Below are 450,896 nucleotides of genomic sequence, written 5' to 3'. Positions count from 1 at the left end.
GCTCGCGGCTCGAAGCTAGGGGCAACCACACCACAACCCAAGGCCTGAACGAGGGCTTTCATCTCAGGAGAAGGGCCAATCGCAATCGCCAGACGGGCCTGCATGAATTCGAAGAATTTATTGGGCAGTGCGTGGCGGTAATTGAAATTTGATGGTGGCAAGAGGAATAGGCCGATGTCATATCCGTTGCTGCGCAGAGCGATCTCAGGCATGGCAACAGGAGGAACAAAGCGAATTCGGTCCTGCCCCTCGGCCTGGCGCCGCAACCACGCCATGTAAGCAGGGTCATGCTCCATCAGCATCAGATCAAGGTGGAAACGCCCATCCAGATGCTTCACCAAGTCGATCATGCCTTCGATTTTGCGCGACGCAATGGCCGCACCATGATGGATCATGTGGATTCGGTCTTCGCGCACGGGCTGCACGGGCAGGTCGACAGGCTCGGGGCAATTGGGCATAACCGAAACCGGCACGCCATACGTCTTGCTGTATTCCTGCGCTATCCCCGAGCATACCGTGCTCATGCGTGCCAGCCTTGGCAGGTCACGTCGGCATATCGCATCGAAAAAAGGACCCAGCAAGAGGCGCCAGGCGATCCGATCCTCGAACTCGCGTGGTGCATATTCGTGCGCATCCAGCCAGACAGGTGCGCCAGCTGCCAGGCGCAGCGCCGCAGGCAAGCTCATGGCATCGTTGGCCAGCACAAGGTCGAAATGGGTTTCGTGCAGATGGCGCGCAGCCTTCATTAACGCGCGAATCTGTGCATGGCGCCAGTAGTAGCGGTCATGCAAGCGCGCTGCAAGCAAGAATGCATTGGACAACGTGGAGACCGCCCCACCATGTTCCTGTGCAATGGGCGTAAACGCATGCACGCCTACCGGCTTCATTCCAAAGCCCAGCGCATGCAACTCGTGGTCCTGCCCCAGGGCCCGGATCTGGCGCATGACGCGCGGATCCGATTCGAGACTGGACAGGGACAGCAACAGTACTCGCGCCACTGCTCATCCTCCGAACTGGTGGGCATGCCAGCGCGCGAAATTGATCCATCTCCAGACTTGCCAGCTGAAAGGCCTGCTGCCTGCCACTACCTGATCGAAAGCCTTGAGTACCTCGTCCTGCCGAAAGAATGGCAAATCCAGGGGAGCCCGCAACCAGTCACGCACCTGGGGAGCCATCTGCATCAGCCAGTCTCTCTCGGGTGTGGCAAAGCCGATCTTGTCCCTGCGATTGAGCACCTCGTCCGGGACAAGCCCCCGCATGGCACGCCTTAGGAGGTGCTTGGTCTCTCCAGTGGCAGATACCAGATACTCCTCGGGCAAGGTCAACAGAAAATCCGAAAGAGATGTCGTTAGAAATGGAACCCGGCTTTCCACGGAAAACCGCATGGAATTGCGGTCGCCATGACGTAGCAGCGCAGGAAGGCCCACTCCGTGCAACGAGCGCGCCAACTCGGCACACATGCGCCTGCCCGGGGCCGTCACGGCTGACATGGGCCGTGGAAACTGCAGCGACACACCGGCTTCGTGAAGGACATTTCCATCAAGCCAGGCTGGCACAGGCCCGGCGCCGTTGAGCCGCCTCAGCAACTGGTAGGCCCCGTCTCCCACTAGCTCGGCCACCGCAGCCTTCAGCCCGTCCATGGGGTTGCGTCCCGGCCATTTGCCCCAGGCCCTGAGGAAGTCCAGGGCCTGCGCCCATTGCCCCTCGTCGATGAGGCTGCGCAGGCGTGGACCTGGATAACCCACATAGCCGCCGCACAACTCGTCTGCGCCCTGGCCATCCAGGGTGACAATCGTGCCATGCTCTCGCGCCAGACGGAACACGCGATACTGCGCATAAATACTGGTGCTGCCAACAGGCTCTCCTTGCGCGGCAATCATGTCATCCAGGTCGGTCAGCAACTCCTCAGGAGCAATCGACACTTTGTGGGCCACGGCACCTACTTGGGCATTCACCATATCAACCCAGCGCTCCTCGCATACCGCGCTGCCCTTCGCGATGAAACTGAAGGTATGGATGGGAACATCAGGCTCGAGATGGCGCATGCAGCCGACAATCGCCGAAGAGTCCAGACCTCCGGACAGGGCCGCCCCTCCTGGTACATCGCTGCGCAGATGCAGACGCACGCTGTCCAGTAAAAGGCGCCTGAACTCCTGCGCTGCATCATCCAAGGACAAACGCTGAACCGGCGCAATAGTCGGGCTCCACCATGCACGCTGCGAGAACTGCCCACCGGCGACGTCATAGAGGAAACAGCACCCCGCAGGCAGCCCATGGACATCACGCAAGAAAGTTCGGCTACCTGTGTCATAGCTGCCATGGGCCAAGTAATCGTAAGCAGTCTGCCAGTCCAGATCCGGTTTGCGTGCGCTGAGTGCCTGAAGCGCAGGCACCTCGGATGCGAAACAGAAATCCCGACCGCTCATGCAGTAGTAAAGCGGCTTGATCCCAAACGCATCACGGGCGCCATGCAATTGCCCTGTCAGCCGATCGAAGACAATGAAAGCAAACATGCCGGTCAGCCGCGGCAATGCCGCCTCTCCCCACTCGCACCAAGCCTGTAGCAGAACCTCTGTATCAGAGTGGGATCTGAACATCCGCCCGAGAGCTTCCAGCTCCCTTCTCAGTTCCCGATAGTTGTAAATTTCACCATTGAACACCAATGCAAACCGACCGTCAGTAGTCCACATGGGCTGATGGCCTGCAGCGCTCAAGTCAATGACGGAAAGCCGCCGCTGCGCCAACGCAACCACCCGATTCCTGAAGAGCAGGATATCGCGCCCTTCATCATCAGGACCTCGCTGGACGAGAAGCGCCAGACTGGAATGCAGCTGCCGGCTCGCGGCAACGACATCGGAGCCCTCCCACACACCACCGGCAATACCACACATATATCAGGATTCCCCTGAGTCAGGACAGGCCAGTAGCTGGCAAGGTCGGTTCGTTATGAAGCGCAAGACACTCCGCAAGAGGACCGGTATGGACAATGCGTCCCTCTGACATCACAACGCCCGTCGAACAGAAAGCACGCAGGATCTCCTCGTTGTGAGATGCCAGAACAAGAATCTCTACCTGGCTCATCAGCTTATTCAGTCGAAGATTCGCGCGCTCAATGAATTGGGAATCACCGACACCGATCATTTCATCCATCAGCAGGATATCCGGGACAATGGCCGTGGATATCGCGAACGCCAAACGCAAAAGCATGCCTGTGGAGTAGGAGCGTACTGGAAGATGCAGGTAGTCACCTAGCTGAGTGAAAGCCTCCACATCGGCAAACAGCCCTTTGGCCTGCGCCTTCGTCAAGCCCATCACGATTCCTCGGGTTATCACGAAATCATAGCCACTGGCTTCCGGGTCGACTCCCAGCATCAGGTCTGTAAGCGCCGATATATTTCCGCTGGATCGAATCTCCCCTTGTTCGGGCTCATAGACCCCGGACATTGCTCGCAGCATCGTGGTCTTGCCAGCACCATTGCGACCGATCAGCGCGACCCTGTCACCCGTTTTGAGGTGCAGTGAGATGTCACGCAAAGCGTGGACAGTCACCCCTCCACCACCCTTGGCCTCAATGCGCTGCTGTACAGAGCGTTCAAAACGGAACAAGGAATTGATCAGGCCGCGCGACTGTGAGGAAAAAACCGGGAAATCCACACAAACGCCGGACATTTCGAGATAAGCCATGGTGCATCAAATCCAATAGACAATCCTGCGTCGCCCAATCACATAGAGCAGCACGCAAAGGCCAGAGAGCACCACCAGGGTCGCCAGCACCAGAAGCCAGGCAGCGGTCGATGGCACCGCTCCAAGCATCGGCGCCCTTATTACCTCCAGCAACGCAGCCAAGGGGTTCAACAATGCTGCAAGTTGGGCGCGCTCTGTCAGCTGCTCAGGACGCCACATTACTGGAGTGACAAAAAAGGCGATCTGCATGCCACTTGTCACAATCATGGGAACATCACGAAACCGTGCCGCGATAAGCCCCAATATCGCGACAAGCAGCACAGAGCAGCACAACACCAGCACTAGGCCCAATAGCAACCACCCAAACTTTATACGACCCAACCCCGAAGTGAATCCAATCACCAGCAGCACAATGGGTACGTTATGCGCAAGCATGATCACATTGCGCCAGACCACCCTAAGAACGAAAGTAAATTTTGGAAATGGTGCCTGCTTCAAATAAGGGCTGGCCTGCATATAAACTTGACAACCTTCATTGATCATCAACGACATGCAGGTAAAAACAACATGCCCTACGCATAGATATGGAAGATACTCATCCACTCCAGATTTGAAGAGCTGAGCGCCTATCAAACCAAATATCAGAATAAATATTCCTGTATTCAGCGTTATCCAGACTGGGCCAAGAATGGAGCGACGATACTGCCGAGCAATATCCTCCCATCCCAAATGGACCCAGAATCGCCAAAGATGCAAAGATGCCCAAACATCGGCGGAAAAGTTTCGCAATTGCTTCATTGAAGAATACTCAAAAAATCCACCAACCCACCTTTATTCTCATAAATAGCCATTTATGCAATGCAAATACGATATTATTTTACTGCATCCAGCGCCAATTGATTCAAAGCCCAGACAGCGGATTGAATCTCCCAAGGCGCGCTGGAACGAGCATAACGGCGAGCCACATCAGGGGAAATCAGGGCGATAGGGCCTGATTTAGAGAACACCTCGTTCATTGATGGCAGCAGCCAGCCTGTACTCGTCAATTCATGAAAATGTTTAACTAGGCGCCTATCCACGCTACCTGGCCTCGCCCGTGCCAACTCGAGGATGGCACGTGCATCCATGGTCCTGTAGCTCACATGGGCCAAAGCCTTACCATTTCCGGCCCAAGATGGAGCATTTACTGAAATGGCATCCTCCCGCTTCCAGCCCTCATCGCAGATTCCGCCACAATAACGCCATGTCCGAGGATACTGAGGGCCATCCAATCGCTCCAGCTGGCGGACAACCTCCAGCATCTTGCCTAATTGCTTCTTGGTGCCTTCATCGGCCCCCAAGGCTAGAACACCTTCGGCGTAAGCAGAAACATAGTTATATGGAACATTCATTCCATCTGCCCAAAACGGAATACCTTTGCGCAAACGCAGGTAAGGAAGTTTTTGCCTACCCAACTCGATTTTCATGGGATCCTCCAACGTACCGTCGAAAGCCGCCAATCTCCTTTTCAAGCTGCTCATGCAGGACTGCTTGAGCTGAAACCCTGAGGTCTCTTTCGCCCTGACGAGAATCGATGCAATTCTGGACAAATGGAGAACGCTTTCAAGCGGCTCTCGGTCCAGTGAATAACGCTTGACAAGGTAACCAGGGTAGGAGTTTTCACAGAGATCCGCAATCAACTGCACTTCCTGCAAAACCCGCTCACGCAGCCCCGCAGGAGGCGCATCAAACAGCGCCTTGGCCGCCCCCCCAACCACGGACATCATCCCATTGAGGTAATAGACCTGTGCCCAAGCGATACGTCCCTCCAGATTATTGCTACCAAAACTCATGCCACCAGAAAAAGGCATGCGTGCCAGATCATAAAGAAACAGTTTGCGATACTGCTCCTTTGCGGTCGCCATATGATAGGTCGCTTGTCCATCTTTCCAATACAATCCCCAAGGAATGCCCTCATCCGGAATCGATGAAATATCTGCACCATCGATTTTTAATTTCGATAGTTTATAACTTGAATAATTTGCATCCAATGGCCCCGACTGCCTGTCATCATGCCGTTGACGCAACAATGCCGCCGCTTGCTCCCCACTGAATATCAGTTCGACAAACTCATAATTGGCCAGACCTTCGAGTTTCCATTTTTTCAGATCATGTGCAGAGGTCCACGAATAGCACTGATTCTCCCCGCATAACTTGGCAGGAAGGCCCTTGAAATCCGCATAAAGCAGGGAGTCAACGCCGCCTATCTGCAGATTGGCGTGCATCCGCTCGGGCTCCGGCATTCCCGATGGCCGACGGTCCAATCGCCAGACATCGATTCCATTCGTCACGACCCCTTGACTACGACCAGAGGGTAAATTATCTACAACGTCATAACTGGCTATAAGCAACTCGCCAGATCGCCCCTCACCGATCTGCATGGGATGGATGCGCCTCCGCCAATCCAGTTTCAAATCAACTGGAATCCAGCCTATGCCTTGAGCACCTTTCTGGAACACATCGATATATCCGCCAGGAAACTCGCGCACCACGCGCCAGGAATTTCCCCGAAAAAGCACCACGCCACGGATTTCTGCATCAGTGATGATCGAAGGAATGCCCACTGCCTCCACTGGCACAGGTGCTGACTGCTGAGAATAGGCCCCGGAAATCCAGCCTAAGCTCATTGCAGCCCCTGCTAGAGGCACAATGACTCTTCGGGCCAACGTCATCAAGATTAAAAAATTCTTACTCATGGATTTCAGCATCTTCTCATTGGTTCAGCGGGCCTAATCTGCCAGCTGCTGCAACCGGGCATCCTTCAGCTCCAACCGAGATATTCCATAACGCTCTATACCGATACGTATACGGTGCATGTCTTTTGGAATCTTCATGCGCCGCTTGAATCTCAGTTCCTCGACGCGGGGTGAGAGCACAAAATCCCCAGCCAAGCTCGGCCCTGACCATTCATCCGAATCCTTGCCGCGCAACCAGACCCATATTCGGAAGAATCCCTCGCCTTCTGTATCGAAATCGAGCAGATACTCCTTCTCAGGATAAACCTCGATAGGCACAGCCTTTGTACCGGCAATTGCCGCGTAACGCCCTACCTGGCCCACTTCCAGCATGTGGCTGTAACTCTTGGCCAACAGCCGATTTTCGGAGAATGCATAATCAGGAAGCTGGGCAACCCTGTAGAATCGGCTACCCAATGAAAATGCCGGCCCACCAACACCTATGCGTGGATATTCCACCCACGACCATGCCTTCAGATCCAGCGGCTCACCCCTGGCATGAGGCGTATCTTTGGATGGAAGCTTCAACGCATACAATTGGTTAAACTGAGAATCCTTCACCAATGTAGTCAGATCCGGGTCCGCCAGCAAGCCCATCAATCCAGAGTTTGTCAAAGGAGGAATCAAATAATTTTGGACATGCACCAGATTCACCCCCATAGCCAGAAGCTGAGCCCTCAGTTCATGCGACTCCTTTTGTCCATAAATTGGAACCATCGAGGGATCCAGATAGCTGAGCATTCTTTGTTTTGAGTAAAACATGTCTGCCGGCCTCATCGCCAGAACGCGTTTTTCCGGCGAGGAATACTCATGCAGACTCTGTGCTATCTGGATACTGTGCCAATTATCCAAAGGATTTTCTCGAAATGACACTTCCAGGGGCTTCAGTGGATCCGGTCTGGTTATCTCCAGCAACTGCAGCCATTGAGCCAAATTACCGTAAAGCAAAAAGGCAGCGGCGTGACCAAGGAATAGCGTGGTCATGACTGCAACCGGACCCCATTTTACCGTCCTGCTTTGGAGCGCATATCCCTCTTTTCCATCACCGAGAAGCCTCGCCACTCCGCACGCTGCCAGCAATGCCATGGGTGGTGCAACAACCAGCAAATACCTGTCGTTCTTGATCATGAGATCCATACTCAAGAATATGGATGACAGGACCCCTGCATAATAAATTACCAAGATCGCCAGAGATACAAGAATGGAGCCATCTGCTCCATTCAATGAATGCAATCTCCCCGCATCCCCCCACCAACGCCGCAAGCGGCCTGCGAACAGCAGATAGAGCAACGCCACCGCTCCCATCCAGAAAATAAAGCCATAGTTGTGAACTGCGACTAATCCCTTGAACACACCATACTGCAGCCTGCTGCTCCAGTCATATATAGAGCGCGTGTATTTGAAAAATCCGTCCCAATCCAGGCTTGGCAGGGAAAATACCAGAGGATTATCTGAAATCGGAGTGCCATAGATGGCAAAATTTCGCCAATAAGGATAGCCAGCCAACAAAAGTGCCACCAGCAAGGAGAAGAATGCAAGGCGCAGGGAGGATCGCCAATTCAGCATACCACCTGTCAGCACCAAGGCAGCCATTAGTATGGGAAGATACAGAATAGCCTGTGAGTGAGTCCACAGGGCAAGGCCGACAAACACCCCCATATAGATTCCGGCGAAACGGTGCGCCCTGTCCAAACCCACAAGCCCGATCATGAGCAGGGCCATACCTGCAACGGGAAGTGAATCAATGGCTGCAGTTTCCGCCCCCGTGGCCAGCAAAGGCATACTCACCAAGAGAACTCCAGCCATCAACCCTGCGCGAAGACTCTGAAGGCGTCCCATGCCAATGACGGCCACCACGGCAGCCAGCAAGAACCAGGGCGCCACAAGCTTCATCCAGCCAGACACAGCGGCACTTTCTTGCAGTGCATAGGCTGCATAAATCAGCGAGGGATACAGCGGAGGATGCGTCCAGGGAGCAAAAAAACCTGACGAAGATGCACTTTGATCCAGCAGAGGGTAAACGGCAAGGCTGCGAGCTTCATAGATCGCCCTGCCAACCAAGCCATACTCCAGAGCATCATTTTCCGTCAAGGGCAACCGCCAAACCAGATACAGCAAGTCCGTCACGCATGCTGCGAGCACCAACACCAGCAGCCAGAACCACACACCTCTAGGTGCTGGAGCCATTTTGACCGCTGGCAGTAGAGACCTTTTCACGAAGATCAAGCCAAAGGCGAGGACCAACAAACCAGCCGCAGCAGCCTTCACATGATTTTGAGGCTCCGCTCCGGGAAAAATCACCAGAGCAATCATTACTGACAGTCCGAGCAGAAATGGCGCCAACAAGATGGCAAGCGGCAGTGCAAGGCAGCGCAAATGCCAATCGCTGCGCCAAGGCACCAGACGCGCAGCTGCATAGCCGGCGGCTGTTGAAAGTAGCATCAAGCAGGCAAATATCGTCAAAGACATGATCCGGTTTTTCTAAATGTCAATGGCTTTTATGGACATGCAAAGGATAGTCGCCAACCTATCTTGATCAGCATTGCTGCACAACGCGCGGTTCAGTACAACTTGCGGACATTGTCAATCGTACGCATGGCGATATCAAAATCCACTCCAATCAGACTGCAATACTCCCTTATGGATTCTATTCTCGGCTGATTCTCCACCTCCACCAACCTCAGCGCCTCCTCACGAGAGATGACACCTTCACGAATCTGATTGCTTCTGAAGGTTTCATATTCGCTAAATCCCGCAATAGTTTGATAAATATAATTATAGAATGGTGCCGTGCCATCCCCGATGCGCCATGTGGTCGGCGTATCCTTGGCAAGCTCCCATTCATATTCCTCGATCAATACCTTGTTGATTTCCTCTTCATCCCATGAAACATGATCGAATAGATATAAAAAATCCTGCTTCACAAAATAGTAGGAAAGAAATGCAGTAAATGTATCGCCCAGGGAGCCATTGATATAACCAGGATTCAACAGATAATTCTTCAGATAGTAAGCCACCATCTTCGCTTTGGATAACGAAGAAATGCTGTGCAGCTTTATTCCCGAGGATGCCGGGGCCACGCCACAAAATCCCGTCTTGAAATCCGTTCGCTCGTAATGGTTCGTCGAAAATACCATCAATCGCAGATCCGTTTCCTTCATCAGCCGATTGGCATGCCACATGAATTGCTTGTCACCGGCCATGAAGAGCGGCACCATTCCCAAATCGGGACGCCGAAACCATGCCTCCACATTGCGCTGGACATTCTTGCGCTTGGCTTTGATGTCTGCGGAAACCCAGATGTGCTCAACGCCCAGCTTGCCGCATAGCCTTGCCTGATTTCGTCGAGCCAGGTCGGTCACCATTCCCCAGTCATAGGTGTATGCAACCGGGCTCATTCCATAACGTGTCTTCAACAGATGCAGGCCATAGCTGCTGTCACGTCCTCCGCTGAAGCCGACCAGGCAATCGGGCTCGCCGTTCTTGCTGCGGTACTGGTCCAGCAGCCGCAGCAGGGAATCTTCACCAACCAGTGACTGGCGCTGATAGTTGCGGCAGTAGTTACATACGCCATCGGCATCGAACTTGATGAACGGCATGGTCTCGGGCAGGATGCAGCATGTACAGCGCCGCATACTGCGCCAGCGCTGCTGCACCAGATCCGTACTGGTGATGATGGTGCGGCGGCCGGAGTCTGTCGGCACGGCATCCTGCATAGCGACGGCGGGGGCTGCATCGCTTCCCACTGCAAAATGGGTCCCCGGCTGCGCCGTGGTCAGGTCAATCAGCAAGGCGGTATTGGCCTTGAGTTGCATCACTGTGCAGGCCTTCCAACTACCCCCCATCTGTTCTATGACTTTGCGAGCAATAGCCGCTTCGGAACAATAGAAAGCCACTTTACGCGATACGTCTGCAACAAGGAACAGCGATCCCGTGTTGGTGGCCAGCAACATGCTCTGCCGGGCAGAAAACAGTACGGCAAGCGAAGCTTCGCCATAGATGCGGCCGAATACCGAAGAGGCGGCACTTGCCACGGAGATGCCCGAAGCAATGGCTTGGTCCAGCATGGCGGCCACGACTTCCGTGTCCACGTCCGACTCCTTCACCAAGGCCGGCTGCTCTGCCCAAAGCTGCGGCTCGTTGACGATGATGCCGTTGTGAACGCAAACGACTCCGCCCTTGACGACGGGTTGGTTATTGGCATCGATGCCTTGCAGCCCGTTCGTCACAAGCCTGGCATGTCCGATCACCGCAAGAGCGCCAGCTACCGGCGAGGCCAATTGCGCAAGTGCGTCGTCCCGGAAGCGCTTGTACTCCTCATGGGCCAGTAACTCCGATGCCGGCAATGCCTTGCGGATAACCTGAATGTTGGAGCCGGAGCAAAAGGCGGCGCCCGCAGCCTCCTTGCCCCGTGATTCCGATGTCAGGAACAAACGGGTCAGCAATCGGTCGAACTCTTCGCGGCCGATGTCGCTACCTGCACCAGCCACCACTCCAAAAATGCCACACATGTCTAAGCCCTAAAAGTATTGGCCAGCAGATTCCAGCCTTGGATCCGCTTGGCGAGATAGATCAGCATCGCCGTTCCGGCCACATAGCTCGCGGCCGTCCCTGCGGCGGCACCTGCCATCCCGAGTGAAGGCAGCAGCGCCGCTGCCACCAGCACATTGGCAGTCACGGTTGTCATCTGCTGGCCTGTCTGGTAGCCAGGATGACCCGACACCATCATGAGATTGTCGAAGGGCACCAGGAAAGATACCCCGACAAGTGCACACAGCAACACCACAAGCGCCGAAAAACCCTCCATGAGTCCCTTGGACGGCATGACGAAGGTCGCAAACAGGTAGTAGCCGAGCAGCAGCCCGGCAGCCAGCACCAGCGCCGTCGGCAGCACGTAGGTTGCAGATTGTCGTCTCAGCTTGACCATTGCGCCGTGGTCTCCGTCACGCAGGGCTGCAACCAGCATGGGATTGAAGTTGATACGGACCATGGCAAGCACCTGGTAGAGGCCATCCACCAGCATCACCGCAAAGCTATAGATCCCGGTTTCCCGTTCAGAGAGGAAAAAGCCGATCATGAGCACGTCCACACGAGAGTTGATCTCCGTGAACATGCCTGCCACCAAGCCCTTGGAACCGAACCGGTAGTGCGTGTGCGCCCAGGTACGAGTGAATCCCAAGGTTCCCGCGAGTCTGTACCGGGCAATGAAGGCCATCGCGGCAAGCGCCGTCCCTGCTTCCGCCACCACAAAGCACAGGGTCAGCGTCTCGGCAGGCATAGACGTGGACGCAATGCCGGCGACCAGCAGCATGACCAGGAAGTAGCGCAAGGCCTGCAGCACGGAGAACGCCCTCATGGCCCGCAGCCCATTGAGGTAGGCCAACAGTACCTTGTTGAGAGGGAAAACCGACAGTCCCAGCGCCGCATTGCCGATGGCCCGGGCAGTCACTTCACTTTGGAAGATCCGCAAGAACAACGGCTCAGCAAACATGACCCCGACGGCGGCCAACAGCCCCATGCCCACGGCGCAAACACCTGCCGTACACAGCATCCGACCGCGTTCGGACGCATCGTTCTGGTGGTAGGCCGTGTGCCTTAGCACCGAGTAGTGCAGGCCCCACACCGCAAACTGCGAGGCGAGAATGTACACGGCATAGGCAATGTTGAAGACGCCCAATGTGGTCACATCGCGCTGTGCAGTCACAACGATGTTGATAACGATGCCACTGATGGCCAGCACCACGAAACTGCCCAAGCTATAGGCAATGTCCTGCGACAGTTTCTGGTGACGCAGGCTGTGCAGCAACTGCGCGCTCAGGGCACGGATCATGCCAGCGTGGAGCGCTTGTTGGCGGTGTCGCGGTGTTTCAGCGGAGGATTCAAGTGCTTGTTTTCGTCATAGTCGAACCACATGGCGAAGAACAGTGAGTTGAAGCCCAGGGAGAAGGAGAACAACCAGCTAAGGAACGTGATTTCTGGCACATGGCCCAGATCCACCCACAGCCACACCAAGCGCAAAAACAGCAGCGCACTGAGCCCCACTCCAAAGAAGCCGAAGGCATAGAAGAACACCAGCGGATGGAAGTTGCGGATGATGTACTTTTCCTTGAGCCGCCAGAAGAACAGGCGCACGAGCAAAGAACCGATGGTGAAGACCACCTTGCGCACCTGGATGCCCGATTTCTCGCCAACGTTGTATACCGGCTCTATCGGCACGTCCACCACGCGCATGCCTGCTACGTTCAGCTTGACCAGCAAGTCATTTGGCTGCCCGTAGCGCTTGTACATTCGATCCCAGTTAATGGCTCGCAACGCCGTCAGATTGATGGCGGTGTAGCCCGTCTGCGAGTCCGCCACATGCCAGTAGCCCGATGCGATCTTGGTGAACAGCGACAGGGCGGAATTGCCGAAAAAGCGGATTTTCGGGATCTTGCGGAACGCCTCTCCCGTGACCAGCCGATTGCCCTTGGTGTAGTCGGCCTCGTCATCCACCACGGGATCGAGGATGGCGGGCAGATCGTCTGGATCCATCTGTCCATCACCGGCCATGACGACAGCTATGTCGTAACTCTGGTCGCGCGCCCATTTGTAGCCCGTGGCAATGGCTCCACCAACACCCTGATTCACTTCATGCTCCAGCAAGGTGACCTTGCCGGCGGCATATCCAGGATGGGCTCTGATGACTTCAGACGTGCGGTCCTTGCTGCAATCATTCGTAATGACAATCATGTCCACAAAGTCGGGCATGGTCTCTATCACGCGGGCAATCTGCGTTTCTTCGTTGTATGCAGGCACAACGACGGTGATTTTTTTATCTCTGTACATTTTTTCTCGGACTAGAGTCAGATGGACGCCATGGCTGCGACGACGCGGCCCAGATCCTGGTCGCTGAGGTCTGCGCTCATGGGAAGGCTCATGACCCGGTCTGCGGCCCAGTGGCTGTGAGGCGTATCCATCGCCGACTGATCATCGCGGTATGCCGGCTGCCTGTTCAGCGCCAATGGATAGTGGACTGCCGTCGGTATCCCCATTTCTTGGAGTTTTTGCTGAACCACGGCTCTGTCCTCCACGAGCACGGTGAACTGGGCCCAGACGCAATCCCGGCCCTCGCGCACGGAAATCAGTCCGGCGGCACATCCTGCGTCCCTCAGCTTTTGGCGATAGGCCCTTCCCAGCTCCAGGCGGCGCTGGATCTCCCACTCGAAGCGCTGCAGTTTGCCCAGGATGACTGCGCATTGGATCGTATCCATGCGCCCTCCCACGCCGATGCGCGTATGGTGATAGCGCCGCTCCTGTCCATGCACCCTTATTTCACGCAACGCCTTTGCCAATCCATCATCGTTGGTGAACAGGGCACCACCATCGCCATAGCAACCCAAAGGCTTGCTGGGGAAGAAGCTGGTGCACCCGATGGTGGAAAGATTGCAGCTTTTGCGCTCCTTGTAGCTGGCGCCGAAGCTTTGGGCCGCATCCTCTATGACGCTCAAGCCATGCATCTGCGCGATGGCGTTGATCGCATCCATATCGGCAACCTGCCCATACAGCGATACCGGCATGATGGCCTTTGTGCGCGGAGTAATCTTGGCCTTGATCTGAGCGGCATCCATCAGGCAGGTGTCCGGCTCGATATCCACATAGACAGGCTTGGCTCCGGCGAGCACGATCATCTCCGCAGTCGCCGCGAACGTGAACGGCGTGGTGATCACTTCATCGCCGGGCCCGATGTCCAGCGCCAGCAGCGCCATCAGAAGAGCTTCGGTCCCGGAAGCACAGCTGATGCAGTGCCGGGCCCCGGTGTAGGCAGCAAGTTGCGCCTCCATCTCGCCCACTTCCGGCCCCAGGATGTATTGGCCATGCTCCAGCACTCGCTGGATGCGGGCATCGATATCTTTCCGAAGTATCCGGTACTGGGCCTTGAGATCAATGAATTCCATGCGCTCGACGGCGGATTGCGGAAGATTGGCAGTCACGTTTCAGTTCCTTGTTTCTCCAGAGTGCACACGCCGCCGGACAGCGTGTACTTGTCGCCAGTGTGCGGGCAAACAGCTTCCCCCTCGCCAGCCATCGGCAGGTCCAGTCGCTCCCCGAAACGGCTCATCCATCCGATCTGACGAGCAGGCACGCCGACGGCTAGCGCGAAATCGGGCATGTCCCGCTGGACCACGGCGCCAGCGCCTATGAAGGCATAGCGCCCCACGGTCACGCCGCAGACGACAGTGCAGTTAGCGCCAAGGGTCGCACCACGCCTTATCAAGGTGCGCCGGTACTGGTCTTTGCGCGCCACCGCCGAGCGGGGGTTGTAGACGTTGGTGAAAACCATGCTGGGGCCGCAGAACACGTCATCCTCCAGCGTCACTGCGTCATACACACTGACATTGTTCTGTATCTTGACGTTGTCCCCCACCTGAACATCGTTGCCCACATAGACACCCTGCCCCAGAGAGCAGCCGGCACCGATTCTTGCCCCGGAACTGACATGCACCCAATGCCAGATGCGCGTGTCCGTCCCTATGCTGGCGCCCTCATCCACAATGGCGCTGGGGTGTACCGTATAGCTCATGACCGAATGGATGCAACAAAGGGATGGGCTCGGTCGGGGTCGCCTCGTACCGCCGCTGCACCGCGAATGACATCCACGGTTTCAATGCAGTGCCGCGCATCCGCAAGTCCATAGCCTCGGCCCTCAAGGATCTCACGGTAGCTCGTGGTATGCAGGTCGGTGAAGCCTTCCGAGAATTCGAGTTGCTCACCGCTGATGTCGATATTCCGGTATGTAGGCTTCTTGCCCTTGACCTCTTCTGGCAGATCGTTGGCATCGATGGAAAGAAACCAGCGGACTCGCGCGCGCTCATATTCCAGATACCCGGCTGCCTTAGTTTCTTCGTTGAGATGGACGCGGTTGTCCTGCAGCTTGCCGAAGATGAAATGCAGCATGTCAAAGAAATGCACACCGATGTTAGTGGCCACGCCGAAGGATTTGCGTGGATCGCCCTTCCAACTCTCCAGATACCATTTTCCGCGCGAGGTGATGTAGGTCAGCTCGACATCGAACTTGGTGTCCTTGGGTGCTGCGGCCACCTTATCGCGCAGCCGCAGGATGGCATCGTGATGGCGCAGTTGGAGGATGTTGTAGACACGCTGGCCCGTTTCACCCTCGATGCGGGCCAGCTCGTCCAGCACAGCGGGTGTGGGAACCAGTGGCTTTTCGCAGATGACGTCGCATCCCAGGCGCAGGCCTGCGGCAATGTGAGCGTGATGAAGGTGGTTGGGAGAGCACACCGAAACATAGTGCAGCGCCGAAGCCGGATCGCGCTTGAGGCGCTGGGCGTGCTCCATGAAGCGCTCGAACTCGGTGAAGAAATCACTCTGCGGCGAAATGCTGTCGATGATGCCGACCGAATCGTTGATGTCATAGGCCACCGACAGGTTGTGACCCGTTTCCTTGATGGCACGCATGTGCCGGGGTGCGATGTATCCGGCAGCCCCGATGAGAGCAAAGTTTTTCATGAGCAAGAGTCAGCGTTGAAAGCCCGGCTTACAGGCGGAATACGGTGAAGCCGGCATCGGCAGCCTGCTGCCGGCAAAAAAGACTTTTCACATCGGCGAGCACAGGCCTATCGCCACGGCAGAACTTGCGCAATTGCTGCGGCAAGGCTTGGCGGAACTCATTGTGGCCGACGGCCACCACCAAGGTATCGACAGGATTGTCTGCATCGATGCGGCCCAGAGGCAGGCCGTATTCATGCATAACCTCCTCGGCACTGGCCCATGGGTCGGCAATGACCACGTTGGCGCCCCAAGCCTCGAACTCGCGGATCATGTCCACGACCTTGCTGTTGCGGATGTCGGGGCAGTTTTCCTTGAAGGTGATGCCCAGCACGCCGATGCGGCACCGCGGAACATCCATACCGTTCTTGAGCATCAGGCGGATGGTGTTGCGCGCCACATAGCGCCCCATGTTGTCGTTGATGCGGCGTCCGGCCAGGATGACCTGGGGGTGGTATCCCACTTCCTCCGCCTTGTGGGTAAGGTAGTAAGGATCCACTCCTATGCAATGGCCTCCGACCAGCCCCGGTCGGAAAGGCAGGAAATTCCACTTGCTGCCAGCGGCCTCCAGGACGTCCAACGTATCGATTCCGATGCGCTCGAAGATCACCGACAGTTCGTTGACCAGTGCGATGTTGAGATCACGCTGCGTGTTCTCTATGACCTTGGCCGCCTCTGCTACTTTCAGGCTGCTGGCCTTGTGGGTGCCTGCAACGATGATGGAGGCATACAGGGCATCCACCGCATCGGCGGCTTCGGAAGTGCTGCCGCTAGTGATCTTCTTGATCTTGGTCAGCGTGTTGACCTTGTCGCCTGGGTTGATGCGTTCAGGACTGTATCCGCAGAAGAAGTCACGATTGAATACCCTGCCACTGAAGCGCTCGAGGACCGGCACGCAGATTTCCTCGGTAGCCCCCGGGTAGACAGTGGATTCGTAGATCACAAGGGCACCCGGCGGCATGGCACGCCCCACGGTCTCACTGGCCTTGACCAGTGGCGTCATGTCAGGCCGGTTGGCTTTGTCCACGGGCGTTGGTACGGTCACGATGAAAACTTGGCAATCCGCCAGGTCTCGCGGGTCTGAGCTGAACTTCAGCCGCCGGGCAGCCTTCAGTTCGTCAGGACTGACCTCCAGGGTGGCGTCCTGGCCGCCTCGCAGCTCAGCGACACGCGCCACATTGATGTCAAAACCAAGGACATCGCGGCACCTGCCGAACTCGACGGCCAGCGGCAAACCCACATAGCCTAGCCCCACAACAGCAATCTTTGCTTTGTCTATTTGCATGTTTCAAGCGAAGAAAAAATCGGTTTATCCGTTATCAATATCGGCGCCATTGGCCGTGGCCCGCCGGCCGTAGTTGTCCTCAAGGCGCACGATGTCGTCTTCACCAAGATAGTCTCCAGACTGGATTTCAATGATCTCCAGCGGGCACTCGCCCCGATTGGCAAGCCTGTGAACTCTTCCAACCGGGATATAGGTCGACTGATTCGGACCCAGCAAGTAGATGTCCTCGCCATTGGTAACCTCGGCTGTCCCCTGCACCACGACCCAATGCTCGGCACGGCACCTGTGGAGCTGCAGGCTCAAGCTCGCGCCTGGCTTCACCACGATGCGCTTGACCTGAAAGCGTTCGCCGGCATCGAGGCAGTCATACCAGCCCCAGGGTCTGTAGACCTTTCTGTGCGTCTGCACCAGCTCATGACCCGAATCCCGGAGTTTCGCCACGATCTGCTTCACATCCTGCGCACGCCGCTTGTCTGCGACCAGGACGGCGTCGGGCGTCTCAACAACAACGATCTGCTCCAACCCCACCCCGGCCACCAGCCTACTGCTGGAGACAAACAAGGAATCAGCACAATCATGGGCCAGTACATCCCCCATCAGGGCATTACCCTGAGCATCGCGCTCCTGTAGATCCCACAGTGCGTCCCAGGCGCCAAGATCCGACCAGCCCGCACTCAGCGGCATGACACAGCCGTCCACGCCCAGCGCAGGACAACCCGGAAGATGCTCCATCACGGCGTAGTCGATGGAATCACTTGGACAGGCCTCGAAACTGTCTACGCCCGGACGAATGAAGTCCAGATCGTGCCGAGCCTCCTTCATGGAGGCCTGGCAGGCGGCAAGAATGTCTGCGCGACATTGTCCGAGGACATGCAACCACACGCTGGCGCGCATCATGAACAGCCCGCTGTTCCAGAAATAGTCGTCGCCAGCGAGGTATTGAAGAGCCTGTGGCCTGTCAGGCTTTTCCACAAAACTGGCAATGCGAAATGCGCCTGCCTCGCCCCGCCAGGGCTCACCCCTTCGGATGTAGCCGTACCCGGTCTCAGGGCGATCAGGCGCAACCCCGAACGTCACCATGGCCCCCTGCTCGGCAATCTGGAAGGCCTGCTCAACGGCGAAGGCAAACGCCTGCACATCAGCCATCACATGGTCGGCAGGCATGGCAAGCAGCACGGGATCTTCGCCGGAAGAAACGGCCTGCAAAGCCGCCAGCGTCAGGGCGGGCGCCGTATTGCGCCCCGAAGGCTCCAGCAGGATGCAGGCATCCTTTATGCCGACTTCCAGCAGTTGGCTGGCCGCAAGAAAGCGATGCTCCTCATTGCAGACCAGCATTGGCGACCTGACTTCCGGAAGCATGCGCCGGCTTGGCGACATCTGCAAGCGTAGAACGGTTTCCTGCAGCATCGAGCGCTTGCCGGGCAAAGCCAGGAACTGTTTTGGGTAGGTCTCGCGAGACAGAGGCCACAGCCGTGTACCAGAGCCACCACAAAGGATCACTGGCAAAATCGCCGCAGGTTCCTTACCTTGATGCATCGTGTCCTGCCCAAGCTTCATCAGACGCGGTGCCAGCACTTCGCTGATGCTCGGCATCGGTTTCCAGCATTGCCAGTCGTTGGGTCAGCCGGCGCACGTCCCGTTCAATGCGGGTGTTGACCATGTCGGCATGCAAGGCCTTGATGAGCAGGACGATGCTGGCCAGCAGCAGCAGCATGGCCGGCGGATAGCTGATGCCCAGCAGCCGAGCAGCCCTGTCGATCAAACCCGGCCAGACCCCCAAAACCACTGCAGCCACGGCAACGACCACCCAGAACAGGCCGTGCATGAGGTAGAGATGGTCGCGCCGGATCAGGTACAGGATCAGCGCGGCCAACCCCACCCCCATAAACGCCGTTGTAGCTTGCAGAGATGCCATTGTTTCCAATAAAAACTATTGCACCGAACTGCTCACTACACGCTCGGCCTCATGAGTGGTTGCGGTGTGGGTAAAAATTCAAGCGAATAATTGCGTACACATAAAAACTCATGATTGTAGTTTGGCAACGGGTAACCATATGAAAGCTCGCTGAAACAGCTTTCCGCCCGAACCGCCACCGATGAGGCAGGTACTCCAGGACAACACTACACTCGGCTTTTAACGTCTTGCGCTCCGTGGCGTTTGCCCATGCCCTCCACCACCCAGCTCCTGGTCATAGACCCCCAGAACGATTTCTGCGACCTGCCTGACGACTGGTACCCCGATCGGCAACGCCCCAGCCTTCCCGTGGCGGGCGCCCATGCCGACATGCAGCGGCTTGCCGGTTGGATACGGCGCGAGGGGGCGAGAATTGACGCCATCACGGTGACGCTGGACTCGCACCAGCGCTATGACATTGCCCACCCCGCCTTCTGGCAGCAGGGCGATGGCAGCGAGGTAGTGCCGTTCACCCCTATCACGGCGGCGCAGGTGCGGGCGGGGGTGTTCCGGCCACGCAACGCCGAGGCGCTGCAGCGCAGCCTGGAATATCTGGATGCACTCGAAGCCAGCAGCCGCTACATGCTGATGGTCTGGCCCGTGCACTGCGAGGTGGGCAGTTGGGGCCACGGTATCCATGCCGATGTGCTGGCGGCCTGCGGCGACTGGCAGCAGCAGCGCCAGCGCGCCGTGTACAACGTTTTCAAGGGGCTCAATCCCTGGACCGAGCACTACAGCGCGCTGCTGGCCGAGGTGCCGGACCCTGCCGATCCGGCGACCTTGCTGAATACGGCCTTGCTGGAGCGGCTGGCCCAGGCAGACATGCTGGTGGTCGCGGGCGAGGCGAGCAGTCACTGCGTGCGCTCCACGGTCGAGCATCTGGTCGAGCACCTTCCCCATCCTGAGCGCATCGTGCTGATGCACGACGCCATGAGCCCGGTGCCGGGCTTCGAGTCCGCGCACCATGATTTTCTAGCAGCCATGCAGGCCCGCGGATTGCGGCTGGCCTCCAGCCAAGAACTCCACCTGTAGGGGCGGACCGCCTTCACGCGCGCAGCCCCCTTTCCTGTTTCCCCAGCATCGCACCATGGCTCCCATCATCACCAGCCTGCTCGACACCGATCTCTACAAATTCACGATGTGGCAGGCCATGCTGCACCGCAATCCCCAGACCGAGGCCGAGTACGAATTCGTCTGCCGCACGAAGACCGCTTTCCCGCTGGCCGAGCTGCTGCCCGAGGTGGAGCGCGAGCTGGACGCCCTGTGCGCGCTGCGCTTCACGCCCGAAGACCTGGCCTACCTGGGCGGGCTGCGCTTCATGAAGAGCGACTTCATCGACTTTCTGCGCATCTTCCAGTTCCAGCGCGCCTTCATCCGTGCCTGGGCCGATGGCGACACCCTGCACATCGAGGCCAAGGGCCCCCAGGTCCATGTGATGGGCTTCGAGATCTATGTGCTGGCCATCGTCAACGAGCTGTATTTCCGGCGCTTCGACGCCGAGGCGGCGCTGGCCGAAGGCCGCAGGCGCCTGGCCGGCAAGATAGAGCGTCTGCGCCACCTGGCCTGCGAGGCCAGGCTGCGCAATCCCTTCGAGCTGTTCGACTTCGGCGTGCGCCGGCGCTTCTCGGGCGCCTGGCAGCGCGAGGTGGTCCAGGCCTTTGCCACGCAGACGGCGCAGTGGTTCAAGGGCACGTCCAACGTGCTGCTGGCGCGCGACTTCGGCATCGTGCCCATCGGCACCATGGCCCATGAGTACCTGCAGAGCTACCAGGCCCAGGGCGTGCGCCTGCGCGACTTCCAGATCGCCGCGCTGGAGGACTGGGTGCAGGAGTACCGGGGCGACCTGGGCGTGGCCCTGACCGACACCGTGGGCATGGATGCCTTCCTGGCCGATTTCGACATGTACTTCGCCAAGCTCTTTGACGGGCTGCGGCACGACTCGGGCGACCCATATGCCTGGGGCGAGAAGGCCATCGCCCACTACCAGAAGCTGCGCATAGACCCGCAGGCCAAGCGCCTGGTGTTCTCCGACGGGCTGGACCTGGACACGGCCCTGGCCCTGTACCAGCGCTTTGCCGACCGCATACAGCTGGGCTTCGGCATCGGCACGCGGCTGACCAACGACATGGGGCTGGAGACCATCAACATCGTGATGAAGCTCACCCACGCCAACGGCCAGCCCGTGGCCAAGATCTCGGACTCGCCGGGCAAGACGCTGTGCAACGACGAAACCTATCTGGCCTATCTGCGCCAGGTCTTCGGCCTGGCCCAGCCTGTCGCCGTCTGACACCGCCCGACACCGCCAAAGCTCCATTCATGCTGCGCATCACCATTGCCCAACTCAACCCCACCGTCGGCGACATCGCCGGCAACGTGGCCCGCATGGCCGAGGCCGCTGCCCGCGCCGCGCACGCGCAGGCCGACCTGCTGGTCTTTCCCGAGCTGTCGCTGTGCGGCTACTACCCAGGCGACCTGCTGGACGAGCCCGCCTTTCGCGAGCGCCTGGAGCAAGGCTTGCAGCAACTGCTGCAGGCCACGCGCCAGTGGCCTCAATTGCACTGGGTCATCGGCGCGCCCACGCGCGCCAGCGGGCCGGGCAAGCCGCTGCACAACAGCCTGCTGGTGCTCAAGGACGGCGCCGTTCGCCTGCGCTACGACAAGCAGCTGCTGCCCACCTACAACATCTTCGACGAGCGCCGCCACTTCGAGCCCGGCCCCGACGCGGCCAAGGTGCTGCGCATAGGACAGGCCCAGGTGGGCTTTCTGGTGTGCGAGGACGGCTGGAACGACGCCGGAGCCGACTACGCCACCAACCCCTTCGCGCGCATGGCCGACGCCGCGCCCGACCTGGTGGTCAGCATCAACGCCAGCCCCAGCCACCTGGGCAAGCGCGAGCAGCGCCACGAGATCTTCGGCCAGGCGGCCACGCGCCACGGCCTGCCCATCCTCTACGTGAACCAGATCGGCGGCCAGGACCAGATCGTGTTCGACGGCGCCTCCTTCGCGGTGGAGCCCGGGCGCGGCGTGGTCTTCGAAGCCGAGCGCTTCGTGGAGGACCTGCGCACGCTGCAGTTCGGCGACGGACGCTTCCTCGACGCGGCCGGCCAGCCCTGCATGAGCGTGACGGCCGCAGGCCTGCCCACCATGGAGTTCTACCGCCGCCAGATCGTGCTGGGCCTGCGCGACTATGCGCGCCGCTGCGGCTTCACGCGCGCCGTCGTCGGCAGCTCGGGCGGCATAGACAGCGCGCTGACCCTGGCCCTGGCCGCTGAGGCCCTGGGCGCGGACAACGTGGTGGCCGTCACCATGCCCTCGCGCTTTTCGTCGAGCGGCTCGGTCGATGACTCGGTGATCCTGTGCCGCAACCTGGGCATCACGCTGCACGAGCACCCGATACGCGAACTGGTCGACGGCTATGCGCGCCAGTTCGAGGCCAGCTTCGGCCAGCCGCTGCGAGGCCTGCCGCTGGAGAACCTGCAGGCACGCATCCGCGGCACCACGCTGATGGAGTACTCCAACGCCTTCGGCCACCTGCTGCTGACCACGGGCAACAAGTCCGAGATCTCGGTGGGCTACTGCACGCTGTATGGCGACACCAACGGCGGCCTGGGCCTGCTGGGCGATCTGTACAAGACCGAGGTCTTCGAGCTGTCTCGCCACATCAACCACAGTGCGGGCCGCGAGCTGATTCCCCAGGCCATCATCGACAAGCCGCCCTCGGCCGAGCTGGCACCCGACCAGAAGGACGAGGACAGCCTGCCGCCCTATGCGGTGCTGGACGAAATCCTCAAATACGCCATCGAGGGCCGGCACCTGTCCACCGCCGAGTACGGCACGGCTGAGCGTTTTGTGACCCAGCTGCTGGGCCAACCCGGCGGGGCCGAGCTGGTTGACCGCGTCAAGCGCATGATCTTCCGCAGCGAGTACAAGCGCCGCCAGGCCCCGCCCATACTGCGCGTGCGCCCGCGCGCCTTCGGCACCGGCCGCCAGATGCCCATTGCCGCCCACTACGAATGAAGCCAGAGTGAAGCCACCGAGCCTGTTTATGCAAGAGACTGCCGCCATGGACGCCCCCCCCGAAACCCCGGCCACCAGCGAGCGCGTGCACACCGCCGTGCTGATCGGGCGCTTCCAGCCGCTGCACAACGGCCACATGGCCCTGCTGCGCGCGGCGCTGGAGCGTGCCGAGCAGATCGTCGTCGTGCTGGGCAGCGCCTGGCAGGCGCCCAATCCCAAGAACCCCTTCAGCTGGCAGGAGCGCGCGCAGATGCTGCGCGAGGCGCTGCCGCCGGCCGACGCGGCCCGCCTGCACTGCGTGCCCGTGCGCGACTACTACAACGAGCCGCTGTGGGTACAGGCCGTGCAGCAGGCCGTGCAGTCCTGCGTGCCCGAAGGCGCCAGCGTGGCCCTGGTCGGCCATTTCAAGGACGCGACCAGCGGCTACCTGGCGCGCTTTCCGCGCTGGCAGCTGATCAGCCTGCCGCGCCTGGGCCAGTTCGACGCCACGCCGCTGCGCGACATCTACTTCGGCGAATCCGGCGTGGACTTCGAGGCCCTGGCCGCCCAGGTGCCGCCCGCCACCCTGCAGTTCCTGCGCCAATGGGCCACCACGCCCGTCCATGCGCAGATGTGCGAGGAATGGCGCATGCTGGCCCGGTACCGCCAGGCCTGGGCTGCGGCGCCCTACCCGCCCGTCTTCGTGACCGTGGACGCACTGCTGCGCTGCCGCGTGCCGCACGAAGGCGCGCAACAGGACCACATCCTGCTGATACGCCGCGCCCATGCCCCGGGCCTGGGCCTGTGGGCGCTGCCGGGCGGCTTCCTGGAGCCGCGCGACACGCTGTGGCAGTCCTGCCTGCGCGAGCTGCGCGAGGAGACCTGCTCCACGCTCAGCGAGGCCGACCTGCAGGCGGCCCTGCAGTCCGTGCAGGTCTTCGACCATCCCGACCGCAGCCTGCGCGGACGCACCATCACCCATGTGCACTATCTGGACCTGGGCGTGCTGCCCTCGCTGCCGCCCGTGCAGGGCGGCGACGATGCGGCACTGGCGCGCTGGGTGGCCGTCTGCGACCTGCCCGCCATGGAAAGCGCGTTCTTCGAGGACCATTTCCAGATCCTGCGCCAGTTCCTGCCCCTTCCGGTGCAACAGCCCCTGGCGGACACGGCCGTGAAAATCGGCTAAAACCGGAGATTGCGGCGCCATCTTGCGTCGCAATACCGTTTTTCCGGGCTCCCCGTGTCCCCCCGCGTTTGAATGACTACCACCCTACAGATCCGACCCGCCACCCCCGATGACGCCGAGCTCATCGTCCGCTTCGTGCGCGAACTCGCCGTCTATGAAAAAGCCGAGCATGAAGTCCTGGCCACGCCAGAGCATGTGAAGCGCACCCTGTTTGCCGACAACCCCGCCGTCTTTGGCCTGATCTGCCTGCATGGCGACCAGCCCGTGGGCTTTGCGGTCTACTTCTTCAACTACTCGACCTGGCAGGGCCGCCACGGCCTGTACCTCGAAGACCTCTACGTCACGCCCGAGGCGCGCGGCCTGGGCGCGGGCACGGCGCTGCTGCGCCGCCTGGCGCAGATCGCCGTCGAGAAGGACTGCGGCCGCTTCGAGTGGAGCGTGCTCGACTGGAACCTGCCCTCCATCGAGTTCTACGACCGCCTGGGCGCCCTGCCCCAGACCGAGTGGATCCGCTACCGCGTGACGGGCGACACCCTGCTGGAGATGGCGCGCGAGCCGGCTTGAGGCCGGCCCCCTTCGTCTGCCTACTCGGGCTCCACGCCCTGGCGCACGGCCTGCTCGACCACCTCGCGCGTCAGCGTGGGCACGAAGGTCTCGATGAAGGCATAGGCATAGCCGCGCAGCCAGGCGCCCTTGCGCAGGCCCAGCCGCGTGGTGTTGACCTCGAACAGGTGGCCGGCGTCCAGCGTGCGCAGGCCCTGGTCGCGCTCGGCATCCAGCGCCACCGAGGCGACGATGCCCACGCCCATGTCCAGCTCCACATAGGTCTTGATCACGTCGGCGTCCATGGCCGTGAGCACCACGTCGGGCTCCAGGCCCTCGCGCGCAAAGGCCTCGTCGATGTGGGCGCGGCCCGTATAGCCCTGCTCGTAGGTGATGATGGGAAAGCGCGACAGCGCCTCCAGCGTCAGCGCCTGCTGCGACTGCAGCAGCGGGTGGCCGGGCGGCACGACCACGCCGTGCGTCCAGCGGTAGCAGGGCAGCGCCACCAGGCCTTCATAGCCGGCCAGCGCCTCGGTGGCCACGCCGATGTCGGCCTCGCCGCTGCGCAGCATCTGCGCCACCTGCTCGGGCGAGCCCTGGTGCAGGTGCAGGCGCACCTGCGGATAGCGCTGGCGGAAGTCGCGCACCACATGGGGCAGCGCATAACGGGCCTGCGAGTGGGTGGCGGCAATCGACAGCCGCCCCTGCTCGCTGGCGCTGAAGTCGGCGCCCACGCGGCGCAGGTTGTCGGCCTCCAGCATCAGGCGCTCGACGATGGGCAGCAGCGCCTCGCCGGGCGGCGTCAGCCCGGTCAGCCGCTTGCCTGCGCGGATGAAGATCTCCACGCCCAGCTCTTCCTCCAGCTCGCGGATCTGACGGCTCACGCCAGGCTGGGAGGTGTGCAGCGTGTGGGCCACCTCGGTCAGGCTGTAGCCGCGGCGCACGGTTTCGCGCACATAGCGCAGTTGCTGGAAGTTCATGGGCAAGGCTCCGCCCGGGGCCGGTGCGGCCCGGGCCTGTGGAAGGCAAAAGCAGAAAGGGAAGAGAGAGGGGGACGGCGAGAGGCTTTCAGGCCGAACAGGCCACGGCCGGCTCATCCGGAGCATCGGCCGCTGCCTCGCGGGGCAGCTCCAGCAGCTCGATCAGATTGCCTGCGGGGTCGCGCGCATAGCAGCGCCGGCCCTCGCTCACGGGCGCCACCTCCAGCGCCAGGCAGCCGTGTACCAGCAACTGCTGGCGCAGCGCATCCACGTCGCTGACCGTCAGCGCCAGGTGCACCAGGTTGCCCGCCGCGCGCTCGGTGCCGCCGGACTGCCCCTTGTAGGGCACCAGATCAATGCGCTGCCCGCCGGCCAGAAAGCTCAGGCCCGGACGCCCGGCAACGGTCAGGGCAGACAGGCCCAGCACTTCGCCATAAAAGCGCTCCATGGCCGCCTGGGCGCGCGCCGGAAAGGACAGCTGGACATGGTGGACGCCACAGACGATGGCCACGCCAGGCTTCATGGCAGTGCGGCCGGCAAGAGGGGAAGGCCAGGCGGGGCGTGTGGTGTGGGTCATCGAAGCATCTCGGAAAAGAATCAGCAGCCCGAATGCTGCTGCAGGCCATTGTCGAGACAAGTCGAAAAAACCAAAAATAATAAAAATTCAGTCTGTTATTTCCAAATCATCTCAAGAGATCGAACGCCGGTGGTCGGCACGGCGCGCCAGCCATTCGCCGCCGAACTGCAGCACCGACACCAGGGCCACCAGGATGACGATGACCTCGAACATCACACGCGTCTCATAGCGCTCGTAGCCGTAGCGGATGGCCAGATCGCCCAGGCCGCCCGCCCCCACGGCGCCCGCCATGGCCGAGGCATTGACCATGGCGATCACGCTCACGGTCATGCCGCCGATCAGGCCCGGCAGCGCCTCGGGCAGCAGCACCTGGCGCACGATCTGCGGGCGGCGCAGGCCCATGGCGCGCGCCGCCTCCACCAGGCCGCCGTCCACTTCGCCCAGGCTCACCTGGGCGATGCGCGCAAAGAACGGAATCAGGTTGGCCGACAGCGGCACCACCGCCGCCCAGGTGCCCAGCGTGGTGCCCACGATGGCGCGCGTCACCGGCAGCAGGGCCACCAGCAGGATGATGAAGGGAATGGCCCGGCCGATGTTCACCGCCGCCGACAGCCCCCGGTACAGCCGCGGCCTGGCATAGAGCCCGCCCGGCGCCGTGGTGTGCAGCACGATGGCCAGCGCCAGCCCGGCAACGATGGCGATCAGCGAGGACGCGCCCGCCATCAGCAGGGTTTCCAGAAAGGCCTGCAGGTATTTATCGAGCGGGGGCAGGGACATGGCCAAGCAGTTGCAGTGAATCGGCGCCCAGCGCCTGTTGAAGGGAAGACAGCGCGTCCGGCGAGAGCGGGGAGAGCGACGAGGGCAGATCCTGCACCGGCACGCCCACCAGCAGGCGGCCCTGCGAACGCCCGCGCATGCAGTCCAGGCCACCCTGCAACAAACGGGCACGCGGGCCCAGCACCTGGAGCTGCGCCAGCGGCAGGCCCTGCTGGCTGCCGCCGTCGGCCCATCCGATGGCCAGCACGGCGACGGCCTCCGGGCCATCGGCCGCCGCCACCAGTTCCAGGTCCGCCGCCAAGGCCTGCCGCAGCGGCCGCAGCAGCGCACGCGCAGCCTCCGAGCGCGGTGCCGCAAACAGCTTCCAGACCTCGCCGATCTCCTGCAGCCGGCCCTGGTCCAGCACCAGCACGCGGTCGCAGACCTCGCGGATCACGGCCATGTCGTGCGTGATGAGCACGATGGTCAGCCGCAGCTTGCGGTTGATCTCGCGCAGCAGCTCCAGGATGGACTGCGTGGTCTCGGGGTCCAGGGCCGAGGTGGCCTCGTCGCACAGCAGGATTTCGGGCTCGTGCACCAGCGCGCGCGCAATGCCCACGCGCTGCTTTTGCCCGCCCGAGAGCTGGGCCGGGTAGGCGCCGCTCTTGTCCGCCAGCCCCACCAGGGCCAGCAGCTCGTCCACCCGCGCGCGCACGAGCGCGGGCCGCCAGCCTGCGGCCTGCAGCGGCAGGGCCACGTTCTCGTACACCGTGCGCGAGGACAGGAGGTTGAAGTGCTGAAAGATCATGCCGATGCGCCGGCGCAGCGCCACCAGCGCGTCCTCGTCCAGCGTGGCGACATCGGTGCCGTCCACCAGCACGCGGCCACTGCTGGGCCGCTCCAGCGCATTGATGGTGCGCAGCAGCGTGGATTTGCCGGCGCCGCTGCGGCCGATGATGCCGAACACCTCGGCACGCGACACCTCGAAGCTCAGCGCCTGCAGTGCGTGCACGGGCTCGCCCGCGCTCCTTCCCGCGCCCCTGCCCGTTCCCGGGTAGTGCTTGCGCACGCCCTCGAAGACGATGTGCGGCCGCTGCAGCGCATCGATTGCATGGGGCTCGCCGGCCGCCGCCTGTTCCATCTTCATTGCCTTACACGCCTCAGAAGGCCGGCAGCACCGATCCCTGGTACCTGCTCACGATGAACTGGCGCACGGGCTCGGACTGGTAGGCGCGCAGCAGGGCCGCGACCCAGGGTGCAGCGCGGTCGCGCTCGTGCACGGCAATGATGTTCACGTAGGGATTGCGCTCGCGCCTTTCGACGGCAATGCCATCGCGCGTGGCGATCAGCCCGGCCTGGTAGGCAAAGCTGTTGACGATGGCCGAGGCATCGAGATCGTCCAGCGAGCGCGCCAGCACCACCGAGGCCGCCTCCACCAGCTGCACCTTCTTCTGGTAGCTGGCAATGTCAGCCAGGCCCGCCGTGCCCTTGAAGGGGTCGAAGCCCTCGCGCAGCTTCAGGATGCCCTGGTCCTGCAGCACCACCAGCGCGCGCGTCTGGTTGCTGGGATCGTTGGGAATGCCCAGGCGCGCGCCTGCGGGCAGGTCGGCCAGGCGTTTGTGCTTTTTCGAATAGAAGGCGATGGGCGAGATGTAGGTGTCGCCGGCCGCCACCAGCCGGTAGCCGCGCTGCTGGTTCTGGTCGCGCAGGAACGGCACGTGCTGGAAGGAGTTGGCCTCGATGTCGCCGTTGTTCAGCGCCTCGTTGGGGCTGGCCGCGCCGCTGATGACCACGGGCTTGACCTGCAGCCCCTGCTCGCGTGCCACGCGGGTCACCACCTCCCAGATTTCCTCGTCCACGCCGCCGCGCACGCCCACGCGCAGCGGGCCGGCCTGCGCGGCCCGGATGGCGCCTGACATCGCCGCCACCGAGGCCCCCGCCGCCAGTCCCCGCAGAAATACTCGCTTGTCCATCGCACAGTCCTTTCAAGAATCAATAGGCACCAGGGTGCAGCTCACGGCCGGCCGCGCGGGCCTGGGCCTGCAGGCGGGCGAAATGCTCGGGATAGAAGCGCTGGGCCACATCCAGGTGGGAGCGCACGCGGCCCTTGAGCGCGTTCTCGCCCACATGGCTGAACAGCGGGTTGTCCGGGTCGCTCTGCGGCCCCGTGGCCAGCACGGCCAGCTCGGGCGGCAGGGTCAGCAGCGGGACTTGGCCCAGGTCCAGGCGCGGCGCCAGGAAGTAGGCGATGGAGTAGCGCTGCACGCCCGCGCGCGGCACCAGCACGCGATGCACGTTGGCGCGCAGATAGCCGTTGGTGGCCAGCTCCAGCATCTCGCCGATGTTGATGACGAAGGCCCCGTCGCGCGGCGGCACATCGACCCAGCCGGCCGGCGTCTCCACCTGCAGCCCGCCCACCTCGTCCTGCAGCAGCAGGGTCAGCAGGCCGCCGTCCTTGTGCGCGCCCACGCCCTGGCCTGCTGCGCCCAGCTCGCTGCCCGGGTAGTGGATGATCTTGATGCGGTGCGCAGGCAGGCCGCTGACCAGGGCGTCCAGCGCGCCCTCGGGCAGCTGCAGCGCGGCCACGAAGTGGCGCAGCAGCTCCAGCGCCACGCCATGCGCTGCCGCCTGCCAGGCCAGCACCTCCTCGCGGAACCCGGGCAGGGCCTGCGGCCACTGGTTGGGGCCTTGCAGCCCCTTCCAGTCCGGCACGCCGGGGCCTGCGGGAATCTCGGGCGACTCCTCGCCCAGGTCGATCTGCTCGCGCTGGTCGGGCCGCTGGCGCGTGATCTCCATGCCCACGGCCGTATAGCCCCGGAAGTGCCGCGTGTTGGCAATGGCCAGCGCCTGCTTGTCCGCCAGCGGCAGCGCAAAGAATTCGCGCGCGCGCCGCTGTATGCCCTGCCATGCGTCCCGGCCTATGCCGTGCCCTTCCAGGTAGAAGAAGCCGGTGTCGCGCGCCGTGCGCGCCAGCTGGCGCAGCGCCTGGGCCTGCGTGGCCGGGTCGCGCAGGGCCTGCAGATCGATGACGGGCAGGGCCGAGGTTGCCGCTGTGGCGGCGGGCGCTTCGAGGGTGGAGGCTGTCAAGGTGCTCATGCTGTGCTGCCAGGGAAGTGGGAAGGAAGGGGCGCTCAGGCCGCCAGGCGCTGATCGCGGTCTTGCTCGTGGTCTTGTTCGCGGTCTTGTCCGCGTTCGGCAGCCAACACCGCATGGCCCTGCGCCTGCTCCAGCGCCTGTTCCAGATCGGCCAGCAGGTCCTGCGGGTGCTCTATGCCGATGGACAGGCGCACCAGCCCGGGCGCAATGCCCACGCGCGCCAGTTCCTCGTCGCTGAGCAGGCTGTGCGTGGTCTCGGCAGGAATGGCGGCCAGCGACTTGCTGTCGCCGATGTTGACCAGGCGCAGGAACAGGCGCAGCGCGTCATAGAAGGCGCGCGCCGCCGGGCGGCCGCCGCGCAGCTCGAAGCCCAGCAGCGCCGGCACATGCCCGCCGCGCAGCTGGCGCAGGGCCAGCGCGTGGTCGGCGTGGCCGCTCTGGCTGGCGTGGTGTATGCGCTCCACCAGCGGATGGCGCTGCAGGAAATCGATCACGGCCAGCGTGTTGCGGCTGGCGCGCTCCTGGCGCAGGCCCAGTGTCTCCAGGCCCTGCAGCAGCAGGAAGGCGCTGTGCGGCGCCAGCGCCGCGCCGCAGTTGCGCAGCAGCACGGCACGGGCCCGCGCGATGAAGGCGCGGTCGGGAAATTTCTCGGTGAAGACAAAGCCCTGGTAGGCCGGCTCGGGCGCGCTGAACTGCGGGTAGCGCCCCGCGTGCGCCACCCAGTCGAAGCGGCCGCTGTCCACAATCAGCCCGCCCAGCACATTGCCGTGTCCGCCGATGGCCTTGGTGGCCGAATGCACGACGATGTCGGCGCCCCAGTCGAAGGGCCGCAGCAGCAGCGGCGAAGCCACGGTGTTGTCCACCACCAGCGCCACGCCCGCCGCATGGCTGATATCGGCCAGCTGGCGCAGGTCGGCCATGCCGCCCGATGGATTGCCCACGGACTCCACGAACACGGCCTTGGTGCGCGGCCCTATCGCCCGGCGCAACGCCTGGAAATCATCCTTGGCCACGGCCGTGCTCTGCACGCCGCGCGAGGCCAGCACATGGGCGATGAAGTTGTGCGTGCCGCCATACAGCTGCGAGGCCACGACCACATGGTCGCCCGCACTGGCCAGCGTGGCCAGCGCCACATCGATGGCGGCCATGCCCGAGGCCAGGGCCAGCGCGGCCACGCCGCCTTCGAGTGCCGCAATGCGCTGCTCCAGCACCGCCAGCGTGGGGTTGGCCGTGCGCGAGTACACATCGCCCTCCTCCACCAGGCCGAACAGGTTGGCGCCGTGCTGGGCGCTGTCGAACACGAAGGAGGTGCTCTGGTAGATGGGCACGGCCGCGCTACGCTGCTGCTCGCGCCCCCGGTAGCCGGCGTGCAGGGCCTGGGTGTCCTGCTGCCACAGCGCATCGCTGGCTGCGTCGTGCGGGGCGGACTCGGTGCCGGTCGCTGAGGTCATGCATGGACTCCGTATGAGTGGTCGATGCAGCCCATTATTCGAAGCCCGCGCCCTGCGCACTACGAAGAAAAACGCGTTCGCTTATTCGGTTTGCGCATGTCGCCGGGCCGCGCCCTTCCTAGTTGCCACGCACATATGGATGCGCGTTTTGCGTCGTTGGAAACACGGCACCCAGCGGACAGCATCGGCAGTCCCGAAACTGCTTTGGAGGGAGTTCCATGACCCGCAAGACCCAGACCGAGATCAACAGGACCCAGGACAGCCGCTGCGCCCATGGCGCCGATTGCGGTGCTTTCGGGGCGCTCGATGCTCCCGAGGCGACCGAGCCCTCGCTCTCGCGCCGCACCCTGATCCGCGCCGGCGCCGCAGCCGGCGCGCTGGGATCGGCCGCCTGGTTCAGCGGCCGCGCCGGGGCGCAGCCGCGCCAGAAGATCACCTTTGCCTGGAGCCAGGCCAGCTTCTGCCATTCGCCCATTCCCGTGGCGCTGGAGCGCGGCTTTTTCGAGCGCAACGGCCTGGATGTGGAACTGCTGAACTGGGGCGGCTCGGCCGACCAGTTGCTGGAGGCGCTGGCCACGGGCAAGGCCGATGCGGGCGCGGGCCTGATCCACCGCTGGATCAAGCCGCTGGAGGCGGGGCTGGACGTCAAGCTCATCGGCAGCGTGCACGGCGGCTGCCTGCGCCTGGTGGGCCTGAAGTCGGCCGGCGTCACGCTGGACCCCAGCACGCTCAAGGGCAAGACCATCGGCGTGGCCGACCTCAACAGCCCGGCCAAGCAGTTCTATTCCATCCACCTGGCCAAGCGCGGCCTGGATGTGGACAAGGACATCGAATGGCGCGTCTACCCGGCCGACCTGCTGGATGTGGCCGCCAAGAAGGGCGAGATCCAGGCCATTGCCGACGGCGACCCCAATCTCTACCTGATCGAAAAGCGCAACCCCGGCACCTTCCTCGAACTGGGCAACAGCGCCAAGAACGAGTACGCCGAAAGCATTTGCTGCGTGATCGGCGCAGGCGCAAAGTTCGCCCGGGCCAACAAGCCCGCAGCGGCCAGCGTGGTGCGCGCGCTGACCCAGGCCTCGGACTACATCGCCGAGAACCCCAATGAAACGGCGAAGATCTTTGCCAAGTACTCGCCCAAGGTGCCTGTCGAGGACCTGCAGCGCCTGCTGGCCGAGCTGACCTTCAAGCACCATCCGCACGGCAAGCCGCTGCGCGACGAGGTCCAGGCCTTTGCGGCCGACTTCCGCACGGCCGGCGTGCTCAAGAAGCAGACCGACCCTGGCCGCTTTGCCAGCCACATCACGCTGGACGTCCTCGCATGAGCACCGCAAGACCACGCTGGCGCCTGGGCGCCACGGATGCCGCACCCGGCCTGGAACGGGAACAGGCGCAGGGCACGCGCAAGCCCGGCCCCTGGCGCACCGGCCTGCTGGCCGCCGCCGCCTGGGCCGGCCTGGGCATGCTGACCCTGCTGTGGCCCAACAAGGAGATCGGCTTCAGCGAATGGGCATTCACGCAGGAATTCGGCATTGCCGCCCTGGCCGTGGCCCTTTTGCTACTGGCATCGGCCGTGCTGCCTGTGCGACCCGTACGGGCAGCACGGCGCATCGACCGCTGGCTGCGCCCGGCCGGTGCCTGGCTGGTGGCCGCGCCGCTGCTGCTGGCGCTGTGGGAGACGCTGACGGCCAAGCTCGGCGCGCTGCCGCCGCCGTTCTTCGCGCCACCGCAAAGCCTGATCGACGTGGTCCATGAGGACTGGCAGCGTCTGGGCCTGTCCACGCTGTATTCGCTGCGGCTGCTGCTCAACGGCATCGTGTTCGGCGCGGTGATCGGCTTTCTCACGGGCGTGTGGATAGGCTGGTCGCGCATCGCAGGCTACTGGGTGCATCCGCTGCTGCGCTTCCTGGGGCCGGTGCCGGCCTCGGCCCTGCTGCCGCTGGCCTTTTTCTTCGCGCCGTCGAGCTACTCGGCAGCCGTGTTCCTGGTGGCGCTGGCCACGTTCTTTCCGGTGGCCGTGCTGACCTGGTCGGGCGTGGCATCGGTCAGCAAGAGCTACTACGACGTGGCGCGCACGCTGGGCGCATCGCCCTGGTTCCTGGTGCTGCGCGTGGCCATCCCGGCCGCCCTGCCCCAGGTCTTCGTGGGCCTGTTCATGGGGCTGGGCGCCTCGTTCTCGGTGCTGATCACGGCCGAGATGATGGGCGTCAAGGCCGGCCTGGGCTGGTATCTGCAGTGGGCCCAGGGCTGGGCAGCCTACGCCAACATGTACACGGCGCTGCTGGTCATGGCCGTGCTGTGCTCGGGCCTGATCACGCTGCTGTTCACCGTGCGCGACCGCACGCTGTCGTGGCAGAAGGGAACCGTCAAATGGTGATTGCCGCAGAACACGCCGCCAACGCCGCAGCCACGCCCGCCATCGCCGGGGCGGCCCTAGCCGGGGCGGCCCTAGCCGGCGCGGCCATCGATGTGCAGGCCGTCAGCCACTGGTTCGGCCAGGGGCAGGGCGCGCTGCAGGTGCTCGACGAGGTCAGCCTGCAGGTGCGGCCCGGCGAGTTCGTCGCCCTGCTGGGCCCCAGCGGCTGCGGCAAGTCCACGCTGCTGCGCCTGGTGGCCGGGCTGGACGCGCCCACGGCCGGCGCCGTGGCGCAGGACGGCACGGCCATCACCGAGCCCGATCCCTCACGCATCGTCGTCTTCCAGGACCCCACGCTGTTTCCCTGGCGCACGGTGCGCGGCAACGTGGCCCTGGGCCTGCAGGCACGCGGCCTGCTGGACAGCCAGTCCCACCGCATCGACGAGGCCCTGCGCCTGGTGGGACTGGAGGATTTCGCGGACAGCCATCCCCACCAGCTGTCGGGCGGCATGGCCCAGCGCGCGGCCCTGGCGCGCGCCCTGGTCAACGACCCGCGCCTGCTGATCCTGGACGAGCCGCTGGGCAAGCTCGACTCGCTGACACGGCTGGCCATGCAAAGCGAGATCCTCAAGATCTGGCAGCGCGCAGGCTTTTCCGTGCTGCTGGTCACCCACGATGTGGAAGAGGCCCTCTTCCTGGCCCACCGCGTGCTGGTCTTCAGCCAGCGGCCCGCCCGCATCGTGGCCGAGATCGATGTGGACCTGCCCTACCCGCGCCAGCGCGGCCACGCCCGCCTGTCCGAGCTGCGCCACGAGGCCCTGCGCCACCTGGGCCTGGACCAGACCTGGTAGCGCCCGCCTCCGATGCAACGCAGCGACTCCCCCGACTGGCTCAACCCCTTGATCGGCGCCATGCAGCAGGCCCAGGTCGGCCTGCTGCAGCTGCTGCACGGCCTGGGCCTGGCCGGCACGGTGGATGGGCAGCCCGCCTGGCCCTGGGCCCTGCGCCTGTCCGGCGAAAACCTGGTGATCGACCTGGGCCAGGCCCGGGGCCTGCTGTGGTCGCTGGCGGCCGTGGTCACCGCCATCGTTTTGCTGGTGCTGGCCCTGGCGCTGGTCCTGGTGCTGCGCCGCATCCGCCTGCCGGCCCTGGTGCTGACCGCGCTGGCCGCGCTCGCCCTGCTGCTGGCCCCCTGGCCGCGTGCCGACCTGATCCTGGTGCCCGCGCATGCCACCAGCTTCCATGCCTCGCCCACGGGCTTCAGCGTGGAGAGCATTGCGCGCGGCAGCGCGGTCTATGCCCAGCACTGCACGGCCTGCCACGGTGCCGATGGCCGGGGCCACGGCCCGCTGGCCGCCAGCCAGCCGGTCTGGCCCCCCAACTTCACCAGCCCGCTGCTGTGGCGCCGCGCAGATGGGGAATTGCTCTGGGCCATCCTTCATGACCGCCGCCCCGTGGAGTCTGGCGACGGCGCACGGGCACACGGCCAGGCCGACCGGCTGTCCAGCGACGACGCCTGGGCCCTGATCGACTTCATGAAGGCTCGCGCCGCAGGCCAGATGCTGCAGATCGCCGGCAGCTGGCCCTATCCCGTGGGACTTCCCGACATGGCCGTGCAGTGCGCAGGCCAGCCCGCACGCCGCCTGAGCACCTGGCAAAGCCGCCAGCAGCGGCTGAGGGTGGTGGCAGGCAGCGGCCCGGTGCAGGAAGACCCGCGCCTGGTCAGCCTGCAGCTGTCACCCGATGGCGGCAACCGCGCCGCCAGCGCCCTGGACTGCACCGTCAACGACCCGCGCGCCTGGCAGGCCATGGCCCTGCTCAGCGGCTCGGAGCAGCTGCAGGGCATGCAATGGCTGGGCGACCGCAGCGGCTGGCTGCGCGCGCTATCGCGTCCGGGCGCCCAGGGCTGGTCGGAGGACGACCTGGTCTGCCGCACGGACACGGTGGCCGAGGCCACCTCCGGCGCTGGCGCAGTGGCCGATGGCCTGAGCGCGCTGATTGCACGCATGGACGCCGAGCCCGTGCGGTTCATCAAGGGTGGGTTTGTGCATTGAGTTGTGCATTGATCAGGGCCATCCCGGCCTGGCATGCAGTTATCGTCACCGCGCTGGCGGCCACTGGCGCGCGGTGTGCACCAGAGCCAGCACCCAGACCGTCGTGCCATTGATCTCATAGACAAGGCGGTAGCTTCCATGGGGAATCAGCTCGCGCGTGCCGGCAATCCTGCCCGTTTTGCCCATCTTGGGATACGCGGCCAACCGGGCCGCTGCGTCGCTGAAAAGCAGGTCCATGCGCAAGGCTGCGCGAGGATTGTCAGCTGCGATGTAGTCCCAGATATCGGCGCGATCCTGCTGCGCCTGCGGCGTCCAGATGACTTTCACGCACGGTCTGCCGCAACCTGACGGCGCCGGGCAGCGAACTCGGCCTCGACTTCCTCATTCGAGCGGCCAAGTCCAGCGCGCATGGAGGCACGTCCCTCCTCGACCTTGCGCTGAAGATAGCCGTCATATTCGCGGGCCTTGCGGCGCTGCTCAATGTAGCCGCGCATCAACTCCCGCATGACCTGAGATGCGGGCCGGTCCTCGCCTGCGGCTTCGGCCATGAAGTCTTCGCGCAGCTCGGCTTCCAGTTTCATGGTGAAAACGGCTTCCTTGGGCATGATCCACTCCTGTGAAGATACCAACAAAGTATATACAACGTCAGTACCAAACACTCCAGAAACTCAACCGCTCCGCCCCATTCGCAACTTGCACTTGCCAATGCATCAATCAAATCAGGACTAGTTGCAAGCAAGGCCTCTTTCTATATTCGCGCCTCGACGGCGCCCGGCTTCCATGGGCCGCAGTTGCGCACGACACTACTGCGGGGACCCCACCCCTGCCTGACTGACCCACAACAAGGAGAGACTGCGATGACCGATCTCACCATCAACGGCAAGACCGTTTCCATGGACCTGGACCCCGAGACGCCCATTCTGTGGGCCCTGCGCGACACGCTGGAGATGACCGGCACCAAGTTCGGCTGCGGCGCGGCGCTGTGCGGCGCCTGCACGGTGCACATGAATGGCCAGGCCATACGTTCCTGCGTGACGCCGATCTCGGCGGCCGCGGGCCAGAAGATCACCACCATCGAGGCCATGACCTCGGGCTCCGACCGCGTGGGCACCGCCGTGCGCGATGCCTGGGTGCGCCACGACGTGGCCCAGTGCGGCTACTGCCAGAGCGGGCAGATCATGAGCGCCACGGCCTTCCTCAAGTCGCTGCCCAAGGGCAAGAAGCCCAGCGGCGAGGAGATAGACGCGGCCATGGCCGGCAACATCTGCCGCTGTGGAACCTATGCACGCATCCGCGCGGCCGTGGCCGATGCCGCGCGCACCCTGGGCTGAACGGAGAACGCCGCATGCTGACCACCTTCAAACCCGCCGAACTGCCGCGCGCCCTGCAGCACATCCTGGACCGTGACGAGGCCGCTGCTGCCATCGCCGACGCGCCAGCCCTTGCACAGATCCCCCGCCGCAGCTTCCTCAAGATCGCCGGTGCCGGTTCGCTGGCCCTGGGCGTGTTTCCCGCCATGGCGCAGGCGCCGGGCAAGGGCGAGGCCGCCGGCCTCAAGCCCACCGAGCAGCCCGCCTCCTTCGTGGAGATCTCGCCCAATGGCGAAGTCACCGTGGCCATCAACCGCCTGGAGTTCGGCCAGGGCGTGCACACCGCCCTGCCCCTGGTGCTGGCCGAGGAGCTGGACGCCGACTGGAGCAAGGTCCGCGCCCGCCTGGGCGGCAACGATGCGGCCTATGCCGATCCGCGCTACGGCATCCAGATGACGGGCGGCTCCACCGCCCTCAAGCACAGCTACACCCAGTACCGCGAGCTGGGCGCCCGTGCGCGCGCCATGCTGGTGGCCGCCGCCGCCGCGCAGTGGAAGGTGGACGCCGCCACGCTGCGCACGCGCGAGGGCTTCGTGCTCGGTCCCAATGGCAAGAAGCTGTCGTATGGCGAGCTGGCCCAGGCCGCCATGGCCCAGCCCGTGCCGGCCACCGTCGTGCTGAAGAATCCCAAGGACTTCCGCCTGATCGGCAAGCCCACGGGCCGCATCGACGCCCGGGCCAAGAGCAGCGGCCAGCAGAGCTTCGGCATCGACATGCACCTGCCGGGCCAGCTGACGGCGGTGATTGCACATCCGCCCGTGTTCAAGGCACAGCTGGCCTCGCTGGACGACGCTGCGGCGCGTGCCGTGCCCGGCGTCAAGGCCGTGCTGCGCGTGCCCGTGGACGGCGGCGGCGAAGGCGTGGCCGTGATCGCCACCGGCTACTGGCCTGCGCGCAAGGGCCGCGAAGCGCTGAAGGCGCAATGGAACACCGACGCCGTGGAGAAGGTGGACAGCGAACGCCAGCTGGCCCAGTACCGCGAACTGGCCGCGCAGCCCGGCGCGCGCCACTTCGACGCCGATATCTCGGCGCTGGACAAGGCGCCGCGCCATATCGAGGCCGAGTTCAGCTTCCCCTACCTGGCCCATGCGCCCATGGAGCCGCTCAACTGCACGGTGCAGATGGGCGAGACCGGCGAGGCGGGTGCCGACCTCTACCTGGGCACGCAGTTCGCGGGCGTGGACGGCATGGCCGCCGCGCGCGTGCTGGGCCTCAAGCCCGAGCAGGTGCGCGTGCACGTGCAGATGGCCGGCGGCGGCTTTGGCCGCCGGGGCGTGGGCACCAGCGACTATGTGGTCGAGGCCTGCCAGGTGGCGCTGGCCGCGCGCCGCGCCGGCCTGAGCGCCCCCGTGCGCATGGTCTGGAGCCGCGAGGACGACATCAAGGGCGGCTACTACCGCCCCATGCACCTGCACCGCGCCAGGATCGGCTTCGACGAACGCGGCAAGGTGCTGGCCTGGGACCATGCCATCGTGGGCCAGTCCATCACGGCGGGCACCATGTTCGAGGGCGGCATGATCAAGAACGGCATCGACGCCACGGCCGTGGAGGGCATGCGCGAGCCCTATCCGCTGCCCATGCGCCTGACCGTGCACCACCCCAAGGTCAACGTGCCCGTGCTGTGGTGGCGCAGCGTGGGATCGACCCACACGGCCTTCGTCATGGAAACGCTGATCGACGAGATCGCGCGCAGCAGCCGCCAGGACCCCGTCGCATACCGCATGCAGATGTTCGGCGACAAGCACCCGCGCCATCGCCTGGCCCTGCAGCTGGCCGTGGACAAGAGCGGCTACGGCAAGCGCCAGCTGCGCGCGGGCCGTGCCTGGGGCGTGGCCGTGCACGAGTCCTTCGACACGGTGGTGGCCTATGTGGTGGAGGCCTCGGTCAAGGACGGCCGCCCGGTGCTGCACAAGGCCACGGCCGGCGTGCACTGCAACCTGGCCGTGAACCCGCGCACCATCGAGGCGCAGGTGCAGGGCGCAGCGCTGATGGGCCTGTCCATGTGCCTGCCCGGCGCGGCGATCACGCTCAAGGACGGTGTGGTGGAGCAGAGCAACTTCGGCGACTTCGCCGTGCCGCGCATCACCGACATGCCCGAGATCGCCGTCCACGTCGTGCCCAGCGCCGAGCCGCCGACGGGCATGGGCGAGCCCGGCCTGCCGCCGCTGGCCCCGGCCTTCGCCAACGCCGTGGCGCAGCTCACGGGCAAGCCCGTGCGCAAGCTGCCGTTCGACCTGGCGTGATCGATCTGGCGTGATCGATCTGGCCTGAACGGCCGGACCTGATCCCGGTCAGCCGCCGGAAAGGGCGGCGGCACCTGCGGCCGCCGCCCTTTCCAGTTCTTCCATGGTCAGCAGATAGTCCGGGCAGTCCTGCAGCCGCTGCACGGCCAGGTCGATGAAGGCACGCACGCGCCGGGGCAGCGCGTCGCGGCTGCCGTAGTAGACATGCAGGCCGATGTGCTCGCTGACATGCTCCAGCAGCACGGGCACCAGGCGCCCCGCGCGGATGTGCGCGGCCGCGCAGATGTTGGACAGCTGGCCCAGCACCTGGCCGGCCAGCACGGCATGCAGCTCCAGCTCGGCATCGTTGGTGGACAGGGCCGGCTGCAGGTAGCGGTGCGTGAGTTCGCCATCGACCGGCAGGTACCAGGGCATCACCGTGTCCGTGGCCGCATGGCGGAACATGCTGCAGCGGTGCGCGGCCAGCTCGTCCAGCGACCGGGGCACGCCATGGCGCTGCAGGTACTGCGGCGCCGCGCAGACGATGAGCTGCACGGGAAACAGCCGCCGCCCGATCACGCTTTCATCGGGCGAGGCGCCGATGCGAAACCCCGCATCGACCCGGTCCAGCACCCAGTTGCCTATGCCGTCGTCCAGCCGCACATCGGGGACGATGCCCGGGTGCAGGCGGCAGAACTCATCGAGCAGCGGCATCAGCACGGGCGCAAAGCAGGACTTGGGGCCCACGATGCGCAACGGCCCCGCAATGCCCTCGCGGCTGTCGCGTGCCAGGTTCAGTGCGCGGTCCAGCGCGGCCAGCGCCGGCTGGGTGTCCTGCAGGAAACGCTGGCCCTCCTCGGTCAGCGCCAGGCTGCGCGTGGTCCGGTGCAGCAGGCGCACGCCCAGGTGCTGCTCCAGATGGGCCACCGCCTGGCTGGCGGCCTGGGGGCTCACGCCCTGGGACAGCGCCGCCTGGCGCAGGCTGCCCAGCTCGACCGCCTTGGCAAAGGTGGCGATGGCGCGCAGTTCATTGATGGGCATGGTGCGGAAATCCGGTATTCGTGGGCTGACAGTGCCGCAGTATCCCGCCTTTGCGCATGCCCTGCCCGCGGCTTGCGGGGCAAGCTAGCGCCCCTGGCGCGCCAGCCACACGCCGGCTGCCGTCAAGGCCATGCCCGCCAGCGCCAGGCCGCCCAGCGTCTCGCCGAACATGGCCCAGGCGATCAGGGCCGTGGCCGGCGGCGTCAGGTAGAACAGGCTGGCCACGTGCACGGCGCCGCCGCGGCGTATCAGCAGGTTGAGCAGGCTGACCGCGCCCACGGACAGCACCAGCACCAGCCAGCCCAGCGCGAACAGGAATTCGCCGCTCCAGCGCACCTGCATGGTTTCGGTGGCCAGGGCCAGCGCCCCCGTCGCCACCAGGCAGGGCAGGTACTGGATGACCGAGCCCGTGCGCAGATCAAACGATGGACAGAACCGCTTCTGGTACAGCGTGCCGGCCGTGATGCCGGCCAGCGCCACCACGGCCGGCACCAGCATGGCCAGCAGGGCATGGACCGGCACCGAGGCGATCTTGCCCGCCACCACCAGGGCCACGCCCGTGAAGCCCAGCGCCAGCCCGGCCCACTGCCGGGGCCGCACGGACTCGCCCAGCAAGGTGCCGGCCACCAGCGCCGTGATCAGCGGCTGCAGCCCCACCACCAGGGCCGTCACGCCCGAAGGCAGGCCGTGGGCGATGGCCGTGAACACGCCGGCCAGGTACACGCCATGCACGAACAGCCCTGACACGCCAATGTGCAGCCACTGGCGTGCCGACCGTGGCCAGGGCGCGCGCAGCACCAGGGCCACCGCCGCCATCAGCACCAGGACGATGGCATAGCGCAGCGTCAGAAAGGTCAGCGGCTCCACATAGGGCAGGCCGAACTTGGCGCCGATGAAGCCCGTGCTCCACAGCAGCACGAACAGCCAGGGAAGCAAGGCGGCCGCCAAGGCGGGCGGCGAGGGTCTTTGGGTCATGGAGCGGATGCGCAAGACGATAGGGGCGGCGCCAGTGTGTCATGCCCCGTGCGCCAGGGGCTGCGCGTGGCAAACCACCGCACCAGGCAGTCGCGCAGCGCCGTCATGGCCGCGCTGCTGAACGCCGCCGAGGGCCGCACGAAGTAGATGCCCGAGGCGCCATCCAGGCGCCATTGCGGCAGCACCCGCACCAGCCGGCCTGCGGCCATGTGCTCGCTCATCAGCCAGTCGCCGCCGGCCAGAATGCCCACCCCCATGACGGCCGCCGTGAGCAGGGCCTCGCTGTCATTGCTGACCATGGGGCCGCGCACCAGCACTGTGTGCCGGGCCTGGCCTTGCGGTACATCGCCCGATGCGCCACCGTGCACCAGCTCCCATTGCGGAAACGATTGCAGCCCCGTGAAGCCCAGGCAGCGGTGCGCCGCCAGGTCCTCGGGGTGCACCGGCGTGCCGTGGGCCTGCAGATAGGCGGGCGCGGCGCCCAGGATGCGCTGGTGCCCGCCCAGCCGCAGCGCCACCAGCCGGCTGTCCGCCAGCCGGCCTAAGCGCACCGCCGCGTCGAAGCGCTCGCCCACGATGTCCACGAAGCGGTCCGCATACTCCACCTCCAGCACGATCTGCGGATGGGCCAGCGCAAACTCGGCCAGCAGCGGGCTGAGCCAGCGCCGTCCCATGGCGGCCGGCAGCGACAGCCGCAGCCTGCCCCGGGCCTGCGAGGCGCCCTGGGCGGCCTCCTTCTGGGCATCGGCGATCAGGCCGGCCGCCTGGCGCACCTTGTCCACCAGGCGCAGGCCCTCGTCGGTCAGGTGCAGATGGCGTGTGCTGCGCTCCACCAGCCGCACGCCCAGCCGGGTCTCCAGCGCGTTCAGGCGTTTGGACAGCACGGACGGATGGCGCAGCAAGGCCCGCCCCGCCGCAGCGAAGGAGCCTTGTTCATGCAGCGCCACCAGGGCCGCCAGTTCATCGGCGTGCTGGCTGTCCAGAAGGTTCATGGGGTCAGGATGATCGCACCTTGGGAGCGTCCCTGCTCCAGATCGCCATGCGCCTGCGCCACCTCCGCCAGCGCATACCGGCGCCAGACGCCGGGCACGATGATGCCGGCCGCCACGGCGGCCAGCACGTCCCGTGCGCGCTCCTGGTACTCGGCCGCCGTGGCAGTGTGCGCGGCCAGCGAGGGGCGCGTGAGGAACAGCGAGCCCTTGGCATTGAGCGTGGCCACCGAGATGGGATCGGGCAGGCCGGAGGTCGCGCCGAAGGACACCAGCAGGCCGCGCGGGCGCAGGCAGTCCAGCGAGGCGCCCAGCGTCGTGCGGCCGATGGGGTCGTAGACCACGTCGGCCTTCAGGCCCCCGGTGGCCTGCAGCACCTGAGCCGGCAGCGTGGCCGCATCGAACACGAAGACCTCGTCGCAGCCGGCCGCCCGCGCGCGCTCCACGCTGGCTGCCTTGGACACCACGCCGATCACCAGGGCGCCCAGGTGCCTGGCCCAGGCGCACATCAACTGGCCCAGCGCACCGGCGGCGCCATAGATCACGATGCGGCTGCCGGGGCCCACGGCATGGGTGGTCTTGAGCAGGTACTGCGCCGTGATGCCCTTGAACAGCACGGCCGCCGCCGCGTCGTCAGGCAGCGCATCGGGCAGCTTCACCAGGCGCTCGGCCGGATACAGGCGGGCGCTGGCATAGGCGCCCAGCGGCCCCGTGGCGTAGCCCACGCGCTCGCCCACGGCCACATTCGTCACGCCCTCGCCCACGGCGGCCACCCGCCCCGCGCCCTCCAGCCCCAGGCCCGAGGGAAAGGCGATGGCGACAGCGCCCTTGCGCTGGCTCACGTCCAGCGGGTTCACGCCGATGGCCGTCTGCTCCAGCCAGACCTGGCCGGGGCCGGGCGCCTGCACCTCGACCGGCTCCAGGCGCATGGCGTCGGGGGTGCCTGCGGCGTCCATGCGGACCTTGATCAATGGATTCATCTCGCTGCTCCGTGAAATGGGTGCAGCGTAGAAGAAGCGATTGAGGGCAGCAATAGGCCGGCGTGCAGTTCACTGCTGCATGGGGTGCAGCAATGACCACGAACCAGCGCGCACGCCGCCCACGCCGCCCGTCAGAAGTCGTGCCGGAGGCCCAGCTCGAAGGCCGTGGAAGCGCGCCCGCCAAAGTAATTGGCCGCGGCCGGATTGCCGCTGACTGCCGCACCCCCGGCAATGGCGAAGGCCGCCCCATTGCGGTTGGACATGCGGGCCGCATGCGCGTACAGCGCCGTGCGCCGCGACAGCGAGTGCACATAGCCCAGCGCCCACAGGTCGGCATCGCTGGCGCTTTGCGCCGCCGTCGCGCCCTTCTGGTCGGCCTTGACGTAGCTGAGCTTGACCACGCCGCTGCCCACGGGAACGCTCATGCCCACCAGGGTGTTGACCGTGCGGTCCACGCCAGGGACCCAGCGGCGCTGGGCCAGGCTGGCCTTGAGCCAGCCGAAGTCGTAGGAGACACCGTAGCTCTGGTCCTTGAAATGGATGCCGCTCAGGGTGTTGCGCGTGGTGAACTGCGCGCCCGCCACGTTCCAGCCCGCGCCCGCCCAGCCCAACCGAAAGCCGTTGCCGCGCGTCTGGCCTGCCGCCGTGGCGCCCTTCTCGCCCAGGGTGGCGATCAGGCTGCCGGACACGCCCTGCAGCCCGCCCAGGCCGGCCGGCAGGAAATACTCCACCGCATTGCTCACGCGCAGCGTGGGATTGGCAGCCTGCGACTCCGGCGCCGTGCCGAAGGCCTGGCCCAGCGCGCGGGAAGCCGTGAACGAGCGAAAGCCATTGGCGCTGCCGATGCCCAGCGTGGCAAACGGATCGAAGCCGCTCCACACCAGGTGCGTGGGCACCCAGTCACGCCCCAGCCGCAGCTCACCCCATTGGCGCGAGGCCAGGCTGACCGTGGAGCGCCGGTCCCAGAACGGGCCGCTGGCACCCATGGCGCCGGTGTCGGCCAGCAGGCTGCCGTCCAGGTAGAAGCCCGCGCTCAGGCCGTCGCCCAGGTCCTCCTGCCCCCGCAATACCAGCTTGCTGGTGGAGTTGGCGCCGCTGGCCTGCGAGGTGACCGTTCCCAGGCCCTGGTTGCGCACCTGCCTGACGCTCACATCGACGGTGCCCGAGATCGATACCGAGGACTGCGCGCCCGCATGCGCGGCGGCCAGCCCCAGCGAGGCGGCCAGGGCCTGGCGTATGAATACCTGCATGTTGTCTCCTTGTGGTTTTTTGCTTTGCTTTGCTTTGCTTTGCTTTGCTTTGCTTTGCTTTTGCTCTTTCTCGGGCGTGTGCCGGTGTCTGCCCGGCTACTCGGGCTTGAAGCCCGCGCCCTTGAGCAGCGCGGCGCTCTGCGCCACATCGGCGGCGATGAAGCGCTTGAACTGCTCGGTGCTCTCCGAAACCGTGTCGATGCCCAGGCTCGCGAAGGCGCCGGACCTGGCCAACTCGGCCACCGCCGCGTTGGAGGCCTGGTTCAGCCGCTGCACCCGGTCGGCCGGCGTGTCCTTGGGCGCCCACAGTCCGTACCAGGAGGTGTAGGCAAACCGCGGCAGGCCGCCTTCCTGCATGGTGGGCACCTCGGGCGCCAGCGGGCTGCGCTTGCCGGAGGTGATGGCAATCGGCCGCACCTTGCCGGCCTTGGCCAGCGGCAGCACGGAGACCATGGAGTCGAGCAGCAGGTCCACATGGCCGCCGCCCACATCCACCAGCGCGGGCTGCGTGCCCTTGTAGGGCACGTACTCAAGGCGCATGCGGCCCTGCTGGGCCAGCAGCAGCGTGGCCAGGTGGCTGGGTGCGCCCACGGCGGGAATGGCCGCCGTCCACGTGCTCTTGGCGCCTGCGGCCAGCACCTCGCCCAGCTTGCTGTGGGGCAGCTGCGGCGAGATCACCAGCATCAGCGGCGCCTCGCCCACGCGCGCCACGGGGACAAAGTCGGTCTGCGGGTCATAGGGCGGATGGGCCAATACCTGCTTGGCCAGCACATGCGTGGCGGCCGAGAACAGCAGGGTGTAGCCATCGGGGGCAGCCGCCAGCACCGCACGGCCGCCCACCACGCCGCTGCCGCCCACGCGGTTCTCGACGATGACCGTCGTGCCCAGCTGCTTGCGCAACTGCTCGGCAAACAGGCGCGCCGCGCTGTCCACGCCGCCGCCCGCCACGAACGGGACGATGACCTTGACCATCTTGCCCGGCTCGGGAAAGGCGGCGGGCGCACTGGACGAGGCCATGCTGGCGATGGGCAAGGCAGCCAGCGCACCCAGTAAGGCGCCCAGCACCGGCCCCTTCAGCCGTGTCAGAGTTTTCATGCTTTGTCTCCTGTTTCTTTTGAAAATGGGCCGGCCGTTGCGTGGCTCAGCCCGGGTCCTGATTCGGCGCGCGCCGCCTGTGCCTGCGCACCAGCACGCTCAGCGTGTCGTCCAGGGCCTGGGCATCCAGCCCCCGCGTGATGAAGACGATGCGCGTGCGCCGGTCGGCACCCGGCCAGCGGGGCAGCGTCTGCGGCGGGGCGAACAGGTGCTGCACGCCATGGATGACCAGGGGCTGGTCCGGGTGCTCCTGCAGGTGCACGATGCCTTTGACGCGCAGCAGGTCATCGCCGCGCATGGCCGTGACCCAGTCCATCCATTCGCCGAACGCCTGCGCGGGCAGGGGCTCGTCGCGCTGCAGCACAAAGGACGAGATGCCGTCGCGGTGCGTGCCTGCCGGCGCTGTCACCGGAGCTGTCACCGGAGCCATGGCCCGGTAGCCGGGTGCCTGGAGCATGCCTACAGCGGCGTCCTCCTGCCCCGTCGCGCCTTCCGACATCAGCCGCTGCAGCAGCGCCACATGGTGGGCGGGGTCCATGCCTGGCGGCGCCTCGCCGTTGATGGCCTGCACCTGGGCCAGCAGTTGCGCAGCGGGCTGTGCGCCGCCCAGCAAATCTGTCTTGGTCAGCAGCACCAGGTCAGCCACGGCCAGTTGCCGCACGGCTTCGGGATAGCCTGCCAGCGTGGCGCTGCCCAGCACGGCATCGACCGTGCAGGCCACGCCGGCCAGCGCATAGCGCGCCCGCACGGCGGGCTCGCCCAGGAAGGAGCGCAGTATCGGCCCCGGGTCCGCCAGGCCGCTGGTTTCGATCAGCACGCGGCGCGGCGCGCCCTGTTCGCGCAGGGCCAGGCGCTCCAGCGCCTCCACCAGATCGCCGCGCACGCTGCAGCACAGGCAGCCATTGGCCAGCAGCACCGTGTCCTCGCAGGCCAGGCTGGTCAGGTCCTGGTCGATGCCGACCGCACCGAACTCGTTGACGATGACGGCCGTCCCGTGCAGGTCCGGCAGCGCCAGCAGCCGGTTGAGCAGCGTGGTCTTGCCGCTGCCCAGGAAGCCCGTGAGCACGGTGACCGGAATGCGCTGCCCCGCCGCTTCGGGCAGGGCCAGCAGGCTGGAGAAATGCCCGCTCATGACGCCACCCCGCCATGCACCTCTGCGAACGAGCGCAGCGTGCGCTCCAGCCGCGCCAGCGCCCACTGCGCCACGGCCTGCGGCACCTCGTCCGAGCCCAGCGCATCGAGCAGGCCGCGCAGCGGCTGCGCGCCCTGCCCGGGTGCGGGCCGGGCACGGAACCAGGCCGCCACCTCGGGCTGCTCGCAGCGCTCGCCCCCGTCCTGCAGGTAGTCCACGATGTCCAGCTCGAAGTCCTCCAGCCGCAGGCTGATGCCGCCCGCCCCGCAGGCGCAGGCACCGCCCAGGGCGACATGGCGCAGCGCCAGGGCGCACCACAGGTCCCAGAGCCGGCCGGCCTGCAGGGCGTGGTCGGAGGCCATGGCCGTGCTCACTGCCCGTCCCAGGCCACGGCGGCAGCCGCTGCACCGGATGCACCGGGCACTCTGGGCGCACTGCGCAGCGCCTGCGTGCCCTCGTGGTCCACCTGTCCCTGGCCATCCAGCGCCACGCGGTAGACCTCGCGGGCCACCTGGGCGCTCACATAGCCTTCGCGCACGTCCTCGGCCACCTTGTCCAGTTCGCGCGCCAGCGGGTCGCCAAAGCCCCCACCGCCGCCCGACAGCATGCGGTAGGCATCGCCGCGTTCCAGGCGCACGTTGAAGATCTTGGCGTTGGCATGGTCGGTCTTCCACTCGCCCTTGTGGCGCACGGCCAGGCCGTTGCCCATGGCGTCGCCGCCGCCCTCCAGGCCCCAGGGCTTGCAGTGCACGCGGTCGATGCGCGTGGTGACGGTGAAGGGCGACAGCGCCTGCACCACCATCTCCGCGCCCAGGCCGCCCCGGTACTGGCCCGCGCCGGCCGAGTCCTGGCGGATCTCGTACTTCTCCACCAGCACCGGGTACTTGGCCTCGAGCTGCTCGGTGGGGCTGTTGTGGGTGTCGCCGTCATTGATGCAGACGGTGACGGACACGCCGTCCTCACGGCTCTTGGCGCCCCAGCCGCCGCCCAGCGGGCCGATGCCGACGATGAACAGCCGCCCGTCCTCGGGCGAGATGCCATGGATGTTGGGAAACACCAGGTCCGCATGGTGGCCCGCGATGGAGCGGTCGGGAATCGCCGGCGCCAGCGCCTTGAAGATGGTGTCGATCACCGTCATGGGGAAGGTCATCCACACGCGCATGGGATACGGCCTCTCGGCGCTGATCACCGTGCCCATGGGCATGATCACCTTGAGCGGCCGAAAGCTCCCGTCGTTGACCGGGTAGTCGGTCGGCGTGGTGAGGCATTTGTAGGCCACCTGCGCGCAGGCGATGCCCGTGGTGAAGCCGGAGTTGTAGAAGCCGCGCACCTGCTTGGAGACATCCGACAGGTCCACCGTCATCTCGTCGCCCTGCACCGTGACCTTGACGCGGATGGGAATGCGCTTGCCGATGTCCAGCCCGTCGTCGTCCATGAAGGACTCGGCCTCGTACACGCCATCGGGAATCGACAGCGTGTTCTTGCGCGCCACGGCCTCGCTGGAATCCATGATCTGCGCGATGGCGCCGTTGACCGCATCCACGCCATAGCGCTGCAGCAGTTCCACATAGCGGCGCTCGCCCGTGGTGATGGCCGTGATCTGCGCGCGCAGATCGCCCAGGGCCCGCTCGGCCAGGCGCACGTTCATCGCGATGATGTCGATCAGGTCCTGGTTGACCTCGCCCTGGCGCTGGTACTTCATGATGGGGATCTGTATCCCCTCGCTGAAGATGTCCGTGGTGACGTTGCCCAGCGTGCCGCCCACGTCCAGCCAGTGGGCCATGCAGCAGGTGAAGCCTTCGAGCCGGCCCTCATGGAACACCGGCATGGTGAACGTGAAGTGGTTCAGGTGGCTGCCGGTGGTGTAGGCATCGTTGGTGACCAGGATGTCGCCCGGCAGGATGTTCTCGTAGCCGAACTGGCGGATCTTGGCCTTGACCGTCTCCGACATGCCGCGGATGAACATGGGCAGGCCCAGGCCGATGGACACCGTATCGCCCTCGCGCGTGAACAGGCCGACCGTGAAGTCCAGCGCCTCGTAGATGATGAGGTTGTAGGCCGTGCGCGTCAGGTTGGTCTTCATCTCCTCCGTGACGGCGTACAGGCCGTTGCGGATGATCTCGACGGTGACCGGATCGACGGGCCTGGAGTCAGTGGGGTGGTTCATGTGCGGTCGCTCCCGATGTCGATTTGCAGATTGCCCAGTTCGTCCACGCGCAGCCGGTCGCCGGGCTGCACGACGGTGGTGGATGCGTGTTCCTCGATCAGCGCGGGCCCCGCGATCTCGTTGCCCGCCAGCAGGCGCTCGCGCAGATGCACCGGCGTGTCCACCCAGCCGCTGGAGCGGAAATAGACGGGCTTGACCGTTCGCACGGAGGCACGGCTGGGCTCGGCACTGCCGCGCTCCACGCTGTGCCGGGGCGGTTTCTTCATCGTGCCCAGCACGGTGACGCGCAGGCTCACGAGGTCGGCCGGCTCCTGCGGGGCCGAGGTACCGTAGCGCACCTTGTGCAGCTCGTCGAACTGGCGCTTGATGGCCGAGCGGTCCCTGCCCTCGAAGAAGGCCATGGGCAGGTCCACGGTCACCGCATGCTCCTGGCCCACGTAGCGCATGTCGGCGGCGCGCTCGATCACGATGCCGTCCGGCGCGATGCCGGACTGCGCCAGCGCGGCGCGGCCCTCGTCCTCCATGCTCTGGTAGGCGGCCTCGATCTCCTCGAAGGAGACCTCGCCCAGCTTGCGGAACACCGAGCGCACGTAGTCGTAGCGCAGGTCGGAGAACAGCATTCCGTAGGCCGAGAAATAGCCGGGCGCATAGGGGATCAGCACCTTGCGGATGCCGATCTCGCGCGCAATGGCCGAGGCGTGCAGCGGCCCCGCGCCGCCGTAGACGACCATGGTGAAGCTGCCCGCATCCAGGCCGCGCTCGGTGGTCACGGCCTTGACGGCATGCGACATCTGCGTCACGGCGATGCGCAGGATGCCGTCGGCCGCCTCGGTGGGCTCCAGGCCCAGCGGGGTCGCCACGCGCTCGGCCATCTGGCGCTGGCAGGCGTCCATGTCCAGCTGCAGCTCGCCGCCCAGGAAATGCTCCGCGTCCAGCCGGCCCAGCACCAGGTTGGCGTCGGTCACCGTGGGCTCCAGCCCGCCACGGCCATAGGCCACGGGGCCGGGGATGGAGCCGGCGCTCTGCGGGCCCACGCGCAGCGCGTTGCCCGTCTCCACGCGGGCGATGGAGCCGCCGCCCGTGCCCACTTCGTGGATGTCCATCATCGGGATCTGTATCGGCAGGGCCTGCTCGTAGCCGCCGATCAGCGCCGAGCCCGTGGTGAGCGGCCGGCCCTCGCTGATCACGCCGGCCTTGGCCGTGGTGCCGCCCATGTCGAAGGCGATGGCGTCGCCCATGCCCAATTGCGCACAGATGGCCTGGGCGCCGATCACGCCGGCCGCCGGACCCGATTCGAGCATGCGCACGCAGCCCACCTTGGCATGCTCGACCGGGAACAGGCCGCCCGTGGACTGCACGATGTAGAAATCGCCCTCGAAGCCCTTGCCGCCCAGGTGGTTCTCCAGCTGGCCCAGGTACTGCGACACGCGCGGCCCCACATAGGCATTGGCCACGGCGGTGGACACGCGCTCGAACTCGCGGTACTCCTGCGACAGCTCGTGCGAGGCGCAGACAAAGGCGCCCGGCATCTCTTCCTGCAGGATCTGCTTGACGCGCTGCTCGTGCGCCGGATTGCGGTAGGAATGCAACAGCAGCACGGCCACGGCCTCCACGCCCTGCCCTGCCAGCTCGCGGGCCAGCTCGCGCACGGCCGCCTCGTCCAGCGGCTTGTGCAGGCTGCCATCGGCGCGCAGGCGCTCGGACACCTCATGGCGCAGCGAGCGCCGCACCAGCGGCTGGTGCTTGTTGAAGAACAGGTTGTAGGCATCGGGCCGGTTCACGCGGCCGATCTCGTAGATGTCGCGAAAGCCCTCGGTGATCAGCAGCGCGGTGTGGGCGCCGTTGCGCTCCAGCAGCGTGTTGATGGCAATGGTGGAGCCATGCAGGAACAGATGGCCGTCGCGCCAGTCGATGCCCGCGCTGTCTATCGTGGCCTGGATGCCGTTGACCAGCTCGCCATGCGTGGACAGGGCCTTGCCGAACAGCAGCTGGCCGCTGGCCTCGTCGAACGCCGCCATGTCGGTGAAGGTGCCGCCGATATCGACGGCAATGCGCAGCCGGGGCCGCTGCGAAATCGCTTGTTGGTTATCCATGAAATTCTCCGGAGTCAGACGGCAGCGGTATCCGTGCCGATGCGGTTGCGCAGCACGCCTAGCCCAGTGATCTCGACCTCGACCACATCGCCATGCTTCATGTACAGAGGCGGCTCGCGGCGGTCGCCCACGCCGCCCGGCGTGCCCGTGGCGATCACGTCGCCTGGCGACAGCGGCGTGAAGCGCGACACATAGGCCACGATGGTGGGGATGTCGAAGATCAGGTCGCCCAGGCTGGCCTGCTGCATCACGCTGCCGTTCAGGCGCGTCTGCAGCGCCAGGCTGCGCACGTCGGCCACCTCGTCGCGCGTGACCAGCCAGGGGCCGAAGGGCGCCGTGCCGGGAAAGTTCTTGCCGGGCGTGAACTGGTGCGTATGGCGCTGCCAGTCGCGCACGCTCACATCGTTGAAGCAGGCATAGCCGGCGATGTGGTCGAAGGCATCTTCCTTTGCAATGTGGCGCCCGCCCCGGCCGATGACGAAGGCCAGCTCGCCCTCCCAGTCGAAACGCTCCGAGAAGGCCGGGCGCAGCAGCTCGTCGCCATCGGCGGCCAGACTGTCGTTGAAGCGCAGGAACAGCGACGGGTGCTCGCTGTCGGCGCGCCGCGTCTCGGCCACATGGGTCTTGTAGTTCAGGCCCACGCAGATGAGCTTGCCGGGGTTGGGGATGACGGGCAGCGCCTGGGTCTGCGCCGCATCGACGGGCACGGCGCCGGCCTGCAGGGCCTGCTCCAGCTCGCCCAGCGCCTGTGCGCGCAGCACGGACAGCAGGTCGGGATGGCGGGCGAGAAAGTCGGCGGGCGGCAGCAGGAAGCGCTCGGCCAGAACCTGCCCGTAGCGGGGCTGTCCGGCATGGATGAAGCTGGCGAGTTTCAACGGATTTTCCTTAGGTTCGGTGTCTGGAAAACCTGCCACGGCAAGGCCGCTGGCAAGGCATGACTGCACTGTAGAAATCCGTTTGATATCTGGATAGATAGAATTTCAGGCTTTCAGAATTGCCTCATCAGGCATACCTCAACCGGGTAACCACCATGCACCTGCCCAGCGTCAAGCTCTTCCTCGAGGTCTCCGAAGCCGGCAGCATCAGCAAGGTCGCGGCACGGCGGCACACCGTGCAGTCGCACATCAGCCGGCAGATCAGCGAATTCGAAGCGTCTCTGGGCGGCCCCTTGCTGCGGCGCACGGGCAGGGGCGTCACGCTGACGCCGCTGGGGGCGCGGGCCGCGCTGCGGCTGCGCAGCTGGCTGCAGGAAACCGAGCAATTGCAGGAAACGCTGCGTGCGGACGCAGGCCAGCTATGGGGCGAGGTGCGGCTGGGCATCGTGCCCTCGGCCGCGCACCCGCTGATGACGCATGTGTTCGACTGGCTGCAGCGCGAGCACCCCGGCATACGCCTGAACATCACCGAGGCCCAGGGCACGGAGCTCGACGCGCTGCTGGACAGCGGCGCAGTGGACCTGGCCATCCTCTTTCGCTTCGCGCGCCCGGCCGGCGGCGACGAGCGGCTGCTGAGCACCGCGCACAGCTATCTGGTGTCGCGCCCTGGCGACCCCTTGACCCTGGCGCCCACCACGGAGTTCGCCGCGCTCGACGGCCTGCAGCTGGTGCTGCCGCGCCGCCCCAGCCATTGGCGCGACGCGCTCGATGAGGCCGCGCACAGCCACGGCTTTCGGCTCGCGGCGGCGGCCGAGGCCGACTCGCTGACCGTGCAAAAGGAACTCGTGGCCCACGCGCCCGGCCTCTACTCGGTGATCGGCCCGTATTCCATCGATGCCGAGCTGCGCCAGGGCCGGCTGCAGGCCAGCCGCCTGGTCAACCCCGGCCTGGTGCGCCATGTGACGCTGGCCCTGCCCCGGCACGGCAAGCTCACCCAGGCCTGCCGCGTGGTGGGCGATGCCATCGAGGCATTGACGCAGGCCTGGGGGCAGCAGCTGTCGCCGGGGCCGCTGAGCACCTCGGGACTGCTCGGGGAGCCTGCACGGCCGAAGGGCAGGCCCCGCTCTCAATAGCCCCGTGCCGCGTCCACCGCCTGCGGCAGCTCGCCGCTGGCGCGCCAGCGGCGGATATTGCCCGCCACGATGGCCGATGCCGTCGCGCGGTCCGTGGGCGCCGAGATGTGGGGCAGCACGGTCACGGCGGGGTGCGCCCACTGCCAGGACGATTCTGGCAGGGGCTCCTGCTCGAACACGTCCAGCACGGCATGGGCCAGGCGGCCGCCGTCCAGGGCGGCGCGCAGCGCGGCATCGTCCACGATGGGGCCGCGCGCAAAGTTGATCAGCGAGGCATGGGCGGGCAGCGCGGCCAGCGCCTGCGCGCCGACGATGCCGCGCGTCTGCGGCGTGAGCGGCAGCAGGCATACGAGGATGTCGGTCTGCGCCAGCACGGCGGGCAGCTCGGCATCACCCGCATGGCATTGCACGCCTTCCATCTGCCTGGGCGTGCGGCTCCAGCCGCGCACCTGGAAGCCTGCCGCCAGCAGCCGCCGCGCGCTGGCTTCGCCCAGTGCGCCCAGGCCCAGCAGCGATACCGTCCTGTCCTGCGCGCGCACGCCGTCATGCGCCAGCCATTGGCGCGCGGCCTGCTGGCGGGCATAGAGCGGCATGTCGCGGTGCAGGTACAGGGTCCAGGCCAGCACGGCCTCGGCCATGGTGTCGGCCAGTTGCGGGTCCACCAGGCGGACGATGCGCAGGTCGGTATCGCCCAGGTCGGCCACCAGGCGCTCCACGCCGGCCCAGACGCTGTGCACCCATTGCAGGCGCGGCAGCGTGCGCAGGTCGGCAGGCTGGGGGTTGGCGACGATGGCGACCTCGCAGGCCGCGCGCTGGTCGGCATCCAGCGCATCGAGCGCCACCACGCGCTCCTCTGGCAGGGCGGCCTGCAGGGCCTGCAGCCAGGCCTGGGCTGCCGGGTAGCCGGGTGCGCAGACGAAAGGAAGCGGGGGAAGCGAGGCGCTCATTTGGCGAAGACCTTGTCCAGATCGGCGAAGCCCTTGACCTCGATGGGATTGCCGCTGGGGTCGCGGAAGAACATGGTGGCCTGCTCGCCGGGCTCGCCCTCGAAGCGGATGCCGGGTTGCAGCACGAAATCCACCACGCCGCCCGACAGCCGCGCGGCCAGGGCCTTCCAGTCGTCCATGGCCATCACCAGGCCCAGGTGGGGCATGGGCACCATGTGGTCGCCCACGCGGCCGGTGTTCGTGACCGGGAAGGGCTCTCCCAGGTGCAGCGAGATCTGGTGACCGAAGAAGTCGAAGTCCACCCAGGTCTCGGTGCTGCGGCCTTCCTGGCAGCCGAGCAGCGTGCCGTAGAAGGCGCGCGCTTCGTCCAGATCGCGGACATGGTAGGCAAGGTGGAAGCTGGTGCGCATGGCTGATCCTTTGGTTGTGCTTGTGGTGCAGGCAGGTTCGCAGGCCGTGGCCTGCCGTGGGTGGCGCGAGCCTAGCAGAGGCTTTTCAAAAGTGATAGCGTTGATTTCTTTGCAATCCCCAAGGAAATCTTTTGGAGACCCGCTATCTCAAGAGCCTGATCGCCGTGGTGGACAGCGGCTCCATCGCCGATGCGGCGCGCGCCGAGCACCTGACCGCCGCCGCCGTGGGCCAGCGCGTGCAGGCGCTGGAGCGCGAGCTGGGCTTTGCCCTGCTCTCGCGCAGCGGCCATGCGGCCCGCCCCACCCAGGCCTGCGTGGCCCTGCTGCCGCGCGCGCGGCGCCTGGTGCGCGAGGCCGCGCTGCTGGGCAGCGATGCCAGCGCCGATGGCCTGGCCGGCACGCTGCGCATCGGCGCCATCTCGACCGCGCTCACGGGCATGCTGCCGGCCGCGCTGCGCAAGCTCACGCAGGCGGCGCCACAGTGCCGGCCCGTCATCGTGCCGGGCACCTCGCGCGCGCTGTTCCAGATGCTGCAGGCCGGCGAGCTCGATGCCGCCGTCATCGTGGCGCCCCCTTTTGAACTGCCCAAGGCGCTGCGCAGCGTGCAGCTGCGCCGCGAGCCGCTGGTGCTGCTGGCACCGCCCCAGGCACGCGGCCGGCCTGCCGCGCTGCTGCGCAGCCTGCCCTACATACGCTACGACCCCGATGCCTGGGGTGGCCGCCATGCTGCAGACTGGCTGGCCGACCAGGGGCTGGAGCCTGCGGTGCTGTGCGACCTGGACGCCCTGGAGGCCATTGCCATGCTGGCCGCCGACGGCATGGGCGTGGGCCTGGTGCCGCACTGGACGGGCCTGGAGCGCTTCATGGGCGACTGCCGCATGCTGCCCATTGCGGGCGCCGCCTATGAGCGCGCCATCTGGCTGGTGACCAGCGCCGATCCCGACCTGCCGCGCATGGCCGAGCTGCTGGAGGGTGCACTCGCTTAGGTTGCGGCCTTCGTTCTCAATCCGCCTGCACGTATCCCGTGACGCGGATCATCTCGCGGTACTTGGCGATCTCGCGCGCATAGGCGGCCGCCGCATCGTCCAGGCCCATGGGCTTGGCAACGTCACGGCCGTCGGCCTCCAGTTTGGCGATGACCTGCGGGTCCAGCAGGGCCTGGCCGATGGCCTGGTTCAGGCGCTGCTTGACGTCCTGCGGCGTGCCGCGCTTGACGAAGTAGCCCGCCAGGCTGGCGTACTCGAAATCGCGCAGCGCCGGCACTTCGGTGATGCTGGGCACGGCCGACAGCACGGCAGGCCGGTTGCGCGACAGCACGGCCAGCGCCCGGAAGCGGCCGGTGCGGATCATCTCCAGCATGGACGCCTGGAACGGCATGATGCTGAAGTCGATCTGGCCGCCGGCCAGGTCCTGGATCACGGGCGCCGTGCCCGCATAGGGCGCGTGGGTGAACGGCACCTTCACCACCTTGCCCATGTACTCGGTGATCAGGTGGTAGAGCGAGCCCACGCCCACGGAGCCGTAGGTCAGCGAATTGCTTTCGTTGCGCGAGCGCGCCAGCGCCAGGAACTCTTGCATGTTCCGGGCCGGCAGGCCCGAGCGCACCAGCAGAACCAGGTGGGTGACGGTGATGTACTGCAGGTTCTCGAACGCATCGGGCTGGTAGCGCACGGCCTTGTTGGTGAGCGGCGGCAGGATGAGTTCGTTCTGCGTGCCCTGGAAGAACATGCTGCCGTCGGCCCTGGCGCCCAGCACTTTGGATGCGGCAATCGTGCCCGTGGCTCCGCCCAGGTTTTCCACGATCACCTTGGCCGCCAGTCCCTCGCCTATGGGCTTGCTCAGGATGCGGGCGCTGACGTCGCTGGGCCCGCCTGCCGGGTAGGGCACCATCAGGCTGACCGGGCCGGGCGCCGAGGCCGCGGCGGGCTGCAGCAGCAGGGGCGCCAGCGGCAGGCCGGCGGCGATTTTCAGGAGCGAGCGGCGTGTGGGCAAGGCAAGTGGATTCATGAAAGTGCACCAGGCAGTGGCTTGAGGGGGAAGGCGGGAATCAGGCGCGCCCTACCACCGGGCGTGGGGCAGGCGCGCAATGGTGTGGAGCACCGCCAGGCCGCGCGGGACGATGGTGTCCACCTCGCAGTACTCGTCGGTGGTGTGGAACTTGCCGCCCACGGGGCCGGTGCCGCACAGCGTGATGGCGCCCAGGCTGGAGGTCACGCCCGAGTCCGCGCAGCCGCCGCTGAACTCGCCCTCGGCCTTGTGGCCCAGCGCGCCCAGCTCGGCCTGGTACAGCTCGAACAATTGCTGCGACTGCGGCGTGGGAACGAAGGGGCGGAACTCGCCGGTGATGTTCAGCGTGGAGCGCGTGCCCTGGATGAAGGACTTGTCGCAGATGCAGCGGATGCGGCCCACCAGGGACTCGCGCTGGTCCAGGTCGAAGATGCGCAGGTCGATGGCCGCCTTGGCCGACGGCGCCGACGTGTTCACCGACAGCCCGCCCGACACCAGGCCCACGTTGACCGTGACGCCCTTGTCCAGGTCGGTGAGCGCGTCCAGCGCCACCACCTTGTGCGCCAGCTCCGAGATGGCGCTGATGCCCTCGGCGAAGTTGGCGCCCGAGTGCGCCGCCTTGCCCTCGATCTCCACGCCGAAGAACACGCCGCCCTTGCGGCCCGTGACCACGTTGCCCGAAGGCCGGCCCGGCTCCGCATTGAAGACAAAGCCCGCCTTGCGCGCAAAGGGCTCGATGACGGACTTGCTCAGGGGCGAGCCGATTTCCTCGTCGCAGGTGAACAGGCCCGTGACCTCGGGCGCAGGCTCCGCGCTGTGGGCCAGCGCAGCCAGCAGGAAGGCGTTCATGACGATGCCCGACTTCATGTCGGCCACGCCCGGGCCGTAGGCCCTGCCGCCTTCGATGCGGAACGGCCTGCGCGCGGCCTCGCCTTCAGGGAAGACCGTGTCGCAGTGCCCCATCAGCAGCACGGGCCTGCCCACGGTGCTGCCCGCGTTCACGGTGACCGAGATCGCGGCCTCCACGCCATCGACGAAATGCGGGCTGACCTGCAGCCCCTGGCCCAGGAAGAAGGCCTCCAGGCGCCGGAACACGCGCGCCACGCCGGGCTTGTCGAAGCTGCCCGAGTCGATGTTGACGATGTCCGCCAGCAGCGAAAGCATGTTCTCCCGCTGGCCCTTGATCCACTCCGACGCGCCGACCGCCCGGTCCGCACTGACAATGGCTTGCTGTGGCATCCGCTGCCTCCGTATTTTTCAATACTTGGTATTGTTATTTAATACTTCAGATTCACAATCAGGTAAAACGATGATCGAAAACGCGTTGTATGTGGGTTCCGTGGGCAAGGCATTCCGCGTGCTGGACTGCTTCAAGGGCGCGGCGGGCGACCTGAGCCTCACGGAAATCATGGAGCGCAGCGGCCTGGACAAGAGCGCCGCCCAGCGCTACGCCTACACCCTCAGCGCCGAGGGCTACCTGCAGCAAAACAGCCAGACCCGCCGCTACCGGCTGGGCCCGGGCGTGCTGGACCTGACCTTCCACTTCCTGCGCACGCATGCGCTGGCCGAGGCGCTCAACCCCCTGCTGCTGCAGCTGTCCAAGGACACGGAGCAGAAGATCAGCCTGTCGCTGCGCGACGGCGACTGGCTGGTGCATGTGCTGCGCCATCAGACCAGTACCGAGCACTACCACGCCTCGCTCGTGGGCCGGCGCGTGCCCCTGCAATGCACGGCAGGCGGGCGCGCCGTGATGGCACGGCTGGACGAGGCGCAGGTGGAGCAGCTGCTGGCCCCCGGCCGCCTGGTGGCCAGCACGCCCCGGACGCTGACCACCGCCAAGGCCGTCCAGGCGGAACTGAAGAAGGTGCGCGAGCGCGGCTACGCCATGGTGGTCGATGAATTCATCATGGGCGAGGTCGCGCTGGCCGCCGCCGTGGTCGATGCCGACGGCGTGCCGCTGGGCGCCCTGCACCTGAGCGGATCGTCAAGCCAGTGGAGCGGAGCCGACTACGCGAAGAAGTTCTCGCCCCTGCTGCTCAACGCCATCGCCCAGTACGAGCGGCGCAACGCGTAGCGCCTGCCGTCCAGCGCGGATCCCGCTATACTGCGCCCCTTCTTTCTTGAACGAGCTGCTGCAGGAAAGACGTTTTCCGGGCCTTTGCCGCCCGGGTGTCTTTCATCGTCCGTACACCCAACGGATGCGGCGAGCGCCAACCAGGCCTCGCGGATCTGCAGCCATGAGCACTCCTCAACGACTCCAGCGTGCCTTTGCACGCACGGGCATCTCTCTCGACTATCGCGACGGCATCTACCACGTGCGCGATGGCCAGGCCGAGGCCCACATTCTTCTTCCCGACAGCCTTCCCCTGGAGGACAAGGCCGTGCGCCAGTTGCTGGCCTTTTCGGCCGTGCGCCGGCATGACGGCCAGGGCAGCCACGGCGCCGTCTGCCGCGCCTGCGCCACGCCCGACTTCCATCCGGGCACGGTGGCGCCCGTGGGCAGCGTGGTGGCCACGCCATCGGACTTCGTCATTCCGGCCGCCATCGGCACGGACATCAACTGCAGCGTGCGCCTGCTGACCATGGGCGCCCGGCTGGACCAGCTGGCGCCGCACAAGGGCCGGCTGGTGGAACTGCTGACCGCCAGCCTACTGGGCAGCGGGCGCGACGTGCCAGTGACCACGGCCGCCTTCCGCGCGCTGTTCGACCACGGGCCGGCCGCCTTTGTGGACCGGCTGAACGGCCAGGGCCTGTGGGACCATGTCGACAGGGATCGCCTGCACCGCGAGCTGGCCGCCTGCATCGGCCTGGACAGCTTCGCTGGCAGCGCCCGCCACTCGCCCCATGCCTATCTGCAGGAGCGCCATGCCGTGTTCCGCGACCCGTGCCTGGGCACGGTGGGATCGGGCAACCATTTCGTGGAACTGCAAGTGGTCGACGAGGTGCTGGACCGCCACGCGGCCTACCGCGCCGGCCTGCGCGCGGGCGACGTGGTGGTGATGATCCACAGCGGCTCGCGCGACCTGGGCTTTTACGTGGGCCAGGCCTGGATGGACCGCGCCCGGGCCGAGTGGCCGCAAGGCGTGAAACACCCGGCCAGCGGCCTGTACGGCCTGTCGGGTCCGCTGGCCGGCGAGTACCTGCAGGCCATGGGCGTGGCGGCGCGCTATGCCTGGGCCAACCGCGTGGTGCTGGCCGAGCTGGTGCGCAAGGACCTGGAGCAGATCGTGGGCGCAGCGGATTCGCGCCTGGTGGTCGATGTGCCGCACAACGTGGTCCTGCAGCAAGGCGGCATGAACATCCACCGCAAGGGCGCCACGCCGGCCAACGAGGGCGACTTCGCGCTCATCCCGGGGTCCATGGGCGATGCATCCTACCTGGTCACGGGCCTGGGCGCGGCCGACTGGCTCTGGTCCTGCAGCCATGGCGCGGGGCGGCGCATGCGCCGCCAGGCCGTGCGCGCACTGCGGCCCGAAGCCCGTGCAGGCCATGCGGGCGAACAGGGCTGGCAATGCGTGACGCTGCGCGAGGAGCGCCGCATCGAGGAAGCGCCCGAAGCCTACAAGCCCATCGGCCCGGTCATCGAGTCGCAGGAGGCCGCCGGCCTGATCCACGCCGCCGTGAAGCTCAGGCCCTGGATCACCTTCAAGGCCTGAGCACCGGCAGGCGCCTCACTGCAGCCGCAAGCCGTCCGCCGCACGGTCCTGGGCCAGCTTGCGGTACAGCGTCTGGCGGCTGATGCCCAGCATGCGCGCGGCCTGGGTGACATTGCCCCGGCAGTTCTCCAGCGCCTGCCGCACGGCCGAGCGCGAGAGTTCATCCAGGCTCTGCGGCGCAGCGTCGAGCCGGGGGCCGCTGCGGGCGGTCTGCACCAGCTCGGCCTGGAAGTCGTCGGGCAGGTGCTGCCACTGCAGGCAGTCCTCATGGGGATCGAGCATGGCGCAGGCCGTTCTCAGCACGCTGGCGCACTGGCGCAGATTGCCGGGCCAGCCATGGCCGGCCAGCTGCGCCAGCAGGGCCGGCGCCATGCGCAGCGGGCGCGCGGGTTCGATGTCGGCCAGCATGCGCGCGGCCAGCGCCTCGAAGTCGCCGCGCTCGCGCAGCGGAGGCAGCTCCACGGCCAGGCCGTTGATGCGGTAGTACAGGTCGGCACGAAAGCGCCCCTGGTCCGCATCCTCGCGCAGCCTGCGGTTGGAGGCGCTGACCAGCGCGAAATCGACCGCAACGGGCGTGCCACCGCCCAGCGGCACCACCTGCCGCTCCTGCAGCACGCGCAGCAGCCGGGTCTGCAGCGACAGCGGCATGTCGCCGATCTCGTCCAGGAACAGCGTGCCGCCGTGCGCCTGGCGCAGCAGGCCCGCCTGTCCTTCGCGCCGCCCGCCCGTGAAGGCGCCCTGGCGGTAGCCGAACAGCTCGGCCTCGATCAGCGACTCGGGCATGGCCGCGCAGTTGATGGCCACGAAGGGGCCGTCGCGGCGCGGCCCGCTGTCGTGGGCCGCGCGCGCAAACCATTCCTTGCCCACGCCGGACTCGCCCTGGATGAGCAGCGCAATCGGCTTGCCCAGCACGCGCCGGGCCTTGTCGGCCGCCGCACGCCAGCGCGCATCGCCCGTGTCCAGCCGCGCCAGCGCATCGCGGGGGGCCTGCCGTGTTTCCCCCGCTTGCCGCGCTCCCAGCGCCTCCTGCACTGTCTGCGCCGCCGCCCCCGCCATGATGGTGCGCCGGTCCGGCACCAGCTGGCCGAACAGCGCCGTGCCGTCATGGCGCCGCAGCGGCTGGGCCGCATCGGGCTGGCGGTGCTGGCGTGACAGCAGCTCCTGCAGGCTGGCGTCCAGCACCTGGTCCAGCGCCACGCTGCCCAGCTGCGCGTGCGACAGGCGCAGCAAGGCCAGAGCGGCGCGGTTGGCACCCACCACCCAGCCGTCGCCCGAGATCAGCGCAATGCCTTCGCCCACCGTGCCAATGCCTTCGGGCCGCGCGTGCAGGTGCAGGCGGATGTGGCGCTGGCCGTCGCAGGCCATGAGGCGGTTTTCGATCATGCGGGCCGCCGTGCCGACCAGGCCCAGCGTGTGCGGGCTGCCCCGGCCATATTCGCTGGAGATGTCCAGGATGCCCAGCAGCTGGCCCGTGCCCGACAGGATGGGCGCGGCCGCGCAGGTGAGAAAGCCGTTGCGCTCCAGGAAATGCTCGCCGCCCTGGATTTCGATGGAGTCCATCTCGGCCAGTGCCGTGCCGATGGCATTGGTGCCGCGCTGCGCCTCATGCCAGGACGCGCCGCTGGCCAGGGCCACGCGCTCGGCCTTGCCCAGAAAGAAAGGGTCGCCGCAGGTATCCACCAGGGTGCCGCAGGGGCCGGCCAGCACCACCACGCTCTGGCTGCCGCGCACCTGCTCGGACAGGTATTCCATGACGGGCCGTGAATGCGCCAGCAGCGCATGGTGGCGGCTGCGCAGCACGCCCAGCGCGTGCTGCTCCAGGTTGTCGGCGGCGCCCAGGCGCCCGGTGGGACGCAGTCCCTGCTCGATGCAGCGCTGCCACGAGCGCGCCAGGCGCTCGTCCACCAGGCCGCTGGGGCAGCGGCCCGACTCCATCAGGCTGTGACGGGCCTGGCGCAAGGCCACAAGGGAGGCTCTCGATTGCATGCTGTCTCCTGCTCGGGCGTCATTGCGCCGCGTTGCGGGCCAGTATGCGGGGCCGGCGGGCACCGGGCAAGCCAAGTGGCGGGTCAGGCGCCCGACTGTTCCATTTCTGGACAGTTGTCCTGTTGCGCAACGTCACGGCACAGGGCGAACGCGCACGGGAATACCCGCAGCAGCCACGTCCCGCGTGCCTTTGCGGGCACCTGCCCTGCGGCCTGCTGGCTGGCACGGCTTTTGAATCATGTCTGCCGTCCGGCCATGGCCGGATATCCCGATCCACACCCGATCACAACAGACCCATAAGCATCCTCAGGAGACAAGCAGCATGACCGTCTACGCAGCACCCGGCGCCACTGGCGCCAAGATCGCCTACAAGGCCCGCTACGACAACTTCATCGGCGGCAGGTTCGTACCTCCGGTCAAGGAGCAGTACTTCGACGTGGTCACCCCCATCAGCGGCAAGGTCTACACCCGCGCCGCGCGCTCCACGGCCGAGGACATCGAACTGGCGCTGGACGCCGCCCATGCCGCCAGCGACGCCTGGGGCCGCACCAGCGCGGCCGAGCGTGCGAACGTCCTGCTGAAGATCGCCGACCGCATCGAGGCCAACCTGGAGCTGCTCGCCTATGCCGAGACCGTGGACAACGGCAAGGCCATCCGCGAGACGCTGAATGCCGACATCCCGCTCACCGTGGACCATTTCCGCTATTTCGCGGGCTGCGTGCGCGCCCAGGAAGGCGCGCTCAGCCATATCGACGAGACCACGGTGGCCTATCACATCCAGGAGCCGCTGGGCGTGGTGGGCCAGATCATTCCCTGGAACTTCCCCATCCTCATGGCGGCCTGGAAGCTGGCGCCCGCGCTGGGCGCAGGCAACTGCGTGGTGCTCAAGCCGGCCGAGTCCACGCCCATCAGCATCCTGATCCTGGCCGAGCTCATTGCCGACCTGCTGCCGCCCGGCGTGCTCAACATCGTCAATGGCTTCGGCCGAGAGGCCGGCATGCCGCTGGCCACCAGCAAGCGCATCGCCAAGATCGCCTTCACGGGCTCCACCTCCACGGGCCGCGTGATCGCCCAGGCCGCCGCCAACAACCTGATCCCGGCCACGCTGGAGCTGGGCGGCAAGTCGCCCAACATCTTCTTCGCCGATGTGATGGACAAGGACGATGCCTTCCTCGACAAGGCCGTCGAAGGGCTGGTGCTGTTCGCCTTCAACCAGGGCGAGGTCTGCACCTGCCCCAGCCGCGCGCTGATCCACGAAAGCATCTACGACCGCTTCATGGAGCGCGTGCTCCAGCGCGTGGCCGCCATCCGGCATGCCAACCCGCTGGACACCGACAGCATGATGGGCGCGCAGGCGTCCAAGGAGCAGCTCACCAAGATCCTGTCGTACCTGGACCTGGGCAAGCAGGAGGGCGCCGAGGTGCTGGCCGGCGGCGGCCAGGCCCATCTGGGCGGCGACCTGGAAGGCGGCTACTACGTGCAGCCCACGCTGTTCAAGGGCCACAACAAGATGCGCATCTTCCAGGAGGAAATCTTCGGCCCCGTGCTGGCCGTGACCACCTTCAAGGACGAGGCCGAGGCCCTGGCCATTGCCAACGACACGCTCTACGGCCTGGGCGCGGGCGTGTGGAGCCGCAACGGCAACGTGGCCTACCGCATGGGCCGCGCCATCAAGGCCGGGCGCGTGTGGACCAATTGCTACCACGCCTACCCGGCGCACGCGGCCTTTGGCGGCTACAAGGAATCGGGCATCGGCCGCGAAACCCACAAGATGATGCTGGACCACTACCAGCAGACCAAGAACCTGCTGGTCAGCTACAGCGAGAACAAGCTGGGCTTCTTCTGAAGTTCTTCCCAGGTGAATGCGGCCGGCGGCGCACAGCGCGGCCGGCCGCCCAGGAAAGGACCAACCCATGGTTGACAAAGTGATTGCCACCGACGCCGCGCTGGCGCTGATCGCCGACCTGCAGGCCCAGCACGGGCCGGTGTTCTTCCACCAGTCCGGCGGCTGCTGCGACAACAGCGCCGCCAACTGCTACCTGCCCGGCGAGCTGACGATAGGCGCCCAGGACGTGCTGCTGGGCCAGGTGGGCGGCGCGCCCTTCTACATCGGCAAGTCGCAGTACGAATACTGGAAGCACACCCAGCTCATCCTCGACGTGATCGACGGCCAGGGCGGCACCTTCTCGCTGGAGGGCAGCACGGGCAAGGCCTTCCACACACGCTCCAGGCTGTTCACGGACGAGGAATACGCCGAGATCCTGGCCAGCGAGGGCAACGGCCCCTGACAGGGGCCGCGCGGCGGACTACTTTCCGGTCAGCCGCTTGACCGCGGCCTCGGTCTGGCGCACATGCTCGTCCGGGTCCGAGCCCATGTGCACGAAGCGGACCTTGCCGTCCTGGCCGATCACGTAGGAGATGCGGTCGGCGCGCTGGGGGTTGGCGGCGGCCGAGGCGTCGTAGGCGCGGATGGTCTGCGCCTGCGGGTCCGATGCCACGGCGAACTGGTCGCGGCAGGCCTCGGTGGAAAAGCGCTTGAGCGTATCGATGTCGTCATGCGACATGCCCACCACCGTGGCGCCCATGGCCGCGAAACGCGGCGTGGCCTCGGCAAAGGCGTGGGCTTCCATGGTGCAGCCCTGCGTGAAGGCCTTGGGGAAGAAATACAGCACCACCGGCCCCTTCCTGAGCGTGGCGGCCATGTCGAAATCGAAGGCCTTGCCCGCCACCGCGGCCGGCGTCGTGAAGCGCGGCGCGCTGTCGCCCACCTTGAGCGCTGCCTGGGCCAGCGGCGACAGCAGCAGCGCCGCCAGCACGGGTGCGGCGGCGCGCGCGCAGCGGCGGCCCCAAGAGGTGCGATGGTGGGTGGAATCGCCGCAGCGGATATCGGACATGCATGGCCTCCTGAGCCTGGAACGGGATGCGCCATTGTGGCCAATCGGCCCGGGCCGCTGGCGCATTTGCCGTGGATCAGCGCGGGGATTCGCCGGGCCTGATCCTGAACCAGATCGAGTACATGGCGGGCAGGAAGACCAGCGTCAGCACCGTGCCGGCCAGCGTGCCGCCGATCAGCGTATAGGCCAACGTTCCCCAGAACACCGATTGGGTCAGCGGGATGAAGGCCAGGATCGCCGCCAGCGCGGTCAGGATCACGGGCCGGGCGCGCTGGACGGTGGCCTCCACCACCGCCTGGAACGGCGCAAGTCCCTCCTGCTCGTTGTGCTGGATCTGCCCGATCAGGATCAGCGTGTTGCGCATCAGGATGCCCGACAGCGCGATCAGCCCCACCAGTGCATTGATGCCGAAGGGCTGCTGAAAGACGATCAGCGTCGGCACCACGCCGATCAATCCCAGGGGGCTGGTCAGGAACACCATGACCATGGCCGATATCGACCGCACCTGCAAGATGATGATGATCAGCGTGATGGCGATCATGACCGGGAACAGGGGCAGCATGGCCGTCATGGCCTTGCCGGATTCCTCGATGGAGCCGGCCTCGTCGATGCGGTAGCCCGCAGGCAACGCCTTCCTGATGGGCTCCAGCTGCCGGGTGATGGCCGCAGAGACATCGGGCGGCTGCAGGCTGTCATCGATATCACCGCGGACCGTGATGGTGGGCATGCGGTCGCGGCGGCGCATGACGGGCTCCTCCATCTGCACGGTGACCTCGCCCAGCTGCGACAGCGGTATGCGCTGGCCAGTGGCGTTGGTGAGCGTGAAGTCGCCGACCCTGGCCACATCGTGGCGGGTGCCGCCCGCAGAACGCGCCATCACCTGCACGGTGCGGATGTCCTCGCGCACGGTGGTCACGGGCACGCCGCTGAGCAGGAACTGCAGCTGCTGCGCGACCGCCGCGGAGGTCAGGCCCATGGCCTGCAGCCGGTCCTGGTCCAGGGTGAAGCGCATGACAGGGGTGCGCACGCCCCAGTCGGAGTTCACGGTCCGCATCATCGGGCTGTCGTGCAGCACCTGGTGCACCTGGCCGGCAATGTCGCGCAGCCGCTGCGGGTCGGGGCCGGAGACGCGATACGCCACGGGGAACGGGGAGTACGGCCCGAACACGATCTGCGATGCGCGCACCTGCGCCTGCGGGGCCAGTCCCTGGGCGATGGCCTCGCGCAACCTGAGCTTGAGTGCGTCGCGCTGCGCCTGGTTGGCGGTGCGCACGACGATCTTGGCGAACGACGGGTCGGGCAGCTCAGGGGAGATGGCCAGAAAAAAGCGCGGTGCGCCCTGGCCGATATAGGCGGTCACGATCTCCGATTCGGGCTGCTGCAGCAGCCAGGCTTCCACCGTGCGGGTGGTCTCGCTCGTCTGGCCGATGGAGGTGCCGTAGGGCATCTGCACCTCGACCATCACCTCGGGCCGGTCGGAGATGGGAAAGAACTGCTTCTTCACGATGGACATGCCCAGCACGGAAGCCACCATGAGCCCGCCCACGACTGCGGCCACCATGCCCTTGCGGGCGATCACCTTGCCCAGCACGCGCCGTAGGCGCTCGTAGCGGGGCGTGCCATACATCGCCGCATGTCCGCCTTCGACCTTTTTGAGAGGGGGCAGCATCTTCACGCCCAGATAGGGCGTGAACACCACGGCCACCACCCAGGACACGATGAGCGCGATGCCGACGATCCAGAACATGTTGCTGGTGTACTCGCCCGCCGTGGAGCGTGCGAATCCGTTGGGCATGAAGCCCACCGCCGTCACCAGCGTTCCGGACAGCATGGGCGCCGCGGTATGGCTCCAGGCGTAGGCGGACGCGGCCACGCGGTCGTAGCCCTCCTCCATCTTCACCACCATCATCTCGATGGCGATGATGGCGTCGTCCACCAGCAGGCCCAGCGCAAGGATCAGCGAGCCGAGCGTGATGCGGTCGAAATTCTTTCCCGTGGCGGCCATGATGATGAACACGGCCGCCAGCGTCAGCGGCACGGCCGCAGCCACCACCACGCCAACGCGCCAGCCCATGCTGGCGAAGCACACCACCAGCACGACCAGCAGCGCGGCCAGGAACTTGAGCATGAACTCATCGACGGAGGCGCTGATGTTCACGGCCTGGTCCGTCACCTTGGTCAGGCCCATGCCCAGCGGCATGTCTGCGTTGATGGCGCCCACCTCCCGGTCCAGCGCCTTGCCCAGGTCCAGCCCGTTCCAGCCGTCGCGCATGACGACGCCCAGCAGCAAGGCAGGCTCCGCACCGTTGCGGATGATGAAGGTCGAGGGGTCTTCGTAGCCGCGCTGGACGGTGGCGATGTCGGACAGCTTGACCGTGCGGCCCTGGGCCACGATGGGCGTGTCGCGGATCTTCTGCAGCGCGTCGAACGCACCGTCGAGGCGGATGAACACCTGGGGTCCCTGGGTCTCCACCGACCCGGCAGGCGTGAGTGCGTTCTGGTTGTTCAATGCCGCGAAGACGTCCTGCGGGCTGATGCCCAGCGTGGCCAGGCGCTCGTGCGAGAACTCCACGTAGATCCGCTCGGATTGCTCGCCGACGATGTTGACCTTCTTGACGCCCGGCACATGCAAAAGACGCTGGCGCAAGGCTTCGGCATCGCGCACCAGCGCCCGGGGCTCCTCGCCGCGCGCCTTGAGGGCGTAGATCGCAAAGGTCACGTCGGCGTACTCGTCGTTCACCATCGGGCCGATCACGCCCGCCGGCAGGTTGCGGGCCTCGTCACCGAGCTTCTTGCGGGCCTGGTAGAACTCCTCCTGCACCTCGCCGGGGGGCGTGGAGTCGAGCAGGGTCAGCGTGGTGAAGGCCAGCCCCGGCCTGACGAAGGTTTCGGTGCGGTCATACCAGCGCAGCTCCTGCAGGCGCTTTTCCAGCTTCTCTGCCACCTGGTCCTGCATTTCCTGCGGGGTGGCGCCAGGCCAGGCCGTGATGATGGTCATGACCTTGACGGTGAAGGCCGGATCTTCCGCCCGGCCCAGCTTCAGGAAGGCAAAGACACCCGTCAGCGAAATCAGCAGGATCAGGAACAGCGTGATGGAACGCTCACGGACGGCAAGCGCCGACAGGTTGAAACGGCCTTCACTCACGGGACACTCCCGTGGACACGGAGGACGCCGTGGACGTTGTTGCCGTTGTTGCCGTTGAAGGCGCCGGCGCCTCGCTGTCCAGCCGCACCTGCGCCCCCTCGCTCAGCAAATGCGCGCCGAGCGCGACGATCCGCTCCCCCAGGCCCAGCGCACCCACCACCTGGGCATTGCCGTCCTGTACCTGAACCACGGTGACGGGCTGGCGCCTGACCTGATCGCCCTGCACCACCCAGACAGCGGCGCCCTTGCCCTCATCGAGGATGGCGCCGATGGGGACCTGCAGGGTTGACTTGCCGGCCGTCGATGTCGATGTCGATGTCGATGTCGATGTCGATGTCCCGCCAATCCTGAGCGTGACCGTGCTGCCCAGCGGGGCGCTGGCCGCCGCGCCGGCGTCCAGCACATAGCGGGCCTCAAAGGTGCGAGTGGCCCGGTCGGCCACATCGGACAGCTGGCGCAGTTTGGCGGGGATGACCACCTCCTCCCTGCCGAACAGGCGGGCCTGGGCCGCCGAGCCCAGCGCGGGCCGCAGTGTTTCGGGCAACTGGACGACCGCTTCGCGCCTGCCGGCATGGGCGAGGCGCACGACCACCTGGCCGGCACTGACGACCTGGCCAGGCTCGGCAAGTGTTTCCATCACGATGCCATCGGCATCGGCCAGCAGTTCGGCGTAGCGGCTGGCGTTCAGCGCTGCGGCGGCCTGCGCTTCGGCCGCCCTGAGCTGGGCGCGGGCGGCATCCGCGGCCGCCTTGATCTGTTCATGGGCCAAGGCCGAAACGGCACCCGTTCCCTGCAGGTCACGGTAGCGCTGCTCCTCGTCGCTGGTCTGCTGCGCACGTGCCCTGGCGGCTGCGACGACCTCCTGCTGGGCTTGGGTGGCCAGCTTCAGGTCCACCGGGTCGAGGCGCAGCAATGCCTGGCCGCGCCTGACCGTCTGGCCTGTATCCACCAGGCGCTCCAGCACCTTGCCGGCCACGCGAAATCCAAGATCGCCCTGCACCCTGGCCGCGATGGTGCCGGTGAAGACACGCTCGGAAGCATTGCCTGGCGCTACCAGGGTGGTGCGAACGAGGGGTGGCTGGGTGCGCGGATCCGGCGGCGGGCTTTTGCCGCAGGCTGCGAGTGCAAGTGACAGTGCGCCGACAGCGGCGATGGACAGATGGCGGTGCCGAAGCATGAGGGGGTCCCGATCAATGAGCAGGACCCGATTCTGTGATTAGTGACCATTTATGTCAATGGTCACAACTGCAGGATTTAGGGCGACAGGCTTCTCAGCACCAATCCGGCCAGTTGTGCGGGCGCCTCGTCCGCATGGTCGAGGCTGTGCTGCAGCATCACCGGGTTCAGATAGGGGAGCATGACCAGAAAGATGGCGCGCCCGGTTTCATCCAGCGGCGTCTTGCGCTCGAAATCGCCCCGCTGGCGCCCGGCGTCGAGCACCTGCAGCAGCAGCTGATGCATGCGTTCCTCATAGGCCTGCGCTGCCTGCCAGCGCTCGGCCGACGCCGAAATGGCGATCTCGTACAGCTTGCGGTCCTCGGAGAAAAGCCGCAGCGTGGCAGCGACGATCGCCTTGAACAGGCGCCGCAGCTGCTCGGGAGGCGCATCCGTGCTGGCGACGGCCTGGCGGATCTCCGCCTCCATCTCCATCAGGCAGTTGGAACAGATCATCTCGCCGATGACCTGCTTGGACTCGAAGAACTTGTAGATGTAGGCCTTGGAAAAGCCGATGGCCTTGGCAAGGTCGGACACCGTGGTTTTCTCGTAGCCGTAGCGGCTGAAATGCTCTTTTGCCGCAGTCACGATCTGTTGCCGGACATCGTGTTCGACCGGGCCGCGCGCAGAGGTCGGATAGACGTTGGTGGTGCTCATGCGGCCTAGCTTACTCCATCAAAAAAATACTATGCAAGTGACCATTTTGGAATATAGTCACAACGTCGCCCCGCTTCTGACTGTTGAACATGCCGCGTCTTGCCGCCCCCGTTTTTCTGATGCTCGCCAGCCTTTGTGCAGGGTGTGCGGTAGGCCCTGACTACCAGCCGCCCGCCACGGCCCTGCCCCAGGCCTACATGGGGGGCCGCGTTCTGGGTGAGGGCAAGCCTCCCTCGCCGGACTCCTCCACGGACCTTACAGCCTGGTGGGCAGCCTTTGGCGATGCGCAAATGGCGCGCCTCGTCACGGCGGCACTGCAGCAGAACCTGGATGTTGCCCAGGCCGCTGGCCGCGTGCTTCAGGCACGCGCCGGGCTGGACGCGGCGGCAGCTGCGTTGCGGCCGTCGGCCCAGGTCTCGGCGCAAACGGCCAGGAGCTATCAGTCGGTCGAGACTCCGCTGGGCCGGGTGCTCGACTCCATGCCGGGGTTCGATCGCTACGGCAGCGCCCAGGAGGCCAACCTCGGGGCCAGCTGGGAGCTTGATCTCTTCGGTGGCCTGCGCAAGGCCAGGCAGGCTTCCCTGGCCGAGTACCAGGCATCGGAAGCCGGCGCCACTGCCGTGCGGCTCGCGGTGGCCGCCCAGACTGCGGACATCTATATCCAGATTCGCGGCCTGCAGGCGCGGCTGGCAGTGGCACGCTCGCAGGTGCGGACCCAGCAGCAACTGCGCTCCATCGTCGAACTGCGGTGGAACAAGGGCCTGGCACCCGAGCTTCAACTGCGCCAGGTCGAGGGGGCACTTGCGCGGGCGCAAGCCACCGTCCCGCCGCTGGAAAATGCGCTCGAAGCCGCCCTCAACGCCATGGACGTGATGCTGGCCACGGCACCCGGCACGCACCGGGCCGAACTGGCCGATCCCCGCCCGGTCCCCGTGCTGCCAACCCTTTCCCTGGCGGAGGCGCCCGGCGATCTGCTGCGGCGACGCCCGGACCTCATCGCGGCGGAGCGGCGCCTGGCAGCGTCGAACGCACGCATCGGCGTGGCGATCGCCGAGTACTACCCGAAGCTGTCGATCAGCGGCCTGATCGGCAGCGCCACCTCCATCTCCGCGGGCAATCTCTTCAGCGCCGGCGCATCGCAGGCCAGCGTTGTGGGCGGCCTGCGCTGGCGGCTGTTCGACTTCGGTCGCATCAACGCCCAGATCCACCAGGCGCAGGCACAGGAGGCGGAAAGCCTTGCCGCCTACCGGCAGTCGGTACTGCGCGCCACGGAAGAAGTGGAGAACGCCCTGGTCTCGCTGGACAGGCGGCAGGAGCTGATGGCCGTGCTCGCCAGGGGCGCGGATGCGCTCACGCGCGCCCGGCAGGCCGCAGGCGCCGCCTACGACAAGGGCGTGGTCAGCCTGATCGAGGTGCTGCAGGCGGATGAAAGCCTGCTGGGCGTGCTGGATGCACAGGCGCAGGCCCGGATGGAGTCGGCGCGCTCGACGGTCGCGATCTTCAAGGCGCTGGGCGGCGGCTGGACGCCGGAGCCCCTGCCTTCCAGGGCGTTGGCGGCCGCCAGCCACGGTCTTCCCGCCAGCGTCGCCCCCTGAACCTGCCACTTCCCGAAAGGAGCCCCCTTTCCACGCACAGCAAAGCAACCGAACACCCCTGCGGGACATGCGGCCCAGGCGACCTGCCCAAGCAGGCGGCCCAAGCCATGGCCCGGCTCCACCCACCCCCATCCGTCAAACCATGTCAAACACAACCCCCTCCCCCACCGTTGCTGCAGCCGCACGCATCCTGAAGCCGGCGCTTGCGGCCATCGCCTTCTCGACCTGCTTCGCAGCCCATTCGCAGCCGCAAGACGCCTCGGCAGCCACATCGGACGCAGCGCTTTCCCGCGCCGAAGTCATCGCCGATCTCGCACTCTGGCGCCGCGCCGGATTGGACCGCCATGCGGAGATATCGATCTCCTACGGAGTCGAAACGCAGGAATATCGGGCCGCATACCAGGAGTACCTGCGCCTTCGCAACAGCGAGGCGTTTCAGGCGGAGGTCCGCAAGACGTTGAGTCGGTAAGGCGGAGCCTGCCCCGCGCCAGGCGCCATCGCGGCAGCGGCTGGCGGCCCCGCTACCTCGTGGCGTGAACCGGGGATTCGCCTACAGGCCCAGGTCGGACAGACCGGGGTGGTCATCGGGGCGACGGCCCAGCGGCCAGTGGAACTTGCGCTCCGACTCCTGGATGGGCATGTCGTTGATGCATGCGAAGCGCCGGCGCATGAGACCGTCTGCCTCAAATTCCCAGTTCTCGTTGCCGTACGACCGGAACCAGTTCCCGGCATCGTCGTGCCACTCATAGGCGTAGCGGACTGCGATCCGGTTTTCCGCGTACAGCCAAAGCTCCTTGATCAGCCGGTAGTCCAGCTCCTTCTTCCACTTCCTCTCAAGAAGGGCCTGGGCCTCGGCGCGGCTGTTGGCGAACTCCGCCCGGTTGCGCCATTTCGTGTCGAGGGTATAGGCCATCGCGACCTTGGCCGCATCGCGTGTGTTCCATCCATCCTCGGCCAGACGGACCTTTTGGACGGCGCTTGCGAGAGAGAACGGGGGCAGGGGTGGGCGAGTTTCCATGATGTGACCTTTGAAAAGATGTAGAACGATCTGTCTACATGCACCACTCTAACGGAGGTGGAACGATCTGTCTACAATGTCTTCATGAAAACTTCCCAGCCATCTCTCGAGTCACTACCACCCCGCGAGCGCATCCTGGTGGCAGCCCATGGCCTTTTCTACGCAGAGGGCATCCGGGCCACGGGCGTGGACAGGATCATCGAGCGGTCGTCGGTCAGCAAAGTCACCTTCTACCGCCAGTACGCCAGCAAGGACGACCTGATCCGTGCGTACCTCGACTACCGCCATGAACGGTGGATTTCCTGGTTCCAGGCCAGCCTGGCGCAGCAGGCCGCCGGGGGCTCGTCAGCGTTGGATGCCCTGTCCACCACCCTCAGGAGCTGGTTCGGCCAGCCCGACTTTCGGGGCTGCGCCTTTCTCAATGCCGCTGCCGAACTGGGCTCGTCCGACCCTGAGATCCTGGCGACGGTCCGGCGGCACAAGCAGGAAATGTCGTCCGTGCTGGATCGCCTGTTCGATGGCCATCCCGTGTCCGTGGGCGCTGCGCTCACCCTGGTGGCGGACGGCGCCATCGTCCATGCGCAGATGGGTCAGCCGATCGATGAAGTCATGGCGAACTTCAAGGCAGCGGCCGAAGGGATCGTGAGCCGCCCCGGGTTGTGAGCAGGCTCAGGAGCGGGGCGCCGCTGAGGCTTCGGCGCGCCACAGCGGCAGGTCGTTGCTGCCTCGCCACCTTTGGCCACGCAGGGGCCGGATCTGGCAAGTCAGTGCTTTGCCACACGCTGTCCTGCCGCGTCGATGACGGCTTCGCCGTCCTCCTTGGAGAATGCCCCTTGCTGGGGACGCGGCAGTATGTCCAGCACCACCTCGGATGGCCGGCACAGGCGCGTGCCCAGTGGCGTCACCACAATGGGGCGATTGATGAGGATAGGGTGCCGGAGCATGGCGTCGATCAGCTGGGCATCGGTCCATTCCGGGTCGCCCAGGCCCATCTCGTCATACGGCGTACCTTTTTGCCGCAGAACCTCCCGCACAGGCAGGGCCAGGTCCGCCAGCAGCCGCTCCAGCGTGGCCCGGTCGGGCGGTGTCTTGAGGTATTCGATGACGGCGGGCTCCTCGCCGCTGTTGCGGATCAGGGCCAGCACGTTGCGCGATGTGCCGCAGGCGGGGTTGTGATAGATCGTGATGGTGCTCATGGCAGGTGGGTTCTGTGAGGGAATTCAGGCAGCCACGCTCAGGCGCAGCGCAAGGGCGGCAAGCGTGATGAGCAGCACGGGGGCCGTCAAAACCGTACCGACCCTGAAGTAGTAGCCCCATCCGATGGTCATGCCTTTGCTGGCCAGCACATGCAGCCACAGCAGCGTGGCCAGGCTACCGATGGGCGTAATCTTCGGGCCCAGGTCGCAGCCGATCACGTTGGCGTAGACCATGGCATCCCTGACCACGCCGGTGGCACTGGAGGCATCGATCGACAGCGCACCCACCAGCACGGTGGGCATGTTGTTCATCACAGACGACAGCAGGGCCGAGAGCACTCCCGTGCCGATGGCTGCGCCCCAGACGCCGCCTTGGGCAAAGCGGTCCAGAACGGATGCGATAGAGGTGATCAGCCCGGCATTGCGCAATCCGTAGACCACCAGATACATGCCCAGCGAGAACACGACGATCTGCCACGGCGCGCCATGCAGTACCTTGCGGGTGCTGATGACGCAGCCGCGTGCCGCCACGGCCAGCAGCAGGGCGGCACCTGCGGCCGCGACCGCGCTGACTGGCACGCCCAGCGGCTCCAGCCCGAAGAAGCCGACCAACAGCAGGACCAGGACCACCCAGCCCGCGCGAAAGGTCGCCGGATCGCGGATCGCATCGGCCGGGCGCCTGAGCTGGGCCAGGTCATAGGTTGCGGGAATGCCGCGCCGAAAGAACAGCATCAGCATGGCGAGGCTGGCCAGCACCGAGGCGAGATTGACCGGCACCATTACCGAGGCGTATTCGTTGAAGCCGATGTTGAAAAAGTCGGCCGAGACGATGTTGACCAGGTTGGAGACGATCAGCGGCAGGCTGGCCGTGTCGGCGATGAAGCCTGCCGCCATGACGAATGCCAGCGTGGCGGAGGGCGAAAAGCCCAGCGCCACGAGCATGGCCATCACGATGGGCGTGAGAATCAGGGCGGCGCCGTCATTGGCGAACAAGGCGGACACAGCCGCACCCAGCAGCACGATGAACGCGAACAGCTTGCTGCCCCGGCCGCCGCCCCAGCGTGCGAAGTGCAGCGCGGCCCATTCGAAGAAGCCGGCCTCGTCAAGCAGCAGGCTGATGATGATGACGGCCACAAAGGTGGCGGTCGCATTCCACACGATGCCCCAGACCACTGGAATGTCGGAAAGATGCACCACGCCGGCCAGCAGGGCAACGACCGCGCCCAGCGAGGCGCTCCAGCCAATGCCCAGGCCGCGCGGCTGCCAGATAACCAGCACAAGGGTGGAGATGAAGATCAGGACTGCCATGAGCATGGTGCTGGGAGATTCGGGTTTCAGAAGGCGCGCATTCGTGGACGAAGGGGGCGTCAGTGGGAGGCCAGTTCGCGGGCGGTGCCCTGTAGCCTTGCCTTTTCCAGCTTGTCGTCGGGCAGATTGACCAGCAGCTCCAGACGACGGCGCATCATGTGCAGAGTCTGTCGGAATGCTTCCAGCTTGACCTCTTCAGATGCGTCTCCCTGCGAGGGATCGGCGTATCCCCAGTGGGCGGTGGCGGGGTGGCCGGGCCAGATCGGGCAGACCTCGCCAGCTGCGTTGTCGCAGACGGTGATGATCAGGTCCATCTGCGGCGCCTGCGGGGCCGCGAACTCATCCCAGCTCTTGCTGCGCAGCCCCTGCACAGATACGCCGGCACGTTGCAGCACCTGCAAGCTCAAGGGATTGGGCTGCTGATTCGCGCGGGGGCTGCTGCCGGCCGAATACGCTTTGAAGCGCCCATTGCCCATGTCGTTGAGCAAAGCTTCGGCCAGGATGCTGCGCGCCGAGTTGTGAGTGCACAGGAACAGGACATTCAGGGGGGTGATGGAATCAGACATGGTGGCTTAGCAGCAGGACTTGGAGGAAGAGGAAGCTGCGGTGCCTGGGGCGCAGCAGGCAGATGCGGCCGCCTGGCGCGGGGCCGTCGGCGCGCAGCACGCGCCGCTGGCTCCGACAACTGCATCAGGGGCCTCGTGAAACACGGGAATGTTCTCCAGCGAATGAAAGTGCTCCCAGGCAATCCCCTGGGGATCGGTGATCCAGTGCTTGTCGCTGCGTGCATAGCAGCAGGTGGTGGCGCCTTCGTCGAGCATCGCCAGGTCGGCGGCCCTGGCGCGTGCCTTGAGCGCATCCAGCTCCTCGGCCTCATCCACTTGGAAGCCCAGGTGGTCCAGGCCGGCTTTCTCGCCTCGCGTCGAAATGGCGAAGTTCACCCGGGGCTCATCCAGCATCCACTTCGCGTAGTCGCTTTCCACGCGGGCGGGCTCGGCACCAAACAGCTGGGAATAGAACGCGATGTTCTTGGCCAGATCGTCGACGTGCATATGGACATGGAAGCGTTTCATCGTGGACTCCGTTCAGCAGTTGCAGGGCAAGGCATCCACCGTGGCGCATGCGGCGCCCTGGCAGCAGTTTTCGGTGAGGTAGGCGAGCAGGTCGTTCATCGCCGCAAAGGACGCCCGGTACAGCACATTGCGGCCCAGGCGCTCCTGGCTGACCAGCTCGGCATGGGACAGCTCCTTGAGGTGGAACGACAGCGCGTTGGGTGCGATACCCAACTGTTCGGCCAAGGCGCTGGGCGTAAGCCCCGCAGGGCCGGCGACTACCAGGGCGCGGAAAACGCGCAGGCGCGCTTCATGGGCCAGGGCCGAAAGCGATCGGATGACTTGGGTTTCTTGCATGCATCAATAATACAACTATTGTTGAATTGTTGTTGAAAAAAGTGAAGGCGGCCGTGCGGCGCCATTGCGCAAGCTCCGCGCCGAATGCGGGACGCCACTGAACACGCCGCGCGTCACGCAGATAACTCGTTGATTTCTCGCGTCCTCGCAAGCCATGCACCATCGATCCTTAGAGAGATGCGCCACTGAACTTTCGTCTGTACGGAAAACGCGCCACTGCACTTTAGTTTTTTGGCCAGCAAGGCTGAGGAGCGAGCTATCGGCCGAGGCGCAAGGGCTCAGGGCCGATGTGCGGCGGCGTCGCGGGTTGCCATGGGCTCTTGTGTGGCAGCTACCCGTTGCCGTCGTTTGTCGCAGGCCTGTCGGTGTCGGCTTTGCCTCGGCAGCTGCCGCCCCCCGCCGCCGGGCGAACTCACGCTGCATGGCGCCAAGCAGTCCTTAGCCCCTGCGACAAGCGCTGGCCCAAATGGTGGGGCTACTCGAAGGCTAGGGCATTCTCCGGGCGCTCGCCCCGTGCCAGTGATCGTCTCACCCCCACTCAAACTTGCAGTCCCGAAACACGGATGGACGGCCAGGCTCGCCATGACACCCTGACAGCTCTACCCTCGCAAACATCGCCATCAACGGCGGACAGCACATCCACTGATGCTGACGACGTTCACACGGGGCGCAGCTGAAAACATTTCAGAACTTCATAGACACCGCCACGCGCATATTCCGCGCCTCCCCGTAGTACGACGAGGTCGAAACCCCTTGGTACTTGCGGTCGAAGACGTTGTAGAGGTTGGCCGAGACCGTGAGCTTCGGATTGATGGCGTATTGCACCATCAGGTCGGCCACAGCATAGCTTTTCTGCTCGACACGGCTGACGTTGGGCAGGCCCAGGAAGGAGAGGTCGCTCCAGGTGCCGCTTTGCCAGCGCACGCCGCCGCCCACGGTCAGGCCGTGGCCTATGTGAGGCAGGCGGTAGGTGGTGAACAGCTTGAGGGTGTTGCGCGGGATTTCGGGGTTCAGGCGGTTGCGCTCGGCGTCGCGCGCGATGTTGCGGGCAAAGCCGACGGAGGCGTTCCAGTGGCGGCGGATTTCGCCGGTCATCTCCACCTCGAAGCCACGCGTTTCGGCGCCCTTGACGGCACGGTAGGCCTGCTCGCCATTGGGCGCGTAGCTGCCCGTGATGGCCTGGGCCACGTTGTCCTGCAGCAGGCGGTAGACGGCGGCGCCCACCTGCAGGCGCTTGTCCAGCAGCTCGCCCTTGAGGCCCAGCTCGTAGCTGCGGCCCAGGAGGGGATCGAGCTTTTTGCCGTGGATGTCCAGGCTGCTCTGCGCCTGGAAAATATCGGTATAGCTGGCATAGGCCGACCAATCGCGGCCCACGTCCAGCACCAGGCCGGCGAAGGGCGTGAGCTTGCCGTTTTCGGCCATGGCGCTGCCGCTGGTCTCGCCGCTGGCGAAATCGGTGTAGCTGTCGCGACGCTTCCAGTTCGTGATGCGTGCGCCCGCGATGACGGACAGCCGGTCCGTGGGGCGCAGCTGCAGCGATCCGTAAGCACTGCTGCTGCGTTCCACGGCCGCGCTGCGGCCTAGTACCGGGTTGTCGGGCTGCACCGGCGTGCGGCCATCCCAGGTGAAGAGGTTGTCTATGGTGTTGTCCCAGCCAGGGAAGGCCCAGCGGCCATGCGAGCCGCTGTCGTTGCGCGTGCGCGCCACACTGGCGCCGAAGGCGGCCTGGTGCTGGCGTCCCAGCAGCTGGAAGGGACCGGAAGCCGTGAGGTCCAGCGTGTCCTGCCGAGGCCGCCCCGTCCACCAGGCGGCCCACAGGCCGGCACCTGCGCCGGTGGTGCGGTCCACAGGCTGTTCATTGGTCCAGCCCGGAATCTCGTCATAGCTGCTGCGGTCGAGCGTGTAGATGGCCTTCAGGCGCCAGTCGCTGGCCATGCGGTGCTCGAGCGAGGCGAAGACGCTGCGGTAGTCCCGCCGTGCCGAGGCCCAGCGCGCGCCCGAGGACGCGGAGCGGCTCCAATCGATGCGCGTGCCATCCGTGTAGAAGAAAGGCCGGCCCCCACGGCCTACGCCAGAAGCGTCGTAGTCCTGCGCGGAAAAGCCCACGGTGGCCAGCGTGGACGGCGACAGGTCAGCCTCCACCACGCCGTACAGCGAGCGGCTGCGGTCCTGCTCGTAGTCGACCTTGGAATGGCGGTTCTGCGATACGGCCACGATGCGCCCGCGCACCGATCCGGAGGCGTTGAGCGGCGATGACAGATCCACCTCGGCACGTGCGAAATCCCAGGAGCCTGCCGTGAGCCTGGCGCTGCCCTGGAACTCGGCCGTGGGCAGCTTGCGCACCAGGTTGATGGTGGCGCCGGGCGTGCCCGCGCCGCTCATCAGCCCCGAGGCGCCGCGCACGACTTCGACGCGGTCGAACATGGCCATGTCGCTGGTCTGGAAGATGGCCGGGTAGTCGCTGAACAGGCGGTTGACGCCATCGACCTGGAAGTTCTTGATCTGAAAGCCCCGCGCGAAGAACTGGTTGGTGTCGCCGCCCGTGGGACCATACTGCGCATAGCTCAGGCCCGTGGTCTGGCGGGCGATGTCTTCCTGCAGCACGATGCCCTGGTCGTCCATGCGCTGGCGCGTGATCACGCTGACCGACTGCGGCGTCTCGCGCAGCGACAGGGACAGGCCCGTGGCGGCCCGCGATTCGCTGGCGGCGTAGGACTGCGTGCCCTCGGTGACGGCGCTGCGCTCGGCCTGGGCGGTGACGCGCACCTCGGCCAGCGTGGCCGCGCCGGTGGGCGTTCCCACGGCCAGGGACGGTCGCACCACAAAGCCGCCGCCCTCGCGCGGCAGGGCCTGCAGGCCCGTGCCGGCCAGCAGCGCGGACAGGGCCTGGTCCACGGTTCGATCACCCTGCACGCCGGGGCTGGTCCTGTCTGCGGTCTGGGCGGTGGAGAAGGACAGCAGGATGCCCGCCTGGGCACCAAAGCGATTGAGCGTGGCGGTCAGCGGCCCGGCAGGAATGTCGTAGCGCTGCACTGCCTGGGCGTGGGGCTGTGCCTGTGCGTGGGCCTGCGCCGGGGCAAGCACCGCCACCAGCGGCAGTGCCAGAACGGCGGGGCGCAAGGCCTGCCGCAGTTGAAATGCCAGTCGTGTGGCGCGAAAAGTCGGGTGATGGCCCATGGTGTGCGTGTCCCTCGGTCCTGGATGGTTGGCAATGGAATGCGGGCGCAGAAAAAAGCGCTTCATCTCCATTGCCCCGCGAGACGCGAAAAGCGATCAGCCAGGATCGACAAGAGCCAGGAAATCAGGCCGGCTCGACCACCACCCAGTAGCGCGTGGCCGTGCGCAGGCGCACCGGCAGGGTGGCCAGCAGCATGGCCAGCACCTGGTCGGTGTCGGCCAGCGGATAGGTACCGCTGACGGGCAGCTGCGCCACGGCGCCATCGCAGCCCAGGTGGCCGGGCCGGTAGCGCGACAGCTGGTCCAGGAACTCGGCCAGCGGCATGTCCTGGGCCACCAGCATGCCGCGCGTCCAGGCTGCCAGGGCCGGATCGGCGGGCCCGGCCGGCGTGGCGGCCTGGGTGTCGAACTGCGCCTGCAGGCCTGTTTGCAGCAGATGGAGGTGGCCGGGCCGTTCGCGGGGCGCGATCTCCGTGGCGCCTTCAAAGACCGCAACCCGGCTGGGCCCCTGGCCGCGCTGGCGCACGACGAAGCGCGTGCCCAGGGCACGTATGCGGCCATGGCGGGTTTCGACGAGCAAGGGCGGCGCACTATCCTTCAGGCCCTGAGCCGTGGCCACCTCGATGTCGCCGCCGCGCAGGCGCACCAGGCGCTGCTGCGGGCTGAAATCCAGGTCGACCGCGCTGTCGGCATTCATCTGCAGCTGGGTGCCGTCCGGCAGGCGCAGGCTGCACCGCTGGGCCGTGCCCGTGCGCAGGTCCGCCCCCAGGCCGGCCAGCCAGTCGCCCGAGGATGCCGGACCTCTCCATGCCACGGCACCCGCACCCGCGCCCGTGAACAGCAGCACGGCCAGGCTGCGCACCGCCAAGCGCCGCCCGCGCCCGCGTGCCGTGCGCGCGGCCTGGGCCAGGGCCACGCTGGCCGGCGTACCGGACAGCGGCTGCAGGCGTGCGCCCATGGCCTCTATGCGCAGCCAGGCGCGCTCATGGTCGGGATGGGATTCGCGCCAGTGCTGCAGGCGCTGCAGCAGCATCTCGCGCGTGCCGGCGCTGTGATCATCGGACTGCAGCTCCACCAGCCATTCGGCGGCCTGCTCGCGCACCGCAAGAGGAATGGGCAGGCTCATGCGCCGTCGTCGTCCAGAAAGCAGACTTGCACCACGGCCCGCGCGATATGGCGGCGCACGGTGGGCACGGAAAGGCCCAGTTCAGCCGCGATGTCGGCCTGCCTCATGCCGTCGATCTGCGACAGCAAAAAGGCCTGGCGCACGGGCAGTGGGAGCAGGGCCAGCAGGCGGTCCACCTCGACCAGGGTCTGCAGCACGATGGCGCGGTGCTCGGGGGACTGGGCCACGGCCTCGGGCATGAGGGCCAGGGCGTCCAGATAGGCCTGCTCCACGCAGCGCTTGCGGTAGAGGTTGGCGGCCAGACCCTGTGCAATGGTCATCAGCAGGGCACGCGGTTCGCGAATGGCCTGGATCTCGGCGCCGCTGCGGCCCAGCAGGCGCACATAGGTGTCCTGGGTCAGATCGGCCGCATCAAAGGCATTGCCCAGGCGCTTGCGCAGCCAGCCCAGCAGCCAGCCGTGGTGGTCGGAGTAGAGAGTGGCGACATCGGGAGCAAGGGCGCGGTCGGCGGCGGGCATGGGAAAGCGGCACGAGTGAAGCAGGAGGAAAGGCACCGGGGCAATATGCACTGGCAAACAAGAATGCTTCTTATTTTCATTGTATCCAAATCCTACATCGTCATTGCACCAACCTGCGCACCAACGCCTGAGTGCGGACGCTCGGCGCGAGCACCATCGTGGGCTGATGCCACCTTCGTTGAAACCAGTCGGAGCGACGGCATGGAGTCGACAGGAATCAGCGGTGCAGCGCGAAATGGGGCCTTCGAGGCGAAGCACGGCGCACCGAAGAATCGACTGGCCACTTCCAAACGGTGAAGCGGTCGTCCAACAATGGAAGCCTTCAACGGCCGGTGTTGGTCGTCCCTGTCACTCTCGCTTTGCACAGTGAAGGGCGTAGATCAGCCTGAGGCCATCGTTAGAAAGTCTGCAGTTGCCATCTGCTCCGCAGCGATTGCTGCTGCTCACGGCCACCTCGTGACCTATCAGTTGCAGCCACATGGTGGTCATCCAAGCTTCAGGGCTGGCGGCATCGCCAGATGCTTCGCTCCTCATCCGCACCCGACCTGGTGAAGCTCCCCTTTAGGACTGGCCCGTCATCGTGCCACGAAGGCGGAGCTTTTCTCCCTCTGACCACAGAGGTCACCAGACGAGGCCTCGGTCTCGTTCGCGCCTGATCAAGGGCAGTCAGTCTGCACGGCTGGCTGATCTTGGGTGCGCTCAGCACCACGGCCAGGGCGCCTTCGATGCGCCGTCAGGTCACAGCCCGCAAGGCTGCATGGTGATTCAGCGACAGCCTTTCGCCGGAAGTTCTGTGTGCTCCTGCAGGCCGCGCTTCGCCGCTGGCCAGCGCGGGCGCGCCCCGAAAAAACTAAAGATCAGTAGCGTTCCGCACTCCGCGCCGGATGTGCCGTCTTGCGGCACATCCGGCCCTACCCCTTGAAACCTGGCCGAATTGCCTTATTATTAGCACTCGTTGGGTATGAGTGCTAACAATCCTCTGTCCCACATTGCTTCGAATGCCGGCCCGCCGGGCCGGCAAGTCTTTGTTTCAACTTTGTTGATGATTTAGGAGTTGGTATGAACCTGCGTCCCCTGCACGATCGCGTGATCGTCAAGCGCCTCGAAAACGAAACCAAGACGGCTTCGGGCATCGTGATCCCCGACAACGCCGCCGAGAAGCCCGACCAGGGCGAAGTGCTGGCAGTGGGTCCCGGCAAGAAGAACGACAAGGGTGAAGTGATCGCCCTGAACGTGAAGGTCGGCGACCGCGTTCTGTTCGGCAAGTACAGCGGCCAGACCGTCAAGGTCCATGGCGACGAACTGCTGGTGATGAAGGAAGACGACCTGTTCGCGGTCGTCGAAAAGTAATCCACGCGCTTCGAAACCGCACTTTCCAACTGAATCCGGAGAATTGAAATGGCAGCAAAAGACGTAGTTTTCGGCGGCGAAGCACGCGCCCGCATGGTTGAAGGCGTGAACATCCTGGCCAACGCGGTCAAGGTCACGCTGGGCCCCAAGGGCCGCAACGTGGTGCTGGAGCGCTCCTTCGGCGCCCCCACCGTGACCAAGGACGGCGTGTCGGTCGCCAAGGAAGTGGAACTCAAGGACAAGCTGCAGAACATGGGCGCCCAGCTCGTGAAGGAAGTGGCCTCCAAGACCAACGACATCGCCGGTGACGGCACGACCACCGCCACCGTGCTGGCACAGGCCATCGTCCGCGAAGGCATCAAGTACGTGGCCGCCGGCCTGAACCCCATGGACCTCAAGCGCGGCATCGACAAGGCTGTCGCCGCCCTGGTGGAAGAGCTGAAGAAGCAATCCAAGGCCACCACCACCTCCAAGGAAATCGCCCAGGTCGGCTCGATCTCCGCCAACTCCGACGAATCCGTGGGCAGCATCATTGCCGAAGCCATGGACAAGGTCGGCAAGGAAGGCGTGATCACCGTTGAAGAAGGCAAGTCGCTGGCCAACGAACTCGACGTCGTCGAGGGCATGCAGTTCGACCGCGGCTACCTGTCGCCCTACTTCATCAACAACCCCGAAAAGCAGGTTGCCCTGCTGGACAACCCCTTCGTGCTGCTGTTCGACAAGAAGATCAGCAACATCCGCGACCTGCTGCCCACGCTGGAAGCCGTGGCAAAGGCCGGCCGTCCCCTGCTGATCATTGCAGAAGACGTCGAAGGCGAAGCCCTGGCAACGCTGGTGGTCAACACCATCCGCGGCATCCTGAAGGTTGTGGCTGTCAAGGCTCCTGGCTTCGGCGACCGCCGCAAGGCCATGCTGGAAGACATCGCCATCCTGACGGGCGGCAAGGTCATCGCTGAAGAAGTGGGCCTGGCGCTGGACAAGGTGACCCTGGAAGACCTGGGCCAGGCAGTGCGCATCGAAATCGGCAAGGAAAACACCACCATCATCGACGGTGCTGGCCAAGCTGCTGAAATCGAAGCCCGCGTCAAGCAGATCCGCATCCAGATCGAAGAAGCCACCAGCGACTACGACCGCGAAAAGCTGCAAGAGCGCGTGGCCAAGCTGGCCGGCGGCGTGGCCGTGATCAAGGTCGGCGCTGCCACCGAAGTCGAGATGAAGGAAAAGAAGGCCCGCGTTGAAGACGCCCTGCACGCTACCCGCGCTGCTGTGGAAGAAGGCATCGTGGCCGGCGGCGGCGTGGCTCTGCTGCGTGCCAAGCAAGCCGTGGGCGAACTGAAGACCGGCGACGCCGAGCAGGACGCCGGCATCAAGCTGATCATGAAGGCCATCGAAGCGCCCCTGCGCGAAATCGTGGCCAACGCCGGTGGCGAGCCCTCGGTGGTGGTCAACGCCGTGCTGAACGGCTCGGGCAACTACGGCTTCAACGCCGCCAACGACACCTACGGCGACATGCTGGAAATGGGTATCCTGGACCCGACCAAGGTGACGCGTACGGCCCTGCAGAACGCCGCTTCCGTGGCATCGCTGCTGCTGACGACCGAAGCCATGATCGCCGAGTCCCCCAAGGCTGAAGGCGCCCCCGCCATGCCCGACATGGGCGGCATGGGTGGCATGGGCGGCATGGGCATGTAATTGCCCGCCGCAACCGGGCAGGCCTTGCGCCATGCCCGGTTTGCCCCGCAAGAAAAAGGCCGCCCTCGGGCGGCCTTTTTCATTGCATGAACGCTGTTGCCGATGTCCTCAGGACACGGCCTGGCCCCAGGCCCGGCCCAGGCGCGCCACGGCCTCGGTGATCTGGGGCACGGTGGGCGCCGCATACGACAGGCGCATGCACAGGCCGGCCTGCTGCGCCGCCTCGGCCGGGAAGAAGGCCTTGCCTGGCACATAGAGCACGCCCTGCTCCACAGCGGCCGTGAACAGCGCCCGGGCCAGGGCCTCGGGCTCGCCCGCATGCCGTTGTGGCGGCAGCAGCTGCGCCCAGACGAACATGCCGCCCGCAGGCCGCACGAAGCGGATCTGCTCGCCCAGGGCCGACTGCATGCCCGAGCACAGCGCATCCATGCGCGCCGCGTACTCGGCGCAGGCCTGGGCCAGCTGGGGTGCATAGCGGCCCGAGCGCAGATAGTGCGCGGCGATCATCTGCGCCAGCGGCGAGGTGCACAGGTCGGCCGTCTGCTTGGCGATGGTGCAGCGGCGCAGCAATTGGGCGTCGGCCAGCATCCAGCCGATGCGCAGCGCCGGTGCCACGGTCTTGGACAGGCTGGACAGGTAGACCACGGGGTTGGACTGGGCGCCGCACTGCGCCAGGCCTGTTTCGTAGATCGACGGCTCGCGCTGGCCGGTAAAGCGCAGCTCGCCATAGGGATCGTCCTCGACGATGGCAAAGCCGTGCTGGCGCGCCAGCGCCACCAGGGCCTCGCGCCGCGCCGCGGGCAGCAGCGTGCCGCCCGGGTTGGAGAAGTTGGGCACGGTGTAGAGCAGCTTGGGGCGGCGCGCATGGGGCCACTGCGCCAGCAGGCTGGCCAGGGCACCGGTGTCCAGGCCGTGTTCATCCGTGGGCACGGCCACGACCTGTGCCTGGGCCAGCTTGAGCGTCTGCAGCGTGGCCGGGTAGGCGGGCACCTCGACCAGCACCGGATCGCCAGGCTCCACCAGCACCTTGACCAGCAGGTCGAAGGCCTGTTGCGAGCCCGTGGTCACGATCATGTCGGCCGGCGTGCAGGCAATGCCGCGCGTGGCGCACAGTGCGGCCAGGGCTTCGCGCAGCGGCAGCTGGCCTTCGCTGGCGCCGTACTGCAGGCTGGCGGCAGCGTCCTGCTGCAAAGCGGCCATCGCGGCCTGTTGCAGGCCTTCGGCATCGAACAGGCTGGGCGAGGGATAGCCGCCCGCCAGCGAGAGCATGCCGGGGCGGCTCAGATAGGGAAACAGCTCGCGTATGGGCGAGCCTTCGGGATGTGCGAACAGCGGGTTGAACAGATGGGCGGTGGGCGACTGAATGCCCAGGTCTGCAGTGCTCATGAAGGCCTCTTGCGGCTTTGCAAAAAACAAAGGGGCGCGTGCACAGGCCTGGCGCCTGCGCATGCGCCCCGGGAAAGGGGATACAGGGTGGATGCCGGCCAAAGCCGGCCTCCAGGCAGCCGGTCAGGCCACAGCCTGGGCGGCCTGGGTGCGCAGCGCGCTGCGCAGCTGGTCGATGGAGCGCTGCTGCGCCTGCTCGTACAGCGCGATCTCGTCATGCACGCGGGCACCCAGGTCGGCCTCGAAGGCCTGCTGGGCCGCATGGGCCGCGTACTGCTTTTGCTCTTCGCCGCCCAGGTTGGACTGGAAGATGCCGGCCGCGCTCACGGGCAGGAAGTCCTCGTAGACGATGGGCTCGGCCTGGGCCAGGCCGCGGGCGATCAGGGCGTCCAGGTCCGAGGCGGCGGCCGCGGCGGCCTCGCCTGCGGCCAGGGCGGCGCCCTCATCGCTCAGCGTGAAGCGGTAGAAGGCCAGGTCCTGGCGGCGCAGTTGCTCATGGGTGTCGGGGAAAGCCTCGAAGACCTGGGCCAGGCGGCTGCCGTAGTCGGGTGCGGCACTGCCCGCGCTGCCCATGTCGCGCACCTGGGCCAGCAGCTGGTCGTAGAGCGCGCGGCCCTTGCGCGTGAGCGCAACGCCGCGCTGCTCGATCTCGCCGAAGCGCGCCGTGTGCGAGCCTGCGCCCGTGGCATCGCCGGCGAAACGCACGGTCTCCTTGAGCGCCTTGAAGCTGGTCTGGCGCAGCAGGATGGGGCAGGCGCGGCGCGGCGGGCCTTCGACCACGTCCTTGGCATCCATGCCGCGTGCGGGCATGGCGGCCTGGGCCGCGTCGATGTCCAGGGTGCGCGGCGTCAGGTGGTTGATGTGCGGGCCCTTGAAGCAGACCACGTCGGCGATCAGGCGGTGGGCCTTGTGCAGCGCGTCGTAGGTGGCGCCGTCCACGGTGGATTCGCTGTGCCAGCGGAAGGTCTCCAGCGCCTCGCCGACGAATTCATCGGCCTCGGCATCGGTGAGGCCGCCGTTGGCCTCGGACTGGGCGATCAGCGCCAGCGCGCGCTCGGTGAAGATGTTGCGGCGCGCCAGGATGGCGGCAGCCTGGGCGCGCAGCGCCTCGTCGGCGATCAGGTCCAGGCGCAGCAGCGAGGTGAAGACGCGGAAAGGGTTGGCCAGCAGCGCGGCATCGCTGACGGGACGGAAGGCCGTGGAGTGCACAGGCACGCCGGCCACCGACAGGTCGTAGTAGCCCACGGGCTCCATGCCCATGATGGCGAACAGGCGGCGCAGCATGGACAGCTCGGCGGCCGTGCCCACGCGGATGGCGCCGTGGCGCTCCACGCCCAGGCGGGCCAGCTCGCCACTGCGCTGCATCCGGGCCAGCAGCTCAGGCTCGGCCTGCAGCGTGCGCTGGTTGATGTCGGCCACGAGTTCGATCAGCGTGCCGTACTGGGGCACTTCATCGCGGTACATCTCGGACATGGCGCTGGAAAAGCGCGCGCGGATCTCGTCGGAAGGCACGAAGGCGTTGGCGGACGTAGAGGACATGGTGCTCGTGGGGACTGATGGTGGGGCCGCAGATCAGCCTGCGGCATGGTGAATTCCTGGCACGCATGCTAGGTCTGCGCCTTGAGCCTGGTCAAACGATAATCGGGCCCATAGGTCATTCCCAAACAGAATGCCCCTCCCACGATTGCCCCACCGCTCCCTGCCATGCTGCTGTCCCGCCGTTTCCTGCCCCCCATGTCCCTGCTGTGCGCCTTCGAGGCAGCGGCCCGGCACCAGAGCTTCACGGCAGCTGCGGCCGAGCTGCACCTGACGCAAAGCGCCGTCAGCCGCCAGATCCGAGCGCTGGAGGAGCGGCTGGAGGCAGAACTCTTTGTGCGCGAGCGCCAGACCGTGCGGCTCAGTCCGGCCGGCCAGGCCTATGCCCAGGAGATACGCGGCGCGCTGATGCGCATCTCCACCGCCACACTGGGCTTTCGGGCCAACCCGCGCGGCGGCAGCCTGAACCTGGCCATCCTGCCCACCTTCGGCACGCGCTGGCTGGCGCCGCGCCTGCCGCAGTTCTTCAGCGCCCACCCGGGCATCACCATCAACCTGACGACGCGGCTGTCCCAATTCGACTTCCAGCTCGAAGCCGTGGACGCCGCCATCCATTTCGGCCTGCCGCACTGGCCGGGCGCCGAGCTGGCCTTTCTGATGAGCGAGACCGTGGTGCCTGCCTGCAGCCCCGCCCTGCTGGCCCAGCATGGCTTTGCCCAGCCCCAGGACCTGCTGCAGGCGCCGCTGCTGCACCTGGCCTCGCGCCCCGATGCCTGGCAGCGCTGGCTGTCCGTGCACCATGCGCCCATGGCCGAGGGCCAGGGCATGCTGTTCGACCAGTTCGCCACCGCCGCCCAGGCCGCCATCGCCGGCGTGGGCGTGGCCTTGCTGCCACGCTTTCTGATCGAGCGCGAACTCGCACAGGGCGATCTGGTGCGTGCCCTGCCCCATCTGCCCGAGATGGAAAGCGCCGAGCGCTACTACCTGGCCTGGCCCACGAGCCGCGGCAACTACCCGCCGCTGCAAAGCCTGCGCGAGTGGCTGCAGCAGGCGGCCCAGGATTTCATGCGGGACGGCCCGCAGCCCTGACGCCCGCAGCGCCTGCCACCAGCGCCTGCAGCGCGGCCACCGGAAGCTGCCCGGCCAGGCCGATGGCCACGATGGCGGGCACCTGCTGCTGTTGCGCGGGCGCTGATGCGGCGCGCAGCCGCCCGCTGCGCCCGGCAAATTGAAGCTCGCTCCACTGGCCCGCCCCGGTCTGCACCACGCCCTTGAGCCGCAGCACGCCAGCCGGCATGGCCTGCAGCCACGCCTGCAGGGCCGTCTCGCACAGCCCTCCGGGCGGCTGGCAGGACCAGGTCTCGAACTGCCGGCCATGCATGGGGCGCGCAGTGCCAGTACCCCATGAGACCTCCCGCGCACCACGCAGGAGGGCTGCGCCGCTGAGCAACTCCACGGGCACCCGGGCTTCGCGCACATCGCAGCGTTGCGCGGCTGGCGCGTGGCTGGCTATCCAGCCGTGCACGCGCTCCAGGGTCCGGGTATCGGCCAGATCGGTCTTGTTGACGATGACCAGGTCGGCCCGGGCCACCTGGCGCTGCAGCGTGTCGGCCAGCAGCGGATCGGCGGCCTGCGAGAGCAAGGTGCCGGCATCCAGCACCACGATGACTCCATCGAGCGCCAGACCCGGATCGGCCAGGCCCAATTGGGCGATGCGCCAGGGGTCGGAGACGCCGCTGGCCTCGACCACCACGGCGTCGAAGCGCTCGCGCTGCTGCAGCACGCCGATCAGGGCCATGGACAGGTCATCGCCGATCTGGCAGCACACGCAGCCATTGGTCAGCGCGATGGTGTCGCCGCTGTGGTCCTTGATCAGGCCTGCATCGATGTTGAGCGCGCCGAAGTCGTTGACCAGCACGGCCAGCCGCTGGCCATCCGCATGGCGCAGCCAGTGGTTGAGCAGCGTGGTCTTGCCGGCGCCCAGGAAGCCGCCGATGACCGTGAACGGCAACCGCTGTCCCATGTCATGCCGCCTTGAAGACGCGCCCCGACAGCACCGTGCCCCAGACCCTGAGGTCCTTGAGCACCATGGGGTCCAGGGACAGCGGATCGTCCTCCAGCACGCAGAAGTCGGCGCGCTTGCCGCATTCGATGCTGCCGATCTCGTGGTCCAGCTTCAGTGTCCAGGCCGCGCCCAGCGTGACGGCATGCAGGGCCTGGGCCACGGTCAGGCGCTCGGCCGCGCCCAGCACGCGGCCCTTGGGCGTGATCCGGTGGACCGCGCACCAGGCGGTGAACAGCGGCCCCAGCGGCGTGACGGGCGCATCCGAATGGATGGCCAGCGGCACGCCGGCGGCCAGCGCGCTGGCGCAGGCATCGAGCCGCATGGCGCGGTCCGGCCCCATGGTCATCTCGTAGTGCTGGTCGCCCCAGTACCAGAGGTGGTTGGCGAACAGGTTGGCGCACAGGCCCAGCGCCGCCATGCGGCGAAACAGCGGCGCATCGATCATCTGGCCATGCTGCAGCGTGTGACGGTGGTCGGGCCGGGGCGCGCGGGCCAGCACGCGGCCTATGGCGTCGATGGCGGCCTCGCTGGCCTCGTCGCCATTGGTGTGCGTATGGATGAGCAGGCCTGCGCGGTGGTAGGTCTCGAAATCGGCCTCGTACTGCGCGGGCGCGGTGACCCAGATGCCGTTGGGCGCGCCGTTGTAGTGACCGGGCCAGCGCAGGCGTGCCGAAAAGCCCTGGATGGAGCCGTCCAGCATCATCTTGACCAGGCCGTAGCGCAGCCTGTCGGTGTTGCGCGCCATGAGCGTGCGCACATGCCCGGCACCGGCCTCGGCGCCATGGGTGCCGTGAAACGCCTGGAAGGCGGGCAGGATGCGGATGGGCACCTGGTCGTCGCCCAGCGCGGCCTCCAGCACGCGGCAGTCCTGCTCACCCAGTTTGTTGACCAGGTCGGTGGCCGTGGTCACGCCCTGGCGGCAGGCCAGGCGGGCGAAGGAGCGCACGCCGGCCTCGGTCATGGGCGCCAGCAGCCCGGCGTTGCCGATCTTGCGCAGCACCAGGAACATGGCGGCCGGCTCCTGCAGCTCGCCCGTGGGCTCGCCGGCCAGGGAGTGGCCGGGCGCAAAGCGCACCACGCCCTCGACCTCGTTGTCGCGCGTGATCTCGGCCAGGCGCAGCATGGCGCTGTTGACGTTCATCAAATGGCCGTTGGCGTGCGAGATCACGACGGGACGGCCTCCTGCGGCGGCCCGGTCCAGGTGCTCCACCGTCATGCGCTCGCCGCCGAAGTAGATGGGATCGAACCCCCAGGCGATCAGCGGCTGGCCGGGCGGCAGGCCCTGCGCATCCATGCGCGCCGCCACCTCGGCCAGGCGGTCCACCACGGCATCCATGGAGCGCAGGCCGGGCCAGGTCTTGCCATCGGGGTCTCGCCGGTCGAACCAGCCCGTGTATGTCCAGTCCCACATGCTGCCCTCCTTGAGGTGACAGTGGCCCTCCACCAGCCCGGGCAGCAGCACCTGGTCGGCAAAGCGCTCGTCGATGCGGCACTCGCCCCAGGCCGTGCAGCGCGCCAGGTCCCCGACCGCGAGGATGCGCCCGTCGCGCACGGCCACGTGCGTGGCCTCGGGCTGCATGGGGTTCATGGTGATGATCTTGCGGGCGGCGTAGACGGTGATGCTCATGGTGGCGGGTGCTCCGGGTTCAAAGGGCCAGCGGCGCGCGCGGCACGCCATAGATGTGGTCCACGCGGATGCATCGCACCCAATGGCCGGGGGCGGCTTCGCGCAGCGGTGGCGTCTCGGCCGAGCACGCAGGCACGGCCACGGGGCATCGCCCGGCGAAGCGGCAGCCCGCGGGCGGGTTGATGGGACTGGGCGGATCGCCGGCCAGCCGTATGCGCCGCGCCGCGCGCTCGCGCCCGCCGCGCACCGTGGGCACGGCCGACATCAGGGCCACGCTGTAGGGATGCAGCGGCCGCGCAAAGAAGGCCTGGCGCGGTGCGCGCTCCACGATCTGGCCCAGGTACATGACGGCGATGTCGTCGCAGATGTGCTCGACCACGGCCATGTCGTGCGAGATGAACAGGTAGCTCAGGCCCAGCTCGCGCTGCAGCCGCGCCAGCAGGTTGAGGATCTGGGCGCGGATGGCGATGTCCAGCGCCGACACGGGTTCGTCGCAGACCACGAGTTCGGGCCGCGTGGCCAGGGCGCGCGCGATGTTGATGCGCTGGCGCTGGCCGCCCGAGAACTGGTGCGGGAACAGCTGGCGCTGTTCGGGCCGCAGGCCGACCTGGGTGAACAGCTCGGCCACGCGCGCCTCGCGCTCGGCCGGCGTGCCCACGTCCATCAGGTCCAGCGGAGCGCGCACCGCATCGCCCGCGCGCTGTCGCGGATTCAGCGAGGAAAACGGGTCCTGGAACACGATCTGCATGCGCCGCCTCGCCTGGCGCAGGGCCTCGCCCGACAGGCCACCCAGGTCGGTATCGCCCAGCTGCATGCGGCCTGCCGTCACGGGCGCCAGGCGCATCACGGCCAGCGCCGTGGTGGTCTTGCCCGAGCCCGACTCGCCCACCACGGCCAGCGTGCTGCCGCGCCGCAGGCTGAAGGACACGCCGTCCACGGCCTTGACCACCTCGGGCCTGCCGAACAGGCCCTTGCCCGGGCGCGGAAAGTGGACCTGGAGATCGTCCACCTGCAAGAGGGTATCGTCCATGCGTGCGTTCATGCCAGGGCCTCCGTGTGGGCGCGGATGCGGGAAGCGGGAGCGTGCAGCCAGCAGGCCACGCCGTGGGATGGATCATCCAGCGCGACCAGCGGCGGCGCCTCGCTGGCGCAGCGCGGCTGGGCCTCGCGGCAGCGCGCACGAAAGGCGCAGCCGCTGCCCGACTCCCAGATCGAGGGCACGACGCCGGGGATCTCGGGCAGCTCGGTGCGCCAGCCTGCCTGGCTGCTGCCCAGCTCGGGCAGGCAGGCGATCAGGCCGCGCGTGTACGGATGGGCGGGCGCCGACAGCACCTGCTCGCAGCGGCCCTGCTCGATCACGCGGCCCGCATACATGACCATGACGCGGTCGGCCATCTCGGCCACGGCCCCCATGTCATGCGTGATCAGCACGATGGCCGTGCCCTTGTCGCGCTGCAGCTCGCGCAGCAGGTCGAAGATCTGGGCCTGCACAGTCACGTCCAGCGCCGTGGTGGGCTCGTCGGCGATCAGGATGTCGGGCCGGCAGGCCAGGGCCATGGCGATCATCACGCGCTGGCGCATGCCGCCCGACAACTGGTGCGGGTACTCGTGCACGCGCCGCTCGGGTGCGGGGATGCCGACCTGCCGGAGCATTTCCACGGCGCGTTGGCGCGCGGCGCCCGCGTCCAGGCCGGCGTGCAGGCGCAGCGGCTCGGCGATCTGCTCGCCCACGGTGAGCACCGGGTTCAGCGAAGTCATCGGCTCCTGGAAGATCATGGAGATGCGGTTGCCGCGCACCTGGCGCATATGGGCCTCGCCGGCGGCCACCAGGTCCTCGCCCTGGAAGCGCACCTGCCCGCCCGTGATGCGGCCCGGAGGCGAGGGAATGAGGCGCAGCAGCGCCAGCGCCGTCATGCTCTTGCCGCAGCCGGATTCGCCGACCACGCACAGGGTCTCGCCCGCGCGCAGATCGAAATCCACGCCGTTGAGCACCGTGGCCTGGCCGCGCCGGCCCTGGAAGGCCACGCGCAGGCCGCTGACTTGCAACAGGGGGGTATCGGTGTCCATCAGCGCTCCCTCAGCTTGGGGTTGAGTGCATCGTTGAGGCCGTCGCCGATCAGGCTGACGGCCAGCACGGTGACGAAGATGGCAGCACCAGGAAAGGCCACGGCCCACCAGCACGACAGCAGGTATTGGCGGGCCGACCCGATCATCAGGCCCCAGCTCATCTGGTTGGGGTCCCCCAGGCCCAGGAAGGACAGGCCTGCCTCGAACAGGATGGCGGCGCCCACGGCCAGCGTGGCCGACACCACCAGCGGCGGCAGCGCGTTGGGCAGGATCACCTTCCAGATGATGCGGCCGTGGCGCGCGCCGATGGCGCTCTCCGCGCGCACGAATTCGAGCTGGCGGATGCGCATGAACTCGGCCCGCGTCAACCGCGCCGTGGCCGGCCAGCTCACGCTGCCGATGGCCAGCGTGACCGTCACCAGCGAGGGCGAGAACAGCGTGACCACCACCATGGCGAACAGCAGCGCAGGCAGCACCTGGAAGAACTCGGTCACGCGCATCAGCAGCGCATCGACGCGGCCGCCGTAGTAGCCGGCCATCGCCCCCAGCGTCACGCCGATGCACACCGACAGCAAAGCCGCGAAGGCGCCCACCATCAGCGTGGCGCGGCCGCCGTGGATGATGCCCGTGAGCACGTCGCGCCCCAGCTGGTCGCTGCCCAGCCAGGCCTCCTCGCTGAACGGCGGGCTCAGCGGCATGGTGCGGATCTCGAACGGGTCCGCAGGCCAGATCCAGGGGCCGGCGATGGCCACCAGCAGCACGATGAGCAGCATGGCCATGCCGGCAATGGCCGAGGGGTTGCGCAGGAACATGCGCAGCGCCTCACGGGCCGGGTGCTCGGCATGGGCTGCGGCCTGCGGCGCGGCGACGGTCGGCACGGACACGGAAGGTGGTGTGATGGCATTCATGGTCTCAGGCCGCCTTGATGCGGGGATCGATCAGCCGGTAGCACAGGTCGGTGACGAGGTTCATCACGACCACGACGATGGAGGAGAACAGCAGCACACCCAGGATGGTCGGGTAGTCGCGCCGCAGCACCGAGTCGAAGGCCAGCCGGCCCAGGCCCGGCCAGTTGAAGACCGTCTCCACGATGATGGCGCCGGCCATGACGTTGCCGAACTGCAGGCCCAGCATGGTCACCACGGGCAGCAGCGCGTTGCGCAGCGCATGGCGGTAGAGCACCACATGCTCGGCCAGCCCCTTGGCGCGCGCCGTGCGGATGTAGTCGGCGCCCAGCACGTCCAGCATGGACGAGCGCGACAGCCGGCTGTACTGCGCCAGGTAGACCAGGGCCAGTGTCAGCGCGGGCAGCACCAGGTGCCGTGCCACATCCAGCAGGTCGGCAAGGCCTGCGCCGCCTGCGGCATCGGCAGAGCGCATGCCCGACACCGGCAGCACGGGCCACCAGGAGGCAAACGCTAGCACCAGCAGCATGCCGGTCCAGAACACGGGCGCCGCAAAGCCCACCAGGGACAGCACGGTGATGCACTGCGACAGCAGGCCGTTGGGCCGGCGCGAGGACAGCACGCCCAGCAGCGTGCCCACCACGAAGGCCGTGAGCACGGCGGCCAGCACCAGCAGCAAGGTGGCGGGCACGCGCTCGGCAATCATCTGCGCCACCGGCAGGTTGAAGAAGTAGGAGTAGCCCAGATCACCACTGGCCACGCGCGCCAGGTAGATGCCCAGCTGCACGGGCAGCGGCCGGTCCAGCCCGTAGCGTGTGCGCAGCTCGGCCATGAGCTCGGGCTCCATGCCGCCGCTGGCGCCGGCAATGGTCTCCACGGGATCGCCGGGCGCCGCATGCACCAGCATGAAGTTCAGCACCACCACGGCCAGCACCAGCGCCAGGCCCTGCAGCAGCCGCTTGAGGAGTGTGCGGAGAAATGCCATGGCCGGGTCCTCCTGGATTACTTCAAGAAAATCTCGTCATAGGGCGAGGCCGGCCCCCAGACCGTGGTCGGCAGGTTGCCCACGTTCTTGCGCGCAGCCGTGTGGTAGGGCGAGTTGTTGATGAAGATCACGGGCAGCTCGTCGGTCACGGTCTTCTGGAAGGCCGCATAGAGCTTCTTGCGCTCGGCCGTGTCCAGCGTGCCGCTGGCCGTGTTCAGCAGCTCGTCCACCTTGGGATTGCGGTAGGACTGGGTGTTGGTCCAGACCACGGGCTTGATGTTGGTGGACAGGTAGCTGCGGTGCACGCCGATGACCGGGTCGCCCCAGTTGAAGACGATGTCCATGGACAGGTCGAAGTCATGCGTGGCCAGCCGCCGGGACCAGGCCGGGAAATCGGCCGAGGCCCGTACATCGACGGCGATGCCCACCTTCTTGAGCTGGGCGCGCACGTACTCGGCCACGTTCTTTTGCTGCTCGTCCGTGCCCGGCAGGTAGTCGATGGTGATCTTGAAGCGCTCGCCATTGGCCCCGGGCTTGAGGCCGGCCTCGTCCAGCAGGGCCGCCGACTTCTTGAGGTCCAGCGGATAGCGCACCAGGTCGGCCGAGGCAAAGGGGCTGGCTGCCACGATGGGGCCGTCGGCCACGCTGGCGAAGCCGCCCATCAGCGCCTTGGTGATGAAGTTCTTGTCGATGGCATGCGCAATGGCCTTGCGCACGCGCACGTCGTCCAGCGGCTTCCTGTCGGTGTTGATGGCCAGCCAGTTGATCGAGCCTATGCCCTCGAAGCCCTTGCCGGTCAGCGTGATCTGGGGATTGGTGGACAGGCGCTTCAGGTCGATGGAGGCCTGCAGGTAGGGCACCATCTGCACGTCGCCGCGCTCCAGGCTCAGCAGCAGGCTGGAGGAGTCGGGCACGATGTTGAAGACCAGCTTGTCCAGGTAGGGCCGGCCGGGCAGGAAGAACTTGTCGAAGCGCTCCATCACGATGCGCTGGCCCGCGCGGAACTCGGTCAGCTTGAACGGCCCCGAGCCCACCACGTCGGCGCTGTTGCGCGCATGGGTCTTGAGGTCGGCACCGTCGCCATAGATGTGCCTGGGCAGTATGGGCGCCAGCGCCGGGCTCATGGCCAGCAGGATGGCCGGATGCGGCGCGTTCATGCGGATGATGGCCGTGTAGGGGTCGGGCGTGTCGACCTTCTCCACGGGCCCCAGCATGGTCTGGAACGGGTGGTTGGCCTTGATGGCCATGATGGAGAAGGCCACGTCGGCCGAGGTGATGGGCTTGCCGTCGTGGAACACGGCATTCCTGCGCAGGTTCAGGGTCAGCGACTTGCCGTCCTCGGCCAGCTTCCAGGACTCGGCCAGGTAGGGCTGGGGCTTCCACTGGTCATCGAAGCGCAGCGGGCTGGCGAACAGCTGGGTGGAAGGCATGGCCGTGGCAATGCCCGATTGCACGGCGCCGTTCAGGTGCCGTGGCACCTGGGTGCTGCCCACGATCAGGGTGCCGCCGCGCTGCGGCTCCTGGGCCTGGGCCTGCAGCGGCGTGGCCGCCAGGCCCGCCAGCGCGCCGGCCAGGGCCAGGGCCGCCAGGGCGCGGCGTCGGAAAGTGATGGTGTGCATGGACTGTCTCCCTCGTTGGATCGCCAGGCCGCGCGGCTCGCTGCCTTCAATCCAGAATACGCAACAAGGGCGCGGGCCGCGGGGGCCACAGCCGTCCAAACGTAGGAGCCAGAGGCCCGGTGTTTACCCGCGTCGGCCGGCCCAAACCTTTACTTGCCCGCACCCGCACCGCAACATGGCGCCGACCGCGCGCCCTCTGCCCGGCCGCGCCAAGAACGCCCCCCGATTGCCTCCGTTGCGCCATGAGCACCCCTTCCGCCACAGACCCACGCCACCAGTGGGCCCGCCTGTTCGCGCTGCCCGAGCAGCCCGGCCTTCCCCTGAAGGACCGCCTGCGCCTGGCCCTGGTCCAGCCCATCCTCGAAGGCCGCCTGCCGCCCGGCGCGGCCATGCCGCCCTCGCGCGAGCTGTCGCGCCTGCTGGAGGTGTCGCGCAATACCGTGACCACGGTCTACGAGCAGCTCGTGGATGAAGGCTTTCTGGAAGCCCGCCCGCGCAGCGGCGTGTTCGTGGCCCGGGATTCGCGCCTGGCTGGTGTGGACGGCGCCGTGGCCCTGCCTGCGGCAAGTCCCGGGGAGCCCGCACCGGACTGGTCTGCACGCGTGCTGCGCTCGCTGACGGACAGGCACACGCTATCCAAGCCGCTGCAGTGGCGCGAGTACCCCTACCCCTTCGTCTACGGCATGCACGATCCCGCGCTGTTTCCCACCGAAGGCTTCCGGGAATGCTGCACGCGCAGCCTGGCGCGCGCCCAGCTGCCGCAGTGGACGCCGGACTTCGAGACCGACGATGTGCCCGACCTGATCGAGCAGATCCGCCTGCGCCTGCTGCCCCGGCGCGGCGTGTTCGCGCTCAAGGAAGAGATCCTGGTCACCGTGGGCGCGCAGCAGGCCTTCTACCTGCTGGCCGACGCGCTGCTGGACCCCTCGCAACGCCTGGGCTTCGAGGAGCCCGGCCACCCGCATGCGCGCAACACCTTTTCGCTGCGCCGCCCGCATTGGGTGCCCGTGGCCGTGGATGGGGAAGGTGTGGTGGTCGATGGCCTGCCGCCGCTGGACTATCTGTTCGTCACGCCCTCGCACCAGAGTCCCACCACCGTGACGCTGAGCCTGCAGCGGCGCGAGCAGCTGCTGCGCCGCGCCGAGCAGGGCGATTTCGTGATCATCGAGGACGACTACGAGGCCGAGAACCTCTACCAGGGCACGCCCATGCCCGCGCTCAAGAGCCTGGACAAGAGCGGGCGCGTGATCTATGTGGGTTCGCTGTCCAAGAGCCTGTCGCCCGCGCTGCGGCTGGGCTACATCGTTGCGCCGCGCGCGCTGATCGACGAGTTGCGCGTGCTGCGCCATGCCATGGTGCGCCACCCCAGCGCCTTTCTGCAGCACGCCTATGCGCTGTTCCTGTCGCTGGGCCACCATGAGGCCCATGCGCGCCGCGTGAACCAGGCCATGCTGGAACGCGTGGCTCAGGTGGACCGCTCGCTGCGCGCGCACCTGCCGGATTTCATCTTCCGCCAGCCCCAGGGCGGCGCGTCGCTGTGGGTGCAGGCACCGGCCTGGCTGGACGCCGATGCGCTGGCCGCCGTGGCGCGCCGCCACGGCGTGCTGATCGAGGCAGGCAGCGCGTTCTTTGCGACGCCGCGCCAGCCCTGCCCCTTTTTCCGGCTGCGCCTGTCCTCCATTGCCACCGATCAGATCGATGCAGGCATTGCGGCACTGGCACAGGCGGTGGCCGAACTGGCCCGGTCGCGATGACCGGGTCCGGGCCCGTGGTCACTGCTGCGCGTAGGACTCCAGCGGCTTGTCGTTGGGCTTTTGCAGCAGCTGCTTGAGCATGTCGCTCATGGGCAGGTTCAACGGGGCATTCTTGGGCGGAATGGGCTGCACGAACCACTTGTCGTAGATCTTCGCCACTTCGCCCGAGGCCATCATGCCCACCAGCACGTCGTCCACGGCCTTCTTGAAGGCGGGATCGTCGCGGCGAAACAGGATGGCGATGGGTTCGGAGCCCAGCACCTCGCCCACGATCTTGAAGCCTGCAGGGTTCTTGGAGTTGGCGATGACGCCGGCCAGCAGGTTGTCGTCCAGCACGAAGGCATCGGCACGGCCCGATTCGAGCATCAGAAAGCTCTCGAAATGGTCCTTGCCCAGCGAGGTGGGCAGGTTCACGCCATTGTCGCGCCCGTACTTGCGCAGCAGCTGCACGGCAGTCGTGCCGGCCGAGGCCGCCACGGGCTTGCCGTCGAGCTGCTTGAAGGAGGTGATGCCCGAGTCGGCGCGCACGGCCATGCGCACCTGGCTCACGTAGGTGGTCACGGCAAAGGCCACCTGCTTTTGGCGCGCGAGGTTGTTGGTGGTCGGGCCGCAGCCGATGTCCACGGTGCCGTTCTGCACCAGGGGCATGGTGTTCTGCGAGGTCAGGGCCATGTACTCGATCTTGGCCTTGGGCACGATCTGGGCCAGCACCTTCTCGCACAGCTCGACGTGGTAGCCCACGTACTTCTGCGTGGTCCCGAAGGCATAGGCCATGGGCGCCGAGCTTTCGCGCACGCCCATCACCACCTTGCCTGTGCTCTGGATCTTGTCCAGCGTGCCGGCCGCTTCCTGTGCATGGGCAGCGCCAGTTGCCGCCACCACACATGCCATCGCCACATGGGCCAGTACGAATCGCATCGAGGGTCTCCTTGGATAGTTGTTGCAGGTCCGAAGGCGCGCTGCGCCTCCACCCTGCCGAGCCGCCGTCACTGGCTGCATGCAAGCAGGGCCGCCGTCAAGGCGATTGCATCAACTATCGAGCAATCAGGCGCCTGTGCATAACGATGAAATGGAAGAAGGTCATGCTCCACCCACATGACCCGGCACCCTGCTGGTGCGCTGCGGGGGCCACAGGCCCGCAGCGCCCGGTCAGCCGGCCGACCCTGCCGCAAGCCGGTGCATGAGGCCCTGCGTCGAGGCATCGACGCCCTGCCAGTCGCCGCTGTCCTGGCGCGCATGCAGCTGGCGCGCCAGGTGCTTGCCCAGCTCCACGCCCCATTGGTCGAAGCTGTTGATGCCCCAGACCGCACCGGCCGAGAAGACACGGTGCTCGTACAGTGCGATCAGGGCACCCAGCGATGCCGGATCGAGCTGCTGCAGCAGCAGGAAGCTGCTGGGCCGGTTGCCCGCGCAATGGCGCTCCGCACCCTCGCCGTGGCGCCCCTCCATCAGGGCCTGGGCCTGGGCAATGGCGTTGACGACCAGGCTCTGGTGGTGGGCGCCCAGGTATTTGCCGCCGTCGCGCAGTGCGATGAATTCCACGGGAATCACGTCCTGGCCCTGGTGCAGCATCTGGAAGAAGGCATGCTGGCCATTGGTGCCGGGCTCGCCCCAGATCACGGGCGCCGTGCGCACGGGCAGTGTCTGCCCGTCGCGCGTCACGCCCTTGCCGTTGCTCTCCATCTCCAGCTGCTGCAGATAGGCGGTCAGCCGCCGCAGGCCATGGCTGTAGGGGGCAATGCAGCGGCTGGAGAAGCCGCAGAAATCGCGATACCAGACGTCCAGCAGGCCCAGGCGCAGCGGCAGGTTGCCCTCCACGCCGGAGGAAAAGAAATGCGCGTCCATGGCATGGGCGCCGTCCAGCAGCGCACGGAACTGCGCCGCCCCGATGGCGATGGCCACCGGCAGGCCGATGGCCGACCACAGCGAAAAACGCCCGCCCACCCAGTCCCAGAATCCCAGCGTGCGGCGGATGCCGAAGTCGGCTGCGGCCTGCACATTGGTGGTGAGCGCCACGAAGTGCCGGTCGATGGAGCACGCGGCCTGCGCATCCTCGCTGCCGCCCTGCTCCAGAAACCACCGGCGCGCCGAGTGCGCGTTGAGCATGGTCTCGGCCGTGGTGAAGGATTTGGAGGCGATCAGGAACAGCGTGCTGTGCGGGCGCACGCGGCGCAGCACATGGCCGAGCTCATGGCCATCGACGTTGGAGACGAAATGGAAATTCTTGCCCGCATCGACCCAGTCCTCCAGCGCATTGACCACCACTTCGGGGCCCAGGTGCGAGCCGCCGATGCCGATGTTCACGATGTCGGTGATGCCCTCGTCGCCACGCACCTGCTCGGCCAGGGCCAGCATGGCGTCCAGCGTCTCGTGCACCTGGGCCAGCGCCTCGTGCATGGCCGGCTGCCACTGCTGCACGGTGGCGCAGTGGCGCAGCTGGCCGCCGTCGCGCGGCATGCGCAGCAGCCAGTGCATGACGGCGCGGCCCTCGGTGCAGTTGACGGGCTCGCCGGCCAGCATGGCGTTGCGCTGGGCCAGCACGCCGGCCTGCTGCGCCAGCTCGCGCAGCAGCGTCTCGGTGGCTTCGGTCCAGAGGTTCTTGGACAGGTCGGCGAAGACATGCGGGGCCTGCTGGCTCAGCGCGTCCAGCCGGCCCGCGTCCGCGGCAAAGGCCTGGCGCAGATCCAGGGACTGGATGTCTTCGTTGAAATGGCGTTCAAGTGCCGACCAGGCCGGCAAGGTGTTGCACAAAACGGGCAAGATCTTCATCCAATCAGTCTGCGGCCTGCTGCATCAATGCTTCGAGCTTGCGGGTGTCGGCAGCGAAGGCGCGTATGCCTTCGGCCAGCTTCTCGGTGGCCATGGCGTCCTCGTTGAGGGCCAGGCGGAAACCGGCTTCGTCGTAGTGCACGGGATCGAGGGCCAGGGTCCGCGCGGCCTCGGGGTCCAGGGCGCGCGCCAGGGGCGCATCGCTGGCGCCCAGCTGGGCCAGCAGTTCGGGGGCGATGGTCAGCAGGTCGCAGCCCGCCAGCGCCACGATCTGGCCCGTGTTGCGAAAGCTCGCGCCCATGACCTCGGTGGCGATGCCGAAGTGCTTGTAGTGCTCGTAGATGGCGCGCACGGAGCGCACGCCGGGATCGTTGGCGCCGGCCATGGCGGCCTCGTCCCACTGGGCGCCGGCCTGCTTCTTGTACCAGTCGTAGATGCGGCCCACGAAGGGCGAGATCAGCTGCACCTTGGCCTGGCCGCAGGCCACGGCCTGGGAGAACGAGAACAGCAGGGTGAGGTTGGTGTGGATGCCGCGCAGCTCCAGCTGGCGCGCCGCCTCGATGCCTTCCCAGGTGGAGGCGATCTTGATGAGCACGCGGTCGATGTGCACGCCTTCGGCCTGGTACAGCTCGATCAGGCGCTCGGCACGTGCCACGGTGGCCGAGGTATTGAAGGACAGGCGCGCATCGACTTCGGTGGAGACGCGGCCCGGAATGGTGTTCAGGATCTCGCAGCCGAAGCGCACCAGCATGCGGTCCATGACCTCGTCGAGGCGGCGGCCCTTGTACTGGGCCACGGTGGCGCGCATCAGCGGCGCGTACTCGGGCTTTTGCACCGCCTTGAGGATGAGCGAGGGATTGGTGGTCGCATCCCGCGGCTGGAACTGGGCCAGTTGGTGGAAGTCGCCGGTATCGGCCACCACGGTCGTGTACTGTCGAAGCGCATCAAGCTGGTTCATGGAACATCCTTTGGGCGGGAGCCTGGCGAGGGGCGGCATCGCACCAGGGCGGTGCGGTTGTACCGGCAAATCCTCCGAGTGTATGCGCGCGCATGGATTGCATCGGCGTCAGGAAAGTAAGCGAAGGCTGCCGCTCATGCAAAATGCGCGCTGGACCTGCCTTGCGGCAACCGCTTCCCTTTACCCATAGAACAACGCCCACCGCCTAATGCTGGACCGCATCACCGCCTCGCTGCCCTCGCTTGCTCCCGCCGAACAACGCGTGGCCCGCCTGGTGCTGGCCGATCCACGGGCCTTCGCACGGCAGCCGGTGCGCGAACTGGCCGAGCGTGCCCATGTCAGCAAGCCGACGGTGGTGCGCTTTTGCCGCAGCATGGGCTACGACGGCCTGGCCGATTTCAAGCTCAAGCTGGCCGGCAGCGTCAGCGAGGGCGTGCCCTTCATCCACCGCAGCGTGGACACCGACGACAAGACCAGCGACGTGATGGTCAAGGTGGTGGACAACGCCGTGGCCGCCTTCCTGCAATACCGCAATGCCGCCAGCACCACGGCCATAGAGCAGGCGGCGCAGGCCATCGCCTCGACCTGGCAGACAGGCCGGCGCATCGAGTTCTACGGCGCGGGCAACTCGGGCATCGTGGCGCAGGACGCGCAGCACAAGTTCTTTCGCCTGGGCGTGACCAGCCTGGCCACCAGCGACGGCCACATGCAGGTGATGAGCGCCACCCTGCTGGGACCCGGCGACTGCGCGGTGATCATTTCCAACTCGGGCCGCACGCGCGACCTGATGGACGCCGCCGACATCGCGCGCAAGAACGGCGCCACCACGATTGCCATCACCGCCAGCGGCTCGCCCCTGGCCTCGGCCTGCCACATCCATCTGGCCGCCGACCATCCCGAGGGCTACGACCGCTACAGCCCCATGGTGTCGCGCCTGCTGCACCTGCTGGTCATCGACGTGCTGGCCACCTGCGTGGCGCTGCGCATCGGCCCGGCCCTGCAGCCTGCGCTGGAGCAGATGAAGAACAACCTGCGGGCCAAGCGCTACACGTAGCACCGGCCCCCAGGCCCACCCGCCTCGTTCAGCCCTGCCAGCGCCTGAGCACCAGCGAGGCGTTGACGCCACCAAAGCCGAAACCGTTGACCAGGGCATGCTCCATGGCCCAGGGCCTTGCCGCGCCGGCGATCAGGTCCAGCCCCTGGGCCAGGGGATCGGGCTCCACGAGATTGCGCGTGGCCGGCGCCATCTGGTCGCGCAGCGCCAGCACCGTGAAGATGGCAGCCACCGCGCCCGCCGCGCCCAGCAGATGGCCCGTGGCCGACTTGGTGGAGCTGATCGCCACGCCGCTGCCCTCGCCAAACAGGGAGCGCATGGCTGCCAGCTCGCCCCGGTCGCCCACGGGCGTGGAGGTGGCGTGGGCATTGAGGTACTGCAGCTGATCCGGCGACAGCCCGGCCATGGCCAGCGCCTGCGCCATGCTGCGGCGCGCGCCGTCGCCATCTTCCGGGCCCGAGGTGATGTGATAGGCATCGGCACTGGTGCCGTAGCCCACCACTTCGGCCAGCGGCACGGCGCCGCGCGCCAGGGCGTGGTCCAGCCCCTCCAGCACCAGGGCGCCCGCGCCCTCGCCCATGACAAAGCCGTCGCGGCCCGCGTCGAAGGGGCGCGAGGCCTCTTCGGGGCGGTCGTTGTATCCCGTGGAAAGGGCCTTGGCCGCCGCGAACGCACCCAGGCTCACGCGGTCGATGGCTGCCTCGGCGCCGCCGCACAGCGCCACGTCGGCCTCGCCCGAACGGATCATGCGCAGGCCGTCGCCCAGGGCCTGCACGCTGGCTGCGCAGGCGGTGACGGGGGCTCCCAGCGGTCCCTTGAGCCCATGGCGTATCGACACATGCCCGGCCGCGAGATTGACCAGGAAAGACGGTACGGTGAAGGGCGACAGGCGCGACACCCCCCGGCTGTCCGTGGTGCGCACGGCCTGGGCAATGGCGCCAAAGCCGCCGATGCCCGAGCCAATGATGCAGGCCGTGCGCGTGCGCTCGTCCTCGCTGGCAGGTTGCCAGCCGGCCTGGGCCAGCGCCTGGTCCGAAGCGTCCAGCGCCAGCGGGATGAAGCGGTCCATCTTGCGCTGGTCCTTGGGCGAGACCACGGCATCGATGTCCCAGCCGCCTTCCGGGTCGCGGGCCAGGTCGGGCACCTGGCCTGCCACCTGGCCCGGCACATCGGGCGCCAGATCATCGGGCAGCCGGCTCAGGCCCGATGCGCCGGACAGCAGCCGGCGCCAGGCCAATTCAGTGCCCCGACCCAGCGGCGAGACCATGCCCATGCCCGTGATGACCACGCGGCGTGCGAGAGGACCCGTGCTCATGAACGCTCCCTGATGGACCATGCAGAGACTGCAGCGCGCACGGGGCACAGGCTGCTCGGGATTGAAGAGGCGTTCATCGGTTCTTCCCTGTAGAGTGCACAGCCCCTGCCGCAGATGGTGAGCATTGCCTGCAGGCACGGACTTATGATGATGGCCGTCATCATAAACGCATTTTGATGACAACCATAATCATTGGACAGTGCACATGAAAGTCACGAAAGCCCAGGCCGCGCAGAACCGGCAGGACATCCTCGAAGCCGCTGCGCGGCTGTACCGCGAGCACGGGCTGGACGGCGTCGGCGTGGCCGAGGTGACTCGCGGCGCGGGACTCACCCACGGCGGGCTCTATCGCCACTTCGAATCCAAGGACGCGCTGGTGCGCGAAGCCTGCGCACGCGCCTTCGACTGGTCCATCGCGCCGCTGGACGGCCTGCAGGGTGAACAGGCCGGCAGCCTTGCCGCGCGCGTGCAGTCCTATCTGTCGCCGCAGCACCGCGACAGCCCCGGCGAGGGCTGCCCCGCTGCGGCGCTGGCCGTGGACGTGGCTCGGGCAGGCGGTGATCTTTCAGCGGTGTTCGCCGAAGGGGTGGAACGCAACATCGGCAGGTTTGCGCGCGTGATCGGCACACTTGGCGACGATCAGGCACCCGATGCCGCACAGCGCGCCCAGGCCATGGCCATGCTCAGCAGCATGGTGGGCGCCCTGGTCCTGGCACGTGCCACGGTCGCCGCCAATCCAGCCTTGTCCGACGAGATCCTGGAAACGGTAAAGGCCCACCTTCTTGCGATCGAGGGACAGCCCCGCTGACCGGCTCCGCCTGCGCTATACGTCCTGCGAAGGCAGCGGCATGGCCTGCTCGATCAGGCTGGCGTGCAGGGCAGCGCCCAGCGGCAGCACCTCGTCGTTGAAGTCATACCGGCTGCTGTGCAGCGGCACCCCGGGCTGGGCGCCCGTGGATTGCCCCAGGCGCAGGTAGGCGCCGGGTTTGTGCTGCAGCATGAAGGAAAAATCCTCCGCACCCATGCTGGGCTCCAGCTGCCGGTCCAGGTTCTCCACGCCCACCAGCGCCTGGGCCACGTCGGCCGCAAAGGCGGCCTCCGTGGGGGAGTTGATGGTGGCGGGATAGATGCGCTCGTAGTTGACCTTGGCCGTCGCACCCAGCCCCAGCGCCACCGCGCTGCACAACTCCTGCAGGCGCTGCTCGACACGGTCCTGCACGGCGGGATCGAAGGTCCGCACGGTTCCCACCAGCGTTGCCGTGCCCGGCATCACGCTGAAGGCGCCCAGGTCCCCGGCCTGTACGGCGCACAGGCTGATGACGGCACTGTCGATGGCGCGCACATTGCGCGAGACGATGCTCTGCACCGCCGTGGTGATGTGCGCGGCCGCCAGCACCACGTCCACCGTCTGGTAGGGATGGGCGCCGTGGCCGCCGCGCCCCGTGATCTCGATGGTGATGCGGTCGGCCGCCGCCATCATCGCGCCCATGTTGATACCGACGGTGCCGGCGCGCATGGCGGGCCAGTTGTGCATGGCGTACACGGACTGCATGGGAAAGCGGTCGAAAAGCCCGTCATTGATCATGGCCCGCGCGCCGCCCCGTCCTTCCTCGGCAGGCTGAAAGACCAGCACGGCCGAGCCGTCGAAACGCCGTGTCGCGGCCAGGTAGCGGGCGGCGCCCACCAGCATGGTCGTATGGCCGTCATGCCCGCAGCCGTGCATCAGCCCCTGCTTGCCGGACTTCCAGGGAAATTCGTTGTGCTCGACCATGGGCAGTGCGTCCATGTCGGCACGCAGGCCCACCATGGCGCCCGAACTGTGGCCCTGCCCGCGGATCACGGCCACCAGGCCCGTGGTGCCCAGGCCCTCATGGATCTCGTCCACACCGCACTGGCGCAAGGCCTCCTTGACGCGCGCCGCCGTGAAGCGCTCCTCGAATCCCAGCTCCGGATGCGCATGCAGCTCGCGGCGCAGCGCCGTCAGCTCCGGGTGGTACTGGGCGATCTGGGCAAAGGCCCGACCGCCTGCCTTGTATCGAGTGGCTTCCATAGCCTTGGTTCTTTCGCTTCGTTGGCCTGCGCATTACCTTAACGCAGGAAATCGCGCCCGCCCACCGTCAGCCCATCGACAGGAAACAAAAAGGCCTCCCGAAGGAGGCCATTCGTTGCGCAGACGCCGCGTGTTCAGAAGCGATGGCGCAGGCCGACGGTGAAGCCCGTGCGCTTGGTGGCGCCATTGGCGTCCAGCATCACGCCCGAGCCGCCACTGGTCTTGGTGTGGTCCAGGGCCACATAGGCATCCGTACGCTTGGAGAAGGCGTAGTCGAGCACCGCCACCAGGAAGTCTGCCTTGCCATTGAAATTGCCCGTGCCCGAGCCCGACTGCTTGGCATGGTAGTAATGCGCGCCCACATTGATCTGGGGCGTGATCTGGTAGCCGAAGCCCATCTTGTACATCTGGCGCTTGTTGGCGTCGCCGGCCACGAAGCCGCCGTTGGACGAACCCGTCCAGAAGGAGTTGAGGATGGCCTGGTCGAATCCACCGCCTGCGGTTGCCGCCGGGAATGCGTCCTTGCGCTTGTTCAGGCCGTAGCCCAGGTTGACGTACCAGGGACCCACGCGGTAGGAGCCGCCCAGGGTATAGGCATCGACCTTGGTGCCGGCCGGCAGCGTCGTGCCCAGGTAGCCGGCGCCTGCGGAAATGCCGCTTTGCGAGTAGCGCAGATAGCCGCCGGCCGTCTTGATGGCGCCACCGGGCACCACGCCAGTGCCGACCTTGTCGAAGGTGTTGTTCTCGTCGAACGAATACTGCAATGCGCCGCGCACGGGGCCGAACTCGGCCAGGTACTTGACCATGTTGCTGGCGCGCGCGCCCATGGACATGCCGATTTCAGGCTTGTAGGCCTCCATGTACGGCGAATACGGGAAGGAGGCATAGGTGGACGTCACCAGATCGAACAGCATGTTGTACTGGCGACCCAGGGTGATCTGGCCGAAGCTCTTGCTGCGCAGGCCCACCCAGGATTGCTGGAAGTAGCTGGCCGCAGCCTGCTCGCCGGTGTCGGTGAGGAAACGGGCTTCCAGGTTGGCAATGGCTGCCAGACCGCCGCCCAGGTCCTCGGTGATGTTGATGCCCCAGCGGCTTTGCGACATGCCGCCGCCGATCATCTGGGTCTTGCCGCTCTTGGTCGGGCCTTCATTGGTGGTGTGGCGCACGCCGGCATCGACGATGCCGTACAGCTGTACGCTGCTTTGCTGGGCGAATGCTGCCAAGGGTGCCGTTGCTGCCAACACCGCCAGTGCCACGCTCTTTTTCACGAATGAAGAATTCATTGTGTTGTCTCTCTCTTGTTAACGATTGGTTGGTGGAAATTTCATTCTAGAAACGCTTTTCCCGCCTCGTCACCGTTGGCACAAGCACAACACAGGTCTTTCCCTAGCACAAAACAAAAGAGCCAGTCCGAAGACTGGCTCTTTTTTGCTTCAAATGGCAACTGGCTTACGCCAGCCGTTCATTAGAAAGCGTGGCGGATACCGACTTGCACGCCAGTCTGGCTTTCGCCAGCTTGCACGCCACCAGCGTACACGCCCTTGGCTTGCAGGCCCAGGGTCGAAGCATCCTTGTTCTTCAGGAATGCCAGGTTGCCGTACAGAGAGGTGCGCTTGGACAGGTTGTGCACGTAGCCCAGAGTGATCTGGTGAGCCTTGGAGTCGATGGCCTTCTGGTCGTACAGAGCGTACTGCAGCTTGACTTCGCCCACGCCGCCCACGGGAGCCGAAGCGCCCAGCATGTAGGAGTTGGTCTTGATGTCGCCGCCGATGTCGCGCTTGAACTTGGTCTGTTGCAGCAGGCCGCTCAGCTTGGCAACGCCGAAGTTGTACGAAGCACCCAGGGTGATTTCGTCACGGTCGGTAGCCAGGCCGCCAACGGCAGTCTTTTGCTGGGCAACGCCCAGGCTGGCGCTCAGGGGGCCGTTGTCGTATGCAACGTAACCGCCGATGTAACGGCCGACGCTGTCAGCAGTACCGATGGTTTGCTTTTCGTCGAAAGCGTAGCCAAAGCCGGCGTTGAAACCGCCGAAGTTGGGGGTGTAGTACGAGATCAGGTTGTTAGCGCGGATGCCGTTGTCGTCGGCGCCTTGGCCAGCAGCCCAGTTACGGAAGCCCATGAACTGGCCGATACCGGTGGCGCTGAACAGGTCGTAGGAGGTCAGCTTTTGGAAGGTCGGAACTTGGTCACGGCCCAGGCGCACTTCACCGAAGTTGCCCGACAGGCTCACGGTGGAACGACGCTTGAAGTTGAAGCCGCTGGCGTTGCCATCGTCACCGAAGATTTCGCCTTCCAGCCAGAAGCCAGCCTTCAGACCACCACCCAGGTCTTCCGTGCCGCGCAGGCCCAGACGGCTCGTGGAAGCGCCGCTGGTGCCCAGACCATAACGGCTGTCGCCAGCTGCGTCCTTGTTCACGTAGGCAACGTTGGTGTCCACGATACCGAACAGGGTCACGGAGGATTGAGCCATTGCGGCGCCGGAAGCAGCCAGCACTGCCAGGGCAATCAGAGATTTTTTCATTACGAGTTACTCCAAGGTTTAGAAGGGCGCCGGTCGTGAGGAAGAGAGGCTTGGCCTGAGGCTCCACCGGTTTCCCGCGCCAACCTCCTGGTGGGGAAGTTAGGGCCTATTGCACCAGACCGCCGCTGCCCATGCAAAGAAATTCACCCACAAACGGGCTTGAACCCCCGTTTTTCGTTGCACTGCCGCAACAAACCTGCAGACCAACACAATCAGGCCCAACCCGAACATCGCGCCGGCCTTGTTGCGCTTGCACAAAGAGAGGGCATGTCGTCCTGGTGTACCGTTCAGACCCTGAATTTGCCAAGATTTTCCGCTCTAGGGACCGCCCATGGACAAGATACTGACTGCCGCCGATGCGGCGCTTCGCACCCTGTTTGCACAGCCTTCCGCGGCCGAGCGCTCGCCCGCCACCGGCATCGCGGAAGGTGAGCTGACCGAGGCACAGCGCCGCCTGTCGGGCGCCTTGATGCGCGTCAATCATGTCGGAGAGGTCTGCGCCCAGGCGCTGTACAACGCCCAGGCCATGGTGACGCGCGACATGGTGCTGCGCAAGCATCTGCTGGAGGCGGCCCGCGAGGAAACCGATCACCTGGCATGGACCCGCGACCGGCTCAACGCCCTGGGCGACCGACCCAGCCTGCTGAACCCGCTGTGGTTCGCCGGGGCATTCGCCATCGGCGTGGTGGCCGCCAAGATCAGTGACGCCGCCAGCCTGGGCTTCGTGGTGGAGACCGAGGAGCAGGTTTCCGCCCACCTGGAATCCCATCTGGGCCGTCTGCCCGAGGAGGACCGCCCTTCGCTGGCCGTGGTGGCCCGCATGAAGGACGATGAGGAGCGCCATGCCGCCGCTGCGCGCGAAGCCGGCGCGCTGGAGCTGCCGCCGCCCGCCCGCGCCCTGATGCGCCTGGCCGCCAAGGTCATGACGACGACCGCTCACCGCATCTGAGATCCGAAGCTTCTGAAACGACGGGAGCTGCATCCAGCCAAAAAAGAAGCGGGCCCGGCCCGCTTTCTTCATTCTTGGCGAGTCCCTGCCGAGGCACGGACCCAAGCCCCCAGACGCATCAGGCCTCGACGATGTCGAACCCCGTGGTGATCTCGGCCGTCTTGCCCAGCATGATGGTGGCCGAGCAGTATTTGTCGTGGCTCATGGCAATGGCCCGCTCCACCGCGCCCGCTGGCAGGCCGGTGCCGCTGACGGTGAACTGCATGTGGATCTTGGTGAACACCTTGGGGTCGGTGTCCGCGCGCTCCGAAGTGAGCTTGACGCTGCAGCCTTTGACCGCGTGCCTGCCGCGCTTGAGGATCAGCACCACGTCGTAGGCCGTGCAGCCGCCTGCGCCTGCCAGCAGCATTTCCATGGGGCGGGGTGCCTGGTTCTGGCCTCCATTGGCAGGATTGGCCGCATCCGGCGCCCCGTCCATATTGACCACATGGCCGCTGCCCGTTTCCGCCACGAAGCCCATGCCCGAGCGCATGCCGGTCGTGCCGCCTGTCCAACTCACTGTGCATTCCATTGTTGCGTCCTCAAAAAACTGTTGCTATTTTGCATCAACTACACAAAAACCCTGATTTTGTTGCAACGCAGCACCTGCCGTGCATACAATGCACCCAAGCGTTATCTGAAGGGTTAACCCGGACACCCCTCCAGATGGACTGCAGATTGTGAACCAACTTCACCCTGCATCGCACCAGTTGTCTCCTCCACCTCCTCTATTGGTGGATTCAGCCCCCGGCTTTACAGCCTGGGGCTTTTTTTTGCCTTTGTCGTCCCTGGCCCAGCCTGGACGCTGCACTGCAGCATGAGTCACAAGCGCCTATGATGGCCGCCTGACACCGACGGGCCGCCTCCCGGCCTGCTGCTCTCCAGCCTTTCGCCGACGATGAACCACCCCCTGACCCCTGCCGACTACCTGACCAAGATCCTTACCGCGCGCGTGTACGACGTGGCCGTGGAGTCGGACCTGGAGCCCGCCAAGGCGCTGAGCCGCCGCCTGCACAACAAGGTGCTGCTCAAGCGCGAGGACCAGCAGCCGGTGTTCAGTTTCAAGCTGCGAGGCGCCTACAACAAGATGGCACACCTGTCCGCCGAGCAGCTGGAAAAGGGCGTGATCTGCGCCTCGGCCGGCAACCATGCGCAAGGCGTGGCGCTGGGCGCACGCAAGCTCGGTTGCCGCGCCGTGATCGTGATGCCCACCACCACGCCGCAGGTCAAGATCGATGCGGTACAGGCGCTGGGCGGCGAGGTGGAACTGGCCGGGGAAAGCTATTCCGACGCCTACAAGCACGCCGTCAGGCTGCAAAAGGAAAAGGGCCTGACCTTTGTGCACCCCTTCGACGATCCCTATGTGATCGCCGGCCAGGGCACGATTGCCATGGAAATGCTGAGCCAGCTGCAAAAGCTGGGCAGCCCGCGCCTGGATGCCGTATTTGTCGCCATCGGCGGCGGCGGCCTGATCTCGGGCGTGGCCAACTACATCAAGGCCGTGCGCCCCGACGTGAAGGTGATCGGCGTGCACACCAAGGATTCGGACGCCATGCTGCAGTCCGTGCGCGCCGGCCACCGCGTGGAGCTGGCCGACGTGGGCCTGTTCGCCGACGGCACGGCCGTCAAGCTGGTGGGCGAGGAGACCTTCCGCATCGCCCAGGGCCTGGTGGACGACTACGTGGTGGTCGATACCGATGCCGTCTGCGCCGCGATCAAGGACATCTTCGTGGACACGCGCTCCATCGTCGAGCCCTCCGGCGCCCTGGCCGTGGCGGCGATCAAGCAGTACGTCGCGAAGAACAAGACCAGGGGCGAGACCTATGCCGCCATCCTGTGCGGCGCCAACATGAACTTCGACCGGCTGCGCTTCGTGGCCGAGCGTGCCGAGGTGGGCGAGGAGCGCGAGGCGCTTTTTGCCGTGACCATCCCCGAGGAACGCGGCAGCTTCAAGCGCTTTTGCGAAGTCGTGGGCAAGCTGCCTGGCGGCCCGCGCAACGTGACCGAGTTCAACTACCGCATCAGCCACGAGAACAAGGCCCATGTCTTCGTGGGCCTGACCACGGCAGCGCGCGGCGAGTCCGAGAAGATCGCCAGGAACTTCGAGAAGCAGGGCTTCGAGGCGCTGGACCTGACCTTCGACGACATGGCCAAGGAGCATCTGCGCCACATGGTCGGCGGTCATTCGCCGCTGGCCCAGGAGGAGCGCCTGCTGCGCTTCGTCTTCCCCGAGCGCCCCGGCGCACTGTTCAAGTTCCTCAGCCTGATGGCGCCGACCTGGAACATCTCGCTGTTCCATTACCGCAACCAGGGCGCGGACTACGGCCGCATCCTGGTCGGCATGCAGGTGCCCGCCAAGGATGGCCGTAAATTCGACGCCTTCCTGAGCAATCTGGGCTACCCCTGGGTCGAGGAAACCGGTAACCCTGCCTACCAGCTCTTCCTGAAGTAGGCCCCGCCTCGGCTGTCCAGACATGCAGCCCATACGCCATTTCCTGCTGGCCCTGCAGTTCTTCAGCCGCATTCCGGTCACCGGGCGGCTTGCGGCCTGGGCCGGCTGGAGTCCGGCAATGCAGCACGCCAGCGTGGCCCATCTGCCGGGCGTGGGCTGGCTGGTCGGCGCCTGGGGCGCGGCGTGGCTGCTGGCAGCAGGCTGGCTGCTGGCACCCAGCCCCTGGATGCCGCTGGTTGCCGCCGTTCTCTCCACCGTGGCCACGCTGTGGCTGACCGGGGGACTGCATGAAGACGGATTGGCCGATGTGGCCGACGGCCTGGGCGGCTTTGTCCCGCCCGAGCGCGCGCTGGAAATCATGAAGGATTCGCGCCTGGGAGCCTACGGCGCCATGGCGCTGGTGATGGCGCTGCTGGCCAGGGTCTCCCTGGTCGCGCTGCTGGTCGACATCCACGTGCAATGGGCGGCCTTGCTGCTGTGCAGCATCCATGTGCTGTCGCGCATGGCGCCGCTGGCCCTCATGCAATGCCTTCCCTATGTGGGCCAGGCCCCCCACTCCAAGGCCTTGCACGCCGCGGGTCGGCCATTGGCTGCCAGGGGCCTGGTCGCGGCAATCCTCTGGTGCCTGCCCGCCCTGGCGCTGACAGGCTGGCTGGCGGGCCTGCCGCTCGTCATCGGCCTGGTCCTGCCCGGCGCCCTGGTCACGGCCGCCATGGTGCGCTGGCTGCGCCGTCGCCTGGGCGGCATGACGGGCGATTGCCTGGGCGCCGCCCAGCAGGTCTGTGAACTGGTCATGCTGCTGGGCGCCGCCGCTGTGCTGATGCGCATGCAATGAACGCTCTCCCAACGCCGCGCCTTTGGCTGGTACGCCATGCCCGCCCCCTGGTGGAGCCCGGCATCTGCTATGGCCGGCTCGACATGGAGGCCGACGCCCAGGCCACGGCCGATGCGGCGCAGGCCCTGCATATCGCGCTGCCTGCGGATTGCCGGATGCTGCATTCGCCGCTGCGCCGATGCAGCCAATTGGCCCGGGCTCTGCAGGCCCTACGGCCCGGCCTGGCATCGCAGGCGGATGGCCGGCTGCTGGAGATGGATTTCGGCCACTGGGAAGGCCAGCCCTGGGAGGCGCTGGACCGCAGCGCCATCGATGCCTGGGCGGCAGACCTGGCACGGCACGCGCCGGGCCGGGGAGAGTCCCTGGCCGCCATGCTGCGCAGGGTGGACGAGGCCTTGCAGCAGGTAAGGATGTACTCGAAGGACGACGATGCCGGGCGCGACATCGTCTGGATCACCCATGCCGGCGTGGCGCGCTGCGTGCAATGGCTGATGCGTGAAGGCAACGCCCTGCCTCAGGCGGCCCAGTGGACGCTGCCGGCGCCTGACTTTGGCGGCTGGCTGGTATTGGAACTGCAGCCGCCGCACTGACCGGACTCAGCGCTTGTCGGGCAGGGACAGCTGCAGCGTGATGGAGGCGGGGCCATCGACGCTGGGGCCCAGGCGCGCCTCGCGGCCCGAAACCGACTGCAGCACCACGCCCTCTTCCACGGCACGCCCCACGCGAAACGGCTTGGCCGGCTGGTTGCCCACGGCGATGACCGCCGCGCCGCCGCCGCTGTCGCGACCGGCCAGCACACCCACCAGCGCATAGCGCGAGACCACAGGCGCCGCAACGGGCACAGCAACACCCTGAGCAGCGGCCACGCCCCCCAGGGCCTGCGCCAGCGCGGGCGCATCGACCTGCAGTGCCTCGGGGGGAGCCGGTGGCACGGGCGCCCCCGCGCCGCCATTGCCCAGGCGCATGGCCCAGAAAGCCACGATGCCAGCCGCCAGCAGCCAGAGCACGAATGTGGCCGCCTTGACGTGCCAGGTCCGGGCCTGGCCCCGGTTCAATGAAAGTGTCACCATCGCGCGATTATGATGGAGCGATATGTCCAATTTGCTGCACCGTTCCATGACCAGCCTTCCCCGCCGTCCGCTGCCTGCCCTGCGCACCGCCGTCCAGCGCGGCTTCACGCTGATCGAGCTGATGGTGGTCCTGGTCATCATCGGCGTGCTGGCGGCCCTGATCGTGCCCAACGTGCTGGACCGCGCCGACGATGCCCGCGTCACGGCTGCACGCACCGACATCACCAACATCTCCCAGGCGCTCAAGCTCTACCGCCTCGACAACCAGCGCTATCCCACGGCCGAGCAGGGCCTGCAGGCGCTGATCATCCGTCCCACGAGCGGACCGCTGCCCAACAACTGGAAGCCCTATCTGGAAAAGCTGCCCAACGATCCCTGGGGCCGTCCGTACCAGTACCTGAATCCGGGCATCAAGGGCCCCATCGACATCATGTCCTTCGGTGCCGACGGCCAGGCCGGCGGAGAGGGCAAGGATGCCGACATCGGCAGCTGGCAGTAAGTCGATGGCCCGGGCGATGGCCCGCAAGCGCCGCGCTGCACCGCACCACAGGCCCGCACTCCCGGCGGGCCTGCCTGCTCTCATGCCCCGCCAGACGGTTGCGCCCACCCTGACCATTCCTTCGCGCGGCTTCACCCTGCTGGAACTGCTGGTGGTCATCAGCATCATGGCGATTGCCGCTGCCGGCGCAAGCCTGTCTCTGCGCGACAGTGGGCAGGCCCAGCTGGAACGCGAAGCCGAGCGCCTGGCCGCACTGCTGGAATCGGCCCGCGCACAGGCACGAGCCAACGGCGTGCCCGTGCGCTGGCGGCCCATGCCGCAAGGCTTTCGCTTCGAGGGCCTGCCGGCCAGCGCGCAATTGCCTTCGCAATGGCTGCAGCCCGGGGTGCAGGCACAGCCGGCGACGCCGCTGATCCTCGGCCCCGAGCCACTGATTCCTCCCCAGTCCGTCACGCTGACGCTGCGCGACTCCAACAGCCCGCCGCTGCGCGTGGCCACGGATGGACTGCGGCCCTTTGCCGTGCAATCCCTGCCATGACAGGCATCCACGGACCACGCCGCAGGCACGGCGCGCCAAGGCGCCTGCCGCACGGCTTCACGCTGATCGAGGTGCTGGTGGCCCTGGGCATCGTGGGCATTGCCCTGATGGCAGGCCTGCAGGCCACATCGGCCCTGACTCGCAATGCCGAGCGCCAGTCCGAGGTGCTGCTGGCCCAGCTGTGCGCGCAAAACGAACTGGTGCGCCTGCGCCTGTCGCGCCAGATGCCGCCCGTGGGCGACAACAGCTTCACTTGCGAGCAGGGCAGCCGGCAGCTGCAGGTCCAGCTCAGCGTGCGCCCCACGCCCAACCCCAGCTTCCGCCGCGTGGATGCCCTGGTCGTCACGGCCGAGCATCCGGTGCTGCGGGTATCGACCATCGTGGGCCGCTTCTAGATGCGTTTGCGCCCTTTCTCCCGCGCGCAAGGCTTCACCCTGGTGGAGCTGATGGTGGCCATCGCCGTCATGGCCCTGCTGGCCCTGGTGAGCTGGCGCGGACTGGACAGCATGGTGCGCTCGCAGGAGACCATTCGCGCGCGCAACGAGCAGCAGATCGTGCTGCAGACCGTGATCGCCCAGTGGAATGCCGACCTCGAAGCACTGATGCCGCTGGAGCACGCCCAGGTCATCGACTGGGATGGCCAGGTGCTGCGCATGACCCGCAAGAGCAGTGCCGCCGTGGACGATGGCGCCGTGGTCGTGGCCTGGGCCCGCCGCCAGACAGCCGGACGCGACCAGTGGCTGCGCTGGCAGTCGCCACCGCTGCGCACGCGCGCCCAGTGGCGCGAGGCCTGGAACCAGGGGGCGCAATGGGGACGCAATCCTTCGGACGACCAGCGCCGCCGCGAAACCGTGCTGCTGCCCCTGGACCAGTGGCGCCTGTACTACTACCGTGACAACGCCTGGAGCAACCCGCAGTCCAGCGGCTCGGACAACGGCACGGGCACGCCCAATCCACCATCCGGCGGCACCAACAGCAGCGCACAGCTGCCCACGATTCCTGACGGCATACGCGTCGAACTGACCCTGCCGCCCGACAGCGCCGTCCCCGGCCGCGTCACCATGGACTGGGTCAACCCCCTGCGATCCAACAGCCGATCATGATGCGCGCACCCCGCACCCTGCCCGTCCGCCGCCGCCCTCGCGGCGTGGCCCTGCTGGCCGCCATGCTCACGGTCACGCTGGTCGCCACCTTTGCCGCCACCGCGCTGTGGCAGCAGTGGCGCAGCGTGGAGGTCGAGACCGCCGAGCGCAACCGCATGCAGGCCGCCTGGATTTTGCTGGGTGCGCTGGACTGGTCGCGCGTGGTGCTGGCCGAGGATGCGCGCACCAGCCTGCAGGTGGACCACCTGGCCGAACCCTGGGCCGTGCCGCTGCAGGAGGCGCGCCTGTCCACCTTCCTGGCGGCGCAGAACAACGTCAGCCAGGTCGATGACGGCATGGCCGACATGCAGGACGCCTTTCTCTCGGGCCAGATCATCGACCTGCAGTCGCGCCTGAACCTGCGCAACCTGCTGGGCGCACCCGACAAGCCCGAAACCCTGCGCCCGCTGGCCCGCCTGCTGGAACGCCTGAACCTGCCCCCTGCCTATGCCGCCCAGATCGTCCAGGCCCTGCGCGCAGCGGCCACCGCCGGCGAGGGCGCGCAGTTCCTGATGCCGCGCACGCTGAGCCAGCTCGGCTGGCTGGGATTGCCGCCCGAGGTCGTCTCGCGCCTGGAGCCCTACATCACCCTGCTGCCCGAGAACACGCCCGTCAACCTCAACACCGCCAGCGCCGAAGTCATCTGGGCCAGCGTGGAGGACCTGACCTGGTCCCAGGCCAGCCAGCTGGTGCAGCTGCGCGCATCGCGCCCGCTGCGCAGCCTGGCCGATGCCTCCAACGCGCTGGGCCTGCCGCAGAAATTCGAGGGACAGAACCTGTCGGTCGCCACCAGCTTCTTCGAGGCGCGTGGCCGCATGCGCCTGGGCGAGATCGTGGCCAGCGAACGCTCCATGTTGCGGCGCAACAACATGACAGTCACTACCATCTGGCGCGAGAGGGGGGACTGGGGATTGCCCGAAGCTCCCGCGCCGTGACAGATGCCTGTCACACTCGGCCCCTACAATGCCCGCTTCCGTCCATGAGCACCTTGATTCTTCATCTGCCTGCGGGCCCCGCTGGCGAATACGCCTACGCACTCAGCAGCGACGGCCTGCGCGCCGACCGGCATGGCCACGCCGCAGCAGGCCTGCTGCCCGATCCTGGCCGCACCGGCCAGACGGTTGCCGTGGTGCCGCACCAGGCCTTGTCCTGGCATCTGGTCAGCCTCCCCCATGGCGTGCCTACGGGGAGCCGGCGTGGACATGTGCGCCTGCGTGCCGTGCTCGACGGGCTGCTGGAAGAGCGCCTGCTCGACGACCCCTCCCAACTGCATCTGGCGCTGCAGCCTCAGGCACGCGCGGGCGAGCCCTGCTGGGTTGCCGCCTGCGACAAGGCCTGGCTCCATGCCCATCTGCAGGTCCTGGAGTCCGCAGGCCGGCCCGTGGGCCGCATCGTGCCCGAATGCCCGCCCCAGTCCACGCCCCAGCTGTGGGCCGTGGGCACGCCTGAATCGGCCTGGCTGCTGGCCACCGGCCTGAGCACGGCCCCGCAAGGCATGGACTCGCTGGCCTGCCTGCCGCTGCGCACCGACAGTGCCGACCCCGCCATGCTGGCCGCCCTGCTGCAGGCCCTGCCCCCCGACACCCCGATCCAGGCGGACCCGGCGCTGGCCCGCGCCGCCGAGGCCCTGCAGCGCCCCGTCAGCCTGCTGACGGACGCCCAGCGCGGCCTGGCGGCCCGCGCACAAAACTGGGACCTGGCGCAGTTCGACCTCGACCTGGGCGGCGGCAGCCGCACCCGCCGACGCATGCTCGACGGCTGGCAGAGCTTTCTGCGCGCGCCGCAATGGAAGGCCGCGCGCTGGGGTGCCGCGCTCGCACTGCTGGCCCAGGTGGTGGGCCTCAATGCCTGGGCCTGGACCGAAAACCGCGCCATCGCGGCCAAGCAGGTCCAGGTGCGCTCCACGCTGGCCACCAGCTTTCCGCGCGTACCCGTCATCGTCGATGCGCCCGTTCAAATGCAGCGCGAAGTCGCCACGCTGCGCCAGAGCGCCGGCGCGCTGACGCAGGGCGACCTGGAACCCCTGCTGGCCGCCGCATCCAGGGCCCTGCCTGCCGGCCAGTTGCCGCAGGCCATGGACTACCAGGACCGTCAGCTGCGCCTCAAGGGCGTCTCGCTGGAGGCCGAGGCACTGGAGCAGGCACAACAACATCTGGCCGCAAGCGGCCTGCGACTGCAGCGCGACGGCGCCGACCTGCTGCTTGCCCAGGAGGCCCGGCCATGAACATGCGCGCATCCCGCCAAAGCCTGGCCCCACTGCGCGCGCGCTGGAATGCCCTGGCGCCGCGTGAACAGAACATGACGCTGCTGGCCGGTGGTGTGGTGGCACTGGCCCTGCTGTGGTGGCTGGCCCTGGCCCCCGCCCTGCACAGCCTGCGCACCGCGCCCGAACGCCATGCCCAGGCAGACCGCCAGTTGCGCCAGATGCAGCTGCTGCAGGCCGAGGCCGAGCAGCTGCGCGGCAACGCACGCCCCGTGGTCGGCGATGCCAAGGCGCTGCTGCAAAGCTCGCTGTCCGCCGAACTGGGCGCCTCCGCCCAATTGAACTGGATGGGCGACCGCGCACAGATCACGCTCAAGGCCGCGCCCGCCGCCGCGCTGGCGCGCTGGCTGGCCCAGGTCCGCAGCAACACGCACGCCGTTCCCGCCGAGATGAAGCTGGCCCGCAGTGCATCTGCAAGCGCCGCAGGCGCTGCCGATGCCGTGCGCTGGGATGGCAGCCTGGTGCTGGACCTGCCTGTCGATCCGTCGCGGGCACCTTGAGCATGCACCGCCAGCCCCGCTCCCAGCCTGTCCTGCGCTCACCGCGCGGGTGGGCGCTGGCAGGCGCCCTGTGCGGCCTGGTGGCCACCACCGTCGTCTGGGCACCCGCCGCCTGGCTGGCACGCGGCGTGGATTCCGCCACACAGGGCCAGGTACTGCTGCTGCAACCGCGCGGCACGCTGTGGAACGGCTCGGCCTCCCTGGCCTTCACCGGAGGCGCCGGCAGCCGCGACCGCACGGCCCTGCCCACGCGGCTGGAATGGACGCTGCGCCCGCGCCTGGACGGCGCCCGCATTCAGCTGCGCAGCGAATGCTGCACACCCACGCCCGTGGTGCTGGACCTGCTGCCGCGCTGGCAGGGCCTGAGCGCCGTGGTGCACGACAGCGACACGCGCTGGCCTGCCTCGCTGCTGTCCGGCCTGGGCACGCCCTGGAACACGGTGGACCTGCAAGGCCAGCTGCGGCTGGCCACGCAGGCCCTGCAACTGCAATTGCTGTGGCAATCGGGGCGCTGGCGCAGCGACGGCAGCACGCGGCTGGAGGCGCTGGCCGTATCCTCGCGGCTGTCCCCTCTGCGCCCGCTGGGCAGCTACCGGCTCGACATCCTCGGGGGCGACAGTCCGCAGCTGCAGCTCAGTACCCTGACCGGCGACCTGCGCCTGAGCGGCCAGGGCCAATGGGTAGGCCAGCGGCTGCACTTCCAGGGCGAGGCCTCGGCCAGCCCCGAGCGCGAAACCGCGCTGTCCAACTTGCTCAACATTCTGGGACGGCGCCAGGGGCCCCGGTCCATCATTTCCTTTGGTTGATCCATGACTCAGCAGCACACGACCCCGTTCTGGCGCAACACCCTGCACACGCTGGCCGTCAGCGCCATGCTGGCCTGCACCGCTGGCACTGCCCAGGCCCAGCAGACCAATGCACCGGCAGGCGCCACGCCCAGCCTGCGTCCGGGCGAGCCTGTGACGCTGAATTTCTCGGGTGCAGACATCGAGGCCGTCTCGCGTGCCATCGGCGCCATCACCAACCGCAACGTGGTGGTCGACCCCCGCGTCAAGGGCCAGATCACGCTGCTGACCGACAAGCCCGTGCCGCCCGCCACCGCCTACCAGCAGTTCCTGGCCGCGTTGCGCCTGCAGGGCTTCACCATCGTCGAATCGGCCGGCCTGTACAAGGTCATCCCCGAGGCCGACGCCAAGCTGCAGGCCAGCGAAGTGGCCGTGGGCGCGAGCCGCAGCAGCGCGGGCAGCCAGATCGTCACCCAGATCTTCAAGCTCAACTACGAGAACGCGGCCAACCTGGTGCCCGTGCTGCGCCCCCTGATCAGCCCCAACAACACCATCAACGTCAACCCGGGCAACAACTCGCTGGTCATCACCGACTACGCAGACAACCTGCAGCGCATCTCGCGCATCGTGGCGACCATGGACGTATCCAACGCCACCGATGTCGAAATCATCCCGCTGCGCCATGCCGTGGCCACCGACATGGTGGCCCTGGTCTCGCGCCTGATCGAAGGCGGCACGGCCAGCCCCGGCGGCCTCACGGTGACCGCAGGCGGCGCCAATATTCCGGGCCAGAGCGACAACGCCTTCAAGACCTCGCTGATGGCCGAGCCGCGCAGCAACTCCATCGTGCTGCGCGCGGCCAACCCGGCACGCCTGGCCCAGGTGCGCTCGCTGATCGCGCGGCTGGACCAGCCCGCCATGAACGGCGGCGGCGACCAGGGCAACATCCACGTGGTCTATCTCAAGAACGCCGACGCCGTGGCGCTGGCCGCCACCTTGCGCGCCGCCATCGGCGCCCAGGCCACGGCCGCCGGCACGGCCAGCGGCCAGCCCGGTGCGGGCGGCACCCTGCCGCAGGGCGGCGGCATGTCCTCCATCCCCACCTCGCAGCCCGTGGTCTCGCGCGACTCCAGCGGCACGGCATCCATGGGCATGGGCTCGTCCTCGGGCCTGGGCAGCGGCGGCGGGGGCGGGGGCGGCGCGCTGGGCGTGGCCCAGCAGCCCTCCACAGGCGGCATGATCCAGGCCGATCCTTCGACCAACTCGCTGATCATCACGGCACCGCCGCCCGTCTACCGCCAACTGCGCGCCGTGATCGACAAGCTCGACGGCCGCCGCGCCCAGGTGCTGATCGAAAGCCTGATCGTCGAAATCAAGGACAACCGGCTGGCCCAGTTCGGCATCCAGTGGCAGGCCATGCTCAGCAACAACGGCCGCGTGATCGGCACCCTGGGCACGAACTCCAATGTGGCGGGCGCCAACATCCTGAACCTGCTCGGCCTGGTCAAGGATGGAGGCCTCGACGGCAGCGCCATCACGGGAGACACGTTGTCCAGCCTGAGAGGCACCAACCTCGGCTTCACGCAGCGCGTCAACGGCAAGGACACGCTGGGCTTTCTGGCCAACTTCCTGCAAAACAGCGGTGACGCCAACATCCTGTCCACGCCCAACCTGATGACGCTGGACAACGAGGAGGCGCGCATCATCGTGGGCCAGAACGTGCCCATGGTCACGGGCTCGTACGCCAGCAACTCCACGGGCGGCACGGTCAACCCCTTCACCACCGTGGAGCGCAAGGACGTGGGCCTGATGCTGCGCGTGCGCCCGCAGATCAACGAGAACGGCACGGTGAAGCTGGCCGTGTTCCAGGAAGTCTCCTCGGTGGACGAGTCCACGCGCAAGGACACCAACGGCCTGACCACCAACAAGCGCTCCATCGAGTCCAACGTGCTGGTCGAGGACGGCAACATCGTCGTGCTCGGCGGCCTGATCGACGACAACTACTCCCAGGCCGAGGACCGGGTGCCTCTGCTGGGCGACATTCCCGTCGTGGGCAACCTGTTCCGCAACACCAACCGCAAGCGCAACAAGACCAACCTGATGGTCTTCCTGCGCCCCGTGGTGATGCGCGATGCGACTGCCACCAACCAGGTCTCTTCCGAGCGCTACGAAGCCATCCGCGCGCAGCAACAGAGCCTGCAGCCCGAGCCCAGCGCCCTGCTGCGCTCGGTCAATGCCGCGCCCGTGCTGCCCACGCTGACGCCGCAGCCGGACCCCGGCTCGTTCACCAACCCGGCCGCCATCGTCAACGTGCCGGGCGCCAGGCCCGAGCTGATCGACTTCACCCAGCCGCAGCCCGCCGCTCCCGCCGTGCCGGCAGCCCCCGGCGCGCTCTGAGGCAGGAAGGCCCCATGCGCTATCCCCTGCCCTATGCGTTTGCGCGCACCAGCCAGCTGCTGATCGAGGACGACGGCCACGAGCCCCTGCTCTGGCACGGCCCCTCGCCCGACTGGCAGGCCCTGTCCGAAGTCCAGCGCAGGCATGCGGTGCAGCGCTGGCAGATGCTGGACGCGGGCACGCTGGCCCACCGCATCAGCGCCGCCTACTCGCAGGGCGAGTCCAGCGCGGCCCTGGTGGTCAGCGAGGTCGAGTCCGACGCCGACCTCTCGCGCATGATGCAGGAGCTGCCTGCGGTCGAGGACCTGCTGGAGACGGCCGACGACGCGCCCATCATCCGCATGCTCAACGCCCTGCTCACGCAGGCCGCGCGCGACGGCGCCAGCGACATCCACATCGAGCCCTACGAGCGCCATTCCAGCGTGCGCTTTCGCGTGGACGGCGACCTGCGCGAAGTCGTGCAGCCCAACCGCGCACTGCATGCAGCGCTGATCTCGCGACTGAAGATCATGGCCGACCTGGACATCGCCGAAAAGCGCCTGCCCCAGGACGGCCGCATCAGCCTGCGCCTGGGCACGCGCGCCATCGACGTGCGCGTCTCCACCCTGCCCAGCGCCCACGGCGAGCGCGCCGTGCTGCGCCTGCTGGACAAGAGCGAGAGCAAGCTCAGCCTGGAGGCCGTGGGCATGCAGGGCGAGACGCTGAGGCGATTCACCCACCTGACGGCCCAGCCGCACGGCATCGTGCTGGTCACCGGCCCCACGGGCTCGGGCAAGACCACCACGCTGTATGCGGCACTGTCGCGCATGGACGCCAGCCACAGCAACATCATGACGGTGGAGGACCCCATCGAGTACGAGCTGGCCGGCGTGGGGCAGACCCAGGTCAACGCCAAGATCGACCTGACCTTCGCCAAGGCCCTGCGCGCCATCCTGCGCCAGGACCCGGATGTGATCATGATCGGCGAAATCCGCGACTTCGAGACCGCGCAGATCGCCATCCAGGCCTCGCTGACCGGCCACCTGGTGCTGGCCACGCTGCACACCAACGATGCCTCCAGCGCCGTCACGCGCCTGATCGACATGGGGGTGGAACCCTTCCTGCTGTCGTCCTCCCTGCTGGGTGTGCTGGCCCAGCGCCTGGTGCGCAAGATCGACACCACCGAGCCCAGCGGCTACCGGGGGCGCACCGGCATCTTCGAGATGCTGGTGGTGGACGACACCATCCGCGCGCAGATCCACCGCCAGGCCAGCGAGGCCGAGATCCGCGACACCGCGCTGGCCGCGGGCATGCGCCTGATGCGCGACGACGGCGAGCGCCTGGTGCGCGAGGGCATCACCACGCCCGAGGAAGTGCTGCGCGTCACGCGCGACTAGGCGCAGGCGGCCACGCCCGACCCTGCGCAGCACGGGGCATCCCTGTTTGCCACAATGGTCGGCATGTTGGAATCCCTACGCGCCTGGAGCGCTCCCTATGGCGGCGACCTGTTCCTGTGGGTCGCCACGCTGAGCCTGATCAGCTACATCGCCCTGTGGTGGTTCAAGTCACGGCTGTCCACCAGCCAGCTGCGCCGCGTCATCCGCCTGTCGGCGCTGGTGGCGCTGCCGCTGTCCTGGCTGGCCATCCAGCAGGGCGAGAACCATCTGGCGGCAGCCATCCTCCCCCTGGTCTGGTGCGTGGTGCTGGGCATCACCTGCGCGCGGGAAATGTCCAGAAGAAACTGAGTGCGCGAACGCGCACCAGGAATGCCCTGGCGCGGCAAGGCCCGCGCCGCCCCCACCCACCGTGAACTGGAAGTTGGAACCTGCCATGACATCATTCAATGAAGTCCGTCTGTCCATGCTCGACCTCGTGGCCGTGCGCGAAGGCGGCACCGTCGCCGAGGCCCTGGACATCGCGCTGGCCACGGCCCGCAAGGCCGAGGCACTGGGATTCGAGCGCTACTGGCTGGCCGAGCACCACAACATGCCCGGCATCGCCAGCTCGGCCACGGCCGTGCTGATCGGCCACATTGCAGGCGGCACCTCGAAGATCCGCGTGGGCTCGGGCGGCATCATGCTGCCCAACCATGCCCCGCTGGTGGTGGCCGAAGCCTTCGGCACGCTGGCCGAGCTGTACCCGGGCCGCATCGACCTGGGCCTGGGCCGTGCGCCCGGCACCGATGGCGCCACCATGCGCGCCCTGCGCCGTGACCGCGTCGAGACCGAGGAAGACTTCCCGCGCGACGTGATGGAGCTGCAACGCCTGCTGGCCCCGGCCACGCCGGATCAAAAGCTGGTGGCCACGCCGGGCGCGGGCACCAACGTGCCGATCTGGCTGCTGGGCTCCAGCCTGTTCTCGGCCCAGCTGGCCGCCCACCTGGGCCTGCCCTACGCCTTTGCCTCGCACTTCGCGCCGCGCATGCTCTACCAGGCCGTGCAGCTGTACCGCAGCCTGTTCAAGCCGTCGGCCCAACTGGCCAAGCCCTACGTGATCGTCGGCGCCCCCGTGATCGCCGCGCCCACCGATGACGAGGCCGAGTACCTGGCCAGCAGCACCTACCAGCGCGTGCTGGGCATCATCACGGGCCGGCGCGGACTGCTGCCGCGCCCCATCGAGAACTACGCGGCCCAGCTCGGCGAGCAGGAGCGCCGCGCCATCGGCGACTTCCTGGCCGTGGCCTCCATCGGCGGCCCGGACAAGGTGCGCACGCGCCTGCAGAAGCTGCAGGCCGACACCGAGGCCGACGAGCTGATCCTGGTCAGCGACGTGTATGACCGCGACCTGCGCCTGCGCTCGCTGGAGATCACGGCCGGCGTCATGGGCCGCTGAAGGCATGAGCCGCTCCGCCCGGCTGCTGCAGCTGATCGACCTGCTGCGCCGCGCGCGCCTGCCCCAGGCCGGTCCGGTGCTGGCCCGGCAGCTGGACGTGAGCCTGCGCACCCTGTACCGCGACATCGCCACCCTGCGCGAACAGGGTGCCGCGATTGCGGGCGACCCGGGCGTGGGCTACGAGATGCGGCCCGGCTTTCTGCTGCCGCCGCTGATGTTCACGCCCGATGAGCTGGAAGCCCTGCTGCTGGGCGCGCGCTGGGCCAGCCGCCAGGCCGACCCCGAGCTCGCCCAGGCCGCCACCGCCGCGCTGGACCGCATACGCAGCGCGCTGCCGCTGGAGCTGCGCATCGAGGTGGACACCAGCGGCCTGCTGGTGCCGCCCATCTGCCACGAATCCGTGACCGAGCCCTGGCAGACCGCGCTGCGCCTGGCGATACGGCGCCAGCACCGGGTGCTGCTGCACTACACGGATGAGAAGGGCCAGCCGACCGAGCGCCGGATCTGGCCTTTTGCCATGGCTTTCTTCGATCAGCGGCGCATTCTTGCGGCCTGGTGCGAACTGCGCCAGGACTTCCGCCATTTCCGCGCCGACCGCGTGCGCTCCGTCACCGATCTGCAGGAACGGTATCCCGACCACCGCAGCGGCCTGATCGAACGCTGGTCGCGGCAACTGGGCTACACGGTCCGCTGACACCACTGCTGACAAAAACTGTCAGCATGGCCTCCTACAGTCGCTCCCATGGCCTTCTCGCCATGCATTCAAACCACTGGGAGCCTTCATGAACGACTCGATCAAGCCTCTGCGCTTTTACTTCCACCCCCGCTCGCGCGCCGTCATCGCGCGCTGGATGCTGGAGGAATGCGGCGCCCGCTATGAGCCCGTGCGGCTGGAATTCGGCAGCACCATGAAGGCTGCCGACTACCTGGCCATCAACCCCATGGGCAAGGTCCCCGCCCTGGTGCACGGCGAGACCGTGATCACCGAACAGGCCGCCATCCTTGCCTATCTGGCCGACATCTTTCCCGAACGAAGGCTCGCGCCGGCCGTGGACAGCCCGCTGCGCGGCGTCTACCACCGCTGGATGTTCTTCCTGGCCGGCCCCGTCGACGCCTTGATGACGGCCAAGAGCCAGGGCCACCTGGAGCAGCAGACGGCCGACCAGGCCATGTCCGCCGGCTATGGCCGCTATGACGACGTGGTGCAGACGCTGCGCCAAGCCGTGGCCGGCAGGCGCTACCTGTGCGGCGACCAGTTCACCGCCGCCGACGTGCTCATGGCCAGCTACCTGCGCTGGGGGACGATGATGAAGCTGCTGCCCGCGCTGCCCGAATTCAGCGACTACGGCCAGCCGCTGATGGAACGCCCGGCCTCGCTGCGCTCCATCCAGCTCAACGAAGCGGACCTCGCGGCCCAGCCGGCATAAGGACCGGGCAGGAGCTGCCGCCGACCGCGGCGGCGGCCTCGCCATCCAGCCGTCACCGGCAGCGGCTACCATCGGGGGTTGGATCGCCGCCTGGCGTTTCCTGAACGCCATCCTTCCCCAGCCCCTCCTGACTCCCGCCGCGCATGCCTGCCTTTTCCTTCGAAGCCCTGGATGCCCAAGGTCAGACCCGCAAGGGCACGATCGAAGCCGACAACGCGCGCGCTGCGCGCAGCCAGCTGCGCGCCCAGGCCCTGGTGCCCATGGCCGTGGAGATCGTGGCCTCGGGTTCCGCGTCCGGCCCGCAGGGTGGCGCCTCGCGCTGGCTGACCCGCCCCGTCCTTGGCTCCACAGGGCTCACCGTGTGGACGCGCCAGATGGCGGGTCTGGTCGGATCAGGCCTGCCCATAGAGCGCGCCCTGGCCGCGCTGTCCGAAGAAGCCGACGACCCGCGCCAGCACCACCTCGTGGCCGCGCTGCGCGCCGAGGTCAACGCAGGCTCCACCTTTGCCCGGGCACTGGCCCAGCATCCGCGCGAGTTCTCCGACATCTACTGCGCCGTGATCGGCGCCGGCGAGGCCAGCGGCAGCCTGGGCCCGGTGCTGGAGCGGCTGGCCGACGACCTGGAATCGCACCAGGCACTGCAGTCCAAGCTCATTGGCGCAGCCCTGTATCCGGCCATCGTGACCCTGGTGGCCATCGTCATCGTGCTGTTCCTGGTCAGCTACGTGGTGCCGCAGGTGGCCAGCGTGTTCGCGGGCACCAAGCGCGCCCTGCCCTGGCTCACCGTGGCCATGCTGGCGCTCAGCGACTTTGTGCGCAGCTATGGCTGGGCCGCGCTGGTCGCCCTGGTGCTGGGCGCCGTGGGATTCCGGCTGTCCATGAAGAACCCCGTGCTGCGCGAGCGCTTCGACGCCTGGTGGCTGCGCCTGCCGCTGATCGGCCGGCTGGCGCGCAACTACAACGCGGCACGCTTTGCCGGCACGCTGGCCATGCTGGCGGGCGCGGGCGTGCCCATTCTCAAGGCCTTGCAGGCCGCCGCCGAAACGCTGGGCAACCGCGCACTGCGCGCCGATGCCATGGACGCGCTGGCCCTGGTGCGCGAGGGCGCGCCGCTGGCCTCGGCCCTGGCGCAGAAAAAGCGCTTCCCGGGCCTGATCTCCATGTTTGCCCGCCTGGGCGAGCAGACCGGCCAGCTGCCCGTGATGCTGCAGCGCGCGGCCAACCAGCTGTCCACCGAGGTGCAGCGCCGCGCCATGCACCTGGCCACCATCCTGGAGCCGCTGCTGATCGTGGCCATGGGCATGGTCGTGGCCCTGATCGTGCTGGCCGTGCTCATGCCCATCATCCAGCTCAACCAGTTCGTCAAATAGCGACAAGCGCCAAGCCATGCCCGTGACCCTGCAAGACAAGCTGGTCGTTGCCATCTCATCGCGCGCACTGTTCGACTTCGAGGAAGAGAACCGGCTGTTCGATGCGGGCGACGAGCAGGCCTACATGCGCCGCCAGCTGGACCTGGTGCACCAGCCGGCACGCCCGGGCATCGCCTTCCCGCTGGTGCGCAAGCTGCTGGCCTTCAATACGCCCGAAGTGCAGCGCGTGGAGGTGATGATGCTCTCGCGCAACGACCCGGCCAGCGGCATGCGCGTGTTCGCCTCGGCCAAGGCGGCCGACATGCACATAGAGCGCGGCGTGTTCACGCGCGGGCGCGATCCGTTTTCCTACCTGCGGCCGCTGGGCGCCCACCTGTTCCTCTCGGCCAACGAGGTCGATGTGCGCAAGGCCCTGTCCATCGGCTTTCCCGCGGCGCGCGTGATGGTCGACTCCACGCCCGCAGGCGACCGCTACCCGCAGGAAGTGCGCATTGCCTTCGACGGCGATGCCGTGCTGTTCTCCGACGAGGCCGAGCGCATCTACCAGCAAGGCGGGCTGCCGGCCTTTCTGCGCCATGAGGTCTCCCATGCCGCCACGCCCCTGGGAGAAGGGCCGTTCAAACCCCTGCTGCAAGCCCTTCACCGGCTTCAGCAGCAGGCGGACTCGTCCCAGACCATGCGCATTCGCACGGCCCTGGTGACGGCGCGCAGTGCGCCGGCGCACGAGCGCGCCATCCGCACATTGCTCGATTGGGGAATCACCGTGGACGAGGCCATGTTCCTCGGCGGCCTGGAAAAAGGCCCCTTCCTGCGCGAGTTCGAGCCGGATTTCTTCTTCGACGACCAATCGGGCCATGTCAGCTCGGCGGCCCGCCATGTGCCCGCAGGCCATGTGAACAGCGGCATCTCCAATCCGGACGCCGATCCGCTGAAGTAAACAATTGCAAAGGGCGGGCCGGCCGTGCTTGCAAATGCCGGTTCCGTGCCCAAATAAAGCCAATGCATTTTCCCCTCATGAACCGCTCCGCCCTGCTGCGCCGGCCGCCTGTGCTGCAGGCCGCCGCTGCCGTCCTGCTGACCAGCGCCTTCATGCTGCCCGCCGCGCGCGCGCAGGCGGCCGAGACGGCCGACAAGGCGTCCACCGGACAGGCCTCGGCCAGCCCGGCGCCATTGACCAAGGGGGAAATCAAGGCCCAGCGCGAATTCAAGATGCTGGACTTCAACAAGGACGGCAAGCTCAGCCGCACCGAAGTGGCGCTGTTCCCGCGCCTGGCGGCGGCCTTCGACGAGGCCGACACCGACAAGGACGGCTACGTCTCCTATGCGGAGGTGCAGGCCTTTGCCGTCAAGTACCGCGCCGAGCGCGACAAGGCAAAGGCCAAGGCGCAGGCCGAAGAGGCAAAGGCCGCAGAGCATGCCGCAGCCGTGTCCGCTGCCAGGGACACGAAGGAAGGCGAAGGCTCAAAGGACTGAGCCTGCGCATTCAGCCACTGACACTCAAAGTCCGCCGGTACGCTTGACCTTGGGTTCCGAATAGGTCAACGGCTCCTCGCGCACCTGCAGCTTGTTGCGGGCCACGTCATCGGCCTTGCTGACCTCCTGGGCCTGCTCCACGGCCATGGCGCTGGCGCGCCACATGGACTGGATGAACTCGATGAGCTGCTTGGAAATCGGCTCCTTGGGCGGCTCCTCGACCTCTTCCTTCTGCTTGATCTCCTCGGCCAGCGTCCAGTCGCGGTTTTCCTGGTCCACCACGGACGGTTTTTCAGGATCGCGAATCACACGGCCTTCGCCGATGCGGTCCGTGGATTCGACAGGATTGGCAGCGTTCACGGGACGCACGGGCACCGCGCCCGACGCGCCGGTGGAGTACAGATCGGCGCTTTGCGGGCGCCACGGTATGGGCGATCGGTCAACAGGTGGAATTGGCATGGCTCGACCCTCTTGCTGGATGTGTGCTGTGGGCGGGAATTTCCCGCCGTCGCCTCATCATCGACAGAACCTGAAAGAACTGAAGCGCTTTTTTTGAAAGACGCCCAGGCCTGCCTCAAACCAAGGGTAAACCCCGAAACCACCCTGACCAGGCGCTAGAGGAAACGCTCCAGCATCTTGCGCGAGGCACGGTCCAGCGCCGTGCTGTCCGGCACGCTGAACTGCACGCCGTCCTGGCTGGTGATCATCAGGTGCGTACGGCCCGACAGGCGGCGGATATCCTCCTCGGCCTTGAGCACGAGCTGCGCGGGACCGCGGTCGGTCTCCAGATCCCAGGTGCTGGGCGTGGAATAGCTGGACACCTTGCGGATGCGCTGGATGACGGGCACGAACTCGCGCACGGCCAGATCCTGCTCGATCAGCGTGCGGGCCTGCGCGGGCACGTGGTCCATGTGGTCCACCCACAGCGCCTCCTTGCCATCGGCACAGACCAGGGACAGGCCTTGCAGCGGCGCGGCAATGGGAAAGGCGCGTACGGGCACCACGGATTCGTGGCGCGTGCCGTCGGCCAGGATCAGCACCAGGCGGCCATGGGCGTTGCGCTCCACGCGTACGCGGCTCAGATCGGCGCCGGCGGCGCAATGTTGGGCAGTGGACATGGCTTATTCCTCGATGGTGGTTGCGACCAGGGTCAGGCCTGCGGCCTGGGCATCCTCTTCGGCGCGCCGCGCCTGGGCCTGGTACAGGCGCCAGTAGGCGCCCTGCTTTTCCATCAGTTCGTCGTGCGGCCCCACTTCCACGATTTCGCCCCGGTCCATGACCACGAGGCGGTCTGCCTTGCGCAGCGTGGACAGACGGTGGGCGATGGCAATCGTCGTGCGGCCCTGCACCAGATTGTCCAGCGCCTTCTGGATTTCCTTCTCGGTCTCGGTGTCCACGGCAGAAGTGGCCTCGTCCAGGATCAGGATGCGCGGGTCGATCAGCAGCGCGCGCGCGATGGAGATGCGCTGGCGCTCGCCGCCGGACAGGCCCTGGCCGCGCTCGCCCACCAGGGAGTCATAGCCATGCGGCAGGCGCAGGATGAATTCATGGGCATGGGCCGCACGCGCGGCCGCCACGATTTCCTCGCGCGTGGCGTCGGGCTTGCCGTAGGCGATGTTCTCGGCAATGGTGCCGAAGAACAGGAAGGGCTCCTGCAGCACCAGGCCGATGTTGCTGCGGAAGTCCGACACCTTGAGCCGGCGGATATCCACGCCGTCGAGCTGGATGGAGCCTTCGCTCACGTCGTAGAAGCGGCTGATCAGGTTGACCAGGGTGCTCTTGCCCGAGCCGCTGTGGCCGACCAGGCCAATCATTTCACCCGGGCGAATCTGCAGATCCAGGTTCTTGATGACGGCGCGGCTGCCGTAGCGGAAGGTCAGGTTGTCCAGCGTGATGGCACCCTGCACGCGCGGCAGCTTGACCGGGTTGACCGGGTCGGGCACGTTGCTCACGTGGTCCAGGATGTCGAAGATGCGCTTGGCGCCGGCTGCCGCCTTCTGTGTGACCGAGACGATGCGGCTCATCGAATCCAGGCGGCTGTAGAAGCGGCCGATGTAGGCGATGAAGGCCGTCAGAATACCGACCGTGATCTGGCCGCCCGCCACCAGCCAGATGCCGAAGCCCCAGACCACCAGCAGGCCGATCTCGGTCAGCAGCGTCACCGTGGGCGTGAACAGCGACCAGGTCTTGTTGACCTTGTCGTTGGCCTGCAGGTTGACCAGATTGGCCTGGGCGAAGCGGTCGGCCTCGCGCTTTTCCTGGGCGAAGGCCTTGACCACACGGATGCCGGGAATGGTGTCGGCCAGCACATTGGTCACCTCGGACCAGACGCGGTCGATCTTCTCGAAGCCCGTGCGCAGGCGGTCACGCACCAGGTGGATCATCCAGGCGATGAAGGGCAGCGGCACCAGGGTGACCAGGGCCAGCCATGGATTGATGGAGAACAGGATGACCGAGGTCATCACGATCATCAGCACATCGGTCGCAAAATCCAGCGCGTTCAAGGATAGAAACAAATTGATGCGATCTGTTTCCGCCCCGATGCGCGCCATCAGGTCGCCCGTGCGTTTGCTGCCGTAGTAGTCCAGCGACAGCGTCAGCAGGTGGTTGTAGGTGGTCGTGCGCAGGTCCGAGCCAATGCGCTCGGAGACCTTGGCCAGCACGAAGGTGCGCGCCCAGCCCAGGCCCCAGGCCACCAGCGCCGCCGCAAGCAGGCCGCTCAGGTAGAAGACCACCAGGCTGCTGTCGATCTGCTGCCCGTTCTGGAACGGGATCAGGATCTTGTCCACGATGGGAATCGTCAGGTAGGGCGCCACCAGGGTGGCGCCCGTGGAGGCCAGGGTCAGCAAAAAGCCCAGCAGCAGCTGGTGCCGGTAGGGATGGGCAAAGCGCCACAGGCGCAGCAGCACCCAGGTGGAGGTCTGCGGACCCTGCTGGCGTGCGCAGGCCGGGCATTCGTCGGCCTCGGGCGGCAGCTCGGTCTGGCAGGCCGGGCAGCGGGGCACATCGTCCTCGGGCCCGTCGAAGTCCTCGCCACGCGCCATGCGCTCACGCTGGTGATCGAACTGTTGCAGCAGGCGCAATACGCCCGCCTGGTGGCGCAAGGTGAAGCGCCACAGCGCCAGCCGAGCCGCAGGACCATGCAATTCGAGATTGCCCACGCCGCCGTGGTCCAGCGTGCGCAAATTCTGATCGACTGAGAGTATCCACTCACTCCATCGCTGATCCTCAGGATCACAGGCGATGAGGCGCTGGTTGGTCAGGACAACCCAGCCTTCGCCGAAGCGCATATCCAGGGTCAGGTCAACCGTGGCGAGGGCCAGCACGTTTTCATTGGAAGCGAGCCTGGCTCGCAGCTCAGCCCCGCGGGGGCTGGCAAGGAAGGCCGAAACGTCCACAGAATGGTGTTCTTGCATGTTGAGTTGTTTTTCCCGCCCCTGGCGGCTCCTGGTGTCATGCGGGCAACCGCAGCTCCCCGGTGGATATCCCGCGCGTTGCACGGCATACCCTGCTCAACGCGCCAACCCTGGTTTAGGCTGACAACACTGCGCATGGGTTTTCTGGGCGCACAATCCTCTCCCATTCTCCGGCGATCCGAATCCGGGTCGTCGTTCACGCTTACCCGTTGACCGACATGGCGAAATTCAAAGACATCCAACTCTTGCGCACCACCTACCTGCGTGGACCCAGCGTCTGGACCTACCGTCCCGTGCTGGAGGTCTGGCTGGATCTGGGCGAGCTGGAGGACTATCCCTCGAACAAGCTTCCCGGTTTCAACGAGCGCCTGACGGCCTGGCTGCCCGACCTGGTCGAGCACCACTGCGGCGTGGGCGAGCGCGGCGGCTTCATCCAGCGCCTGGAAGGCGGCACCTGGTGCGGCCACGTGCTGGAGCACATCATCATCGAGCTGCTGAACCTGGCGGGCATGCCTGCCGAGTTCGGCCAGACCCGCGAGATCTCGCAGCGCGGCGTCTACCGCATGGTCTTCCGCTGCCCCGAGGAAACCGTGGCGCGCACGGCCCTGGCCCATGGTCACAGGCTGATCATGGCCGCCATCAATGACGAGCCCTTCGACCTGAAGGCCGCCATCAAGGCCATCAAGACCGAGATCAACGACCGCTACCTGGGCCCGAGCACGGGCTGCATCGTCGATGCGGCCGGCGAGCGCCGCATCCCCCACATCCGCCTCAATGACGGCAACCTCGTGCAACTGGGCTATGGCGCCGCGCAGCGCCGCATCTGGACCGCCGAGAGCGACCAGACCAGCGCCATCGCCGAGGGCATTGCCCAGGACAAGGACTTCACCAAGCGCCTGCTGGCCGCCTGCGGCGTGCCCGTGCCCGAAGGCCAGATCGTCCACAGCCCCGAGGAAGCCTGGGAAGTGGCGCAGGACATCGGCTTTCCCGTCACCGTCAAGCCCTCGGACGGCAACCACGCACGCGGCGTGACGCTGGACCTGCGCGACGAGGCCGACATCAAGGCCGCCTTCGCGCTGGCCCAGCCCGAAGGCTCGGACGTCATCGTCGAACGCTTCATCGACGGCACCGAGCACCGCATCCTGGTGGTGGGCGGCAAGGTGGTTGCCGCCTGCCGTGGCGAGACCGTGAGCGTGGCCGGCAATGGCAAGTCCACGGTTCGCGAACTGGTCGCCGTGGTCAACCAGGACCCGCGCCGCGGCCCCGAGCAGGAATATCCGCTGGACTGGATCAACCTCGAAGCCCCGGCCGTGAAGCTGGAACTCAAGCGCCAGAACGTCACGCCCGACACCATTCCTGCCCAGGGCACCAGCGTGCTGCTGCAGCGCAACGGCAACATGGCCATCGACTGCACCGACGAAGTCCATCCCGAAGTGGCCTACATGGCCACGCTGGCCGCCAAGATCGTGGGCCTGGACATCGCGGGCATGGACATGATCCTGCAGGACGTCTCGCGCCCCATGAAGGAGCAGGGCGGCGCCATCCTCGAAGTCAACGCCGGCCCCGGCCTGCTGATGCATCTGAAGCCCACCAGCGGCGCGCCGCGCCCCGTGGGCATGGCCATCGCCGACCACCTGTTCCCGCGCACCGAAGAGGGCACGGGCGCCGGCCGCATCCCCCTGGTCGGCATTGCCGGCACGCGCAACAACGGTTTCACGGCCCGCCTGGTGGGCTGGCTGCTGCAGCTGTCGGGCAAGCTCACGGGCGTGGCCAGCAGCGAGGGCATGTTCCTGTCCAACCGCCAGACCCAGAAGACCAACACCGCCAACTGGGCCGGCGCCCACCGCCTGCTGACCAACCGCCTGGCCCAGGCCGCCGTCATCCAGACCACGGCCCGCTCCATCCTGGAGGAAGGCCTGGCCTACGACCGCTGCCTAGTCGGCGTGGTCACCGACATGGACGGCTTCGAGCAGTTGCCCGACCATGACGTGCACGAGCAGTCACAGATGACGCGCGTGATGCGCACCCAGATCGACGTGGTGCTGGACGAAGGCGCGGGCGTCCTCAATGCCGACATCGAGCAGGTGGCCGACCTGGCCCGCCTGTGCGACGGCGAGGTGCTGTTCTATTCGATGCAGGCCGACAGCCCCGTGGTCGCGGCCCACCGTTGCGAGAGCGAAGGCCGTGCCGTCTTCGTGCGCGGCAACCAGGTGATCCTGGCCACGGGCGCCGCCGAGCGCGTGCTGGGCACGCTGGACGCGCTGAGCCTGCCCGGCGGCCTGCGCCCGGACACGCCGGCCCTGCTCGCTGCCATTGCCGCGGCGTGGTCCATGGACATTGCCCCCGACCTCATCGTCGCCGGCATCAAGACCTTCGACTACACGCCGGCCGCCGCTGCGGTTTCCACCGCCGCCGCCTGAGCCCGACCACACGATGACATGCAGGCAGGCCCGGCGACGCGGGCCTGCCCTCCGAAAGAAGACACTATGCAGATCACCCGCATCCGAGCCCTGCGCGGCCCCAATCTCTGGACCCGCAGCACCGCCATCGAAGCCATCGTGCAATGCGAGCCCGGCGACTGTGACTACTCGGCCCTGGCAGGGTTCGAGGACCGGCTGCGCGCACGCTTTCCCAAGATCGGCACGCTGCAGCCGCACGGTGCCGACCAGCGCCTGTCGCTGGCCCATGTGCTGGAAGTGGCGGCCCTGTCGCTGCAGGCCCAGGCCGGCTGCCCCGTGACCTTCAGCCGCACGCACGAGACCGTGGAAGCCGGCACCTACCAGGTGGTGGTGGAGTACACCGAGGAATCCGTGGGCCGCCTGGCCATGGAACAGGCCGGTGCGCTGCTGCAGTCGGCACTGGCCGACACGCCCTTCGACGCCGACAAGGTGGTGGCCGAGCTGCGTGAACTCGACGAGGACGAGCGCATCGGCCCCTCCACAGGCTCCATCGTCGATGCGGCCGTGGCGCGCGGCATTCCCATCCGCCGCCTGACCTCGGGCTCGCTGGTGCAACTGGGCTGGGGCTCCAAGGCGCGCCGCATCCAGGCCGCCGAGCTGGACCAGACCAGCGCCGTGGCCGAGTCCATCGCCCAGGACAAGGACCTGACCAAGCGCCTGCTGCACGCCGCCGGCGTGCCCGTGCCTCTGGGCCGCCCCGTCAAGGACGTGGAAGAAGCCTGGCTCGTGGCCCAGGAAGTGGGACTGCCCGTGGTGGTCAAGCCCCAGGACGGCAACCAGGGCAAGGGCGTGGTGGTCAACATCACCACGCACGAGCAGCTCAAGGCCGCCTTTGCCACCGCCTCGGAATTCGGCGACGACATCATGGTCGAACGCTTCCTGCCGGGCCACGACTTCCGCCTGCTGGTGGTCGGCGGCCAGTTGGTGGCCGCTGCGCGCCGCGAGCCGCCCCAGGTGCTGGGCGACGGCCAGCACACCATCCGCGAACTGGTCGAGCTGGTCAACCAGGACCCGCGCCGCGGCTCGGGCCACGGCACGGCGCTGACCAAGATCCGCCTGGACGACATCGCCATCGCGCGCATCGCCACAGAAGGGCTCACGCCCGAATCCGTGCCGGCCCAGGGCCAGCGCGTGGTGCTGCGCAACAACGCCAACCTGTCCACGGGCGGCAGCGCCACCGATGTGACGGACGACGTGCACCCCGACATCGCCGCGCGCGCCGTCGAGGCCGCCCAGACCATCGGCCTGCACATCTGCGGCGTGGACGTGGTCTGCGAGACCATGCTGCGCCCGCTGGAGGAGCAAAACGGCGGCATCGTCGAAGTCAACGCCGCACCGGGCCTGCGCATGCACCTAGCGCCGTCCTTCGGCAAGCCCCGCAACGTGGGCGTGCCCATGGTCGATGAGCTGTTCGCACCCGGCCAGGATGGCCGCATCCCGCTGGTGGCCGTCACCGGCACCAATGGCAAGACCACGACCACGCGCCTGATCGCCCACCTGTTCACCTCGCATGGCTGGCGCACGGCCATGACCAATACCGACGGCGTCTACGTCAACGGCCGCCAGATCGACAGCGGCGACTGCTCGGGCCCGCGCAGCGCGCGCAACGCCCTGGCCCACCCCGAGACCGATGCGGCCGTGCTCGAATGCGCGCGCGGCGGCATCCTGCGCGAAGGCCTGGGCTTCGACCGCTGCCAGGTGGCCGTGGTCACCAACGTGGGCGCGGGCGACCACCTGGGCCTGAACTACATCACCACGGTGGAAGACGTGGCCGTGCTCAAGCGCGTCATCGTGCAGAACGTGGCCGCCGACGGCTATGCCGTGCTCAACGCCGCCGACCCGCTGGTGGCGGCCATGGCCTCCACCTCGCCGGGCAAGGTCATCTATTTCGCGGCCGACCGCCACCACCCCGTGATGGCCACGCACCGTGCCCAGGGCAACCGCGTGGTCTACGTGGACGGCGACAGCATCGTTGCGGCCGAAAGTTCGTGGCGCGAGACCATCGCCCTGCGCGAGATCCCCATCACGCGCAACGGCACCATCACCTTCCAGGTGGAGAACGTCATGGCCGCCATCGCCGCCGCCTGGGGCGTGGGCCTGCCGTGGCAGACCATCCGCCGCGGGCTGGCCGGCTTCGTCAACGACAGCGACAACGCCCCCGGACGCTTCAACGTCATGGACTACCGTGGCGCCACGCTGATCGCCGACTACGGCCACAACCCCGACGCCATCCGCGCCCTGGTGCAGGCCGTGGATGCCATGCCGGCCCAGCGCCGCAGCGTGGTCATCAGCGGCGCGGGCGACCGCCGCGACCAGGACATCACCGAGCAGACACAGATCCTGGGCAAGGCCTTCGACGACGTCATCCTCTACCAGGATGCCTGCCAGCGCGGCCGCGCCGACGGTGAAGTCCTGGCCCTGCTGCAGCAAGGCCTGCAAGGCGCACCGCGCACCGACTACGTGACCCAGATCCAGGGTGAGTTCAACGCCATCGACCACGCGCTGGCGCGGCTGACGCCCGGCGACCTGTGCCTGGTGCTGGTGGACCAGGTCGAGGAAGCCCTCGAACACCTGCGCCGCCATGTGGCGGGTGAGGCCTGACATGAACGGCCGCGCCTTGCTCACGGCCGCTCTGGCCACGCTGCTGCTGGGCGCCTGCGGTGCGCGCGCCGAGCAGGTGGGCGCGGTGGACACGGTGTTCAAGTTCATAGGCCCGGACCACAAGATCGTGGTGGATGCCTATGACGATCCCAAGGTGGCGGGCGTGACCTGCTATGTCTCGCGCGCCAAGACCGGCGGCATCAAGGGCGGGCTGGGCCTGGCCGAGGACCGCGCCGAGGCCTCGATCAGCTGCGTGCAGACCGGACCCATCCAGATCCCTGCGCCGCTCAAGCAGCAGGACGAGGTGTTCACCGAACGCATCTCGCTGCTGTTCAAGCGCCTGCGCGTGGTGCGCATGGTCGATGCGCAGCGCAACACCCTGGTCTACATGACCTACTCGGACCGCGTGATCGAAGGCTCGCCGCAGAACAGCGTCACCGCCGTGCCCGTGCCGCGCAACACGCCGATACCGCTGCAAAAGTAGCCTGGGCTCATTCCTGCGCCTGGGACCTGCAGGCCTGCACGAAGGCCGCCAGCGCAGGCGAGCGGCGCTTGCCTGCCCGCTGCACCAGCGAGAAATCGCGCCACATGCGCGGCAGCGTGGTCGGCAGCACGGCCAGTTCTCCTGACACGACCAGGGCCTGCACCAGCACGCGGGACAGGCAGCTGATGCCCAGCCCTTGCGCCACGCAGCGCGCTATGGCCTCGGAGCTGCCCAGCGTGGCGGCGGCCGGCAGCTGGTGCAGATGCGGCAGCAAGGCATGCTCCACCATCTCGCGCGTGCCCGAGCCCGGCTCGCGCAGCAGCCAGCGCGCACCGCGCAGCGCCGCCACGCCCAGCGGGCGCTGGCCGGCAGCCTGCACCAGCGGGTCCTGTGCTGCGGCCACGATGACGAGTTCGTCGCGCATCCAGGGCTCGACCTCCAGCCCGGGCCAGTGGCTGGTGCCCTCGATCAGGCCCAGGTCCACGTCCAGCGATTCCACGGCCTGGCCCACCTCGCGCGTGTTGGCGATCTGCAGGTCCACGCTCAGGTGCGGATGGCTGCGCGCCAGGTGCGCGAGCACGGCTGGCAGCGCATAGGTGCCTATGGTGGTGCTGGCTGCCACGCGCAGACGCACGGGCAGGCTGGCGGCCCGCACCGAAAACGCCTGCTCTATGCCCCTGGCCTGCTCCAGCAGCGCCAGCGCCTCGGGCAGCAGGGCGCGCCCCGCGTCGTTGAGCGCCAGCCGCCGGCCCACGCGCTCGAACAGCTGGGCGCCCATGGCCTGCTCCAGCTGCTGCAGCGCGGCGCTGGTGGCCGACTGCGACAGGGCCACGGCATCGGCCGCCGCCACGGTGGAGCCGGCCTGGGCAACGGCGCAGAAGATTTCGAGCTGTCGCAGGGTGAGGTGCAGCATGGCGTGCAGTCTGGACGAGGCATCAACCTGTTTCCCCGGTTGATGCTACAAAAACTATTCGTTATACGAATATAGCCAAGAAATCTAAAGTGCCTCCCATGCACCGCGCTCCTGACGCGGCGCGCAGGCACCATGAACACCACTGCCCTCCCACGCTCCTCCCTCCCTGGCTGGCTTCGCCATTTGACCGAGCTTGCGCCCGGCCTGCTGCTGGCAGGCGCCATTGCCGCAGCCGCCACCTGGGGCGCACGCCAGCCCCTGCTGGCCGGCTCGGGCCTGAGTGCACTGACGCTGGCCATCTGCATCGGCCTGGTCATCGGCAACACCGTCTATCCGCGCCTGGCGCCCAGCTGCCATGCCGGCGTGGGCCTGGCCAAGCAGCGCCTGCTGCGCGCGGGCATCGTGCTCTACGGCCTGCGGCTGACCTTCCAGGACATAGGCCATGTGGGCATGGCCGGCGTGGTGGTCGATGCCCTGGTGCTGGGCAGCACCTTCTTGCTGGCGCAGTGGCTGGGCCGCCGCGTCTTCGGGCTGGATGCGCGCACCACGGTGCTGATCGGCGCGGGCAGCTCCATCTGCGGCGCCGCTGCCGTGCTGGCCACCGAACCCGTGATCAAGGGACGTGCCGAAGACGTGGCCGTGGCCGTGGCCACCGTGGTGGTCTTCGGCACCGTGGGCACCTTTCTCTACCCCGCGCTGTTCCACTGGAACGCCGCCCACGGCTGGCTGGACATGTCGCCCGCGCAGTACGGGCTGTACGTGGGCTCCACCGTGCACGAGGTGGCCCAGGTCGTGGCCGCCGGCGAAGCCATTGCGCCCGAAGCCGCCGACGTGGCCGTGATCTCCAAGATGGTGCGCGTGATGATGCTCGCCCCCTTCCTGCTGCTGCTGTCCATGGCGGTGGCGCGCGGCAACCGCAGCAGCCAGGTGAGCGACGGCCAGCCGCGCCGCATCACCATTCCCTGGTTCGCGCTGGGCTTCGTCGCCATGGCCGGCGTGAACTCGCTGGGCGTGCTGCCCGCTGCCGTGGTACAGGTGGGCGTGCAGCTGGACAACGCGCTGCTGGCCGTGGCCATGGCGGCCCTGGGCCTGACCACCCATGTCCGCGCCGTGCGTGCCGCAGGCACGAAGCCCCTGCTGCTGGCCGCCTTGCTGTTCGCATGGCTTCTGGTGGCGGGCCTGCTCTTCAACCGCTGGGTGCCCGGCCTGCTCTGAAGCTGCCAGCATCCATCGACCGGCCCTGCGAGGCATCGTCTCGCAGGGCCTTTTTCATGGACGGCCTGCCTTCCAGAACAAGGGAATACCCTTAAATCAAATGCAGGTTCAATTAATTTGCAATGCAAATTAATTGAACTACAAAGATAATCGAGGTATGTCCTTTGCCTCTGCCCCTCCCCGCGCCCGTCTCGGCTTTCTCATGGTCACCCTGGTACGCCAGTGGCGCCGCCAGGTCGAGGAACAACTGCTGGCCGACGGCCTGACCGACGCCACCTGGGCGCCGCTGATCCACCTGCGCGCCTGGGGCGATGGCGTCACGCAAAAGGAACTGGCCGAGCGCGTGGGGCTGGATGGCTCCAGCCTGGTGCGCCTGCTCGATATTCTGGAAGGCCATGGATGGGTGGAGCGCCGCGCCGACCCCGGTGACCGGCGCAGCAAGCGCATCTTCCTGACCGATGAAGGCAACGGCGCCGTGGACCGCGTGCGCGCCACCATGCTGCAGGCCGAGCTGGCCATGCTGCAGGACCTGGACGATGCCGAGGTCGAGGCCATGCTGGCCGGCATGGCCAAGATCCAGGCGCGCATGGGCGCGCTGCGCACGGAAGGCGCGCCATGAGCGCCCTCCACGATGCCTATGGCCGCCTGCTGCAGGCCTCGGCCCGCTGGGGTTTCGACCCCGTGCGCCTGCGCCAGCACCTGCGCACGGCCTTCGCCGCCTGCCTGGCCTTGCTGGCCGCCTGGCAGCTGGGGCTGGAGCATCCGCAGTGGGCCGCCATGGCCACCTGGGCCGCATCCCAGCCGCTGCGCGGGCAACTACTCGAAAAAAGCTTTTTCCGGGTCGCAGGCACCGTGGCCGGCACGGCCGTGGGCGTGGGCCTGGTGCTGCTGGCCCAGGGCAATCTGCTGTGGCTGGTGCTGGGCCTGGCCGTCTGGCTGGGCCTGTGTGCGGGCGTGGGCAATCTGCAGCGCAGCTTCGTGGCCTACGGCACCATGCTGGCCGGCTATTCGGCAGCCATGGTGGCGCTGCTGGACTTCGCCCATCCCGAGCAGGTCTTCGCCCTGGGCTGGGACCGGCTGTTCACCGCGCTGACCGGCGTGTTCGCAGCCTTGCTCGTGGGCTGGCTGTTCACGCCCAAGGGCAGCGGCATTCCCGGCAATGCCGAGGTACGCCAGCTGTTTGCCCGGCTGTTGCGCGATCTGGCCGACAGCCTGCAGGCGCGCGGCCGTTCGTCCCTGGGCTCGCAGGAGATCGCCGCCCGCCTGCTGGCCATGGCGGTGATCGAGGAAGGGCTGGACCCGCACGCCGCCGGTTCGCAGCGCTCGCGCGAGGCCGTGCACGCGCTGCGCCGGCTCATGAATGCCCAGATCTCGGCCCTGCTGTGGCTGCGCGATGCACCATCACAGGAGCCGCCTGCGGCCTTTGGCGAGGCGCAGGCCCTGGCCGCCGCGCAGGCACTGCGTGAAGCCGCCCTGGCGCTGGAGACGCGCGTGCAGTTGCACGAGGCCGCGGCGGCCCTGGTGCGCGCACGCGAGGCCGCCGTGGCCTGGCCCGGCGCAGCCGACATGCTGGCCCCGATGGGCTTTGCACTGCAGGCCCACCTGGCCGCCACCCATGACGTGGCCCTGCCGCCCGGCCACCGCGCCCGCCAATGGCCGGTGGTGCTGCACAGCGACTGGCTGGGCGCGCGCCGCGCCATGCTGCGTGCCAGCGCGGCCATCGCCATCGTGGGCCTGCTGTGGGTGGTGACGGGCTGGAGCGGCGGTGCCTACATGCTGCTGGGCATGTCCATCATGCTGACCGTGTTCTCGGGCTTCGAGAACCCGTCGGCCACCATGCGCCATGTGACCCTGGGCCAGGCCATGGGCGTGCTGGTGGCCCTGGCCTGCCAGTGTCTGGTCTGGCCGTTCGCCGGCAGCCAGGCGGGCCTGGTGTGGCTGATGCTGCCCTTTGTCTACGTGGGCGCGCTGCTGTTCTCGCACCAGCGCACCGCGCTCTCGGGCTATGACTGCAACATGGTGCTGCTGCTCCTGCTGCAGCCCCACTACCCGCAGACGGCCAGCTTCGGCCATGCGCTGGCCCTGGGGCTGGCCGTGGTGTCCGGGCCGCTGGCCGGCTGGGCGGCCTACCGCTTCATCCTGCCGGTCACGCTGCAGGGCCGGCTGCAAAGCCTGCGCTCCATGATGGTCCACGAGCTGCAGGACATGGCCGCCACGCCGGGCCATGCGCGCGATGGCCGCATCTGGCGCGCCCGCCTGTACCACCGGCTGCTACGCCTGGTGCGCATGTCGGAGCAGGCCGGAGGGCAGCTGGGTGCGCAGGCAGCGGAGTGCGGCCTGGCCGCCCTGCATGTGGGCCGCGCCATCCAGGCGCTGCATCAGCTGTCCGGGGAAGCGGCCCTGGGCGACGGCACCGCCCGCGCCGTGCGCGCCGCGCTGCTGCGCCTGCAGCGGCTGCAACAGGCGCCCGGCCAGTGCCCGCCGCTTTTGCGCGCGCTGGCGCAGCGCGTGGCCGAACGCCACCCCGACCAGGCCCGCCAGCTGCGCCATGCCGCGCACGAGATCGCGCAGCACGAAGCCTTCTTCCGCAACGCCGGCTGAAGCACGGACCCATGCCAGAATGAACGGCTAAGGCCAGCCCAGGCCGGCAGCGCCCCACGCTCCCTGTCCCCCTGTTGCGAGGAAAGCATCCATGACGTGGAGCGACACCACCATCACCTCACAGCGCCTGGCGCTGCGCCCCTTCACTGCCGCCGATGCCGATGAGGCCTTTGCCTGCATCACGCCCACGTTGACGCGCTACCTGTCGTTCGAGCCGCCATCGGCGCCTGCCGATTTCGAGGCGGTCTGGCGCGGATGGCTGCGGGAGATCGCAGCCGGCACGGACTTCAACTTCACGCTGCGCGAGCGCGCGTCAGGCCGATTCACCGGCCTGCTGGGCCTGCACCGCGCGCGCGATGCCGAGCCCGAACTCGGCATCTGGATACGCGAGGACGCGCATGGCCAGGGCCATGGCCGCGAGGCCGTTGCCGCCCTGGCCGCCTGGGCCGCGGAAACCTTCGCCCCGAAGTCCTTCAGCTACCCGGTGGCCGAGGCCAACACGGCCAGCCGGCGCATCGCCGAAGGATTGGGCGGGGTCGTCGTGGAGCAGCAGCAGCGGCCCAAGTACGCGGCCGTCATCTACCGCATTCCCGCGCGCAAGCCGCACCCATGAAAAACGGCCCCCTCAGGGGCCGTTCATCTTTCAGCCGGCCATGATCACACGGCGGCAATGGACACGGCCTTGGAGACCAGGTAGGCCTCCAGCGCCTCGGGGCCGCCTTCGGAGCCGTAGCCCGAGTCCTTGATGCCGCCGAACGGCATCTCGGCCGAGGCCACGGCCGGCTGGTTGATCCACAGCATGCCGGCCTCGACCTGCTGCGCCAGCTGGTGAGCGGTCTTGATGGAGCGCGTGAACGCATAGGCGGCCAGGCCATAGGACAGGCGGTTGGCCTCGGCGATGGCATCGCCCAGATCGTCGAAGCCGCGGATGGCAGCCACGGGGCCGAAAGGCTCCTGGTTGAAGATCTCGGCGCTCAGCGGCACATCGCCCAGCACCGTGGGTGCAAAGTAGTTGCCCTTGTCGCCCAGGGAGCCGCCGCCCGTGAGCAGCTTGGCGCCCTGCTTTTGCGCGTCCTCGATGAAATGGGCCAGTGCGGTGACGCGGCGCGGATTGGCCAGCGGGCCCATCTGCGTGCCCTGCACCAGGCCATCGCCGACCTTGAGGCCTTCGGCATGCGCTACCATGGCGCGTGTGAATTCCTCGCGCACGCTGTTGTGCACCAGAAAGCGCGTGGGCGAGATGCAGACCTGGCCTGCATTGCGGAACTTGGCCGCCCCCGCCGCCTTGACGGCCAGCGCCACGTCGGCATCCTCGGCCACGATGACCGGCGCGTGGCCGCCCAGCTCCATGGTCGAGCGCTTCATGTGCTGGCCGGCCAGCGCCGCCAGCTGCTTGCCCACGGGCGTGGAACCCGTGAACGTGACCTTGCGGATCACGGGATGGGCGATCAGGTAGGAGGAAATCTGGGCCGGATCGCCGAACACCAGGCCCACCACCCCGGCCGGCACGCCGGCATCGACAAAGCACTTGAACAGGGCGGCAGGCGCAGCCGGCGTTTCCTCGGGCGCCTTGCACAGGAAGGAGCAGCCCGTGGCCAGCGCCGCGCCGATCTTGCGCACGATCTGGTTGACGGGGAAGTTCCAGGGCGTGAAGGCGGCCACGGGGCCCACGGGCTCCTTGATCACCAGCTGCTGCACCTCGGGGCGGCGCGAGGGCACGATGCGGCCGTACACGCGCAGCGCCTCGTCGGCGAACCATTCGATGATGCCCACGCCGGCCAGGATTTCGCCCTTGGCCTCGGCCACGGGCTTGCCCTGCTCCTGCGTCAGGAGCGCGGCGATCTCGTCGGCGCGCTCCTTGAGCAGGGCGGCGGCACGGCGCATGGCGGCTCCGCGCTCATGGGCGGAGACCTTGCGCCAGGTCTCGAAGCCGCGCTGAGCGGCGGCCAGCGCACGGTCCAGGTCGGCCACGTCGGCATGGGCCACATGGCCGATGACCTCGCCGCTGGCCGGGTTGCGCACGGGAATCTTCCTGCCGCCGGCGGCGTCCTGCCATTGGCCGTCGATCAGGAGTTGGGTGTCGGAGTAGGAGTGGCTCATGCTGGATCAGATCCTTGGTAGATGACAGGGGGCAGATGTGTGGGGCAGGCACGGCGCTCGCAGTGTCCGCTCCCGGCTGCCGCTGCAGCGCAGCGACCATTCTAGGAAGCGCCGGACGGCCCTGCCGTCACCGGGCTGTCACGCACACAACACCTAAAATGCCCGGGTTTCGCAATATCCACCAATCCGTTGAGAGGGAGCTCATGACCGATCTTTTCGACACCACTGCGCGCAGGGGCTTGCGCAGCGTCGCGCTGGCGCTCGCCCTGGCCGGCAGCCTGGGGCTGGCCTGGGGGCAGGAATCTGCCTACCCCGCCATGAGCGTGGACCACCATGTCCAGCCTCTGAACTCCCCTCGGGAATTTCTGGCATCTCGCAGCTTGGCCGCCCCTTCCGAGGTCACACCACTGCGCGTGGAACTGGGCGCATGGAAGGAGTACCACGCCGCATCGGCCCCGCAGGACGGCGCCATGCAGGTGGGCGCGCAGCGACTGAGCACACAGACGGCCACGACCGACGCGCTGGCCTCGCAGTTGCAATGGCACTCCACGGCCTCGGGCGGCCTGGTGGCCGCTGTCAGCCTGCGTTCGGAAGGCGCCTACGGCATCCGCATGGGCGTCGAGATGCAGCAACTGCCAGGCAGTGCGCTGCTGCGCGTCTATGCGCGTGACCATCGTGCGGGCGCCTACGAGATCGCCGGCCAGCGCGTGCTGCAGGGTCTGCAGGCCAATCTGGAGGCGGGAGACAAAACCACCGATGGTCGCACCTGGTGGACGCCGGACACCGGCGGTGACGAGGTGACGCTGGAGATCGAACTGCCACCCGGCATTCCCGCCGACGCGCTGCGCATCGCCATCCCGCGCGTGATGCATATCCACGAGAACCTTTCGCTTCCGCTGGAAAGCGAAATGCAGTTCTCGGCCCAGCTCAACGAGTCCCTGTCCTGCAATCTGGACTCCACCTGCTACGACAACTACAGCACACAACGCAATGCCGTAGCACGCATGCTCTATGTGAAGAACGGTGCGGGCTATTTGTGCACGGGTACGCTGCTCAATGACAAGGCCGCTTCCGGCACGCCTTACTTCATTACGGCCAACCATTGCATCAGCAGCCAGACAGTGGCTTCCACCCTGGAAACCTCCTGGTTCTATCGCACGCCCTCCTGCAACAGTCGCACGTTGTCATCCGCAAACAGGGTGCTGCGAAACGGTGCCACCTTGCTCTATGCGACGGCGGACTACGATTCCACACTGCTGCGCCTCAACGATGCGCCCCCAGCCGGTGCGGTGTTTGCAGGCTGGACCAGCCAGACAGTGGCTGGTGGCACCAGCATGGTGGGCATCCACCATCCCCGAGGCGATCTGCAGAAAATCAGTTTCGGCACAGTCTCCAGATCAGTCTCATGCGAGCCTTCCAGCGAAGGGATGATGAAATGCGCCAATGTCAGCGGTGGCTTCAACCTGGTGAACTGGGATCAAGGGCTGACGCAAGGAGGCAGCAGCGGCTCGGGCATGTTCGTGGAAGGACGTTTGGCCGGGGTCCTCTATGGCGGCGACGACCAGACTTGCCCTGCCTCTGGCGGCATGTCCATCTATGGACGCTTCGATCTGCTGTTTCCCAATGTTCAGAAATGGCTTGCAGCAGACCCGATTACCGGCACCTCCCAGACACGTACCCCCGTCTATCGCTTCTTCAATCGGGTCACCGGTGCGCATTTCTATACAGCCAATGCACAAGAGCGCGATCAGGTGATTGCAACCTATCCGGCCTTCCAGTATGAAAACGTGGCCTTCTATGCATCCACCCAAATGCAACAAGGGCTGGATCCCGTATTCCGCTTCTTCAATAGAAATACAAGCGCGCATTTCTTCACCATCGACGCCTTCGAGCGCAACCAGGTGAAGATCTACTATCCCGGCTTCATCGATGAAGGCATCGCCTGGTATGCCGCCACAACTGCAGTCAATGGAACAGTTCCCATATTCCGCTTCTTCAACGAGCAGACTGGTGCGCACTTCTACACCATCAACATTGCAGAGCGGGATCAGGTGATCACCAAGTATCCCTTCTTCAAATATGAGGGTGTGGGCTACTACGTCTGGAAAACCCAGTAAGCACGCGCACTGCACCTGCTGCAGTGCCTCCCCAAGAAGAAGGCCCCGCACTGCGGGGCCTTCTTCTTGGAGCAACAGCCCTCACCCCACCAGCACCAGCCCCGGGGGCAGGCTATCCCCAAAGCTGCGCTTCGCATCCTGGGCGTCCATCTGCTGGACCTGTTCCACCAGGTCGATCCAGCGCTGCGGTGCACCGGCGCCGCGCAACCGCTCCAGCACCAGGGCGCGCTGGGCATCGGACAGGTCCAGCGCACGGTCGCCCGTCATGCGGGCCATCTGCACGGCAGCGAACATGGCGGTCTCATTGCGGCGCCAGTCCTGGGCCAGGGTGGCGTCCAGGAACTCCTGCGCAGCCTCGGGCGGCATGACGCGGTGGGCGTTGGCCGCCAGCGGCATGCGCGCGGCCAGCCGGCCTATGGCCCACCAGGTCTGCACGGATTCACCAGGGTGCTTCAGCCGCTGCAGCATCCACTGGCCCATTTCCTGGCGGTACTGCCAGGGCACGGCCTCCATGGCGGCGAACAGGCGCAGCATGTCGTCGTAGCTGCCATGGGCGGACTTGCCCTGGCTGCGCTGCGTGGACTGCTGCACGGCCTTTTGCATGTGGCCGGCAACCTCTTCCAGCAGCTCCATCTGCCGGGCCTCGTCCAGGCCCGCGGCCACGCGGCGCCAGAAGACCCACCATTCGGTGCGGTTGGCCGCCTCGCCGCCATGGCCCAGGCCCTGGCCATGCAGTTGCCAGACCTGCTGCATGCGCCAGCCGTCCAGCTCGGCGCCCACGCCGGGGCGCAGGCACCAGCCTGCCAGGTTCAGCCAGACGCGCTCGTGCTCGGCCGTGCGGCGGCGGCGCCTGGCGCGGGCCAGCAAGGCGTCGAACAGTGCGCGCAGCAGCGGCAGGTCCCAGTCCTCGCGCGGGCCCAGCCGTCGCTCCAGCGACTGGCGCAGCTGGCGGACCTCCTTGGCCGTCACCTCCTGGGCCTGGCTGCCGAAGATGCGCTCGATCAGGGCCACGGCGTCCGCCAGCCGGCCCTGCCGGGCAGAACGATCGCCGGTGTCCTGCGCATCTGCGGCCAGCGCACCACGCACGCTGAACGGCAGCAGCCACTGGCGCTGCGCATCGTCGGCGGCCACGCAGCGCACCTCCAGCGTGCCGACCTCGGTCATGCAGGCCTGCAGTTGCACTTCGACCTGGGCCTTGTCCCGGCCTTCGGGCGCGGGCAGCACGGTGGACAGTGCGGGCAGCTCGACCCAGCCCTCGCCGTCGAGCGCCGCGATACGGCCGGCCTGCGCAGGCGCCGCCGCCAGGCTGTTGGCCACCAGCGAAAAGCGCACGGCCTGGCCCAGGCGCAACGCAAAGCGCCGGCCGGAGAGCACGATGCGCACGCCCTCCTCCGTGCCGCGCGGCAGCAGGCAGATGCCCTGTGGTGCGGCACCCGCCTTCTCGGGCAGGACCAGCCAGTAGCTGCGCGGCGAGCCACCGCCGATGCGCGGTACCGGGGCGGGCACAGTCCGGGCATCTTCCGATTCCGGCAGATCCTCAGACGGACGGCTCTGGACATGCATGGCCAGGCCATGCGCCGCTGCGCCGCGTGCAACGGCCCAGTCGGGATGCGGGTTGTGCAGCAGGCGCAGCGGCTGGCCGCGCCAGGCCTGCAGCTGCGCCACCAGCCGCTGGGCCAGCGCATGGGCGTGGAAGACGCCGCCATTGAGCAGGACCGCATCGGGCAACTCCCCAGCCGCGTGCTGCGCGAGAAACTGCGCCAGGTGCCGTGTGATCGCCGCATCGGCAGGATAGGGCAGCCCCAGGCCGCGCAAAGCGCCCTGGCGCCGGGTGGGCAGATCCTGCAGGCCGGCCAGCGGCATGAAGCCTTCGACCACGGCCTCGCGCGCCTCGTCGCGGCGCAGCGTGGCCGTGCGCGTCTGCGCCAGCAGCTTCGATCCGCCGCCCAGCAGGGTCACGGCCACGGACTCGGGCGCATCGTCGGCCAGCAACTGTTCCTTGGCCATGCGGCAGCGCTGCACCAGTTGGGCGAAGCGTGCGGCGGGCAGACGCTCGCCGGGCGGGGCGAACTGCGGCTCCAGCCGATGGGCCAGCGCCAGGTCCATGTTGTCGCCGCCCAGCATCAGGTGCTCGCCCACGGCCGTGCGTGTCAGCACGGGCAGGCCTCCAGCTTCAGCGGGCTGCACGCGGATCAGGGTCAGGTCGGTGGTGCCGCCGCCCACATCCACCACCAGCACCAGGCGGCAGTGCGCCAGCTCGGCCGCCAGGCGTTCGCCCTGCAGCACCAGCCAGTCGTGGAAGGCGGCCTTGGGTTCTTCCAGCAATTGCACCGCAGGCAGACCGGCCAGCCGCGCGGCCTCCAGCGTCAGTGCGCGCGCGCCTTCGTCGAATGAGGCCGGCACGGTCAGCACGACCAGCTGGTCCCTCAGCGGCGCGCCGGGGTGCGTGCGGTCCCAGGCCTGCCGGACATGGTCCAGGTAACTGGCCGAGGCCTGCAGCGGCGACAGCCGGGCCACCTCTTCGGGCGCGCCCCAGGGCAGGATGGCCGCCGTGCGGTCCACGCCCGCGTGCGACAGCCAGCTCTTGGCACTGGCCACCAGGCGCGACGGCACGGCCGCGCCCAGATCACGCGCCCAGCGGCCGTTGACGGCGGGCGCTTGCGCATCGGCGCCCAGTGCCGCCCAGGGCTGCTGCCAGGCATCGCCCAGTTCGCCGGGCGCCGCCTGGTAGCGCGCAGAAGGCAGCAGCACCTGGGCAGCGACCTCGCCAGCCGAGACACGCTGCGCCACGGGCAGCAAGGCGATGTCGGCCGCCGTGCCGCCCACGGGCACATGCGCCACCACGGTGTGGCTGGTGCCCAGGTCGATGCCCACGATGTGGGCGGCGTCGGGAGCGAAGGGGGTGGCGGAGGCGGGGGCGGCAGTATCAGGCATATCGGCAGTCATACAGGGCACGGTGCGCGGCCCGGACCGGGCCTGCCGCCGGGGCGGGCTACGCTACATCGGCCCGCACGTCGAACTCCACCTTCCAGCGTTCGTCACCACCCACGGGCACGGCGTTGAGTTCCAGCGTGCCGATGTCGGTCACGCGCGCATGCAGGGTGACGGGCACGATCTCGCCGGGCGCACGGCCTTCGGCGGGCAGATGGGCCTCGATTTCCTGCAGCTCGACCAGTTCCTCGGGTCCCCAGAAGTCCAGCACGGTGCCGACCTGGTCGGCGCGGCGCACGGAGGAACCGAAGAAGCGCAGGCGCACGGGCTCGCCCACGACCAGGCCGAATTCCTGGGTGTCCAGCGCCACCTCGGTGCCCTCTTCCATGCCGAAGGGCGCCAGGCACAGGGCCGAGATGGGCGGCTCCATGCCGGGGATGGCGGGCATGTTGCTTTCCACGCCCACGTAATAGCTCTGCGCCGTGCCGCCACGGATGCGCACGCCACGGCCCGCAGCCGCCACATGGCCGAAGTAGGCGGCGCCGCGCGCCACGGCCAGGTCGAGGTTGGCGCCGTCCAGCAGGCGCGCGGGTTGCGCGCCTTCGCCGGCCAGCCAGCCGTTGACGACTTCCAGGATGCGCTGCTCGATCTGCGGCGCCTTGAGCACGCCGCCGTTGAACAGGATGGCCGAGGGATGCAGGAAGGACGCGCCCTCGGGCTGCGTGCCCTGGAGGCCTTCGATCTGCTCGGTGGCGCCGGCCTGGCGTGAGAGGAAGGCCGCCAGGTGGCGCGTGACGGCCGCGTCCTGCGCATACGGCAGGCCCAGCTGGGTCAGCGCGGCGCGCGCGCGGGTCTGGGGCTTGTCGGAGACGGCTGCTCGCGGGAAGAAGCCTTCCACCAGCATCTGCAGCACCTCGTCACGCGTGACCTCGGTGCGGATGCTGCCGCCGATGAGCTTGCTGCCCCGGCTGGGCACGACCACGGGCACGGACTGCAGCGAGGCGTCGGCCAGCAGTTGCTCCTTGGCCTGGCGGCAGCCATGGGCCAGGGCGCGGGTCTGCCAGGCGTCGAGCTGCTTGCCCTCCTGGGCCAGCTTGCGGGCCACGCCGTAGGCCAGGGCCAGGTCCATGTTGTCGCCGCCCAGCAGGATGTGCTCGCCCACGGCCACGCGCTGCAGCTCCAGGCCGCCGTCCTTTTCCAGCACGGCGATCAGCGACAGGTCGGTGGTGCCGCCGCCCACGTCCACGACGAGGATGATCTCGCCGCTTTGTACCTGCTTGCGCCACTGGCCGCCGCTGGCCTGGATCCAGCTGTACAGCGCAGCCTGGGGTTCCTCCAGCAGCGTGAGCCTCTGGAAGCCCGCGGCGCGGCAGGCCTCGGCCGTCAGCTCGCGCGCGGCCGGGTCGAACGATGCGGGAATGGTCACCGTCACATCCTGGGCATCGAACGGCGCCTCGGGATGGGCCTGTTCCCAGGCCCAGCGCAGGTGCGACAGGTAGCGGATGGAGGCGGTCAGCGGCGAGACGCGGTGCACCTCTTCGGGCGCATCGGCCGGCAGCAGGGGCGAGCGGCGGTCCACGCCCGGATGGCACAGCCAGCTCTTGGCGCTGGAGACCAGCCGTATCGGCGTGGCCGCGCCGCGCGATCGCGCGAACTCGCCCACCACGAAGTCCTGGCTGGCGCCCCAGGGCAGGGCCATGTCGGCCGCAGTCAGCTCGCTTTCATGCGGCAGGTAGAGGAAGGATGGCAGCAGCGGGCGTGCCTCCACGCTGGAGGGGCCGGTGAGCTGGGGAATGTCCAGCACGCCCTGCTCCACCTTCTCGCCATCGCTGGCCTGGCGGTCCACATAGGAGAGCGCGCAATGCGTGGTGCCCAGGTCGATGCCGATGCTGTAGCGCGCCTGGGAGGATTGAAGGGACTGGTCCATGCTCACAGCTCCACCTCGGCCTGGGCCACGATGGCGGCAGCCTTGTGATCGGTGAGCTGGGGCAGGCGGACATCGTCCACGCGCCAGCCACGGTGGCCCAGCGTGCCCGTGAAGGGTGCCTGGCCGACCACGTTGCCCGTCAGGCGCACGGCGGCGGCATCAAAGCCTGCGGCCAGCGTGACGCGGCTGCCTTCGGCCTCCGTCCGCACGGGGGCGATGCTGAAATGCTCGCGCAGCACCTTGCGGCAGCCTTCGTGCACCACGCGGGCGGCGGCGCCGATCTCGGCGTCGGCGTAGCCGGCCACGTCTTCCTGCACGAAGTCCACGAAGCGCGCCTCGCGCTGCAGCAGGCCCAGCAGCTGCAGGGCGGCGGTGCCAGCGGGTGCGGCCGGCTCCGCGACGGTCTTTTCGACGATCTTCTCGACCGGCACCTCGACACGCTTTTCAACCACTTTCTCGATCACCTTCTCGACAGGCACCTCGACGCGGACCTCGACGATCCGGTCCACGGGCACCTCCACGCGCACCTCCTTGGGTGCGGGCGGCGGCACGTCGGCGGCCAGCGGCTCCCCGTCGCGCAGGCGGGACACATCGGCGGCCAGGGGGCCGTTGCCGAGGATGGCGAAGAAACTGCCGATCGCGATGGCGATGCGGCTCAGGAACGAGGGGGGAGTCTTGGAATTCATGGGCTTCTCTTGGCGAGAGGACCCTGCCGGGCCGATCGCCGCGCAGCAGGGCAACCGGGCGCCGATGGTCCTCCACCGGGCGCCCGCAGGGTCCGTGATGTTACCCAAAGCAACGAAGCCCCGTCCTGTACACGGCCCCATGCCCCCGTGCGCAAATGGCCTGGCGGCATAATCGCGGCTGCTCATCCCCCTGTCCATGGCCCATACACGCCTTTTCCGCCACGCCCCGACCCGCTGCACCGCCTTGCGCGCGCAGCGGCCGCAGCGCGTGCACGGCGTGCCCACGGCCTTCATCAGCCTGTGCGGCTTCACGGCCCTGCTTTCCGCCGCCGTGCGGAAAGCCTGAGGTCCACCCCCCAGCTTCCCGCACGGCCCCCGCAGCGAATCCGCATGCAAACGCATGCCAGGAGCTGCCGGCCCACGCCCGCATCGCCCTGGCCTGCACGCCTTTCAGGCTGCGCCGCCGCATGGCACAGCCGCTGTGACCCAGGAGCTGACGATGGACATGGAACTCTCCCAAAACTTTCTGCGCGCCAAAAGCCCTTGCGCGGCGGGCTTTCGCTGGTTCGTGCGCAACCGCCATGACGGCAACGACTACCAGCGCGTGCTCGACGCCCTGGTGGGCGATGGCCGCGTCGAGGACGCGCGCTGGCTCATGAACCAGTTCGGCCCCACCGATGCCGTGCTGGAGGTCGATCACCTGGAGGCCGATGCCTTGGTGTTCTCGGGCAGCGTCGTCGTGCATGGCGAGCTGCGCGTGCCCGGCCTGCTGGCCGTGGGCCGCACGCTGCAGGCCGGCGCCGGCATCCACGCCGGACGCATCGAGGCCGGCCAGGACCTGCACAGCGGCGGCGCCATCTTCTGCAGCGGCCCGCTGCAGGCCGGCGGCCTGGTCAAGGCCGCCTGGAGCGTGGACGTGCACGAGGAACTGCGCGCCGAGGACGTGCGCGCCGGCTGGGAGCTGCGCTGCGGCGCCGACCTGCGCCTGGGCGGAGGGGCACAGGCCGGCCAGGACATCGAGGTGCAGGGCGCCATCCGCTGCGGCAAGGGCCTGCGCGCGGGCGGCAGCATCCGCGCCAGCGGCCTGATCGAGCTGGGCCACGGCCTGTACGCTGGCGCCGACGTGGAAGGCGGCAGCCACATCGAGGTGGACTGGGGCATGCGTGCGCTGGGCGACATCCGCGCGGCCTGCAGCATCCGCGCGGGCGAGACCCTGCATGCCGAAGGCGAGATCGCGGCCGGCCCGGGCTACGGCATCTATGCGGGCATGAACGTGCAGCAGGATGCCTGGCCGTCCTGTGCCTGGGTGCATGCGGCGCAGCGGCCGCCCGCCCTCCTCAGCGGCTGGTGGGAAGAGGCCGCGGCACCGGCCTGATGCCCGCAGGGACACGCCGGCCTGCGCCCCCGCAGCGCAGCGCCGCGATGCAAAATACCCGCTTCGCCGCCGACCGGGCGGCTCCAAGGAATCCCACATCGTGTTCACCGGCATCATCCAGGCCGTGGCAAGCATTGCCGCGCTGCGCGACCAGAACGGCCTGCGCACCTTCACCCTCGACTTTCCCGAAGGCTTCTGCCAGGACCTGGCCATCGGCGCCAGCGTCTCCACCGACGGCGTGTGCCTGACGGTGACGGAGATCCTCTCGCCCACGCGCGCCACGTTCGATGTGATGCTGCAAAGCCTGAACATCACCACGCTGGGCGGCTATGCCGAGGGCGGGCGCGTCAATGTGGAACGCGCGGCAAAGGATGGCGCCGAGATCGGCGGTCATCCGCTGTCGGGCCACGTGGACTTCACCTCGCCCGTGCTGGAAGTAGCCTCCAGCGACACCAACCACCGCATCCGCTTCGGCATTCCCGAGGGCTTTCGCCACTACGTGTTCGCCAAGGGCTACATCGCCATCAACGGCGCCAGCCTCACGGTGTCCGAGGTGGACCGCCAGGCCGGCTGGTTCGAGGTCTGGCTGATCCCCGATACGCGCCGCATGACCGTGTTCGAGTCCAAGGGCGTGGGCGACCTGCTCAATGTGGAGATCGACCGCAGCACCCAGGTCGTGGTGGACACGGTGCGCGAGACCGTGCAGCAAAGCCTGGGCCGCCTGCAGCCCGTGCTAGAAGCCCTGCTCAAGGAAAAAGGCCTGAGCCTGGACGACTTCATAGACGTCCCCAAGCTGCCCGGCTGACTGCCTTCGTCGTTCAACGCCCCGCCGCCAGCGGCGGATTGAAGCGCCGCAGGCGCAGCGCGTTGCTGAGCACGAAGACGCTGGACAGCGCCATGGCACCGGCCGCGAACACGGGCGACAGCAGCGTGCCGTTGACGGGGTACAGCAGGCCAGCGGCCACGGGGATCAGGGCCACGTTGTAGGCAAAGGCCCAGAACAGGTTCTGGCGGATGTTGGCCATGGTGGCCTTGGACAGCGCAATCGCATTGGGCACGCCGCCCAGGTCGCCCGACATCAGCACCACGTCGGCCGCCTCGATGGCGATGTCCGTGCCCGTGCCGATGGCCAGGCCCACATCGGCCTCGGCCAGGGCCGGCGCGTCGTTGATGCCGTCGCCCACATAGGCCAGCGTGCCATGCTCGGCCTTCAGGCGCTTGACGGCATCGACCTTGCCGCCGGGCAGCACCTCGGCCACCACCTCGTCGATGCCCAGCTGCCGCGCAATGGCCTCGGCCGTGCGGCGGTTGTCGCCTGTGATCATGGCCACCTTCAGGCCCAAGGCGTGCAGGGCGGCAATGGCGGCCGGCGTGCTGTCCTTGATGGGATCGGCCACGGCGATCATGGCGGCCAGGCGACCGTCCACCGCGGCATACAGCGGCGTCTTGCCTTCGTCGCCCAGGCGCGCGGCCTCGTCTGCCAGCGTGTCCACCTGCAGGCCCAGCTCGCGCATGAAGCGGTCGGCACCGATCTCCACGCGCACGCCGTCCACCTGGGCGCGCACGCCAAAGCCTGTCACCGATTCAAAGCGATCAACAGCACCCAGCGGCAGATCCTCGGCCTTGGCAGCATCCACGATGGCGCGCGCAATCGGGTGCTCGGAGCGGTCTTCCACGGCCGCCACCAGCGCCAGCACGCGGCTGCGCTCGCCCTCGAAGCCGGGGGCCAGCACCAGGTCGGTCAGCTCCGGGCGGCCGCGCGTCAGCGTGCCCGTCTTGTCCACGGCCACCACGCGGGCGTCCTTGAGGGTCTGCAGCGCCTCGCCCTTGCGCAGCAGCACGCCCATCTGCGCAGCCCGGCCCGTGCCCACCATGATGGAGGTCGGCGTGGCCAGGCCCATGGCGCAGGGGCAGGCGATGATGAGCACGGCCACGGCATTGACCAGCGCAAAGCTCAGTGCGGGCGACGGCCCCCAGGCCAGCCAGGCGCCGAAGGTCAGCAGGGCCACGGCCATCACGGCCGGCACGAACCACATGGTGACCTGGTCCACCAGCGCCTGTATGGGCAGCTTGGAGCCCTGGGCCTGCTCGACCATGCGGATGATCTGCGCCAGCAGCGTATCCGCGCCCACCTTGGTGGCGCGAAAGGCCAGCGCGCCGTTCTGGTTCACCGTGCCGCCGACCAGTTCGGCACCCGGGGTTTTCTCGACCGGCACGGGCTCGCCGCTGATCATGGATTCATCGACGAAGCTGCTGCCCTCGATGACCTCGCCATCGACGGGAATGCGCTCTCCGGGCCGCACCTCGATGGTGTCGCCCGCACGCACGGCGGCGATGTCCACCTCCTGCACGGCGCCGTCCTTGCGCACGCGCGCCGTCTTGGCCTGCAGTCGCACCAGGCGGCGGATGGCCTCCGAGGTATTGCCCTTGGCGCGCGCCTCCATGAAGCGGCCCAGCAGGATCAGCGCCACGATCACGGCCGCCGCCTCGTAATACACATTCACCGTGCCGGCCGGCAGCCACTGCGGCACGAAGGTGGCCACCAGCGAATAGGCAAAGGCCGCCGAGGTGCCCACGGCCACCAGCGAATTCATGTCGGGCGCGCCGCGCAGCAGCGCGGGAATGCCTTTCTGGAAAAAGCGCAGGCCCGGCCCGAACAGCACGATGGCCGACAGCAGGCACTGCAGATACCAGCTGTTCTGCGTGCCGATGGCCTGCCCCACCCAATGGTGGAAGGCCGGCACCATGTGGCCGCCCATCTCCAGCACGAACACCGGCAGCGCGAACACTGCGGCCACGATCAGCGAGCGCTTGAGCGAGGCCCGCTCGCGCGCCTGGCGCTGCTCCGTGCCGTCTTCGGCCGGCGACTGCGCTGCCCCGCCTTCACTGGCCGGGTTCGCGCTGGCGCCCAGCGGACGCGCTTCGTACCCGGCCTTGTGCACAGCTGCCACAAGGGCCGCCACATCTGCACTGCCAGCCAGCGTCACCACTGCACGCTCGGTGGCCAGGTTCACGCTGGCCGATTGCACGCCCTCCACCTTTTTCAGCGCCCGCTCCACGCGGCCCACGCAGGAGGCGCAGGTCATGCCCTCCACTTCCAGTTCCACGCTGGACTGGGGCACTTCGTAGCCGGCCTTCTCGATGGCTGCAATGGCGGCGGGCAGATCGGCCGCGCCCTCGAAGCGGATGCTGGCCTTTTCGGTGGCCAGGTTGACCACGGCTTCCTGCACGCCCGGCAGCTTCTTGAGCGCGCGCTCCACACGCCCCACGCAGGAGGCGCAGGTCATGCCCTGAACGGGCAGGTCTATGGCCATGCCGGCCTTGGTCGATGCATTCATTGCCTGACTCCTTTGTTCTCGCATGCAGGCACTTTAGAGATTGCCACCATGTCAAGGTCAAGCCCCCTGCAGGGCGCTTTCATCGCCATGTCATCTGCCTTGCCCAGCATCGGCGGCCGTGACAAACCGATACAGAGAGAACCCGTTCATGTCCTTGACCTCCCATCGCCCCGCCCTGCGCCCGCTGGCCGTGGCCCTGGCTGCCTCCGCCCTGATCGCCGGTTGCGGCGGCTCCGGCAACGACACGCCCGCAGGCCAGCCGCTGGAGCTGCGCATTCTGCACATCAACGACCACCACTCCACGCTGGAGTCCAAGAGCAAGACCCTGCAGCTGGACGCCGGCACGGGCAAGGCCGAAGCCGTGGCCGTGGACGCCGCAGGCTTTGCGCGCGTGACCCAGGCCATCGAGGAGCTGGCCACGCAGTCGCCCAACGTGCTCAAGCTGCATGCCGGCGACGCGCTCACCGGCACGCTGTACTTCAACCGCGCAGGCGCCGACGGCGAGGCCGATGCCGCCCTCATGAACACCGTCTGCTTTGACGCCTTCACGCTGGGCAACCACGAGTTCGACAAGGGCGACAGCGGCCTCAAGTCCTTCCTGGACCGCCTGCGCGCCGGCACCTGCAAGACGCCCGTGCTCAGCGCCAACGTGCGCTTTGGCGCCAACTCGGCCCTGAACGCGGCCAAGGCGCCCGGCTATGTGAACCCCTCCACCGTGGTGGAGCGCGGCGGCCAGAAGATCGGCATCGTCGGCCTGACCATTGCGGGCAAAACCAAGGCATCGTCCAGCCCCGATACCGACACCACCTTCGAGGACGAGGCCACCGCAGCCCAGCGCGAAATCGACGCGCTGCGCGCCAAGGGCATCAACAAGATCATCGTCATGAGCCACGTGGGCTATGAGTACGACCGCCAGATCGTGCCCAAGCTCAGCGGCGTGGACGTGGTCGTGGGCGGCGACTCGCACACCCTGCTCGGCCCCGACGTGCTCAACACCACCGGCGTGGGCACACCGGGCGGCGCCTACCCCACACGCCTGACCGACAGGGACGGCAGCCCCGTCTGCGTGGTCCAGGCCTGGGAGTACGCCCAGGTCGTCGGCGACCTCAAGGTCCAGTTCGACGCCGACGGCCGCGTCACCCAGTGCACGGGCACGCCCCATGTGCTGATCGGCGACAGCTTCACCATCGCCGGCAAGGCCGCCACCGATGCGCAAAAGACCGCCCTCAAGGCCAGCGCCGCCGCCACCGGCGTGCTGCGCGTGACCACGCCCTCGGCTAAGGCCACGGCCGCGCTGCAGCCCTTCAAGGACAAGGTCGCCCAGTTCAACCTCAAGCAGGTCGCCACCGTGCCCCGGGAACTGTGCTCGCGCCGCGTGCCCGGCGGCGTCGGCACCATGAACTACAGCCAGTCCAGCGCCGCCTGCAATGCCGAAGGCAGCGTGAGCGTGCGCGGCGGCGACATCCAGCAGCTCGTGGCCCAGGCCTACCTGGAAGAAGCCAACCGCCACTACGGCGGCGCCGACATCACCCTGCAAAGCGGCGGCGGCGTGCGCATCCCGCTGCTGGGCCAGGTCACGGCCGCCCAGGTCATCCAGGTCCTGCCCTTCGGCAACAAGCTGTTCCGCCTGGACATCACCGGCACGGAAGTCAAGGGCATGCTCGAGGACGGCCTGCAGGCCGTGTACGGCCCCAGCGGCACGACCGGCCCCTACCCCTACACGGGCGGCCTGCGCTTTGACGTGAATGCGGCAGCGGCGGCCGGCCAGCGCGTGTCGGGCATCGAGGTGTATGACAACGCGAGCAAGACGTGGAAGCCGCTGGATACGGCGCGCACGTACAAGCTGTTCGTGCTGAGCTTCAATGCCACGGGTGGCGATGGCTACAAGACGCTGGCGGCCGTGCCTGATGCGCGCCGTCTGGACATTGGCGTGCTCGATTCCGATGTGTTCTTCAACTACATCGAGAGGCAGCCTGTGGATGCGGTGTCTGGTCTGCCGCTGCTGTCGCGGCTGGCGACGGATCTGTACAGTACGCGTAGTTTTCAGGGTGGGCGCTGAGTCTTCCTGATGGGTCCAGGGATCTGTTTTGTTCCCTGCCGGGGGGTTGTTTTTCGAGGCCGGGTCTCGGCCCGGCGGCCGACCTACCTTCTTTTGCTTCGCCAAAAGAAGGTAGGCCAAGAAAAGTCGACGGTACGACTCACACTCATAGGTGACACATCAGTACAAGGACATGGGTAACAGATCCAAGCTTGGCAGCTGGAGCCAACAGCAGCCAAGGAGCGATCACCATGCCCTGGAAGGAGTGCGCACCCATGGACGAGAAACTGCTCTTCATAGCCGACCATCTGCGCAGTGGCGTGCCGCTGAGCGAGCTGTGCAGGCGCTACGGCATCAGCCGCAAGACGGCCTACAAGTGGGTTGAGCGATACCGCCAACTGGGCATGGATGGATTGCAAGAGCGCAGTCGCAGGCCCCACGGGAACAATCAGGCGATCAGCTATGCACAGCGCCGGGCCATCATTGAGCTGCGCACGCAGCAAAGGTCACAGATGGGGCCCAAGAAGCTGCACGCTTTGCTCCTGCAGCGTTGGGGCCCACAGGAGACACCCAGCAAAACCACCATCTACAACGTGCTGAAGGCTGAGGGGCTTGTTTGCAGCAGGCGTGTACGCAGACGCTCGGTGCCTACGGCCCAGCCCTTGCGAACGAGCAAGCAGCCCAATGGGGTGTGGAGTGCAGACTACAAAGGCCAGTTCAAGACAGCCGATGGTCACTGGTGCTATCCATTGACCATCATGGACCACGCCAGCCGCTATTTGCTGGCCGTGCATGTCTACGACAGCCCCAACTACGAGGATGCCAAACGCAGCTTTGAACAGGTGTTTCGGCAATACGGACTGCCCGAGCGCATACGCAGTGACAACGGTCCGCCGTTCGCGACTACTGGCGTGGCGGGCCTGTCACGCCTGGCGATATGGTGGATAAGGCTGGGCATCAGCCCGGAGCGCATCGAGAGGGGCAAGCCACAGCAAAACGGTCGCCACGAGCGGATGCACCGCACGCTCAAGCATGCCCTGGGCAAAGAGCCTGCGGCGGACAAAGCGGCATTGCAGATGCAGCTCGATGCCTTTGTGGAGCACTACAACCAGCAGCGCCCGCATGAGGCCTTGCAGCAAAGCATGCCGGCCCAGCATTACAGCGACTCGACCAGGCCATACCCCTCAAAGCTACCGGAGCTGGAGTATCCGAAGCATTGGGAAAGGGTTCGGGTCAGCCACAACGGCTTGATTTACTGGCGAGCGCTGCGGATCTACATAGGCTACCTGCTGGCGGGGCAGTGGATCGGGATGCAGGAGGTGGCCGCTGGGCAGTGGGATGTGTATCTGGGGCCGGTGCGACTGGGCTGCTTCAACGAAGAGGATGTGCGAGGACCCCAGAACGACTATGTGAGCTTGAAGTGTTACCCATGTCTGTGAGCTGAGTTGTTACCCATGTCCTTGACACGTACAACCCGAATGTCCGCGACCCTTCGCTTCGCTGCGGGGCAACCTGCGTCGTGGCGGTTGCGGGGTTCGCTGCGGAACTCGCTGCGTTCACTGCGTGAACTCCGCTCAGACAACCGCAGCGAGTCAGATCACGAAGCAGTCCTGTCCTTCGGCAGGACTGCAACCCCGCAACCACCACGCCGCAGGCGCGGACATACGGGGAGTTTGCCCGGGCCGTCGCTTCGCTCGGCCTCTATGAGAAAACAGCCGAGCGCAGCGGTGGCGCGTCGGCTGTTTGCATTTCTGGCCTTTGGCATTTTGCTGTTGGCTGTTCCCCAGCCTCCCCCCTTCTGCCCACGCCTGCGTTGGGCGGGATGCGGGGTGGCAGCCCTGCCGAAGGACAGGGCTGCTTCGTTGTCTAGCTCGCCGTGATGTTTGAGTGAAGCGCGCAGCGCGCAACGAGTTTCACGGCGCACCCCGCATCCCGCCCAACGCAGGTCGCCCCGTAGCGAAGCGAAGGGGTCGTGGGCAGTTTGGGGCGCGCTTCTTTGCCTACTTTCTTATCGCGCGATAAGAAAGTAGGTCGGCCGCCGGGCCGAAACCCGGCTCCTGCCGCCAGAGGCACAACACAATCAAAAACAGGTCAACCAGAAATCAGCCAATCCGAGCAATCACAGCCCCCAGCACCTGCGCCTTCCCCGCCTCAGCCACCAAAGCCACCACCCCACTGCGATGCGCAGTCACCTGCATCTCCATCTTCATGGCCTCCATGACGGCAATCACATCGCCTTCCTGGACGGTGTCGCCATCGGCCACCTTCCACGCATGCAGATTCCCTGCAATGGGTGAGGTGACGGCAGCGGGGTCCACGGCAGATTCGGCAGCCGGCGCGGCAGCCACACCGCCGCCAGCCGATGCCAGCCCCTGCAGCAGCACCGCAGGCAGGCCCAGCGACACCCGTCGCCCGTCGATCTCGACCGCGCAGCGCACCAGGCTGGCGTCGGGCAGCGGCTCGGCGCGCACGGCGGCGGCCAGGGGTTCGGCGAAGTCGGATTCGATCCAGCGCGTGTGGACCTTGAAGCCGTCGTTGCCCACGAAGTCGGCATGGCCGATGACGGCGCGGTGGAAGGGCAGGACGGAGGACAGGCCTTCGATGCGGAACTCGGCCAGCGCGCGGCGGGCACGGGCCAGGGCCTGTTCGCGCGTGGCGCCGCTGACGATGAGCTTGGCCATCAGCGAGTCGAAGCTGCCGGGCACGACCGAGCCGGTCTGCACGCCCGTGTCCAGGCGCACGCCGGGGCCCGAGGGCGGGTCGAACCGCACCACGGGGCCGGGCGTGGGCAGGAAGCCCCGGCCCACGTCTTCGGCGTTGATGCGGAATTCGATGGAGTGGCCCAGCGGCGCCGGGGTTTCGGTGATGGACAGGGGCAGGCCGTCGGCCACGCGCAGCTGCTCGATCACCAGGTCCACGCCCGTGGTCTGCTCGGTCACGGGGTGCTCGACCTGCAGGCGCGTGTTGACTTCGAGGAAGGAGATGGCGCCGCTCTGGCTCAGCAGGAATTCCACCGTGCCCGCGCTGACGTAGCCGGCCGCCGCGCAGATGTCGCGTGCGGAGCTGTGGATGCGGGCGCGCTGATCGTCGCTGAGGAAGGGCGCCGGGGCCTCTTCCACCAGCTTCTGGTTGCGCCGCTGCAGCGAGCAGTCGCGCGTGCCCAGCACGACCACGTTGCCGTGGGTGTCGGCCAGCACCTGGGCCTCGATATGGCGTGGGCGGTCCAGGAATTGCTCGACGAAGCATTCGCCGCGGCCGAAGGCGGTGACGGCCTCGCGCACGGCCGAGTGAAAGAGTTCCTCCACCTCGTCCATGCGCCACGCGATCTTCATGCCGCGCCCGCCGCCGCCGAAGGCGGCCTTGATGATGATGGGCAGGCCGTGCTGCTGGGCAAAGGCCAGCACTTCGCCGGCATCCTTGACGGGGTCGGGCGTGCCGGCCACCAGGGGAGCGCCGACCTGCAGGGCGATCTTGCGCGCCTCGACCTTGTCGCCGAGCTTGGCGATGGTCTCGGGCGTGGGGCCGATCCAGCGCAGGCCCGCATCCAGCACGGCGCGCGCAAAGGCTTCGCTTTCGGACAGGAAGCCGTAGCCGGGGTGCACGGCGTCGGCGCCGCTCTTGTGCGCGATGGCGATGAGCTTGGCGATGTTCAGGTAGGTGTCGGCCGGGCGCTCGCCGTCCAGGCCATAGGCCTCGTCGGCCATGCGCACGTGCAGGGCGTCGATGTCGGCATCGGCGTAGACGGCCACGGATTTCACGCCGTAGTCGGCGCAGGCGCGGGCGATGCGGACGGCGATCTCGCCACGGTTGGCAATCAGGACTTTTTTCATCGCAATACCTTCAATTGTTCTGCAGGCGCTGGGCGCCTTGCACGCCGGGGGAATATTCCTCGAAGGCGCGAATGGGGTTGAAGCGGATCCAGGCGCCCACGGGAATCTGGCCGGCCAGATCGAGGTGGTGCGGCGCCACGCAGCCGATGACGGGGTAGCCGCCCGTCAGCGGATGGTCGGCCAGGAACAGCACGGGCTGGCCGCTGGGGGGCACCTGGATGGCGCCCAGCGGCGTGCCTTCGCTGGGCAGTTCACCGGCCACGGCGCGTGCCAGGGGCTGCTCGCCCGCCACGCGCAGGCCCACGCGGTTGGACTGCGGCGTGACCTGCCAGCGCTGCGCGGCCAGCAGGGCCACGGCCTCGGGCGTGAACCAGTCGGTGCGCGGGCCCAGCTCCACGTCCAGCACCACGTCCTGCCCGGTGGTGGGCAGGGATTCGGGCGGCAGCTCGGGTGCGGCCACGGCCTTGCGGTCCGCAGGCCGAACGGGCAGGACCTGGCCCACGGCCAGGGCGGCAGGGCCGACATTCGCCAGGGTGTCGGTGCAGGCGCTGCCCAGCACGGGCGTGACGGCAAAGCCGCCGCGCACGGCCACATAGCAGCGCGCGCCGGCCACGGGCTGGCCCACGGTCAACTGGTCGCCATCGGCCAGGGCCACGGCCTGGTAGCGCGGCACGCTCCAGCGCTGGCCGGACCCCGTGGTCACGGTCAGGGGCGCATCGGCGCCCGTGATGGCGACCACGGTCTCGCCCTGGCTTTGCAGCGACAGGCCACCGCCCACGGTCTCCAGCACGGCCAGGTCGCTGGCATTGCCGACCAAGCGGTTGGCGGCCTTGAAGGCTGCCTGGTCCATGGCGCCCGAGGCCGAGACGCCCTGCCCGGCCTGGCCCAGGCGGCCCCGGTCCTGGAACAGCGTCATCAAGCCCGTCGCCTTCACGCGCAGCGCGTTGCCTTCATGCGGCGCGGCCTGCGCCACGGCGGGCGCAGGCGCCTCATCCACCTGGGCCATGCCGGCCGCATCGACAAAGCGCACGCGGTAGCCGGGCTGCAGCAGCGCGGGCAGCTCGCGCGCGAGGTCCCACATGCGGGCCGAGGTGCGGCCTATCAGTTGCCAGCCGCCCGGGCTGGCCTGGGGATAGACGGCACTGAACGTGCCGCCCAGCGCCACCGAGCCGGCCGGCACGCGCGTGCGCGGCGTGGTGCGGCGCGGCACGTTGAAGATCGGATCGCCCCCGCTGAGGTAGGCAAAGCCGGGCGCAAAGCCCGTGAAGGCCACGGCGTATTCACTGCCCGTGTGGCGGCGCACGACTTCCTCGGGCGTGATGCCCAGCAGCTGCGCCACATCGGCCAGGTCCTCGCCGTCGTAGTGCACGGGGATTTCGACCAGCACATCGCTGCGCTCGGCGCGCTGGCTCAGGTCACGCGCGGCGATGCGGTTCACCAGCTCGGCCACGCCCACCTGGGCGGGGGTGAACTGCACAAGCACGGTGCGCGCGGCCGGCACCAGCTCCTGCACGCCGGCGATGGGCTCGCGCTGCAGCGAGCCCAGCAGGGCCAGGGTTTCATCCAGGTCGGCCAGCTCCACCAGCAGGGCCTGGCGGTTGACAGGTAGAAAGCGCATGGCCACTCCTCAACCCGCGAAGGAGGAAATGCGCACGCCCTCCTGCTCGAAACGCTCGCGCAGATGGCGTGCAATGGCCACGGCTCCCGGGCTGTCGCCATGCACGCAGATGGAGTCGGCGGCAATGCGCACGGGGCTGCCGTCCACGGCTTCGACCACCCCTTCGCGCACCAGCATGAGCATGCGCGCGGCGATCTGGTCCACGTCGTGCAGCACGGCGCCCGGATCGCGGCGCGAGACCAGGGTGCCCTCGGGCGTGTAGCCCCGGTCGGCAAAGGCCTCGGCCACCACGGTCAGGCCTGCGTCGCGCGCCCAGTCGATCAGGGGCGAGCCGGCCAGCGCCACCAACACCAGGCTGGGGTCGATGGCGCGCATGGCCGTGATCACGTCGGTGGCCTGGCGCCTGTCGTGGGCGATGGTGTTGTAGAGCGCGCCGTGCGGCTTGACGTAGCGCACCTCGGTGCCGGCCACGCGGGCCAGGCCCTGCAGCGCGCCGATCTGGTAGATGACGCCGGCCACCAGGTCGGCGCTGGCCACGTCCATGTTGCGCCGGCCGAAGCCGACCAGGTCGGGATAGGACACATGGGCGCCGACGATGGCGCCGCGCGCGCGGGCGGCCTTGAGCGTCTCCAGGATGCCTGCCGGGTCGCCGGCATGGAATCCGCAGGCCACGTTGGCGCTGCTGACGATATCGAGCATGGCGGCATCGTCGCCCATGCGCCATCCGCCCAGGCTCTCGCCAAGATCACTGTTCAGGTCAATTTTCATCGTTCTCTCCTCACCGGACTCGGTGCACGGGGTTCAGTGCAGCTGGCCGGCGTTTTCCTTCAGATCCTGGGACACGGTCAGGGCCGTGCGGATGGTCTCGCGCACGGCAGCCACCTGGTCGGCCAGCGACATGCTGGGCATGCCCGGCTTGCGCGCTGCCTGCTCAGGCAGGGCCGGCACATGGATGAAGCCGCCCCGCGCACCCGGCGCAGCCTTGCCCTGGGCCAGCCAGTGCATGAGCGCGAAAAACACGTGGTTGCAGACAAAGGTGCCCGCCGTGTTGGACACGGAAGACGGAATACCCCGCGCACGCAGGTTGTGCACCACGGCCTTGATGGGCAGCGTGGAAAAGTACGCGGCGGGCGCGCCCGGGATCACCACCTGGTCCACGGGCTGGCGCGCCGCATGGTCGGGAATGCGGGCGTCGTCGATATTGATGGCCACGCGCTCGGGCGTGAACTCGCTGCGGCCGCCGGCCAGGCCCAGGCTGATGACCAGCACCGGCTGCAGCTGCGCAAGCGCCTCCTGCAGCTGGCGCAGCGATTCGCCGAACACGCAGCGCAGCTGCAGGCCGTGGACGGTGGCGCCCTCCACGATCTCGCCATGCAGGGCACGCGCCACTTCCCACGAGGGATTGACAGGGTCCTGCTCGAACGGCTCGAAGCCGGTCACCAGGATGCGCGGGGAAGTGGAATCGGTCATGGCAACAGTCCGTCCTTTAACGGAACATCAGGAAATACATGAGGAAGACGTTGGCCGTCAGCAGGGCCAGGGCCGTGGGCACCTGGGCGCGGATCACGGCATTCTTGTCGATCTCCAGCAGCGCGGCGGGCACCAGGTTGAAGTTGGCCGCCATGGGCGTCAGCAGGGTGCCGCAGTAGCCCGAGAGCATGCCGATGGCCGCCATCACGGCCGGGTCGCCATGGTAGACGCCCACCAGAATGGGCACGCCCACGCCGCCCGTCATCACCGGGAAGGCCGCGAAGCCATTGCCCATCACCACCGTGAACAGCGCCATGCCGAGCACGTAGACGGCCACGGCCACGAAGCGGATGTCCATGTTGATATAGGTGGTGGTCACATAGGCCACGGCCTTGCCCACGCCGGCGTCCGAGAACACCAGGCCCAGCATGCCCAGCATCTGGGGCAGCACCAGGGCCCAGCCCAGCGCATCGGTCAGGCGGCGCGATTCGCGCATGCCCTGGGCCGGCGTCTCGCGGGTCAGCCAGCAGGCCAGGCCCAGCGCCAGCACGCAGCCCACGCCCAGGCTCACCAGCGTGGTGGCCTTGGGGTCCAGCAGGGGCGTTCCGCCGAAGACCAGGTGAGAGGCGCTCAGCGTGCCCACCATGGTGATCAGCGGAATCGCCAGGGCCGGCACGAACAGCTTGTTGCCCAGGCGCTTGGCGCTGGCCAGGTATTCGGCATCGCTGCGCGGCGCGTGGCGGCCGCTGCCCACGCCACCGAAGCCGGCGATCAGCGCCATGGCCACGGCGATCACGCCCACCACCATGGGGGGCAGCTCATGGCCCACCAGGAACACGGCCGCATACAGCGCCCAGAACAGGCCGCTGGACCAGCGCTTGGGATTGCTGGCATCGCGCAGCGTCATCACGGCCGTGACGGCCAGGACGAAGCCGACCAGGTAGTACAGGTGTTGGATGGTCAGCGTCATTTCAGGCTCCCTTGGCTTGGGTGGCGTTGGCATTGGCCGCGTCGGCTGCGACGCCCGCCTTGTACTGGGCCAGCTCGCGCTCGAGCATGCGGTCCAGGCGACCCAGGCGCCAGGCGTGGATCACGAAGGCGCAGATGGCCGTGGGAATGCCCCACAGCGCGACGTGGATGGGCTCGACCTCGATGCCGGCTTCCTTCAAGAAGGTGGTCATCAGCACGATGGCGCCGAAGGCCACGAAGATGTCCTCGCCGAAGAACAGGCCCACGTTGTCCGTGGCGGCCGAGTAGGCGCGCAGCTTGTCACGCACCTTGGCGGGCAGGATGCCGAAGCGCGACTGGGTCGCGCCTTCGGCCATGGGCGCCAGCAGCGGGCGCACCATCTGCGGATGCCCGCCCAGGCTGGTCAGGCCCACGGCGGCCGTCAGCTGGCGCGCCGCCAGGTAGACGATGAGCAGGCGGCCAGCGGTGGCCGACTTGATGGAGCTGATCCAGTTCTGCGCATGCTGGCGCAGGCCATGGCGCTCCAGCAGGCCGATCACGGCCAGCGGCAGCAGGATGATCAGCGGCAGGTTGCGCGTCTTGATGAAGCCCGTGCCGATGGTGGCCAGCACCTTGTCGACGGGAAAGCCCGCCGCCAGTGCCGTGCCGATGGCCGTGACGATCACGACCAGCATGGGATTGAAGCGCAGCACGAAGCCCGCAACGATGATGGCCACCCCGATAAGCGGCCAGAGATTGACGTCAGTCAGCATGTTGATTCCCCCTTCACACCCCCGGTGCGCGACGGCCGTCGAGCCACCCCGCATGCCCAACCCGGTGGCAAGGAGTGCGCTGCCGACCTGGTTTTGTTCAACAAAACTAGTAATTTGTCTTACATAAACGAATTGTGATTAAGACAATCAACGCATACTGATAGTACAAACCCGCATACACCTGCCTACGCAATGTGCACTGACAGGGTTCTTGCCAAAGTCAAGCAAACTATCGATGATTGAATACCGATAGAAGACATGAATGCAACAATGCCCCTGCGCCGGTATCGCCTGCGGCAAGGCCGCCTCCTACAATGGGCCGCGCTCCCAGCGCGGGGCGCATGCGCGGCAGGCGTCGTGAATGGCCCTTCCTGCTCCCAACCCACCTTGCCCGAGCCCTGAATCCATGCGACGCCGTCAGATTGTTTCCCTGGTTCCCCGCGCTGCGGCCATCGCAGCGGTCCCGGCCCTGGCACCGGCCTTCGTGCGCAATGCCTTTGCCGACGAGGCCGGCCTGTCCGCCAAGGCCATCACCATCGGCTCCACGGTGTCCCTGAGCGGCCCGCTGGCCGCATACGGCACCGACATCAAGCTGGGCACGGAAGCGGCCATGGCGCAGATCAATGCCCGCGGCGGAATTCACGGCCGCACGCTGCAGCTGCAGATCGTGGACGATGGCTATGTGCCCCAGCGCTCGGCCGACAACGTGCGGCAGATGCTGTCCAAGGGCACGGCCTTCGCCCTGCTGTCGTGCAACGGCACGCCCAACAATGCGGCCATCATTCCGCTGATCGAAGAGGCTGGCGTTCCCTACGTGGCGCCGATCACGGGCGCCTCGTCGCTGCGCAAGGGCGCGCGCAACGTCTTCCATGTCCGGGCCAGCTACACCAATGAGGTCCACCGACTGATACAGCGGCTTGCAGGCATGGGCCTCAAGGGCATCGGCATCGTCTACCTGGACAACGCCTACGGCCGGGAAATACTGGAAGACGCCACACGCGCACTGGAAGCCGGGAAGATGGCCCCCTCCGTACAGGCGGCCATTGCCACCGATGGCAAGAACCTGGCCGAAGTGTTGAACAAAGTGCATGCGGCCCGTCCGTCCGCCGTGTTGCTGGCCACGGCCGGCACGGTGTCGGTCGCGCTGGTGCGCGGCCTGCGCAAAAGCGTGCCCGGCGTGCTGCTCACGGGCCTGAGCGTGACCTTGCCCAACGACAGCCTCAAGCCGCTGGGCGACGATGCCCGGGGCCTTGCCATGACCATGGTCGTCCCCGCGCCCCATCAGGCCCGGCTGCAACTGGTGCGCGACTACCAATCGGCCCTGCGCGCCCACGGCCAGCAGGAGTTCTCCATGGGCTCGCTGGAAGCCTATGTGAATGCACGCGTGCTGGCCGAGGGCCTGGAACGCGCCGGCCGCGACCCCACCCAGGCCAGGCTGCGCTCAGCGCTGGCCGGCATGCGCAACTGGGACATGGGCGGCTTTGTGATCGACTACAGCGGCCAGCCGCCGCATGTGGGCTCCAGCTTCATCGACCTGGGCGTACTGGGCAACGCGGGGCGCTTCATCGGTTGATGCCGGTGGCGGCTTGCGGGCCGGGCCGCGATGGTCTCTTTCTCTCGCCGCACCAAGGAGTTCTCGCCATGCCTGCCGAACGCCACCGCCTTGTGCCCTGCGCTTCCCACCGCGGTGTGCCACGCCGCCTGCTCATCCTGGCCGCCGCTGCCCTGCCCGGCCTTGCGCCAGCGCAGAAATGGCCGGCGCAGCCCGTGCGCATCATCGTTCCCTACACGGCCGGTGGCGGCTCGGACAACATCGCCCGCGCGCTGGGCACGGAACTGTCGCGTGAACTGGGCCAGCCCGTGGTCGTGGACAACAGGCCCGGGGCCTCGGCCATGCTGGGCGCAGAAATGGTGGCGCGGGCCGCGCCTGACGGCTACACGCTGCTGATGGCCGACATGCCGCACACCATCACGCCCAGCCTGTACAAGACGCCCTACGACGCGCTCAAGGACTTCACGCCCGTGGCCCTGATCGGATCATCGCCGCTGGTGCTGGCCGTCAACCCGAATTTCAAGGCGCAGAGCGTGAAGCAATTCGTGGCCCTGGCCAAAGCGCAGCCGGGCCGGCTCAACCTTGCATCGGGCGGCACGGGCACGGCCACGCATCTGGCGGGTGAGCTGTTCAAGCAGCAGACCGGCACCTTCATCACCCACATCCCCTACAAGGGCTCGGGGCAGGCCATTGCCGATGTGGTTGCCGGGCATACCGAGAGCATGTTCGCCTCGGCACCCACCGTGATCCCGCATATCCGAAGCGGTGCGCTGCGCGCCCTGGCCACCACCAGCGCCCAACGCTCGCCGGCCCTCCCCCAGGTTCCCACGCTGGGCGAAAGCGGCGTGCGCGGCCTGACCGTGCTGCACTGGTTCGGCCTGCTGGGGCCTGCCGGTTTGCCCTCCGGCATCCAGACCACGCTGCACGATGCCGTGGCCCGCGCCATGGCCACGCCCACGCTGCAGGCCAAGCTGCAGTCCCTGGGGCTGGAGCTGACGCCCCGCACTGCGGCAGAGTTCGGCGCCCAGATGGAGACCGACGCGGCGCGTTGGGCGCGCGTCGTCAAGGAACGCAACATCAAGGCCGACTGATGTCCAGCCTGCACCCTCTTCCCGACGCCATCGACCTGCGCAGCGATACCGTCACGCGCCCCACGCCGCAGATGCTCGAAGCCATGGCCCGCGCCCCGCTGGGCGATGACGGCCTGGACGGCGACCCGACCGTGCGCGCGCTCGAGGAGACCGCAGCCCAGCGCTTCGGCAAGGCTGCGGGCCTGTTCGTGGTCAGCGGCACCATGGGCAATCTGGTGGCCGTGCTCGCCCATGGCCGCATGCCCGGCGAGGTGCTGGCCGAGGCCGGCAGCCATCTGCTGAACGCCGAGCGCGCCGCCGCGGGCCTGACCGGCATGCACTACCACAGCCTGGCCGGCGACGGCGGCCTGATCGCCCTGCCCGCGCTGGAGGCGGCGCTGGACACCGCCATCTCCGCACGCTGCCCCAGCGCAGTGGTGGCCGTGGAGAACACGCACAATGCGCGGGGCGGCACCGTCGCCGGGCCCCAGGCGCTGGCCGCCGTGCATGCGCTGGCCTGCCGCCATGGCGTGCCCGTGCACACCGATGGCGCGCGCCTGTTCAATGCCGCCGTGGCCCTGGGCCTGTCCTGCCGCGAGATGGCTGCGCACACGGACTCGGTCACCGTCTGCCTGTCCAAGGGGCTGTCCGCGCCCGTGGGCTCGGTGCTCATGGGGCCGGCCGACTTCATCGCGCGGGCGCGCACCATACGGCGCATGCTCGGCGGCACCCTGCGCCAGGCCGGCGTGATTGCGGCGGCAGGGCTGGTGGCGCTGGAGCACATGGTCGAGCGCCTGGCCGACGACCATGCGCGCGCCTGCCGCCTGCACCAGGGCCTGCGCGCCATCGACCCGGCTTGGTGCGCGGCCGAACTGCCGCAGACCAACATCGTCCAGGTTCGCGTTGACACCAGCGCGGCCGAAGCGCGCCTGTGGCAAGCACGCCTGGCCCAGGCCGGCGTGCTGGTGCGCACGGGCAGCGCCGGCCTGCTGCGCCTGGTCACGCACCGCCATATCGACGATGCCGCCGTGGACAGCACGCTGCAGGCCTTCGCCCGGCTGCAACACCCCACCTGAGCACTGCACGAAACCGGCGACCGGCCCGGCGCTGGCTACACTGCGCTCTGGCCCTTGCATCCCGACCACCATGACCCGCAGCACCGACATCCTCAACCTGACCGACCGCGTGACCGAGCAGCTGCGCAGCAAGCTCATCGATGGTGCCTGGGAGCCCGGGCAGAAGCTGTCGGAAGCCTCACTCAGCGAAAGCCTGCAGATCTCGCGCAACACGCTGCGCGAGGCCTTCCGGCTGCTGACCAAGGAGGGGCTGCTGGTGCACGAGCCCAACAAGGGCGTGTCGGTGGCGGCGCCCAGCATCGCCTCCATCATCGACATCTACCGCGTGCGCCGCATGGTGGAGTGCCAGGCCCTGGCCCAGGCCTATCCCATGCACCCGGCGCGCAGCCTGATGCGCGAAGCCGTGGAAGCGGCCCAGCGCCACCGCGAGGCCCAGGACTGGTCCGGCGTGGGCACGGCCAACATGAGTTTCCACAAGGCCGTGGTGCAGCTGGCCGACAGCGAGCGCCTGGACACCATGTTCGAGCACCTGCTGGCCGAGCTGCGGCTGGCCTTCGGCCTGCTGCGCGACCCGCACTTCCTGCATGCGCCCTATGTGGACATGAATGCGCGCATCCTGCAGCAGTTCGAGGACGGCAAGCCGGCCGAGGCCGCTGCCGCGCTCAATGACTACCTGGTGCATTCGGAGCGGCTGATCCTGGCCGCCTATGCCCGCCGCCTGGCTGAAAAAGGCATCAAGGTGTGAGACAAAGACACCCCCTGAGCGGCTGACGCCGCTTCCCCCTCTCTACTCGCTTCGCGAGGGAGGGGGACGACACCCTCGGGGCGGGGCGGCCCTTCCTCGGTGTCCCTGGCTTTTCGGGCGCGCCGGTTTCATGGGCTATGGGTAACGCACAGCGCCAGGAATCACTGGCTCGTGCTCAACGCGAGGCCTTGCGCCGCGCGTCCAGGCTCCAGCGCGCCACGGGCGCCAGCATCAGTTGCACGAATCCCCCGGCGATCGCCAGGTTCTTCAGGAACTGCACCAGCTGGCCCTTGTCGCCGAACTGGTTGTGGAACATCAGCGCCGACATGACGCTGAACACGGCCATCACGGCCGCGGCCTCGCGGGTGCGCCAGCCCAGCAGCAGGGCCGTGGCCACGCCCAGCTCCACCACCAGCGCCATGGCATACGACAGCATGGGCAGCGGCAGGCCCGCCTTGGCGATATAGGCCATGGTGCCCTCCGGCCCCATCAGCTTGCCGATGCCGCTGTAGATGAACAGCAGGCTCAGCAGCACCCGGGCCAGCAGCGGTGCGAAGTCGGCCCAGGGCGATGCTGCGGCGTGGGCAGCGCGATGCGTGGCGGCGCGCGTCATCGCATCAGCCCGGGACACGGCCGGAACCCTGGCCTTCGGCCGCCTTCACCGAGCCACCCAGGCGCTGCACTTCGGCCAGGTACTCGGGGCCGCTGCGCATGCGCTGGTACTGGGCCAGGCGCTGCTGGTAGTCGGCATCCCAGTGGTTCACATCGGACTCTCGGTAGACGTTGAGGCCGGCGCGGTTCCACAGGGCCAGGTCGGCCTGAACCTCGGCGCGCGACAGCGCAGGGCCGGAGCTGGCGGGCTCGGCGCCGAACCAGGTTTCTGCAGATACCGTGGCAGCCGGTGCGGCCGAGGCCATGCCCGGCCACAACGCGGAGGAAAGTGCGGCAGAAAGGGCGGTGATGGCGAAGAGGGTCTTTGCGTGCTTCATGGCGAATCCTTTGTCAAATCCTGCAGCGCGTGATTGCGTTCTGCATGGCTGCAGTCTCGTCTTCGCCCGCCTGCACGTCAGTGCCTAAACGCACAGCTTTGCGCAAACTCTCCGGCTCCCGCGCTCACTGTCCACGCTCATCGTCCACGCCCACCATCCACCTTCAGGGCCACTGCAGGCCGGGCCGCGCCACATGCAGGGCCGGCAGGGGCTCGGAGCGCCCGCGCACCTGCACCTGCCGGACTTCGCCCAGGCCATCGGCCACGCCCGCGCGGCGCGCCACCTCCAGCGACAGCACCAGCCGGGCCTGGGCGCTCTTGGTGTACTCCTGCAGGCGGCTGGCCGTGTTGACCACCTCGCCCACGGCCGTGAAGGTGGTGGTGTGCTCGAAGCCCACGCGCCCCACGGCAGCGCGCCCCGCGTGCAGCCCCATGCCGAAATCCACCGGCTGGCCGAACTGCGCCTCGAAGCTCGCGCTCCACTCCTGCATGCGCCGGTCTATCAGGGCACTGGCCTGCACGGCCTGGCGGCAGGCCGTATCCAGGTCGGTGTCCAGGCCGAAGATGGCCATCACGCTGTCGCCGATGAACTGGTTGGCCATGCCGCCGCTGTCGTGCACGGCCTGGCCCACGCGCTCGAAATACTGGTCCAGCACCCAGGACAGGTCCACGGGCCATTGCCGCTCGGCCAGGCCCGACCAGCGGCGCAGGTCCACGAACAGGATGGCCACCTCGCGCACTTCGCGGACCTCGCGCTGCTCATCGCCCCGCCCGGCCTGGGCGGCTGCCGGCGAGCGAAACAGCGGCGCCACCTGCACATCGCCCGTGGGCCGCAGCTGGCAGGCCAGCCGCACGTCCTGCGGCGCACCCACGCGCTCCAGCGTGAGGCGCTCATCGCGCCCCGGCGCAGGCAGGTGGGCCGCCGGGCCGGACACGCGCACGCGGCAGGTGGAGCAGCGCGCCCTGCCGCCGCACAGCGACAAATGGGCAATGCCATGCTCGCGGCTGGCTTCGAGCACGCTCATGCCCTGGGGCACCTGCACCGTGCGGCCCGGATAGTGCAGCAGCACCTGGCGGGCGCCGCGCAGGCGCATGCGCCGCCACAGCCAGGGGCCGGCCAGCAAGGCAGCCAGGCCGGCCAGCCAGCCCTGGCGCAGCCCCGATGTCAGATCGCGCAGCAGCTGCGCCGCCTGCGGCGAAGGCCCGGCCGGCGCGGGCACACCGGCCGCCGCGATCTCGCGCGCCATGGAGACGATGCCCAGCGCCGCCAGCACGGGCAGCAGCACGGCGGCCGTGAGCAGCAGCGGCTGCCAGCGCCGCCACCAGCCGCGCGCCCGCAGGGCCATGTGCAGGCCCATGCAGCCATGGGTCCAGGCGGCCGCCATCAGCAGCAGCTGGATGGCCATGCTGGACGGATTCCAGGAAGAACGCACGATGCGCGCATACGAGGGGTCCACGCCCCAGGCCTCCTGCGCCAGCCGCGTGGCCGGCACATGCAGGGCCAGCAGCAGCGGCAGGCCCAGGCCCAGCAGCAGCCGCACGGCCTCCAGCGCCGGCATGCGCAGGCTGCGCCGCCGCGCGAGCGCCTGCAGCGCCAGCCCCATGTGCACAGCCAGCGCGCCGTAGAGCAGCAGGCTGCCGGGCAGGGATCGCCACACGCCGTGGATCAGCTCGCGCACGGCCTCGGCCGTGGCCAGCGAGACCAGGCCCAGGGCATGGTTGGACAGGTGCAGCGCCGCATAGGTCCACAGCACCAGGCCGGTGGACCAGTGGAGACTGCGCAGGGACGGCAGGGACGGAGGAAGGACACGGGCCATGGAAACGGATGATGCGCCCGACGGCAGGACAAGACAGGAACAATGGCGGCTTGAAGGAACTTGGGACAGCGCAGCCCGATCCAGAATCTTTGTACATTCCGCCCGCTATTGGTTCCATGGCCCACCCTACCCAGCCTTCCAGCTTCGCCCTGCGCGGCATCACCCTGTTCGAGGGCCTGGGCACCGCCAGCCTGGACCGCATCGCCGCCGACTGCGAATGGCGCCCGCTGCAGGCCCGCCAGCCCGTGTTCAGCCGCTGCTCCACGGGCAGCGACGTGTTCTTCCTGGTCAGCGGGCGCGTGCGCATCATCACCTATTCGCCGGGCGGGCGCGAGGTCAGCTTCCGCGACTACGGGCCCGGCGAGCACTTCGGCGACCTGGCGGCCATTGACGGCCAGGCCCGCTCCACCGATGTGGTCACCCTGGAATCCTCGCTGCTGGCCAGCCTCTCGCGCCAGGACTTCCTGGCCCTGCTGGCGCGCGAGCCCGCTGTTGCCCTGCGCATGATGGAAGGCCTGGCCGGCCTGGTGCGGCGGCTGACCGACCGCGTCATGGAGCTGAGCACCCTGGGCGTGCCCACGCGCCTGCACAGGGAGCTGCTGCGCCTGGCCCGGGAGGCGGGCGTCTCGCCCGAGCACACGGCCCTCATCAGCCCCGTGCCTTCGCACTCGGTGCTGGCCAGCAAGATCAGCACCAACCGCGAGCAGGTCACGCGCGAGCTGGGAGCCCTCACCCGGCGCGGCCTGCTGCGCAAGGAGGGGCGCCAGGCGCTGCTGGTGACCGACGTGAACGCACTGCAGGCGCTGATAGCGCAGGAAAGCTAGGCGGGCTCCATTCGCCAGCCCTGCGGCGACCACACCAGGCGGTCGGTCAGCCCGATGGCCTGCAGAAAATCCTCGTCATGCGAGACCACAACCAGCGTGCCGGCGTAGCCGCGCAGCATGGCCTCCAGCGCCTGCAGGGAAGGCAGGTCCAGGTGGTTGCAGGGCTCGTCCAGCAGGAGCAGGGGCGCGGGCGGCTCGGCATGCAGCGCACAGGCCAGGGCGGCCTTGAGCTGCTCGCCGCCGCTGAGCCGGCCCGCGGGCTGCTCCACCTGCCGGGCCGCCAGTCCGAGCCAGGCCAGGCGCGTGCGCAGCACATCCACGGGGGTGCCGGGGCAGGCGTCCTGCAACTGCTCCATCACCGTGCGCCCGGGCTGCAACAGGGACAGGCGCTGGTCCAGGTAGGCACAGGCCTGCATGCGGCGCACCTCGCCTGCCTGGGGCGCAAGGCGGCCTGACAGCACATCGAGCAGGCGCGTCTTGCCGCAGCCGTTGGGACCGGTCACGGCCAGACGCTGGCCGCCGTACAGAGACAGGTTCAGGCGCGGCCCCGTGGACAACGAAAACGGCAGCAGCACATCGTCCAGCAGCGCCACCACGTCGCAGGGAGCACCGGCCGGTGGCTGCGTCTGCATGCGGATGGCCGCCTGATGGTCGATCTGGCGCGCCGCCTCGCGCACGCGCTGGTCCAGCGCCTCGCGCGTGTCTGCATGCTGGCGGCGCAGGCGGCCGGCCGACGCCTGGCTGCGCTCCTTTTGCCGGTCCAGCAGAATGCGCGCCTGGTTGGCCTCCTGGCCCTGGCGGCGGCCGCGCGCCTCGCGGCGCTGCTGGCGCTCCTGCTGCTCGCGCAGCTGCTGCGTTTCGCGGCGGCGCTCCAGCTTGCGCTGCTCCAGCAGTTGCACCGCAGAGGCCATCTCGCGCGCCTTGGCTTCGGCATAGAAGGCGTAGCCGCCGCCGTAGCTGCGAAGCCCCTGCGGCGACAGCTCCACGATGCGTTCCATGCCCTGCAGCAGACTGCGGTCATGGCTGACCACGACCAGGCCACCGGGCCAGCGCTGCAGTTGCGCGGCCAGGGCCTGGCGGCTTTCATGGTCCAGGTGGTTGCTGGGCTCGTCCAGCACCAGGTGGTCGGCGCCCGACAGCAGCGCGCCCGCCAGGGCCACGCGCATGGCCTCGCCGCCGCTGAGGGCGTGGCCCGGCGTATCGGCACGCAGATGGCCCAGGCCCGCCAGCTCCAGCTGGGCCTGCAGGCGCTGGCGCAGGTCCCAGCGGTCGGCCAGCAGCTCGAAGTCGCGGGGCTCGCAACTGCCGGCCTCGATGCGCGCCAGCGCCTCCAGCGCGGGCTGCAGCCCGGCCAGCGCCGCCACCGAAGGCTGGCCGTGCCAGTCCGTGCGCTGGGCCAGGTACAGCACCTGCCCCGAGCGCAGGCAGCGGCCCTGCGAGGGCGCATCCAGCCCGGCCAGGATGCGCGCCAGCCGCGACTTGCCCACGCCGTTGCGCCCCACCAGGCCGGTGCGGCGGTGGTCCAGGGTTTCGGAAAGATCGGAGAAAAGGGGGCTGCCATCGGGCAGCACGCAGGAAACGCCGTCGAGCGTGATCGTGGTATTCGTCATATCGCGGTTCATGGATGCCAACGCAGTTCCTTGCCGCTTTGCATGCATTGCGCGTGCGGTGGGCAGGGTCGGGAAAAGCGGGCCGCTGGGACAGCGGCAGCATCAATGGCGCATGGGACGAATACCTCCTGCACTGGTGAACGAAGCCGCCATTATAGAAATCATGGGACGGACGTGCTGGCCGTGCCGGAGGGGGCGCCATCGGCGCCGTCGGCGCCAAGGGGGCCGGCATGCGCACCGGCGTTTGCACGCGGCGGCTCGGGTCCGGTGGGCCCGGCCTGCCGCGCGGGGGCTGCAGGCGCCGATGGCGCGCAAGGGTTCGAAGACTGTGCCGGCGGGCGGCCCTGAAAGCACAGGGCGTTGAGCGCGATCCAGAGGGGCATGTGTTTATGTTCCGGGGTCCGCAGCGGGCGGCGGCCGGCGCGCGCTGCCGCGCGGCCCGGCGATGCGCCGCTGCCATTCAAGGACGAAGACGAAGAAGACGGGCACGAAGAACACGGCCAGCACCGTGCCGCTGACCATGCCGCCGAACACGCCCGTGCCGATGGCGTGCTGGGTCTCGGCGCTGGCGCCCGATGCCAGCATCAGCGGCACCACGCCCAGCGCAAAGGCCAGCGAGGTCATGAGGATGGGCCGCAGCCGAAGGCGCGCGGCCTTGATGGCGGCCTCGCGCAGGTCCTGGCCTTCCTCGCGCAGCTGCTTGGCGAATTCCACGATCAGGATGGCGTTCTTGGCCGACAGGCCGATGATGGTGATCAGGCCCACCTTGAAGAACACGTCGTTGGGCATGCCGCGCAGCAGCACGGCGGCCACCGCGCCCAGCAGGCCCAGGGGCACGACCAGCATCACCGACAGCGGGATGGACCAGCTCTCGTACAGCGCGGCCAGCACCAGGAAGACCACCAGCATGGACAGGGCCATGAGCAGGGGCGCCTGCGCGGCCGACTGGCGCTCCTGCAGCGACTGGCCGGTCCAGGCCACGGCAAAGCCGGGCGGCAGTTGGGCCACCAGCCGCTCCATCTCGGCCATGGCCGCGCCGCTGGATGTGCCGGGCGCAGGCGTGCCCGAGATGCGCGACGCCAGGAAGCCCTGGTAGCGCACCAGCTGCAGCGGCGTCTCGGACCACACGGGCGTGGCGAACTCGGCCAGCGGCACCATGCCGCCCGCAGCGTTGCGCACGTTCAGCCGGAGCACATCATCGATCTGCATGCGCGCGGGCGCGTCGGCCTGCACGATGACCTGCTGCATGCGTCCCGCGTTGGGGAAGTCGTTGACGTACAGCGAGCCCATGGCCGTGGACAGCGTCTCGCTGATGGCGGCAAAGCCCACGCCCAGGGCCTGGGCCTTCTGGCGGTCGATCTCCAGCCGCACGCTGGTGCCCGAAGGCAGGCTGTCCTGGTAGGCCGAGCCCAGCACGCTGCTGCTGCCGGCCAGCGCCAGCAACTGGTCGGTGGCCGACTTGAGCGCGGCATGGCCCTGGCCCGTGCGGTCCTGCAGGTACATGGTGAAGCCCGAGGAAGTGCCCAGCTCGTCGATGGCCGGGGGCTGCAGCACCATGATGGCGCCCTCGGGCGCGTGTTCCATGGCCTTTTGCGCGAGCGAGACTTCCTCGCCGGCCGTGGCGCCGTTGCGCTGGTCCCAGTCCTTGAGCGTGGTGAAGGCCATGGCCGCGTTCGGGCCCGAGCCCGCGAAGCTGAAGCCCAGCACCGAGATGCTGGAGGCGATGCCGGGGCGCTGCGCCACATGCTCCTCATAGCGCTTGACCACGTCCAGCGTGCGCTCGGCCGTGGCATCGGCCGGCAGCTGGATGGAGGTCATGAAGTAGCCCTGGTCTTCCTCGGGCAGGAAGGCCGAGGGCAGCTGGCGCAGCGCAAACACCAGGATGGCCACGATGGCCGCGAACAGCAGCATCATGCGGCCCGTGCGCCGGACCAGGCCCGTGACATGGGCCTCGTAGCGGTTCGTCAGCCGCTCGAAGCCGCGGTTGAACCAGCCGAAGAAGCCTTTCTTCTCATGGTGGCCTGCCGCCACCGGCTTGAGCAAGGTGGCGCACAGCGCCGGTGTCAGGCTCAGGGCCAGGAAGGCCGAGAACAGGATGGACACGGCCATGGACAGCGTGAACTGCTGGTAGATCACGCCCACCGAGCCGCTGGCGAACGCCATGGGAATGAACACCGCCGTCAGCACCAGGGTGATGCCGATGATGGCGCCCGTGATCTCCTTCATGGCCTTGAGCGTGGCATCGCGCGGCGACAGGCCTTCCTCGGCCATGAGGCGCTCCACGTTCTCCACCACGACGATGGCGTCGTCCACGATGATGCCGATGGCCAGCACCATGCCGAACATGGTCAGCACGTTGATGGAAAAGCCCGCCACCAGCATCACGGCGAAGGTGCCCAGCAGCGCCACGGGCGCCACGATGGCCGGGATCAGCGTGTAGCGCAGGTTCTGCAGGAACAGGTACATCACCAGGAAGACCAGCACCATGGCCTCGACCAGGGTCTGCACCACCTTCTCGATGGAGATCTTGACGAAGGGCGCGGTGTTGAACGAGATGGTGTGCTGCATGCCCTGCGGCAGGATGGAGGCCAGCTCGGCCATGCGCTTTTGCACGGCAGCGGCCGTGCGCACGGCATTGGCACCGGGCGACAGCTGCACGGCGGCACTGGTGGCGGGCTTGCCGTCCTCGCGGTTGGAGAAGGCATAGGACTGCGCGCCCAGCTCCACGCGCGCCACGTCGCCCAGCACCAGGCGGGAGCCGTCGGCATGGGCGCGCAGCACGATGGCCGCGAACTGCGCGGGCGAGGTCAGCTGGCCCTGCACCGTCAGCGGCGTGGTCACGCGCTGGCCCGGCGCGGTCGGCGCATCGCCCACGCGGCCCGGGGCGATCTGCATGTTCTGCTGCTGTATGGCCTGGGTGAGGTCGCCCATGGACAGCCCGTAGGAAATCAGCTTGGCCGGATCGACCCAGACGCGCATGGCCTGCTCGGTACCGAACAGCTGCACGCGGCCCACGCCCTCGATGCGGCGCAGCTCCTCCACGATGTTGCGCGCCATGTAGTCATTGAGTGCCAGCTCGTCGAACTCGCCGCCCGGCGAGATCAGGCCCACCAGCAGCAGAAAGCTCGACGTGGCCGACTCCACCTGCAGCCCGTTCTGGCGCACGGCCTGCGGCAGGCGCGGCTCCACGGCCTTGATGCGGTTTTGCACATCCACCTGGGCCAGCTCCGGGTTGGTGCCGGGCTTGAAGGTGGCCTTGATCTCGGCCGAGCCCGAGGTGTCCACCGAGGACTCGAAGTACAGCAGGTGGCGGACGCTGGACAGCTCGCGCTCGATCAGCGAGACCACGGAATCATTGAGCGTCTTGGGCGTGGCGCCCGGATAGGTGGCATACAGGCTCACCGTGGGCGGCGCCACCGTGGGATAGCGCGATATCGGCAATTGCGGGATGGCGAGCACGCCCAGCAGCACGATGAACAGCGCGATGACCCAGGCAAAGACGGGCCGGTGAATGAAGAACTGTGGCATGGACGCGAGGTCTGGTTTTCAATGCGCGCCAGGGCGCGCTGCGGAAAAAATACGGCGCCTGGCGCCGAATCATCTGAGGGGCCATCCGGATGCAAATCCAGATTGCCAGGAGGCATGGGGATGAAGGAAACTCCTGCCGGTGCGGCTTCGGCCTGCGGCGTGTTGCCGCAAGGGCCATTCACTCAGGGAGCCGCTGCAAAAGCTGACCGCTCCACCCGCTCATACGGCACTGCCGCTGTGACTTCATATTCATCGCTTTGTTTCGCATGCCGGCCAATGGCGGCGGCACAGGGAAACAGCTTGCGTTCTTTCGATGGCATTTCGGCCCGGGAAATGTGGAAGAACGATGGAGATGAACACAGCCGCCGCCGCGACCCAAAATGGCTTCTATCATTGCCCAGCCCTTGCCTTTCCAGCCATCGACATCGCTCATCCTCGTTGCCGAGGACGAGCCCGAGATCGCAGACATCCTGTGCGCCTACCTGGCCCGCAGCGACCTGCGCACCGTCCATGCCGCCGATGGCCAGCAGGCCCTTGAACTGCACCACCACTTGAAACCCGATCTCGTTCTTCTCGACGTGCAGATGCCACGCCTCGACGGCTGGCAGGTGCTGTCCGAAATCCGCCGGCGCGGCGACACGCCCGTCATCATGCTCACCGCCCTCAACCAGGACGTGGACAAGCTCATCGGCCTGCGGATTGGCGCGGACGACTACGTGGGCAAGCCCTTCAATGCGGCCGAGGTCGTGGCGCGCGTGCAGGCCGTGCTGCGCCGCTGCGGCCAGGGCCGGCTCCGCGATACCAAGCTGCTGCAGGCCGGCCCCTTTCGCGTGGACCTGGACAGCCGCGAGGTCAGCGTGCAGGTGCAGGGCGCCACGCATGTGCCCGAACTCACCGTGACCGAATTCAACCTGCTGGCCAGCCTGGTGCGTTCGCCCCGGCGCGTGTTCAGCCGCGCCGAGCTGCTGCTCAGTTGCCTGCCCGAAGGCCACACGCTGGAACGCACCGTGGACAGCCACATCAGCAAGCTGCGCAAGAAGCTCGAAGGCCTGGGCCTGCAGGGCATGCCCGACAGCGTGCGCAGCGTGGGCTACCGGCTGGGGATGGACCCATGAGCGCAGTGCCGGGCCTGCGCCGGCAGGTGGTGCTGACCATGTCGGCCGTCACGCTGGCCGTGGTCGTGCTGTGCGTGCTGGGTTCGTACGCCTTCTATGCACTGCTGCTGACCTTTCACCCGGCCAGCGTCTCCGACGGCTGGATGCCCTCCAGCGTGGAGCTGGCCTGGGTGCTGCTGACCCTGGTCATCGCCCTGCTGATCGCCATCTTCGTGGCCACGCGGCTGTCGCGGCGCATCCTGCCCTCGCTGGACTCGGTGGCCATCAGCCTGCGCCAGCTGGCCCAGGGCGACCTCTCGGCGCGCGCGCACACCGACGACAGCGCGCTGCACGAGGCCGCCCAGCTGGTGCACGACTTCAACAGCCTGGCCCAGCGCCTGGAAGGCATGGCGCAGGAGCGCGCCTTCTGGAGCGCGGCCATCGCCCATGAGCTGCGCACGCCCGTGACCATCCTCAGCGGACGGCTGCAAGGCCTGTCCGATGGCGTCTTCCTGCCCAGCAAGGACATGCTGGCCAGCCTGATGACCCAGGTCGAGGGGCTGACCCGCCTGATCGACGACCTGCGCCTGCTGGGCCTGCAGGACAACGGCCACCTGCATCTGGAGCTGCGCCAGACCTGCCTGGCCGGCGAGGTGCGATCGGTGACCCTGGCCGTGGGGCCGGCGCTGGAGCAGGCGGGCCTGCAACTGGCGCTGGAGCTGGACGAGCAGCCCGTGGTCTGCGACCCCGTGCGCATACGCCAGGCCCTGCTGGCCCTGCTGGAGAACGCCATGCTGTATGCGCAGCCCGGCCCCCTGCTGGTGGCGGCCCGGGTGCGCCAGGGCCTGTGCACCGTGCGCGTGGAAGACAGCGGCCCCGGCGTGGCGGCCGACCTTGCGCCGCGCATCTTCGACGCCTTCCAGCGCGGCGAAGGCGCCCGCAGCCGCAAAAACGCCGGCGTGGGGGCCAGCAAGGGCAGCGGACTGGGCCTGGCCGTGGTCCAGGCCATTGCCCAGGCCCATGGCGGGCGGGCGCAATGCCTGCCGGGCGAGCGCGGCGGCGCGCTGTTCGAGCTGAGCTGGCCGGCCTGACCTCGTCAGAGCCGCAGATCAGCCTGCGAAATCATCGGCCCGCACATGGCGTGCGTCCCAGGCGGCGGCCAGCGCAGCCGCCCGGCCCAGGCGCACGCGGCCCGATTCGAAGTCCACGATGCCTGCCTCCTGCGCCGCCGCAGGCCGCGCGGGCCGCTCGCGCGTGCGGCCGTCGGTGAGCAGCCACAGCCAGCCCTGGCAGGAGGCCTCTGCGCCGCAATGGCGCTGCAGCAACTGGCCCGCCTGCTCCACGGCCGCCTGCAGCGGCGTGCCGCCGCCCCCGCCGATGGGCGCGATCCAGTCGTCATTCCAGGCCGCAGCCTTGCGCGGCGGCAGGCGCAATTCCACGCGCGTGCCCGCAAAGCAGATCAGCGCCACCTGCTCGCGGCGGCGGTAGGCCTCTTCCATCAGCGACAGCAGCACGCCCTTGGCCCGCGCCAGCGCGCCGCTGGCGGCCATGGAGGCCGAGCAATCGAGCACAAAGCAATGCAGCCGCGTGGCCTGGGGCGGCTCGCGGCGGCGCTGCAGATGTTCGGGCGCCAGCGCCTGGGCGCCGCGCGCGGCCAGCGTGCGCGGCCAGTCCCAGCTGCCGGTGGGCGGCCCGCCTTGCGCCTGGGCCAGCCGGGGCTGGCTGGCCGCCTGCTGGCCCGCCCTCGCATCCCTTGCCTGTGGCGCGGGGCCGCGAGGGCTCAGGCTTTTTTTGTGGCGGGCGCTCCCGCCTTTGCGGCCTCGCGGGCCAGCAATGAGGGCACTGCGACACGCAGCAGGCCCACGGGCTCGGGCGGCATGGCGCCCCAGTCGGCCTCGGAGGGCGGGCTGTCGCCTGCGCCGTTGGCCGTGGATTCCGCAGGCGGCCGGCTTTGTGCCGGCGACTGCGAAGGCGGATTCGATGGCGCTTGCTGTGGGGATGGCTGCTGTGGCTGCTGCTGCGGCGCCCCCGGCTTGCGGCGGTGCACCAGTACCAGCTCGGCCACGGCCTGCACATGGTCGGGCGTGACCTCGGCATCGCCCAGCCAGGCGGCCCAGGCGCGTGCGGCACGCAGCAGCACCAGGTCGGCCCGCAGGCCATCCACCTGGGCGGCAATGCACAGCGCGCCTGCGGCCTGCAGCACCGCGTCGGACCAGGGCAGCGCGCCGGCCGGCTGCAGGCGCTCGCGTGCCGTGCGCAGCTGCGCGGCCAGCGCGGCCTGGGCGTCTGCATGGCGGGCGCGGAAGGCTGCGGGGTCGGCATCGAACACCAGGCGTGCACGCACGATGGCCTGGCGCTGGGCCGCATCCTGCACATTGGCCAGGCGCACGCACAGGCCCAGGCGGTCCAGCAGCTGCGGGCGCAGCTGGCCTTCCTCGGGGTTCATGGTGCCCACCAGCACGAAGCGCGCCGCATGGCGGTGGGAGATGCCGTCGCGCTCGACCACGTTGACGCCGCTGGCGGCCGCATCCAGCAGCACATCGACCAGGGCATCGGGCAGCAGGTTGATCTCGTCCACATAGAGCACACCGCCATGGGCGCGTGCCAGCAGGCCGGGCGCGAATTTGAGCGCATGGCCGGCCATGGCCTGGCCCAGGTCCAGCGAGCCGGCCAGATGCTCCAGCGAGGAGCCCAGCGGCAGCGTGACGAAGGGCGCGGCATCGATGAGCTCGGCCAGCGCGCGCGCGGCCGTGGACTTGGCCGTGCCGCGCGGCCCCTCGATCAGCACGCCGCCCAGTTGCGGGTCGATGGCGGCCAGCAGCAGCGCCTGGCACAGCAGGGGCTGGCCGGCAATGGCGGCAAAGGGAAACAGCGGCGGCAGCGCGGGCGGGGCGCCGCTGCCCAGGTCAGGAGATGCGGTCATGCGCGCAATCCTTCGAGATGGTTTTCATGTTCCAGCAGCAGGTCTTCCAGCTGCTGGCGATAGTCGCCGGGCTGCTCCCACAGGCCGCGCTGCATGGCTTCGAGCAGGCGCTCCAGCATGTCGCGCAGGGCCTGCGGATTGTGCTGCACGAGAAAGTCGCGCGTGGCCGCGTCCAGCACATAGGCGTCGGCCACCAGGGCGTACTGGTGGTCGCCCACCTGCTGCGTGGTGGCGTCGAAGCCGAAGAGATAGTCCACCGTGGCCGCCATCTCGAAGGCGCCCTTGTAGCCATGGCGCTTGGCGCCGTCCATCCACTTGGGATTGGTGACGCGCGAGCGCACCACGCGCGCAATCTCCTCCTTGAGCGAGCGCACGCGCGGCTGGGCCGGGTTGGCATGGTCGCCGTGGTAGAGCGCGGGCTGGCGGCCCGAGAGGTGGCGCACGGCAGAGGCCATGCCGCCCTGGAACTGGAAGTAGTCGCCCGAGTCGAGGATGTCGTGCTCGCGGCTGTCCTGGTTGTGGGCCACCACGTCGAGCTCGCCCAGGCGGCGGCGCAGCGCGTCGCCTGCGGGCACGCCCTCGGCGTCCTGGCCGTAGGCATGCTGGCTCCAGCCCAGGTAGGCCTGGGCCAGGTCGGCATCGCCCTGCCAATCACCGCTCTGGAACAGCCCGCCCAGTCCCGAGCCGTAGTGGCCGGGCGGCGCGCCGAACACGCGCCAGCCGGCCTGCAGGCGGGCCTGCACGGCGTCCATGCCCTGCGCCTGCAGCTGCTCGGCCTCGGCCAGGATGCGCGCGCGTATGGGGTTGTCCTCGGCGTCTTCGTCCAGCGCGGCCACGGCCTGCACGGCCGCGTCGAACATCTGCACGGCGCCCGGGAAGGCATCGCGGAAAAAGCCCGAGATGCGCAGCGTCACATCCACGCGCGGCCGGCCCATGCCCACGCGCGGCACCACCTCGAAGTCCACCACGCGCTGGCTGCCGGGCGCCCATTTGGGGCGCACGCCGATCAGCGCAAAGGCCTGGGCGATGTCGTCGCCGCCCGTGCGCATGGTGGCCGTGCCCCAGACCGACAGGCCCAGGGTGCGCGGGTACTCGCCATGCTCCTGCAGATAGCGCTCCAGCAGCCTGAGCGTGGCCTGCTGGCCCAACTCCCAGGCCGCCTGCGTGGGAATGGCGCGCGTGTCCAGCGTGTAGAAATTGCGCCCCGTGGGCAGCACGTCGGGCCGCCCGCGCGAGGGCGATCCGCTGGGCCCGGGCGGCACGAAGCGGCCCTGCAGGCCGCGCAGCAGCTGGCGCAGTTCCTCGCCGCCGCAGGCATCCAGCGCGGGCGCCAGCACGGCATGCACCTGTTGCAGCGCGGCGCGCGTCTGCGGCCAGTCACCGGCCGGGGCCTCACCTTCCAGCAACTGCTGGGCCAGCAGCTCCAGGCGCTCGCGCGTGTCGCCTTCATGGCGCCAGGGCTCGTCGCTCACGGCCTGCAGGGCGGCGGGGCGCGCGCCGGTCCAGGGGCGTGCAGGCTCCATGCGCAGCGGGTCGAACCCGGGGCTGTCCAGCAGGTCGGCGGCCAGCGCCTGGATCAGGCCCTGGCCTTCGTCCGACGGGAAGCGCGCCAGCGCCAGCAGCGTGTCGCGGCGCTGGCGCCCTTGCGGCGATGCGCCGAAGACATGCAGGCCGTCGCGGATCTGGGTTTCCTTGAGCTCGCACAGGTAGGCGTCTATGCGTTCGAGCACGGCATCGTCGTCCTGCGCGGCACCGGGCGCCAGGTCCAGCTCCTGGTCCAGGTGCTGGCGGCGCACGATGTCCAGGATCTGGCGGCGCAGCAGCGCGCCGCGCCGCGCATCGACCAGCAGCGCGTCGTAGTACTCGTCCACCAGGCGCTCCAGGTCCTGCAGCGGGCCGTGGTTCTCGGCGCGCGTCAGCGGCGGCATCAGGTGGTCGATGATCACGGCCTGGCTGCGGCGCTTGGCCTGGGCGCCTTCGCCGGGATCGTTGACGATGAAGGGGTACAGGTGCGGCAGCGGGCCCAGGACGGCATCGGGCCAGCACGCGCCCGACAGCGCCAGGCTCTTGCCCGGCAGCCATTCGAGGTTGCCATGCTTGCCCACGTGGACCATGGCGTCCACGGCAAAGCGGTCGCGCAGCCAGAAGTAGAAGGCCAGGTAGCTGTGGGGCGGCACCAGCTCGGCATCGTGGTAGCTCGCATAGTCCTGCGCGCCCATGCCTTTACCGACCAATGCACGCGCCGGCTGTATGCCGACAAAGACATGGCCCAGGCGCAGGCCCGCGATCATGAAGCGGCCCTGGCGCAGCAGCGGGTCGGCCTCGGGCGCGCCCCAGCGCGCCGTGATGGCGTCGGCCATGCCGTCCGGCAGCGCGGCCAGGCGCGCCAGGTACTCGTCCAGCGCATAGCTTTGCCAGGCCGGTCGCAGCGGCCACTGGGCCGGGTCGTTGGCAATGCCCTGCTGCAGGGTGTGCATCAGCGCCTCGCCATCGGCGGGCAGCTGCACGGGGTCGCCCAGCTCGTGCCCTTCGGCCGCCAGGTGCTGCAGGATGGCGATCACCGAGGCCGGCGTATCCAGCCCCACGCCGCTGCCGATGCGGCCTTCGCTGCCCGGATAGTTGGCCAGCACCAGGGCCAGGCGCTTGTCGCGCGCGGGCAGGCTGCGCAGGCGGCACCAGCGCCAGGCCAGGTCGGCCACGAAGTCCACGCGGTCGGGCTCGGGCTGGTAGGCCACCACGTCGGCCTGGGTGAAGGCGCAGCGGTGGGACAGGCCCTTGAAGCTGATGGCGCGCGTGATGATGCGGCCATCCATCTCCGGCAGCACCACCTGCATGGCGATGTCGCGCGGGCGCAGGCCCTGGCTGTCGGCCCACCAGTCCTCGCGGTTGCCGCCGCTGGCAATGACTTGCAGCACGGGCGCATCGCCGGCCAGGGCCGTGCCCGATTCCAGCGCCGAGAACGCCGTGGTGTTGAGCACCAGCTGCACGGCATGGTCTTCGCAGAGCTGGCGCAGCGTGGCCAGGCACAGCGGGTCCTTGAGCGAGTCCAGCGCCACGGGCAGCGGGTTCATGCCGCGCTGCTGCAGCGACAGGGCCATGACGTCGAAGGCCGCCGTATTGCCCGCCAGCAGGTGGGAGCGGTAGAACACCAGGGCCACGGTGGGCGCGCCCGGCGTCCAGGCGCGCTGCAGGTCGTCGATGCCGGCCACGTCATGGGCATGGACCTGGGCATGGCTCCTGGCAGCGAACAGCGCCGGGGGAACGTGGACAGCCGCCTGCGGCAGGGTGCGCGGCGGCAGCGGCGCATCGCCCCGGTCCAGCCCGTGGTAGACGGTGGCCTTGAGGAATTCGCGCGCATTGGCCGCGCCGCCCGAGCGCAGGTACTGCCACAGCTGGCGGCAGGCGGCGGCCGGCAGCGTGCTGCGCGCCAGCAGGTGCGGGTCTTCCTGCAGGTCACCCGAGAACATGGCCAGGCGCTGCCCCTTGCGGCGCGCCAGCGAGCCGATCTGCTCGATGCCGTAGGGCCAGGCCGATTCCGAGCCCAGGTGGTCCACGATGACCACGCGCGCATGGCGCAGCACCTCGTCCACATACAGGTCCAGCGAGGCCGGCTGGCGCAGGTACAGCAGATTGGCCAGCCGCACCGAGGGAAAGTCCGCCGACGCCCCGGCCAGCGCGGCCACGGCCGAGGACAGCAGGGCCAGCGTGGTGTCGGCCGAGCTCAGGATGACGATGTCGGCCGGCGTCTGGTCGAGGCGGGTGACGATGCTCTCATCCTCGACGAAGCCGCCGGGGCGCGTGGACAGCAGGTGCATGGAACAGGTTTCAGTACGGAATCGGAAGGTCAGGCGGCCACATTCTCCAGGCCCTTGCGCAGCGCTGCTTCGTCAAGGTCTTGCCCGATGAACACCAGGCGCGTGCCGCGTGCCTCGCCCTCGCGCCAGGCGCGGTCGAAATGGTGGTCGAAGCGGCGGCCCACGCCCTGCAGCAGCCAGCGCATGGGCTTGCCCGGGATCTCGGCAAAGCCCTTGACGCGCAGGATGCTGTGCTGCTCCACCAGCGTCTCCAGCGCGGCCAGCAGGCGGTCGCGGTCCACGGCGGGCAGGTCGATCACGTAGGAGTCGAAGTCGTCATGGTCATGGTCTTCGTCGTGGTCGTGGTGGCTCACGCGCTGGTCGATGGTGGTCTCGGCCGCCTTGGCCAGGCCCAGCACCACGTCCAGCGGCAGGCGGCCCTGGGACGATTGCACGATCTTGACCTCGGGCGGCAGCTCCTCGCGCACCAGGGCGGTCACGCGGGCCAGGGCATCGGCATCGGCCAGGTCGGTCTTGTTGAGCACCACCAGGTCGGCCGCGCCCAGCTGGTCCTCGAAGAGTTCGTGCAGCGGCGATTCGTGGTCCAGGTTGGGGTCGGCGCGGCGCAGCTCGTCCACGGCCTGGGGATTGGCGGCGAACTGGCCGCTGGCGGCCGCTGGCGTGTCCACCACGGTGACCACCGCGTCCACGGTGAACACGTTGGCGATCTCGGGCCACTGGAAGGCCTGGACCAGGGGCTTGGGCAGGGCCAGGCCCGAGGTCTCGATGATCACGGCGTCGATCTGGTCGCGGCGCTCGGCCAGCGCGCGCATCACGGGGAAGAACTCTTCCTGCACCGTGCAGCACATGCAGCCGTTGGCCAGCTCGTACAGCGCGCCTTCGCGCTCGTTGCCCTCGTCGTCGCAGCCGATGCCGCAGCCCTTGAGGATCTCGCCGTCGATGCCCAGCTCGCCGAACTCGTTGACGATGACGGCAATGCGCCGGCCGCCCGCGTTGTCCAGGATGTGGCGCAGCAGCGTGGTCTTGCCGCTGCCCAGAAAGCCGGTGACGATGGTGGCGGGAATCTTGGCGGTTTGCATGGAAGGTTCTCCAGAAAAAAGAGGAAGTCAGACGGTGGCGAAAGGCACGGCGCTGCGCAATGAAGGAAGAACCTCCTGCGCAAACAGTTCCATGCCGGCGAGGGCCTGGGCATCGCTCCACAGGCCGTTGGCGTTGAAGACGCAGCGCAGCTGGCCCATGCCCGTGCGCTCGCGCAAGGCGGCGATCTGCGCATGGCACTGCTCGGGCGTGCCATGGATGAATTGCTCGGCCAGCACGCGCGTCACATCGATGGGCAGCACCTGGTCGGCCGGCACGCCGCGCTTGCCCGCAAAGTACACGCGCCGCTGGTACAGCTGCGGCCACAGCGTGGCCAGCTGGGCCTGCACGGCGGCCTCGTCGGCACCGATGCAGACATAGCGCGCCAGCGATGAACGCGCACGCAGCGCGGCGGCATCGCGCCCGCGCTCCCGGGCAGCGGCCTCCAGGCGCTCCAGCTGCATGCCTTCGGGCGGCTCCAGGCTCAGCAGCAGGGGCAGATTCTGATCGACGGCAAAGCCCAGGGTCTCAGCCGTGGAGCCGGCCACATACAAGGGAGGATGCGGACGCTGCACGGTCGAAGGCAGGGCGGGCCGATCCTCGAAGCGCCACGGCCCCTGCCCCGCTGCGACGGGCTTGCCGGACAGCGCCTCCACCAGGATGCGGCAGGACTGCTCGAAGCGTTCGCGCGTGCTGTCCGCATCGATCTGCAGGGCGCGCAGCGCGGCCGGCTCCGTGCCCCGGCCCACACCCACGTCGATGCGGCCGGCGCTTTGCAGGTCCAGCTGGGCAATCTCCTCGGCCAGCATCAGCGGATGGTGCAGCGGCAGCACCAGCACCGAGGTGCCCACGCGCAGCCGCTCGGTGCGCGCCAGCACGGCGGCGGCCAGCAGCAGGGGCGAGGGATAGGGCCAGGCGGTATCGGGCACGCGGAATTCGCTGAACCACACGCCCTGGAAACCCAGGCGCTCGGCGCGCTCGAACAGCGCCAGGAATTCCCGGTGGTCGCCGCGCGTGGCGTCGCGCGTCCAGCCGGCCAGATCGATGCGCATGGGGTCAGTTCTCCTGTTTCAGCCGCGCGCGCAGCAAGGTTTGCGGGGGTGCGTCGATGCGCTCGAAATCCACGCCGAACACGGCATCCAGCCCCGGCGCATGCAGCAGCTCGGCAGGGGCCCCATCGAGCGCAATGCGCCCCTGGTCCAGCACGATGACGCGCCCGAAGTGCGCCAGCGCCAGGTCCAGGTCATGCATGACCACCAGCACCAGCCGCTCGCGCCCGCGCTGCGCCAGCGCCTGCACCAGGGCCAGGCGGTGGCGCACGTCCAGCGCGGCGCCGGGCTCGTCGGCCAGCAGCACGGGCGGGTCGGTGGCCAGCACGGTGGCCAGCAGGGCACGCGCCTGCTCGCCGCCCGACAGCGTGGACCAGCGCCTGCACGCGAAATCCTGCAGCCCGGCGCCGGCAACGGCCGCCTCGACACCACCCCGGCCCGCCAGCCGCATGTGCATGAGCTCGGCCAGCGTCAGGTCCCAGTGCGGCGCAAAGCGCTGCGGCATGTAGCCCACGCGGCGTGCGCGCTCGGCCACGGGCAGGGTTGCGATGTCTTGCCCGTCCAGCAGCACGCTGCCGGATGCAGGCGCCTGCAGCCCCGCCAGCAGGGACAGCAGGCTGGACTTGCCCGCGCCATTGGGCCCCACCAGGGCCACGGCGCCGCGCGGGGGCAGCTGCACAGAGACCGCATCGAGCACGCTGCGGCCACGATGGCGCAGCGTGAGGGACCGGGCCTGCAGGCGTGGCACGGCGTCGTCCATGGCTTGATCGTTCATGCGGACCTCAGCCTGCGCGCGAGCAGCACGATGAAGAAGGGCCCGCCGGCCACGGCCGTGACCAGGCCCAGCGGGATTTCGGCCGGCGGCAGCACGCTGCGCGCAATCGCATCGGCCAGCGTGACGATGATGGCGCCCGTGAGCGCCGACGCCGGCAGGGCCGCGCGGTGCAGCGGTCCCGCCATCCAGCGCGCGATGTGCGGCGCAGCCAGGCCCACGAAGGCCACCAGCCCGCCATAGGCCACGGCCACGGCCACCACCAGCGAGCCGGCCAGCACGGCCAGCGGCGTGAAGCGCGCCACATCCAGGCCGAAGCCCTGGGCCGCATCCTGCCCCAGGCCCAGCAGGTCCAGCCCGCGCGCCAGCGCCATGGCCCCGGCCAGGCAGGCCAGGGAGGCGCCGGCCAGCAGGCCCAGCCCGCTCCAGGACGGCGTCTGTATGCCGCCCAGCACCCAGCTGAGCACCACCTGCAGGCTCACCGTCTCATCGGACAGCGCCAGCATCAGGAACGAGCGCAGCGCGCCCAGCACGGCCGCCAGCGCCACGCCGGCCAGCAGCATGCCGGCCGCATCGGTGGCACCGGCCACGCGCGAGACGGCCAGCACCAGCACGGTCGAACCCCAGGCGCCCGCAAAGGCCAGCACGGGCAGCGTCCAGGCCTGGGGCAGGCCGAACAATAGATGCATGGGAACCAGCAGGGCGACAGTCGCCCCCAGTGCCGCGCCGCCCGAGGCGCCCAGCAGATAGGGCTCGGCCAGCGGATTGCGGAACACGCCCTGGAAGATGGCGCCCGACAGCCCCAGCAGCGCGCCCACCAGGGCGGCTGCCAGCACGCGCGGCACGCGCCACTGCAGCAGCAGCCGGCTGCGCAGGCTGTCTTCGCCGCCCAGCGCGGCCAGCAGGTCGGCCGGGCTGGCCCACTGGTGGCCCGCGCAGGCGGCGATCAGCAGGCTGGCCAGCAGCAGCAGGACCGCACTGGCCCAGGGGCGCCACGCAGGTGGATGTGAAAGGGAATTCATGCGGCCTCCCCGGCCCAGGCCGCAGGGTGCAGCCAGCGCGAGAGTTTTTCCACGCCGCCGAAGGTGCGCGGCCCGGGAATCAGGAACTCGGCACGCGCCACCGTGGTGGCCCGGCCGCCGCGTACGGCACGCAGGTCGCGCCAGCCGCGCTGGCCGATCAGGTCCTGCATGGCCTCCTGCGTGCCCGCGAACAGCAGCACATCGGGGTCGGCGGCCAGCACGGCCTCGGGCGAGACCTGGGGCACCGTGCCCAGGCCGTCCAGCGCGAACGAAGCGCCCGCGCGCACCATGGCCTCGCCGGTATAGGTGCCCGGCCGGGCCGCCAGCAGCATGCCGTTGCCCAGCCGGCCCGTGACCATGAGGGCACGCGGCCGGGGCTGGCCGGCCACCTGCCGGTCCACGCGCAGCAGCCGCGCCTCCTGCGCCAGGGCCAGCGCCTGGCCGCGCGCCTGCACGCCCGTGGCGCGGGCCACCAGGCGCAGGTTGTCCATCACCTCGGCCAGCGAGCGGCTGAGCAGCACCATCACCGGCACGCCGATGCGCTCCATGGGATCGACCAGCTGGTGCGCCGCCTGGCGCGCGGGCGTGACGATGACCAGGTCCGGCTGGCGCGCCACCACGGCGTCCACCGAGAACCCCAGCCGCCCGCCCACCTTGGGAATGCGCTCCACGCCCGGTGGAAAGCGCGTGAAATCCTCCACGCCCACCACGCGGTCCAGCAGGCCCAGCGCGGCCACCAGTTCGGTGTTGGAGGCAAAGATGGAGACGATGCGCTGCGGCGGCGCGGCAATCTCCACGCGCCGGCCCAGCGCATCCTGCAGCAACACCGGACCGCCTGAAGCGACGGTGTCGGCCCAGGCCGCGGGCAGGCCGCAGCCCAGGGCCGCCGCCGCGCCCTGGCGCAACAACTGGCGGCGCGTGGTGCTGGATTGCCTCATGCCGTGGTCCTCAAAACTCTGCCTGCAGGCCGACCATGAGTTCGCGCCCGGCCATCGACGTTCCGCAGCCGCCGTTCTGGTACGCCGGGTTGGCGATGCAGGGCGCGCGGTCCAGCGCGATGAAGATGGGATGGCGGTTCAGGTCGAACAGGTTGTTCACGGCCGCGAACAGCTTGACGCCCGGCGACACGCGGTAGTCGGCACGCAGGTTCCAGATGGTGAAGGCGCCCTTGCGGTGGATGAAGGTGCTGCGGGGCTCGCCCTGCGGGATGAGCAGCGCCTCTTCCGTGTCGTACCACATGGGACCGCGCAGCAGCGTGGACAGCTGCAGGCTCCAGTCGCCCTGCAGGCGCCCGCTGCCGCGCCCGTAGCGCACGCCGGCCGAGGCCTCGTAGCGGTACATGCGCTGCACCTTGTCGGTATTGGCCGAGGCTGGCGATCCCTTGTCCCGCATGCTGAAGTGGTAGTAGCCGCCAGCCCAGGCCTTGAGCTGGTGGCCCGTCAGGTTCAGCGCCCGCGCCAGGTCCATGTCGGCCTGCATTTCCAGGCCGCGCGCCACGATGTCGGCCGCGTTGTTGGCGTAGTCCGAGGTATTGGTCGCGGCCCCGCGCGAGACGGTGATGATGCGGTCGCTGATGGTGTTCTGGAACAGGGCCGCATCCACGCGCCAGCCGGGCTGCTGCAGCGCGGCGCCGACCTCGATCTGGCGGCTGGTCTCGGGCTTGAGGTTGGGGTTGCCGAAGGTGCGGCCACCGCCGACGGCCGTGAAGTCCGAGGCCAGCTCCGTGGCCGTGGGCGCGCGAAAGCCCGTGGAGGCCGCAGCGCGCAGCGTGAGCCGGTCCGTGGCCTTCCAGGTGGCGCCGGCCGACCAGGTGTGGTTGTCGTAGTCGCGCGTGCTGGCCTGGGCCAGGGCCAGGTTGGGCGTATCGTCGAAGCGCGTCGTGCCCCAGGTCTTGCGCAGGCCGGCACGCAGGGTCAAGCGGTCGTCGAACAGGGTCTGCGCGTCCTCGAAGTACAGCGCGTGCACCTGCTCGGTCTGGTTGTTGTCGTAGGGCGCGACCTGGCCCGCCGGGCCGCCCGGCATGGCCACGCGCAGGCGGTCGGAGCGCAGCTTGCTGCGCTCCCAGTCGAAGCCCATCAGCAGGTCATTGGTCTGGCTCACACGCAGGCGCGGCTGAAAGCGCAGGCCCGTGGCGTCCAGCTGGCGGTGGTTGTAGTCGCGCGCCGTGCCGGGCACGGCGCTGTTGCCCGAGCGGATCACGGGCGATGCCCAGTTGAATTCATCGGTATCGACCAGGCTGTAGAGGTGGGTCGTCCAGCTCAGGCGCTGGCCGGGCAGTGCGCCTTCGTAGGTCAGGTCCAGCGAGCGGTTGCTGCGGTTGTCGCGGCTGTAGATGTTGGCGCCCGATCCGCGAAAGCCCGCGTTGTAGATGCCGTCCGTGCGCAGCTGCAGCTCCACGCGGTGCAGCTCGTGCAGCTGCCAGCCCAGGGCGCCACTGGCGCCGCGCCGCTTCCAGCCCGTGTTCTCCATGCGCGTGCCGCCATCGCCCGACTCGTAGTCGCCGCGCCCGCCTGCGCTCACGCCGAAGTACCAGTCGAAGCGGTCATTGGCGCCGGCCGTCTGCGCATCGGTGCGCCACAGGTCCCACGAGCCGGCCTGGACCTGGGCGCGCGTGCCGGGCGCCGTCGCTCCCGTCTTCATGATGATGTTGACCACCCCGCCCATGGCCTGGCTGCCGTAGATCACCGAGGACGGGCCGCGCACGATCTCGATGCGCTCCACATCCGAGGGGCTGAGCTTGGACAGGTTGGCCGTGCCCGCGCGCCGGCCGTTGACCAGCACCAGCACTTGGCTGCGGAAGTCGCGCCCCTGGCCGTCGGTGGAGGCGCCGCGCAGGTTCATCGAGGTCTGGGCCGCCGTCCATTCGCTGAGAAAGCCCACGGCGTTCTCGGCCAGCAGGTCGGTGACCGAGCGCGCGCTGGAGCGCTCTATGGCCTCGCGGTCGATGGTCTGCGTGGTGCCCGCGATGCGGCTGCGCGCCTCGGGCCGCGCCGTGGCGGTCACGAAGACGGCGTCCAGCGCATCGTCGGCGGATGCACCGGCTTTGCCGGCCGCCGGTTCCTGTGCGGCGCCGGCCGCCGCGGCGCAGCAGGCCAGCACGGCCGCAGCGGTGGCCGGGCGCAGGAAGGGAGGAAGGGGAAAGGGGCCGGAACAATCGGCGGCCAAAGAAGCGAAGCGCATGCGTTGAATCCAACTGCCCCAGTCACCCGTGGGGCCTATCGTCTGAACCACGCCGCACGGCGCGCACGCCGGAGCCGGCCACGCCAGCGCAGGCTGGGGCCGGACCGGACAGGCGCACTCCCGCGGCGTCCGAAAGCAATGCAGAAGGCCGGTATCCGGGCTTGCGGAACGCTGCGGCGCGCAGGGTGGGCGCGCTGCAGCAGGCATCCCCGCCTTCCCATGTCCGTCCAGACACAGTGGCTTGCGGCGCGCAACCGGTGGGTGGCGCGCCAGCGTGGGGAGTTGTATTCCGCTGACCGTTGCGGGGGCAGCGCAGGCATTGCGAGCGGCCACCTCGATGGCATCGCGCACCTGCTTCCCGTTGAACCCCTGGCCGGCAAGCGGCATGGGGCACCTTCAGCAACAGCGCACCGCCACGGCCCAGGGGCTGCGGCGGTGCGCCAGCGGCGGATTATCGCTGATGCTGTCTAGAGCCAGAAGCCCGGCACCCGGGCCAGCGCCCGCAGCGCGCGGCGGCTGCTGCGCGCGCTGGTGGCCAGGCGGGCCTGCAGGTAGCCGGCGGCAAACCAGGCGCGCGGATCCGTGCCGGCCTCGTCACGAAAAAGCGCGGCCGCCACGGCCATGTCGTTGTGCAGGCCCAGCGCGTCCTGGGCGGGCACCAGCGCCTCGGCAAAGCGCCGGCCCTTTTTGCCGGGCCACATTCCGGGCGCGAATTCCCGCGCGAAGTCCGCCAGGTAGCGCAGGCGCTTGAGCCGCTTGCGCACGCGGTGCTGCTGCGCCAGCGGCAGGCGGTCGAAGTGCCGGCCGTCGCGCAGCACCTGGCGGTGCAGGCGCGCCAGCCGCCGTGCCAGGTACTTGCGCGTGCCTGCGGCGGACAGGCTGACCAGGCCGGGCTGCCGCTTGCCTGCAGGCGCCTGCGCCAGCGCATGGATCTCGGCCAGCGTTTGCAGGAACTGCGGCTCGCGCACCGCAGCGGCCGCGTCCGCGTCGGCCTGCCCGGCATCCGGCACGGTCCATTCGCACAAGGGCGCATCGGCGTCCTGCAGCAGCGGCCGCACCACGTCGGCCAGGGTGCCGGCATCGCGCAGCGTGCCCAGGCGCGCAAAGGCCAGGGCCAGCGGGGCATCCCATTCGGCGCGCATGCCGGGCGCCAGCCCTGCGCATTCGCGCAGCAGGGTGCGCAGGCGCCGCAGGGCCACGCGCAGCTGGTGGATGCGTTCGGCCTCGCCGCTGCCGGCGTCCACGGCATCCACGGCATCCACGGCATCCACGGCATCCATATGCGACTGCACCTGGGCCAGTGCGGCAGCCAGCGTCGCACGCACAAAGCCGGCCGCATCGGGCCGGTCGGGGAACTGCCTGGCAGGGGTGGTCATGGTCAGGAGAGGATGTGCGGGCGTTGCTGCGATTGTGGGCACCGCCCGGCCCCCGGGTCAATCGGCGCCATCCCCGCTCAGGCTGTGCAGCGCGGGCCGGGCAATGCGCACATAGTCGGCCGAGTCCAGCACGATGGAGCGGTCCAGCCGGCCCGCATTGAAGGCGATCTCGGCAAAGCGCTCCACCAGTGCCGGGTCCACCACCAGGCGCACCTGCGGGTTGAAGGAGAACGGCGGCACCGATCCCATCACGCAGCCGGTGGCGGCCTGGGCCTCCTCGGGCGAGGCCAGCGTGGCCTTGCGCACGCCCACGGCCTGGGCCAGGCGCTTGAAGTCCAGCTTGCGGTCGCCGGGCAGCACGGCCAGGAACAGCTGGGGATCGCCCGCACCGGCCGCATCGCGGCTCTTGCAGAGCATGGCCTTGGCGCCCTGGCCGGGTGCCGTGCCCCGGATTTCGGCGACGAGGTCGGAGCGGCCCTCGGCAGGGTGCTCGATCACGCGAAAGCGCGCGTCCTGGGATTGCAGCAGGTGAACAAGGGTGTCGAACATGGCAGGGAGCACAAGAAACGGACAAGAAGGCAGGTCGCCTGGGTTTTGACATTTTGTCCAATTCAAAACAAAATGTCCAATATGACACAACGCACTCCCGAGCAGCGCCAACTGCTGGAACAGGTGGCCAAGATCGCCGAAGGCCTGGGCCAGACCCTTGCCCCGTTCTGCGAGGTGGTGGTGCATGACCTGCTCGACCCGTCCCATGCGGTGCTGGCCATCCACAACAATCTCTCGGGCCGCGAGGTCGGCCAGGGCGCGACCGAGCTGGGCCTGGCCCGCATCCAGGACCCCGGCTACGAGCAGGTCATCGCCAACTACCCCAACCAGTTCGCCGATGGCCGCCAGGCCAAGAGCACGTCCATCGGCATCCGCGACTCCGAGGGCCGCTACATCGCCGCCCTGTGCATGAATGTGGACCTGACGATGTTCCAGGGCTTCCAGAGCATGCTCAACCGCTTTGCCGCCGTCAGCGGCGACACGCCGGCCCGCGAAATGCTGGCGCCCATGGGCGCCGGGGCCGGTGCCGACACGGTGCGCGCCCGCATCGACCAGTTCGCGGCGCGCCTGGCGACCACGCCGCGCGCCCTCAAGCCCGAGGAGCGGCGCGCCCTGGTCCGTGAACTCAAGGGCGACGGCCTGCTGGACCTTCGCCGCTCCATGGAGACCATTGCCGCCCACCTGGGCGTGTCGCGCGCCACGGTCTACAGCTACGCCAAGTAGGTCCCGGCACCCCGCCGGTCTGCAACCCCTTCTCTCCCGTACCGATGACAAGCCTTCCCACCTACGACGACGTGGCCGCAGCGGCCCAACGCATCCAGGGCCATGCCCACCGCACGCCCGTGCTCACCTCGCGCACGCTGGACGAGGCGCTGGGCGCCCGTGTCTTCCTCAAGTGCGAGAACCTGCAGCGCATGGGCGCCTTCAAGTTCCGGGGCGCCTTCAACGCCCTGTCTCGCTTCAGCGCCGCGCAGCGCAAGGCCGGCGTGGTGGCGTTTTCCTCGGGCAACCACGCCCAGGCCATTGCACTGGCTGCCAGGCTGCTGGAGATTCCCGCCACCATCGTCATGCCGCATGACGCGCCCGCCGCCAAGGTGGCGGCCACCAAGGGCTATGGCGGCCAGGTGGTGGTCTACGACCGCTATACCGAAGACCGCGAGCAGATCGGCCGCGACCTGGCCGAGCGCCACGGCCTGACCCTGATCCCGCCCTACGACCATGCCGACGTGCTGGCCGGCCAGGGCACGGCCGCCAAGGAACTGTTGGAGGAAACCGGCCCGCTGGACGCCCTCTTCGTGCCGCTGGGCGGCGGCGGCCTGCTGTCGGGCACCGCCCTGTCCACGCGTGCGCTCAGCCCCGGCTGCGCCCTCTACGGCGTGGAGCCCGAGGCCGGCAACGACGGCCAGCAGTCGCTGCGCGCAGGCCGCATCGTCCACATAGACACCCCAAAGACCATTGCCGACGGCGCCCAGACCCAGCACCTGGGCGGCATCACCTTCCCCATCATCCAGCGCGACGTGACCGACATCCTCACCGCCAGCGATGCCGAGCTGGTCGATGCCATGGGCTTCCTGGCCACGCGCATGAAGCTCGTGGTCGAGCCCACCGGGTGCCTGGGCCTGGCCGCCGCGCGCCAGAAAGGCGAGGAGCTGCGCGGCCGGCGCGTGGGCATCATCCTGAGCGGCGGCAACGTGGACATGCAGCGCTTTTGCAGCCTGCTGGGCGCCTGATCCTGATCCTGGCCCTGATCGAAGGCCGCCCTCACCCGCGCGGGCTGAAAGTGCGCGGAAACACCACGGGCGCGCTGCGGTCGGCCAGGCGGTAGCCCATGGCGGGGCGGCGTGACGTGCCCTCCACCTGGCCGGCCTCCACCAGAAAGCCGGCCGCCATCATGCGCGTGCGAAAACCGCTCTTGTCCACAGGGCGGCCCAGCACCACTTCGTAGGCCTGCTGCAGCTGCGGCAGCGTGAAGGGCTCGGGCAGCAGAAAGGCCGGCAGCGAGGTGTATTCCACCTTGCCCCGCAACCGCTCCACCGCTGCGCGCAGGATCTCGCCGTGGTCGAAGGCCAGCGCAGGCGCGCGCAGCAGTTCATCGACGGCAAACCACGACACATCGGCCGCATTCGCTCCCTTGGCCAGGATCAGGTCATGGCCCGGGATCAGCGCGAAATACACATGCGTGGCCGACCAGCCACGCGGGTCGCGCGCCGCGCCGCCCCAGCTTCCCAGCTGCTCCAGGTAGGGGCTGTCCACACCCGTCTTGTCCAGCAGCTTGCGCCGCGCGCAGGCCAGCAGGTCCGCGTCCTGGCGCACATCCACAAAGCCGCCGGGCAGCGCCCACAGCCCCGGGAACGGCTCGCTGCCCGCCGTGGGGCGCTGCACCAGCAGCACTTGCAGGGCATCGTCTGCCACCGTGAAGATGACCACGTCCACCGTGGTGAAAGGGCGCGGGAAGTCCAGCACGCCCTGCGGGGATGGGGAATTTTTTTCAGCCATGGGATGGATTGTGCTTGACGTGCCGGATTTTAAGTTGCACTATGCAACCCATACAAGTTGTACAAAGCAACTTAAAGGAGAAGCACCATGTTCGGCATCCGTTTCATCAAGTCCCAACCCACGGTCCACCTCATGCAGTTCCGCGCCGGCAAGGTGGTGCGCGAGGGTGCGGGCCAGTCCTTCTTCTACTACGCGCCCACCACCACCCTGGTCGCCGTGCCCGTGGGCAGCCAGGACTGCCACTTCATGCTGGAGCTGGTGACGGCCGACTTCCAGAGCGTCACCGTGCAGGGCCAGGTCACCTACCGCATCAGCACACCGCGCCAGACCGCCACGCTGATGGACTTCTCCCTGGCGCGCGACGGCCAGAAATACATGTCCGAAGACCCGCAGCGCCTGGGCGACCGCGTGACCATGCAGGCCGAGGTCATCATCCAGCAGGCCGTGCAGGCGCTGGAGCTCAAGCAGGCGCTGCGCTCCTCGGCACTCATTGCGCGCACGGCCCAGCAGGAGCTGGCCGCCCAGCCCGAGATCGAGGCGCTGGGGCTGGAGATCCTGGGCGTCTCGGTCATGGCCGTCAAACCCACGCCCGACATCGCCCGCGCCCTGGAGGCCGAGGCGCGCGAGTCCAACCTCAAGGCTGCGGACGACGCCGTCTATGCCCGCCGCATGGCTGCCGTGGAAAACGAGCGCGCCATCCGCCAGAACGAGCTCGATACCGACGTGGCCGTGGAAAAGAAAAAGCGCCAGATCCGCGAGGCCCAGCTGGAAGCCAAGGCCGCCCAGATGCGCAAGGAAAACGAGCTGCGCGCCGAACAGATGTCTGCCGACGTGGCGCTGGAGACCAGCCGCCGCGACTTCGTCGAAGGCCAGGCCGCCAACAGCCGCACCCTGGCCGAGGCCGAGGCCTACCGCGTGGGCGCCGTCATGCAGGCCCTGGAAAAGGCCGATCCGCGCATCGTGCAATCGCTGGCCGCCGTGGGCATGCAGCCGGGCCAGCTCATCGCCCAGGCCTTTGGCGGCATTGCCGAGAAGGCCGAGCGCATCGGCCAGCTCAACGTCTCGCCCGAGCTGCTGCAGTCGCTCATGGGCGCCGGTGCAGGCCATGCAGCTGCCGTGGCCGATCCCGAACCCGCAAGGAGCCGCCGTGAACGCCAATGAACGCAAGACCGTGCTGGTGGTGCGGCGCACGCGGCTCGATGAGCTGGTGGCCAGGTACCACACGCTGTCCCAGGCGCGCTTCTACATCGAGCACCTGGGTGCCGACTTCGGCGACTACCTGCGCGAAAGCGCCGCCTACGCCGCCGCCCTGCAGGCCGTGGTGCAGGCCCTGGAGGCACGCGGCCGCTACCAGATCGTGGACCGCGCCCTGGTGCCCAACTTCGTCTTCGGCGCCGACGACATCGTCGTGGCACTGGGCCAGGACGGCATGGTGGCCAACACCATGAAATACCTGGACGGCCAGCCGCTCATCGGCGTCAACCCCGAGCCCGCACGCTGGGACGGCCTGCTGCTGCCCTTCGCCCCCGCCGACCTGGCCGCCCTGCTGGGCGACGTGGCTGCCAACCGCCGCCCCACGCGCGCCGTCACCCTGGCCGAAGCGCGCCTGAGCGACGGCCAGGTGCTGCGCGCCGCCAACGACCTGTTCATCGGCCCGCGCAGCCATACCTCAGCCCTGTACGACATCGCGCTGGGCGACCGGCGCGAATCCCAGTCGTCCTCCGGCCTCATCGTCGCCACGGGGCTGGGCTCCTCGGCCTGGATCAAGAGCATCGTCACGGGATCGATGGGCATTGCCCGCGCCGTGCGCGGCGCGTCCACCGACTTCGACTACCAGCCCTTCGCCTGGGATGCGCCACGCCTGGACTTCGCCGTGCGCGAGCCCTTTCCCAGCCGCTCCTCCACGGCCGAGCTGGTCTACGGCCAGGTCACCGCCGGCCAGCCGCTGACCCTGCGCTCGCGCATGCCCGACCATGGCGTCATCTTCTCGGACGGCATGGAGGCCGACTACCTGCAGTTCACGGCGGGCATGCAGGCCACCATCGGCCTGTCGGACCGGCAGGGCTGTCTGGTGGTGTGAAGGACCGGCCCTGCAGCGTGGCGCAGCGCCCTCAGAACACCTACAACAACAACAACAACAACGACAGCGACAACGACAACGACAACGAACAGACCATGAATCTCGCAACAGCACCCTACCTGCAGCAATCTGCCACCTGGCCTTCCGAGGGAGAGCACATCCTCGCCCACTACGACGACTCCACCGTGGTGGTCTACCAGGCCTATCGCCCGGCCATCGGCCTTCACGCGCTGGAGCATGGCCGGTTCGGCGGCCCGGACTTCAGCTTCGCGCGCATGAGCTGGATCAAGCCCAATTTCCTCTGGATGATGTATCGCTGCGGCTGGGCGACCAAGGCCGGCCAGGAAGTCATCCTCGGCCTGCGCATACGCCGGACTTTCTTCGAGAGCCTGCTGGATGCCGCCGTACCTTCCACCTTCAACCCCCGGCTCTACGCTGGCCTGCCCGAGTGGCAGCAAGCGGTGGCCACCTCCGAGGTGCGCCAGCAATGGGATCCGGACCATGCCCCCAGCGGCGCCAAGCTGCCGTTGCGTGCCATCCAGCTGGGCTTGCGTGGCAAGCTGCTACGCAGTTTCGCCACGGAGGAACTGCTGGAGGTCATTGACATGACATCCTTCGTCACCGAGCAGCGGGCCCATGCCCAGGATGGAAATCCGATGCTCATGACTCCCGTGGAGCGCGTCTACGTGCGGCTCGACAGGAAGAATTGCGCACCTGAGAACTCCGTATGACCACCACAGACCACATCGCCTCCCTGCAAGACCTCCAGCACGCCATGGCCCAGGGTCTCACCCCGCGCTTCCTGCCGTTCTGGGGCCACCAGCCTGCGGCCGATGGCTCCATCGGCAAGACCTGCATGAGCCAGTGGTTCGAGGCGGGCTTCGAGGTCGATGGCCAGCACTACCCCACGGCCGAGCATTTCATGATGGCGGGCAAGGCGCGGCTGTTTGGCGACGAGGCGGCGCACGCGGCCATCGTGCGCTGCCGCACGCCGGGCGAGGCCAAGAAGCTGGGGCGTGGCATCCAGGGCTTTGATGAAGCGGCCTGGGTGGCCGCGCGCATGGGCATCGTGGTGCGCGCCAACCAGGCCAAGTTCTCCCAGAACCCGGCCCTGGCCGGCTATCTGCTGAGCACGGGCGACCGCGTGCTGGTGGAAGCCAGCCCCGTGGACGCCATCTGGGGCATCGGCCTGGCTGCCGACGATGTGCGCGTCACCGACCCCGCGCGCTGGCAGGGCCTGAACCTGCTGGGCTTTGCCCTCATGCAGGTGCGGGCGCGGCTGCGCAGCACCGCTCCCTGACCGACCATGATCAAGAGCACAGGCATGGCCATGGACACGCTGGACCGATACCGTGGCGCCCTGCTGGGCCTGGCCTGCGGCGACGCCGTGGGAACGACGCTGGAATTCCAGCCGCGCGGCAGCTTTGCGCCGCTGACCGACATGGTGGGCGGCGGCCCCTTCTCGCTGCCCGCAGGCAAGTGGACCGACGACACCTCCATGGCCCTGTGCCTGGCCGAAAGCCTGCTCCAGCGCGGCGGCTGCGACCCGCAGGACCAGATGGCGCGCTATGCCAACTGGTACGAATGGGGCTACTGGAGTTCCACCGGCAACTGCTTTGACATCGGCATGGCCACCAGGGCGGCCATCCAGCGCTTCCTGGCCTCCGGCGATCCGCTGGCCGGGTCGCCCGACCCGGACCAGGCCGGCAACGGCTCCCTGATGCGGCTGGCGCCCGTGCCCATGTTCTTCGGCCCCGACGAGGACCTGGTGCAGCGCATGGCTGAACTCAGCTCACGCACTACCCACGCGGCACCTGAATGCCTGCAGGCCTGCCGCCTGTTCGCCGTGGCGCTGTGCCGGGCACTGCAGGGACTGCCCCGGCAGCAGGTTCTGGACCTGGGCGGCGTTCTGCAAGACGGCGCCAACCCGCGCCTGCGGGAGATTGCCCGTGGCGACTATCGCGACAAGCCGGCCGCACAGATTCGCGGCAGCGGCTACGTGGTGGACAGCCTGGAGGCGGCCCTGTGGTGCTTTGCGAGGCATGACAGCTTTGAAGGCGCAGTGCTGCAGGCCGCCAACCTGGGCGATGACGCCGACACCACGGCAGCCATCACGGGCCAGTTGGCCGGAGCCTTCCACGGCGCCAGCGGCATTGCGGGCCGCTGGCTGGAACGCCTGCACCTGGCCCCTGAGATCACAGCCCTGGCCGATGCGCTCTGGCAAGCCGCCAGAGGTGCCAGGGACGCTTCTCCGACCGCACCTCTCAGCACCTGAGCGGCCTGGCGCGCTCACGACAGTCGCCGGGGCCGCGAGCGGACTGAACCAGGCTTGTCTGCGCGACCTCCCACGCGCCCGAGCTCCGTGACACTCGGGCCTTGCTCTTTACGAATGGCGTGCATGGGTGGCTTTTGACTGAGCCACGCTCCATTTTCAGAACAATCTGATTGCATCAACTCATATCTTCGGCGTAGAGTGTGAAATACCTAAGAGGCCACACATCGAATGATTCGATGCTTTCATTTCCACCCCTCCTTAGTCACTCAAAAGTTCGATAAAACTATTGCGTGATATTTTCGAGAATCATACTTCAGCAATGGAGCGAATCAGTATCATGCATTTTTCTTTCATTCCCTCATTTCCTTCGCAAGTACGCCGCCTTGCATTGATCGCCCTTCCATTTCTCATCGCCTTTTCAGCGGCAACGATGAACACCAATGCCTTTGCCGGTGGCGTATTCTCCCCCACCAGCTCCAGCATTTCACTGCCCGAGGAAATAACAGTACCCGGAAATTACGCCAACGGATCGACGCTATGGAAGTCTACGGTAACCGTATTTAATCTGCGAGCAGTGCTGAACACGGCATTCGAGTACGATGTTGAAAAAGCCGTTGTAGCTGCCAATGTCCAATCCGGAAGCAAGACGCCCGGATACAATAATGTCTACAGCACCAATATTCCCGGCATTGGAATCCGCTGGTGGGCCACATGGCGCGGCCCCGGCGCTCCCAGTGGCAGAACCATGCCCATTACCACCGAATCAGAAAATAATTCGGGCGCGCTGGGTTATTTCTGGAATACTTCATCCCGCCAGGATGTCTGGATCGAGCTGGTGAAAACCGGCAACGTTTCCGCTGGCACGCTAACGGGCTCCGGGATGAACGTCGAGATGCGATTCCAGTGCCCCGGCTGCACCGCAGGATACGTCAACCTGTCCGGCCGCACCAGGGTGGTGGTCGGTCCCTCCTGCTCGGTGGCCGCCTCGGCCATCTCCGTACCCATGGGCGCTGTGCCCATCCTGCGATTCACGGGCCTCCAATCCACCTCCATCCCCCAGCACTTCGACATCACGCTGGAATGCAAGGGCGGCGCGCCCGCAAGCGTTCTGCACCCCCACGTCACGCTCACCGATGCCAACGACACCAGCAATCGGAGCACCGTCCTGACCTTGAGCCAGGCCACGTCAGGCGGCAAACCGGTTGCCACCGGAATAGGCATACAGATACTGAAGGATGGCACCGCACTCGCATACGGCCCCGACTCCAACGTGCCTGGCAACACCAACCAATGGAGTGCGGGAACCATCGTTCAGGGCGTTGCCCAGTTCAAGATCCCGCTGACTGCCAAATACGTGCAGACCGCTGCGGCAGTCACGACGGGGCAGGCCAACGGCAGGGCCACCTTCACGCTGAACTACCAGTGAGCAGCGTCGCCGCCCTCAGGGCTTCTTGTCCAGCTGCATTTCCCAGGACTTGAGCTGCTTGGCGCGGGCGCGGGCGAAGTCGCTCCAGCAGTTGGTGCGCGCATCGTCCTTGGCAAAGCTGGCCGAGTTGAATTCAGAGAGGAACTCGCAGGCACTGCGCGCGTACTGCACCCAGTTCCTCTGCGCCACTTCCAGCTCTTCCGACGCCTGGGGCATGCGCGCCTTGAGCTTGAGCGACAGCGAGACGTAGGCGGCATTGACCAGGGCCACGTTCTGCTCCTGCAGGCAGGCGCGCACCTCGGACATGTTGGTGGAGCTTTCCTCGCAATTGCCAGAACTCGTGGGGTTGGCGGCCCGGGCCACGGGGCTGGCACACAACAGGGCAGCGCAGGCGAGAGGGGCGAGTAGGGACGCTAGGGCTTGGTGCATGGAAGAGGGCTCGCTGGGAGGTGCCGGTGGGCGCAGCACCCCGGCCGTCGCGATTACACCATCGACCCGCCCTGCCTCGGGCCCACATTTCCCTGGTGATCACCCTGATGCAGCGACGCAAAGTGCATAAACATGCTCCCAAAGCTTTGTTGCCGTGGGTCAAGGGCGGCCAGAAGATGCAGGCGTACGCATCTTTCGTTGGCCCTGTTATTCCCCGCTCCCCCGCTCCCGCCATGCACACAAGCCCCACCCTGCGCCGCCAGCCCCGCGCCACCCTTTCCGCATCCCTGACCTTCATCGCCGCCGCGCTGGCCCTGGCCTGCACCCAGGCCCGGGCCGATGCCACGCTGGACAAGATCAAGCAGCGCGGCAAGGTCACCATTGGCGTGCTGGTCAATGGCGGGCCCTTCGGCTCCATCGACCCGTCCACCCAGCAGCTGGTGGGCTGGAACCCCGAGCTGGCACGCGCCCTGGCCAAGGGCCTGGGCGTGGAGGCCGAGCTGGTCCAGGTGCAGACCGCCACGCGCGTGCAGTTTCTGCAGGCCGGCAAGGTGGATCTGCTGATCGCCTCCATGGAGCTGAACCCCGACCGTGCCGAGACCCTGGGCTACGCGCCCACGCCCTTCTACCGCGTGGGCGGCACTGCCGCCGTGCGCAAGGGCAGCGGCATCGCCAAGTGGGAAGACCTGCGCGGCAAGCCCGTGTGCGTGTCCCAGGGCAGCAGCTTTGCCAAGCCGCTGGCCAGCGAGTACGGCGCCCAGGTGCATGGCTACAAGAGCTCGTCGGACTCGCTGCTGGCGCTCAAGGGCGGCAACTGCGTGGCCGCCGTGCATGACAGCACGCTGATCTACCCGCTGCTGCGCAGCAACCCCGAATGGGCGCAGTACTCGGCCCCCATCGCCAGCGAGGTGCTGCCCGCGCCTTCCGTGGTCTGGACCCGCAAGGGCGAGGCCGACACCATCGCCGCCGTGGACAAGGTGGTGCAGGACTGGCACCGCACGGGCTGGCTGATCGCCGCCGAAAAGCGCGTGGGCATCGAGCCGGCCAACCCGCTGCTGCCCGAGCTGCAGGCCAAGTTCAAGTCCGCCAGCTGACTGCCGGCCGCCACGGCGGTCCACCCCTGCTTTTTTTCCGACCACCCAGGCCCAGGCCCCGCAAGACGGGGCCGGGCCTTCCGTTCCCTGATGGATTCACGCATGCCCCGCCTTCTTCCTCCCCTTGCCGCCGCCCTGGCCCTGCTGCTGGGCGCCGGTGCCGCCCACGCCGATGCCACGCTGGACAAGATCAAGCAACGCGGCAAGCTGTCCGTGGGCATCGACGGCGCCAGCCCGCCGTTCGGCGTGCTGGATCCCGCCACCGGCAAGACCGGCGGCTACCAGACCGAGCTGGCCGCCGACATCGCGCGCCGCCTGGGCGTGCCGCTGGAGACGGTTCCCGTGACGGCCTCCACGCGCGTGCAGTTCCTGCAAAGCGGCAAGGTGGACCTGTTGATCGCCAACATCCAGTGGACGCAGGAGCGCAGCGAGATCCTCTCGTTCGCGCCCACGCCCTATGACCTGATCGGCGGCGGCGCCCTGGTGGCCAAGGCCAGCGGCATCAAGCGCTGGGAAGACCTGCGCGGCAAGGTGGCCTGCGTGTCGCAGGGCAGCAACTTCGCCAAGCCCCTGGCCGAGAGCTATGGCGCCGTGGTCAAGGGCCTGCGCGGCATTCCCGAGTCGCTGCTGGCGCTCAAGGGCGGCACCTGCGCGGCTTCGGTCCATATCCAGCCCGCCCTTTATGAAAAGCTCACCGGCCCGAATGCAGCCGAGTGGAAGGACTTCGAGCTGGGCACGCAGGACCAGTTGATTCCCTCGCCCACCGTGGTGTGGACGCGCCGCGGCGAGGCCGACACCCAGGCCTTCGTGGACAAGGCCATACAGGACTGGCACCGCACGGGCTTTCTGCTCAAGGTGGCCCGCGCCAGCGGCGTGCCCGACACCTGGATCGCCGAGCGCCACGAGCGCGCGCTGAAGGGCCAGTTCGACCGCGCGCCCTACGACTTCGCGGTGTATGCGGCAGCGCAGGCACAAGTGCAGGCGACGCAGGCAACCCAGGCCGCCGCCAAGGGAGCCAAGCCATGAAGCCGAGTCGCACCACACTGGCGGCCCTGCTCGCCCTCACGGCCCTGGCAGCCCATGCCGACGCCACGCTGGACCGCATCAAGCAGCGCGGCAAGATCGTGGTGGGGGTGATGCTTTCGGGGCCGCCGTTCGGCACCATAGACCCCGTCACGCAAAGGCACGTGGGCTACAACGTGCAGCTGTCCGAAGGCGTGGCCAAGGGCCTGGGCGTGGGGGTGGAGACCGTGCAGGTCCAGCCGTCCAACCGCGTGCAGTTCCTGCAGCAGGGCAAGGTGGACATCCTGATCGCCAACATGCAGTGGACGCAGGAGCGCAGCGAGATCCTGTCCTTCGTGCCCACGCCGTTCGAGGAAGTCGGCGGCGCCGCCATCGCCAAGAAGGGCAGCGGCGTGCGCCAGTGGGACGATCTGCGCGGCAAGCCCGTGTGCGTGTCGCAGGGCAGCAATTTCACCAAGCCGCTGGCCGATCAATACGGCGCCCAGATCAAGGCCTTCCGGGGCCAGCCCGAGTCGCTGCTGGCCCTCAAGGGCGGCAACTGCGCGGCCGCCGTGCATGTCAGCCCCACGCTGCGCGAACTCGTGGCCAGCAATGCGGACTGGAAGGACTACGAGATCGTCTCGCCCGCCGACATCATTCCCTCGCCCTCGGTGATCTGGCTGCGCAAGGGCGAGTCCGACACGCAGGCGGCCATCGACCGCATCGTGCAGGACTGGCACCGCACGGGCTGGCTGATCGAGGTGGAGCAGCGCAACGGCATGACGCCCACGCCGCTGCTGCACCAGCTGCACGACAAGTTCAGGAAGGCGCCCGCATGAGCACCCACACCAGCACCAACACCGGCCCCGCCGACCTCATCACCGCGCTGCGCCACGCCCTGGGCGATGCCCATGTGCTCACGGGTGCCGATGCGGCCGGCTACCTGACCGACCAGCATGGCCGCCTCACGGGCCAGGCCCTGGCCGTGGCACGGCCTGCCGACACGGCCCAGGTGGCGCAGCTGGTGCGCCTGTGCCGCGCCCACCGAACGCCCATCGTGGCCCAGGGCGGCAACACCGGGCTGATGGGCGGCGCCACGCCCGACGCCTCGGGCCACGCCGTGCTGCTGTCGCTGGCGCGCCTGAACCGCGTGCGCGCCATCGACACCGACAACGACACCCTGACCGTGGAAGCCGGCGCCGTGCTGGCCCATGTGCAGCAGGCAGCGCGCGATGCGGGCCGGCTGTTTCCCCTCAGCCTGGGCTCCGAGGGCAGCTGCACCATTGGCGGCAACCTGTCCACCAACGCGGGCGGCACCCAGGTGCTGCGCTACGGCAACGCGCGCGAGCTGGTGCTGGGCCTGGAAGTGGTGACGGCCGAGGGCGACATCTGGGACGGCCTGCGCGGGCTGCGCAAGGACAACACCGGCTATGCGCTGCGCGACCTGTACGTGGGCAGCGAAGGCACGCTGGGCATCATCACGGCGGCCACGCTGCGCCTGCATCCACTGCCCCGCGCCCAGCACACGGCCCTGCTGGCCTTTGGCTGCATACGCGATGCGGTGGCCTTCCTCAGCCAGGCGCGGGCGGGCTTCGGCGCCAGCCTGACGGCGTTCGAGCTGATGTCGGACACGGCCCTGGGCCTGATAGACCGCCATGTGCCCGAGCAGCCGATACCGCTGGCGCTCAAGGCACCCTGGTTTGCTCTGATCGAGCTGTCCGACAGCGAGGGCGAGGACCATGCCCGCCAGCGCTTCGAGTGCGTGGTGGGCCAGGCCTTCGAGGACGGCCTGGTCACCGATGCCGCCATTGCCGAGAGCCTGCAGCAAAGCCAGGCCCTGTGGCGGCTGCGCGACCAGGCCCTGGGCGAGGCCCAGCGGCGCGACGGCCGCAACATCAAGCACGACGTGTCGGTGCCCATCTCGCGCATCCCCGACTTTCTTGCGGCCACGGCCGCGCTGCTGCAGGCGCGCTTTGGCGCCGTGCGGCCCGTGGCCTTCGGGCACCTGGGCGACGGCAACCTGCACTACAACGTCTCGCACGCGCCGGACAGCACGCCCGCGCATCTGTTTGCCCAGGAAGACGCCATCCACGAGGTGGTGCACGACAGCGTGCACGCCCACGGCGGCTCCATCAGCGCCGAGCACGGCGTGGGCCAGTCCAAGCGCGACCTGCTGCCCCGCTACAAGAGCGCCGTGGAGCTGCAGCTCATGCGGCGTCTCAAGCAGGCCTTCGACCCGCTGGGCCTGCTCAATCCCGGCAAGGTGCTGCAAGCCCTGCCGGACGATTTGCCGCACGACTTGCCGCAGGTCTCTCCATTGCCAGCCGCCGCATTCCAGGAAGGCACCACGCCATGACCACGCCCTTTCCCCTTTCGCAGCGCGTGCAGCGCGTCAGGCTCTCGCCCAATGCCGCGGCCAGCGCGCGGGCCACGGCCCTGGCCCGCCAGGGCCGCGACATCATTGCGCTGACCACGGGCGAGCCCGATTTCGACACGCCCGAGCCCATCAAGCAGGCCGCCATCGCGGCCCTGGCCCGTGGCGAAACCAAGTACACGCCCACGCCCGGCACGGCCGCGCTGCGCCAGGCCATCAGCGCCAAGTACCGGCGCGAGAACGGTCTGGACTTCGACGCCGGGCAGATCATCGTCAGCAACGGCGGCAAGCAGGTGATCTACAACGCGCTGGCGGCCACGCTGGACGCGGGCGACGAGGTCATCGTGCACGCGCCGTACTGGCCTTCGTTTCCCGACATCGTGCGCGTGAACGACGGCACGCCGGTCATCGTGGACTGCGGCATTGAGCAGGGCTTCAAGCTCACGCCGGCCGCGCTGCAGGCCGCCATCACGCAGCGCACGCGCTGGCTGGTGCTGAACACGCCGGGCAACCCCTCGGGCGCCGTCTACAGCCGCGAGGAACTGGCCGCCCTGGCCCAGGTGCTGCGCCTTCATCCGCAGGTGCTGGTGCTGCTCGACGAGCTGTACGAGCACATCTGGTTCACGCCCCAGGCCCCCGCGCACTGGCTGGCCGTGGCCCCAGACCTGCGCGAGCGCACGCTGCTGGTCAACGGCGTCTCCAAGACCTATGCCATGACCGGCTGGCGCATTGGCTGGGGCGCAGGCCCGGCCGCGCTGGTGCAGGCCATGGTGGTGATCCAGTCGCAGGCCTCGTCAGGCCCCAATTCCGTGGCCCAGGCCGCAGCCGCGGCGGCGCTGCAGTCGCCCGACCAGAGCTTTGTGCAGCAGGCCCGCAACGCCTATGCGCGGCGCGCGCAACGGGTCACCCAGGCGCTGGCCCAGGTGCCGGGCCTGGCCCTGCTGCCGCCGGGCGGATCGTTCTTTGCCTTTGTGCACTGCGGCGCGCTGATAGGCCACCTGCGCCCGGACGGCCAGCCCATCGCCAGCGACACCGACCTGACCGAATGGCTGCTGGAGTCCGAAGGCGTGGCTGCCGTGGATGGCGGGGCCTACGGCCTGTCGCCCTACTTCCGCATCTCCACGGCCGCCAGCGACGAGGTGCTGGCCGAGGCCACGGCCCGCATCGCACGCGCCGTGGCCGCGCTGAAAGACCCCGCTGCGCAAGCGCAAGCGCATGCACAGCCGGCCGCACTGGAGGCCGTGCCATGAACGACAGCCTGCTTGCCCAGGGCGTGCAAGCGCTCAAGGGCCTGGGCCTGAACTACGCCTTCGTGCTGGACGTGGCCGAGCGCCAGGCCTTTGTGCGCGGCATGTTCGTGACCGTGCAGCTGGCCCTGCTGACCATTGCCGGCAGCCTGGCGGCCGGCGTGTCGCTGGCGGCGGCCCTGACCTCGGGCCGCGCCTGGCTGGCACGGCCTGCGCGCGCCTTTGTGGAGGTCACGCGCAACACGCCCACGCTGGTGCAGCTGTACTGCGCCTTCCTGGTGCTCAACATGCTGATCACCCAGCAGCTGCGCGACTGGGGCGCGGGCAACAACCCGCTCACGCCCTTTGTCTGGGTGGTGATCGTGGTCTCGCTGCACAAGGGCGTGTTCCATGCCGAGGCGCTGCGCGCCGGCATCGAGGCCGTGCCCGCCACCACGCTGGAGGCGGCGCGCTCGCTGGGCTTTTCGCAGCGCCAGCTGCTGGTGCGCGTGCAGCTGCCGCTGGCCGTGCGCTTTGCCCTGCCCTCGCTGACCAACAACCTGGTGGACCTGGTGAAGATGACGGCCGTGGCCTCGGCCATTGCCGTGGGCGACGTGACCTACGAGTCCATCATGATCTGGTCGCAGCGCGACAACGTGCTGGAGCTGCTGCTGCTCATCCTGCTGTGGTTCGGCCTGCTGACCTGGCTGGTCAGCCTGGCGGGCCGCTGGCTGGAACAACACCTGAGGATGCCCGGCTATGGCCAATGAAGCCACCCTGAACACCGGCGCCGCGCCCCGCCTGCTGCCCGCCGCCCTGCTGCGCGCGGCGCGCAGCCCCTGGCTGATCGCGGGCGCCGCACTGCTGGTTCTGTGCGCCTGCTGGGCCGCCACGGACAGCGCCCCGCCTGCCTTCGTGCACCTGTGGAAATGGCTGCCTGCGCTGCTGCGCGGCCTCCTGGTCAACATCGAGATCAGCGTGCTGGCCGTGGCCATCGGCACCGTGGCCGGCCTGGTGCTGGGCGCCCTGTCGCTGTCGCCCACGCCAGCCGTGCGCACGGGCGTGCGCTGGTATGTGCAGCTGTTTCGCAATGCGCCCATCCTGGTGCTCATCTACTTCACCACCTATGTGTTCCCGTTCGAGCTGAAGCTGGTGGGCTGGACCTTTCCGTTCCCCGACTGGGTCAAGGTGGTGCTGGGCCTGGCCCTGCCCACCAGCGCCAACGTGGCCGAGATCTTCCGGGGCGCCATCCAGTCCATCCCCAGCGCGCAGTGGGAGGCGGCCCAGTCGCTGGCCTTTCGCCGCAGCGAGATCTTCCGCCTCATCGTGCTGCCGCAGTGCGTGCGCCGCATGCTGCCGCCGTGGATGAACCTCTACGCCAGCATCACCATGAGCACCTCGCTGGCCTCGCTGGTGGGCGTGCACGACGTGGTGGACACCGCCCAGATCGCCAGCAACACCGTGGCACGCACGGACTTCACCATCCTTGTGTACTTCACGCTGCTCGCGCTTTTCTTTGCCTATTGCTATCCCATCGCCCGGGCAACCCGGGCATTGGAGCGACGCCATGAACGCCACTGACTCCTTTCTCTCCCAACTCGCCACGGCCGATGCCCCCGCAGGCACGGCGCCCGCACTGGTCCACCTGCAGGATGTGCACCTGTCCTTTGGCGACAACCAGGTGCTCCAAGGCATCGACGTGCAGGTGCGGCGCGGCGAGGCGGTGACCATCATCGGGCCCTCGGGCTCGGGCAAGTCCACCATCCTGCGCTGCATCACCGGCCTGCTGAGGCCCCAGCGCGGCGCCATCTCGGTGGCGGGCACGCGCGTGGACCAGCTGCGCACCGAGGCCGAGCTGATCGCCCTGCGCAAGCGCGTGGGCTTCGTCTTCCAGCAGTACAACCTGTTCCCCCATCTGTCGGTGCTGGAGAACCTGGTCATCGCCCCCACGCGCGTGGTCGGCCGCGACCGCGCCACGGCCGAGCGCGAGGCCCGCGCCCTGCTGCAGAAGGTGCGCCTGGACCACAAGGAATCCGCCTACCCCGGCGAGCTGTCCGGCGGCCAGCAGCAGCGCGTGGCCATTGCGCGCGCCCTGGCCATGCGGCCCGAGCTGATCCTGTTCGACGAAGTGACCTCGGCCCTGGACCCCGAGACCGTGGGCGAGGTGCTGACCGTGATCCGCGACCTGGTCAGGGACGGCATGACCTGCGTGCTGGTCACGCACGAAATGCGCTTTGCCGAAGAGGTCAGCGACCAGGTCTATTTCACCGAGGCCGGCCGCATCGTCGAGCACGGCCCGGCCGCCCAGATCTTCGGCAGCCCGCGCAGCGAGCGCACGCGCGAATTCCTGCAGCGCGCCCTGGGCGATGGTGCACGGTCCAGGCCTGCGCCAGCCGCCCCGGCCACAACGCCGCTGCCCTTCAACAGCCTGCGCTTTGCCCTTTGACCCCCCACCTCCAGGAGCACATCCCCATGACCGCAGAAACAACGACTGAAACCCCGGCCGGCACAGGCGCAGATACAGGCACCCATACAGAAGCCGCCGCCCTGCGCCGCCAGGCCGTGGACGCCGCCCTGGCCGACGTGCGCCAGCTGCTGCAGGCCGGCGCGCCCGACCGCAGCACCCTGTCGGCCATCACCGCACGCCTGGAGCAGCTGGCCGCGCACAAGGCCTTGTTCAGCCGCGCGGACTTCCCCCCGCCCGCTCAGACCGAGGGCGTGGGCGCCTCCACGCGCTACCGCCTCAACCCGGCCGATGGCGATGCGGGCCTGGCCCTGTACCTGAACTCCATCAACCCCGGCAAGACCACGGCCCCGCACAACCACACGACCTGGGCCGTGATCGTTGCCGTCGAAGGCCAGGAGCTCAACCGCCTCTACGAGCGCACGGACGACCGCAGCGACCCCGCACGCGCCAGCATCCACCTGGAGCGCGAATTCACCGTGCAGCCCGGCGCCTCCATCGCCTTCCTGCCCGATGACATCCACAGCATTGCCGTCGTGGGCGAGCAGCCCACGCTGCACTTCCATCTCTACGGCCAACCGCTGGAAACCCTGAGCGGCCGCGTGGCCATCGACCCCGACACCGGCGAAGTCAAGAACTACAACGCCGCCTACTTCCGTCCCAGCGAGGCCGTGGCATGAGCATCCCCCAAGACAAGCAACGGCCCCTGGGCCCGTCGACCCGCCTGCTGCACGCAGGCACGCCGCCGCTGCAGGGCGGCTCCGGCCCCGTCAACGTGCCCGTGGTGCGCACCAGCACCGTGCGCTTTGCCGACAGCGCCGCCTACGCCGACCTGCACCACCGCCGCGAGGCCGGCGAGCGCGTGGCCTCCTACGGCCGCCACGGCCTGGACACGCACCGCGCGCTGGAAGACGCCGTGGTCGCGCTGGAGGGCGGGCACCGCGCCTTTCTCACGCCCTCGGGCCTGTCCGCCATCACCCTGGTGCTCATCGCCCTGCTATCGCCCGGCGACCATGCCCTGGTGGCCGACAGCGTCTACTCGCCCGTGCGCCGCGTGGACGCCACCTTGCTGCAGCGCCTGGGCATCACGCTGGAGTACTTCTCGCCCTCGCGCGACGATCTGGCCGGCAAGATCCGCCCCAACACCCGCCTGGTCTACCTGGAATCGCCCAGCTCCCTGCTCTACGAGGTGCTGGACCTGCCCGCCCTGGCCGCCGTGGCGCGCCAGCACGGCATTGCCGTGGCCACCGACAACACCTGGAGCGGCGGCTGGTTCTACCAGCCCCTGGAGCACGGCGCCAACCTCTCCATCCAGGCCGCGACCAAGTACATCGCCGGCCACTCCGACGTGATGCAGGGCATCGTCATCACCGACGGCCCCGCGCTGTCCAAAAAGATATCCACCGCCTACGAGGCCCTGGGCCTGACCATAGGCGCCGACGACGCCTACCTGGCACTGCGCGGCCTGCGCACCCTGCCCGTGCGCCTGGCCCAGCACCAGCGCCACGCCACCGAAATCGCCCAGTGGCTGGAGCAGCAGCCCCAGGTCGGCCGCGTCTTCTACCCGGCCCTGCCCTCCGATCCCGGCCATGCGCTGTGGAAGCGGGACTTCAGCGGGGCCAGCGGGCTGGTGTCATTCGCGTTTGCCGAAGGGGTGGACGCCGGTGCCGGCGCCGTGTTCGTTGACTCGTTGCGGCAGTTTGCGCAGGGGGCTTCCTGGGGCGGGTATGAGAGCCTGGCGCTGGTGGCGCAGCCTGAGAGGCTGCGGGAGCACAGTGTGTGGGCGGGGACTGCGCCTGTGGTGCGGCTGCATGTGGGGCTGGAGGATCCTTTGGATCTGATTGCGGATCTGGAGAGGGGGTTTGGGGGAGTGGTTGAGCGGTTCAGGCTGGCTGCCTGAGCTTCCTTTTTGACTCTGTCGCGCCTCTGGCGACAGAGGCCGGGTCTCGGCCCGGCAGCCGACTGCCCTTTCTTGATTCGCCAAGAAAGGTCAGATCAAAGAAGGCGACCCGGATGTCCGCGACCCCTTCGCTTCGCTGCGGGGCAACCTGCGTCGTGGCGGTTGCGGGGTTCGCCGTGAAACTCTCTTCGCGCTGCGCGCTACGTTCAAACATCACGGCGAGTCAGATGACGAAGCAGTCCTGTCCTTCGGCAGGACTGCAACCCCGCAACCACCACGCCGCAGGCGCTGACATACGGGGAGTTTGCCCGGGCCTTCGCTTCGCTCGGCCCCTGGTTTGAAGCCGAACGCAGTGATGGCGCCGGCTGTTGGCTGTTGGCTGTTGGCTGTTGGCTGTTGGCTGTTCCACAGCCTCCCCCCCTTCTGCCCACGCCTGCGTTGGGCGGGATGCGGGGTGGCAAGCCTGCCGAAGGACAGGCTTGCTTCGTTGTCTAGCTCGCCGTGATGTTTGAGTGAAGCGCGCAGCGCGCAACGAGTTTCACGGCGCACCCCGCATCCCGCCCAACGCAGGTCGCCCGCAGCGAAGCGAAGGGTCGTGGGCAGTTTGGGGCGCGCTTCTTTGCCCCGCTTTCTTGTCGCGCGACAAGAAAGCGGGTCGGCCGCCGGGCCGAAACCCGGCCTCGAAAAACAACCACCCGGCAGGGGCAAAAAGCAGACCAACAGCCAGACTCAAACAGCAGCCAGCAGCCGAATCCCAGCAGAACCATCCCGCTCCAACTGCTCAACCAACCCCAACTCCCAATCTAGATAAGCCCGAAACCCCGCATCCCTCAACCCCAGATCCCGATGCGCATAAGGGCTGTACCACTGGTCATCATCCCCCGTCAGCACATCCGCATCCCCCTGCCCCAGCGGCAGCCCGGCAGCAGCCCAGGCAGAAGTGCCGCCAACGACGGAACGCACATCGCGCCCGGTGCGCGCCGCCAGTTCGGCCGCCACGCTGCGCGCCAGCACGCCGTCCGGCGAGGTGAGCACCACGACCTGGGCCGGCGGCAGGGCCTGCACGAAGGAGGGCAGACGATCAGGCACGGCAAAGCGCGCACCGGCGATGTGCTGCTTCTCGAAGGCGGGCCGGCTGTCCACGTCGAAGACGATGGCACGGCCTTCGCCCAGCAGCTCCTGCGCCTGCTGCACGGACAGCTGGGGCGCAGGCGCGTGGGAGGCGAGCACGCGCACGGGTTCGGCGCCGACCTCCAGGGTGGCCAGCGTGGGCGGAACGTAGGTGAAGACTTCCCAGCCCAGCTGGGCCAGCCAGGCGCCGGTGGTGAGGGCGCGCACGCCGTCCCAGTCGGCCAGCACGATGCGTGCGCCGCGCGTGGCCGCGTATTCGTCGGTGGCCTGCACGAGTTGGCCGCCCGGCGCCCAGCGCCAGCCGGGCAGGTGGCCGGCCTGGTATTCCTCGCGGGTGCGCACGTCGAAGCGGTAGAGCGTGCGTTCGGTGGCTTCGGACTCGAAGCGGGCCAGTTCGGCCGCATCAATGGATTGCACGCCCGCGCGCTGTGCCACGCTGGCTGCGCGTTCGCGTGCCGTGGCCAGGGCGACGGCGCCGGGCTCGGGCAGCGGGGTGCGGCGGCCATGGGCCAGCCTGCGGCCGGTGAGCAGCCAGTCCATGGTGCCGTTGCGCAGCGAGACGACCGGGTTGGGGATGCCGGCGTCGATCAGGGTCTGCGCGCCCACGATGGAGCGCGTGCGGCCCGCGCAGTTGACGACGACCAGGGTTTGCGGGTCCGGGGCGATTTCGCCGATGCGGTAGACCAGTTCGGCCCCCGGCACGCTCAGGGCAAAGGGCAGGCTGAAGGCCGCGAATTCCTCGGGGGTGCGGCTGTCGACGACGACGATGTTGTCGCCGCGCTGCACGCGCGCGCCCAGCTCGTCCGAGGTGATCCAGGGCGTGTGCTTTTCATGCTCGATGACTTCGCCGAAGGCCTTGCTGGGCACGTTGGTGCCGCTGAAGATTTCCAGCCCCTCGGCCGCCCAGCCTTCGGTGCCGCCTTCCAGCACGGAGACATTGGGCCAGCCCAGGCGCACGAGCTTGGCGGCGGCTTCATGGGCCAGCGTGCCGTCGCCATCCACCAGCACGATGCGCGTGCCGCGGCGCGGCACCAGGCGGTCGATGAGCTGCTCCAGCCGCCAGGCCGGGGCCGGCGCCGCGAACAGGATGTGGCGGTGCGCGAAGACACCGGCCTCGCGCACGTCGAGCACGGCGATTTCCTCGCCGTCGGCCAGGGCCTGCCGGAGCGCGGCGGGCGTGACCAGCGCATGGCGAATGGACTTGGGCGGGCCGAAGGTGCGGAAGCTGCCGCCCTCCAGGCTCTCGAAGACCACGCGCTCGGGCATGCGCTCCAGGCCGCGCCCGTAGAAGTGCAGGTGCAGGCCGGGCTCCTCGCCGATCAGCTCGATGGTGTGCACGTCGGTGGGCGTGAGCACCACCGAGGTTCCGCTGCCCACATCGACGCTGCGCCCCACCGCCAGGGTGTCGCGCAGCGGGTCGTCGGTCTTGCCGCGTGTGAAGAACACGTTGCGCTCCACGCCTTCGACGCCCGCGATGATGGCCCAGGTGGTGTGGTCATGCGGCGGCTGAGACTTGCCCGGCAGGCCGGTGGACAGGTACAGCGCATAGCGCCCGCCCAGGTCTTCGCTGAGGCGGTAGACCTGGGCCGGGTTGCTGGCCGAGACGGGGAAGTGCGCATGCGGGAACAGTTCGCGCTGCAGGCCCAGCGCCTCCAGCTCGCGGGCCACGGCCTGCAGTTGCTCGGGCGTGGCCCGCTCGGGATCGGGGAGCAGGCGCCGGGCCGTGGCGATGAAGCCGGTGATGGCGGCTGCGCGGCGGCTGGCCACGTCGCTGCCGCTGAAGTCGATGGAGAGATGGGTCTGTGTCATGGGAGTGCCTGGGAGGACGTTCGCGGGAGGACACGAAGTTAGGCCTCTCCCGCCCCGGCGCCAACGACGCATTGCAGATATGGATATGAGCTTTGGGCACTGCGCGCGCATGCGTGGGGCATGCGTGGCGCAAGCGTGACGCACGTTGTGCGGCAGCCGCATATGCATAGCAGCAATGCTTAGTTCACGCCGCGCCAGGAGCCTCCCAGACTGCGGGCATCGACTCTCTGCACTCCGGCACTCCCATGATCCGCACCCCGTCTGCGCTGCGCGCACTGCTGCTTCCCCTGTTCTCCGCCCTGGCCCTGTACGCGCCTGCGGCCCTGGCCTCGGCCGACAGCTTTCCGAACAAGCCGGTGCGCATCATCGTGCCCGTGGCGCCCGGGGGCAGCGCCGACAAGCTCACGCGCACGCTGGCCGACAAGCTGGCCGCGCTGTGGGGCCAGTCGGTGGTGGTGGAGAACGTGGCCGGGGCCAGCGGCACCATCGGCGCGGCCAAGGTGGCCAAGGCCGCGCCCGACGGCTACACCCTGCTGCAGCAGGGCGAGGGCCTCACGCTCAACGGCCTGCTGTTTGCCCAGTTGCCCTACGACACGCAAAAGGCCTTCACGCCCATCATCAAGGCCGTGGTCAATCCGCAGGTGCTGGTGGTCAACCCCGGCACGGGCCTGAACACGCTGGGCGACTACCTGGCCCGCGCCAAGGCCAAGCCGCAGAGCATCAGCCTGGGCCTGCCCGGCAATGGCGGCATTGCCCATGTGGCGCATGAAATCCTCACGCAGGAGACGGGCGCCAAGGTCAACTACATCCCCTACCCGGGCGGTGGCCCGGCCGCGCTGGACGTGCTGGGCGGCCACACCGACGCCACGCTGATCACGCTGGCCGCCGTGACCGAGTACGTGCGCGCCGGCAAGCTGCGCGCCCTGGCCGTGACCACGCCCTACCGCTCCGACGCCCTGCCCCAGGTACCCACCATGGCCGAGGCCGGCGTGCCCGGCTTCTCGGTGGAGAGCTGGCAGGGCTACTTCGCGCCGGCCGGCACGCCTGCGCCCATCGTCGCCAAGATCAACCGCGACCTGCAGACCGTGCTGCAGGCCCCCGATGTGCGCGCCCAGCTGGAGCACATGGGCTTCAAGGTGGCGGGCGGCTCCCCTGCCGACCTGGGCCAGAGCCTGCAAAGCGAGCGCCCGCGCTACGCCCGCGCGATCCAGTCGGCGGGGCTGTCGCTGCGCTGAGATGCAGGCAGGTCCTCAGAGGGGAGAGGGCCGATTGTCCAGGCGCCACTTCTCCCCCTCGGGCGTGCCCGGCACGGGCGGGCGCAGGCCCTGGATGCTCCAGAGGCTGAAGGGCGTCTCGTCCACATGCATCTCCCAGCGCAGGCCCCGGTCGGCAATGAAGGGGGACAGCTGCCGCCGCACGCCTTCGAGGAACCGTGTCTTGGTCTCCTCGTCGCGGATCTGCCGCGCGATATGGTCCACGGAGATGCGCACGAAATCATCCGCAGGCTCGCCGCCGATGAAGAACGAAGTGCGCGCCACGGCCTCGAACACCACGCCCACGTAAAAGCGCGGCAGGTCGCCGTAGACGGCCGTGATGCGCTGGGCGATGGCCTGTTTGTCTTCATCGCTGAAGGCGTTTTCGGGGTGGTAGATCTTCCACAGGGGCATGGCTTTCTCCGGGGCAAAAAGAGGAGTACGGGAATCCGGGGTGGCGACGCAGCGCGGCCGTCAGGCCGGCTGGCCTGCATCCGCAGCCTGGTAGCGCGCCGCCGGCACGCCGCTGAGCGTCAACGCCTTGACGAGATCGGCGCGCGATTGGTCAAAGTCCAGCCAGGCGGTCGTGCTGCCCAGCGTGGGAAAGCAGATGGCCTCGCCCTGGTCCAGCGCCGCCAGGGCCGTGTCCACCAGGGTCTCGGGCGACATGAACAGGTGCTCGGGAAAAGGAGAAGGCTTGCCCCCGAAGAACTCCGAGCGCACCAGGCTTGGCATCACGGCCTGCACCATGACGCCGCTGGAAGCGAGCTCGGCCTGCAGCGAGCGCGTGAAGTTCAGCACATAGGCCTTGGAGGCGCTGTAGCTGGAGGCGCCCGGCAAGGGCATCAGGGCCAGGATGGAGCCGATGTTGATCAGCGTGCCCCGGCCGCGCGTGGCGAACAGCCGCGCTGCCGCCAGCGACAGCCGCGTCAGCGCATGGATGTTGACCATGACCATGCGATCGACCTCGCCCGCATCCACCTGGGCGGCCGGGCCCAGGGCTCCCAGGCCGGCGCAGTTCACCAGCATGCGGATGTCACGCTCACCCGACAGCAGCGCCGCCACGCGCCGCAGGCCGGCGGCGTCGGCCAGGTCGGCGGCCACCACCTCGACCTCGCGGCCATGCGCGCTGCGCAGGCGCTGCGCCAGCGCCTGCAGCCGGTCCTCGCGGCGTGCGACCAGGATCAGGTCATGGCCGCGTGCGGCCAGGCGATCGGCATAGACGGCGCCGATGCCGGAGGAGGCGCCAGTGACGACGGCGGTGCCTTGATGCGTGCTCATGGGAGAAGTCCTTGCTTGGATCAAGCGGTGGTTGAAAGTGGCTTCAACTATAAACTTCAATCATTAGAGCTACAAGCACGCAATCCACCTTTGCGGGCCGGGCTTGCGTTTTGCTGAGACACTCCAGGCCTGCGACAACGCGAACAGACAACGAGGAATTCCATGCGATCCAAGAGCTTCGAGGGCATGGCCTGCTCGATCGCCACCACGCTGGAGGCCGTAGGCGACCGCTGGGCCATGCTGGTGCTGCGCGACCTGATGCTGGGCCTGAGCCGCTATGACGACCTGAGAAAGTCCACGGACATCACCAACGCCACGCTGACCGACCGCCTGCGCCAGCTGGAGCAGTCCGGCCTGGTCGAGCGCCGCCTCTACCAAAGCGGCCCGGACCGCTACGAGTACCTGCTCACGCCCAAGGGCCGCGACCTGTCCCTGGTGATCCAGGCGCTGGCCCAGGTCGGCGACCGGTGGCGCCTGCAGCAAGAAGCGCAGCCGCCCATGCGCTTTGTGCGTGCGCAGTCGGGCACGCCCCTGCGGCTGGCGCTGGTGGAGGAGGAGTCGGGCCAGAGCGTGCCCTTTTCCGAGCTGCGCGTGGAGGCCGGCCCCGGCGCGGACGACCTGACGCGCTGGCGGCTGTCCAAGCTGGCCGCGCAGGCCGGGACGCCGGCAGCGGCTTGCGGCGTTGCGCCCGCAAGGCGCATGGCGAAGGCGCAAGGCTCCGGCCACTGACCACGGCGGTCAGTGGCCGGCCCGCTCGCTGCCTGTGCCGCTCACTTGGGCAGCAGCACCTTGTCGATCACGTGGATCACGCCGTTGGACTGGTAGACGTCGGGGATGGTCACCGTGGCCATGCCGCCCTTTTCATCGGTCAGCATGATCTTGGAGCCGCTGGACTTGGCCACCAGCGTGCCGCCGCTGACGGTCTTGATGCTGGCCATGCCCTTGCCGTCCTTGATCATCTTGGACAGCGCCGCCGCATCCCACTTGCCGGCCACCACGTGGTAGGTCAGCACGGTGGTCAGCGTGCCCTTGTTCTCGGGCTTGAGCAGGGTGTCCACCGTGCCTGCGGGCAGGGCCTCGAAGGCGGCATTGGTGGGCGCGAACACGGTGAACGGACCCGGGCCCTTGAGCGTATCGACCAGGCCCGCCGCCTTGACGGCTGCGACCAGGGTGGTGTGGTCTTTGGAGTTGACGGCGTTGTCGATGATGTCCTTGGACGGCAGCATGGGTGCGCCGCCCACCATCACATCGGCCATGGCAGCCACGGAGGCAGCCGACATCACGATGGCCAGGCCGAACGAGGCCAGCTTGCGGGTGTTTTGAATCGAGACCATGGAATGCTCCTAGCGGGTTGATGACAAGCCGAACGATTCCGGCTGATCTGGATACGCAGCGCAGCGGGGTCTGGATTCAAAAAAAACGGCGATCGACGTCAAACACAAAAAATTACAACCACTTTCAATTGCGGCACATCCAGACCTGCGCGGCCTGCGTACTGCCGGATAGCGGGGACGCATCCCATTCCCCTGGAGCAGGTGGCCACCTCTTCAGTGGAACGCGCTTTCGCCACACCCGTGTGCTTTCGGCCGGAGGCGCATTCTTCACGTTGACCGTTCGCGCCTGCCGCGAACCGAGAGGAACCATCATGTCCGACGAATCAGTGTTGATCGGGGTTTTGCAAAAACGTGCCAAGAAGCTGGAGGACAGGCGCCAGTTCTTCCGCAAGACCAGCGGCGTGGCCGTGGGCATGGCGGGCGGGGTGATCCTGTCCGCCTGCGGCGGCGGCGGGGGCGATGCGAATGCGCAGGCCAACGGGCCCACGGATGCGGAGATCCTGAACTTCGCCCTCAACCTGGAGTATCTGGAGTCGCAGTTCTATCACTACGCGGTGTTCGGCACCGGCCTGCCCGCCAACCTGCAGTCGGGCGTGGGCACGCAGGGCGCCATCACGGGCGGCCGTGCCGTGGCCTTCAAGGATCCCGTGGTGGCGCAGTACGCCAAGGAGATCGCCCAGGACGAGATCGCCCACGTGGCCTTCCTGCGAGCGGCGCTGGGCTCGGCAGCGGTGGCGCAGCCGCAGATCGACATCGGCGGAACCGACCCGAACGGCGCCTTCTCGGTGGCCGCGCGAGCGGCCGGGCTGGTGGGCGCGGGCACGGCCTTCGATCCCTATGCGAGTGACGAGAACTTCCTGCTGGGGGCCTTCATCTTCGAGGACGTGGGCGTCACCGCCTACAAGGGCGCATCGCCGCTGATCACCAACAAGACCTATCTGGAGGCAGCCGCCGGCATCCTGGCCGCCGAGGCCTACCACGCAGGCCTGGTGCGCACGGTGCTGTACGCCAAGGGACTGGCCACGCCCGCGCTGCGCACGGCGGCCGGCGCCATCTCGGATGCGCGCGACAGCCTGGACGGCTCCACCGACGTGGACCAGGGCATCACGGGGGATGCCACCACGTCCAACATCGTGCCGCTGGATGCCAACGGCATCGCCTACAGCCGCTCGCCGGGCGACGTGCTGAACATCGTGTACCTGACCAAGGACACGGCGACCAAGGGCGGGTTCTTCCCGTCCGGCGTGAACGGCTCGCTGGTGATGAGCAGCGCCTACGCCTGACGCGGACCGCCCGCCTGCCCCGCACCGGCCGGGGCAGGCGGGCTTCCCCGGGGCTGGCCCGAGACAAGCGTTCCCCTGCCAAGGAGTTGCCATGATGTCCCTTCTGCCTTCCTCATCCGCCCCCCGCACGCCGGCCAGCACGCCGGGCCGCACGCCACGGCGCCTGAAACCTTCCACCGTGGCGCGCCGCTGCGTGGGCAGCCTGATTGTGCTGGCCGGCGCGGTCGTCGTGACCGGAGATCTCGTGGCGCTGTGGCGCGGCGCAGGCACCGATGCCGCACCCGCCGCCGCAGCCATTGCGCCCGCCAGCGGCCTGGTGCCGACCGCTCGATAGGCATCCCCCCTGCAACCGCGTGCCCCCGCCGGCGGAAAGGCCCCCATGAACGACACCGTGCTTGCGGCTGAACAGGGCCGCTTCGGCGCCATCGAACCGGACCACGGCCACGCGGGCACGCCCAGCCTGCCGCAGGTGCATCGCAGCATTGCCGTGCCGCGCGGCGACAGCCGCTCAGACAACGCGCGCCGCGTGCTGGCGTTTGCCGGGCCCGGCTACATGGTGGCCGTGGGCTACATGGACCCGGGCAACTGGGCCACCTCCATCGCGGGCGGCTCGCAGTTCGGCTACTCGCTGCTGGCGGTGATCTTTGCCTCCAACCTGATGGCCATGCTGTTCCAGGCGGCGGCCGTGCGCCTGGGCCTGGCCAGCGGGCGGGACCTGGCCCAGGCCTGCCGCGCGCAGTTTTCACCGCGCATCAACCTGGTGCTGTGGTTCTTCTGCGAGATCGCCATCGTGGCCTGCAACCTGGCCGAGGTGCTGGGCATGGCCATCGGCCTGAACCTGCTGTTCGGCCTGCCGCTGCTGGCCGGCGTGTGCATCACGGTGGTGGATGTGATGCTGATCCTGGCGCTGCAAAGCCGGGGCTTTCGCTGCCTGGAGTCGGTGGTGATCGCCCTGGTGGCATTGATCGGCCTGTGCTTTGCCGCCCAGCTGGTGTGGCTGCAGCCGCCCGTGGCGGCCGTGCTGCGCGGGCTGCTGCCGGGCATGGAGATCGTGGCCAATCCGCAGATGCTGTACCTGGCCGTGGGCATCGTGGGGGCCACGGTGATGCCGCACAACCTCTACCTGCATTCGTCCATCGTGCAGACACGCCGGCATGACACCACGCTCCAGGGCACGCGCCAGGCCATCCGCCTGGCCACGCTGGACTCCACGGTGGCGCTGGGGCTGGCGCTGTTCGTGAACGCCGCCATCCTGGTGGTGGCGGCCGGCGCGTTCAACCGGCCCGGCCAGGCGCCGGTGACCGAGCTGTCGGACACCTACCACCTGCTGTCGCCGCTGCTGGGCGTGGGCATCGCCAGCGCGGTGTTCGGCGTGGCGCTGCTGGCCTCGGGGCTGAGTTCTTCGGTCACGGGCACGCTGGCCGGGCAGATCGTGATGGAAGGCTTCTTGCAGATCCGCCTGTCGCCCGCGCTGCGCGCCCTGCTGACGCGCTGCATCGCCATCGTGCCCGCCGTGGTGGCCACCGCCTGGTTCGGCAGCACCGGCGCCAGCGCCCTGCTGGTATTCAGCCAGGTGGTGCTGAGCCTGCAATTGCCGTTTGCCATCGTGCCGCTGCTGCTGTTCACCACGCGGCGCAAGACGCTGGGCGAGCTGGCCTTTGGCCCAAGGATGTCGGCAGTGCTGTGGGGCTGCGCGGCCCTGGTGGTGTCGCTGAACCTGTGGATGCTGCAGCGGGTGCTGACGGCCTGATCGCCCGAAGCGGGCATGGCGCCGCGCGGCGCCTTCATAGACGTTTTGCTTCTATCAAACGCCGCTCTTGTTCGTTGGTGGCTTGCCGCGAAGTTCTTAGATTGGTGCCCATAGCCACCAACCCGCGAACTCTCCGCAAGGACGACGACATGACAGCCCTCACTTTGGAAACCGCCTTGCCCCGGGCGCTGCAGGAGGCACAGGACCACGCCCGCGCACAGGGGCTGGGCCACGCAGGCGGCGTGCGCCCGCCCGTGGCCTGGGCGCTGGTGCAGGCCGGCCAGGCCGTGCTGGTCGATGTGCGCACGGCCGAGGAACGCAAGTTCGTCGGCCAGGTGCCCGGCACCCTGCACGTGCCCTGGGCCACGGGCACGGCCCTGACGCGCAACCCGCGCTTTGCCCGCGAGCTGGAAGCGCGCCTGGCCCCGCACGGCGGCAAGGAGGCCGTGGCCCTGCTGCTGTGCCGCAGCGGCAAGCGCTCGGTGCTGGCGGCCCAGGCGGCCGCCCAGGCCGGATTCGCCCATGTGTTCAACGTGCTCGAAGGCTTCGAGGGCGAGATCGACGCGCGCCAGCAGCGCGGCAAAAACGACGGCTGGCGCTTCCACGGCCTGCCCTGGATTCAAGACTGAAGGAGCACGCAGATGGCCAGTTTCGACATTGCCGGACTCACCCAGAACCTGCATGCGGCGCGCCGCGAATGGCGCGAGGCGCACGGCCGCACCCAGGAGCCCGGGGCACGCGAGTTTCCCTCGCGCGACGCGCTTTCCACCCTCATCGACCAGCTCAAGGCAGCCCTGTTTCCCATGCGCCTGGGCCCGCACGACCTGCGCCAGGAAAGCGAGGACATCTTCGTGGCCCACCAGCTGGACTCGGCCCTGCATGCGCTGCTGGGCCAGATACGGCTGGAGCTGCGGCTGTCCGCGCCCCACACGGCAGCGGGCGCCGATGCCATGGCGCTGGACATCGCCCGCGCCTTTGCCGAGTCCCTGCCCCAGATCCGCCGCCTGCTCGACAGCGACGTGCTGGCCGCCTTCCAGGGCGATCCCGCCGCGCGCAGCGTGGACGAGGTGCTGCTGTGCTATCCGGGCGTGCTGGCCATGATCCACCACCGCCTGGCCCACCAGCTGTACCTGCTGGAGCAGCCGCTGCTGGCGCGCATCGTGGCCGAGCTGTCGCATGCGCAGACGGGCATCGACATCCACCCGGGCGCGAAGATCGGGCGGGGCTTTTTCATGGACCACGGCACGGGCGTGGTGATCGGCGAGACCGCCGTGATCGGCGAGCGCGTGCGGCTGTACCAGGCCGTCACCCTGGGCGCCAAGCGCTTTCCCACCGATGAGCACGGCCACCTGCGCAAGGGCCTGGCGCGCCATCCGGTGGTGGAGGACGACGTGGTCATCTACGCGGGCGCCACCATCCTGGGCCGCGTCACGCTGGGGCGCGGCGCCGTCATCGGCGGCAATGTCTGGGTGACCGAGGACGTGCCGCCCGGCGCCCACGTCACCCAGGCCCATGCGCGCGAGCACGCGCAGCAGCCCCGGGAGGTGGCCCTATGAGCACCCGTCTTGTCACCAGCTTCGGCATTGCCGTGCGCCAGGCGCGCGAGGCCCATGGCTGGTCGCAGGAGCGGCTGGCCGAGCACTCGGACCTGAACCGCTCCTACGTGGGAGAGATAGAGCGCGGCCGCGTCATCGCCTCGCTGCTGACCGTGGAGAAGCTGGCCGTCTCGCTGGGCGTGCAGCCCTCGGCCCTGGTCATGCGCGGCGAGACCGTGGCCCACGACCAGCTGGTGCGCGGCCTGCGCTTGGCGGCTATAGCATGTTGAAGACATGTGCGCGGGCCGGGACACTGGCCCTGTTTCCCCTCCTTCCCCTTCCCTTTTTCCTGAACTGATCACGGAGTCTGCACATGTCGGCAACAGTGGGCGGCACGACCGCGCTAGGCGACAACGCCGCGCGGCAACTGGCCAACGCAACCAAAACCGTTCCCCAGCTTTCGACCATCAGCCCGCGCTGGCTGACGCACCTGCTGCAATGGTCGCCGGTGGAGGCGGGCATCTACCGCCTCAACCGCGTCAAGAACCCGGAGGCCATCAAGGTCACCTGCACGGCCAAGCAGGAAGACAACCAGCTGCCGCGCACCTATGTGGACTACGAGGAGCAGCCGCGCGAGTACTTTCTCAACGCCGTCTCCACCATCCTGGATGTGCACACGCGCATCTCCGACCTCTACAGCAGCCCGCATGACCAGATCAAGGAACAGCTGCGCCTGACCATCGAGACCATCAAGGAGAACCAGGAAAGCGAGCTGATCAACAACCCCGACTACGGCCTGCTGGCCCAGGTCACGGACGAGCAGCGCATCTTCCCGCTGACCGGCGCGCCCACGCCCGACGACCTGGACGAGCTGCTGACCAAGGTCTGGAAGGAGCCCGCCTTCTTCCTGACCCATCCGCTGGCCATTGCCGCCTTCGGCCGCGAGGCCACGCGCCGCGGCACGCCGCCGCCCACGGTCAGCCTGTTCGGCTCGCAGTTCATCACCTGGCGCGGCATTCCGCTGATCCCCTCGGACAAGGTGCCCGTGGCCGATGGCAAGAGCAAGATCCTGCTGCTGCGCGTGGGCGACAAGCGCCAGGGCGTGGTCGGCCTGTACCAGCCCGGCCTGCCGGGCGAGCAAAGCCCGGGCCTGTCGGTGCGCTTCATGGGCATCAACAACCATGCCATCGCGTCCTACCTGATCTCGCTGTACTGCTCGCTGGCCGTGCTCACGCCCGACGCGCTGGCCGTGCTCGACGATGTCGAGATCGGCAAGTACCACGACTATCCCGACACCTACAAGTAAAGAGGCCGGGCGTTGACCGTGTCTGCAATCACCTCCGTGGCGCCCCAGGCGCCCTTCGACCCCGAGGCGCTGGCGCGCATGGCCAACGCCCTGTTCTCCGCCGCACCGGGATCGGCTCCTGCCCTGCCGGGTCTTCCGGGTCTTCCCGGCCTGCCTGCTGGCGTGCAGGCCCCCGTGAACGTGGCGCCGCCCGGCTCGCCGCTGGCCAGCCCCGCAGGCCTGGGCCCCGGCGTGCCGGGCACGCCCATCCCGCAGGGCCTGGCGCCGGGCAGCAACCTGCTGCCGGCCTCGCCCGCGCCGCTGGCCTCGCTGGCCCACCGCGCGCCCGCGCTGCTGCCCCATGCCCAGGCCGGCAACGGCGTGCCCGACCATGTCGTGAGCGCCCTGCCCGCCTACGAGCCGCGCCTGGGATCGCAGGTGCTGGGCGTGCCCCAGCGCCAGGGCGATCCGCTGGATGCGCTGGCCGCGCTCCCGTTCACGGCACCTGCTGCACCTGCGACACCTGCTGCATCTGCTGCATCTGCTGCACCTGCGGCACCCGCCGTGCCGCGCATCGGCGTGCCCACAGAAGGGCCCGGCATTGCGTCCGCCGTGCCTTCGGCCGAGCCGCGCTTTTACTTTGTCGATCCCGTGGTGCTGCCCTCCGGCTACACCACGCCGGCCCATCCGCTGCAGCGCCAGCAGGCTTCGCACGGGGCAAGGCATGGAGCGGCCGGCGTGCAGGCGCCCTTCGACGTGCATGCCGTGCGCCGGGACTTTCCCATCCTGTCCGAGCGCGTCAACGGCCGGCCCCTGGCCTGGCTGGACAACGCGGCCACCACGCACAAGCCGCGCGCGGTGATAGAGCGCATTCGCCACTTCTACGAACACGAGAACTCCAACATCCACCGCGCAGCCCATGAACTGGCCGCGCGCGCCACCGACGCCTACGAGGGCGCGCGCGAGCGCGTGCGCCGCTTCATCAACGCGCCCGACGTGAACGAGGTCATCTTCGTGCGCGGCACCACCGAGGCCATCAACCTCGTGGCCAAGAGCTGGGGCTGGCAGCATGTGGGCGAGGGCGACGAGATCATCGTCTCCCACCTGGAGCACCACGCCAACATCGTGCCCTGGCAGCAGCTGGCGGCCGCCAAGGGCGCGAAGATCCGCGTGATCCCGGTGGACGACTCGGGCCAGGTGCTCATCGATGAATACCGCAGGCTGCTGAACCCGCGCACCAAGATCGTCTCCGTCACCCAGGTCTCCAACGCGCTGGGCACGGTCGTGCCCGTGCAGCAGATCGTGGAGCTGGCCCACCAGGCGGGCGCCCGGGCCCTGGTCGATGGCGCGCAGTCGGTCTCGCACATGGCCGTGGACGTGCAGGCCATCGGTGCGGACTTCTTCGTGTTCTCGGGCCACAAGGTCTTCGGGCCCACGGGCATCGGCGTGGTCTGGGGACGGCGCGAGGTGCTGGAGGACATGCCGCCCTGGCAGGGCGGCGGCAACATGATCGCCGACGTGACCTTCGAGAAAACCGTCTACCAGCCCCTGCCCAACACCTTCGAGGCCGGCACCGGCAACATTGCCGACGCCGTGGGCCTGGGCGCCGCCATCGACTACGTGCAGGCCCTGGGCATGGAGCGCATCGCGCGCTACGAGCACGATCTGCTGCAGTACGGCACGCAGGCGCTGGCGCCCATCCCCGGCCTGCGCCTGATCGGCACGGCAGCCGACAAGGCCAGCGTGCTGTCCTTCGTGCTCAAGGGCTGGACCACGGCCGAGGTGGGCGAGGCGCTCAACGCCGAAGGCATCGCCGTGCGCACCGGCCACCACTGCGCCCAGCCCATCCTCAGGCGCTTCGGCGTGGAGACCACGGTGCGGCCCTCGCTGGCCTTCTACAACACCACCGAGGAAATCGACCGGCTGGCGGCCGTGGTGCAGGGGCTGGCGGCGCGCAGGCGGGGTTGAGCCCCGGGCTTAGCCCAGGCGTCTTGCAAAGGCGTCGCCCGTAGTGGCCGTGCCCAGGCGGCCGCCCACGTCGTTGGCGCCGCTTGCGCCCGGTGTGCCGCAGGCCGGACCCGGTGGCCATGCCGCGCCACGGCAGCGGACGGAACACGGCATTGGAGTCATGAAAAAGCATTGCCAATATCAGAATGATCCTATGGATTTCCATCAATCATAGGAATAGACTTTGGAGCGCGCCCATCAAACTCTCCTGCATCGTTTCCGGTTTCATTCATATGAAAAAAATCAGATATTTTCTCATTACGGCAACGCTTTGCTTTTCTGTAAGCTCCATTTATGGAGGCATATTTACCCCGGCGTCGTCCACCATCCAATTACCGGAAATCATCAACGTTCCCGCAGGAAATATCATGAATGGATCAGTGCTATGGGAATCGCCCATGGTCAAATCCACCCTCGACACAATTTCCTACAGTGTGCTTTCGGGGCCATCTTCAGAAATATGGCCCCAAATCATGAACGCCACTACGCTGGACGGCGATATCTACTCCACATCTTTGCGCGGAATAGGAATCCGTTGGCGTGCCATATGGAAAGCCAGGAATTTCCCCAATGGCAAAACCATGTCCATCACCACTACGTCCAACAATGCAGGAGCCACGGGATGGCTAAGGAATGATGTACATGAGCAAACCATATGGATGCAACTCATCAAGACAGGCGCCGTTCAATCGGGCACTTTCAGCGTCAGCAGCTATTCATCCGCCCGGTTTGACTGCAATAGCCTTTGCAATAACTGGATCGTGAAGGCGACCGGCAGCACCGTGGTGCGCACAGGCGCCAGTTGCCGGGTGAAGACGAGCAACATCGCCGTGAACCTGCAGCGAATCAACAGGTCACTGTTCAACGGGATAGGCGCTACCTCCGCGCCCCAGCCATTCGATCTGGAACTGATATGCACCGGGGGCGAAGCCAATTCCACCCTGCGCCCGTTCGTCACGCTCACGGATGCCAACGATGCCGCCAACCGCTCCGATGTGCTGACGGTGACCGGAGGGGCTGCCGGCATCGGCATCCAGATCCGCAGCAGCGACAAGGTCATCAGCTACGGCGAGGACTCCGCCAACTTCGGCAATCCCAACCAGTGGCAGGCGGGCACCATCACCCCAAACACCAGCAACCACGTGATTCCATTGACGGCGCGCTATGTCCAGACCCAGCCCTCCGTCACCACGGGCCTGGCCAACGGACGGGCCACCTTCACGCTCAACTACCAGTGACCTGCCAGTGACCTGCAAGTGACACGCTGGCTGCATTGCGGCTGCGCAGGCACCCGTGCCGATCCTGCGTGGCCGCCCGCCCCCGGCTGCGCTCACTCGGCTCTGGCCCCCGACACCCGCACCTGCTCGGCCGCCACGGGCATCTGCTCGCGCACGAAGCGCCAGAACGCGTCCACGCCCATGGGCTTGACGGGCAGCGAGCCTTGGTCGATGAACTGCTTTTGCACCTCGGGATTGCGCAGCGCCGTGGCCAGTGCGCCGTTCAGGCGCTCCAGCGCCGCGCGCGGCGTGCCGGCCGGGGCAACCAGGCCGTACCAGGAGTCGGTGTAGAAGCCCTTGACGCCTGCTTCCTCGAACGTTGGTACATCGGGCAGGGCCGGCAGGCGCTGGCGCGAGGCGACGGCCAGGGCGCGCAGCTTGCCTGAACGGATGAAGGGGATGGCACCGGTGGTGAGCACGAAGTCCACGCGGCCCGCCATCAGGTCGGTCATGGCCGGGGCCGTGCCCTTGTAGGGGATGTGGGTGACATCCACGCCCGTGAGCTGCTTGAAGCTGGCGCCGGCCAGATGCTGGCTGGAGCCCACGCCGCCCGAGCCGTAGTTGAGCTGGCCCGGCCTGGCGCGCGCCGCCTCCAGCAGATCGTTGACCGAGCGCAGCGGCGAGGCCACGGGCACCAGCAGCACGCTGGGCGAGGTGGTGATCATGCCGATGGGCGCGAAGTCCTTGAGCGGGTCGTGGTTGAGCTTGGCGTAGAGCGCGGAGTTCAGGCCGTGCGAGGCCACGGTGGCCAGCATGATGGTGTTGCCATCGGGCCTTGCGCGGGCTGCCGCGTCGCTGCCCAGGTTGCCGCCCGCGCCGGCCCGGTTGTCGATGGTGATGGGCTGGCCCAGGGCCTCGCTCATGCGCGTGGCCGCCAGCCGCGCCACGTTGTCGGAAGGGCCGCCCGCAGGCCAGCCCACGATGAGGGTGATGGGGCCTTGCGCCAGGGCCGGCAGGGCCAGGGCGCACAGGGCCAGCGCAGCCAGGCTGCGGCGCGGCAGACAGTGCATGACGGTCGTCCTTGTGAATTCGAAGGTTGGCATGGGCATGGCCTTCAGGGCTTGCCGTCCTGCCAGGGCATTTCGGTCCAGAGCTTGCGAAAGCCGGCCTCGGTGCGCTCCAGTTCGGCCGCGTAGGCCGGTGGCGCCAGATAGCGCAGCGGCGCGTACATGGCCTCGGCCTGCTGCCTGAACTGCGGGTCGGCCGCGATGGTGGCCACGGCATCGACCAGCTTTTTGCGCACGCCTTCGGGCAAGCCCTTGGGCGCGGCCAGGCCGCGCAGGGAGGCCAGTTCGATATCGATGCCCTGCTCCTTGAACGTAGGCACCTGCGGCGCCAGCGAGCTGCGCGCGGCCGACATCTGGCCCAGCAGGCGGATGGGAGTGCCGCCCTTCTGGTAGGCCAGCACCTCGCCCACGTTGATGGCGCCGATGGTGATCTGCTGGCCCGTGGCGGCGGCGCGCACCTCGCCCGCGCCCTTGTAGGGCACATGGGTGAGCTGCGTGCCCGTGGCCTTGGCGAACAGCAGCATGGCCAGGTGGTCGTCCGAGCCCGTGCCCGTGGTGCCCACGGTCACGGCGCCGGGGTTGGCCCGGGCGTAGGCGGCCAGGCCGGCCAGCGTGGTGATGGCGTTGCTGTTGTGGATGGCAAAGCCGCCCGGGTCGTCCACCAGGTTGCCCAGCAGGTCGTACTGGCTCCAGTGGAAGCTGCTCTTGCGCTCGATGGGGATGGTCAGCACGTTGGGCGTGTTGATGAAGCCGATGGTGTAGCCGTCCGGCTTGGCCCGCGCCAGTTCGCCAAAGCCGATGCCGCCGCCCGCGCCGGGGCGGTTGAGCACGACCACGCTGCCGCCCAGCTTCTTTTCCAGATGGCGGGCCAGCAGCCGCGCCACCAGGTCGGTGCCGCCGCCGGGCCCGTAGGCCACGATCATCTCGATGTTGCGCGAGGGATAGGCAGCCTCGCTCTGCGCCTGGGCCTGGGCCAGGGCCGGCAGCGCCATGCAGGCGGCGGCCAGGCCTGCGCACAATGCGCGCCTTGCTTGCTGTGTCATCTTTGTCTCCTGGGTCGCCTCTTGCAGTGGTCTGAGAGGCTTTGTAGTCATGGTGAAGGAAGCGGCTCAACGGGACGGGGAAAAGGGCGGGTAACGGGACGGGGAAGGGGACAGGCCCAAGGCCCGGGCGATGCGCTCGCGCGCATGCGGCCAGACCTCGGGATTGACCAGGCGCGCGGGCCGCTGGCCATTGGCCAGCAGTTGCACGATCTGGGTGGCGGCCAGCTCGGCGTTGTTGCGCCGGGCCTCGTGCGTGACACCGGCGGTGTGGAAGGTGGCCACCACCTGGGGCAGGGCCAGCAGCGGATGGGAGGCGGGCGGCGGCTCCTGGTCCCAGACATCGAGCCCGGCGCCGGCCAGGTGGCCGCTGGCCAGGGCGGCGTGCAGGGCGGCCTCGTCATGGATACCGCCGCGCGCCGTGCTCACGAAGACGGCGCCCGGCTTCATGGCCGCAAAGGCAGCGGCGTCCATGAGCCCCAGCGTGGAGGCATCGCGCGGGCAGTGCAGGGAGACGATGTCAGCGCGCTGCAGCAGTTCGTCGAAGCCGACGGCCTCGGCCCCGCGCGCCGCCAGGCCGGCCGCGTCGTAGGCCGGGTCGCAGCCGATCACCTGCATGCCGAAGGCCCGGCCCAGGGCCGCGACGCGGCTGCCGGCCTCGCCCACGCCCACCAGGCCCAGGGTGCGGCCGCGCAGCTCGTGGCCCATCACGTCCTCGCGGCTGAAGCCCCGGGCAGGGGCGCGCAGCAGGCGGTCGGATTCGTTGATGCGGCGCAGCACGGACAGCATCAGCCCGATGACCATCTCGGCCACCGAATCCGCGTTGCCGCCCGACTGGTTCATCACGGCCACGCCGGCGCGCGTGCAGGCCTCGATGTCGATGGTGTCGCAGCCCGAGCCGCTGGAGGACACGGCCAGCAGATCGGGGCAGCGCGCCAGCAGGTCCGCCGTGGCGAACCAGTGGCGCGGCAGCTCGTCCTTGGCGGCCGTGATCTGGTAGACCCGGGCGCCGGCCAGGGCCTGCCAGGCGGCGGCATCGTCGCCCTCGCGCCGGCAGGTGATCAGTTGCACGCCAGGCGCGGCCGAGACGATGCGGTCGAAGGCCGCATCCAGCCAGTAGTCGAAACGGACAACGCGGCGATCCATCACAGCACCCCCTTGGCGGCCAGCGTGCGCACCACCCAGGAACGGTCGGCGCGGCCTGCGGCAATGGCGGCAAGCACATCGGCCTCGTCGCGCTGTATGGCCTCCACGCGGTCGGCAATGGCGGCGGCCTCGGCGGCGGGCACGGCCAGCAGGCCGTCGCCGTCGCCCAGCACCAGGTCGCCCGGGTGGACGACCATGCCGTCGATGCTGACGGGCACATGCAGCTCGCCGGGGCCGTCCTTGTAGGGGCCGCGGTGCGAGACGCCGCGCGCATACACAGGCAGGCCGTGCTGGCCGATGGTGTCGCTGTCGCGGATCAGCCCGTCAATGACGATGCCGGCCGCGCCGCGCGCCATCATCAGCGCCAGCATGATCTCGCCAATGATGGCGTTGGGCCCGGCGCCGCCCGCGTCCACCACGATCACGTCGCCGGGGTCGCAGATGTCGATGGCCTGGTGCACCATGAGGTTGTCGCCGGGCCGCGTGCGCACGGTCAGCGCACGGCCCACCAGCGGCCCCTGGCGGCGATGGAAGGGCCGCAGCGCCGAGGTGCCCGTGGTGCGGCTCATGGCGTCGCTGACATTGGCGACCGGAAAGCCGCGGTAGCGCTGCAGCAGCGCATCGCCAAGGGCGGCCTCGGGCCGGGTGTGGATATGGAATCCGGGAATCTTGCTCACTGCTGTGTCTCCGTCTGTGTCTGTGTCTGTGTCTGTTGTCTGTGTCGATACCGTTGTCTTGCCGCTCAGAACGCATCCCAGGCCTGCGCGTGACGCACGCAGGCCGGCGTGATCTGGTCCAGGCGCGTGGCACCCAGCATGGCCATGTCGCGCAGCACCTCCTCGCGCAGCAGGGCCATGGCGTGGGCCACGCCCGCCGGCCCGGCCACCGAGGCCGCGTAGTTGAAGGGCCGGCCCACGAACACGCAGCGCGCGCCCAGGGCCAGGGCCTTGAGCACATCGGTGCCCCGGCGCACGCCGCTGTCCAGCATCACCGGCAGGCCGGGCACGGCGCGCACGATGCCGGGCAGCACGCGCAGCGGTGCCACGGCGCCGTCGAGCTGGCGCCCGCCGTGGTTGGAGACGATGAGGCCGTCGGCGCCGTGATCGCGCGCCAGCACGGCGTCTGCGGCCGAAAGAATGCCCTTGACCACGAGCTGCCCCTGCCAGCGCTGGCGGATGGCGGCCAGATGCGGCCAGGCCAGGTGGGAGCGGTCCGAGAAGTCGCGCATCACGCTGGCCGACAGGATGGGCGCGCCCCGGTGCGCATAGTTGTTCTCGAAATGCGGCATGCCGTGGCGCCACAGGGTCTTGAGAAAGCTGCCGAACAGCCAGCGCGGATGGCTGATGCCCTGCCAGGCCAGGCCCGGCCCGGGCCGCAGCGGCGTGGAGAAACCGGCGCGCACATTGTTCTCGCGGTTGGCGGCCACGGGCGTGTCCACCGTGATCACCAGGGTCTGCACGCCGGCGGCGGCCACGCGGTCCAGCAGCGCATCGATCTGGCCCTGGTCACCCGGCAGGTAGGCCTGGAACCAAGTGTGGGGCGCGGCCGCCATCACCTCCTCCAGCCGGATCAGCGAGGAGCCGCTCATGATGGCCGGCACGCCCGCCTGCTGTGCGGCCTGGGCCAGCACCAGGTCGCCCCGGTAGGCCGACAGCGCGGCAATGCCCATGGGCGCCACGCCGAAGGGCGCTTCGTAGCGGCGCCCGAACAGCTCGAAGGAGGGGTCGCGCTGCGCCACGCCCACCAGCGCGCGCGGCACGAAGGCCAGCTCGGCAAAGACGCGGCGGTTGTCCGCCAGCGAGGCGTTGTCCTCCACCGCCCCGCTGATGTAGGCATGGATGGGGCGCGGCAGATGGCGCCGCGCCAGCCGCTCGAAATCGTCAAGCGACAGCACGCCGCGCAGGCGGCGCGGCGGCCGGGCAGGGGCTGGTGCAGCAGCTGCGGAAGCGGTGGCGGTGGTGGAGGGGACGTTGTTGGCAGGCATTGCCGGCCAATGTAGAAGGGCCAACCTGCAAAGAAAAGCGAAATAAATAGGAATCGATATTTCGATTTTGGAAGAATGTCGCCATGACCCTCAAACAGCTCGAAGCCTTCTACTGGGCCGCCACCTGCCTGAACTTCAGCGTGGCGGCCGACCGCGTGCACCTGTCGGTCTCATCGCTGTCCAAGCGCATTGCGGAGCTGGAGGCTTCGCTGGGCGTGCAGCTGTTCGACCGCAGCGGCCGCGCCGCCGAACTCACGCCCCAGGGCGAGCAGCTGCTGCCGCGCATCCGCGAGCTGCTGCACGGCGCCGCCCAGCTGCGCGAGGCGGCGGGCCGCAGCGTGGGCCTGCAGGGCCGCTGCCGCATCGGCTTTGGCGAACTCAGCGGCCTGACCTGGCTGCCCCGGCTGGTGCAGAAGGTGGCCGAGCTGCACCCCGACCTGCAGCTGGAGCCCCACACCGACATCGGCCAGGTGCTGGAGCAGCGCATCGTCGATGGCGAGCTGGACTGCGTGGTCATCGCCGGGCCATCGTCGCGCAGCAGCCTGGCCTTCGAGCAGGTCGCCCAGGTGCGCTTCGTCTGGGCCGCCAGCGACGACTTCATCGCCCGCGCCGGCACCGGCCTGCCCCGGCGCCTGGTGCGCGAGCAACTGCTGATCGCCCTGCCCACCGGCTCGGGCGCCACGCGCACGCTGGACGACTGGCTGGGCCGCCACGGCCTGGCCGTGGAGCGGCGTCTTTCCTGCAACAGCTGGGGCGCCGTGGTGGGCATGGTGGTGGACGGCCTGGGCTTCACCTACATGCCCGAGCAATGGGCCCTGGCCCTGCAGCAACGCGGCCGCCTGCGCGTGCTGGACGGCGGCGCCGAGGCCGCAAAGCACAGCGCGCTGGCCCCGCTGACCTACACCGTGCAATGGCGCCGCGACGATGCACGGCCGCTGATCACGGAAATGCGCGAGATCATCCGCAGCGTGATCGATTTCCCGGCGCCGCGCTGTTTGAGTTGATCAGACGGAAAGCGTGCCGTCAGCCCACGGTATCCGGCTCCCGCGGCAGATCCTCCATCACCCACGGAGCCTCTTCAATGCGCGCCAGCAGTGCCAGCGTGGCCTGTCGCAGCGCATGCAGCCTGTCCGGCTCCAGCGCCCCCTCGACGATGGCCTCCACATGGAGGTTGCCTTCCTTGAAGCGCAGCGTCACTCCGTCCATCACCACGGCGTACATTTCCCCGACCGCTTCCTGGACCGGCGGGGCAACCGTCTCATCGATCCGGTAGAGCAGGTCCAGCGCCTCGAAGTCAGGCGCGTCACCCAGGCCCTCGATCGTTGGCAGATTCAGGTGCTTGTATTTGCGCAGTGAATGCGCAAGCCGCATGCTCATGAGCCGGTTGCCTTTGCCATCGGCACGCCGCATGGCCCAACGCTGCCAGGGCCTGCGGGTCAATCGCCGCCACTCGCCGGTCACTGTGTCCAGCGACCAGTCGTCGATGTTCTCGGGCGTCAGGCATTGCTCGCCAAACCAACGCTCGCCACCGCTCACCACGATGGTTCTCCCATCGCCTGCCAGACAGGCCTCATGCTGATAGATCCAGCCGGGCGCCTCGCCATGCGTGGGAACCGCCTCGATGCGCATGCTGTCCAGCAGCAACTTGTACACCCGCGTCATCCCCGGCATGCGCTGGTGCCGGTAGCCCAGGCCGCCAATGATGAAGATGGCGTCACCCACCAGCGTGGCGCTGTGGAAATCGGTGGGAGGGAAGGCATCGTCCGGGTAGCCGTGGATGGCGATGCCGCCATTCGCGTCGATGACGATGACATCGTTGTAGATGAAGAAGTCGGGATCGCAGCTGTCTTCGTGCTCGCCGCCGATGTGCACGACCCGGCCATCGGCCAGCACCGTCTCGCTCTTGCCATACCGGGCAAAGCACCACATGGGCCCTTGCGCAAAGGGCGACGGTCCACGCAGAAGTTCGTTCGCGCCATAGGCGCTCCAGCGCGTGCGCACCATCCAGTGCCACAGCGGATTGTCCTGCCGCGTCGGGTTCAGCGCTCCGACCCGGGGCGAGCGCCAGAGGGCAAGATCCCGCACGGCTTCCTCGGGCGGCGGCTCGGCCTTTCTGCGTTCGGCGGCGTCCTCCTCAGCGAGAAATTGCGCAATCTCATCCTGTTTGCTCTGATCGCCAGCCTGCATGGCCTGCCTCCTCAAAAACCGTACAAAACAACGCCACAAGCAGCGCGAGACAATCGAGCCCATGACCACCGCGCCGATTCCAGATTCCGCCGACCCCATGCCCCAACCGCCCGAGCAGCCCGACCTGGACGCCTGCTGCGGCAATGGCTGCGACCCCTGCATCTTCGACAGCTATGACCTGGCCATGGACGAGTACCGCCAGGCGCTGCGGGCCTGGAAGGCGCGCAACGAAACGCCGGCGGGCCAGGGATAGGAATAGGGATAGGGGTAGCGCGATCAGTCCACGCGGGCGATCAGGTCCAGCTCCACGGCCGCACCCTTGGGCAGCTGCAGCACGCCCACCGAAGTGCGCGTGTGGGCACCCACGGGGCCCAGCACCCGGGCGATGAGGTCGGAGGCGCCATCGGCCACCTCGCTTTGCTGGGTGAAATCGGGCGCCGAGCGCACATAGACGGTGATGCGTGCAACGGCGCGCACGGCATCGAGCGAGCCGGCCGCGCGCTGCACGAAGGCCAGGGCCCGCATGGCACAGATGGCGGCGGCCGTTCTGGCCGATGCCAGGTCGATCCCGGCGCCGACCGTCCCCACGTAGAGCACTTCATCGCCCACGCGGGGAATCTGCCCGCTGACGAACAGCTGCTGGCCGTCGCGCACGACGGGGCTGTAGTTGCCGCCTATCTTGATCTCGCCATCGAAGCGGTGGCCGAGCTCAAGGGCGGCCTGGGCGAAGCGTTCATCTGCTGTCATGGTCTGGTGTCCGGAGTAAGGCAAGCGCGCAGTCTAGAGCCTGTGGTGCACCGGCGCCTGCGGCGGCTTCAACTGCCCGTGGACGCGTAATGCTTCACCCCCATGCGCCAGGCGCCCGAGGCCAGCCAGAGGAAGGCAAAGCCGGCCAGCGGCGAGACCCAGCCCAGCCAGGCTGGTGCGCCCAGCGGGTCGGGCTTGCCCAGCACAGCCAGCGCCGGGTAGTAGGCCACGCAGGCCAGCGGCACGGCGAAGGTCAACAGGCGGCGAAACCACTGCGCGTACAGGGCCAGCGGGTACTGGGCGGCCTCGACGCTGCCGTAGCTCAGCACATTGGCGGCTTCCAGGCTTTCCACGGTCCAGAACGAGAGCGCACCCTGCAGCACCAGGATGCCCAGGAACAGCGCCACGCCGCCCGCCACGGCGAACAGCGCCACGGCGACGGCCTGGGGCGTCCACACCACGGCGCCCTGGGCCGTGGCAAAGCCCAGCACCAGCAGGCCCTGCAGCAGGCGGCCCAGGCGGCTGATGCGCACGTCATGGCCCATGAGCTGCAGCCACACGGGGCGCGGGCGCAGCAGCAGGCGGTCGAAGGCGCCCGTGCGCAGGAACTGCGTGCCCAGCACGTCGAAGCCCCGGCCCAGCGCATCGGCCAGGGCGAACATGCAGTTCACCAGGCCATAGAACACGGCCACTTCGCCGATGCGCCAGCCCTGCACCTCGCCAAACCGGTGGAACAGCGCCCAGACGGCGATGACCTCGATGCCCGTGACCAGGAACTGGCCCAGGGTCAGCATCAGCGCCGAGGCCGGGTAGCGCGCCTGCCCGCCCAGCGAGGCCAGCGCCAGGCGCAGGAACATGGACAGCGATCCTTTGTGCTTGGCCATGGTCTTCACCCTCCCTGCACTTCGAGCCGGCGCATGGTGCGCGCCATGGCCGCGCGGCCCAGGGCCACGATCACGGCAATCCACAACACCTGCAGCGCCAGGCAGGCCAGCATCTGCGCGCCGGCCATCTGGCCGAAATAGATGCGCGCAGGGATGTCCATCACGCCCGCCAGCGGCTGCAGCAGCAGCGCGGCCTGCCAGGCGTCGGGCATCAGCGCCAGCGGCAGCAGGTTGCCCGACAGCACGATGACCACGGGCGCGGCCAGCGTGTTGATGCCTTTTTCATTGAGCGCGGCGGCAGCGGCAACGTTCAGCAGCATGACCAGTGCCGTGGACAGCAGCAACGCCAGCAGCATGGAGGCGGCAAAGCCCAGGCCTGCGGCCCAGCCGGCCGGCGGCTGCCAGCCCCAGGCGCCCAGCCCCGTCAGCGGCAGGGCCAGCCCTGCAAACGCCACCATCAGCGCCACGCGCGGCAGCACGCGCGCGGCGATCCAGCCAGCCGAGCGCACGAACCACAGCGCATAGGCATCCACGGGCCGCAGCCGGTCATAGGCGATGGCGCCCGTGCGCACGGCCAATGCCACGTCGGGGTCGCCGCTCCAGGGCAGCAGCGCGAACAGGCCCTGCGCCAGCCAGGTGTAGGTGATGGCGTGCTCCAGCGAGATGGGCGCGCCGGCCGATGCCGAGGCACTGCCGTAGAACGCCGCCAGCACCATGGTCTTGATGGCGCCCCACCAGCACTGCGTGGCAAAGCCCGCGTAGGCGGCCGTGCGGTACTGCAGCATCACCAGGAACCGCGATGCAAAGGCCGCCACATAGGGGCGCAGGAGTTCACGCAGCGTCATGCCGGCTCAGCCTTCGGCCGCTCCGTGCATGGCGTAGAAGCGGGCGATCACGGCCTCGATGGCCATGTCTTCTCCATTGCCTTCGCCATCACCACCTCCACGCCCCTCGCCCTGCGCTGCCACCACCTGGGCGCGCAGCGCATCGACCGCGCAGTCGGCCAGCACGCGGCCATGGCCGATGACGATCACGCGCCGCGCCAGCGCCTCGATGTCGTGCATGTCATGCGTGGTCAGCAGCACCGTGGTGCCGCGCTCGCGGTTGGCGCGCAGCACGAACTCGCGCACGGCCAGCTTGGAGGGTGCGTCCAGGCCGATGGTGGGCTCGTCCAGGAACAGGATCTCGGGCTCGTGCAGCAGGGCCGCGGCGATCTCGGCGCGCATGCGCTGGCCCAGGGACAGCTGGCGCACGGGCTGGTCCAGCACGCGCTCCAAGTTCAGCAGCGCCACCAGCTCGTCGCGCGTGCGCCCGTAGCGTGCGGGATCGACGCGGTACAGGTCGCGCAGCAGGTTGAAGCCATCGCCCACGGGCAGGTCCCACCACAGCTGCGAGCGCTGCCCGAAGACCACGCCGATGCGGCCCACATGGCGCTGGCGGTCGGCGAAGGGGTCGCGCCCGTCCACCTCCACGCGCCCGCCATCGGGCCGCAGGATGCCCGACAGGATCTTGATGGTGGTGGACTTGCCCGCGCCGTTGGGGCCGATGAAGCCCAGCAGCTCACCACGCTCCAGCGCAAACGACACGCCATCCAGCGCCTGCACCGTGCGATGGCGCGGATGCACCAGCGCGCGCAGCGCGCCCATCACGCCGGGGCCGCGCTCATGGATGCGGTAGGTCTTGCGGAGGTCGTGGACGAGGATCTGGGGCATGGCGCTGGGCGGTGAGGTAAGCGCAGAGAGGGGCACAGAGGGTGGCACAGAGGGGGCGCGATTCTACACAGGCCCGGGCTTTGCTATCCTGCGCGCAAATTCGCGGATGGAAATCCGCCTTGCCGCACGCACGCACGCACGCACAAAGGAAACACAACATGGCCGCTGAAGGCAATGCAAGCCAGCTCGTAGGAATCGTCACGCTGCTGGGGGCCGCCGTGGTGGCCGTGCCGCTGTTCAAGCGGCTGGGCCTGGGCGCCGTGCTCGGCTACCTGGCCGCCGGGCTGGCCATAGGCCCCTACGGGCTGGGCCTGGTGACGGACGCGCAGACCATCCTGCACGTGGCCGAGCTGGGCGTGGTGATGTTTCTCTTCGTCATCGGGCTGGAGATGAAGCCTTCGCACCTGTGGGACCTGCGCGGCCAGATCTTCGGGCTGGGCAGCCTGCAGGTGGTGGTGTGCGCGCTGCTGCTCACGGGCGTGGGCATGGCCTTCGGCTTTCCGTGGCAGGTGGCCTTCGTGAGCGGGGCGGGCTTCGTGCTGACCTCCACGGCCATCGTCATGCAGGTGCTGGCCGAGCGTGGCGACATCCTGGCGCCGCGCGGCCAGCGCATCGTCTCCATCCTGCTGTTCGAGGACCTGCTCATCGTGCCGCTGCTGGCCGCCGTGGCCTTTCTGGCGCCGGCCGATGCGGCGCCCGTGGCCACCTCGCCCCTGTGGCAACGCGCGGGCGTGGCCCTGCTGTCGCTGGGCGCGCTGGTGGGCGCGGGCCTGTGGCTGCTGAACCCGCTGTTCCGCATCCTGGCCAAGGCCAAGGCGCGCGAGGTGATGACGGCCGCCGCGCTGCTGGTGGTGCTGGGCGCCGCCCTGCTGATGGAGATGGGCGGCCTGTCCATGGCCATGGGCGCCTTCGTGGCGGGCGTGCTGCTGTCCGAATCCTCGTTCCGCCACCAGCTGGAGGCCGATGTGGAGCCCTTCCGCGGCCTGCTGCTGGGCCTGTTCTTCCTGGGCGTGGGCATGGCGCTGAACCTGGAGGTGGTGGCGCTGAACTGGCGCATCGTGGGCATGGGCGTGGTGGCGCTGATGCTGGGCAAGGCGCTGTGCATCTACGCCGTGGCCCGCGTGGCGCGCAGCAGCCATGCCGATGCGCTGGACCGCGCCATCCTCATGGCCCAGGGCGGGGAGTTCGCCTTCGTGCTGTTTGCCGAGGCGCTCAAGCTCAAGGTGCTCAGCCCCGAGGTGCATGCCAACATGACGGCCATCGTCGTGATGTCCATGGCCATCACGCCGCTGGTGGTGCTGCTGCACAAGCGCCTGGCCGGCGCCCAGGCCGTGTCGCTGGACGGCGTGGAGGCGCCGCAGGACCTGCGCGGCAACGTGCTGGTCATCGGCTTCGGCCGCGTGGGCCAGATCGCCAGCCAGGGGCCGCTGGCGCATGGGGCCAGGCTGTCCATCATCGACAACGACCCCGACGTGATCCGCAACGCCGAGCCCTACGGCTTCAAGGTCTACTTCGGCGACGGCGCGCGCGCCGACATCCTGCATGCGGCCGGCGCCAGCCATGCCAGCGCCATCCTGGTCTGCGTGGACAGCAAGGCCGCCGCCACGCGCATCGTGGAGAACGTGCGCCACGAATGCCCGCACGCCCGCCTCATCGTGCGCGCCTATGACCGCGAGCACGCGCTGGAGCTCATCCAGAAGGACGCCGACCATGTCGTGCGCGAGAGCTTCGAGTCCGCCCTGCTCATGGGCCGCCACGCCGTGCTGGCCCTGGGCGCCACCGAGGACGAGGCCCGGACGCTGGAGTCCGAAGTGCGCGGCCGCGACACCGAGCGCTTTGCGCTGGAGACCGCCGGCGGCACCTTTGCGGGGCGCGCCCTGCTGCTGGGCAACATCGAGCGCATCGATCCGCCCCGGCACGACAAGCCCACCGCCAGGGACTGAATCAGCCCCGGGCACAGCGCGCTCAGTGCCGCTGGTTGATCTGTATGAGATTGCCGCAGGTGTCGTCGAACACCGCAATCGTGACCGGCCCCAGATGCGTCGGCGGCCTGGTGAAGCGCACGCCGGCCGCGCTCAGGCGCTCGTACTCGGCCTGCACGTCGTCCACGCCGAAGAAGGTGGCCGGCACGCCGTCGGCATGCAGGGCGGTCTTGAACGGCCTGGCGGCCGGGTGCATGTCGGGTTCGAGCAGCAGCTCCACGCCATCGGCATCGCCGGGTGATGTCAGGGTGAGCCAGCGCGCGTCGCCGCCCATGGGAATGTCGTGCTTGAGAACGAAGCCGAGCACGTCGCGGTAGAAGGCCAGGGCCTTGTCCTGGTCGTCGACGAGCACGCTGGTGATGACGATCTTCATGGAATGCTCCTTGTGTCGCTGCGCAGGGCACGCACCGGGTACACACCTGCCACCACCGGCATGCCGCTATTTCAGCAGGAAGGTGACGGGCACGCGCGTCCACATGCTGTCCGGCACGCCGTCGCGCGTGCCGGGGACAAAGCGCCACGTCCGCACGGCGTCCAGCGCCTCCTGGTCGAGCAGAGGATAGCCGCTGCTGTCTGCCACATCCACGGCCAGTGCCTTTCCGCTGGCGCCCACCAGAACCCGCAGCACCACCTTGCCTTCCTGCTCCAGCCGCCTGGCTTCCTTGGGATAGGCCGGCGCCTTGTTCTCGCTGGCCTGCCTGTCGGGCACAGGCTGCATCACGCCTGCCCAAGCCGGGCCGCCGGCCAGCAGGCCCAGGGTCAATGCAAGGATGGCGCAGCGCATGCGGGACATTCGGAAGGCTCCTGGATGGGGACGGGATGGGGGACTGGATGGGTATGGGATGGCAGTCGCGGACTGGTGCGGCCCCGGATCATCGCATGCCCTCCACCCGCCACCAGCGCGGCAGCAGCGCCTGCACCTCGCCGCGCCGATAGCGGTCGTCGATGAGAAAGACCACGCCGCGGTCGCGCTCGCTGCGGATGACGCGGCCTGCGGCCTGGACCACCTTGCGCAGGCCCGGGTAGAGATAGCTGTAGTCATAGCCCTTGTCCGCGCCGAACTGGCGGTCCATGGCGCGCTTCATCTCTTCGTTCACGGGATTGACCTGGGGCAGGCCCAGCGTGGCCACGAAGGCGCCGATGAGCCGCTCGCCGGGCAGGTCCACGCCCTCGGAGAACGCCCCGCCCAGCACGGCAAAGCCCACGCCCTGCCCGGCTTCGGTGAAGCGGGCCAGGAAGGCCGCGCGGCCCTCTCCGTCCATGGACGGGGTCTGCAGCCAGACCGGCAGATCGGGATGGGCGCGCTGCAGGCATTCGGCCACGCGCTGCAGGTAGTCGAAGCTGCTGAAAAAGCACAGGTAGTTGCCGGGCCGGCGCGCGTACTGCGCGGCCACCAGGTCGGCGATGGGCCGCAGCGAACGGTCGCGGTCGCGGTAGCGCGTGGAGATGTGGCCGGCCACCTGCACATCGAGCTGGTCGGCCTGGAAGGGCGAGTCGGCCTCCAGCCAGTGCGTGCCTTCGGGCAGGCCCAGGATGTCGCGGTAGAAGTGCGGCGGGCTCAGCGTGCCCGAGAACAGCACCGAGGCATGGGCCGCCGCATGGCGTGCCGCCAGGTGGGGCGCGGGCACCACGCAGCGTATGCACAGCGTGGAGGCCGGTGTGCGACGGGGGCCTGAGCGCCCGGGCAGCAGGTGGACATCGAACAGCGCATGGCCGCCGAACTGCTCGGCCAGCGCCATGAACTGCAGCGCCTCCCAGTAGAAGTCCAGCACGGGGTCGCCGGGCAGCATGGGGCTGTCGGCATTGGCGTCGGCGATGGCGGCCACGGCGCGCTGCACGGCGCCCAGCAGGCCTGCGGGCACTTCCTCATGGGCCTGGTAGCTGGCGGTCTGCTCCCTGTTCAGCGCGCTCCAGCTGCGGCTGAGCCGGTCCAGCGCCTTGCGCACGGCACCGGTGGCCGACTTGCGGGCGGCCGCCAGGGCGAACTGCGACAGCTCGGCCGTGTACATGCGGCGCGCGCGTTCGAGCAGGTTGTGGGCCTCGTCCACCAGCACGCCCACCTTCCATTGCTGGGCCTGGGTGAGCGCGTACAGCATGGCGGCGCTGTCGTAGAAGTAGTGGTAGTCGGCCACGACCACGTCGCTCCAGCGCACCAGTTCCTGGGCCAGGTAGTAGGGGCAGATGTCATGCGCCAGGGCGACGGCACGCACGGCAGGCGGGTCCCAGGGCGCCTGCTGCAGCGCGGCGGCGCGCGCGGCGGGCAGGCGGTCGAAGAAGCCGCGCGCCAGCGGGCAGGAGTCGCCGTGGCAGGCCTTGTCGGGATGCTCGCAGGCCTTGTCGCGCGCCAGGATGGCGAGCACGCGCAGCCTTGCGGGTGGCGAGGGTGGCGAGGGCGGAGGTTGTGGCGCAGCCGGTTCCTGCGGCGGTGGCTGGTGCTGCTCGGCAATCTGCCGGTTCACGCTGGCCAGCGCCTGCAGCGCCAGGCCATGGCCCGTGCCCTTGGCCGTGAGGAAGAACAGCCTGTCCAGGCCCTGGTCCGGCATGGCCTTGAGCATGGGGAAGATGGTACCCAGCGTCTTGCCGATGCCCGTGGGCGCCTGCGCCATCAGGCACTGGCCGCCCTGCTGCGCGCGCGCCACGCGGTAGACGGCCACGGCCAGCTCGCGCTGGCCCGCGCGAAAGTCCTGCATGGGAAAGCGCAGCGCGGCCAGCGCCGCCTCGCGCGCCGTGCGGTGGGCGGCCTCGCTGCGCGCCCAGTCCAGGAACAGCGCGCATTGCTGCTCGAAGAAGGCGCGCAGCGTGGCCGCGTCTTCCTCCTGCACCAGCACGGTTTCCTCCGAGTTGCCCACGTTGAAATACACCAGGGCCACGCGCAGCCGCTGCAGGCCGCGCGCCTGGCACAGCAGATGGGCGTAGATGCGCGCCTGGGCCCAGTGCAGGGCGCGGTGATGGGCGCGCACGCCCTCGATCTGGCCCCGGTAGGTCTTGATTTCCTCCAGCTGGCCGGCCTGGAGGTCGAAGCCGTCGGCGCGGCCGCGCACGCGCAGGTCGCCGTATTCACCGGCCAGACTGATCTCGGTCTCGTAGTCCTTGCCCCTGCGCGACTGCACCAGGCTGTGGCCGGCCATGCCCTCCAGCGCGCTGGGCGCGGGTGTGAAGCGCAGGTCCAGGTCGCCCGCGCGTGCCGTGAACTCGCACAGCGCGCGCACGGCCACGGTGTAGCTCACGCGGCCTCTCCCAGCGGCTGGCCGCGCCACTGCACATGGCACACGCGCACGGGAATGCCGTGCTCGGCACAGTACTGCAGCCAGCGGATCTGGTTGTCCTGCAGCTTGTCGCCGGGGGCCTTGGCCTCGACCAGTTCGTAGCGGCGCTCGGCCGGCCAGAAACGCACCAGATCGGGAAAGCCCGTGCGGTTGGCCTGCACGTCGCGCAGCAGCCGCGCAAAGAACAGCTTGAGGTGGGCGGCTGGAATGCAGTCCAGCGCCAGCGCCAGCAGCGGCGCGCTCAGCGTGCCCCAGAACACGAAGGGTGACTGCAGGCCCTGCTTGTCGGCATGGCGCTGCACGATGACCTCGCGCCAGCTGCCATCGTCCAGATGCGCCAGGCATTCCTCGAACAAGGCTGCGCGGCGCTGCACGAAGTCGGGCGCGGACAGGTCGGCCGGGCCGCTCTGGAACGGGTGGAAGAAAGCGCCCGGCAGCGGCGCGAAGATGGCCGGCCAGCACAGCAGGCCGAACAGCGAGTTGATGAGCGCGTTCTCCACGTAGAACACCGGCGCGGCGTCGCTGTGCCAGTGGTCGCGCAGCACGTATTCGACCGATGCGGGCCGCGCCGGCAGCTCCAGCTCCAAGTCCATGCGCATCTGCGCCACCACGGGCGCCAGCGCCGCCGCACGCCCGCGCGCGCCCTGCCCCAGGCTGCGGCGCAGGCGCGGCAGCATGCGCGCCACGCGCTGCAGCTCCTCGTCGCTCTCGGGCTGGGCCTGGGCGGCCTGGGCCAGCGCCATGGCATCGGCAAAGCGCTCCATGCGCTCGTACACGCGCATGCGCCGGTGGCGGGCGCCGGGGTAGCGGCTTTGCGCATAGGCCTGCTCGGCACGCTCCCAGTCCTGCATGCGCTCGCAGGCCTGGCCTATGCGCAGCAGCACCTTGGCGCGGCGCTGCTCCAGCCAGGCATTGCCGCTGGCGCAGCCGGCCACCTGCTGCAGCAGCGCATCGATCTCCACGCCCTCATCCAGCGCCGCGCGGCAGGCCTGCAGGGCCAGGTAGCCATCGACATCGGCACGCGACTGGAAGGCCCGCGACGCCGCATCGAAGGCCACAGCCTCGTAGCGGAACACGCCCAGGTCGGCCAGCACGAATTCCGACCAGTCCTGGTAGAGGTTGCCGAAGAACATCAGCCGAAAGCGCTCGCACAGCGCGCCCACCATCACGCGCCAGGCGGCTTCGCCGGCTGCGACACCCTGGGGCTGCCATTGCGCATAGGGCCTGGGCGCCTCGTGCAGGGGCTGCAGGGCCTGCAAAAGCTCGGCCTTGCGCAGGCCTGAGTGAACGGGTGCGCCTGCGAACAGCTGCAGCAGCTCGGGCTTGGTGTGCAGCGCAAACAGCTCCTCCAGCGCCATGGGGTGGCCCGCGTCCAGCCAGCCCAGCTCGAGCAGGGGCGCGGCCGCGTCGGCAATGGCGGGAATCTCTTCGTACACCAGCTTGCCGGTCCGAAACCAGGGCCCGCGCCGCATCAGCAAACGCACCATCAGCGCCTGCGAGGGCTGGGGCAGCTGCGTGAAACGGGTGAGGAATGCCTGCTCGGGCGCGTCCAGCAGATCGCCGTAACGCTGGCCAATCCAGTCCAGCGCGCGCTGGAAGTTGTGCAGGTAGTAGAAGCGGTGGGGAGGGAGCATGGGCCTGGCAGATCGGGCAGCCAGGCCGCTCGAAGCTGTATCTTTATACAGTCATCATATCAAACCCCGTAGTGCTCACTTCGCGCAACGGACTTGCCCCGGGCAGGCTCATCCGGCCAGGAAGCCGCCATCGGTCGCCAGGCAGTGCCCGACCACAAAGGCCGCCTCGTCCGACATCAGCCAGACCACGGCCGTGGCCACCTCCTGCGGATGGCCCATGCGCCGCAGCGGCAGGCCCGCCGCCACGGCATGCATGTCGGCAATGCCCGAGCCCAGCATCATGTCCGTGACCACGCGGCCAGGGGCAACGGCGTTGATGCGGATGCCGTGCGGCGCGTACTCCATGGCGGCGGCGCGGGTCAGCGACAGGGCCGCAGCCTTGGAGGCGCCGTACAGCGACAGGCCCGGGTTGGGATTGCGTATGCCGCTGACGCTGGTGTTGTTCACGATGGTGCCACCGCCCGCGGCCAGCATGGCCGCCAGTTCATGGCGCATGGCGTGGAAGACCGCACGCACATTCGTGTCGAAGACCTGGGAGAAGACCGCGTCATCCTGCTCGGCCAGCGCGGCGCGCCGTTCCTGGAAGCCCGCATTGTTGAAGGCCGCGTCCAGCCGCCCGAAGCGCGCCACGGCCTGCTCCACCACCGCCGCCATGTCCTCCTGTCGCGTTGCATCGCAGGCCAGGAAAAGGCCGTCTGCCCCCCGCTGCCGGATTTCCTGCTCCAGCTCCAGGCCCAGCTCACGGCGGCGCCCCGTGACCACCACGGCGGCGGCGCCCTCCTCGGCCATGCGCAGGGCGGTGGCCCGGCCTATCCCGCTGGTGGCGCCCACCACCAGGCAGACACGCCCCCGGAGCCGCCCCGATGGTGCAAGGGCCGGCAGGGGGCCGGCCAGTTCCAACTGACGCTGCTGCATGTCCATGGCGATGTTCCTTCGCAATTTAGTTGCATGATACAACCAATAGACTAAAAACACCATGCAGGCAAAGCCGGTGCCATCCCGCGCGGCTCACTTGCAGGGATGCGCCATTGGATGCAAACTTGCTTCAACATTGATGCAATGAGGTCCACCATGAGAACCACGGTCACCATCGACGACGCCTTGTACGAGGAAGCGCTGGAGCTGGCGGAGCCAGAAATGGACAAGGCCGACCTGTTTCGCGAAGCCGTCAAGACTTTCGTGAGAGTGCAGGCGGCCAAGCGTCTGGCCGCGCTGGGAGGCTCCGCACCGGACATGCGGGAGATTCCCCGTCGCCCACAGGGCATCGAGCCATGAATCCCGTTCTGGTCGATACCTCGGTCTGGATCGATCACTTCAGGCAGGGCAATCCTCACCTGGCGCAGTTGCTGCAGCAAGACATGGCGCTCATGCATCCCCTGGTGCTGGGTGAACTGGCTTGCGGCACGCCACCGGCACGCGCACGCACGCTCGCGGACCTTCAGCGGCTCAAGCCTGCCCGGCAGGCCAGCATGCGCGAAGTGCTGGCCTTGATAGAGCGCGAGCAACTCTTTGGTCTGGGCTGCGGTCTGGTGGACATCACGCTCCTGGCCTCGGCACTCATATCTTCAGGTGCCAGCCTGTGGTCGCGAGACAGGCGCCTGCACGCGCTGGCCCAGCGGTTTGGCATTGCCTACCGGAGCGTCTTGCCGTAGGGCCGGTTTCCCTGCTTCTCGAAGGGCTGGGCCCGGCGCACGGCGCACGCGCGGGTTCGCACAAGCGCGCGACACGCGCTAGAAATCCGGCCTGCGCATCCTCGACAAGGCATCCTGCCGATTGGCGGCTCCCAGTTTGCGGTAGATGTTTTCCAGGTGCCGCTTCACCGTGCCTGCACGCAACTCCAGCATGGTGGCGATTTCTGCGTTGGTGTTGCCGTTGGCGACCCATTGCAGCACTTCACGTTCGCGCGGGCTCAGCACGTCGGCAGCCGGCGAGCCCGGTGAGAGCGCCTGCCATGCCGCCTGGCTGATTCGCTGCTGCTGGCTCAGGCGCCGCCACTGCGCCTGCGCATGCGGCCCCAGCAAGGTCAGCGCCATGCGCTCCGCCGCGGTGTAGCCGCGCGAGGCGCGTGTGACATTGAGGGTCAGCATCGCTCCGTGGCCCAGGTCCACGTCCAGCGCGAGTCCGTCCTGCTGGCCCACCTGGGAGTAGGCCTGGGCATAGAGCGCCGTCCGTTGCCATTGCCCGCGAGTCAGCAGGTCTGAAATGCTGGCGGCCTGCGTCTGGCGCTGCCGATACAAGGGGTTGTCGGCCAGATGCCGGTGCACCGCAGCGTTGACTTCGGAGGAAATGGCCCGCACCGGATCGTAGGCCGTGTAGCCACGGACTTCCGCAATGCCGGAGAAATCCACCACCCGAATGTCACCCGGCACCACCAGGCGCAGCGCGTGCAGCAAATGCGTGGCCAGCGCGTGCAGATCGGGCGCGCCGTGCACCGCGAGGATGGCCTGATTGAGTTGCCCCAGTTGCTGCGTTGACAGGGTCATGTCGCGAAATCCAATGGCGTGCTCGAGGTGCTGGCGATAGGTGGGCCGGCTGAGGCCGCATTTCAGGCCTGCGATGTGCCGACGGCACATTTTCACGATCTTCGCAGAAAGCTAAGGTCACGCGGTCCGCAACAACAGCGCGCGGGTCTGCCCGGGACACGCAGCGCAACGGGAGGAACCGTGTACGCTTTTCTTCACAGACCCCTTCGACGCCTCCGGCTTCTGGCAGTGCCTGGCGCGCTGTGCAGCCTGCTGGCACTCAATGGCCAGGCCGCGACCATCGTGGTCAATACCACGGACAACACGCCCGGTGCAGCGGACTGCAGCCTGAATGAGGCATTGACCAGTGCCCAGATGGATGACGGCAGTTGGGGCAACGGCGCATGCATATCGGGCAATGGCGCGGACACCATCGTGTTCGACCCGACCGTCTTTCCGGCAGGCAGCCTCACCGCCATTGCATTGGCAGGCCATTCCATCGACCTCAACTTCACCACCTCGGACATCACGATCGACGGGGACCAGCGGGTGGCGCTCGATGGGGGCAATGCCTCCCGCCTGGTGTCGGCCCAGGGCAGCGGTGTCCAGCTCACGCTGCGCGGCCTGACACTGCGCGGCGGACAGACCGCCGCCGGTGAAGACGGCGGCGCCATCTACCTGGACAACGGCGTCACCCTGCGCCTGGAGCGCAGCGTGGTGCAGGACAGCACGGCCGGCATCAACGGCGGGGGACTGTACAGCCGCGACAGCACGGTGACCATCGTGGACAGTGTGTTCAGCGGCAACCAGGCAGGGGGACAGGGCGGTGCCATCTACAGCACGGGCAGCGGCTCGCTGACGGTGGAGCGCAGCCGCCTGTCCGGCAACACGGCCCGCACGCTGGGCGGGGGCCTGCGCAGCGGGGTGCCGACCACCATGACCGACAGCACCGTCACCGGCAACGTGCTGGTGTCTCCGGGCTCGGGTGCCGGCGTCTCGTTCACGCTCACCCGCCCCCGCACACTCCACGGCAACCAGATCACGAACAACGCGCCCGGCAACAACTGTGGCGGCGAAACGTTCACGGGGACGGGCAACCGCTACTGGCCGGCCAGCGATACCAGTTGCCCGGCGGCGGCAGGTGCCATCGCCAAAGCGCCGCAGGCCATCACCTTCACCACGGCACCACCGGCCGGCGCACGGGTGGGGGATACCTATGACGTGGCCGCCGTCGGAGGCGCCTCGGGAAACCCCGTCATGTTCGCCGTGGATGCATTGACCGCGGCGATCTGCAGCGCCTCCGGCAGCACCATCCGCTTCCAGGCCGCAGGGACATGCACGATCAACGCCAGCCAGCTCGGCGATGCGGACCATGACGCGGCTACGCAGGCGGTGCAGATGGCGGCGGTGGGACAGGGCCCCTCCCGTGTCACGCTGACCTCCAGCGCCAATCCCTCGCGTTCCGGGCAGTCGCTGTCCTTCTCCGTGGTGGTCGCACCCGATGTCTCCCTGGGCACCGCCGCCGTCCCCACGGGAACGGTCGAAATCCTGGCTGGCGGCCTATCGCTGGGCACGGCGGGTTTGTCCAATGCCAGGGCCATCATCGCCACCACCCAACTGACGGTGGCCGGCCCGCATGCCATCGTGGCCCGGTACGGCGGCGATGCGAACTATCTCGCCGCGGACAGCGGCGCATGGACCCAGACCGTGGAGCCCGCAGCCCCGGCCCCGGCCACAGCCACCCCCGTGCCCGCGCTGGGCCCCTGGGGAGTGCTGCTGTGCGCCGTGCTGACGGGATGGGCAGGACTGCGGCTGCGCGGCGTGCACGGCACCTGATGCAGCACCTGATGCCGCCGCCTGCCCGCAGGCCTCAGGCCGAATGCATCCAGCGCTGGTGCAGCCACCGAGCCGCATGGTCCAGCGCATAGCCCAGGGCGCCGATCAGCACCACGGCAGCCATCAGCTCCGAATACGCCAGGCGGTCGCGCGTGTCGAGGATGAAGTAGCCCAGGCCGGCCGATACGCCCAGCATTTCCGCGGGCACCAGCACGATCCAGATGATGCCGATGGCCAGGCGCACGCCCGTGAGGATCTGGGCCGTGATGCCGGGCAGCACCACGCGCAGCACGGTCTCGGTGCGCGTGGCCGACAGGCTGCGCGCCAGCAGCAGCCAGTTGCGGTCCAGCTGGGCCACGCCGGCCGCCGTGCTCAGCAGGATGGGCCAGACGGCGGCGAAGGCCAGCAGGAAGTACACGGGCGCGTCGCCCACGCCCAGCACCATCACGGCAATGGGCATCCACGACAGCGGCGAGATCATGCGCAGGAACTGGAACACGGGCGAGAACGCCTGCGAGAACCCGCGCGACAGGCCCACCAGCACGCCCAGCGGCACGCCGACCACGAAGGCCAGCAGCAGGCCCACGGCCACGCGCTGCAGGCTCAGCAGGGTGTGCATCCAGATGTCGGCGCCCGTCAGCAGCTGGCCCAGCGCCTGCAGCGAAGGCCAGGGCGCGAAGGCCGCAGCCACGGGCGTGCTGCGCGCCAGCAGCGCGCCGCCCACCCACCACAGGGCCAGGACCAGGGCCGCGCCCAGCAGCGGCAATCCAATACGTCGCAACACCTGGATCACACCACGATGGTTTCGCGGCGCGAGAAATCGGCCGGAATGCCGAAGACCTGCGGGCCGCCCACGGCCTGGATGGCCTTGCGCACGAAGCGGTCGTCCACCAGGTCGGTGGCCGCGAACCTGGGCTCCAGCTTGTCGAGGAAGCGCGTGTCGCCCTCGACCTTGGTGGCCTTGATGGCGCGCACCAGCTGCTCGGTGTACGACGGATAGGGATAGGGCTGGAAGTCGATGCGCCGCTGGTGCCAGCCCTTGTTGACGACCACGCCGCTGGCCTCGTAGCTGGCGTAGTCGGTGGCGGCCAGCACCTTGGACAGCGTCTGCTGCGGATGCGGCGTGTAGCGGCGCTCGCCCGTGCTCGACAGCAGGCGCGCGGCGGCCAGGCGGTTGTCGCGCGTCCACAGCTGGGCCTTGACCACGGCATTGGTCACGCGCTGGGCCCATTCGGGCTTGTCGGCGATATCGCGCTCGGCCAGGAAGGTGACGCAGCAGGCGTGATCCTTCCAGACATCGCCCGAGAAGCGCAGCATCTTGCCCACGCCCGCGATCTCGGCGGCGGCATTGAAGGGCTCGGCCACGATGAAGCCCGCAATCGACTTGCCGGCCAGGGCCGAGACCATTTCGGCCGGTGCCAGCACGACGAGGTTGACCTCGTTGGCCGCAATGGCGCCGCCGCGCGCCCGCGTCACGGCCGTGAGGCCGGCCTTGCGCAGCACGTCCTGCAGCAGGATGTTGTGGATGGAGTACCAGAACGGGATCGCCACGGTCTTGCCGCCCAGGTCCTGCACCTTCTGGATCTCGGGCAGCACGGTCAGGCCCGAGCCGTTGACGTGGTTCCAGGCCACGATCTTGGCGGGGAACTTGGCGCCGTAGCGCACCCACAGCGTGGAGGGCGTGAGCAGGTGGATGACGTTGACCTGGCCCGAGACGAAGGCCTCGACGATCTGGGCCCAGGAGCGGAACAGGCGCGGCGCCTCGGCCTTGAGGCCTTCGGCCTCGAACAGGCCGTTGCCGTGGGCCACCAGCAGCGGCGTGGCGTCGGTGATGGGCAGGTAGCCGATCTTCACGGGCTGGTCATCGCCCTTGAAGGCCTGGGCGCGCGCATCGCCTGCGGCCAGCAGCGGCGCGGCCACCGAGGCCGTGGCCAGCGCGCCCAGGCGCAGCATGTCGCGCCGCGTAAGGCCGCAGCCGCAGTCCGACGAGGCGCAGATGTGGGTGTAGGAAGGGTGGTCCTGGAAGCTCATGCGAAAGACCTTTCAGAAGAGCATGGTTGAAGTCGAAGAAATGGCGGATCTGCAGGCGGATCGGCAGGCAGGCAGACAGGCGAGGGAGATCAGGCCTGGGCCGCATGGCGCACGCCGTGCAGGGCCGAGAGGATGTCCAGCCGCAGCGCGGTCACGGCGGCGGCCTGGTCCTCGCGCGGGCGCGCAATGTCCACGCGCCATTCGCGCACGATGTGGCCGGGCCGCCCGCCCATCAGCAGGATGCGGTCGCCCACGAGGATGGCCTCGTCGATGTCATGCGTGACCAGCAGCGCCGCCGTGTGCCAGCGGTGGACCACGTCCACCATCAGCTCCTGCATCTCGGCGCGCGTGATGGCGTCCAGGGCCGAGAACGGCTCGTCGGCCAGCAGCAGCTGCGGCTCGCGCGCCAGGGCGCGCGCCAGGGCCACGCGCTGGGCCATGCCGCCCGACAGCTGCGAGGGGTAGAGCGCGCCGCTGCCGCCCAGGCCCACGGCCTGCAGCGCCTGCTCCACGCGCTGGCGGCGGGCCTCGGCCTCCAGCTTCGGCTGGCGCTCGAAGTCCAGGCCGAAGCCCACGTTGCGCCGCGCGTCCAGCCAGGGCAGCAGGCTGGGCTGCTGGAACACGAAGCCCGCGCGCGGGTGCGGCGCGGTCAGCGGCTGGCCGAGGAACTGGAGCTCGCCCCGGCTCCAGGCGCCGCCGTCCGGCGACTCAAGGCCACCGAGCACGCGCAGCAGCGAGGACTTGCCGCAGCCGCTGCCGCCGAGCAGGCAGACGATTTCGCGCGGGGCAATGCTCAGGGAGATGTCCTCGAACACGGCCTTGCCGGGCGCATAGCCAAAGCCCGCGCCGCGTGCCTGCAGCACGGGCGCGGGAGCGTCAGGGGAGAAAGCTTCCGTCTGGGTCATGAACTGGTGGTTGCCAGGGCTGCGCCAGCCAGCGCGCCCTGTAGCTGCGTGACGCTGGGCGTCACGATGGGGATGAAGGCCGCCTCGCGCCAACGGCGCGCAAATCCCAGCGGCTGGTCGCGATGATAAGCGCGCCCGCCGCTGGCGTGCAGCTCCAGCTGCAGGGACTGCTGCACGATGTCGTTCAATTCCAGGCGCAGGCGGAACAGGGCTTGAGGTCGGTCAAGAAAACGCCCATCGGACAGGCCCGCATGCAGCGTGGCCGTGGCCAGTTCCAGCGCGTGGCGCTGCTGCTGCCGCGGGCCGCCCAGCACATCGCGCCCGGCGCCGGCACGGGCCGAGGCCGCCGCCAGCGAGGCGCGCGCCAGGCCGATGCACAGCCCCAGCTGCAGGCCCATGAAGGCGGGCCGTACGCGCGGCAGGAAATGGTTGGCGTCGGCATGGATCACATCGGCCGGACCGATCTGCAGCCCCTCGATGGACAGCGCCGCCGTATGGCTGCCGCGCAGCGCGATCAGGTCCAGGTCGGCGCTGCGCTGCAGGCCCGCCGCATCGCCGGGCAGCGCGGCCACGAAGGGCTTTGCACCGTCGCTGCGCGAGACGGCAACGGCCACCACGAAGCGACCCGGCGGCACCAGGTTGGTGGCCCAGGGCACGCGCCCGCGCAGTGCAAGGCCGTCGGCGTTGCCGGAGCCGACGGGCGTGGCCTCGACCTGCAGGGCCTCGATGCCGCCCAGGTACTTCATGGCGTTGGACAGGCCCGTGGCGCCCGCCTGCGTGCCCTGCAGCAGGCCCGGCAGCCAGCGCTGGCGCAGCGCCGCGTTGGGCGACTGCAGCAGGTATTCGACAAAGGCGCGCTGCGCCCAGAACACGAAGCCCGCCGTCAGCGAATGCCCGGCCACGCCGGCAATGGCCTCCAGCGCATCGCCCAGGCTGCCGCCCTGCCCGCCCTCGGCCACGGGCACGCCCAGGCCGAACAGGCCGTACTGCGCCAGCCGGGGCAGCACTTCGTGCGCATGCGCGGGGCCTTCGTCCAGGGAGTCGGCATGGGCGTCCAGCCACTGCCGCAGCGAATCAGCCAGCATGTGCGTTCTCCTGCGGTTGTCGGAACTGTTCGGGCAGATAGGGCTGCAGCTGCGGGTTGACGGGGCTTTGCGCCAGGCTGTTGGCAAAGTTGCACAGCGTGGCCAGGCTGATGCCCAGCACCACCTCCAGCGCCTGCTGCTCGCTCAGGCCTGCTGCATGGAAGGCGGCCAGGGCCTCGTCGGCGACGGCGCCGCGCGTGGCGATCACGGCTTCGGCAAAGCGGCGCACGGCGTCCAGGCGGGGCTGGCCCGTGTCCCGGCCGTCCTGCAGCGCCACCACCTCGGCCTGGGTCAGGCCGGCCTGCTTGAAGGCCAGCTTGGTGTGGCCGGCCACGCAGAAGTCGCAGCCATGGATGCGCGCCGCCGTGATCTGCACCACCTCGCGCTCGGCCAGCGTGAGCTGGGCACGCGCGTTGATCTGGCCCACGGTCACATAGGTCTCCAGTGCCTGGGGCGAGTTGGCCAGGATGGCGATCAGGTTGGGCAGGAATCCGTTGCCGGCCAGGGCGCGCTCCACGAAGGGGCGGCTGGCTTCAGGGGCGGTTTGCGGGGTGTGCAGGGTCAGGCGTGCCATGGTGCTTTGCAGGAATGAAGGAATGCCTTCATGATCGGCCGCGCCCCCCTTGCCATCAATGCCGCCGCGTCGCGGATTTATGCCCGAACGTGTCAACCCGCAGGCAGATGCGGCGGGCCCGGATGGCGGCTCAGCAGCAGCGTGCCTGCGCACGCTGCCAGGCGCCGGGCTGCTCGCCCATCACGCGCTTGAAGGCGCGCGAGAATGCCGCATAGGACTCGTAGCCCACGGCCTCGGCCACTTGGCCTATCGCCTCGCCCTGGGCCAGGCGGCGCGCGGCCAGCTGCATGCGCAGCAGCAGCAGGAATTGCTGGGGCGGCTGGCCGCAGGCCTCGGCGAACTGCCGAAAGAACGTGGCGCGCGACAGGCACACGCGCGCGGCCATGTCGGCCACGCTCCAGTTGCGGGCCGGCTCGCGCAGCAGCTCGGCCACCAGCGGCGCAAAGCCCGGCCGGCGCAGCAGGCTCCAGATGCCGCGCGCCCGCGCATCGCCATGCGCGAGCTGGCGCAGGCCGTAGAAGAACAGCAGGCCCACCAGCCGGTCCATCACGGCCGAGGGCTCAGTGCCCGTGCGCAGCGCCTCGGCGCGCATCAGGTCGAACAGCATGGAGGCGCCGCTCATCGCATGGTCGTCGCCGCGCAGCACCAGGTGGTCGGGGAAGGCATCGACCAGCAGGCCGCGCATGGGGCCCTCAAAGGTGAAGAAGCCGCAGGCCAGCGCCGTCTCTCCGATGCCGGCATCGCCGGTGGCGGGGCGCATGGCCTGCGGAGCGCAGGCCATGTCCGGGTCGGCATAGGGCGAGATGAAATGCGGCACATCGCGCGAGAGGAACACGCCGTCGCGCGGCTGCAGCTCCACCGAGGGCTGGCCCGGCAGGTGCAGCCAGCAGCGCCCGTCCAGGATCAGGTGAAAGCTGGCCCGCGCGCGCCCCGCCGTGGAGGCCCGCCAGCGCCCGCAGTACTGCCCCACATGGAAAACGCTGGCGCGCCATTGCAGGCCGTTGAGCAGGCCGTCGATGACGCGATCGACCTGCGCTTCGGCCGCGCTGTCGGGGACTGGGTCGGGTAGCACGGTGGTACAGGCAAGGCAGTGGAGGGAATGCGGCCGGCCAGTATCGCCACGATGCAGGCGCGGGGGAACGAATCTTTGGGCATATGCTTGTGCCCTTCCCGATATCAGCGCGGCCCCACCCGGCCCCGCCCCGCACCCGGCCTCAGTCCGGCTTGATATCCGACTCCTTGATCACGGCCGACCAGCGGCCCACCTCCTTGGCGATCTGCATGCGCGCCTCGGTAGGCGTGGTGAAGGTGGGCATGGCGCCCTGGGCGACCAGGGCGTCCTTCACTTCCTGCTGCCCCATCACCTCCTTGAGCGCGCCGCTGAGCCGGGCGACGATGGGCGCGGGCGTGCCCGCAGGCGCCAGCAGGCCGAACATCGACGTCACCTCGAAGCCTGACAGCCCGGCCTCGGCCGTGGTGGGAATGTCGGCAATGGAGGGCACGCGCTGCGCCGTGGTCACGGCCAGGCCGCGCAGCCGCCCGCCCTTGATGAAGCCCTGCGTGGCGGGCAGGGTGTCGAACACCACATCCACCTGGCCGCCCATGAGGTCGTTGAGCGCTGGCGTGCTGCCCTTGTAGGGCACATGCGTCAGCGGCACGCCGGCCTGCCGCTTGAACAGCTCGGCCGCCAGGTGCTGGGGTGAGCCATTGCCCGAGGAGCCGTAGTTCAGCCCGCCCGGCTTCGCTTTGGCCAGCGCGATGAACTCCGCCAGATTGGCCGACGTCACCGACGGCCCCACGGTGATCACCAGCGGCACGCGGCCCACCACGGCTATGGGCGCGAAGCTCTTGTCCATGGTGAAGCCCGCCGTGGCAGGCATGAGCACGCTGTTGATGGAATGGCTGGTCAGCGCGCCCAGCAGCAGCATATAGCCATCGGGCCTTTCCTTGGCCACGGCCGCGGCGCCCAGGTTGCCGGCCGCGCCGGCCCGGTTCTCCACCACCACGGGCTGGCCCAGCGCCAGCGAGAGCCTTTGCCCCACCACGCGGCCGATCACGTCGGTGGCGCCCCCGGGCGTGTACGGAACGACCAGCTTGATGGGCCGGGCCGGATAGGCGCCGTCGGCCAGCGCGGGCGTGGCCAGGCCTGGGCCCAGCACCAGCGAGGCCAGCAGCGCCGCAGCCAGGGCGGCGCGCCGGTTGGGCGCATGAATGCGACGGATGCGGGATGCAGCAACAACCATGGGTGTCTCCTCCTTTTGTCTTGTGTCGGAAAAACATGCCCGGCACGCACGCCGGGCACGGCTGCATGGTTGGCCAGATAGATTATTAATAATATAGGTGATAACGATGATAATAATCCGCGACATCCGCCGCTATCCTGCCCCACGACAAGGCAGCGCCTGTCTTCCGACCCCGCCAAGACCCTCTGCAAAGCACCCCACCCATGACCGACCCCAAGACTCCCGATGGCGCTCCAGGCCATGACATCGCCCCCGCCGATGCGGCCACGGGCATCTCCAAGGGCCTGACCAACTACGGCGACCGCGGCTTTTCGCTGTTTCTGCGCAAGGCCTTCATCAAGGGCGCGGGCTACACGGACTCGGCGCTGCAGCGGCCCGTCATAGGCATCACCAACACGGGCAGCAGCTACAACCCCTGCCACGGCAATGCGCCCCAGCTGATCGAGGCCGTCAAGCGCGGCGTGATGCTGGCGGGCGGCCTGCCCATGGACTTCCCCACCATCTCGGTGCACGAAAGCTTCTCGGCGCCGACCAGCATGTACCTGCGCAACCTCATGTCCATGGACACCGAGGAGATGATCCGCGCCCAGCCCATGGATGCCATCGTGCTCATCGGCGGCTGCGACAAGACGGTGCCGGCCCAGTTGATGGGCGCGGCCTCGGCCGGCATCCCGGCCATCCAGCTGATCACCGGGTCGATGCTCACCGGCTCGCACCGCAGCGAGCGCGTGGGCGCCTGCACGGACTGCCGCCGCTACTGGGGCAAGTTCCGCGCCGAAGAGATCGACGCCGAAGAGATCGCCGACGTGAACAACCAGCTGGTGGCCAGCGTGGGTACCTGCTCGGTCATGGGCACGGCCAGCACCATGGCCTGCATTGCCGAGGCGCTGGGCATGACCGTGCCCGGCGGCGCCTCGCCCCCCGCCGTCACGGCCGACCGCATCCGCATTGCCGAGCAGACCGGCACCGAGGCCGTGCGCATGGCGCGCGAGGGCCTGACCATCGACAAAATCCTCACGCCCGCCGCCTTCGAAAACGCCATGCGCGTGCTGCTGGCCATCGGCGGCTCCACCAACGGGCTGGTGCACCTGGCCGCCATTGCGGGGCGCATGGGCTATGACATCGACCTGCAGGCCCTGGACCGCATGGGCCGCGACACGCCCGTGCTGCTGGACCTCAAGCCCTCGGGCGATCACTACATGGAGGACTTCCACCACGCGGGCGGCATGGCCACGCTGCTGCGCGAGCTCAAGCCCCTGCTGAACCTGGATGCCCTCACCGTCACCGGCCGCACGCTGGGCGAAGAGATCGATCGCGCCGGCCCCGGCTTTGCGCAGGACGTGGTGCGCCCGCGCTCCAACCCCATCTACCCGCAGGGCGGCATCGCCGTGCTGCGCGGCAACCTCGCGCCGGGCGGCGCCATCATCAAGCAGTCGGCCGCCCATCCCCGGCTCATGGAGCACGAAGGCCGCGCCGTGGTCTTCGAGAACGCGGCCGACCTGGCCCACCGCATCGACAGCGACGACCTGGACGTGACGGCCGACGACATCCTCGTGCTCAAGAACATCGGCCCCAAGGGCGCGCCCGGCATGCCCGAGGCCGGCTACATCCCCATCCCGCGCAAGCTGGCGCGGGCCGGCGTCAAGGACATCGTGCGCATCTCCGACGGGCGCATGAGCGGCACGGCCTTCGGCACCATCGTGCTGCACGTCACGCCCGAATCGGCCGTGGGAGGGCCGCTGGCCCATGTGAGGAATGGCGACCGCATCACGCTGTCGGTGGCGCGCCGCGAGCTGACGCTGCAGGTCGGCGACGAGGAACTGGCCCGCCGCGCCCGCGAGCAGCCGGTGGCCGTGCCCACGGCCGAGCGCGGCTACCGCAAGCTCTTTCTCACCACCGTGAACCAGGCCGACCAGGGCGTGGACTTCGACTTCCTGCGCTGCGCCACCGAGCGCGGCACCATTCCCGGCCGGCGCGAATAGTCGGCGCAGGCGGTCAATTCGGACAAAATGGCGTCTTTGTCCCAACCGCTTGTCTTGATGGTCGTTGCCGCCCCATTGCCGATTTCCCTGGATGCAGAACCCGCGCCGGCACCGGACGCCCTGGGCGCCATGGTGGCCGCGCTGGAAGAGGACGTGGTCTTCGGCCGGCTGCACCCGCGCGAGCGCCTGGTGGAGGACGACCTCATGGCCCGCTTCGACGTCAAGCGCCATGTGGCCCGCGAGGCCCTGGCCGCGCTGGACCGCATGGGCCTCATCGAGCGCCGCAAGAACGTGGGCGCCCTGGTGCGCTCCTTCTCCACCCAGGAAGTGCAGGAGCTGTACGAGCTGCGCGGCATGCTCGAAGTCGAGGCCGCGCGCAAGATCCCCCTGCCCGTTCCCCCCGAAAGCCTGGACCGCCTGACCGCCATCCAGCAGCAGCACGACGCCGCCGTGGCCGAAGGCAACGCGCGCCTGGTGTTCCGCATCAACCTGGCCTTTCACCAGGAACTGTTTGCGCTGGCGGGCAACGACACGCTGCACAAGGCCATCACCGAATACGCGCGCCAGACCCACCCCATCCGCTTCGCCTCCCTGGTCTCGGCCGACTACCGCGAGCGCGCACGCCAGGAACACTGGCAAATGATCGAAGCCCTGCGCGCCCGGGACCGCGACGCCCTGGTCCGCCTGTGCGCCGAGCACCTGCTGCCCTCGCGCGATGCGTATCTGAATGCGCAGTTGCAGCGGTTGTAGGCGGCTCTGGCATCTGAACAGCGCGGCTGATCAGGCGATCCCGCCACCCTCCCGCAGCAGTGCTTCGTGGTCACGCCCGCCATAGAAGATGCCGATGATGGAAACCAGGTCTGCATCGACGGCGAAGGCGATGACAGTTCGCTTTCTGTAGTTGGTGATGCGCAAGCCAGTTCTCACGTCGTCGCGCGGCGTGCCGCGAAGTGGAAAGGTGCGCAGGCTCTCGCAATAGCTCACGATGGCATCGGTGTATTGAGCTGCCACATCGTGCGAGGCAGCCTCGGCGATGTAGCGGTAAAGCTCGACAAGCTGCTCCTGGGCCTGCGAACTGAATACAACGCGGTAGTTCATCTCGCCTTGGCATGTTCAGCGGCAAGGCGCGCCCGCAATTGATCGGCGGTGACGGCACTCGATGGATCGGCCTTCAACGCATCGTAGGCGGGGCCGACCTGATCTTGCAGCCAGCTTTCCACCGCACGATCCCGTGCCATCAGCGCCCGCAAGCCATCACGGATCACTTCGCTCTCGCTGGCGTACTCGCCAGCACGCACCTTCGCCCGTACTGCGTCTGCCATGTCGTTGGGCAGGGTGATGCTCATTTGCTGGGTGGTTCGCATGTGCGGCTCCTTGAATGCAGTGGGATTGAATCCTACTGCCGAGCCAAAGCCCTGTCCAGAATCCGTCCCCTCACCCTTTCATGGGCGCTTCAGACACTCGCCCCCAACCTCCCCCGGTACGCCGCAGGCGTCTCCCCGAACGTGCGCCGGAACAAGCCGATGAAGGCGCTGGCCGTGGCGTAGCCCAGGTCCAGCGCGATGTTCGTTACCGGCGCACCGGCGGCCAGCATCTCCAGCGAGCGCATCAGCCGCGCGCGCTGGCGCCAGGCAGTGAAGCTGAAGCCGGTTTCCGAGACAAAGCGCCGACTCAGCGTGCGCGAGCTGACCGCGGCCCAGCGCGCCCAGGCCTCCAGGTCGCGGGCATCGGCCGGGTCGGCGATCAGTGCGCGGGCGATGCGCTGCAGGCGCGGGTCTGCGGGCAGGGGCAGGCCCAAGGGCTCCACGGGCAGGGTGCGGATCTCGTCCAGGATCACCGCCATCACATGGGCGCGGGCCTGGTCCGCCGAAGGGCCTGGTTGCACGGGCTGCGTTGTGGGCACGCCTTGCTGCCATCCCCAGCCGGCGGCGCGCAGCACGGCCTCGCGCAGCAGGCCCGAGGTGCGGATGGCGCAGGGCCGCTGCGGCAGGTCGGCGCAGGCCGGCTCCGCCACGTAGACGCTCCAGCCGTGGAAGGGACCATGGGAGCGGCCCGAATGCAGCTGGTGCGGCGGCAGCCACACGGCATGGATGGCGGGCACCACCCAGACCGCGTCTTCCACGCCCACCGACAGCAGCCCGCGCAGCGAGCCGAACAGCTGGCCGCGCGCGTGCCGGTGCGGCTCGGAGGCCAGCTCCTCGTCCTGGTTGCCCACGGCTGCTATCAGCACGGGGCCATCGGCACGGTTCACATGGCTGACCAGTTCAAGAATGGCATCGGGCATGGCGTCTTTGAGCTATTTGTTGGCTGATCCAGTCTACAGCCGCCAACGCCTTTGTTCTTACGCTTGTGCCATGCACATAGACAACACCGCCCTTGCAGACCCGCCAGGCCCGGCCATCGACCTGGACTTGCTCTACGCCGCCCCGGCAGAAAGAATCCAGAAGGCCGTGCGCGACCGCCTGTCCGACTTCCACGAGGCCTATCTGCGCCAGGCCAGCTTCTTTTGCCTGGCCACGGCCGGCGAACGCGGCCTGGATGCCTCGCCGCGCGGCGGGCCACCCGGCTTTGTGCAGGTGCTGGACGAGCGCACCGTGGCCTTTGCCGACTGGCCCGGCAACAACCGCATCGAATCCCTGCGCAACCTGCAGGCCGATGACCGCCTGGCCATGCTCTTCCTGTTCCCGGGGCTGGACATCTTCCTGCGCATCAACGGGCGCGGCCGCATCTCCACCGACCCCCATCTGCTGCAGGAGCTGAACGAAGGCCGGGGCACGCCCAAAACCGCCACCGTGGTCCTGGTCGACGAGGTGCTGCTGCACTGCGGCAAGGCCATCCACCGCTCCGGCCTCTGGAACCCGTCAAGCCAGCTGGACCGCACCGCCCTGCCCACCGTGGGCCAGATGATGGCCGCCCTCACGCAGCTGGCCGACGCCACGGCGCCCGCCATGGATGCCGCGCAACAGGAGCAGGCCAACGCCCACTACGCCCATGCGGTCAGGCACGACCTGTACTGATGCCCTGCTTTTTCCCAGGAACCATGACATGCTGATCGATACCTCCCGCTTTCCCCTGGTCTACCTGCGCGAGCATGCGGCGCAGGAGGCCCGCACCAACGAAAACGCATCGGCCGAAGGCCAGCTGGAATCCCTGCTCGACCAGGGCCGGCAATTCGTGCTGCTCACCGATCACCTGCCCGGCGACCACCCCGAGGAAAGCCACGAAGAACGCAAGCAGCGCGCCCTGTTCTTCAAGCGCAACCGCGAACGCATGCGCCAGCTGTGCCGGGGCATGGTCGTCATCACGGGCGACCGCGCCGTGCCCGCCGCCCTGCGCCTGGCCGTGCAAGGCATGGGCAAGGCGCTGGGCATGCGGGTTGCGTTCGTGCAGGGGGAGGATGAGGCGCAGGTCTGCTCGCGGGAGCTGCTTGGACAGGCGTGAAGGCGGGCCAGGCGGAGTGTGGGCACAAACAGACATATCTCCCTACAAGCTCCATACGGGGGAGTCGCATCGATAAAATTATTGGGAATCATTCTCATCCCGCATTCTCATCCCGTTTTCTCCATGCACTCCCCCCTCCACACGCTGACCCCGATCGCCGGGGCCCTGGCCCTTCTTTTGACTGCTGGCGCCGCATGGGCCCAGCCTGCCCCTTCCACGGCAACGGCCGCGCCCGAGCTGGGCACCGTCACCGTGGAAGCCAGCGCCGATGCGTCGGCTGAAGGCCTGTCCAAGCCCTACGCGGGCGGCCAGGTGGCGCGCGGCGGGCGGGCCGGGATTCTGGGCACGCGCGACAACATGGAGACGCCGTTCTCCATCACCAGCTACACCAACGAGCTGATCCAAGACCGCCAGGCCAAGAGCGTGGGCGATGTGCTGCAGAACGATCCTTCCGTGCGCGTGGCGCGCGGCTTCGGCAATTTCCAGGAGTCCTACTTCGTGCGCGGCTTCGTGCTGGGCTCGGACGACGTGGCCTACAACGGCCTGTATGCCCTGCTGCCGCGCCAGTACATCGCCACCGAGCTGTTCGAGCGCGTGGAGCTGCTGCGCGGCGCATCGGCCTTTCTGATGGGCGCCAGCCCCAATGGCGGCGGCCTGGGCGGCAACATCAACCTGCTGCCCAAGCGCGCGGGCAGCGATCCGCTGTCGCGCGTGACGGCAGGCATTGCCAGCGGCGGCCAGGCCTTCGTGGCGGCCGACGTGAGCCGGCGCTTCGGCCCCGACCAGGCCACGGGCATCCGCCTGAACGCCGCGCACCGGGGCGGCGATACCGCCATCGACCAGGAAAGCTCCAAGCTCGATCTGTTGTCCGTGGGCATGGACTGGCGCAGCCGCAATGTGCGCCTGTCGGGCGACATCGGCTGGCAGGACAACCGCCTCAAGCGCACGCGTACCAATGTCACGCCGGGCGCAGGGCTGGCCGCCATTCCTGCTGCGCCCGATGCTTCCTCCAACTGGGCCCAGCCCTGGACCTATTCCGACGAGCGCGACCTGTTCGGCACGCTGCGCGGCGAATGGGACATCAACAGCAACGTGACGGCCTGGGCCGCCTACGGCCTGCGCCGCAGCTCCGAGAACAACTCGCTGGCCAACATCACGCTGGCGGCGGCCGGCAATGGCGCGGCCACCACCAGCCGCTTCGACAACGCGCGCAAGGACCGCGTGAGCACGGGCGAGCTGGGCGTGCGCGCACGCCTGAACACGGGCAGCGTGGGCCATGAGATCGTGGCCAGCTACTCGGCCTTCGACCTCAAGGTCTACAACGCCTACGGCATGAGCACCGGCGGGGGCAGCAACACGCTGGCCACCAATCTCTACGACCAGCGCTACTACGCGATCACGCCGCTCAACTACCTGGGCAACGACCTGTCCAACCCCGCCTACAACCGGGGCACGCGCCTGAACAGCTTTGCCTTGGGCGACACGCTGTCGCTGATGGACGGCCGCATGCTGGTGACGGCCGGCGTGCGTCGCCAGACGATAGAGACCGACTCGGTGAGCTACCGCATCGTCAGCAACGGCGCAGTCACCAGCCAGGGCGGCGTGCGCACGGCCTACGACCAGAGCCGCACCAGCCCGGTGCTGGGCGCGGTGTTCAAGCTCACGCCGCAGGTATCGCTGTACGGCAACTACATCGAGGGACTGGCCCAGGGCGACACGGCACCGGCCAAGTCGGGCGACACCATCATCGCCAACGCGGGCCAGCAGATGTCGCCCTACGTGACCAAGCAAAAGGAAGTGGGCGTCAAGTACGACGGCGGCAAGCTGGGCGGCGGCCTGGCCTTCTTCTCCACCGACAAGCCGCGCTCGCTGATCGACGGCAACCTGTTCACCTCGGCCGGCAAGGACCGTCACCAGGGCGTGGAATTCAACGTCTTCGGCGAACCCATGCGCGGCCTGCGCCTGCTGGGCGGCGCCACCTGGCTGGACGCCAGGCAGCAAAGCACGGGCCGCGCCACCACCGACGGCAAGCGCGTCATCGGCGTGCCGCGCTTCCAGGCCACGGCGGGCGTGGAATGGGATGTGCCGGGCATCAACGGCCTGGCGCTGGACGGCCGCCTGGTGCACACCGGCGCCAGCTACGCCAACGATGTCAACACCCTGCGCGTGGCCGGATGGAACCGCCTGGACCTGGGCGTGCGCTACATGACCGAAGTGCAGGGCAAGCTGCTCACGCTGCGCCTGCGCGTGGACAACGCGACGGACCGCAACTACTGGGCCTCCGTGGGCGGCTACCCGGGTTCGGGCTACCTGACGGTGGGCGGTCCGCGCACGTTCTCGCTGAGTGCGAGTGTGGATTTCTGAGGCGGGATGCGCGTGCTTTTTGGGGAAGGAACCTTTCGCCCGGGCATGGTAATGCACCTGCATTACCATGCATGGCAGCCTATCAGGAGATGCCATCATGTTTTCGACACTTGAAGCCGAATCCACGCTCACTGACCGCTACCAGACCACCATTCCCGAAGCCGTTCGCCGCGCATTGCACCTGAGCAAGCGCGACAGGATCCACTACACCATCCTGCCCGGCGGTGAGGTCGTTCTCAGTCGCGCCGACTCCGCCGAGGATGCCGATCCCGTGCTGGGCCAGTTTCTCGGCTTTCTGGCACAGGACATGGCAGCCCACCCCGAGCGCCTGCAGACCATGGATGCCCGTCTGGCGCAGCAGATCCAGGCGCTGACCGAAGGCATCGAGGTCGATCTGGATGCACCGCTTTCGGCAGACGACGAATGAGCGCCGTACCGCCCGCCCCCTTGCGCATCCACGGCTGGACGGTATTCATGCACCCGCTTTTCCTGGCCCAGCTGCAGGCGTTGAGCCAGGAAGTGGAGGGTCTGAAAACCAAGGACCCTGGCGGGTACACACGCAAGAACGCGACCAAGCGATTGGCGGCGATCCGCAAGCTGGCATTCGATGTCATCCCGCAGGATCCGACGCGGCCAGACTACCGCCAGGGCCATACCCTGGGCGAGGAGCACAAGCACTGGTTTCGGGCCAGGTTCTTCCAGCAGTACCGCCTGTTCTTTCGCTTTCACGCCCCCAGCAAAATCATCGTGTTCGCCTGGGTCAACGATGAGGACACCAAGCGAGCCTATGAGGGCAGCGACGATGCCTACAGGGTGTTCCGAAAAATGCTCGCCAACGGGCACCCTCCTGGCGATTGGGACAGTTTGCTGGCACAGGCGAAGTCCCCGCCACCCGACTCACAGCCGCACGCCTGAGCCGCAGCCCGCCCTCAGGTCTCGCGCGGCTTGGTGTCCGGCTCCGCGTCATCGTGCGGGGGCGGCGCACTGACCACGTGCGGCAGCATCACGAGGATGACGATGGCCAGCAGCGTGGCCAGCAGCGCGATGGCTTCGCGCCCCAGGCCGCAGGCCACGCCGATGGCGGCCGTCATCCAGATGCCGGCGGCCGTGGTCAGGCCCTGCACCTGTTCCTCGGAGTGGCGCTTGATGATGGCGCCCGCGCCCAGGAAGCCCACGCCGGCCACCACGCCCTGGATCACGCGGCTCATGTCGGCAATGTCCATGCCGCCGCGCTCGGGCACCAGCACGAACAGCGCCGCGCCCATGGCCACCAGCATGTGGGTGCGCAGGCCTGCGGCCTTGCCCTTGTGCTCGCGCTCGTAGCCGACGATGCCGCCCAGCAGCGCCGCCAGCAGCAGGCGCACCATGACGCGCGTGACCTCGGCCGCATCGGGCAGGCTGGAAAACTCCTCGACCAGGGTGTTGGCCACTTCCTCCCACATGGCGCGTTCCTTTCCTTGGGTTTGCGTCCGGACTCAGGAAGGGAGCATGGCGTGGCGTGCAGCACACCCAGGCCATCACCATTCGCCATTGGCTGTCAGCCAAGCGCGCCCGCTTCAGGCGCCTGCGGGCTTGTCCTGGTCCTTCGGGGGAGAGGCCTGCTCGGGCACCGGTGCGGGTGCCGACGCAGGAGCAGGAGCAGGAGCAGGAGCAGGTGCGACCACCATGCTCAGCATGTGCTGGGCCAGCGTCTCGTACAGCGGCCGGGCCAGCATGCGCGAGACCAGGCTGGCCAGCATGGCCGCCGCCATGAGGCTGAGCACCATGGAGTGGCCGTCCACCATCTCCATGACGATGATGAAGGCCGTCAGCGGCGCCTGCGTCACGGCGGCCAGGAAGGCGGCCATGCCCATGGCGATGAGGGCGGGCGCGATGTCTGCGCCCATGAGGCCGGCCACGTTGTGGCCCACGCCCGCGCCAATGGACAGCGACGGCGCGAAGATGCCGCCCGGCACGCCCACCCAGGCCGACAGCCAGGTGGCGATGAACTTCAGGGTGACGTAGAACGAAGGCACGTCGGCCTGGCCCGCCAGCATGTGCTTGACGGCTTCCGAGCCCGCGCCGAAGGTGGCGCCGCCCGTGACCATGCCGATGACGGCGATCACCAGCGCGACCGCCGCCGCGAAGCGGATGGGAAAGCGCGCGCGCAGCTGGTTGAGCCGCTCGGGCGCGCGGGTCAGCGAGGCGGCCAGCAGCTTGGCGAACAGGCCGCCCAGCACGCCGCAGGCCAGGGTCACGCACAGGCCGGGCAGCAGCGCGTCCCAGGTCAGGTGGGGCACCTGGATGCGCCCGAAATAACTGAGATTGCCGAAGGCCGACACGCCCATCAGGCCGGCCAGCACGATGGCCGCGATGATCAGGCCGCTGGAGCGCGACTCCAGCTTGCGCGACAGCTCCTCGATGGCGAAGACTACGCCGGCCAGCGGCGCGTTGAAGGCCGCCGCAATGCCGGCCGCGCCGCCGGCCACCAGCAGCGCATGGTGGCTGATGCCCGAATGCGGGCCGAACCAGCGCCGCGCATGGTGCATGACACCGGCGGCCACCTGCACCGACGGCCCCTCGCGTCCGATGGACAGCCCCGCCGCAAAGCCTGCGCTGGCCAGCGCCATCTTGGCGAAGGACAGCCACAGCGACACGAAGCGCCCGCGCTGCGTGGAGTCCAGCGCCGGGTCCAGCGTGGCGATCACCTGCGGAATGCCCGATCCCGCCGCACCCGGCGCCCAGCGCCGCGTGAGCCACACGGCGCCCGCCGTGACGGCAGGCATCCACAGCAGCACGGCCCAGCCGCCCTGCCAGTGGTAGATGCTCTCGAAGAATTCGAAGCCCGCGTCCGCCATCAGCGTGAAGGCCACCACGCACAGCCCGGCGGCGGCGGCATAGGCCAGCACGATGGTGCGGTCCAGCCAGCGCCTGCCGTCCCGGAATTCCTGGTTCAGGTTGTGGAGGAAGTCGGGTTCTTGCTGCATCGCGTGAAGAGGCTGGGCGAAAGCTCTTCATTGTGCACAAGCCCGGCCACAGGGGCTGTCGCCATCGGCAATGCCTACTTCGCCGCTGAGTTGATGGCCGATGACTGTGTACCTGGAGAGCCGTCCGTCAGGCATTCCACCCCCCGGGCATGGGCACCCTGGCAACCCGTGCCGTACGCCACTCAATGACGGCACGTTTGCGCAGCTCTCGCCCGCGCCGGCGCGAACCTGTCGCAGACCTGCAACGCGCTGCCGTGCCGATCGTGCCTGCAGGTTCAGTCCACCACGAAGAGCCTGGCGCCCTTGGGCGAGCGCGAGCGGTGCGGCTCGGCGTTGTCCGCCACCTGGTAGCTCATGCCGGGTGTCAGAGTGAAGCGGCGGCCGTCCGCCAGTTCGGTCTCCAGCTCCCCTTCCAGGCACAGCAGCACATGGCCCTTGGTGCACCAGTGGTCGGAGACATAGCCGGGCGTGTACTCCACCGTGCGCACGCGGATGTTGCCGAAGTTCTGCGTGCGCCAGAACGCCTGGCCGGCCTCGGCCGAATGCTCGGTGGGCGCCACGGCGGCCCAGTCGGTGGTGTTGAAGGGGATGTTGTCCATCTGCATGGCGGGATTCCTTGATGAAGGGGGTGTACAGCTAGAGGGCCGGCGTCGGCAGCAGCCTCGGCCTCAGCCGCCGCGCCGCAGCAGGTAGATATCCATGATCCAGCCATGCCGCTCGCGCGCTGCGGCGCGGGCCTGCACGATGCGGGGGGCGGCCTCGGCCAGCGGGCCGCTGTCCAGCATCTGGCGGTCCATGCCCAGGTAGGCACCCCACCAGATGTGCAGGCCGTGGGAGGGCAGCTCGGTGAAGCTGCACTGCCCGTCCAGCATCACCACGGCCGTGTCCACGCCGGGCGGCCAGCCCTGCTCGCGCAGCTGGCGGCCCGTGGTCACCACGAAGGGCTGGCCTATGCCGTTGAGCGCAATCGCATGCGCGGCGCACAGCACCTGCATGGAGCTGATGCCCGCCACCACGCGCACGCTGTGCGGCGCCGGCTGCATGCGCGCGGCAATGCGCAGGGTGCTGTCGTACAGCGCCGGGTCCCCCCAGACCAGCAGGGCGACCTGCAAGGGCTGGCCGGGGCTGCGCGGCTGCAGCCCCCCGTCCTGGGAACGGGTGATGGCCGCCTGCCAGCAGCGCGTGATGGCCGCATGCCATTCATCGACCTGGGCCAGGTAGTCGTCGCCCACGCTGCGGCGCACGGGCATGTCGAAGCCTTCGATGCGCGGGCCGGGCGCAGTGAGCACGGCATCGCACAGGTCGCGGCGCAGGGCGGCGAGTTCGGCCTTGTCCTCGCCCTTGTGCGGCAGCAGGATCAGGTCGGCGGCCTGCATGGCGGCCTGGGCTTCGCGCGTGAGGTGGTCGGGGTTGCCCGTGCCGATGCCGATCAGGCTCAGCGCCACGGGCGGCAGGGCCGCGCTCATGGGGCGGGGTTCCCGAGGGGCACGTCGATCACGGTGTCGCTCCCGGTGTCCCTCAAGGTATCCCTCGCGGTATCCAGCGCGGCGCCGCCGCGCACATCGGTGGCGGGAAAGCGCGGCTCGGCGCCCAGCGGGCGGTAGCGGCGGTCGTAGTCGGCCGCGTAGAGGCGGCTTTCGCCGAAGTCCTCGGCCTGCAGGCTGCGGCCCACCAGGATCAGGGCCGTGCGCTCCATGTGGGTGGCCACGGCCTCGGCCAGGCTGCCCACCGTGGTGCGCACCACGGTTTCGTCAGGCCAGCTGGCACGCCAGACGATGACCACGGGGCAGTCGGCGCCGTAGTGCGGCAGCAGCTCGGACTGCACCTTGGCGGCCACATGGATGGACAGATGGATGGCCAGCACGGCGCCCGTGGCCGCGAAGGCGGCCAGGTTCTCACCCTCGGGCATGGCCGTGGCGCGGCCCGAGGTGCGCGTCAGCACCACGGACTGGCACAGGCCGGGCAGGGTCAGCTCCGCGCCCAGCGTGGCAGCGGCGGCCGCGAACGAGGGCACGCCGGGCGTGACGGTGTAGGCAATGCCGGCCTCGCGCAGGCGGCGCAGCTGCTCGCCCATGGCCGACCAGACGGACAGGTCGCCCGAGTGCAGGCGCGCCACGTCTTCGCCACGCGCCTCGGCGGCCTGGATCTCGGCCACGATGTCGTCCAGGCTCATGGATGCGGTGTTGACGATGCGCGCGCCCGGCGGGCAGTGCGCCAGCAGCTCGCGCGGTATCAGCGAGCCTGCGTACAGGCAGACCGGGCAGGCCGCCATGAGGTCGCGCCCGCGCACGGTGATCAGGTCGGCGGCGCCGGGGCCGGCGCCGATGAAATGCACGGTCATGCCGTTGCTCCTTGGTTCTTGGCCTGGCTGGCGTGGGCCAGGCAACAGTTCAGAGGTCCGCCCTGGCCCACGGCCAGGGCCAGGGTGGCGCTGCCATCGTCCGCCACCAGGCGGGTCACGCTCAGGGCGGAGTGCGGGCCTGCGGCGGCCAGTGCCGCCGCCTCGGCCACGCTGCCGGTGCCGTAGCGCGCCAGCATGCGCGGCGATTGGGTGACCACCGGCTGGCCCGGCAATTGCGCGGACGGCACACGGACCAGGACGGCCGAGGGCACGACCGCCGACATCCAGGCCTCCAGCGCCGGATGGCCGGCCTTGGTGTCCAGCACGGCCACGGCGCAGACGGGCTGCGGCGCGCAGGCTTGCTGCAGCAGGTGCGCCTGGGCCCGCTGCCACAGCGCCTGCAGCGCATCGGGCAGTGCGTCGGTGTGCAGGCCCAGGCCCAGCACGCCGCAGCGGTGGGGGATGGCTTGGTCCGGGTTCACCGCTGCCAGCTCCACTGCACCAGCGGCCGCGCAGCCTTCCAGCTGCGCATGCGGCCCAGCGGCTCGGCGCTGGAAATCTCCAGCCGCAGCAGCTGGCCGCCGTGCTCGGCCTGCAGTTGCACCAGCAGGGCCTCGGTCTCCAGCGTCACGGCATTGACCACCAAGCGGCAGCCCGCGGGCATGAGGGCCTGCAGGCGCTCGAACAATTCGGCGTCAAAGCCCCCGCCCACGAACACGGCCTGGGGCCGGGCCAGCGCCTGCAGTTCGGCCAGCGCCTCGGGCGCCACGCCCTGCACCACGCGCAGGCGCGCCTGCAGGCCGAAGCGCCGGGCGTTGTGGCGGATGTTGTCCGCACGCGCCGCATGCTGCTCCAGGCTGATGGCCGAGCCACCGGCCAGGCACCACTCCACGGCCACCGAGCCCGAGCCGCCGCCCACATCCCACAGGCATTCGCCGTGGCGCGGCGCAAGAGCCGCCAGGGTCAGCGCGCGGGCCGGGGCCTTGGTGATCTGGCCGTCGTTGGCGTACCAGTGATTGGGCCGGCCCGGCACCAGCGGCAGGGCCGCGCCGCCCTGGGCGAGCACGGCCACGGCCACGGGCGCGCAGGCAGGGTCGGCGGCCAGGGCCTGGGCGGCTTCGGCGGCGCGCCATGCGCGGCGGCGCTCGCGCGGGCCGCCCACGGATTCCATGATCTCCAGGCGGCTGTCGCCCCAGCCTTCCTGCACCAGCCAGTCCGCCAATGCGGCCACGGCGGCGCCATCGCGCAGCAGCACCAGCGACTGGCGGCCTGGCGACAGGTGCGGCAGCAGCTGCTCCACGTGGCCGGCGTGCAGGCCCAGGCAGACCGTGTCTTCCAGCTTCCAGCCCAGGCGGGACGCCAGCAGCGAAAATGTCGAAGGTTGGGCGTGGCAGTGCCACTCCTGCGGCGCCAGATGCGCCGCCAGGCTGCCGCCCGCCCCGAACCAGAACGGATCGCCCGACGCCAGCACCACCGTGGGCCGGCCACGGCAGGCCAGCACGGGAGCCACGTCAAAGGGCACGGGCCAGGGACGGCCCCGCTCGCCGGCACCGGCCAGCGCCAGGTGGCGCGGCCCGCCAAAAACGGTCTCGGCCGCGTCCAGCGCGCGCAGCGCGGCGGGCGAGAGGCCGTCCAGGCCGTCTTCGTTCAGGCCCACCAATGTCAACCAGGGATCAGTCATGCCCCATGTTCTCCTGCTGGGCGGCACCAGCGGCGCCAGCCAGCTGGCCCAGGCCCTGCACCGCGCCGGCATTGCCGCCGTGTTCTCGTATGCGGGCGTCACGCAGTCGCCCGTGGCCCAGCCCCTGCCCACGCGCGTGGGAGGCTTTGGCGGTGCCCAGGGCCTGGCGCAATTCCTGCGCGGGCAGGCCATCAGCCATGTGGTCGATGCCACCCACCCGTTTGCCGCACAGATGAGCCGCAATGCCTGCGAGGCCTGCGCCGCCACCGGCACGCCGCTGCTGGCGCTGGAACGCGAGCCCTGGCAGGCCAGTGCCGGCGATGCCTGGATCGACGTGTCCGACATGCAAGCCGCCGCTGCCGCCCTGCCCCAGGCAGCCGCCCGGGTGTTTCTGGCTGTGGGCCGCAAGCAGCTTGCGGCCTTTGCGGGCCAGCCGCAGCACCACTATCTGCTGCGCCTGGTCGATGCGCCCGAGCCCGGCAGCCTGCCCCTGCCCCACACCACGGTCGTGCTGGGGCGCGGTCCTTTCAGCGCGGACGACGATGAAGCCTTGCTGCGCACGCACGGCATCGAATGGCTGGTGGCCAAGAACGCAGGCGGCGAGGCCACGCGCGGCAAGCTCGATGCCGCACGCGCCCTGGGCCTGCCCGTGGTGATGGTGCAGCGCCCGGCGCTGCCGCAGCGCCAGCGCACCGGGTCGGTGGCTGCGGTGCTGCACTGGATTGCTCATGGCGTGCTGCCGACAGCGCAGCCCGCACCGCCCGCGCCGCCATCCATGCCGTAGTGGCGTGGCGTGTAGACCCAGCGGCCCACGCGGCGCGTGGCGCTGTTGCCCACCAGGACCACGGTGCGCATGTCGGCCATCTCGGGCGTGGCCTCGGCCAGCGTGCATACGTGCAAGTGTTCCTCGGGCGTGGACACGGCGCGCGCGAACACCAGCAGGCGCTGCGGCTCGCAGCGGGTGCGCAGCAGCTGCAGCAGGCGCACAAAGCCTTCGGGCCGGCTCTTGGAGCGCGGGTTGTAGAAGGCCATGGCGAAGTCGGCCTCGGCCGCCAGTTCCACGCGCCGCGCGATCACGGGCCAGGGCTTGAGGTTGTCCGAGAGATTGATGCAGCAAAAGTCATGGCCCAGCGGCGCACCGGCGCGCGCGGCGGCGGCCAGCATGGCGGTGATGCCGGGCAGCACCTGGATATCAAGCGCCTGCCAGGCGGCGGCCTGCGCCGCATCGACAGATTCAATGGCCTCGAACACGGCCGACGCCATGGCGAACACGCCCGGGTCGCCCGAGGACACCACGACCACCTGCCGCCCCTGCGCGGCCAGCGCCAGCGCCTGGCGCGCCCGCTCCAGCTCCACGCGGTTGTCCGAGGCATGCCAGGCCACGGCCTGGCCCTGACCCGCCTGCGCCAGCAGGGCCTGCGCGCGGGACACATAGGGCAGGTAGCCGACCACATCGTCGGCCGCGTGCAAAGCGGCTGCGGCTTCGGGCGTGATCTGGTCCAGTGCGCCCGGGCCCAGCCCCACCACCGTCAGGCGGCCGGCGCTCACCATGCGGCCTCCGGCCGGCGGCCCTGGCCGTGCACGAGCACGATGGCGAAATAGGGGCAGGCGTCGTCGGACACATCGCCCAGGCGCGCGACCTGCTCGCTGTCCGTGGTGCCGTTTTGCACCAGCCAGGCGGCGTCAAGCCGGCCCGTGCGCTGCAGTGCGCGGCGAATGCGCGGCAGGTTGCGGCCGACCTTCATGACGACCAGGGCCTCGGCCGTCTGCATGCGGCGCACCAGTTCGTCTTCCGACAGGGTGCCGGTCATCACGCTGAGCACGTCGTCGCCCCAGGTGATGGGCTCGCCCGTGGCGTGCCAGCAGCCCACCATGCCGGGGATGCCGGGCACCACGTCCAGCGGCACCTGGCCGCGTTCGCGCAGTCGGGTGTACAGATGCATGAAGGAGCCGTAGAGGAAGGGGTCGCCCTCGCACAGCACCACCACCTGCCCGGTCTGCGCCAGCGCTTCCAGGCGCAGGCACCAGTCGTCGTAGAAGCGCGCCAGCAGGTCCACATAGGCGGGGCTGTCCACGGGCAGCTCGGTGGTCACCGGGTACTCCATGGCGTGCTCGGCGGCGCCTTGGGCCAGCAGGCCGTCCACCAGCTGGCGGGCCTTGCCGGGCCGGCCCTTCTTGCGGAAGAACGCCACCTGGCGGGCGCCGCGCACCAGGCGGTCGGCCTTGACGCTCATGAGTTCGGGGTCGCCCGGGCCCAGGCCCACGCAGACGATGCCGGGCCCGCCCTGGCTGGGACGCGGCTGCCTACTCGACATGGCTGGCCAGTGCGTTGATGGCGGCCACGGTGATGGCCGAGCCGCCCAGGCGGCCATGCACGGCCATGCAGGGAACGGGCAGGTCCTGCATCAGCGCCTGCTTGGATTCCATGGCGCCCACAAAGCCCACGGGGCAGCCGATGATGGCGGCCGGCCGGGGGCAGGCCGGGTCCTGCAGCATGTTGAGCAGGTGGAACAGGGCCGTGGGCGCATTGCCGATGGCCACCACGGCGCCGGCCAGGTGCGGGCGCCACAGCTCCAGCGCGGCGGCGCTGCGCGTGTTGCCCATGTCACGGGCCAGTGCGGGCACGCGCTCGTCCTGCAGCGTGCAGATGATGGGGTTGGCAGCGGGCAGGCGCGAGCGCGTGATGCCCTCGCTGACCATGCGCACGTCGCACAGCACGGGCGCACCCTTTTGCAGGGCCTGCGCGGCGGCCTCGGCCATGCCGGGCGAGAAGGCCACGTGCGGGGCCAGCTCCACCAGGCCGGCGGCGTGGATCATGCGCACCACCACGCGTTCCTCGACAGGCGTGAAGCGTTCCAGCGCCGCCTCGCGGCGGATGGTGGCAAAGGACTGCCGGTAGATCTCGGCTCCATCGGTTTCGTAGCGGTGCAGCATTATTCTTTTGAAAACAGCAATCCCGGATTGTCTCGCACCGAGGCCAGGGTCCGCTGCTCCTGCGCCCTATCCCCGGCACGGCCGTGGCGCACTACGGAATAGACAGGGCCTTCGCCCTCGTCTTCACCTTCTGCCCGCAGCACCACCGTGGCCGGCGCCTGCCGCGCGCAGCCCTTGGCGCATCCGGTCACATGCAGGTGCGCGCCGGGCGGCACCTGCGGCGCCAGCTCCAGCGCCAATGTCTGCGTGGGACCCAGGGCCTGGGTGCAGCCCGGCGCGCCGGTACAGGCGGATACGCGCAGGCGCGGGTCATGGGCGTGGGTGACCCAGTCAGCGGCGCTGTCCAGCCCTGCAGCCGCCCACCAGCGGGGCAGGTCGGCGCCAGCTTCCGCGTCTTCGTCTTCCACCAGCAGCATGCGCCAGGGCGTCACACGCAAAAAGGCCTGCTCAGGCAAGGCGCGCACCAGCCGCGCCAGCGCCACGGCCGGCAAGCGGCCCAGCGGCGCGCCCAACAGCCAGCCCACGCCGGGCACGGCACCGGGCGCCGGTCCTTCGCCGTGGGCCGGGGTTTCTGTCTCCACCCAGTCCAGTCCCGGGGGCGGCTGCAGTTGCGCCGCCACCGCGGCCATGCGCCCGGGCCGCAAGCCCTGGGCGCGGCGAAGGACGGCCTGACCGGCAAACCAGCGCGCCAACGCCAGGCCTGCGGCCACGGCCTGGCCTGCATCGGCCACGGCCAGCGCGTGGTTGCGTCCGTCAGGCTGCACCTGCCAGCCGGTGGAGGTGCGCTGCAGGCGGATATCGGCGGACACGCCGGCCAGCCGGCCCGGCGCGCCTTCCACCGACCAGCCGAACTTGGCGGGCAGGCCGGCCAGGTCGTCGGCCGCATCCAGCGCCTGCTGCAGGGCCTGGCCCAGCGCATGGACAGCCTCCTGCGGCCGGCACAGCGGGTCGATCACCAGGTTGCGGCGGCGCTCGCGGCCCGCGTCGGCGTCCAGCAGGCCCACGGCCGCCAGGGCGCGCAGCACGGCGGCGTGCCGACCGGGTGCAATGCCGCGCAGCTGCACATTGGCGCGGCTGGACAGCTCCAGCACGCCAGTGCCATGCACCAGGGCCAGGCGCGCCAGGCGCCGCGCCTGGGCCACCGTCAACCGCCCCAGCGGCGGGCGCACGCGCACCACCAGCCCATCGCCGGAGGCCATGGGCTGCCAGGCACCGGGGCACCAGCCTTGGATGTGGGGAGGGGTATGCATGGGATGGGGACCGACTGTAGCGCCGACGCAGCCTGTCCCGCAGGGGCAGCACCCGCAGGCGGTCAAGAAATGCGGGCTTTGTTGATCCAGCCTGCACGGGAAGCGCAGCGGTGACGCTGAACCGATGCCTCGTCTGAATTTGTCACTTCTCATGGAAATTTAACAATTTTCAAAGGGCTTTTATCAAATTAATCACTTATTCTTTGATAAAAACTGATACTTGCACCATCTACCTGGAAAGCGCCATGAATCTCCGCACCTGGACCGTCAAGACCAAGCTCTACGCCGCCTTCACCGCCCTGGCTCTGCTGGTCGCGCTGGTTTCCGTATCCGCTCTGCAGGCGCTGGACGATGCCAACCGCAACCTGACCCGGTTCGTCGATGGCGTGAACGCCCGTGCCCAACTGGCCGAACAGGTGCGCGCAGCCGTGGACAGCCGTGCCATCGCGGCGCGCAACCTGGTGCTGGTGAACACGCCAGCCGACCTGGAGCTGGAAAAAGCGGCCGTGTACGCCGCCCATGCCGAGGTCAAGACCCGGCTGGACCAGCTCAAGGCCCTGGTGGCCGCGCCCGGGGTGGGTGAGGAGGCACGCGCCTTGGTCGCCCGCATCGACCAGATAGAGCAGCGCTACGGCCCGGTGGCGCTGGACATCGTCGCGCTGGCGCTGCGCCAGCAACGGGACGAGGCCATTGCCAAGATGAACAGCGAGTGCCGGCCGCTGCTGGCCCAGCTGATCGCGGCCACCGACGAGTACAGCCGGCTCACGCGCCAGCACGCCCAGGTCATGGTGGAGCAGGCCACGCAGTCCTATGTGCAGCAACGCAACATGCAGATCGGCATGAGCGCGGTCGCCTTCGTGCTGGCCCTGCTCATGGGCCGGCTGATCGCACGCGGCCTGACACGCGCGCTGGGCGCCGAGCCTGCCCAGCTCGGTGAAGTCGCCCGCCAGATCGCCGACGGCAACCTCGACCCCGGACTGCTGCGCAGCGAAGCGCCCGCCGGCAGCGTGCAGGCCTCGCTCAACGCCATGCACCAGAGCCTGGCCAGCGTGGTCAGCGACGTGCGCAACAACGCCGACAGCGTGGCCGTGGCCAGCGAGCAGATCGCCAAGGGCAATGCCGACCTGAGCCGCCGCACCGAGCAGCAGGCCAGCGCGCTGCAGCAGACGGCGGCCTCCATGGATGAGCTGTCCTCCACCGTGCAGCAGAACGCGGACAACGCGCGCCAGGTCAACCAGCTCGCGCTCGGCGCCAGCCAGGTGGCGGTCAAGGGCGGCACCGTGGTGCAGGAAGTCGTCGGCGCCATGCAGGACATCCATGCCAGCTCGCGCCAGATCGGCGACATCGTGGGCGTGATCGACTCCATCGCCTTCCAGACCAACATCCTCGCCCTCAATGCCGCCGTCGAAGCCGCTCGCGCCGGTGAACAAGGCAAGGGCTTTGCCGTGGTGGCCGCCGAGGTCCGCACCCTGGCCCAGCGCAGCGCGCAGGCCGCCCGCGAGATCAAGCAGCTCATCACTGACAGCGCCACCCGCGTCAGCCAGGGCGCGGAGCTGGCCGACCAGGCCGGCGCCACCATGGCCGAGGTGCTGCAATCCATACAGCGCGTGACCGACCTCATGGGCGAGATCAGCAATGCCAGCGACGAGCAAAGCGCCGGCGTGGCCCAGGTCGGACAGGCCATGAGCCAGATGGACCAGGTCACGCAGCAAAACGCCTCGCTGGTGGAAGAAAGCGCGGCGGCGGCCTCCAGCCTCAAGTCCCAGGCCCAGCGCCTGGTGCAGGCCGTGGCCATCTTCCGCCTGGGCGACCAGGACGGCGCGGCACAGCAGCCGCGTTTGCAGGCGCCGCTGCCGGCGTCCGTGCCCACCCGCGCGGCCACGGCATCCGCGCTGGCGCCGGCCAGGCCGGCACCGGCACGACCCGCAGCTGGCGCGCGCCCTGCAAGCCCTGCACGCCTGGCTGCGGCCAAACCGTCTGCCGAATCGCAGGACTGGACCAGCTTCTGAGGCCGGGAATCCGCACGCATGCGCCGCCACCGCTCCTGCACCGCGCCCCTGGACAAGGCTGCGCAGGTGCGCGAACTGGAAGAGTTCTTCCGCGGGCAAAACCCCATCGACCTCGCTGCGGCCGACTGGCACACGCGCATGGAGCAAGGCCTGACCGCCGAGGAAGAAGCCGAATTCACTGAATGGCTGGCGGCCAGCACGGCGCACGAGGCCGCCTTGCGCCACCTGGGCCAGAGCCTGGCGGCCGCGCGGTCCATTCCCCCCGAACAGGTGGCACGCCTGCGCGCGGAGCAGGCACGCCGGCGCTCGCAGTCGGCGCCTCACGCACACCCGGAACCGGCCACGCAGCGCCCGTCCTCCGAAGAGCGCCAAGGCTGGAGCTGGTCCCGCCTGCTGCCGCGACCTGCCCTGGCGGCCCTGTGCTGCACGGTGGCCCTGGCCGTGGGCGTGGGCGTGGGCTGGCACCAGTGGCAGCAGCAGCCCACCTTCACCAGCAGCCACCTGACCCCACGCGGCCAGGCCAGGACCATCACCTTGCCGGATGGCACCGCACTGTCCCTGGATGCCGATACCCAGGCGCAGGTAACTCTGTACCGCGACCGGCGCGAGGTGCGCATCACGCAAGGGCAGATCCTGTTCGCCGTGGCACCCGACAGCGCCAGGCCCTTTCATGTGCTGGTCGGCCCGGCGCGCGTCACCGTGGGCGGCACGCGGTTTTCCGTGCGCTATCGCGCCACGGGCATGGAGGCGGGCAGCGCCAAGGTGGCCGTGCAGGAAGGCCATGTGCGCGTGGCCGGTGCGCAAGGCACTGCAGCCGCTGACGCCGCGCCCGCCGCCCTGGTCGCAGGCCAGGCCCTGAGCGTGTCGCCTGCAGGCGTGCTCGGTCCGGTGTCGGCTGTGGCGCCCGGCAGCATTGCGCTGTGGCGCAAGGGACTGATCCGCTTCGAGAACACGCCCCTGGCCGACGCCCTGGTGGAACTGGAGCGCTACGGGCCGACCGGCCTGGTAGTGCACGACCCGGCCGTGGCGGCTCTGCGCATTGGCGGCACCTACCAGGCCAGCCGCCCCGCCGAGTTCGCACGCATGCTGGCCCAGATCCTGCCCGTCACTCTGGTGGCCCGGCCCGATGGCCAGACCGAGATTGCCGCTGCGCCTTGAGCACGGAGGCGGGACCGGCCCACGCTTCCAAGACTGCCTGCCGCGCCGGGCGCGAGCCCTCCCCCACCCTGCCCCGCTCGCCCTGGCTGTCTGCAATGACGACTGCCCAGCGCCGATGCGCAGCATCTGCAAGGGTGTCAATGACAATCAGCGGCGTGCGAAGCCCATGGGCCGCAACGCGGCGGAAACGGCGTGTGGTCGGTCGGCCGTCGTGTAAGAGATTGCCGCAAGCGATTTCCTGGACCGATGGAACGCGGCGGATGCACTCCGACTCACACCGTCCGCCGCTGTTGCCACAGCACCAGGCGTTGCACGCTTGCCGCGCAGCGCCGCCCCTCATTCATCCAACCGTTCCAAGGAGTTCCCATGCATCTTCAACGCACCGTCCTTTTTGCAGGCATGGCTGCCAGCCTCTTTCTGGCGGCAGGACGGGCAAGCGCCGCAGAAGGCCCTGCCACGGCCCAGGCCCCCCAGGCCAAGGCACAGGCCGCCAAGCCGGCGGGCGACACCGTGCAGGCGCAGCTGGAGACCTCCACCTGGGTGCCCGACGGCAAGGCCGATGCGCCGCGCGTGATCTATACCTTCACCGACCCCAACTGCAAGTACTGCCACAAGTTCTGGGAGGCCGCACGCCCCTGGGTGGACGCAGGCAAGGTGCAGCTGCGCCACATCCTGGTGGGCGTGATCCGGGACGACAGCCCGGCCAAGGCCGCCGCCATCCTGCAGGCCCCGGACCGCGCGGCCGCACTGATGGAGCACGAGAAGAAGTCCGCCCAGGGCGGCATAGCGCCCGCCTTCAGCGTCAGCCCCGACGTGCGCAAGGCGCTGGAGGCCCACCGCAAGCTGATGATGTCCCTGGGCTTCCGTGGCACGCCGGGCATCGTGGTGATCGACAGCCAGGGCGGCACCAAGAGCTATGGCGGCATGCCGCGCGATGCGGCCTTGCCGGAGGTGTTCGGGGCGCTGTGAGGCGGCGGCGCCGTCCAGCTGCCGCCCAGCACGCGGAACAGCTGGGCCAGCGCCAACTGCCGCTGGGTCACGGTATCGATGTAGGCGCTTTCATTGGCGAAGGCGTTGCGCTGTGCGTCCAGGTAGCGCAGATGGTCGTCCACCCCCGCCTGGTAACGGGCCTGCGCCAGCCGCAGGCTTTCGCGGCTGCTGTCGCGCAGCGCCAGGCGCGCGGCTTCCTCGCGGCGCAGCGTGTCGGTGGCGGCCAGGGCGTCGGCCACTTCGCGGAAGGCGGTCTGGATGGCCTGCTCGTAGGCTGCCACGGCCATGTCCTTGCGCAGCACGGCCAGGTCGAGGTTGGCGCGGTTGCGCCCCCCGTCGAAGAGGGGCAGCGTGACCTGGGGAGTGAACGACCAGGCGCGCTGGCCCGGGCGGAACAGGTCGGACAGATCGGCGCTGGACGATCCCAGGAAGCCGGTGAGCGAGATGCGCGGGAAGAAGGCCGCGCGCGCCGCACCAATGTCCGCGCTGCGCGCGCGCAGCCGGTGCTCGGCCGCCTGGATGTCGGGCCGGTGGATGAGCAGTTCGGAAGGCGTGCCGGCCGACAGGTCCTGCAGCAGCAGGGGAACGTCGGACGACTTTGCCGACTGTGCAGACCCTGCGGACTGTGCAGACAGGTACGGCGCCAGATCCTCCACGCCCGTCAGCAGCAGCAGGGCGTTGCCGGCCTGGCGCAGCTCGCGTTCGCTGCGCTCCACGTCGGCGCGGGCCTGGGCGGCCAGGCCCACGGCGTCCTGGTGGTCCAGGGCCGTGGCCGTGCCCGCCTGGCGCCGCTGCACGGTCAGGCGCAGCGAGGATTCACGGCTTTGCAGCGTGCGCTGGGCCAGTTGCAGGCGGCGCAGGGCCCCGTCGCGGGACAGGTAGGCCTGCACCACTTCGGCACCCAGGCTGATGCGGGCGGCGCGCGCGGCCTCTTCGGTGGCCAGGTACTCGCCCAGGGCGGCTTCGGACAGGTTGCGCACGCGGCCGAACAGGTCCAGCTCGAAGGCGGCCAGCCCCAGGCCGGCCTGCCAGCTGCCCTGCACCTGCGGCTGGCCCGTGGCATTCATGTCGCCCGGCAGGCGCTGGCGCGTGCCGCCACCCTGCAGGCCCACGCCCGGCAGGCGGTCGGCGCGCTGCACCTGGTACAGGGCGCGTGCCGCCTCCACGTTGAGCAGGGTCTGGCGCAGGTCGCGGTTGTGGGCCTGGGCCAGGTCCACCAGCTGGCGCAGCTGGCGGTCGGCGATGAAGCTGTTCCAGTCCAGCGTGGCCGCCGACGAGGACAGCACGGGCGCCGCATCCTGCTGCGGCCATTGCGTGGGAATGGGCGCCTGCGGACGCTGGTGGACCGGGGCGAGGGAGCAGCCCGCCAGCACCAGGCTGGCGGCCAGCGCACACAGGGCGCGTGGGAAGAAGTGCATGGACATGGCGCTTACTCGATGCGGGTTGCCGGGGCCTGCAGGGCAGGCGGGGTGCCGGCCGGCGCCTTGCGCCGGAACAGGGACAGCACCCAGACGAAGAAGACGGGAACGAAGACCACCCCCAGCAGCGTGGCCGACAGCATGCCGCCGATCACGCCGAAGCCGATGGCGGCCTGGCTGGAGGCGCCCGCGCCCGAGGCCAGCGCCAGCGGCACCACGCCCAGGATGAAGGCCAGCGAGGTCATGACGATGGGCCGAAAGCGCAACCGTGCCGCCTGCAGCGCGGCCTGCGCCAGGCTGTGCCCCTGCGCATGCAGGTCCCTGGCGAACTCCACGATCAGGATGGCGTTCTTGGCCGCCAGGCCGATGATGGTGATCAGGCCCACCTTGAAGTACACGTCGTTGGACAGGCCCACGGCCGAGGTGGCCAGCACCGATCCCAGCGCGCCGATGGGCACGATCAGCATCACGGCGGCGGGAATGCTCCAGCTCTCGTACAGGGCCACCAGCAGCAGGAACACCACCACGATGGCCAGCGCGAACAGCTTGGGCGCCTGGGCACCGGCGGCTTTCTCCTGGAAGGACAGGGCCGTCCACTCGTAGCCTATGCCGCGCGGCATCTCGGCCATGATGCGTTCCAGCTCGGCCATGGCCTCGCCCGTGGTGTGGCCCGGCTTGGCGTCGCCCGAGATGCGGAAGGCCGGATAGCCGTTGTAGCGCGAGATCTGCACCGGCCCGCTTTCCCAGCGCACCGTGGCAAAGGCCGACAGCGGCACCTGCTGCCCGCCGGCGTTGGGCACGTGCAGGCGCAGGATGTCCTCGGGCCGCGCGCGGGCCTGGGCATCGGCCTGCACCACCACGCGCTGCAGGCGGCCCGCGTTGGGAAACTCGTTGATCACGGCCGAGCCGTAGGCGGTGGACAGGGCCGTGTTGATGGCGCTGAAATCCACGCCCTGGGCCTGTGCCTTGCGCCGGTCGATGTCCAGCCGCAGCTGGGGCGCATCCTCCAGGTTTTCCATCATGGCGTAGGCAATGATGGGCGAGGCATTGGCCTTGGCCAGCAGCTGGTCGCGCGCGGCGATCAGGGCCTCGCGGCCCAGGCTGGCGCGGTCCTGCAGGCGCAGCGCAAAGCCGCCGGAGTTGCCCAGGCCGTCGATGGGTGGCGGGTCCACGGCCATGACGGTGCCGTCGGACAGGCTGGCAAAGCGCTGGTTGAAGGCCTGCACCTCGTCCCACGACGCCTGCCCGGCGCCGCGCACCGACCAGTCCTTGAGCGTGACGAAGGCCAGGGCCGCGTTCTGCCCCATGCCCGAGAAGCTGTAGCCCATCAGGAACTCGGCCTGGGCCGTGGCGGGGCGGCTCTGAACATAGTCCTCCATGTCCTTGACCATGGCCTTGGTGCGCTCCGTGGTGGCGCCCGGCGGCAGCTGCACACCGACGATGTAGTAGCCCATGTCCTCGTAGGGCACGAAGGATTCGGGCATGCGCATGTACGCCACGCCCAGCCCGGCCACGATGGCGGCATACACCAGCATGCAGCGCCCGGCGCGGCGCACCAGCCGCTGGTTGAGCAGGTCGAAGCGCTCGGTCAGCGCCGCGAAGCGGCGGTTGAACCAGCCGAAGAAGCCCTTGCGCTCGGCGTGATGGCCCTTGGCAACGGGCTTGAGCAGCGTGGCGCACAGCGCCGGCGTGAAGGTCAGCGCCAGCAGGCCCGAGAACAGGATGGACACGGCCAGCGACAGCGAGAACTGCCGGTAGATCACGCCCACCGAGCCGCTCATGAAGGCCAGCGGCAGGAACACCGCCACCAGCACCAGGGTGATGCCGACGATGGCGCCCGAGACCTGCTGCATGGCCTTGACCGTGGCCGCCAGCGGCGACAGCCCCTCCTCGGCCATGAGGCGCTCCACGTTCTCCACCACCACGATGGCGTCGTCCACCAGGATGCCGATGGCCAGCACCATGCCGAACATGGTCATCATGTTCACCGAAAAGCCCAGCGCATACATCACGCCCAGGGTGCCGGCCAGGCACACGGGCACGACGATGGTGGGAATCAGCGTGTAGCGCAGGTTCTGCAGAAACAGCCACATCACCAGGAACACCAGCGCCACGGCCTCCACCAGGGTCTGGATGACCTTGCCGATGGCCACTTCCACGAAGCGCGAGGTGTCATAGGGCACGGCGTACTGGATGCCGGCGGGGAAGTTCTGCGACAGCTCGGCCAGGCGCGCCTTGACGGCCTTGGCGGTCTGCATGGCGTTGGCCCCGGGCGCCAACTGCACGGCGGCAGCCACGCCCTGGCGGCCGTCCTCGCGCGAGGAAAAGCTGTAGTCCAGCTGGCCGACCTCCAGCCGCGCCACATCGGCCAGGCGCACGGCCGAGCCATCGGCCCTGGCACGCAGCACGATCTGGCCGAACTCCTCGGGCGAGGCCAGCGTGCCCTTGACGGCAATCGTGGCGCTCAGCTCCTGGCCGGGCCCTGCGGGCGAGGCGCCAAAGCTGCCGGCCGGCACCTGCGCGTTCTGGGCGGCGATGGCCGCGTTCACGTCCGCCACCGACAGGCCGTAGCCCAGCAGCTTGTTCGGATCGACCCACACGCGCATGGCCACATCGGCCGCGAAGAACTGCACCTTGCCCACGCCGGGCACGCGGCGGATCTCGTTGTTGATGTTGCGCACGGCGTAGTCGGACAGGGCCACCTCGCTGTTGCTGCCGCTGCCGTCCTTGTAGGTCAGCGAGTAGATCATCAGGAAGTTGGCGCTGGCCTGCTCGACCTGCAGGCCCATCTGCATCACGGACGCGGGCAGGCGCGCCTCGGCCTTCTTGATGCGGTTTTGCACCTCCACCTGGGCCAGCGCGGGCTCGGTGCCCGGGGCGAAGGTGGCCGTGATCTCGGCCAGGCCCGTGGAGCCGCTGGAGGAGTCGAAGTACAGCAGCCCCTTGGTGCCGTTGAGCTCCTCCTCGATGACGCTGGTCACCGACTCCATCACCGTGGTGGCGGAGGCGCCCGGGTAGTTGGCGGTGATCGAGATCTGCGGCGGCGCCACGTTGGGAAACTGGGAGACGGGCAGCGCCGGTATGGCCAGCAGCCCGGCGAGCATGATGAAGATGGCCACCACCCAGGCGAAGTTGGGGCGGTTGATGAAGAACTTGGACATGGTCTATTCCTTGGGCACGCGCCGGCTCAGTCGCTGGACGTGGCGGAGCTGCCGGAGGCGCTGAAGGTGCCGGACAGCCCCGCCGTAGGGGAGGCCGCGGCATCGGAAAGGGCCGTGACCTGAACCCGCGCCCCGGGCTGCAGGCCCGCCATGCGGCCCACCACCACACGCTCGCCGCCCTTGAGGCCTGCGCTGATCTGCCACTGCGCGCCATGCATGGCCGCGGTCTGCACGGGGCGCATCTGCAGCGTGTCCTGGCCGTCCACTACCAGCACGTGGGCCTGCCCGTCGGTGCTGCGCTGCACGGCCCGCTGCGGCACCAGGATGGCGGCAGGGTCCACGCCCTGGCCCACGGTCACGCGCACATACATGCCAGGCAGCAGCATGCCGTCGCGGTTGTCGAAGCGCCCGCGCAGCGCCATCTGGCCGGTGCCGCGGTCCACCGTCACATCCGAGAACAGCAGTTGCCCCGTGCGCTGCAGGCCCGTGCCATCCACCTTCAGGGAGACCGGCGTGCCGTCCTTGCCCTCCGTCTGTGCCAGGCGGCCCTCGGCCAGGGCCGCGCGCAGGCGCTGGGCTTCGGCCACGGGCTGCTGGAAGTCGGCATAGACCGGGTCGAGCTGCTGGACCAGCGCCATGGGCGTGGCCTCGCCCTGGCCCACCAGGGCGCCCTCGGTGACCAGCGCACGGCCGATGCGGCCCGCGATAGGCGCCCTGACCGTGGCGTATTCCAGGTTCAGGGCGGCCGCCTGCACCTCGGCCTGGGCGGACTGGCGCGCGGCCTGGGCCGCCTGCAGGCGGGCCTGCATAGCTTCGAAGTCCTGGCGGCTGACCGCCTCCTGGGCCACCAGCGGCGCGTTGCGGCCGACCACGGCACGCGCATCGAGCAGGGCCGCTTCGGCGCTGGCCAGCTGGCCCTGGGCGCGGGACAGCGCGGCGCGCAGAGGCGCCGGGTCGATCTGGAAAAGCACCTGGCCGGCCCGGACGTCGGCGCCTTCCTCGAAATGGCGGCGCAGCACGATGCCGGCCACCCGCGCACGCACCTCGGCCACGCGCACGGGCTCGATACGGCCCGGCAGCTCGCTGGACAGGGCCAGCGGCGCGGGCTGCACGGTGACGGCCTGCACCACGGGCAGCGCATCACCCGCTGCGGCCGGAGCCTCGTTGCGGCCGCAGCCCGCTGCCAGGGCGGCCAGGGCGGCCAGCACCAGGGCCGCCAGCGGCAGGCCACGTCGCTTGTTCAGACGCATGCTCATGTTCACAACCTGATTGAGTTCGATACGAAGGCCGCGATGGTACATACCAGAATCAAATGAGTCAATATCGATTCATTTGATACTTTAAAACATCAACAGATAAAATCCCCGCACTTTCCAAGGAGGCATGACAAGCGATGACGAGCACCAAGCAAGAGGACGAAGGCAAGCTGCTGGGCGCACTGGCACTGGCGCTGCTGGACGATCCCAAGGCCAATCTGCAGGAGCTGGCACGCGCCATCGGCATCAGCAAGGCCACGCTCTACCGCTTCTGCCCCACGCGCGACCAGCTCATCGACCGGCTCATAGGGCATGCGGCCGACACCCTGTCGCGCGCCATGCGCGCGGCCGAGCTGGAGCGCCACGCGCCGCTGGAGGCGCTGCGCCGCCTCACCGCCCACTGCCAGGACCACCAGACGCTGCTGCTGTTCCTGATGTATTTCTGGCGCTCCGACATCTCGGTGGTCGGCCAGATAGAGAGCGAATGGGTGGCAGCCATGGATGCCTTTTTCCTGCGCGGCCAGCAGGCCGGCGTGTTCCGCATCGACATCACGGCTGCGGCCATGACCGAGCTGTGGCTGTCCATGGTCGTGGGGCTGCTGGATGCGGAGCGGCGCGGCCGTGTTGCGCGGGCCAGCGTGGCGGCCGTGATGGAGCAGTCCTTCCTGCACGGCGCCCTGCAGCCCGGCGCACCGGCTGCGTAGCACGCCGGGCGCCGATGGGAAACCGAGGTGATGAATGATGGTCATGCACTGCTTTCAATCGATGAAGGCAGCCATGGAATGGATTCGCATCAATGAACTAAAATTTTTCTAGTTCAAAAATCCATGAATTTTTCTCACCAAAATGCTCGAACGCACCCACCTCGCCATCGTCCGTGAAGTCGAAAAACAGGGCTCGCTGACGGCGGCGGCCGGCGTGCTGTGCGTGACGCAGTCGGCGCTGAGCCACAGCATGAAGAAGCTGGAGCAGCAGCTGGGCACGGACATCTGGCTGCGCGAAGGCCGCAGCCTGCGCCTGACGCAGGCCGGCCAGTACCTGCTGGCCGTGGCCCAGCGCGTGCTGCCCCAGCTGGACCTGGCCGAGGAGCGGCTGCGCCAGTTCGCCCAGGGCGAGCGCGGCGCGCTGCGCATCGGCATGGAGTGCCATCCCTGCTACCAGTGGCTGCTCAAGATCGTCGCGCCCTATCTGGCGAGCTGGCCCGATGTGGATGTGGATGTGAAGCAGAAATTCCAGTTCGGCGGCATCGGCGCCCTGTTCGGCTACGAGATCGACCTGCTGGTCACGCCCGATCCGCTGTTCAAGACGGGCCTGGAGTTCGTGCCTGTGTTCGACTACGAGCAGGTGCTGGTGGTCTCCAGCGCGCATGCGCTGGCAGGGGCCGATTTCGTGGAGGCCGCCCAGCTCGCGCCCGAGGTGCTGATCACCTATCCCGTGCCCATGGACCGGCTGGACATCTACAACCAGTTCCTCATGCCGGCCGGCATCACGCCGCGCCGCCAGAAGGCCATAGAGACCACGGACATCATGATGCAGATGGTGGCCAGCGGCCGGGGCGTGGCGGCCCTGCCGCGCTGGCTGGTGCAGGAGTACGCGGGCAAGCTGGACGTGGTGCCCGTGCGCCTGGGCGCCAAGGGCATTGCCAAGCAGATCTTCCTGGGCGCGCGCGTGGCGGACCTGCAGACCGACTATCTGCAGGCCTTCATCGAGCTGGCGCGCCAGCCGCTGGCCGCTGGCGCCCCCCCTGCTCAGGCTGCCTGAGCCTGCGCCAGGAAGTCCTGCGCAAACCGCTGCAGCACCCCGCCGGCCTCGTAGACCGATACCTCCTCGGCCGTGTCCAGCCGGCAGGTCACGGGCACGCGCAGCGTCTGGCCGCCTCTGCGTTCAATCACCAGCGTGAGTTGGGTGCCCGGCGTGCGCTCGCCTTCCACGCCATAGACCTCCGTGCCGTCCAGGGCCAGGGTCTTGCGGTCGGTGCCCGGCAGGAACTGCAGCGGCAGCACGCCCATGCCGATGAGGTTGGTGCGGTGGATGCGCTCGAAGCCTTCGGCCACCACGGCCTCGACTCCGGCCAGCCGCACTCCCTTGGCCGCCCAGTCGCGCGAGCTGCCCTGGCCGTAGTCGGCGCCCGCGATGATGATCAGCGGCTGGCGGCGGTTCAGGTAGGTTTCCATGGCCTCCCACATGCGCACCACGCGGCCTTCGGGCTCGATGCGCGCCAGCGAGCCCTTGTGCTGCACGCCGTCGATGACGGCCATCTCGTTGACCAGCTGCGGGTTGGCGAAGGTGGCCCGCATGGCCGTCAGGTGGTCGCCGCGGTGGGTGGCGTAGGAGTTGAAGTCTTCCTCGGGCAGGCCCATGCGCGCCAGGTATTCGCCCGCCGCGCTGTCGGCCAGGATGGCGTTGGAGGGCGACAGGTGGTCGGTGGTGATGTTGTCGGGCAGCAGGGCCAGCGGCCGCATGTTGCGCAGCGTGCGCGGGAAGGCCGCCAGCGCGCCCACGCCTTCGGTATCCCAGTAGGGCGGGCGGCGGATGTAGGTGGACTGGGGGCGCCAGTCGTACTGGGGCCGTGCCTTGTCGCCATCGTCCTTGCGGATGGCGAACATGGGGTCGTAGACGGCGCGGAATTGCGCAGGTTTGACCGCTTGTTCCACGATGGCGTCGATCTCCTCGTCGGTGGGCCACAGGTCCTTCAGGCGGATCTCGCGGCCGTCCACCACGGCCAGCACGTCCTGCTCGATGTCAAAGCGCACCGTGCCCGCCAGCGCATAGGCCACGACCAGCGGCGGCGAGGCCAGGAAGGCCTGTTTGGCATACGGATGGATGCGCCCGTCGAAGTTGCGGTTGCCCGAGAGCACGGCCGTGGCGTAGAGGTCGCGCTCGACGATTTCCTGCTGGATCCTGGGGTCCAGCGCGCCGCTCATGCCGTTGCAGGTGGTGCAGGCAAAGGCGACGATGCCAAAGCCCAGTTGCTCCAGCTCGGTGAGCAGGCCGGCCTCCTTCAGGTACAGCTCCACGGCCTTGGAGCCCGGCGCCAGCGAGGACTTGACCCAGGGCTTGCGCGTGAGGCCCAGGCGGTTGGCATTGCGCGCCAGCAAGGCGGCGGCGATGACATTGCGCGGGTTGCTGGTGTTGGTGCAGCTGGTGATGGCCGCGATGATGACGGCCCCATCGGGCATCAGGCCTTGCGCCTCCTGGGCGCGGGCGGCCTGCAGCTTGGCCGCATCGGCAATGCCGCGCTCGGCCAGGGCCGAGGTGGGCAGGCGCCGGTGCGGATTCGAGGGACCGGCCATGTTGCGCACCACGGTGGACAGGTCGAACTGCAGCACGCGCTCATACTGGGCATCGGCCAGGCTGTCGCTCCAGAAACCTGCGGTGCGCGCATAGGCCTCGACCAGGCGCACCTGGGCCTCGTCGCGGCCGGTCAGGCGCAGGTAGGCCAGGGTCTGGTCGTCAATGGAGAACATGGCCGCCGTGGCGCCGTATTCGGGGCACATGTTGGAGATGGTGGCGCGGTCGCCGATGCTCAGGCTGTCGGCGCCCTCGCCAAAGAATTCCACATAGGCGCCGACGACTTTTTGCTGGCGCAGGAATTCGGTCAGGGCCAGCACGATGTCGGTGGCGGTGATGCCGCCCTGGCGCCGGCCCGTGAGGCGCACGCCCACGATCTCGGGCATGCGCATCCAGGAGGCGCGGCCCAGCATGACGTTCTCGGCCTCAAGGCCGCCCACGCCCACGGCGATCACGCCCAGGGCATCGACATGGGGCGTGTGCGAGTCGGTGCCGACACAGGTGTCCGGGAAGGCCAGGCCATCCTGCACTGTCACCACGGGGGACATCTTCTCCAGATTGATCTGGTGCATGATCCCGTTCCCTGCGGGGATCACATCCACGTTGGCGAAGGCCTTCTTTGTCCACTCGATGAAGTGGAAGCGGTCCTCGTTGCGGCGGTCCTCGATGGCGCGGTTCTTCACGAAGGCGTCGGGATCGAAGCCGCCGCACTCCACGGCCAGCGAGTGGTCCACGATGAGCTGCACGGGCACGACGGGGTTGACCTGGGCCGGGTCGCCGCCTTCGGCCGCGATGGCGTCGCGCAGGCCGGCCAGGTCCACCAGGGCGGTCTGGCCCAGGATGTCGTGGCAGACCACGCGCACGGGGTACCAGGGAAAGTCGATGTCGCGCCGGCGCTCGATGAGCTGCAGCAGGTAGCCGTCCAGCTGTGCGGGATCGGCGCGGCGCACGAGGTTCTCGGCGTGGACGCGGGCGGTGTAGGGCAGGCGTGCCCAGGCGCCGGGCGAGAGCGCATCGACGGCGGCGCGGGCGTCGATGTAGTGCACCGTGGTGCCGGGCAGGGGTTTCTTGTGGGTGTGGTTCATGGGGCGGATGCAATGCGGGCAGGCCTGCAGCCCGCCCGCCAGGTTCAGGACAGCGGCGGCTCAGGCGCGCGCATCGAGGGGCACGAACTTCTGGTCATCCGGCCCCGTGTAGTTGGCGCTGGGGCGGATGATCTTGTTGTCCTGGCGCTGCTCGATCACGTGCGCGGCCCAGCCGCTGGTGCGCGCGATCACGAACAGCGGCGTGAACATGGCCGTGGGCACGCCCATCATGTGGTAGCTGACGGCGCTGAACCAGTCCAGGTTGGGGAACATCTTCTTGACCTCCCACATCACCGATTCCAGCCGGTCGGCAATGTCGTACATGCGGGTGGTTCCGGCCTCGTCGGACAGGCGCTTGGCCACGCCCTTGATGACCACGTTGCGCGGGTCGCTGACGGTGTAGACCGGGTGGCCGAAGCCGATCACCACTTCCTTGGCATCGACGCGGCGGCGGATGTCGGCCTCGGCCTCGTCGGGCGTGTCGTAGCGCTTCTGGATCTCGAAGGCCACCTCGTTGGCGCCGCCATGCTTGGGCCCGCGCAGCGCGCCGATGGCGCCCGCGATGGAGGAATACATATCGCTGCCCGTGCCCGCGATCACGCGCGCCGTGAAGGTGGAGGCGTTGAACTCATGCTCTGCATAGAGGTTGAGCGATGTGTGCATGGCGCGCACCCAGCCTTCGGACGGACGGTGGCCGTGCAGCAGGTGCAGGAAGTGGCCGCCGATGGAGTCGTCGTCGGTCTCCACCTCGATGCGCCGGCCCGAATTGCTCCAGTGGTACCAGTACAGCAGCATGGAGCCCAGGCTGGCCATGAGCCGGTCGGCAATGTCGCGGGCACCCGCCAGGTTGTGGTCGTCCTTTTCCGGCAGCACGCAGCCCAGGGCCGAGACGCCGGTGCGCATCACGTCCATCGGATGGGCGCCGGCAGGCAGCTGCTCCAGCGCCTGCCTGACGCTGGCCGGCAGGCCGCGCAGCGCCTGCAATTTGGTCTTGTAGGCCTGCAGTTCGGGGCGCGTGGGCAGCTTGCCGTGCACCAGCAGATGGGCGATCTCCTCGAACTCGCAGACCTCGGCAATGTCCAGGATGTCGTAGCCGCGATAGTGCAGGTCATTGCCCGAGCGGCCCACGGTGCACAGCGCGGTGTTGCCGGCGGTCACGCCCGACAGCGCGACGGATTTCTTGGGCTTGAATGCGGACGCAGATGACGAAGTTGGCGCAGATGGCGCGTCGATGGTCGTGGTACTCATGAAAGGGTCTCCTGGTTCAGATAGGAATGGGCAATGGCCGCAGGAAGGCCGTTGTGGTCGACAGCCACCATCTCGAACAGGCCCTTGAGCACGTCCTCGCAGGCAATGCCCGGAGCCTGGGCCGACGCGGTGACGCAGACCGTCATGGAGCTGCGCCCGATGCGGCTGACCCAGCCGCGCAGGACGATCTCGTGGCCCACGGGCACGGGCGCCAGGAAGTCCACGCCGGTGACGGCGGCCATCACGACCTCGCGCTGTGCCAGGCTGCGCGCAGCGAGAAAGGCCGCCTTGGCCATGAGCTGCAGGCCCTGGCCCGCGAACAGCGTGCCGTGGTGGTTGGCCAGCGCGGGCAATACCAGTTCATGCAGCTCGGCGGTTCCGGTGGGTGTTGTCATGTTTCGCAATTTACGCAAAATAGCGCCCCTGCCATAGTGCTGAAAAGGCGAATTCTTGCGAAACGAAGTCCGTGAATTTGCAAATTCTGCGAATAACAGCCACCCGAGGAAACAGCCATGAAGAAGACGTTCATGGGCGTCAAGCTGCGCAAACTGCGCGCGGAGCACGGCCTGTCCCAGATCGCCCTGGCCCACGCGCTGGGCCTGTCGCCCAGCTACCTGAACCAGCTGGAGCAGAACCAGCGGCCGCTGACGGTGTCGGTGCTGCTCAAGCTCAACCGCGCGCTGGGCGTCGATATCCAGCAGTTCTCGGAGGACGAGGAAGCGCGCCTGGTCGCCGGCCTGCGCGAGGCCCTTGCCGAGGCGCCCGAATCCATTGCCCTGCCCGAGCTGCAGGAAGTCGCCGCGCAGATGCCCGCCCTGGGACGTGCGGTGATGGCGCTGCACCGCCGCCATCTGGAAGCCCTGGAGCGCATCGAGAGCATGTCGCTCAGGCTGGGCGATGACCGCTCGGACATGCCGGTGGCGCGCACCATGCCGTTCGAGGCCGTGCGCGATTTCTTCTTTGCGCACCAGAACTACTTCGATGAAGTGGACCGCGCGGCCCAGGCTCTGGCCGGCGAGGCGCGTGCGGACCCGGGCCATCTGGCGGACTGGCTGGTCCGGCGGCTGCAGCAGCGCCACGGCGTGCAGGTGCATCGCCTGGAAGACTCCCGGCAAAGCCAGCGCCGGTTCGACCCGGCCACGCGCTCGCTGTGGCTGTCCTCGGCGCTGGAGCCTGCGCAACAGGCCTTCCAGCTGGGCACGCAGTTGGCCTTGCTGGAGATGGGCGACACGCTGGACCGGCTGATCGCCACCGCTGCCTTCCAGGGCGACCCGGCCTCAAGCAAGCTCGCCCGCGTGGGCCTTGCCAACTACTTTGCGGGCGCGCTGTTGCTGCCCTACGACCTGTTCCTGGAATCGGCCGAGCAGCTGCGCTATGACATCGACCTGCTGGGCCAGCGCTTTGGCGTGGGCTTTGAAACCGTCTGCCACCGGCTGAGCACGCTGCAGCGGCCCGGCGCGCCCGGCGTGCCCTTCTTCTTTGTGCGCGTGGACCGCGCGGGCAATATCTCCAAGCGCCAGTCGGCCACGCATTTCCACTTCAGCCGCACCGGCGGCACCTGCCCGCTGTGGACGGTGTACGAGGCCTTCGGCCAGCCCGACCAGGTGCTGCGCCAGCTCGCCAGCATGCCCGACGGGCGGCGCTACCTGTGGATTGCACGCTCGGTCTCGCATGGCCAGCGCGGCTATGGTTCGCCGCGCAAGACCTTCTCCATCGGCCTGGGCTGCGACATACGCCATGCCGCGCGCCTGGTCTATGCCAAGGGGCTGGACCTGGGCGACCCGGAATCGGCCACGCCCATCGGCATGGGCTGCAAGGTCTGCGAGCGCGACCAGTGCACGCAGCGCGCCTTTCCCTATGTGGGAAAGGCGCTGCATGTGGATGAGAACGCCAGCCGCTTTGCGCCGTACGGCGTAGGCGGCTAGCAACCCCCAGGCATCCTGTGCCGGGTCAGGAGGCCGCGCGCATGCGGTCGCGCAGATCGCGCACTTCGTCGTGGTTGCGCTGCGCGCCCTGGGCTTGGCGCTCCACCATCACGCGGATGGCCGGAGGCAGCGGCTGCTTGAGCGCCTTGCGGTACTGGGCGACGGCGGAATCCTCGCCGCGCTCGCACTCCTCCAGCACGGCCTTGTCGTCCTGCGAGGTCAGCGCCGTCTTCACCGACACCCAGCCCCGGTGCAGCGCGCCGGCCACCGTGCCGCCCGATGCGGGCTCGCGGCCCAGCTTGCGGATCTCGGCCTCCAGCTCCAGCGCGGCGGCGCCGCACTCGGCGCTGTGGCGCAGGAACAGGGTCTTGAGGTCCGGCGAGTCGGCGTTCTCGGCCGAGGTGCGAAAGCCGTACTCGCCATCGCGGCAGGATTCGAGCAGGTCGTTGAGCACGTCGGCTACATCGTCGTTGTCGATGTCGCCGGTGTAGGCCGGTGCCACGATGGTCCCCGTGTCATCACGGACATCGCGAACGCCTGCGCGCTCCCAGGCTGCGCGCGCTGCGGGCCGGGCCTGGTCCCAGTCCAGATGGCTGGCGCCACGGCGCGTGGTCCATTCGCGCTCCCATTCGGCGTCGAAGGCATCGAAATCGGCATCGCGGCGCGCGGCGGCCGCGTTCCAGCCCAGCTCGTAGGCGGGGCGGTACTCCTCATAGCTGCGGCCGGCCACGTAGTAGGGCTCGTTCTGGTAGGCGTCGCGCCAGTAGGCGTCCTCGACCGTGGGATTGACGGCTTCGGCCGCGCCCTTGCCGGCCAGCCCGCCGACCACGGCACCGGCCACACCGCCCACGGCAGCACCGATGGGGCCGCCCATTGCGCCGAATGCAGCGCCGGTCACGGCACCGCCTGCAGCGCCTATGCCGGTGCCTACGGGATGTGCGCCGGGCGCGTCGGACAGCGGGTCACGGTTTGCGGGATTCGATTGCGTCATGGAATGTGCTCCTTGGCAGTTGAAAGTGATGTCTATCGTGATCGCCGTGGCGCGCCGCCGGCGTGCGCGCTTGCGGCCATGTGCCGTAGGAACGCGGCGACCGGGCCTTGCGGACATCGCGCCAGTGGCCTGTGGCCATTTTTCGCACCCCGGCACAGGGCAATCGGCGTGCCTGAGAACGGCGTTCATGCGCGAGGCATCTTTTCGTTCCTGCGCTTTCGGCGTGGTCCCACGGCGGCTGCGAAAGGGCCAAGAGACCATGGCCCAAGCGCCGCCTGCGCAGGCCCGCGAATGAAAGGAAGACGCCATGAAAGACAAGACCCCATCCGCATCCAAGTCCTCTGCACCCACACAGGCGAAGCCGTCGGGCGATGGCCAGACCAAGCTGCCCGGACAGGTCGGCAAGGCGCCCCATGCGCCCGGTGAATCCGATGCATCCGACGCATCCGAACAGGGCCTGCGCCTTCCGCACGAGCGCGACCAGAGCCTGGACGCTACCAGCGATGCGCCCGATCCGGTGATGCGCCAGGCCCATGACGACCTCGCCTCCGGCCAGGTCGATACCGACATGCGCCAGACGCCGGGCCTGGATGCCGAACGGCGCAAGAAGATGGTGCGCAAGCAGCCTTGATGGCACCTGAAGCTTGCACCTGAAGCGCAACGAGCTGCTGGCAGCCAACAAGATTGCCAGCAACCGCATGACCGGCATCGAAGGGCTCTGGACGGGGAGCAGCTGCAGCAAGGGGCGGCCTTCCACGTCAATCTGGCCGCCCGCGCGCACGAAAGCGGAGCCTGCAAGGAATGCCACTCCATCGACGAAGACGACCCGGCACGGCCCGGCAACTGAGGTGCCCGCGCTTCACTTCATACAGGAGCAACCCCATGCCCGACATTCCCGACTGGCTCCAGTGGCCTGCCTTTCTGGCCTCCATCGCCGGCGCCTGGTGTGTGGGCTCGCGTTCTGCGCAAAGGCGCAACCTGGGCTTCTGGGTCCTGATGCTCAGCAATGCGCTGTGGGCGCTGTGGGGCTGGTCCACGGCGGCCTGGGCGCTGGTGAGCCTGCAGTTCTGCCTGGCCATCACCAACATCCGCGGCTCCATCAAGGCCGAGCGGTGAGCAGGCCATGGCAGCAGACGCTTTCCTGATGTCGATCCACGAAACCGGCAACCCATACCCTGGCGCCTCCATGGAAACACCCCCATTCCCCACCTGCAGATCCGCCCTGTTCCTCGACTTCGACGGCACGCTCGTGCCGCTGGCCGAGACCCCGGACGCCATTGCGCCAGACCCCGTCCTGATCCCCATGCTGGCCAGGCTGCAGGGTCTGTTGGGCGGTGCGCTGGCCATCGTCACGGGTCGGCAGGTCGAGATGCTGGACCACTTTCTGGCGCCGCTGCATCTGCCTGCCGCCTGCGAGCACGGCCTGCAGCGGCGGGATGCCGCAGGCCGCCTGCACATGCAGGCATCGGCCATGCCAGAGACCGTGCTGCAGATGTGCAATGCCTTGGCGGCCGACCATCCCCGCCTGCTGGTGGAGCGCAAGCGCTCTTCGGTCGCACTGCACTACCGGCGTGCGCCAGAGCTGGCGGCGCTGTGCCTGGACATGTTGGGCCGCGCCCTGCGACACCAGCCCGGGCTGGAGTTGCTGCACGGCAAATGCGTGCTGGAGGTCAGGCCCGCAGGCGTGGACAAGGGCCACGCCATTGCGGCCTTCCTGCGCGAAGCGCCGTTCGCCGGCCGCACCCCGGTGTTTGCCGGTGACGATGTCACGGACGAGAGCGGCTTTGCCGTGGTGCAGGCACACGGCGGCATGGCGATCAAGGTGGGCGAAGGCGCAAGCAGGGCCCGCCACCGGCTGGGCAGCCCGCAGGCCGTGCATGCCTGGCTGAAGTCCGCATGCATGCACCTGGCTGCGCAGACCTGCGCGGAGGTGCTGCCATGAGCCGGCTGGTGGTGATCTCCAACCGCGTGGCCGATCCGCGCAGGGCCGCGGCCGGGGGCCTTGCCGTGGCCATGGGCGATGCGCTGCGGCAGACGGGCGGCCTGTGGTTCGGCTGGAGCGGGGCCGTCACCGACGACGGTGCCCAGGCCGCGCCGGCCGGCCATGTGCACCGCACCCAGGCAGGCAACGTCACGCTGGCCACGGTGGACCTGGACCGCGCGGACCATGACAGCTACTACGCGGGCTACAGCAACGGCGTGCTGTGGCCCGTCTTTCACGGACGGCTGGACCTGGCGAGCTTCGACACGGGCCATGCGGCCGGCTACCGCCGCGTGAACCAGCTGCTTGCGCGCAGGCTGCTGCCCCTGCTGGCGCAGGACGACATCCTCTGGGTGCATGACTACCACCTGATCCCGCTGGCGGCCGAGCTGCGCGCCCTGGGCTGCCGCCAGCGCATCGGCTTTTTCCTGCACATCCCATTGCCCCCGCCGACCCTGCTGGCGGCCATTCCCGAGCATGCATGGCTGATGCGCTGCCTGTTTGCCTACGACCTTGTGGGCCTGCAGACCCGCCAGGACGTGCAGCATTTCGAGCGCTATGTCTGCGACGAGGCCGGGGGCCAGTCGCTGGGCGATGGCGCCTTGCGTGCCCATGGGCAGCGCCTGGTGTGCCGCGCCTTCCCCATCGGCATCGATGTGGAGGGCTTCGCGGCGCTGGCCCTGTCCGGCGCATCGCAGGACATGCATGCGCGCATGAAGCACGAGTACGCACAGCGTCGCCTGCTGCTGGGCATAGACCGGCTGGACTACTCCAAGGGCCTGCCGCAGCGCCTGCGTGCCTTTCGGGAGCTGCTGGCCCGCCATCCCGAGCAGCGCCGGCGCGCCACGCTGATCCAGATCGGCTCGCCCACGCGCGAGGGCCTGGACGCGTATGCCGACATACGGCGGGAGCTTGAATCGCTGTGCGGCGCCGTCAACGGCGACTACGGCGAGCTGGACTGGATGCCCGTGCGCTACATCCACCAGACCCTGCCGCGCGATGGCATTCCGGGCCTGTGCCGCGCGGCGGCCGTGGGCCTGGTCACGCCGCTGCGCGACGGCATGAACCTCGTGGCCAAGGAATATGTGGCGGCCCAGGACCCGGCCGACCCGGGCGTGCTGGTGCTGTCGCGGTTTGCCGGCGCGGCCGAGCAGCTGCAGGAGGCGCTGCTGGTCAATCCCTACGACGTGCACGGCACGGCCGCCGTGGTGCAGCAGGCCCTGCAGATGCCCCTGCAGGAAAGGCGCCAGCGGCACCAGCGGCTGCTGCAGCGCATCGCCGAGCAGGACGTGCACTGGTGGCGCAAGGCCTTTCTGTCTGCCTTGAAAGAGGCCAGGCCGCTGGAGCGCAGGGAAAGGGAAGCCTTCGGCATCCCCGTTCCCTCGATCAGGCAGGAGCAGGCACCGCTGCGCCTGGAGCTGGCCGCCTGCCCTGCCGACGGCGTGGAACGGGACGCCTGCCGGTCGGTGGTCTCCGACAGGTAATGCCTTCCTGCTCCTGCGGCGCCGCGTTCATCCTCCCGGCACCATGGCATCGCCCGGCCCCACCCCATTTCCAGGGCTGCGCACGACACACAAAAGGAAGGCAAGCGGCGATGGCCCAGCACGACAACGAGCACGCCCATGCGTGGACATGCAGCGACACGCTGGCGCAGGCCTTGCGCGGCCACACGGACCTGTCGCCAGCGGACCAGTTGGCCCTGCTGGTGGCGCAGGGCGCCGACCGCCTGCCGCTGCCGGGCCATGGCCACACGCTGCAGCGCTGGCGCGCACTGGCCGAGGTGGCCGCCCACAGCCTGAGCCTGGCCAAGCTCTATGAAGGCCATACCGATGCCCTGGCCATCCTGTCCGAACTGCAGGCCGACCTGGCCACCGAAGGCCTGCGCTGGGCCGTCTGGTGCGCCGAGCCGCCGGGCGAGCGCGTGCAGGCCACGCCCACGGCCCCCCATGCTGCGGCACATGCCGGCATGGCCGTGCAGCTGTCCGGCTACAAGCCCTGGTGTTCGGGCGCGCGCGCGGTGGACCGTGCCCTGGTCAGCGGCTGGCTGGCCGACGGCCGGCGCTGCCTGATCGCCGTCACCATGGACCAGCCCGGCATCCGCAGGGACGACAGCCACTGGCAGGCCGTGGGCATGGCCGCCAGCGCCAGCGCCGACGTGCATTTCGACGGCGCCACCGGCGTGCTGGTCGGCGAACCGGGCCAGTACCTGAGCCGCCCCGGCTTTCACCATGGCGGCGCGGGCGTTGCTGCCTGCTGGCATGGCGCGGCAGCGCGCATCGCCAGCCATCTGCAGCAGGCCGTCGGTCAAGGCGAGGACCCGCACCGCCAGGCCCACCTGGGCGCGCTGGATGTGGCCCTGGCCGGCGCGGCCGGCCTGCTGCGCGACGCTGCGGCCCGCATCGATGCCACGCCCTCGGACCCCTGCCTGCTGGCCGTGAACCGCGCCCGCCTGGCCGTGGAAGCCGCCGCCGAAGAGGTGCTGCGGCGCGTGCCACGCGCCATCGGTCCCGGCCCGCTGTGCAAGAACAGGGGCCTGGCACAGCTGATGGCCGACCTGCCCGTCTTCATCCGCCAAAGCCATGCCGAGCGCGACCAGGCCGCGCTGGGCCGCCTGCTGGCCGACAAGGCACAGACCTCGCAGGCACCGGGAGGCGCGGCATGGATGCTGTGAAGCCGCGCCTCATCGAGGGCCGGGGCACGCCGGAATCGCGCTGGCAGGCCTGGTTTGCGCAGCGCCGGCCAGCGCAGGTATCCATGGACGACCTGCTGGACGGCCGGCGCCGCGCCGTCATCGTCGCGCCGCACCCCGATGACGAGATCCTGGGCTGCGCCGGCCTGCTGCGCCGCTGTGCCGAGCGGGGCATGCCCTGCCTCATCGTCTCCGTGACCGATGGCGGAGCCAGCCACCCCGACTCGACGCTGTGGCCGCCGCAGCGTCTGGTGCGCGAGCGCGTGCACGAGAGCACCCAGGCCCTGGCCCTGCTTGCGCCGCAGGCGCAGGTGCTGCGGCTGGGCCTGCCCGACGGCCATATCGCCGAGCATGCAGCGCAGTTGCTGCAACGGCTGGAGCCGTTGCTGCAGCCCTCGGATGCGCTGCTGTGCACCTGGCGCGAAGACGGGCACCCGGACCACGAGGCCACGGGCCAGGCCTGCGCCACGGCAGCCCGGCACGCGGGCTGCCGGCTCTTCGAGCTGCCGATCTGGGCCTGGCACTGGGCCGAGCCCGGCGACGCGCGCGTGCCCTGGCACCGTGCCGCCGCCATTGCGCTGGCGCCGCAGGAGCTGGCGCTCAAGCGCCAGGCCCTGTCGTGCTTTCGCAGCCAGCTGCTGCCGGACCCGTCCACGGGCCGCGACGCCATCCTGCCGTCCTGGGCCACGCAGCGCCTGCTGCGTCCGTTTGAAGTGGTGTTTCTATGAACGGCGCCCGGCAGCACTTCGAGCAGATGTACCAGGCCGACCCCGACCCCTGGCAGGTCGCATCACGCTGGTACGAACGGCGCAAGCGCGACCTGCTGCTGGCCGCCCTGCCGCGCGAGCGCTATGCCCACGGCTTCGAGCCCGGCTGCGGCAATGGCGAGGCCACGCAGCGCCTGCTGCAGCGCTGCGACCGGCTGTGCGCCGTCGACTTCTCGGACAGGGCCGTGGATCTGTGCCGGCAGCGGATTGCGCCGCAGGACCGCGCCCGCCTGGACCTGCAGGCCCTGCCCCTGCCCTGGCAATGGCCACAGGTGCCCCAGGTGCCGCAGCAAGGCTTCGATCTCATCGTGGTCTCGGAGCTTGCCTACTACTTCGACGACGCGGCACTGGCGCATTTCAACCGCCAGTGCCTGGCCTCGCTGCAGGGCGGCGGCCACTGGCTCATGTGCCACTGGCGGCATGGGGCGCACGATCACCTGCAGACCACTCGCACCCTGCATGACAGCGTGTCGGCCCATGCGCAACTGCACTTGCTGCTGAGCCACAGCGAACCGGATTTCCAGCTGGACATCTGGCAGAAAACCCCTGAAAGGACGGACAGATGATCGGCGTGTGCATCCCAGCCCATGACGAGGAAGACCTCATAGGCCGCTGCCTGGACAGCGTGTTTTGCGCGGCCGCCCATGCCGACCTGCAAGGCGAGACCGTGGCCGTCGTGGTGGTGCTGGACAGCTGCCAGGACGCCACCGAATCGGCCGTGCGCCGCTGGCCCGCCATCCCGTTGTCCATTGCCGCGCGCAACGTGGGCAAGGCGCGGGCCCTGGGGTCGGAGTACCTGCTGCTGCTGGGCGCCCGCTGGCTGGCCTTCACGGACGCCGACACCACCGTCTCGCCGAGCTGGCTGGCCGACCAGCTGGCGCTTCAGTCCGACGTGGTCTGCGGCACGGTGCAGGTGGCCGACTGGTCGGCCCACGGCGTCCAGGCGGACACGGCGCGGCGGCACTTCGAGACCACCTACACGGACCGCGACGGCCACCGCCACGTGCATGGCGCCAACCTGGGCATCTCGGCCTGGCACTACCGCCAGGCAGGCGGGTTCGACGCACGCACCTGCGGCGAGGACCAGGACCTGGTGGACCGCCTGGCGGTCGGCGGCGCCCGCATCGCCTGGTCGGCCCGGCCCCGGGTGATGACCAGCGGCCGCGCCTACTCGCGCGTGGCCGACGGCTTTGCCGGTGCGCTGCGCCAGGGATGGGCCCTGCCCTGCGACGCGCCGCCTGCGCTGCCCGTGCGCCAGGGCGCCCTGGCGCAGCAGGCCCTGGCCCTGCCTCAACCGCAGGCCGGCTCGTCCACGCGGTAGCAGTCCCTGAGGAACACCGGCAGGTCGTTGGCCGGCGGCACGAAGGGCACCTGGTACATCATGTCGCTGACAAAGCCACGGTGGTAGCTGCCGTGGTTCACCACATGCAGCACGATCTGCTCGCGCGTCATGGCGCCCTGCCCGCCGCCCACGAACTCGAAGTGCACGACCTTCGCCAGTTCCTCGTCCGGGCATGCGTCGACGAACTCCACATACCAGCGGTCCATTGCCTGCACGGATTCCCACAGCGCCTGCAGCGTGGGCGTGTGGTCGGTGTTGCGCATGGTGTAGCCATGTTTGCGGCCCTGCAGGTGGTGCCTGAAGATGTCCTCCACCACAAGGACGTGGTTCAGCGTGCGCACCATGTTGCCGAAGCTCGTGGGGCGCTGCTTCAAGGCCTCGCCTTCGGGCAGCTCCATCACGCTCTTGAAGGTCAGGCCGTTGGCCCAGGCCTTGTAGCGCACCAGCATTTTCAGGTTGGCCCTGGCCGATGAGACGGGAGCGCGCAGGCTCTCCTGGATCGCTGTCATTCGTGGGTTCTTTCGGTGTGGATCAAAGGCCGCTCAGTGCGCCTTCGACATGGGTGCGCGCCGTGCCGCCCACCCAGACCTGGCCCGTGCCGTCACGGGTCAGGAAGATGCGGCCGTCACGGCCCAGGCAGCGGCCTTGGGCGGCAACGTAGTCGCTGTCCATCACCCCCGTCGCAAACAGCCACTGCGCCAGCGAGGCGTTGAGGCTGCCGGTGACGGGGTCTTCGACGATGGCGCCCTGGTGATCGGAGAAGAAGGCGCGCACCTCGCAGGCGGCAGGGCTGGCACCGCCGACACCCCTGGCATAGGGTCCCACCACGCCCACGTCCATGCGCGTGGGCCACTGCCGGGCCGGGTTCAGCGCCAGCACCTGCTCGGCCGAGGCCAGGCGGATGCCCAGCCAGCCGGGGCCGTTGTCTATCCACGAGGCGGCCTGCACCTCTTCGGCGGTGATGCCCAGCATGCGCAGCGCGGCATCCAGCTCGTCGGCGGTGGGCGCGCCAAAGCGCAGCATGGGCGGCGCAGCGAATGCCAGCCGCCCATGCTCCTGCCGTATCTGCACCAGGCCCGCCCCGCACTCCTGGACGATGTGGCCTGCGTTCCTGGGCGCACCGCGCTGGGACAGCCAAGCATGGCAGCTGCCCAGCGTGGGATGGCCGGCAAAAGGCATCTCCCGGTCCAGCGTGAAAATCCTCACGCGGTAGTCGGCCTGCGCCTGCGTGGGCGGCAGCAGGAACGCGGTTTCGGAGAGATTGAACCAGCGCGTCAGCTGCTGCATCTGTGCGGTGGTCAGCGCCTGCCCACCGGTGATCACGGCCAGCGGATTGCCGGACAGCGGGCCGCTGGCGAAAACGTCGACCATATGAACGGCAATGCTCATGAAGACAGTCCTTGTTGCATGGGAAGGAAAAGAAGGGGAAACGGGCGGCGGGCCCGATCTGCGCTAGGTCCGCACATCGGCGCGATGCACCACATGGACCTTGTTGCCGTCGGGATCGCGCAGGTAGGCACCGTAGTAGCCATCGCCGTAATGCGGTCGCGGGCCGGGCGGGCCTTCGTCGCTGCCGCCACGCGCCAGGCCGGCGGCATGGGCCGCGTCCACCGCGTCGGGCGACGGGGCCACAAAGGCCACCATGGCGCCATTGCCCGCCGTGGCCGGCTCGCCGTTGAAGGGGCTGTAGACATAAAAGCGCGGCAAGGCCGCCGGCGGCGCCACCCAGCACAGCGCGGCCGGCCCGCCATCGGGCTGGACGGCGCGGCGCTGCAGTCCCAGCGGGAAAAGCACCGCGTCATAGAAGCGGCCGGCCCGCTCGAGATCACGGGCGCCGACGGTGATGTGGCTGAACATGGGGTGAACGTTACACTATCGAGAAATAAAATAGTGTCACGGCACACTCTTTTTTTCCTTGCCCCGACCATGCTCCTGCCCTCCCCCTGGACACCCCGTCTTGCGCGCATTGAAGCCAGTGCCGCCGAGCGGCTGGCGCGCGCCCTGGCCGACGACATCGTCGAAGGCCGGCTGGCCGGCGGCGACCGCCTTCCCGCCCACAGAGACCTGGCCGACAGGCTGCAGATCGGCCTGGGCTCGGTGACCAGGGCCTATGCGCTGCTGGAGCGCCGGGGGCTGACGCGCAGCGTCAAGGGCAGGGGCACCTTCGTGGCCGCCCGGCGGACGCAGGGCGGCGAGGCCATCGACCTGTCCTCCAACGCGCCGCCGGCCGCCATCAGCGAACGCCTGCTGGCGCGCACGCTGACCGCGATTGCGCGCCGCATCGATGCCGATCACTTCAATTCCTACGCGCCGCCGGGCGGACATGCGGAGCATCGCCGCGTGCTCGCGCGCTGGCTGCAGACGCTGGGCCTGAACGTGGAACCCGGCCACATGGTGCTGACCAGCAGCGCGCGCCAGGCGCTGTCCCTGGCCCTGGACCTGGTCTGCCAGCCCCGGGGCCGGCTGCTGACCGAGCGCATCACCTACCCCGGTGCCATTGCCCTGGCCCGGCGCAAGGGCTGCGCCCTGCAGGGCCTGGCCATGGACGCGCAGGGCCTGCTGCCGCAGGCGCTGGCCGAGGCGCTGCACGGCATTCCCGCCGCCGAAGGCAAGGTGCTCTACCTCACCCCCACGCTGCACAACCCGACCACGGCCACCATGGGCGCGGAGCGCAGGCGGGCGATCGTGGATATCTGCCGGAACGCAGGCGCCTGGATCATCGAGGACGGCGTGTATGCCGCCTGCTCGCCCGATCACGCGCGCCTTGCGCACCTGGCGACCCTGGCGCCCGAGATCACCCTGCATGTGAACGGTCTGTCCAAGTCGCTGGGCCCGGGGCTGCAGGTGGGCACGCTGGTACTGCCGCCAGCGCTGTGCGGCGCCGCGCTGGCGACGCTGCAGGAGCTGTCCATGGCGCCTTCGGCCCTGTCATGCGCCGTGGTCGATGAATGGCTGTCCCAGGGCGTGGTCGCCTCCCTGCAGGCCGACCTGCGCCATGAGGCACAGCGGCGCGTGCGGCTGGCCGCATCGCACCTTGCCCCACACCTGGGCGACAGCCGCCTGGTGCTGCACCCCGAGGCCTACAACGCCTGGCTGCCCATGGAGCGCGAGGCCGCCGACCGCCTGGTGTCGGCCGCAGCGGCGCTGGGCGTGACGCTGACCGATCCGGGCTCGCTGATGGTGGAGCCGCACGACCGTGCCAGCGGGCTGCGCATCTGCCTGGGCGCCCCAGGCCTGGACGACCTGGACGGCGCCCTGGCGCAATTGGCCAGGCTGCTTACTGCGGAGCCCTGAGCTTGTTCTGCAGCGCCCTGGCCACGGCGCCCAGCACGGGCACCTTGGCGAAGATTTCCTCCACCGGGTCCCAGAAATCGCGGTGCACTGCCACCAGTCCCTGCGCATCGAACTCCAGGTAGCTGGTGCCGCAGATGTGCATGGGCTGGCCCGATGCCCTGACAAAGCCCAGCTCCCACAGCAAAAAGCCGCTGTCCCCCTGCACCGCGCCCTGGCTGACGGCGAAGCGGGGCCGGTCCAGTTGCTCGAACATGTGGGCGAACACGCGCTGTATCGCTGCGTGGCCGCGCACATCGTTGAACGGGTCCTTGAACCGGGCCTGTTCCGCATAGAGGGCCAGCAGCGCCGGCAGGTTGTCGCGGCGCAGCGCCTCATAGGCCTGGGCCAGCCGGTCCAGTCGGGGATCGCCGAGGGCAGTGCTCATCGGTTTCAGGCTCCTGTGATGCGGCGAACCGCCGAGAAATACCAGGCATCGGGCAGGCAGCGCAGCAGCCGCACCCAGCGCGTGAAGCGGCGCGGAAAATTCATCTCGAAGCGCCCCTGTGCCCAGCCCTGCAGCATGTGCCGGGCGGCCTCGTCGGCACCGATCAGGGCCGGCATGCTGAAGCTGTTTTGCGCCGTCAGCGGCGTATCGACAAAGCCGGGGTTGATGATGGACACGCCCAGGCCCGGGCCGTGCAGGTCCAGGTAGAGGTTTTCTGCCAGGTTGTTGAGCGCCGCCTTGGTAGGACCGTAGGCCAGGGACATGGGCAGCCCGCGATAGCCTGCCACCGAGCCGACCAGGGCCAGATGCCCCTGGCCGGCCTCCAGCAGCATGGGCAGCACCGCATCGAGCAGGTGCAGCGCGCCGCCATAGTTCACGGCCAGGTGGCGCTGCATCTCGGCCAGGTCGAACTCGGTGGCGCGCTGGGGCCGGTAGTGGCCGGCGCAGTACACCACCAGGTCGGGCGCCCTGCCCACATGGGCCCGCACGGCACGGGCTGCCTGTGCCACGGCCTGGGCATCGGTCACGTCCAGCGGCAGGGCCAGGCAGCCTTCGCGGCCGCGCACGAAATCCTGCAGCGCACCGCCATGCCGCGCAGAGACAATCACGCGCGCGCCCTGGCCGTGCAGCGCTTCGGCCGTGGCGCGCCCTATGCCCGAGGAGGCGCCCAGAAGCCATGCCGAGCGGCCCTTCCAGTCGCGCAGCGGCGGGTTCAGCCGGCGGGATAACAGTGGCATGGCCATCACTCCTTGATGATGGCCAGCGTCACGTCGCCCAGGTGCAGGCCGAGCTTGCTCATGGCCGTGCGGTTGAGCAGGGTGCGCCCGTCCATCAGGTACATCCAGTCGTCCATGCTGACGTTCCAGACCCTTCCGTCCACGGGCAGGGCCAGCACGTAGCTCCAGCGGATGGCATTGCCCGCGCTCTGGCCCTGGGCCTCGCCCACCACGTCGTCGGCCCGGCCGCTGTAGCGGCCCTCGCCCAGGCGGCGGATATGCCAGATGCGCTGCTGCGTGCTGCCGTCGCTGTAGACGAAGTGCTCATCGAGCGTGCCCTCGTCGCCATACCAGCGGCCCGTCATGCGCACGGTGAATCGCTTGACCACCTTGCCCGAGCGGTCCGTGAACATGCCGTGGGCCGTCAGCGGCCCGTTGAAGTACTGGCGCAGGTCCAGCGTCGGCTGCTCCTTGGCGTAGTCCTGCACGGAAGGACCGGCGCAGCCCGCCAGAGACAGCGCCAATGCCGCCCCCAGGCAGGCGCGCCGCAGTGGTGAAAACGAAGCGCAGTGGGTGATGTGGCTCATGTGTGCCTCCAGGAAGAATGCAGTCGCTCGGCGCGCCAGAGCAGCCCGGCCGCCGCCAGTTTGAGCAGGCAGGGCAGCCCGCCATAGGCCCAGGCCAGGGCCTGCAGGCCGGCCGGATCGGTGCTGCCGCTGCGGTAGCCCGCAACGGACAGCAGGGGCAGAGCCAGGCCCGCGGCCAGGGCCAGGTTGAGCTTGGTGGCGCAGGTCCACCACCCCAGGTAGCGGCCCTCGCCCTGGCCGCCCTGGCCGGACTCGTGGATCACGCCCGTGAGCAGTGCGCCCGGCAGGGCCAGGTCCGCGCCCAGGGCCAGCCCGCTGGCCAGGCAGATCACGGCGAAGGCCAGGCCGTCACCCGTGCCCAGCCAGGGCGTGAAGCCGAAGGCCAGCACGCTGGCCAGCATGCCCGCGCGCCAGCTGGGCGCCAGGCCCCAGCGCGAGACGGCCTTCACCCACAGCGGCAGGCCCAGGGCCGCCGCGCCAAAAAAGCACAGCAGCAGCAGGGGCTGCATCCCGGGCACCTGCAATCTGTCGGCCACGAAGAAGGGCAGCAAGGTGGCCGGAATGGCCGCGGCCACGCCGTTGACCATGAAGACGGCCAGCAGCCGGCGAAAGCCGGCATCCGCCCATGGTGAGATCCGAGAGGTGTCCGCCGTGGCCTGCTGCGGCAGCGTCACCGGGGCCTTGAGCCGGTACAGCCCCACCAGCGCCAGCGCCAGGCCCAGCGCCAGCACGGCGCTGGTGGCGTCCAAGCCCAGCCAGGCCGGCAACACGCTGGCCAGCAGCACACCGCCCAGCGTAGCGCCCTCGCGCCAGGCCGTGACGCGAGCCCGCCAGGCGGGCTGCCCGCCCCAGCGCGTGCCCCAGGCCTGGTGGACGATGGTGACGAAGCTGTAGGCCAGCGTGCACACCAGCAGGCTGCAGGCCAGCCAGCCCAGCATGGCGGCCTGGGCACCGCGCGGCGGATGCCACAGCGCCCAGAAGCCCAGGACCATCAGCAGGCTGGCCAGTGCAGCCGCCCACCACGCTGGCCGCATGCCCCGGCGCAGCAGCCGGTCGGCCTGGCGGCCGATGGCGGGGTCCACCAGGGCATCGAAGGCACGCGTGGCCAGCAGCACCGCGCCCAGCCCCGCCAGCGGCGCACCGGCCACGCTGGCGTAGTGGTAGGGCAGGTTCACATACAGCGGCAGGGACACGAACGCCAGCGGCGCGGCCAGGCCGCCATAGGCCAGCCCTGTGCGCCAGGGCAGCAAGGGGGCGGCGGCAGGGTGCGAGGCCATGGCGTGGTCCCGGGCGCTCAGGATTGGCCCAGCAGCGAGCTGCGCATGGCAGGTGCCGAGGTCTGGGGCGCGAGCCAGATGCCGAAGAACAGGCGCGCATAGTCGGCATCGCGCAGCTGTGCAGTCTGGCGGCCGTTGTGGAAGAAGCGCACCTCGCCCTGGCCGTCGTTCAGGCCCAGCAGCCGGTCCTGGGCCGCCACATCGGGAAACGCCTGCTTCATCAGCGCCAGCCATTGGCGGGACTGCTCCTCGGTGAAGCCGTCGACCCTGCGCATTTCGGCGATGGAGCGCTCGGCGATGGCCGCGCCTTCGAGCTTGCGGTCATAGACCAGCTCCAGCGCGAACGGGTGGCGGGCGTAGTCCTCGGGCACAAAGCCCGGTGCGGCCCACAGCCGTGCCTCGTACACGCGCAGGCCGAAAAAGCGCAGCACGCCCGTGCCCACCAGGCGCGCGGCCGGCAGGGCGCTGCGCAGTTCGGCCGGAAGGTCGGCAGTCGGAGTCTTGGCGTGGAGTTCGTTGGGCATGGCGATCAGTGAAGGGACAAGGGCGCAGGCGGCGCCCCAGGCCAGCGCCTGGCGGCGCGGCATGTGACGTGGTGGCGATTTCATGGCAGGGGCCTGCGCAGCGTGAACTGGACGACATCGGTGTTGCCGGTGTCGAAGGCCGCCTCGCAGTAGGCGAGGTAGAAGGTCCAGATGCGCACGAAGCGCTCGTCAAAGCCCTGGGCCCGCACGGCGTCGAGGTGGTGATCGAAGGCCTGGCGCCAGCGCCGCAGCGTCTCCGCATAGTCGCGGCCGAAGGCCATGCGGCGCTCCACCACCAGGCCGGCGCGCCGTGCCTCCTGCTCGAAGGCAGGAATGCTGGGCAGCAGCCCGCCCGGGAAGATGTACTGCTGGATGAAGTCGGTGGAGCGCAGATAGCGCGCGAACAGGTCCTCGCGCAGCGTGATGGTCTGTATGCAGGCCAGGCCCCCGGGCTTGAGGCAGTCGCGCAACGTCTGGAAGTAGCCGCGCCAGTATTCTCGGCCCACGGCCTCGAACATCTCGATGGAGACGATGGCATCGAAGGGCTCGCCCGCATGCCGTGCCGGCAGGTCGCGGTAGTCCTGGTAGCGCAGCTCCACGGCGTCGGCCAAGCCGGCCTGCCGCATGCGCTGCTGTCCCCAGGCCAGTTGCTCGCGCGACAGCGTCACGCCCGTGACCCGGGCGCCGAACTCCTGCGCCGCCGCCTCGGCCAGCCCGCCCCAGCCGCAGCCGATCTCCAGCAGGCGCTGGCCGGGCTGCAGCCGCACCTCGTCCAGCGTGCGCCTGAGCTTGGCCTGCTGGGCGTCCTGCAGGTCGGCGTGGCGCAGCGATTCACCCGTGCGCCCCTGGAACCAGGCGGCGCTGTAGCTCATGCCGGGGTCCAGCCACAGGCGGTAGAAATCGTTGCCCAGGTCGTAGTGGGCATGGATGTTCCTGGCGCTGCCGGCCCGCGTATTGCGCTGCAGCAGGTGGCGCAGGCGGTAGCCCAGCCGGCCCCACCAGCTGCCGTACACCAGGCTTTGCACATGGTCGCGGTTGGCCATGCACAGGCGCAGCAGGGCGGCCAGGTCGGGGCTGTCCCATTCTCCGGCGATATAGCCTTCGGCCAGGCCGATGTCGCCCGATTTCAGGGTGCGCTCCAGCGCCCGCCAGTCGTGCAGCACGCAATGCGCGTCGGCAGCCCCCGACGGCGGACGGGGCAGGTGCAGCAGGCGGCCATCGGGCTGCTCCAGGTCCAGCTGCCCGTGGGGCAGGCGTTCGAGCAGGTTCAGCACACGGCGTGCCCGCGCAGGCGTGCGGCGCGGCGCTGCGGCGGTGGGGCTCAGCAGGGGGGCGGCGGTAGTGTTCATCTTGTGACGAAGCGCTTGGGCGCGGAGGGTTTGCCATGGAAAGGCACGCGCTTGGCCCAAAGGCGCAGCGCGTGCCAGTGGATGCGGGCGACCACGCCCAGCGTCATCAAAGGGGTGCCGAAGAAGGCGCGGCGCACGGCGGCGGCATCCAGCACCTGCAGCACGCCGCCCACGCTGGTCTGCAGCAGCGGGCCGTCCTCGTCATGCAGGTCCACGCGTGCCAGGGTGCGGTCTTCGCTGCGTTCGAAGCGGAAGCGGTACTCGCCGCGCACCTCGCAGAACGGCGAGACGTGGAATTGCTTGCGCGCCACCTGCTCGCGGCCCCAGGCCAGGTCCGGCCCCGCCAGCAGATAGGCATGGCGCTCGCCAAAGGTGTTGTTGACCTCGGCCAGCACGGCGGCCAGCGACCCGTCGGCGCGGTGCGCATACCAAAAGCTCACGGGCTTGAACACGTAGCCCAGCACGCGCGGAAAGGTGTGCAGCCAGACTTCGCCATCGGCGTCGGCTATGCCTTCGCTGTGCAGCAGCTGCTCGAACCAGGCCAGTGCGTCGCAGCCGCCCTCGCCGTGGTCGCTGTCATGGAAGCTCAGCCAGCCACGGCGGTTGCGCCTGAGCGCGGCGTCCGGGTGCGTGCGCAGGCTGCGCATGGGCAGCATGAGGAAATAGCCCGGGTAGCGGAAGGCATGCTCCACCGGCCGCAGGCGGCGGTGCCAGACATGGCCGAAGCCGATGAGCGGCCGGGCCGTCATGCGACCCCCTCGAAGGCCGCGCTGGCGGGCAGGACGGGCAAGGTCTGCAGGGCATGCAGCAGGCCGTCGGCCGCGACCAGGCCCGAGCGCAGGCCGTCCTCATGGAAGCCGTAGCCGCACCATGCGCCGCAGAACCAGGTCCTGCGCTGGCCTTGCAGGGCATCCACCCGGCCCTGGGCCTCGATGGCGGCCAGGTCGAACACCGGGTGGCTGTACTCGATGCGCGCGTGGACCTGGCTGTCATCGATGGGGCGCACCGGGTTCAGCGACACCATCACGGGCTGCTGCCACGGCAGGGGCTGCAGGCGGTTGAGCAGGTAGTGCAGGCAGACGCCGGCCCGGTCTTTTCCGGGATCGGCGGCGCGTTCGTAGTTCCAGGCGGCCCAGGCCGCCGGGCGGCGCGGCAGCACGCCGGCATCGGTGTGCAGCACGGCCTGGTTGGGCTGGTAGCGGATGGCGCCCAGCACGCTGCGCTCGAGCGGCGTGGCATCGGAGCCCAGCAGGCGCAGGGCCTGGTCGCTGTGGCAGGCCAGCACCACGGCGTCGAACCGCTCCGTGCCGTGCGCCATCTGCAGCAGCACGCCGTGGGCGGCGCGGCGCAGGCCCAGCACGGGCGCGTTCAGCCGGACCTCGTGGCGGCCGTCCTTTTGCAGCGCGGCCACCATGCGCCGCACATACTGACGCGAACCACCGCGCACGGTGCGCCACTGCGGCCGGTCCGTGACCTGGATCAGGCCGTGGTTGTGGCAAAAGCGGATCAGCGTGGCCACGGGAAAGCGCAGCATCTGGTCGGTGGGGCAGGACCAGATGCAGCCCATCATGGGCAGCAGATAGTCCTGGCGAAAGGCCGGCCCGAAGCCGTGGTCGTCCAGGAAATCTTCGATGCAGCTGCGCAGCCGCGCTTCATCGCCTTCCTCGGCGATGCGCGTGGTCAGGCGGTTGAAGCGCAGGATCTCGGCCAGCATCTTCAGGAAACGGGGCCGCAGCAGATTGCTGCGCTGGGCGAACACACCGCCCAGCGAACTGCCGCTCCACTCCAGGCCCGCCCGGCCGCCGGCCTGCGGCACCTGCACGGAAAACGACATCTCGGCCTCCGCCGTGGGCACCTGCAGCTCTTCGAACAGACGGGTCAGCAGCGGATAGGTGCGGTGGTTGAACACCAGAAAGCCCGTGTCCACCCCCTGGCTCACGCCGCCCAGCGCCAGATCGACCGTGTTGGCATGGCCGCCGAAATGGCTGCCTGCCTCCAGCAGGGTCACGCCATGCCCGCCCGGCGCGCCGGCCAGCCGCCGTGCTGCGGCCAGCCCCGCAATCCCCGACCCGATGACTGCAATGCGATGCATGGGAGCGTCCTTCCTGGTTGAATCGATCAGTCAGACCATGAAGATCAAACTGTGAACTGATGAGTTCAAACTATATACCAAACGTATCCACTTTGAACTATTTGGTATCGGATATGACCTGTCGGGTCTAAAATATGGCTATGACAAGCCGCTCCTCCATCAAAGAACAGATACAGCGCGTGCGCGAGCAGGCCATCGTGGCGGCCGTCAACCGGCTGCTGGCCACCAAGGGCTACGACGCCATGACGGTGGACGAGGTGGCGGCCGAGGCCGGCATGGCCAAGGCCAGCCTGTACAAGCTGTTCACCTCCAAGGAAGAACTGGCAGGGGCCGCCATGGTGGGCGTGCTGGACCGCGCCCTGGCCTTCGTGGACGGCCTGCGCGACGAAGCCAGCCTGGCGGCCGAGGCCGGCACGCCCACGCGCCCGCTGGACCAGCTCAAGGCCGTGACGCGCTGGGCCATGCAGACCCAGCTGGAAGGCGAGATGCCCTCCCTGCCCGCGCAGAACTCCAACCTCAGCGCCTCGCTGCAATCCAACGACGACTACATGGACCGGCTGATCGCGCTGAGCAACCGCCTGAGCATCTGGATCACCGAGGCCCAGACCAGCGGCCAGATGCAGGCCACGCTGCCGGCCGAACTGGTGCTCTACACGCTGTTCGCGCGGGCCTGCGATCCGGTGGTGGCCCTGCTCAAGGAGTCGGGCCAGTACACGCACGCGCAGATCATCGACTGGGTGACCAGCACGACCTTCGACGGGCTGGCGGCGGCGGGCTGATCCGGTGCGCGGGATCGCACCGATCCCAATGCAAATGAGAATTCATATCAACTGGATAAAATGCCGGCAGTTTCTTGACGCACAAGAGGAAAGGCCCGGCACGTGCATCCATCCACCGACAGTGGCGCCAGCCAGGCTCTGGGCAGCATGTACGCGCAGCACAACCCTTGGCTGGTCGCGTGGCTGCAACGCAGGCTGGGCAACCGCTGCGATGCGGCCGACCTGGCCCAGGACACGTTCACGCGCATCTGGGTCAGCGCCAGGACGCAGGCCATCGAGGACATCCGGGAGCCCCGGGCCTATCTGACGACAGTGGCCCGGCGGCTGCTGGTCAATCACCTCGAACGCCGCTCGCTGGAGCAGGCCTACCTGGCGTCGCTGCACCTCCTGCCCCAGGCCACCGTGCCGTCCGTGGAGGCGCGGGCCATCCTGCTGGAGACGCTGCAGGAGCTCGATGCGCTGCTGGACGCCCTGCCCGCCAGGGTGCGCACGGCCTTTCTCATGTCCCAGCTGGAAGGCCTGTCCTACGAGGACATTGCCGACCGGATGCAGCTGAGCGTGCGCACCGTGACGCGCTACATGGCCCAGGGCTTTCGGCAATGCCTGCTGGTGATGCTGGAGCGCTGAGCATGCAGGCCGCAGACGCACGCATCCTGGACGAGGCCGCCCGCTGGCTGGCCCGCAGGCACGCATCGGACTTCAGCGCGGCCGAGCAGGCCGAACTGGCGCGCTGGCGCAGCCAGAGCAGCCGGCATGAACAGATCTGGCAATGCGCCGAGCAGCTCAAGGGCCGCTTCAACACCGTGCCCGCCGCCGTAGGCATGGCCACGCTCAACCGCGCGCGCCCCTCGGCGGCACGGCGCCAGTTGCTGGGCTCGGCCGTGCTGGCCCTGGCCACGCCTGCGCTGGGCTGGCTGGCCTGGCGCCATCTGCCCTGGCAGGACTGGACGGCCGACTACCGCACGGCCAGGGGCGAGCGCCGCGCGGTCACGCTGGCCGATGGCAGCCGCGTGCAGCTGAACACGGCCTCGGCCATCAGCGTGCGCATGGATGGCACGGCGCGGCGCATCCGCCAGCATGCGGGGGAAATCCTGGTCGAGACCGCGCATGCCCCGCCCTACGCCTCCCAGCCTTTCATGGTGCAGACAGACGACGGCCAGATGCAGGCCCTGGGCACGCGCTTCATCGTGCGCAAGCTGGAGCACGGCACGGCGCTGGCCGTGCTGGAAGGCGCGGTGCGCGTCACGCCGGCAGCATCGGCCACGGCCGTGGTGGTGCATGCGGGCGAGCAACTGCATTTCGACGGCCATGGCGCCAGCTCCACCCGCCCGGTGGCGCCGCGGGACTCGGCCTGGACACTGGGCGTGCTCTATGCCGAGAACCTGCGGCTGCAGGACTTCCTGGCCGAGCTGTCGCGCTACCGCGAGGGCCTTGTGCGGTGCGACGACGATGTCGCCGACCTGCGCGTCTCCGGCACCTACCAGCTGCATGACACCGACCGCATCCTGGCCCTGCTGGCCCAGACCCTGCCGGTGCGCGTGCACGAGCGCAGCCGGTACTGGGTGACGGTGGCGCGGCGCTGATCCGATTTTTTTCTGCCGTGGCTGTCCGGTTTTTCGCTCTCGCCTGTCAAGGCTTGCGAAGACCACTTTCATCGACAGCCCAGAGGACAGAACACCATGCACTCCCCTTCTTCCACCGCCGGACCACGCGCCAGCCTGCGCGCCACCGCCTTGGCGGCCCTGGCCGTCAGCACCTCGCTGCTGCTGCACGCGCTGCCAGTCCAGGCGGCCGAGCCGGCCGCCAGCGCCGCTGCCAGGAGCTACCAGATCCAGCCGGGTCCGCTGGGCCCGGCGCTGATGGCCTTTGCCGCGCAGGCAGGCGTGAACCTGGGCATGGACCTGCAGCAGCTCGTCGGCATGGAGACACGCGGCCTGTCCGGCACGTTCTCCGTGGAAGACGGCTTTGCGCAGCTGCTGAACACGTCAGGCTGGACAGCGCGCCGCGTGGGTGCGGGCAACTACGCGCTGGAGAAGCTGCCTGCGGCGGCACGCCAGGCGCCGTCTGCCGCAGCGGCCGTGCCCTCACCCTCAGCCCCAGCCGCGGCACAGGCCACGGAACTTGCCGCCATCACGGTGACCGCGCGCACGCAGAACAACCTGGTCGCGCCCTCGCGGCAAGTCACGATCCTGGAAGGCCAGGAGGTGGAGCAGCTGCGCCAGGGCTCGGACAGCCTGGCCACCATGCTCAGCAAGGTGGTCCCCGGCATGGCGGACTCCAGCCACACCATCACCGACTACGGCCAGACGCTGCGCGGCCGCAACATGCTGGTGCTGGTGGACGGCGTTCCGCTGAACACCAACCGCGACTCGTCCAGGAACCTGGCCAACATCAACCCGGCCGACATCGAGCAGATCGAGGTGCTGCGCGGCAGCAGCGCCATCTACGGCAGCGGTGCGGCGGGCGGCATTGTCTCCATCCGCACCAAGCGGCCCTCGGGCGAGACGCGGGCCGAAACCATCGTCACCGGCTCGGCCCCGCTGTCCCGCCTGCGCGGCGCGGGGCTGGGCGGCGAAGTGCAGCACTACCTGTCCGGCGGTGGCGAGGTGGTCGACTATTCGGTGAGCCTGGGCGCCAGGCACATGGGCGGCGCCTTCGACGCCAAGGGCAACCGCATTGCGCCCGAGCCCAGCCAGGGCGACCTGTTCGACTCCAACATTTACAACGCCTCGGCCAAGATCGGCTTCAAGCTCGATGCCGACCAGCGCCTGCAATTGACCGCCAGCCACTACAACGCGGCCCAGGACACGGACTACGCCTCCGACCCGTCGGTGGCGCGGCTGCCGGCCGGAACGGCGGCGGCCCGCCCCATCAAGGGCCTGGTGCTGGCCGACCAGAACCAGATCAAGAACACCATGCTGGGCCTGGACTACGAGAACCGGGACATCGCAGGCAGCACGCTGGCCGCCCAGCTCTACTACCGGGACTTCTTCACGCGGTTTGCGCCCTTCGACGCACGCGCCGTGCCGGTGCGGGGCGCCAATGTCGACCAGTCCATGCAGAACTCCGAGGTCTTTGGCGGGCGCCTGACCCTGAAGACGCCGCTGGGCGCCGGCAAGAAGAGCCTGCTGATCTGGGGTGCGGACTTCAACCAGGAGCGCACCGACATGCCCATCGACATCTTCGATCCCCGGGCCTATGACGCCAGCGGCGGCCTGGTCTTCCACAAGACGGGCCAGCTGATCTACATGCCGCCCGTCACCACGCGCAGCATCGGCGCCTTCGCTCAGCTGCAGCACCGGTTCAATGCGCAATGGTCGGCGGAAGGCGGCCTGCGCTACGACCGCGCCCAGGCCAGCTTCAATGACTTCACGCCGCTGTCGCAGTCACGCGCCCCCAGCCCCCAGTCCGTGAACGGCGGCACCGTCCGGTACAACGCCTGGACCTACAACCTGGGCACGGTCTTCACGCCGGTCCCCGGCCAGGAGCTCTATGCCTCGTACAGCCAGGGCTTCGAGCTGCCGGACATCGGCGTGGTGGTGCGCAATGCCACGCCGGCCTTCAACCTGGGCAACTCCAACCTGCAGGCGGTCAAGACCAACACCTATGAAATGGGCTGGCGCGGCAAGTTCTCCAACGTGATGGCCAACCTCAGCGTCTTCCAGTCGCGCTCCAACCTGGGCGCCGTGCAGAGCTTCAACAATGGCCTGACCCTGCTGCGCACCCGCGAGAAGATCCATGGCATCGAAGGCGGCCTGGACTACTTCAGCGACGACGACCACTGGAGCGTGGGCGGCAGCTTCACCTGGATGAAGGGCCGCGAGCTGCCCCAGGCCGCCAGCGGCTACCAGGACATGACGGGCTTTCGCATCCCTCCGCTCAAGCTCACGGCCTATGTGGAGTACCGGCCCGACACGCGCTGGAGCCATCGCCTCCAGGCCACCGCCTATGCCTCCAAGGACTACCGCCTGGGCGGCAAGACCGGCTTCGGCCGCTATGACACACGGGGCTACACCACGGTGGACCTGATCAGCCAGTGGAAGATCGACCCCAAGAACCGTGTGTCCCTGGGCGTGGAAAACCTGTTCAACCGCCAGTACTTCCCGCTCTACAGCCAGCTGCTGCGCAGCAACAACAACACCAGCCGCCTGCCAGCGGCCGGCACGGTGCTGAAGATCAGCTACGCGCACACCTGGTGACCCCATAGGCAGGCACCGGTCGCCGCAGCCCGCCAACAACCGGCCGGGCACGGAAAGGGCAGCCACCCGACGCAGCCGATCAACGACCATCGACCATCGGCCATCGGCCATCGGCTGCGCCCGGACCTCAAGGCCCCTTGCGCAGCGAGATCGGCGTGCCCCAGATCGGATCGGCGGCGCCCTGGCGGCCCAGGGTGGTGACCTGCATGGGCACCAGCCGCGCCATGAGTTTTTCCTGGTCAGGGGTCAGGTTGGCGCGGGAGGCCAGATAGGTGCGCGTGAATTCCATGGGCACCGGCAGCGTGTGGACGGTGAAGTCCTCCAGCGGGCATTCGACCTTCTCGGCCGCCACCTTGCGGCAGCCCGCCTGGCGGAACTGGTAGCTGGGCGTCTTCAGATACGAGCGCTGGCTCAGCACCAGCTGCCCGCCTTCCAGCGTGAAACTGGCCAGGGCCTGCCGGGGCGGCACGCGCACCTGGACCTTGAGCGCGGGGATGTCGCGCGAGTCCGTGTCCTGGTAGTAGCCCGCACCCATGCCCGGCGTACTGTCCGTGACCTGCCGCTCGCCCCAGGCCACGCAATGGCCCGAGGCACGGTGCACCGTGGTGCAGTACTTCTCGGTGCGGGTCTGCGTGTGCGTGGTGGCCTCCTTCCAGTTCATCTCGGTATAGAACTCTCGGTAGGTCTCGGGCGCCAGGGACACCGTGCCGCTGGCGCCGCGGCCTGCGCCCGCAGCGCCCGCCTTGGCCCCCAGCTGGTCGAGCCGGGCATTGAGCCAGTAGTCATCGCCGCCCGTCAGCAGGTACTTGCCGGGGGGCAGGACATGGACCTCGAAGGCCTTGAAGAGGTAGGTGGTCTTGGGATCGCGCTGCAGCGCGTTGTTCTGGAACTTGCGGCCGAACACGATCTCCGGCCTGTCCTGGTGGGTCCACAGCACGTTCGAGGTCCATTTGGACATGCCTTCGGCGTCGGCCAGCGACTTGTGCGGCGTCAGGTCAGCCACCAGCACCACGGCCATGTTGGCCTTCAAGGCCTCGCTGATCACCCACAGCGTCTTCGCCTGCTCCGCTTCCTCCTTCTCGAGCTGCCCGCTGGAAGGCGGCGCGGCACACCCCGACAATCCCAGGGCGAGCACCAGGGTCGGCAAAACGAAGCAGGGGCGCTGCAGTGTCATCGTTGAAATCCTTGGAGGTTGATGCTGGAAAGGCGTCATTGTGCGGGGAGATCTCCGGCGGCCCCGGCCAGGGCAGGCCCTCGACACGGAAAAGCCGCCCGAAGGCGGCCGGTTCCAGGGAGCGCTGCACCAGCGCTGGCTGCGATCAATCAGCGTTGCTGTGGCTGGCGCAAAGGCTGCCCTTGTTGGCGGACGTTCGCCTTGCACTGCATCTGGCTGTAGTTCCTGTCCGTGATGGGTTGCCCCATCTGCATGGGAACATAGGCCGGATGCTGCGGGCCTCTCGTGGGAAGAAGCTGTTTCATGGTTCCATCCTCACGTCAAACGGAACGCCGCCCAGCCTGTCAGCGGGGCTGATTGGGCTGCTGCTGGCCTGGCTGGTTCTGGCCAGGCTGCTTGTGCTGGGGGTTGTCCTGCTGCTGCTGTCCCGGGTTTTGCTGGTTCGGGTTCTGCTGCTGCGGGTTGTTTTGCTGCTGTTGCTGGTCGTTTTGCTGAGCCATGGGTATCTCCTTCACATGGTGGTCAAAGAGGCGCGTCAAACGAAGCGCCCGACTGCAGCGCAGATATGCACTGCGCTGGTAACCAGTGTGGGACCGGACATGCGGCTCAGCCGTAGGACCGGCCAGAGCGTGCGCAGCCCCATGTTGCGACACCGCAGGTAGGCCAGCCGCCGGGTGTCCGACGGACATTTCGCACAGGGGGCAACGAAGGACCAGGGCAGGCCACGGCCTGCGCCCTACCCCGGCCCCCGCCTCACTCCACCGTCACGCTCTTGGCCAGGTTGCGCGGCTTGTCCACATCGGTGCCGCGTGCGCAGGCCGTGTGGTAGGCCAGCAGCTGCAGCGGGACCACGTGCAGGATGGGGCTGAGCGCGCCGTAGTTCTCGGGCATGCGGATGACATGCATGCCTTCGCTGCTTTCGATGTTGGTCTTGGCATCGGCCAGCACATAGAGCACGCCGCCGCGCGCACGCACTTCCTGCATGTTGCTCTTGAGCTTTTCCAGCAGCTCGTCATTGGGCGCCACCGTGACCACGGGCATGGCGCTGTCCACCAGGGCCAGCGGGCCGTGCTTGAGCTCGCCGGCCGGATAGGCCTCGGCGTGGATGTAGCTGATTTCCTTGAGCTTGAGCGCGCCTTCCAGCGCAATCGGGTAGTGGATGCCACGGCCCAGGAAGAGCGCGTTCTCGCGCTTGGCGAAGTCCTCGGACCAGCTGATGACCTGGGGCTCCAGCGCCAGCACGGATTGCAGGGCCACGGGCAGGTGGCGCATGGCGGCCAGGTATTGCTGCTCCTTTTCCTCGCTCAGCCGCCCTTGCGACTGGGCCAGGGCCAGGGTCAGCAGGAACAGGCCTGCCAGCTGGGTGGTGAAGGCCTTGGTGGAGGCCACGCCGATCTCCACGCCGGCGCGCGTGATGTAGGCCAGCTCGCATTCGCGCACCATGGCGCTGGTGGCCACGTTGCAGACGGTCAGCGTGTGCTTCATGCCCAGGTTCTGGGCATGGCGCAGCGCGGCCAGGGTGTCGGCGGTCTCGCCCGACTGGCTGATGGTGACGACCAGGGTCTTGGGATGGGGAACGCTGGTGCGGTAGCGGTATTCGCTGGCCACTTCCACGCTGCAGGGCAGGCCGGCCAGCGACTCGATCCAGTACTTGGCCGTGCAGCCGCTGTAGTAGCTGGTGCCGCAGGCCAGGATGAGCACGCGGTCGATCTCCTTGAACACGCGCCAGGCCGAAGTGCCGGCCTTGCCGTCCGAGGCCACGCCGTCGAACAGCTCGGGCACGATGGCCTGCACGCCTTCCAGCGTGTCGGCAATGGCGCGCGGCTGCTCGAAGATTTCCTTTTGCATGTAGTGGCGGTAGGGACCCAGCTCGGCCGCGCCGCTGTGGGCGTGCACGGTGCGCACGGGGCGCTGCTCGGTCGCCAGCCGCTCGCCGCCCTTGCCCACCAGCCAGTAGCGGCCAGGCTGCAGGTCCACGATGTCGCCCTCTTCCAGGTAGACGATCTGGTCGGTCACGCCGGCCAGGGCCATGGCGTCGCTGGCCAGGAAGTGTTCGGCACCGTCCTGGCCCACGCCCAGGATCAGCGGCGAGCCGGCGCGCGAGCCCACCACGCGCTGCGGTTCGTCCTTGTGCATGACGGCGATGGCAAAGGCGCCATGCAGGCGCTGCGTGGCGGCCTGCACGGCCTCGAACAGGTCGCCGCCGTAGAGGCTGTCCACCAGGTGGGCGATGACCTCGGTGTCCGTCTGGCTGGCGAAGACATAGCCCTTGGACTGCAGCTCGGCGCGCAGGGCTTCGTAGTTTTCGATGATGCCGTTGTGCACCAGGGCCACGCGGGCCGGCTGGTCGGTGTCGGCCACGGGCGAGACGCCAGGGCCGTGGCTGAAATGCGGATGGGCGTTGCGCACCGCCGGCTCGCCATGCGTGGCCCAGCGCGTGTGGGCAATGCCGGTGTGGCCGATGACCTTGTCCTGTTGCACCTGGTCCATGAGTTCGGCCACGCGCGCCGTGGAGCGGGCGCGCCGCAGGCCCTGGCTGTGCACGCCCTGTGCGTCCAGCGCCTGCACGGCCACGCCGCAGGAGTCATAGCCGCGATATTCCAGGCGCTGCAGGCCCTGGACGAGAACGGGGACGATATCGCGGAAGGAAACCGCTGCGACGATGCCACACATGGACAAGCTCCTTGTTTCGAGATGACGACGGATGCTACGCAGGTTGAAAAGAAATTTCTCTCCAGATTTCCTTATCTATTGAACTAATATTTCATCATCAGGCATTCAAGAAATATTATTTCAATATAAATAACAAAATGAACCAAAATTCCATTCAACTGGACGCTACCGACCTGCAGTTGCTGCAGCTGCTGCAAGAAGACTGCAGCCGCAGCAACCAGGCACTGGCCGCGCTGCTGCAGCTGTCGCCGCCCACCTGCCTGCGCCGCGTGCGGCGGCTGCAGGAGTCCGGGCTGATCGAGCGGCAGGTGGCCATCCTGCAGCCCGAACGCCTGGCCGCCGCCCTGGGCCATGGGCTGCAGGCCATTGTGGAGGTCTCGCTGGACCGCCAGGACAGTGACGCGCTGGACGGATTCGAGCGCCGCGCCGTGGCGCTGGACGCCGTGCAGCAGTGCTGGCGCGTATCGGCGGGGCCTGATTTCATCCTCGTGGTGGCCGCGCCCGACATGCCGGCCTACCTGGAGTTGAGCCGGGCGCTATTCACGGGCGACGCCAACGTGCGCAATGTCAAGAGTTTTTTCAGCGTCAGGCGCGCCAAGTTCTCCACCGCCATGCCGCTGCCGCCGGCAAATCCCGGAACAGGCGCCCAATGAGGCCAGGACGCTTGATTTTGCGAGTAATTGTGCGCATCAGGAAACTGCGCGGCGGCGGGACTGCGTAGGACAGCAAGCCTGCAATGTGTCCCGAACGCCAACTTTGGGCAACGTTGGACTTTAAGGCGTTGCGCACGCACGGGGACAATGATACAAATTGATGCAACAACACTTTCTGACGCGCTAGGCAATCGGCGCGCACTCGGCTCGCACCGCCATGTCCTTGCGCCAGCGCATCCATCGCCGCACCTATCCCTTGCGCGTCTCCAGCATGGCTTTGGGTGGCCTCGTCGTGGGCACGACCATGACCGAGCTGGGCGCCAGCACGGCTGTCTGGGGCTTTGTGCTGGTGAGCGCCCTGGTCTGGCCGCACATCGCCTTTCTCCACGCCCGCCACAGCCGTGACAGCCACCGCGCCGAACACGCCAATCTGAAGATAGATGCGCTGATCATCGGCAGCTGGATTCCCGTCATGCATTTCTGTGCATTGCCCAGCATTGCGCTGCTGGCCATCAGCATTGCAGACCGCAACCACACGGCCACGCGCGATGGCTGGCTGCAATCGCTGTTCGCCACCTTCCTGGCCGCCGCCGCGGGGGCCCTGCTGCTGCGGCCCGCGCCCGAGTGGGAGGCCAGCCTGGCAGTGCAGCTGAGCATGCTGCCCCTGCTCCTGCTGCACAGCGTGTTCTCCAGCTGGTCCACGCGCCAGCTGGTGCGCAAGCTGGCACGACAGAACGTGAAGCTGCAGGTGCTCAGCCGCATCGACCCCCTGACCACGCTGTACAGCCGCGACTACTGGTGGCAGAAGGCGCGCGCCGCGCTGCGCGACTACCGGCAGACGCAGACCTCGGCCTGCCTGCTGATCGTGGACATAGACCACTTCAAGCGCATCAACGACAGCTTTGGGCACACCGTGGGTGACGAGGTGCTGCAGGCCATCGGCCTGACCATCCGGCACTGCCTGCGATCGCATGACGCGGCCGGCCGCTACGGAGGCGATGAATTCGCCGTGCTGTGCATGCACACCCATCTGGACGATGCCTATGCGGTGGCCCTGCGCATACGCAACCAGCTGAGCCAGCTGCGCGTGCGCGAGCACCCGCATCTGCGCGTCAGCGCCAGCATTGGCGTGGCGGCGGCGGACCCCAGCTTTCTGTCGGTCAAGGACTGGATCAATGCGGCCGACAGCGCTCTCTACAGCGCCAAGGACGCCGGGCGCGACCAGGTGATACCTGCTGCGCCGCTGATGGCCGGCAGCGCGCCCACCAGGTCGGGCACGGACGCGGGCAGCGAGGCCTCGCGCCAGGCACACCAGCCCGAGCCGGACGACACGCTGATCTGAGGGCTGGCGCCAGCGGCAGGCAGACTCAGAGCCCGCGATCCGTGCGCCGCACTTCGCCGCCGGGCCAGTTCAGGCATACGCTGCAGCCGCCCGCCGGCGTGGCGCGGATGGTGGCCTCGCCGCCGTGGCGGCGCATGACGCCGCGCACCAGGGCCAGGCCCGTGCCCAGGCCCGGAAACTCCGACTCACGGTGCATGCGCTGGAAGATGCCGAACAGCGCGCCCGCACGCGAGGGGTCGAACCCCACGCCGTTGTCCGTCACGCTGAGCGTGATGCCGCCGTCGGCATGGCGCTCCACATCGATGGCAATGCGCGGCTGGGCCACGGGCTGGGTGAACTTGACGGCGTTGTCCAGCAGCGCCTCCAGCACTTGGCGCAGCAGGGCCGCGTCGGCACGCACGGCGGGACTTTGCTGCGGCAGGCTCCATTGCAGCCGCGCCGCCGCGCCGCAGGCCGCCCAGCGCGGCTGCGCCAGCACCGCCGTGCGCGCCTGCTCCAGCAGTTCCTGCAAGGCAATGGGCTGCCACTGCATGGGCGTGCGGGCGGCGCGCGCCAGGGCCAGCAGGCCGTCGAGCATGCCGCCCATGCGTCGGGCGGACTGGTCCATGGTCTGCAGGAAGCCGCGTGCCTCCTGCAGTTCCTGCGGCGAAGGCGCGGCCTGCGACAGCAGCTCGTCCACCAGGGGGCCGAAGGACAGCACATGGCGCAGCGGCGCGCGCAGGTCGTGCGACACCGCGTGCAGCCATTCCTGCTGCGCGGCGCGCAGGGCCTGCAGCTCCTGCTCGCGCTGGGCCAGGCGCTCCAGCGCGTCCTGCAGCGTGCGGGGCGGGCCTTGCAGGTCGGCGGCAGGGTCGGGCGGAGGGTGGGCGAAAGGTTCCGTCATGGCATGAACAGGGTCAGGAGATTCGGAAAATCGGCTTGCCCCGTACGGGACCCGCCGGCAATGCGGGCCCTCGAGCCCACGTGTCTCGGAAGTCTCAGGACTTGGGCAGTTTGACCGGGCGCTTCCAGCTGGTGATGCTCACCTGCCTGCCCCGCGATACCGTGAGCACGCCAGGCTCGGTGCTCTTGGTGACCGTGGAGCCGCCGCCCACCGTGCCGCCCGCGCCAATGGTGACGGGCGCCACCAGCACGCAGTTGCTGCCGATGTGCGCGTCGGCCTCGATCACCGTGCGGTGCTTGTTCACGCCGTCGTAGTTGGCCGTGATGGAGCCGGCGCCGTAGTTGACGCGCTCGCCCACCGTGGCATCGCCCAGGTAGGCCAGGTGGTTGGCCTTGGCGCCATCGGCCAGCACGGAGTTCTTGACCTCGACGAAGTTGCCGATGTGCACTTCGCGGCCCAGCTGCGCCCCGGGGCGCAGGCGCGCAAACGGGCCCACCAGGGCGCCCTCGCCCACGCTGACGCCGGCCTTCTCGCCATCGACATGCGTGTACGGATGGATGACGGCGCCCGCCGCAATCGTGGCGTTGGCAATGCTGCAATAGGCGCCGATGCGCGCGCCTTCGCCAATCTCCACATGGCCGCTGAAGATGCAGCCCACGTCGATCTCCACATCCTGCCCGCAGACCAGGCGTGCCGCGCGGCCGGTGCGCGGGTCATCGCGCAGGTCAAAGCGCGCGGGGTCGGCCAGGCGCACGCCCTGCTCCATCAGCGTGCGGGCCTGGGCGCCCTGGTGGGCGCGCTCCAGCTCGGCCAGCTGCAGCGGGCTGTTGACGCCGGCCACCTGCACGGGGTCGGCAATGCAGTGCGCGACCACGGGCACGCCGTCGGCCACGGCCATGGCGACCACGTCGGTCAGGTAGTACTCGCCCTGGGCGTTGTCATTGGTCAGGCGGGCCAGCCAGCCGGCCAGGTGGCGGGCCGGCACGGCCATGATGCCGCTGTAGATTTCCTGGATGGCGCGCTGGGCGTCATTGGCATCCTTTTGCTCGACAATGCGCTGCACCGTGCCGTCTTCGCCGCGCACGATGCGGCCATAGCCCGTGGGATCGGGCAGGCGCACGGTCAGCAGCGCCAGCCGCTGGCCATCGGCCGCATCGACCAGGGCGCGCAGCGTGTCGGCCTGCGTCAGCGGCACATCGCCCGAGAGCACGATGACCATGCCGTCGCCCGCCAGCGCAGGCACGGCCTGCTGCACCGCATGGCCCGTGCCCAGCTGCGGCTCCTGGCGCACGAACTTCAGCGCCATGGAGCCGCCCTGGCAGGCCGCCGCCATGGCGGGCTCCACCTGGTCCGCGCCGTGGCCCGTGACCACCACGGCCGAACGCGCATCCAGCTGCGCTGCGGTCGCCAGCACATGGCCCAGCAGCGGGCGCCCCGCCAGGCGCTGAAGGACTTTGGGCAGGCGGCTTTTCATGCGCGTGCCCTTGCCCGCGGCCATGATGACGAGATCCAGAGGTGCTGTCATAGGTGATTCATCCAAAACGCCAGAACCTGTGCCGGCAACGCCGCCGATTATCTGCCCGCCAAGGGCTGCGGCCGGTCACACGATTGACGTATGCTGGCGGCGCCATGCCCCATGCCACCACTGCACCCGTTCCCCTGCTGCGCACACGCGCCATCGGAGCCGGCCATCTGCGTGCCTTCCTGGCCGTGGCCCGGCACCTGAATTTCCGCGCGGCCGCCGACGAGCTGTCGCTGACGCAGTCGGCCGTGAGCCGCCAGATCCAGTCGCTGGAGGATGAAGTCGGCGTGCCGCTGTTCCTGCGTCACACGCGCGCCGTGGAGCTGACCGGGGCCGGCGCCCAGCTGCTGCGCTCGGTGGCGCCCGCGCTGGAGCAGATCGACGCCTCGGTGCGCCAGATCCGCCAGACCGTGGGCCGCAAGAGCGTGGCCATCACCACCTGGGCCAGCTTTGCCGCCATGTGGCTGATCCCGCGCCTGGAGTCCTTCCAGCGCGCCTGGCCCGATATCGACATCCGCATCGACACCAGCGACACCGTGATGGACCTGGACACCACCGATGTGGACCTGGCCCTGCGCTACGGCCGCGCGGGCGACGGCTGGCACCAGGCGCAGCGCCTGTTCGGCGAGCAATTGGCCGTGGTGGCCAGCCCGCGCCTGCTGGCCGGCGGCCCGCCGCTCAAGACGCCGGCCGACGCGGCCCGCTACACGCTGATCGAGACCGGCGACGCCCACCGCATACCCCAGCTGGAGTGGCTGGGCTGGCAGCGCTGGTTCGGCGTGCAGGGCTGCGACCAGCTGCAGCCGCCGCGCTGGCTGTACTTCAACTACGCCCACCAGATCGTGCAGGCCGCACTGGCCGGACAGGGCCTGGCCATTGCACGCCTGCCGCTGGTGGCCGATGCGCTGGCGGCTGGCGACCTGGTCGAGGTGCTGCCCGCGCACCGGCTGGAATCGCCGCTGGCCTACTGGCTGATCGTGGGCCCGCGCAGCGCCGCGCGTCCCGAGGTGGCCGCCTTCTGCCGGTGGCTGCAGGAGCAGGCCGAGGTCACGCGCGAAACCGTCGAATCGCCCCCGGCTTGAAAAATAACCCCCATGCTCCCCTTGCTGCGCAAGGTCCGCGCCCCCCGAGGGGGCCGTTTTCATCTTGGGGCGGCCCGGCGATGAAAAAAGGACGCGGGCATGCCGGCGTCCTTCATTGCTGTGCAGCCGGGCGCATGGCCCGGCGCGGGCATCAGCCCAGTGTCACGCGCGCAAACTTGCGCTTGCCCACTTGCACCACATAGGTGCCGGCTTCGAGCTTGAGGCCCCGGTCGCTGATGGCCGTGCCATCCACGCGCACGCCGCCGCCGTCGATCAGGCGGTTGGCCTCGCTGGTCGAGGGCGCCAGGTTGGCCTGCTTGAGCAGGGCACCGATGCCCAGCGGCGCGCCCGACAGGCTGACCTCGTCGATCTGGTCGGGAATGCCGCCCTTGCTGCGGTTGTTGAAATCCTGCTCGGCCGCATCGGCCAGCGCCGCGCTGTGAAAGCGCGCCGTGATCTCCTTGGCCAGCAGCACCTTGGCGTCCTTGGGATTGCGCCCGCCTTCCACCTCGGCCTTGAGCGCGGCGATCTCGGCCAGGCTCTTGAACGACAGCAGGGTGTACCAGTTCCACATCAGCGTGTCCGAGATGCTCAGCACCTTGGCGAACATGGTGTTGGCGTCCTCGGTGATGCCGATGTAGTTGTTCTTGGACTTGGACATCTTGTGCTCGCCGTCCAGGCCCACCAGCAGCGGCATGGTGAGCACGCACTGCGTGTCCTGCCCGTATTCCTGCTGCAGGTGGCGGCCCATGAGCAGGTTGAACTTCTGGTCCGTGCCGCCCATTTCCAGGTCGGCGCGCAGCGCCACCGAGTCATAGCCCTGCAGCAGCGGGTAGAGGAATTCATGCAGGCTGATGGAGCTGCCCTCGGTGAAGCGCTGGTGGAAGTCGTTGCGCTCCATCATGCGGGCCACCGTGTACTTGGCCGACAGCTCGATCATGCCGCGCGCGCCCAGCTTGTCGCACCACTCGCTGTTGTAGCGCACCTCGGTGCGCGCCGGGTCCAGCACCTTGGCGGCCTGGGTGTAGTAGGTCTCGGCGTTGACCTTGATCTGCTCGGCCGTCAGCGGCGGGCGCGTGCTGTTGCGGCCCGAAGGGTCGCCGATCAGGGTGGTGAAATCGCCGATCAGGAAGATCACCTGGTGGCCCAGGTCCTGCAGCTGGCGCATCTTGTTGAGCACCACGGTGTGGCCCAGGTGGATGTCGGGCGCCGTCGGATCCAGGCCCAGCTTGATGCGCAGCGGCACGCCCGTGGCCTCGGAGCGGGCCAGTTTCTGCACCCAGTCGGCCTGGGGCAGCAGTTCATCCACGCCGCGCAGGGTGATTTCAAGCGCTTGGCCTACACCTTCAGTGACCGGGTATGTTGTAACAGCAGATTGATTCATAAGGGTTTTTCGCCAGGCCGCGTAGGACCGCGTCGGTATACTCCGGGGATTTTCCCGCTGCGGCGAATTCTAGACGCCCGCCTTTCCGCACCACAGAGCGCGGACTTGTTGCCCGTCTGGAGAGCGTATCCCGCCGCTGCGATGCTGTCCGGCCCCCAGGCCGGATGCGCGCAACCCAAGGATCTGATGTTGTGAAATATGGCTTGAACCATGCCAGCGGTGCTCTTGTTGCGCGGCTGACCTCCGTGATCCAGCAACACCCCCAGCGTGTCACCGCGGCACTGGCAGCCATCTTGCTCACGGGCGGCGGCGGCGCCTTCGCCGTGGCCAACCTGGGACCCGATCCGGCCGACCTGCCGGTGCGCATGCTGTCCACGCCCGTGGAGTCGCTGGCAGAAGGCCAGACCCTGGCCGAGCTGACCGACAGCGTGCAGGGCATGTCCCTGTACCGTTCCGAATACACGCGTGGCAGCGACACGGCCGAAACCCTGCTGCAGCGCCTGGGCGTGGCCGATCCGGCCGCCGCCGCCTTCATGCGCGGCAACGACCAGGTGCGCCAGCATGTGCTGGGCCGCGCCGGCCGCCTGGTGACGGCCGAGACCACGCCCGACCACCAGCTGTCCCTGCTGACCGTGCGCTGGGCACCCGACGAGGACGGCAGCTTCCGCCGCCTCGTGGTCGAGCGCAAGAACAATGAACTGAGCACACGCATCGAGACGGGCAAGCTGACCGCCTCGCCGCGCCTGGCCGGCGGCATCATCCGCAGCTCGCTGTTCGCCGCCACCGATGCGGCCTCCATTCCCGACGCCGTGGCCATGCAGATGGCCGACATCTTCCAGGGCGACGTGGACTTCCGCCGCGGCCTGCGCAAGGGCGACCGCTTCTCGGTGGTCTACGAATCGCTGGAAGCCGATGGCGAGCCGCTGCGCGCGGGCCGCGTGCTCAGCGCCGAGTTCCACAACAACGGCAAGGTCGTGCAGGCCCTGTGGTTCCAGGACGAAGGCAAGGCCAAAGGCGACTACTACACCATGGACGGCAAGAGCCGCCGCCAGGCCTACCTGACCTCGCCCGTGGAGTTCTCGCGCATCAGCAGCGGCTTTGCCATGCGCATGCACCCCATCCACAAGACCTGGCGAGCCCACCTGGGAACGGACTTCGCGGCGCCCACGGGCACCAAGGTACGCACCGTGGGCGACGGCACCGTCTCCTTCGCGGGAGTGCAGAACGGCTACGGCAACGTGATCTTCGTGGACCACGCCAACAACCACACCACGGTCTATGCCCACCTGAGCCACATCGGCGTCACGCGCGGCCAGCGCGTGGAACAGGGCGACATCATCGGCAACGTGGGCTCCACGGGCTGGGCCACGGGCCCGCACCTGCACTTCGAGTTCCGCGTCAATGGCGAGCACCGCGACCCCATGACCATCGTCCAGGCCACCGATGCCGCCCGCCCCGTCTCCAAGGCCGGCCGCGCCGCCTTCGACAAGATGGCCGCGCAGATGCGCATCGAGCTGCAGGCATCGAACGAGGCGCTGGCCTTGGCCACCGAGCGCTGAGCACTGCACCCCCTCCAAAGGCTGCCCTGGCAGCCTTTGTTGTTTCAGACGCATCCTTTTGTGATCGCCAGCCCCGGGGTCCTGCAGGGCTACCATTGCCGGCATGAACCAGCCAGCCCCCTCCCCCATCGCCCACCGCTACTGCATAGGCCTGATGTCCGGCACCTCGCTAGACGGGGTGGATGGCGTGCTTGTGGACTTTGCCGAAGGCACGCAGGTGCTGTGGCATGCCAGCCGTGGCTTTGATGCCGCGCTGCGCGCCGAGCTGCTGGCCCTGAACACCCCCGAGGGCCGCGACGAGCTGCACCGCGCGGCGCTGGCGGCCAATGCGCTGGCGCGCAGCTATGCCGAGGTGGTGCGGGAGCTGCTGCAGGCCACGGGCCTGGCGCCCGCGCAGATCGCCGCCATCGGCGCCCACGGCCAGACCGTGCGCCACCGGCCGCAGATGTTCGACGGCACGGGCTACACGCTGCAGCTCAACAGCCCGGCCCTGCTGGCCGAGCTCAGCGGCGTTGCCGTGGTGGCCGACCTGCGCAGCCGCGACGTGGCCGCTGGCGGCCAGGGTGCGCCACTGGTGCCCGCCTTCCACCAGGGCGTGTTCGGCCGGCCCGGCGAGACGGTACTGGTGCTCAACATCGGCGGCATCGCCAATCTCAGCGTGCTGGCCGGCGATGGCACGGTGCTGGGCTTCGACTGCGGCCCCGGCAATGCGCTGATGGACGGCTGGTGCCAGACGCACACGGGCCAGCCCTATGACGACGGCGGCCAGTGGGCGGCCACGGGCCAGGTGCTGCCCGCCCTGCTCGACCGCCTGCTGGCCGAGCCTTTCCTGCAGCAGCCGCCGCCCAAGAGCACGGGGCGCGACCTGTTCCACGCGGACTGGCTGGCCGGCCATCTTTCCGCCAGTGCAGCCAGTGCAACCAGCGCCGCCGATGCCCGCCCCGCCGAAGTGCAGGCCACGCTCACCGAATTCACGGCCCGGGCCTGCGCCAGTGCCGTGCAGCGCTTCGGGCGTGGCGGCGGCGAGCTGCTGGTATGCGGCGGCGGCGCCTTCAACACGCAGCTGATGCAGCGCATCGCCGCCCTGCTGCCCGGCGTGGCCGTGGACACCACGGCCGCGCGCGGCCTGCCGCCGCAGCAGGTGGAGGCCGCCGCCTTCGCCTGGCTGGCGCGCCAGGCCCTGCTGGGTTTGCCAGGCAACTTGCCCGCCGTGACGGGCGCACGCGGCCCGCGCATCCTGGGCGCCATCCACCCCGCATAAAAAAACCATGCAAGGCATCCGCCAAGCATGGGCCCACCAAACATCTTGCCTGAGCCCAAAGCCTATGAAACTGGCGCGGCCCAAAAGCAGGGACGCCGAGCAAGAGCCGCCTCGCGGCGAGGGCGTCGTCCCCCTCCCGCGAAGCGAGAGAGGGCGCCGTGCATACGGGGGAAGGCGCGCAAGCGCCTCAGGGGGTGCTATCCGCCTATATAGACGAACTTGAAGAGGAAGACGCCGCCGATCAGCCACACCATCCAGTGCACTTCCTTGGAACGGCCCGTGAACAGCTTGAGCACGGCATAGGTGATGAAGCCGAAGGCCAGGCCATTGGCCACCGAGTAGGTGAAGGGCATGAGCAGTGCCGTGACGGCAGCGGGGATGGCCTCGGTGGTCTCGCCCCATTCGATCTCGGTCAGCTCCTTGAGCATCAGGCAGGCCACGAAGAACAGTGCAGGCGCCGTGGCGTAGCCGGGCACCACGCCGGCCAACGGCGACAGGAACAGGCAGCACAGGAAGAGCGCGGCCACGGTCAGCGCCGTCAGGCCCGTGCGGCCACCCGCTTGCACACCGGCCGCGCTTTCCACGTAGGCCGTGGTGCTGGAGGTGCCCAGCAGCGAGCCCGCGAAGATGGCGCCGCTGTCGGCCAGCAGCGAGCGGTTGAAGCGGCCCATGCGGCTGGGCACCAGCAGGCCCGCGCGCTTGGCCACACCCATCAGCGTGCCCGTGGCATCGAACAGCTCGACCAGGAAGAACACCAGCACCACGTTGAGGATGCCGCCGGTCAGCGCGGACTTGATGTCCAGCTGCAGGAAGGTGGGCGCGATGGAGGGCGGCGCCGAGAACACGCCGTGGAACTCGTTGCCCGCGAAGAAGAACGAGGCCACGGTGACCACGACGATACCGATCAGGATGGCGCCCGGCACCTTCAGGCGGTCCAGCACCACGATGATCAGAAAGCCCAGCGAGGCCAGGATGACTTCGGGCTTGTGCAGGTCGCCCAGGGTCACGAAGGTGGCCGGCGATGCGGCGACGATGCCCGCGCTCTTGAGCGCGATCAGCGCCAGGAACAGGCCGATGCCCACGGTGATCGCTATGCGTATGGACTGCGGTATGCCCTTGATGATCAGCTCCCGCAGGCCGAACAGCGTCACCAGCAGGAACAGGCAGCCCGAGACGAAGACCGCGCCCAGCGCGGCCTGCCAGGTGAAGCCCATGTGCAGCACCACCACGTAGGCGAAATAGGCGTTCAGGCCCATGCCCGGCGCCAGCGCGATGGGATAGTTGGCGTACAGCGCCATGATGGTCGTGCCCAGCGCCGCGATCAGGCAGGTGGCCACGAAGACGGCCCCCTTGGGCATCCCCGCATCCCCCAGGATCGAGGGATTGACGAAGATGATGTAGGCCATCGTCAGAAAGGTCGTCAGGCCCGCGACCAGCTCGGTTCTTACATTGGTGCCGTGCTCACTGAGCTTGAACACCCGTTCCATCCAGTTCATCGCATTGTCTCCGTGTTGTTTTCGCATGCGGGGCGCAACGGTTGTGAAAGCGCCCAGGGTTGAGCACCGGCTGTCCAGGCCGGCACAAGGCATGGCACCCTGCCGGGCGGCCATGGACCTGGTTGCGCGCATCGCTGCGCGCGGATTCAAGGAATGAGGGGGCGGCGCCGGTCCGCTCAGCTCCCGGCGGCCTGCACGGCCTCGATGGCGCGCAGGATGGATTCCGGCGTGGCCGGCGATTGCAGCGGCGGGTTGCTGCGGTGCCCGCCCGCGGCCGAGACGGCATCGCGGATGGCGAAGAACACCGAGAACGGCAGCAGCAGCGGCGGCTCGCCCACGGCCTTGCTGCGGTGGATGGAGTCCTCGAAGTTGTCGCCCTCGAACAGCCGCACGTTGAACACGGGCGGGCAGTCGTTGGCCGTCGGGATCTTGTAGGTGCTGGGCGCGTGCGTGGTGAGCTTGCCGCTTTGCGGGTGCCAGACCAGCTCTTCCGTGGTCAGCCAGCCCATGCCCTGGATGAAGGCGCCCTCGACCTGGCCCACGTCCACGGCCGGGTTCAGCGACCGGCCCACATCGTGCAGCACGTCGGCGCGCAGCAGCTTGAACTCGCCGGTCAGCGTGTCCACCACCACCTCGCTCACGGCGGCACCGTAGGCGTAGTAGAAGAAGGGCCGGCCCTGCATGGTGTCCTTGTTCCACGACAGGCCGGGCGTGGCATAGAAGCCGTCGGACCACAGCTGCACGCGCTCGATGTAGGCCTCGCCCACCACGGCCTTGAAGTCCAGCACCTTGCCGTTGACGTGGACCTGGTCGTTGGCGAAGCGCACGTCCTCCGCGCGACCGCCATGGCGCTCTGCGGCGCAGGCGGCCAGGCGCTCGCGGATCTGGCGCGCCGCGTCCTGCGCGGCCTTGCCGTTGAGGTCGGCCCCCGTCGATGCCGCCGTGGCCGAGGTATTGGCCACCTTGGTGGTGTCGGTGGCCGTGACGCGCACGCGACCGAAGCCCACGCCCAGCTCATGCGCCACGACCTGGGCCACCTTGGTGTTCAGGCCCTGGCCCATTTCGGTGCCGCCGTGGTTCACGAGGATGGAGCCGTCGTTGTAGACATGGACCAGGGCGCCGGCCTGGTTGAAGTGCTTGACGTTGAAGGAGATGCCGAACTTGAGCGGCGTCAGCGACAGGCCGCGCTTGAGCACGGGGCTGGCCGCGTTGAACTCGGCGATGGCATCGCGGCGCGCGCGGTAGTCGCTGCAGGTCTCCAGCTCGGCCACCAGCTCGTGGATCACGTTGTCGGTCACGACCTGGCTATAGGGCGTGACATTGCGCTCGGTCTTGCCGTAGAAGTTGACGCGGCGCACATCGAGCGCATCGCGCCCCAGCTCGCGCGCCACCGTCTCCATGATGTTCTCGATGGCGATCGCGCCCTGCGGGCCGCCGAAGCCGCGGAACGCCGTATTGCTCTGCGTATTGGTCTTGCCGGAGTAGCCGTGCATGGACACATCGGGCAGCCAGTACGTGTTGTCGAAGTGGCACAGCGCGCGCGTCATCACGGGGCCGGACAGGTCGGCCGAGTGGCCGGCGCGCGAGACCATGGAGATCTCGGCGCCGAGGATGCGGCCCTCGTCGTCGTAGCCCACCTCGTACTCGTACCAGAAGCAGTGGCGGCGGCCCGTGATCATGAAGTCGTCATCGCGGTCCAGGCGCAGCTTGACGGGGCGGCGCAGCCGCGTCGCGGCCACCGAGGCCACGCAGGCGAACAGGGCCGACTGCGACTCCTTGCCGCCGAAGCCGCCGCCCATGCGGCGGCACTCCACATGCACGGCGTGCGAGGCCACGCCCAGCGCATGCGCCACCAGGTGCTGCATCTCGCTGGGGTGCTGGGTGGAGCAGTACAGGTGGACGGCGCCGTCCTCCTTGGGAATGGCGTAGCTGATCTGGCCTTCCAGGTAGAACTGCTCCTGGCCGCCCACGTAGAACGAGGACTTCAGGCGGTGCGGCGCCTCGTCCATGGCGCGGCGCGCGCCGCCTTCATTCGTGCTGCGCGCCAGGTGCATGGGCGGCAGCACGTACTGGCCCAGCTCATGCGCCTGCTGGGGCGTGAGCACGGGCGGCTCGGCCGTGATGTCGGCCGCCGCCTTGGCCTGGGCCGCAGCCAGGCGCGCCGCCTCGCGGCTTTCGGCGATCACGGCGAACAGCGGCTGGTCCAGGTAGCGGATCTCGCCGCTGCACAGGATGGGGTCGTCGTGGATGATGGAGCCGCAGTCGTTGACGCCGGGAATGTCCTCGCCCGTGAGCACGGCCACCACGCCGGGCATGGCGCGGATGGCATCCAGCCTGAGCGCATTGAGCCGGCCATTGGCCACGGGAGACAGGCCCAGCGCGCAGTGCAGCGTGCCGTCCAGCTCGGGCAGGTCGTCGATGTAGGCGGCCTCGCCGGCCACATGCAGATGGGCCGACTCATGCGGGCAGCTGATGCCCACGCGCTGGCCCTGGGTGTGGGCGCCGGCCTCGGCACGCTCGTCCACGCGGAAGGCGGTGTTCTTCAGGTAATGCGCAAAGGCCTCGGACGAGTGCAGCAGGGAAGGGTCGATGGGGCGGTTCATTTCAGGCTCCTTGGTGCACTGCGTGGGGCATCACGCTCCAGACGCTGGTGGCCTGCAGCGGCAGCGGCTGCTGCGGACGTGTCTCCAGCCACAGGCGCTGCAGCAGGTTCTGCGCCACCCTGAGCCGGTAGTCGGCGCTGGCGCGCATGTCGGACATGGGCTTGAAGTCCTGGGCCAGCGCGGCCTGGGCGGCCTTCACTGCGGCCTGGTCCCAGGGCTGGCCCACGATGGCCGCCTCGGCCAGGGCCGCACGCTTGACCACGGCGGCCATGCCGCCAAAGGCCAGGCGCGCGGACTTCACCACCTCGCCATCGAGCTCGATGGCCAGCCCCGCGCACAGCGCCGAGATATCGCAGTCAAAGCGCTTGCTGATCTTGTAGGCACGGGTCTGGCGCCGTGCAGCGTCCAGCGGCACGGCCAGTGCCTGCACGAACTCGCCCGGTTCCAGCTGGTTCTTCATGTAGTCCAGGTAGAAGTCATGCAGCGGCATGCGGCGCACGCGTGCGCCCTTGCGCAGCTCGATCTGCGCGTCCAGCGCCATCAGCACGGGCGGCGAGTCCCCAATGGGCGAGCCATTGGCCACGTTGCCGCCCATGGTGCCCGCATGGCGGATGGGCACGGAAGCAAAGCGCAGCCACACATCGGTCAGCCCCTCGAAGCGCTGCGACAGCGCCGACCAGGCCGATTCCAGCGAGGCACCGGCGCCGATGTACAGCTCGCCGCCTTCCAGGCTGCCCGCGCCGCGGCGCTCCTCGACGCGCTTCATCTCGGCCACGTCGCCCACATAGACGATGTCACCCAGGTCGCGGAACTGCTTGGTCACCCACAGCCCCACATCGGTGGAGCCTGCCAGCAGGCGCGCGCGGGGCTTGGCCTCGCACACGGCGGCCAGCTCGTCCAGCGTGCGCGGAGCGTGGAAGCTGTCCACACGGCCGCCCTGGGCGGCGTTGGGCGCGGCATAGTCCAGGCCGGCATCCTGCGCGCGCAGGCCCTGCAGTGCCTGCACCACGGGGTCGGTGGCCATGCGCGTGGCGGGCAGGTCGAACATGCGCTGGCCTGCGTCCAGGATGGGACGGTAGCCCGTGCAGCGGCACAGATTGCCCGACAGCTCGTCGGCCAGCTGCTGGCGCGAGGGACGCGTGCCGGCCTGCTGGTGGTGCTCGTAGGCCGACCACAGCGACATCACGAAGCCCGGCGTGCAAAAGCCGCATTGGGAGCCGTGACAGTCCACCAGCGCCTGCTGCACGGGGTGCAGCTCGGCACCGCCTGCGGGCTCGCCCGTGGCACAGCCCTGCTTGCCGGCGCACTGGCCCTTGACGTCCTCCACCGTGAACAGCGCCTTGCCGTGCAGCGTGGGCAGGAACTGGATGCAGGCATTGACCGTCTGCAGCTGCAGGCCGCCCACGGCGTCGGGCGCGCCGTCTTCGGCCAGCTCGGCGATGACCACGGTGCAGGCGCCGCAGTCACCTTCGTTGCAGCCCTCCTTGGTGCCGGTGCAGCGCGCGTCGCCGCGCAGCCAGTCGAGCACCGAGCGCGTGGGATGCGGCCCCTGTACCTCGACGATCTGGCCGCGGTGATAGAAGCGGATGGGTTGGGAACTGGGGCTCTGGCTCATGCTCGTGGGGGCAACTGCTGGTGCGTGGACTGTTCGGATCACGACTTACGCAAATTCCGAGGAAGAAAGCCGCTGGCCCTGTGGCGATGGCGTGTTTGCGTTCTTGCTTGCGTAAGTCCTGCGGATGTACGCGAGATTAAGTCCAGCCCCGCCCAAACGCATAAGACGGCCTCGATATTTCCTATGCGGGCTGCCATATATCCTTGCCAAAAACAAGGGTAAACCCGCAACAAAAGTGTGGATTGCAGCGGTTCAGGTTTCAAAACTTGCGACCCAGGCTCTGGCCTGCCTTCGCGAAACCGTACGCAAGCACGCTGCATGGGAACTAGTGTGACTTGCACCTGCCTTCGCGTATTCTTACCAAATCTCCATCGATCCCCGGAGCGCAGCGATGAGCACCACGGCCACTCTGTCCAGCAAATTCCAGATATCCATCCCCAAGAACGTGCGCGATGAGCAGCACTGGCAGGCGGGTCAGGAATTCGTGCTCATTCCCAAAGGCAAGGGCGTGCTGTTGATGCCCGTGCCTGAACTCGAACAACTGGCCGGCATCGCCAAGGGAGCACGCACGGACGGCTACCGAGATCGCGAAGACCGAAGCTGATGGCAGCCTTAGCCATGCGCGTGGTCGATACTTCCGCTTGGATCGAATGGCTTATCGCAAGCGCCCTGGGTCGCCGCCTGGCCGCGCAGCTTCCGGACAAGCCGCAGTGCATCGTTCCCACCATCGTTCAGCTGGAGCTTTCCAAATGGCTGGTTCGGGAGATTGGCGAGGAAGCTGCAGATCAGATGATTGCCTATACGCAGAAATGCGTGGTCGTGCCGCTCGATACCAGGCTTGCCCTGCTGGCCGCCGACATGCACCGGGCCCACGGACTCGCCATGGCGGATGCCATCGTCTACGCCACGGCACGGCACCATGGGGCCGGACTGCTGACCTGTGACGCCCACTTCGAGGGCCTGCCCGAAGTGGTGTTCTTCTCCAAGAAGGCGTGAAGCCCGACGGCAGCCCTCACTCGTGCTCGGCCGGCTCCAGAGGCTTGGGCCGCACATCCTCATCGTCGCCCAGCTGCGAGAAGATCATGGTCGAGGCCAGCGTCACCGCGCCCATGCAGACAAAGGTGGCGCGGAAGGCATTGAGGGTGTGCTGCGGCGTATCGCCGCCGAACCATTCGCTGAAACCGGCCAGCACCGCACCTGCGGCGGCCACGCCCATGCCCATGGCCAGCATCTGCACCATGGACAGCAGGCTGTTGCCGCTGCTGGCGTTGCCGGCATCCAGGTCCTTGAGCGTGACGGTGTTCATGGCCGTGAACTGCATGGAGTTGGTGGCGCCGAAGATCAGCAGCTGGACGATGACCACCCACAGCGGCAGCGCCGTGGAGACCGTGCCGAAGCTGGCGATCATCAGCGACAGCACCAGGGTGTTGCCCATGAGCACGCGGCGGTAGCCGATGCGCTGGATCAGCGTGGTGGTCTGGCGCTTCATGGCCATGCTGGCCAGCACCGTGGGCAGCATCATCATGCCGGCCTGCAGCGGCGAAAAGCCCAGGCAGACCTGCAGCACCAGCGGGATCAGGAAGGGCATGCAGGAGCTGCCCAGGCGCGAGAACAGATTGCCCAGCAGGCCCACGCGCAGGCTGCGCACGGCGAACAGCTCGGGGGCGAACAGCGGGTCGGGCCGGCGCAGCGCATGCAGCCAGTAGGCGGCCAGGCTGGCCAGGCCGAAGATCAGCAGCACGAAGACCATGGCGCCGTGGATGCCCTTGCCCGACATGCTGTCCAGCGCCAGCGACACGGCCACCATGCCGAAGGCCAGCAGCGCATAGCCCACGCCGTCGAAGCGCTTGACGGCGAAGCGGTCGCCCACGGGCATGAAGCGCAGGGTAGCGGCCAGGCCGATCAGGCCCACGGGCACGTTGACCAGGAAGATCCAGTGCCAGCTCACGTACTCGACCATCCAGCCGCCCAGCGTGGGGCCGATCAGCGGCCCGACCAGGCCGGGAATGGCCACGAAGCTCATGGCCTTGAGGAACTGCTCGCGCGGAAAGGCGCGCAGCACGGCCAGCCGGCCCACGGGCATGAGCAGCGCACCGCCCATGCCCTGCAGCACGCGTGCGGCCACCATCAGCTGCAGGTTGGGCGCAATCGCGCACAGCACCGATCCCAGCACGAACAGCGCAATCGCCCACAGGTAGACGCGCCGCGTGCCGAAGCGGTCGGCCATCCAGCCCGATGCCGGGATCAGCATGGCCATGGTCAGCGAATAGGCGACGATGACGGACTGCATGCGCAGCGGGCTCTCGCCCAGGGCCTCGGCCATGGTGGGCAGCGCGGTATTGACGATGGTGCCGTCCAGCGTCTGCATGAAAAAGCCGATGGCCACGAGCCATAGGAGCACCGAACGCGAGGAGGATGTGGTGGAGGCGGAAGCGCTTTTGTCTTCAGGAATCATGGCAAGGCAGGGAGGGCGCAGGCGTTAAAAAACCGCCTGCGCATTGCTGCGCGGCGGTTGGTGGCGTGTTGTGCGGCGGGCTGCTGCGGGCTTCACTGCAGCGCGGCCGACAAGGCTTACACCGAGAAGCTCGATCCGCAGCCGCAGGTGGTGGACGCGTTGGGATTCTTGATCACGAACTGCGCGCCCTGCAGGTCTTCCTTGTAGTCGATCTCGGCACCCACCAGGTACTGGTAGCTCATGGCGTCGATCAGCAGCGACACGCCATTCTTGGTCATGGTCGTGTCGTCTTCGTTGGTGATCTCGTCGAAGGTGAAGCCGTACTGGAAGCCCGAGCAGCCGCCACCTTGCACGAACACGCGCAGCTTCAGGTCAGGGTTGCCTTCCTCGGCGATCAGATCGGCCACCTTGGCAGCTGCGCTGTCGGTGAAGACGATCGGGGTGGGCATTTCGGCGGTGGTGGTTTCGGTGATTTCTGCGACGGCGCTCATGGGGGATACTCCGAAGTTCTCAATTGGCCCGAATGGTACAGCAAAGGGCTCGGGAATTCCCGGGGCTGCCGGCTTGACGACAGTGCAAGTGGGGGCATTGCCCACTGAATGAGAAAGGTTTGCATCGCCCAGAAAAAAACCGCCGGCAAAGGCGGTTTTTTTCTGGGGAAAGCCCCGGGGGACTTTCCTGCAGTGCCAGCGGATTAACGCTTGGAGAACTGCTTGGCGCGGCGTGCGGAGCGCAGGCCGACCTTCTTACGTTCGACTTCACGAGCGTCACGCGTCACGAAGCCGGCTTGGCTCAGGACGGGCTTGAGCGCTGCGTCATAGTCGATCAGGGCGCGGGTGATGCCGTGGCGGGTAGCGCCGGCCTGGCCGGATTCACCACCACCGTGGACGTTCACTTGAATGTCGAAAGCTTCCAGGTTGCTCGTCAGAGCCAGGGGCTGCTTTGCGATCATGATCGAGGTTTCGCGGCCGAAGTATTCCTGAATGTCCTTGCCATTCACGGTAATCTTGCCGGAGCCCTTCTTCAGGAACACGCGTGCGACGCTGGATTTGCGACGGCCGGTGCCATTGTTCCAATCACCAATCATCTAGGTCTCCTTAGATTTCCAGAGCCTTGGGCTGCTGGGCGGTGTGGGGATGCTCAGCACCGCCGTACACCTTGAGCTTCTTGATCATTGCGTAGCCCAGGGGACCCTTGGGCAGCATGCCCTTGACGGCCTTTTCCAGAGCGCGGCCGGGGAACTTGGCCTGCATGTCGCGGAAGTTGGTGGCAGTGATGCCGCCGGGGAAACCAGAGTGGCGGTAGTACACCTTGTCCAGGTTCTTGGTGCCGGTGACCTTGAGCTTGGAGGCGTTGATGATGACGATGAAGTCGCCGGTGTCAACGTGAGGTGTGTAAATGGCCTTGTGCTTGCCGCGCAGACGGAGTGCCACTTCGCTGGCGACACGTCCGAGCACCTTATCGGTGGCGTCAATCACAAACCACTCGTGTTGCACCTCAGCGGGCTTTGCGCTGAATGTAGACATGAGTTTTCTCTTTCAAGAAAGGTTTGGCGGGCCCTTTTCCGCGGTCGGTGCTTCTTCAAAAAGGAAGCCTCTTAGGCGGGGATGTAAACTTCGCCGCGGGACCCATAAAATCGCTGCGAAGCCCGCCATTATACAAAACTGGCGCAACCGCACCATCCCCCCGATCCGCAAGTCCCCGGCAGCCCTCGCCGCGAGGCGCCAGCGCCGGGCAACCTTGCAGCCGCCATGGGTGTCCACCCGCCAGCGCGGCTGGTTACCATCACGCCTATGTTCAGTTACCGCCACGCCTTCCATGCAGGCAACCATGCCGATGTGCTCAAGCACACCGTGCTGATCGCCACCCTGCAATACCTCCTCCAGAAGGAGGCCGCCCTCACGGTGCTGGACACGCACGCCGGCGCCGGCCTGTACCGTCTGGATGGCGACTATGCCAACAAGAGCGGCGAGGCCGCAGACGGCATCCTGCGCCTGGCCCAGGCCAAGGAGTCCGAGCTGGCCCCGGTGCTGCAGGCCTACATCGCCTCGGTGCGTTCCTTCAACCAGGGAGCGCAGCTGCGCAACTATCCGGGCTCGCCGTTCATCATCCAGTCCCTGCTGCGCGTGCAGGAGCGCGACAAGCTCAAGGTCTTCGAGCTGCATCCCACCGACATGCGCTCGCTGGCCGGCAACATTGCCCAGCTCGAAGCGGGCCGCCAGGTGGCCGTGCTGCACGAGGACGGCTTCGAGGGCATCAAGAAATTCCTGCCGCCGCCGTCGCGCCGAGCCCTGGTGCTGTGCGACCCCAGCTACGAGCTCAAGAGCGACTACGCCAAGGTGCTGGACATGGCGGCCGACAGCCTCAAGCGCTTTGCCACAGGCACGTATGCGTTCTGGTATCCGATCATCCCGCGCCCCGAGGCGCACGATCTGCCGCGCCGCCTGAAGACCATGACCACCAAGGCCGGCAGGAGCTGGCTGCATGTGGAGCTCACGGTCAAGAGCAACAAGACCTCGGAGCGCGGCGGCCTGCCGGCCAGCGGCATGTTCCTGATCAATCCGCCGTTCAATCTCAAGGAACAGCTCAAGCCGGCCATGCCGCAGCTGGTCAAGCTGCTCGGTCAGGACGAGAACGCGGCCTTCACGCTCGAATCCGGCGGCTGAACCCGTTCAGCGCGCGTTCGAGGCCGCAGAGGCCACTGCGGTGGACGAGGCAGCGGCGGGCGCCGCAGCCTTCGCCACCGGCTTGGCGGCAGGGACGGCACGGCTGGCCACGGCCGTGCGTGCATTGGGCCTGGGTGCAGGCGCCTTGGCCTGGACACGCGGACGCACTGGCGCCTTGGCCTGAACCCGGGTCCGTGCCTGTGTTGTCTGTGCCTGTGCCTTGGCCTGCTGCGTCTTCTCGATGGACTTGGCCTTCCTGGCCGTGACCAGGGTTTCGGGGCATTCCTGCTCACCATCGTCGAGCTGCCACAGCTCCACGGGCTTGATGCCCAGGCCGACCATGCCCAGCTCCTGCGCTGCGGCCTGGCTCAGATCGATCACGCGGCCAGGCGCAAACGGCCCGCGGTCGTTGATGCGCACCACCACCGTCTTGCCCGTGGCGGCGCTGCGCACGCAGACGCGGCTGCCGAAGGCAAAGCTGCGGTGCGCGGCCGTCAATTCTTCCTTGTCGAAACGCTCGCCGCTGGCGGTCAGCCGGCCATGCAGGCCCGGGCCATACCAGGAGGCCAGGCCTTGCTGGTCGCTGTCGCGCGAGGGCACGAGGGCGAAGTCGGGATTGGAGGGAGCCTCGGCACTGTCTTCGGGCGAGGCCGACTCGGAGGGCTTGGCATCCGGGGATTTGCTGGCCGGCTGCGCGGTCCGCGATGTGCGGCCACCGCGCTTGCCGGCCGAGGGCACGGCCGATGGCGTCTGGCCTTCATCCATTGCCGCCGCACCTGCGGTCAGGGCGCCGGACTCGGCATCGCTTTGTGCCACGGGAGCCGGCGCGCAGCCGGCCAGGGTGGCGGTGATGGCGCACATGGCCAGCCAGCGCCAGTGCAGGCGTCGAAAACCACGATCCATGGGCAAAAACCTCCAGGGAACGCCTGACCGTTCCCAAGTTCTAGAGGGTCGCCCGGGGCCGGCGCAGTGGCTGCGCGCTCAAAGGCCCAATCGATCGCAGATTTCCAGCGTGGCGACGCTCTGGTTCATCGTATAGAAGTGCAGCCCGGGAGCGCCCTGGCTGCGCAACTGCTCGCATAGACGGGACACGACATCAAGGCCGAAGGCGCGAATGGACGCCGTGTCATCTCCGTAAGCCTGCAGACGCAGGCGGATCCAGCGCGGGATCTCGGCGCCGCAGGCGTCCGAGAAGCGCATCAGCTGCGTAGAGCTGGTGATGGGCATGATGCCGGGAACAACCGGTGCATCAAGCCCCATGCCGCGCGCCGCATCAACGAAACGGCAGTAGGCGTCGGCATTGTAGAAATATTGGGTGATCGCGGAATCCGCGCCAGCGCGCACTTTAGCCGCAAACGCATCCAGATCGGACTGTGGGGATTTCGCCTGCGGATGGACCTCCGGGTAGGCAGCCACCTCGATGTGGAACCAGTCGCCGAACTCGCGGCGGATGAATTCCACGAGATCGCTGGCGTACTGGAATTCGCCACCCAGGCCATAGCCGCTGGGCAGGTCGCCGCGCAGCGCGACGATGCGGCGCACGCCCATGGCCTTCAGCTCCTGCAGTTCGGCGCGCACCTTGTCGTGCGTGGCGCCCACGCAGGAGAAATGCGATGCCGCGCTGACGCCTTCGTTCTGGATGTCACGCACCATGGCGAAGGTGCCCGTCTGCGTGGAGCCGCCCGCGCCATAGGTGACGGAGCAGAACTGGGGCTTGCGCGCATAGAGGTTCTTGCGCACCTGCACATGCTTGGTCGCGCCCTCGGGCGTCTTGGTCGGGAAGAACTCGAAGCTGATCGGAAAGCTCATGTAAGACTCGCTGCTCAGTGTTTCATTCGTTGCGTTTGCGCAGCTTGGCGCGGCCCGGACCGGGCACGCCGAACTCGGTACTGGTGTCGATCACACGCTCGTTGCGCTGCTCGCGCAGCACGGTGCGGGACACGCGCTTAGGCGCGGCCGGCTTAGGAGCGGCCTTCACGGCCGAGCGGGGCTCGTCGTCGTCCTGCGTTTCAGGCTGCTCTGGCTCCTTCACCACGGCCGCCTGCTGGGCATGCACGAAGAATTCGCGGTTGCCGTCGCCGCCTTCGATGGCCGACTCCATCCAGCCCTTGACCTCCAGGCCCAGCTCGCCCAGGCAGGTGCGGATGCGCTGCTCCACCTCGGTGAACAGGGCCGCATCGCGCACGATGCCGCCCTTGCCGACCTGGCCCGGCTGCAGCTCGAACTGCGGCTTGACCAGCATCAGCAGCTGGCCATGCGGCTTGAGCAGGCGCGTGACGGCCGGCAGCACCAGGGTCAGAGAGATGAAGGACAGATCGCCCGTGACGAAGTCGAACTGCGGCGTGATGTCCACGTCGGCAAACTCGGCGCGGCGGCGGCGCTGCGTGGCCACCGTGCCCTCATCGCGCGCCTTGCCCTTGGCCGCGCGCTCGGCCTTGAAGGCCTCGATCTCGTTTTCCTTGGCGTCGTCGCTGTCGTCGTAGTCCTCGTCGACCACGCCGCCGTTGCGCATCCAGGCATAGGGCGCCACGGGCTGGGTGTCGTTGTCGTCGGGATCTTCTTCCCAGCGTTCGGACAGCACTTCCTCGCAGGCCTCCTGCAGGCCCTCTGCCGTCACCGCGCGGGCATTGACGCCTTCGACGCAGATCACGCGCGCATCCGAGCGCAGCCGCTCATGCAGCTGGCCATGGCCCACGTCCACGCCGATGACCTGGGCGGCGCCTGCCTGCAGCAGGCAGTCGGTGAAACCGCCCGTGCTCTGGCCCACGTCCAGGCAGCGCAGGCCGTCCACCGACAGCTTGGTAGCCGCCAGCGCGCCTTCCAGCTTCAGCCCGCCGCGCGAGATGAACCGGGCCTCGGCCCCGTCCAGCAACTGCAGCTCGGCACCTGCGGGAATCTCGTCACCGTTCTTGGCGACCTTCTTCCACGGCGTCAACGGCGTCATGCGCCACTGCACGCCACCCGCAATCAGCCGCTGCGCCTGCGAGCGCGTGGCCGCATGGCCGGCTTCCACCAAAAATACATCTGCGCGCATAGCGTCGCTCCAGGAAATCTCAGTTGACTAATGCCCGAAACCGGCGCGACCCAACTCAGGGACGCCAAGCAAGGGCCGCCCCGCAGCGAGGGCGTCGTCCCCCTCCCCCGCGAAGCGGGTAGAGAGGGGGAAGGCGCGTCAGCGCCTCAGGGGGTGCTTAATACCTATAAGTTTCGGGCTTGTAGGGACCCTGCTTGCTCACGCCGATATAGGCAGCCTGGCCGTCCGTCAGCTCGGTCAGCATGGCGCCGACCTTCTTCAGGTGCAGGCGGGCAACCTTCTCGTCCAGGATCTTGGGCAGCACGTAGACCTTGCCGACCTCGTAGGCATCGGGCTTGGTGAACAGCTCGATCTGGGCGATGGTCTGGTTGGCGAACGAGGCGCTCATCACGAAGCTGGGGTGGCCGGTGGCGCAGCCCAGGTTCACCAGGCGGCCCTTGGCCAGCAGGATGATCTTCTTGCCGTCAGGGAAGGTGATGTGGTCCACCTGGGGCTTGATCTCTTCCCACTGGTACTGCTCGATGGAGGCGACGTCGATCTCGTTGTCGAAGTGGCCGATGTTGCAGACGATGGCTTCGTTCTTCATGGCCACCATGTGCTCGTGGCGGATGATGTCGCGGTTGCCGGTGGTGGTCACGAAGATGTCGGCCTTGTCTGCCGCCCACTCCATGGTCACGACCTTGTAGCCTTCCATGGCGGCCTGCAGGGCGTTGATGGGATCGATCTCGGTGACCCAGACCTGGGCCGACAGCGCGCGCAGCGCCTGGGCGCAGCCCTTGCCCACGTCGCCGTAACCGGCCACCACGGCGACCTTGCCGGCGATCATCACGTCGGTGGCGCGCTTGATGCCGTCCACCAGCGATTCGCGGCAGCCGTAGAGGTTGTCGAACTTGCTCTTGGTGACGGAGTCGTTGACGTTGATGGCGCGGAACTTCAGCGTGCCCTTGGCCGACATCTCGTTGAGGCGGTGCACGCCGGTGGTGGTCTCTTCGGTCACGCCGATGATGTGGGCGCTCTTGCGCGTATACCAGGTGGGGTCCTGGGCCAGCTTGGCGCGGATGGCGGCGAAGGCGATCTTCTCTTCCTCGGAGGCGGGGTTGTCCAGCACGGACAGGTCCTTTTCGGCGCGCATGCCCAGGTGCAGCAGCATGGTGGCATCGCCGCCGTCGTCCAGGATCATGTTGGGGCCTTCGCCTTCGGTACCGGCGGCGCCGAATTCAAAGATGCGGTGGGTGTAGTCCCAGTAGTCGGCCAGCGATTCACCCTTGATGGCGAACACGGGCGTGCCCGTGGCGGCGATGGCGGCGGCGGCATGGTCCTGAGTCGAGAAAATGTTGCACGAGGCCCAGCGCACGTCGGCGCCCAGGGCCTTGAGCGTCTCGATCAGCACGGCCGTCTGGATGGTCATGTGCAGCGAGCCGGCGATGCGCGCGCCCTTGAGCGGCTGTGCCGCGGCGAATTCCTCGCGCGTGGCCATCAGGCCGGGCATTTCGGTTTCGGCGATCAGGATTTCCTTGCGGCCCCAGGCGGCGAGGGAAATGTCAGCGATGGCCGTGTCGGCGGAAACGGGACGAACAGCAGCGTTCATGGTTTTCTCCAAAAGATGAATGAAAAACCACGTTCTGCGGGAGACGAAAAAAAGCTCACCGCACAGAAAGCGTGGGCGAGCGTCGTTGCAGGTATGACTCCGAGCCTCGCAGACCGCATCTGGTGAATGGGCCTGCTGCAACGCTCCTCGGAGAGGCGCTGATTATACCGATCCCGGGGATGCCTCACCGCCCAGCCCCACAAGCCGGTAGCCCACCTGCAGCTCGGTCACCAGGTGGCGCGGCTGGGCCGGCTCGTCCTCGATCTTCTGGCGCAGATTGGCCATGTGCACGCGCAGGTAATGGGCACGGCCCAGGTATTCGGGTCCCCAGACCTGCAGCAGCAGCTGGCGGTGGGTCATCACACGGCCCTGGGCGGCGATCAGCGCCGCCAGCAGGCGGAATTCGATGGGCGTGAGGTGCACCGGCTGGCCCGCACGCCGCACCTCGTGCGTGGCCAGGTCCACCTGCACCTGGCCGAAGTGCACCTGGCTGGATGCAACTGCGCCGCCTGCGGCCCCCAGTTGCTGGCGGCGGCGCAGCATCACGCGCAGCCGGGCCAGCAGCTCGGGCACACCGAAAGGCTTGACCAGGTAATCGTCTGCGCCGGCGTCCAGGGCGGCCACCTTCTCGTCCTCGCGCTCGCGCGCGGAAAGCACGAGCACGGGCACGGAGGACCATCCGCGCAGCTCGGTGAGAACCTGCTTGCCGTCGGCATCCGGCAGGCCCAGGTCGAGGATGACCAGATCGGGCTGGCGGCTCGCCGCCTCGATCAGGCCCCGGCGCGCGCTGTCGGCCTCGAAGACCTGCCAGCCCTCGTCCTCCAGCACCAGGCGCACGAAGCGGCGGATGCCGGGGTCGTCCTCGATCATCAGGATGCGGTTGGTGGGCGTGCTCATGGCGCAAGACTCTAATCGAGCAATGGCTGCTCCGGCACCGGAAAGCGCAGCGTGAACACGGTGCCGGGGCCTGGGCGCGCGGCAGCGGCCTCGATGCGCCCGCCATGGGCCTCGACAATGCTGCGCACCAGCGCCAGCCCCAGGCCTATGCCCGAGACGGTGGACTCGGCCGTGCCGCGCGTGAAGGGCTCGAACAGCGTCTCCACGGGCAGGTGTGGCGGCAGGCCGGGCCCGCCATCCTGCACGGCCACAAGCACCTCGCCGTCCTGTTCGCGTGCGTGGATGGTCAGCGGCGTGCCGGCCGGCGTGTACTTGGCGGCGTTGTCCAGCAGGTTGACCAGCACGCGCTCCATGAGCACGGCATCGAGCTGCAGCAGCGGCAGGCTGGCGGGCACGTCGGTGCTCACGGGATGCTCGTGCAGGCGCGCGCGCATCTGGCGCAGCGCGCTGCCGACCACTTCATCCAGCGGCAGCCATTCTCGCTGCAGGTGCACGCCGCCTTGCTGCAGGCGCGCCATGTCCAGCAGGTTCTCCACCAGTCGCTGCATGGCCTGGGCCTGGATGCGGACCTGCTCCAGCATGTCGGCTGCGCCGCCCGGCGGCACATGGCGCTGCGCGGCCTCGGCCGCGCCCAGGATGGTGGTCAGCGGCGTGCGCAGGTCGTGCGAGACGGCCGACAGCAAGGTGTTGCGCATGCGCTCGCCCTCCATGGCGATCTGGGTCTGCTGGGCCACGGCCACGAAGTGCTGACGCTCCAGCGCCAGCGCCACCTGGCTGGCACACGCCTCCAGCAGGCGCTGCTCCTCGGGCACCTCCAGGCGCTGGGGCGCACGCAGTTGCAGCACCAGTACGCCCCGCATGCGCACGGGCGCCGCCAGCGGCACGTAGCGGGCCGGCGCGGCCGGCAACGTGTCCGTGCCCTGGCCGGCCTGCTGACCGTGGTCCATGGCCCAGCGCGCAATGCTGTCGTCCATGGGGCAGGAGCCGCCGCCGGCGGGGCGCAGGCGCTCGTCGGCATCGGGCAACAGCAGCCCGGCCTGGGCGTCGAACACGCCCGAGACCGTGCTCAGCGCAATCTCCACCACCTGCTCCTGCGTGAGCGCGCCCGAAAGGTCGCGCGCCAGCCGCGCCAGGGCGCCCGCGCGCCGCTCGCGCTCGGCCGCCACGCGCGCCTCGTGGCGCAGCCGCGCCATGAGCTGGCCGCAGACCAGGGCCACGCCCAGCATCAGCACGAAGGTGAACAGGTACTGCGTGTCGTTGACATGGAAGGATCCGCGCGGGGGCACAAAGAAAAAGTCGAAGCACAGTACCGACAGCAGCGCCGCCCAGGCGCCCGGGCCACGCCCCCAGCGCAACGAAGACAGCACGACGATGAGCAGGAACAGCATCACCACGTTGGCCGGGTCGAAGATGCGCAGCAGCTGCTCGGCCAGCACCGTGGCGGTCAAGCAGGCCAGGGTCACACCGGCATAGCCCTTCCAGGGCAGCGGCCTGCGCCGCAGCGGTGCGGCAGGCGCGGCCTCGGTCCGGGCCGCGCTGGAGCCCCCGGAGAGCACCAGCACGTCGATGTCGGGATGCAGCTGGACGATGCGGTCGGGCAGGCTGCGGCCCCACCAGCGCCAGGGCGACCATGCCGGGCGCGGCGGCTGGGCCAGCACCAGGCGGCTGGCGTTGCGCTCGCGCGCGAAGGCAACCAGGGCCTCGGCCACATCGGCGCCCGGCAGCGTGGCCGTCTCGGCCCCCAGGCGTGCGGCCAGGGCCAGGGTCTTGAGCACGGCGGCCTGCACGCTGCGTGGGCGGTGCTGGCGCTGGGGCGCGTCCACGTACACCACCATCCAGCCAGCATCCAGCCGGCGTGCCATGCGCGCCACCTGGCGCACCAGGGCGTCGTCGCCCGCATGACCTGCCACGGCCACCAGCAGGCGCTCACGCGCAGGCCAGACCGTGCCTATGGAGCGCTCGCGCCGGTAGTCGCGCATGTCCTCGTCCACGCGGTCGGCCGTGCGGCGCAGTGCCAGCTCGCGCAGCGCCAGCAGGTTGCCGCGCCTGAAGAAGTTGCGCGAGGCCCGCTCGGCCTGCTCCATCATGTAGACCTTGCCGTCCTTCAAGCGGCGCAGCAGCTCGTCGGGCGAGATGTCGACGACGATGACCTCGTCGGCATCGTCGAAGATCTGGTCGGGCACGGTCTCGCGCACCGTGATGCCGACGATGCCGCCCACCACGTCGTTCAGGCTTTCCAGGTGCTGCACGTTGATCGTGGTCCAGACATCGATGCCTGCGTCCAGCAGCTCCTGCACGTCCTGCCAGCGCTTGGGATGGCGTGAGCCTGGCGCATTGCTGTGCGCCAGTTCATCGAGCAGCAGCACGCGCGGACGCCGCGCGAGCGCCGCATCCAGGTCGAACTCGCGCAGCGTCCGTCCCTGGTGCGGCAGCTCGCGCAGCGGCAGTTGCTCCAGGCCATGCAGCTGCTGCGCCGTTTCCTTGCGGCCATGGGTTTCCACGAGTCCCACCAGAACCTCGCGGCCCCCCTGGCGTTCGCGCTGGGCGGCGGCCAGCATGGCGTAGGTCTTGCCCACGCCTGCATTCGATCCGAAGTAGATGCGCAGCTTGCCCCGCCCCTCCTGCGCCCGCTCATGGCGCAGGCGCGCGACCAGGGCGTCGGGATCGGGGCGCGGCAGACCGGGCGGCGCCGGCTCGGCAGAGGACGAAATGGGCATGGTTCTCAGCCTAGCACCAGAGCGTGCCCCCACACTAGAACGCCGCCGACAGCGACAGCACCCAGCCGCTGCGGCCCAGGCTTTGCATCTGGCCTGCCGCATTGGCCGCGCGGTAGTAGCGCGTGTCGGCCGAGGTGCCGGCCCAGGCCAGCGTGGCCGTCCATGGCCCCCAGCTGCGGGCCAGCGAGACGCGCCAGTCGGCGTACGACAGTTCGCTGTAGTTGCGCACCTGCGTGTGGCCGGCATGCAGGCCCAGCACCGCCCAGTCGCCCAGCGGATGCTGGTAGTTCAGGTCCAGATAGCTGCTGCCGCGTGAGCTGCCGCTGCCGGGAAGTGCCTCGGCAAAGGCCGTGGCCGCCGTGCTGTCGCGCAGGCCGAAGTAAGGCGTCAGCGCCAGCGACCATTTGGCGCTGAAGCCGCCGTGGGTGACGCCCAGATAGGCCTCGGTGGTGTCGTAGCGCACGCCGCCGCTGCCATCCCCGCGGGGCACGCGCGCGCCGGGGTAGTTGTAGTGCAGCAGGCCGATGTCGCCCGTCCAGCCCGGCAGCAGCTCGGTGCGCCAGCCGCCGTACAGGTCCAGTTCCAGCGCGCGGCCGTCCAGATAGCTGTGGCGCGACACGCTGGAGCCGGACACGCCCAGGTAGGCGCCGCGCGGCAGCGACAGCTCCAGCCCGCCCTGCAGCGCCGGCCCCATCCAGCTTTGCGAGATGCCACGGAAACGGTAGTCGCTGAGCAGCGCCACGCTGCCGGTGAGCGCGTAGGCGGGTGCGGGCGATTGCTGGGCATCGGCACTGGCAGCGTTGACTGGGGAGGTCTCGGCCTGGGCATGGCAGGACGCAGCCGCCAGCGACAACAGTGCAGCCAGCGAGGCACGGGGGAAGAAACGGGGGACGGCACAAGCGGCCGTCATGGAAGAAACGGATTTCATCTTGGTTTTTGTACAGAGAAAGCAAGGCGGTGCCTGCCCGGGCGGGCAGGCTTGCCGCCAAAGATCAGGCCAGGCCGAAAGCCACCAGCAGCATGTCGATCAGCTTGATGCCGATGAAGGGGACGACCAGGCCCCCCAGCCCGTAGACCAGCAGGTTGCGCCGCAGCAGGGCCGAGGCGCCGATGGCGTGGTAGGGCACGCCACGCAAGGCCAGCGGTATCAGCACGATGATGATCAGCGCGTTGAAGATCACGGCGCTCAGGATGGCCGAGCCCGGGCTGGCCAGTCCCATGACATTGAGCGCCGACAGCTGCGGATACGTGCCCACGAAGGCGGCCGGGATGATGGCGAAGTACTTGGCCACGTCGTTGGCCACGCTGAAGGTGGTCAGCGCGCCGCGCGTCATCAGCATCTGCTTGCCGGTCTCCACGACCTCGATGAGCTTGGTCGGGTTGCTGTCCAGGTCCACCATGTTGCCGGCTTCCTTGGCCGCCTGGGTGCCGCTGTTCATGGCCACGGCCACGTCGGCCTGGGCCAGTGCGGGTGCGTCATTGGTGCCGTCGCCGGTCATGGCCACCAGCCGGCCTGCGGCCTGGTGTTCGCGGATCAGGCGCAGCTTGTCCTCGGGCGTGGCTTCGGCAAGGTAGTCGTCCACGCCGGCCTCGGCCGCAATGGCGGCGGCCGTGAGCGGATTGTCGCCCGTGATCATCACGGTCTTGATGCCCATGCGGCGCAGCTCGGCAAAGCGTTCGCGTATGCCGTGCTTGACCACGTCCTTGAGCTCGATCACGCCCAGCACGCGGGCGCCATCGGCCACCACCAGCGGCGTGCTGCCGCGCCGCGACACATCCTCCACCACCTTGAGCATGGCGGGCGGGAACTTGCCGCCCATGGCTTCGACGTGGCGGCGCACGGCGTCGGCCGCGCCCTTGCGCAGGCTGCGCGTGCCGCCGTCGGGCTGCGGCATGTCCACGCCGCTCATGCGCGTCTGGGCCGTGAAGGGCACGAAGACGGCATGCAGGGTTGCCAGGTCACGCTCGCGCAGGCCATGCATTTCCTTGGCCAGCACGACCACGCTGCGGCCCTCGGGTGTCTCGTCGGCCAGTGATGCCAGCTGCGCCGCATCGACCAGCTGCGCGGCCGTCACGCCGGGAGCGGGCAGGAATTCGCTGGCCTGGCGGTTGCCCAGCGTGATGGTGCCGGTCTTGTCCAGCAGCAGCACGTCCACGTCGCCGGCCGCCTCCACGGCGCGGCCCGAAGTGGCGATCACGTTGGCCTGCATCATGCGGCTCATGCCTGCCACGCCAATGGCCGACAGCAGGCCGCCGATGGTGGTCGGGATCAGGCACACCAGCAGGGCGACCAGCACCGTCAGTCCCACGACCTGCCCGCTGCCCGTCAGCTCCACCGCAAAGGCCGAATAGGGCCGCAGCGTGACGATGACCAGCAGGAACAGCAGCGTCAGTCCGACCAGCAAGATGGTCAGCGCCAGTTCGTTGGGCGTCTTGTGGCGGCGGGCCGACTCCACCATGGAGATCATGCGGTCCAGGAAGGACTCGCCGGGGTTCACGGTGATCTGCACCACCAGCCAGTCCGACAGCACGCGCGTGCCGCCGGTGACCGAAGAGAAGTCGCCGCCGGCCTCGCGGATCACGGGGGCCGATTCGCCGGTGATGGCGCTCTCGTCCACCGAGGCCACGCCCTCGATCACCGTGCCGTCCAGCGGTATGGTGTCGCCGGCCTCGACCAGCACCCACATGCCCGAGCGCAGTTCTTCCGCACCCACGGGATGCCAGCGGCTTTGGTAGCTGGCCTGCTCCAGCTTCTTGGCGACCGTGCTGCGCTTCATGCTGCGCAGGCTCGCGGCCTGGGCGCGGCTGCGCCCCTCGGCCAGCGCCTCCGCAAAATTGGCGAACAGCACGGTGAACCACAGCCACAGCGCAATGGCCAGGATGAAGCCCGCAGGCGCCTCGCCCTCGCCCGCCAGGGCCTGGGCCCAGAGCAGGCTGGTGAAGATGGCGCCCAGATAGACCACGAACATCACCGGGTTGCGCCATTGCGCGCTCGGTGCCAGCTTGCGGATGGAGTCACCCAGCGCCTGGCGCACCAGCGAAGGATCGAACAGGGACAAAGCAGTTTTGCGCGACATGGCTTACTCCTTGGCGGCATTGGCTGCCGCAGGCTGCAGCGTCGCGGCCGAGAGATCGTCCAGCGCCAGATTCAACTGCAGCACGTTCACGCGCGGCTCACCCAGCAGGCCCAGAACGCGCGGCTGCATCTGCTGGCGCAGCAGTTCCTGGACCTTGGCCACAGGCAGCTGGCGCTCGCGTGCCACGCGCGGCAGCTGCAGCTCGGCATTGGCCACAGAGATGTGCGGATCCAGGCCGGAGGCCGAGGCCGTCACGGCATCCACAGGCACAGCGGCATCTGCCGCCAGACCATTGAGTTCGCGGTAGGCCGCCACGCGCGCCGCCACGGACTCCTTGAGCGCCGCGTGGGTCGACCCCTGGTTGGTGGCGGCCGACAGCGCGGCGTTGTAGGGCGCGGCCACCGTGGCATCGGCCTTGTCGGGATCCGGCGCCGTGGTGGCGCTGGGCCGACCCTGGAAATAACGGGGCGAAGCGAACTCCTGCCCGATCAGGGCCGAGCCCACGACCGAGCCCTGGCGCGTGATCAGGCTGCCATTGGCGGCCTTGGGAAACGCGGCCTGGGCCACGAGCGTGGTGACCAGCGGATACGCCAGGCCCGTGACCACGGCGACGAACAGCGCCGACCGCAGGCTGGGGCCGAACAGCGAGCGCAGCCCGCCGGCATCGGTCTGGGATGGAACCTGCGCATCGGTGCGCAGCACCGGCAACGGGCCGGAAGTGTGTGTTTGAACTTGCATTTCGGAAACCTCCGCCGCGCTGCTGTGTCAGGCACAGCAGGCGGCCAGGAAAAAAACGGGCTCAGGGGTGTTCAGGGATAGACCTGTCCTGACAGCATCTGCAGTTGCTCGACCACAGGGCCCAGGGCCAGCGAAGGCAGGAAGGTCAGTCCACCGACCACCACCACCACGAAGACCAGCAAGCCCATGAACAGCGGCGTGGCCGTCGGGAAGGTGCCCGGCCCCGCAGGCACGGTGGGCTTGGCCGCCAGGCTGCCGGCCAGGGCCAGCATGGGCAGCAGTGTCAGATAGCGGCCAGCCAGCATGGCCAGGCCGATGGTGGTGTTGAAGAACGGCGTGTTCGCATTCAGGCCCGCAAAGGCCGAACCGTTGTTGGCCGTGCCCGAGGCATAGGCATAGAGCACCTCCGAGAAGCCGTGCGGCCCCCGGTTGGTCAGACTGGCCATGGTGTCGGGCCAGACCGCAGCCAACGCCGTGAAGCCCAGGATGGAGATCGGGTGCGCCATCACGGCCAGCATCACCAGCTTGATCTCTCGCGCCTCGATCTTCTTGCCCAGGAACTCGGGCGTGCGGCCGATCATCATGCCGGCCAGGAAGACCGTGAGGATGGCGTACTGCAGCAGGTTGATCAGGCCCACGCCGTCGCCGCCGAACACACAGTTGAGCATCATCTGCGCCAGCGGCACCAGCCCGCCCAGGGGCGTCAGCGAGTCATGCATGGCATTGACCGAGCCCGTGGTCGCGGCCGTGGTCGTGGTCACGAACAGCGCCGTATCGGCGATGCCGAAGCGCAGCTCCTTGCCCTCCATGTTGCCGCCCGGCTGGGTGGCGCTGATCTGCTGGTCGGCACCTGCGGCCGTGAGCAGCGGATTGCCGGCCTGCTCGGCCGTGAACACCAGCGCCAGAAAGCCAACGAACATCACCAGGCAGGCGCCGAACAGCACCCAGCCCTGGCGACGGCGCAGCAGCATGGAGCCGAGCGCATAGGTCAGCGCCGACGGGATCAGCAGCATGCCCAGGATGTGGAATGCGTTGGTCAGCGGCGTGGGGTTCTCGAACGGATGGGCCGCATTCATGCCGAAGAAGCCGCCACCGTTGGTGCCGATGTGCTTGATGCTCTCCAGGCTGGCCACGGGGCCGAGAAGAATCTGCTGGCGAGCGCCTTCCAGCGTCGTCGCCCAGACCTGGCCATCCAGCGTCTGAGGCACACCCTGCCACACATAGACCAGGGCCACCACAAAGCTCAGCGGCAGCATCACGCGCCAGAGCATGCGCACATAGTCCACCCAGTAGTTGCCCAGGTCCGAGGCACTGGAGCGCGCCAGGCCGCGGATGACACCCGCCGCGGCGACCACGCCCGTGGTCGCGCCAGCGAACATCATGAAGGTGATGGCCACCATCTGCGTGGCGTTGGACAGGCTGCTCTCGCCCGAATACGCCTGCCAGTTGGTATTGGTCACAAAGGACACGGCCGTGTTGAAGGCCAGGTCCGGTGTCTGCGCCGCATTGCTCAGCGCATTGAGCGGCATCCAGCCCTGCAGGCGCAGCAGCGCATAGCCCAGCAGCAGCATGGCGCCGTTGGACAGCAGCAGCGCCAGCCCGTAGCGCTGCCAGCCCATGCGCTCGGCCGGGTTCACGCCCAGGGCGCGAAAGCTCAGCCGCTCGATCCAGGCATGGTGCTCACTCGTGAAGCAGCGTGCCAGCCACTGCCCCATGGGCACGGCCAGCGCCGTCATCAGCAGCAGCACCAGTGCATATTCCATCCAGGTCAACCACATGGAGGTCTCCTTTCAGGCAGTCAAATCCGGCCCAGCGCCGCCACGAAGGCCAGCAGGCCCCCGAAGCAGCCCAGGCTCAGGGCGATAAAGATCAGGTCTTGCATCTGCGCCACCTCAGAACTGTTCGGGCCGCAGCAATGCGTATCCGAGGTAGACAAACACAGCCAGGGCGCCCAGGGCGCCCAGCCATCCGGTGATTTCGGTCAGGGTCATAGGGATTTCTCCCGCATCGGCGCCGCATGGCGGCACCTGTTGTTGCGATGGGGAAAACTCTAGGGCCGGGGCTGTCAAAAGCGGATTGAGATTGCGACGTGCCGTATCAAGACGGCATCAAGAAACCAGGGACACGACTTACATCCCTGTTCGCCGATATTCCCGGTGCGAAAGTAGAATGGCGGCCATTTGCGGCCTCGCTTGGCTCCATGCCCCAATGGCCGCCCGCGACAGACATTACGTCTCCCTTTCCTGGCAGGCACCGCCCTGCCTCTGCGCTTTCAATACTGTGTCATACGCCTCTGAAACCCGGCGCCGCCGGACTTTTGCCATCATTTCCCACCCTGACGCGGGCAAGACCACGCTGACAGAGAAGCTGCTGCTGTTCTCGGGCGCGATCCAGATCGCGGGCGCCGTCAAGGGCCGCAAGGCCAGCCGCCATGCCACCTCCGACTGGATGGAAATCGAAAAGCAGCGCGGCATCTCGGTGGCCAGCTCGGTCATGCAGATGAGCTACCGCGACCATGTGGTCAATCTGCTCGACACCCCTGGACACAAGGACTTCTCGGAAGACACCTACCGCGTGCTCACGGCCGTGGACTCGGCGCTGATGGTCATCGACGCCGCCAACGGCGTGGAATCGCAGACCCGCCGCCTGATCGAGGTCTGCCGCCAGCGCGACACGCCCATCATCACCTTCGTCAACAAGATGGACCGCGAAGTGCGCGATCCGCTGGACATTCTTGACGAAGTGGAGCGCGAGCTGGGCATGCCCTGCTGCCCCGTCACCTGGCCCGTGGGCCAGGGCAAGCAGTTCGGCGGCATCATCAACCTGCTCACCCAGACCATGACGGTGTTCCAGCCCGGCAGCGAACGCCGCCCCCAGGACTTCGAGGCCATTCCCCTGGCCGAGGCCGACAAGCTGCGTGCGCGCTTCGGGCAGGCCTTTGACGACGCGCTCGACAGCATGGAACTGGCCCAGGGCGCCTCGGCCCCCTGGGACCATGAGGCCTTCCTGGCCGGCAAGCTCACACCGGTCTTCTTCGGCTCGGGCGTGAACAACTTCGGTGTCATGGAAGTGCTGGATGCCGTGGTCGACATGTCGCCCCCGCCCGGCCCCCGCAAAAGCTCGCTGCTGGTCAACAAGCAGCCTGTGGAAAAGATCATCCACCCCGAGGACGAAGGCTTCTCCGGCGTGGTCTTCAAGGTCCAGGCCAACATGGATGCCAACCACCGTGACCGCATCGCCTTCGTGCGCGTGGCCTCGGGCAAGTACACGCCCGGCATGAAGATGAAGGTGCAGCGCACCGCCAAGGAACTGCGCCCCACCTCGGTCGTGACCTTCATGAGCCAGCGCCGCGAAGCCGTCGAAGAAGCCTATGCGGGCGACATCATCGGCTTCACCACGCATGGTGGCGTGCAGTTGGGCGACACCATCACCGACGGCGCGAGCCTGCAATTCACGGGCCTGCCCTTCTTCGCCCCTGAAATGTTCATGACCGTGGTGCTCAAGAACCCGCTGCGCACCAAACAGCTGCAGCAGGGCCTGATGCAGCTGGGCGAGGAAGGCGCCATCCAGGTCTTCAAGCCCGAAGCCGGCGGCAACATGCTGCTGGGCGCCGTGGGCCAGCTGCAGTTCGAAGTGGTGCAGCACCGCCTGAACACCGAATACGACTGCGACATCCGTCTGGAAGGCTGCCAGTACACGGCCGCCCGCTGGATCACGGCCGACACGCCGGGCGAACTGCGCGAATTCGAGAACGCCTACCCGCTGCGCATGGCGCGCGATGCGGCCGACACGCTGGCCTATCTGTGCACGTCACCCTATGACGTGCGATTGGCGCAGGAGCGGTTTCCGAAGATCCATTTCCATCCGCTGCGCGAGCATGCGGGGTTGGCTTTGCAGGCCGCCAATTGATCCCGCCCAACGCTGTTACCTAAAGCAACACAGGCGACCACCTACTTGCAAATGAGCCAAAAAATAACCCTTTTACCTGAAATAAGGACATATTCTCTGACATGGAGATTGAAGTCTTGACGAGAAGCAGAAAATAATTCCGCCGCAGGCGCACAAGTTATGGCTTGATGCGCCTGCTGTGTTTTCAGAAAAGAAATATCCGTGGATAAAAACAGCCATCCATCCAACAACTTCGATTTTCTTCGAATCTTTGCCGCAAGCTTGGTGCTATACAGCCACCACTACGCGCTTTCGGGACTTCCAACCTCCGGCTTACTTGGCATGTATACATGGGGAGGGGTTGCGGTATTAATATTCTTTTCTATCAGTGGCTATCTTGTTGCTCAAAGCTGGTTCGCCGACCCGCATATTGGACGATTCTTCTTGCGGCGCATTCTGCGCATCTGGCCAGCACTGACATTCATTGTTATTTTCTGCACATTCATTCTTGGCCCCTCCGTCACGACACTGAGCATGCAGGATTACTTTGGCCATCCGGAGACCCTTGGATACCTGAAGCTTCTATATATGGAGACGCGATTCACCCTGCCGGGCGTCTTCCAAAACAATCCAGCACTCCCTACCGTCAATGGCTCCTTATGGACCATACCATACGAGGTTATCTGCTATATTCTACTGGGAAGCCTGGGATTCATTGGCTTATTGAATAGCAAGAAGAGCCTGCTGGCCATCGCCGCAGCTTATCTTATTTGGTATGCCTTCAAGCGTCTCCCTACCTCTGCAGCAGATATCCACGCCAAACAGGAATTCATAGCCTTCTTTCTCTCCGGATCCGCTCTGTATGCACTGCAAGACATATGGTCAAAACACAAGAAAAAAATCCTGCTTGCACTTTGCACAGCTGCAATTATTCTTATTTATCTGAAGCTCAAATTTCTCGCCGTATTGCTGATACTGCCTTACATGGCAATTTTTCTGGGAACCTCTTCCACGCCTTTCCTTCGTAATTTCGGGCGCTGGGGAGATCCTTCATACGGCATATATCTTTTTGCATTTCCCGTGCAGCAGACGATACTGAGCTTCGCATCTCACAGTCTGAACTTCTACACCAGCCTTCTTATATCCTTCGTCATCACGATTGCATTCGCATATCTATCGTGGCATGCCATCGAGAAACAGGCACTCAAATTCAAGCCCAGCCGGTCGAACGGAGAATTCTTTAGCTTTAAAAAACCATACAGCAGGTATAGATTTTTCTTCTGTCTGTGGGCGGGTATTGCGCTTATCTATCTGCTGTGGCTCGTATCCTTTTGGCCCGGAGTCATAGGCCCGGACAGCTACGCTGTCATGCTTGAATCCGAGACTCAAAGAGAATTTCAATCCGGAAAGCCTATTTTCTGGTTCCTCTTTGTTGATTTCTTCTACTCTCCGTGGCGGCTTGTCGAAATCCCTATCGCAGTACAAATGCTGACAAGCTCGATCATCTTCACCAGAGCCCTGACATGGATGGCAGAGCAAAATTTGAGAAAATCATTCAAATTTTCTCTGATATTCATCGTGCTTGCCCCTTGCCTGGTATTTTATAATGGCAGCCTATATTCCGATGGAATCTACGCCTCGACACTTGCATGCATGCTGCTCGAGATATGGATATGCTCGAAGAAGCGTAGCATTGGCAACATATCAGTTTTCATATTTTTTGTCACCATACCTTTTGCAATATTCTCCAGGCCCAACGGGATTGCCAACTTCATCCCACTGATCTATTTGCTTTATCTTCTACAGGGCAGCCACAGGCGCAAGCTTGCCATCATCATCATTGGCTGGTCTGCACTAGCCGTTGCCGGAAATATCGTTCACAGAAACAAACACTCCATAGGCACGGTTTTCCCGCTAGCAGTTTATGAAACCGTTGGCTTTCTCGAGAACCGCCCCATGGGCCTGTGGGAAATGGACAAACCCCGCATCACGCCAAGATCCCAGCAGGCACTGGAATCCACAGGAAAGAGCATCCAAGAGGTTCAGCAGTTCTACGACCACTATTATTGGGATCCTTTGATATTTCGCCCCGATGGACCGACCTTGCTTTCAATGTCTTCATCCAACAAAAAAATCATCATCAAGGATTTTTTCAAATACAACTTGTGGCACAACTTCCCTGCATTCGCGGCCAGCAGAGTCAATATCTTTCTTTACGCGGCGTTCGCAAGCGGTGGTATTCCCGGCTCCCTGGGTAGCACCCAGTATTTCTTACCACAAACGAAATCCAGATCCATACCGGAAGAATACAATCTACCCACAGATTCCTTTTTTCAGAAGTGGCTTGATTTTTCGATGGATTATTCAAAAATATTCTGGACTCCTTGGCTGGGGATTCTCCTCATCATCTCCACCTTCAGAAAATCAATAATAGCCAAGCACAAAACAGCCATTGTCATATCAGGCACTATGCTGCTGCAACTGATTGCGGTGTTTATATTCTCCATTGCTGGAGAGTATCGATATCTACTTGCATTCTTCACAGCCCCACTGGCGCTCCTGCCCATCCACGCATCACTTGACAAGCAAAAGAGTTCCACATGACACTTATCACAAGCGCTGTCGCATTGATTTGCGTCATAGGCATATCCATCGGACAGCTACTTTTCAAAAAGGCAGCAACCACTATTCCGCCATCCCCCTCTTTTTTCGACATCGCCTTCAACACTTGGCTGGTCAGCGCCTTTATTCTTTACGGGTTGACGACCCTTGTATGGATTTGGGTTCTAAGGAATGCGCCCCTCTATCTTGCCTATCCATTCATGGGTTTGGCGTTCATTCTAGTCCCCACGCTTGCCTGGCTATTTCTCAATGAACCACTACATGCAAAGACCATACTGGGAGGCGCCATAATTGCCATAGGCATTTCTATTACAGCAAAAACCAACTAATCAATGGGATTTGATATGAAAATAGCAGTTGCCATACCTTGCTACAAAGTCAAGCAGCATGTTCTTGGTGTCATAAAGGAAATACCGGATTTTGTGGCAAAGATCTACGCCGTGGATGACTTTTGCCCGGACGGAAGCGGCCAATGGATCACTCAAAACTGCAAAGATCCAAGGGTCAGCGTCATTCTCCACGCAGAGAATCAGGGAGTTGGCGGCGCAGTCAGCACTGCATACAAACAGGCCATCCAAGATGGAATAGATATTGTTGTAAAAATAGACGGTGATGGCCAAATGGATCCACATCTTTTGCCGCTGTTTGTTCGCCCAATCATCAAAGGCCTAGCTGATTACACCAAAGGAAATCGCTTCTTCCGCCCAGAATCAAGCTACGGCATGCCAAAGGCACGACTATTCGGCAATGCGGCACTTTCCTTCATTACAAAAGTCAGTTGCGGCTACTGGCACATCATGGATCCATCAAATGGATACACAGCCATACATGTCAGCGTACTAAAAGAGCTACCCATAGATAAATTCGAAAAAAGATACTTTTTCGAGACAGACATGCTTTTCAGACTCAACACCATTCGTGCCGTGGTAAAAGACATTCCCATGGACGCTGTATACGCAGACGAAGAGTCCAATCTCAATATAAGAAAAATTCTCCCCGAGTTCTCCAAGAAACATCTCATCAGGCTTGGCAAACGCTATTTTTATAAATACTTGCTGAGAGACTTCAATCTTGGCTCCTTGTACAGCATATTCGGCCTAATTCTTTTTCTTTTCGGCGTGTTTTTTGGGATGACTCAGTGGATCAGCAGTAGCATGCAACACAAAGTTGCCAGCAGCGGCACCGTCATGCTCGCGGCTCTGCCCACTTTGGTGGGGATACAGTTCATCATTGCCTTTTTACAATATGATATAAGCAGCACTCCTAAAGAGCCGCTGAGCACCACTCTTGCGGAGAGCATGGATCTGTCCTCCACCGACATGGGTTGAGCCCTGTTATCAAGTTGTAGAAAAATAATGCTAAAGAACGTGCAAACCCTGCGGTTTTTCGCCGCGCTCTGGGTGGTGCTCCATCACATGACCCCGCCGGTCACGCCATTCAATCTGTCCCTGGTTCCAGAAGCCATCTCCAGCTTAGGTTTCGCCGGAGTCGATCTTTTTTTCGTGATCAGCGGTCTCATCATGGCCGAGACAACACGCATGTTGCAGCCAGGATGGAGGCCGGCCACGCGCTTTCTTGTACAGCGCTTTGGACGTATCTACATCGGCTGGTGGCCGTTTTTTGTCGTCTATCTGGTGGCGGCCGTGCTTCTAGGAGTACTGCGGCCACAAGTCAGCCTGCTGGGTTCATTCTTCCTTTGGCCCCAGGATCTGATGCTCTATCTGCTGCCAATCACCTGGACACTGAGCTTCGAACTCTATTTTTACGTGATAGTGGCAGCCATCGTGTTTTGGCAGCGTCGCCATGCAACGCTAATCCTTTCCGTACTGGGCCTGCTTGTCATATGTCTGAACATCTGGTTCTACAAGAACGGCATGTATCTTCCTGAAAATGAAGCGAAGGCCAAGCAAAATCTGCTGATCCCCTTCTACCTGTCACCACTTGTCGTCGAGTTTATTGCCGGCTTTCTTTTGGCAGAGTGGATCCATCGCCGCCCTCGGCAGCTCCTGTTGCCTTGGCTCCTGGGTGCTCTGGCCCTGCTCTACACGGCCTATGATTACCAGATCAATGGGAACCTCAACCATAGTGGCATGGCAGGCTTCTTCCATGCATGTGAGCGGGCTGTTCTTCTGGGTGGATTCTCCTTGTGCCTGGTAGCGTGCGGCATGGAACTGGAACGCAGGAAGATCACTCCCGGAAAATTGCTGCAGTCTTTGGGCGACGCGTCCTACAGCATCTACCTCAGCCACATCATGGTGTTGGCTGCCATGGGTATTCTGTATTTCAAATTGCAGGCAAGCTTGCACATGCCATCGAATGCATGGGCTTTAGCCACCCTGCTTGTGACCTTGGTCTTTTCATGGCTGAGCTATCGATGGATGGAGCTCCCCTTGCACAATATATTCAAGCGACAAATTGCAATCCGGCTTGCCTTTTTGTCCAATCGCACCGCATAAATGATGGCCAACCTCCTGAGATTTGAGTCTCAGGGAGCACTTCGCCGGTCTGAGCACTTGGCAAACCGGACCAGTACAAATCAAGTAAACCAGATTCTGCCGTGATCAACGCCTTTTTCCGATTTCTTGGTGCCATCGCCACGCTGTTGGCAGCAACTCCGGTACTCGCCAACAACGTGCAGCCTGAACCCACCCAGAGGCGCCCGCCCCTGATTGTGGCTCCTTCGGTGGAGGGGTGGTACATCTGCAATGAAGCGGCGGCCAATACAGAAATCAAGACACTGGAAGCACTTTTCACCTTCTGCAGACAGCACGGTTTCGATGGAACTGCGGCCATTGCCGGACTGCTGGACAAGCTTGAGCCAGACGGCCCTCGGGGATCAGTACAGGTCGGCTATACCCTTGCCCTTCCGCTTCTGACGTTGTATCGACACACAGGCCGTGGTTGGGAGATTGATGGCACCCGCGTGGAAAGTTTCCTGAATGTCATCCGCAAGGTGGAGCGCCCAGCCGTGGTCTATCTCATGGCTGACCATTTCGACTCCACTGGTGACATCGTCGACGAGCTTGCCAAGAACCCTCGCAACCTGATGCAATTGCGCGACGGCAAGCCGCTGGAACTCGGATATTTCGGCTACCGGGTCATGCCATATACGCTGTCGGTCGATCCTGCCATTCCTGTCAACCAATACCGCTTCAAGGCTCTGCAGTACGTTGTAAAGAAAATCCTGGAACTGCCCGAGGCGGTGCAAAAGCGCATCGTCGCCTATACGCTGCCGGGCGAACTGCACCACATGTTCCCTGACTTCGAGAACGGCATGGGCGCCTACCAATCCATCCAGGTCACAGACTACAGTCCGGATTCCGTTGCAGGCTTTCGGCGCTGGCTGCAGTCCAAGTACAAGGATGTGGGGCAGTTGAAAAAGCAGACCGGACTGGACTACCCATCGTTTGATGCCGTTCCTGCACCTTCCAAGGACATCCGCAAGGAGCGCCTGATCTCCTTTGGCGAGCACTATGACGCCTTCGCAGGTGGCACGCTGCCGATTGCAGGCTGGCTGTGGGACCCTGAGCAGGCCGTGAAAAAGCTGGATCTGTACGTGGATGGCAAATTCGTCGCACCTGTTGCCCGCGGGCTGGGCAGGCTGGATGTCTACCGTGCCGTGGATGCAATCACCGATCCCAACACTGGCTTTCGGCATGACTTGGACTACCGAGACCTGCCACCAGGAAAGCACATCGCACAGGTCGTTGCCGCAACCCATGAACGACGGTACCTGCTGGCCAATGTGGAGTTCATGGTCGTTCCGCGCGACCAGAGCAAGGTATCGGCACAGCCACCCAAGCGACTGGGATGGATGCAGCGGATATCAACGCTGCGCGGAGTGCGCACCTGGCTGGACATGCCGGCCGGACCGCAAGACCTCTACTACAACCCGTTGGCGCAGGACTGGAACACCTACCGCGAATCGCAGGTGTACGGTCTTCTGAAAGCCTTCCATCAAAAGGCCATAGATGCAGGGCTGCCGGCCGAAAAAATCTACTCGCATCAGATCGTGGCGAATGTGAACTCGTCCTGGAACCCGCAATTGCTTGCTTCCGACAAGACGATCGGTGGCGATACGCCCTGGCGAACCGGCGTGAACATGTATGGCGGCACCACCAACAGCGAGTGGATGCGCAACTACATGAGGCAGCGTGGCATCACCAGTTATGGCGTCCCAGAGTTCAACCCGCAGCAGTGGAAGCGCGAGGGAGTGCACCTTAACGCCATGCAGTCGCACTATGACAACGGCGCAACCTTCATCAGTCCCTACTACTTCTCGCTGATTCCCGCCCGCCTGGGCGCAGCCGAACACGGGGTTAACCGCATGGAGCTGTCCCCCGACAACCCCAAGGACGGCTCCGACAAGTTCTACAAGGCCATCGTCGAATTCGCCAAGCAGTAGGATGGAGCCCTTGCGCGCACGGTCCGTGCGCGCAAACGCTGCCCTTTTACAAGCCGCCCCGGGCGGCTTTTTGCATTTTGACGACCGTGCCTACAACCCTCCAGCCGCTGTCCCTCTGGACACCTCCCGCATCGCCGCTCGGCATCCTCACCGACATCGACGACACCCTGACCACCGAGGGCGTGGTGCCGGACCATGTCGTCGATGCCATCGCCCGGCTCAAGCAGTCCGGCCTGCGCGTGGTGCCGATCACGGGCAGGCCCGTGGGCTGGAGCGAGCCGTTTGCCCAGGCCTGGCCTGTGGATGCCATCGTGGCCGAGAACGGCGCCGTGGCACTGCGGCGCAATGCGCAGGGCGGGCTGGACAAGCTCTACCAGCAGGACGAGGCCACGCGCACCGCCAACTACGCGCGCATGCAGCAGGTGCTGGCCGAGATCGAGGCCACCGTGCCCGGCGCGCTGCGCGCCACCGACTCGGCGGGCCGCGAATGCGACATTGCCGTGGACCACAGCGAATTCGCGCAGATGCCCCAGCAGGACATTGACCGGTGCGTGGCCATCATGAAGGCGGCGGGCATGAACGCCACCGTCAGCTCCATCCACATCAACGGCTGGTTTGGCGCGCACAACAAGCTCGAAGGCGCGCGATGGATCCTGCGCACCCTGTTCGACATCGACCTAGACGCCACGCTGGACCGCTGGATCTACATCGGCGACTCCACCAACGACCAGCTGATGTTCGAGCACATGCCCCACAGCCTGGGCGTGGCCAACATCGCGCGCTTCGTGCCCCAGCTCAAGCACCTGCCTCGCCATGTCACGCAGGCCGAGCGCGGCGACGGCTTTGCCGAAATGGCGCAGTATTTGCTGTCCCAGCGCCCCTGATCCACAGGGCCGAGGGCCGGTGCTGCCCTTGCAGGCCTTCGCCCTCGACCACCCCTCCTGATCTGCGGGACCCGCGCCCCCTCCGCAGACACCATCACCCTCAGCACAGGCAACCGCCCGGCGCAGGCGGGCTGCGCACCCTCTTTCCCCCATTCGACAGAGCAAATCTAGGACTATTCCTAGATTCAGGCTCAAATAATCAGAATGCGCCCTATTTCATATAACGGCGGCGCACACCTAGAATCCATCACATACCCAAAGAACAGGTTTTTTCACCTCTTTCTTTGACATATTCTCTCCTGAACCCCGTCCGCGCCATTGGGCACTGGTGTCTTTGAGCAATTCAATTTCAAACATGCCAGAGAAACAAACCTCGCCCATCCCTCGCCAACGCTCCCTCATCCGAACAATTTCTCCATGTCAGCGCCACCACCTATTCCAGCATGATCGCAACCCCTGCAAATCATTGACCATGCTGACAGTTACCAACCATTGGATTGATGAGGTGAACATGGAACACTGATGATTTATTAACCACTCAACCATTCACACACTCTCCTATTCCATCAGCGCATTCATCGCTGCTGGAATTTCATTTATCTCTTCAACTCGAGGGAATACCCATGAAAAAGATCGCATTGCTGACATCGGTTGCCGGCCTGGTCATGATGGCCATGAACACCGCTCAAGCAGCAGACGGCACCATCAACTTCACGGGCGAGGTGGTCACCACCACCTGCAAGGTGGACACCACGGTCGCCGGCGCCGCCAAGGACGGCGTGAAGCTGCCCAACGTGGCGAACAACCAGCTGGCCACCGTGGGTGCCACTGTCGGCCGCCAGGCGTTCTCGCTGGAACTCAGCGGCTGTGAGCTGGCCACCGCCACCTCCACAGCGCCCGTCTCCAAGGTCGCCGTGTTCTTCGAAGCCGGCCCCAACGTGGACCTGGTCACCGGCATGCTCAAGCCCGCAGCGGCCAGCGGTACTGGTGCGCCCGCCGTGGCCTCCGGTGTCCAGATCGCCATCGTGGATCCCAGCAACAACGAGCGCCTGAAGATCGGTTCCGCCCAATCGCGCTTTGTGGACATCGACAACAAGGTCGGTGGCAATGGCCGAGCCATCATGCGTTTCGCCTCCGAATACGTGGCCACAGGCCCCGTGACCGCAGGCCGTACCGACACCTCGGTGACCTACTCGCTGGTCTATCAGTAATCACTGACTTTCAGGCATATCGGCCGCCTTGCGGTGGTCGATATGCCGTGTCTTCTGCTTTCACGACATGGGCCCGACCCCATTCTTTCGCTCAAAACCCAGAGAGTTCTCCGATGCTGACGATCAAACGTTCATATGGGCTTGCTGCCATCCTGTTGTCCCTTCTTCTTGGAACGGCGGCACAGGCCAGCGTGACATTGACGGGCACGCGCATCATCTTCCCCAGTGGCGAGAAGGAAGCCACCATCCAGCTCACCAACGAAGGCAGCAAACCTGCCCTGGTGCAGACCTGGCTGGACAAGGGCAACAACCAGGAATCGCCTGAGAACATCGACGTTCCCTTCGTCATCACGCCCACCATCATGCGCATCGAGGCGGGCAAGAGCCAGACGTTGCGCATCATCTATTCGGGCGAAGCACTGCCTGCCGACAAGGAATCCCTGTTCTGGCTCAACGTGCTGGACGTCCCGCCCAAGGCGGAAATGGAAGGCGACTCCAACAATCTCCAGTTCGCCTTTCGCACCCGTGTCAAGCTCATGTACCGACCCAGCAACCTGCCCGGCAATGCCCAGGAAGCTCCTGCCCAGCTTCAATGGTCGGTAGACGTTGACGCCAAAAACCAGCCTGTGTTGAAAGCACGCAATCCCAGCGCCTTTGTGGTCAATGTGGCTGGCGTTGAAGTGCAACTCGGCGGCAAATCCTTCGAGGCAGGCGTCGGGCCCGTTCTTCCCGGCCAGGTGGCCACCTTCCCAATCAAGGAACCTGCGGGTGCCAACATGGCTGGCGCGGCAGGTGCCACGGTGATGTTCAGCAGCATCAATGATTGGGGCGCCAGTCTCAACCACGAAGCCAGAATCGGAAATTCCGCCCAATAAACAGGGCAATGCGAGCAAAGCCACGCGAATCCCCCGTCCTTTCCGGCCTGATTATCTAATGCCACTGCATTTTCAGCCCGGCCAGCACACCGATACCCAGCGTTAATACCCGGCGAAACGGCATCGGTCTCTTTACCGGGACTGGCACATCGGCCTTGGCCGTTCGCTTTGCATCGGGCGCACAGCATTAGGAGATAAGCAAATGATCAGGCCAGTCTTTCCAGATTCAGAAAAGGGAATCAAAAGCCGGCATACAAGGCAAGGAAAAGGAACAATGCCGGGGCCAGGCCAAGGCCCTGCCGGATATTTCCAACTGAAGCCCGGCCATGCGCTGCTGCTCTCCGTGCTGGTGTGCTGGCAGTCCGAGGCCCAGCAGGGGCAGCAGGTCAAGGAAGTCACGACCTCCACGTCCACCGGCCAGTGGCAGCCCACGCCGGCTGCCGTCGACTTCGACCCCAGCTTTCTGAACACCGGCAAGCAGACCATTGACGTCTCGCGCTACTCGCGCGCCAACGTGGTCACGCCCGGCAACTACAGCCCCGACATCTACATCAACGGCAACTGGGTTGGCCGCCGCGAAGTGCAGTTCAAGGCCCAGTCCGGCTCACAGGACGCGCTGCCCTGCCTGGACAAGGCCCTGCTGGAGAAGGTGGGCATCGACCTCTCACGCCTGCCGCCCGAGGCCGCCTTGAAGCTGGCGGCCGACGGTGGCTGCAACCGTCTGGACCAGATCGTTGCGGGCGCCTTAACCAGTTTCGACTTCGGCAAGCAGCGACTGGACCTGAGCGTGCCCCAGGCCTCGCTACGCCGTTCGGTGCGCGGCTACGTCAGTCCCGACCAATGGAGCGCCGGCGTGCCTGTCGGCCTGCTCGGCTACCAGTTCAACACCTACCACGGGCGCTCCAGCAACGCAGAAAACACCACGCAGAGCTACCTGGGCCTGAACGGCGGCGTCAACATCGACCGCTGGCATTTCCGGCACAACGGCTCCTTCAGCTGGGCGGACACTGGACGGGGCAACTACCAGAACATCTCCACCTACGCACAGCGCGACATTGCCGACTGGTCTTCCCAGCTCATACTGGGCGACACCTACACGGGTGGCGACCTGATGGACTCCACCTCGTTTCGCGGCATACGCTTGAACAGTGATGACCGCATGCTGCCCGACTCCCAGCGCGGCTACGCGCCCGTGGTGCGCGGCGTGGCCAACACCAATGCCCGAGTCACCATCACGCAGAACGGCATCAAGCTCTACGAAACCACGGTGGCGCCCGGCGCCTTCGTCATCAACGACCTCTATCCCACGGGCTACGGTGGTGACCTGCAAGTCAGCATCACCGAGGCCAATGGCGCCGTGCGCAGCTTCTCCGTTCCCTACGCGGCCGTGCCGCTGTCGCTGCGTGAAGGGCAGAACCGATACAGCCTCACTGCGGGCGTGGTGCGCCACCTGCCCAACACCTCGCCCATGTTCTCCCAGGCCACGTGGCAGCACGGCTTCACCAATATGCTGACAGGCTACGGCGGCGTGTCCCTGGCCAAGGGCCATATCTCGCCCATGATTGGCGCAGCGCTCACCACGCCCTGGGGCGCCTTCGGTGCAGACATCACGCACGCCTCCACCAGCATCCCCCACGACGGTTCCTTTTCCGGGCAGAGCCTGCGGGCCAGCTACGCAAAATCCTTTGCCCAGACCGGCACCCATGTGGCCATTGCCGCCTATCGCTACTCCACCAACGGATTCTTCGGCCTCAACGACGCCATGCGCGCACGGGATCAGGCCAATCTGCTACGGCCCTCCACGGACCTGTACCGGCCGCGCAACCGCGCCTCCCTGGTCATGGGACAGCAGTTCGGGCCTGGGGGAGGCAACCTCAGCCTCACGGCGTCCACTGCCAAGTACTGGAACCGACAGGGCTCCAACGTCGACTACGCCATTGGCTACAGCAACTCGTTCCGCAACATCTCCTACAACCTCTCTGCGGCGCGCCAGCGTGATGCCTGGGGACAGTCCAACACGTTCCTGCACGTGGGCCTGTCGATTCCGCTCAGCATGGAGCGCGGCATGATGCTTTCCACCAATACCAACCGCGACTCGCGCGGCCGCGTGCAGGCCCAGGCCAACCTGTCCGGTCTGCTGGGCGACGACAACGCCATCTCCTACGGCCTCAGCGCCAACCACAACACCGGTGGCATGAATGGCAGCAGCACCAGTGCCAGCGCCAACGCCACCTACCGCGCATCGCAGACCGAACTCAGCGGCAGCGTCAGCGCCAGCAGCGGCTACCAGCAGTTCTCGGTAGGCGCGCGTGGCGCCATCGTGGCCCACCCGGGCGGCGTGACGCTGTCGCAATCGGTGTCTGACACCTTTGCCATCGTGGAGGCCAAGAACGCGGAGGGCGCGCGCATCAACAACGCGCCCGGAGTGAAGGTGGACAGCCGGGGCTATGCCGTCGTGCCCTACCTCACACCGTTCTCGATGAACGAGGTCTCCATTGATCCCAAGGGCCTTTCCACCGACGTTGAGCTCAAGGAAACCAGCCAGCACGTCGCGCCGCTGGCCGGTGCCGTGCCGCTGTTGGTCTTCAAGACGGCCTACGGCCGCTCGGCCGTGATCCGCGCGCGGCAGGCCGGCAACATGCCTGTGCCCTTTGGCGCCAGCGTGCTGGACATGGACGGCAAGGAGTTGGGCGTGATCGGCCAGGCCGGCAAGCTGCTGGCGCGCGGGCTATCAGACCAGGGCGAGCTGCAGGTGCAGTGGAAGACCGACACCGGCATGGTGGGCTGCAACCTCTCCTATACCCTGCCTGAAAGAAAGCGCAGCACCACCCACCAGCCGCCGCAAAGCCTGGAACTGCCCTGCGTGGCCAGCAACAAGCTGCTGCCTGCGGCCACCGACGTGGCATCTGCCAAGCCGGGCAAGACCGCGGCAACCTCAACCGCAACCACCAATGCCAAGACAGCCGTGGCAGGCGCCCCGGCCTCCAACGCTGCGTCGGCTGTGGCTCTGGCCGGCATCACCCAGGAACGCATGGCAGCAACGGCACCGGCCACGGCAGTCGCCAGCGCCCCGGCAGTCACTGCGGCGGCAGTGCTGCCCGCTCGTGCCACACAGCCGAGCGGCAGCCAGCAGGCACTGAAGCTGGAGCGCGACCTGGACGGCCTGCGCATGAGCGTCAAGATCAGCGCCTTGCCCACCACTGCACCAGTCATCGGCAACGCGGGCAGAACTCCCGTAGCGGCAGGGCACGACGCAGGCACCGGCAAGCACAAGCCGCCGCAGCAAACCCTGCGGGCTGACCGTCCGCTGGCCATCCTGCAGCCCAGCTTGAAGATCAGGGTCCTGGCATCGGCCGATCAGACATAAGCACCGGAAAAGCAGCCCAAATGGGCCCCTGCCAATGCAGGGCCACGTTGATTGCCTGCACCAGCAGGCTTCCATTTCCGACTCCCGCGCCGACTGCAGATACGTTGGTACGGGTAGCCATCGGCATGCAGCTATTTGTCGTCACTGCCCAAACGCTGTTCATCAAGACCCGCAAGATTGACTGCGGGCCTTGTGCCGCAGGGCGGCACAGCCGAGACCTTGCTCTTCTCGCAAAGACCATCGTCCGCTTGTCTGCCGGCATCAGCTGCATCGCAGATCCCCCACCCCATAGGCGACAGCCTTCCCACAAGGCTTTGCCCCGCCATTTCTGGACCCGCGCACGCACAGTTCGGATCACCAATTCGTAAGCAATTGAAGACAAGATAGGACTATTCCTAGGGAATCCCGATAAATTCGCTCAAAAAATCAGGGAATTCTTAGAGAGAAAATCGCGAAATTCAGAATTATCCAATTTCATTTCAGCGAGCATGTGTTGACAATAAGCCGATCAGATAAATTGCCAAGAATCAGAATCTGATTCTTCGAAATTTCGTCATCAACGAGAACAATCCACCGTCAATTCATATTCCCAAAAAGCCTCTTCAGCCACACCCAATTGACGCATAAAAAAATATATTACCTGCAACTTTCAGCAGCAGCAACTCTATAGCCATCGATATCTGGAATCATTCAAAAATATCCAATATCAAATCAAAAATGGAGGTGCGCCAAAGAGAAAGTTTCAAACAAGATCATTACTTCAATCCACCATATTCATCAAACTCAATTTCATCAGGCATAAATATGAAATTTTCTGCATTGAAATTTTCGGTTGCGGGCTTGTCCTTGCTTGCACTGAGTTCTGTCCATGCGCAATCCACTCAGAGTGGAATCGTCAGATTCACAGGAAATATTTCTCCTGTCACTTGCATCGTCAATCTGGGAAGTCGAGACCAGAAGATCGATTTCGGTATCGTACCTCCCAATGACCGCGGTTTCACGTCTGGCGGTGGCGCCGTGGGCAACGTTGCTCTTCCCGCCCATCAGAGAACGATCACCATCAGGCTGGATGGCTGCTCAACCCCAGGAGCGAACAGTCAGCCCACCACTGCCACGGTCCGTTTTGATGGCCCCATCAGGAACGGCCGCATCAATACGAGCAATGCCACGGCCGACATCCAGTTACTGGAGAACAACTCGACAACGGCCATCTGGGATCTGAGCGGCCCGTCTGCGCCTGTCAACCTGCAATCAGGAACCAATACGCTCAACTACATCGCCAGGTACTACGTGGCTGCCGTGCCCCTTGCCCCAGGAGAGGCGAATGCTGAAGCGACTTTCACCATGAACTATCAATAGGCAGTCCACCGCCTCAGAGAAGCGCCGGCCACCTTCTGGTGGCTGGCGCATTCACCTCCAATGCCTGTGGCATTTCTCTCATATACAGAAATTCAGGATCTCCTATGCCGGTGAAAAATCGCCGATCCAGTCTGCTGTCACATTGTTTCGCCATGGCCGCATTGCTTATTTGCGTCTTCCCGGCCAATGCCAGCATAGTCCTCTATGGAACACGGGTCATATTTTCAGGCGACGAGACGGAAGCCACCCTCAAGATTTCCAATGAAGGAAAATTGCCATCGCTGGTGCAGTCATGGCTGGACACGGGCGATGGAGATATGGCGCCCGAGGGCATAGATGTGCCCTTCGTGATCGCGCCGTCGCTCACCCGCCTGGAAGCCTCGGACCAGCAGATGCTGCGCATCATCCATTCCGGCCAGCCCCTACTCCAGGACAGAGAGTCATTGTTCTGGATCAACGTGCTGGACGTGCCGCCCAAGACCGAGAACGCGAAAGGCTCCCAGGGCAGCCTCGCACTGGCCTTTCGCACGCGCATCAAGCTGATATATCGCCCCAAGGGCCTTCCGGGCGAACCGAAGGATGCGCCTGAGCAGTTGCAGTGGTCCGCGAGCACGACCCGAGACGGGCAGGCCGTACTTCAGGCCCGTAATCCGACCGCGTATGTCGCCAATCTGGGCCATATCGCCGTAGAGGCAGCTGGCCAGAGTTTCAAGATGAATGTAGGACATGTGCTGCCAGGAGAAACGGCAAAGTTTGCATTCCAGAAGCCCGCCGAAAACGAACAACTACCCAAGGAGCTTCCTGCGGACGCAGTCGTGGTCTACACCAGCCTCAACGACTGGGGTGGTGCCGAGGGCCACAGGGTCGAACTTGGGCGCCGACGGTAGCCGAAGCCCTAACGCAGCACCGAAAGCCTCCATGCCGGTCACGCGTGACTGGCCGAGGTAGGCAGCACGGCACAGCAGGTGCAAAAAAAGGCATGTCCATCGAGAGGGATTGCTATGAAGAAAAAAGCCGACAGGGTACGGAAGCCAGGCTGTTTCCCGTTCAAGGCCAAACCACTACATGCCTTGCTGCTGGCAGTACTGGCCTGTTGGCAAATGGATATGCGCGCCTCGCAAACAGAGCACACCGCCGGCAGGATGCCGCCCGCACGCGCACAGCACATCGAATTCAACAGCAGCTTTCTGCGAGGAGGCGACGGGATCGATGTCTTGCGTTTTGCAGAGGGTAATTCTGTGGAACCGGGTCTCTACAACCCGGACCTTCTGGTCAACGGCAACTGGATGGCCCGCACCGAGGTGCGGTTCACTCAACGCAGTCGGGGTGCCAGTGCCCAGCCCTGCTTCAACATGTCCCTGCTGGAGCAAATGGACATTGACATGGCGAGCCTGCCGGCGAACGAGGATGTTGTGGATGGAGACCCAGCGTGCCTGCGCATTGAAAAGGTCGTCCCCGGCGCTTCCGCAAGCTTCAACGTAGGTTTGCAACGACTGGATGTGAGCATTCCCCAGATCCTGATGCGGCGCGTGGCAAGCGGCTACGTGAGTCCGGAGCAGTGGAACGCGGGCGTGACGACCGGCACGCTCGGCTATGACTTCAACACCTACCATGCGCGCGGCGGGCCAGCGGGCAGCAGCACCCAGGGCTACCTGGGCCTGAACAGCGGCTTCAACTATGCGCGCTGGCATTTCCGGCACAGTGGCTCGTTCAGTTGGAGCGATCAGGGACCGAGCCGTTATCAGAGCATCTCGGCCTATGCGCAGCGCGACATCGCCGACTGGTCATCGCAACTGATCCTGGGCGACACCTACACCGACGGGGAGATCATGGACTCGGTCTCCTTCCGCGGCCTGCGGCTGCGCACGGATGACCGCATGCTGCCCGAGTCGCAGCGCGGCTTCGCGCCCGTGGTGCGCGGTGTGGCCAATTCCAACGCCCGGGTAGTCATCCGCCAGAACGGCATCAAGCTGCAAGAGACCACGGTGGCACCGGGCGCCTTCGTGATCAATGACCTGTACCCCACCGGCTATGGCGGCGACCTGCAGGTGGACATCGAGGAGGCCGACGGCTCCGTGCGCTCCTTCTCGGTGCCCTATGCGGCCGTTCCTCGTTCGCTGCGCGAGGGCCAGCACCGCTACAGCCTCACAGCAGGCGCAGTGCGCGGCCTGCGTGAGAGCGCTCCGTTCTTCTCGCAGGCAGGCTGGCAGTACGGCTTCTCGAACATGCTCACGGCCTATGGCGGCGCCACGGTCGCCAAGGGCTATTTCTCGCCCACGGTGGGCGCCGTGTTCAATACACCATGGGGTGCCTTTGGCCTGGACCTCACACACGCCAACACCCGCATCCCCCATGACCGCAGCTACTCAGGACAAAGCCTGAGAGTCACCTACGCCAAGACCTTCCCGGAGTCCGGCACGGGCATCACCCTGGCTGCCTACCGCTATTCCACCAACGGGTTCTTCGGCATCAACGAGGCCATGCGGGCGCGCGACCTGACCCGGCCCGCTGCCAGCGGCGCACCGCTCCTGCTGTCGCGCCCGCGCACGCGCGCCGCAATGACACTGAGCCAGCGCCTGGGCGAGCAAGGCGGCAACCTGAGCATTTCCGCCTCCATGGACAACTACTGGAACCGCGCGGGCCGCCGCGTGGACTACACGCTCAACTACAGCAGCTCGTGGCTGGGCGTTCCCTACAACCTGTCGGCCTCGCGCCAGCGCGATGCCTGGGGCCGCCCCAGCACGCAGCTGTACGCAGGGGTGACGATTCCGCTGGGGGCGGGAAAGCCCAGAGTCATGAGCCGTTTCACACATGACTCGCGCGGCGGCAATCAGTTGCAGGCCAGCACCTACGGGCAGGCCGGCAGCGATCTCTCCTATGGCCTGAATGCCGAATACGGCAGCAGCGGCAACCAGGGATCGCGCCTCAATGCAGGCGCCAATGCCCTCTACCGCCGCCCCTACACGCTGTTCAGCGGCAGCGTGAGCGCGGGCCGGGCCGGCCAGCAACTGTCACTGGGCGCGCGCGGCGCCTTGGTCGCCCACCGCGGAGGGGTCACGCTGTCGCAGCCCCTGGGCGAGACCTTCGCCATCGTGCAGGCCCCGCATGCCGAGGGCGCGCGCCTCACCAATGCGCCCGGTGTACGCATCGATGCACGGGGCTATGCCGTGGTGCCCTACATGACACCCTATGCCATGAACGAGGTGTCGCTGGACCCCAAGGGCATGTCAATGGATGTGGAACTGCAGGAAACCAACCGGCGCGTCGCACCGGTGGCCGGTGCCGCCGCCATGGTGGTGTTCAGGACGGCCTACAGCCGCTCGGCCGTGCTGCGCCTGACGCAGGCAGACACGTCGCCCGTGCCTTTCGGCGCCGTCGTCTCGGACGAGAGCGGCAAGGACCTGGGCATGGTCGGCCAGGCCGGCAAGCTCATGCTGCGCGGCCTTTCGGACCAGGGACAGCTGCACGCCCAGTGGAAGGGTGGCGATGGCACGGCCCATTGCAGCATGGCCTATTCGCTGCCGGCGCGGGAGCGCTCCACCGGCTCCCGTGTGCCAGCCAGCATGGACCTGCACTGCGTGCCGTCCCATCTTGCCGCAGCGCCGTCCCATCAGGCCGCGCTGACACACAGAGCCGAGACCTCGCGCCCCATCGCCATCCGCCAGTCCAGCCTGCCCTTCCAGGCCGAGAAGCATCTTGGCGATTTGCGGCTGAGCCTGCGCATCAGTGTCTTGCGCACCACGGCCGATGCGAAGCAGTACACGGGCCAGGCGCAGCCGCCCTTGGCGCCGGACGGCCAGGCAGACAACAGCCCTGGCCTGCGGATCGATCGCAGTCTGGTGGGTGAATTGCGGGACTCGCCGACGCAAGCCCAGGCCTCGGTCGGCGTCTGAACCGACGCGGTACATGGCTGTGCCCACCCCCTTTCCGGCACGCGGTCCGCCGGTCACCTGCCTTGCGATATTGAAATCCAAGAACCGCCTTTTCATTCAGCAACGGAGCATTTTCATGACCATTACCCGTGCCATCGCATTGTCCTCAGTACTCTTCATTTTTTCCATAGGCCAGGCACACGCGCAAGCTTTTTGCTCTAACGATGGAGTCGGCAATTCCATCAACGATGGCAAAAATCACTATGTCCTCCTGCCCAGTAGAACGCTGGAGGTCCCACTGCCGTTTGATATTGAATCTCGTGCAATCGGCAGTGTAGTGGGCCGCGTCGCCTTTCTCCCTTATATCATCAACAAGAAATATACTGGAATGAAAGGGGGTGCAATGTTCTGTGCAAAATACCAAACCTCTGGCTGGTATGGCGTGGGCACCTTTCACCAGAAGCACCGGGCTTATGAGAGCTCCATTCCCGGCATAGGACTGCGCATAGATTTCAGAAAAATGCCTGTTCCGACCGACCCAAGCAATGCAATACAGAGCTACTTTCCCATCCAGGAACTGTCCGATGCTCCCATCTTTATCTATCTGGTGAAGATTGGCCCGATCAAACAGGCAGGGCCCCTCAAAGGGGTTTTCCTTCAATACAAGGTCGACGACGTGGTCATCGCCCAATACCAGTTTGACCGTGAGGCCGCCGCTCCGACCGGTCCGTTCTGCACCGCGAGCCTCAGCGCAGAGAACCCGACCACGGCCGCTGTCGCCCATTCTTCCGGTCGCCCCGCTGCTGAGGGCAGGCTGCCGAAAATGATCGCCAAAGCTCCATCCTGCCTTGCTGATGAACTGCCAGGCACCAAGCCGATTATGGGAAGTTCCAGTGTCGCCCAGCTTTGGCTCAACCGCCACTGATCCCAAGCCTGACTTTGCGAGGGCCTTGGAGCAGGCGCTGCACTCCTCAGAGATGCCATGCGCCTGCACATGCCAGGGCTAACGGCACAAGACGCCACGTTGTTCTTTCGAAGTGCCGCCTTGATTCCAGATGGAGAACCAGAATGAATATGTACAAGCTTTTCGCATTTTCCATGGGAATCATTTTTTCCACCATTTCCGCATCCCATGCAGCAATCTGCATGCCGGCTGACTCCAATCCGACCACTGATGGAAAGAACCATTACATTGCATCTTACCCCGTGAATCAGGTCCTGAGTTTACCCATCAACATAAACTCCGAACCAAACGGCAAAGTGTTTGCAACAATTCCGATTAAACCAGTAGTCAACAACAAGACTCATTCATCAATAATTGCGCAAGTGGTTTGCTCCGGCGCTAGCAGACCTTCATTTTCAGGAATCGGAGCACCTGATGTCAGAATCTACCCCAGCAATGTCTCCGGAATAGGATTGCGCATATCGATGAAGGGGATTGGAACAATTCCCAACGAACTGCCCATACTGACAAATTCGTATCCCATTCCCGAGGGAGAAAATTTCATCATTACAATAGAATTCATAAAAACAGGACCCATCAGTACTATTTTTGGAGATATCCAACTGGCAGGACCATACATGGAAATGAAAATTGCCGGAGCACTCGCCGCGCAATACGTTTTCTCCGGTGTCACCCTGGTCCCCATCAATCCCACCTGCACGCTGGTGTCGGACAGCATCAGCGTACCGCTGGGCACGCATCCCGACACACGCTTCACAGGTTTGGGTGCGACCACGGACAAGGTGCCCTTCTCCATCCAGCTGAGCTGCTCCGGCGGCGACCCGAACACCCAGATCAAGCCTTTCGTGACGCTGTCGGGCACGACGGACACGCAAGTCCCCTCGGTGCTGGCGCTGACCGGCTCGCAGGTCAGCGGCGTTGGCGTGGAGGTGCTGAGAAATGGCGCGATCCAGGGCTTTGGCGCAGCCAACGGCTGGCAGGCGGGCACGATTTCGCAGGGCACGGCAAATTTCCAGATCGACCTGGAGGCGCGCTACCGGCAAATCAGGAATACCGTGAGCGGCGGTGGCAGTGCAAATGCCTTGGCGACCTTCACCATCGACTACCAGTAGGCCGGTCGCAGCACGGCCGTAACACGGCGGTATCGGCTTGGGCCACGAGACAAAAGGGTTAACCCCAGTCCAAAAACGTCGCAACCTCTGCGACATTTCAACCAAGCAAGGTTGCACCATGTCTTCTTCATGGTGCATCTCCATTCGCATTTCCCACCTCTTCCATTCCTCACTGGCACACCATGTCCACCACCGTAGGCATCAAGGTTGATGACGCTCTGCGCGAGCGCATCCGCATCGCCGCCCAGCAGATAGGGCGCACACCGCACTGGCTGATCAAGCAGGCGGTTGTCCAGTACGTCGATGCCCTGGAGCGCGGCGCGACCACCATCCGGCTGTCCAGCGCGGGCGACAGCCAGGGCGATGTGGCGCTGGAAGAAGCGCAACCCAACGCCAGCCAAGAGGTGCAACCCTTTCTGGAATTCGCCCAATCCATCCTGCCGCAGACGCCGCTGCGCGCCGCGATCACGGCCGCCTGGCACCGGCCCGAGCCCGAGTGCCTGCCCGTGCTGCTGCCGCTGGCACGCGCCCAGGATGCCCAGCAGGCCGACAGGGTGCGCGAGCTGGCGACCCGGCTGGTACAGGGCCTGCGCGATGCGCCGGCCGGCAGCGGCGTGGCGGCGCTGGTGCAGGAGTTTTCCCTGTCCAGCCAGGAAGGCGTGGCGCTGATGTGCCTGGCCGAGGCGCTGCTGCGCATTCCCGACCGTGCCACGCGCGATGCGCTGATCCGCGACAAGATCAGCAAGGGCGACTGGCGCGCCCATGTGGGCCGCTCGCCCTCGCTGTTCGTGAACGCGGCGGCCTGGGGCCTGGTGCTGACGGGCAAGCTCACATCCACCAGCAGCGAGAAGAACCTGTCTTCGGCGCTGACGCGCGTGATCGGCAAGGGCGGCGAGCCCCTGATCCGCCAGGGCGTGCACCGCGCCATGAAGCTGATGGGCGAGCAGTTCGTGACGGGCCAGGACATCGCCGAGGCGCTGGCCAACAGCCGCGCCTATGAAAAGCAGGGCTTTCGCTACAGCTACGACATGCTGGGCGAGGCGGCCGCCACCGAGGCGGATGCGCAGCGCTACCTGCAGGCCTACGAGCAGGCCATCCACGCGATCGGCGCGGCGTCCAACGGGCGCGGCATCTTCGAGGGGCCGGGCATCTCTATCAAGCTGTCGGCCCTGCACCCGCGCTACAGCCGAGCGCAGTACGAGCGTGTGATGGCCGAGCTGCTGCCGCGCGTGCTGCGGCTGGCCGAGATGGCCAAGCAGTACGACATTGGCATGAACATCGACGCCGAAGAGGCCGACCGGCTGGAGCTGTCGCTGGACCTGCTGGAGTCGCTGTGCGCGGCGCCCTCGCTCAAGGGCTGGAACGGCATAGGCTTCGTGGTGCAGGCCTATCAAAAGCGCTGCCCGCAGGTGCTGGACCACCTGGTGGACCTGGCCCGCCGCAGCCGCCGCCGCCTGATGGTGCGGCTGGTCAAGGGCGCCTATTGGGACAGCGAGATCAAGCGCGCCCAGGAAGGCGGCCAGGCCGGTTACCCCGTCTATACGCGCAAGGTCTATACGGACGTGAGCTACCTGGCCTGCGCGCGCAAGCTGCTGGATGCGCCCGACGCCGTCTACCCCCAGTTCGCCACGCACAACGCGCAGACGCTGGCCAGCATCTACCACATGGCCCAGGCTGTGGGCGGCAGCTACTACAGCGGCCAGTACGAGTTCCAGTGCCTGCACGGCATGGGCGAGCCGCTGTACGCACAGGTGACGGGCCCGGCCTCCGAAGGCAAGCTGGCCCGCCCCTGCCGCATCTATGCGCCCGTGGGCAGCCATGAGACGCTGCTGGCCTATCTGGTGCGCCGCCTGCTGGAAAACGGTGCCAACACCTCGTTCGTGAACCGCATCGGTGACGCCTCCGTGCCGGTCTCCGAGCTGGTGGCCGACCCGGTGGACGAGGTGATGAAGATCGCCCGCGTTGAAGGCCGGCTGGGTGCGCCGCACCCGCGCATTGCACTGCCGGCCGACCTGTTTGCACGGCAGGGCGAGAAAGACGCGCAGGCCCGCGCCAATTCCCAGGGCCTGAATCTGGCGCACGAGCAGCAGCTGGCCTCATTGGCCGCCGCACTGCTGCACAGCACGCGCCAGACCTATCTGGCCGCGCCCGCAGAGGCCGACCTGCCTGCCGACCCGGCGCGTACCGAGGGCTGGCAGGCCATGCGCAATCCGGCCGAGCTGTCCGACATCGTGGGCTGGGTGCGCGAGGCCACCGCTGCGGAGGCCGAGGCCTGCGCCACCCGCGCCGCCCAGGCCGCGCCGATCTGGGCCGGCACGCCTGCCGCCGCCCGCGCCGATGCGCTGGCCCGCGCCGCCGATCTGCTGGAGCAGCGCAGCCAGCCGCTGATGGGCCTGATCATGCGAGAGGCCGGCAAGACCCTGCCCAACGCGGTGGCCGAGATCCGCGAGGCGGTGGACTTCCTGCGCTATTACGGCGCCCAGGTGGCTGCGCATTTCGACAACGCCACGCAGCGCCCGCTGGGCGTGGTGCTGGCCATCAGCCCCTGGAATTTTCCGCTGGCCATCTTCTGCGGACAGGTGGCCGCAGCCCTGGCTGCCGGCAATACCGTGCTGGCCAAGCCCGCCGAGCAGACCCCGCTGACGGCCGCCGCCATGGTGGCCCTGCTGCACGAGGCCGGCGTGCCACGCGATGCGCTGCAGCTGGTGCCCGGTGCGGGCGAGACCGTGGGCGCCGCCCTGGTGGCGCATCCGCTGGTGGCCGGCGTGATGTTCACGGGCTCCACCGAGGTGTCACGCCTGATTGCGCGCCAGCTGTCGCGCCGCCTGTCGCCCGCAGGCCGCCCCATTGCGCTGGTTGCCGAGACCGGCGGCCAGAACGCCATGGTGGTGGACTCCTCGGCCCTGGCCGAGCAGGTGGTGGCCGATGTGCTGGCCTCGGCCTTCGATTCGGCCGGCCAGCGCTGCTCTGCCCTGCGTCTGCTGTGCCTGCAGGAAGAGGTGGCCGACCGCACGCTGACCATGCTGCGCGATGCGCTGCAGGAGTGGACGCTGGGCAACCCCGACCGCCTGAGCACCGATGTGGGCCCCGTGATCGACGACGCGGCACGCCGCCAGATCGAGGAGCACATAGAGCAGATGGCCGCAGCGGGCCAGAAGGTCACCCGCGTGGAGCGCAAGGACGGCGTGCTCAACGGCCACTATGTGGCACCCGCCCTCATCGAGATCGACAGCACGGAGCGCCTGCAGCGCGAGGTCTTCGGCCCCGTGCTGCACGTGATCCGCTTCAGGCGCGAGCAGCTGGACGCGCTGGTCGATGGCATCAACGCCACCGGCTACGGCCTGACCTTCGGCGTGCACAGCCGCATCGACGAGACCATTGCCCACCTCACCCAGCGCGTGCATGCGGGCAACATCTATGTGAACCGCAATGTGATCGGCGCCATGGTGGGCGTGCAGCCCTTTGGCGGCATGGGCCTGTCGGGCACGGGCCCCAAGGCCGGCGGCCCGCTGTATCTGCACCGCTTGGTGCAGGGGCCTGCCAGCGCGGCGCTGTCGGTCTTCGCACGGGCGGAGTCGCCCGTCCAGGCGCCGCTGCAGCTGCTGGGCCTGCTGCGCGAGACACTGTCCAAGGCGCCGCCGGATGCCATGTCCGCCGACGAGCAGGTGCAGGCCCTGGCCGCCTGCGATGCGGCAGCCTCCGCATCGCGCCTGGACGCGGCCATGCCGCTGCCCGGCCCCACGGGCGAATCCAACCGCTACCGCCTGCTGCCGCGCGGACCCGTCTGGGCACTGCCGCGCACGCCGCTGGGCCTGGTGGCCCAGGTGGCAGCGGCCCTGGCCAGCGGCAATGCCTGCCATGCGGTGCTGCCCGACAACGGAACAGGCGCCGACAGCGGCTGCGCCGCCACCTGGCAGGCGCTGCGCGCCGCTGCGGGCGATGCCGGTGTGCCATGGCTGCACAGCGCCAGCGCCGACTCCCTGGGCGATTCGGCAGCGCCCATGGCGGCCTTGCTGTTCGAGGGCGATGGCGACGCCCTGCTGCAGGTCTGCGCCCAGGTCGCCGCGCGCGACGGCGCCCTGGTGCGCGTGGAAAGCCGCAACAGCGACGAGCTGCACGCGGGCCGCGGCTATGACCTGGCCGCGCTGTTCCACGAGCAATCCATCAGCACCAATACCGCTGCCGCAGGCGGAAACGCTCAACTGATGACCATGGCTTGAACCGCCGGGGCCGGCACAACCGGCCCCTGGCAAGCGCCCCGCACCACCCGAAAAAACACGACCAACGCAGGACACTTCAATGCAATTCAACTGGAACGACCCGACGGCGATCATGTTCGCCATCTACCTGGTCGCCATGCTCGGCATCGGCGCCATCGGCTACTTCAGCACCAAGAATCTTTCCGACTACATCCTGGGCGGCCGCAGCCTGGGCAGCTTCGTGACGGCGCTGTCGGCCGGTGCCTCGGACATGAGCGGCTGGCTGCTGATGGGCCTGCCCGGAGCCATCTACCTGTCCGGCCTGTCGGAAGCCTGGATCGCCATCGGCCTGATCCTGGGCGCCTATCTGAACTGGCGCCTGGTGGCGGCGCGGCTGCGCCTGTACACCGAGCGTGCCGGCAATGCGCTGACGCTGCCCGACTACCTGGCCAACCGTTTCGAGGACCACTCCAGCGTGCTGCGCATCGTGACGGCCGTGGTGATCCTGGTGTTCTTCACGCTGTACTGCGCCTCGGGCGTGGTGGCGGGCGCGCGCCTGTTCGAGAACATGTTCGGCATGCCCTACAGCACGGCCCTGTGGGTGGGCGCGCTGTGCACCATCGCCTATGTGTTCATCGGCGGCTTCCTGGCCGTGAGCTGGACGGACACCATCCAGGCATCGTTGATGATCACGGCCCTGATCCTGGCGCCCGTGATCGCCTGGCTGGCCGTGCAGGGCCATCTGCAGCCGGGCCAGGACCTGCACGCCATCGTGGCGGCAGAGAAGTTCGACCTGTTCCGTGGCGCCAGCTTCGTGGGCGTGGTCTCGCTGCTGGCCTGGGGCCTGGGCTACTTCGGCCAGCCGCACATCCTGGTGCGCTTCATGGCGGCATCGTCGGTGCAGACCATTCCCTCGGCCCGCCGCATCAGCATGACCTGGATGATCCTGTGCCTGGCCGGCGCCGTGGCCGTGGGCTTCATCGGCATCCCCTACTTCGCGGCCAACCCCGCTGGCGCGGCCGCCGTGAACGCCAATGCCGAGACGGTGTTCATGGAAATCACCAAGCAGCTGTTCAACCCCTGGATCTCGGGCGCGCTGCTGGCAGCCATCCTGGCGGCCGTGATGAGCACGCTGTCGTGCCAGCTGCTGGTGTGCTCCAGCGCGCTGACCGAAGACATCTACCGCACCTTCCTGCGCAAGAACGCCAGCCAGATCGAACTGGTCTGGATCGGCCGTGCCATGGTGCTGCTGGTGGCCTTGATCGCCATCGCCATCGCCAGCAACCCCGACTCCAAGGTGCTGGGCATGGTCAGCTACGCCTGGGCCGGCTTCGGCGCCGCCTTCGGCCCGGTGATCATCCTGTCGCTGTTCTGGAGCCGCATGACGCGCGGCGGCGCGCTGGCCGGCATCATCACCGGCGCCGTGACGGTGCTGGTGTGGAAGCAGTTCGGTTGGCTGGGCCTGTACGAGATCATCCCCGGCTTCATCCTGGCCTGGCTGGCCACGGTGGTCGTCAGCCGCATGGGCCCTGCGCCTTCGCAAAGCATCCTGAAGGCGCATGCGGCGGTGGAGAACGAGTTCGAGCGGATCGGGGCACGCTGAGCCGTGCGCACGAAGACGGCACCCCTGCCATGACGCAAAACGCCCGATGCCTGCGCCTCGGGCGTTTTTGCTTTGATGCACGCACTCGAAAGGCCATACAGCCGCTTTACGCCTTCGGCATGCCTGTATAAAATTTTATACAAGGATCTTCCATGGAGCAGGACAAAGACATCCGCTGGGTCGGATCCTCATACGACGATCTGCGGGACTTTCCCGCAGGCCCCAGGCGAGATGCGGGCTTTCAGTTGAGCAAGGTTCAGGCAGGCCAGGAACCGGAGGACTGGAAACCCTTCGACGACGTGGGCGCCGGGACACGGGAGATCCGCGTGAGGGACGCCAGCGGAGCGTTCCGGGTGATGTATGTGGCCAAGTTCGAGGAAGCGGTCTATGTATTGCACTGCTTCCAGAAGAAATCACAGGTGACAAGCCGGCACGACAAGGACATCGCATCGGCGCGCTACCGTGCCGTGGTCCACATGAGAAAGGCCAACAAATGAAGATCGATACAGAAATCCGCCATGTGACCAAGGCGAAGGCAAACCTCTTTCTGGAGCTGGGCTTTCCTGAAGACGAGGCATTGAAGCTGCAAGCTGCATCGCGCCAGCAGATCAACGACACCCATCTTCTCAAGGAGCAGCTGATGGCGGAGCTGGCGCAATGGATTGCACAGCATCACCTGAAGCAGTCAGACGCGGCAGAGATCCTGATGGTGTCCCGCCCGCGCATCTCGGATGTGGTGAATAGAAAGACTGCAAAGTTCACCATTGACGCCCTGGTTGAAATGTTGAGCCGCGTGGGAAAGCCGGTGCGTCTGTCCATTGGTTGATATGCCGGTCGCTGCCCACGACATCGCCAAATCAGATGTACCTCAACGCACATGACGAGCGCTTTGTACGTGGTCGCCACAAGGGGAGTGGTCACTACAATCCAGGGGCTCTTTTTTTCATCGCCGGGCCGCCCCAGGATGAAAAGCGGCCCCCTGCGGGGGACCGCGGACCTTGCCCTGCAAGGGGAGCGTGGGGGCCATTTTTCAACACACAACAAGTGAGACTGCCGCTATGCAAATGATCCGCCGCACCCTTCTTTCGACCTGCGTGGCCGCCATGGCGGCTGCTTCGGCTGGCGCCGTACTGGCCCAGACCAAGGAGGTCAAGGTGGGCTACGCCCTGGCCGTGAATTCGCACTACGGCGCGGCTGCCCAGGCCTGGGCCGATGCGGTGGAAAAGGGCACGAACGGCGCCTACAAGTTCAAGCAGTTCCCCGCGTCCGCCCTGGGCGGCGAACGCGAGCTGATCGAGGGCCTGCAGCTGGGCACGGTGGAGGCGGCCATCGTCTCCACGGGCGCCATCAGCAACTTCGTGCCCGATGTGGGCGTGGTGGACATTCCCTTCCTGTTCCGCGACACGCAGCATGCGCGCGCCGTGCTGGACGGCGCCTTCGGCCAGGAGCTGCTGGCCAAGTTCAGCAAGCGCGGCCTGGTCGCGCTGGCCTGGGGCGAGCAGGGCTTTCGCCACCTGTCCAACAACAAGCACGCCGTCAACGGCGTGGCCGATCTCAAGGGCCTGAAGATCCGCGTGACCGAGAACCCCGTGCACATCACGGCCTTCCGCACGCTGGGCGCATCGCCCACGCCCATGTCCTGGCCCGAAGTGATCGGTGCGCTGCAGCAGGGCACGATCGACGGCCAGGAGAACCCGATCTCGGTGCTGGCCTCGGCCAAGCTGTGGCAGGTGCAAAAGCACCTGACGCTGACGGCCCACGTGTACGCGCCCATGGCCCTGCTGGTGTCGCCCTCGTTCTGGGGCACGCTGAACGACAGCCAGAAGGCGGCCTTCACGCAGGGCGCCAAGTCAGGTGCCATCGCTTCGCGCGTGTTCGTGGACACGGTGGAGAAGAAGGGCGTGGAAGAGGCCAAGAGCCACGGCATGCAGGTGGTGGAGAAGGTGGACCAGGCCGCCTTCCGCACCGCGCTGGATCCGGCCTATAAGGAATACGCGAAGAAGTTCGGCCAGAAGACGCTGGACACCATCGCCAACGCCAAGTAACCCCCTGACGCATTGCGGGCTGCGGCCCGCAATGCAGGGCGACCCGCTGCGGGCAACACCTGTGGCCCCGCACGGCGCCCGCGCCGATGATCTGACCTCCGGCGGCAGCCCGGCCCTTGCGCCACTCCCCTCCTGCCCTCGCCCACTCCTATGCTCAACCGAATCGAACGCGCCCTTGTGGCCTGCAACCGCTGGCTGCTGATCGTGCTGCTGCTGGCCATGGCCTGCATCGTGTTTGCCAATGTGGTGCTGCGCTACACCACGGGCGACTCCATTGTCTGGGCCGAGGAAGTGGCCCGGCACATGATGATCTGGGTCACCTTCCTGGGCGCGGGCCTGGTCCTGCGCTTCGGTGGCCATGTGGCCATCGACAACCTGCACCGCTCGGTGGGCACGCGCAAGGCGCAGTGGCTACGCCGCCTTGTGGTGCTGGGCGTGGGCCTGTTCTGCGCGGTGATGGCGGTGGCCTCGTCGCAGTACGTCTGGGCCACGCGCTTCCAGACCACGGCGGCCACGGACATTCCCATCTCCTTCGTCTACGCGGCCATGCCCGTGGGCTTCGTGTTGATGCTGGTGCATCTGCTGTTCATTGCGCGCGGCTATATCGCAGACGGCTCGTTCGCCGAATCCGACGAGATGGATGCCGACGCAGCCGCATCCATATGACCCCCCTGAGTCGCTGCGCGCCTTCCCCCAGGGGACGACACCCTCGCTGCGGGGCGGCGCGGCCGGCCCAGGCCCTTGCTTGGTGTCTCCTGCCTTGGAGCGTGTCAGTTCCATCGCTCTGCCATGAATAACTGATTCGAACGCACATCATGGGTATCACGCTTTTCATCGCCATCATCGTCCTGCTCACGCTGGGCTTTCCGGTGGCCTTCGCGCTGGCGATCTCCGCCGCGCTGGCCGTCTTCGTGGGCGGCCGCTATCCGCAGCTCATCGTGTTCAAGGAGATGTTCACGGGCATAGACAGCTTTCCGCTGATGGCCGTGCCCTTCTTCATCCTGGCCGCCGAGCTGATGTCGGGCGGCGCGCTCACGCATGTGCTGCTGCGCTTTGCCGCGCAGTTCGTGGGCCATCTGCGCGGCGGCCTGGGCTATGCCAATGTGCTGTCGCTGACGCTGTTCTCGGGCATTTCGGGCTCGGCCCTGGCCGATGCGGCCGGCCCCGGCTCGATGATGGTCAAGATGATGGACAAGGCCGGCTATGCACGCTCCTACGCGGCGGCGCTGACGGCCAGCACGGCTATCGTGGGACCCATCATTCCGCCGTCGGTGAGCATGATCATCTACGCGCTGCAGGATGAAAACGTCTCCGTTGGCGGGCTGTTCATGGCCGGCTTCATCCCCGGCATCCTGATCGCGCTGGCCATGGCCGCCGTGAACTGGTGGGTGTGCAGGAAGCGCGACTACCGCTCCACCGAGCCGCGCCCCGACGGCCGCACGATGTGGATCAACAGCTTCAAGGCGATTCCCGCGCTGATGCTGATCGTGCTCATCGTGGTGGGCATCCGCTTCGGCATCTTCACGCCCACCGAGGCGTCGGTGGTGGCCGTGTTCTACGCCCTGGTCTGCGGCAAGTGGGTGTACCGCACGCTGCAGTGGTCGGCGCTGCCGGGCATTGCGGCGCGCTCGGCCATGCTGACGGCCTCGGTGCTGCTGGTGATGGCGACTTCGGCGGCCTTTGCCTGGGTGCTGACGGTGGAGGGCATTCCGCAGTACCTGTCCGAGCTGATCGTGAGCTGGCAGCTGTCGCCCACCCTGTTCCTGATCGCGGTGAACATCCTGCTGCTGGTGTTCGGCATCTTCATGGAGCCGCTGCCCGGCGTGATGATCCTGGTGCCCATCCTGGCGCCCATTGCGTTCAGCCTGGGCATCGATCCCACGCACTTCGCCATGGTGGTGATCGTGAACCTGACGCTGGGCATGATCACGCCGCCCGTGGGCGGGCTGCTGTTCGTGACCTCGGTGGCCACGCGCGTGTCCATCACCGATCTCACGCGCGAGATGCCGCTGTTCCTGCTGGCGCACTTCGTGGTGCTGTGCCTGCTGACCTTCATCCCCGCGCTGTCCACCTGGTTGCCGCATACGCTGGGCTTCCAGTGACGACAAGGGCCTCCGAGTGAGGCCCTTTTTTTTGCCGCCGGGCCGCCCCAAGGCAAGAAGCGGCCCCCTGGGGGCAACGGACCTTGCGCAGCAAGGGTAGCGTGGGGGCCTTTTTTTCCGGGGTGCCCAGCGCCTCAGAAGAGTAGGCCAGCCATGCGCTGGGCCGTTTCCTTCAGGTGCGGCAGACCCTCCAGCGCCTGCGCCAGCGGCATGCGCGCCTCCGGCGCATGTACGGCCAGCGTGGCGCGGCACTGGCCCTTGGCATCGCGCACGGGCACGGCCACGGCGATCATGCCGCGCATGAATTCCTCGCGGTCGCAGGAGTGGCCTTCGCGCACGATGCGCGCGCACTCATGTGACAGCGCCTCGGGCGTGGTCAGCGTGTTGGCCGTGCAGGCGGTGAGTTCCACGCTGTCCAGAATGGCGGCGCGCCGGGCCGCAGGCATATGGGCCAGGAACAGCTTGCCGCTGGCCGTGGCGTGGATGGGCACCATCGATCCGGCCTCCAGCTGGATGCGCAGCGGCCAGTGGGTCTCGACACGGTCCAGGTAGCGCACGCGCGTGCCGTCCAGCACGGTGAGGTTGCAGGTCTCGCCCAGACGGGCCACCAGTTGGGACAGCAGCTCATGGCGCAGGGCCTGGCGTGGGTCGGCTTGCAGGGCGCGCACCGCCAGGCTCAGCAGCTTGGGGCCCGGGGAGAAGCTGCGGTCACCCTCGTGGCGCAGCAGCCATTGCCGCGCCTCCAGGTGGGAGCACAGGCGCGAGGCCGTGGCCTTGGGCAGATTGAGCGCGGCTGCGATGTCCATGAGGCCCGGCGGGGCCTCGGCCTGGGTGACGAAATCGAGCACGGCCAGCGAGCGGTCGGAGACCGAGTTCGCTTCGTCCTGCCGTGCAGGGGTGGGGTCCGGGGCAGCGCTGGCAAGGGATGGCGGCATGGGGCGGTGTCGTGTCGTGTGGAAGGCCGGAAACGCTTTCGATCATGCCTGATCGCCAGGAGGCGGCAAGGGTTTGCGCGGGGTTGCAGTCCACGGCGGCAACGAATAAGTTTCACTCAAAGGAACAAATAGTTCCTTCAAAAGAAACTAAAAAGGAGCCACCGCATGCCGGACCCCATCGACAGCTATGACTACGTGATCGTGGGAGCAGGCTCTGCCGGCTGCGTGCTGGCCGCGCGCCTGTCCGAGGACCCGGCCACGCGGGTGCTGCTGCTGGAGGCAGGCCCGCCGGACCGCTCGCCCTGGATCCACCTGCCCATCGGCTACGGCAAGACCATGTGGAGCCCCGTCTACAACTGGAAGTTCGAGACCGACCCGGACCCCAACATGAACGGCCGGCGCATCTACTGGCCACGCGGCCGCACGCTGGGCGGCAGCAGTTCGATCAACGGCCTGATCTACGTGCGCGGCCAGCGCGAGGACTACGACCACTGGGCCGCGCTGGGCAATGCGGGCTGGTCGTATGAGGAGGTACTGCCCTACTTTGTGAAGTCCGAAGGCAATGCGCGCGGCGCCTTCCCGGACCATGGCGCGGACGGGCCGCTCAAGGTCTCGGACATCGGCGCACAGCATCCGCTGATCGAGGCCTTCATTGCCGGTGCAGGCCAGGTCGGCGTGCCCCGCACCGAGGACTTCAACGGCCGCGACCAGGAGGGCGCAGGCTACTACCAGCTCACCACCCACAAGGGCCTGCGCTGCAGCACGGCCAAGGCCTATCTGGGCGAGGCCCGGCGCCGCCCCAATCTGCGCATTGAAACCGACGCCATGGCCACGCAGCTGGTGCTGCGCGGCCGGCGCGCCACCGGCATCCGCTACCGGCAAGGCGGGCAGGAGCGCCAGGCCCAGGCGCGGGCCGAAGTGATTCTGTCGGCAGGCGCCATCCAGTCGCCGCAGCTGCTGCAACTGTCGGGCATAGGTCCGGCCGCGCTGTCGCAGTCCCTGGGGATTCCCGTGGTGCACGATCTGCCGGGCGTGGGCGAGAACCTGCAGGACCATCTTCAGATACGCCTGGGCTACGAATGCAGCCAGCCCATCACCACCAATGACCAGCTCAATTCCTGGGTGGGCAGGACCAGGCTGGGGCTGGAGTGGCTGCTGTTCCGCTCGGGCGCGCTGGCCGTGGGCATCAACCAGGGCGGCTGCTTCATGCGTGCGCTCAGGGACGAGCAGGGCCGGCCCGTGGCCGCCACGCCCGACATCCAGTTCCACGTCTCCACGCTGTCGGCCGACATGGCAGGGGGGCAGGTCCATCCGTACTCGGGCTTCACCATGTCGGTCTGCCAGCTGCGGCCCGAGTCACGCGGGCAGTTGCGCATCCGCTCGCGCGATGCCTTCGAGCCGCCCTCCATCCAGCCCAACTACCTGGCCACCGACCTGGACCGCCGCACCAACGTGGCGGCCGTGCGCGCGGCACGCGCCATTGCCGACACGCCGGCCATGCGCCCCTTCGTGAAGCGCGAGGTCAAGCCCGGCCCCGATGCGCACAGCGATGCGGAGCTGCTGGAGTTCTGCCGCAACCACGGCGCCACCATCTTCCACCCCAGCGGCACCTGCCGCATGGGCAGCGACGCCCTGGCCGTGGTCGATGCGCGGCTGCGCGTGCATGGCATGGCCGGGCTGCGCGTGGTCGATTGCTCGGTCATGCCCACCCTGGTCTCGGGCAACACCAATGCGCCCGTGGTGATGATGGCCGAGAAGGCCGCCGACATGGTTCGCGAAGACAGGCACGGAGAGACAGGGCAGCTCAAGGTCGCATGACTGCCCGTTCCTGCATCCCGGCAATGCGACAGACAACCAGGAGACAGCATGACGACGGCAACCGATCCCAGGGTCATCCGCAAGGTGGTGACCTCCGCGCTCATCGGCGCAACCATCGAGTGGTATGACTTCTTCCTGTACGGCGTGGTCGCCGGCATCGTGTTCAGCAAGCTGTACTTTCCCAGCGACGATCCGCTGATCTCCACGCTGCTGGCCTACACCACCTTTGCCGTGGGCTTCGTCACACGGCCGCTGGGCGGGGTGATCTTCGGGCACTTCGGCGACCGCGTGGGGCGCAAGAGCATCCTGGTGGTCACGCTGATGATCATGGGCGTGTCCACCTTCCTGATCGGCCTGCTGCCCACGCATGCGCAGATCGGCGTGGCCGCGCCCATCCTGCTGCTGCTGCTGCGCGTGGCCCAGGGCATAGGCCTGGGCGGCGAATGGGGCGGTGCCGTGCTCATGGCCTACGAATACGCGCCCAAGGAAAAGCGGGGCTTCTATGCCTCCCTGCCCCAGGTGGGCCTGGCCATCGGCCTGTTCATGGCCTCGGGCGTGGTGGCCCTGCTGTCCTGGCTGTGTACCGAAGAGCAATTCATGGCCTGGGGCTGGCGCATCGCATTCCTGATCTCGGGCCTCATGGTGGCCGTAGGCATGTACATCCGCCTGCATGTGAAGGAGACGCCCGAATTCGCAGCCGTCAAGGCACGCAATGCGGAAACGGCCATCCCTTTCATGGACATGATGCGGCGCTATCCGGGCAATGTGCTCAAGGGCATGGGCGCACGCTATATCGACGGCGTTTTCTTCAACGTCTTCGGCGTGTTCTCGATCAGCTACCTGACCTCTACCCTGCAGATCAGCCGCACCGACGCATTGATCGGCGTGATGGTCGCCGCCGTGGTGATGTGCTTCACGATTCCGCTGTTCGGCCGCCTGTCCGACCGCATGGGCCGCAGCCGCGTGTATCTGTGGGGATCGCTGATCACCGCGGTCTCGGCCTTCCCGGCCTTCTGGCTCATGGCCCACAGCGGCGGCAATGTGCTGCTGATATGGATCGCCATCGTCGTGCCCTTCGGCATTCTCTACGCGGCGGTCTACGGTCCCGAAGCCGCCCTCTTCTGCGACCTGTTCGACGCCAAGGTACGCTACACCGGCATTTCCTTCGTCTACCAGTTCTCGGGGATCTTCGCGTCCGGCATCACGCCCATCATTGCGACGGCGCTGGTCAAGACAGCCGGTGGCAGCCCGTGGCTGGTGTGCCTGTATGTGGTGTTTGCGGGAGCGGTATCGGCGTGGTGTGCCTGGGCGATCGGGCGGGATGGACAGGGTGCCCGCGCCTTTCGGCCCGTGGGCAATGCCAGGGCAGGCCTGTGAATGGATGGAACTCGGGCGCTTTCAAGAAGTTTGAATACGCACGCTGGAAAACACATTGCCGGCGTACGAACCCATTTCAGGGACTCCAGCAAAAGCCACTCAAAAACATCGCACTGTTTCTCTTTGTAAAGACGATGGCTAGAATGCCCATGCATTTTCTTAATCAGACAGAGAGGGACCATGTTCAAGAAAGCATTGGCAGCAGCCATCTTGCTGGGCTGCGGCCTGGCGCACGCATTCATGCCCAGCAATGGCACCTGGGTCGTGACTTCCGAACTCAACGGCAAGCCGGGTCGCGGGCTGGCCATCGATGCACAGAACGGCACGCTGGTCATGCAGATGTATGCCTACGAGCCCAGCGGCCAGCCCACCTTCTACATGACCTCGGGCGCGCTGACCAATAACCGCTTTGCCGCTCCGCTGATCCGCTACAAGGGCGGCCGCTTTCTGGGCAGCGGCCCGATGTCGGGCTCCGAAGACCGGAACATGGGCCAGGTCAGCATGCGCTTCACCAGCGGCGTGTCGGGTTTCATCACGCTGCCCGGCGAACAGGAAGTGGCGATTTCGCGTTTCAACTTCGGTTACCCCGCCGTGGCCTCCAGTCTGCGGGGACTCTGGGCGCTGACTTCGTTCGGCAGCGAAGGCGTTGCTTCCGAAGTGGTGAATATGCAGCTGCAAACGCCTGCCACCGCGAACGGCAATGGCCTGATGGAAACGGCGGACAGGCTGTTTGGTTGCGAACACCAGATCCGGGGCAATCTGGCGGGCGGCGTCCTGTGCGTCAAGGTCAACAACTACGGCCAATTGCTGCGCTCCTACTACTTCGTCTACAGCGTGAACGAGGGTGAAGGCAGCTCCCGCACCAATGGCACCCGCCCCGAACAGGTGCTGGTGGTCAAACGCCTGCTTGACCCGAAGGGCGTGGGTACAGGCATCGTCTACGCGGCCGACGCACCCGTGGACCCAGTGCCCACCGTGCTGCACGACATCATCGAGAACCTGTCCTTCAACGCCGCACCTCTGCCAGCCGAGCAGGAGTGACGCCCTCGCTGCCGGCCACCCCTCAGGGCAGCGCCGGCAGCTGCTCCGCATGCCGCAGATCCACATGCGCCTGCAGGAAGTCGAGCACGGCGCGCGTGCGCGGGGGCAGGCGGTCGGGCTTGCCCAGGTAGACGGCGTGGATGGGTTCCAGGTCGCCCGTGTTGAATTCCTCCAGCACGGGCACCAGCCGGCCGGCGAGCACGTCGGCCCAGGCGTGGTACAGCGACAGGCGGGCCAGGCCCGTGCCGTGCAGCGCCAGCTCGCGCATCACATCGCCGTCGTTGACGCGCACCACCTCCCCGATATCGACGGCCACGCGCTGGCCGTCCACCAGAAACGGCCAGTGCGGTATGGCGCGCTGGTAGCTCCAGCCCAGGCGCACATGGTGGCCCAGCTCATCGGGATGGGTGGGCCGGCCCATGCGGGCCAGGTACTGCGGAGAGGCCAGGATGACCTGCCGCGTGTGGCCCAGCAGCCGCGCCACCATGTCCGAGGGCGGAAGCTGGCCCCAGCGCACGGCGATGTCGGTGCCGGCCTCGACCAGGTCCACGATCTGGTCCGTGAAGCTCAGTTCCAGGTTCAGCCCGGGATGGCGCTGAAGCAATTGCGGCACCAGGGGCACGAGCAGCATTTTTCCGGTCGATGAGCTGGTGTTGATGCGCACTAGGCCGCGTGGTTCGCTGCGCACGGCCACGCAGGCCTCCAGTTCCTCCAGGTCGGCCAGCACGCGCTTGCCGCGCTCGAACAGCTGGCAGCCTTCGGGCGTGAGATGCAGGCGCCGCGTGCTGCGCTGCAGCAGCTGCACGCCCAGGCGCGCCTCCAGCCGCGACATGCTTTTGCTCACGGCCGAGGGGGAGATGCCCAGGTGGCGCGCAGCGGCCGAGAGGCTGCCGCGCTCGGCGACCAGGATCAGCATTTCCAGCTCGGCAAAGCGGTTGGCATCGGCGCTGCCCGTGTCGGCGGCGGCGAGAGGAACAAGTGCGGGCATGGTGTCTCCGAGAAAAGGATCATCTATTCCACACAGGAACAGATCCGTTTCCATTATTCCATCTACACAAAGGTATGTTGCAGTGCGACATTACTGGACATCACACCAAGGATCACAAGGAATCCGTCCATGCCTCTTTCCCTACTCGCCCTGGCGGCCGGTGCCTTTGGCATCGGCACCACGGAATTCATCATCATGGGCCTGCTGACCCAGGTCAGCCAGGATCTTCACATCAGCATTCCCACGGCGGGCTCGCTGATTTCGGGCTACGCCATCGGCGTGGCCGTGGGCGCGCCGGTGCTCACGCTGCTGACGCGCCAATGGCCGCGCAAGCGCCTGCTGCTGGCGCTGATGCTGATCTTCATCGCCGGCAACCTGGCCGCCGCGTTCGCGCCCAGCTATGAATGGCTGATGTCGGCGCGCGTGCTGACCTCGCTGACCCACGGCACCTTCTTCGGCGTGGGCGCCGTGGTGGCCACGGGCCTGGTGCCGGTGGACAAGAAGGCGTCGGCGATTGCGCTGATGTTCTCGGGCCTGACCCTGGCCACCCTGCTGGGCGTGCCTGCCGGCGCCTGGATCGGCCAGATGTTCGGCTGGCGCAGCGCCTTCCTGGCCGTGGCCGCGATCGGCGTGCTGGCCTTCGCCATCCTGGCCGCCTTCGTGCCGCGCGACCAGGGCCGCCCCGAGGTCACGCCGCTGGCGCAGGAGCTGGCCGTGCTGGCCAACGGCCAGGTCTGGCTGGGCCTGGGCATCACGGCCTTCGGCTTTGCGGGCGTGTTTGCGCTCTACACCTATGTGGAGCCGCTGCTGACCCAGGTGACCCGCATGGGCGACAGCCTGGTGGCGCTGACCCTGCTGCTGTTCGGCGCGGGCCTGGCCGCAGGCAATCTGCTGGGCGGCAAGCTGGCCGACCGGGGCGTGATGCGCGCCCTGGTGTGGAGCATTGCGGCGCTGATGGTGGTGCTGGCGGCAGGCCGCTGGGCCTTCGGGAACCAGGCCGTGGCCATGGCCTATGTGATCGTGCTGGGCGTCGTGGCCTTCGCCACGGTGGCCCCCATGCAGATGCGCGTGCTGGACCAGGCCGGCCCCCAGGGCGCCAACCTGGTCTCCAGCCTGAACATTGCGGCCTTCAACCTGGGCAACGCCCTGGGTGCCTGGGTTGGCGGCCTGGCCCTGGCCGGTGGCCTGGGCCTGGTCAACCTGGGCTGGGCCGCCGCCGCGCTGACGGCCGTGGGCCTGGTGCTGGTCTTCTGGAGCAGCCGCCTGCCCGCAGGCTCCGCACGCAGCGCAGGCGTGGCCTGCGCCTGAGGCTCAACGGGCCAGCACGGGCTTGAGCGCCTTGCCCGTATGCGTGCCCGCAGCCACCAGATCCTCGGGCATGCCGGCCGCGATGATGCGGCCGCCGTCCTTTCCGCCTTCGGGGCCGAGGTCGATGATCCAGTCGGCCTCGGCGATCACGTCCAGGTCATGCTCGATGACGACCACGCTGTGGCCCGCATCGACCAGGCGATGCAGCACGCGGATGAGCTTGTCCACATCGGCCATGTGCAGGCCCACCGTGGGTTCGTCCAGCACATAGAGCGTGTGCGGCGCCTTGTTGCCGCGCCGGGTCACGTCGTCGCGCACCTTGGTCAGCTCGGTGACGAGCTTGATGCGCTGGGCTTCGCCGCCCGACAGCGTGGGCGAGGGCTGGCCCAGCGTGAGATAGCCCAGGCCCACGTCCTTGAGCAGTTGCAGCGGGTGGGCGATGCTGGGCATGCTGGCGAAGAACTCGACGGCCTCGTCCACCTCCATCTGCAGCACGTCGCCAATGCTCTTGCCGCGCCAGGAGACGGCCAGGGTCTCGGGGTTGAAGCGCGCGCCGTGGCAGACCTCGCAGGGCACCTTCACGTCGGGCAGGAAGCTCATCTCGATGGTGCGCATGCCCTGGCCCTCGCAGGCCGGGCAGCGGCCTTCGCCGGTGTTGAACGAGAAGCGGCCGGCCGCGTAGCCGCGCGCCTTGGCCTCCAGCGTTTCGGCGTAGAGCTTGCGGATGGTGTCCCAGAAGCCGATGTAGGTGGCCGGGCAGCTGCGCGGGGTCTTGCCGATGGGGGTCTGGTCCACTTCCAGCACGCGGTCAATGCCTTCGAAGCCCTGCAGGCCCTTGCAGCCCGACAGCGCAGGCGCCTTGCCCGCGTCCATGGCATCACGCCCGGCCTTGGTGGCGCGCTGGCCCACCCAGGCGGCCACATTGGCCAGCATCACGTCGCGCGCCAGCGTGGACTTGCCCGAGCCGCTGACGCCCGTGACGGCCACCAGGCGCTTGAGCGGCACGCGCGCATCCACGTTCTGCAGGTTGTGCAAATGGGCGCCGCGCACGGTCAGCCAGCCCAGCGCGTCGGAGGCGGGTTCGGCTTCGACAACGACAGGCGCGGCCTTCTTTTTGGATTTGGATACCTTGACAGGCGCGGGTTCCGGCACCGGTTCGGCCACGGCGGCAAGCTCGGCGGCCGCCTGCGGCGGCTGGCCTTCGCCCACCCAGCGGCGCGGCTGGAACGGGTGGCGCATGGCATGCAGCAGGTAGCGGCCCGTGATGGAGTCCTCGGCCGCCATGATGTCGGCCGCCGTGCCCTGGGCCACGAGGCGGCCGCCGCGAATGCCGGCGCTGGGGCCGATGTCGATGATGTGGTCGGCGCGGCGGATGGTGTCCTCGTCATGCTCGACCACGACCAGGGTGTTGCCCTTGTCGCCCAGCTTGTGCAGGGCGTTGAGCAGGATCTGGTTGTCGCGCGCATGCAGGCCGATGGTGGGTTCGTCCAGCACATAGCACACGCCCTGCAGGTTGCTGCCCAGTTGCGCGGCCAGGCGGATGCGCTGGGCCTCGCCGCCCGACAGCGTGGGCGCGCCACGGTCCAGCGTCAGGTAGCCCAGGCCCACTTCCTCGAGGAATTCGAGGCGGCTCTGGATCTCGGGGATGAGGTCGCGCGCAATATCGGCCTCGCGGCCCGACATCGCCAGCGCCTGCACCCATTGGCGCACGTCGTTGACCGACAGCTGGGCGATCTCGGCAATGCCCACGCCATGGAAGCGCACGGCGCGCGCCGTGGCGTTCAGGCGTGTGCCCTGGCAGGTGGGGCAGGTCACTTCGGCCAGGTCTTCGATTTCCTGGCCTTCGAACTTGACTTCGCGGCCCCGGTTGTCCTCGACCAGCAGGGTGTCGTCATAGACCTTGCGCTGGTCCTTGGTGAGCTTGACGCCCGTGCCCACGCAGTCAGGGCACCAGCCGTGCTTGCTGTTGTAGGAAAACAGGCGCGGGTCCAGCTCGGCATAGCTGGTGGCACAGACCGGGCAGGCGCGCTGGGTGGAGAACACCTGCAGGCTGCCGATGCCGGCCGTGCTCCGGCCGCCGGCCATGGCATCGGCCAGGTTGTCCAGGCCGGACAGCACATGCAGCACGCCCTTGCCTGTTTCCAGCGCCTGCGCCAGGTGGCCGCGCAGCTCGCGCTCGCTGGCCGCCGTGACGGTGATGCTGGCCACGGGCAGCTCGATGGTGTGTTCCTTGAAGCGGTCGATGCGCGGGAATCCCGTGGTGGGCAGGAATTCGCCGTCCACGCGCAGATGGGTGTAGCCGCGTGGCCGAGCCCAGTCGGCCAGCTCGGTGTAGACGCCCTTGCGGTTGACCACCAGCGGTGCCAGCAGGCCGATGGTCTGGCCCCGGAACTGCGTGAGCAGCTGGGCCGCGATGCTTTCCTCCGTCTGCGGCTGCACCGCGGCGCCGTCGTGGATGCAGTGCTGCGTGCCCAGCTTGACGTACAGCAGGCGCAGGAAGTGCCAGACCTCGGTGGTCGTGCCCACGGTGGACTTGCGCCCGCCGCGCGACAGGCGCTGCTCGATGGCCACGGTGGGCGGAATGCCGTAGACCGCATCCACCTCGGGCCGGCCCGCAGGCTGGACGATGGAGCGCGCATAGGCGTTGAGCGATTCCAGGTAGCGGCGCTGGCCTTCGTTGAACAGGATGTCGAAGGCCAGCGTGGACTTGCCCGAGCCCGAGACACCCGTCACCACGTTGAACTTGCCGCGAGGAATCTCCACCGACAGCTGCTTGAGGTTGTGCTCCTTGGCGTTGACGATCTCGATGGCATTCCTGGCGGCCGCTCCCGACATGGCATGCGCCTTGCGCTGGCTCTTGTAGAGCATGGGGGCGACCTCGCGCACGGCCTCGCCGCCCACGCCCATGGCCAGGTCGTACTCGCGCAGCGCCTGGGCCGTGTGCGAGCCAGGCACCTGGCGCACCTCCTCGGGCGTGCCCTGGGCCACGATGGCGCCGCCGCCGTCGCCGCCTTCGGGACCGAGGTCGATCAGCCAGTCGCTGGCACGGATCACGTCCAGGTTGTGCTCGATGACGATCAGCGAGTGCCCGGCCTCCAGCAGCTTGCGCAGCGCGCGCATGAGCTTGGCGATGTCGTCGAAGTGCAGGCCCGTGGTGGGCTCGTCGAACAGGAACAATGTGCCCTTCTTGGCCAGCGCCTGCTTCGACTTGGCCTGGGACTTGGCCGCCTCGGCCAGGAAGCCCGCGAGCTTGAGGCGCTGGGCCTCGCCGCCCGACAGCGTGGGTACGGGCTGGCCCAGCTTCACGTATTCCAGGCCCACATCGACGATGGGCTGCAGGGCGCGGATGACCTCGCGGTCCTGGGCGAACAGCAGGGCCGCCTCGGCCACGGTGAGCTCCAGCACATCGGCCACGTTGAGCTTGCGCGGCTGCAGCTCGCCGGCCGCGTGGCGCTCGATCGTGACTTCCAGGATCTCGGGGCGGTAGCGCGTGCCGTTGCAGTCGGGGCAGCGCAGGTAGACATCGGAGAGGAACTGCATCTCCACATGCTCGAAGCCCGAGCCGCCGCAGGTGGGGCAACGGCCGTCGCCGCTGTTGAAGCTGAACTTGGCGGCCGTGTAGCCGCGCTGGCGCGACAGCGGCGCAATGGCGAACAACTCGCGGATGGAGTCCCAGGCGCCCACGTAGCTGGCCGGGTTGGAGCGCGCCGTCTTGCCGATGGGCGACTGGTCCACGAACATCACGTCGCTCAGGTGGTCGGCGCCCAGCAGGCGCTCGAAGGCGCCGGCCGCATCCGTGGGCTTGCCGAAGTGGCGCATCAGCGCGGGCACCAGCACGTCCTGGATCAGCGTGGACTTGCCCGAGCCGCTGACGCCGGTGATGGTGACCAGTCGCTGCAGCGGAAAGTCCACGTCGATGCTGCGCAGGTTGTGCTCGCGCGCGCCTTCGAGGATGAGGCGCGGCGTGGATTCGGTCACCATGCGCTTGAGGCCGAAGCCCACCTGCTTGCGGCCGCCCAGGTAGGCGCCGGTCAGCGTGTCGGCATGGCGCAGGTCCTCGGGCGTGCCGTCGAAGACGATCTGGCCGCCGCGCGCGCCGGGGCCGGGGCCCATGTCGATCATGCGGTCGGCCGCGAACATCACGGCCGGGTCATGCTCGACCACGACCAGGGTGTTGCCTGCATCGCGCAGGCGCTGCATGGCCTCGGTGATGCGTTCCATGTCGCGCGGGTGCAGGCCGATGCTGGGCTCGTCGAGCACGAACAGGGTGTTGACCAGCGAGGTGCCCAGGGCCGTGGTCAGGTTGATGCGCTGCACCTCTCCGCCCGACAGCGTGCGGCTCTGGCGGTCCAGCGTGAGGTAGCCGATGCCCACGTCGCACAGGTACTGCACGCGCGCCATGATTTCGGCGTGCAGCATCTTGAGGGCCTGGGCCTCGCCGTCATGCAGCGGGGCATCGGCAGCCGGCGCCAGCTGCTGGAAGAAATCACGCAGCCGCACCAGGGGCAGCTGCATCAGGTCGTGCAGGCACAGGCCCGGCAGCGCATCCAGCTGCTCGCGGCTCCAGGCCACGCCCTTCGGCATGAAGCGGCGGTAGCGGCCTTCGTCGCCGGGCGGCAGCACGGCATCGGCGGCCTGCTTGCCGCCCAGGCGCCACAGCAGGCTTTCGGTCTTCAGCCGCGCGCCGCCGCAGGTGGGGCATTCGGTATAGCTGCGGTACTTGGACAGCAGCACCCGGATGTGCATCTTGTAGGCCTTGCTCTCCAGGTATTCGAAGAAGCGCTTGATGCCGTACCAGGTCTGGGTCCACTTGCCATTCCAGTTGGGCGAGCCGTCCAGCACCCAGCTCTTTTGCGCGTCGGTGAGCTTGGCCCAGGCCGTGTCGCGCGGAATGCCTTCGGCCTCGGCGTGGCGCATCAGGTCGTCCTGGATCTCCTTCCAGGCCGGCGTCTGCACGGGCTTGATGGCACCCGTGCGCAGGGTGAGCTTGTCGTTGGGGATGACCAGCCCCCAGTCCACGCCGATCACGCGGCCAAAGCCCCGGCAGGCCTCGCAGGCGCCCACGGCGGAGTTGAAGGAGAACAGCGAGGGAATCGGCTCCTGGTAGCTCAGGCCGCTTTCGGGGCAGTGCAGGCCCAGCGAGAACTTCCACAGCTGGGGTTCGGTGGGCTGGGCACCTGCGGCTTCCACGGCGGATTCAGGCAGCACATAGACCGTCATGTGGCCGCTGCCGCGCTTGAGTGCCACCTCGATGGCCTCGTAGGCGCGGGCACGCTCGACGTTGCCCAGGCGGAAGCGGTCGGCCACCACGTCCAGCATCTTGACCTTGAGCGGCGCCGCCGCCTTGGCCTTCTTGCCCTTGGCGTCGGCGGCAGGCTCCACGGCGCCGGCCTTCTCGGCCTCGCGCTCGGCCTGGACCTTGGTGAAGCCGCTGGCCGACAGCCATTGCTCCACCTCGGCAGCCGTGGTGTTGGCGGGCAGCTCGACGGGGAAGGTGATGGCGATGCGCGGATCACCGGCCTGCCGGCAACGCTCGGCCAGCTCCTCCAGCACGCTGTCGGGCGTGTCGTGGCGCACGGGCACGGCGGTGTCGCGGTCGAACAGCTGGGCTGCGCGCGCGAACAGCAGCTTCAGGTGGTCGTTGAGCTCGGTCATCGTGCCCACGGTGGAGCGCGAGTTGCGGACGGGATTGGTCTGGTCGATGGCGATGGCAGGCGGCACACCATCCACACGGTCCACGGCCGGCTTGTCCATGCGGTCCAGGAACTGCCGCGCATAGGCCGAGAAGGTCTCGACATAGCGGCGCTGGCCTTCGGCATACAGGGTATCGAACACCAGGCTGGACTTGCCCGAGCCGCTGGGCCCCGTGACCACGGTCAGCTCGCCGGTACGGATGTCGAGATCCAGGTTCTGGAGATTGTGCTGGCGTGCGCCGCGAATTCGAATCAGACCGTGCGTCATGGATGTTGTGTGGTCAGTGGGAGCCAAACATTCTAGGCAGTCCATGCGTCAGGCATCGGACGCTTCTCAATACCTGTATTTTCATACAGGTTAAACAAAAAAACGCCTCCTCAACAAATCCGCGCGACCATAAAAAAAACCCCGGAACCAGTCCGGGGCTCGTGCCTCTTTCAAGGTCTTACTTGGCCATCTGCACGGAGGCAGGCATGGCCTGCCCGTCCGGCACGCCCTTCACCTGGGTGATGGCCAGCAGCGACACGACAACAAAGGCCAGGCAACCGGCCGCGATGATCCTCATGGGTATTTCCTTGATCAGGCTGTGACAAGACGGGCCCAGACAAAAAGGCCCCGCACCTTTCGGTACGAGGCCTGATGGCAGGCAGGTGCTGATTGGAACAGACCTGCTTTGCTCGCGGCTTACGCCGCGCGGCGATCAGAATGCGTGGCGCACGCCGACGGCGAAGGACGAGAAGTCCGCGCCCTTCACGCCGGTCATGTAGTTGGCGCCGGCCTTGTTGTCCACCTTGGTGTAGTAGCCGTAGACCTTGGTGCGCTTGCTCAGGTTGTAGTTGTAGCCCAGGGTCCACTGGTTGGCGCCGGAGTCGGCAATGTTGCTCCACTTGTTGGCGTGGCCCAGGTTCACGTGGAACTCGGAAGCGCCCAGGGTGTACATGCCCGACAGACGGAAGTTGTTGCGCGTGCCGCGGATTTCTTCGTCGTTGCGCTGGTAGTAGCCGCCCAGCACGAACTGGCCGAGAGTGTAGGCAGCGCGGAAGGCCAGCTGCTTGTCTTCGTCGAACTGGCTGTAGCCGGCGCCCAGGGCCAGGGGGCCCACGTTGTAGTTGGCGGCCAGGTCGTAGCCGTTCTTCTTCTTGGCCAGGGCGGTGGCCTTCTCGTGCATGGAGACCGAGCCTTCCACCGTCAGGCCGCCGAAGTTGGGCGTGGTGTAGGAGATCTTGTTGGCGGTGCCCAGGCCGCTGGCGAACCAGACGGGATCGAAGTACAGCGCGTCGGAGGACGAACCCGTGTCATGGTTGTGCATGCTCACGTAGTCGGCCGTGGCGAAGTACGAGCCGGGGAAGAAGTTGCCCAGGCGCAGCATACCGAAGTTGCCCGACAGGTTCACTTCGCTCTGGCGGCCGAAGGTCAGCGCGCCGGTGGAGGAGGAGCCCATGCCGGTGTCGGAAGCGAAGCCGCTTTCCAGCACGAAGCCGGCCTTCAGGCCGCCGCCCAGATCTTCGACACCGCGCATGCCCCAACGCGAGGAGTTGTTCTCCATCTTGCTGACGCTTTCGTCACCGATCTTCTGGCGCTCGATCGTGGTGTTGATACGGCCATAGATCGTGACGCTGCTTTGCGCCATCACGGTGGTGGAACCCAGCACGGCCAGCACGGCCAGGGCAACGCGGTTCATCTTGATCATCTCGGCATCTCCTTGGGATTGTTGAGTGGGTATTCTTGAAATCTCAGGGCCGACTCCGGCTCTAGATCAGTGCCATTTGCGGCTGCTGCGAATTCTAGGTGCGGGCATGTCAAAAAATGTACGGCCGCCTCTGAAAATGCGCGATCTGATGCTTTGCTGCCACAGGCATGACATGGAAAACCAGTAGAAGCGCCATACGAAAAAGCCCATGGCAAACCGCCATGGGCTTTCGTCAATGCAGCGCCACAAAACACAGTCGGATACTGCGCACACCGCATGCAACCGGCGCGGCCCAACTCAGAGACGCCGAGCAAGAGCCGCCTCGCGGCGATGGCGTCGCCCCCCTCCCGCGAAGCGAGAGAGGGCGCCGTGCATACGGGGGAAGGCGCGTCAGCGCCTCAGGGGGAGCCCTCAATCATTCGCGTAGATATCCACATCCTTGGTCTCGCGCAGGAACAGCGTGCCGATGATGGCCGTGGCGCCCGCGATGACGATGGGATACCAGAGGCCGCTGTACATGTTGCCGGTCTGGGCCACGATGGCGAACGACATGGTGGGCAGCAGGCCGCCGAACCAGCCATTGCCGATGTGATACGGCAGGCTCATGGAGGTATAGCGGATGCGGGTGGGGAACAGCTCCACCAGCATGGCGGCGATGGGGCCGTAGACCATGGTCACGAGGATGACCAGGTAGGTCAGGATGGCGACCATCATCACCTTGTTCATCTTCGCGGGGTCGGCCTTGGTGGGATAGCCGTCCTCGGCCAGCACCTTGGCCACGGTCTTCTTGAACTCGGCGTCCTTGGCCTTGGCTTCCTCGGGGCTCAGGCCCTTGACGGAGAACGAGGGGATCTCGGTGCTGCCGATGCGGATGAAGGCCGTCTTGCCGGGCGCTGCGTCCTCGGAGTCATAGCTGACCGAGCCGGCGGCCAGCAGCTGCTTGGCCACGTCGCAGGAACTGGTGAACTTGGAAGTGCCCGTGGGATTGAACTGGAACGAGCATTCCTTGGGATCGGCAACGATCACCACCTTGCTCTTGGCCTGGGCCGCGGCCAGGTCGGGGTTGGCCGCCTCGGTCAGCGCCTTGAACACGGGAAAGTAGGTCACCACGGCCAGCACGCAGCCCAGCATGATGATGGGCTTGCGGCCTATCTTGTCGGACAGCGAACCGAAGATCACGAAGAACGGCGTGCCGATGATCAGTGCCGCCGCGATCAGCAGGTTGGCCGTCACCGCATCGACCTTGAGCTGCTGGGTCAGGAAGAACAGCGCATAGAACTGGCCCGTGTACCAGACGACAGCCTGGCCGGCGGTCAGGCCGATCAGCGCCAGGATCACGATCTTGAGGTTGCGCCACTGGCCGAAGGACTCGGACAGCGGAGCCTTGGAGACCTTGCCCTCGGCCTTCATCTTCTGGAAGGCTGGCGACTCGGACAGCGTCATGCGGATCCACACCGAGATGCCCAGCAGCACGATGGACAGCAGGAAGGGAATGCGCCAGCCCCAGTCCGCGAAGGCCTGCTCGCCGATGGAGGTGCGCACGCCCAGGATCACCAGCAGCGACAGGAACAGGCCCAGCGTTGCCGTGGTCTGTATCCACGAGGTGTAGGCGCCGCGCTTGCCGTGCGGCGCGTGCTCGGCCACATAGGTGGCCGCACCGCCGTACTCGCCGCCCAGGGCCAGGCCCTGCAGCATGCGCAGGCCGATGAGGATCACCGGCGCCGCCACGCCGATGCTGGCGTAGGTGGGCAGGATGCCGACGATGAAGGTCGACAGGCCCATGATCAGGATGGTCACGAGGAAGGTGTACTTGCGCCCGATCATGTCGCCCAGCCGCCCGAACACCAGTGCGCCGAAGGGCCGCACGATGAAGCCGGCCGCGAAGGCCAGCAGCGCGAAGATGAAGGCCGATCCCGCATCGAGCCCGCTGAAGAATTGCTTGGCGATGATGGCCGCCAGCGATCCGTAGAGATAGAAGTCGTACCACTCGAATACCGTGCCTAGCGACGAGGCAAAGATCACCTTGCGTTCTTCCGGAGTCATGGGCCGCGGGGTCGCCTTGACCCCCGCGCCTTGCGATGCGTTGATAGCCATGTCTGTCTCCTTGATTTATTGAATATTTAGCGGGCTTGCCATAGGCCCGCCGGTTCACTATCCGCCTGCCTGCTGACGCGAATCTGACTCACCTCTTACAGAAATTGACGGCGAACTGAACGATTTCTTACTAACTCAGCAGCAACCCTGATGCCGTCTTTTTCCATGTGAAAAGCACCGTAAAAACCCTGGCAAACCATGCTGCACTGCGTAAGCACTCGGTCAGAAGCGCTTTCCAGAATGCGCCGCAAGGCTGCAGATCCATGGGGCTGCCGCCGCGATTCCAACTTCAGGAGACAAACCATGACCGATCCGGTGGTAGACAAGATACAGCGCCATCCCAAATACCAGGAGCTGCGGTCCAGACGCAATCGCCTGGGCCTTTTTCTGACGCTGCTGATGCTGGTCGTTTATTACGGCTATATCGCGCTGATTGCCTTCGACAAATCCTTTCTGGCCCAGCCCATTGGCGCGGGCGTGACCTCGCTGGGCATTCCTATCGCCATGGGCGTGATCGTGTTCTCGGTGATCGTCACCGGCCTCTACGTGCGCCGTGCCAATGGCGAGTACGACAAGCTCACCCAGGACATCCTGAAGGACGCCACGAAATGAAGAATTCCGCACAACGCATGCTGCTGGCGCCCGCCGTGGCGCTGGCCCTGACGGGGCCCGTGCTGGCCGCCGGCGGCGATGTCGGCGTGGCCGCCAAGCAGGCCACCAACTGGACCGCCATCATTCTCTTCACGGCCTTCGTCGTGGCCACGCTGTGGATCACCAAGTGGGCCGCGGGCCGCACCAAGTCGGCGGCCGATTTCTACACGGCCGGCGGCGGCATCACGGGCTTCCAGAACGGCCTGGCGATTGCGGGCGACTACATGTCGGCCGCCTCCTTCCTGGGCATCTCGGCCTCGGTCATGGCCAGCGGCTATGACGGCCTCATCTACTCCATCGGCTTCCTGGTGGGCTGGCCCATCCTGACCTTCCTGCTGGCCGAGCGCCTGCGCAACCTGGGCAAGTTCACCTTCGCCGACGTGGCCGGCTACCGCTTCTCCCAGACGCCGTTCCGCGCCTTCGCGGCCAGCGGCACGCTGGTGGTGGTGGCCTTCTACCTGATCGCGCAGATGGTGGGCGCGGGCCAGCTGATCAAGCTGCTGTTCGGCCTGGACTACTGGATCGCCGTGGTGCTGGTGGGCGGCCTGATGATGATCTACGTGCTGTTCGGCGGCATGACGGCCACGACCTGGGTGCAGATCATCAAGGCCTGCATGCTGCTGGCCGGCGTGACCTTCATGGGCTTCATGGTGCTGGCCAAGTACGGCTTCAGCCCCGAGGCGCTGTTCGCCGAAGGCGTGCGCGTGCGCTCCGAGATCGCTGCCAACAACGGCGCCGACCCCTCGGCCGCCGCCAAGGCGGGCCTGGCCATCATGGGCCCGGGCGGCTTCATCAAGGACCCGATCTCGGCCATCAGCTTCGGCATGGCGCTGATGTTCGGCACGCTGGGCCTGCCCCACATCCTGATGCGCTTCTTCACCGTGCCCGACGCCAAGGAAGCGCGCAAGAGCGTGTTCTGGGCCACGACCTGGATCGGCTACTTCTACGTGCTGATCTTCATCATCGGCTTCGGCGCCATCACCCTGGTGCTGACCAACCCCGAGATGGCCGACACGGTCAAGGGCGTGATCCACGGCGGCGCGGGCACGGCCAACATGGCGGCCGTGCTGGTGGCCAAGAGCGTGGGCGGCGACGTGTTCTACGGCTTCATCTCGGCCGTGGCCTTCGCCACCATCCTGGCCGTGGTCGCGGGCCTGACGCTGTCGGGCGCCTCGGCCGTGTCGCATGACCTGTACGCCACCGTGATCAAGAAGGGCAAGGCCGACAGCGCCGCCGAGCTGCGCGTCTCGCGCATCACCACGCTGACGCTGGGCGCCATCGCCGTGCTGCTGGGCATCGTGTTCGAGAAGCAGAACATCGCCTTCATGGTGTCGCTGGCCTTCGCGGTCGCGGCCTCGGCCAACTTCCCCCCGCTGCTGCTGTCGGTGCTGTGGAAGGACTGCACGACCAAGGGCGCCGTGATCGGCGGCTTCATGGGCCTGGCGTCCTCGGTGGGCCTGACCATCGTCTCGCCCCCGGTCTGGGAAGCCACGCTGGGCAACCCTGCAGGCTCGGCATGGTTCCCCTATGCATCGCCCGCGCTGTTCTCCATGACCATCGGCTTCGTGGGCGTGTGGCTGTTCTCGGTGCTCGACAAGAGTGCCCAGGCCGCCAGGGAACGCGCCGTGTTCCCCGCGCAGCAGGTGCGTTCGGAAACGGGTCTGGGAGCTTCGGGCGCCTCCGGCCACTGAGCTGCCGAAGCGGCAACCACGCACAAGCCGGGCCATGCGCCCGGCTTTTTTTCATCCCTCGCCACACCAGAGACACTCAGTTTGATCGGCTGGAGAAGCCTTTTGAGCGGATGGGCGATGTCCTGCGTTTTCCCCGCCCCTAGACTCGGGGGTCTGCCGAGCGCTTCGTGCAGCATGACTTCTCTCTTCAACGCACAGGATCCATCCGACATGCAACTCACCAGCCAAAGCTTCCAGGACGGCCAGGCCATCCCCGGCGAATTCGCGTTCGCCGTGCCCGATGCGGCATCCCACGTGGCGCTGTCGTCCAACCGCAATCCGCACCTTGCCTGGAGCGGCGCACCGGCGGGCACGCAGTCCTTCGTCGTGGTCTGCCACGATCCCGACGTGCCCAGCCGCGGCGACGATGTGAACCAGGAAGGCCGCGAAGTGCCGGCCAGCCTGCCGCGCGTGGACTTCTTCCACTGGCTGCTGCTGGACATTCCGGCCGCCACCACCGAGATCGCGGCAGGCGCCCAGTCCGACGGCGTCACGCCGCGCGGCAAGAGCGGCCCGGCCGCCCCCGGCGGCCTGCGCCACGGCATCAACGACTACACGGGCTGGTTCGCGGGCGACGAGCAGATGAAGGGCGACTACTACGGCTACGACGGCCCCTGCCCCCCGTGGAACGACAGCATCGTCCACCACTACGTCTTCACCGTCTATGCGCTGGCCACGCCCACGCTGGCGGTCTCCGGCGAACTGACCGGCGCCAATGTGCGCGCGGCGCTGCAAGCCGGCCAGGTGCTGGGCAAGGCCAGCATCACCGGCCTGTACAGCCTGAACCCTGCGGTCTGCGCCGCTTGAACCTGAACGGCGACCCGGTGCCCGGCAGCCACTGGCTGCTGCCTTCTGCCGCCCCTGTGGTGCGGGCCGGCCTGTGCAGCCTGGCGCAGCCCAGCCTGCGCCAGGCCCGGCATACGCCGCGCTTCCTGTTCCATGAAGCCTGCCTGCTGCTGGTGGCGGCAGGCAGGCTGGACCTGCACGACGGCAGCCACCAGACCACGGTGGACACGCCCTCTTGCCTGCTGCTGGTGCAGGCGCATACCAGCGCCGATCTGATGAAGACACCGGGCAGCGGCGGACAGCCCTTTCGCTCCGTGCTGCTGGCACTGTCGCCCGAGCTGCTGGAGGCGTTCCACCGCACACGCGCCCAGCCCGCAGCGCTGCCGCTGGACGAGCAGGCCTTTCGGCAACTGCCGCTGGACGATGACCTGCAAGACGCTCTGCGGCAGGTGCTGGCCAGCGTGCCGTCGCCGACTCTCAGCGACGAACGGCTGCGCTACCGGCTGATGGACCTGCTCGCCGCGCTCGCGGAGCGCGGCCACATCCTGCGCCGCGCGGGCCCGCCCGGCACGGCCTCGCGCCTGCGCACCCTCATTGCCCAGGCGCCCCAGCAGCACTGGACAGCGCACAGCGCCGGCAGCGCGCTGGCCATGAGCGAGGCCACGCTGCGCCGGCGCCTGGCCGGCGAGGGCGTCCGCTTCGAGGAACTGCTGGTGGACACGCGCATGCACCACGCCATGCTGCTGGTGCAGACCACCGGCTGGAGCCTGCAACACATCGCCCAGGCCTGTGGCTACCAGTCGCGTGCGCGCTTTTCGGAGCGCTTCCGTGCGCGCTTCGGCTATTCGCCGTCCGCCTTGCGCTGATGCAGCGGGGCCGGCGTCCCGCCGGCCAGCCTGCGCAGCTTGATGAAGGCCAGCGCTGCCATCACGGCGTCGTTGAGCGCGTCGTGGGCCTCTCGCCGGGGCAGGCCCAGGTCGGCCATCAGCGTGGCAAAGCGCAGGTCGATCTCGGGCGCCTGCTGCTGCCAGGGCAGCAGCTGCCGGAAGCGGTGGTCGTAGTACAGGGCCGAGACCTCGATGCGCTCGTTGGGCAGGCCCGTGCCCAGCCAGGGGCGCAGCACGCGCTCGATCATGGCCACGTCGAATTCCAGGTAGTAGCCGACCAGCGGCCGGCTGCCGATGAAGCGCAGCAGCTGCGCGAGCGCGTCCTCGATGGCCAGGCCCCGGGCCAGGTCGCGCTCGCGCAGGCGGTGGATGCGCACGCTGTCCGCTGGCACGCTGCGCGAGGGGCGCACCAGCAGCTCCAGGCGCTCGCTGGACAGGATGCGCTCTCCCACGATGCGCACGGCGCCGATGGAGACGATCTCGTCGCTGCGCACGTCCAGGCCCGTGGTCTCGCAGTCCAGCGCCACCCATTCGCCGGGCGGCGGCGCATCGAAAAGGAAGTCATAGGCGGGGTCCGCCAGCCTGCGCCGCTGCCAGTTGCGCCGCAGGCCCGCCACCCATTTCGACAGGGGTGCCGCGCTCATACCGCGTCCAGCCGCAGGCGCTGGCGCAGCAGTTCCCGAAAGCGCCGCACCACGGCCAGCGTGTCCTTGAGCAGATCACGCTCCAGGCTGCTCAGGCGCGCCGGGTCCACATGGCCGGTGACGGGCCGGCCCAGGTCGATCTCGGCCAGGCCCGCCTGCAGGCGCAGGCCCATGAGAAAGTGCAGTCCTTCAAGCAGTTCGCGGCCCTGGACTTCATCGAGCACGCCTTCGGCCACCAGGGCCGCCAGGCGCTCGGCCGTTCCCGTGGCGGCGATGTGGTGGGCCAGCGCCAGGCTGCGCACGCCGTGGACGATGGGAAAGATGCCGGCCTTCTTGAGGTGCACGGGCGCCCCCTCGTCACCACGGCCCAGCAGCCGCTCCCACCAGCTGCCCGGCTCGTGCGCGAAGGCGTCGACGGCCGAGGCAAAGCGCGCCACCTGGGCGTCGCTGTCCAGGGCCAGCGCCATCAGGTCCCGCCGAACCTGCGCCAGCAAGGCTGCATCGCCTGCCGCGGCGTGGGCATCCAGAAAGATGGCCAGGTGCATCAGCCCTTGCGGGCTGGGCAGGATCAGCCATTCGCGCACACGACGGCCAAAGTCGGCCACCGTGCCGCGCCACAGCGGATTGCTGAGCATGATGCCGCCCGGGCATTCGGGGTAGCCGAAGCGCTGCAACTGCGCGGAAAAGCGCGCGCAGATGGCATCGAGGTCCTGGGGCGGCACATAGCCGTCGCGCAGCAGCAGGCCGTTGTCCTGGTCGGTCTTGAGCAATTGCTCGCCGCGCCCCTCGCTGCCCATGACGAAGAGGCAGCTGTGGGCCACCAGGTCCGGCGACGCCAGCATCTGCCAGGCACGCTCGAACAAACGGGCGTTGAGCTGCTGCACCAGGCGCGCCATGAGGGCAATGCGCGTGCCGCCCCGGTGCAGGGCGGCCACCAGGCGCGTGATCTGGGCAGCCGCCTGCTCCAGCGCCTGCAGGTCGGCGGCCTGCTCGATCTGCACCGTGATGAGGTGGGAGTGGTTGGCCAGGAAGCTGAACAGGTCCAGCGCCTCCAGGATGCCCAGCACCTGGCCCTGTGCATCGAGCACGGCCAGCCTGTGCACGCGCGCACGCAGCAGCACGACCAGGGCATCGCCCAGCTGGTCGTCGGCGCGCACGGTGAACACGGGCTGGCTGGCGAACTCGCCCACGGCCAGCCGCTCCAGCGGGCGGCCGTCGAGGATGGCGCGCTGCAGCGTGGTGCCCGTGAAGATGCCCAGGCCGCCCTGCGGCAGTCCCGAGACCAGCACGCTGGTCGTGCGCTCGGCATGGAACAGGCGCACCACGGAGACGATGTCGGTGGCCGCATCCACCACATGGGCGGCACGCAGATAGGCCTGGTCCACGCGCGCCAGCGTCAGCGACTGCAATTCGTGCCGGTCGGCGCGCTGGGCCAATGTGCCCAGCTTGTGGCCCAGGTCGGAGAACAGCAGGGCGCCAAAGGCCGTGTTGCGCGCGATCAGCTCGCCCACGGTTTCGCGCGCAAGCTGGTAGGCGATGAGCTCCTCGGCCACGGTGAAGCGGCTGCCCGTGCGGCCGGCCACCAGGGCGCGGCCGTCGAAGCTGTCGTCGGGGCCGTAGCTGGCCAGCACCTCGTCGCCCTCGGTCTGCACCACATGGCCCTTGATGATGACGAAGAGGTGGGTGGGCGCCGAGCCGGCGTCCAGCACCACGGCGCCCTCGGGGAAGTAGGCGATGTCCACGCCATCGCGCACCAGCGCCTGTTCGTCGGGCGTGAGGCAGTCGAAGGGCGAGGCGGCGAAGTTGAAGGCGTTGGGCATGGGGCGGGGCCGTTGTTCCAGCCCCGCCATTCAAACCTTCAGGCCTTGCTCCACGCTTGCAGCCGCGTCCCAGCCGCTGTCGAACCAGCTGTCGCCTTCCAGGTAGGCGCGCAGCATGGGCAGGCTGTCCAGGCCCCAGAAGAGGCGGCCGTCGACTTCCCAGGCCGGCACGCCGAACAGGCCTTGCGCGGCCGCGGCGTCGGTGTTCTCGCGCAGCAGGCGCTTGGCGTTGTCCGCCGCATCCGTGCGCAGCTGTGGCGCCAGCGTGGCGCGCAGGGCGTCGAGCCGCGCAGGGTCCAGCGCGTCGGCGCCGCCCAGCCAGACATGGCGCAGCACCGTGCCCGCGACAAAGCGGTTGACCGTGCCGTCGTCGCTGCATTCCAGCGCCAGGCGCAGCAGCGGCAGCGGGTTGAACGGATGGCGGGCCGGCATGTCCAGCCCCACGCCCGTGGCATGGCCCAGCCAGCTCACATGGCGGTAGGTCCACTCGCGCTTGCCCGCAATGCCGGCCGGCCCCGGGTTGGCATGGCGCTGCAGCAGCGCGCCCAGCAGCACGGGGCGGTACTGCATGTGGTGGCTGATGCCCTGCAGGGCCTGAGGCAGTTGCTCGAAGGCCAGCCAGGCATAGGGCGAGACGAAGTCGAGATGGAAGGTGATCTGCTTCATGGCGGCAGGCTCCTGCAGTGCAGTCCAGGGGGGTCTAGGGGACGGCGACCGTGATGCCCGCACGCTCGAGCAGCGCGTTCCAGATGACCAGGCGCTGGGACGCATCGGACTTGGACCAGGCACGGATCTCGTCGATGGTGCGAAAGCACCCTTCGCAATGGCTGCGGTCCGGCGTCATGCGGCAGACCGAGATGCAGGGCGATGGCACGGGCTCGTCGTCAGCGCGCGCAGCGAAGGCTGCGCCGGCCTTGTGGGCCAGCATTTCCTTGGGGCCCATCATGCCGCCACCTCCTGCACCACGTCGGCCCAGGGCGCACCGGCCAGGGCCTGCAGCGCGGCCGGCGTGGCCGCGAACACCGCATGCGGATGGCCGGCGGCCGCCCAGACCGTGTCGAAACGCTGCAGTTCCCGGTCCACCAGGGTCACGGGCGTGTTGGCATGGGCCACGGGGCTGACGCCGCCGATGGAAAAGCCCGTCTGCGCCTTGACGAAATCGGCGTCGGCACGGCCCACGGGGCCGACCAGGGCCGCGACCTTCTTCTCGTCCACGCGGCGGTCGCCCGAGGCCACGACCAGCACGGCCACGCCGTCGCTGCGGCGGCGGAAGATGATGCTCTTGGCCACCTGGCCCACGAGGATGCCCAGCTGGTCGGCCGCTTCCTGGGCCGTGCGCGCCGCGCCGTCCAGCATGCGCGGCCCCTCGCCATGGCCGGCCTGCTGCAGGAAGGCCGCCACGCGCTGCACGCCTTCGGGAAGATGGTGGAGTTCAGATCCGCACATGCTCACACCGCCTCGCATGCCGCCGCGCTGGCGCGTTTCGTCAAAAGAGCCTTGGCCACGCGCGACTGCGTGGGGCGGCCCAGGTGGTCGCTGATGAACTGGCCGGCGTCAATCAGCTTGTCCAGGTCGATACCGGTCTCTATGCCCATGCCCTGCAGCATGTAGACCACGTCCTCGGTGACCACATTGCCCGTGGCGCCCTTGGCGTAGGGGCAGCCGCCCAGGCCCGCCACCGAGGTGTCGAACTGCCACACGCCCAGCGACAGCGCGGCCAGCGTGTTGGACACGGCCTGGCCGTAGGTGTCGTGGAAGTGGCCCGAGACATCGTCGATGGCGAAGTGCTGCAGCGTGGCCTCGATGGCCTTGCGCACCTTGACGGGCGTGCCCACGCCGATGGTGTCGGCCACGCCCACATGCTGCACGCCGATGCCCTTCATGAGGCCGGCCAGGTAGGCCACGCGCTCGGGGGCGATCTCGCCTTCGTAGGGGCAGCCCACGGTGCAGCTCATGGCGCCGCGCACGTAGATGCCCTGGGCGCGTGCGGCCTCGGCCACGGGGGCGAAGCGGTCGATGCTTTCGGCAATGGAGCAGTTGATGTTCTTCTGGCTGAAGGCCTCGCTGGCTGCGCCGAAGACCACGATCTCGTCGGGCCACAGTTCGCGCGGCGCCGACAGCGCGGCCTCCAGGCCCTTCATGTTGGGCGTGAGCACGCTGTAGCGCACGCCGGGGCGGCGGACGATGCCGGCCATGACTTCGGCGTTGTCGGCCATCTGCGGCACCCATTTGGGGCTGACGTAGCTGGTGACCTCGATTTCCTTGAGGCCGGCTTCCTGCAGGCGGTGCACCAGCTCGATCTTGACGGCGGCGGGCACGGGCTGTTTTTCATTCTGCAGGCCGTCGCGGGGGCCTACATCGACGAGTTTGACGCGGGAAGGAATGCTCATGGGGTGTTCTCACCGGGATGACGGGTACGGCCCCTATTGTCCAGTCTTGCAGGTCCGGGCACCACCCCATATCCTGCCGGGCCATGCACAACGGCTGCCAGCGCCCCGTTCAGCCCGGCAGGGCCGCCATTTCCTCGCGCAGCATCTCCACCATGCGCGCGGCAGCCGGCGACAGGCGGCGGCCGCTCAGGCGCACCAGGCCGATGGGGCGGCGCAGCACCGGCCGTGCCAGCGGGCGCGCCACCACCTCCGGCCGCTGCACCACCTGCGCGGCCAGCAGCGGCAGCGCGCTCACGCCCAGATCGGCAGCCACCATGGCCGCGATGGTGGCCAGGTGCTCCACGGCGTACTGGGGCGCAAAGCGTATGCCGTGGGTCAGCAGGGCCTCGTCGGCGTACTGCCGCACGCTGGTGCCGGCCGGCATGGAGATGTGGGGCAGATGGGCCACGTCGGCCCAGCCCAGGTCACCGCGCCCGCGCGCCAGCGCATGGCCGCGGCCCAGCAGCAGCACGAAGCGGTCGGAGGCCAGCGGCAGGTAGTCCAGGTCGGCATAGGCGGGGTTGGCCGCCGTGAGCGCAAAGTCCACGCGGCCTGCGCGCACCATGTCGAAGGCCGGCCCGGCCAGGCTGTCGAACAGCTCCAGGTGCACGCCCGGATGCTCGGCCGCGAAGCGCGCCAGCACGCGGGGCAGCAGGCCCGCGGCCAGCGAAGGCAGGGCCGCCAGCGCCAGCCGCCCCACCTGCACCTGGGCCACCTCCTGCACGCGGCGCACGGTCTCGTCCATCTGGTGGCGCAGGATGCGCGCCTGCTCGGCGAAGACCTCGCCGGCCTGGGTCAGTTCCACGGCGCGCGTGGTGCGCTCGAACAGGCGCGCGCCCAGCATCTCTTCCAGCCGCGCCAGCGTGCCCGAGACGGCCGACTGCGACAGGTGCATCTGCAGCGCCGTGCGCCGAAAGCTCAGCGAATCGGCCAGCGCCAGAAAGACATCGACCTCGCGGGCCGACCAATTGATCTTCATGGCCGATCAGTTTATCGAAAAATGCGTCTTTACCGTTCAATGACGTCTGCCTAGACTGCGCCTCAAATCCATGAGATCAGCAGGAGACAGCATGCACAGCAGTTCGCCGCGCCACGCGCGCACGGTGGTCGTCGGGGGAGGCACCATGGGTGCCGATGTGGCCGTGGTCCTGGCCCGGGGCGGCGCCCTGGTGACCGTGGTCGACCCCGGCGCGGCACGGCGCGAGCTGCTGCTGCAGCACATTGCCATCGAGCTGGCCACGGCCGGCTTTGCCCGGTGCGCGTCCCAGGTCTCGGTCTGCGCGGCGCTGGAGGATGTGGCCTGGGACGGCGTGGCCCTGGTGGTGGAATGCATCACCGAGCGGCTGGACGCCAAGCAGGCGCTGTTCGCCGAGCTGCAGGCGCATGCGCCGGCCGACGCCGTGCTGGCCAGCAACAGCTCGGGCTTTCCCATCAGCGCCATCGCCAGCGGCCTGCCCACGGCGCAGCGCATGCTGGGCCTGCACTTCTTCATGCCCGCCCATTTGGTGCCACTGGTGGAGGTGGTGCTGGGAGAGCGCAGCGACCCGGCCCTGGGCCAGTGGCTGCACGCCTTCATGCGCGGCTGCGGCAGCGTACCGGTGCTGGTGAAGAAGGACAAGCCCGGCTTTCTGGCCAACCGCATGCAGCATGCGCTGTCGCGCGAGGCCTTCGCCCTCATCGACGAGGGCATTGCCTCGCCCGAGGACGTGGATGCCGCCGTGCGCTTCGGCTTCGGCTTCCGCTTCCTGGCGGCCGGCCCCGTGCTGCAGCGCGACCATGCGGGCATCGAGGTGCATTGCGCAGCGGCCGCCACCATGTACCCCACGCTGTCCAACACCGATGTGCCGGCCCAGGCCCTGCGCGATCGCGTGGCGCGCGGCGATCTGGGCATGAAGACCGGCAAGGGCTTCTTCGACTGGCCCGAGGACCGCCGCCTGGCCGAGCGTGCCCGCTACGACGCGCTGCTGCGCCAGGGCCTGGCCCTGCTGGCCAGCGAGCTGCCGGTGCCGGAGCAGGCACAGGACACGCCATGAGCACGCCGGCCCCACGTCAACCGCGTCGCCCACGTCACCCACGTCACCCACCTCGCAGTGGAACGACCCACTGATCATCACCGTGGCCCCCAACGGCGCCTACAAGCAGCCGGCCGACCACCGAGCCCTGCCGGTCACCCCGCAGGCGCTGGCCGCCAGCGGCCCCATGGCCGTGAATTCCTCGCTGTACAAGAGCATGCCCTTCAACCCGCTCAAGGACCTGGAGCCCGTGGTGCAGGTGTCGGCCTTCCCGCTGGTGCTGGAGGTCCATCCCTCGCTGGGCGTCAAGACCGTGGCCGAGCTGCTGGCCCTGGCCAAAACGGGCAAGACACTGAGCTTTGCCTCGGCCGGCAACGGCACGCCCCAGCACCTGGCGGGCGAGCTGTTCAACTCCATGGAGCAGGTCAAGCTGGGCCATGTGCCCTACCGGGGTGCGGGACCGGCGCTCAACGACCTGATCGGCGGCCAGGTGGGCGTGATGTTCGACATCGTGGGCAGCTCGCTGCAGCACATCCAGGGCGGGCGCCTGATCCCGCTGGCCGTCACCTCGGCCGAGCGCAGCAAGGTGCTGCCCGACGTGCCCACCATGGCCCAGGCCGGCGTGCCCGGCTACCAGATCACGGGCTGGCATGGCATTGCCGTGCGCGCGGGCACGCCGCCCGCCGCCATCGACAAACTCAATGCCACGGTCAACGCCATCTTCAAGGACCCGGCCTTTCGCACGCGCTGGGAGGCCATCGGCACGCCAGCCGTGGGCGGCACGGCGGCCGAATTCGGTGCCTTGATCAAGAGCGACTCCCAGCGCCTGGGTGCACTGGTGCGCAGCACCGGCGTGACGCTGGACTGAGCGCGCCCGTCAGTAGCCGCGCTGCAGGTCCACGCGGCCGCTCACGGCCTCGCCCCGGCTCAGCGCCGCGACCTTGCCCACGATCTGCTCCACGCTGTCGCGCGCCAGGGTGCGCGCCGAAGTGTGGGGCGTGAGCGTGATGCGCGGATGCCGCCAGAAGGCATGGCCGTCGGGCAGCGGCTCGGTGCGGAACACATCGAGCAACGCGCCGGACACATGGCCCCCGTCGATGGCAGCGACGAGGTCCTCGTCCGCCACATGGCCGCCGCGTCCCACGTTGATCACATAGGCGCCCGGCTGCAGCAGGGCCAGGCTGCGCGCGTCGATGATGCTGTCGGTCTCGGGGGTCAGCGGCAGCAGGTTGACGAGGATGCGGGTGGCGCGCAGAAAGACGTCGAAGTCCTGCGGGCCGCAGAAGCCACGCACGCCGTCGATGGCATGCGGCGTACGGCTCCAGCCGTTGACGGGGAAATCGAACACCGCCAGCGCGCGCGCCACGCGCTCGCCCATGCGGCCCAGTCCCATGACGCCCACGGGGTAGTCGGCACGCCGGGGATTGGGCCGGTGCTGCCACAGGCCGGCGGCCATGTCGGCCTCGTAGCCGTCCAGGCCCCGGAAGAAGCGGATCACGGCCTGGCTGACGTATTCGGCCATCTGCACGGCCATGCCGGCGTCCTCCAGGCGGTAGACGCGAAGGTCAGGCGGCAGGCGCAGCGGCAGCAGCGCATCGACGCCGGCACCGATGTTGAACAGGGCCTTGAGGCCCGGCTGCTCGTCGATGAAGCGCTGGGGTGGCGCCCAGACCAGGGCGTAGTCGGCCTGCGGCGCGCCCGGCGACCAGATGTCCACCTCGGCGCCCGGCAGGGCCGCGCGCAGTCCTTGCAGCCAGGCGTCGGGCCTGGTGTCTTCGCAGCAGAAAGTCACTCGCATAGGTGGCCAAGCCTAACGGCCTGGCGACGCCCACGCGCGACTTTTGCGCAAAACTGTCTTGCCTGCGGGCTCAGCTTTCCAGGCGCAGCAGCTCGGAGCCTTCGGTCACCTGGTCGCCGGGCGCATACAGCAGTTCGGCCACCACGCCGTCGCCGGGCGCGGCGATGGTGTGCTCCATCTTCATGGCCTCCATCACGGCCAGCGGCTGGCCCTTGCTGACCTTGTCGCCGGCCTTGACGGCAAAGGAGACCACCTTGCCCGGCATGGGCGCCGTCAGGCGGCCGCCTTCCGAATGCACATCGCCCGCATGGGCCAGCGGATCGGCCAGGCCCAGCACGGCCGCGCCCTGGGGAGCGAACACATGGCATTGCTCGCCCAGCACATGGACCTGGGCGCGCAGGCGCTGGCCCGCGAATTGCACGTCGAAGGCGCCGTCCCCGGCCTGTTGCCAGGACAGCAGGCCCTCGGCGAGGGACTCGCCCTCGCCCACGGCCAGTTGCAGCGCGCCGTCATGCAGGTAGCGCAGGCGCGCGGGCACGGCGGCCTCGCCCTGGCGGAAGTCCCAGCGCCGCTCGGCCACGCCGTGCGAGCGCCAGCCGTCGCGGCGGCTGAAGGGGTCGGCGGTTTCCTGCGCGCGCTCGGCCTGCAGTACCTGGGCCACGGCGGCGGCCACGGCCTGGGCCTGCGGCAGGCGCTGCTGGTGGAACAGATGCTGCTTCTCGCGCTCGATCAGCGCCGTGTCCAGCTTGGCGGTTGCAAAGGCATCGCTGGCGATGACCTGGCGCAGGAACTGCACATTGGTGGCCAGGCCCACGATGCGTGTCTCGGCCAGGGCGGCATCGAGCCGCGCCAGCGCCTGTTCGCGCGTGTCGCCATGCACGATGAGCTTGGCGATCATGGAGTCGTAGAAGGGGCTGATGGCATCGCCCTCGCGCACGCCGTCGTCCACGCGCACGTCGCCGACACGGAAGCTGGCGCAGTCGGGCTTGCGATAGACATGCAGGGTGCCGGTGGCGGGCAGGAAGCCGTTGTCGGGGTTTTCTGCGCAGATGCGCGCCTCGATGGCATGGCCGGTGATGCGCAGCTCGTCCTGGCGCTTGGGCAGGGGCAGGCCGCTGGCCACGCGCAGCTGCCAGTCCACCAGGTCCTCGCCCGTGATGGCCTCGGTCACCGGGTGCTCGACCTGCAGGCGGGTGTTCATTTCCATGAAGTAGAACTTCATGGCCTCGGGCTGGTCGTAGCCGCCGGGCTGCTCGACGATGAATTCCACCGTGCCCGCGCCCACGTAGTTCACGGCCTGGGCGGCGGCCACGGCGGCCTCGCCCATCTTCTGGCGCAGCGCAGGCGTCATGCCGGGCGCGGGGGACTCCTCCAGCACCTTCTGGTGGCGGCGCTGCACCGAGCAGTCGCGCTCGAACAGGTAGACGCAGTTGCCCTGGGTGTCGCCAAAGACCTGGATCTCGATGTGGCGCGGGCGCAGCACGTATTTCTCGACCAGCACGGCATCGTCGCCGAAGCTGTTGATGGCCTCGCGCTGGCAGCTGGCCAGGGCGGCGGCAAAGTCCTCGCTGCGCTCGACCAGGCGCATGCCCTTGCCACCGCCGCCGGCGCTGGCCTTGATCAGCACCGGGTAGCCGATGCGGTCGGCCTCGCGCTGCAGCAGCTGCGGGTCCTGGTCGGCCCCGTGGTAGCCGGGCACCAGGGGCACGCCGGCCTTTTCCATGAGCTGCTTGGAGGCCGCCTTCAGGCCCATGGCGCGGATGGCCGAGGGCGGCGGGCCGATGAAGACCAGGCCGGCATCGGCGCAGGCCTGGGCGAATTCCTCGTTCTCGCTGAGAAAACCGTAGCCGGGGTGGATGGCCTGGGCGCCCGTGGCCTTGGCGGCCTCCAGGATGCGTTCCCAGCGCAGATAGCTGTCCTTGGGGGCGCTGCCGCCGATGTGCACGGCCTCGTCGCAGGCCTGCACATGCTTGGCGCGGGCATCGGCGTCCGAGTACACGGCCACGGTGCGCACGCCCATGCGGCGGGCGGAAGCCGCGACGCGGCAGGCGATTTCACCGCGGTTGGCGATCAGGATCTTCTTGAACATGCGTTATCTCCAGTATTTTCTCTGCAGCCCCGGTCATTCGGCGACCGGCGGCTATGGTTTTTGATTCATCGCGGGAGACCCGCCGAACAGCGCGCGCAGGCGCTGCACCACGGCCTTGAGAAAGCGCCACAGCGCCCAGGTCAGCAGCCACAGCGCGATGACCACGACCAGCAGCACGGCGGCGAAGGCCAGCGGGTGCGTGAGCGCCAGCCAGATCGCGCCCACCGAGGCGCCGTCCTCCACCAGGCTGGCGCCCACGTTGGAAAACGGCTCGGGCGAGGTGTTGATGGCCGCGCGCGTCGTGCTTTTGGCCACCTGGCTGGACAGGGCCAGCGAGCCGCCCATCAGGGCCGCCATGGTGGCCATGGTCGCGCTGTCGGCGCCGAAGACGCCGGCCGCCAGCGCCGCGCCCGCCGGGATGCGGATCACGCTTTGCAGCAGGTCCCAGACCGAGTCCACCCCGGGGATCTTGTCGGCGAAGAACTCCACGAACAGCAGCGCTCCGCTGGCGAACAGCAGGGCCGGATGCTCCAGCACATGCAGCCCGCCCGGCAGCACCACCCAGCCCAGCGCCCCCAGCAGCCCGGTCACGAACACCACGGCGTAGAGCCGGAAACCGCTGGCCCAGCCCAGTGCGGCGGCCAGCGCCAGCAGGCCGGCCATGTCCATGCCGCTGGTGGCCTGGCCCACGCGCTCGGCCACTTCGCCAGCCGCCTCGCTGACCGTGTGGTGCACGGCCGGGCCCGGGTACAGGCCCACGGACTGCAGCCACTGGACGAGGGAGTCGGTCAGGGTGCTCATGGTGTTGGCTCGGCGTTGGCTCGGCGTTGCTCGGTGGTGGCGCGATGAATGGGCAGCCTGCGCGTGTCAGGCCAGCCAGGCCGGCTTGCGCTTTTGGAGGAAGGCCTGCACGCCCTCCTTGCCCTCGGCGCTGGCCCGGATGTCGGCGATGCCTTCGACGGTGGCGGCGATCAGCTGCTCGTTGATCTCGCGCTCGGCCACGTCGATCACCAGGCGCTTGCAGGCGCGGGCGGCGGCGGGACCGGCGCTGACCAGGTGCTTGAGCAGGCCGTCCACGGCGTTGTCCAGCTCTTCGGCGGGCACGACGCGGTGCACGAAGCCGATGCGCAGCGCCTCGGCCGCGTCGAAGCGCTCACCGGTCAGGAAGTAGCGGTGGGCGGCGCGCGCGCCCATGGCGCGGATCACGTAGGGGCTGATGGTGGCGGGGATGAGGCCGATCTTCACTTCGGACAGGCAAAAGCCCGCGCCCTCGGCGGCCACGGCCATGTCGCAGGCCGCGACCAGGCCCATGCCGCCCGCATAGACATCGCCCTGCACGCGCGCGATGGTGGGTTGCGGGCATTCGTAGATCACGCGCAGCATCTCGGCCAGCAGGCCGGCGTCCTCGCGGTTCTCGTCGCGCGAGTAGTCGGCCATGCGGCGCATCCAGTTGAGGTTGGCGCCCGCGCAAAAGGCCGGCCCCTCGGCGGCCAGCACCACGGCGCGCACGTCGCTGCGCTTGCCCACGGCGTGGAAGGCGTGGGTGATGTCGGCAATGACCTCGTCGCTGAAGGCATTGCGCACTTCGGGCTGGGTCAGCGTGATGGTGGCCAGGGGGCCCTGGAATTCGAGGGTCAGTGCGGTGGTTTTCATGAAGTACCTCGCTGCAAGGAAAGGGAAGCCGCCGTCACATGCGGAACACGCCGAAGCGCGTGTCCGCTATGGGCGCGTTGCGCGTGGCCGCCAGGCCCAGCGCCAGCACGCGGCGCGTGTCGGCGGGGTCGATGACGCCATCGTCCCACAGGCGCGCCGTCGCGTAATAGGGGTGGCCCTGATCCTCGTACTGCTGGCGGATGGGGGCCTTGAAAGCCTCTTCCTCCTCGGCCGTCCACTGGCCGCCCTTGGCCTCGATGCCGTCGCGCTTGACGGTGGCCAGCACGCTGGCCGCCTGCTCGCCGCCCATGACCGAGATGCGCGCGTTGGGCCACATCCACAGGAAGCGCGGCGAGTAGGCGCGGCCGCACATGCCGTAGTTGCCCGCGCCGAAGGAGCCGCCGATGATGATGGTGAACTTCGGCACGGCCGCCGTGGCCACGGCCGTGACCAGCTTGGCGCCGTGGCGGGCAATGCCTTCGTTCTCGTACTTGCGGCCCACCATGAAACCCGTGATGTTCTGCAGGAAGACCAGCGGGATCTTGCGCTGGCAGCACAGCTCGATGAAGTGCGCGCCCTTGACGGCCGATTCGCTGAACAGGATGCCGTTGTTGGCGATGATGCCCACCTGCATGCCCTCGATGCGCGCAAAGCCGCAGACCAGGGTGGCGCCGAAGCGGGCCTTGAACTCGTCGAAGCGGCTGCCGTCCACCACGCGGGCGATGATCTCGCGCACGTCGAAGGGCTTGCGCGTGTCCACGGGGATCACGCCGTACAGCTCGCCGCCGTCGAACAGCGGCGCCTCGGGCGGCAGGTCGCCAGCCGAAGGCTGCTTGGCATGGTTGAGGTTGGCCACGGCCTGGCGCGCCAGCGCCAGCGCGTGGGTGTCGTTGTGGGCCAGGTGGTCGGCCACGCCCGACAGGCGCGTGTGCACGTCGCCGCCGCCCAGGTCCTCGGCGCTGACCACCTCGCCCGTGGCGGCCTTCACCAGCGGCGGGCCGCCCAGGAAGATGGTGCCCTGGTTCTTGACGATGATGGACTCGTCGCTCATGGCCGGCACATAGGCGCCGCCGGCCGTGCACGAGCCCATGACCACGGCGATCTGGGCAATGCCCTCGGCGCTCATGTTGGCCTGGTTGAAGAAGATGCGGCCGAAGTGCTCGCGGTCGGGGAACACATCGTCCTGGTTGGGCAGGTTGGCGCCGCCCGAGTCCACCAGGTAGATGCAGGGCAGGCGGTTCTGCGCGGCGATCTCCTGGGCGCGCAGGTGCTTCTTCACCGTCATCGGGTAGTAGGTGCCGCCCTTCACCGTGGCGTCGTTGCAGACGATCATGCAGTCCACGCCGCTGACGCGCCCGATGCCGGCGATCAGGCCCGCGCCGGGTGCATCGTTGCGGTACATGTTGAGCGCAGCCAGCGGGGCGATCTCCAGGAAGGGCGTGCCCGGGTCCAGCAGCATGGCCACGCGGTCGCGCGGCAGCAGCTTGCCGCGCGCCACGTGCTTGGCGCGCGCGGCCTCGCCGCCGCCCTCGGCGACCTTGGCCACCTGGGCCTGCAGGTCCTCGACCACGGCGCGCATGGCCGCGGCATTGGCCAGGAAGTCCGCCGAACGCGGATTGAGTTGGGTGCCCAGAATGCTCATGTGTGGCCTCTTCTTGTGTTTGCCCGATGCGGGCGCTTGGTTTTTCCGAATGTCCTGCAAAGAACGGCGGTCCGGCCTGGGGAAAATGCCGTATGCACACCGTTGAAATCGTCTTGCTCGTCCTGCTGCTGGGAGCGCTGACGGGCATTGCCGCGCGCTACGTACGCGCCATCCCGCTGCCGCTGATCCAGATCACCCTGGGAGCGCTGATGGCCTGGCCGCAAAAGGGCCTGCACATCGCCTTCGATCCCGAGCTGTTCCTGCTGCTGTTCATCCCGCCGCTGCTGTTCGCCGACGGCTGGCGCATTCCCAAGCGCGAGTTCTTTGCGCTGTACCGCCCCATCCTGCGCCTGGCGCTGGGCCTGGTGCTGTTCACGGTGGTGGGGCTGGGCTGGCTGATCCACTGGCTGGTGCCCGGCATGCCGCTGACCGTGGCCTTTGCGCTGGCCGCCGTGGTCTCGCCCACCGATGCCGTGGCCGTCTCGGCCATCACGCGCAACCTGGGCATGCCCGAGAAGACCATGCACATCCTCGAGGGCGAGTCCCTGCTCAACGACGCCTCGGGCCTGGTGGCGCTGAAATTCGCCATCGCGGCCACGCTGACCGGCCTGTTCTCGTGGACCGAGGTGGCCAAGGATTTCATGTGGATGGCCCTGGGCGGCCTGGGCGTGGGTACGCTGATCGGCTGGGGCTTTTCCTATGCGCGCAGCACCATCACGCGCCGCCTGGGCGACGTGGCGGCCACGCAGATGGTGCTGCTGCTGATCCTGCTGCCCTTCGCCGCCTACATCGTGGGCGAAAAGATCGGCGTGTCGGGCATCCTGTCGGCCGTGGCCGCGGGCATTGCCACCAACTTCGCCGACCTGGAGCGCAGCAGCTACATCAGCGAGCGGCTGCAGACCGAAGGCACCTGGAGCATGGTGGAAGCCTCGTTCAACGGCGCCATCTTCCTGCTGCTGGGCCTGCAGTTGCCCTCCATCATCGGCGTGACGCTGCACGATGCGGGCAGCGAATGGTGGGTGCTGGTGGGCTATGTGGTGATCATCTCCAGCGCGCTGCTGCTGATGCGCTGGATCTGGCTGACGCTGGGCGTGCAGCGCAGCCTGGCTCGCGCCCACTTCCAGGGAAAGATGGCAGAGCGCCCCTCGCACCTGCTGAACCTGGCCACCACCATGGCCGGCATACGCGGCGCCGTGACGCTGGCCGGCGCGCTGTCCGTGCCCATGCTGCTGAACAACGGACAGCCCTTCCCCGGCCGCGAGATGCTGGTCTTCCTGGCCACGGGCACCATCTTGTTCACCCTGGTGCTGGGCAGCATCGCCCTGCCGCTGATCCTGCGCCGCATGCCCCAGCCCGGCGAATCGCCCACAGTGCGCGAGGAGCGCCTGGCGCGCGTGGCCGCCTGCCAGTCCGCCATTGGCGGGCTGACGCTGAGCGAGGAAGAGATCCAGGGCCACACGCCCGAATGGGTGGCCATGCACCAGGAGGTCATGGGCCACCTGACGCAGGAGTACCGCAACCGCGTCCAGCTGCTGGACGACGGCAGCGGCACGGCCTCCAGCATCGAGATCCAGCGCGAGGCGCCCGAAGTCGTGCGCCAGCGCAAGCTGCGCTACCTGCTGGAGATCGAGCTGCGCCTGCGCTGCATCCACCAGGAGCGCGACGCGCTCTACGCCGAGCGCCAGGCCCACCGCATCAACGACGAGTCTCTGCGCCGCCTGGTCAGCGAGCTGGACATGCAGGAGGTCTCGCTGCGCAAGCGCCTGGTGGTGGCGCGCCGCGCTGCCGCCTCGGCCGTGGCCGCGCCCGAAGGCGGCACGCACTAGGCGGCACGCGGTGGACAGCTGGCGGCAGCGCATGAAAGCAGCCCTCAGGCGGTCCTGGCCGGGCGCAGATCCAGCATGGCGATCATCTCGTCGCGGATCTTGAATTTCTGGATCTTGCCGGTCACCGTCATCGGGAAGGCCTCGACGAAGCGGATGTAGCGCGGCACCTTGTAGTGGGCGATCTGGCCCTTGCAGAAGTCGCGCACACCGTCTTCGGTCAGCGTCTGGCCGGGCTTGACGATGATCCAGGCGCACAGCTCCTCGCCGTAGCGCGCGTCGGGCACGCCGACCACCTGCACGTCCTGCACCTGGGGATGGCGGTAGAGGAATTCCTCGATCTCGCGCGGGTAGATGTTCTCGCCGCCGCGGATCACCATGTCCTTGATGCGGCCGACGATGTTCACGTAGCCCTGCTCGTCCATGGTGGCCAGGTCGCCGGTGTGCATCCAGGCCTCGTCGTCGATGGCCTCGCGCGTGCGGGCCTCGTCCCCCCAGTAGCCATGCATGACCGAGTAGCCGCGCGTGCACAGCTCGCCCGAGACGCCGGGCGCCACGACCTCGCCCGTGGCCGGGTCGACGATCTTCACCTCCAGGTGCGGCTGCACCTTGCCCACGGTGGACACGCGGCGCTGAAGCGGCGTGTCGGCATCGCTCTGGCAGCTGACGGGGCTGGTCTCGGTCATGCCGTAGGCGATGGTGATCTCGGACAGATGCATGTCGCTGACCACGCGCTTCATCACCTCGATGGGGCAGGGCGAGCCGGCCATGATGCCGGTGCGCAGCGTGCTCAGGTCGAACTCCTTGAAGCGCGGGTGGTCCAGCTCGGCGATGAACATCGTGGGCACGCCGTGCAGGCCCGTGCAGCGCTCGGCCTGCACGGTCTCCAGCACCAGCAGCGGATCGAATCCGTCATTCGGGTAGACGATGGCCGAGCCATGCGTGAAGCAGGCCAGGTTGCCCAGCACCATGCCGAAGCAGTGGTACAGCGGCACGGGAATGCACAGCCGGTCCTCGGGCGTCAGCCGCATGCACTCGCCGATGAAAAAGCCGTTGTTCAGGATGTTGCGGTGGGTCAGCGTGGCGCCCTTGGGAAAGCCCGTGGTGCCGCTGGTGAACTGGATGTTGATGGGGTCGGTGTTCTTGAGCGTGGCGGCCACGGCGTCGATGCGCGCATCCTGCGCATCACCGCGCGCCAGCAGGCTGGAAAAGCGCAGCATGCCGGGCTGCTCTTCGCCCTGCCCTGCCACGTCGATCCAGACCACGCTGCGCAACTGGGGCAGGCGCGCGCAATGCAGGCGGCCGGGCTCGGCCGTGGCCAGCTCGGGGGCCAGTTCGCGCAGCATGCCCAGGTAGTCGCTGGTCTTGAACTGCGCCATGGTCACCAGGGCCTTGCAGCCGACCTTGTTGAGCGCGTACTCCACCTCGGAGGTGCGGTAGGCCGGGTTGATGTTGACCAGCACCAGGCCGACCTGGGCCGTGGCCAGCTGCATCAGCACCCATTCGGCGTTGTTGTGCGACCAGATGCCGACGCGGTCGCCCTTGTCCAGCCCCAGGCCCAGCAGCGCGCTGGCCAGGCGGCGCGCCTCGGTGTGCAGGCCGGCATAGCTGTAGCGCAGGCCCTGGTGGCGGCTGACCAGGGCCTCGCGATCGGGCTGGCGGGCCGCCATGTCGGCAAAGAAATCGCCGATGGTCTGCTCGATCAGCGGCACATCGGTGCGGCCTTGGGCATGGCTGGAAGCGAGCGGGGCGTTCTGGGCGGGCATGCGTTGTCTCCTGTGTCGTCGGCGGCGCCTGGGACGGGCAAATGCAGTGGCCTGCCCCGTCACGGCAGCTATTGCGTGGCAGCATAAGGGCCAACCCCGAGCAGAACAGGCCACGAAGGTTGCAATAATTGCCAGCATGTTCACCCCCTCGCTGGTCAAGACCCCCCTGCCCCAGGCGGCCGCCACCATGGCCTCCGCACACCCTGCAGTCACGCCCATGGCCTTTGTGCAGGCCATTATGCTGGCCTACGAACGCCGGGGCATCAGCGCCCTGTCCGCCCTGGAGAAGGCACAAATCGCGCCAGACTCCGTCAAAGAGCGCAACGAGTGCATCACGGCGCTGCAGATGGAGGCACTGTCCGATGCCGCCATGCGCGAACTCGACGACGAGGCCCTGGGCTGGTTCTCCCGGCGCCTGCCCTGGGGCAGCTACGGCATGCTGGCACGCGCCAGCATGGGCAGCGAGCAGCTGGGCCTGGCACTGGCGCGCTGGTGCCGCCACCATGGCCTGCTGGCCGACGACATCCGCCTCACGCTGACGCAGGAAGACGGCTTGGCCACGCTGGCCATCGAGGAGCTGTCCACGCTGGGCGCCATGCGCGAGTTCTGCCTGCTGTCGGTGCTGCGCAATATCCACGGCCTGGCCAGCTGGTTCATCGATGAGCCGCTGCCGCTGCGGCGTGCCTGCTTTCCCTTCGATCCCCCGCCGCATGCGGGCGTGTATGCGCTGCTGTTCCCGCCGGGCGAGGTGGAGTTTGGCGCGGCCCGGGCCTGCCTCCAGTTCGACGCGCGTTTTCTGGATATGCCGCTGACGCGCGACGAGCCCGCGCTGCAGCGCATGCTGCAGCGCGCCCTGCCGCTGCAGGTGCGCCCCTACCGGCGCGAGCGCCAGCTGGTGCAGCGCGTGCGCCAGCTGCTGGCGGCCGACGCCGAATGCCTGCAGACGGCCGACACGCTGGCGCGCCAGCTGCACCTGTCCCAGCGCAGCCTGCATCGCCAGCTCAAGGAAGAAGGCGCCTCGCTGCAGGCGCTCAAGGACGAGGTGCGGCGCGAGCGGGCCGTGGCCCTGCTGCTGCGCACCAGCCGGCCCATCAAGCGCATCGCCCAGTCCTGCGGGTTTCTCAACGACAAGAGCTTCATCCGCGCCTTCCGGCTGTGGACGGGGCTGTCACCCTCCGAATTCCGCAAGAGCGCACGAGCCCGGCCCGAGTGAGGGCCGCGCGCATCCTGGCGCGATTTGCATCCTGCGCGACTGCCGCCGTCCGCGCATCTGGCCTAGGCTTTGCGCATGCACCATCTCCACCATTGCGTCAGCGCGCGCTCCTTCCGCGCGCTGTGGATGCTCGAAGAACTGCAGCTTCCCTACACGCTGCACATGCTGCCGTTTCCGCCGCGCGTGCTGCAGCGCAGCTACCTGGAACTCAACCCGCTGGGCACGGTGCCGCTGCTGCGCCACGGCGAGGCCAGGCTGACCGAGTCAGCCGCCATCTGCGAATACCTGGCCGCCCTGCACCCCGGGGCGGGCCTGTCCGTGCAGCCGCAGGAGGCAGACTTCGCCGCCTACCTCAACTGGCTGCACATGAGCGATGCCACGCTGACCTTCCCGCAGACCCTGGTGCTGCGCTACACCCACTTCGAGCCAGCCGAACGGCGCCAGCCCCAGGTGGCCCAGGACTACCAGCGCTGGTTCCTTGCGCGGCTGCGCGCGGTGGAGCAGGCCGTGGAACAGCGCCACTGGCTCGCGGCAGACCGCTTCACCGCTGCCGACGTGGCCGTGGGCTATGCGCTGATGCTGTCGGCGCACCTGGAGATGGAGCCGCAGTGGGGGCCTGCCACCCAGGCCTACTGGCAGCGCCTGCAGCAGCGGCCCGCCTTCCAGCGGGCGCTGCAGGCCGAGCAGCAGGCCGCGCGTGCGCAGGCCGTGGACGAGACGCCTTCGCCGCAGCTGCGCTAGGGCCGGCTCAGGCTCAGGCTCAAGCGCTGGCGCTGGCCTGCCCGATGGCGCGCAGCATGGCCGGCAGCTCGCCCATGTCGCCGAATACGCAGCTGGCGCCGGCCTCGAGCAGTTGCTCGGCCGATGCGTGGCCCTGGTCGGCCGGGAAGTAGCCCCAGACCGTGGCGCCTGCGGCCACGCCGGCGGTGACGCCGGTCACCGTGTCCTCGATGACCAGGCAGCGCGCCGGCTCCACGCCCAGTGCGGCGGCGGCTGCCAGGTACACATCGGGAAAGGGCTTGCTGCGCGGCAGCTCATGGCCGCTGAAGACGCGGCCCTCGAAATACGGGGCCATGCCGACCTGGGCCAGCTGCATCTCCACCTTGGCGCGGTCCGCGCCCGAGGCGCAGGCGATGCGGCCAGCGCACAGCGCATGGGATTGGCTGACGGCGGACAGCGCGCCGTCAATGGCCACCAGCTCGGCGCGCAGCGCGGCGTTGCGGCGCTCGTAGAAGGCGGCCATCCATGCGTCGGTCAGCGGCTTGCCGGTGCGCGCCTCGATCAGCGCGGCCTGGCTGCGCACGGTCTTGCCGATGAATTCGCGCAGGCATTCCTCGGTGCTGATGGGCCAGCCCGATTCATTGAGCATGGTGCACAGCACGCGGTTGGTGATGGATTCACTGTCGACGAGCACGCCGTCACAGTCGAAGAGCACGGCCTCGAAAGCAGTCATGGATGGATTCTCGAAACAAACTGAGCAAGGGCGCCCTGGGGCGCCCTTGCTGCGGAAAATGGCCGGATTATGCGCCGGCCGCGCATGCCTGTGCCCTGCTCAGGGGAAGGAGGCACCGGCCAGCGGATGCACCATGCGGCGGACGTTGCGCACCGAGATGGAATGGAACCGGCCATCGTCGGTGACCACGTCGCCGAAGGCGAAGAAGCCTTCGGCCGCATTGCGGTTGAACTGCTCCAGGCGCTGCGCGAGGCTGGCGCTTTGGGACACCGGTTCGACGCGGTACTCGATGGCGCCCTGCTGGTCGCCGCTCTTTTCGTACAGCTGCACGCCTTCGGTATTGCCCCGCAGCACCAGGGCGCCGCGCAGCAGGTGGCCCTTGGCCCCCATCTCGTCCAGGCGCTGCTTCAGCGCCGTGCCGTTGGCCATGCCGAAGGGCGCGGCCAATGCGAACACCGCGTACTCGAAGGCCGGCGCCTTGGAGTCCTTGACGTAGAGGTTGAACATCTCGTTGCCCGAGATCAGCGGGCCCATGTAGCGGAAACCCCGGCCGCTCATCTCGGCCAGTTGCTGCGTGAAGCCCGACGTGTCCAGCGCACCCACGGCGGGGCGCGTCTCGTAGCTGTAGGTGGCTGCGGCGCTGCTGCTGCGCACATAGAGGTTGCGCAGGTCCTGCGTGCTGCTGGGGAACGCCATGCCGGACTTGTACAGGTAGCCTTGCGCACCCTGTGCGTTGAGCTGGGCCACCAGGGCCGAGACGCCCGCCACGTCCGGCACCATGCGGTAGTCCAGGCGCGTGCCGGTGTGGGCCGTGTCGGTGACGTAGAAGTCACCGATGGGAACGGGGAAGGCGGTACCGCCCGAGGCCAGGCTGTAGGTGAAGGCATAGCCCTGCGCCCCCAGCGCGTTCATGGCGGACAGGGCCGCGTCGAAGTTCTCCGCACCGGTCTCCATGCGGTACTGGCCGGTCACCGGCGTGGGCGTGCCGCCGGGGTTGCCGGGCGTACCGGGGTTGCCAGGATTTCCGCCATTGCCGGGATCTCCGCCGCCCGGTTCTCCCGATCCACCACCGCCACCGCCACAGGCGGCCAGGGTTCCCAGAAGCATCAATGCCGCGCTGCGACGCGTGAGCTGTACCATCTTCATGACTATCTCCCCTTCTCGTTGAATACATGCCCGTTCCATGCGGAATCTCAGGGCATCGGCGGCGATTTTGGGGAGTTGGCCGACATCCGGTCACCCCCCGGCCGGGGGGTAATCGTTACGATGTGCGCAAGGTGTATCCGGGCGCGCCCTGGCGCTCCAGCCCTTTCGACATGCCTTCGCGCGGACCATGCACAGCCATTCCCTCCTGACCGATTCCTCCTGTCTCCAATCGGGGCGCTATGCCCTGGTGATCGACGACCACCCGCTGACGGCCATGGGCGTGTCCGAGTTCCTGAAACAATTCGGCCTGTCCGAAGTCCATGCCGTGGCCGATGCGGGCGAAGGCCTGCAGTGCATGGCCGCCAGGGGATCGCCGCATCTGGCCATCGTGGATTTCTGGCTGGGTGCCAGCGCAGGCACGGACGTGGTGCGCGAAATCCGCACGCTGGCGCCCGCCTGCCGCGTGCTCATGACCAGCGGCGACACGCATGGCGCGATTGCCCTGAAGGCACGCGCGGCCGGGGCCCATGGCTTTGTGCTCAAGTCGCAGCCGCCGCAGGTGCTGCAGCAGGCCGTGGCGGCCCTGCTGCGCGGCGAGACCTGGTTCCCCGCCGCCCCGCTGGCGCCGCAGCCGCCGGGCGGCGCCCATGCCATCCGCATGACGGCGGCCGAGCTGGGCCTCACCCCGCGCCAGGCCCAGGTTCTGGACCTGGTGCTGCGCGGCCTGCCCAATCCCAGCATTGCCCGGTTGCTGCACCTGTCGCCGCACACGGTCAAGGAGCATGTGGCAGGCGCCCTGCAGCGCCTGGGCGTGCACAGCCGCATCGACGCCATCACGCGCATGCAGGGCATTGCGCTGGAGCTGCCGCCCTCCGTACCGCCGACCGATACGGTTCAGGCGCCGGCCACGGCCAGCCTGCGCTGAAGCAGGGCCCGCAGCGCCAGCGGATCCACGGGCTTGCGCAGCAGCAGATAGCCCAGTTCCTGTGCCTGCTGCTCCAGCGCCGGTGACGGCTCGCCACTGAGCAGGGCGCCCGCCGCCTGCGGCGATTGCGCCAGCACGTTCTGCAGCAGCGCAAAGCCGTTCTCGCCATGGGCCAGCTGGTGGTCGCACAGCACGAAATCGGGATGCTGCCCCGCCGCCAGCCAGGCCTGCGCCTCGCGGCCCGCAGCCGCCACGTCCACGGTCAGCCCCCAGCCGCGCAGCAGGCCGGCCAGGGCCTGTGCCACCTGCACATCGTCATCGACCACCCAGCACCGGCCCTGCAGCAGGGGGCGGCCTGGCGGATTCGCGGCAGCCTCGGCCCCTGCCCCTGCCTGCGCCTGCGCGTGCCCCAGAGGCAGGTCCGCTTGCACGTTCAGGCTGGGCGACAGCTGCAGCCAGAAGCACGAACCCCGTCCCGGCGTGGACAGCAGACCATGCTCCACGCCCATGCGGCGCGCCGCTGCGGCCACCACGGCCAGGCCCAGGCCCTGGCTGCTCACGCCGGGCAGGTGCTCGGCCGCAGGCTGGGCCGCGCGCCGGGCCGCCTGGCCGGAACGCGCGCGAAAGTGCGGTGCGAAGACATGGGGCCGGTCTTCGGCCGCAATGCCCAGGCCCGTGTCCCAGACCTCGATGCGCCAGCCCCCGCCGTGCACGCGGGCGGCCAGCAGCACGCCGCCGCGCTGGGTGTAGCGCAGGGCGTTGTGCAGCAGGTTGAACACCATCTGGCGCAGCAGGGCCTCGTCGGCACGCACCAGGCTATCCATGCCGCGCGCCACGCGCCAGCGCAGCACCAGCCCGCGCTGCCGCGCCTCGGCCGCGAACAGGCGCGTGGCATCGCCCAGCAGAATGCGCAGGTCCATCACCTGGGCGCGCAGCTCCCAGGTGCCGTTCTCCAGCCGCGACAGGTCCAGCAGATCGTTGCACATGGTGCCCAGCGACTGGGCACAGGCCTGGGCATCGTCAAGCACGCCTGCCAGTGCGCCGTCGGCATTGCGCTGGCGGGCGGTCTCCACCAGCAGGCCCAGGGCATGCAGGGGCTGGCGCAGGTCATGGCTGGCGGCCGACAGGAAGCGGCTCTTGGCCTCCAGCGCCTGTTCGGCCTGCTCCTTGGCCGCCAGGTAGCGCTCGGCCAGCAGCTGGCGGTCACGCTCCTGCGCCCATTGCTGCTGCATGAGCTGGCGCGCCCCCCAGGCATGGCGCGCGATGGTGGCGCCATACAGCATGAGCAGCGGCAGCAGGTACAGGCCCCTGTTCGGGAAGTACCAGACCACGGCCAGCAGCATGGCGCCGTACAGCACGCCGAAAAAGCGCTTGAACACGGCAGCCGCCGGCGCCAGAAAGGTGGCGGCCGAGGCCACGACGCCGCACAGCACCAGGTAGATGAAAAGCCGGAATTCATGGCCGCTGCCATGGGTCAGCGGTATGGCCAGCGCCCAGGAACCGGCGTTGAGCAAGGCCATGCGGCCCATCACGCGCTCCCAGCGCTGCAGCCGCGTTGGCAACTCGGCCGAGGGCACGGCAGCGCCCAGGTCCCGACGCAACTGGCGCCGCAAACCAACGAAGACGCAGGCCATGAGCGCCATGCCCAGCCACCACAGCAGCAGCGGCGCCTGGAAGTCACCCGTTTCGTGCCGCTGCAGCCAGACCACGATGCCGGGGATGATGAGGGCCGCCGCCTCGGACGAGCCCCGCGATGCGATGGACAGCAGCAGCCGCTGGCGCTGCTGCAGCTTCCACAGCGGCTCCGCAGGGCCGCCGTCGTGTTCAGAACTGGTCGCCATCCACGTAGAACCAGCGCCCGCCTTCGCGCACGAAGCGGCTGCGCTCATGCAGGCGCACGGCGCGGCCCGCCACGCGGTAGCGCGCGACGAATTCCACCTCGGCGCGGTCCTCGCCGGTGCTTCGGAAGTCCTTGACCGCCAGCCCCAGCCAGCGCGCCGAGGGCTCGAAGTCCAGCGTGGCGGGCCGCTGGCTGGCGTGCCAGGTGGCCAGCAGGTAGGCGGCGTCCTCACGCACGAAGGCGCTGTAGCGCGAGCGCATCAAGGCCTGGGCATCGGGCGCAGGGCAGTCGTCGAAATGGTCCAGGTAGCGGCCGCAGCAGGCATCGAAGGCCAGGGACCGGCCCTTGGCATCGTGCTGGCCACAGGCACAGGCCGGGGAGGTGGCGGCCGCGCTCATAGCGGCTGGCCCTGCGGAACTTGCGGAACCTGGGAGAGGACGGCGGGGGAGCAGGAGTGCATGTCAGTCACGGCCGCCTTGCTGCGACCGGGTTCTTGATGGAGGACAGGCGGGCCATGATACTGACCGCGGGCCTTCGGGCCTGTAAGGAGAGCCCATGTTTTCAATGTCGGTCCCGTGGTGGGAGTTCGTGGTGCGCGGCGTGGCCGTCTACCTGTTCTTGCTGGTGTTCCTTCGGCTGACGGGGCGGCGCCAGACGGGGCAGTACGCGCCCTTTGACCTGGTGCTGCTGCTCATCCTGTCGAATGCCGTTCAGAACTCCATGAATGCCGGGGACAACTCGCTGATCGGCGGCATGATCTCGGCTTCCACGCTGATCCTGTGCCATCTGCTGCTGTCCTGGCTGACTTTCCGTTTTCCCGCGCTGGAGCGGCTCATCGACGGCAAGGCCCAGGCCCTGATCACGGACGGCCACCTGAACAAGGATCTGATGCGCGAGGAGCGCATCACACGCGACGATATCGAGGCCGCGCTGCGTGCGGGCGGCTGCCTGCACCTCAGAGAGGTGGAGCGCGCCACGCTGGAGACCGACGGCAGCATCACCGTCGTCCTGCGCCGCCGCGACAGCGAGAACGACGGCGATCCGCCGGTCTGAGCCTAGTCGAGCTGCTCCAGGAAGCGCTCGATGGCCAGGTTCACAGGCTGCGGATGCGTGAGGTTGGCCGCATGGCCGGCCCCCGGCACCTCCACCCACTGCGCCCTGGGCAAGGCCTTGGCCATGGCGCGTGCACGGTCGAGCGTGATGGCGATGTCGTCCGTACCATGGATGACCAGTGCCGGTACGTGGATGTCGGGCAGTCGCGGGCTGATGTCATCGCGCTGGGCCAGCGCCAGAAAGCTCTGCCCCAGGTTGATGGGCGTGGCCTTCTTCCATTTGGCGCGCCAGGCGGCCGCGCCGCTCCAGCCCTGGCCCAGGATGGTGCGCTCCACCGTGGCCGCCATGTCGTCGCTGAGGCCATGCTCCATCCAGGCGCGCAGCAACGCCTCGTGGTGGGGCATCTGCTCGGGGTCTTCCAGCATGGCCTGGGTGTCGATCAGCACCAGCGCACGCACGACCTCGGGATGGATGAGCGCACAGCGCAGCGACAGATAGCCGCCCTGCGACATGCCCACCAGCACCGCGCGCTCCACGCCCAGGTGCGCCAGCAGGGCGGCCAGGTCGTCGGCCGAGTCGTAGTAGTCGAAGGGAGCGCAATGCGCGGGGTCCGCCGTCTGGCCATGGCCACGCTCGTCCCAGCTGATGCAGCGATAGCGATCCTGCAGCGCCTGGACCTGGGGAGCGAACATGGTGTGGTCCATGAGCAGTCCATGCGAAAACACCAGGACCGGGCCGCGCCCTCCCGTGTCCTCGTAGTAAAGGTTCTGGCCGTTGACGGAAGCAATGGGCATGTCGGGATCTCCTGCGAAGGTGGTCACAAACCTGCCGGAGTCCGGTGCCCGCCTCTCCCGGGCGCCGTCCCGGCGACGCTCCATGCTAAGCCCTGCGGGTGACGGGGCCATCCGGCCCGACCCGCAGCATAGTGAGGGGCCTCAGGCCAGGGCGCGCTGGATGAGAATTTTCTGCACGTCGCTCGTTCCCTCGTAGATCTGGCACACGCGCACGTCACGGTATATGCGCTCGACGGGAAAATCGTTGACCACGCCATAGCCGCCCAGGGTCTGGATGGCTGCGCTGCACACGCGCTCGGCCATTTCGCTGGCGAACAGCTTGGCCATGGCCGCTTCCTTCAGGCAGGGCAGGCCGGCATCGCGCAGGCTGGCCGCATGCCAGATCAGCTGGCGCGCGGCCTCGATCTGCGTGGCGCAGTCGGCCAGGCGAAAGCCCACGGCCTGGTGGTTGAAGATGGGCTGGCCGAAGCTCTCGCGCTCCTTGGAGTACTGCAGCGCGCAATCGAAGGCCGCACGCGCCATGCCCACGCTTTGCGCGGCAATGCCGATGCGCCCGCCCTCCAGCGCCGACAGCGCAATCTTGTAGCCCTCGCCCTCGGCACCGATGAGGTTGGCGACGGGGATGCGGCAGCCCTCGAACTGGATCTGGGCCGTGTCCGAACTGTGCTGGCCCAGCTTGTCCTCCAGCCGCAGCACCTGGTAGCCGGGTGCGGAGGTGGGCACGATGAAGGCGCTTATGCCGCGCTTGCCGGCCGCCTTGTCGGTGACGGCGATGACGATGGCCACGTCGCCGTTCTTGCCGCTGGTGATGAACTGCTTGACGCCGTTGATCACGTAGTCGTTGCCGTCGCGGGTGGCCGTGGTGCGCAGCGCCGAGGCGTCCGAGCCCACATGCGGCTCGGTCAGGCAGAAGGCGCCCAGCATCTCGCCGCGCGCCAGCGGCGCCAGCCATTGCTGCTTTTGCGCCTCGCTGCCGTAGCGCATGAGGATGGCGTTGACGGGGCAGTTGGTGACGCTGATCACCGTGCTGGTGCCGCCGTCGCCGGCTGCGATTTCCTCCAGCACCAGGGCCAGGCTCAGGTAGTCAAGGCCGGCGCCGCCGTATTCCTCGGGCACGCAGATGCCGTAGGCACCCAGCGCCGCCAGGCCCTGGTGCACGTTCTTGGGAAAGTGGTGCTCCTTGTCCCAGCGTGCGGCATGGGGCGTGATTTCGGTGCGCACGAAGTCGCGCACCGCGTCACGGATCATTTCCTGGTCTGCGTTGAGCAGCATGTCTTGTCTCCTGATTCCTTGTTTCGTTGTTCGTTGTCCCGGCCGCAGCTACCAGGCGATGCGCTGCCCGTCGTGGCGCAGCATGCGGCCCCGATCAGCCGGCGTGACGCCGGCCAGGGTGCGGACCAGACCCTGCACGCTTTGCTCCACGGTGAAGGTGGCGGACTCGCCGCCCATGTCGGTCTGCACCCAGCCCGGGTCCAGCGCGACCACGGTGGCGCCGGGCCATTGCGGCTGGGCGCTGGCCACGACCATGTTGAGCGCGGCCTTGCTGACGCGGTAGAGCCAGGCGTCGGATTCGGCGCCGGCCAGCAGCGACATCTCGCTGGAGAACAGGCCGAACACGCCGCCCGCCGCCTCGACCATCGGCGCCACCTGGGGCAGCACCTGCATGGCGCCCAGCACATTGGTGTGCATGACGCGGTCGAACTGCTCGCGCGTGGGCGGCGTGGCCGAGCTGTGGGCATCCCACACTCCGGCCACGTACAGCGCCAGCTCGATCTTCTCGCCATCGAGCTGCCAGGCCAGGCCGCTGACGCTGGCCGGATCGGCCACATCCACCAGCAGCACCTTGGCGCCCGTGGCTTCGACGCGCTCGCGATCGGCCTCGCTGCGCACCGTGGCGACCACGCTGCGGCCCTGGGCCGTATAGGCCTCTACCAAGGCAAAACCGAGCCCGCGCGAGGCTCCCAACACCAGAGTGACTGCCATGTCTTTCGACCTTTCAAATGGAATACGGTCAGCGGCCCTGCTCGCCCGCGATCTGTTTTTCGTAGCGCTCGACCATGGCCTCCTGCGTCTCGGTGGGCGCAGGCAGGCCGATCTGCTGGTGGACCATCTGGTTCACCGACGGCATGACGTTGCGCGGCACCTGGGACTCGGGCTTCCAGAGCCGGGCGCGCATGAGTGCCTTGGCGCAGTGCAGATAGGCCTCCTGCACCTGGATCTCCAGAACGATCTTGGGCCGGAAGCCTTCGTTGGCGAACAGCGCCGTGTAGTGGGCCTCGTCACGCAGCCTGGCCACGCCGTTGACGCGCAGCGTCTCGTCGAAGCCCGGCACCATGAACAGCAGGCCGATGCGCGGATCGGCGATCAGGTTGCTGAAGCTGTCCAGGCGGTTGTTGCCGCCCGAGTCGGGGATCAGCAGCGTCTGGTTGTCGGGCGCCTTGATGAAGCCCGGCTTTCCGCCGCGCGGCGAGGCATCCATCAGCGAGCCCGCTGCGCCCCCCGTGGCCACGATGCACAGCGGCGACAGCGCAATGAAGCGCAGGCAATGCCGGTCCAGGTCCACCTGCTGCTTGAGCAAGGCCCTTTCGGCCGGCATGGCATACAGGCTGCGCAACTGTTCTTCGCTGGTGATCATGGTCGAGAGGTCAAAGTAATAGCGGATCGGCCGATCCAAGTCTAGCTCTCTGGACGTCTGTGGCGCTGCCCATAAAACTGGCGCAATGCAAATCAGAGACACCGAGGAAGGGCCTACGCCGGCCGCGCCGCCCCGCACCGAGGGTGTCGTCCCCCTTTCAGGGGGAGGGCGCGCAGCGCCTCAGGGGGTGACCATTTCTATCGCCATGGCTGTTCCCTCGCCGCCGCCTATGCACAGCGTGGCCAGGCCGCGCTTGCCGCCACGCGCCTGCAGGGCGTGCAGCAGCGTGACCAGGATGCGCGCACCGCTGGCGCCGATGGGGTGGCCCAGCGCGCAGGCGCCGCCGTTGACGTTGACCTTGTCGCGCGGCACGCCCAATTCGGCCATCAGGGCCATGGGCACGACGGCAAAGGCTTCGTTGACTTCCCACAGGTCCACATCCGCCGCCGTCCAGCCGGCCTTCTTGAGGGCCTTCTGCGTGGCGCCCACGGGGGCCGTGGTGAACCATTCGGGCTCCTGGGCATGCGTGGCATGGGCGACGATGCGCGCCAGCGGCTTGCAGCCCAGCTCCTTGGCCGTGGACTCGCGCATCAGCACCAGGGCGGCGGCGCCGTCGTTGATGCTGGAGCTCGATGCCGCCGTGATCGTGCCGTCCTTCTTGAAGGCGGGCTTGAGGCTGGCGATCTTGTCCAGCTTGGCCTTGGCCGGGCCTTCGTCGATGCTGACCGTGACATCGCCCTTGCGCGTGGAGACGGTGACGGGCGTGATCTCGGCCGCGAAGGCGCCGCTTTCCGTGGCGGCCTGGGCGCGCTTGACGCTTTCGATGGCGTAGGCGTCCTGCTGCTCGCGCGTGAAGTGGTATTTGGCGGCGCAGTCCTCGCCAAAGGTGCCCATGGAGCGGCCCGGCTCGTAGGCGTCCTCCAGACCGTCGAGCATCATGTGGTCATACACCTTGTCGTGGCCCATGCGGTAGCCGCCACGGCCCTTCTTGAGCAGGTAGGGCGCATTGGTCATGCTCTCCATGCCGCCGGAGACCACCACATCGCGGCTGCCCGCCACCAGCTGGTCATGGGCCAGGATGGTGGCCTCCATGCCGGCGCCGCACATCTTGGACAGGGTCACGGCGCCCGTGCTGCGCGGCAGGCCGCCCTTGAAGCCTGCCTGGCGCGCAGGCGCCTGTCCCTGGCCCGCCATCAGGCAGTTGCCGAACAGCACTTCGTCCACCTTCTCCGGCGCCACGCCGGCACGCTGCACGGCGGCCTTGATGGCGGCGCCGCCCAGATCGTGGGCCGCGAGATCGGCGAAGTCGCCCTGGAATGCGCCCATGGGGGTGCGGGCTGCGCCGACGATGACGATGGGGTCTTGCATGCTTATCTCCTGGATGTGGTGATGGTGAGGGGAAAACAAACGGGTCAGGCCAGCCAGCGGCTGCGCTCGTAGGGATAGACGTCGTGCACGTGGCCTTCGCGGATGCGCTGCTGGTGCCCCTGCCAGAAGGCGGGATCGAGCAGGTCGGCATGGTGGCGCATGAAAACTTCGCGCACGGCCGGATTGCCCAGCAAAAAGGGCGCGAAGGTTTCCGGGAACACATCGCGCGGGCCCACGGGATACCAGACCTCGCCGCTGAGCTCGTCTTCCTCGTTGCGCGGCGCAGGCACCTGGCGGAAATGGCAGTCGGTCAGGTATTCGATCTCGTCGTAGTCGTAGAACACCACCTTGCCGCCGCGCGTGATGCCGAAGTTCTTCCACAGCATGTCGCCCGGGAAGATGTTGGCGGCCACCAGGTCCTTGATGGCATTTCCGTATTCGATCACGGCGCTCTCCAGCCGCTGCCGCGGTCCCGGCAGGTCCAGCCCGTCATCGAAGCACTCCTGCAGCAGCAGGTTCAGCGGCACCATGCGCCGCTCTATGTAGAGGTGGGAGATGATGACCTCCTGCCGGCCATCGCCGTCGCGGTCGCTGATCTCGACCTGGCTGGGCGCGTGCTCCAGGATCTCGGCGATCAGCGCCTCCGAGAAGCGCTCGCGCGGGAAGGCCACCAGGCTGTACTCCAGCGTGTCGGCCATGCGCCCCACGCGGTCGTGCTGCTTGACCAGGCGGTACTTGGCCTTGACCTGCTCGCGGGTGATCTCCTTGGGCGCGGCGAACCGGTCCTTGATGAGCTTGAACACATAGGGAAAGCTGGGCAGGTCGAACACCAGCATGACCATGCCCTTGATGCCGGGCGCGATGCGGAACTGGTCGCGCGAATGGCGCAGGTGGTGCAGGAAGTCGCGGTAGAACAGCGTCTTGCCCTGCTTGGCCAGGCCCAGGGCGTTGTACAGCTCGGCGCGCGGCTTGCGCGGCATGAGGCTGCGCAGGAACTGCACGTAGGCGCTGGGCACGTCGGTATCGACCATGAAGTAGGCACGCGCAAAGCTGAAGAGGCCGTGCAGGTCCTTCTCGCCGAACAGGGCCGCATGCAGCACCAGCCGGCCGTTGTCCCCATGCAGGATGGGCACGGCCCAGGACAGCTCGGCAAAGCCGTTGATGATCTTGCCGACGATGTAGGCGCCCTTGTTGCGGAAAAACAGGCTGGACAGCACCTGGATCTGGAAGTTGGCGTACAGGCGCATGGCCTGCAGCTGGGGCTCCAGGCGCTCGGCCAGGCGGGCGATGTCGCGCTCCAGGTCTTCAAAGGGGCGCTGCAGCGCGAACTGCTCCACGACTTCGCGCAGCGTCTGCGACAGTGTCTCGCGCGTGGGGTAGAAGGCCAGGTAGGCCGGGCGTGCGGTCGGCTCCTGGTTCTCTATGTATTCCGTACTGACGGCCGGCCGCACGAAGATGAAGTCGTTGTGGAAGTGCGTACGGTGCAGGATCTTGGTGGTGACCGAGTTGAAGAAGGTCTCGGCCAGCTCCGGCTGCAGGTGGTTGACCATGAGCCCGATGTAGTGGCGCTTGATCTGCTGCCAGACCGGCATAGGCTGGGCGCCGGCCGAAAACTCCTTTTCAAGCCGGCGCACGCATTCGCGCACGCGCAGGTCGTAGAACTCGATGCGCTCGCGCTGCGCGCGCTGCTGGCCCAGCCAGTCGGCCGTCTCGAAGCGGTGCTTGGCGCGGGCCGATTCGGCGCGGAACAGGCGGTAATGGCGGTTGAAGCCATCCATCATCGCCCGCGCGATGTCATGGGCAAGCAGGGTGTCCTGGGCAGGCATCGGCATGAAGTCTCCCGGGGTCCCGCCTGCCATGGCCGCTCAGTCGCGCTGGCGGCTGGCGACCAGCTCGACAGCCTCGGCATGGATGTTGGCGATGCCGCCGACACCGGGCACGGTCATCTGCAGATTGGTGATCAGGCCGTCCTTCAGGCCATAGCACCAGCCGTGCAGCGTGACCTTCTGGCCGCGCGCCCAGGCATCCTGCATCACCGTGCTCTGCGCCACATTGATCACCTGCTCGATGGCATTGAGCTCGCACAGCGCGTCATGGCGCCATTGCGGCGACAGGCTGGCCAGCAGCGCCTGGTGCTTGTCGCGCACGTCCTTCACGTGGCGGATCCAGTTGTCGGCCAGGCCCACGCGCACATCCTCCAGTGCCGCCAGCACGCCGCCGCAGCCATAGTGGCCGACGACCATCAGGTGCTCGACCTTGAGCTGGTCCACCGCGTACTGGATGGTGGACAGGCAGTTCAGGTCGCTGGGCACGACCACGTTGGCCACGTTGCGGTGCACGAACACCTCGCCGGGCTCCAGGCCCGTGATCTGGTTCGCGGGCACGCGGCTGTCGGAACAGCCGATCCACATGTAGCGGGGTTTTTGCTGCGCCATCAGCCCAGTGAAGAAACCGGGCCGGTCACGCTCCACCTGCTGGGCCCATTCGCGGTTGTGGACAAACAGCTCTTCGATGGAGGTTGTGCTCATAAACAATCCTTTTGTTGGGGTCAAACTCAAGAACGGCGCAGCAGGCAGGCGAAAGATCAGCAGGTCTCTGCGAACAGCTCGCGGCCGATCAGCATGCGACGGATCTCGCTGGTGCCGGCGCCGATCTCATAGAGTTTCGCATCCCGCCAGAGACGACCCAGTGGGTATTCGTTGATATACCCATTACCCCCATAGATTTGAACGCCTTCGCCGGCCATCCATGTCGCCTTCTCGGCGCACCACAGGATGACGCTGGCGCAATCCTTGCGAACTTGGCGAACATGCTCGGTTCCCAGCAGATCGAGGTTTTTGGCGACCGTATAGGCAAAGGAGCGGCCCGCTTGCAGCACGGTGTACATGTCCGCCACCTTGCCCTGGATGAGCTGGAACTCGCCGATGCTCTGGCCGAACTGCTTGCGGTCATGGATGTAGGGCACTACGTTGTCCATCACCGACTGCATGATGCCCAGCGGCCCGCCCGTCAGCACGGCGCGCTCATAGTCCAGGCCGCTCATCAGCACCTTGGCGCCGTTGTTCAAGCCGCCCAGCACGTTCTCGGCCGGCACCTCGACGTTCTCGAACACCAGCTCGCCCGTGTGGCTGCCACGCATGCCCAGCTTGTCCAGCTTCTGGGCAATGGAAAAGCCCTTCATGCCCTTCTCGATCAGGAAGGCAGTCACGCCGCGGGCGTTCAGCTCGGGCTCGGTCTTGGCGTAGACCACCAGGGTGTCGGCATCGGGACCATTGGTGATCCACATCTTGGTGCCGTTGAGCAGGTAGTAGCCGCCCTTGTCCTCGGCCTTGAGCTTCATGCTGATCACGTCCGAGCCGGCGCCGGGCTCGCTCATGGCCAGCGCGCCCACATGCTCGCCGCTGATCAGCTTGGGCAGGTACTTGGCCTTTTGCGCTTCATTGCCGTTGCGGTTGATCTGGTTCACGCAGAGATTGCTGTGCGCGCCGTAGGACAGGCCCACCGATGCGCTGGCACGCGAGATTTCCTCCATCGCCACCATGTGGGCCAGGTAGCCCATGTCGGCACCGCCGTACTGCTCGGACACGGTGATGCCCAGCACGCCCAGGTCGCCGAACTTGCGCCACAGGTCCATGGGGAACTGGTCGTCGCGGTCGATCTCGCCGGCGCGCGGTGCAATCTCGGCCTGTGCGAACTCGCGCACGGCATCGCGCAGCGCGTCGATGTCCTCGCCCAGTTGGAAGTTCAGGCCCGGCAGGTTGGAAAGGCTCATCTCATGTCTCCTGTGGAAATTGGGGGAAAGAACGCCGCCCGGCTCAATCGGCCAGATCGCGGCCCTGCACGCACATCAGCGTGCAGCCCATGGTGGCAATCAGCTTCTCGCGGCCTTCGTCGATGGCGTAGGCGCGCCCTTCGGTCACGGTTATGGTGCGGCCCGGCTTGAGCACACGGCCTTCCATGCGAAAGCGCTGGCCCTTGGCAGGGGCCAGCAAGTTGATCTTGAATTCAATGGTGAGCACGGCAGCATCGGCCGGCATCAGGGTCAGCCCTGCGTAGCCGCAGGCGGAATCCAGCGCCGTGGAAACCATGCCGGCATGCAAAAAGCCATGCTGCTGCGTCAGCCCGGGCGCCCAGTCCAGGCAGACATCGACGGCACCGGGCTCCAGCAAGGACAGCTCGGCGCCCAGGGTGTGCATCGCGCCCTGGCGTGCAAAACTGTCTTGCACACGGCGGGCAAAGTCGCTGTTGGCAGGTTCCAGGCGGAGCACGGTCAAGGCAAGCCTCACAAATTACGTTTACGTAAACGTCAATTATGAAGCATTTTTCCCATCCAGGTGTTGCAACAAAGTGCGGGCCTCGGATTCCTGCTCTCGCACCTCGGCCAGGTTGGCCTGCAGATCGGCCAGGCGGTCCTCGAGCTGGCGGCGGTGCACAGCCAGCACCTCCAGGAATTTGCGCAGTTGCACGCCCGTGTCACGGGGGCTGTCGTAGAGATCGATGATCTCCTTGGCTTCGTTCAGAGACAGTCCCAGCCGCTTGGCCCGCAAGGTCAGGCGAAGACGTGTGCGATCACGCGCGCTGTAGACGCGATTGCGTCCGCCAGGCCCGGCACGCTCGGGCTCAAGCAGGCCCATGTCCTCATAGAAGCGGATGGCCCGGGTCGTGAGATCGAACTCCTTGGCAAGATCGCTGATGGTGTAGGTGGTCGACATGGCTGGAGAGTCCGCCGGCATCCACAGCCGGCGGCCATGGGAATGCGACGTTGACGTTAACGTCAATGCTAGCGGAATTGTCCGCAGGAAACTGCGCCGGATGTTGCATCCGGGTGCGACGAAGAAGCCTGGCAGGAATAAAAAGAGAGCGCGTCAGCGCTCTCTTTTTTGGGTTGTCCGTTTTCGGATGTTCCGTTGAGCCGTCCGTTTTGGCTGTTCTGCCTGTTTCCCCGTTTCCTGCAGCCCAATGCAAAAAACCCCGTAGCTTTGGGCTACGGGGTTTCTTGGGCTGTAAGAGCCTGACGATGACCTACTTTCACACGGGAACCCGCACTATCATCGGCGCAAAGTCGTTTCACTGTCCTGTTCGGGATGGGAAGGAGTGGTACCAACTTGCTATGGTCATCAGGCATAACTTGTTGTCATGCTGCTCTTGTGAGCAACACAACGAATTCATAGAGTCTGTAATCAGCTTTGTATTTTGACTGCGCCTTACTTGGCATAACCACCTTGATGATCAACGTCATCAAAGTTATAGGGTCAAGCCTCACGAGCAATTAGTACTGGTTAGCTTAACGCATTACTGCGCTTCCACACCCAGCCTATCAACGTCCTGGTCTTGAACGACTCTTCAGGGGGCTCAAGGCCCCGGCAGATCTCATCTTGAAACGAGTTTCCCGCTTAGATGCTTTCAGCGGTTATCTCTTCCACACTTAGCTACTCGGCAATGCCACTGGCGTGACAACCGATACACCAGAGGTGTGTCCACTCCGGTCCTCTCGTACTAGGAGCAGGCTTCCTCAAATCTGCAGCGCCCACGGAAGATAGGGACCAAACTGTCTCACGACGTTTTAAACCCAGCTCACGTACCTCTTTAAATGGCGAACAGCCATACCCTTGGGACCGACTACAGCCCCAGGATGAGATGAGCCGACATCGAGGTGCCAAACACCGCCGTCGATATGAACTCTTGGGCGGTATCAGCCTGTTATCCCCAGAGTACCTTTTATCCGTTGAGCGATGGCCCTTCCATACAGAACCACCGGATCACTATGTCCTGCTTTCGCATCTGCTCGACTTGTCAGTCTCGCAGTTAAGCACGCTTATGCCATTGCACTATCGTCACGATGTCCGACCGTAACTAGCGTACCTTCGAACTCCTCCGTTACGCTTTGGGAGGAGACCGCCCCAGTCAAACTGCCTACCATGCACTGTCCCCGATCCCGATAAGGGACCTGGGTTAGAACCTCAAACGCACCAGGGTGGTATTTCAACGTCGGCTCCATGAGAACTAGCGTCCTCACTTCAAAGCCTCCCACCTATCCTACACAGATCCGTTCAAAATCCAATACAAAGCTACAGTAAAGGTTCATGGGGTCTTTCCGTCTTTCCGCGGGGAGATTGCATCATCACAAACATTTCAACTTCGCTGAGTCTCTGGAGGAGACAGTGTGGCCATCGTTACGCCATTCGTGCAGGTCGGAACTTACCCGACAAGGAATTTCGCTACCTTAGGACCGTTATAGTTACGGCCGCCGTTTACTGGGACTTCAATCAAGAGCTTGCACCCCATCATTTAATCTTCCAGCACCGGGCAGGCGTCACACCCTATACGTCCACTTTCGTGTTTGCAGAGTGCTGTGTTTTTATTAAACAGTCGCAGCCACCGATTTTTTGCAACCGCTTTGGGCTCCCTTTGTACAAGTTCACCTACTTGCGGCATACCTTCTCCCGAAGTTACGGTATCAATTTGCCGAGTTCCTTCTCCAGAGTTCTCTCAAGCGCCTTAGAATACTCATCTCGCGCACCAGTGTCGGTTTGCGGTACGGTCGTGTGTAGCTGAAGCTTAGTGGCTTTTCCTGGAAGCAGGGTATCACTCACTTCGTCTGCAAGCAGACTCGTTATCACCCCTCATCTAAGCCCGGCGGATTTGCCTACCAGGCACGACTACAGGCTTGAACCAACATATCCAACAGTTGGCTGAGCTAACCTTCTCCGTCCCCACATCGCACTACACATCGGTACAGGAATATTGACCTGTTTCCCATCAGCTACGCATCTCTGCCTCGCCTTAGGGGCCGACTCACCCTACGCCGATGAACGTTGCGTAGGAAACCTTGCGCTTACGGCGAGGGGGCTTTTCACCCCCTTTAACGCTACTCATGTCAGCATTCGCACTTCTGATACCTCCAGCACCCGTTACCAGGCACCTTC

The 450,896-nt window shown here is 67.7% G+C and carries 393 protein-coding genes, 2 rRNA genes, 1 pseudogene and 2 riboswitches (2 of these 398 running past the window's edge); of the genes and pseudogenes, 174 read left to right on the top strand and 222 right to left on the bottom strand.

What is annotated here, in order from left to right; all coding sequences use genetic code 11:
- From ACRSCF_RS05220 to ACRSCF_RS05150, 15 genes are all read right to left on the bottom strand, one after another.
- Positions 1-944: the 5' portion of a glycosyltransferase gene (locus tag ACRSCF_RS05220; RefSeq protein WP_324622992.1), read on the bottom strand. Its footprint begins 187 nt before the window's first position; only the first 944 of its 1,131 coding nucleotides appear in the window; its start codon is at positions 942-944; its stop codon lies off the left edge, out of view.
- A 57-nt stretch (positions 945-1,001) separates the two neighbouring features.
- Entirely contained in the window at positions 1,002-2,891 is a 1,890-nt protein-coding gene (asnB, locus tag ACRSCF_RS05215; RefSeq protein ID WP_244387848.1) for an asparagine synthase (glutamine-hydrolyzing), read from the bottom strand.
- A 19-nt stretch (positions 2,892-2,910) separates the two neighbouring features.
- Complete coding sequence (locus tag ACRSCF_RS05210) at positions 2,911-3,684, bottom strand: ABC transporter ATP-binding protein (protein WP_034364857.1); 774 nt, start codon at positions 3,682-3,684, stop codon at positions 2,911-2,913.
- 6 nt (positions 3,685-3,690) lie between these two features.
- A complete protein-coding gene (locus tag ACRSCF_RS05205) occupies positions 3,691-4,482 on the bottom strand; it encodes an ABC transporter permease (protein WP_082254146.1) in 792 nt (263 codons plus the stop codon).
- A 74-nt stretch (positions 4,483-4,556) separates the two neighbouring features.
- Positions 4,557-6,419: a hypothetical protein gene (locus ACRSCF_RS05200; protein WP_244387847.1), complete on the bottom strand. Its 1,863-nt coding sequence runs from the start codon at positions 6,417-6,419 to the stop codon at positions 4,557-4,559.
- A gap of 33 nt (positions 6,420-6,452) precedes the next feature.
- A complete protein-coding gene (locus tag ACRSCF_RS05195; protein WP_244387846.1) occupies positions 6,453-8,927 on the bottom strand; it encodes an ArnT family glycosyltransferase in 2,475 nt (824 codons plus the stop codon).
- A 92-nt stretch (positions 8,928-9,019) separates the two neighbouring features.
- Positions 9,020-10,969, bottom strand: a complete 1,950-nt coding sequence (locus ACRSCF_RS05190; RefSeq protein WP_244387845.1) for a hypothetical protein — start codon at positions 10,967-10,969, stop codon at positions 9,020-9,022.
- A gap of 2 nt (positions 10,970-10,971) precedes the next feature.
- Complete coding sequence (locus ACRSCF_RS05185) at positions 10,972-12,288, bottom strand: lipopolysaccharide biosynthesis protein (protein ID WP_034369014.1); 1,317 nt, start codon at positions 12,286-12,288, stop codon at positions 10,972-10,974.
- The gene (locus ACRSCF_RS05180; RefSeq protein WP_244387844.1) at positions 12,285-13,283 is read right to left on the bottom strand and encodes a glycosyltransferase family 2 protein; all 999 of its coding nucleotides are present in this window, start codon (positions 13,281-13,283) and stop codon (positions 12,285-12,287) included. The genes ACRSCF_RS05185 and ACRSCF_RS05180 overlap by 4 nt, the downstream gene beginning before the upstream one ends.
- 17 nt (positions 13,284-13,300) lie before the next feature.
- The gene (locus tag ACRSCF_RS05175; protein WP_034369018.1) at positions 13,301-14,392 is read right to left on the bottom strand and encodes a DegT/DnrJ/EryC1/StrS family aminotransferase; all 1,092 of its coding nucleotides are present in this window, start codon (positions 14,390-14,392) and stop codon (positions 13,301-13,303) included.
- 32 nt (positions 14,393-14,424) lie between these two features.
- The gene (locus tag ACRSCF_RS05170) at positions 14,425-15,018 is read right to left on the bottom strand and encodes an acyltransferase (protein ID WP_034369012.1); all 594 of its coding nucleotides are present in this window, start codon (positions 15,016-15,018) and stop codon (positions 14,425-14,427) included.
- The gene (locus ACRSCF_RS05165) at positions 15,015-15,965 is read right to left on the bottom strand and encodes a Gfo/Idh/MocA family oxidoreductase (protein WP_034369009.1); all 951 of its coding nucleotides are present in this window, start codon (positions 15,963-15,965) and stop codon (positions 15,015-15,017) included. Before ACRSCF_RS05165 ends, ACRSCF_RS05170 begins: the two co-directional genes overlap by 4 nt.
- A 28-nt stretch (positions 15,966-15,993) precedes the next feature.
- On the bottom strand, positions 15,994-17,289 hold the full coding sequence (locus tag ACRSCF_RS05160) for a nucleotide sugar dehydrogenase (protein WP_244387843.1): 1,296 nt from the start codon (positions 17,287-17,289) through the stop codon (positions 15,994-15,996).
- A gap of 24 nt (positions 17,290-17,313) precedes the next feature.
- The gene (locus ACRSCF_RS05155) at positions 17,314-18,825 is read right to left on the bottom strand and encodes a mannose-1-phosphate guanylyltransferase/mannose-6-phosphate isomerase (RefSeq protein ID WP_244451699.1); all 1,512 of its coding nucleotides are present in this window, start codon (positions 18,823-18,825) and stop codon (positions 17,314-17,316) included.
- Positions 18,812-19,204: a DUF2304 domain-containing protein gene (locus ACRSCF_RS05150; RefSeq protein WP_432675251.1), complete on the bottom strand. Its 393-nt coding sequence runs from the start codon at positions 19,202-19,204 to the stop codon at positions 18,812-18,814. Before ACRSCF_RS05150 ends, ACRSCF_RS05155 begins: the two co-directional genes overlap by 14 nt.
- A gap of 249 nt (positions 19,205-19,453) precedes the next feature.
- Between ACRSCF_RS05150 and ACRSCF_RS05145 the strand changes: the two genes are divergently transcribed.
- The 5 genes from ACRSCF_RS05145 (at position 19,454) to ACRSCF_RS05125 (ending at position 24,989) form a co-directional block, all read left to right on the top strand.
- Positions 19,454-20,275, top strand: coding sequence for a cysteine hydrolase (locus tag ACRSCF_RS05145; protein WP_432675249.1), 822 nt, complete (start codon positions 19,454-19,456; stop codon positions 20,273-20,275).
- Between the two features lie 55 nt (positions 20,276-20,330).
- Positions 20,331-21,530, top strand: coding sequence for a nicotinate phosphoribosyltransferase (gene pncB, locus ACRSCF_RS05140; protein WP_012207404.1), 1,200 nt, complete (start codon positions 20,331-20,333; stop codon positions 21,528-21,530).
- A gap of 29 nt (positions 21,531-21,559) precedes the next feature.
- The gene (locus tag ACRSCF_RS05135) at positions 21,560-23,260 is read left to right on the top strand and encodes an NAD+ synthase (RefSeq protein WP_432675246.1); all 1,701 of its coding nucleotides are present in this window, start codon (positions 21,560-21,562) and stop codon (positions 23,258-23,260) included.
- 46 nt (positions 23,261-23,306) lie between these two features.
- A complete protein-coding gene (locus tag ACRSCF_RS05130) occupies positions 23,307-24,425 on the top strand; it encodes a bifunctional nicotinamide-nucleotide adenylyltransferase/Nudix hydroxylase (RefSeq protein WP_244387839.1) in 1,119 nt (372 codons plus the stop codon).
- 72 nt (positions 24,426-24,497) lie between these two features.
- A complete protein-coding gene (locus ACRSCF_RS05125; RefSeq protein ID WP_034397032.1) occupies positions 24,498-24,989 on the top strand; it encodes a GNAT family N-acetyltransferase in 492 nt (163 codons plus the stop codon).
- Between the two features lie 20 nt (positions 24,990-25,009).
- Here ACRSCF_RS05125 and ACRSCF_RS05120 read toward each other — a convergent pair whose 3' ends face one another.
- The 7 genes from ACRSCF_RS05120 to ACRSCF_RS05090 form a co-directional block, all read right to left on the bottom strand.
- Complete coding sequence (locus tag ACRSCF_RS05120; protein ID WP_013800726.1) at positions 25,010-25,948, bottom strand: CysB family HTH-type transcriptional regulator; 939 nt, start codon at positions 25,946-25,948, stop codon at positions 25,010-25,012.
- Between the two features lie 88 nt (positions 25,949-26,036).
- Positions 26,037-26,525, bottom strand: a complete 489-nt coding sequence (locus ACRSCF_RS05115) for a VOC family protein (RefSeq protein WP_432675243.1) — start codon at positions 26,523-26,525, stop codon at positions 26,037-26,039.
- A gap of 111 nt (positions 26,526-26,636) precedes the next feature.
- On the bottom strand, positions 26,637-27,302 hold the full coding sequence (locus ACRSCF_RS05110; protein ID WP_013800725.1) for a methionine ABC transporter permease: 666 nt from the start codon (positions 27,300-27,302) through the stop codon (positions 26,637-26,639).
- Positions 27,280-28,428 carry a methionine ABC transporter ATP-binding protein gene (locus ACRSCF_RS05105; protein WP_432675240.1) on the bottom strand — a complete coding sequence of 383 codons (1,149 nt, stop codon included), beginning with the start codon at positions 28,426-28,428 and terminating at the stop codon, positions 27,280-27,282. The genes ACRSCF_RS05110 and ACRSCF_RS05105 overlap by 23 nt, the downstream gene beginning before the upstream one ends.
- 13 nt (positions 28,429-28,441) lie before the next feature.
- The gene (locus ACRSCF_RS05100; RefSeq protein ID WP_012207412.1) at positions 28,442-29,254 is read right to left on the bottom strand and encodes a MetQ/NlpA family ABC transporter substrate-binding protein; all 813 of its coding nucleotides are present in this window, start codon (positions 29,252-29,254) and stop codon (positions 28,442-28,444) included.
- Positions 29,255-29,273: 19 nt separating this feature from the next.
- Positions 29,274-30,377 carry an isopenicillin N synthase family dioxygenase gene (locus ACRSCF_RS05095; protein WP_034364518.1) on the bottom strand — a complete coding sequence of 368 codons (1,104 nt, stop codon included), beginning with the start codon at positions 30,375-30,377 and terminating at the stop codon, positions 29,274-29,276.
- Positions 30,378-30,412: 35 nt separating this feature from the next.
- The gene (locus tag ACRSCF_RS05090) at positions 30,413-31,828 is read right to left on the bottom strand and encodes an O-acetylhomoserine aminocarboxypropyltransferase/cysteine synthase family protein (RefSeq protein WP_052151648.1); all 1,416 of its coding nucleotides are present in this window, start codon (positions 31,826-31,828) and stop codon (positions 30,413-30,415) included.
- A gap of 218 nt (positions 31,829-32,046) precedes the next feature.
- Here ACRSCF_RS05090 and ACRSCF_RS05085 point away from each other — a divergent pair, with 218 nt between their 5' ends.
- Genes ACRSCF_RS05085 through ACRSCF_RS05070 form a run of 4 tightly spaced genes read left to right on the top strand, consistent with a single transcriptional unit; the run spans position 32,047 to position 36,238 of the window.
- Positions 32,047-33,153: an ABC transporter substrate-binding protein gene (locus ACRSCF_RS05085; RefSeq protein ID WP_034364516.1), complete on the top strand. Its 1,107-nt coding sequence runs from the start codon at positions 32,047-32,049 to the stop codon at positions 33,151-33,153.
- Positions 33,150-34,205 carry an ABC transporter permease gene (locus ACRSCF_RS05080; RefSeq protein ID WP_244387837.1) on the top strand — a complete coding sequence of 352 codons (1,056 nt, stop codon included), beginning with the start codon at positions 33,150-33,152 and terminating at the stop codon, positions 34,203-34,205. The genes ACRSCF_RS05085 and ACRSCF_RS05080 overlap by 4 nt, the downstream gene beginning before the upstream one ends.
- Positions 34,199-35,035, top strand: a complete 837-nt coding sequence (locus ACRSCF_RS05075; RefSeq protein WP_034364515.1) for an ABC transporter ATP-binding protein — start codon at positions 34,199-34,201, stop codon at positions 35,033-35,035. The genes ACRSCF_RS05080 and ACRSCF_RS05075 overlap by 7 nt, the downstream gene beginning before the upstream one ends.
- 12 nt (positions 35,036-35,047) lie before the next feature.
- Positions 35,048-36,238, top strand: coding sequence for a c-type cytochrome (locus tag ACRSCF_RS05070; protein ID WP_016450922.1), 1,191 nt, complete (start codon positions 35,048-35,050; stop codon positions 36,236-36,238).
- Between the two features lie 45 nt (positions 36,239-36,283).
- Here the strand turns inward: ACRSCF_RS05070 and ACRSCF_RS05065 are convergent, their stop codons facing one another.
- Positions 36,284-36,565, bottom strand: coding sequence for a type II toxin-antitoxin system mRNA interferase toxin, RelE/StbE family (locus ACRSCF_RS05065; RefSeq protein WP_034364513.1), 282 nt, complete (start codon positions 36,563-36,565; stop codon positions 36,284-36,286).
- On the bottom strand, positions 36,562-36,843 hold the full coding sequence (locus ACRSCF_RS05060) for a hypothetical protein (protein WP_016445493.1): 282 nt from the start codon (positions 36,841-36,843) through the stop codon (positions 36,562-36,564). The genes ACRSCF_RS05065 and ACRSCF_RS05060 overlap by 4 nt, the downstream gene beginning before the upstream one ends.
- A 252-nt stretch (positions 36,844-37,095) precedes the next feature.
- Between ACRSCF_RS05060 and ACRSCF_RS05055 the strand changes: the two genes are divergently transcribed.
- Positions 37,096-37,569, top strand: coding sequence for a (2Fe-2S)-binding protein (locus ACRSCF_RS05055; protein WP_016450919.1), 474 nt, complete (start codon positions 37,096-37,098; stop codon positions 37,567-37,569).
- Between the two features lie 14 nt (positions 37,570-37,583).
- A complete protein-coding gene (locus ACRSCF_RS05050) occupies positions 37,584-39,851 on the top strand; it encodes a xanthine dehydrogenase family protein molybdopterin-binding subunit (RefSeq protein WP_244387836.1) in 2,268 nt (755 codons plus the stop codon).
- A 48-nt stretch (positions 39,852-39,899) separates the two neighbouring features.
- Here ACRSCF_RS05050 and ACRSCF_RS05045 read toward each other — a convergent pair whose 3' ends face one another.
- The 11 genes from ACRSCF_RS05045 to ACRSCF_RS04995 all read right to left on the bottom strand — a co-directional run bounded on the left by ACRSCF_RS05045 (position 39,900) and on the right by ACRSCF_RS04995 (position 52,427).
- The gene (locus tag ACRSCF_RS05045; RefSeq protein WP_016445491.1) at positions 39,900-40,871 is read right to left on the bottom strand and encodes a LysR family transcriptional regulator; all 972 of its coding nucleotides are present in this window, start codon (positions 40,869-40,871) and stop codon (positions 39,900-39,902) included.
- An 84-nt stretch (positions 40,872-40,955) separates the two neighbouring features.
- Positions 40,956-41,846, bottom strand: a complete 891-nt coding sequence (locus ACRSCF_RS05040; RefSeq protein WP_046984933.1) for a DMT family transporter — start codon at positions 41,844-41,846, stop codon at positions 40,956-40,958.
- The gene (locus ACRSCF_RS05035; protein WP_034364509.1) at positions 41,843-42,838 is read right to left on the bottom strand and encodes a LysR family transcriptional regulator; all 996 of its coding nucleotides are present in this window, start codon (positions 42,836-42,838) and stop codon (positions 41,843-41,845) included. The genes ACRSCF_RS05040 and ACRSCF_RS05035 overlap by 4 nt, the downstream gene beginning before the upstream one ends.
- Positions 42,835-43,815, bottom strand: coding sequence for a quinone oxidoreductase family protein (locus tag ACRSCF_RS05030; protein ID WP_244387835.1), 981 nt, complete (start codon positions 43,813-43,815; stop codon positions 42,835-42,837). Before ACRSCF_RS05030 ends, ACRSCF_RS05035 begins: the two co-directional genes overlap by 4 nt.
- Positions 43,816-43,946: 131 nt before the next feature.
- Positions 43,947-45,065, bottom strand: a complete 1,119-nt coding sequence (locus tag ACRSCF_RS05025) for a porin (RefSeq protein ID WP_034364507.1) — start codon at positions 45,063-45,065, stop codon at positions 43,947-43,949.
- 96 nt (positions 45,066-45,161) lie between these two features.
- Positions 45,162-46,160, bottom strand: coding sequence for a tripartite tricarboxylate transporter substrate binding protein (locus tag ACRSCF_RS05020; protein ID WP_016450913.1), 999 nt, complete (start codon positions 46,158-46,160; stop codon positions 45,162-45,164).
- A 46-nt stretch (positions 46,161-46,206) separates the two neighbouring features.
- The gene (locus ACRSCF_RS05015) at positions 46,207-47,292 is read right to left on the bottom strand and encodes a CobW family GTP-binding protein (RefSeq protein ID WP_034364505.1); all 1,086 of its coding nucleotides are present in this window, start codon (positions 47,290-47,292) and stop codon (positions 46,207-46,209) included.
- Positions 47,289-47,654: a hypothetical protein gene (locus ACRSCF_RS05010; RefSeq protein WP_012207428.1), complete on the bottom strand. Its 366-nt coding sequence runs from the start codon at positions 47,652-47,654 to the stop codon at positions 47,289-47,291. The genes ACRSCF_RS05015 and ACRSCF_RS05010 overlap by 4 nt, the downstream gene beginning before the upstream one ends.
- Positions 47,655-47,662: 8 nt before the next feature.
- The gene (locus ACRSCF_RS05005) at positions 47,663-49,459 is read right to left on the bottom strand and encodes a hydantoinase B/oxoprolinase family protein (RefSeq protein WP_034364503.1); all 1,797 of its coding nucleotides are present in this window, start codon (positions 49,457-49,459) and stop codon (positions 47,663-47,665) included.
- Entirely contained in the window at positions 49,456-51,552 is a 2,097-nt protein-coding gene (locus tag ACRSCF_RS05000) for a hydantoinase/oxoprolinase family protein (RefSeq protein WP_013800699.1), read from the bottom strand. The genes ACRSCF_RS05005 and ACRSCF_RS05000 overlap by 4 nt, the downstream gene beginning before the upstream one ends.
- Positions 51,553-51,566: 14 nt before the next feature.
- Entirely contained in the window at positions 51,567-52,427 is an 861-nt protein-coding gene (locus ACRSCF_RS04995; protein WP_034364501.1) for a fumarylacetoacetate hydrolase family protein, read from the bottom strand.
- A gap of 155 nt (positions 52,428-52,582) precedes the next feature.
- On the opposite strand from ACRSCF_RS04995, the gene ACRSCF_RS04990 reads away from it, so the two are divergent.
- Positions 52,583-53,560, top strand: coding sequence for a LysR family transcriptional regulator (locus tag ACRSCF_RS04990; RefSeq protein ID WP_034364499.1), 978 nt, complete (start codon positions 52,583-52,585; stop codon positions 53,558-53,560).
- Here ACRSCF_RS04990 and ACRSCF_RS04985 read toward each other — a convergent pair.
- Both ACRSCF_RS04985 and ACRSCF_RS04980 read right to left on the bottom strand, forming a co-directional pair.
- Positions 53,554-54,507 (bottom strand): 2-hydroxyacid dehydrogenase, encoded by a 954-nt coding sequence (locus ACRSCF_RS04985; protein WP_034364497.1) that lies wholly within the window; start codon positions 54,505-54,507, stop codon positions 53,554-53,556. The two genes, ACRSCF_RS04990 and ACRSCF_RS04985, sit on opposite strands and share 7 nt — an antisense overlap.
- A complete protein-coding gene (locus tag ACRSCF_RS04980) occupies positions 54,504-54,917 on the bottom strand; it encodes a VOC family protein (RefSeq protein ID WP_012207434.1) in 414 nt (137 codons plus the stop codon). The genes ACRSCF_RS04985 and ACRSCF_RS04980 overlap by 4 nt, the downstream gene beginning before the upstream one ends.
- Positions 54,918-55,048: 131 nt before the next feature.
- Here ACRSCF_RS04980 and ACRSCF_RS04975 point away from each other — a divergent pair, with 131 nt between their 5' ends.
- Positions 55,049-55,903, top strand: coding sequence for a LysR substrate-binding domain-containing protein (locus tag ACRSCF_RS04975; RefSeq protein WP_061287320.1), 855 nt, complete (start codon positions 55,049-55,051; stop codon positions 55,901-55,903).
- 16 nt (positions 55,904-55,919) lie between these two features.
- Here the strand turns inward: ACRSCF_RS04975 and ACRSCF_RS04970 are convergent, their stop codons facing one another.
- Together ACRSCF_RS04970 and ACRSCF_RS04965 are read right to left on the bottom strand one after the other, a co-directional pair.
- Positions 55,920-56,924 (bottom strand): tripartite tricarboxylate transporter substrate binding protein, encoded by a 1,005-nt coding sequence (locus ACRSCF_RS04970; protein WP_016445478.1) that lies wholly within the window; start codon positions 56,922-56,924, stop codon positions 55,920-55,922.
- Positions 56,925-56,975: 51 nt separating this feature from the next.
- Positions 56,976-58,163 (bottom strand): M20 family metallopeptidase, encoded by a 1,188-nt coding sequence (locus tag ACRSCF_RS04965; protein WP_016450904.1) that lies wholly within the window; start codon positions 58,161-58,163, stop codon positions 56,976-56,978.
- Positions 58,164-58,233: 70 nt separating this feature from the next.
- Between ACRSCF_RS04965 and ACRSCF_RS04960 the strand changes: the two genes are divergently transcribed.
- Positions 58,234-58,998, top strand: a complete 765-nt coding sequence (locus ACRSCF_RS04960) for an IclR family transcriptional regulator (protein ID WP_013800690.1) — start codon at positions 58,234-58,236, stop codon at positions 58,996-58,998.
- A gap of 163 nt (positions 58,999-59,161) precedes the next feature.
- A complete protein-coding gene (locus ACRSCF_RS04955) occupies positions 59,162-60,580 on the top strand; it encodes an RtcB family protein (protein WP_034364495.1) in 1,419 nt (472 codons plus the stop codon).
- Positions 60,581-60,595: 15 nt separating this feature from the next.
- Here ACRSCF_RS04955 and ACRSCF_RS04950 read toward each other — a convergent pair whose 3' ends face one another.
- Positions 60,596-62,566, bottom strand: coding sequence for a sigma-54-dependent Fis family transcriptional regulator (locus tag ACRSCF_RS04950; RefSeq protein WP_244387833.1), 1,971 nt, complete (start codon positions 62,564-62,566; stop codon positions 60,596-60,598).
- Between the two features lie 322 nt (positions 62,567-62,888).
- Between ACRSCF_RS04950 and exaC the strand changes: the two genes are divergently transcribed.
- Together exaC and ACRSCF_RS04940 are read left to right on the top strand one after the other, a co-directional pair.
- Positions 62,889-64,412, top strand: a complete 1,524-nt coding sequence (gene exaC / locus ACRSCF_RS04945; RefSeq protein ID WP_244387832.1) for an acetaldehyde dehydrogenase ExaC — start codon at positions 62,889-62,891, stop codon at positions 64,410-64,412.
- A 67-nt stretch (positions 64,413-64,479) separates the two neighbouring features.
- Positions 64,480-64,854, top strand: coding sequence for a DUF779 domain-containing protein (locus tag ACRSCF_RS04940; RefSeq protein WP_016450901.1), 375 nt, complete (start codon positions 64,480-64,482; stop codon positions 64,852-64,854).
- A gap of 18 nt (positions 64,855-64,872) precedes the next feature.
- On the opposite strand, the gene ACRSCF_RS04935 is transcribed toward ACRSCF_RS04940, so the two are convergent.
- The 4 genes from ACRSCF_RS04935 to ACRSCF_RS04920 form a co-directional block, all read right to left on the bottom strand.
- Positions 64,873-65,460: a peroxiredoxin gene (locus ACRSCF_RS04935; RefSeq protein WP_034364493.1), complete on the bottom strand. Its 588-nt coding sequence runs from the start codon at positions 65,458-65,460 to the stop codon at positions 64,873-64,875.
- 76 nt (positions 65,461-65,536) lie between these two features.
- Positions 65,537-68,605, bottom strand: a complete 3,069-nt coding sequence (locus ACRSCF_RS04930) for an efflux RND transporter permease subunit (RefSeq protein WP_244387831.1) — start codon at positions 68,603-68,605, stop codon at positions 65,537-65,539.
- Positions 68,598-69,782 carry an efflux RND transporter periplasmic adaptor subunit gene (locus tag ACRSCF_RS04925; RefSeq protein WP_432675225.1) on the bottom strand — a complete coding sequence of 395 codons (1,185 nt, stop codon included), beginning with the start codon at positions 69,780-69,782 and terminating at the stop codon, positions 68,598-68,600. Before ACRSCF_RS04925 ends, ACRSCF_RS04930 begins: the two co-directional genes overlap by 8 nt.
- A gap of 77 nt (positions 69,783-69,859) precedes the next feature.
- On the bottom strand, positions 69,860-70,477 hold the full coding sequence (locus tag ACRSCF_RS04920) for a TetR/AcrR family transcriptional regulator (RefSeq protein ID WP_016445469.1): 618 nt from the start codon (positions 70,475-70,477) through the stop codon (positions 69,860-69,862).
- Between the two features lie 89 nt (positions 70,478-70,566).
- Between ACRSCF_RS04920 and ACRSCF_RS04915 the strand changes: the two genes are divergently transcribed.
- Together ACRSCF_RS04915 and ACRSCF_RS04910 are read left to right on the top strand one after the other, a co-directional pair.
- Positions 70,567-72,072, top strand: a complete 1,506-nt coding sequence (locus tag ACRSCF_RS04915) for an efflux transporter outer membrane subunit (protein ID WP_034364489.1) — start codon at positions 70,567-70,569, stop codon at positions 72,070-72,072.
- Between the two features lie 142 nt (positions 72,073-72,214).
- The gene (locus ACRSCF_RS04910) at positions 72,215-72,541 is read left to right on the top strand and encodes a hypothetical protein (protein ID WP_244387830.1); all 327 of its coding nucleotides are present in this window, start codon (positions 72,215-72,217) and stop codon (positions 72,539-72,541) included.
- Positions 72,542-72,622: 81 nt separating this feature from the next.
- On the opposite strand, the gene ACRSCF_RS04905 is transcribed toward ACRSCF_RS04910, so the two are convergent.
- Positions 72,623-73,090 carry a DUF1348 family protein gene (locus ACRSCF_RS04905; RefSeq protein ID WP_046240238.1) on the bottom strand — a complete coding sequence of 156 codons (468 nt, stop codon included), beginning with the start codon at positions 73,088-73,090 and terminating at the stop codon, positions 72,623-72,625.
- A gap of 84 nt (positions 73,091-73,174) precedes the next feature.
- Here ACRSCF_RS04905 and ACRSCF_RS04900 point away from each other — a divergent pair, with 84 nt between their 5' ends.
- A complete protein-coding gene (locus ACRSCF_RS04900) occupies positions 73,175-73,753 on the top strand; it encodes a TetR/AcrR family transcriptional regulator (protein ID WP_244387829.1) in 579 nt (192 codons plus the stop codon).
- 101 nt (positions 73,754-73,854) lie between these two features.
- Here the strand turns inward: ACRSCF_RS04900 and arsC are convergent, their stop codons facing one another.
- From arsC to ACRSCF_RS04860, 8 genes are all read right to left on the bottom strand, one after another.
- A complete protein-coding gene (gene arsC, locus ACRSCF_RS04895) occupies positions 73,855-74,286 on the bottom strand; it encodes an arsenate reductase (glutaredoxin) (protein ID WP_016450895.1) in 432 nt (143 codons plus the stop codon).
- Between the two features lie 24 nt (positions 74,287-74,310).
- The gene (locus ACRSCF_RS04890; RefSeq protein WP_016445463.1) at positions 74,311-75,600 is read right to left on the bottom strand and encodes an arsenic transporter; all 1,290 of its coding nucleotides are present in this window, start codon (positions 75,598-75,600) and stop codon (positions 74,311-74,313) included.
- 53 nt (positions 75,601-75,653) lie between these two features.
- Positions 75,654-76,160 (bottom strand): arsenate reductase ArsC, encoded by a 507-nt coding sequence (locus ACRSCF_RS04885; RefSeq protein ID WP_016445462.1) that lies wholly within the window; start codon positions 76,158-76,160, stop codon positions 75,654-75,656.
- Positions 76,161-76,166: 6 nt separating this feature from the next.
- Positions 76,167-76,667, bottom strand: coding sequence for an ArsI/CadI family heavy metal resistance metalloenzyme (locus ACRSCF_RS04880; protein ID WP_244387828.1), 501 nt, complete (start codon positions 76,665-76,667; stop codon positions 76,167-76,169).
- Positions 76,668-76,679: 12 nt separating this feature from the next.
- On the bottom strand, positions 76,680-77,003 hold the full coding sequence (locus ACRSCF_RS04875; protein WP_016445460.1) for an ArsR/SmtB family transcription factor: 324 nt from the start codon (positions 77,001-77,003) through the stop codon (positions 76,680-76,682).
- Between the two features lie 684 nt (positions 77,004-77,687).
- A complete protein-coding gene (locus ACRSCF_RS04870; RefSeq protein WP_244387827.1) occupies positions 77,688-80,123 on the bottom strand; it encodes a TonB-dependent siderophore receptor in 2,436 nt (811 codons plus the stop codon).
- 181 nt (positions 80,124-80,304) lie between these two features.
- Complete coding sequence (locus ACRSCF_RS04865) at positions 80,305-81,306, bottom strand: FecR domain-containing protein (protein ID WP_034364485.1); 1,002 nt, start codon at positions 81,304-81,306, stop codon at positions 80,305-80,307.
- Positions 81,303-81,824, bottom strand: coding sequence for a sigma-70 family RNA polymerase sigma factor (locus ACRSCF_RS04860; protein WP_034364482.1), 522 nt, complete (start codon positions 81,822-81,824; stop codon positions 81,303-81,305). The genes ACRSCF_RS04865 and ACRSCF_RS04860 overlap by 4 nt, the downstream gene beginning before the upstream one ends.
- 1,059 nt (positions 81,825-82,883) lie before the next feature.
- On the opposite strand from ACRSCF_RS04860, the gene groES reads away from it, so the two are divergent.
- Both groES and groL read left to right on the top strand, forming a co-directional pair.
- Positions 82,884-83,174 (top strand): co-chaperone GroES, encoded by a 291-nt coding sequence (groES, locus tag ACRSCF_RS04855; protein ID WP_016445456.1) that lies wholly within the window; start codon positions 82,884-82,886, stop codon positions 83,172-83,174.
- 48 nt (positions 83,175-83,222) lie between these two features.
- A complete protein-coding gene (gene groL, locus ACRSCF_RS04850) occupies positions 83,223-84,866 on the top strand; it encodes a chaperonin GroEL (protein WP_016445455.1) in 1,644 nt (547 codons plus the stop codon).
- Positions 84,867-84,974: 108 nt separating this feature from the next.
- Here the strand turns inward: groL and ACRSCF_RS04845 are convergent, their stop codons facing one another.
- Both ACRSCF_RS04845 and hglS read right to left on the bottom strand, forming a co-directional pair.
- The gene (locus tag ACRSCF_RS04845; protein WP_034364479.1) at positions 84,975-86,252 is read right to left on the bottom strand and encodes a PLP-dependent aminotransferase family protein; all 1,278 of its coding nucleotides are present in this window, start codon (positions 86,250-86,252) and stop codon (positions 84,975-84,977) included.
- 123 nt (positions 86,253-86,375) lie between these two features.
- Complete coding sequence (gene hglS, locus ACRSCF_RS04840) at positions 86,376-87,791, bottom strand: 2-oxoadipate dioxygenase/decarboxylase HglS (protein ID WP_017406079.1); 1,416 nt, start codon at positions 87,789-87,791, stop codon at positions 86,376-86,378.
- Between the two features lie 165 nt (positions 87,792-87,956).
- Here hglS and ACRSCF_RS04835 point away from each other — a divergent pair, with 165 nt between their 5' ends.
- Entirely contained in the window at positions 87,957-88,877 is a 921-nt protein-coding gene (locus tag ACRSCF_RS04835) for a LysR family transcriptional regulator (protein ID WP_012207461.1), read from the top strand.
- On the opposite strand, the gene ACRSCF_RS04830 is transcribed toward ACRSCF_RS04835, so the two are convergent.
- From ACRSCF_RS04830 to ACRSCF_RS04800, 7 genes are read right to left on the bottom strand one after another with little or no spacing between them, the layout of a single operon-like run.
- Complete coding sequence (locus ACRSCF_RS04830; RefSeq protein ID WP_034364477.1) at positions 88,852-89,811, bottom strand: CobW family GTP-binding protein; 960 nt, start codon at positions 89,809-89,811, stop codon at positions 88,852-88,854. The two genes, ACRSCF_RS04835 and ACRSCF_RS04830, sit on opposite strands and share 26 nt — an antisense overlap.
- A 1-nt stretch (position 89,812) precedes the next feature.
- Positions 89,813-91,480 carry an amidohydrolase gene (locus ACRSCF_RS04825; RefSeq protein ID WP_034364524.1) on the bottom strand — a complete coding sequence of 556 codons (1,668 nt, stop codon included), beginning with the start codon at positions 91,478-91,480 and terminating at the stop codon, positions 89,813-89,815.
- Between the two features lie 19 nt (positions 91,481-91,499).
- The gene (locus tag ACRSCF_RS04820) at positions 91,500-92,522 is read right to left on the bottom strand and encodes an ABC transporter ATP-binding protein (protein WP_034364475.1); all 1,023 of its coding nucleotides are present in this window, start codon (positions 92,520-92,522) and stop codon (positions 91,500-91,502) included.
- On the bottom strand, positions 92,519-93,547 hold the full coding sequence (locus tag ACRSCF_RS04815) for an ABC transporter ATP-binding protein (RefSeq protein ID WP_034364473.1): 1,029 nt from the start codon (positions 93,545-93,547) through the stop codon (positions 92,519-92,521). The genes ACRSCF_RS04820 and ACRSCF_RS04815 overlap by 4 nt, the downstream gene beginning before the upstream one ends.
- Positions 93,547-94,455, bottom strand: coding sequence for an ABC transporter permease (locus ACRSCF_RS04810; RefSeq protein ID WP_016448711.1), 909 nt, complete (start codon positions 94,453-94,455; stop codon positions 93,547-93,549). The genes ACRSCF_RS04815 and ACRSCF_RS04810 overlap by 1 nt, the downstream gene beginning before the upstream one ends.
- A gap of 4 nt (positions 94,456-94,459) precedes the next feature.
- Positions 94,460-95,437 (bottom strand): ABC transporter permease, encoded by a 978-nt coding sequence (locus ACRSCF_RS04805; RefSeq protein ID WP_012207467.1) that lies wholly within the window; start codon positions 95,435-95,437, stop codon positions 94,460-94,462.
- 17 nt (positions 95,438-95,454) lie between these two features.
- Positions 95,455-97,056, bottom strand: coding sequence for an ABC transporter substrate-binding protein (locus ACRSCF_RS04800; protein WP_244387826.1), 1,602 nt, complete (start codon positions 97,054-97,056; stop codon positions 95,455-95,457).
- A 242-nt stretch (positions 97,057-97,298) separates the two neighbouring features.
- On the opposite strand from ACRSCF_RS04800, the gene ACRSCF_RS04795 reads away from it, so the two are divergent.
- Positions 97,299-98,810, top strand: coding sequence for a PLP-dependent aminotransferase family protein (locus ACRSCF_RS04795; RefSeq protein WP_016450881.1), 1,512 nt, complete (start codon positions 97,299-97,301; stop codon positions 98,808-98,810).
- Positions 98,811-98,828: 18 nt separating this feature from the next.
- On the opposite strand, the gene ACRSCF_RS04790 is transcribed toward ACRSCF_RS04795, so the two are convergent.
- The 3 genes from ACRSCF_RS04790 to tal form a co-directional block, all read right to left on the bottom strand.
- Positions 98,829-99,728: a transporter substrate-binding domain-containing protein gene (locus ACRSCF_RS04790; RefSeq protein ID WP_016448714.1), complete on the bottom strand. Its 900-nt coding sequence runs from the start codon at positions 99,726-99,728 to the stop codon at positions 98,829-98,831.
- Positions 99,729-99,959: 231 nt separating this feature from the next.
- Positions 99,960-101,579 (bottom strand): glucose-6-phosphate isomerase, encoded by a 1,620-nt coding sequence (pgi, locus tag ACRSCF_RS04785; protein WP_034364470.1) that lies wholly within the window; start codon positions 101,577-101,579, stop codon positions 99,960-99,962.
- Between the two features lie 4 nt (positions 101,580-101,583).
- Positions 101,584-102,537 carry a transaldolase gene (gene tal, locus ACRSCF_RS04780; RefSeq protein WP_046988172.1) on the bottom strand — a complete coding sequence of 318 codons (954 nt, stop codon included), beginning with the start codon at positions 102,535-102,537 and terminating at the stop codon, positions 101,584-101,586.
- A gap of 208 nt (positions 102,538-102,745) precedes the next feature.
- Between tal and ACRSCF_RS04775 the strand changes: the two genes are divergently transcribed.
- Complete coding sequence (locus tag ACRSCF_RS04775) at positions 102,746-103,591, top strand: MurR/RpiR family transcriptional regulator (protein WP_016448717.1); 846 nt, start codon at positions 102,746-102,748, stop codon at positions 103,589-103,591.
- A gap of 28 nt (positions 103,592-103,619) precedes the next feature.
- Here ACRSCF_RS04775 and fabF read toward each other — a convergent pair whose 3' ends face one another.
- Positions 103,620-104,906: a beta-ketoacyl-ACP synthase II gene (fabF, locus tag ACRSCF_RS04770; protein ID WP_244387825.1), complete on the bottom strand. Its 1,287-nt coding sequence runs from the start codon at positions 104,904-104,906 to the stop codon at positions 103,620-103,622.
- Positions 104,907-105,111: 205 nt separating this feature from the next.
- Between fabF and ACRSCF_RS04765 the strand changes: the two genes are divergently transcribed.
- Positions 105,112-105,714 carry a TetR/AcrR family transcriptional regulator gene (locus ACRSCF_RS04765; protein WP_016448719.1) on the top strand — a complete coding sequence of 201 codons (603 nt, stop codon included), beginning with the start codon at positions 105,112-105,114 and terminating at the stop codon, positions 105,712-105,714.
- 15 nt (positions 105,715-105,729) lie between these two features.
- Here the strand turns inward: ACRSCF_RS04765 and ACRSCF_RS04760 are convergent, their stop codons facing one another.
- The 3 genes from ACRSCF_RS04760 to ACRSCF_RS04750 all read right to left on the bottom strand — a co-directional run bounded on the left by ACRSCF_RS04760 (position 105,730) and on the right by ACRSCF_RS04750 (position 109,477).
- Entirely contained in the window at positions 105,730-106,956 is a 1,227-nt protein-coding gene (locus ACRSCF_RS04760; protein WP_244387824.1) for a M20 aminoacylase family protein, read from the bottom strand.
- A gap of 134 nt (positions 106,957-107,090) precedes the next feature.
- Positions 107,091-108,239, bottom strand: a complete 1,149-nt coding sequence (locus tag ACRSCF_RS04755) for a porin (RefSeq protein WP_016448721.1) — start codon at positions 108,237-108,239, stop codon at positions 107,091-107,093.
- A gap of 182 nt (positions 108,240-108,421) precedes the next feature.
- Positions 108,422-109,477 (bottom strand): porin, encoded by a 1,056-nt coding sequence (locus ACRSCF_RS04750; RefSeq protein WP_016448722.1) that lies wholly within the window; start codon positions 109,475-109,477, stop codon positions 108,422-108,424.
- A gap of 331 nt (positions 109,478-109,808) precedes the next feature.
- Between ACRSCF_RS04750 and coq7 the strand changes: the two genes are divergently transcribed.
- Entirely contained in the window at positions 109,809-110,426 is a 618-nt protein-coding gene (gene coq7, locus ACRSCF_RS04745) for a 2-polyprenyl-3-methyl-6-methoxy-1,4-benzoquinone monooxygenase (protein ID WP_126310975.1), read from the top strand.
- Between the two features lie 118 nt (positions 110,427-110,544).
- On the opposite strand, the gene ACRSCF_RS04740 is transcribed toward coq7, so the two are convergent.
- Positions 110,545-110,997, bottom strand: a complete 453-nt coding sequence (locus ACRSCF_RS04740) for an OsmC family protein (RefSeq protein WP_016448724.1) — start codon at positions 110,995-110,997, stop codon at positions 110,545-110,547.
- A gap of 366 nt (positions 110,998-111,363) precedes the next feature.
- Between ACRSCF_RS04740 and ilvA the strand changes: the two genes are divergently transcribed.
- Genes ilvA through ACRSCF_RS04725 form a run of 3 tightly spaced genes read left to right on the top strand, consistent with a single transcriptional unit; the run spans position 111,364 to position 114,342 of the window.
- On the top strand, positions 111,364-112,917 hold the full coding sequence (ilvA, locus tag ACRSCF_RS04735) for a threonine ammonia-lyase, biosynthetic (protein ID WP_046240741.1): 1,554 nt from the start codon (positions 111,364-111,366) through the stop codon (positions 112,915-112,917).
- A gap of 22 nt (positions 112,918-112,939) precedes the next feature.
- Positions 112,940-113,752 carry an adenosylcobinamide-GDP ribazoletransferase gene (locus ACRSCF_RS04730; protein WP_244387823.1) on the top strand — a complete coding sequence of 271 codons (813 nt, stop codon included), beginning with the start codon at positions 112,940-112,942 and terminating at the stop codon, positions 113,750-113,752.
- Positions 113,749-114,342, top strand: a complete 594-nt coding sequence (locus ACRSCF_RS04725; RefSeq protein ID WP_034364468.1) for a histidine phosphatase family protein — start codon at positions 113,749-113,751, stop codon at positions 114,340-114,342. The genes ACRSCF_RS04730 and ACRSCF_RS04725 overlap by 4 nt, the downstream gene beginning before the upstream one ends.
- 6 nt (positions 114,343-114,348) lie before the next feature.
- On the opposite strand, the gene ACRSCF_RS04720 is transcribed toward ACRSCF_RS04725, so the two are convergent.
- Positions 114,349-114,822, bottom strand: coding sequence for a type II secretion system protein N (locus ACRSCF_RS04720; RefSeq protein WP_016448728.1), 474 nt, complete (start codon positions 114,820-114,822; stop codon positions 114,349-114,351).
- Between the two features lie 22 nt (positions 114,823-114,844).
- Between ACRSCF_RS04720 and gspG the strand changes: the two genes are divergently transcribed.
- The 17 genes from gspG to ACRSCF_RS04635 all read left to right on the top strand — a co-directional run bounded on the left by gspG (position 114,845) and on the right by ACRSCF_RS04635 (position 130,027).
- Complete coding sequence (gspG, locus tag ACRSCF_RS04715; RefSeq protein ID WP_016448729.1) at positions 114,845-115,321, top strand: type II secretion system major pseudopilin GspG; 477 nt, start codon at positions 114,845-114,847, stop codon at positions 115,319-115,321.
- 82 nt (positions 115,322-115,403) lie between these two features.
- On the top strand, positions 115,404-115,859 hold the full coding sequence (locus tag ACRSCF_RS04710; protein WP_034364466.1) for a GspH/FimT family pseudopilin: 456 nt from the start codon (positions 115,404-115,406) through the stop codon (positions 115,857-115,859).
- A complete protein-coding gene (gene gspI, locus ACRSCF_RS04705; RefSeq protein ID WP_016448731.1) occupies positions 115,856-116,254 on the top strand; it encodes a type II secretion system minor pseudopilin GspI in 399 nt (132 codons plus the stop codon). Before ACRSCF_RS04710 ends, gspI begins: the two co-directional genes overlap by 4 nt.
- Positions 116,255-116,962 carry a prepilin-type N-terminal cleavage/methylation domain-containing protein gene (locus ACRSCF_RS04700; RefSeq protein ID WP_016448732.1) on the top strand — a complete coding sequence of 236 codons (708 nt, stop codon included), beginning with the start codon at positions 116,255-116,257 and terminating at the stop codon, positions 116,960-116,962.
- Positions 116,959-117,936 carry a type II secretion system minor pseudopilin GspK gene (gene gspK / locus ACRSCF_RS04695; protein WP_034364464.1) on the top strand — a complete coding sequence of 326 codons (978 nt, stop codon included), beginning with the start codon at positions 116,959-116,961 and terminating at the stop codon, positions 117,934-117,936. Before ACRSCF_RS04700 ends, gspK begins: the two co-directional genes overlap by 4 nt.
- A gap of 44 nt (positions 117,937-117,980) precedes the next feature.
- The gene (gene gspL, locus ACRSCF_RS04690) at positions 117,981-119,225 is read left to right on the top strand and encodes a type II secretion system protein GspL (RefSeq protein ID WP_432675207.1); all 1,245 of its coding nucleotides are present in this window, start codon (positions 117,981-117,983) and stop codon (positions 119,223-119,225) included.
- A complete protein-coding gene (gene gspM, locus ACRSCF_RS04685) occupies positions 119,222-119,764 on the top strand; it encodes a type II secretion system protein GspM (protein ID WP_034364462.1) in 543 nt (180 codons plus the stop codon). The genes gspL and gspM overlap by 4 nt, the downstream gene beginning before the upstream one ends.
- Before the next feature lie 2 nt (positions 119,765-119,766).
- On the top strand, positions 119,767-120,570 hold the full coding sequence (gspN, locus tag ACRSCF_RS04680; protein ID WP_244387822.1) for a type II secretion system protein N: 804 nt from the start codon (positions 119,767-119,769) through the stop codon (positions 120,568-120,570).
- 3 nt (positions 120,571-120,573) lie between these two features.
- Entirely contained in the window at positions 120,574-122,946 is a 2,373-nt protein-coding gene (gene gspD, locus ACRSCF_RS04675) for a type II secretion system secretin GspD (protein ID WP_244387821.1), read from the top strand.
- Positions 122,947-122,960: 14 nt separating this feature from the next.
- Positions 122,961-124,322: a GspE/PulE family protein gene (locus ACRSCF_RS04670; RefSeq protein ID WP_016448738.1), complete on the top strand. Its 1,362-nt coding sequence runs from the start codon at positions 122,961-122,963 to the stop codon at positions 124,320-124,322.
- A gap of 63 nt (positions 124,323-124,385) precedes the next feature.
- On the top strand, positions 124,386-124,670 hold the full coding sequence (locus ACRSCF_RS04665) for a hypothetical protein (RefSeq protein ID WP_223275171.1): 285 nt from the start codon (positions 124,386-124,388) through the stop codon (positions 124,668-124,670).
- A gap of 85 nt (positions 124,671-124,755) precedes the next feature.
- The gene (locus ACRSCF_RS04660; RefSeq protein ID WP_016448739.1) at positions 124,756-125,757 is read left to right on the top strand and encodes an LLM class flavin-dependent oxidoreductase; all 1,002 of its coding nucleotides are present in this window, start codon (positions 124,756-124,758) and stop codon (positions 125,755-125,757) included.
- 4 nt (positions 125,758-125,761) lie between these two features.
- Entirely contained in the window at positions 125,762-126,451 is a 690-nt protein-coding gene (locus tag ACRSCF_RS04655; protein ID WP_016448740.1) for a helix-turn-helix transcriptional regulator, read from the top strand.
- An 88-nt stretch (positions 126,452-126,539) separates the two neighbouring features.
- Positions 126,540-127,184: a glutathione S-transferase family protein gene (locus ACRSCF_RS04650; protein WP_016448741.1), complete on the top strand. Its 645-nt coding sequence runs from the start codon at positions 126,540-126,542 to the stop codon at positions 127,182-127,184.
- A 143-nt stretch (positions 127,185-127,327) separates the two neighbouring features.
- Positions 127,328-128,554 (top strand): type II secretion system inner membrane protein GspF, encoded by a 1,227-nt coding sequence (gspF, locus tag ACRSCF_RS04645; RefSeq protein ID WP_244387819.1) that lies wholly within the window; start codon positions 127,328-127,330, stop codon positions 128,552-128,554.
- Between the two features lie 16 nt (positions 128,555-128,570).
- Entirely contained in the window at positions 128,571-129,491 is a 921-nt protein-coding gene (locus ACRSCF_RS04640; RefSeq protein ID WP_016450866.1) for a 5'-nucleotidase, read from the top strand.
- A gap of 62 nt (positions 129,492-129,553) precedes the next feature.
- Positions 129,554-130,027 carry an EF-hand domain-containing protein gene (locus ACRSCF_RS04635; RefSeq protein WP_016448744.1) on the top strand — a complete coding sequence of 158 codons (474 nt, stop codon included), beginning with the start codon at positions 129,554-129,556 and terminating at the stop codon, positions 130,025-130,027.
- Between the two features lie 24 nt (positions 130,028-130,051).
- Here the strand turns inward: ACRSCF_RS04635 and ACRSCF_RS04630 are convergent, their stop codons facing one another.
- The 3 genes from ACRSCF_RS04630 to ACRSCF_RS04620 all read right to left on the bottom strand — a co-directional run bounded on the left by ACRSCF_RS04630 (position 130,052) and on the right by ACRSCF_RS04620 (position 133,443).
- Positions 130,052-130,486 carry a hypothetical protein gene (locus tag ACRSCF_RS04630; RefSeq protein WP_016450864.1) on the bottom strand — a complete coding sequence of 145 codons (435 nt, stop codon included), beginning with the start codon at positions 130,484-130,486 and terminating at the stop codon, positions 130,052-130,054.
- Positions 130,487-130,641: 155 nt separating this feature from the next.
- A complete protein-coding gene (locus ACRSCF_RS04625; protein WP_034364457.1) occupies positions 130,642-131,145 on the bottom strand; it encodes a DUF1854 domain-containing protein in 504 nt (167 codons plus the stop codon).
- 3 nt (positions 131,146-131,148) lie between these two features.
- Positions 131,149-133,443 carry an ABC transporter ATP-binding protein gene (locus tag ACRSCF_RS04620; protein WP_016448747.1) on the bottom strand — a complete coding sequence of 765 codons (2,295 nt, stop codon included), beginning with the start codon at positions 133,441-133,443 and terminating at the stop codon, positions 131,149-131,151.
- A gap of 218 nt (positions 133,444-133,661) precedes the next feature.
- Between ACRSCF_RS04620 and cphA (ACRSCF_RS04615) the strand changes: the two genes are divergently transcribed.
- From cphA (ACRSCF_RS04615) to ACRSCF_RS04605, 3 genes are all read left to right on the top strand, one after another.
- Positions 133,662-135,863, top strand: coding sequence for a cyanophycin synthetase (gene cphA, locus ACRSCF_RS04615; protein ID WP_016450863.1), 2,202 nt, complete (start codon positions 133,662-133,664; stop codon positions 135,861-135,863).
- A 66-nt stretch (positions 135,864-135,929) separates the two neighbouring features.
- Entirely contained in the window at positions 135,930-138,503 is a 2,574-nt protein-coding gene (cphA, locus tag ACRSCF_RS04610) for a cyanophycin synthetase (RefSeq protein WP_016448749.1), read from the top strand.
- Between the two features lies 1 nt (position 138,504).
- Positions 138,505-138,987: a CreA family protein gene (locus tag ACRSCF_RS04605; RefSeq protein WP_016448750.1), complete on the top strand. Its 483-nt coding sequence runs from the start codon at positions 138,505-138,507 to the stop codon at positions 138,985-138,987.
- 7 nt (positions 138,988-138,994) lie between these two features.
- Here the strand turns inward: ACRSCF_RS04605 and ACRSCF_RS04600 are convergent, their stop codons facing one another.
- Entirely contained in the window at positions 138,995-139,900 is a 906-nt protein-coding gene (locus ACRSCF_RS04600; RefSeq protein WP_034364456.1) for a LysR family transcriptional regulator, read from the bottom strand.
- A gap of 132 nt (positions 139,901-140,032) precedes the next feature.
- Between ACRSCF_RS04600 and ACRSCF_RS04595 the strand changes: the two genes are divergently transcribed.
- The 4 genes from ACRSCF_RS04595 (at position 140,033) to ACRSCF_RS04580 (ending at position 144,329) form a co-directional block, all read left to right on the top strand.
- Positions 140,033-141,115, top strand: coding sequence for a YeiH family protein (locus tag ACRSCF_RS04595; RefSeq protein ID WP_034364453.1), 1,083 nt, complete (start codon positions 140,033-140,035; stop codon positions 141,113-141,115).
- Between the two features lie 157 nt (positions 141,116-141,272).
- The gene (locus ACRSCF_RS04590; protein WP_016448753.1) at positions 141,273-141,734 is read left to right on the top strand and encodes a MarR family winged helix-turn-helix transcriptional regulator; all 462 of its coding nucleotides are present in this window, start codon (positions 141,273-141,275) and stop codon (positions 141,732-141,734) included.
- Positions 141,731-143,716 (top strand): FUSC family protein, encoded by a 1,986-nt coding sequence (locus ACRSCF_RS04585; protein WP_244387817.1) that lies wholly within the window; start codon positions 141,731-141,733, stop codon positions 143,714-143,716. The genes ACRSCF_RS04590 and ACRSCF_RS04585 overlap by 4 nt, the downstream gene beginning before the upstream one ends.
- A gap of 91 nt (positions 143,717-143,807) precedes the next feature.
- Positions 143,808-144,329: a GNAT family N-acetyltransferase gene (locus tag ACRSCF_RS04580; RefSeq protein ID WP_016448755.1), complete on the top strand. Its 522-nt coding sequence runs from the start codon at positions 143,808-143,810 to the stop codon at positions 144,327-144,329.
- Positions 144,330-144,373: 44 nt separating this feature from the next.
- On the opposite strand, the gene ACRSCF_RS04575 is transcribed toward ACRSCF_RS04580, so the two are convergent.
- Positions 144,374-145,816 (bottom strand): NAD-dependent succinate-semialdehyde dehydrogenase, encoded by a 1,443-nt coding sequence (locus ACRSCF_RS04575; protein WP_244387816.1) that lies wholly within the window; start codon positions 145,814-145,816, stop codon positions 144,374-144,376.
- 203 nt (positions 145,817-146,019) lie between these two features.
- On the opposite strand from ACRSCF_RS04575, the gene ACRSCF_RS04570 reads away from it, so the two are divergent.
- Complete coding sequence (locus tag ACRSCF_RS04570) at positions 146,020-147,933, top strand: trypsin-like peptidase domain-containing protein (RefSeq protein WP_047218883.1); 1,914 nt, start codon at positions 146,020-146,022, stop codon at positions 147,931-147,933.
- 81 nt (positions 147,934-148,014) lie between these two features.
- Here the strand turns inward: ACRSCF_RS04570 and ACRSCF_RS04565 are convergent, their stop codons facing one another.
- From ACRSCF_RS04565 to ACRSCF_RS04555, 3 genes are read right to left on the bottom strand one after another with little or no spacing between them, the layout of a single operon-like run.
- Complete coding sequence (locus tag ACRSCF_RS04565) at positions 148,015-150,867, bottom strand: Hsp70 family protein (RefSeq protein WP_244387815.1); 2,853 nt, start codon at positions 150,865-150,867, stop codon at positions 148,015-148,017.
- Between the two features lie 58 nt (positions 150,868-150,925).
- Positions 150,926-152,791, bottom strand: a complete 1,866-nt coding sequence (locus tag ACRSCF_RS04560; protein ID WP_244387814.1) for an Hsp70 family protein — start codon at positions 152,789-152,791, stop codon at positions 150,926-150,928.
- Between the two features lie 2 nt (positions 152,792-152,793).
- On the bottom strand, positions 152,794-153,477 hold the full coding sequence (locus tag ACRSCF_RS04555) for a DUF2760 domain-containing protein (RefSeq protein ID WP_244387813.1): 684 nt from the start codon (positions 153,475-153,477) through the stop codon (positions 152,794-152,796).
- Between the two features lie 196 nt (positions 153,478-153,673).
- On the opposite strand from ACRSCF_RS04555, the gene ACRSCF_RS04550 reads away from it, so the two are divergent.
- From ACRSCF_RS04550 to ACRSCF_RS04540, 3 genes are all read left to right on the top strand, one after another.
- On the top strand, positions 153,674-153,823 hold the full coding sequence (locus ACRSCF_RS04550; RefSeq protein WP_013800628.1) for a hypothetical protein: 150 nt from the start codon (positions 153,674-153,676) through the stop codon (positions 153,821-153,823).
- 153 nt (positions 153,824-153,976) lie between these two features.
- Positions 153,977-154,852 (top strand): hypothetical protein, encoded by an 876-nt coding sequence (locus tag ACRSCF_RS04545; RefSeq protein ID WP_026062924.1) that lies wholly within the window; start codon positions 153,977-153,979, stop codon positions 154,850-154,852.
- A 100-nt stretch (positions 154,853-154,952) separates the two neighbouring features.
- The gene (locus ACRSCF_RS04540; RefSeq protein WP_432675193.1) at positions 154,953-155,657 is read left to right on the top strand and encodes a riboflavin synthase subunit alpha; all 705 of its coding nucleotides are present in this window, start codon (positions 154,953-154,955) and stop codon (positions 155,655-155,657) included.
- Between the two features lie 13 nt (positions 155,658-155,670).
- Here ACRSCF_RS04540 and ACRSCF_RS04535 read toward each other — a convergent pair whose 3' ends face one another.
- Positions 155,671-158,190 carry a heavy metal translocating P-type ATPase gene (locus ACRSCF_RS04535; protein WP_244387812.1) on the bottom strand — a complete coding sequence of 840 codons (2,520 nt, stop codon included), beginning with the start codon at positions 158,188-158,190 and terminating at the stop codon, positions 155,671-155,673.
- Between the two features lie 148 nt (positions 158,191-158,338).
- Here ACRSCF_RS04535 and ACRSCF_RS04530 point away from each other — a divergent pair, with 148 nt between their 5' ends.
- Together ACRSCF_RS04530 and ACRSCF_RS04525 are read left to right on the top strand one after the other, a co-directional pair.
- Complete coding sequence (locus ACRSCF_RS04530) at positions 158,339-160,249, top strand: bifunctional metallophosphatase/5'-nucleotidase (RefSeq protein ID WP_034364445.1); 1,911 nt, start codon at positions 158,339-158,341, stop codon at positions 160,247-160,249.
- 230 nt (positions 160,250-160,479) lie between these two features.
- Positions 160,480-161,667: an IS481 family transposase gene (locus tag ACRSCF_RS04525; protein WP_411165070.1), complete on the top strand. Its 1,188-nt coding sequence runs from the start codon at positions 160,480-160,482 to the stop codon at positions 161,665-161,667.
- A gap of 663 nt (positions 161,668-162,330) precedes the next feature.
- Here the strand turns inward: ACRSCF_RS04525 and ACRSCF_RS04520 are convergent.
- Genes ACRSCF_RS04520 through ACRSCF_RS04495 form a run of 6 tightly spaced genes read right to left on the bottom strand, consistent with a single transcriptional unit; the run spans position 162,331 to position 168,867 of the window.
- The gene (locus tag ACRSCF_RS04520) at positions 162,331-164,058 is read right to left on the bottom strand and encodes an acetyl/propionyl/methylcrotonyl-CoA carboxylase subunit alpha (protein ID WP_043791818.1); all 1,728 of its coding nucleotides are present in this window, start codon (positions 164,056-164,058) and stop codon (positions 162,331-162,333) included.
- A gap of 10 nt (positions 164,059-164,068) precedes the next feature.
- The gene (locus ACRSCF_RS04515) at positions 164,069-165,676 is read right to left on the bottom strand and encodes an urea amidolyase family protein (protein WP_244387811.1); all 1,608 of its coding nucleotides are present in this window, start codon (positions 165,674-165,676) and stop codon (positions 164,069-164,071) included.
- A 9-nt stretch (positions 165,677-165,685) separates the two neighbouring features.
- Complete coding sequence (locus ACRSCF_RS04510) at positions 165,686-166,444, bottom strand: LamB/YcsF family protein (protein WP_016454390.1); 759 nt, start codon at positions 166,442-166,444, stop codon at positions 165,686-165,688.
- A gap of 33 nt (positions 166,445-166,477) precedes the next feature.
- Complete coding sequence (gene pcp / locus ACRSCF_RS04505) at positions 166,478-167,146, bottom strand: pyroglutamyl-peptidase I (RefSeq protein WP_016454391.1); 669 nt, start codon at positions 167,144-167,146, stop codon at positions 166,478-166,480.
- A gap of 16 nt (positions 167,147-167,162) precedes the next feature.
- The gene (locus ACRSCF_RS04500) at positions 167,163-168,116 is read right to left on the bottom strand and encodes a DUF979 domain-containing protein (protein WP_016454392.1); all 954 of its coding nucleotides are present in this window, start codon (positions 168,114-168,116) and stop codon (positions 167,163-167,165) included.
- 1 nt (position 168,117) lies between these two features.
- Entirely contained in the window at positions 168,118-168,867 is a 750-nt protein-coding gene (locus ACRSCF_RS04495) for a DUF969 domain-containing protein (RefSeq protein ID WP_016448769.1), read from the bottom strand.
- A 406-nt stretch (positions 168,868-169,273) separates the two neighbouring features.
- Here ACRSCF_RS04495 and ACRSCF_RS04490 point away from each other — a divergent pair, with 406 nt between their 5' ends.
- The 4 genes from ACRSCF_RS04490 to ACRSCF_RS04475 all read left to right on the top strand — a co-directional run bounded on the left by ACRSCF_RS04490 (position 169,274) and on the right by ACRSCF_RS04475 (position 173,310).
- Entirely contained in the window at positions 169,274-170,440 is a 1,167-nt protein-coding gene (locus ACRSCF_RS04490) for an ABC transporter substrate-binding protein (protein ID WP_016448770.1), read from the top strand.
- 68 nt (positions 170,441-170,508) lie between these two features.
- Positions 170,509-171,510, top strand: coding sequence for a tripartite tricarboxylate transporter substrate binding protein (locus ACRSCF_RS04485; RefSeq protein ID WP_047218890.1), 1,002 nt, complete (start codon positions 170,509-170,511; stop codon positions 171,508-171,510).
- Positions 171,510-172,565: a threonine aldolase family protein gene (locus ACRSCF_RS04480; RefSeq protein ID WP_016448772.1), complete on the top strand. Its 1,056-nt coding sequence runs from the start codon at positions 171,510-171,512 to the stop codon at positions 172,563-172,565. Before ACRSCF_RS04485 ends, ACRSCF_RS04480 begins: the two co-directional genes overlap by 1 nt.
- Before the next feature lie 70 nt (positions 172,566-172,635).
- The gene (locus tag ACRSCF_RS04475) at positions 172,636-173,310 is read left to right on the top strand and encodes a GntR family transcriptional regulator (protein ID WP_012207532.1); all 675 of its coding nucleotides are present in this window, start codon (positions 172,636-172,638) and stop codon (positions 173,308-173,310) included.
- Between the two features lie 175 nt (positions 173,311-173,485).
- Here ACRSCF_RS04475 and ACRSCF_RS04470 read toward each other — a convergent pair whose 3' ends face one another.
- The 3 genes from ACRSCF_RS04470 to ACRSCF_RS04460 form a co-directional block, all read right to left on the bottom strand.
- Positions 173,486-173,941, bottom strand: coding sequence for a DoxX family protein (locus ACRSCF_RS04470; RefSeq protein ID WP_223275169.1), 456 nt, complete (start codon positions 173,939-173,941; stop codon positions 173,486-173,488).
- The gene (locus ACRSCF_RS04465; protein ID WP_016454396.1) at positions 173,928-174,299 is read right to left on the bottom strand and encodes a DUF4148 domain-containing protein; all 372 of its coding nucleotides are present in this window, start codon (positions 174,297-174,299) and stop codon (positions 173,928-173,930) included. The genes ACRSCF_RS04470 and ACRSCF_RS04465 overlap by 14 nt, the downstream gene beginning before the upstream one ends.
- Positions 174,300-174,462: 163 nt before the next feature.
- Positions 174,463-176,115 (bottom strand): adenylate/guanylate cyclase domain-containing protein, encoded by a 1,653-nt coding sequence (locus ACRSCF_RS04460; RefSeq protein ID WP_244387810.1) that lies wholly within the window; start codon positions 176,113-176,115, stop codon positions 174,463-174,465.
- A gap of 116 nt (positions 176,116-176,231) precedes the next feature.
- On the opposite strand from ACRSCF_RS04460, the gene ACRSCF_RS04455 reads away from it, so the two are divergent.
- Positions 176,232-176,939: a Crp/Fnr family transcriptional regulator gene (locus ACRSCF_RS04455; RefSeq protein ID WP_034368734.1), complete on the top strand. Its 708-nt coding sequence runs from the start codon at positions 176,232-176,234 to the stop codon at positions 176,937-176,939.
- On the opposite strand, the gene ACRSCF_RS04450 is transcribed toward ACRSCF_RS04455, so the two are convergent.
- Together ACRSCF_RS04450 and ACRSCF_RS04445 are read right to left on the bottom strand one after the other, a co-directional pair.
- Positions 176,936-178,561 carry an ABC-F family ATP-binding cassette domain-containing protein gene (locus ACRSCF_RS04450; protein WP_034368731.1) on the bottom strand — a complete coding sequence of 542 codons (1,626 nt, stop codon included), beginning with the start codon at positions 178,559-178,561 and terminating at the stop codon, positions 176,936-176,938. The two genes, ACRSCF_RS04455 and ACRSCF_RS04450, sit on opposite strands and share 4 nt — an antisense overlap.
- Before the next feature lie 375 nt (positions 178,562-178,936).
- Positions 178,937-182,077, bottom strand: a complete 3,141-nt coding sequence (locus tag ACRSCF_RS04445) for an efflux RND transporter permease subunit (RefSeq protein WP_016454400.1) — start codon at positions 182,075-182,077, stop codon at positions 178,937-178,939.
- Between the two features lie 380 nt (positions 182,078-182,457).
- On the opposite strand from ACRSCF_RS04445, the gene ACRSCF_RS04440 reads away from it, so the two are divergent.
- On the top strand, positions 182,458-183,192 hold the full coding sequence (locus ACRSCF_RS04440; RefSeq protein WP_016448779.1) for a response regulator: 735 nt from the start codon (positions 182,458-182,460) through the stop codon (positions 183,190-183,192).
- Positions 183,189-184,262 (top strand): ATP-binding protein, encoded by a 1,074-nt coding sequence (locus tag ACRSCF_RS04435; RefSeq protein WP_016448780.1) that lies wholly within the window; start codon positions 183,189-183,191, stop codon positions 184,260-184,262. Before ACRSCF_RS04440 ends, ACRSCF_RS04435 begins: the two co-directional genes overlap by 4 nt.
- A gap of 18 nt (positions 184,263-184,280) precedes the next feature.
- On the opposite strand, the gene ACRSCF_RS04430 is transcribed toward ACRSCF_RS04435, so the two are convergent.
- From ACRSCF_RS04430 to ACRSCF_RS04380, 11 genes are all read right to left on the bottom strand, one after another.
- Positions 184,281-184,742: a vWA domain-containing protein gene (locus ACRSCF_RS04430; RefSeq protein WP_084027467.1), complete on the bottom strand. Its 462-nt coding sequence runs from the start codon at positions 184,740-184,742 to the stop codon at positions 184,281-184,283.
- Positions 184,743-184,951: 209 nt separating this feature from the next.
- Positions 184,952-186,094 (bottom strand): ATP-binding protein, encoded by a 1,143-nt coding sequence (locus ACRSCF_RS04425; protein WP_244387809.1) that lies wholly within the window; start codon positions 186,092-186,094, stop codon positions 184,952-184,954.
- On the bottom strand, positions 186,091-189,909 hold the full coding sequence (cobN, locus tag ACRSCF_RS04420; protein ID WP_244387808.1) for a cobaltochelatase subunit CobN: 3,819 nt from the start codon (positions 189,907-189,909) through the stop codon (positions 186,091-186,093). The genes ACRSCF_RS04425 and cobN overlap by 4 nt, the downstream gene beginning before the upstream one ends.
- A 29-nt stretch (positions 189,910-189,938) precedes the next feature.
- Complete coding sequence (gene cobW, locus ACRSCF_RS04415) at positions 189,939-190,988, bottom strand: cobalamin biosynthesis protein CobW (RefSeq protein WP_046241471.1); 1,050 nt, start codon at positions 190,986-190,988, stop codon at positions 189,939-189,941.
- A gap of 27 nt (positions 190,989-191,015) precedes the next feature.
- Positions 191,016-192,038: an LLM class flavin-dependent oxidoreductase gene (locus ACRSCF_RS04410; RefSeq protein ID WP_244387807.1), complete on the bottom strand. Its 1,023-nt coding sequence runs from the start codon at positions 192,036-192,038 to the stop codon at positions 191,016-191,018.
- 4 nt (positions 192,039-192,042) lie between these two features.
- A complete protein-coding gene (locus ACRSCF_RS04405; protein ID WP_034367925.1) occupies positions 192,043-192,810 on the bottom strand; it encodes an ABC transporter ATP-binding protein in 768 nt (255 codons plus the stop codon).
- Positions 192,807-193,829, bottom strand: coding sequence for a FecCD family ABC transporter permease (locus ACRSCF_RS04400; RefSeq protein ID WP_016448787.1), 1,023 nt, complete (start codon positions 193,827-193,829; stop codon positions 192,807-192,809). The genes ACRSCF_RS04405 and ACRSCF_RS04400 overlap by 4 nt, the downstream gene beginning before the upstream one ends.
- Complete coding sequence (locus tag ACRSCF_RS04395) at positions 193,826-194,767, bottom strand: ABC transporter substrate-binding protein (RefSeq protein ID WP_244387806.1); 942 nt, start codon at positions 194,765-194,767, stop codon at positions 193,826-193,828. Before ACRSCF_RS04395 ends, ACRSCF_RS04400 begins: the two co-directional genes overlap by 4 nt.
- Positions 194,768-194,777: 10 nt before the next feature.
- Positions 194,778-197,009, bottom strand: coding sequence for a TonB-dependent receptor (locus ACRSCF_RS04390; protein WP_034367926.1), 2,232 nt, complete (start codon positions 197,007-197,009; stop codon positions 194,778-194,780).
- 129 nt (positions 197,010-197,138) lie between these two features.
- Positions 197,139-197,422, bottom strand: a riboswitch (cobalamin riboswitch).
- A 54-nt stretch (positions 197,423-197,476) separates the two neighbouring features.
- A complete protein-coding gene (locus tag ACRSCF_RS04385) occupies positions 197,477-198,385 on the bottom strand; it encodes a CHAD domain-containing protein (RefSeq protein WP_244387805.1) in 909 nt (302 codons plus the stop codon).
- A 57-nt stretch (positions 198,386-198,442) separates the two neighbouring features.
- Complete coding sequence (locus tag ACRSCF_RS04380; protein WP_016448791.1) at positions 198,443-198,934, bottom strand: YbaK/prolyl-tRNA synthetase associated domain-containing protein; 492 nt, start codon at positions 198,932-198,934, stop codon at positions 198,443-198,445.
- Positions 198,935-199,015: 81 nt separating this feature from the next.
- On the opposite strand from ACRSCF_RS04380, the gene ACRSCF_RS04375 reads away from it, so the two are divergent.
- Both ACRSCF_RS04375 and ACRSCF_RS04370 read left to right on the top strand, forming a co-directional pair.
- Positions 199,016-199,657: a helix-turn-helix transcriptional regulator gene (locus ACRSCF_RS04375; RefSeq protein WP_016448792.1), complete on the top strand. Its 642-nt coding sequence runs from the start codon at positions 199,016-199,018 to the stop codon at positions 199,655-199,657.
- Positions 199,658-199,701: 44 nt separating this feature from the next.
- Positions 199,702-200,664 carry a threo-3-hydroxy-L-aspartate ammonia-lyase gene (locus ACRSCF_RS04370; protein WP_244387804.1) on the top strand — a complete coding sequence of 321 codons (963 nt, stop codon included), beginning with the start codon at positions 199,702-199,704 and terminating at the stop codon, positions 200,662-200,664.
- Positions 200,665-200,695: 31 nt separating this feature from the next.
- Here the strand turns inward: ACRSCF_RS04370 and ACRSCF_RS04365 are convergent, their stop codons facing one another.
- Positions 200,696-201,430: an NUDIX hydrolase gene (locus ACRSCF_RS04365; protein ID WP_244387803.1), complete on the bottom strand. Its 735-nt coding sequence runs from the start codon at positions 201,428-201,430 to the stop codon at positions 200,696-200,698.
- Between the two features lie 87 nt (positions 201,431-201,517).
- Between ACRSCF_RS04365 and ACRSCF_RS04360 the strand changes: the two genes are divergently transcribed.
- The 6 genes from ACRSCF_RS04360 to ACRSCF_RS04335 all read left to right on the top strand — a co-directional run bounded on the left by ACRSCF_RS04360 (position 201,518) and on the right by ACRSCF_RS04335 (position 207,211).
- Positions 201,518-202,591 (top strand): SPFH domain-containing protein, encoded by a 1,074-nt coding sequence (locus ACRSCF_RS04360; protein WP_034397141.1) that lies wholly within the window; start codon positions 201,518-201,520, stop codon positions 202,589-202,591.
- Positions 202,578-203,510 carry a sugar kinase gene (locus ACRSCF_RS04355; protein WP_034367930.1) on the top strand — a complete coding sequence of 311 codons (933 nt, stop codon included), beginning with the start codon at positions 202,578-202,580 and terminating at the stop codon, positions 203,508-203,510. The genes ACRSCF_RS04360 and ACRSCF_RS04355 overlap by 14 nt, the downstream gene beginning before the upstream one ends.
- 17 nt (positions 203,511-203,527) lie before the next feature.
- Positions 203,528-204,241: a DUF4291 domain-containing protein gene (locus tag ACRSCF_RS04350; protein WP_244387802.1), complete on the top strand. Its 714-nt coding sequence runs from the start codon at positions 203,528-203,530 to the stop codon at positions 204,239-204,241.
- Entirely contained in the window at positions 204,238-204,810 is a 573-nt protein-coding gene (locus ACRSCF_RS04345; RefSeq protein WP_034367932.1) for an NADAR family protein, read from the top strand. The genes ACRSCF_RS04350 and ACRSCF_RS04345 overlap by 4 nt, the downstream gene beginning before the upstream one ends.
- 6 nt (positions 204,811-204,816) lie before the next feature.
- Positions 204,817-205,785: an ADP-ribosylglycohydrolase family protein gene (locus ACRSCF_RS04340; protein ID WP_244387801.1), complete on the top strand. Its 969-nt coding sequence runs from the start codon at positions 204,817-204,819 to the stop codon at positions 205,783-205,785.
- Between the two features lie 286 nt (positions 205,786-206,071).
- The gene (locus ACRSCF_RS04335; RefSeq protein WP_324622990.1) at positions 206,072-207,211 is read left to right on the top strand and encodes a fimbrial protein; all 1,140 of its coding nucleotides are present in this window, start codon (positions 206,072-206,074) and stop codon (positions 207,209-207,211) included.
- A 15-nt stretch (positions 207,212-207,226) separates the two neighbouring features.
- Here the strand turns inward: ACRSCF_RS04335 and ACRSCF_RS04330 are convergent, their stop codons facing one another.
- Positions 207,227-207,640, bottom strand: coding sequence for a lysozyme inhibitor LprI family protein (locus ACRSCF_RS04330; RefSeq protein ID WP_016448801.1), 414 nt, complete (start codon positions 207,638-207,640; stop codon positions 207,227-207,229).
- Between the two features lie 233 nt (positions 207,641-207,873).
- Between ACRSCF_RS04330 and ACRSCF_RS04325 the strand changes: the two genes are divergently transcribed.
- The 10 genes from ACRSCF_RS04325 to metC all read left to right on the top strand — a co-directional run bounded on the left by ACRSCF_RS04325 (position 207,874) and on the right by metC (position 217,700).
- The gene (locus ACRSCF_RS04325) at positions 207,874-208,734 is read left to right on the top strand and encodes a transporter substrate-binding domain-containing protein (protein WP_244387800.1); all 861 of its coding nucleotides are present in this window, start codon (positions 207,874-207,876) and stop codon (positions 208,732-208,734) included.
- Between the two features lie 102 nt (positions 208,735-208,836).
- Positions 208,837-209,760 carry a transporter substrate-binding domain-containing protein gene (locus ACRSCF_RS04320; RefSeq protein ID WP_047219607.1) on the top strand — a complete coding sequence of 308 codons (924 nt, stop codon included), beginning with the start codon at positions 208,837-208,839 and terminating at the stop codon, positions 209,758-209,760.
- Positions 209,757-210,575 carry a transporter substrate-binding domain-containing protein gene (locus ACRSCF_RS04315; protein ID WP_034367936.1) on the top strand — a complete coding sequence of 273 codons (819 nt, stop codon included), beginning with the start codon at positions 209,757-209,759 and terminating at the stop codon, positions 210,573-210,575. Before ACRSCF_RS04320 ends, ACRSCF_RS04315 begins: the two co-directional genes overlap by 4 nt.
- A complete protein-coding gene (locus ACRSCF_RS04310) occupies positions 210,572-212,092 on the top strand; it encodes an FAD-binding oxidoreductase (protein WP_034367938.1) in 1,521 nt (506 codons plus the stop codon). The genes ACRSCF_RS04315 and ACRSCF_RS04310 overlap by 4 nt, the downstream gene beginning before the upstream one ends.
- Positions 212,089-213,360, top strand: coding sequence for an aminotransferase class I/II-fold pyridoxal phosphate-dependent enzyme (locus ACRSCF_RS04305; protein ID WP_034367940.1), 1,272 nt, complete (start codon positions 212,089-212,091; stop codon positions 213,358-213,360). Before ACRSCF_RS04310 ends, ACRSCF_RS04305 begins: the two co-directional genes overlap by 4 nt.
- Positions 213,357-214,106: an amino acid ABC transporter permease gene (locus tag ACRSCF_RS04300; RefSeq protein ID WP_034367941.1), complete on the top strand. Its 750-nt coding sequence runs from the start codon at positions 213,357-213,359 to the stop codon at positions 214,104-214,106. The genes ACRSCF_RS04305 and ACRSCF_RS04300 overlap by 4 nt, the downstream gene beginning before the upstream one ends.
- On the top strand, positions 214,096-214,917 hold the full coding sequence (locus ACRSCF_RS04295; protein ID WP_034367942.1) for an amino acid ABC transporter permease: 822 nt from the start codon (positions 214,096-214,098) through the stop codon (positions 214,915-214,917). Before ACRSCF_RS04300 ends, ACRSCF_RS04295 begins: the two co-directional genes overlap by 11 nt.
- The gene (locus ACRSCF_RS04290; protein ID WP_043823875.1) at positions 214,904-215,782 is read left to right on the top strand and encodes an amino acid ABC transporter ATP-binding protein; all 879 of its coding nucleotides are present in this window, start codon (positions 214,904-214,906) and stop codon (positions 215,780-215,782) included. Before ACRSCF_RS04295 ends, ACRSCF_RS04290 begins: the two co-directional genes overlap by 14 nt.
- Positions 215,783-215,808: 26 nt before the next feature.
- Entirely contained in the window at positions 215,809-216,480 is a 672-nt protein-coding gene (locus tag ACRSCF_RS04285) for a cysteine dioxygenase family protein (RefSeq protein ID WP_244387799.1), read from the top strand.
- Entirely contained in the window at positions 216,477-217,700 is a 1,224-nt protein-coding gene (gene metC / locus ACRSCF_RS04280) for a cystathionine beta-lyase (RefSeq protein WP_034367943.1), read from the top strand. The genes ACRSCF_RS04285 and metC overlap by 4 nt, the downstream gene beginning before the upstream one ends.
- 729 nt (positions 217,701-218,429) lie before the next feature.
- Here the strand turns inward: metC and ACRSCF_RS04275 are convergent.
- Positions 218,430-220,640, bottom strand: a complete 2,211-nt coding sequence (locus ACRSCF_RS04275; RefSeq protein WP_034363369.1) for a rhodanese-like domain-containing protein — start codon at positions 220,638-220,640, stop codon at positions 218,430-218,432.
- 245 nt (positions 220,641-220,885) lie between these two features.
- Here ACRSCF_RS04275 and ACRSCF_RS04270 point away from each other — a divergent pair, with 245 nt between their 5' ends.
- Positions 220,886-221,875 carry a tripartite tricarboxylate transporter substrate binding protein gene (locus ACRSCF_RS04270; RefSeq protein WP_034363366.1) on the top strand — a complete coding sequence of 330 codons (990 nt, stop codon included), beginning with the start codon at positions 220,886-220,888 and terminating at the stop codon, positions 221,873-221,875.
- Between the two features lie 15 nt (positions 221,876-221,890).
- Here the strand turns inward: ACRSCF_RS04270 and ACRSCF_RS04265 are convergent, their stop codons facing one another.
- Positions 221,891-222,307, bottom strand: coding sequence for a tautomerase family protein (locus ACRSCF_RS04265; protein WP_013800576.1), 417 nt, complete (start codon positions 222,305-222,307; stop codon positions 221,891-221,893).
- A 60-nt stretch (positions 222,308-222,367) separates the two neighbouring features.
- Complete coding sequence (locus tag ACRSCF_RS04260) at positions 222,368-223,174, bottom strand: SDR family NAD(P)-dependent oxidoreductase (protein ID WP_034363364.1); 807 nt, start codon at positions 223,172-223,174, stop codon at positions 222,368-222,370.
- A gap of 162 nt (positions 223,175-223,336) precedes the next feature.
- On the opposite strand from ACRSCF_RS04260, the gene ACRSCF_RS04255 reads away from it, so the two are divergent.
- A complete protein-coding gene (locus ACRSCF_RS04255; RefSeq protein ID WP_034363362.1) occupies positions 223,337-223,903 on the top strand; it encodes a winged helix-turn-helix transcriptional regulator in 567 nt (188 codons plus the stop codon).
- 41 nt (positions 223,904-223,944) lie between these two features.
- On the opposite strand, the gene ACRSCF_RS04250 is transcribed toward ACRSCF_RS04255, so the two are convergent.
- Positions 223,945-224,508: a fasciclin domain-containing protein gene (locus tag ACRSCF_RS04250; RefSeq protein ID WP_016450779.1), complete on the bottom strand. Its 564-nt coding sequence runs from the start codon at positions 224,506-224,508 to the stop codon at positions 223,945-223,947.
- Positions 224,509-224,819: 311 nt separating this feature from the next.
- Between ACRSCF_RS04250 and ACRSCF_RS04245 the strand changes: the two genes are divergently transcribed.
- From ACRSCF_RS04245 to ACRSCF_RS04205, 9 genes are all read left to right on the top strand, one after another.
- Positions 224,820-225,791, top strand: coding sequence for a ferritin-like domain-containing protein (locus ACRSCF_RS04245; RefSeq protein WP_016450780.1), 972 nt, complete (start codon positions 224,820-224,822; stop codon positions 225,789-225,791).
- A gap of 91 nt (positions 225,792-225,882) precedes the next feature.
- On the top strand, positions 225,883-226,125 hold the full coding sequence (locus ACRSCF_RS04240; protein ID WP_034363360.1) for a hypothetical protein: 243 nt from the start codon (positions 225,883-225,885) through the stop codon (positions 226,123-226,125).
- A gap of 45 nt (positions 226,126-226,170) precedes the next feature.
- Positions 226,171-227,541: an Nramp family divalent metal transporter gene (locus ACRSCF_RS04235; RefSeq protein ID WP_034363358.1), complete on the top strand. Its 1,371-nt coding sequence runs from the start codon at positions 226,171-226,173 to the stop codon at positions 227,539-227,541.
- 149 nt (positions 227,542-227,690) lie between these two features.
- Complete coding sequence (locus ACRSCF_RS04230; RefSeq protein ID WP_034363355.1) at positions 227,691-228,170, top strand: rhodanese-like domain-containing protein; 480 nt, start codon at positions 227,691-227,693, stop codon at positions 228,168-228,170.
- A 12-nt stretch (positions 228,171-228,182) separates the two neighbouring features.
- Entirely contained in the window at positions 228,183-229,097 is a 915-nt protein-coding gene (gene epsC, locus ACRSCF_RS04225) for a serine O-acetyltransferase EpsC (RefSeq protein ID WP_013800567.1), read from the top strand.
- Positions 229,094-229,366 (top strand): helix-turn-helix domain-containing protein, encoded by a 273-nt coding sequence (locus tag ACRSCF_RS04220; protein WP_012207587.1) that lies wholly within the window; start codon positions 229,094-229,096, stop codon positions 229,364-229,366. Before epsC ends, ACRSCF_RS04220 begins: the two co-directional genes overlap by 4 nt.
- An 83-nt stretch (positions 229,367-229,449) precedes the next feature.
- Complete coding sequence (locus ACRSCF_RS04215) at positions 229,450-230,382, top strand: family 2A encapsulin nanocompartment shell protein (protein WP_013800566.1); 933 nt, start codon at positions 229,450-229,452, stop codon at positions 230,380-230,382.
- Between the two features lie 12 nt (positions 230,383-230,394).
- Positions 230,395-232,329, top strand: a complete 1,935-nt coding sequence (locus ACRSCF_RS04210) for a family 2A encapsulin nanocompartment cargo protein cysteine desulfurase (protein ID WP_244387798.1) — start codon at positions 230,395-230,397, stop codon at positions 232,327-232,329.
- 272 nt (positions 232,330-232,601) lie between these two features.
- Complete coding sequence (locus ACRSCF_RS04205; protein WP_223275305.1) at positions 232,602-233,606, top strand: fimbrial protein; 1,005 nt, start codon at positions 232,602-232,604, stop codon at positions 233,604-233,606.
- Positions 233,607-233,698: 92 nt separating this feature from the next.
- Here ACRSCF_RS04205 and ACRSCF_RS04200 read toward each other — a convergent pair whose 3' ends face one another.
- The 5 genes from ACRSCF_RS04200 to ACRSCF_RS04180 form a co-directional block, all read right to left on the bottom strand.
- Complete coding sequence (locus ACRSCF_RS04200; protein WP_034363353.1) at positions 233,699-234,655, bottom strand: Bug family tripartite tricarboxylate transporter substrate binding protein; 957 nt, start codon at positions 234,653-234,655, stop codon at positions 233,699-233,701.
- A 44-nt stretch (positions 234,656-234,699) separates the two neighbouring features.
- On the bottom strand, positions 234,700-235,695 hold the full coding sequence (locus ACRSCF_RS04195) for a tripartite tricarboxylate transporter substrate binding protein (RefSeq protein ID WP_034363351.1): 996 nt from the start codon (positions 235,693-235,695) through the stop codon (positions 234,700-234,702).
- A gap of 66 nt (positions 235,696-235,761) precedes the next feature.
- Positions 235,762-236,838: a hydroxyacid dehydrogenase gene (locus ACRSCF_RS04190; RefSeq protein ID WP_244387797.1), complete on the bottom strand. Its 1,077-nt coding sequence runs from the start codon at positions 236,836-236,838 to the stop codon at positions 235,762-235,764.
- Positions 236,838-237,515 carry an RraA family protein gene (locus tag ACRSCF_RS04185; protein WP_034363348.1) on the bottom strand — a complete coding sequence of 226 codons (678 nt, stop codon included), beginning with the start codon at positions 237,513-237,515 and terminating at the stop codon, positions 236,838-236,840. Before ACRSCF_RS04185 ends, ACRSCF_RS04190 begins: the two co-directional genes overlap by 1 nt.
- A gap of 65 nt (positions 237,516-237,580) precedes the next feature.
- Positions 237,581-238,822, bottom strand: coding sequence for an alpha-hydroxy acid oxidase (locus ACRSCF_RS04180; protein WP_244387796.1), 1,242 nt, complete (start codon positions 238,820-238,822; stop codon positions 237,581-237,583).
- Between the two features lie 83 nt (positions 238,823-238,905).
- On the opposite strand from ACRSCF_RS04180, the gene ACRSCF_RS04175 reads away from it, so the two are divergent.
- Entirely contained in the window at positions 238,906-239,826 is a 921-nt protein-coding gene (locus ACRSCF_RS04175; protein ID WP_070080863.1) for a LysR family transcriptional regulator, read from the top strand.
- Between the two features lie 19 nt (positions 239,827-239,845).
- On the opposite strand, the gene ACRSCF_RS04170 is transcribed toward ACRSCF_RS04175, so the two are convergent.
- Positions 239,846-241,072 (bottom strand): hypothetical protein, encoded by a 1,227-nt coding sequence (locus tag ACRSCF_RS04170; protein WP_244387795.1) that lies wholly within the window; start codon positions 241,070-241,072, stop codon positions 239,846-239,848.
- On the opposite strand from ACRSCF_RS04170, the gene ACRSCF_RS04165 reads away from it, so the two are divergent.
- Complete coding sequence (locus tag ACRSCF_RS04165; protein ID WP_016452671.1) at positions 241,071-241,262, top strand: oxidoreductase-like domain-containing protein; 192 nt, start codon at positions 241,071-241,073, stop codon at positions 241,260-241,262. The two genes, ACRSCF_RS04170 and ACRSCF_RS04165, sit on opposite strands and share 2 nt — an antisense overlap.
- A 23-nt stretch (positions 241,263-241,285) precedes the next feature.
- Here ACRSCF_RS04165 and ACRSCF_RS04160 read toward each other — a convergent pair whose 3' ends face one another.
- The 4 genes from ACRSCF_RS04160 to ACRSCF_RS04145 all read right to left on the bottom strand — a co-directional run bounded on the left by ACRSCF_RS04160 (position 241,286) and on the right by ACRSCF_RS04145 (position 244,352).
- Complete coding sequence (locus ACRSCF_RS04160) at positions 241,286-241,756, bottom strand: RidA family protein (protein WP_012207603.1); 471 nt, start codon at positions 241,754-241,756, stop codon at positions 241,286-241,288.
- A 68-nt stretch (positions 241,757-241,824) separates the two neighbouring features.
- Positions 241,825-242,640 carry an ABC transporter permease gene (locus tag ACRSCF_RS04155; RefSeq protein ID WP_244387794.1) on the bottom strand — a complete coding sequence of 272 codons (816 nt, stop codon included), beginning with the start codon at positions 242,638-242,640 and terminating at the stop codon, positions 241,825-241,827.
- A gap of 5 nt (positions 242,641-242,645) precedes the next feature.
- Positions 242,646-243,485 (bottom strand): ABC transporter permease, encoded by an 840-nt coding sequence (locus ACRSCF_RS04150; RefSeq protein ID WP_244387793.1) that lies wholly within the window; start codon positions 243,483-243,485, stop codon positions 242,646-242,648.
- Positions 243,486-243,491: 6 nt separating this feature from the next.
- On the bottom strand, positions 243,492-244,352 hold the full coding sequence (locus ACRSCF_RS04145; protein WP_034363343.1) for an ABC transporter ATP-binding protein: 861 nt from the start codon (positions 244,350-244,352) through the stop codon (positions 243,492-243,494).
- 158 nt (positions 244,353-244,510) lie between these two features.
- Between ACRSCF_RS04145 and ACRSCF_RS04140 the strand changes: the two genes are divergently transcribed.
- Positions 244,511-246,295, top strand: a complete 1,785-nt coding sequence (locus ACRSCF_RS04140) for a monovalent cation:proton antiporter-2 (CPA2) family protein (protein ID WP_244387792.1) — start codon at positions 244,511-244,513, stop codon at positions 246,293-246,295.
- 22 nt (positions 246,296-246,317) lie between these two features.
- Here ACRSCF_RS04140 and ACRSCF_RS04135 read toward each other — a convergent pair whose 3' ends face one another.
- From ACRSCF_RS04135 to ACRSCF_RS04115, 5 genes are all read right to left on the bottom strand, one after another.
- Positions 246,318-246,707: a VOC family protein gene (locus ACRSCF_RS04135; RefSeq protein WP_012207608.1), complete on the bottom strand. Its 390-nt coding sequence runs from the start codon at positions 246,705-246,707 to the stop codon at positions 246,318-246,320.
- 66 nt (positions 246,708-246,773) lie between these two features.
- Positions 246,774-247,127, bottom strand: coding sequence for an energy transducer TonB (locus ACRSCF_RS04130; RefSeq protein ID WP_034363341.1), 354 nt, complete (start codon positions 247,125-247,127; stop codon positions 246,774-246,776).
- A 79-nt stretch (positions 247,128-247,206) separates the two neighbouring features.
- Positions 247,207-249,561 (bottom strand): helicase C-terminal domain-containing protein, encoded by a 2,355-nt coding sequence (locus tag ACRSCF_RS04125; protein WP_244387791.1) that lies wholly within the window; start codon positions 249,559-249,561, stop codon positions 247,207-247,209.
- Complete coding sequence (locus ACRSCF_RS04120; protein ID WP_034363338.1) at positions 249,558-251,234, bottom strand: VRR-NUC domain-containing protein; 1,677 nt, start codon at positions 251,232-251,234, stop codon at positions 249,558-249,560. The genes ACRSCF_RS04125 and ACRSCF_RS04120 overlap by 4 nt, the downstream gene beginning before the upstream one ends.
- Positions 251,235-251,342: 108 nt before the next feature.
- Positions 251,343-252,155 (bottom strand): SDR family NAD(P)-dependent oxidoreductase, encoded by an 813-nt coding sequence (locus ACRSCF_RS04115; RefSeq protein WP_034363336.1) that lies wholly within the window; start codon positions 252,153-252,155, stop codon positions 251,343-251,345.
- A 150-nt stretch (positions 252,156-252,305) separates the two neighbouring features.
- Here ACRSCF_RS04115 and ACRSCF_RS04110 point away from each other — a divergent pair, with 150 nt between their 5' ends.
- Both ACRSCF_RS04110 and ACRSCF_RS04105 read left to right on the top strand, forming a co-directional pair.
- Positions 252,306-252,509 carry a type II toxin-antitoxin system VapB family antitoxin gene (locus tag ACRSCF_RS04110; protein ID WP_012207613.1) on the top strand — a complete coding sequence of 68 codons (204 nt, stop codon included), beginning with the start codon at positions 252,306-252,308 and terminating at the stop codon, positions 252,507-252,509.
- Positions 252,506-252,886 carry a type II toxin-antitoxin system VapC family toxin gene (locus ACRSCF_RS04105; RefSeq protein ID WP_034363334.1) on the top strand — a complete coding sequence of 127 codons (381 nt, stop codon included), beginning with the start codon at positions 252,506-252,508 and terminating at the stop codon, positions 252,884-252,886. Before ACRSCF_RS04110 ends, ACRSCF_RS04105 begins: the two co-directional genes overlap by 4 nt.
- A 78-nt stretch (positions 252,887-252,964) precedes the next feature.
- Here the strand turns inward: ACRSCF_RS04105 and ACRSCF_RS04100 are convergent, their stop codons facing one another.
- Positions 252,965-253,717: a helix-turn-helix transcriptional regulator gene (locus tag ACRSCF_RS04100; protein WP_034363332.1), complete on the bottom strand. Its 753-nt coding sequence runs from the start codon at positions 253,715-253,717 to the stop codon at positions 252,965-252,967.
- 228 nt (positions 253,718-253,945) lie between these two features.
- Between ACRSCF_RS04100 and ACRSCF_RS04095 the strand changes: the two genes are divergently transcribed.
- Positions 253,946-255,532, top strand: coding sequence for an Ig-like domain repeat protein (locus ACRSCF_RS04095; protein ID WP_034363331.1), 1,587 nt, complete (start codon positions 253,946-253,948; stop codon positions 255,530-255,532).
- A gap of 34 nt (positions 255,533-255,566) precedes the next feature.
- On the opposite strand, the gene ACRSCF_RS04090 is transcribed toward ACRSCF_RS04095, so the two are convergent.
- The 7 genes from ACRSCF_RS04090 to ACRSCF_RS04060 form a co-directional block, all read right to left on the bottom strand.
- Positions 255,567-256,325, bottom strand: coding sequence for an ABC transporter permease (locus ACRSCF_RS04090; RefSeq protein WP_016452684.1), 759 nt, complete (start codon positions 256,323-256,325; stop codon positions 255,567-255,569).
- Positions 256,322-257,563: an ABC transporter substrate-binding protein gene (locus ACRSCF_RS04085; RefSeq protein ID WP_016448371.1), complete on the bottom strand. Its 1,242-nt coding sequence runs from the start codon at positions 257,561-257,563 to the stop codon at positions 256,322-256,324. The genes ACRSCF_RS04090 and ACRSCF_RS04085 overlap by 4 nt, the downstream gene beginning before the upstream one ends.
- 89 nt (positions 257,564-257,652) lie before the next feature.
- The gene (locus ACRSCF_RS04080; RefSeq protein WP_013800535.1) at positions 257,653-258,468 is read right to left on the bottom strand and encodes an ABC transporter ATP-binding protein; all 816 of its coding nucleotides are present in this window, start codon (positions 258,466-258,468) and stop codon (positions 257,653-257,655) included.
- Positions 258,465-259,553 (bottom strand): acyl-CoA dehydrogenase family protein, encoded by a 1,089-nt coding sequence (locus ACRSCF_RS04075; RefSeq protein ID WP_244387790.1) that lies wholly within the window; start codon positions 259,551-259,553, stop codon positions 258,465-258,467. Before ACRSCF_RS04075 ends, ACRSCF_RS04080 begins: the two co-directional genes overlap by 4 nt.
- Positions 259,543-260,127, bottom strand: a complete 585-nt coding sequence (locus tag ACRSCF_RS04070) for a carboxymuconolactone decarboxylase family protein (RefSeq protein WP_016448373.1) — start codon at positions 260,125-260,127, stop codon at positions 259,543-259,545. Before ACRSCF_RS04070 ends, ACRSCF_RS04075 begins: the two co-directional genes overlap by 11 nt.
- A 130-nt stretch (positions 260,128-260,257) precedes the next feature.
- Positions 260,258-261,199 carry an AraC family transcriptional regulator gene (locus ACRSCF_RS04065; RefSeq protein WP_016448374.1) on the bottom strand — a complete coding sequence of 314 codons (942 nt, stop codon included), beginning with the start codon at positions 261,197-261,199 and terminating at the stop codon, positions 260,258-260,260.
- Between the two features lie 142 nt (positions 261,200-261,341).
- Positions 261,342-262,370: a Bug family tripartite tricarboxylate transporter substrate binding protein gene (locus ACRSCF_RS04060; protein ID WP_034363326.1), complete on the bottom strand. Its 1,029-nt coding sequence runs from the start codon at positions 262,368-262,370 to the stop codon at positions 261,342-261,344.
- 203 nt (positions 262,371-262,573) lie between these two features.
- Here ACRSCF_RS04060 and ACRSCF_RS04055 point away from each other — a divergent pair, with 203 nt between their 5' ends.
- A complete protein-coding gene (locus tag ACRSCF_RS04055; protein ID WP_016448376.1) occupies positions 262,574-264,352 on the top strand; it encodes an IlvD/Edd family dehydratase in 1,779 nt (592 codons plus the stop codon).
- Positions 264,353-264,409: 57 nt separating this feature from the next.
- On the top strand, positions 264,410-265,102 hold the full coding sequence (locus ACRSCF_RS04050) for a GntR family transcriptional regulator (RefSeq protein WP_034363323.1): 693 nt from the start codon (positions 264,410-264,412) through the stop codon (positions 265,100-265,102).
- 30 nt (positions 265,103-265,132) lie between these two features.
- Here ACRSCF_RS04050 and ACRSCF_RS04045 read toward each other — a convergent pair whose 3' ends face one another.
- From ACRSCF_RS04045 to ACRSCF_RS04035, 3 genes are all read right to left on the bottom strand, one after another.
- The gene (locus ACRSCF_RS04045) at positions 265,133-265,450 is read right to left on the bottom strand and encodes a type II toxin-antitoxin system RelE/ParE family toxin (RefSeq protein ID WP_034363320.1); all 318 of its coding nucleotides are present in this window, start codon (positions 265,448-265,450) and stop codon (positions 265,133-265,135) included.
- Complete coding sequence (locus ACRSCF_RS04040) at positions 265,447-265,716, bottom strand: ribbon-helix-helix domain-containing protein (RefSeq protein WP_012207631.1); 270 nt, start codon at positions 265,714-265,716, stop codon at positions 265,447-265,449. The genes ACRSCF_RS04045 and ACRSCF_RS04040 overlap by 4 nt, the downstream gene beginning before the upstream one ends.
- 89 nt (positions 265,717-265,805) lie before the next feature.
- Positions 265,806-266,636, bottom strand: a complete 831-nt coding sequence (locus ACRSCF_RS04035; RefSeq protein WP_141835639.1) for an AraC family transcriptional regulator — start codon at positions 266,634-266,636, stop codon at positions 265,806-265,808.
- 70 nt (positions 266,637-266,706) lie between these two features.
- Here ACRSCF_RS04035 and ACRSCF_RS04030 point away from each other — a divergent pair, with 70 nt between their 5' ends.
- The 5 genes from ACRSCF_RS04030 (at position 266,707) to ACRSCF_RS04010 (ending at position 271,072) form a co-directional block, all read left to right on the top strand.
- On the top strand, positions 266,707-267,369 hold the full coding sequence (locus ACRSCF_RS04030; RefSeq protein WP_034363316.1) for an MSMEG_1061 family FMN-dependent PPOX-type flavoprotein: 663 nt from the start codon (positions 266,707-266,709) through the stop codon (positions 267,367-267,369).
- A gap of 28 nt (positions 267,370-267,397) precedes the next feature.
- Positions 267,398-267,793: a hypothetical protein gene (locus tag ACRSCF_RS04025; protein WP_034363313.1), complete on the top strand. Its 396-nt coding sequence runs from the start codon at positions 267,398-267,400 to the stop codon at positions 267,791-267,793.
- Positions 267,794-267,916: 123 nt separating this feature from the next.
- The gene (locus ACRSCF_RS04020; protein WP_244387789.1) at positions 267,917-270,157 is read left to right on the top strand and encodes a TonB-dependent receptor; all 2,241 of its coding nucleotides are present in this window, start codon (positions 267,917-267,919) and stop codon (positions 270,155-270,157) included.
- A gap of 97 nt (positions 270,158-270,254) precedes the next feature.
- On the top strand, positions 270,255-270,584 hold the full coding sequence (locus ACRSCF_RS04015) for a type II toxin-antitoxin system PrlF family antitoxin (RefSeq protein WP_016452695.1): 330 nt from the start codon (positions 270,255-270,257) through the stop codon (positions 270,582-270,584).
- Positions 270,581-271,072 (top strand): type II toxin-antitoxin system YhaV family toxin, encoded by a 492-nt coding sequence (locus ACRSCF_RS04010; RefSeq protein ID WP_034363310.1) that lies wholly within the window; start codon positions 270,581-270,583, stop codon positions 271,070-271,072. Before ACRSCF_RS04015 ends, ACRSCF_RS04010 begins: the two co-directional genes overlap by 4 nt.
- A gap of 14 nt (positions 271,073-271,086) precedes the next feature.
- On the opposite strand, the gene ACRSCF_RS04005 is transcribed toward ACRSCF_RS04010, so the two are convergent.
- The 7 genes from ACRSCF_RS04005 to ACRSCF_RS03975 all read right to left on the bottom strand — a co-directional run bounded on the left by ACRSCF_RS04005 (position 271,087) and on the right by ACRSCF_RS03975 (position 277,145).
- On the bottom strand, positions 271,087-271,599 hold the full coding sequence (locus ACRSCF_RS04005) for an MgtC/SapB family protein (RefSeq protein WP_016448386.1): 513 nt from the start codon (positions 271,597-271,599) through the stop codon (positions 271,087-271,089).
- A gap of 114 nt (positions 271,600-271,713) precedes the next feature.
- Positions 271,714-273,123, bottom strand: coding sequence for a chloride channel protein (locus ACRSCF_RS04000; protein ID WP_046988679.1), 1,410 nt, complete (start codon positions 273,121-273,123; stop codon positions 271,714-271,716).
- Positions 273,124-273,398: 275 nt separating this feature from the next.
- Positions 273,399-273,728, bottom strand: coding sequence for a DHCW motif cupin fold protein (locus ACRSCF_RS03995; RefSeq protein ID WP_013800515.1), 330 nt, complete (start codon positions 273,726-273,728; stop codon positions 273,399-273,401).
- Between the two features lie 63 nt (positions 273,729-273,791).
- On the bottom strand, positions 273,792-274,589 hold the full coding sequence (cobF, locus tag ACRSCF_RS03990) for a precorrin-6A synthase (deacetylating) (RefSeq protein ID WP_034363307.1): 798 nt from the start codon (positions 274,587-274,589) through the stop codon (positions 273,792-273,794).
- Positions 274,586-275,464, bottom strand: a complete 879-nt coding sequence (cobM, locus tag ACRSCF_RS03985) for a precorrin-4 C(11)-methyltransferase (RefSeq protein WP_244387787.1) — start codon at positions 275,462-275,464, stop codon at positions 274,586-274,588. Before cobM ends, cobF begins: the two co-directional genes overlap by 4 nt.
- Positions 275,461-275,946 (bottom strand): cobalamin biosynthesis protein, encoded by a 486-nt coding sequence (locus ACRSCF_RS03980; protein ID WP_026062693.1) that lies wholly within the window; start codon positions 275,944-275,946, stop codon positions 275,461-275,463. The genes cobM and ACRSCF_RS03980 overlap by 4 nt, the downstream gene beginning before the upstream one ends.
- Positions 275,943-277,145 carry a bifunctional cobalt-precorrin-7 (C(5))-methyltransferase/cobalt-precorrin-6B (C(15))-methyltransferase gene (locus tag ACRSCF_RS03975; protein ID WP_034363304.1) on the bottom strand — a complete coding sequence of 401 codons (1,203 nt, stop codon included), beginning with the start codon at positions 277,143-277,145 and terminating at the stop codon, positions 275,943-275,945. The genes ACRSCF_RS03980 and ACRSCF_RS03975 overlap by 4 nt, the downstream gene beginning before the upstream one ends.
- On the opposite strand from ACRSCF_RS03975, the gene ACRSCF_RS03970 reads away from it, so the two are divergent.
- Complete coding sequence (locus ACRSCF_RS03970) at positions 277,144-277,929, top strand: cobalt-precorrin-6A reductase (RefSeq protein ID WP_034363300.1); 786 nt, start codon at positions 277,144-277,146, stop codon at positions 277,927-277,929. The two genes, ACRSCF_RS03975 and ACRSCF_RS03970, sit on opposite strands and share 2 nt — an antisense overlap.
- Here the strand turns inward: ACRSCF_RS03970 and cobJ are convergent.
- From cobJ to cobG, 4 genes are read right to left on the bottom strand one after another with little or no spacing between them, the layout of a single operon-like run.
- Positions 277,872-278,696 (bottom strand): precorrin-3B C(17)-methyltransferase, encoded by an 825-nt coding sequence (cobJ, locus tag ACRSCF_RS03965; protein WP_244387786.1) that lies wholly within the window; start codon positions 278,694-278,696, stop codon positions 277,872-277,874. The genes ACRSCF_RS03970 and cobJ overlap by 58 nt on opposite strands.
- On the bottom strand, positions 278,690-279,460 hold the full coding sequence (cobI, locus tag ACRSCF_RS03960) for a precorrin-2 C(20)-methyltransferase (RefSeq protein WP_013800508.1): 771 nt from the start codon (positions 279,458-279,460) through the stop codon (positions 278,690-278,692). Before cobI ends, cobJ begins: the two co-directional genes overlap by 7 nt.
- A complete protein-coding gene (locus ACRSCF_RS03955; protein WP_012207647.1) occupies positions 279,450-280,079 on the bottom strand; it encodes a precorrin-8X methylmutase in 630 nt (209 codons plus the stop codon). Before ACRSCF_RS03955 ends, cobI begins: the two co-directional genes overlap by 11 nt.
- On the bottom strand, positions 280,079-281,329 hold the full coding sequence (cobG, locus tag ACRSCF_RS03950) for a precorrin-3B synthase (protein ID WP_244387785.1): 1,251 nt from the start codon (positions 281,327-281,329) through the stop codon (positions 280,079-280,081). The genes ACRSCF_RS03955 and cobG overlap by 1 nt, the downstream gene beginning before the upstream one ends.
- Positions 281,330-281,574: 245 nt before the next feature.
- On the opposite strand from cobG, the gene ACRSCF_RS03945 reads away from it, so the two are divergent.
- The 3 genes from ACRSCF_RS03945 (at position 281,575) to dsbG (ending at position 285,465) form a co-directional block, all read left to right on the top strand.
- A complete protein-coding gene (locus ACRSCF_RS03945; RefSeq protein WP_034363297.1) occupies positions 281,575-283,338 on the top strand; it encodes a methyl-accepting chemotaxis protein in 1,764 nt (587 codons plus the stop codon).
- Between the two features lie 18 nt (positions 283,339-283,356).
- Positions 283,357-284,496 (top strand): FecR family protein, encoded by a 1,140-nt coding sequence (locus ACRSCF_RS03940; RefSeq protein WP_244387784.1) that lies wholly within the window; start codon positions 283,357-283,359, stop codon positions 284,494-284,496.
- 366 nt (positions 284,497-284,862) lie between these two features.
- Entirely contained in the window at positions 284,863-285,465 is a 603-nt protein-coding gene (dsbG, locus tag ACRSCF_RS03935; RefSeq protein WP_244387783.1) for a thiol:disulfide interchange protein DsbG, read from the top strand.
- On the opposite strand, the gene ACRSCF_RS03930 is transcribed toward dsbG, so the two are convergent.
- The 3 genes from ACRSCF_RS03930 to ACRSCF_RS03920 are packed head-to-tail and all read right to left on the bottom strand — an operon-like array spanning position 285,411 to position 291,321.
- Positions 285,411-286,910: an efflux transporter outer membrane subunit gene (locus ACRSCF_RS03930; protein WP_034363294.1), complete on the bottom strand. Its 1,500-nt coding sequence runs from the start codon at positions 286,908-286,910 to the stop codon at positions 285,411-285,413. The genes dsbG and ACRSCF_RS03930 overlap by 55 nt on opposite strands.
- Before the next feature lie 5 nt (positions 286,911-286,915).
- Positions 286,916-290,065: a multidrug efflux RND transporter permease subunit gene (locus tag ACRSCF_RS03925; RefSeq protein ID WP_244387782.1), complete on the bottom strand. Its 3,150-nt coding sequence runs from the start codon at positions 290,063-290,065 to the stop codon at positions 286,916-286,918.
- A gap of 26 nt (positions 290,066-290,091) precedes the next feature.
- Positions 290,092-291,321, bottom strand: a complete 1,230-nt coding sequence (locus tag ACRSCF_RS03920; protein WP_034363385.1) for an efflux RND transporter periplasmic adaptor subunit — start codon at positions 291,319-291,321, stop codon at positions 290,092-290,094.
- A 137-nt stretch (positions 291,322-291,458) separates the two neighbouring features.
- Here ACRSCF_RS03920 and ACRSCF_RS03915 point away from each other — a divergent pair, with 137 nt between their 5' ends.
- Both ACRSCF_RS03915 and ACRSCF_RS03910 read left to right on the top strand, forming a co-directional pair.
- Positions 291,459-292,025, top strand: coding sequence for a TetR/AcrR family transcriptional regulator (locus ACRSCF_RS03915; protein ID WP_016448405.1), 567 nt, complete (start codon positions 291,459-291,461; stop codon positions 292,023-292,025).
- A gap of 142 nt (positions 292,026-292,167) precedes the next feature.
- Positions 292,168-293,082, top strand: coding sequence for a LysR family transcriptional regulator (locus ACRSCF_RS03910; RefSeq protein ID WP_012207657.1), 915 nt, complete (start codon positions 292,168-292,170; stop codon positions 293,080-293,082).
- Here ACRSCF_RS03910 and acnD read toward each other — a convergent pair.
- From acnD to ACRSCF_RS03895, 3 genes are read right to left on the bottom strand one after another with little or no spacing between them, the layout of a single operon-like run.
- Positions 293,070-295,697: a Fe/S-dependent 2-methylisocitrate dehydratase AcnD gene (gene acnD / locus ACRSCF_RS03905; protein WP_034363291.1), complete on the bottom strand. Its 2,628-nt coding sequence runs from the start codon at positions 295,695-295,697 to the stop codon at positions 293,070-293,072. The two genes, ACRSCF_RS03910 and acnD, sit on opposite strands and share 13 nt — an antisense overlap.
- Before the next feature lie 60 nt (positions 295,698-295,757).
- Positions 295,758-296,945 (bottom strand): bifunctional 2-methylcitrate synthase/citrate synthase, encoded by a 1,188-nt coding sequence (gene prpC / locus ACRSCF_RS03900; protein WP_026062818.1) that lies wholly within the window; start codon positions 296,943-296,945, stop codon positions 295,758-295,760.
- The gene (locus ACRSCF_RS03895; protein WP_016448408.1) at positions 296,942-297,340 is read right to left on the bottom strand and encodes an acyl-CoA thioesterase; all 399 of its coding nucleotides are present in this window, start codon (positions 297,338-297,340) and stop codon (positions 296,942-296,944) included. The genes prpC and ACRSCF_RS03895 overlap by 4 nt, the downstream gene beginning before the upstream one ends.
- Before the next feature lie 117 nt (positions 297,341-297,457).
- Here ACRSCF_RS03895 and ACRSCF_RS03890 point away from each other — a divergent pair, with 117 nt between their 5' ends.
- Positions 297,458-298,870, top strand: a complete 1,413-nt coding sequence (locus tag ACRSCF_RS03890) for a short-chain fatty acyl-CoA regulator family protein (RefSeq protein WP_016448409.1) — start codon at positions 297,458-297,460, stop codon at positions 298,868-298,870.
- A gap of 25 nt (positions 298,871-298,895) precedes the next feature.
- Here the strand turns inward: ACRSCF_RS03890 and ACRSCF_RS03885 are convergent, their stop codons facing one another.
- Positions 298,896-299,861, bottom strand: a complete 966-nt coding sequence (locus ACRSCF_RS03885) for a ferritin-like domain-containing protein (protein ID WP_016448410.1) — start codon at positions 299,859-299,861, stop codon at positions 298,896-298,898.
- Positions 299,862-300,168: 307 nt separating this feature from the next.
- Here ACRSCF_RS03885 and ACRSCF_RS03880 point away from each other — a divergent pair, with 307 nt between their 5' ends.
- The 8 genes from ACRSCF_RS03880 (at position 300,169) to ACRSCF_RS03845 (ending at position 306,619) form a co-directional block, all read left to right on the top strand.
- Positions 300,169-300,492, top strand: a complete 324-nt coding sequence (locus tag ACRSCF_RS03880; protein ID WP_016448411.1) for a hypothetical protein — start codon at positions 300,169-300,171, stop codon at positions 300,490-300,492.
- Between the two features lie 251 nt (positions 300,493-300,743).
- On the top strand, positions 300,744-300,977 hold the full coding sequence (locus ACRSCF_RS03875) for a hypothetical protein (protein ID WP_016448412.1): 234 nt from the start codon (positions 300,744-300,746) through the stop codon (positions 300,975-300,977).
- A gap of 7 nt (positions 300,978-300,984) precedes the next feature.
- Positions 300,985-301,803, top strand: coding sequence for a trehalose-phosphatase (otsB, locus tag ACRSCF_RS03870; RefSeq protein ID WP_209800122.1), 819 nt, complete (start codon positions 300,985-300,987; stop codon positions 301,801-301,803).
- Complete coding sequence (locus tag ACRSCF_RS03865) at positions 301,800-303,326, top strand: alpha,alpha-trehalose-phosphate synthase (UDP-forming) (protein ID WP_034363288.1); 1,527 nt, start codon at positions 301,800-301,802, stop codon at positions 303,324-303,326. Before otsB ends, ACRSCF_RS03865 begins: the two co-directional genes overlap by 4 nt.
- Before the next feature lie 110 nt (positions 303,327-303,436).
- A complete protein-coding gene (locus tag ACRSCF_RS03860) occupies positions 303,437-304,513 on the top strand; it encodes an acyl-CoA dehydrogenase family protein (RefSeq protein ID WP_244387781.1) in 1,077 nt (358 codons plus the stop codon).
- Positions 304,501-305,259 (top strand): PIG-L deacetylase family protein, encoded by a 759-nt coding sequence (locus ACRSCF_RS03855; RefSeq protein WP_034363282.1) that lies wholly within the window; start codon positions 304,501-304,503, stop codon positions 305,257-305,259. Before ACRSCF_RS03860 ends, ACRSCF_RS03855 begins: the two co-directional genes overlap by 13 nt.
- Positions 305,256-305,864: a class I SAM-dependent methyltransferase gene (locus ACRSCF_RS03850; RefSeq protein WP_071956938.1), complete on the top strand. Its 609-nt coding sequence runs from the start codon at positions 305,256-305,258 to the stop codon at positions 305,862-305,864. Before ACRSCF_RS03855 ends, ACRSCF_RS03850 begins: the two co-directional genes overlap by 4 nt.
- The gene (locus ACRSCF_RS03845; protein WP_244387780.1) at positions 305,861-306,619 is read left to right on the top strand and encodes a glycosyltransferase; all 759 of its coding nucleotides are present in this window, start codon (positions 305,861-305,863) and stop codon (positions 306,617-306,619) included. The genes ACRSCF_RS03850 and ACRSCF_RS03845 overlap by 4 nt, the downstream gene beginning before the upstream one ends.
- Here ACRSCF_RS03845 and ACRSCF_RS03840 read toward each other — a convergent pair.
- The 3 genes from ACRSCF_RS03840 to ACRSCF_RS03830 all read right to left on the bottom strand — a co-directional run bounded on the left by ACRSCF_RS03840 (position 306,589) and on the right by ACRSCF_RS03830 (position 308,497).
- Positions 306,589-307,149 carry a DinB family protein gene (locus ACRSCF_RS03840; RefSeq protein WP_017407113.1) on the bottom strand — a complete coding sequence of 187 codons (561 nt, stop codon included), beginning with the start codon at positions 307,147-307,149 and terminating at the stop codon, positions 306,589-306,591. The genes ACRSCF_RS03845 and ACRSCF_RS03840 overlap by 31 nt on opposite strands.
- Positions 307,150-307,171: 22 nt before the next feature.
- Positions 307,172-308,029: a PhzF family phenazine biosynthesis protein gene (locus ACRSCF_RS03835; protein ID WP_034363277.1), complete on the bottom strand. Its 858-nt coding sequence runs from the start codon at positions 308,027-308,029 to the stop codon at positions 307,172-307,174.
- Positions 308,030-308,092: 63 nt separating this feature from the next.
- A complete protein-coding gene (locus ACRSCF_RS03830) occupies positions 308,093-308,497 on the bottom strand; it encodes a VOC family protein (protein ID WP_244387779.1) in 405 nt (134 codons plus the stop codon).
- Positions 308,498-308,566: 69 nt separating this feature from the next.
- Here ACRSCF_RS03830 and ACRSCF_RS03825 point away from each other — a divergent pair, with 69 nt between their 5' ends.
- Complete coding sequence (locus tag ACRSCF_RS03825) at positions 308,567-309,934, top strand: PLP-dependent aminotransferase family protein (protein ID WP_016452725.1); 1,368 nt, start codon at positions 308,567-308,569, stop codon at positions 309,932-309,934.
- Here ACRSCF_RS03825 and ACRSCF_RS03820 read toward each other — a convergent pair.
- From ACRSCF_RS03820 to ACRSCF_RS03785, 8 genes are read right to left on the bottom strand one after another with little or no spacing between them, the layout of a single operon-like run.
- A complete protein-coding gene (locus ACRSCF_RS03820; protein ID WP_016448423.1) occupies positions 309,918-310,358 on the bottom strand; it encodes a nuclear transport factor 2 family protein in 441 nt (146 codons plus the stop codon). The genes ACRSCF_RS03825 and ACRSCF_RS03820 overlap by 17 nt on opposite strands.
- A 5-nt stretch (positions 310,359-310,363) precedes the next feature.
- Positions 310,364-311,155 carry an SDR family NAD(P)-dependent oxidoreductase gene (locus ACRSCF_RS03815; RefSeq protein ID WP_016448424.1) on the bottom strand — a complete coding sequence of 264 codons (792 nt, stop codon included), beginning with the start codon at positions 311,153-311,155 and terminating at the stop codon, positions 310,364-310,366.
- Positions 311,156-311,160: 5 nt separating this feature from the next.
- Positions 311,161-311,721 carry a DUF3833 domain-containing protein gene (locus ACRSCF_RS03810; protein WP_034363273.1) on the bottom strand — a complete coding sequence of 187 codons (561 nt, stop codon included), beginning with the start codon at positions 311,719-311,721 and terminating at the stop codon, positions 311,161-311,163.
- Positions 311,718-312,998, bottom strand: a complete 1,281-nt coding sequence (locus ACRSCF_RS03805) for an MFS transporter (RefSeq protein ID WP_070080847.1) — start codon at positions 312,996-312,998, stop codon at positions 311,718-311,720. Before ACRSCF_RS03805 ends, ACRSCF_RS03810 begins: the two co-directional genes overlap by 4 nt.
- 17 nt (positions 312,999-313,015) lie before the next feature.
- Positions 313,016-313,585 (bottom strand): chalcone isomerase family protein, encoded by a 570-nt coding sequence (locus ACRSCF_RS03800; RefSeq protein WP_016448427.1) that lies wholly within the window; start codon positions 313,583-313,585, stop codon positions 313,016-313,018.
- Between the two features lie 17 nt (positions 313,586-313,602).
- Complete coding sequence (locus ACRSCF_RS03795; protein ID WP_016448428.1) at positions 313,603-314,871, bottom strand: SAM-dependent methyltransferase; 1,269 nt, start codon at positions 314,869-314,871, stop codon at positions 313,603-313,605.
- The gene (locus ACRSCF_RS03790) at positions 314,868-315,620 is read right to left on the bottom strand and encodes a DUF1365 domain-containing protein (RefSeq protein WP_034363271.1); all 753 of its coding nucleotides are present in this window, start codon (positions 315,618-315,620) and stop codon (positions 314,868-314,870) included. Before ACRSCF_RS03790 ends, ACRSCF_RS03795 begins: the two co-directional genes overlap by 4 nt.
- Positions 315,617-316,963 carry an NAD(P)/FAD-dependent oxidoreductase gene (locus tag ACRSCF_RS03785; protein WP_061288794.1) on the bottom strand — a complete coding sequence of 449 codons (1,347 nt, stop codon included), beginning with the start codon at positions 316,961-316,963 and terminating at the stop codon, positions 315,617-315,619. The genes ACRSCF_RS03790 and ACRSCF_RS03785 overlap by 4 nt, the downstream gene beginning before the upstream one ends.
- Positions 316,964-317,103: 140 nt before the next feature.
- On the opposite strand from ACRSCF_RS03785, the gene ACRSCF_RS03780 reads away from it, so the two are divergent.
- The 4 genes from ACRSCF_RS03780 to ACRSCF_RS03765 all read left to right on the top strand — a co-directional run bounded on the left by ACRSCF_RS03780 (position 317,104) and on the right by ACRSCF_RS03765 (position 321,941).
- Positions 317,104-317,742 (top strand): TetR/AcrR family transcriptional regulator, encoded by a 639-nt coding sequence (locus ACRSCF_RS03780; RefSeq protein WP_017407121.1) that lies wholly within the window; start codon positions 317,104-317,106, stop codon positions 317,740-317,742.
- A 147-nt stretch (positions 317,743-317,889) separates the two neighbouring features.
- Positions 317,890-318,369 carry a sigma-70 family RNA polymerase sigma factor gene (locus tag ACRSCF_RS03775; RefSeq protein WP_070081029.1) on the top strand — a complete coding sequence of 160 codons (480 nt, stop codon included), beginning with the start codon at positions 317,890-317,892 and terminating at the stop codon, positions 318,367-318,369.
- Between the two features lie 2 nt (positions 318,370-318,371).
- Positions 318,372-319,325 (top strand): FecR domain-containing protein, encoded by a 954-nt coding sequence (locus ACRSCF_RS03770; RefSeq protein WP_244387778.1) that lies wholly within the window; start codon positions 318,372-318,374, stop codon positions 319,323-319,325.
- A gap of 96 nt (positions 319,326-319,421) precedes the next feature.
- Positions 319,422-321,941: a TonB-dependent siderophore receptor gene (locus ACRSCF_RS03765; RefSeq protein WP_244387777.1), complete on the top strand. Its 2,520-nt coding sequence runs from the start codon at positions 319,422-319,424 to the stop codon at positions 321,939-321,941.
- A 127-nt stretch (positions 321,942-322,068) separates the two neighbouring features.
- Here the strand turns inward: ACRSCF_RS03765 and ACRSCF_RS03760 are convergent, their stop codons facing one another.
- The 4 genes from ACRSCF_RS03760 to glmS all read right to left on the bottom strand — a co-directional run bounded on the left by ACRSCF_RS03760 (position 322,069) and on the right by glmS (position 325,788).
- Positions 322,069-323,115 (bottom strand): hypothetical protein, encoded by a 1,047-nt coding sequence (locus ACRSCF_RS03760; RefSeq protein ID WP_244387776.1) that lies wholly within the window; start codon positions 323,113-323,115, stop codon positions 322,069-322,071.
- Between the two features lie 149 nt (positions 323,116-323,264).
- Positions 323,265-323,420, bottom strand: coding sequence for a hypothetical protein (locus ACRSCF_RS03755; RefSeq protein WP_016448436.1), 156 nt, complete (start codon positions 323,418-323,420; stop codon positions 323,265-323,267).
- A 39-nt stretch (positions 323,421-323,459) separates the two neighbouring features.
- The gene (locus ACRSCF_RS03750) at positions 323,460-323,615 is read right to left on the bottom strand and encodes a hypothetical protein (protein ID WP_164474684.1); all 156 of its coding nucleotides are present in this window, start codon (positions 323,613-323,615) and stop codon (positions 323,460-323,462) included.
- A 253-nt stretch (positions 323,616-323,868) separates the two neighbouring features.
- On the bottom strand, positions 323,869-325,788 hold the full coding sequence (gene glmS / locus ACRSCF_RS03745) for a glutamine--fructose-6-phosphate transaminase (isomerizing) (protein WP_034363265.1): 1,920 nt from the start codon (positions 325,786-325,788) through the stop codon (positions 323,869-323,871).
- A 137-nt stretch (positions 325,789-325,925) separates the two neighbouring features.
- On the opposite strand from glmS, the gene ACRSCF_RS03740 reads away from it, so the two are divergent.
- Together ACRSCF_RS03740 and ACRSCF_RS03735 are read left to right on the top strand one after the other, a co-directional pair.
- On the top strand, positions 325,926-326,441 hold the full coding sequence (locus tag ACRSCF_RS03740) for an Lrp/AsnC family transcriptional regulator (protein ID WP_016448445.1): 516 nt from the start codon (positions 325,926-325,928) through the stop codon (positions 326,439-326,441).
- A 217-nt stretch (positions 326,442-326,658) separates the two neighbouring features.
- Positions 326,659-327,783, top strand: coding sequence for a GGDEF domain-containing protein (locus ACRSCF_RS03735; RefSeq protein WP_016448446.1), 1,125 nt, complete (start codon positions 326,659-326,661; stop codon positions 327,781-327,783).
- 25 nt (positions 327,784-327,808) lie between these two features.
- Here ACRSCF_RS03735 and ACRSCF_RS03730 read toward each other — a convergent pair whose 3' ends face one another.
- Both ACRSCF_RS03730 and glmU read right to left on the bottom strand, forming a co-directional pair.
- Positions 327,809-328,666: a sensor histidine kinase gene (locus tag ACRSCF_RS03730; RefSeq protein ID WP_016448447.1), complete on the bottom strand. Its 858-nt coding sequence runs from the start codon at positions 328,664-328,666 to the stop codon at positions 327,809-327,811.
- A 94-nt stretch (positions 328,667-328,760) separates the two neighbouring features.
- Complete coding sequence (glmU, locus tag ACRSCF_RS03725) at positions 328,761-330,191, bottom strand: bifunctional UDP-N-acetylglucosamine diphosphorylase/glucosamine-1-phosphate N-acetyltransferase GlmU (RefSeq protein ID WP_244387775.1); 1,431 nt, start codon at positions 330,189-330,191, stop codon at positions 328,761-328,763.
- A gap of 104 nt (positions 330,192-330,295) precedes the next feature.
- Between glmU and ACRSCF_RS03720 the strand changes: the two genes are divergently transcribed.
- Positions 330,296-331,270 (top strand): LysR substrate-binding domain-containing protein, encoded by a 975-nt coding sequence (locus ACRSCF_RS03720; protein ID WP_034363262.1) that lies wholly within the window; start codon positions 330,296-330,298, stop codon positions 331,268-331,270.
- 151 nt (positions 331,271-331,421) lie between these two features.
- Here the strand turns inward: ACRSCF_RS03720 and tyrS are convergent, their stop codons facing one another.
- Positions 331,422-332,654 (bottom strand): tyrosine--tRNA ligase, encoded by a 1,233-nt coding sequence (gene tyrS, locus ACRSCF_RS03715; RefSeq protein ID WP_016448449.1) that lies wholly within the window; start codon positions 332,652-332,654, stop codon positions 331,422-331,424.
- Between the two features lie 164 nt (positions 332,655-332,818).
- On the opposite strand from tyrS, the gene ACRSCF_RS03710 reads away from it, so the two are divergent.
- Both ACRSCF_RS03710 and ACRSCF_RS03705 read left to right on the top strand, forming a co-directional pair.
- On the top strand, positions 332,819-334,213 hold the full coding sequence (locus tag ACRSCF_RS03710; protein ID WP_052151611.1) for a peptidoglycan DD-metalloendopeptidase family protein: 1,395 nt from the start codon (positions 332,819-332,821) through the stop codon (positions 334,211-334,213).
- 103 nt (positions 334,214-334,316) lie between these two features.
- A complete protein-coding gene (locus ACRSCF_RS03705) occupies positions 334,317-335,474 on the top strand; it encodes an anhydro-N-acetylmuramic acid kinase (RefSeq protein WP_244387774.1) in 1,158 nt (385 codons plus the stop codon).
- 197 nt (positions 335,475-335,671) lie between these two features.
- Here the strand turns inward: ACRSCF_RS03705 and ACRSCF_RS03700 are convergent, their stop codons facing one another.
- From ACRSCF_RS03700 to xdhA, 3 genes are all read right to left on the bottom strand, one after another.
- Entirely contained in the window at positions 335,672-336,970 is a 1,299-nt protein-coding gene (locus ACRSCF_RS03700; protein ID WP_016448452.1) for an NCS2 family permease, read from the bottom strand.
- A gap of 176 nt (positions 336,971-337,146) precedes the next feature.
- The gene (gene xdhB / locus ACRSCF_RS03695) at positions 337,147-339,573 is read right to left on the bottom strand and encodes a xanthine dehydrogenase molybdopterin binding subunit (RefSeq protein WP_432675186.1); all 2,427 of its coding nucleotides are present in this window, start codon (positions 339,571-339,573) and stop codon (positions 337,147-337,149) included.
- 1 nt (position 339,574) lies between these two features.
- On the bottom strand, positions 339,575-341,188 hold the full coding sequence (gene xdhA, locus ACRSCF_RS03690) for a xanthine dehydrogenase small subunit (RefSeq protein ID WP_034363258.1): 1,614 nt from the start codon (positions 341,186-341,188) through the stop codon (positions 339,575-339,577).
- A 391-nt stretch (positions 341,189-341,579) separates the two neighbouring features.
- On the opposite strand from xdhA, the gene ACRSCF_RS03685 reads away from it, so the two are divergent.
- The gene (locus ACRSCF_RS03685) at positions 341,580-341,792 is read left to right on the top strand and encodes an AbrB/MazE/SpoVT family DNA-binding domain-containing protein (RefSeq protein ID WP_016448455.1); all 213 of its coding nucleotides are present in this window, start codon (positions 341,580-341,582) and stop codon (positions 341,790-341,792) included.
- Positions 341,793-341,806: 14 nt separating this feature from the next.
- Positions 341,807-342,184: a type II toxin-antitoxin system VapC family toxin gene (locus tag ACRSCF_RS03680; protein WP_154833391.1), complete on the top strand. Its 378-nt coding sequence runs from the start codon at positions 341,807-341,809 to the stop codon at positions 342,182-342,184.
- Between the two features lie 16 nt (positions 342,185-342,200).
- On the opposite strand, the gene mdtD is transcribed toward ACRSCF_RS03680, so the two are convergent.
- The 4 genes from mdtD to rplM form a co-directional block, all read right to left on the bottom strand.
- Positions 342,201-343,643 (bottom strand): multidrug transporter subunit MdtD, encoded by a 1,443-nt coding sequence (gene mdtD / locus ACRSCF_RS03675; protein WP_016448457.1) that lies wholly within the window; start codon positions 343,641-343,643, stop codon positions 342,201-342,203.
- Positions 343,644-343,759: 116 nt separating this feature from the next.
- Positions 343,760-344,134: an iron-sulfur cluster insertion protein ErpA gene (gene erpA, locus ACRSCF_RS03670; protein WP_016448458.1), complete on the bottom strand. Its 375-nt coding sequence runs from the start codon at positions 344,132-344,134 to the stop codon at positions 343,760-343,762.
- Between the two features lie 203 nt (positions 344,135-344,337).
- Entirely contained in the window at positions 344,338-344,730 is a 393-nt protein-coding gene (gene rpsI / locus ACRSCF_RS03665) for a 30S ribosomal protein S9 (protein ID WP_012207710.1), read from the bottom strand.
- A gap of 10 nt (positions 344,731-344,740) precedes the next feature.
- Positions 344,741-345,169: a 50S ribosomal protein L13 gene (gene rplM / locus ACRSCF_RS03660; protein ID WP_012207711.1), complete on the bottom strand. Its 429-nt coding sequence runs from the start codon at positions 345,167-345,169 to the stop codon at positions 344,741-344,743.
- 267 nt (positions 345,170-345,436) lie between these two features.
- On the opposite strand from rplM, the gene ACRSCF_RS03655 reads away from it, so the two are divergent.
- Positions 345,437-346,309, top strand: coding sequence for a 23S rRNA (adenine(2030)-N(6))-methyltransferase RlmJ (locus ACRSCF_RS03655; RefSeq protein WP_017406717.1), 873 nt, complete (start codon positions 345,437-345,439; stop codon positions 346,307-346,309).
- 6 nt (positions 346,310-346,315) lie between these two features.
- Here ACRSCF_RS03655 and ACRSCF_RS03650 read toward each other — a convergent pair whose 3' ends face one another.
- The 11 genes from ACRSCF_RS03650 to ACRSCF_RS03600 all read right to left on the bottom strand — a co-directional run bounded on the left by ACRSCF_RS03650 (position 346,316) and on the right by ACRSCF_RS03600 (position 360,351).
- Entirely contained in the window at positions 346,316-347,212 is an 897-nt protein-coding gene (locus tag ACRSCF_RS03650; RefSeq protein ID WP_244387773.1) for a septal ring lytic transglycosylase RlpA family protein, read from the bottom strand.
- A gap of 78 nt (positions 347,213-347,290) precedes the next feature.
- Positions 347,291-348,118: a methylenetetrahydrofolate reductase [NAD(P)H] gene (gene metF / locus ACRSCF_RS03645; RefSeq protein WP_016448461.1), complete on the bottom strand. Its 828-nt coding sequence runs from the start codon at positions 348,116-348,118 to the stop codon at positions 347,291-347,293.
- A 22-nt stretch (positions 348,119-348,140) separates the two neighbouring features.
- A complete protein-coding gene (locus tag ACRSCF_RS03640; protein ID WP_244387772.1) occupies positions 348,141-349,343 on the bottom strand; it encodes a TlyA family RNA methyltransferase in 1,203 nt (400 codons plus the stop codon).
- 157 nt (positions 349,344-349,500) lie between these two features.
- Positions 349,501-350,931, bottom strand: coding sequence for an adenosylhomocysteinase (gene ahcY / locus ACRSCF_RS03635; RefSeq protein ID WP_016448463.1), 1,431 nt, complete (start codon positions 350,929-350,931; stop codon positions 349,501-349,503).
- 70 nt (positions 350,932-351,001) lie between these two features.
- Positions 351,002-351,086: riboswitch (S-adenosyl-L-homocysteine riboswitch) on the bottom strand.
- A gap of 7 nt (positions 351,087-351,093) precedes the next feature.
- Positions 351,094-351,828 carry a response regulator gene (locus tag ACRSCF_RS03630; protein WP_016448464.1) on the bottom strand — a complete coding sequence of 245 codons (735 nt, stop codon included), beginning with the start codon at positions 351,826-351,828 and terminating at the stop codon, positions 351,094-351,096.
- Between the two features lie 11 nt (positions 351,829-351,839).
- Positions 351,840-354,545: a sensor histidine kinase gene (locus ACRSCF_RS03625; protein WP_016448465.1), complete on the bottom strand. Its 2,706-nt coding sequence runs from the start codon at positions 354,543-354,545 to the stop codon at positions 351,840-351,842.
- 34 nt (positions 354,546-354,579) lie between these two features.
- Positions 354,580-355,455 carry a TorF family putative porin gene (locus tag ACRSCF_RS03620; protein ID WP_016448466.1) on the bottom strand — a complete coding sequence of 292 codons (876 nt, stop codon included), beginning with the start codon at positions 355,453-355,455 and terminating at the stop codon, positions 354,580-354,582.
- A gap of 82 nt (positions 355,456-355,537) precedes the next feature.
- Positions 355,538-357,622: a potassium-transporting ATPase subunit KdpB gene (gene kdpB, locus ACRSCF_RS03615; RefSeq protein WP_016452759.1), complete on the bottom strand. Its 2,085-nt coding sequence runs from the start codon at positions 357,620-357,622 to the stop codon at positions 355,538-355,540.
- A 3-nt stretch (positions 357,623-357,625) separates the two neighbouring features.
- Positions 357,626-358,360, bottom strand: coding sequence for a potassium-transporting ATPase subunit KdpC (kdpC, locus tag ACRSCF_RS03610; protein WP_016448468.1), 735 nt, complete (start codon positions 358,358-358,360; stop codon positions 357,626-357,628).
- A 71-nt stretch (positions 358,361-358,431) separates the two neighbouring features.
- Complete coding sequence (gene kdpA, locus ACRSCF_RS03605; protein ID WP_016448469.1) at positions 358,432-360,138, bottom strand: potassium-transporting ATPase subunit KdpA; 1,707 nt, start codon at positions 360,136-360,138, stop codon at positions 358,432-358,434.
- 114 nt (positions 360,139-360,252) lie between these two features.
- Entirely contained in the window at positions 360,253-360,351 is a 99-nt protein-coding gene (locus ACRSCF_RS03600) for a potassium-transporting ATPase subunit F (protein WP_013800438.1), read from the bottom strand.
- Between the two features lie 289 nt (positions 360,352-360,640).
- Between ACRSCF_RS03600 and ACRSCF_RS03595 the strand changes: the two genes are divergently transcribed.
- The 22 genes from ACRSCF_RS03595 to ACRSCF_RS03490 all read left to right on the top strand — a co-directional run bounded on the left by ACRSCF_RS03595 (position 360,641) and on the right by ACRSCF_RS03490 (position 392,868).
- Positions 360,641-362,269 carry a peptide chain release factor 3 gene (locus ACRSCF_RS03595; protein ID WP_244387771.1) on the top strand — a complete coding sequence of 543 codons (1,629 nt, stop codon included), beginning with the start codon at positions 360,641-360,643 and terminating at the stop codon, positions 362,267-362,269.
- Between the two features lie 201 nt (positions 362,270-362,470).
- Positions 362,471-364,852 carry an acyltransferase family protein gene (locus tag ACRSCF_RS03590; protein ID WP_244387770.1) on the top strand — a complete coding sequence of 794 codons (2,382 nt, stop codon included), beginning with the start codon at positions 362,471-362,473 and terminating at the stop codon, positions 364,850-364,852.
- Positions 364,849-365,199 (top strand): undecaprenyl phosphate-alpha-L-ara4N flippase subunit ArnE, encoded by a 351-nt coding sequence (locus tag ACRSCF_RS03585; protein WP_034363250.1) that lies wholly within the window; start codon positions 364,849-364,851, stop codon positions 365,197-365,199. The genes ACRSCF_RS03590 and ACRSCF_RS03585 overlap by 4 nt, the downstream gene beginning before the upstream one ends.
- A gap of 15 nt (positions 365,200-365,214) precedes the next feature.
- Complete coding sequence (locus ACRSCF_RS03580) at positions 365,215-366,198, top strand: glycosyltransferase (RefSeq protein WP_082138094.1); 984 nt, start codon at positions 365,215-365,217, stop codon at positions 366,196-366,198.
- A 27-nt stretch (positions 366,199-366,225) separates the two neighbouring features.
- Positions 366,226-367,326 (top strand): acyltransferase family protein, encoded by a 1,101-nt coding sequence (locus ACRSCF_RS03575; RefSeq protein WP_052151610.1) that lies wholly within the window; start codon positions 366,226-366,228, stop codon positions 367,324-367,326.
- A 101-nt stretch (positions 367,327-367,427) separates the two neighbouring features.
- Positions 367,428-369,275: a hypothetical protein gene (locus ACRSCF_RS03570; RefSeq protein WP_244387769.1), complete on the top strand. Its 1,848-nt coding sequence runs from the start codon at positions 367,428-367,430 to the stop codon at positions 369,273-369,275.
- Between the two features lie 86 nt (positions 369,276-369,361).
- Positions 369,362-370,159 carry an HAD-IIB family hydrolase gene (locus ACRSCF_RS03565; protein WP_047218468.1) on the top strand — a complete coding sequence of 266 codons (798 nt, stop codon included), beginning with the start codon at positions 369,362-369,364 and terminating at the stop codon, positions 370,157-370,159.
- 623 nt (positions 370,160-370,782) lie between these two features.
- Positions 370,783-371,370, top strand: a complete 588-nt coding sequence (locus tag ACRSCF_RS03560; protein ID WP_034363243.1) for a fimbrial protein — start codon at positions 370,783-370,785, stop codon at positions 371,368-371,370.
- A gap of 113 nt (positions 371,371-371,483) precedes the next feature.
- Positions 371,484-372,245: a fimbrial biogenesis chaperone gene (locus ACRSCF_RS03555; RefSeq protein ID WP_034363242.1), complete on the top strand. Its 762-nt coding sequence runs from the start codon at positions 371,484-371,486 to the stop codon at positions 372,243-372,245.
- Positions 372,246-372,519: 274 nt separating this feature from the next.
- Complete coding sequence (locus tag ACRSCF_RS03550) at positions 372,520-375,612, top strand: fimbria/pilus outer membrane usher protein (protein WP_244387768.1); 3,093 nt, start codon at positions 372,520-372,522, stop codon at positions 375,610-375,612.
- Positions 375,613-376,329: 717 nt separating this feature from the next.
- Complete coding sequence (locus ACRSCF_RS03545; RefSeq protein ID WP_082254100.1) at positions 376,330-376,971, top strand: fimbrial protein; 642 nt, start codon at positions 376,330-376,332, stop codon at positions 376,969-376,971.
- 104 nt (positions 376,972-377,075) lie between these two features.
- Positions 377,076-377,858: a fimbrial biogenesis chaperone gene (locus ACRSCF_RS03540; protein ID WP_199136519.1), complete on the top strand. Its 783-nt coding sequence runs from the start codon at positions 377,076-377,078 to the stop codon at positions 377,856-377,858.
- A 114-nt stretch (positions 377,859-377,972) separates the two neighbouring features.
- Positions 377,973-380,864 (top strand): fimbria/pilus outer membrane usher protein, encoded by a 2,892-nt coding sequence (locus ACRSCF_RS03535; RefSeq protein ID WP_289240850.1) that lies wholly within the window; start codon positions 377,973-377,975, stop codon positions 380,862-380,864.
- A gap of 115 nt (positions 380,865-380,979) precedes the next feature.
- Positions 380,980-381,768, top strand: a complete 789-nt coding sequence (locus ACRSCF_RS03530; RefSeq protein ID WP_244387766.1) for a hypothetical protein — start codon at positions 380,980-380,982, stop codon at positions 381,766-381,768.
- A gap of 143 nt (positions 381,769-381,911) precedes the next feature.
- Positions 381,912-382,919, top strand: a complete 1,008-nt coding sequence (locus ACRSCF_RS03525) for a fimbrial protein (RefSeq protein WP_209671757.1) — start codon at positions 381,912-381,914, stop codon at positions 382,917-382,919.
- 182 nt (positions 382,920-383,101) lie between these two features.
- Positions 383,102-387,139: a trifunctional transcriptional regulator/proline dehydrogenase/L-glutamate gamma-semialdehyde dehydrogenase gene (gene putA / locus ACRSCF_RS03520; RefSeq protein WP_244387765.1), complete on the top strand. Its 4,038-nt coding sequence runs from the start codon at positions 383,102-383,104 to the stop codon at positions 387,137-387,139.
- Positions 387,140-387,218: 79 nt separating this feature from the next.
- A complete protein-coding gene (putP, locus tag ACRSCF_RS03515) occupies positions 387,219-388,721 on the top strand; it encodes a sodium/proline symporter PutP (RefSeq protein ID WP_047218444.1) in 1,503 nt (500 codons plus the stop codon).
- Positions 388,722-388,873: 152 nt separating this feature from the next.
- Positions 388,874-389,218: a type II toxin-antitoxin system RelE/ParE family toxin gene (locus tag ACRSCF_RS03510; protein ID WP_013800422.1), complete on the top strand. Its 345-nt coding sequence runs from the start codon at positions 388,874-388,876 to the stop codon at positions 389,216-389,218.
- Complete coding sequence (locus tag ACRSCF_RS03505; RefSeq protein ID WP_013800421.1) at positions 389,215-389,547, top strand: helix-turn-helix domain-containing protein; 333 nt, start codon at positions 389,215-389,217, stop codon at positions 389,545-389,547. The genes ACRSCF_RS03510 and ACRSCF_RS03505 overlap by 4 nt, the downstream gene beginning before the upstream one ends.
- Positions 389,548-389,779: 232 nt before the next feature.
- Complete coding sequence (locus ACRSCF_RS03500) at positions 389,780-390,766, top strand: TRAP transporter substrate-binding protein (protein ID WP_244387764.1); 987 nt, start codon at positions 389,780-389,782, stop codon at positions 390,764-390,766.
- A gap of 150 nt (positions 390,767-390,916) precedes the next feature.
- Complete coding sequence (locus ACRSCF_RS03495; protein ID WP_013800419.1) at positions 390,917-391,432, top strand: TRAP transporter small permease; 516 nt, start codon at positions 390,917-390,919, stop codon at positions 391,430-391,432.
- 149 nt (positions 391,433-391,581) lie between these two features.
- Positions 391,582-392,868: a TRAP transporter large permease gene (locus tag ACRSCF_RS03490; protein ID WP_034363235.1), complete on the top strand. Its 1,287-nt coding sequence runs from the start codon at positions 391,582-391,584 to the stop codon at positions 392,866-392,868.
- Between the two features lie 134 nt (positions 392,869-393,002).
- Here the strand turns inward: ACRSCF_RS03490 and ACRSCF_RS03485 are convergent, their stop codons facing one another.
- Positions 393,003-393,803, bottom strand: a complete 801-nt coding sequence (locus ACRSCF_RS03485) for an IclR family transcriptional regulator (protein ID WP_034363231.1) — start codon at positions 393,801-393,803, stop codon at positions 393,003-393,005.
- 165 nt (positions 393,804-393,968) lie between these two features.
- Here ACRSCF_RS03485 and ACRSCF_RS03480 point away from each other — a divergent pair, with 165 nt between their 5' ends.
- The 3 genes from ACRSCF_RS03480 (at position 393,969) to ACRSCF_RS03470 (ending at position 398,039) form a co-directional block, all read left to right on the top strand.
- Positions 393,969-395,621 (top strand): GMC family oxidoreductase, encoded by a 1,653-nt coding sequence (locus ACRSCF_RS03480; RefSeq protein WP_034363228.1) that lies wholly within the window; start codon positions 393,969-393,971, stop codon positions 395,619-395,621.
- A 48-nt stretch (positions 395,622-395,669) separates the two neighbouring features.
- On the top strand, positions 395,670-396,998 hold the full coding sequence (locus ACRSCF_RS03475; RefSeq protein WP_126312704.1) for an MFS transporter: 1,329 nt from the start codon (positions 395,670-395,672) through the stop codon (positions 396,996-396,998).
- 180 nt (positions 396,999-397,178) lie between these two features.
- Positions 397,179-398,039 carry a hypothetical protein gene (locus ACRSCF_RS03470; RefSeq protein WP_046237941.1) on the top strand — a complete coding sequence of 287 codons (861 nt, stop codon included), beginning with the start codon at positions 397,179-397,181 and terminating at the stop codon, positions 398,037-398,039.
- Between the two features lie 22 nt (positions 398,040-398,061).
- Here the strand turns inward: ACRSCF_RS03470 and ACRSCF_RS03465 are convergent, their stop codons facing one another.
- Complete coding sequence (locus ACRSCF_RS03465) at positions 398,062-399,027, bottom strand: LysR family transcriptional regulator (RefSeq protein WP_244387763.1); 966 nt, start codon at positions 399,025-399,027, stop codon at positions 398,062-398,064.
- A gap of 129 nt (positions 399,028-399,156) precedes the next feature.
- On the opposite strand from ACRSCF_RS03465, the gene ACRSCF_RS03460 reads away from it, so the two are divergent.
- Positions 399,157-400,335: an MFS transporter gene (locus ACRSCF_RS03460; protein ID WP_012207748.1), complete on the top strand. Its 1,179-nt coding sequence runs from the start codon at positions 399,157-399,159 to the stop codon at positions 400,333-400,335.
- A 3-nt stretch (positions 400,336-400,338) separates the two neighbouring features.
- Here ACRSCF_RS03460 and uvrA read toward each other — a convergent pair whose 3' ends face one another.
- The 3 genes from uvrA to ACRSCF_RS03445 form a co-directional block, all read right to left on the bottom strand.
- Positions 400,339-406,296: an excinuclease ABC subunit UvrA gene (uvrA, locus tag ACRSCF_RS03455; protein ID WP_244387762.1), complete on the bottom strand. Its 5,958-nt coding sequence runs from the start codon at positions 406,294-406,296 to the stop codon at positions 400,339-400,341.
- A 433-nt stretch (positions 406,297-406,729) separates the two neighbouring features.
- On the bottom strand, positions 406,730-407,719 hold the full coding sequence (locus ACRSCF_RS03450) for a porin (protein WP_016450048.1): 990 nt from the start codon (positions 407,717-407,719) through the stop codon (positions 406,730-406,732).
- Between the two features lie 411 nt (positions 407,720-408,130).
- Positions 408,131-409,813, bottom strand: a complete 1,683-nt coding sequence (locus ACRSCF_RS03445; protein ID WP_016450047.1) for an MFS transporter — start codon at positions 409,811-409,813, stop codon at positions 408,131-408,133.
- Positions 409,814-410,116: 303 nt separating this feature from the next.
- Here ACRSCF_RS03445 and ACRSCF_RS03440 point away from each other — a divergent pair, with 303 nt between their 5' ends.
- The 4 genes from ACRSCF_RS03440 (at position 410,117) to ACRSCF_RS03425 (ending at position 413,846) form a co-directional block, all read left to right on the top strand.
- Positions 410,117-410,425 carry a DUF485 domain-containing protein gene (locus ACRSCF_RS03440; RefSeq protein WP_012207753.1) on the top strand — a complete coding sequence of 103 codons (309 nt, stop codon included), beginning with the start codon at positions 410,117-410,119 and terminating at the stop codon, positions 410,423-410,425.
- A complete protein-coding gene (locus tag ACRSCF_RS03435) occupies positions 410,422-412,155 on the top strand; it encodes a cation acetate symporter (RefSeq protein WP_016450046.1) in 1,734 nt (577 codons plus the stop codon). The genes ACRSCF_RS03440 and ACRSCF_RS03435 overlap by 4 nt, the downstream gene beginning before the upstream one ends.
- A gap of 210 nt (positions 412,156-412,365) precedes the next feature.
- The gene (locus ACRSCF_RS03430; protein ID WP_016450045.1) at positions 412,366-413,001 is read left to right on the top strand and encodes a YbhB/YbcL family Raf kinase inhibitor-like protein; all 636 of its coding nucleotides are present in this window, start codon (positions 412,366-412,368) and stop codon (positions 412,999-413,001) included.
- Positions 412,998-413,846, top strand: a complete 849-nt coding sequence (locus ACRSCF_RS03425) for an AraC family transcriptional regulator (RefSeq protein ID WP_017407741.1) — start codon at positions 412,998-413,000, stop codon at positions 413,844-413,846. The genes ACRSCF_RS03430 and ACRSCF_RS03425 overlap by 4 nt, the downstream gene beginning before the upstream one ends.
- Here the strand turns inward: ACRSCF_RS03425 and ACRSCF_RS03420 are convergent.
- The 7 genes from ACRSCF_RS03420 to ACRSCF_RS03390 form a co-directional block, all read right to left on the bottom strand.
- A complete protein-coding gene (locus ACRSCF_RS03420; protein ID WP_016452777.1) occupies positions 413,822-414,511 on the bottom strand; it encodes a 3'-5' exonuclease in 690 nt (229 codons plus the stop codon). The two genes, ACRSCF_RS03425 and ACRSCF_RS03420, sit on opposite strands and share 25 nt — an antisense overlap.
- Positions 414,508-416,361, bottom strand: a complete 1,854-nt coding sequence (locus ACRSCF_RS03415; RefSeq protein WP_133073115.1) for a putative nucleotidyltransferase substrate binding domain-containing protein — start codon at positions 416,359-416,361, stop codon at positions 414,508-414,510. Before ACRSCF_RS03415 ends, ACRSCF_RS03420 begins: the two co-directional genes overlap by 4 nt.
- Positions 416,362-416,997, bottom strand: a complete 636-nt coding sequence (locus tag ACRSCF_RS03410; RefSeq protein ID WP_034363224.1) for a DsbA family protein — start codon at positions 416,995-416,997, stop codon at positions 416,362-416,364. It abuts the gene before it with no gap.
- 34 nt (positions 416,998-417,031) lie between these two features.
- Positions 417,032-417,277, bottom strand: a complete 246-nt coding sequence (locus ACRSCF_RS03405) for a DUF1289 domain-containing protein (RefSeq protein WP_016450040.1) — start codon at positions 417,275-417,277, stop codon at positions 417,032-417,034.
- Positions 417,274-417,777 carry a YbaK/EbsC family protein gene (locus ACRSCF_RS03400; RefSeq protein WP_016452780.1) on the bottom strand — a complete coding sequence of 168 codons (504 nt, stop codon included), beginning with the start codon at positions 417,775-417,777 and terminating at the stop codon, positions 417,274-417,276. The genes ACRSCF_RS03405 and ACRSCF_RS03400 overlap by 4 nt, the downstream gene beginning before the upstream one ends.
- A 2-nt stretch (positions 417,778-417,779) precedes the next feature.
- Positions 417,780-418,721, bottom strand: a complete 942-nt coding sequence (locus ACRSCF_RS03395; protein ID WP_432675185.1) for a hydroxymethylglutaryl-CoA lyase — start codon at positions 418,719-418,721, stop codon at positions 417,780-417,782.
- Positions 418,722-418,830: 109 nt separating this feature from the next.
- Entirely contained in the window at positions 418,831-419,739 is a 909-nt protein-coding gene (locus tag ACRSCF_RS03390) for a LysR family transcriptional regulator (protein WP_012207762.1), read from the bottom strand.
- 91 nt (positions 419,740-419,830) lie between these two features.
- Between ACRSCF_RS03390 and ACRSCF_RS03385 the strand changes: the two genes are divergently transcribed.
- Positions 419,831-420,793, top strand: a complete 963-nt coding sequence (locus ACRSCF_RS03385) for a 3-hydroxyacyl-CoA dehydrogenase family protein (protein ID WP_046241420.1) — start codon at positions 419,831-419,833, stop codon at positions 420,791-420,793.
- Between the two features lie 25 nt (positions 420,794-420,818).
- Positions 420,819-421,640 (top strand): annotated as a pseudogene (locus ACRSCF_RS03380) (tripartite tricarboxylate transporter substrate-binding protein); the annotation flags it as partial.
- Between the two features lie 9 nt (positions 421,641-421,649).
- Here the strand turns inward: ACRSCF_RS03380 and ACRSCF_RS03375 are convergent.
- The 5 genes from ACRSCF_RS03375 to ACRSCF_RS03355 all read right to left on the bottom strand — a co-directional run bounded on the left by ACRSCF_RS03375 (position 421,650) and on the right by ACRSCF_RS03355 (position 427,954).
- Positions 421,650-422,570 carry a 2-hydroxyacid dehydrogenase gene (locus ACRSCF_RS03375; protein ID WP_034363220.1) on the bottom strand — a complete coding sequence of 307 codons (921 nt, stop codon included), beginning with the start codon at positions 422,568-422,570 and terminating at the stop codon, positions 421,650-421,652.
- Between the two features lie 70 nt (positions 422,571-422,640).
- Positions 422,641-424,659, bottom strand: coding sequence for an acetyl/propionyl/methylcrotonyl-CoA carboxylase subunit alpha (locus ACRSCF_RS03370; RefSeq protein ID WP_034363217.1), 2,019 nt, complete (start codon positions 424,657-424,659; stop codon positions 422,641-422,643).
- 51 nt (positions 424,660-424,710) lie between these two features.
- Positions 424,711-425,460 (bottom strand): DUF4126 domain-containing protein, encoded by a 750-nt coding sequence (locus ACRSCF_RS03365; RefSeq protein ID WP_034363214.1) that lies wholly within the window; start codon positions 425,458-425,460, stop codon positions 424,711-424,713.
- A 66-nt stretch (positions 425,461-425,526) separates the two neighbouring features.
- Complete coding sequence (locus ACRSCF_RS03360) at positions 425,527-426,312, bottom strand: enoyl-CoA hydratase/isomerase family protein (RefSeq protein ID WP_034363212.1); 786 nt, start codon at positions 426,310-426,312, stop codon at positions 425,527-425,529.
- 34 nt (positions 426,313-426,346) lie between these two features.
- Positions 426,347-427,954, bottom strand: a complete 1,608-nt coding sequence (locus tag ACRSCF_RS03355) for a carboxyl transferase domain-containing protein (RefSeq protein WP_016450032.1) — start codon at positions 427,952-427,954, stop codon at positions 426,347-426,349.
- A 92-nt stretch (positions 427,955-428,046) separates the two neighbouring features.
- Here ACRSCF_RS03355 and ACRSCF_RS03350 point away from each other — a divergent pair, with 92 nt between their 5' ends.
- Positions 428,047-429,780: a Na+/H+ antiporter gene (locus ACRSCF_RS03350; RefSeq protein WP_016452788.1), complete on the top strand. Its 1,734-nt coding sequence runs from the start codon at positions 428,047-428,049 to the stop codon at positions 429,778-429,780.
- 44 nt (positions 429,781-429,824) lie between these two features.
- Here ACRSCF_RS03350 and ACRSCF_RS03345 read toward each other — a convergent pair whose 3' ends face one another.
- Positions 429,825-431,543, bottom strand: coding sequence for an AMP-binding protein (locus ACRSCF_RS03345; RefSeq protein WP_046983915.1), 1,719 nt, complete (start codon positions 431,541-431,543; stop codon positions 429,825-429,827).
- 136 nt (positions 431,544-431,679) lie between these two features.
- Between ACRSCF_RS03345 and ACRSCF_RS03340 the strand changes: the two genes are divergently transcribed.
- The gene (locus tag ACRSCF_RS03340) at positions 431,680-432,756 is read left to right on the top strand and encodes an AraC family transcriptional regulator (protein WP_016450029.1); all 1,077 of its coding nucleotides are present in this window, start codon (positions 431,680-431,682) and stop codon (positions 432,754-432,756) included.
- A 75-nt stretch (positions 432,757-432,831) separates the two neighbouring features.
- The gene (locus ACRSCF_RS03335) at positions 432,832-433,497 is read left to right on the top strand and encodes a glutathione S-transferase family protein (protein ID WP_016452790.1); all 666 of its coding nucleotides are present in this window, start codon (positions 432,832-432,834) and stop codon (positions 433,495-433,497) included.
- 19 nt (positions 433,498-433,516) lie between these two features.
- On the opposite strand, the gene ACRSCF_RS03330 is transcribed toward ACRSCF_RS03335, so the two are convergent.
- Positions 433,517-434,209: an HAD family hydrolase gene (locus tag ACRSCF_RS03330; RefSeq protein ID WP_016450027.1), complete on the bottom strand. Its 693-nt coding sequence runs from the start codon at positions 434,207-434,209 to the stop codon at positions 433,517-433,519.
- 99 nt (positions 434,210-434,308) lie between these two features.
- Entirely contained in the window at positions 434,309-435,355 is a 1,047-nt protein-coding gene (locus ACRSCF_RS03325) for a hypothetical protein (RefSeq protein WP_046242161.1), read from the bottom strand.
- A gap of 187 nt (positions 435,356-435,542) precedes the next feature.
- On the opposite strand from ACRSCF_RS03325, the gene ACRSCF_RS03320 reads away from it, so the two are divergent.
- Positions 435,543-436,280: a response regulator gene (locus ACRSCF_RS03320; protein WP_016450025.1), complete on the top strand. Its 738-nt coding sequence runs from the start codon at positions 435,543-435,545 to the stop codon at positions 436,278-436,280.
- Here ACRSCF_RS03320 and ACRSCF_RS03315 read toward each other — a convergent pair.
- Together ACRSCF_RS03315 and ACRSCF_RS03310 are read right to left on the bottom strand one after the other, a co-directional pair.
- Entirely contained in the window at positions 436,250-438,121 is a 1,872-nt protein-coding gene (locus ACRSCF_RS03315; RefSeq protein WP_133073121.1) for an ATP-binding response regulator, read from the bottom strand. The two genes, ACRSCF_RS03320 and ACRSCF_RS03315, sit on opposite strands and share 31 nt — an antisense overlap.
- Positions 438,105-438,518: a YchJ family protein gene (locus ACRSCF_RS03310; RefSeq protein WP_034363209.1), complete on the bottom strand. Its 414-nt coding sequence runs from the start codon at positions 438,516-438,518 to the stop codon at positions 438,105-438,107. The genes ACRSCF_RS03315 and ACRSCF_RS03310 overlap by 17 nt, the downstream gene beginning before the upstream one ends.
- Positions 438,519-438,675: 157 nt before the next feature.
- Between ACRSCF_RS03310 and ACRSCF_RS03305 the strand changes: the two genes are divergently transcribed.
- On the top strand, positions 438,676-439,173 hold the full coding sequence (locus tag ACRSCF_RS03305) for a DUF421 domain-containing protein (protein WP_016450022.1): 498 nt from the start codon (positions 438,676-438,678) through the stop codon (positions 439,171-439,173).
- A gap of 2 nt (positions 439,174-439,175) precedes the next feature.
- Here ACRSCF_RS03305 and ACRSCF_RS03300 read toward each other — a convergent pair whose 3' ends face one another.
- The 12 genes from ACRSCF_RS03300 to ACRSCF_RS03245 all read right to left on the bottom strand — a co-directional run.
- Positions 439,176-439,967, bottom strand: a complete 792-nt coding sequence (locus ACRSCF_RS03300) for an alpha/beta fold hydrolase (RefSeq protein WP_016452796.1) — start codon at positions 439,965-439,967, stop codon at positions 439,176-439,178.
- A gap of 141 nt (positions 439,968-440,108) precedes the next feature.
- Positions 440,109-441,239 (bottom strand): acyl-CoA dehydrogenase family protein, encoded by a 1,131-nt coding sequence (locus ACRSCF_RS03295; RefSeq protein WP_034363207.1) that lies wholly within the window; start codon positions 441,237-441,239, stop codon positions 440,109-440,111.
- A 48-nt stretch (positions 441,240-441,287) separates the two neighbouring features.
- On the bottom strand, positions 441,288-441,950 hold the full coding sequence (locus ACRSCF_RS03290; protein WP_016450019.1) for an SDR family oxidoreductase: 663 nt from the start codon (positions 441,948-441,950) through the stop codon (positions 441,288-441,290).
- Between the two features lie 28 nt (positions 441,951-441,978).
- On the bottom strand, positions 441,979-442,602 hold the full coding sequence (locus ACRSCF_RS03285) for a pyridoxamine 5'-phosphate oxidase family protein (RefSeq protein WP_016450018.1): 624 nt from the start codon (positions 442,600-442,602) through the stop codon (positions 441,979-441,981).
- A 180-nt stretch (positions 442,603-442,782) separates the two neighbouring features.
- Positions 442,783-443,970: an acetyl-CoA C-acyltransferase gene (locus ACRSCF_RS03280; protein ID WP_016450017.1), complete on the bottom strand. Its 1,188-nt coding sequence runs from the start codon at positions 443,968-443,970 to the stop codon at positions 442,783-442,785.
- Between the two features lie 44 nt (positions 443,971-444,014).
- Positions 444,015-445,802 carry a bifunctional isocitrate dehydrogenase kinase/phosphatase gene (aceK, locus tag ACRSCF_RS03275; protein ID WP_034363206.1) on the bottom strand — a complete coding sequence of 596 codons (1,788 nt, stop codon included), beginning with the start codon at positions 445,800-445,802 and terminating at the stop codon, positions 444,015-444,017.
- A gap of 33 nt (positions 445,803-445,835) precedes the next feature.
- Positions 445,836-446,498, bottom strand: coding sequence for a carbonate dehydratase (gene can, locus ACRSCF_RS03270; protein ID WP_016450015.1), 663 nt, complete (start codon positions 446,496-446,498; stop codon positions 445,836-445,838).
- Positions 446,499-446,554: 56 nt separating this feature from the next.
- Positions 446,555-447,742, bottom strand: a complete 1,188-nt coding sequence (locus ACRSCF_RS03265; protein WP_034363203.1) for an isovaleryl-CoA dehydrogenase — start codon at positions 447,740-447,742, stop codon at positions 446,555-446,557.
- A 43-nt stretch (positions 447,743-447,785) separates the two neighbouring features.
- Entirely contained in the window at positions 447,786-448,244 is a 459-nt protein-coding gene (locus ACRSCF_RS03260; protein ID WP_034363201.1) for a PaaI family thioesterase, read from the bottom strand.
- A 36-nt stretch (positions 448,245-448,280) separates the two neighbouring features.
- Complete coding sequence (locus ACRSCF_RS03255) at positions 448,281-448,682, bottom strand: MerR family transcriptional regulator (protein ID WP_034363199.1); 402 nt, start codon at positions 448,680-448,682, stop codon at positions 448,281-448,283.
- Between the two features lie 297 nt (positions 448,683-448,979).
- A 5S ribosomal RNA gene (gene rrf, locus ACRSCF_RS03250) occupies positions 448,980-449,092 on the bottom strand.
- 126 nt (positions 449,093-449,218) lie between these two features.
- Positions 449,219-450,896, bottom strand: a 23S ribosomal RNA gene (locus ACRSCF_RS03245); it runs 1,194 nt beyond the window's last position.

It is taken from the genome of Delftia sp. 11MD (genome assembly GCF_050907895.1).
GTDB lineage: Bacteria > Pseudomonadota > Gammaproteobacteria > Burkholderiales > Burkholderiaceae_C > Comamonas > Comamonas tsuruhatensis.
Note: the sequence above shows the minus strand (reverse complement) of the source record. Positions and strands in the feature narration are given on the sequence as shown.

What these genes read in the sequence shown, in the direction of transcription:
- ACRSCF_RS04330 (WP_016448801.1), bottom strand. Translation starts at nt 207,640, where the DNA reads ATGCACCAAGCCCTAGCGTCCCTACTCGCCCCTCTCGCCTGCGCTGCC.
- ACRSCF_RS04215 (WP_013800566.1), top strand. Translation starts at nt 229,450, where the DNA reads ATGTCGGCAACAGTGGGCGGCACGACCGCGCTAGGCGACAACGCCGCG.
- ACRSCF_RS04660 (WP_016448739.1), top strand. Translation starts at nt 124,756, where the DNA reads ATGACATCATTCAATGAAGTCCGTCTGTCCATGCTCGACCTCGTGGCC.
- ACRSCF_RS05075 (WP_034364515.1), top strand. Translation starts at nt 34,199, where the DNA reads ATGGTGATTGCCGCAGAACACGCCGCCAACGCCGCAGCCACGCCCGCC.
- ACRSCF_RS04890 (WP_016445463.1), bottom strand. Translation starts at nt 75,600, where the DNA reads ATGCTCATGGCAGTCCTGATCTTCATCTCCACCCTTGTGCTGGTTATC.
- ACRSCF_RS03475 (WP_126312704.1), top strand. Translation starts at nt 395,670, where the DNA reads ATGACGACGGCAACCGATCCCAGGGTCATCCGCAAGGTGGTGACCTCC.
- ACRSCF_RS04835 (WP_012207461.1), top strand. Translation starts at nt 87,957, where the DNA reads ATGCTGCTGTCCCGCCGTTTCCTGCCCCCCATGTCCCTGCTGTGCGCC.
- ACRSCF_RS03410 (WP_034363224.1), bottom strand. Translation starts at nt 416,997, where the DNA reads ATGAAGCAGATCACCTTCCATCTCGACTTCGTCTCGCCCTATGCCTGG.
- ACRSCF_RS05100 (WP_012207412.1), bottom strand. Translation starts at nt 29,254, where the DNA reads ATGGACAAGCGAGTATTTCTGCGGGGACTGGCGGCGGGGGCCTCGGTG.
- ACRSCF_RS05145 (WP_432675249.1), top strand. Translation starts at nt 19,454, where the DNA reads ATGCCCTCCACCACCCAGCTCCTGGTCATAGACCCCCAGAACGATTTC.
- ACRSCF_RS05110 (WP_013800725.1), bottom strand. Translation starts at nt 27,302, where the DNA reads ATGTCCCTGCCCCCGCTCGATAAATACCTGCAGGCCTTTCTGGAAACC.
- can (WP_016450015.1), bottom strand. Translation starts at nt 446,498, where the DNA reads ATGAGCACAACCTCCATCGAAGAGCTGTTTGTCCACAACCGCGAATGG.
- ACRSCF_RS04805 (WP_012207467.1), bottom strand. Translation starts at nt 95,437, where the DNA reads ATGGCATTTCTCCGCACACTCCTCAAGCGGCTGCTGCAGGGCCTGGCG.
- cobG (WP_244387785.1), bottom strand. Translation starts at nt 281,329, where the DNA reads ATGCATACCCCTCCCCACATCCAAGGCTGGTGCCCCGGTGCCTGGCAG.
- ACRSCF_RS04815 (WP_034364473.1), bottom strand. Translation starts at nt 93,547, where the DNA reads ATGGACACCGATACCCCCCTGTTGCAAGTCAGCGGCCTGCGCGTGGCC.
- ACRSCF_RS03850 (WP_071956938.1), top strand. Translation starts at nt 305,256, where the DNA reads ATGAACGGCGCCCGGCAGCACTTCGAGCAGATGTACCAGGCCGACCCC.
- ACRSCF_RS04005 (WP_016448386.1), bottom strand. Translation starts at nt 271,599, where the DNA reads ATGTGGGAGGAAGTGGCCAACACCCTGGTCGAGGAGTTTTCCAGCCTG.
- ACRSCF_RS04290 (WP_043823875.1), top strand. Translation starts at nt 214,904, where the DNA reads ATGAACGCCACTGACTCCTTTCTCTCCCAACTCGCCACGGCCGATGCC.
- ACRSCF_RS04635 (WP_016448744.1), top strand. Translation starts at nt 129,554, where the DNA reads ATGCATTTTCCCCTCATGAACCGCTCCGCCCTGCTGCGCCGGCCGCCT.
- ACRSCF_RS05160 (WP_244387843.1), bottom strand. Translation starts at nt 17,289, where the DNA reads ATGCAAATAGACAAAGCAAAGATTGCTGTTGTGGGGCTAGGCTATGTG.
- ACRSCF_RS04460 (WP_244387810.1), bottom strand. Translation starts at nt 176,115, where the DNA reads ATGGCCCGTGTCCTTCCTCCGTCCCTGCCGTCCCTGCGCAGTCTCCAC.
- cphA (WP_016448749.1), top strand. Translation starts at nt 135,930, where the DNA reads ATGCAGATCACCCGCATCCGAGCCCTGCGCGGCCCCAATCTCTGGACC.
- ACRSCF_RS04865 (WP_034364485.1), bottom strand. Translation starts at nt 81,306, where the DNA reads ATGAGCCTGCCCATTCCTCTTGCGGTGCGCGAGCAGGCCGCCGAATGG.
- ACRSCF_RS04180 (WP_244387796.1), bottom strand. Translation starts at nt 238,822, where the DNA reads ATGCCTGCCAACAACGTCCCCTCCACCACCGCCACCGCTTCCGCAGCT.
- hglS (WP_017406079.1), bottom strand. Translation starts at nt 87,791, where the DNA reads ATGTCCTCTACGTCCGCCAACGCCTTCGTGCCTTCCGACGAGATCCGC.
- ACRSCF_RS03445 (WP_016450047.1), bottom strand. Translation starts at nt 409,813, where the DNA reads ATGGCTATCAACGCATCGCAAGGCGCGGGGGTCAAGGCGACCCCGCGG.
- ACRSCF_RS03955 (WP_012207647.1), bottom strand. Translation starts at nt 280,079, where the DNA reads ATGCTGCACCGCTACGAAACCGATGGAGCCGAGATCTACCGGCAGTCC.
- ACRSCF_RS04445 (WP_016454400.1), bottom strand. Translation starts at nt 182,077, where the DNA reads ATGCCACAGTTCTTCATTCACCGGCCCGTCTTTGCCTGGGTCATCGCG.
- ACRSCF_RS04825 (WP_034364524.1), bottom strand. Translation starts at nt 91,480, where the DNA reads ATGAGCATCACCGTCTACGCCGCCCGCAAGATCATCACCATGAACCCC.
- ACRSCF_RS03720 (WP_034363262.1), top strand. Translation starts at nt 330,296, where the DNA reads ATGCCCCATGCCACCACTGCACCCGTTCCCCTGCTGCGCACACGCGCC.
- ACRSCF_RS04370 (WP_244387804.1), top strand. Translation starts at nt 199,702, where the DNA reads ATGACAAGCCTTCCCACCTACGACGACGTGGCCGCAGCGGCCCAACGC.
- ACRSCF_RS05105 (WP_432675240.1), bottom strand. Translation starts at nt 28,428, where the DNA reads ATGAAGATGGAACAGGCGGCGGCCGGCGAGCCCCATGCAATCGATGCG.
- ACRSCF_RS04400 (WP_016448787.1), bottom strand. Translation starts at nt 193,829, where the DNA reads ATGAATTCCCTTTCACATCCACCTGCGTGGCGCCCCTGGGCCAGTGCG.
- ACRSCF_RS03360 (WP_034363212.1), bottom strand. Translation starts at nt 426,312, where the DNA reads ATGAAAACCACCGCACTGACCCTCGAATTCCAGGGCCCCCTGGCCACC.
- xdhB (WP_432675186.1), bottom strand. Translation starts at nt 339,573, where the DNA reads ATGAACCGCCCCATCGACCCTTCCCTGCTGCACTCGTCCGAGGCCTTT.
- ACRSCF_RS04880 (WP_244387828.1), bottom strand. Translation starts at nt 76,667, where the DNA reads ATGAAACGCTTCCATGTCCATATGCACGTCGACGATCTGGCCAAGAAC.
- ACRSCF_RS04220 (WP_012207587.1), top strand. Translation starts at nt 229,094, where the DNA reads ATGAGCACCCGTCTTGTCACCAGCTTCGGCATTGCCGTGCGCCAGGCG.
- ACRSCF_RS05005 (WP_034364503.1), bottom strand. Translation starts at nt 49,459, where the DNA reads ATGAACCACCCCACTGACTCCAGGCCCGTCGATCCGGTCACCGTCGAG.
- ACRSCF_RS04050 (WP_034363323.1), top strand. Translation starts at nt 264,410, where the DNA reads ATGGTCGTTGCCGCCCCATTGCCGATTTCCCTGGATGCAGAACCCGCG.
- metC (WP_034367943.1), top strand. Translation starts at nt 216,477, where the DNA reads ATGAGCATCCCCCAAGACAAGCAACGGCCCCTGGGCCCGTCGACCCGC.
- ACRSCF_RS05060 (WP_016445493.1), bottom strand. Translation starts at nt 36,843, where the DNA reads ATGCCCAAGGAAGCCGTTTTCACCATGAAACTGGAAGCCGAGCTGCGC.
- ACRSCF_RS03435 (WP_016450046.1), top strand. Translation starts at nt 410,422, where the DNA reads ATGAAGAATTCCGCACAACGCATGCTGCTGGCGCCCGCCGTGGCGCTG.
- groL (WP_016445455.1), top strand. Translation starts at nt 83,223, where the DNA reads ATGGCAGCAAAAGACGTAGTTTTCGGCGGCGAAGCACGCGCCCGCATG.
- ACRSCF_RS04190 (WP_244387797.1), bottom strand. Translation starts at nt 236,838, where the DNA reads ATGGATCGCCGCGTTGTCCGTTTCGACTACTGGCTGGATGCGGCCTTC.
- ACRSCF_RS03830 (WP_244387779.1), bottom strand. Translation starts at nt 308,497, where the DNA reads ATGTTCAGCCACATCACCGTCGGCGCCCGTGATCTCGAGCGGGCCGGC.
- ACRSCF_RS04030 (WP_034363316.1), top strand. Translation starts at nt 266,707, where the DNA reads ATGCACATAGACAACACCGCCCTTGCAGACCCGCCAGGCCCGGCCATC.
- ACRSCF_RS03385 (WP_046241420.1), top strand. Translation starts at nt 419,831, where the DNA reads ATGCACAGCAGTTCGCCGCGCCACGCGCGCACGGTGGTCGTCGGGGGA.
- ACRSCF_RS03440 (WP_012207753.1), top strand. Translation starts at nt 410,117, where the DNA reads ATGACCGATCCGGTGGTAGACAAGATACAGCGCCATCCCAAATACCAG.
- ACRSCF_RS04520 (WP_043791818.1), bottom strand. Translation starts at nt 164,058, where the DNA reads ATGAAAAAAGTCCTGATTGCCAACCGTGGCGAGATCGCCGTCCGCATC.
- ACRSCF_RS04620 (WP_016448747.1), bottom strand. Translation starts at nt 133,443, where the DNA reads ATGCAAGAACACCATTCTGTGGACGTTTCGGCCTTCCTTGCCAGCCCC.
- ACRSCF_RS04015 (WP_016452695.1), top strand. Translation starts at nt 270,255, where the DNA reads ATGTTTTCGACACTTGAAGCCGAATCCACGCTCACTGACCGCTACCAG.
- ACRSCF_RS03335 (WP_016452790.1), top strand. Translation starts at nt 432,832, where the DNA reads ATGCACCATCTCCACCATTGCGTCAGCGCGCGCTCCTTCCGCGCGCTG.
- ACRSCF_RS04205 (WP_223275305.1), top strand. Translation starts at nt 232,602, where the DNA reads ATGAAAAAAATCAGATATTTTCTCATTACGGCAACGCTTTGCTTTTCT.
- ACRSCF_RS04275 (WP_034363369.1), bottom strand. Translation starts at nt 220,640, where the DNA reads ATGACACAGACCCATCTCTCCATCGACTTCAGCGGCAGCGACGTGGCC.
- aceK (WP_034363206.1), bottom strand. Translation starts at nt 445,802, where the DNA reads ATGCCGATGCCTGCCCAGGACACCCTGCTTGCCCATGACATCGCGCGG.
- ACRSCF_RS03310 (WP_034363209.1), bottom strand. Translation starts at nt 438,518, where the DNA reads ATGAGCGCGGCCGCCACCTCCCCGGCCTGTGCCTGTGGCCAGCACGAT.
- ACRSCF_RS03740 (WP_016448445.1), top strand. Translation starts at nt 325,926, where the DNA reads ATGAACCAAAATTCCATTCAACTGGACGCTACCGACCTGCAGTTGCTG.
- ACRSCF_RS04960 (WP_013800690.1), top strand. Translation starts at nt 58,234, where the DNA reads ATGATCGAAAACGCGTTGTATGTGGGTTCCGTGGGCAAGGCATTCCGC.
- ACRSCF_RS03650 (WP_244387773.1), bottom strand. Translation starts at nt 347,212, where the DNA reads ATGGATCGTGGTTTTCGACGCCTGCACTGGCGCTGGCTGGCCATGTGC.
- glmS (WP_034363265.1), bottom strand. Translation starts at nt 325,788, where the DNA reads ATGTGTGGCATCGTCGCAGCGGTTTCCTTCCGCGATATCGTCCCCGTT.
- ACRSCF_RS03975 (WP_034363304.1), bottom strand. Translation starts at nt 277,145, where the DNA reads ATGACTGATCCCTGGTTGACATTGGTGGGCCTGAACGAAGACGGCCTG.
- ACRSCF_RS04305 (WP_034367940.1), top strand. Translation starts at nt 212,089, where the DNA reads ATGACCACGCCCTTTCCCCTTTCGCAGCGCGTGCAGCGCGTCAGGCTC.
- ACRSCF_RS03915 (WP_016448405.1), top strand. Translation starts at nt 291,459, where the DNA reads ATGACGAGCACCAAGCAAGAGGACGAAGGCAAGCTGCTGGGCGCACTG.
- ACRSCF_RS04240 (WP_034363360.1), top strand. Translation starts at nt 225,883, where the DNA reads ATGATGTCCCTTCTGCCTTCCTCATCCGCCCCCCGCACGCCGGCCAGC.
- ACRSCF_RS04605 (WP_016448750.1), top strand. Translation starts at nt 138,505, where the DNA reads ATGAACGGCCGCGCCTTGCTCACGGCCGCTCTGGCCACGCTGCTGCTG.
- ACRSCF_RS04700 (WP_016448732.1), top strand. Translation starts at nt 116,255, where the DNA reads ATGCGTTTGCGCCCTTTCTCCCGCGCGCAAGGCTTCACCCTGGTGGAG.
- ACRSCF_RS04915 (WP_034364489.1), top strand. Translation starts at nt 70,567, where the DNA reads ATGCCGCGTCTTGCCGCCCCCGTTTTTCTGATGCTCGCCAGCCTTTGT.
- ACRSCF_RS04270 (WP_034363366.1), top strand. Translation starts at nt 220,886, where the DNA reads ATGATCCGCACCCCGTCTGCGCTGCGCGCACTGCTGCTTCCCCTGTTC.
- ACRSCF_RS04435 (WP_016448780.1), top strand. Translation starts at nt 183,189, where the DNA reads ATGAGCGCAGTGCCGGGCCTGCGCCGGCAGGTGGTGCTGACCATGTCG.
- ACRSCF_RS03925 (WP_244387782.1), bottom strand. Translation starts at nt 290,065, where the DNA reads ATGTCCAAGTTCTTCATCAACCGCCCCAACTTCGCCTGGGTGGTGGCC.
- ACRSCF_RS04265 (WP_013800576.1), bottom strand. Translation starts at nt 222,307, where the DNA reads ATGCCCCTGTGGAAGATCTACCACCCCGAAAACGCCTTCAGCGATGAA.
- ACRSCF_RS03710 (WP_052151611.1), top strand. Translation starts at nt 332,819, where the DNA reads ATGCGCGCAACCCAAGGATCTGATGTTGTGAAATATGGCTTGAACCAT.
- ACRSCF_RS03540 (WP_199136519.1), top strand. Translation starts at nt 377,076, where the DNA reads ATGCCGGTGAAAAATCGCCGATCCAGTCTGCTGTCACATTGTTTCGCC.
- ACRSCF_RS04550 (WP_013800628.1), top strand. Translation starts at nt 153,674, where the DNA reads ATGGCCCATACACGCCTTTTCCGCCACGCCCCGACCCGCTGCACCGCC.
- ACRSCF_RS03945 (WP_034363297.1), top strand. Translation starts at nt 281,575, where the DNA reads ATGAATCTCCGCACCTGGACCGTCAAGACCAAGCTCTACGCCGCCTTC.
- ACRSCF_RS05165 (WP_034369009.1), bottom strand. Translation starts at nt 15,965, where the DNA reads ATGAAAAACTTTGCTCTCATCGGGGCTGCCGGATACATCGCACCCCGG.
- ACRSCF_RS03865 (WP_034363288.1), top strand. Translation starts at nt 301,800, where the DNA reads ATGAGCCGGCTGGTGGTGATCTCCAACCGCGTGGCCGATCCGCGCAGG.
- ACRSCF_RS04165 (WP_016452671.1), top strand. Translation starts at nt 241,071, where the DNA reads ATGACCACCGCGCCGATTCCAGATTCCGCCGACCCCATGCCCCAACCG.
- ACRSCF_RS03560 (WP_034363243.1), top strand. Translation starts at nt 370,783, where the DNA reads ATGAAAAAGATCGCATTGCTGACATCGGTTGCCGGCCTGGTCATGATG.
- ACRSCF_RS04440 (WP_016448779.1), top strand. Translation starts at nt 182,458, where the DNA reads ATGGCTTCTATCATTGCCCAGCCCTTGCCTTTCCAGCCATCGACATCG.
- ACRSCF_RS03755 (WP_016448436.1), bottom strand. Translation starts at nt 323,420, where the DNA reads ATGAAACAGCTTCTTCCCACGAGAGGCCCGCAGCATCCGGCCTATGTT.
- ACRSCF_RS04985 (WP_034364497.1), bottom strand. Translation starts at nt 54,507, where the DNA reads ATGAGCGCCTCGCTTCCCCCGCTTCCTTTCGTCTGCGCACCCGGCTAC.
- ACRSCF_RS04980 (WP_012207434.1), bottom strand. Translation starts at nt 54,917, where the DNA reads ATGCGCACCAGCTTCCACCTTGCCTACCATGTCCGCGATCTGGACGAA.
- ACRSCF_RS05210 (WP_034364857.1), bottom strand. Translation starts at nt 3,684, where the DNA reads ATGGCTTATCTCGAAATGTCCGGCGTTTGTGTGGATTTCCCGGTTTTT.
- ACRSCF_RS04535 (WP_244387812.1), bottom strand. Translation starts at nt 158,190, where the DNA reads ATGAATGCATCGACCAAGGCCGGCATGGCCATAGACCTGCCCGTTCAG.
- ACRSCF_RS04055 (WP_016448376.1), top strand. Translation starts at nt 262,574, where the DNA reads ATGACCGACCCCAAGACTCCCGATGGCGCTCCAGGCCATGACATCGCC.
- ACRSCF_RS03285 (WP_016450018.1), bottom strand. Translation starts at nt 442,602, where the DNA reads ATGATCACCAGCGAAGAACAGTTGCGCAGCCTGTATGCCATGCCGGCC.
- ACRSCF_RS03545 (WP_082254100.1), top strand. Translation starts at nt 376,330, where the DNA reads ATGGAGGTGCGCCAAAGAGAAAGTTTCAAACAAGATCATTACTTCAAT.
- ACRSCF_RS04235 (WP_034363358.1), top strand. Translation starts at nt 226,171, where the DNA reads ATGAACGACACCGTGCTTGCGGCTGAACAGGGCCGCTTCGGCGCCATC.
- ACRSCF_RS04450 (WP_034368731.1), bottom strand. Translation starts at nt 178,561, where the DNA reads ATGAACCGCGATATGACGAATACCACGATCACGCTCGACGGCGTTTCC.
- gspG (WP_016448729.1), top strand. Translation starts at nt 114,845, where the DNA reads ATGTCCAATTTGCTGCACCGTTCCATGACCAGCCTTCCCCGCCGTCCG.
- ACRSCF_RS04565 (WP_244387815.1), bottom strand. Translation starts at nt 150,867, where the DNA reads ATGCCTGATACTGCCGCCCCCGCCTCCGCCACCCCCTTCGCTCCCGAC.
- uvrA (WP_244387762.1), bottom strand. Translation starts at nt 406,296, where the DNA reads ATGACGCACGGTCTGATTCGAATTCGCGGCGCACGCCAGCACAATCTC.
- ACRSCF_RS04570 (WP_047218883.1), top strand. Translation starts at nt 146,020, where the DNA reads ATGACCGATCTTTTCGACACCACTGCGCGCAGGGGCTTGCGCAGCGTC.
- ACRSCF_RS04120 (WP_034363338.1), bottom strand. Translation starts at nt 251,234, where the DNA reads ATGCTCCCTCCCCACCGCTTCTACTACCTGCACAACTTCCAGCGCGCG.
- ACRSCF_RS04510 (WP_016454390.1), bottom strand. Translation starts at nt 166,444, where the DNA reads ATGAAAATTGACCTGAACAGTGATCTTGGCGAGAGCCTGGGCGGATGG.
- pgi (WP_034364470.1), bottom strand. Translation starts at nt 101,579, where the DNA reads ATGAAGATCTTGCCCGTTTTGTGCAACACCTTGCCGGCCTGGTCGGCA.
- ACRSCF_RS04315 (WP_034367936.1), top strand. Translation starts at nt 209,757, where the DNA reads ATGAAGCCGAGTCGCACCACACTGGCGGCCCTGCTCGCCCTCACGGCC.
- arsC (WP_016450895.1), bottom strand. Translation starts at nt 74,286, where the DNA reads ATGAGCACCATCACGATCTATCACAACCCCGCCTGCGGCACATCGCGC.
- ACRSCF_RS03415 (WP_133073115.1), bottom strand. Translation starts at nt 416,361, where the DNA reads ATGGCGGGGCTGGAACAACGGCCCCGCCCCATGCCCAACGCCTTCAAC.
- ACRSCF_RS04360 (WP_034397141.1), top strand. Translation starts at nt 201,518, where the DNA reads ATGTTCGGCATCCGTTTCATCAAGTCCCAACCCACGGTCCACCTCATG.
- ACRSCF_RS05010 (WP_012207428.1), bottom strand. Translation starts at nt 47,654, where the DNA reads ATGGCCTCCGACCACGCCCTGCAGGCCGGCCGGCTCTGGGACCTGTGG.
- ACRSCF_RS03995 (WP_013800515.1), bottom strand. Translation starts at nt 273,728, where the DNA reads ATGCAGATGGACAACATCCCCTTCAACACCACCGACTGGGCCGCCGTG.
- ACRSCF_RS05150 (WP_432675251.1), bottom strand. Translation starts at nt 19,204, where the DNA reads ATGGCATCTCTGCAAGCTACAACGGCGTTTATGGGGGTGGGGTTGGCC.
- ACRSCF_RS04925 (WP_432675225.1), bottom strand. Translation starts at nt 69,782, where the DNA reads ATGCTTCGGCACCGCCATCTGTCCATCGCCGCTGTCGGCGCACTGTCA.
- ACRSCF_RS03300 (WP_016452796.1), bottom strand. Translation starts at nt 439,967, where the DNA reads ATGCCCATTGCTTCCGTCAACGGCCAGAACCTTTACTACGAGGACACG.
- ACRSCF_RS03305 (WP_016450022.1), top strand. Translation starts at nt 438,676, where the DNA reads ATGTTTTCAATGTCGGTCCCGTGGTGGGAGTTCGTGGTGCGCGGCGTG.
- ACRSCF_RS04175 (WP_070080863.1), top strand. Translation starts at nt 238,906, where the DNA reads ATGACCCTCAAACAGCTCGAAGCCTTCTACTGGGCCGCCACCTGCCTG.
- ACRSCF_RS03930 (WP_034363294.1), bottom strand. Translation starts at nt 286,910, where the DNA reads ATGTCCATGCACTTCTTCCCACGCGCCCTGTGTGCGCTGGCCGCCAGC.
- ACRSCF_RS04575 (WP_244387816.1), bottom strand. Translation starts at nt 145,816, where the DNA reads ATGAGCCACTCCTACTCCGACACCCAACTCCTGATCGACGGCCAATGG.
- ACRSCF_RS03705 (WP_244387774.1), top strand. Translation starts at nt 334,317, where the DNA reads ATGAACCAGCCAGCCCCCTCCCCCATCGCCCACCGCTACTGCATAGGC.
- ACRSCF_RS03835 (WP_034363277.1), bottom strand. Translation starts at nt 308,029, where the DNA reads ATGAGCATTGCCGTTCATATGGTCGACGTTTTCGCCAGCGGCCCGCTG.
- ACRSCF_RS03460 (WP_012207748.1), top strand. Translation starts at nt 399,157, where the DNA reads ATGCCTCTTTCCCTACTCGCCCTGGCGGCCGGTGCCTTTGGCATCGGC.
- ACRSCF_RS05115 (WP_432675243.1), bottom strand. Translation starts at nt 26,525, where the DNA reads ATGACCCACACCACACGCCCCGCCTGGCCTTCCCCTCTTGCCGGCCGC.
- coq7 (WP_126310975.1), top strand. Translation starts at nt 109,809, where the DNA reads ATGGACAAGATACTGACTGCCGCCGATGCGGCGCTTCGCACCCTGTTT.
- ACRSCF_RS05125 (WP_034397032.1), top strand. Translation starts at nt 24,498, where the DNA reads ATGACTACCACCCTACAGATCCGACCCGCCACCCCCGATGACGCCGAG.
- ACRSCF_RS04950 (WP_244387833.1), bottom strand. Translation starts at nt 62,566, where the DNA reads ATGCAATCGAGAGCCTCCCTTGTGGCCTTGCGCCAGGCCCGTCACAGC.
- ACRSCF_RS04485 (WP_047218890.1), top strand. Translation starts at nt 170,509, where the DNA reads ATGCCTGCCGAACGCCACCGCCTTGTGCCCTGCGCTTCCCACCGCGGT.
- gspI (WP_016448731.1), top strand. Translation starts at nt 115,856, where the DNA reads ATGACAGGCATCCACGGACCACGCCGCAGGCACGGCGCGCCAAGGCGC.
- ACRSCF_RS04410 (WP_244387807.1), bottom strand. Translation starts at nt 192,038, where the DNA reads ATGCGCATCGATCTGGCCGGCTGGACGCGCGACGCCACGCGCGGCGAC.
- ACRSCF_RS04260 (WP_034363364.1), bottom strand. Translation starts at nt 223,174, where the DNA reads ATGAGCACGCATCAAGGCACCGCCGTCGTCACTGGCGCCTCCTCCGGC.
- ACRSCF_RS03970 (WP_034363300.1), top strand. Translation starts at nt 277,144, where the DNA reads ATGCCCCATGTTCTCCTGCTGGGCGGCACCAGCGGCGCCAGCCAGCTG.
- ACRSCF_RS04760 (WP_244387824.1), bottom strand. Translation starts at nt 106,956, where the DNA reads ATGGAAGCCACTCGATACAAGGCAGGCGGTCGGGCCTTTGCCCAGATC.
- ACRSCF_RS04655 (WP_016448740.1), top strand. Translation starts at nt 125,762, where the DNA reads ATGAGCCGCTCCGCCCGGCTGCTGCAGCTGATCGACCTGCTGCGCCGC.
- ACRSCF_RS03750 (WP_164474684.1), bottom strand. Translation starts at nt 323,615, where the DNA reads ATGGCTCAGCAAAACGACCAGCAACAGCAGCAAAACAACCCGCAGCAG.
- ACRSCF_RS03330 (WP_016450027.1), bottom strand. Translation starts at nt 434,209, where the DNA reads ATGACTGCTTTCGAGGCCGTGCTCTTCGACTGTGACGGCGTGCTCGTC.
- ACRSCF_RS03685 (WP_016448455.1), top strand. Translation starts at nt 341,580, where the DNA reads ATGAGCACCACGGCCACTCTGTCCAGCAAATTCCAGATATCCATCCCC.
- ACRSCF_RS04025 (WP_034363313.1), top strand. Translation starts at nt 267,398, where the DNA reads ATGCTGATCGATACCTCCCGCTTTCCCCTGGTCTACCTGCGCGAGCAT.
- xdhA (WP_034363258.1), bottom strand. Translation starts at nt 341,188, where the DNA reads ATGAGCCAGAGCCCCAGTTCCCAACCCATCCGCTTCTATCACCGCGGC.
- ACRSCF_RS04545 (WP_026062924.1), top strand. Translation starts at nt 153,977, where the DNA reads ATGGACATGGAACTCTCCCAAAACTTTCTGCGCGCCAAAAGCCCTTGC.
- ACRSCF_RS04455 (WP_034368734.1), top strand. Translation starts at nt 176,232, where the DNA reads ATGGCCCACCCTACCCAGCCTTCCAGCTTCGCCCTGCGCGGCATCACC.
- ACRSCF_RS04665 (WP_223275171.1), top strand. Translation starts at nt 124,386, where the DNA reads ATGTTGGAATCCCTACGCGCCTGGAGCGCTCCCTATGGCGGCGACCTG.
- ACRSCF_RS03630 (WP_016448464.1), bottom strand. Translation starts at nt 351,828, where the DNA reads ATGAGCACGCCCACCAACCGCATCCTGATGATCGAGGACGACCCCGGC.
- gspF (WP_244387819.1), top strand. Translation starts at nt 127,328, where the DNA reads ATGCCTGCCTTTTCCTTCGAAGCCCTGGATGCCCAAGGTCAGACCCGC.
- ACRSCF_RS04585 (WP_244387817.1), top strand. Translation starts at nt 141,731, where the DNA reads ATGAGCGCCCTCCACGATGCCTATGGCCGCCTGCTGCAGGCCTCGGCC.
- ACRSCF_RS03640 (WP_244387772.1), bottom strand. Translation starts at nt 349,343, where the DNA reads ATGCGCGCAGATGTATTTTTGGTGGAAGCCGGCCATGCGGCCACGCGC.
- ACRSCF_RS05040 (WP_046984933.1), bottom strand. Translation starts at nt 41,846, where the DNA reads ATGACCCAAAGACCCTCGCCGCCCGCCTTGGCGGCCGCCTTGCTTCCC.
- putP (WP_047218444.1), top strand. Translation starts at nt 387,219, where the DNA reads ATGCAATTCAACTGGAACGACCCGACGGCGATCATGTTCGCCATCTAC.
- ACRSCF_RS03655 (WP_017406717.1), top strand. Translation starts at nt 345,437, where the DNA reads ATGTTCAGTTACCGCCACGCCTTCCATGCAGGCAACCATGCCGATGTG.
- ACRSCF_RS04140 (WP_244387792.1), top strand. Translation starts at nt 244,511, where the DNA reads ATGGCCGCTGAAGGCAATGCAAGCCAGCTCGTAGGAATCGTCACGCTG.
- ACRSCF_RS03855 (WP_034363282.1), top strand. Translation starts at nt 304,501, where the DNA reads ATGGATGCTGTGAAGCCGCGCCTCATCGAGGGCCGGGGCACGCCGGAA.
- ACRSCF_RS04195 (WP_034363351.1), bottom strand. Translation starts at nt 235,695, where the DNA reads ATGACACAGCAAGCAAGGCGCGCATTGTGCGCAGGCCTGGCCGCCGCC.
- ACRSCF_RS03480 (WP_034363228.1), top strand. Translation starts at nt 393,969, where the DNA reads ATGCCGGACCCCATCGACAGCTATGACTACGTGATCGTGGGAGCAGGC.
- ACRSCF_RS04990 (WP_034364499.1), top strand. Translation starts at nt 52,583, where the DNA reads ATGCACCTGCCCAGCGTCAAGCTCTTCCTCGAGGTCTCCGAAGCCGGC.
- epsC (WP_013800567.1), top strand. Translation starts at nt 228,183, where the DNA reads ATGGCCAGTTTCGACATTGCCGGACTCACCCAGAACCTGCATGCGGCG.
- ACRSCF_RS04145 (WP_034363343.1), bottom strand. Translation starts at nt 244,352, where the DNA reads ATGCCCCAGATCCTCGTCCACGACCTCCGCAAGACCTACCGCATCCAT.
- cobF (WP_034363307.1), bottom strand. Translation starts at nt 274,589, where the DNA reads ATGAGCGCGGCCCTGCCGCCCGTGGCGCTGAGCCTGATCGGCATCGGC.
- ACRSCF_RS04580 (WP_016448755.1), top strand. Translation starts at nt 143,808, where the DNA reads ATGACGTGGAGCGACACCACCATCACCTCACAGCGCCTGGCGCTGCGC.
- ACRSCF_RS04910 (WP_244387830.1), top strand. Translation starts at nt 72,215, where the DNA reads ATGTCAAACACAACCCCCTCCCCCACCGTTGCTGCAGCCGCACGCATC.
- ACRSCF_RS04670 (WP_016448738.1), top strand. Translation starts at nt 122,961, where the DNA reads ATGCGCTATCCCCTGCCCTATGCGTTTGCGCGCACCAGCCAGCTGCTG.
- ACRSCF_RS04425 (WP_244387809.1), bottom strand. Translation starts at nt 186,094, where the DNA reads ATGACCGCATCTCCTGACCTGGGCAGCGGCGCCCCGCCCGCGCTGCCG.
- ACRSCF_RS03395 (WP_432675185.1), bottom strand. Translation starts at nt 418,721, where the DNA reads ATGAGCATTCCTTCCCGCGTCAAACTCGTCGATGTAGGCCCCCGCGAC.
- fabF (WP_244387825.1), bottom strand. Translation starts at nt 104,906, where the DNA reads ATGAGCACGGGTCCTCTCGCACGCCGCGTGGTCATCACGGGCATGGGC.
- ACRSCF_RS03810 (WP_034363273.1), bottom strand. Translation starts at nt 311,721, where the DNA reads ATGAGCCACATCACCCACTGCGCTTCGTTTTCACCACTGCGGCGCGCC.
- glmU (WP_244387775.1), bottom strand. Translation starts at nt 330,191, where the DNA reads ATGACAGCACCTCTGGATCTCGTCATCATGGCCGCGGGCAAGGGCACG.
- ACRSCF_RS04600 (WP_034364456.1), bottom strand. Translation starts at nt 139,900, where the DNA reads ATGCTGCACCTCACCCTGCGACAGCTCGAAATCTTCTGCGCCGTTGCC.
- kdpA (WP_016448469.1), bottom strand. Translation starts at nt 360,138, where the DNA reads ATGTGGTTGACCTGGATGGAATATGCACTGGTGCTGCTGCTGATGACG.
- ACRSCF_RS03490 (WP_034363235.1), top strand. Translation starts at nt 391,582, where the DNA reads ATGGGTATCACGCTTTTCATCGCCATCATCGTCCTGCTCACGCTGGGC.
- ACRSCF_RS04230 (WP_034363355.1), top strand. Translation starts at nt 227,691, where the DNA reads ATGACAGCCCTCACTTTGGAAACCGCCTTGCCCCGGGCGCTGCAGGAG.
- ACRSCF_RS05080 (WP_244387837.1), top strand. Translation starts at nt 33,150, where the DNA reads ATGAGCACCGCAAGACCACGCTGGCGCCTGGGCGCCACGGATGCCGCA.
- ACRSCF_RS03805 (WP_070080847.1), bottom strand. Translation starts at nt 312,998, where the DNA reads ATGGCCTCGCACCCTGCCGCCGCCCCCTTGCTGCCCTGGCGCACAGGG.
- ACRSCF_RS03600 (WP_013800438.1), bottom strand. Translation starts at nt 360,351, where the DNA reads ATGACCCTGACCGAAATCACCGGATGGCTGGGCGCCCTGGGCGCCCTG.
- ACRSCF_RS03575 (WP_052151610.1), top strand. Translation starts at nt 366,226, where the DNA reads ATGCTAAAGAACGTGCAAACCCTGCGGTTTTTCGCCGCGCTCTGGGTG.
- cobI (WP_013800508.1), bottom strand. Translation starts at nt 279,460, where the DNA reads ATGTCGAGTAGGCAGCCGCGTCCCAGCCAGGGCGGGCCCGGCATCGTC.
- gspM (WP_034364462.1), top strand. Translation starts at nt 119,222, where the DNA reads ATGAACATGCGCGCATCCCGCCAAAGCCTGGCCCCACTGCGCGCGCGC.
- ACRSCF_RS04010 (WP_034363310.1), top strand. Translation starts at nt 270,581, where the DNA reads ATGAGCGCCGTACCGCCCGCCCCCTTGCGCATCCACGGCTGGACGGTA.
- ACRSCF_RS03785 (WP_061288794.1), bottom strand. Translation starts at nt 316,963, where the DNA reads ATGCATCGCATTGCAGTCATCGGGTCGGGGATTGCGGGGCTGGCCGCA.
- ACRSCF_RS03320 (WP_016450025.1), top strand. Translation starts at nt 435,543, where the DNA reads ATGCACAGCCATTCCCTCCTGACCGATTCCTCCTGTCTCCAATCGGGG.
- ACRSCF_RS03890 (WP_016448409.1), top strand. Translation starts at nt 297,458, where the DNA reads ATGAAGAAGACGTTCATGGGCGTCAAGCTGCGCAAACTGCGCGCGGAG.
- ACRSCF_RS04495 (WP_016448769.1), bottom strand. Translation starts at nt 168,867, where the DNA reads ATGCTGACTGACGTCAATCTCTGGCCGCTTATCGGGGTGGCCATCATC.
- ACRSCF_RS04295 (WP_034367942.1), top strand. Translation starts at nt 214,096, where the DNA reads ATGGCCAATGAAGCCACCCTGAACACCGGCGCCGCGCCCCGCCTGCTG.
- ACRSCF_RS03820 (WP_016448423.1), bottom strand. Translation starts at nt 310,358, where the DNA reads ATGAGCACTGCCCTCGGCGATCCCCGACTGGACCGGCTGGCCCAGGCC.
- ACRSCF_RS03895 (WP_016448408.1), bottom strand. Translation starts at nt 297,340, where the DNA reads ATGACAACACCCACCGGAACCGCCGAGCTGCATGAACTGGTATTGCCC.
- ACRSCF_RS04630 (WP_016450864.1), bottom strand. Translation starts at nt 130,486, where the DNA reads ATGCCAATTCCACCTGTTGACCGATCGCCCATACCGTGGCGCCCGCAA.
- ACRSCF_RS05200 (WP_244387847.1), bottom strand. Translation starts at nt 6,419, where the DNA reads ATGAGTAAGAATTTTTTAATCTTGATGACGTTGGCCCGAAGAGTCATT.
- gspN (WP_244387822.1), top strand. Translation starts at nt 119,767, where the DNA reads ATGCACCGCCAGCCCCGCTCCCAGCCTGTCCTGCGCTCACCGCGCGGG.
- ACRSCF_RS03405 (WP_016450040.1), bottom strand. Translation starts at nt 417,277, where the DNA reads ATGATGGGCCCCAAGGAAATGCTGGCCCACAAGGCCGGCGCAGCCTTC.
- ACRSCF_RS03465 (WP_244387763.1), bottom strand. Translation starts at nt 399,027, where the DNA reads ATGCCCGCACTTGTTCCTCTCGCCGCCGCCGACACGGGCAGCGCCGAT.
- ACRSCF_RS03510 (WP_013800422.1), top strand. Translation starts at nt 388,874, where the DNA reads ATGGAGCAGGACAAAGACATCCGCTGGGTCGGATCCTCATACGACGAT.
- ACRSCF_RS03505 (WP_013800421.1), top strand. Translation starts at nt 389,215, where the DNA reads ATGAAGATCGATACAGAAATCCGCCATGTGACCAAGGCGAAGGCAAAC.
- ACRSCF_RS04105 (WP_034363334.1), top strand. Translation starts at nt 252,506, where the DNA reads ATGAATCCCGTTCTGGTCGATACCTCGGTCTGGATCGATCACTTCAGG.
- ACRSCF_RS03315 (WP_133073121.1), bottom strand. Translation starts at nt 438,121, where the DNA reads ATGGCGACCAGTTCTGAACACGACGGCGGCCCTGCGGAGCCGCTGTGG.
- ACRSCF_RS05035 (WP_034364509.1), bottom strand. Translation starts at nt 42,838, where the DNA reads ATGAACCTTCTGGACAGCCAGCACGCCGATGAACTGGCGGCCCTGGTG.
- ACRSCF_RS04920 (WP_016445469.1), bottom strand. Translation starts at nt 70,477, where the DNA reads ATGAGCACCACCAACGTCTATCCGACCTCTGCGCGCGGCCCGGTCGAA.
- ACRSCF_RS05180 (WP_244387844.1), bottom strand. Translation starts at nt 13,283, where the DNA reads ATGTACAGAGATAAAAAAATCACCGTCGTTGTGCCTGCATACAACGAA.
- ACRSCF_RS04875 (WP_016445460.1), bottom strand. Translation starts at nt 77,003, where the DNA reads ATGCAAGAAACCCAAGTCATCCGATCGCTTTCGGCCCTGGCCCATGAA.
- ACRSCF_RS04845 (WP_034364479.1), bottom strand. Translation starts at nt 86,252, where the DNA reads ATGAGCACTGCAGACCTGGGCATTCAGTCGCCCACCGCCCATCTGTTC.
- ACRSCF_RS05000 (WP_013800699.1), bottom strand. Translation starts at nt 51,552, where the DNA reads ATGGATAACCAACAAGCGATTTCGCAGCGGCCCCGGCTGCGCATTGCC.
- ACRSCF_RS04525 (WP_411165070.1), top strand. Translation starts at nt 160,480, where the DNA reads ATGCCCTGGAAGGAGTGCGCACCCATGGACGAGAAACTGCTCTTCATA.
- ACRSCF_RS04970 (WP_016445478.1), bottom strand. Translation starts at nt 56,924, where the DNA reads ATGAATCCACTTGCCTTGCCCACACGCCGCTCGCTCCTGAAAATCGCC.
- ACRSCF_RS03815 (WP_016448424.1), bottom strand. Translation starts at nt 311,155, where the DNA reads ATGCCACTGTTATCCCGCCGGCTGAACCCGCCGCTGCGCGACTGGAAG.
- ACRSCF_RS03265 (WP_034363203.1), bottom strand. Translation starts at nt 447,742, where the DNA reads ATGAGCCTTTCCAACCTGCCGGGCCTGAACTTCCAACTGGGCGAGGAC.
- ACRSCF_RS03550 (WP_244387768.1), top strand. Translation starts at nt 372,520, where the DNA reads ATGCCGGGGCCAGGCCAAGGCCCTGCCGGATATTTCCAACTGAAGCCC.
- ACRSCF_RS03940 (WP_244387784.1), top strand. Translation starts at nt 283,357, where the DNA reads ATGCGCCGCCACCGCTCCTGCACCGCGCCCCTGGACAAGGCTGCGCAG.
- groES (WP_016445456.1), top strand. Translation starts at nt 82,884, where the DNA reads ATGAACCTGCGTCCCCTGCACGATCGCGTGATCGTCAAGCGCCTCGAA.
- ACRSCF_RS03555 (WP_034363242.1), top strand. Translation starts at nt 371,484, where the DNA reads ATGCTGACGATCAAACGTTCATATGGGCTTGCTGCCATCCTGTTGTCC.
- ACRSCF_RS04245 (WP_016450780.1), top strand. Translation starts at nt 224,820, where the DNA reads ATGTCCGACGAATCAGTGTTGATCGGGGTTTTGCAAAAACGTGCCAAG.
- mdtD (WP_016448457.1), bottom strand. Translation starts at nt 343,643, where the DNA reads ATGATTCCTGAAGACAAAAGCGCTTCCGCCTCCACCACATCCTCCTCG.
- ACRSCF_RS04250 (WP_016450779.1), bottom strand. Translation starts at nt 224,508, where the DNA reads ATGGTCTCGATTCAAAACACCCGCAAGCTGGCCTCGTTCGGCCTGGCC.
- ACRSCF_RS03620 (WP_016448466.1), bottom strand. Translation starts at nt 355,455, where the DNA reads ATGACGGCCGCTTGTGCCGTCCCCCGTTTCTTCCCCCGTGCCTCGCTG.
- ACRSCF_RS03420 (WP_016452777.1), bottom strand. Translation starts at nt 414,511, where the DNA reads ATGAGCGCGGCACCCCTGTCGAAATGGGTGGCGGGCCTGCGGCGCAAC.
- ACRSCF_RS04480 (WP_016448772.1), top strand. Translation starts at nt 171,510, where the DNA reads ATGTCCAGCCTGCACCCTCTTCCCGACGCCATCGACCTGCGCAGCGAT.
- ACRSCF_RS04325 (WP_244387800.1), top strand. Translation starts at nt 207,874, where the DNA reads ATGCACACAAGCCCCACCCTGCGCCGCCAGCCCCGCGCCACCCTTTCC.
- tyrS (WP_016448449.1), bottom strand. Translation starts at nt 332,654, where the DNA reads ATGAATCAATCTGCTGTTACAACATACCCGGTCACTGAAGGTGTAGGC.
- dsbG (WP_244387783.1), top strand. Translation starts at nt 284,863, where the DNA reads ATGCATCTTCAACGCACCGTCCTTTTTGCAGGCATGGCTGCCAGCCTC.
- ACRSCF_RS03700 (WP_016448452.1), bottom strand. Translation starts at nt 336,970, where the DNA reads ATGAACTGGATGGAACGGGTGTTCAAGCTCAGTGAGCACGGCACCAAT.
- ACRSCF_RS03825 (WP_016452725.1), top strand. Translation starts at nt 308,567, where the DNA reads ATGCTCCTGCCCTCCCCCTGGACACCCCGTCTTGCGCGCATTGAAGCC.
- ACRSCF_RS03625 (WP_016448465.1), bottom strand. Translation starts at nt 354,545, where the DNA reads ATGCCCATTTCGTCCTCTGCCGAGCCGGCGCCGCCCGGTCTGCCGCGC.
- ACRSCF_RS04465 (WP_016454396.1), bottom strand. Translation starts at nt 174,299, where the DNA reads ATGAAGCACGCAAAGACCCTCTTCGCCATCACCGCCCTTTCTGCCGCA.
- ACRSCF_RS05195 (WP_244387846.1), bottom strand. Translation starts at nt 8,927, where the DNA reads ATGTCTTTGACGATATTTGCCTGCTTGATGCTACTTTCAACAGCCGCC.
- cphA (WP_016450863.1), top strand. Translation starts at nt 133,662, where the DNA reads ATGGCGAAATTCAAAGACATCCAACTCTTGCGCACCACCTACCTGCGT.
- ACRSCF_RS05020 (WP_016450913.1), bottom strand. Translation starts at nt 46,160, where the DNA reads ATGAAAACTCTGACACGGCTGAAGGGGCCGGTGCTGGGCGCCTTACTG.
- ACRSCF_RS04385 (WP_244387805.1), bottom strand. Translation starts at nt 198,385, where the DNA reads ATGACCACCCCTGCCAGGCAGTTCCCCGACCGGCCCGATGCGGCCGGC.
- ACRSCF_RS04905 (WP_046240238.1), bottom strand. Translation starts at nt 73,090, where the DNA reads ATGGAAACTCGCCCACCCCTGCCCCCGTTCTCTCTCGCAAGCGCCGTC.
- gspD (WP_244387821.1), top strand. Translation starts at nt 120,574, where the DNA reads ATGACTCAGCAGCACACGACCCCGTTCTGGCGCAACACCCTGCACACG.
- ACRSCF_RS05135 (WP_432675246.1), top strand. Translation starts at nt 21,560, where the DNA reads ATGCTGCGCATCACCATTGCCCAACTCAACCCCACCGTCGGCGACATC.
- ACRSCF_RS03730 (WP_016448447.1), bottom strand. Translation starts at nt 328,666, where the DNA reads ATGACGGAACCTTTCGCCCACCCTCCGCCCGACCCTGCCGCCGACCTG.
- ACRSCF_RS05015 (WP_034364505.1), bottom strand. Translation starts at nt 47,292, where the DNA reads ATGAGCGGGCATTTCTCCAGCCTGCTGGCCCTGCCCGAAGCGGCGGGG.
- ACRSCF_RS05190 (WP_244387845.1), bottom strand. Translation starts at nt 10,969, where the DNA reads ATGTGTGGCATTTTTGGAGTGGTGGCTGGTGCAGGTAGCGACATCGGC.
- ACRSCF_RS03535 (WP_289240850.1), top strand. Translation starts at nt 377,973, where the DNA reads ATGAAGAAAAAAGCCGACAGGGTACGGAAGCCAGGCTGTTTCCCGTTC.
- gspL (WP_432675207.1), top strand. Translation starts at nt 117,981, where the DNA reads ATGAGCACCTTGATTCTTCATCTGCCTGCGGGCCCCGCTGGCGAATAC.
- ACRSCF_RS04885 (WP_016445462.1), bottom strand. Translation starts at nt 76,160, where the DNA reads ATGTCTGATTCCATCACCCCCCTGAATGTCCTGTTCCTGTGCACTCAC.
- kdpC (WP_016448468.1), bottom strand. Translation starts at nt 358,360, where the DNA reads ATGCAAGTTCAAACACACACTTCCGGCCCGTTGCCGGTGCTGCGCACC.
- exaC (WP_244387832.1), top strand. Translation starts at nt 62,889, where the DNA reads ATGACCGTCTACGCAGCACCCGGCGCCACTGGCGCCAAGATCGCCTAC.
- ACRSCF_RS04475 (WP_012207532.1), top strand. Translation starts at nt 172,636, where the DNA reads ATGACCCGCAGCACCGACATCCTCAACCTGACCGACCGCGTGACCGAG.
- ACRSCF_RS04595 (WP_034364453.1), top strand. Translation starts at nt 140,033, where the DNA reads ATGAACACCACTGCCCTCCCACGCTCCTCCCTCCCTGGCTGGCTTCGC.
- cobN (WP_244387808.1), bottom strand. Translation starts at nt 189,909, where the DNA reads ATGCACCTGCTGTCCACGCGCCCCGGCGGCTTCGTCGAGGATGAGAGC.
- ACRSCF_RS04965 (WP_016450904.1), bottom strand. Translation starts at nt 58,163, where the DNA reads ATGCCACAGCAAGCCATTGTCAGTGCGGACCGGGCGGTCGGCGCGTCG.
- ACRSCF_RS04040 (WP_012207631.1), bottom strand. Translation starts at nt 265,716, where the DNA reads ATGCGAACCACCCAGCAAATGAGCATCACCCTGCCCAACGACATGGCA.
- ACRSCF_RS03525 (WP_209671757.1), top strand. Translation starts at nt 381,912, where the DNA reads ATGAATATGTACAAGCTTTTCGCATTTTCCATGGGAATCATTTTTTCC.
- ACRSCF_RS03280 (WP_016450017.1), bottom strand. Translation starts at nt 443,970, where the DNA reads ATGCAAGACCCCATCGTCATCGTCGGCGCAGCCCGCACCCCCATGGGC.
- ACRSCF_RS03765 (WP_244387777.1), top strand. Translation starts at nt 319,422, where the DNA reads ATGCACTCCCCTTCTTCCACCGCCGGACCACGCGCCAGCCTGCGCGCC.
- gspK (WP_034364464.1), top strand. Translation starts at nt 116,959, where the DNA reads ATGATGCGCGCACCCCGCACCCTGCCCGTCCGCCGCCGCCCTCGCGGC.
- ACRSCF_RS05130 (WP_244387839.1), top strand. Translation starts at nt 23,307, where the DNA reads ATGGACGCCCCCCCCGAAACCCCGGCCACCAGCGAGCGCGTGCACACC.
- ACRSCF_RS05095 (WP_034364518.1), bottom strand. Translation starts at nt 30,377, where the DNA reads ATGAGCACCTTGACAGCCTCCACCCTCGAAGCGCCCGCCGCCACAGCG.
- ACRSCF_RS05090 (WP_052151648.1), bottom strand. Translation starts at nt 31,828, where the DNA reads ATGACCTCAGCGACCGGCACCGAGTCCGCCCCGCACGACGCAGCCAGC.
- ACRSCF_RS03295 (WP_034363207.1), bottom strand. Translation starts at nt 441,239, where the DNA reads ATGCTGCTCAACGCAGACCAGGAAATGATCCGTGACGCGGTGCGCGAC.
- ACRSCF_RS04530 (WP_034364445.1), top strand. Translation starts at nt 158,339, where the DNA reads ATGTCCTTGACCTCCCATCGCCCCGCCCTGCGCCCGCTGGCCGTGGCC.
- ACRSCF_RS04170 (WP_244387795.1), bottom strand. Translation starts at nt 241,072, where the DNA reads ATGGGCTCGATTGTCTCGCGCTGCTTGTGGCGTTGTTTTGTACGGTTT.
- ACRSCF_RS03885 (WP_016448410.1), bottom strand. Translation starts at nt 299,861, where the DNA reads ATGACGCAATCGAATCCCGCAAACCGTGACCCGCTGTCCGACGCGCCC.
- ACRSCF_RS04085 (WP_016448371.1), bottom strand. Translation starts at nt 257,563, where the DNA reads ATGAGCTTCCAGGACCACCCTTCCTACACCCACATCTGCGCCTCGTCG.
- ACRSCF_RS03875 (WP_016448412.1), top strand. Translation starts at nt 300,744, where the DNA reads ATGCCCGACATTCCCGACTGGCTCCAGTGGCCTGCCTTTCTGGCCTCC.
- pcp (WP_016454391.1), bottom strand. Translation starts at nt 167,146, where the DNA reads ATGACCGATTCCACTTCCCCGCGCATCCTGGTGACCGGCTTCGAGCCG.
- ACRSCF_RS03390 (WP_012207762.1), bottom strand. Translation starts at nt 419,739, where the DNA reads ATGAAGATCAATTGGTCGGCCCGCGAGGTCGATGTCTTTCTGGCGCTG.
- ACRSCF_RS05185 (WP_034369014.1), bottom strand. Translation starts at nt 12,288, where the DNA reads ATGATCCGTGCCCTGAGCGCGCAGTTGCTGCACAGCCTGCGTCACCAG.
- ACRSCF_RS03345 (WP_046983915.1), bottom strand. Translation starts at nt 431,543, where the DNA reads ATGCCCGCCCAGAACGCCCCGCTCGCTTCCAGCCATGCCCAAGGCCGC.
- ACRSCF_RS04155 (WP_244387794.1), bottom strand. Translation starts at nt 242,640, where the DNA reads ATGGCCAAGCACAAAGGATCGCTGTCCATGTTCCTGCGCCTGGCGCTG.
- ACRSCF_RS03580 (WP_082138094.1), top strand. Translation starts at nt 365,215, where the DNA reads ATGAAAATAGCAGTTGCCATACCTTGCTACAAAGTCAAGCAGCATGTT.
- ACRSCF_RS03910 (WP_012207657.1), top strand. Translation starts at nt 292,168, where the DNA reads ATGCTCGAACGCACCCACCTCGCCATCGTCCGTGAAGTCGAAAAACAG.
- tal (WP_046988172.1), bottom strand. Translation starts at nt 102,537, where the DNA reads ATGAACCAGCTTGATGCGCTTCGACAGTACACGACCGTGGTGGCCGAT.
- ACRSCF_RS04725 (WP_034364468.1), top strand. Translation starts at nt 113,749, where the DNA reads ATGAACGCTCTCCCAACGCCGCGCCTTTGGCTGGTACGCCATGCCCGC.
- cobM (WP_244387787.1), bottom strand. Translation starts at nt 275,464, where the DNA reads ATGACCGTGCATTTCATCGGCGCCGGCCCCGGCGCCGCCGACCTGATC.
- ACRSCF_RS04490 (WP_016448770.1), top strand. Translation starts at nt 169,274, where the DNA reads ATGCGACGCCGTCAGATTGTTTCCCTGGTTCCCCGCGCTGCGGCCATC.
- ACRSCF_RS04000 (WP_046988679.1), bottom strand. Translation starts at nt 273,123, where the DNA reads ATGCAGCAAGAACCCGACTTCCTCCACAACCTGAACCAGGAATTCCGG.
- ACRSCF_RS05045 (WP_016445491.1), bottom strand. Translation starts at nt 40,871, where the DNA reads ATGCCCATCAATGAACTGCGCGCCATCGCCACCTTTGCCAAGGCGGTC.
- ACRSCF_RS04100 (WP_034363332.1), bottom strand. Translation starts at nt 253,717, where the DNA reads ATGACCCTGTCAACGCAGCAACTGGGGCAACTCAATCAGGCCATCCTC.
- ACRSCF_RS04390 (WP_034367926.1), bottom strand. Translation starts at nt 197,009, where the DNA reads ATGCGCTTCGCTTCTTTGGCCGCCGATTGTTCCGGCCCCTTTCCCCTT.
- ACRSCF_RS04560 (WP_244387814.1), bottom strand. Translation starts at nt 152,791, where the DNA reads ATGGACCAGTCCCTTCAATCCTCCCAGGCGCGCTACAGCATCGGCATC.
- ACRSCF_RS03430 (WP_016450045.1), top strand. Translation starts at nt 412,366, where the DNA reads ATGCAACTCACCAGCCAAAGCTTCCAGGACGGCCAGGCCATCCCCGGC.
- ACRSCF_RS03255 (WP_034363199.1), bottom strand. Translation starts at nt 448,682, where the DNA reads ATGTCGACCACCTACACCATCAGCGATCTTGCCAAGGAGTTCGATCTC.
- ACRSCF_RS03470 (WP_046237941.1), top strand. Translation starts at nt 397,179, where the DNA reads ATGTTCAAGAAAGCATTGGCAGCAGCCATCTTGCTGGGCTGCGGCCTG.
- ACRSCF_RS05175 (WP_034369018.1), bottom strand. Translation starts at nt 14,392, where the DNA reads ATGGAATTCATTGATCTCAAGGCCCAGTACCGGATACTTCGGAAAGAT.
- ACRSCF_RS04625 (WP_034364457.1), bottom strand. Translation starts at nt 131,145, where the DNA reads ATGTCCACTGCCCAACATTGCGCCGCCGGCGCCGATCTGAGCCGCGTA.
- putA (WP_244387765.1), top strand. Translation starts at nt 383,102, where the DNA reads ATGTCCACCACCGTAGGCATCAAGGTTGATGACGCTCTGCGCGAGCGC.
- acnD (WP_034363291.1), bottom strand. Translation starts at nt 295,697, where the DNA reads ATGAACCACACCCACAAGAAACCCCTGCCCGGCACCACGGTGCACTAC.
- ACRSCF_RS04080 (WP_013800535.1), bottom strand. Translation starts at nt 258,468, where the DNA reads ATGACCCAGACGGAAGCTTTCTCCCCTGACGCTCCCGCGCCCGTGCTG.
- ACRSCF_RS04300 (WP_034367941.1), top strand. Translation starts at nt 213,357, where the DNA reads ATGAACGACAGCCTGCTTGCCCAGGGCGTGCAAGCGCTCAAGGGCCTG.
- ACRSCF_RS04740 (WP_016448724.1), bottom strand. Translation starts at nt 110,997, where the DNA reads ATGGAATGCACAGTGAGTTGGACAGGCGGCACGACCGGCATGCGCTCG.
- ACRSCF_RS03780 (WP_017407121.1), top strand. Translation starts at nt 317,104, where the DNA reads ATGACAAGCCGCTCCTCCATCAAAGAACAGATACAGCGCGTGCGCGAG.
- pncB (WP_012207404.1), top strand. Translation starts at nt 20,331, where the DNA reads ATGGCTCCCATCATCACCAGCCTGCTCGACACCGATCTCTACAAATTC.
- ACRSCF_RS04590 (WP_016448753.1), top strand. Translation starts at nt 141,273, where the DNA reads ATGTCCTTTGCCTCTGCCCCTCCCCGCGCCCGTCTCGGCTTTCTCATG.
- ACRSCF_RS05030 (WP_244387835.1), bottom strand. Translation starts at nt 43,815, where the DNA reads ATGAATCCATTGATCAAGGTCCGCATGGACGCCGCAGGCACCCCCGAC.
- ACRSCF_RS03920 (WP_034363385.1), bottom strand. Translation starts at nt 291,321, where the DNA reads ATGAGCATGCGTCTGAACAAGCGACGTGGCCTGCCGCTGGCGGCCCTG.
- otsB (WP_209800122.1), top strand. Translation starts at nt 300,985, where the DNA reads ATGGCAGCAGACGCTTTCCTGATGTCGATCCACGAAACCGGCAACCCA.
- ACRSCF_RS03680 (WP_154833391.1), top strand. Translation starts at nt 341,807, where the DNA reads ATGCGCGTGGTCGATACTTCCGCTTGGATCGAATGGCTTATCGCAAGC.
- cobJ (WP_244387786.1), bottom strand. Translation starts at nt 278,696, where the DNA reads ATGGTGAGCGCCGGCCGCCTGACGGTGGTGGGGCTGGGCCCGGGCGCA.
- ACRSCF_RS04380 (WP_016448791.1), bottom strand. Translation starts at nt 198,934, where the DNA reads ATGTTCGACACCCTTGTTCACCTGCTGCAATCCCAGGACGCGCGCTTT.
- ACRSCF_RS04020 (WP_244387789.1), top strand. Translation starts at nt 267,917, where the DNA reads ATGCACTCCCCCCTCCACACGCTGACCCCGATCGCCGGGGCCCTGGCC.
- ACRSCF_RS03760 (WP_244387776.1), bottom strand. Translation starts at nt 323,115, where the DNA reads ATGACACTGCAGCGCCCCTGCTTCGTTTTGCCGACCCTGGTGCTCGCC.
- ACRSCF_RS04940 (WP_016450901.1), top strand. Translation starts at nt 64,480, where the DNA reads ATGGTTGACAAAGTGATTGCCACCGACGCCGCGCTGGCGCTGATCGCC.
- ACRSCF_RS05070 (WP_016450922.1), top strand. Translation starts at nt 35,048, where the DNA reads ATGCAACGCAGCGACTCCCCCGACTGGCTCAACCCCTTGATCGGCGCC.
- ACRSCF_RS05155 (WP_244451699.1), bottom strand. Translation starts at nt 18,825, where the DNA reads ATGCATCAAGGTAAGGAACCTGCGGCGATTTTGCCAGTGATCCTTTGT.
- ACRSCF_RS04755 (WP_016448721.1), bottom strand. Translation starts at nt 108,239, where the DNA reads ATGAATTCTTCATTCGTGAAAAAGAGCGTGGCACTGGCGGTGTTGGCA.
- ACRSCF_RS04730 (WP_244387823.1), top strand. Translation starts at nt 112,940, where the DNA reads ATGCAGCCCATACGCCATTTCCTGCTGGCCCTGCAGTTCTTCAGCCGC.
- ACRSCF_RS04320 (WP_047219607.1), top strand. Translation starts at nt 208,837, where the DNA reads ATGCCCCGCCTTCTTCCTCCCCTTGCCGCCGCCCTGGCCCTGCTGCTG.
- ACRSCF_RS03290 (WP_016450019.1), bottom strand. Translation starts at nt 441,950, where the DNA reads ATGGCAGTCACTCTGGTGTTGGGAGCCTCGCGCGGGCTCGGTTTTGCC.
- ACRSCF_RS05055 (WP_016450919.1), top strand. Translation starts at nt 37,096, where the DNA reads ATGACCGATCTCACCATCAACGGCAAGACCGTTTCCATGGACCTGGAC.
- ACRSCF_RS05205 (WP_082254146.1), bottom strand. Translation starts at nt 4,482, where the DNA reads ATGAAGCAATTGCGAAACTTTTCCGCCGATGTTTGGGCATCTTTGCAT.
- ACRSCF_RS04070 (WP_016448373.1), bottom strand. Translation starts at nt 260,127, where the DNA reads ATGGCACGCCTGACCCTGCACACCCCGCAAACCGCCCCTGAAGCCAGC.
- rpsI (WP_012207710.1), bottom strand. Translation starts at nt 344,730, where the DNA reads ATGATTGGTGATTGGAACAATGGCACCGGCCGTCGCAAATCCAGCGTC.
- ACRSCF_RS04830 (WP_034364477.1), bottom strand. Translation starts at nt 89,811, where the DNA reads ATGGGACAGCGGTTGCCGTTCACGGTCATCGGCGGCTTCCTGGGCGCC.
- ACRSCF_RS03450 (WP_016450048.1), bottom strand. Translation starts at nt 407,719, where the DNA reads ATGATCAAGATGAACCGCGTTGCCCTGGCCGTGCTGGCCGTGCTGGGT.
- rplM (WP_012207711.1), bottom strand. Translation starts at nt 345,169, where the DNA reads ATGTCTACATTCAGCGCAAAGCCCGCTGAGGTGCAACACGAGTGGTTT.
- ACRSCF_RS03375 (WP_034363220.1), bottom strand. Translation starts at nt 422,570, where the DNA reads ATGCGAGTGACTTTCTGCTGCGAAGACACCAGGCCCGACGCCTGGCTG.
- ACRSCF_RS04060 (WP_034363326.1), bottom strand. Translation starts at nt 262,370, where the DNA reads ATGGTTGTTGCTGCATCCCGCATCCGTCGCATTCATGCGCCCAACCGG.
- ACRSCF_RS03585 (WP_034363250.1), top strand. Translation starts at nt 364,849, where the DNA reads ATGACACTTATCACAAGCGCTGTCGCATTGATTTGCGTCATAGGCATA.
- ACRSCF_RS04900 (WP_244387829.1), top strand. Translation starts at nt 73,175, where the DNA reads ATGAAAACTTCCCAGCCATCTCTCGAGTCACTACCACCCCGCGAGCGC.
- ACRSCF_RS04555 (WP_244387813.1), bottom strand. Translation starts at nt 153,477, where the DNA reads ATGAATTCCAAGACTCCCCCCTCGTTCCTGAGCCGCATCGCCATCGCG.
- ACRSCF_RS04310 (WP_034367938.1), top strand. Translation starts at nt 210,572, where the DNA reads ATGAGCACCCACACCAGCACCAACACCGGCCCCGCCGACCTCATCACC.
- ACRSCF_RS04765 (WP_016448719.1), top strand. Translation starts at nt 105,112, where the DNA reads ATGAAAGTCACGAAAGCCCAGGCCGCGCAGAACCGGCAGGACATCCTC.
- ACRSCF_RS04750 (WP_016448722.1), bottom strand. Translation starts at nt 109,477, where the DNA reads ATGAAAAAATCTCTGATTGCCCTGGCAGTGCTGGCTGCTTCCGGCGCC.
- ACRSCF_RS03325 (WP_046242161.1), bottom strand. Translation starts at nt 435,355, where the DNA reads ATGAAGATGGTACAGCTCACGCGTCGCAGCGCGGCATTGATGCTTCTG.
- ACRSCF_RS04640 (WP_016450866.1), top strand. Translation starts at nt 128,571, where the DNA reads ATGCCCGTGACCCTGCAAGACAAGCTGGTCGTTGCCATCTCATCGCGC.
- ACRSCF_RS04110 (WP_012207613.1), top strand. Translation starts at nt 252,306, where the DNA reads ATGAGAACCACGGTCACCATCGACGACGCCTTGTACGAGGAAGCGCTG.
- ACRSCF_RS03770 (WP_244387778.1), top strand. Translation starts at nt 318,372, where the DNA reads ATGCAGGCCGCAGACGCACGCATCCTGGACGAGGCCGCCCGCTGGCTG.
- ACRSCF_RS03485 (WP_034363231.1), bottom strand. Translation starts at nt 393,803, where the DNA reads ATGCCGCCATCCCTTGCCAGCGCTGCCCCGGACCCCACCCCTGCACGG.
- ACRSCF_RS04135 (WP_012207608.1), bottom strand. Translation starts at nt 246,707, where the DNA reads ATGAAGATCGTCATCACCAGCGTGCTCGTCGACGACCAGGACAAGGCC.
- ACRSCF_RS04340 (WP_244387801.1), top strand. Translation starts at nt 204,817, where the DNA reads ATGATCAAGAGCACAGGCATGGCCATGGACACGCTGGACCGATACCGT.
- ACRSCF_RS03355 (WP_016450032.1), bottom strand. Translation starts at nt 427,954, where the DNA reads ATGAGCATTCTGGGCACCCAACTCAATCCGCGTTCGGCGGACTTCCTG.
- ACRSCF_RS03350 (WP_016452788.1), top strand. Translation starts at nt 428,047, where the DNA reads ATGCACACCGTTGAAATCGTCTTGCTCGTCCTGCTGCTGGGAGCGCTG.
- ACRSCF_RS03840 (WP_017407113.1), bottom strand. Translation starts at nt 307,149, where the DNA reads ATGACAGCGATCCAGGAGAGCCTGCGCGCTCCCGTCTCATCGGCCAGG.
- ACRSCF_RS03400 (WP_016452780.1), bottom strand. Translation starts at nt 417,777, where the DNA reads ATGTGCGGATCTGAACTCCACCATCTTCCCGAAGGCGTGCAGCGCGTG.
- ACRSCF_RS04775 (WP_016448717.1), top strand. Translation starts at nt 102,746, where the DNA reads ATGCTGGACCGCATCACCGCCTCGCTGCCCTCGCTTGCTCCCGCCGAA.
- ACRSCF_RS04255 (WP_034363362.1), top strand. Translation starts at nt 223,337, where the DNA reads ATGCGATCCAAGAGCTTCGAGGGCATGGCCTGCTCGATCGCCACCACG.
- ACRSCF_RS04800 (WP_244387826.1), bottom strand. Translation starts at nt 97,056, where the DNA reads ATGCACACCATCACTTTCCGACGCCGCGCCCTGGCGGCCCTGGCCCTG.
- ahcY (WP_016448463.1), bottom strand. Translation starts at nt 350,931, where the DNA reads ATGAACGCTGCTGTTCGTCCCGTTTCCGCCGACACGGCCATCGCTGAC.
- ACRSCF_RS04515 (WP_244387811.1), bottom strand. Translation starts at nt 165,676, where the DNA reads ATGCGCTTTCTACCTGTCAACCGCCAGGCCCTGCTGGTGGAGCTGGCC.
- ACRSCF_RS04035 (WP_141835639.1), bottom strand. Translation starts at nt 266,636, where the DNA reads ATGCCCGATGCCATTCTTGAACTGGTCAGCCATGTGAACCGTGCCGAT.
- ACRSCF_RS04710 (WP_034364466.1), top strand. Translation starts at nt 115,404, where the DNA reads ATGCCCCGCCAGACGGTTGCGCCCACCCTGACCATTCCTTCGCGCGGC.
- kdpB (WP_016452759.1), bottom strand. Translation starts at nt 357,622, where the DNA reads ATGTCGCGCAAAACTGCTTTGTCCCTGTTCGATCCTTCGCTGGTGCGC.
- ACRSCF_RS03790 (WP_034363271.1), bottom strand. Translation starts at nt 315,620, where the DNA reads ATGACGGCCCGGCCGCTCATCGGCTTCGGCCATGTCTGGCACCGCCGC.
- ACRSCF_RS03735 (WP_016448446.1), top strand. Translation starts at nt 326,659, where the DNA reads ATGTCCTTGCGCCAGCGCATCCATCGCCGCACCTATCCCTTGCGCGTC.
- ACRSCF_RS04720 (WP_016448728.1), bottom strand. Translation starts at nt 114,822, where the DNA reads ATGGTGACACTTTCATTGAACCGGGGCCAGGCCCGGACCTGGCACGTC.
- ACRSCF_RS03860 (WP_244387781.1), top strand. Translation starts at nt 303,437, where the DNA reads ATGGCCCAGCACGACAACGAGCACGCCCATGCGTGGACATGCAGCGAC.
- ACRSCF_RS04150 (WP_244387793.1), bottom strand. Translation starts at nt 243,485, where the DNA reads ATGACGCTGCGTGAACTCCTGCGCCCCTATGTGGCGGCCTTTGCATCG.
- ACRSCF_RS03370 (WP_034363217.1), bottom strand. Translation starts at nt 424,659, where the DNA reads ATGTTCAAGAAGATCCTGATCGCCAACCGCGGTGAAATCGCCTGCCGC.
- ACRSCF_RS04395 (WP_244387806.1), bottom strand. Translation starts at nt 194,767, where the DNA reads ATGAGGCAATCCAGCACCACGCGCCGCCAGTTGTTGCGCCAGGGCGCG.
- ACRSCF_RS04955 (WP_034364495.1), top strand. Translation starts at nt 59,162, where the DNA reads ATGAGCACTCCTCAACGACTCCAGCGTGCCTTTGCACGCACGGGCATC.
- ACRSCF_RS03775 (WP_070081029.1), top strand. Translation starts at nt 317,890, where the DNA reads ATGTACGCGCAGCACAACCCTTGGCTGGTCGCGTGGCTGCAACGCAGG.
- ACRSCF_RS04075 (WP_244387790.1), bottom strand. Translation starts at nt 259,553, where the DNA reads ATGCTGGCTGATTCGCTGCGGCAGTGGCTGGACGCCCATGCCGACTCC.
- erpA (WP_016448458.1), bottom strand. Translation starts at nt 344,134, where the DNA reads ATGAGCGCCGTCGCAGAAATCACCGAAACCACCACCGCCGAAATGCCC.
- ACRSCF_RS03880 (WP_016448411.1), top strand. Translation starts at nt 300,169, where the DNA reads ATGAAAGACAAGACCCCATCCGCATCCAAGTCCTCTGCACCCACACAG.
- ACRSCF_RS04935 (WP_034364493.1), bottom strand. Translation starts at nt 65,460, where the DNA reads ATGTCCGATATCCGCTGCGGCGATTCCACCCACCATCGCACCTCTTGG.
- ACRSCF_RS03800 (WP_016448427.1), bottom strand. Translation starts at nt 313,585, where the DNA reads ATGCCGCGCCGCCAGGCGCTGGCCTGGGGCGCCGCCTGCGCCCTTGTC.
- ACRSCF_RS04200 (WP_034363353.1), bottom strand. Translation starts at nt 234,655, where the DNA reads ATGCACTGTCTGCCGCGCCGCAGCCTGGCTGCGCTGGCCCTGTGCGCC.
- ACRSCF_RS04790 (WP_016448714.1), bottom strand. Translation starts at nt 99,728, where the DNA reads ATGCGATTCGTACTGGCCCATGTGGCGATGGCATGTGTGGTGGCGGCA.
- ACRSCF_RS05085 (WP_034364516.1), top strand. Translation starts at nt 32,047, where the DNA reads ATGACCCGCAAGACCCAGACCGAGATCAACAGGACCCAGGACAGCCGC.
- ACRSCF_RS04405 (WP_034367925.1), bottom strand. Translation starts at nt 192,810, where the DNA reads ATGAACGATCAAGCCATGGACGACGCCGTGCCACGCCTGCAGGCCCGG.
- ACRSCF_RS04650 (WP_016448741.1), top strand. Translation starts at nt 126,540, where the DNA reads ATGAACGACTCGATCAAGCCTCTGCGCTTTTACTTCCACCCCCGCTCG.
- ACRSCF_RS05120 (WP_013800726.1), bottom strand. Translation starts at nt 25,948, where the DNA reads ATGAACTTCCAGCAACTGCGCTATGTGCGCGAAACCGTGCGCCGCGGC.
- ACRSCF_RS04375 (WP_016448792.1), top strand. Translation starts at nt 199,016, where the DNA reads ATGACACAACGCACTCCCGAGCAGCGCCAACTGCTGGAACAGGTGGCC.
- asnB (WP_244387848.1), bottom strand. Translation starts at nt 2,891, where the DNA reads ATGTGTGGTATTGCCGGTGGTGTGTGGGAGGGCTCCGATGTCGTTGCC.
- ACRSCF_RS04285 (WP_244387799.1), top strand. Translation starts at nt 215,809, where the DNA reads ATGACCGCAGAAACAACGACTGAAACCCCGGCCGGCACAGGCGCAGAT.
- ACRSCF_RS04115 (WP_034363336.1), bottom strand. Translation starts at nt 252,155, where the DNA reads ATGGACATGCAGCAGCGTCAGTTGGAACTGGCCGGCCCCCTGCCGGCC.
- prpC (WP_026062818.1), bottom strand. Translation starts at nt 296,945, where the DNA reads ATGAGTACCACGACCATCGACGCGCCATCTGCGCCAACTTCGTCATCT.
- ACRSCF_RS04045 (WP_034363320.1), bottom strand. Translation starts at nt 265,450, where the DNA reads ATGAACTACCGCGTTGTATTCAGTTCGCAGGCCCAGGAGCAGCTTGTC.
- ACRSCF_RS04810 (WP_016448711.1), bottom strand. Translation starts at nt 94,455, where the DNA reads ATGAATGCCATCACACCACCTTCCGTGTCCGTGCCGACCGTCGCCGCG.
- ACRSCF_RS04500 (WP_016454392.1), bottom strand. Translation starts at nt 168,116, where the DNA reads ATGACGCTGACCATCCAACACCTGTACTACCTGGTCGGCTTCGTCCTG.
- ACRSCF_RS03340 (WP_016450029.1), top strand. Translation starts at nt 431,680, where the DNA reads ATGTTCACCCCCTCGCTGGTCAAGACCCCCCTGCCCCAGGCGGCCGCC.
- ACRSCF_RS04345 (WP_034367932.1), top strand. Translation starts at nt 204,238, where the DNA reads ATGACCACCACAGACCACATCGCCTCCCTGCAAGACCTCCAGCACGCC.
- ACRSCF_RS04820 (WP_034364475.1), bottom strand. Translation starts at nt 92,522, where the DNA reads ATGAACGCACGCATGGACGATACCCTCTTGCAGGTGGACGATCTCCAG.
- ACRSCF_RS05170 (WP_034369012.1), bottom strand. Translation starts at nt 15,018, where the DNA reads ATGAGCTATACGGTACACCCCAGCGCCATTGTGGATGAGGGCGCCAGC.
- ACRSCF_RS05050 (WP_244387836.1), top strand. Translation starts at nt 37,584, where the DNA reads ATGCTGACCACCTTCAAACCCGCCGAACTGCCGCGCGCCCTGCAGCAC.
- metF (WP_016448461.1), bottom strand. Translation starts at nt 348,118, where the DNA reads ATGAGCTTTCCGATCAGCTTCGAGTTCTTCCCGACCAAGACGCCCGAG.
- ACRSCF_RS03495 (WP_013800419.1), top strand. Translation starts at nt 390,917, where the DNA reads ATGCTCAACCGAATCGAACGCGCCCTTGTGGCCTGCAACCGCTGGCTG.
- ACRSCF_RS04860 (WP_034364482.1), bottom strand. Translation starts at nt 81,824, where the DNA reads ATGCCCGCCGCCGACCGCGCCCTTGCTCCCGATGTCGCCACTCTCTAC.
- ACRSCF_RS03845 (WP_244387780.1), top strand. Translation starts at nt 305,861, where the DNA reads ATGATCGGCGTGTGCATCCCAGCCCATGACGAGGAAGACCTCATAGGC.
- ACRSCF_RS04160 (WP_012207603.1), bottom strand. Translation starts at nt 241,756, where the DNA reads ATGACAGCAGATGAACGCTTCGCCCAGGCCGCCCTTGAGCTCGGCCAC.
- ACRSCF_RS04795 (WP_016450881.1), top strand. Translation starts at nt 97,299, where the DNA reads ATGAGCACCCCTTCCGCCACAGACCCACGCCACCAGTGGGCCCGCCTG.
- ilvA (WP_046240741.1), top strand. Translation starts at nt 111,364, where the DNA reads ATGAACCACCCCCTGACCCCTGCCGACTACCTGACCAAGATCCTTACC.
- ACRSCF_RS04365 (WP_244387803.1), bottom strand. Translation starts at nt 201,430, where the DNA reads ATGGCTGAAAAAAATTCCCCATCCCCGCAGGGCGTGCTGGACTTCCCG.
- ACRSCF_RS03530 (WP_244387766.1), top strand. Translation starts at nt 380,980, where the DNA reads ATGACCATTACCCGTGCCATCGCATTGTCCTCAGTACTCTTCATTTTT.
- ACRSCF_RS04130 (WP_034363341.1), bottom strand. Translation starts at nt 247,127, where the DNA reads ATGTCCCGCATGCGCTGCGCCATCCTTGCATTGACCCTGGGCCTGCTG.
- ACRSCF_RS03365 (WP_034363214.1), bottom strand. Translation starts at nt 425,460, where the DNA reads ATGAGCACCCTGACCGACTCCCTCGTCCAGTGGCTGCAGTCCGTGGGC.
- ACRSCF_RS05025 (WP_034364507.1), bottom strand. Translation starts at nt 45,065, where the DNA reads ATGCAGGTATTCATACGCCAGGCCCTGGCCGCCTCGCTGGGGCTGGCC.
- cobW (WP_046241471.1), bottom strand. Translation starts at nt 190,988, where the DNA reads ATGCAAACCGCCAAGATTCCCGCCACCATCGTCACCGGCTTTCTGGGC.
- ACRSCF_RS03795 (WP_016448428.1), bottom strand. Translation starts at nt 314,871, where the DNA reads ATGAACACTACCGCCGCCCCCCTGCTGAGCCCCACCGCCGCAGCGCCG.
- ACRSCF_RS03500 (WP_244387764.1), top strand. Translation starts at nt 389,780, where the DNA reads ATGCAAATGATCCGCCGCACCCTTCTTTCGACCTGCGTGGCCGCCATG.